The following is a 440,847-nucleotide window of genomic DNA, read 5'->3' as shown; positions in this document are numbered from 1 at the left end:
CGGTGATATTCTGGCCGAAGTCGAAACCGACAAGGCCACCATGGAACTGGAAAACTACGAAGACGGCACCCTGCTCTACACTGGCCCCAAAGCCGGCGAAGCTGTGGCCGTTGACGGCATCCTTGCCATTATTGGCGAAGAAGGAGCCGATATCCAAGCCCTGCTGGGTGGCCAAAGCGGTGGAAGTGCTGCATCGGCTGCCGCTCCCGCCGAAGCCTCGAAACCCGCTGAAACTGCGGCGCCGGTCTCGGCGCCCGCTCAGTCGGCGGCACCTGCCCAGCCGGCTGCGGCCGCTCCGGGTGGCCGCATTCTGGCCTCGCCCTTGGCCAAGAGCATTGCCAAAGAAAAGGGTATTAATCTCGCGGAAGTAGTAGGCAGCGGCGATAACGGCCGCATCGTGCAGCGCGACGTGGAGAACTTCCAGCCTTCCGGCGCTGCTACTCCGGTTGCGCAAGCGGCTCCGGCGGCTGTGGCTGCCCCAGCGACCGCACCGGCTCCGGCCGCTCAGCCGCAAGCCGCGGCTCCGGCTCCGAGCGCGGCCAGCCCCGCTTCCGATGCCTACACCGATACGCCCGTATCGCAGATGCGCAAGGTAATTGCCAAGCGCCTGTCGGAAAGCTTATTTACGGCCCCGCATTTCTATCTCACGATGGAAATCAACATGGACAAGGCCATCGAGACACGGAGCAAGCTCAATGAGCTGTCGCCGGTGAAGCTTTCCTTCAATGACCTGGTGCTGAAGGCGACGGCTATGGGCCTGCGCCAGCACCCGGCCGTGAATTCGTCGTGGCTTGGTGATAAGATTCGCCAGAACAAGCTGATAAACATTGGGGTGGCTGTGGCCGTGGACGAAGGCCTGCTGGTGCCCGTGGTGCGCAACGCCGACCAGAAAGGCCTCTCGCAAATTGCCAACGAGGTGAAAGAGCTGGCCGGCAAGGCCAAGAGCAAGAAGCTGCAGCCCGCCGAGTGGGAGGGGAGCACCTTCACCATCTCCAACCTGGGCATGTTTGGCATTGAAGAGTTTACGGCCATCATCAACCCGCCCGATGCCTGCATCCTGGCCGTGGGCGGTATCAAGCAGACACCCGTCGTGAAGGATGGTCAGATTGTAATTGGCAACATCATGAAAGTGACGCTGAGCTGCGACCACCGTGTGGTGGACGGCGCCACCGGTGCCGCCTTCCTTCAGACCTTGAAAGGCCTGCTGGAAGACCCCTTGCGTATGCTGATTTGAGCCTGAAGCGGTGAACTGAAAAAACCAGCCATAACCGGCTGGTTTTTTTTTGCCAGAATAAAATAAGCCGGCAACGAGCGGTAAAGCACGCAGTGCGAGTAAAATGGTTGACTTACGGAAGCAAAACATCAGCACCAGTACGAGCATCATGCTCGATGTTCAGCGCATAGTGGCGGCATTGGTCGTGCTGGTTTTCCACGTCAGCAGCCAATGGACTACCGCCTACCCGGCTACGCACGAAGCCTTGGGCAAGGCCTCGCACGCGGCGGTGGTGGTGTTTTTTGTGATTTCCAGCTACGTCATTGCTTTCACCACCAGCGGAAACAACCGAGGGCCCCAGCAATACGCCATTGCCCGCCTCAGCCGTCTGTACTCGGTGCTGGTGCCGGCCTTGGTTGTGACGGCGTTGGTTGAATTTGTGGTGGTTCGTTCGGACGCCTTCCTGACGGTGCGGTACGTGCGGGAATATTCCTGGCTGCGCTACGTGCTAAGTGCCTTCTTTGGCAACGAAGCGGGCTTGCTGTCGGCGGCGCCACCACTCAATTCACCCCTGTGGTCGCTGAGCTACGAGTTCTGGTATTACCTCATCTATGGCCTTTGGTTTTACCGGGCGGCAAATCGTAAGACATGGTGGTGGCTGGCGGCGGCCAGCCTCATTGCCGGCCCCAAAATTCTGCTGCTGATGCCCATTTGGCTTTGCGAGGTTTGGGCTTTTCGGCTGCCAAAGCCAGGGCTTGTTGTGCGCTATGGGTGGGTTTTGGTTGGGCTATTTCTCCTTTTGGCTGGGCTGGCGGTCGCGTACTTGCCGGCGCTGCCTGGGGCGGTGGGGGCGGCGCCGCTGTTCATGACGGCGCAGTTTGCGACCGACTGGGTGGTTGGGGGGCTGGTTGGTTTGGCCATCTGGAGCTTGCCGGGTGGGCACCCGGCCCTGAGCCACGGGTGGGTGAAGCCTCTGCGAAGGGCGGCCGATTTATCCTTTCCGCTCTACGTGCTGCACTTTCCGCTCATCGTACTGTGGCGGGTTGTTTTCGGCTGGCGGGTTAATGATTTGCAGCAGATGTGGCAGGTGGTGCTGGGGGTTGGGTTGGTGGCTGGCGGGTTAGGAGTGCTGTTTGAAAACCAGCGGCCGCGATGGATTCGCTTTTTCGAGTGGCTCCTCCATTCTATTAATTCTGCTCGGGCTGCCGGTGGGAAATGAGGAGCTGATTGGGCCTCCTGAAAGGAGAACAGGTACAATGAATATTGCTTGCGTCAAGCTCGACCCGCTACGGGACACGCCGGGGCCTGCCGATGACGGTGGGCGTTGTATTTTTGCGGCCTTATGCAAGCAAAAATTCGTTCTACCACCGTTCTTGGCATCCGCCATAACGGTGAAATAGCCCTCGGCGCCGACGGGCAGGCCACCATGGACAAGCACGTGGCCAAAAGCAACGTCCGTAAAATCCGCAAGCTGCAAGACGGCAAGATTGTGACCGGTTTTGCCGGCTCCACGGCCGATGCTTTCATGCTGCTCGATAAATTCGATGAGAAGCTGACCGGCTACGGGGGTAACCTCAAGCGCGCCGCCATCGAACTAGCCAAAGATTGGCGCAAAGACCAGTACCTGCGCAAGCTGGAAGCCATGATGGTGGTGGCCGATAAAGAAGAGCTGCTCATCCTCAGCGGAACCGGCGACGTACTGGAGCCGGACTCCGACGTGGCGGCCATTGGCAGCGGCGCCATGTACGCCCAAGCGGCGGCGTTGGCCCTGAAAAAGCACGCACCGCACTTATCAGCCCGCCAGATGGTGGAAGATGCCCTGCACATCGCCGCCGATATCTGCATTTACACCAATCATAATTTGATGATTGAGCAGCCAGTATAGGCTGAACTAACTCAACAAGCAGAACGTCATATCGAGCGCAGCCGAGACAGCTGGCGTGCCACTAGTGTTTCTTTCGTTGAACGATTGAGTTACTAAGGCCCGCGAGATGTCTCGGCTGCGCTCGACATGAACTCATTCGATTACAATTGCCAATAACCCATTCCATCATGCAAGTAACCAACTTCCTCCGCCACCACTTCCGGCACTTCAACGCGGCTGCGCTTATCGACGCTGCCGACGGCTACAACAAGCACCTGGCCGATGGCGGGAAGATGATGATAACCCTGGCCGGAGCCATGAGTACCGCCGAATTGGGCATCCAACTGGCCGAGCTGATTCGGCAGGATAAGGTGCAAATCATCAGCTGTACCGGGGCCAACCTCGAAGAGGACATCTTCAACCTCGTAGCCCACGACTTCTACGAGCGGGTGCCTAATTACCGCGACCTCACCGCTGCCGACGAGCACGCCCTGCTCAAGCGCCACATGAACCGCGTGACCGATACCTGCATCCCCGAAGAAGAGGCCATGCGCCGCATCGAGCACACCGTGCTCAAGTTCTGGGAGCAGGCCGACAGCGCCGGCGAGTCGTACTTCCCGCACGAGTTCTTCTACCAGATTCTGCTCTCGGGCGAGCTGGAGCAGTACTACCAGATTGACCCTAAAGACTCCTGGATGCTGGCTGCGGCCGAGAAAAACCTGCCCATCATTTGCCCCGGTTGGGAAGATTCCACGCTCGGCAACATCTACGCGGGTCACGTGATGACCGGCGACGTGCAGAACGTGCACACCATGCGCACCGGCATTCAGTACATGATGTTCCTGGCCGACTGGTACACCCAAAACGCCACCGAGGAGAGCAAAGTAGGCTTCTTCCAGATTGGCGGCGGTATTGCCGGCGACTTCCCTATCTGCGTGGTGCCCATGCTGCACCAGGACTTGCAGCGCCACGAAGTGCCGCTGTGGGGCTACTTCTGCCAGATTTCGGACTCGACCACCAGCTACGGCAGCTACTCCGGCGCCGTGCCCAACGAGAAAATCACCTGGGGCAAGCTGGGTGAGCACACGCCCAAGTACGTGATTGAGAGCGACGCGACCATTGTGGCGCCGCTGGTGTTTGCCATCGTGCTGGGGCAGTAACTGCTGCGAGTTTTAACAAGAAGGCCCGCCACTGCATCAGTGGCGGGCCTTTTTATTTCCTTGATAGGGCGATACGGTGGGCTAGCCCACGTGCTGCGCCAATACTTTTTGCACGTCGTAGATGTTGACTTGCGTGTTGAACTGCCGAATGATGCTGGGCTGCACCTCGCTCGATATCCAGATTTTCAGCTCGGCGTCGAGGTCTAAATGACCAGCGGTTTCGATTGCAAACCGCGTGATGCTTTTGTAGGCAATGGAAAGGTAAGTTGTTTTCTTGCCCGTCAGGCCCTGCTTTTCAACGAGAATCAGCCGTTTGCTGGTGAAAATGAAAACGTCGCGCACCAGCTTGAAGCCGATTTCAATAACCTCGCCGTCCGCGAGCAGAACGCCGTATTCGCCATTCAATTCGGCTGGTTGAACCACGCCGGCGTTGCCGAGTAATGCAGAAAAAAAGCCCATGTCGTTTGTTGATGAGTGATGTGCCCGCAGTATAGGGAAAAATACTTGCTTTGCCAGAACACTTGGCAGCGGGGAGTGAAAACCGAACTGCTCACAAACGAACAAGAGCCCGCCACTGAGGAAGCGGCGGGCTCTTGTTCGTTTGTGCTTGCGGGGTGTTGCATAGTGGCTGCAACACCTGCTACGTGAGTTACGGCACCGGCCCGTCTATTATCCTTATCCGCAAATATGCAAAAGCGCAACGCCTGTAGACCACTCAGAAACCCGAAGGAGCGGTCTATGCGCTGAGTTAAACAACTGGGTATTCAGTAAACGTGTACCCGATTGAAGATACCTGAGCCAAGGCTTCCGAATCTTCCCAAGTGCTGCTCAGCGAATTGAGAAAGACGTGGTCGGCCTCCTTGTGTAAAAGGACTAGTTCACCGTTAAAAATAGCGAGGAACTTGCTCACCTCCGCAACCAAGAGGTGCTTGAGTAACGCTAGAAACATTTCCTTAGCCAAAAATCGGTTTGGAGTATTAAAGCGGATATACCAGCTTGACTGATAATGATAGGGACCGAAGCTGAAATCTAAATAGTCTGCTTTTTCGCTAGCAGAAATGCTGAGTATCAACTCATCCTTTTCATCTAGTATCGACCATCCACGCTCTTCTTGTACCAGCGAGCTGTGCGTGGTAGCAACAGTTGGTAATTGAAATAAGAAATCGGAAAGAACAGGAGCCGGAGTGGCAAAAAGGACTCTGTATTCAAGTGCCATAATTAGGAAGGATATGGATGATTTCGCCGGCTTTGTTAATGATGACAACTTCCTCTAAATCCGGAATGGGGTATTTTTTGAATTGTTCGGCCAGAGCGGATACGTCTGCTTCTGAACCGCGCAAATTGAGTACAACCCTTCTGGTTTGTTCTTCTGAAACTTTTACTCCCGTGTTCGACCAAATATTACGCACACTACTGCTAGTGGGGGCGTAATTATCGAAAATTTTACCTTCTATTCGATAGTCTGGTTTTTTGGGAGGATTGGGGGATACGGGATTTTGTTCAACATCGTACCCTGCCTGCGCCATAATATTGGCCGTTTCGTTCTCGCGGATGATTGCCTGTTGCTTCACTAGTTCATCCCGTGGGTCAATTCTTGCCGGAATTCCACGCGGTCGCGCAGTAGGATTTGGCGGGCGGCTAGGCAGGGTGCGCAAGTCCGCCAGTTGTTGCAGCCGCAGCCCCTTGACCCGCGCCAGCAGCGCCAGCAGCGCCAGCAGATGTGCCTCCTCGTCGGCTGTCAATGTGCCATCGGCATGGCGGCGCTCTAGGTCGGCCAGTTCGGCGCGGTCTCTATCGGTGGGTGGGGTGTTGCGGCGGATGAAGTCCCATTCGGATTGGTAGCCCGGGTCGTCGCGGCTGTTGGTGGGCACGAGCACCGCCACCGCGGCGGCCACGCCCAGCTCGGGCAGTAGGGCCAGCAGGCGCGCCAGTAGCCCCAGCGGGGCGGGTGGTACGGGCACCTCCACCGGGGGCAGTGGTACGGGTGGTACCACCGGCGTCTGCGGCAGCACGAACGGGTTCTGCTGGAGGGCCTGTGGGGTGGGGGCGGGGCCTCCGGGCTGCCAGTGCCAGCCATCGGGGTCGGAGAGGGTGACGCGGCACTGGTAGGAGCCGCCCGCCGTGTCGCCGCTGGCGAAGAACTCCTGATAGCCCACGCAATAGGCCGCTTCGAAACGCATGGTTTCCAGCGTGCGATTTGTCGCGTCAGAAAAGACGGCTTCAGCGGGCAGGCGTTTAAGCGGGTCGTTGGCCCACCCTTCTAAAAAGTTGTGGTCGGGCACGTCGAGCACGAATTCGGCTAGCGTGTTGCGCACTTTCGCTATGGCGCGCCCGTGGCCGTCGGTGTCCTGGGTGCTGCCGTAGGTGCAGTGCCAGATGCGGAACACGTATCCGGCTACGCGCAGCTCGGCATAGAAAGAGGCCATTAGTAGAAGTAGTGGAAGGGAGCGGCGAAGATAGAGCGACCGGCCATAAAAAAGCCCCGCCGCCTGCGTGGCGACGGGGCGGGGCGGCTAGCCTTCCACGGTGATGGTGCCTTTGCCGGGCTGGGTGAAGAGCTTCGGGTCGTAGAGCGCCTTCACGGCGTCGGGCTCATCAATGTGAAGCTTTAGCTGGTCGAGCAGGTTGAGCTTGAGCTGGCGGGCGGCGGCTTTGCGCAGCTTTTTCTCTTTCTTGCTGTCGCCCTGCACCGTGCCTTTGCTGGCCCCCTGGGCCTGTCGAATCTGCTCATACTCCTGCTTGAGCTGGGCGGCGCGGGCGGTCAGACCCTCGCCCAGCACCTGCTGGTAGGTGGTGGTGAGCGCGGCGGCGCGCTCCAGCAGGGTGGGCAGGGTGAGGAGGGTGGCGCCGCTGTATTCGGACCGGCCCTTTGGCAGGAATTCGGCCAGGGCCTGGGGGTTCGGCTGTTTGCGGCCGAAGAGGTACTCGACATCCACGAGCAGCTCTTTTTGGGCGAAGCGCTTGAAGTCGGCCAGCAGCTTTTCCACCTCGTCGGTGTTGCCCAGCCGGGTGCCCAGGTGCTGGTCCTGGTCGCCGAGGAAGGCGGCGTAACCGTCGTGGAGGGGCTGGAGGGCATCAATCATGGCCGTGTACCGGCCGGCCTCGTTCTGGCCGGTGAGGAGCGCGAGGTGGGTGGCCATCAGGTCGCGGAAGGCTTCCCGAGGCAGGTTTTTGTTGAGAAACGGATTCTTAAAGTAGGGGAGAAACATAGGCAACAAAGGTTAGGGAAACGTGAGCTTGTAAGGTAGTTAAAAAATTGAGCTATAGTAGCCTTTCTTGCTTTATTTCCGGGCTTGGCTACCCAGAAGTGCGCTTCTAAACGGCCACCCCAAGTTTGGGGAGCAAGGTTTGGCTCTAAAACCCCCGCCCCAAGTTTGGGGAGCAGGGTTTGGCCCCAAATCTTCCGCCCCAAGTTTGGGGAGACGTATTTTGGCTCCAAATCCTCCGCCCCAAGTTTGGGGTGGCCGGTTGAGGCTTCAAATCCTCCGCCCCAAGTTTGGGAAGGTAGGATTTGGCCCCAAACCCTGCCTTCCCAAACTTGGGGCGGAGGATTTGGCTCATAATACTCCCAACCAACCAATACGGGAGCCTGCCGCTTCGACGGCGGCAGACTCCCGTATTGGTTGTGTTGGGGTTTATACACGTCGCGAAGTGGTTTGCGAGAACGATGTAGAGACGCGACCCTTCGCGTCTCCGGGTTCGCGCCGTTTGGGTATCGTTCAACGCCGAGACGCGAAGGGTCGCGTCTCTACATCCGTCAGACAATTTTTGCGAACCTCTTCGCGACGAGGATAACATACAGCAGTACACGAACCCGAAAACTGCCCTAATCCAAAAAAAGAAGATACTCTTTATTAATACTCCACCTCATACCACGAATCACCCCATGCCCACGCCCATCCCCAAGAAAATTTTGGCCCGCCAGCACGAAATCACCGCCGATTTCCAGCGCCTCGTGGCCGCGCACGTGGCCGACGTTGTGGCGGGCCGCGCCACCGAGATGCTGGAAATCCGCGACTTCGCCGCGCAGCTGTTCATTCACCCCACCCACCTCAGCAATACCCTCAAGCTGACGACCGGGCACGCGCCCTGCTTCTTTTTTGAGGCCAGCATCATGGACGCGGCCCGGCAGCTGCTGCGCGATACCGACCGCCCCGTGGCCGACATCGCCGCCAACCTCACCTACGACGCGTCGAACTTCACCAAGTTTTTCAAGCGCTTCGAAGGCTGCACGCCCAAGCAGTACCGCGAGCAGGCGTGGGCCCGGCGGCGGGAGGCAAATGCGGAAATCCTCACCATTTAAACTGAAACACTCACCATTAGCCGGCCTGCCGGGGGCCAGACCTTTGTGCCATCCTCTTCACCTAAAAGAATAGCCCGATGAGCACCCCCAAAATAGCCCTGATAACCGGCGGCAGCCGCGGCCTGGGCCAGAACATGGCCCTGAACCTGGCCAAAAAAGGCATCGACGTACTCCTTACCTACCACAGCAAAAAGGCCGAAGCCGAGGCCGTAGTAGCCGAAATCCAGTTGCACGGCCGCACCGCCGCCGCCTTGCAGCTCAACGTGGCCGATGCCGGCAGCTTCGATGCCTTCTTCGCCCAGGTCCGCACCACGCTGCACGATACCTTCGAGGCCGAGCAGTTTCATTTTCTGGTCAACAACGCCGGTACGGGCATCCACGCCGCCTTTTCCGATGCCACCGAAGCGCAGTTCGACGAGATGGTGAACACCCATCTCAGAGGCCCTTACTTTCTCACGCAAAAGGCCCTGCCCCTGCTGGCCGACGGCGGGCGCGTCATCAACATCTCTTCCGGCCTGGCCCGCTTCACCCTGCCCGGCTACTCGGCCTACGCGGCCATGAAGGGCGCCCTCGAAGTCCTGACCCGCTACCAGGCCAAGGAGCTGGCCGTCCGCGGCATTGCCGCCAACGTGGTGGCGCCCGGCGCCATCGCAACCGACTTTGACAATGCCCACGTGCGCGACAATGCCCAAATCAACGCCCTCATAGCTTCGCAAACAGCCTTGGGCCGCGTGGGGCTGCCCGACGACATCGGGGGCGTGGTCGCCTTCCTCTGCACCGACGATGCCCGCTGGGTCAATGGCCAACGCCTGGAAGCGTCCGGCGGCATATTCCTGTAAGGGCCCATCGAGGCTAAATAACAGCTGCCTCCACGGGCAACCCGCATAAAAGAGGCCTGCCGGAAATGAATCCGGCAGGCCTTTTCGCGTAAAAGCAGCGCCTGGGGTTAGCGTGAAATACTTACTTCTGCAACCGGCGCAGGCGATATGAATCTACCTGCTGGCGCAGCACGGCTAGCAGGCTACCGTAGCGCTCCTGGGCTTCTTTTTGACCTTCTAATAGTTGAAGGCGAGAGTTTATCAAATCGGAGAAGTCCTCTATGGAGTAGGAACGTTTCGGCGTGGTGGACACGGGCTGAGCAAAAGATAACCGAGCAAAATAGCGGAGTGGCTGCGTCTTGTACGGAGCGGCCCAAATTTAATACCTAAAACTTAGAAACGAAAAAGCGGCCGCGCCGGATTCCAGATGCCCCACGGAATCATGAGCAGCACGAGCAGAAGTGCAATACCGAAGTATGTGAAGGCTTTTTTGTGCTTGAGCGTGTCTTCGGGCGCTTTCTTGAGGGCGATGCGGCCCACTTGCGCGAGCACAGTAGCCAGAATCATCACCACCACGTGCTCCATGCCGAAGAAGCGGGCGGTGGGGTCCTTCATGGCTCCGGCCTGCTTCATGGCGTTCAGGCCCCAGGGGCTGAGGCCGAAATACAGGCCCAGGCCAATGAGCACCTGTAGCCACATAAACCCCGAAAAGCTGGCGCTGATGCCATTGTCGCCCTTGGTAAACGGCCGCCGGCCCGACCACCCCACGTAGGCGCGATACACGGCGAAAATACCCGTCAGCAACACGAACCAGCGGGACCAGGAATGAAGAAGAAGCAGTGTTTGATACATAAAAAGGGGAAGAGGTGAGCGAAAGTCCGCGCTACGGCATACCAGCTAAACCACGGGCCATCAGTGGGGCAAAGGTAAGGCCGGGGCCGGCACGGGGCGCCCCCACGCCGGGCAAATCCTCCCAGACGAAGGCTACGCGGCCGGGGGCGGCGGCTTGGGCAGGCGGTTGGCCCGTTCTTCGGCCAGTTGCTCGCGCATGGCGACAAAGAGGGCAATGAATACGGAGAAAAACGGCAAAACCATCCCGAGCCCGAACCATCGCCAAAACGACCGGCCGTGGCTGTAAGCAATGTAACCGGTGATGGGAGCGAAGACCAGCGCCGCAACCAGCAGAATTAATAGCGTATCAACGAGAAGCACGGCCTGACGAAATAATGGCGGAATAGTAAGGTTCGGTACATGAGGCGAGAGAGTGATTGGTAGGAATGGGTAAATAGGTGCTACTAAAAAGAACGTCATGCTGAGCGCAGCCGAAGCATCTCGCCTGTGGTAGTAATTATTTACTCTCGCGGTAGAGATGCTTCGGCTACGCTCAGCATGACTGACGTTCTTCTATTACCAATCACTCAATCGCAGCGCAACGCGCTACTTCACCTTGCCACGCTTCACGAGGTAGGCATAGAGCACTTTCTCAAAGGGCTCGCGCACGTCTACAGGCACGAAATCGATGCGCAGCTGGCCGCAGCGCAGGGCCAGCTCCTGCTCGTAGGCCGTCATGGCGGCCTGGTACTGCTCTTTTATCTGCGAAGGTTGCAGCTTGATTTCGAGCCCGGTTTCCACATCTTCGAAGATGTAGGGCCGCTCGGCGAAGTCGAAATTAGCCTCCGTAGCCCGGTCCAGCACATGAAACAGCAGCACCTCGTGGTGCTGGTGCTTGAGGTGTTGCAGGGCGGCGAGGGCCGCCGCCTGCTCGGCCTGCCCGCGCCCCAGCATGTCGCTGAACAGGATGACGAGCGAGCGTTTCGGAATCTGCTGGGCAATGGCGTGCACAGTGCCGGTCACGTCGGTGCCGCGCACGGTTTTGGGCGCGGGCGGGCGCTCCAGCAGCTGTTGCAGGGCCAGCAGCAGGGTGTGGCGGTGGGTGCTGGTGGAGCGCACCGGCGTTTGCAGCTCCACCGTTTCGGCAAAGGTGACGAGGCCCACGGCATCGCGCTGCCGGGTGAGCAGCGTGGTGAGCGCCGCCGCGGCCAGAATGCTGAACTTGAGCTTGTCGTAGCCCGGGGCGGGATAGTACATGCTCGGGCTCACGTCGAGCAGCAGGTGGGCGCGCAGGTTGGTTTCCTCCTCGTAGCGCTTCACGAAGAGCTTATCGGTGCGGGCAAATACCTTCCAGTCGATGTGCCGCGTGCTTTCGCCGGGGTTGTAGAGGCGGTGCTCCGAAAACTCCACCGAAAACCCGTGGTAGGGCGACTGGTGCAGGCCGGTGATGAAGCCATCCACCAACTGGCGGGCCAGAAACTCAAGGTTCTCGAAGGAGCGGATGGCGGCGAGGTCAATGGGCATGAGGCGGTGGGGGAGGGATGGTTGAGACTATAAAGAACGTTACGCCGGGCAAGAATGTCACCGCCGCCCGTCTGTCAGCCTGCCTCACGCCTCGGTGGGCATTCACCTTTGCTCCGTCCTTCGTAAGTTAGGCCCTTCAATCAACCGACCGACTATATTTCCCACTCATACCCCAACCCATTCCCGTGGACGACCGTCACGAACAGGAAGAAATTTATTCCCAACGCATTAAAGCTGGCAAACGCACGTACTTCTTCGACGTGAAAGCCACCCGTGGCCAGGATTACTATCTGACCATCACCGAGAGCAAGCGCCGCCAGAACGGTGACGACTCCGTCTCATACGAAAAGCATAAAATTTTCCTGTACAAGGAAGATTTTCTCAAGTTCGTTGATGCCCTGCAAGACGCCGTGGACTACGTCCGCGAAGAATTGCTCACCCCCGAAGAAGTGGCCGAACTCGACCGCCCCCGCGAATACGACGACCGGGACCGGCCCCGCCAGGATTTCGAGCGCCCCCCCTTCGACCCCAACCGCAGCGACGACAACTACTAACCCAGCGCCCACCAAAAGCGCAAAACGGCGCGAATGGACCCCGGTCCGTTCGCGCCGTTCTGTTGAGGCGCATAGCGGTGGTACAGATGTGGCCACGCAACTGTGGCACAGCTGTGGCACGCAGCCTTTGCTGCGTGTAACGAGCGCAGCGAGTCCCAACGTCTGGTTCTAGCGCTTGTACTCGCTATGCTCGTTACACGCAGCAAAGGCTGCGTGCCACAGTTGCGTGCCACAGACGTGTCACAGATGTGCCACAGTTGCGTGGCTACAGCTCTGCTAGAATTGCGTGCCACAACTGCATGCCCCCGCCGTACCTTTACAGCTGAATTATGCCCAACTCATAATTCCTAATTCTTAACTCATAACTCCACATAATGGGCCTCCGCTGCGGTATCGTCGGCTTGCCGAACGTCGGTAAATCCACTCTTTTCAACGCGCTTTCGAACGCCAAGGCCGAATCGGCCAACTACCCTTTCTGCACTATCGAGCCCAATGTGGGCGTCATCACCGTGCCCGACGAGCGGCTCCAAATCCTGGAGGGCCTTGTAAACCCCAAGCGCGTGCTGCCCACCATCATCGAGTTTGTCGACATTGCCGGCCTCGTGAAGGGCGCCAGCAAGGGCGAAGGTCTGGGCAATAAATTCCTCGCCAACATCCGCGAAGTCGATGCCATCATCCACGTCGTCCGCTGCTTCGACGACCCTAACATCGTGCACGTAGCCGGTGGCGTCGACCCCGTTTTCGACAAAGACGTAATTGACACCGAGCTTCAAATCAAAGATTTGGAGAGCGTGGACAAGAAGCTGGTGAAATCGGAGCGCAGCGCCAAGGGCGGCGACGCCGTGGCCAAGAAAGAGGTAGCCGCGCTCCAGCGCTTCAAGGCCGCGCTCGAAGCCGGGCAGAACGCCCGCGCCGTAGACGCCACGCCCGAAGAGCTGGAAGCCGTGGCCGACCTGCAGCTGCTCACCATCAAGCCCGTGATTTACGTGGCCAACGTGGACGAGGCCAGCATCGCCACCAACGGCAACAAGCACGTGGAAGCCCTGCGTGCGCACGTGAAAGCCGAAGGTGCTCAGGTAGTACTAGTGTCGGCCGCCATCGAAGCGCAGATTGCCGAGATGGAAGACCCCGAGGAAAAAGCCCTGTTCCTGGGCGAGTACGGCCTCACCGAGTCGGGCCTGAACAAGCTGATCCGCGCCAGCTACGAGCTGCTTAACCTAATTACCTACTTCACCGCCGGCGTGCAGGAAGTCCGCGCCTGGACCATTCACCGGGGCGATAAAGCGCCCGCCGCCGCCGGCGTCATTCATTCCGACTTCGAAAAAGGCTTCATCCGCGCCGAGGTAATCAAACTAGCCGATTACCAGGAATACAAAACCGAAGTAAAAATCAAAGAAGCCGGCAAAATGGCCGTGGAAGGCAAAGACTACGTGGTGCAGGACGGCGACATCATGCACTTCCGGTTCAACGTCTGACCGCAGATGAAACGGATTTTAACGGATGGAACGGATTTTTTGTGGTTCCCATTCGTGAATTTCATTCAAGCCGTATGCTCCACAAAAAAAAGAGGCCGCTCAGATGAGCGGCCTCTTTTTCATTCTTGACTTGGCATAGCACTGTTCTTGTTCTCTCGATGCGGAACCACAAAAAATCCGTTCCATCCGTTAAAATTCGTTTCATCTGCGGTCCTATTTGCCCACCACCTTATAGAGCATTCCTTTGCTCAACTGGTCATTGGTTTTCATTCCATTCAGAATAGCCAGCTCCTCGTAGCGCTTGCTCGGGATACCATTGGCCGCTAAGGCGGAGGCCAGCGTGGTGCTGCTGGTGGCGGTTTTGATGCGGATGCGCTCGGGCTGGCGGTTCAGCTTGCTGGCCTCGGTAAGGCGGGCGTAGCCCTGGGCCGCTTGCTGGAACTGCGGAGCATAGGTGGAAAACGAACCGGAGGCGGCCAGCCCGACGAATGCGTACACGCTCTGGCCGTCCTGAATAAGCTGGGCGAGCACGTGCGCGGGCGTGCTGTTTTGGTCGGAGGCGGTTTGGTCTCCTTCAATCACCATAGCGGGGAAGCCGTTGATGGTTGTTTTCTGGGCATTGGCCGACTGCAGGCCGATGGATTTAGCCAGGGATTGTGCGGCGGCATCGAGCGTGCCGTTGCCGGCGCCCAAGAACACCAGCAGCGCTTTGCCGTTGGGCTCCTGCATCTGGAACTGCTCAGGCGAGTTCTGGGATTTCCAGCCCGAGGGGATGGGGAAGCGGAATTTCAGGTCGGGGTGATAGAACACGCTGCCTTCCACGAAGCCCTGGCGGGGGTCTTCGCCATAGTTCAGGCCTTCGATGGCGCGCAGGTACTGGTCGCGGTTGACGGCCAGGGGCCGTCCGCCCGTCGACTGCCGGGCTCGGGAAGCCAGCCCTTTCACACGCGTATAGCGGTCGGCCGAGTTGGGGTGAGTGGAGAGGAACGTGGGGATGCTGCTGCCGCTCTGGGCCTCGGTGCGCGACAAGGTCTGGAAGAAGTCGGCCATGTTGCTCGCATCATAACCAATTTTGGTGGAATACTTCACCCCAAGGTCATCGGCCTCATTCTCGTCGTCGCGGCCGTACTTGAGCATACCCAGGCCCACAGCCTGTTGCGCAATGCCCCCAACCGACTGCATCACGCGGGGCGCAATCACCGAGCCGAGTATCATCCCGATGCCGGCAATGGTGCTGCGGGTTTGCTGCTTCTTGCCGTGTCGGGCGGTGATGTGGCCTAACTCGTGGCCCAGCACGCCGGCAAACTGCGCCTCGTTGTTGAAGTGAGCCATGATACCACGGGTGAAGTACACGTGGCCATCGGGCGTAGCAAAAGCGTTGATTACGGGTGAATCCACTATCGTGAAGCCATAGTTGCCGGGGCGGTCCGACACGGCGGTCATCTGTTTGCCTTTGGCATCGATGAGCTTTTGCAAGGCGGCATTATTATAGAGGCCAAACTGGGCTATTACGGCCGGGTCGGGCTTGGGGCCTTGCGTGGGGCGGTTTTCTGGAAGACGTCCGGCCCAGTTGGTTACGCTGGAAGAACCGGCGAGCGGTGCCAGCAGCAACAGGAGGGCGCCGGTGCGCAGGGTGCTGAAGATAGGGGAGTTCATGGACATAAATAAAAACTAACTAAAAGAGCTTTGCAAGGAGAATGCTACGGATGGGCTTGCAACGCAGGCATGGGGGGCGAGGGTTGCGCCGCGCCAGCACGACAGCCAAGCAGTTAACCGCGAGCTATCAGTACTACCGTAGCATATGGCCAACTGTACCCGCAAGCTATTTCCCTGCCATATTACCAAACGGCACGAATTTTCATCCCAAACGCCCCCAACAAGAAACAATGGCGCGGCCATTTGGCTGGCAGTCTTTTTTCCTTGCTCTACACTGATTTCCCAAGCGCAGTCCACGCAAACTGCTCATTACTTTTGCCCATGCCGGCTTTGATAAGCAGCGGATAGTGCAGCGGTAACTAACGGAGTTAGATACGGCTGTTCATGGCCACGGTTTGGTAGCCGATGAGTAAGTCGGCGCGGGTGCCGGGCGGGCGGTAGTACACCAGCAGGTCGTACTGATTTTCGGTTTGCTGGTGGGTGCCTTCGAAATATACTTCGTTGGGGGCTGCCCCGCGGGCGCCAGCCACGGCAAAATCGTAGTTATAATAGCCCTGCTTGAGCAGGGAGTGACCAGTGTAAAGCTGCTTGCCCTCGTCGTAAGTCAGCTTGAACTCATCCTTGAGCTGCCAGTCGGTGAGGGCGCCGAACACATACACGGGGCCGGGGGCGGGCTGGTCGGCTTTTAGCTGGAAGGTAACGTCGGCATAGTCGGCATTGGTAGCCCCGCTGCCGAACTCGCGGCTTTCGAACACGCGCTGACCGTTTGCATCCTGGTACTGGTTGTAAGCCAACTTGTCGCGCGTGGTTTCGGGCTGTAAGGTTACGCTGACGGGAGCCGTGCGTGGGTCGACGTGCAGTACACCAATGCCGACGGTTTGGATGGAGCGGGTGTCAAAGAAGCGGTACTCGCTGAGGCCGGGGAAGGCATTCTCGAAGCCGAAATACTGGTAGTCGAGCCGGCGTTCGGCGTCGCGCACGAAGGTGGGGCGCAGGTTATATTTGGCGTTGTCCCAGCGGAAGTTCTGCCGCAATATCACCTTCACTTCGGCGGCTGGGTTCACCAGCTCCACGCTGGGGTAGCTCACCGCAAAGTCGAGCTGCTGCAAGGTGTAGCGCTCTTGCCCACCCACTACAATCCCAGGCTTGAGGGCCACCTGCACCTGGTTTTCATATACCAGCAGCCGGCGCGAGACGATGGGCACCCCGCCCTGGCTTTGCACCACCAGCAGGTAGTTGCCGCTGAGCTTCACGCTCGGGGCGCGCATGCGGTAGTGGAAATACGGCACCTTCGTGTTGACACCCACCCGGTAATCGGTGATGAGAAACTCGTTTATCTCACTCAAAAACTGCATGTCCGTTAATATCGACGGCTGCCAGTTCAGGTCGCAGTGAATGAGCCTGGCGGTGTAGCGCTGGCTCTGCTCACCCAGCATGTCGAACTCCAGGGTGATGGCCTGGCTCTGGCCCAGCGGTACCACCGGGGGCTGAAACACCTCATTTTGCTGCCCGGTGGCCACGTAGCACTGCACGCTGCGCACCTCCGGGGCGTAGGTATAGTCTTGGTAGCGCAGGGTTTTATCGGCATAATACTCCGGCGGCTTTTGCTGGCCGGGGGCACGACTGGCGGCGTTGGGGTCGGTGATGGGGGTGCCGAGAGGCACGCAGGCCGAGGCCAGGAGAAGGAAAGCGCAGGGAAGAAGGCGAGGCATGGGGGCGAATGTAGGGCCAACTTGGCGTTTAGCCACGGTTGAGCCTGCTAGTAATAACAGCCAGCGTAGGCTTCATTTAGTGATAACGTTAACGTGATCCAAAGGGAATAGGGTAACTCTAAGTTTGTACTGTGCTTTAACCATACGACTCGCATCTCATGAAAAACACTGCTACTCTGTTGTCTGCTGCCCTATTAAGCGGCGGCCAGGCACTGGCACAGGGCCCTTGTCCATCGTTGCCAGCCAACTACATCAGCCAATTTACGTCGGTGATGCCTTCTACGCAGCCCCAGGATCTGCGCATCCCCGCTACGCACACTTTTCAACTGCTGGTACAAGGTGGCGCTCCTTATTCGACGGCCGCTGACGGCGCGGTAAAGGAGTCTTTCGACTTCACGGGCTACGTACCGGTGGGCACGAGCAGCACCAACGGCTACCTGTCCATCAACCACGAGGGCTCTTCGGCCGCTACCTCGGGCGTGAGCATGCTGGCTCTGAACTTCAACGCCGGTACCAAGCTGTGGAACGTGACGGCCAAAGACCCAGTGAATTTCGGAGCCGTGGTAGGTACGTACAACAACTGCTCGGGCGGCGTGACCCCCTGGCGCACGGTAGTGACCTGTGAGGAGAACACGCCCACCGCGCCTACCGACAGCAACGGCGACGGTTACCTCGACTTCGGCTGGAACGTCGAAATAGACCCGGCCACTCACACGGTGAAAGACCAGAACGGTGACGGTACTCCCGACAAGCTCTGGCGCATGGGCCGCATCAAGCACGAAAACGTGGTGGTAGCCGCCGACCAGCGCACCGTATACGAAGGCGCCGACGAAGGTGCTAATAGCTTCGTATACAAATACGTGGCTACCACGGCCGGGCAGCTCGCCAATGGTACCCTGTACGTGCTGAAGATGGACGGCGCCCTGGGCACGGCCACCACTGGTACCTGGTTGCCAGTGCCCAATAGCACGCCCGCCGAGTGCAATACCACCACGGCCACAGCGCTGGCGCTGGGCGCCACCAACTTCAACGGCGTTGAAGATGTTGAAATTAGTCCCCTTACTGGCCAGATTTACTTTACTGCCAAAGGTCCCGGCACTACCTACCGCTTCACCGACTCCGGCACTACCGGCACCACCATTAGCGGATTTGAAATTTTCGTGGGCAACACGCCTGCCTACACCCCCGGCACGGGCGTGTTGCGCACCTACCCCATCAACTACGGCACTGGCACCATCAACGAAGACTGGGGCACCGGCAACGACAACCTCACCTTCGACTCGCAGGGCAACCTTTACGTGCTGCAAGATGGGGGCCGCAACCACGTGTGGATGGTGAAGCCCTGCCACACCCAAACCGTCCCAGCCGTCGAAATCTTCGCCGTAACGCCCGCTGGCTGCGAGCCCACAGGGATGACCTTCTCGCCCGACGAGCAGTTCCTGTTCATCTCCATGCAGAACCCCAGCTCCACTAACGCTTTGGCTACGACTGATGCCGCTGGCCAGGCCGTAGTATTCAACAAGTCTTCGGCAATTGTTATCGGTCGCAAAGGCACGCTGGGCACCTCTGTGGCCACGTCCAATAGCAAAGCTGAGCTAGCCCGTGCCGACGTGTATCCGAACCCGGTGGAAGGTGCTGAACTAACCATTGCGCTGACTCATAGCCGCAAGGAGGGTGCTACATTGCAAGTATTCAATGCCATCGGAGGCCGCGTGTCGCAGCAGTCGGTAGTATTGAACGCGGGCGTAAATAACCTCCAGGTGCCGGTTGGCAAGCTGCGCAGCGGCCACTACAACCTGGTTGTTAAAACGGCTACCACTACTACCACTCGTCCCTTCATCAAGCAATAGTGCGGCGAAGTCCACTCCTCTTTTTGATGCTACTAAGTGTTGCCCTGCAAGCTCTGCAGGGCAACACTTGTTTCGCGCAGGCTCGAATCTGCGCCACGCCGGCCGCTTTCACCCTGGCCGATGCGATGAGCCGGCCCACTTGCATTCGGGAGCTGAACTTGCGCGGGCAAGGCCTGGAGCAGCTGCCGCCGAGCGTGGCCCAACTGCCACGGCTGCGGCAGCTCTACGTGCACGAAAACCACTTGCGCCACTTGCCCGAGGAAGTAACCCGGCTCGATAGCCTGCGGGTGCTGTTCGCTAATAAGAATGGCCTGCTGGATTTACCACCAACCCTCGGCAACCTGCACCGGCTTCAGCAGCTGCAAGTCGACCAGAACCTGTTGGCGGAGTTGCCGCCCAGCATCGGCGGGGTCGACAGCCTGCGCTTTCTGCTGGTGGGCCACAACAATCTGGCTTCTCTACCCGAAGAGCTGGGCAAACTGGGTCAGCTCGAACACCTTGATGGCTCGTACAACCAGCTGCTCTACCTGCCGGCCTCGCTGGGCCAACTGCACGCCCTGCGCTACATGTACTTAAACGATAACAAGCTACAACGTGTGCCCGACGGGCTCGGCAAGCTGGCCCGCCTGCAGGAGCTGAACCTCTCCAACAACCAGCTGGAGGCCTTGCCCACCAGCCTGGGCGGCTGCCAAGAGCTGCGCGTACTTATCCTATCGGGCAACCAGTTGCGGGCTTTGCCCAAGAGTCTGGGCCAGCTGCGCAACTTGGAAATGCTGATTGCCAACGACAACCAGCTTACGGAGCTGCCCCGCACCCTGGGCCGACTCAAACACCTGAAAACCGTCATCGTGATGCGCAACGCCTTTACGCCCGAAGCTCGCCGCCGGGCCGAAGCTGCGCTGCCGGGCACCAAATTCTACTTTCAATAGCCATGCGCCTGCACCTCATTCGCTCCCGCTCCCTGCGCCGTTCGGGCCGCCTGCTGCTGCTGGCTTTGTCGGGAGTGCTGTTCTCGTTTGCCGTGCTGCTGCCCACGCCCGCCGAGCGGGTGAAGGACTACTACGGTGCCCATCTGCAGCGGCTGCACGCGGCTCTGGCGCAGTTCCAAACCAGCGCCTACCAAGCCGATACCACAGCCTTGCGGGCAAAGTTTGCCGCTTGTCGGGCAGAGTACAAGCGTCTGGAATTTGCCGTGGAATATTATTACCCGCACGTGGCCCAACGCCTCAACGGTGCCGCCTTGCCCGAAACCGAAGCCGGCGAACCGGGCGAAGTCATCCCGCCCACCGGCTTCCAGGTCCTGGAAGAGCACGTGTACACCGCCTCACCCACCCGCGCCACCCGGGAGCTGATGCATCAGGAGCTCGACAACCTGCTCTCGCAGGTGCGCGTGTTGGAGCAGCAAGTTCCAAATCTGACCTTTGCCGATGCCGAAGTGTTTGACGCCCTGCGTCTGAACCTGTATCGGCTGGCTGCCAAAGGCATTTCGGGATTCGACTCGCCGGCGGCCCACGCGGCACTGCCTGAGGCGGCCGTCACGCTACAGGCCAGCCGCGACGTACTGGCCCTATACGACGTGCCAGCCGTGCTCACGGCGCCCCTGCGGCGCGGGGCAGTAGCCCTCACTGCCCCCGGTCAGACCTTCAACAGCTTCGACCGGGCCGCTTTCCTGCGGCGCTACTTCAACCCCGCACTGGCTGCCCTGCGGCAGGCCCAGGCCGAGCGCGGCATTGCCCCGGTGACGGCCCGGCGCGCCGTGCGCGTGGGAGCGACCAGCTACTTTGATGCTGATGCATTTGATGCGGCGTTCTTCGCGCCGGCCGATGCTGCCGCACCTACGCCGGCCGTGCTGGCACTGGGAGCGGCTTTGTTTCAGGAGCCCCTGCTTTCGGGGCGGGCGGGGCGCTCCTGCGCCAGCTGCCATGTGCCCGGTCGCGCCTACACCGATGGCTTGCGCGTGAACAGCTCCCTGCTGACCAGCGCCGCTCTGGAACGCAATACGCCCACGCTGCTCAATGCCGCGCTGCAACCCGACCAGTTCTACGACGGGCGAGTACACTTCCTTGAAGACCAGGTGCACGCTGTGGTATCCAATAAGTCGGAGATGGGCGGGCAGCTGAGCCAGGCGCCAGCTCTGCTGCGCAAGCGGAGCACCTACGTCCGGCTGTTTGCCCAGGCTTTTGCCACGGAGCGCCAGCCCGTGACCGAGCGTAACATCCGCCGCTCGGTGGCGGCCTACGTCCGTTCCCTGGTGCGCCTCAACAGTCGCTTCGACCAGTTTTTACGCGGCGACTCTACCGTGCTCAGCGCCCAGGAAGTGCAGGGCTTCAACCTATTTATGGGCAAAGCGCAGTGCGGCACCTGCCACTACATGCCCCTGTTCAACGGCACCGTGCCGCCCCTCTACGACAAGACGGAGAGCGAGGTGCTGGGCGTGCCCGCCACCCCCGATACGCTGCATCCGGTGCTGGATGCCGACCAAGGCAAATACCTGCTCTACGGCATCGCCCACCAGCAATATGCCTTCAAAACGCCCACCGTGCGCAATACCGCTCTCACCGCACCATATATGCACAACGGCGTTTACCAGACCTTGGAGGAGGTGCTCGACTTCTATAATCGCGGCGGTGGCATCGGCCTGGGCCTGGCGGTGCCCACCCAAACCCTGGCCGAAGACCGACTGCATCTGAGTAAAGCCGAGCAGCAGTCCATCATCGCCTTCATCAAGTCGCTGAACGATGCCCCGGCCGCGGCGTATTAAGTGGTCAATTAATACGACGTAATCTGCTTAATTCGTGGCAACTATAAGAGCCTTTTCCCATGAAGCAAGTAGACTGGTTTAACCGGGATTTTCGTTTTAACTCCACTGCAAACATCTTTCCTGCTATCCTAGAGCGACTCTGGGAACTCCCATTCGCTTGGATGAGAAGATACGTCTGATTCCGTCGGAATTGTTAAGCATTCGGGTTAATAATTCCTGGACTATAAAAGAGAATATTGGCCACTTAACCGACCTGGAGCCATTGTGGCAAGGCCGATTAGAAGATATTCTAAAGGGACAAACAGAACTAAGGCCGACCGATTTACAAAACACAAGGACAACAGAGGCTAATCACAACTTAACACCTGTAAAAAAACTGCTTGCGGCATTCAGGCAGACAAGGGTGGAAACGTTGCAACTGCTGAGAGGGCTTAATGAGGAGCAAGTGTTTATGAGGGCGCTTCACCCAAGACTAAAGACACCCATGCGGACCATGGATTTGTTTTTATTTGTAGCCGAGCACGATGACCATCATTTACCTAAAATCACGGAGTTGATGTTTTGAACTGATAATAAAGGTGCTTACAAGCTGGAAAAGGCGTTGTTTCAAAATAAACATATCGTTAATCAATAGAAAAGTCATGGCAAATAGAAGTTTTGTGTACACTGCAAACAGTTACTCTCAAGGTCCTATAGAAGCTGTCGGACTCTCAGAATACAATTATGAAGTGCATCCTTTGTATTTGCTACTAGTAGCGTTCAACACTGAAATAATTTTTTCAAATGTTATCGAGGAAGAAGAGAAGACCGCTGTTATAGGAGACTTTGAAAAGGGAAAGAATTTAGTTTTTAATTTTTTAGAACTGATTTTGACGTATGATAAATCCTTTCATAGCGACTCGTTTGAAACTTTTGTGGCAGTAAGTAAAGAGGTGTTAGGTCAACGAAAACAGAAATATGTTACTTTAGAGAGTTTTGAAATAATACAGTCAAGCGAAGATAATTTCGTCGCAGGAATGGTTCAAGAATTGGAGGGGATAAAAAATCAAATTGAAGAAATGTATGCCAAGCACCTTAGAGGTGACCTTGTTGAAAAAGATATTTACGAAACATCCTTTTATAATGACTTTGAAGACGTATGTACCCAATACGGACAGATAGAAATCGAAGAAATTGATTGGTTTGACTTTTGGACAGATACGTTATATTATGACCTCAAAGCGTAAGTGATAGAATAAGAATAACGGCTGTCCTCGTCGTGCGTAACCCTGAGCGATGTGCATTTTACACCGACGCCTCGGCGACCATTGACGATGAGATGTTCTTCGGGCACACCATCGAAATTAATATTAGGATGGGGTAGGAGACGAAAGCGCATAGAACGGGTACTGCCGCGCGCTTAGCACGGCCGACTGACAAGCTACATTCGCCTGATAGAGCTCGGGCCGTTCAGTCGGCCTTGCTTACGCTTGCTGAGTGTTCTGCCAAGAACAATCAACTACCACCTGCCATTTCAGAAAAGCACAGCCGCGCCTCACTCAAATGAAACTTCTGGAAATCGTAAAATTGCTTGACGGCCAGCCCAATGCCACGCGGCAAGCGCTGATTATGGAACACCTCGACGTATTGGGCGTCCGCTACGTGGAGCAGAAGTATGCCACTGGCACCAATCTATTCGTTGATTTGGGGCGGGCAGAAAGCAAAATTGGGGTGGGCACCCATTTCGACCGCGTGCCCATTTCAGCTGGCGCCAACGACAATGGCTCGGCCATTGCCGTCGGCCTTGATATTATTCGGAAGCACCAAGAGGCTAACAGCACTGCCGGCGTGCGGGTCTTCTTCTTTGATGAAGAGGAAACGGGCCTGAAAGGCTCGCTAGCCTACGTCGCGCAATATGGTATTCGGAATCTGACGGGACTGCTAAATATGGAGCTGGTTGGCATGGGCGATAAGTTTGCCCTGTGGCCGGTAGATGCCTCGCACAGTGGGCAGTTGCTCCAGGCGTTTGAGGCAGTTGCCAGGCATCAGCAGGTGAACTGTAGCAGGTTTGACCAGATAGTGACTAATACTGCCGACCATTTGCCTTTTCGCCAAGCCGGACTGCGCGACGCCTTTACCATAACATGCATTACGGACCAGGATATTGCCACTGCGCATTACTATTTCCAGGCAATCGAGCAGCAAGCTAATACCGCAGAATTGATGGAGATATTGGCGCAAGCTCCCCTTTTCAAGCATTACCATCAGCCCACGGATACCTACGAAAAGCTGAATGAAGCCGCGCTGACAATGACATCAGCTGCCATTTGGGAAACCATCCGGGCCACCCAGTAAAACTACCGCTACCAGTTAAGATGATAACAATTGGTAAACAGAGAATTGAAAAGTTGGGGCCTTTAGTTACTTAATACGCCGTACGCATTCGTACTAATGCACATTTGCTTATTTCTTTGAATAAAGAAGCCCCGTCAGATGCATCTGACGGGGCTTCTATTTCGTGAAAAAACACTACACCTCGGCCAGCATTTCCCACCGGTCAGTCAGCTGGGCCAATTCCTTCTTCACCTGCTCGAATTTTATCGTCGCGTCTTTCAACTGCGCCGCATTTTCGTAGATTTTCGGGTCGGCCAGCTGCTTTTCGTAGCCCGCTAATTCCTTTTCCAGCGTGTCGATTTTCGCTTCAACTTCAGCTAGCTCCTTGAGGGCTTTCTTTTGGTCGGGCGACGACGTTTTGGCTGGAGAAGCGTCGGCTGTTTTCTCTTCTTTGGGCTGGGGCTTGGGGGCCGAAGGGCTGGGTAGGCCAGCTTTCTTAGCGGCTTTTTCGCGGTCTTCCTGCCACTGCTCGTACTCCACGTAGGTGCCGGGGTACTCTTTCAGCTGGTAGTCTTCGATGTACCAGATTTTGGTGGCTACGTTTTCCACGAAGTAGCGGTCGTGGCTGATGACGATGAAGGTGCCTTCGTACTGCTCCAGGGCTTGGATGAGGATGTTGACCGACACCATATCCAAGTGGTTGGTCGGTTCGTCGAGCAGCAGGAAATTGGCTTCCGAAATCAGGGTTTTGGCCAGGGCCACGCGGCTTTTCTCGCCCCCGCTCAGCACCTTGATTTTCTTAAATACCTCTTCGCCCGTGAACAGGAAGGAGCCCAGCACCGAGCGCAGTTCCATGTCGTTGCGCTTCGAGCCGGCCTCACTCATCTCCTGCAAAATCTCGTTGTCGAGCGTGAGGCTTTCCAGTTGGTGCTGGGCGTAGAACGACATAATCACGTTGTGGCCCAGCTGGTGCTTGCCGGCCGTAGGGGCCTCGGTGCCGGCCACGAGGCGCATGAGCGTCGATTTACCCTTGCCGTTGGCGCCGATGAGGGCAATTTTGTCGCCTCGCTCGATGTGCACGTTCGTGTCGCGGAAGATGAGCTTCTGGTCGTACTTCTTGGTCACGTGCTCCATGCGGAGGATGTGGCGGCCGGGCTCGACTTTGAAGGTGAACTTCATGTTGATTTTGGCCGCGTCCTGCGCGACGTCTTCGATGCGCTCCAGCTTGTCGAGGGCCTTCACACGGCTTTGAGCCTGCTTGGCTTTGCTGGCTTTGGCCTTGAAGCGCTCAATGAAACGCTCGGCCTGCCGAATCTGGGCCTGCTGGTTTTCAAAAGCGCCTTTCTGGATGGCGTTGCGCTCCTCTTTTTCTTCGAGGTAGTAGGAGTAGTTGCCGGCGTAGGGCACCAGCTTGCCGCCGAGTACCTCGACGGTGGTGTTGGTAGTGCGGTCGAGGAAGGCGCGGTCGTGACTCACGATGATGACGGCGCCCTCGTAGTCGGCCAGGTAGTTCTCAATCCACTTGATAGACGGCAGGTCCAGGTGGTTGGTCGGTTCGTCGAGCAGCAGGAGGGAGGGCTGCTGGAGCAGGATTTTAGCCAGCATCACGCGCATTCGCCAGCCCCCCGAGAAGGACTTGAGCGGCTTGGTCAGGTCCTCGGTCGAGAAGCCCAAGCCTTCCAGAATTTCCTCGGCGCGGGCCTGCATGGTGTAGCCGCCCAGCGCCTCAAACCGCTCCTGCATGGTGGCCAGCTTGTCGACCAAATCATCCGAGTAGTCGGTTTCGAACTGGACAAGGATGTCGTCAATTTTCTTTTGAAGCTCCAACGCTTCCTCGAAGGCCTGCATGGCCACGTGCAGGATGCTTTCGTGGGTGTCGTAGCTTAGCAAATCCTGGTTCAGGAAGCCGAGGCTGACTTCTTTGCTCATTGAAATTGAGCCGCCGTCGGCCTTGTATTCGCCCACCAGCAGGCGCAGCAAGGTGGATTTGCCGGTGCCATTTAAGCCAATCAGGCCGATTTTGTCCTTGGGCTTGATGTGCAGGCTGGCACCGTCGTAAAGCGTGCGGGAGCCGAAGTGAAAGTCGAGGTCGGAAATGGAAATCATCTGGTCGGAGGTATTGGAGGGCAAAGGTACGGCGCCCGGCTGAGCTCATCGTTCAAAAGTGCGCCAGAACCAGGTTTATAAGCCCAATGTCTGTTGACCTGCACAAACAATGTCTGTACATGGGTAGTTGTAAAACCTCATTTACCCATTCTTCATTCCCAATTTAATGTCCGTATTTCAATCACCTTTCCGCCTCATGGCCTCTGCCCGGCGCATGGCCCCCGTCGCCCTGCTGGGCCTGGCGTTGCTCTCATCCTGCTCCGATGACGACGACGAACCAGAAGTGTCTTCTCCAAGCTTGCCCACTACCATAACCTTCACGCAGGCCGGCCTCTACCCCGAAGGCGTGCAGTATGATGCTAAAAACAGCCGCTTCCTGGTAACTTCCGTCACCACCGGCCGCCTGGGTCAGGTGAAAGACGATGGTACCTACAGCACCGCCTTCCCCGACGACCCTAAGCTGGTTTCGGCCATCGGCACTTTCCTCGATGAGCCCCGTGGTCGCGTGCTGGTCGCCATTGCCGACCCGGGCACCAACCAGGAGCGCACAACCACCGCCACCCAAGGCAAGCTGGCCCGGTTGGCCATTTTTAATCAGAATGCCCCAAGTGCCGCACCCACGATAGTGGAGTTGGGCAGCCTACGCCCTGACCTCGGCCACTTCGCCAACGACGTAACCGTGGACGCGCAAGGCAACGCTTACGTCACCGACAGCTTCTCGAACCTCATCTATAAAGTAGACCCTCAGAATAACGCCACCGTCTTCTTCGAGGACGCGGCGCGCCTGGGTCCCCAGGCCCCCGGCACTTTTGGCTTCAACGGCATCGTGTTCCATCCGGACGGATACCTCTTGGTGGTCAAGTCCGACGAAGGCGCCATCTATAAAGTGCCGCTCAACAATCCCGCGGGCTACGCGAAGGTCACCACCCCACAAGGGTTGTCTTTGGTGGGGGCCGATGGCCTGCTGCTGCAAGACAATACCACCCTGCAAGTAGTGACCAATGACCAGGCCAAGGTGCTCCGCCTGGCAACTACCGACGGCTTTGCGTCGGCCACGCTGTCGGGTACCTTCGCTACGCAGCCCCAGTTTCCCACCACCCTCGCCCGCCGCGACGGCGCTAGCTACGTGCTCTACGCCAACCTCGACGCGCTATTCGCTGGCCGCACCCCAGCCGTTAGCCAGTACAGCATCAACCGCGTGGTTTTCCCGTAACCGTCACCCGTTTAACGCAAAAAGGCCCTTTCTTGATAGAGAGGGCCTTTTTTGTAATAAAAGCTGTCTGGAAACAGCAAACCCTGCCGGGCGTTCCGGCGCAGCAAGACAGAATGCCCGGCAGAACGGCTTTTACAGCCAAAAATGGACCGAGGCTCCACCCCCTTAAAGAAGGTGTAGACATTTTCGACAAAAATCAGAATAAGTCTACAACCTTGTAGACTTATTCTGATTTTTGTCGAAAATGTCTACTTCATTCCATCTTGCTACGACCCGTCACTTTACTGTTGCTGATATCTTCATTGGAGATGGGCGCTGCTGTTTCTTCGGCCGGCGCCAGCAGGAGCTAGCGCCTGGCATCCGGCAACGGGCCTTCGTCTTTGGTTTCGCTGAGCTTTTGGGCCAGCTTTTGGGGTATGCCCACGTTGTTAAACAAGCCGCTCACGATGCCCTGCCGCCAAAGGGTGAACACCGAAAAGCGCGGCTCGCGGGTAGAAGTCATCTCGCCGGCGACGAGCTCGCCGCTTTTGCGCGGGTTCTCGTCGCGGATGACAATTACATTGGCCGCCTTCGACTTGAGGCGGCTGAACAGGGTCTTCTGCACGGCTTCTTCCTTGTAGCTGAGCAGGGTCATTTGCAGCCCTGAGTACTCGGTCCACATCGTGCCCGTCACCCGTTTGCGGTCGGCTTGCAACTCGAAGCGCAGCCGCCGCACGTCGCCGCTCTTAAACTTTACGAGGCGGGTGGGCTCGGTCATGGAGTTGATGATGGTCAAGGAGCTGGGGCCGAAGGCGCCCCACACCCGGTGCCGTCCCTGCGGGTCGAGCAGGTACATCGACAGCTGAGCATCGAGCTGGCAGCGATTTTGGAGGTAGGTGGTGGCCCGGCCGGTGAGGGGCGTGGCGGGCGTTTGGCGCTTGGGGTCGTTGCTCAGGTTGAAAAAGCTGCCGTTGAAGCGGTTGATGTTCATGGTGCCCGGGATGGGTGTGAGCGGGCTGCGGTACCAGGAATACAAGTTGCCATTTCTGATGTCGAAGCGGCGCACGTCGATAATTGCCCGGAGACTTATCATGGTCTCGGGCGTGATTTTGGACAAGTTGGGGTTGATGGGCCCGCGGCCGTCTGACGCAATGCGCAGCACCGGGTTCAGGGCCATAAGTCGCGCCATGCGAAAACCGGTGCCCCGGAACAGGGCGGCATAATCGAGGCCGCTGGCGGCCAGTGAAGTCATGCTCAGATTGATGGCCGGGGCCTGGTACCTTTTATGCAAATTCATGCCCATGGCCGAGTACTTTGCCTTCAGCGTAATGTCTTCGAGCACAAAGCTGTGGGCCTCCGTATCGAGGCGCATGCGCTGGCCTGCCGCGCGGTAGTAAGGCGGGTCGAAAGGCGCCGTGACGAGGCCGGAGCTGGCCTGCCAGGCCCGGGCATAGGCAAGGCGGCGGGGTTCCAGCGCAGCCAGCGAGTCGATGCGGATACCCTGGGCGGTCAGGTTAAGGTCCTGCATTTCGGGCGAGTGGCGCAGGCCGCCCACCTGCAACCCGGCGTGCTGCACGCGAAATTGAGCCAGGTCGAAGCGGCGCAGAAACTTCGCTAGCAGCTTCCAAACCGGGGGCGGCGGCTGGGTCGGTGGCTTGAAGTTGAGCCTGGGCCCCGCCACCACCAGGGATTTTGCCCGGAAATGGCGCTGGTGCTGCAATGCCGCCGCATCGAGCCCGGTGAGCACCAGGCCAGGCATGATGAGGTCGACCCGCACGGCCCCAGCTTTGCCCTGCCCCGGCCCCGGCGGACGGATACGTACCGAACGCAAAGCCACTCTTCCCGCTCGGGTAGACAGGTGCATGCTGCCCAATGTGAGGGCATGAGCCGCCACCGTCGCCTGGCTCTGGCCCAGCGCTACCTCCCAAGCGTTGGCGAAGAAAACGCGGCGCGTATCAGTCACGCTTCCCGAAGCGAAATGGATGGCCGTGGCGGCTACATCTATGCTGCGTATCACCGGCGCTTCGGCCGTGCCCGCCACGCGCAGGTAGCCGTTGTGCATGGCAAAATGCGCGAGGTCGAGCCGCCGTAAGTATGCTGTTGCTGGGCTCGGTTTGTTCGGTGAAGCGCGAGCGGACAGCGTGAGTGTCAGTCGGGGGCGTTGAATCAGCAGCGAATCGGCCCGAAACTGGTGGCGCTGCAAAGCGGCGGCATTTAGCCCACTGAGGCGCAAGCGCTGAAGGGCCAGGTCGACCCGCACCTGCTGGGGTTGGCGGGGGCCGGCTGGGAGAATGCGAACGGAGTCAAGCTGAAGCTGCTGGTCTTCAGTCGACAACCGCACGCTGCCCAGGGCCACTTGGTGGCCGGCGGCTTGGGCATGACCGCGGAGTAGCCGCAGGCTCCAGGCCGCGGCGTAGCTCAGGCGCTGGGAATCAGCGGCCCCGGCGGGGCTGATGAGCAATTCGTGAGCGGCTAGGTCGGCCCGCTGGAATCGGGCGTTGCTCGGCGTATTGGGCAGGTAGTTGGCCTGGGTGTGCAGTAGGCCGAAATAGCCCACGTTCAAGCCCTTAATGTTCAGTGGCAATTGCTCGTGCACGGGCTTTTCGGTGCCTTTGGTGGGCCGTTTGGCCAGCGCTAACACTTCAATCCGGGCCGAATCCAGCACTACGCTGTCGATGCGGACGAGGCCCTTGCGCCAGAGCGCCAGCAGGCCGACACCCGTCACGTGCAGCTGGGCCACATCAAGGCGGATTCGGGGCAGCGTATCGGCTACTACGGCAGCGGGGCACAGCCGCACCTGGCTTAGCCGGATGGCGCGTTGCAATACGCTGGTATGCAACATACCCACTTGCAGGCGGTACTGTCCGTGCGTTTTTTCGGAGACTTGCTTTTCCCAGGTCCGGCGCAGCCAGGGGTCGAGAAAGTGCGGCGCCACTAGTGCTAACACCATCAACAGCCCAGCCAGACCCAGCAGCCAGCGGCCCCAATGCCAGCGCCGCCGACCGGGCGTTCCGATCGGGGCCGTGGGGAGGTTGGAAGAAGAGGTAACAGGCTTTTCGGGCATGTGAGCAGGGATAAGGTAGCGTAACGGCAAAGAGCCCGCTCAGGGTTATACTTCAACTGGGTAAGTAGATGGAAGAGTTGTATTTGCCGACCAGCAGGGCAAATGCAAGGTTCGGCCGAATGAAAGTCGTTCACTGCCTCGCATTGGTCTATCCCTTACTTTTGGGCCATGCTCCCGTCTGCTACTTCCGACCCTATTGGCGCGGCCCTGCTGGTCGCGTTCCGCCAAAACTTTCAGGCCTATAAAGCGCTGGCCGACCGTGCCCTGGCTCAACTCACTGACGCCGAATGGCTGCACGTACCGGCTCCGGGCAGCAACAGTGCCGCCGTCATCGTGCAGCACCTGGTGGGCAATCTGCACTCCCGCTTCACCGATTTTCTAACTTCCGACGGTGAAAAACCGAATCGCCAGCGCGATAAAGAATTCGAGGAGCCCGGTTCCAGTAGCGCCATCCCAGTGCTCAGGCAGAGCTGGGAAGCGGCCTGGCCCATCCTTTTCACGCTGCTCGATGCCTTGCAGCCGGAGGATTTGCTGCGTACCGTCACTATCCGGAGCGAGGCGCACACGGTGCTTGCGGCCCTGCAGCGGCAGGTGGCGCATTATGCGTACCATGCCGGGCAATTGGTGCAGCTCGCCAAAATCATTCGGGCGGAAGAGTTTCAGTCGCTGAGCATTCCGCGCGGGCAGAGCGAGCAGTTCAATAAAAAAATGACGGAGTCACGTTGAGAATGGAAAATTTCGAAAGTCTTCCCCTCGTTCGAAAGGCTCAGGCAGTTAGTCATCAAGAAATCGAACAAGAACGTATCAGCTCCATGCTCGCCATTACCTCTTTGCTCAGCCCCCCTCATGTGCTGCATATCAATGCCATCATCAAAAAGCTGGAAGAAAAATTCGGACTCGATGACGTGCAAGCCACCCTTGACCCGCACCTGACCTACCAGCTTGCCGGGGTAAGAAAATTGAGCGCCTTGAAGAAGGTATTGGCAGAAGTAGCTGATACCACCGAGCCATTTCCGGCTTTTACCACGGGCCTGGGCGTGTTTCCGGGGGAGCGTCCGGTTATCTACATCCCCGTGCTCCGCTCCAATGCCCTCAATGCCCTTCACCAGCGCATCCTAACCGCGACGGCGCCCCTGTGCCTGGCCACCGATAAGTTCAGCAGCCCCGATTGCTGGCTGCCGCACATCTCCCTGGCCTTGCATGATACCACCCCCGACCTACTCGGCCCCGTACTCCGCCACCTGAATGAGGAAACCTACAACCTGGAAATAACCATCAACAACCTCGCCATTTTACGGCAGGAAGGCGAGCTGTTCGTTCGGGAAGAGGTGTTCCGCATGAAGGAGAAGGTGATGGGGTGAGGTTAAGAGGTGAAAGCAGGGAAAGTAAGAACGGCAACTCCCCTCCTCAGACGAGGAGGGGACGTTCGCGCTTTAGCGCGGACAGGGGTGGTTGAACTCATTGAACAATACCCGAACGAGTCAGGCACTTTCTATTCCGTGCCGTTCAATGCTCAAAGCCGCTCCAAAACTCGGACGCGAGCCGTTCAACGCCCACAACCACCCCCGTTGCCGCTGACGCGGCAACATCCCCTCCTTGGTAAGGAGGGGAGTGGTCGTTCTCTTGCCATCTTCGCTCACACCGTTGGCGGAATCTGCGTGCCCTGGTCCAGCGACTGCCACAAGTACTTGCAGGCCAGGGTGCGGTAAGGCCGCCAGTTCTCGGCAATAACGAGCATGCGCTTTTGCAATGCCCGGCCCGTTTCTTCCAGGCCATAGAGCTTACGCATGGCATTCTGCACGCCCAGGTCGCCTTCCGAAAATACGTCGGGCTGGTCGAGGGCAAACATTTGCAGCATTTGGGCGGTCCAGCGGCCCACGCCCCGAATGGCGGTCAGGTGCAGGGTAAAGGCTTCTTCCGACAAGCCGGTGAGGTGCTCGTAGTCGAGCAAGCCCCGCTCGTTGTACTCGGCAATGGCTTTGAGGTAGCCTACTTTCTGACGTGAGAGGCCCGCGGCCCGCATGGTGTCCTCGTCCATGGCCAGCACTTCGCGCGGCTCAGGGTAGCCCTCGGGCGGAAACAGCCCCTGAAACCGCTTCCAGATGGCCGCTGCTGCTTTTGTCGAGATCTGCTGGCTCACAATGGCGCGCAGCAGCGCCAGATACAAGTCTTCGTGAGGCCGTGGGTGGATTTCGCGGCCGTTGGCAATGACGCTACCCAAAATCGGGTCGACGGAGGAAAGGTGTTGAATGGCAGCCTGATTAATCATTGAGCGGGCTTAATGCGCGAAAAGCGTGGTTTTGCAAACAAGTCTTCTTCGTAAGTCGGAACCTGAATCATGTCGAGAACTTCGCCGGTGGGCGAGAGGCGGACGCCCGTCAGGCTGCATTCTTGGTAGGCACCCGTATCGATATAAAGCGTGTTGGTTTCGACGTCGAAGTACGGTTGGTCGTCGGTGGGGGTGTGGCCTACCACTTGCAATTTATCAAGCTTTTTGAGCGGCCCGCGTCGCCACAGCAAGCCGTCGGGATGCTTAGGGTCGAGAGCGTGGGGCGAGTCGGCCAGGCCGGCGTGGCTAACGACCACATCCTCATTCTCCCACAGCAGTGGGCGCTGGGCGAGCCAAGTCAGGTGCCGCGCCAGCAGCTTGGGGTGAGCCTCATATTGTTCGGTGGTGCTGCGGCCGCCCCAGCCCAGCCAGTCGGGGTTGGGCCCATCCGGCCCGTAGTGGAGCAACATTTCGGCTTCGTGATTACCCTTCAGAAAAGTAGTGGTGTCGGGGTGTTTCTGGCTGAGCTTACGGGCCAGCTCCACGGTCTCGGGCACGTAGCGGCCCCGGTCTACCAAGTCACCCACCTGAATGAGGTAATCGGTGGCCGGCTGCCAATGCGTCAACAACTCCCTGAAGGTGTGGAGGCAGCCGTGTACATCGCCGATAATGAAAAGATTCATGCGTTGAGAAACATTAACAGGGAGTTTTTGGGTCCGCTGCCCAACAATTCAGCTTCCTTGCTTCGGCTCGGATAAGGTCCGTACCGTGTCTTCAGTCAAGGTTTCAGCTCTGTCCGGCCGCTTGCCTACGCCCAGCCAGCGCACCAGTGGTCCAATGGTAAGGCCCTGACCGATAATCGAAAATACCACGATGACATAGGTAATACCCACCAGCAGCTCGCGGGGCATCGACGCCGGCAAGCTCAGCGCCAGGGCCACCGACAGCCCCCCGCGCAGTCCGCCCCAGGTCAGCACCGTCACGCCGTGGTCGGAGGGCCGAAAAGTGGGGCTGAGGCGTAGAAGTACCAGCGGTACCGACACGGCCACCAAGCGCGCCCCCAATACTACTGCAATGGCCGCCATACCCGCCAGCACCGTGCGCCCCGGAATGTGGAGCACCAGCACTTCCAGCCCCATCAGTACAAACAGCAGGGCATTCAAAACCTCGTCCACAAGCTCCCAGAACTTGTCCACATAGTCTTGTGACTCATCCGACATCACCCCGCCGCTGCGGCTGAAATGGCCCACCAGCAGCCCCGCCATCACCATGGCTAGTGGGCCCGAGGTGTGCAGGCGTGTGGCCAGGGCCGTGCCGCCAGCCACCACAGCCAGAGTCAGCAGCACTTCCACCTGGTAATTATCGATGGTGCGCAGCAGCCAGGCCGCGCCCAGCCCCAAGGCCGTACCCAAGGCCAGCCCACCCAGGGTTTCGCGGGCAAAAACGCTCAGGGCGTGCGTCAGGGTGAAGTCCTGCGGGCCCATCAGGGCCACTTCCAGCGTCACTATAAATAGCACTACTCCCACGCCATCATTGAAGAGCGACTCACCCACAATCTTCGTTTCCAGCGATTTGGGGATGTTGGCTTTGGTAAGAATGCTGAGCACCGCGATGGGGTCGGTGGGCGAAATGAGGGCCCCAAACAGCAGGCAGTAGATAAATGGGGTGGGCAACCCAAACAGCGGCAGCAGCCCATACATGGCCCCCGCTACCAGCACCGTGCTCACCGGTGTGCCCACCAGCGCCAGCACCCCCACTGGCCAGCGCAGTCGGCCCAGCCGCCGTGCATCTACATGAATGGCCCCAGCAAAGAGCAGGAACCCCAGCATGACCTGCATTACAATAGTGCTGAAATCAAGCTTATTAACCAGTGCCACCAGCTCCAGTACTGCCTTTACGTTGAGTTGCGCCAGCCCAATGAGCAGCAGCGACGCCGCTAGTCCCAACACCATCAGGCCGATGGCCGGTGGCATTCGGAGAAAGCGGCTATTGATGTAGGCAAACGCGGCGGCCGTTACCAGCAGCAGCGCCAGGGCATTGTAAATGTCCATGTATTGATAGAGTAGATGAGTAATTGGGAGATGGTCACTGTGAGTACGTCATTAATGCGCACAGGGAAGCAGTGATAGTTTCTCTCATTTCCTCATTCCGCTATTGAGCAGAGCGCCTCTTCCACGCGAGCCAGCATTTCATCGTCCACGTCGAGGTGGGTCACGAACCGAATCCACTGCGGCCCGAAGCTGCTGGCCCGGATGCCCTGCTGCTCCAGCTTGGCCAGGAAATCAACGGCAGGCTGGTTGTCGTGCAGCCGGAAGATGACTAGGTTAGTTTCCGGGGCCAGCACCTCAGCCACGTAGGGTTGCTGATGCAGCACCTCCGCCAGCCGTGCGGCCCGCCGATGGTCATCGACCAGGCGCTCGATATTGTTTTCCAACGCGTAGAGGCCCGCCGCGGCAATGTAGCCCGCCTGGCGCATGCCGCCGCCCATCACCTTCCGGATGCGCTTGGTTTTCCTGATAAAGTCGGCCGAGCCCAGGAGGAGGGAGCCCACCGGGGCACCCAAGCCTTTGGAAAGGCACACCGAAATCGAATCAAACAGCTGCCCGTAGTCTTCGCTGCGCTGCCCGGTAGCTATCAGAGCATTGAAAATCCGGGCTCCGTCGAGGTGCCGAGCCAGGCCGTACTGCTTTGCCGCATCGCTGATGGCTACCATCTCATCCCAGGCGTAGCAACTGCCGCCCCCGCGGTTGTGCGTGTTCTCCAGGCACACGAGGCGGGTGGTGGGGTAATGGAGATTTTCGGGCCGGATGGCCGCCTCCACCTGAGCCGCTGTGAGGCGGCCCCGGTTGCCGGGCAGCAGCGCCACCGACGCGTTGGAGTGGAACGCGATGCCGCCCACCTCCCACAAGTACACGTGGGAGTTTTGCTCACAAATTACTTCGCTCAGAGGCTCGGTGTGGGCTTTGATAGCAATTTGATTGGTCATGGTGCCCGATGGGCAGAATAGGCCGGCTTCGAGGCCAAAGCGGGCGGCGGCCACTTCTTCAAGGCGGCGCACGGTGGGGTCTTCGTCGTACACATCATCGCCGACCACCGCCGCCGACATAGCTGCCAGCATGGCGGGCGCCGGCCGGGTCACGGTATCCGAGCGTAAGTCAACAATCGGTGAAGAGGAACGTTCAGTAGACATAGCGATGATAGCGAAGGGCAAGGGACGAATGTAAATGAAAAAAGTATGGCTTCAGGAGGCCCGCAGCAGGCACCACCTTCCTGATGGCAGCAAAAGTAGCGCCCGAAATGCCCCCTTTGTTTGCCGCCCGAATGTGCAGTAATTCAGCAAAATGCCTCATGGGCTTGCACTTTCGAAATGAAAGCCTTACTTTTGCCCTCCGTTTCGTAAGCCCTAGACTTTAACCATTCCGGCACCATGTCCGTTACCCGCCTCAAGCGCAAACACCGCAAGAATATTGCCCGCGCCAACAATAAGCAGCACATCATCAAGGAGTTGCTCCGTACGCCCGTTCTGAAAAACGTGGATTTGGAAGAGCTGAAGTCGCGCTTCACCACCACCGGTGGCGTGGCCGGCGCCGTAGCCGCCGTGAAAAACACCGCCACTGCTGCCGTTGAAAAAGCCAAGGAAGTAGTGGGCGATGTTGCTGAAAAAGTAAAAGAAGCCGCTACCAGCACTGACGAGAAGGCCGACAACGCCGCCGCTTTCGACGACGCTGAAGCTGTAACCAAGCCCGTAAACGAAGACGGCCAGGGAGGCGAGCACCCCAAGCCCGAAATCGCGCTGTAGTTTGTAAAAGCTGTTTGTCGTTGCGAGCGTAGCATATTCTTCGCTCCAAGCAAGCAGCCTTGAAATGTGACAAGCCCCGTTCCCTGTGATGCAGGTGGCGGGGCTTGTTGGTTTTGGGCGAACTGTAAAAAAATAGTGGTGTGGTCGGAGGAACCTGACCCCCAGCCCATCTTCCAAGGATAAAGGAGCCTGACCACTCGGATAAGGGGTTTCTACAACCGCGCTAGAAACCGTCATGCAGGGTGAGCGTACCGACGCCTCGCGCTTTTACCAGCATATGCCTCTAATTCGCCCGCTTGCCTAGTTCCACTGCCTGCAACTCGACCACCTTGCCGGCTTCAATCCCAAACCGCAGCAGCGTGCGGACCTGGTGAAAGCCATGTCGCCCCGCCGCTCCTGGGTTCAGGTGTAGCAGCCCTAGCTTTTTATCCGGCATCACCCGCAGAATATGCGAATGGCCGGTGATGAACAGTCCCGGCCGCGTTTCGGCCAGCAGGGGGCGGACGGCGGGCGCGTAGTGGCCAGGGTAGCCACCAATGTGCGTCATGAGCACCCGGAGACCTTCCAGTTCGAAATTTTGCACCAACGGCTGAGTCTGGCGGACGTTCGTGCCATCGATATTGCCGTACACGCCCCGAAAGCGCGGCGCTAACCCCTGCAATTCGTCCACCACGCGGGCATCGCCGAAGTCCCCGGCATGCCATATCTCGTCGCAATCGAGCAAATGATGTGCGATTCGCTCGTCGAGGTAACTGTGAGTGTCGGAAAGCAGGCCAATGCGCGTCATGCCGCAAAGATGCAGCGGACCGGCAAATCGGAACGGCCCCGTATCTTGCAGCCGCTGTCTGAGGCTTCCTTGTTATTTTCTTTCTGATGTCGGGCTCATTCATTGCCCGTCACTGTCTTCTCAATTTGCATCTTGCGATGAACATTTTCATCAACGACATACCGCTGGTTATCAAAAAGCTAAGCGAAAAAGTGTACAAGCATAAATTCGACCTGATTCTCAATCCTGATGACGATTTTACATCGAAGGACCTGGTAGGCGACGTGCTTGTGCGCGATGCCAGCCCGCTGTTTGTTGACCGCCTACTGCGCCTGATGGAGGTGAAGAAGCTCAAAAAGCTGAAGTCGCTCACCATGCTGGTTAAAAAGAAAAAGCATGTTATTCTGCATTTCAAAGACCAGTTTAAAATCGCCAAAGCGGGCGGCGGGCTGGTTGTGAAAGGCGACCAGGTGTTAATGATTTACCGTTTGGGAAAATGGGATTTACCAAAGGGTAAACTTAAGAGTGACGAGAACCCCGCCGCTGGTGCCGTGCGCGAAGTGGAGGAGGAAACCAACATTAAGCTGGAGCTTGGCGAGAAGCTGCCCAGTACCTGGCACAGCTACGCCTACAAGGGCAATAAAATGCTGAAGAAGACCAATTGGTATCTTATGAAGTGCTTGGATGACAGCTTTATGAAGCCACAAACTGAGGAATACATCGAGGAGGTTCGGTGGATGTCTCCCCAAGAGGCCTTGGCCAAGTTAGAGAATTCGTACGCGTCTATTGCGCTGGTGGTGCGGCACTATCTTACTAATATGACGGGTAAGTCTGCTAAGGAAGCATCAACCACTGGAAAATAGGGTTATATTGCGGTCAATGAGACCGGATATAGCAACGTTGTTCGCCGTAGGCGTGATGGCAGTGGTAGCCTGCTCGGGTACTCACGAGCCCGTTCATGACCGGGTTGTGCCCGCACCGGTTGCTGCGGCTCGTACTTATCGTTCCACCGGGCTCGATGTTTCCAGCCTGCTCAATCTTTCAATTGATGAAGTTGAGCAGCAAGTAGGGCCCCGCCTACCGCTGCCTGCTGGGTTTGCGGACCCGGTGTTGCTACGCAATGAACAGTTGGATTCGATGGTGCTGTTTCGGTGCCGCGGAGTGGCCATGGTGGCCTCCTACGACTACGGCACGCGGCAGGTGATTGACTTGCTCATTCTGGGCAGCAACGAAAACGAGCTCATGCACCGTGCCCAATTGCAGCTTGGTGCCGAGAGCTACCTTGTGCTGCCCGTCTTCCAGCAGCGTCATCCTACCCAACTGTTGGGTTTACGGGTACTGCCGATAGCACTAAATTTTTAATAAATAATTGTTTACTGTGCCAGTGGCGGCATAGGGAAGGGCACAAAGGCATCGACGTTGCCGCCGAAGCGGTGAATGTCCCGGATGATGGTACTGCTCACATTTCCCAACGTGGGTGAGGTCAATAGGAACACAGTTTCTAAATCCGGATTTACGTGCTGGTTGCCGAAGGCAATAGGTTTTTCATACTCAAAGTCGATGCTGTTGCGCAGGCCGCGTAGCAGGAAGGTGGCACCTACCTCGCGCGCAAACTCCGCCGTAAGCCCTTTGAACGTTTGTACGGATACCTTGGGCTCGTCCCGAAATAAGTCGGTGATGAGTTCGAACATTTGCTCGATGGGCAAGTAGCGCTGCTTGCTGCTATTGGTGCCGATGGCCACGATTACCTGGTCGAATAAACCTACACCGCGCCGAACTACGTCGAGATGCCCATTGGTGAAGGGGTCGAAAGAACCGGGAAAAAGGGCGATGCGAGACATGGGCAAGGTTAAAGGATAAATGTTGAGTTCGGTTGGGGGCAAGAAAGAACGACTGTTGCTGTTGTCCTGGAATTAGTGGCACCACGACCAGAAAAGTTGCGGCGCTACGGCAGAGTTGACCACTGCCGTTCTTTTTTGTCCGCTGTCCACAAACCCGTTGAGCCTTTAAGTCTCAGCAAAAGTGAAGACTGAATAAGTCGAAGTACCGGTATTCAAACACGTCATTAAGCCGATAGCTGTACTGCACGTTGCCGGGGCGACTGCCGAAGCGCACGTTGCGTACGTAGGTGCGCAACAGACTGAAAACTGCCGAATCCGGCGTTAAATCGCCCCAGACGGTGACTTCATCCTGGTCGGGGTCGAGGGCCAATTCCTGCATGACAAGGATGGTGTAGTAGACGACGTCCTCGGCCGTGGTGCATGAGAAAACGTTGCAGTACTCCAAGTGCTGGCCCAGCACCACTAGCGTTAGCTCTTGCTGGCCGGCATTGAGGTAGAGGTGGCGTGGCGCTGCGGCCCCGCGCTGGTGTACCAGTCCGGCCAGTAGCGCGCTCGTGTGGTGCAGCAGGCGGCCAGCTGTGCCGTGGGTAGCAGTCAGCCAATTGGCCAAGGCAGTATCGGCTGCAAACACATTGACCAGCTCCAGGCCAGGGTGCGTGGTGTGGCGCACGATTTCAGTGGGGGCGGGAGTGTGGTGTAGCTGCAGCGCAGCTGCTTCATCGCCGGGCCGAAACAGGGGAGCCGGCAGTAGCGTAAATGCCCGTCCCGTGACGGCTAGCCGCACCGCATTCCAGCCACGCTGGCCCAGAAAATCGTGTTGGGCGGCCAGAGCGGGCAAGCCGCCGGTGGTGAGTGCGTACTCCTCCAGGGCCACGAACTTCCGGCGCTCTACGTCAGCAGCGGCCAGGTACAGGTGAGAGGGGCCAACCAGCAGATACAAGTTGTAAGCTGCAAGATTGGCGAGGTCAAACGTCTCGTCGCGCAAGCGCAACAGAGCCGACGGCGCACTTGTGGAAACGGAAGCAGCAGTACCAGGCACGAATCAAAGCTAAAAAGGCCAAATGGCCGGGGCTAAAGATAAGGTGACGCTTTGCTTAATGAAGAATTTCGCCCCAGTAGCTAATCTCCTTCCTCCTCAGTAAGCATAGCGTCTCACACAAATCGGGTTTGGGGTACAAATACGTCGTCTGAGCTGAGAACCAGGCGTAGCAAGGGGTGGACCTGCGCAGTGGGCAACTGAAGCAGCTGCCTGGGGGTAAGCCAAGCCAACTCAGTCAAAAGCTGTTGGTCGGGACCATGCTCGGGGTCGTGGCCGAGTTGGGGGTGGGCAGCTTCGTCGGCTAGAACTTCGAAGAACAACTCCAGCGCCTGGAGGTTTCCGCTGCTGAATTCGTGGAGATGCAGAAACCGGCCTACTTGCACCGCTAAGCCGGTTTCTTCACAAAACTCTCGTACCAACGCAGCCCGGATGCTTTCGCCAAACTGCCACCCGCCACCTGGGGGCGACCAGAACGGCGCTCCATCGGGCAACAGGCCGCGATGAGCGGCCAGCAACATGGCCCCATCGCGCAGCAAGAGCCCGCCGATTCGCACCCGCACCTTGCCGGAATAGGCGTCAAGCAAGGTGTCAGGCGACATATTTAGTGAATCCATGGCGTGTCTGAAAGTAACCGTAGCGCGACCGTGCGGTAGGAGCGCGGCATTGTACGGCTAATGCCGAGGTAAAGCCGTCATTTCGCCTCGAAATCTGAAAAACTCCTGTCCTGCTATCCGGCTGCGTTGCATAGTCAGGGCATTAACTATAGCTCATCTGACCGATAGTTAATGATCAAAACGGCTTTTTAGCGGCTCGCCAGCTGCGGTTAGATTTTAGTAATCATTTCGAGCTAGCTCAGCTCAAATTGTAGCTTTAGCAAATTGGCGTAGAGACCGTTGTCATTATCCGCTAACTCTTCGTGCGAGCCTTGTTCCACGATGCGGCCGCCGTCGATAACCAGGATTTTATCGACTTTGCGGATGGTGCTCAGGCGGTGGGCGATGATGATGGAGGTGCGGTCTTTCATCAGCTCGTCCATGGCGCCTTGCACCAGCTTTTCGCTCTCGCTGTCGAGCGACGACGTGGCTTCATCCAGGATGAGGATGGCGGGATTTTTCAGGATGGCGCGGGCAATGGCCACGCGCTGCCGCTGGCCGCCCGAGAGCTTAATGCCGCGCTCACCTACCACTGTGTCGAGGCCTTCGGGGAAGGAGGCGATGAACTGCCAGGCATTGGCCTTGCGAGCGGCGGCCGTGATTTCAGCGTCGGTGGCGTCGGTTTTGCCATAGGCGATGTTCTCGCGGATGCTGCCGCCGAAGAGCAGCGTTTCCTGCGGCACGATGCCGACGTGGCGCCGTAGCTCGGTGAGGTCGTAGCTGGCAATGGGTCGGCCGTCGATGAGAATCTGACCGCCGCTTAGCTCGTAAAACTGCATCAGCAGGCTCACGATGGTGCTTTTGCCCGCACCGCTGGGGCCGACGAGGGCAATTTTCTCGCCCGAGGCAATATCGAACGAAATGTCTTGCAGCACCGGCAAATCAGGCCGGGTAGGGTAGCGGAACACCACGTTGCGGTACTCGATGTTGCCCTGGATTTCAAGCGCTGGCTGGCTGGCTGGCAATGCCAGATGGGAAGGCTCGCTGGTTTCGTCCAGAATTTCGAGGATGCGCTCGGAGGCACCGAGCGTGCTCTGCACCTTGCCGTACATCTCGCCCAAGCCGCCCACGGAGGCACCCACGAATGTGGTGTAGATAATGAAGGATACCAACTGGCCAATTTCCAGATGGTCGGGGTCGGTGACGGGCGTGTGCACCAGGGTGGCCCCGCGCCACAGCACTAGGATGATGCCGCCGAACAGGCCGATAATGACGAATGACACGAACGCGCCGCGGTATAAGTTACTTTTCAGCGCCGCCCGTACGGCTTTATTCAGTGAGAAATTGTAGCGCCCAATCTCAAACAGCTCATTGGTAAATGCCTTGACGGTGTTGATAGCCTGTAGCGTTTCCTCAACGATGACGTTGGTTTTGGCCAGTTCTTCCTGCGTGACTTTCGACTGCTTGCGGATTTTCTTGCCGAATAAGAAAGCTGCCAACACCAGCACCGGAAACGTGGCCAACATGAACAGCGACAATTTTACTGACGTCACCATAATCAGAATGGTGCTGACAATCAGCGTCACGACCTGCCGGAATAGCTCGGCTAGGGTGAGTGAGAAGGTGTCCTGAATCATGCTCACATCTGAGGTGATGCGCGAGGTGATGGCGCCAACGCGGTTCTTCTCGAAGAAAGGAATGGGTAAGCTCACGAACTTAGCGTAGAGGGCCTGACGGATGTCGCGCACCGTAAACTCACTCACCTGCGTGAAAAACCAGATGCGGCCGAACGAGAAAAAGCCCTGAAACAAGATGACACCAAATAGGAGCAGCGCAATGCGGGTGATGGTTAGCTCCAAGCCCCCGGGCAGGCTGAAGACCTTGCCGTTGGCAGCATCGACCAGCTTGCCGGCCACCCACGGAAAGGCCATGAAAGTGGCGCTGCTGAGCGTGAGCAGCACCATGCCCATGATAAATTTGGCGCGGTAGGGCAATACGTAGCGGAATATCCGCAGGCCGCGCTGAAAGGCTTCTTTCGTAAGTTTGGGTTTGGGGGCGTCGGCCGTGAGGTCGGCGCCGCTGGTATTCATTCCGCTACGGGCCATAGGTTGAATAGTATCTTCTAATTATAACGCGGCAGGGACAACCGCCAGGCATGAGGCATTGATGAAGCCGGCCGAATCTGCCACGAGACGGCCAGGGCAGCCGGTGGAGCTGCCAGCCTGTTAAGAAACTTGAATGTATCCTAACGCTTCTTTTTCGGCTGCGGGCGGTCTTGCTCAACTTTCATGTTGCCCGCGGCACCAAAGGGAACCGGTAATTGAATAAGAACGGGCAGGGGCCGGCCGCGCCGCATGGCCGGCTGCCACCCCTTGAGCAGAGGCACTACCCGCAGCGCTTCGGCATCGCACTCGGGCGAGAGCGACTTGGCTACCACAGGGTTACTAACCGACCCATCTGCATTCACCGTGGCCGTAACGAGCACGGAACCACTGACCTGATTGACGCGCGCGGCGTCAGGATATTTTATGTTTTCGAGAAAAAACAGCCCTAGCGCCTGTTCGCCACCGGGGTACACCGGGGCCCGGTCGGGGCGGTTGGCGGCGGAGTGGGCCTGCACCTGCATTTGGTCGGCGCGCAGCACGATGGGCTGTTGGGCGGCCGGAGCGGACTGCTGGGCCAGGGCTACCGAAGAGGCGGCTATCAGCAGCAAAAACGAAAAGATAGTCTTGTTCATACGAAGTTTAAACCGCAGGTTCGGCCATCGGGTTCACGGCGGCGGGGCGCGAAATAGCCAGCAGGCACAGGTACACCAGGGCGCCGTTCAGCAGCAGGATTTCGAAGCCGAATTTGTAGCCATTCAGCCACTCTACCGAGTGCGTTACGATGAGCAGGGTGAGGCCCACGGCCGCCACGCAGGTGGGCAGCACCAGCCGGTCGCGCAGCTGGCGCCCGGTGAGAATACCGAAGGCAAACAACCCCAGCAGTGGCCCATAGGTGAAGCCTGCGGCCTTATACACGGCATCAATCAGGCTCTGCTCGTTGAGGATACGGAAGATGAGAATGATGACAATCAGGACCACCGACCAGCCCAGGTGGGTGAGCTGCCGGAGCTGGGCCTGGCGCGCCTCGGGGTACTTCTTGATATCCAGAAAGTCGACGCAAAACGACGTGGTAAGCGCTGTGAGGGCCGAATCGGCGGAAGCGTAGGTGACGGCGATGATGCCCAGGATAAAGATGATGCCTGCCGAAAGCGAGAACTGCGTGGTGGCCAGGTAGGGGAAAACCTTGTCGGTATCGAGGGTGCCTTTCAGGTTCAGCAGCTGCGGCAGCTGCTCCAGGTGCAGGCCCCGGGCGGCGGCATACTTATAGAGCAACACGCCGAGAGTCAGAAACAGAATATTGACGCTGACAATGACGGGCGTGAACCAGAACAGATTTTTCTGGGCCTCGCCGAGGCTGCGGCAGCTCAGGTTTTTCTGCATCAAATCCTGGTCGAGCCCGGTCATGACGATGGTGATGAACATGCCCGAGGCGAACTGTTTCCAGAAGAACTTATCATCCCGAAAATCCGAGAAATACACTTGCGACATCGGGCTTTCGTGCACCGAGCTGATGAGCTGCTTGAAGGAAAAATTCAGTGCATCCGACATGAAGTAGATACTCAGCCCCACGCAGCTCAGCATGGCCAGTGTCTGGAAAGTATCGGTCCAGAGAATGGTTTTCAGGCCGCCCTTGAACGTGTAGAGGTAAATGAATAAGATGCTGACTACCACCGTCACGGCAAACGGTACGCCCATGGCATCAAAAACCGCCAGCTGCAACACCCCTGCCACCAGGTACAGCCGCAAGGCCGAGCCCAGCGACCGGGAAATCAGAAAAAACAAGGCCCCCGTCTTGTAGCTCCAGTAGCCGAACCGCTGCTCCAGATATGAGTAGATGGATACCAGCTGCAGCCGGTAGTAAAGTGGCAGCAGCACGGTGCCAATCACCACGTAGCCAGCCACAAATCCCAGCGCCACCGCCAGGTAGCTCCAACTCTTGCCATACACGTTGCCCGGTACCGAAATGAATGTGACGCCCGACAGCGAGGTGCCAATCATGGCGAAGGCCACCATGTACCACGGCGCGTTGCGGTTGGCTACGAAGAAGCTTTCGCTCGTGGCTCCCCGAGAGGTGAGGATGGCAATGATGATGAGAACCGCGAAGTAGCCCGCAACCAGGCTTAGTACTAACGTTGGCGACATTCGGGAATTCTGAATGGTAAAAGTGGAGGGTTGGGGTTAGCCCGGAAGCAACGCTAGCAGGTAAACCATTGCTATTTGCGTTTTCCGAGGGATTGACAGGTTGAAAATAACGCCAAAGCTACCTAGCAACGCGGCATTCCTCATTCAACTTTCAGTATTCAAAACGCAACATCTGTTCCGGCTTGCGCCGAACCAGGCCAGCGCTTCTTTGCTATGGTATGGAAAGCCCCTTGCGGTATGCCGTCGTTTGCAAAGGGTAGCCCGCGCGGATAGAGCCATAAGGTTGGCGCCCCCTCGGGATGGGCATATCAACTATTTTGCGTGATACCAGGGACCACCCATAAGGCCGTAGGGTTGGCAGATAACCAGCCGATGCGCCTCAGGTTCGCACATTAGCAAATACGGAGCCTGATGACGTCGTTGAGCCGAACAAAATCGTCATTGACATAAATAAATGAGGCGTTGAGCCCGGTTCAAACGGACCATCTGGTGGTGGGTAAGGCAGACAGCTACCCTTGTGAAAATTTAGTTACTAATTATCGATTGTTTCACTGTATGTGAAGCTCTTTACTATCGGACTCCGGTCCTTTTTAACCCTCGCGGCCTTGGCGTCCTTTACCAGGCCAGAGCAGGCCGCCGCCCAAGGCTGGAACTGGGCAGTAGTACCGACCGGTACTGGTTCGATAACGCCCACTGGAACAGGGGAGGGGAAATCCCGCATTGAAGCTACAGCTGTTGATGGAGCCGGTAACGTGGTCGTGGTCGGCTTTTTCGGGGGAACGATGCTAACCTGTGGCTCTTTCACGCTGACTAACTCCGACCCGAGTGGGGCAACGGACGACTTATTCGTGGCTCGATTAAGCCCGACGGGTACCTGGCTCCAGGCCACGCAGGCGGGCAGCATTGGGGATGAGCAGCCCACCGCTTTGGCCTTGGATGCGGCGGGTACGGCTGTGGTGGCTGGGAACTTCAGGGGCGCTACGGTTGCCTTTGGTACCAATGCGCTCACGAACTCCGGCCCGACGGGCAATGCCGACCTGTTTGTGGCGCGACTGAGCGCGGCCGGCACCTGGACCCAGGCCGTGGCGGCTAGTAGCCCGAGTGGGAAGGAGATTCGGGCTCTAGCCGTCGATGCTGGCGGCACGGCCGTTGTGGTCGGCGATTTTGCCATTGGTGCCATCACGTTTGGCCCTACCACGCTCAATAATACCGGCACCGGCGGGGAGCGGGACCTGTTTGTGGCACGGCTGAGCCCCGCCGGCACCTGGACCCAAGCCGTGCGCGCCGGCGGGCCGGAAGGGGAGTCGGCCCGCGCCGTAGCTCTGCAGGCCGATGGCACGGCCGTGGTGGCGGGAAGCTTTTCCAGCGCCTCGGGTTCGACGGCGGCCACGTTTGGTACGTTTGTGTTGACCCCGCAGGGTAACCAGTCCAACCTGTATGTGGCGCGGCTGAACGCGGCAGGCACCTGGACCCAGGCCGTGGCGGCCGGGGGAGCCGGTGCTACGTTTGCGGCTCGCGCCGTAGCCGTAGATGCGGCCGGCAATGTGGTCGTGACGGGCGACGCTTTTGATAGAACTAGCACCAACGTCTTCCTCACTTTTGGTGCGGGCCTAAGCCTGCCATTTACTGGTAACAGCGGCTTTGTAGTGGCACGGCTCAGTGCCGCTGGCACCTGGATCCAAGCGGTGGGTGGGGGGCTGCTGAGCGGCAGTGCCAGCGGTACCTGCGGGTCATTGGTGCAGGATGCCAGCGGTAATGTAGTAGTGTCGGGTCTGGGCAGGGATGGCTTGCAGCTTGGGTCGCTCGTGCTGACTTCCACGGCCATCCGGGCGGTGTACGTAGCCCGGCTGAACCCGGCGGGTACCTGGACTCAAGTAACGGCGGCAGGTGGAGACGGCGTTTATGGATCAGGCGGGCTGGGCGTGGACGCGGCCGGTAACGCCACGGTAGCCGGCCGTTTCGAAGGAGTGGCTCCCGAGGTGGCCGTCTTCGGTAGCTTCACGTTTGCCCCCGCCCGAACAACTAATGCTTTCGTGGCCCAATTGGGCGCCTTGCCCCTCGCGTCGAAGGGTGCCGCCGCCGCGGAGCCAGTTATTATTGCGCCGAACCCGGCACGTGGCTTCGCTCAACTGCGTTTGCCTGCCGCCCCCACGGCCCGTACCGTGTTGCTGCTCGACGCCGTGGGCCGCCAGGTGCATAGCCAGGCGCTGCCCGCCCGCACCAGCAGCGCCACGCTGGACCTAACCGGCTTGGCCGCCGGCTTATACTAAGTGCGCTGTGAGCGGGCTGCCGGCCGATTGGTAGTAGAATAGATAGCTCGAGTCCGGCATCGCAAGCGGTATCAGGCGCGAATCAAAGGGGGTTGGAAAGAAATGCCATAAAAGATACTCTTAGGCGTTGAAACATATTCATCAGTACGGGTAGAATATGTTTCACCCCTTGAAACATATTCTACCCGTACTGATGAATATGTTTCAAGCTTGATTAATAGGATGTGGGCTTGTACAATGTGTTTTCCAATTGCTCAGCTCTTCGTAACGCTAATTGCCAGGCAAACTTAGGAGTCGCCTCATGACGCACGTATGAATCGGGCTCTTTCTGCACGACAGCTCGACAAACGTTTAACCTATTCCCGAACGAAACATAAGTTACAAAAAAGGCCCCTGGCACTGCCAGGGGCCTTTTTTATAGACAATTGCTAGAGGTTATCGAATCTGGACGCGACGAGCGAACTGTTGCCCGTCGGCGGTCTGGCAGCGGACCAGGTACATGCCCGCGGCCAGGGGCAGGGCCAGCGTGCGCTGGTTGGTCGCGGTGCCGCTGAGCAGCCACTGGGTCTGGGCGCTGGTGCGGCCGACGGCATCCATCACCTGCACGGTAGCCAGGCCGGCCACCTGGGGCAACTGCAGCGTGAGCGTGCTGCCGCTGGCCAGTGGGTTGGGGAAGGCCTGCAGGGCGGGGGAATCGCTCTGGGTCCGGGTCGCCGTCAGCGTCGGGTTCGCATCGACCCGCACGTTGGTCAGGTAGAGATTATTGCCAAACTGATTGAAGGCCACAAAGCGCAGGTAGACTTGCTGATTGACGTAGGACGTCAAATCCACGTCTTCCTGCCGCCACTGCGTCGCGGCGGAGGGAATAAATACTTGGTCGCTTACGGGGGCAGTAGTAGGGAGGCCCGTGGTCGCGGACTTCAAATAAGCGCGCCCCAGGCGGACATTGGTGCAGGCGGCAAACACCTCCACCGCCAGCGAGTCATTCGCGTTTACGGCATCATCAATAGGAGCGTATGCCAAGTCGAAGCGCAGCGTGGCCCGGGTCTGGCCCCGCAAATCCAGCAGCGGCGAGAGCAATGAGTCGCGCTGATTGACCCTGTCATAAGGGCCGAAGGGCAATGACATGGCTGGTCCGGGCGTGCCGTCTTTGCGCACCACACTGGGCGTGTAGGTCCAGGTAGTCCTATTATCGGGATTGAAGATGGCCCAGGTGGCGGGTAGACTGGTCGCGAACGTTTCGGCATAGGGAATTGCTTCCCCGGCCTGGATAATGATATTCTGCGTCTGGGTGGTCGCGCCGTTGGCATTGGTGGCCGTCAGCGTCACGGCATAGGTGCCCGCGGCGGCAAAGGTGACCGTCGGGTTGGCGTCGGTGCTGGTGGCCGGGGAGCCCCCGGCAAACGTCCAGGCATATGTTGCGCAGCGGGAGGCCGTGGATCGGTTGGTAAATGAGACGACCGTTCCCGGGCACAAGGGCGTGCGGGGTCGGAAGGTGAAACCGGCTTGGGGCACTTCGCTTGTCACCACTACGGCCCCCGTAACGGTGCGGGTCGCGTTGCCAGTTGCTGTCGTAATGGTGAGTGTGACGTCGTAGCTGCCAGCTGTGGGGTAGGTGACAGCCGGGCTGGCGTCGGTGCTGGTGGCGGGGCTGCCGCCGGGAAAGCTCCAGCTGTAGGCGGTCGGCGCGCCAAAGAGCGTCGTGCTTTCGAACTGCACCGTTGAGCCCGGGCAGATGGGGTTTGCGGGCGCGGCCGAAGAGGAGAACAACGCCACGGGTGCCTGGCCGGCCACGGGGCCGGTTACCGTCACATCGTCAAAAGCCCGTCCACCTCGCTGCACGGGGTTCGCCGCATCCACCCGGGAACTGCCGGTGCGTTGAAACCGGATGCGCACGTCAGAGCCGAGGGTAAGACCGTTTGCTAGCGCGAACGCGCTCAGGTCGACGGTAGCAGTCTGGTAACTAGTCGTCGACGTGGTACCAGTTAGGTCCACTAATCGATACCACGTAATACCGTCGACACTCAGTGCCACTCCATCAGTGTTACTAGTGCCCGTGAAGGTAGTGGGCATGGCTTGGTCAACTTCGTTGGCGAATTTCTTGTGCCGGAAAGTCAGGGTCCACCCGCCGGTTGGGGTCGCCGCCAGGTTCAGGCGAAGCGTGGCCTCACTTGTGCCGCTGCCGACCATTAGGTAAGGAAAGAAGCCATCCTGAATGAGCTGGCCGGAAGCCGAGGCCGGGCCAAAGTCGCTGCGTACCAGGGAACGGCCGCTGTTGCGGTCGGTGATTTCCCAGGCCCGGGCCAGGGCGGGGGGGCCGTCAAACGTCTCAATCAGCGGCCCGGCTACTGGCGCGGCCGACCCGAAGATGGCCCGGTAGGCATTAATCAGGCCGGCTCCGGTCAGGTTATCGAAGCCGGGAGTACTCAGGTCCTGAGCGGTATTTTGCAAGCGGGTCTTGATCTGGGCCGGGGTCAGGCTGGGCTCGGCTTGCCACAGCAGCGCTGCAACGGCGGCAGCGTTGGGGGCGGCGGCGGAAGTACCAAAGAACAGATACCCATCCTGCGGGTCGGGCAAGGCATTTCCCGTGAAAAAAGTGTTGCTCACCCCATCAATGGCCGTTAGGTCCGGCTTGGGGCGGGTGGTAGGGGCCGCCAGCGGGGTGCCATCGGGCCCAAAGAGGATGGTGGGCGAGCCGAGCGCAGTGAAGCTCTCTGGAACGAGCCGGTCGAAGGAGGGCGTGGCAGCCACCGCCGTGGCATTAACCGCGGCCGAATGGCCTACAATGGTCCCGCTGCCCACGAAATACTCCTGTGGCAGGACATCAGGTAGCAGGTATTTCACCCGGGCCGGATCGGCGGTACCTGGCCGGCGTCGGATCACCAGATCAAAAAGCTCCGTGTTTGTTGAGTTCACAAAGCCGAAGAATTCGACTGGGGTCTGATTCAGCAGGTTATTGTTGGTGACCCGGGCAATAGTATCACCAGTAGCTGTCTCCAAAATATACGCATCCAGATCGGTCCGCACCCCTGCGGTAGTATAAAAAGGGTCGCTCCACTGGATCACAACTCTGAAAAGTTGCCCCTTAGGAATGCTATAACGCTGACGCGTGTCGGTAGCGCTGCCTGTAGGCGCAAAATTAAGTTCAGCGGCGCCGCCAGTAGTGGGTGCAAACGTAGGATTGAGATACTCCGACGATTTATTGGCAAAATTACCAGCGGCGGAATAATACGCAACGCCTTGTTTGGTGACTGCTTCCACCGCCTGGGCAATTACCCCATCCTGAAACATCGGCTCCGTGAGGATGAAAGCGTCATCTACGATGACTTTACAGTTGCCTTGGGCAGGATTCGCCAAGGCAAGAATATTATTGGCAAATCCGCCTTCTCCTCCTCCAAAAGCCGTGGCGAAAGCCAGATCGGCTCCTGGTGCGATGTCATGAATCAGCTGTAGCATAGCCCGGCCTTCATCAGAACCAGTCGTTAAATCCTGGATGACCTGCAGACCGGTGGGCAAATCCCCCGAGGCGACATCTGCCGGGGCACCACCTCTGGCATTATAGGAGTCACTAAGTACGCCGATGCGCACTCCCTGGCCGTCGTAGCCTGTCGGCCGGGCCCCCCGTACCCGGTTCGCCTCCAGTCCAAAGTCCGCTTGGTTCTGGACCTTTCCGACATTAGTTTCGGGCCGTAATACGGATACGACCCCGAGTAACCCGCGCTGGTCCAGGGCGCTAACGCCGGTTCCAGGAGCTAGCTCCGCGAGGGGCAGGTAGCCCTCCACGAAGTGTAGTTTCGGAAACGAGCTGACCACTTGGAAGCCGCGCGCCTTCAACTGGGGCAGCAGCGCGTTCACATCCTTAGCTGTAATGCGGACCAGAACTGCCGTCGAGCTAGCGCTTCGTTGGGCCGTACCCTTAGTTTGGGGGGCACCAATGGTCAGCCCCGCGAATTCTCGCTGGAGCTGCTGGCCCGCGGGCACCTTGCGGGCACGCTGGTAGAGTTGCTGCAAGTCGCCGCTGATGCGTGATTTAGGATCAGACCGGAAGTTTGGGTTGGGTACTGGCCGCGAATCGGCGGCTTTACGCGCCGGCTGCTGAAATTCCGGCGGGCCACTTTGGGCCTGCGTGGAAACGGCGCTCAGTAACGCCAGCCCCAGGAAATAAAGTTGTCTCATTGAAAAAAAAAGAAGTGTTAGAAAAGGGTGAAAAAAGGGTTGAAAAAGATGGAAGTGAAAAGACCGGTAGAATAGTCTAAAGGCGTGCTGCTAGTAGAGCAGACTGGAGTAGCGCTGGTAATTAGGTTTTTAATATTTAAGTACTTATTAATTTACTGGTGTAGGTGAACCCGCGGAACGGTTAATCGCCCCCTTTATTGCTGGCATTACAGCCCTGGATAAATTTTATAGGAAAACGATGCAACGACGCTGGTGCAGTTGAGACAGGATTGGAAAAGTACCCGGTTTGTGCCAGGGACAAGAAAATGTGTGAATAGTTGCGATAGAAAAGACCGTCGGAAAGCAAGGAGAAGGCAATTAACTGTTTGGAGCCAATTGATTCCGTCCTCCAAAGCGGCTCGATTAAAATACCTAAGTAGAAGGATGGCAACTGGTTTGTTAGCTGGAGAGCCTTCTTGATCCAATACTTTCGAATTCAGGAGATAGTCATGCTGGTTGTTGCTTTCTTTCGGAATCTTGGTAGTATAGAGTTCGTGGTTGGCTGAGGTGACCAAGGAGAGATGCGCCGTTGGATGACCAGCATCCGGCTAGGTGCGAGCATCAGGCCGTTGGCCTGGCAGCACAGGAAAAGGGAACGCAAGGGGGAGACATGCGCTAGACCGACGGGGAGCCAACCACTGCTCCCGCAAGAGACACGCCTCGAGTGCAAAAGGCTTCTTCACCAATAGTTGCTTTTGGTGTGCGGTCCCCTCTTGATTGAGCTAATCCGAGCAAAAAAGCCTTGTAGGCAGGAACACCAAGACCGTTTCATTTGATGGCTGCGGTGCGGAAGTAATTGAGGCAACTGACAGCTACCACGCCATACTGGCTGCTTAAAAACTTACTCCCACTCGTGCCAGCGCAATATTTCGCCTACTGCGGGGGCATGCAATTCGCCACGCAGCATGCCACTAGCGGCCACTTCGCGGAGCTGGCGCAAGGGTTCTGACGCCGGCTCGTCCGACAAGTCGAATGTGCCGTGGTGCATGGGCACCACGTGGCCGGCTCGCAGCACGTTGGCCGCTTTAGCGGCTTCGTGTGGGTTTACATGGCTTTGGGCCATCATGTAAGCGGGTTTGTAGGCGCCGATGGGCATTAAGGCAATGTCGATGGGGCCGAACCGCTGCTCGATGGTTTCGAAATGGTCGCCGTAGGCTGTGTCGCCGGCGAAGTAGATGAGTGTGTTGGTTTGCCGCGCCCGGATGAGGAAGCTGCCCCAGAGGATTTCGTTCAGGTCGGCTAGGCCACGGCGGTGCCAGTGGGCGGCGGGCAGGTAGGTTATTTCCAGCGGTGCATTGGGGCCCAAATTGTACTGCTGCCACCAGCCAGCTTCCTGCACGGCCAGGGTGGGCACCATGCTGCGCAACAGTTTCCCCATCCGCAACGACGAGAGTACCTGCATTTGCGGGTTTTGTCGGGCCAGCAACTGAATAGATTTTTCGTCCGCATGGTCGCGGTGCCCGTGTGAGAGCAGCAGGTAGTCGATGCTCCGCATGGCCTCGGGCGGGCAGGGGAGGGGATGGCGGCGGCGCAGCCCTAAGGAGCTGAATAGGACTGGGTCAAATAGCAGCGATACCCCTCCCACGCGCAGCAGAAAGCAGGCGTGTCCCAGCCACACCAGCATGTCTTCCGTCGCCGAAAATGCCGCCGTGCAATCCACTAGCTCGGGCGTCCAGGTGTCGTGCTTTTTTTCCTCCTTCTGCGGATTGGTGGAAAGCTGCCATTTCAGCACCGTCGCGAAGCGGGGCTCGAACAATTCTTCGCCGTTGGCAAACTGGTTGCCAAAGAGCTTATTGCCGGGGTAGCCGGGCCGTACGGTGGGCAGCGCTTCGTTGCGGAGATAAGAAATACGGTTTGCCATGCGTGCCCAGCGGTTAGAAAGAATGCCTCCGGACGCAGCCAGAATTTCCAGCGCGTCCTGTCGTCAAAATTACTCCTGCATCGCCTCGCAACCGGTTTCATGCTTAGGGGCACTTGGCTATTACCGAGCTTCTTCCTGCTAAACATGAGACTACAGTAACTCTGCAAAAGCATTATTCTTTCTATAAATCGAATTTTACTGCGAATATTATATAACAGTCAAAATTATGTTATTAAATTTTTAAAAATGAGCAATATCACTGAGATTAAACGACTAAATTGCTGTGGGCAGCATGGTTGCCCACGTCCTTTCTTCCACATCAATTCCTACCCCTTATGCGTCATTTGCTGATTTTTGCCACTACCGGGCTGTTATCGTTAGCCGCCTGCCAATCCGACCCCCCCGTTGTGTCCCCTACAACGACCACCATCGAGGCTGACGCCACTGGCTCGCTCGGCCTTGTGGGCGACGCCGCCGATGTGAGTCGCACTACCGCCGGCGGTACCGTGCTCATGGGCGGTAGTACCGACGTCGATGCTGCATTTCAGTGGATGATAACCAAAGCCGGGGGCGGCGACTTCCTCATCCTGCGCGCCACGGGCACCGATGCCTACAACGCCTACGTGTACGGCCTGGGCAACGTCAACTCTTGCGAAACGTTGCTGATCAACTCCCGCACCCTGGCCAACGACCCGCAGGTGGAAGCCAAAATCCGGGGCGCTGAGGCCGTGTTCATTGCCGGCGGCGACCAGGCCAAATATGTCAATTTCTGGAAGGACACCAAGGTTGAAGACGCGCTCAACTACGTGCGCAACACCAAGCGCTGCCCCATCGGCGGTACCTCGGCTGGCAACGCCATCATGGGCCGCTACTACTACAGCGCCCTCAACGAAACCATCACCAGCGCCGCTGCGCTCGATAATCCCTACGACCCCAACATCACCATCGGTGTCAACGACTTTCTCGACAATCCTTACCTGGCCAACACCATTACCGACGACCATTTCAATAATCCCGACCGGCGTGGGCGCCTCGTCACATTTCTGGCCCGCATGAGCAAAGACAAGGGCATCGTGCCGCGTGGCGTCGGCCTCGACGAAGTCACCGCCGTCTGCATCGATGCCAACGGAGCCAGCCAGGTGTTTGGCTCCGGAACGGCTTTTTTCCTCCAGCAAAACGGCGGCAGCAACACGCCGGAGCGGTGCGTTGCGCGCGCCTCGCTCGATTGGTACCGCGGCCGGCAGGCCGTGAAAGTGTACAAGGTGGTCGGAACGGCTACCGGCACCAACACCTTCAACTTCAACAACTGGACCGGTACCGGCGGCAGTTCGCAGTACTACTATGTCGACCGTGCGGCACTCGGTGTTTCGTATTGAGTTTGCACGTGGGGAATAGTTTCCGCTTAACCGACAACTAAAGCGGTGCAGGAAGTCGACGGTCACGCCGAACCCGTTCCTAACTCGGTCTAGCTCGTCCCTAACTCGATTTAGCCTCCTTCTAACTCAGTTTGGTTTGTCTCTAACTCGATCTAGCTTCACCTACAACTCTGTCCAGCGTCATCTGCTGCTCGTTTGGCTTCTCGCTCCCCCGGAAGGGACCCACTTTATTCAGCGTACGGCCAATGGTTACCCGGTTCGTGATGCTTCGACCAACTCAGCATAGCCTTCTTAGTACGGAGCAAGCCTGACGCAAGTGGTCAACCATAAAATAGCTGGTGAAATACTTGCTTTTGCTCAAGCCCTTAGCTCTTGCGGATTTCGTCCTTCAGGTGTTCAATCAGCTGTACAAACTCTGGCTTGGCCTGGATGCCGGGCTGCCAGGCCAAGCCCATTTCGGCGAGATTATACTGGTGATTTTTGGTGATGGTAGCCCCGGTGATGCACTGCCCGGCCGCGTCGCGCTCGGGCCCGAGCAGCCAGAGCGTGTCCGAGAGGGCAGTGGTGGTGGCCAAGTCGTGCGAGACGATAACGACCGTATTCAGCTCGTTTGAGGTGGTTACTTCAATGATGATTTTTTTCACCTCGTCAATCATTGCAATGTCGAGTCCGGAAAAGGGCTCGTCCAGAATGATGAGGTGCTCGGAGCAGAGCAGCTGCTGGGCAATGGCCGCCCGCTGACGCTGCCCGCCCGAAAGCTGAGCTGGGTATTTCCGGCGGTGCTGGGCCAAATCGAAGCGGGCGAGGAAATCTTCCACTTTGACCTTTGCTTCGGTGAGCGCGTGTTTGCGCTGGGCGGCCACTAGTAGGTTGTCGAGCAGCGTGCGGTGGTTGAAAAGCGGGTAGCGCTGCTGCACGAAGCCGACATCGCCGGGGCACACGGGGCGCTGAGGATTAGCCACCTGCACGGTGCCGGTGGTAGGCGGCAGCAGCCCCGCAATGATGCGGCACAGCACCGACTTGCCAATGCCCGAGCGACCATAAAACCCCACCACCTGGCCTTGGTTCACCCCCGGCCGCACCACGTCGAGCACATCGAGGCTGATGTCGCGCAGCACCACTTCGCCGCCAAACTGCATCGAAATATCCCGCAGCGTCAGAATCGGCTCCTTGTAAGAATGGTCCGCCATTATTTCGCCGTACTGAGTTCGGAGTAAGGAAAAAACAGTCGGCGTAAAAACGCGAAAAGATAGTCCTGCGCCGCGCCCGTGGCCAGAATCACGAGTTGAATGGCCACTACCCCCGCCAGGTGCAGGTAGCGGTTTTGCTTATAGAGCAGCAGGCCGATGCCGCCTTCGGACTGGTAAAGGGTCTCAACCAGGGTAATCATGGTCCAGATGATGGCGAAGTTCTGGCGTACGACTTCGAGCATCTCATCGAGCTTGCCCAGTACCACCACTTCGTAAAAGCTGCGCCACTCGCTCATGCCCAGGGTGCGAGCATGGTCCATCTCCTCCTGCGTAGTGGTCAGAATCGCACTCGTCATGCCCGTCACCAGATACACCGTGGCTCCAAACACGAGCACCGAGAGCTTGACCTGATGGCCCGAGCTGAGCAGCAGGGCCATGAAAAACGTGAGGCCGGTCAGGGTCAGGTAGCGCATCTTCGAGGCCGCGTAGGCAATGGGCCGGAAGAAGGGCAACGCTGTCAGGTACGAGATGCCCAGCGCCAGCACCGTAGCAATTCCCAGCGCGCCAAGGGCCGTGGTCAGGCTGGCCCACAGTTCCTGAATCAGGCCCTGCGTGGTCACGAGGTCTTTGAAGGAAGTACCAACCTCGCCCAACGTTGGGAATAGCTGCAGTGGGTAAAACAGCCACAGCAGTAGCAGGAAGAGCACCTGGCATCCCACCATCGTGAGGAACACCGAGGGCCGCGGCTTGGCGTTGGGAACGAATAGGTCTTTCAGCATGGCGCGCAAGGTTTCGCGAAGTTTAAAAGGTGAGTTTCGCGAAGTGTTGGATGGAAGTTGAATAGCCCTCCGAGTAAAAGGCAAGTTTCGCCAAGCCAGGCAGCCATTCCGTATTTGGTAAGACCTCTGTTTTACACTTGGCGAGGCGTTGCGCTTAGTTGCCCAGCATGATTTCTACGCGGCGATTCTTGGCTTTGCCGTCGGGAGTCGTATTACTAGCCACCGGCTCGGTAGCGCCGTGGGCATACACCTGGACGCGGCCGTCGGGGAAGGCACTTTTGCTCTTGCGCTCCAGCCACTGACGCACGGCCATGGCGCGGTCTTCGGAGAGCTGCTGGTTGGCCTGGGGGTCGCCGGAATTATCGGTGTGGCCGTGCACGGCTACTTTCAGGCTGCCGGCTACCACCAGGTCATCGAACAGGTTGCTCAGTTCGCGTTCGGCGGCAGGGGTGAAGGTGCTCTTGCCGCTGTTGAACTCAATGTTCCAGGCGCGCTTGCTCACGTTGCGGCGGATTTCATCACCAGCGGCAAACTTTTGGGTTTCGGCCGGGGCCACAGTCTTGCCTTTGTAGCGCGCTTGGATGTTGCGCAGCGGCGCGAGGTCCAGCATCTGGTCGAGCGGCACGTAGCTGGGCAATTCCTTCGGATAAAGCTTACTCTGCACGTCGCCAAAGGCCTTGTAAACCGAGGCATAAATATTGGTGCCCCCCTCGTTGAGACCAAACAGGTTCAGGTTGTCGGCGAAGTTGAAGGCCTTGCTGCCGCCCAATTCCACTACGTCGCCGTTGCGGTCAGCCTCGGCCACGCCCTTGTAGTACTTCAGCCAGTAGGCGCCGTTCTTATCCTTATCGCCATACACTTCCGCCGAAATCTCGGCGGCGCGAGCCAGGGCCTCGGGGTGCGATTTTACTTGGTCGCCGGCCACGGCATGGGCCAGCATAATGCCTTCTACTTCCTTCTGGTGGGCGTCGTACCAGCGCTTGGTCGTCACCATAATGTTGGGCATCTGGTTGCTGTATTCTTTAGTCGATACAATGCTCACGAGGCCGCCTTTCTGCTTGGCAATGTTCACGTCGCCGGGCGTCCAGGTGGCCACGGCATCGGCCACCACATCTACTTTCACGCCCGTATTCTTGCCGTCCACAATTTTATCGCGGCTCTCTGGCTTACCAAGGATGTACTTCTCGGCGGCTACCAGAAAATCGCTGGCGGCCATAAAGTTGACGGCCTGCGGGTCGTAGGTCGTTTCGTCGGGGTTCACCTTCAGGGCGTTGTCTGAACACCACTTCAGGGCGATGTTCTGGTCGCCGTCGCGCAGGTAGCAAGCAATGGTTTTACCCAAGGCCAGCTTAGGATTTTCCAGCCACTCTTTCGGGCCCATCAGCTTGTCTTCGCCAAAGGACTTGCCCACGCTGTAGGGGATGATTTGCAGCTGCGTACCAGCTTTCTTCAACTCCTCCTGCACCGCCGAAAAACCCGGCAGCCCGTCGCCCATGATGCTCACAATCAAACCAGGCGTGGCCGGGTTGGCAGATAAATCGGCCGCGTTTTTCACGAGGTCGGCCTGCATTTTCGACACGTCATCCTGACGCACAATCTGCATATCCAGGCCATTAGCGGCCATGGCCGAGCCAGTAGTGGAGCGCTGACCCCCGTTGGCCAGCATGCCGGCCATCTGGCTATTCCAGGCCATCACCTCCCATACTACCGGCGTGCCCTTTTCGGCGGGCTCCGAGCCGGGCAGGGCCGCCAGCGGCACCACTACGTTGACGCCATTGCCCCCCGTCGCTGCGGGCAGTTCAATCGAGTTGAGCAGAACCGACTCCGTAGCGGCTTTCTTAAAAAGCAGGTTGCTGGAAGTGAGTTTATTGATGCCAAAATACAAGCCTACGAGGACAATGATGGCGATGAGAACTTTACCGCGAGTGGTCATGAAAAGTAAAAAAGTAAATTCGAAGCCGCGCCCAGAGTAGCGCAACTAATTAATCCGTGAAATCTGAAAAACCCGGCTAAATCCGTGATTTAGTCGAGCAGCTTGCCGTAGGCGTCGTCCGTCGCCTTGGTGGTAGCGGCCACCGTCATGCGCACCGGCTGCTCATTATTCATGATGGCATTGAACTCGCCTTTCTGGTATTTATCGAGCAGGCGCTGGCCCTTCTCGCTCATCACCCCGTTCTGGATGTCCATTTCCTTGACGAACTCCTGGGAATAGCGCATGGCCTGCTTGATTTGGCCGAGCTGCTGGGCCATGTCCTGGGCCACGCGGTCGGTGGCCAGGTCGAAGAAGTACTTCTTGTCCGGGTCGCCCCGCAGAATGTTCATCGCCGCCCGCATACCCGAGCTCGTGCGCTTCACCAACTCGTACTCGTCCTTGAGCAGGTTGACCTTGAACTTGGAATTATCAATCTGCCGGAGGGCGGCTTTCAGAATCTGGCGCATCACTAGCGTCACATTGGCCGTGGTGGTGGCCATCGGCTGCAGGCGGCGGTTGTAGTCTTCGAGCTGTGCGGCGCGCGAGGCGTAGCTGTCGGCGCTGTCTTTTTCCCCCTGGCGGAGGGCTGAGTCGGCCAGGGCCAGATACTCCTGCATCTGGGTGCGGTTGGCGTCCATCTTGCGCTTCACCAACTCGTTGGCTCCTTCAATATGGCCCACTTCTTCTTCCATGTTGCGGGCTTCTTTCTCGGTGTTCGAGATGTAGTCCTCCATGATGCCGATGGGGTCGGTATTGACGAACAAGCTGGCGGCGGTCCGGAAAATGCGCTGACCCAGGTACCATAAGCCCGCTTTGATGCGCTTGTTGGTAGCCAGCAAAAACAGCACGAAGAGCATGCCGAGGCCAATTCCTAGCTTCACCGTATCAAAAACGATATCAACCAGATAAGGTACAATCAAGCCCCAGTAGTACACGCCCATGCCCGCAAGCAGCGCTACGAAAGCCCAGGCGGCTACTTTTTCAGGTTTTTGCCAGGAGGGCAGGCCGTCGGCCGGCGACGGCGGGCCTAGTAAAGGTGTATTCATCAAGTCAGAGAAAAAGATTATTTAGCGGTGCCACTGGCGTTGAGAAAGGCTTGGGCGGCCTTATGGTGGGCCTGTAGCTCGGTGAGCGCGGTCGAATTGGCCAGTTCGTAGGAGGCTAGCGCGGCCTGGGTCTTCTGGCGCTCTTCGGCCAGCTGCTGCTGGGTTTGCAATAGCTGTTGCTGCTTGGCCTGGAGCTGGCGGGTGAGTTCGGCCAAGTCGGCGGCCAGCTTTTTTTCCTGGGCCGTGAGCTGTACCACGGTGCTGGCGGTGGCACCCGGCGCGTTTGCTTCGCCCATTTTCTCGCGGTGGCGGGCCAGCACCTTATCGCGGTCGGCGGCCAGGGCCTGCTCAAACTGCGCGGCCGAAGCCAGTAAGGCCGGCACCGTACCACCGTTCACGGCCGAAAACGCATTGAAAGCAGTTTGATAGAGCAGAGGGCCCGCCATGCCGGCAGCTGCCATGCTCTTCACCATCTTCATATAAGCCCCGAAATCCTTGCCATTGCCGGCCAGCAGGCCCGCAATGTGGTCGAGGTGGCGTTGCTCGGCCTGCGTCACGGCCGGAGCGGCAAAGGCTGCGGCCGGCGTATGCGGGGCCGACTGGGCTGGGGCGCCATACTGAGTCGTAGGCGGGTTAGTTGGAGCGGCTCCCCCTTCCTCAGGCTCAATAAAAAATTCTTTTGCGGCGTTGGTAAGCTTATCGAAAATTTCCATGGAAAGTAAGGGAATAGGAGATAAGGTGAATGGTGAATGAAGTCGTCGAAATGCAACAAGAATAATGTCAGTAAGAGACTGGCTAAAAAGTGCCTTCAGGAGTTCAACGGTAAAGATATATGGTAATCCGGCTGCTGGGGAAGCAAGCGCGACAAAAAGCCCCACTAAACCGGGCTGCAACATGCAGCGCCGGCCCAGTGGGGCCTTGTCAGAGTTGTTATTCATGGCGGGAGTGGGGTTCCCACACCATGAATACCGATTCCGAATTAGTTAGAAGCCTGGCTCGCTAGCCATGCCTCGCGCAATGCTTTTTGGTTGGTTGAGTACACCATCTTCTCCACCGATTCTACGGGCTTTACCTGCACGTTAGGGTCTTCGGCGAGGATGAGCTGAGTGGTTCTTTCTACTCCGCCCCGGGTTTTTACTTTCACAAACACCACGTCGCTGGGCGAGTGGGTGTGCAACACGGCGTCGAGGTCGCCGGCACTTTTAATTTCCTTGCCATCGAGCACCACAATCTGGTCGCCACGGTCGATGCCCGCTTTGTACAGGCCCGAACCGATTTGCGCATTATAAGCCACGATACAGCGGCCTTCGTCGTCAAACTCAACCTGCCGGGGCAGGGCCGCGCCCAGCACGCGGGTCGGAATCACGGCCAGGCCCGCCACCAGCAGATTCTCGCTGAAGCGGGGTTGCTCGCGACCGTACACGTAGATCCGGAAAAAGCGGCTGGCAAACACCGTGTCTCTGCTTACTTCGCCTAGCACCCGCTGCAAGTCCTTGACCGTGTAAGGGGTAACTGGGGCATAGTTTTCCTGTTTCTTGCCATACTGCTGCCACACGGCCTGCATAAATTTGTCGAGCGAGGAGCGATGAGACTGGCGCAGTTGCAAATCGAGTATCAGTGCCAGGCCTGCCCCTTGGTCGTAGTACGACAAGTAGGTGTTTACCTTGTTGGTTGGGTCAATGCTGGCCGCTCCATCATTGAACGTGGCTTGGCGGCTCATGTCGATGGCTGATGCATAGCGGGCCCCGGGGCTGTTCTGGCGCAAGTTCACCCACCGGCTGATGTCGTCAAAAAACTCTTCATCTTCAATCAGCTTCGCCCGGCGCAGCGACAGTCGGCCGTAATACTGGGTGAATCCCTCAGCAAACCACAAGGCGTCGCTCATATTTGCTCGCTGGAAATCAAACGGCTCCAGGTCGCGCGGGCGCAGCCGCTCCACGTTCCAGGAGTGAAAGAACTCGTGAGCCACTGTGCCCAGATTTTTAGTCGCGTCCTCATCGCGCAAGGGGCGCGAGCTGGTCAGCGAAGTCGAGTTGCGGTGTTCCATGCCGTCGGTTGTGGCCTGGCTCAGATAGTTGGCAATGAAGGTATACCGTGCAAAGTCAAAAGTAGGCAACTCGCCAAAAACGGCCTTTTCCTCCTTCACCACTTTCTGTACTTTCTTGGCGAAAGCATCCACTTCTGCTGCTGGCCCCTGGTATAAGGTCGCCATCTCAATAGTCTGGTCGCCCTCCTGCCAGCTACGGACCTGCTGTACGCCCAGCGAGACCGGGCTGTCCATGAGGTACTGCATGTTGGGGGCCGTAAACACCGTTTTGTCACTGCCTTGCCGAAGCTGGGTGGCTACTTTCCAACCGGCTGGCAGTTCAAATTTTAGCTCTGTCTGGCGGCCCTCCAACCCCAGGGCGTAGCACAGCGCAGCCGGCATGTTGAGGTGAGCGTGCTGCTGGTCGATGCCCACGTAGGTGCCGTCGGTGCGGTCGCCGTAAAGGGTGTAGCTAAATATCACCGTGCCGTCGCTCGATGGCGTTACGTCCCAGCCGTAAGGGTCAGGCCGGTCGAGGGGTAAAGGGTGGTTAGCACCATCAGTTGCAACCACGTAGTACACATTCTTCGAGAAATCGTGCAGAGAATAGCGTCCTGGCGAGCTACGGGCCATGCGTACGTGCAGCGGCCCGGCGGGCAGCCCGGTAAATGTGGCCGTTACCTTGGCCTCGTGGTGTACTGCATTGGCAAACGCCATGGTATAGCGCACTGCCGGCCCTGTATCGGCCTTCGGCGCAGCCGGCGCCGACGCTTTAACCGGCGCAGGAGCGGCTACTGGCTCCTGGTCTTGCGTAGTCACGGGTTCGGTAGCCTTCACTGGGGCGGGAGCTTTAGCTGGGACCGGGGTTTTATCCGCCGACACTGGTATTTTAGCCGTCGGCAATGGTGTCTTGGCCGCCGGTAGAGGAGCCTTGGCTGCTGGTGCCGGAGCCTTGCCTACTGGCGCAGCTTTCGTCGGCGCTAACGGCTTAGCTGGTGCCGCTTTAATTGGTGCTGGGGCCTTCACCAAGGGCTTTGCTGTAATAGGTGCCTGGGCTTTAGCCGGGGGAGTGGGTTTAGTTTGAGCGTGAGCCCCGGAGGCCCCTAAAGTCAAGGCTAATAGGATAGTACTAGTGTGTTTCATGGGCAAAATAATATGTAATCAAGGACTGAAGCAGTAACATTGAGTCAGGGTAAGCTGCAAAGTTGCGGGAAATTTACAATAAGAGCTTTGGACTCGCTTAGTATATGCGGTTTAGTAATGATAAAATCATGTTTTTGCTCATAGAAATAGTATTGCTAGATACTAGGGTTGAAGCAGAATCGGCTTTTCAGCGAAAATCACAGCTTCTATGGCTTCGGCAAAAAAAGTTTTACGGCTGGTAGGCACCAATCCCAAGCGGCCCAAGGCCAAGGAAAAGTCTGTCAGCTCCCGTGCCCGTAACCCAGTTGTAAATCGAAAAAAGCGTACATAGAGGCGAGTAGAACCCGGTGCCAACCACGCCGGGCCGGCCTAAAATCAGCCAGTAGCCACGGAGCGCCGGGCCGCTGGGCTGCCCGCAACTGTGCCAAAGCCGCATCAATATCAGCCCGCGCAATACAGTCGAGTACAAAAAAAGTGATAATTGCATCGAAGCGCTCGGTTGGGCAAAGTGCGGCCTGAGTGCCATGCCGAAACGCAACCTGCCCCATTGCCTGTGAGCATTCATGAAGTAAGCGGCTTTCAGCGTAAGCCAGCATCTTCGGCGAGGCCTCCAGATACAAAATAGTTGCCTCGGGACAACGGCGGAGCACTTCCGTCAGCACCCAGCCTGTGCCACCACCCAGAATAAGCACATGCGGGCTCCTACCAGGTAACCCAGCTAGCGCCGCCCGTTGGGCCTCTTTGAGTGCTGACCCAAACACTAAGCCAGCCAAAGCATCATAAACCCACGCCACTCGGTCGAAGCCGTAGGGTTGCTCAATATTCACTGAAGAGCCAAAGGCATCAGTGGGCAGGTCAGGCATGAGGTGTGTAGCTGTAGCTATAAAAAAAATGGGCTGGCAAGTAACTGAAAAACAATTGCCGGCGCCACGTGACACCGATTAAACGCGAAAAAATAGGCTCTGGTATTGCGTTGGTGCAATTTGAAGCTATATCTTTGCACCATCAAAAGGCCGCACTTCCTAACCAGGGAGAGCGGCTTTTTAGCCCAGCATGCGCTTGTGGCGAAATTGGTAGACGCGCTGTCTTCAGGCGGCAGTTCCGCAAGGTGTGGGAGTTCGAGTCTCCCCGAGCGCACGTTTTAAAGCCAGCCCCACCGGGCTGGCTTTTTTTGTTTTGCGTAGTATTCGGCGGTTAGGGTTAAGCTTGTTTTCTCCCCTCATTCACGCGCACAGGCATTCATGAATCGCATTACCTCTCGTTTGTTGGCATTGGTGGGCCTTCTTACGGCCGAAATCGTAATGGGGGTGGTGCTATTTGTGGCGACATTTGCGCTATTTTTTTACTTAGCCCGGGTAGTGTTTGTGCAGCATTCGGTGGCACTCGATAATTGGGCATCGGGCATTGTTGATGGCTGGCGGCTGGCGGAGCCGCGCCTTACCGGGCCGGTGCGATTTATCACCTTCTTTGCTTCATTGCCGTTTCTGCTGCCCGCCGGCATCATCGGACCATTGCTGCTACGTCGGGCTGGGCACCCGCGTGAAGCCTGGGAACTGGTGCTAGCCATGCTCGGTGGGGTGCTGCTCAACCAACTGCTAAAAACCTACTTTCACCGTCCTCGGCCCACCGATGCGCTACTCAATACCTGGGGGCTGAGCTTTCCCAGCGGGCACGCCATGCTGGGCGTCACGTTCTACGGTTGCCTGGCATGGCTGCTGGCGCAGCATTTCGGACAACCCGGCTGGGCCGTGCCACTATTACTATGGGCGGTCTTAATCGGCCTCACACGGGTATATCTGCACGCACATTATGCCACCGACGTGCTCGCGGGCTTTGCCGGAGGTGCAGCTTGGTTATTGTTGTTCCAGGCCGCACTGAAACTGTTCAGGAAGAAAAAAAGGAGTATTTGATATGCTGCCGAGGCACTCAGGAAAAGCTCCGTCTTGTAACGTTTGACATAGCCTAATCAACACGTCAACTCAGAGCACTACCCGCACCCGTAGTGCCAGCAGGCCTTTCACCCCCTGAAGCTCTTCGAGGTCTAGTTCTTCCACACCTTGTTCCAGCAGGCCCCTGTCCTGAAGGTAGTCGATGTATTCGTAGTATTCCACGGCCTCGCGACTCTGCGTGTAGACCAGCGCAATGGTGCCCGGCTGCGTCAGGCGCTCGCCGGTGCCCTGTACGGTGGCTTTGTCAATCCGCTTCTTAATGATTTCGTAGCGAATGTTATAGGCGCCGTCCACATCAAACTGCCGTTCATCTTGCCGAAACCGGATGCTAAGCGGTTGTCCGTGAATAAGAATGAGCTGTGTGGTGTCGAGCGGTACCGGCAGCGTAGCCTTAAGCGCAGCGGTGCGGCGGGTAATTTCCACCATCACCAACAACTGCCACAGACGCAGGTTTTTCAGGAAAACCAGGTCGAATGGCTTGTTTTCCACCAGCGTGCCGCCTACGTAGATATTAAACTCGACGCCATCGGTCTTGTAGCGCTGGAAATAGTGCGGAAACATCTGCTGGGCCTTTTCTTCCTCTTCGTCGAGGTAGTCGCTCACTGCGTCATTAAGCGTCGTCACGCTCTGCTCAAACTCTTGGCGGCGTTTGTAGAGGATGCCCAACTTAGCATCGATGTTGCTCCAGTATTTGGTAATAATGGGGCGCAGTTCGGGTGTGTGCGTCGCCAGGTACTCAAACAACGGTTCCACTTCGCGCTTCAGCGAGTCGTAGATATTGGCCTCGTCGCCGGAAAGAATACCCTCGTGTAAGCGCTTCAAGTGCTTGTTAACGTAGAACTTCAGTTCATCCAGAATGGGCAGCTGCTGATATTCTGACGCTTTTTTCAGGACTTTATTAGCCAACGTCAGGTGCTCGATAAGGTCGCCCTGAATGGCCTCGTTGCGCGCCGTGCTGCTGCCTCGAATGTCGCAGGAGCCGTGTAGCGGGTACACGTCCTCGAACACGATGGGCTCCATTTCGGCTGTGCGATTGCCAGCGTCGAGCTTGGTGAGCAGGTTGCGGGCGGCATCCATGAACCGCCATTCCATGGTAGGGTGAATGGCGGTGAATTTTTCCCGAATAATGGATTGTACGCGTGCCTGCAGGTCTTCGGCGTTGCGTTTCACCGCTACCGCGAACAATGGCACGAACTGCGACACTTTATCCATGTCGAACTCATCGAGGCCATCCACGGCGGGCGTGCCCAATTCCAGTAGGCCCACGGTATCATTGCCATACGGCAGCAGAGCTAGGATAGCGGAGTGAATGCCCAATCCCAGAATCTGTTCGCGCAGGTCCTCGGGAATATCGGCCGTGGCCACGTCTTTCAGCACCAAGGGTTCCCGTTCGCGCAGCAGGCGGTCGTAAATCTGCCGGAAGCTGCTGTCGGCCGCCTGATGTTGCACCTGCTTGGTGAGGAAGCTGTGGTTGATTTTACGCCCAAAATCCACGAAGGCGCGTTTCTTCTCATCATAGGCCGCGATGCCGAGTTGCAGGGCTGGCTGGGCAAACAGCACCCGCAGTTTCTCCTGAATCTGCTCAAAGCGGGCAGGTGTTTGCAGCACGTCGCGCTCCAGCAAATCGTATTTTAGCTCCGAAAGAATCTCTTGGTCGGTCACGTCAACCAAGTGCAGTACGTTGAAACCTTCTAGTTCAAAACGCTCTGGCGGCAGCAACTCCCGCCAGTACTCAATGCGGTGGCGGTTGTGAATCAGCAAGTCCATCTGATCCTGAGTGAGTACTGGTAACTCGCCCACTACTTTTACCGTCACAAAATCAGAATTAAAATCAACTCCGTAGTGCCGATACAGCCCAATCTGGTAGTCTGGTACGGTAAAAACGATGGTTCCCAGCGGCGGTAACTCGGCCCCGTACAGGCGGTTCAGCACCAAATGGTAGGCCATGAGACCCATTTGCCGTTCCATAGTTGCCAAGTCCACATTCAGCGGCTGCTTCACGGTGCGGTCCTTGTTGAGCATGACCTCCTCAAAGTGGCGCGTCGCATAAAAGCTGTACCGCTGAAAAGGCCCCACTATCCCGCTGATGTGGTTGGCAAAGGATGCTGGCGGAAACACGGCCATCATCAGAGTTTCAATCAAGTCGCAATTGCACTCCAACACACTATGGTCGGTGAGCGGCCCGCGGCACCAGGGGGCCTGCGCTACTTGCTCACCAATGGTGCGGGCCAGCATCGCCAAGCCGGTATTACTGTCACTCTCGCGCTTCTGCCAGTAAGCAATTAGGGGCTCCAGGCTAAGCGTAGAGCGGAAAGGGAATGCCGTGAGAGAAGCTGGGCGCGACGCGGGCACTATCGGAGGAGCGGCTACCGGGAGGAGAGATTCAGCAGGCATAGGAACGAAAAACACGAATTTCCGGCCAATCGTTGCAGCGCGGCGAGAACTATACGCGAGTTGTGACCGGCCCGCTTATTTGTTAATAGTGATGATGGAGTTCGCCTTCACGTCTTTCCCAATCGGGTCGCCGTTCAGAAAAACCGTTTTCTCAGTGTTGGTATAACATGTGCAGCAGCCTGAGCCATCCAAGTTGCCTCGTAGGCGTACGCTGTCGATAACCAGTGCAGTAGTAGCTACCGGCTTGCTACCTGGCATTTGCTTGAGGTACTGCACCACGTACCGATATCGATTGAGCTTGCTGCCGCCGGTTTGGGTGAAAGGCGCGTTGTTATTCAGCAGGATGCTATCGCGCACTTGAGCCGCCGTGCGCAGCAGGGTGACGGTTTCCGGTTTGGTAGAGAGCGTGAAATTTTTAGGGTAGCGCTGAATGATAATGGTATCCAAGTCGGTAATAGCAAAAACGCCGCCGACCGCCACATCAGTCGAAAAGCGTAGCGTGATGGCATCTGCTTCGGCATCATTGCAGTCGCAGACGTTGTTAGCACAACAACCGTTCAGCAGCGCGGCACTGACTAAAAGAAACGCAGAAAACCGAAAAGGCGGGAAGTGAATCATAGCAGATCAAAGATAAGGCCCGTAGCAGCCACCTCACCGGATTTCGGACAAGGTGGCTGCTACGGGCCAATTACTTTGAACAGGATAGTTGAGTCAGGCCGGGCCCAGACGGCTCCTTATCGGCTGCCCGCTACGACCGATTCTGCGGGTAGGGTAGGATTATCGACAGTACCACCAGCCATTAAGAGTGGGCGCAAACGAGCCGTAGCTGTATCAATCTGAGGCCGAATCTGGGCCATGGCGCCGCGCAGAGCAATAATATCGGCTAGGCGGGGCGCAGAAGTTTGCGAGTAGCCATGGTACATGGCCACTTTCACCTCAGAAGTACCAGTGCCCGAGTAGGAGCCGAGTAGATTACCAGCAGCATCGCTCACCTGAACTTCGGCCTGCAAAGTGGTTTTGTACCACTCCAACGGCACGCCAACCACTGCTGGCATCATAAACGTGAGCACTTGCAGTCCCTGCATAGCGCGGCCGGTACGTAGGGTGCGCACTTTCTTTACCACCAGCTTCGCATAGCCATACGTGGCGGTATCGGTAGCCTCGGTCAGGTTGATGCGGCACTCTTGTTGAAATAAATTGAGTGGGTCTTCGGGGAGGGCGCCATCGTTCATGGCTAGCGGACCTTGGTCGGCCAGAATCTCCAGAGCAGGCAGGCGATTGGAAATGGCGGCCGTCGGCGTGCTTTTCATGGCTGACTTAACAGAAACGCAGGCTGGGGTTAATAGAACGGCTGGCACCAAAGCCAAGAAAGCTATAGGACGAGGGAAAGAAATCTTCATAATAATTAAGGTAGCAATAATAATTTGGAAAGGAAAAGAAAAGCCAAAAAAATCTTCAATACGTGAGATAGAAGCACGAGTCAGAAAGCATTAGCTAAAGTAGCGGATGCAATTAGCGTAAAGAACTTTTCTCGGTGAATGGCGGAAATACAACCGCGACTGTATAAAAATAACGGGCCAGATTTCGTTCAATTTCCATAGCCAGTTAAAACTATAACACGGCTGCCGGATCGGGCCCGTGGTAGTCGTCTACAAACTCGCCTTCCCACCGCGCCACTACTGCTGACGCCAGGCAGTTGCCAAGTACATTCACGGCCGTACGGGCCATATCCATTAGTGCATCAATGCCTAAGATGATGAACACCGGCCAGGCGGGTAGATTGAATGAAGCCACTGTAGCCAGCAAAATAACCAACGAGGCCCGCGGCACCCCGGCTACCCCTTTGCTGGTGAGCATTAGCGTAAATACCATTAATAGCTGCTGCCCAAACGTAAAAGGTACCCCAGCCGCCTGGGCTACAAACACCGCAGCTAAGGACAGGTATAACGTAGTTCCGTCCAAATTAAACGAATAACCAGTGGGCATAACAAAAGCCACAATGCGGCGCGGTACGCCAATGCTTTCCATTGCCTCCATAGCTCGTGGTAAAGCCGCTTCGGAAGAGGTGGTAGCAAAGGCGATGCTGACCGGCTCAGCCACGGCCGCGATAAAGCGGCGCAGTGGAATGCGCGCCAGCAGTGCCACCGGCAGTAGTATGAGCAGCGTGAAGGCAACAAGGGCGCCGTAGAGGGTAAGAAGCAGTTGAAAAGCATTAAGTAGTGGAGCGAAGCCCATTTTTCCCACCGTATAGGCTAGGGCTCCACCCACACCCAGTGGCGCGAAGTACATTACCACGTTGGTGAATTTGAACATAACTTCAGACAAGCTTTCGCAAAATTCCAGCATCACGCGGCGGGGCCGCTCAGGGGTGAGAGCCAAGCCAATGGCAAACAGTATAGCGAAAATTACAACCTGTAGTACTTGCCCCTCGGCCACCGATTTAGCAATGTTCTCGGGGAAAATGTGCAGAATGATGTCAGCGGCCGTTTGGGGTGGCGCGGCAGTCAGCGCCTCTTCTTTCACGCCAGCCTGACTGATGCCCACACCGGCCTTTGTGAGATTGATGGCGGCCAAGCCGATAAACAGGGCAAAAGTGGTGACAATTTCAAAGTAGATCAGTGCTTTAAGGCCCATGCGGCCCACTTGCTTAAGATTTGCATGGCCCGCGATGCCAACCACCAGCGTCGCAAAAACCAGTGGTGCGATAATGGTTTTGACTAACCGCAAAAATGCGTCACTCAGCACTTTTAGGCTGACCGCGACGGCTGGAGCATCGTGGCCTAGCTCAATGCCTATCAGCATGCTAACCACAATCCAGAGAGTGAGTGAGCGTCGAGGTGCGACGGCAGCGGCCAGGAATAGCAGTGCCACCCAGCGGGCAGCTACCGGCACGGGGGCGGGTAATGCGAGTACATGATTGGCCGCCAGCGCGGTAATAAGGCCGGCCACTAGCAAGGTGCCAGCAGCTAAGAATAAACGGGATTTTGCCATAAAAAGTAAAAAAGGCCGCAAGGGGGGAATGAAGGCCTAAAGAACGGCATTATCCGCGCACTAACCCCAGCCATCTATACATTGGCGAAACTAGAAAATTAAAAACGCCCCATGCACGTGAGCATAGGGCGTTTTTGGATGGCAGTATTTACGGGATGCTATGGCAGCGACAGCAAGTAACCAATAGTGAAGTTGGTATCATAGCCAAACACAAATTGCTGGCAGCCCGTGGCTGCAGCTATGGCTTGGTAGATAGTTAGACCAGCTTTGACTTTAGCACCCGTCAATTGTGGGTAAGCATCGGCGGCGCTCAAGACGGTGTAAGGCTCCTGACCCTGCCGTACGGCCTTCGCCAACTCATAGGGTACTCCACCGATGATGAAGCAGGTGCCGCGCAGCTTAGCCGGTACTTGCTCCGCCTTCGCCTTAACGTCGGTCGCGACCGACCTCGGGTCGGTATTTTGCTCAAAGTACTTGGAGCCGAAGGTACTCACTACGTGAGTCTGCCCTTTATCCATCCAGGCAACTTTGGTGTTGCCTGAGCCCATGTCAACCAGGAAAGAGTTGTCGGAAAAGCTGGCGGGCAACGCTGCCCGCAGGCCTAAAGCCCCCTCAAGCTCTGGAGTAACGGTAGTTACTACATATTTAAACGACTCCAGGCCTTTCACGATTTTCTTGGTTCCTTCCGCTGCAACTGCGCCAGAACTAACCACAAAGTGAATGTCGCGCCCTCCCACGCCAAAATCTAGCATCTTACCGATGTAAGCTTTCAAGCCATTGCGGATATCGGCTTCAGTAGCCATGTTTTCTATGACCAAGCTATTACCAAACTCTGATTTTTCGAGCTTCCAATTGCGCTTTTCATCTATACGAATGATGAACATATTAAAGCCGCTTGCCCCGAGTTCTACCACACCCCGCAGTTTGCCATTGACTGGTGCTGTGGGCTGATAAGAGAAAGTAGCTCGTGGCGCTGGTGCTTTCGCCGCAGCCGGTGCCACTGTTGGCGCCACTGCCATGGTAACGGCTGGCGCAACCGTTGGGGCAGGTGCTGGCGTTATTACTTCTGGGGCGGTTATAATTGTTGACGTTGAGGCAACTGGCTGGCTCGCATCTTCGCCCTTGTGGCGAATAAACTCACCATTCAGGCTCAGCATGTCACCTTCCTGCATCGTCACGCGGGTGCCATTAGCGAGCACGACGGCCTGCGTACGATACTCCACCCGAATACCACTAGGCAAGGTGACATCTTTACCCAAAGGCTTTGTTTTAGTACCATTTTGCACCATCACAGTGTGGTTTTGCACTGTAAACCAAGGTAAGTAGCCGCTGGATTCGGAAGGATTGGACTGAGCCAATGCGCTGGGAGGGCAACCAGCCGATAGCAAGCAAAATAGAGAAAAGCCGAGTAAAGTGTTTTTCATAAGTTGAGATAGTTATGGACTTTGTGCTTGTACAAAAGTATGAAGAATTGTAATAGAATAATGCTCTTTGGGGAAGTTATAATCTTTTATCTAGGTGAATTGTCAAAAAAACCGGTTCAGTTGCTCCTTTTACTATGCCGAGCGGTTGCCTACTACTTTTGGTTTCTTCTCTTCAAAATCGCTCCGCGATGCCGCTTGCCTATGCTCCACTGGTCTATCCAACCGCTCGAACTGCCTTTGCGCTACGTGTGGAAAATTTCTCGTAACGCCTCTATCAGTAAAACTAATCTTATCGTGCGGGTGAGCGGCCAAGGCCACACTGGCGCTGGTGAGGCGGCTCCCAATGTACGCTATGGTGAGTCATCGGAGCTACTGTTAGAACAGCTGGGGATGTTGCAGATGAAAGGTTTAGCAACTATTTACTCATTAGCCGATCTGGACGCCCTGCTGGCCACGCAGCCCGTGGCGCATGCCCTAAGCTTTGCCCTGGAAGCTGCATTGGTGCAATGGCTGGCTGCGCGGGCCGGGCAGCCGGTGTGGCAATGGCTGGGCGTGCCCCCGCCTGCCCAGGCGGTGCCCACAGCGTTTTCGCTACCTATTATGGAGCCGGCAGCTATTGGCGGGTTTCTGCGCGAGCAAGGTGCGGCTCGCTTCCAACTGCTCAAAATCAAAGTAAACCAAACGGAAGGGCTCAATTTGCTGCGGGAAGTAGCCCACGCGCTGCCCGGCCACGCTCTCTTGGTGGATGGCAATGAGGCCTGGCCTGATGCCGACAGCTTATTGCAGTTTCTAGAGCAAGTGCGGACTCTGCCTGGCATCAACTTGCGTCTGCTGGAACAACCTTTGCCCGCTGGCCTGGCCGATGACTACCGCTATCTACGCCCCCGCAGTATGGTGCCACTCCTGGCCGATGAATCGGTGACCGATACGGCGGACTTTGCTGACATTGCCCAGCAGTTTCACGGTGTGAACGTGAAGCTGATGAAGGCGGGCGGCTTTCGGCGCGGCATTGAACTGCTGCGGCAAACCCGGGCCCATGGCTTGCTGCCCATGTTAGGTTGTATGGTCGAAACCAGCTTGGGTATTGCGGCCGCGCTGCAAATCAGTGCCCTAGCTGACGTGCACGACCTCGACGGCTTCCTGATAGTCAGCAACGAGCCGTTTGGCTTGGTAGGGGAGGAGTTGGGGCAGCTTTCCCTGCAAGGCTGATTGCAGAGGTTATTTATTAGGTGTCAGTTGTGCGTCGAGCTGGGTGAGTTGGTCATCAATAGCTTTGGTGTCGGGCATCGTTGTCCGGCCTTGGCTAAGCAGATTGATTTTTTGAGTTAGTAGTTCGATTTTTTTATTGAGCAGGGACATCTGCAAAGCCGGGTCGGCAAAGCCCGGGCCGCGCTGCACGTACGGCTCGTACTTGCCGCTGGCATTAGTGGCAGACTCACCGCGGGCGGCGGCCGCGCTACCGGGCGTGGCAAACACGACGCCGCCATCGGCCCGCACGTAGTCTCCCTCGTGCAGAGTTAGCTTTTTGCCTTGAGGATGGACCTTGTCGGCGGGCATTTCCACAATGCCATTTTTATAGTTGATTTTGACGCCGTTGACCAGCTTTATATTCTGGGTGAGCGGAGTAATCTTGCTGCCTTCGCGGCGAACTACTTCGCCGTCTTTGAAGAGGAATTGCGTGCGGGGACTAGTCTGAGTTGGGTAGCCACCCTCCTGGGCTGCCGCGTTGTAGGGAGTGGTAGCCAAATAGCTAACTGCCAGTAAGAGAAGAAAAAGGCGATGCATAGCGAATAACAGTGGGTTAATCTGCGGGGATACGTGTTTTGCCGCTTTTAGGTGAAACACCTATTCCATTGACTGTCTCACTTAAAAAATAAATTGAACCAATGTTGTGACATTAAATGTACGTACATATATTTGCACCCGATTCCATTGCCCACCATGCGCATCGAAGACGAAATCAAACAGCCCATTTTTCGCGACGAATACCAGAAGGCTCACATCAACCTGATATATACATCGGGCTGGTTGCAACTGCGCCAAGCCGCTATGTTCAAACCGTTTGGCTTGACGCTCCCGCAATTTAACATTCTTCGCATCTTGCGCGGGCAGCATCCACTGCCGGCCACGGTGGCCCTGCTCATCGAGCGGATGCTGGATAAAACCAGTAATGCCTCGCGCATCGTGGACCGGTTAGAGGAAAAAAAACTTGTAACGCGTACCGTTTGCCCCGCCAACCGCCGGGCCGTTGACATCCGCATCACGAAAGCTGGCCTGGATTTGCTCGACCACATTGAGGAGTCCCATATTCTCGATTCCAGTGGCATCAACCAACTTAGCGAAGCCGAAATACATCAACTCAATGCCTTACTCGATAAGATTCGGACGACGGGGTAATTGACTTTTTAAATAAATAATTGCCTTTGTCTTTGGCATGCTTTTTCGTTACGGCCCGTCCGTAAATTTTCACCTTTTTTACTGCTTACTTTTCCAAATTTCTTTTTCATAATGAAAAAATTTCTGTTGCCCGCCCTGTTTGCTGTTGCCGTTATCGGCACTGCCCCTGCTGCTTCGGCGCAAAAGATGAACAGCGCCAAAATGGCCACCAACGCCCCAGCCTATAAGCTACAGCCTCAACTGAGCACCTTGGGCTGGGAAGGCAAGGCCGTGACGCATGGCCATAACGGTACCATGAACTTCACCGATGGTGAACTGTTGGTAAAAGGTAATGCCCTCGTGGGCGGCACCGTAACCGTCGACATGAAGAGCATGAAAGCCACCGACATTAAGGATGCCGAGTCGCAGGGTAAATTTGTGGGTCACATGAGTGGTGATGACTTCTTCGGCGTGGCTACGTATCCGACCGCTACGTTCAAAATCGTGAGCGTGACCCCTATCAAAGGTGCTGCTAAGGATGCTGACAACGCTACCATCACCGGCGACATGACCATCAAAGGTGTAACGCAGCGCATCAGTTTCCCGGCCAAAGTGGGCGTGAAAGACGGTGTGGCCGCCGCCACTGGCAAGGTGACCATCGACCGCACCAAATTCGGCCTGAAGTATGGCTCGAAAACGTTCTTCGATAGCATTGGTGACAAAGCCATCAACGACAATTTTGATCTGACTTTCAACGTTATCGCTAAAAATTCCTAATCATAACCCAGCTTGAATTTAACCGATTCCACGGGTTTAGGTGAGGTTTAGTTCAGGCCATAAGTAATTTAGCAAAAAAGCCCGCCAAGTATGGCGGGCTTTTTTGCTAAATTACTCCGGCAGGGCGAAGATGCGAGGCAGCTCGAATTTGAGGAGGCGGCTTTTGCTGCGGTTGTGTAGTTCCCGCAGGATTTCATCTAATTCGGGCTTGTACTCTACCCATAGGTCTTCGTGCAGGCTTTTGAGTACGAGGGCCGGGACCCGAGTCGCCAGCCGGGCCGTAGCGTTGAAGAACCCGTCGTACACGCTGTCGAACTGGCCGGAGTAGTTGTCAATGCACTGGCGCAGAATGTAGAGCAGCAAGTCGATTTCAAGCTGTTTGCTTTTGGTGATGCGGCGGGCGCGGGCGGCTTCCTGCACGCCGGCGCGTACAGCTTTCACGAGACTGCGATTGAGCAGGCGTCCGGTTACGGCCACGTTGAACAGCACGTGGATGCGGTCAGCGGTTTCTTCCTGAATCTGACCCACGGTTACGTCGGCCAGAAGCTCGAAGCGGTAAGTTTCATACAGCTCGGCGTCGCGGCGCACGGCACGAAGCAGCAAAGATTCCTTCTCCGTTTCGGTAAGACGCTTGAGGGCTTTTTTAAATTCAGGGGTAGGGATGGGCATATGGGTTTAAGCTTAAATAATCTGGATAATTTCTCAAAATGAGAATCCGCAGTCCCAAATTACTACGTGAGAATGCTGCATAAAGGCCAGGTTAAAAGATAATACAAGTATTACTAGTCAATTTAGAAATTATCCTATTACTTTGTTGAGTGATAATTATTCACGATTTTAATCAGTCCTTAATTCCCTCTCCTTCATACAATCCCTTTTTTCATGAAAAAAGTCTCCTCATTTCCTTTCCCGCTTGGAATTGCTGGCTTGCTAATGATTGCGGCAGTTTCGAATACTCAGGCCCAAACTGGGATTGGAACTACCAGTCCCAACGCATCAGCCGCGCTCGACATTACCAGTTCGAATCGTGGCTTACTCATTCCGCGGGTAGCGCTGAGTTCGCTCACTGACGCAACAACTGTTCCGAACCCCGCGCCGTCGCTGCTGGTGTACAATAGTAACGCGGCACTAGCGACTGGGGTTGGGTATTATTACAACTCTAACACCAGCGCGAGCCCTCTCTGGGTGCGGTTCGTGACTTCGGCCGCGCCGGTAGGCCTGGAATTCTGGCGTACAACTGGCAACGCTGGCACTAGCCCGAGCAACAATTTCCTCGGTACCATCGACGCCCAGGATTTGGCCTTCCGGGTCGGTAATACTGAGCGGATGCGCCTGCGCCAGGATGGGGCCCTAAATTTAGGAATACCAGCTAGCAGTAGCCTGGTTATTGGGTTGGGAACCACTCCGGGCACGCTCACCGGCGCCAATAACACTTTATTAGGGGTGAATGCCGGGCAAAACACCAGCAGTGGTACGCGCAACACGTTTGTGGGTACGGAAGCCGGTAGTAGCGTTAGCTCAGGACTATCAAATACTTACTTGGGTTATCGGGCCGGTAGTGGCAATAATACGGGCAACAACAACACCTTCATCGGTGACGATGCGGGGCGCAATGCCGGTGGCACCGGTAACACCTTCATTGGTTTCACGGCAGCTCTCAACGCTGCTTCCGGCGATGGCAACACCGCCATTGGTATCGGAGCCGGCAGCGCCCAGACGTTGGGCACGAGCAACACTTTTATTGGGCAAAACGCTAATACCAGCGTAAACGGCCTGAGCAATGCGACGGCCATTGGAGCTAACGCGGTGGTCGACGTGAGCAATGCCATCTCACTGGGTAATGCCGCTAACGTAGGCATTGGCGTTTCTGCACCCACACAACGCTTGCACGTGCGGGGCGGCGGCGTACGAATTGAGGACTTGGGCGGGGCCATTAATGGCGGGGGTAACCGCATTGTGACTGCCGACGCGAACGGGGTGCTTTTCACCCAGACTCTACCCGGCGGCCTCAACGACTTTGTGCAGAACCTGACCTCGTCCAGCGCCCAGCAGATAGCCAATTTCAATATTAACGGTACCGGCCTGATTGGTAACAGCCTGGGTGTAGGCACCACCAGCCCCCAGCAAACACTCGACGTGCGGGGTAATTCCTACATCAGCGGCAATGTCGGCATTGGCGTGCTCAGCCCCACCCAGAAGCTGGACGTGGCTGGTAGCGCCAACATCAGCAACGCCTTGAGCGTGGGTGGTGTCGCGACGCTGAATTCGGCCAGCGTGACGAACAGTGCCACGGTAGGGGGCAACTTGGGCGTAACCGGCCTTTCAACGCTGGGCAGCGCCCGTATCTCAAGCTTTGGAGCCGGCACGGTCGTGTCGGACGCATCCGGTAATTTGAGCGTGCAGCCCGCGGTGGTGGTTAATGCCATCAATAATAACAATACCACAACTCCACAGGCAGGAGCCAGCTTCAACATTGATGGCAACGGCCGATTGGGCGGTACGCTCAACGTGGCTGGCGGCTCTACGCTGGCTGGTGGTGCCGCCGTAACCGGTGGCCTGGGCGTGACGGGAAATACTACGCTGCGCAATACCACTATCGGGACTGCGACCGTACCGAGCACCCTGAATGTCTTTGGGAACACGAGCCTGTCGGCCTTGACTACCAGCGGCCTAGCTGCTTTGAACTCGGTGAATGTGGCGAATAATACTACTATTGGTGGTACCACCCGCATTACTAACCTAGGTGGTGGTGGTACGCGTCTGGTCGTGACGGATAACAACGGTGACCTAAGCACTCAGGCTATTCCGACTGCTATTGATGCCGTACTCAACCAAACTACCGTGCAAACCGGTGCCAATTTCAACGTGGGCGGTACCGGCCAGGTAGGCACTTCGCTGGCCGTGGGCACTTCTGCCACCGTGGGCACCAGCCTGAGCGTAGGCGGGCCCAGCACCCTCAACTCGGTAGGCGTAACCAATAACGCTACCGTGGGCGGTACGCTCGGCGTGACCGGAGCCACTACGCTTGCCAATCTGGCTGGCGGTGGTTCGCGCCTAGTGGTAACCGACAACAACGGTCTGCTGAGCGCGCAGCCGCTGCCGACAGCAGGTATTTTTAACCAGACCACCCAGCAGGCCGGCGCCAATTTTAACATCAGCGGCGCAGGCACTGTAGGTACGCTCGCCGTGAACAATTCGGGTACGGTAGGGACTTCTCTGACGGTGGGCACCACTTTAGGAGTAACTGGGGCCAGCACCCTAAACTCGGTGGGTGTGACCAACAATGCGACGGTGGGTGGCACGCTCGGCGTGACGGGCGCCACTACGCTTAGCAATACTTTGAACGTAGCCGGAACCACTACGTTAGCCAATTTGGCCGGCACCGGCTCGCGGTTGGTAGTGGCCGATGCCGCTGGTGTCCTCAGCACCCAAGCCGCGCCCGCCGCTGGCATCAACAACCAGACGACCGTCCAGAGCGGAGCTAATTTCAATATTGATGGTTCGGGTACGTTAGGTAATGCCTTGACGGTGGGTACTTCGGCCACGGTAGGTACTTCGCTGAACGTAGCTGGGCTCACCACCACTCAAAATGCCCGGGTGGTTAACCTAGCCAACGGCTCGGTGGCGGCGAACCGCCTGGTAGGCGTTGACTCGAATGGCAACTTGGTATCCACGACTGCTACGGTAGCATCATCAGGACAGGGCTTTGTTGAAAATAGGACTACCGGGGCTGCTCAAGCCGGCGGATTCATCCTGGATGGTTCGGGTTCGTTGCAAGGCACTCTCACCGTAGGTCCTGCTGGAAGTAACATCTCCATTGGAGGCGGTAGCGTGATTGCTCCTGCAAACCTGAGTGCAGGGGCCAATTTATCTGTGGGCGCGTTCTCGCGTTTCGGTAACAATGTTGGCATTGGCTTGACTAGCTTAACTTCTCCCTTAAATGAGCGCCTGACAATTAATGGTAACGTTATTCCACAATTTGATGGCGGCGGGGACTTAGGTCTTTCGAGCCGGCGTTGGGCTAATCTATATTCTGCTGGTGTGAATGTACAAGGTGACGTAGTGCCTGCTAGCGATAATGCTCACAATATTGGTAACTCTGGCGCTCGTTGGTTAGCCGTGTATGCTGTTAACGGCACCATCCAAACCTCCGACTCCCGCCTGAAAACCAATGTTACGGGCTTGGGCTACGGCTTGAGTACGGTAATGGCCTTGCGTCCGGTGCGCTACGCCTGGAAGCAGACGCCAACCAAAACCAACAAAATCGGCTTTATCGCGCAGGAGTTGCAGAAAGTAGTACCCGAAGTTGTTTCGGTCGGCACTGATGCCAACCAGACCTTGGGCGTGAACTACGCTGAAATGGTGCCCGTCCTGGTAAAAGCCATCCAAGAGCAGCAGGCTCAGATTAGCGCGCTCAAAGCCGAGAACGTAGCTCTACAGCAAAATGGTGCTCGCGCCGCCTCGGCTGAGCAGCGGGCTGAGAAAGCCGAAGCAGCGGTCCAGTCCTTCGAAGCCCGTTTGCGGGCTTTGGAAGCTGGTCAGGCCACGGCTCAAGGGCAGCGCTAAGTGGTAATGTTAATGACAATTGCCATGAAACAGTCTCTCAGACACCCCTCGGCGCTGCTGGCGTTGCTGCTTTTGGGCGGCGCAGCTGCCCCGCGGGCGGGCCAGGCCCAGACCCTCTACAACGGGCCCGGTGGCATTCTGGCCGTTACCGATTCGGTGCTGTACGTGCGCGGTGATGCGGCCGGCAAAGCGTTCCAGAACGCGGGCGAGTTTAACCAAACGGCTACCTCCCCGGCGCGGCCCCGCTTGTTTCTCGACGAAGGCGACCTGCTCAACACTGGCACCTGGGTGCAAGGGCTCGGCACGGTCGTTTTCAACGGCGTGAGCGGCACGGCCCGCAACCTGACCCTGAATAATGCTGTTCTCCATAAGCTGCGCATCAACCATCCCGGCAACGTGGTGCTCGGCTCCAATGGCCAGGTCGACAACCGTGTGCAGCTGGCCACCGGCCATCTGCTGACCACGACCGGCTTCAGCCTGACTCTGGGCGCGGCGGCTACCGTGGTTGGGGAGAAGAACAGTTCCTACGTGAAAGGCAGCTTGGTGCAGCAAAAGGCGGTTTTCGGGGCTTCCAATGTTGACTTTGGCGGCATGGGTTTCCAGGTGAATCCGCTGGGGCAGAGCTTCACGCTGCAAGTAGACCGTCGCAGTGGGCTCAACCTCGTCAATTATTCTTACGGTCAGAACCCAACGGTGGCGAGCTTCAAAGGCATCGACCGCATTTGGCGACTAACGACTTCGGCCCCGGCAACGGTGGACCTAACCTTGTCGTGGCTAACGGATAACGAAGTCAACAACGGTCTGGTCTTCTCGGGCAGCAATGCCTGGGTGTGGCGTAGCATCGACAATGGAGCCACCTGGCAGCGTCAGGGCCCCGGCCCACAGGCTGCCCAAACCGTTGGCGACACGCGTACGGTCACGGTCAATACCACATTGGTAAACGGCGCCTGGTATACGGTGAGCACTGCCGAGTCGCCCTTGCCAGTGGAGCTGACCGCTTTTACAGCCACGGCCCGCGAGCTGGATGCCGTGCTGAAGTGGAACACCGCTTCGGAGCGCAACAGTGCGTGGTTCGCCATTGAGCGCTCCCTGAATGGCACCGACTGGCAAGAAATCAGCCGCAAGGCCGCGGCGGGTAATAGCTCGGCGCCGCTGGCTTATAGCGCGACCGACCTAGGAGCGGGCCGTCGGGCGGCCGCGTGCTACTACCGCTTGCACCAGATTGATTTGGATGGCACTTCCAACTACAGCAGCGTGCAGTACGTGCGGTTTGCCAAAACCATTGAGTTCCTGGTGGAGGCCTACCCCGTACCCATGCAGCAGTACCTGACGCTGGACCTGGTATCGCCGGACGCCGGACCGCTGCAAATTGAGCTGTACGACATGACCGGCCGCCTAATCATCAGCCAGAGGGAGGCCGCGCCGGCAGGCAGCAGCCGCTACCAGGTGGATGTGCGGACGCTGGCTACCGGCAACTACACTCTGCGCGCCGTGCAGGGCAGCAGGCAGGTGACCCGCAAAGTGTTGCACTTGTAATACCAATTAATCCTTGGCTGCTTATGTACAAGCCCCGCTGTCCTGAAAGGGAGGGCGGGGCTTTTTGCGATTTGACCAGTACCGTCGCTTGACCGAAAAACACTCTCCCCACCGAAACGATTTGGCTACTGACGGCGTTTTAAAAAACACTCACCAATCATTTGTCTGAAGCGTAAATTTGCCTCATGAATACTCGCCCGCAAATTGAGCACGATGAGGACGTACTGCTGCTCGAAGAAGAAGTTGAGCTACGCAACCTCGTCGTGTATAACGACGACATCAACACCTTCGACCACGTCATTAAAACCCTGATTGACGTGTGCGGCCACCAGCCCGAGCAGGCTGAGCAATGCACCCTGCTCATTCACTACAAGGGGCAGTGTGCCGTCAAAATCGGTACTTACGAGGAGTTAGAGCCGCTGTGCACCGCCATTCACGACCGAGGCATTTCGGCCGACGTGGTGTAGCTGTTAGTTGCTTGCTGTTCAGTTATCAGATTCGCTGATAACAGACGCCGGCAATTGACAACTACCAATTGATAACTAAACGAACGAATGGAGTTTCCTTCCAAACTGATTGAAAATGCCGTGGGCGAGCTGGCCCGGCTGCCTGGTATTGGCCGCAAAACAGCTCTGCGACTGGCGCTTCATCTGCTCAAGGCCGAAATGGACACCACGGCTACGCTTGCTGAGGCCCTGGCCAAAATGCGCTTCGAGATAACCTACTGCCGCACTTGCCACAGCATTTCCGATTCGGAAGAGTGTGGCATTTGCGCTAACAAGCTGCGCGACCACAGTCTGGTGTGCGTGGTGTCGGATGTGCGCGACGTAATTGCCATTGAGAATACTGGCCAGTACAAAGGTGTGTACCACGTGCTGGGCGGGGTAATCTCGCCCATCGAGGGCATTGGGCCTTCGGATTTGCACATCGATTCGCTGGTGGAGCGGGCGTCGGCCGAGGGCTCCGAGTTGCGCGAAGTCATTCTGGCCATTAGCCCCACGATGGAGGGCGACACCACGGCTTTCTACCTCTCTCGCCGTTTGCGCGACTTGCCCAATGTTCACATCAGCACCATTGCCCGCGGGATTCCGGTGGGCGGCGAGCTGGAGTATGCCGATGAGATTACCCTCGGCCGCAGCATCGTGGAGCGACTGCGGCAGACGCGTTAGGCCGGATTTCCATTCATTACTGAATGACTAAAGCGCCAGTACCGCTAGCGGTACTGGCGCTTTTTGAACTTGCCCGGGAGGCGATACTCTTCTTTCCTACTTGAGACAGGCCGGAGCACTGTGCAGAACTCGGCTAGGTGGTCGGGCCCGAGCAGAGAAACTAAAAAGAGCTCTGCCAGGTAATCGAGCCCAGGCGGGAGTACTAAAACGAGGTCTTTTTGCCGGTAGCCGCCCGCCGCTGCTTAATTTCGCCCTCTGTGGTGAAGCTATCCGTCGTTATTGTTAATTACAACGTCTGCTATTTCCTGGAGCAGGCGCTGCTCTCAGTGCGGCGAGCGGTGGAGAAGCTTGGGCAGCCAGTAGAGGTGTTCGTGGTGGATAACAACTCGGCGGACGGCTCGGTGGCCATGGTGCGGGCGCGCTTCCCGGAGGTAATTCTGATTGCCAACCGCGACAATCCCGGCTTTTCTAAGGGCAATAACCAGGCCCTGCGCCGCGCCACGGGCCAGTACCAGCTCCTGCTGAACCCCGACACGGTGGTGGAAGAAGACACCTTCCGGGCTTGCTGCGACTTCATGGACGCGCACCCCGACTGCGGCGGCCTGGGCGTGAAAATGCTCGATGGCCAGGGCCAGTTTTTGCCTGAAAGCAAGCGCGCCCTGCCCACACCGGCCGTGGCGTTCTACAAAATGTTTGGGCTGGCGAGCATTTTCCCCAAGTCGCGCACCTTCGGGCGCTATCACCTCGGCTTTCTCGATAAAGAGGAAACTCACGAAATAGAGGTGCTGAGTGGGGCCTTCATGCTGCTGCGTAAGGCCGCCCTCGACCAAGTGGGCCTGCTCGACGAAGACTATTTCATGTACGGCGAGGATATTGACCTCTCGTACCGCCTCACCCAAGGCGGCTGGAAAAACTATTATTTCCCTGGCACCCGCATCATCCACTACAAGGGCGAAAGCACGAAGCGCACTAGTGTGAACTACGTGTTCGTGTTTTATCGGGCGATGGTGATTTTTGCCGAAAAGCACTTCGCCTCCGACCAGGCCGGGCTGTTTTCGCTGTTGATAAACGCCGCTATCTGGTTGCGGGCGGGCGCGGCGGTACTGGAGCGGCTGGTGGTGCGGGCCGCCCCGCTGCTGCTCGATGCCGGCCTGATTTGGGGCGGCATGTACTTTTTGAAAACCTACTGGGAGCACAACCACAAGTTTGCACCGGGGGCATATCCGCGGCAGTACATGCTGGTGGCGGTGCCGGCCTACATCCTGATATGGCTGATTTCGGCCTACCTGGGTGGCGCCTACGACCCCCCAGTGAAAACTTCCCGGGTGGCCCGCAGCATCTTCGTAGGTACGCTGCTGATTTCGGCGGCCTCCAATTTCCTGGATGCCTGGCGATTTTCCAAGGCTCTGATTATTCTGGGCGGGGTGTGGGCCGTGGCGGCGCTGGTGGGCCGGCAGCTGCTGGCTCACTTCATCAAATACAAAGACCTGCGCCTGAGCGAGCGTCGTCAGAAAAACATTGCCATCGTGGGCTCGGGCCCCGAAAGCCGCCGCGTGCGCCAGCTGCTGGAAGCCGCCGCCGTGCAGGCCCGCGTGATTGGCTACGTAAATGTGGCCCCCGAAGCCGAAGCATCGGCCGATGCGGACGGCTATTCAATCGCCGACTCCTTTACCCAATCGTCCTTGGAAGAGCCCCTCGGCGAGCTGCGGCAACTGGCAGATATTATCCGCCTGTACGCGCTGGATGAGCTGATTTTCTGCGGCAAGGACTTGCCCGCCAGCCAGATTATTGCCCTCATGCTCAGCCTGCCCGCCGACCCGCCGGTGGCCTACAAGATTCTGCCCGAAGACAGCCAGTACATCATCGGCAGCAGCAGCAAGGACGCGCCCGGCGACTACTACACCCTCGACATTGCCCTGAATCTCTACCAGCCCCAGCAGGCCCGCGCCAAGCGCCTGCTCGACGTGCTGACGAGTGCCGGATTGCTACTGCTGGCCCCACTGCTCATCTGGTCGCAGCCAAAAAAAGCGGGATTTCTGCGCAATGCGCTGGCTGTATTGCTGGGCAATAAAACCTGGGTGGGCCTGCGCTACATGAGTGGCCCGGCGCAGGCCGTGCCCGCCGTAGTTTCGCCCGCCGATGCTGCCGCGGCTACCATTCCGCTTAATGAAGTCACGCTACGGCGGCTGGAACTGCTTTATGCCAAGGACTATGAGGCCGGTATGGACTTGAGCGTGCTCTGGCGCTGCTGGCAGCGGCTAGGAGAGTGAGCTGATTTTAGAGCCGTTTCGGAGTCGGTGTACCGTAGCGCGAACGTTGCAGTGCGCGTGCATGCGCCGTTTGGGCCTCGTTTGGGCCTCGTTCGGGCACGCGCACTACAACGTTCGCGTTACGGCCTGGCCTGCTATGCGGAGGACGAAATGCTCTAAGTTGAAGCGTGGCCTACTTCAGTCAATGATTATCGTTTAACGGCGTTCCTGCCCCCGAAAGGCCACCCGGGCTAACGCCCCCGGTACGGTACCTTTGATTCACGAATCTTCCCGCTATTGCTTATTATGCCTACTACTGCTACTCTCGCGTCCCCTTCGCCGCTTTCCGACCGTTTGCAGGCAATGAATGAATCGGCCACCATTGCCATGGCTAAGAAGTGCCGTGAGCTAATCGCCAAGGGCTTTGACGTTATCAATCTCAGCTTCGGCGAGCCCGATTTTCAAACTCCGCAATACATCAAGGACGCCGCCAAACAGGCGCTCGACGACGGCTTCACCTTTTACACGCCCGTGGCCGGCATCCCGGAGTTGCGGCAGGCCATCTGCGACAAATTCAAGCGCGACAACCAACTCGATTTCTTGTCGAATCAGATTGTGGTGAGCACTGGCGCCAAGCAGGCCCTGACTAATGCCATCATGAGCTTGGTTAATCCGGGCGATGAAGTCATCGTGTTTTCGCCCTATTGGGTGAGCTACGAGGAAATGATAAAGCTGGCCGAAGGCAAGACCGTGCCATTGGTGGGCACCCTCGAAAACGACTACAAGGTGACCGCCGCGCAGCTCGAAGCCGCCATCACGGACCGGACCAAGCTCATCATGTATTCGTCGCCCTGCAATCCTACGGGGGCGGTGTTCAGCCGTGAGGAACTGGGCGAAATTGCGGCTATTCTGGCCCGGCACCCACAGGTATATGCCTTGGCCGATGAGATTTACGAGTACATCAACTTCGTGGGCGAGCACGTGAGCCTGGCTCAGTTTGCGGAGGTGAAAGACCGGGTGATTACCGTGAACGGCTTCTCGAAGGGTTATGCCATGACCGGCTGGCGCCTGGGCTACCTGGCCGCCCGGCAGGACATCGCCGCCGCCTGCGATAAAATGCAGAGCCAGATTACGTCCGGTACCTGCTCCATTAGCCAGCGGGCGGGGCTGGCGGCGCTACGCGGCGGCCGAAGCTCGGCCGATGAGATGGTGGCTGCCTACCGCCGTCGCCGGGACTTGGTGCTGGACATCGTGAAAGACATTCCGGACCTGAAAACACCTACTCCCAACGGGGCTTTTTACATTTTTCCGGAGGTTTCGGCCTACTTCGGCCGCACCGCGCCCGACGGCAGCACCATCAATAACTCCACCGATTTGGCCATGTTCCTGCTCAACGACGCGCTGGTTTCAGTCGTGTCGGGCGAGGCATTTGGGGCACCGAACTGCATGCGCTTCAGCACCGCCGCCGCCGATGACAAGCTGGTAGAGGCATTTCGGCGGATAAAGGCCAGTTTAGCGAAGCTCTAGGAGAAGCGGAGGCCGTAAGTCAGAGCGTTGGACGGCGGCCCCTGCGCGACAACCCGACGGTATCGGGCTCGCTCTTGCAGCGGGCCCTTACCTTTGAGCTTTCTTTCTGCTGCCGCAATGCCTGTTGATTCCCTAAATACGCTTTTCGAAAACTTCAATAACCTGCGCGTCCTCATTATTGGCGACGTGATGGTGGACGCCTACGTGTGGGGCCGGTCCACTCGGCTCTCGCCCGAGGCACCGGTGCCCATTGTGCACGTGGCCCGCACCGAGCAGCGCCTCGGTGGGGCTGCCAACGTGGCCCTGAACGTGCAGGCCCTGGGCGCCACGCCGCTGCTTTGCGCCGTGGTGGGCACCGATACGGGCGGCGACCAGCTCCTGCAACTGCTACACGAGCGCCACCTCGCCGCAGATGGCATCATCCGCAGCGCGCACCGGCCCACCACGGTCAAGCAGCGCATTCTGGCTCACGGCCAGCAGCTGCTGCGCATCGACTCGGAAGTAGAAACCGACCTTAGTGCTGACGAGAGTACGCAACTGTTGGCGGCCTATGACGACTTGCTGACTCGCGCCGACGTGGTAATCTTCGAGGATTATGACAAAGGCGTGCTGAACGAGGCAATTATCGAACAGTGCATTGCCCGGGCCCGGCAGCGCGGCATTCCCACGGTAGTAGACCCCAAGAAAAAGAATTTCCTGGCCTACCGACACTGCACCCTCTTCAAACCCAACTTGAAAGAGCTGCGCGAGGGCCTGAAACTAGAATTCGGCGACCCCGATACCGACCGCCCCGGCTTCGAAGACGCCGTAGCGCGGTTGCGCGAGGTACTGGAGCCCGAAACGGTGTTGGTTACCCTGTCGGAGCATGGTGTGTTTGCGCAGCAGGACGGCAGGAAAACCTACCTTCCCGCCCACCTACGCACTATTTCCGACGTATCGGGCGCCGGCGATACCGTGATTAGCATTGCTGCCCTGTGTGTGGCCCTGGGCTGCCCGGCCCCCTTCACGGCCGCGCTGGCGAACTTGGGCGGCGGGCTGGTCTGCGAGCAGGTAGGAGTGGTGCCGGTGGAGAAACAACTCCTACTCACCGAAGCACAAGAAGCGGGCCTGTAGAAAATTACGCCGCTAAGCTCTTTACCACGCGTGCTGGATTGCCGACCGCTAACGAATAAGGCGGAATGTCCTTGGTAACGACCGCGCCGGCCCCGATGACGCAGCCCGCGCCAATGCTGACGCCAGGGCAGATAATAGCACCGCCGCCAATCCAACAGTCGTCGCCGATGGTGATGGGCCGGCCTAGCTCCAGGGTCCGGCGCACCACGGCATCGAGGGGATGGGTAGCGGCGTACAGCTGCACGGCCGGGGCAAACATAACATTGGAGCCGATGGTAACTTTGGCCACATCCAGCACCACGCAATTGACGTTGAAATACACGTTGTCGCCGCAGTGGATGTTGCTGCCGTAGTCGCAGTGGAAAGGAGGCTCGATGTAGAGGTTCTGGCCGGCGTTTGGCAGCAATTCGGCCAGCACCTCGCGGGCGGCATCCGTAACCAGGTACTCGGTGACGTTCAGGCGGTGCAGGAGCTGTTTGGCGCGGGTGCGCTCCTGTACTAAAACCGGGTCGTTGGCGGCGTAGAGCTCGCCAGCCAGCATTTTTTCTTTCTCACTAGACATAAACAGGAGGGTTAGGCCTTTTTCAGAAATTCGGTTTTCAATACCATCGTACTGCCGCCAGCGCGGCCTTCAATCTCGCCGGAGCTGTTGGTGAGGCGGATGTTTTTGACCAGCGTGCCACGCTTCAGCGTTTGGGATGAGCCTTTTACTTTGAGGTCTTTAATGAGGGTGACCGAGTCGCCTTCGGTAAGAAGGGCGCCGTTGCTGTCTTTTACGTCCATGTTGTTTGGTCCTTCTTCTGGTAGCTAATGCTGACTGTGAAGGGTAAAGCCCTGCTTAAAACAGGGTCGTTTTTTCCACGCGCCAGCCATCATATGATTCCACACCATACGATGCGGCCAGCGCATTAAAAACCTCGTTTCTTTCATGTAGCTCTTCCGAGGTCAGTGCCTCGTGGGTGCTGGTAAAAAGAGTCCATTGCTCGCTGTTTTCGGCCTTTTCCACGCTTTCCAGCGCATGGTCATTGGCTTTAAGCTCTTCGTAAACCAGGCGTAGTTTTTCTTTATCCGTGCCGGTGAAATAGAAGCACCATTTGAGGGGAGAAGTGGTGTCAAAGCCAGCCGCTTGCATCCTGGTAAATAGCTGGTTGATATTGGCTAGGTTCGAAACCATAAGCGGTTATTTTGTGAAAAGCTCTCGTTAATTCTTAACCCTGCCACGTCTTCACCGTGTCCACAAACACGCGGACGTTGTCCGGGTCGGTATCGGGGTACACGCCGTGGCCGAGGTTGGCGATGTGGGGGCCGCCGGCAAATTTGCGAAGCATGGTTTCGGTGGCCGCTTGTACCTGCTCGCGGGTTCCGTAGAGGGCGCAGGGGTCGAGATTACCTTGCAGGGTTTTGTCGCCGGCTTCGCGGCGGACCTGGGCGGGGTCTTGGTTCCAGTCGAGCCCGATGGTGCGGCAGGGAGTAGCGGCGAAATCGGGCACGGCCCACCAAGCACCTTTGGCGAAGACGGTGACGGGCACGAGGGGAGCCAGCGCTTCGCAGATTTCGGCGATGTAGCGGGTCGAGAACTCGTGGTAGTGGTCGGGCGGGAGAGTGCCGGCCCAGGAGTCGAACACCTGCACCACTTGGGCGCCGGCCGCTACCTGGGCTTGCAGGTAGGCAATGGTGGTGGCCGTTATCTTGGCGAGGAGCTGGTGGGCCAGGGCAGGCTCACGGTAGAGCATGCCGCGGGCTTTGCTGAAGGTTTTGGAGCCGTGGCCCTCCACCATGTAGGCCAGCAGTGTCCAGGGGGCACCGGCGAAACCGATGAGGGGCACCCGGCCGTTGAGGGCGCGCTTGGTGATGCGCAGGGCTTCGAGCACGTAGCCAAGGCCTTCCTCGGGGTCGGGCACGCGCAGCTTGGCTACGTCGGCGGCCGTGCGGATGACGTTGGGAAAGAGCGGGCCGCGGGCTTCCACCATCTCGTAGGGTAGCCCCATGGCATCGGGCACCACCAGAATGTCGGAGAAGATGATGGCGGCGTCCACGTCTAGCGCATCGACGGGCTGAATGGTGACTTCGGAGGCCAGCTCGGGCGTTTCCACCAGCTCTTTGAAGCCGGAAAGACGGGCACGGAGGGCACGGTATTCGGGCAGGATGCGGCCAGCTTGGCGCATGAGCCATACGGGCGTCCGCTCAGTGGCTTCGCCACGGGCGGCGCGGAGGAAAAGGTCGTTTTTCAGCGTCATATCGGCCGCAAAGGTAGGGCAGCGGGGCGGCCGGGAGTTGCTTAATGAATTCCGACAGGGGTTTGGCGGCAGCCGGCAGGTATTTTGGTTTGCGGCGAGGCTTTGTAAAAGCACCTACCTACCATCCTGAGCGTAGCGATGACCGTTGGCACATTCGCCCACTCCGCGCCCTATTTCCCAAATTGTCGCAGGTTGTAGGTGAAGCTTAGGAGAAAATACTGCTGCAAAACGCGGCTGCGTATGTCTTCCACGTAGGTTTCAGTAGCGTTGCGGACCACGCTGCGGTTCTGGTTCAGCACATCGTAGGCTTGCAGTTTTAGTTCGCCCTGCTTGTTGGTGAAGAACTGGCGGGCCAAACCCATGTTCCAGAGCGTGATGCGCTGGTTGTAGCCGGCGGCGCGGCCGGTGTTATTGCTGTACCACAGATCGGAGGTGAGTACGAACCGGGCCGGGAGTTGGTAAAAGATGTCAGCTGTGAGAGTATGGGTGAGGTAGGAAGTATTTTGGGTCGTTAGGACGGAGTAGCTGGCGTTTTGGTAGGTCGCGTTGGCACTCAGGCCGAATTCCAGCTCGTCGTTGAAGGCTGAATTGACACTGGCACCCTGGCCGAGGCTCCAGGTACGGCCGGTATTGGACGCGCCGTTCACAAGGCTAGGCGACTGCACAAAACTGGCGTTGGTAGTCAGATTAAGGTTGATTTTGCGGGCAGTCAGGCGCTGGCCCAGCGAGAGGAAGCCGTTGAGACTGTAGAAGCCGTCGGCGTTCACGGGCCGAGTGGTCTGCACGCCCCGGGTGTTGAAAGTGGTAGCTGACACAATCCGGTCATCGACGCGGCTGCCGTTCAGCAGGCCAAACACGCTGCGGTTGGTGGCGGCATCGAACTGCGAATACGTGACCATCAGCGACTGCACGTATTCTGGGCGCAGGCTGGGGTTGCCGGTCTGAATGTTGAGCGGGTTGGAATTGTCGCGCACGGGCTGAAGCTGGGTGGCGGTGGGCGCATTCAGGCGGGTGCGGTAGCTCAGGCGCAAGGAGCGGTTGCGGCGGCCGGTGTAGTTGAACAAAGCATTGGGCAGCAGTGTAATAAAACGACGCAGGATGATGGTGTCGGCCGAGCGGTTGTGCACCCGTAAATCGGTCTGCTGGGCATCAAGCCCCACGCCCACGGTGTAGCGCAGGCGGCGCTTTTGCACCGTGAGGCCGGCCCGATTGGCCTGAAACAAGCTCGTAAATTGGTTGCTTAGGCCGGCATTCAGCTGGTCGTATCGGCCGCTGCTTTCGTTGAAATCCGAAGTCAAACGGTTGCCATTATTACGGGCATCGGTGAAGGCGTAATGGACCTCCAGCTTGGTGCGCAGCGAGAGCGGCTCGACGTAGGACAAGCTCAGCACATTGTTGCGAACGGGCGTCGTTTGCTCGATGCGCTGGTTGAACTGCTGCGTGGTGGGAGTACCGCTGGCATCAAAAAACGTGTTAGTGGCGCGGTTGAAATCGGTGCCGTCCTGGTTGCTGAGCGTGGAGCTGAGGCTGGCCGAAAACGTGCGGCCGAGCCGGGCAAAGCGGCGTAGCAGCAGGAAGTTGCCGCCGCCGTTGGGGTTGTTGGTGTTGGCCGCGTAGCTGTTGCGACCCTGGTTGAGCAGGAGGCTGCCGGTGCTGGACTGCTGCTGAAGCTGGCGGTTCAGGTCGGTGTTTTGCCACCAGCCGTAAGGCGTCAGCCGCACGGAGGTCAGTGAATCCAGGGTATAGTCCAGGAGCAGGTTGAAGCGGTGGCTACTGGCTGTGCGGCGGGTTAGCTGGTTTTGGGTGGTGAGGAGCGGCAGGCCAGTTTCGGCACCCGCCAAGCCGGCTACGTTTTCGCGCCGAATTTGCTGGTCGGTGGTCACGATGGCGCGGCTGGTGAGGTAGCTGGTGGCCACTTCGGCGCGCTTGCCCCAGGCGTCGCGGTAGTTCAGGCCGATGGCACCCGATTCGGTGATGTTGGCGGGCTGGGCGCTGGTTGAGCCAGGCGCGTTCTGCTGGCTACCTCTACCGGGCCCACCGGGTGCGGGGCCAAAATTGACCGCGGCTGGGTCCCCGTTATCTGAAAAGCCCTGCTGGTTGACGTTATTAGCCTGGGCCAGCAGCGAAATCTGGCGGCCGTTGTTGAAGCGGTTCATGCCCAGTCGGCCCTGGTAGCGGCCGTCGGAACCCACGCCCACGCTATTGGCGCCGAAGTAGCCTTTGCGCTTGTCGCGCTTGGTCACAAGGTTGAGGGTGCGCTGGTGGTTGCCGTCGTCGATACCCGAGAAGGCCGCCTGGTCGCTTTGTTGGTCGTACATCTGCACCTTGTCGATGATGTCGGCCGGCAGGTTGCGGGTGGCCATTTTGGGGTCGTCACCGAAGAAGGGCTTGCCGTCGACCAGCACGCGGTTCACGGCTTGGCCCTGCGAGCGGATGCTGCCGTCGCGGTCCACTTCCACCCCCGGCAGCTTCTTCAGCAATGATTCCACGGCCGCGTTGGGCTGGGTTTTGAAGGCTACGGCGTTGAAATCCACGGTGTCGCCGTGCACGCTAACCGGGGCGCGCTCGTGCACCACTACAGCCTCGCCGAGCTGCTGGCTGAGGGGGCCGAGCCGGAGCGGGCCGACCTGCACGGCGGGCTCGTCGGCGGTAATACGCACGGGCTGGTGGTGGCTCGCGTAGCCCAGCGACGTAACCCGCAGTTGGTAAGCTCCCGATGCCACGCCGCGTAGCTCAAACTGGCCCTCGCCGCCGGTGATGGTGGCGGCCACGTACGACGAGTCGCGCCCTTGGAGCAACGAGACGGAGGCCGCGCGCAACGGTTTGCCGGTGGCTGAGTCGAGCACCACGCCGGCAATAGTACCCTTGCCGAACACGCGGGCTTCGGCGAGCCGCTGAGCTTCTGCCGGGAGGCTGAGCACCAGCAGCAGAAAGAAGAGGCGTATCATCTGTAAATCAGCAGTAAGGGTTCCTGCTGATTACTGCTTCTGGGCCGCCCCGTCTACCAGCTGGCGCATAAAGTCAGCTTTGGCCTTGTCACGCACCTCCGCCAGTTCAGCGGGGCCGACCAAACGGGCATCGCTGGGCGGCTGCAATTCGGTTTCGGCCACGGCTTTGGCATCGAGCTTGGTGGCGCGATACTGCTGTTTCTCGTTTTCCAGCAGCAACACCACGCCCCGTGGCGGCGCCATTTCCCGAACCGGCGAGTAAGTAAATGGCAGCTCCGTGGTGAACCAAGCGGTGTAGTGGGCACCTTTCAACGTAGCTTTCGCCTCCCGGCAATTCAGCCCGGCAATGGCTTTGCGGCGGCCTGTCTCGCGCCAGTCGGCGGGAGTAGCGTAGGGCGCTTCGGTGCGGTAGCGCGCGGCCTGACCGACAGCGATTACTCGCATTTGCGTGTGCTCGGCGAGGTTGGCATAAATGGTTTCAGAAAATGTTGGTCGGAAGGCAGCTGGGTCGAGTGCCCGCTGAGACGTCGGGGGTGGGGTGGCACCAGCCGATTCCGGGGCATTGCCGAGTACCTGGATGCCGCCTTCTGCCTCCTCTTCGCGGGCGTAGGCTTTGCCGTAGAGCAGGGTCATGCCGCGGGTGATAGCATCGGGCAGTTCAGGGTAGCCGGGGCTGCCGGGCTTGAGTACCACTCCGTCGAGGCCGATGACTTTCGGCGCGTCCAGACGGCTGGTGATTTCGTAGTGGATGCGGCCCGCGGCGGGCTGGGCCAGCGCGGGCATGCTCAGGCCCAGAAAGGCGGCGAATAACAGGTGCTTTTTCATCGAAAAAAGAGGGGTTAGATTTGACGATACAAAGCACCGGCGCTGGCTTGTTAAGTACTGTTATTCTGTGTTAAAGTATGTTAACGGGCCTCAAAGACGCGCTCCATCTGGTAATTTCGTGACGGCTCCCCCGGCGGGCGGCCTATCTTTTCCGCCCTGTTTTTTCCTGCCGCTTGAAACACCGCATTCGGATTATCTTCTGGCTGATGACGCTCTGCATCGTGGGCATCAACGGGTTTCAGGCCTACTGGCTCTACGAAACCTGGTTGCTCAGCCGCGAGCAGTTTGGCCGTGATGTGCGCGAGGCGCTGTTCGTGGTCGGCCAGCGCGAGCAGGAGGCGTTCACGCGCTTCCTGACGGTTGAGATGACCCGCCAGCCCGAGATTTCGACCAAAAAAGTTCGGGTGTTGACCGTGGACTTGCTGCGCTACCCAAGCCAGGAACCCGAATTGGCCGAGTCCAATCCCGCCGCTGGTATCACGGTACGCCGGTTTAAGACTAATTCATCTGTTCCGTTACACGGCCTTGATTACACCAAGCGCATCATCGACCGCTGGCCGCTGAGTCTTCCCAAGTTGGCCCGGGCCTATCAGGCCGAGCTCCGTCTGCGTGGTGTCAACGCCGGTTTCCTGCTCGATACTCTCCGGCTTATTCCCTCCCAGCAGTACCAGCTGAGCGACTCGATACAGTTCCGAATTGCCCTCGACTCGCTGCCCGGGCCGGGCGAAACCCAGGTAATCAGGCTGCGGCCTGCTGGCAAGGCCCGAAAGCCCGATTCAGTTATCCAACGTCGTGGCCGCCCGCTCCAGGCAGCGGACCAGGCGAAGTCTTCGGGGCCAGATGTGCAAACGCCGCCCGTCCCGCTGCTGCTGATCCGTGACCTCTACATCCAAGCCCGCTTTCCCGCGCCCACGTTCTACATTCTCCAGCGGATGGCTGGACCGCTGATCGGCTCGGTGCTGCTGCTGGCCCTTACCACTGGCTGCTTTTGGCTGATGCTGAGCACCATTCTCAAACAGAAAAAGCTATCCGAGGTTAAGAACGACTTCATCAACAACATGACGCACGAGCTGAAAACGCCCCTGGCCACGGTGTCGGCGGCCGTAGAGGCCCTCCAAAACTTTGGCGCCCTGAATAACCCCACCAAAACCCAAGCCTACTTACGCATCTCGCGCACCGAGCTACAACGCCTGTCCGACCTCGTAGAGAAAGTGCTGAACATTGCCGTGGATGAGCGCCAGCAACTACAGCTGACGCCCGAGCCCGTGCAGCCTGCCGAGCTGGTGGCCGAAATCGTGGCCCGTCACCAGCTGCAAGCCGCCAAGCCCGTGAAATTCGACGTGGAAGTAGCCCCGGCAGCCTCGGTGAGATTCGACAAGTTGCACATGGGCAACGTTATCAACAACCTCATCGACAACGCTATCAAGTATTCCAAAGAAGCCGTGACCATCACCATTCGCGGCCGCCAGGAGCCCACCGGCTGGCACCTCACCGTGGCCGATGACGGCCCTGGTATCGAGCCCGGCTACCAGCAGGCCATCTTCGACCAGTTCTTTCGGGTGCCCACTGGCAATCTGCACAATGTCAAAGGCTTTGGCTTGGGTTTGTATTACGTGCGGCAGGTAGTGGAGCGGCACGGCGGCCACATTGGCGTGCGCAGTAGCCTGGGTCGCGGCAGTGAATTTGCGCTCTGGATTCCGCAAGCGTAGAGCGTTATCGAGATTCTAGCCCGTTATGCAAAGCACAGTACAGCGAAGCATCTCGCGAGCCACTACTAACCCCACGCTACCCAACGATTGAATTACCATCTCATGCGAGATGCTTCGCTATGCTCTGCATGACGTTTCTGATACAATAAATGCCAACCATTCTCCTCATCGAAGACGAGCCTTCGCTCGGTCTCATCGTCAAAGACAGCCTCGAAAGCCGTGGTTTCACGGTGCAATTCGCGGCCGATGGCGAAACGGGGCTGCACTTGTTTCGGCAGCAGTGCCCGGATATTGTGGTGGCTGATGTGATGATGCCCAAGCTCGATGGATTCTCGCTGGCCAGGCAAATCCGGCAGGAAAACACGACCGTGCCCATTCTCTTTCTCACCGCCCGCTCGCAGCCGGCCGATGTAGTGCACGGCTTCGAGTTGGGCGGTAACGACTATCTGAAAAAGCCCTTCAGTATGGACGAACTGATTGTCCGCATTAAATCCCAGCTCTCCCGGCAGTTGGTGGCGGCAACCGCGCCGGCTGGTCCGCTCACCATCGGCCGCTACCAGTTCGACCATCCCAAGCAGAAGCTGCGCCTCGGTGCCCAAGAAGAAACCCTCACCAACCGCGAAGCGGAGCTGCTGAAGTGTCTTTACGACCAGCGCAACCAAGTATTGGAGCGGACTACCGTGCTGCGCGAGTTGTGGGGCGACGACTCATTTTTCAACGGCCGTAGCCTCGACGTCTTCGTTACGCGTCTGCGCCGCTATCTGAAGGACGACCCGCAGGTGCAGATTGTGAACATCCGCGGCATCGGTTACAAGCTGGTTATGTAAGTACTCATCCTTGTCCCCGAGTAACGTTGCAACGGCGTTATTTGGGGACAAGGATGAGCTAGTTCGTGATAAGGCTGCTATGCGCGGCTCAGAAAATTCCTTTGAGCTGGATGAGGCGCCGCGTTCGCTCAGTTTTGGCGGCCGGGGAAGAAGGAGTAGCTAATGCCCGGCGTGGGATTAATCTCCAGGTCGCGGCCGGGCGCTTTGAGGCCGATGATGCCTAGGCGCAGGTTGAGGCCTTTCCAAACCATCCACCGAAAGCCTATGTCCACGGCGACGCCGTTTTTGGCCTCATACTCGCGGTCCACCCCCCGAAGGTAGGAGCCCGATGCATAGAACGACGACGGATTTGCCTGCCTGCCCACGGGCAGAAACCACAGTGTAAGGCCGGTTTTCAGAAATGACGTCGTGCGGCCCGATGTGAAGTTGGTAGGATAATAGCCGGCGTGCACCGACACGTGCTGGTAGCGGTATTCGAGGCCGAGAGATGGGTTGCGAAAGCCATTAACGCTGATTTCGCGGGGGGCGAAGCGGCTGGCCGGGCCAGGTTGCCGTTCCGGGGCTTGCTGTGCCTGCGCGCCGCCCGCGCCGAGCAAGCCCAGCACCACCAGCGCCGCGGCTTTGCGCGCAAGGTGAGCGGCCGTGTGGCTGGGTGCCAGCGTGGGCATTTCGGGCGGTGCAATTAACCCTTCCCGGCGGCGCCACACGCAAATGCCCAGCAGCATAATCCACCCAATCAGCAGTGAGGCGCTGATTTCGACAATTTGTGCGGCGGGGGCCCAGCCGGCTCCTTCCAGTATTCCCAGGATAGTGCCGACCGAGCTAGGTACGCCCACCCAGGCCAGCCAGCGCGGAAAAGCCGCCGTGCGGTACAGCGCTACGGATAGCAGCAGGCCCCACATTCCCAAGAACAAAAAGCCCAGATGTTCGCCCACCGAAAAACCCAGGTACAGGTGAAACGCGTTGAATACCACCACCACGGCTTCGCGGGTGGCAGCGGTAGCCGTGGGAGCGGCGTAAGCCGCGGCCAGGCCGGGCACCAGAAACACCCAGCGGAGGTAGCCAAACACATTGAACAGGGCGGCCAGCAGCCCCACGGTGGTAATCAGAGCGCGGTACGGCACCCGGAAATGGCGCAGGCAGTAGTCGAGCAGCAGCATGCCGAAGACCATGCACAGCGAGCCGAGCGTCATCCCGTACCACAGCGGCTGCACGGCGCCCACCACGGCGGGGGCGTGCAGCGCCAGGATGCGGGCCGAGCTTTCGCGCAGCACGTTGGGGTAGTCGAGGGTTTGGCGCAGCAGCTCAAAACAGGTGATGAGCAGCAGGCCCGCAGCGAGGAGCAGGGCCCCGGTGAGGCGGAAGGGAGCTTGGTTTTTCATGGTGATTATGAAGGTGAAGTGAACAATACAAAGGTGGCCGGCCCACCCCCCGAGCCTCTTAGCCCAAAGCGCCAGATACTGGGCATTTTGCGCCACGGCGGCTACCTTCGCACCATGCAGATTGCCGCCAGCCTCATTCGCGAAATACTCTACGGGGCCGTGCAGGCTGGCGCACCTTTGCAGGCCCTCGCGCAGGCAGCGGGCCTTACCCTGACCGAGCTGCAAGCTGACGACCGGCCCTACGACCTAGCCACCTTGAATGCCGTGTGGCAGGCGGCTCTGCAGCTTTCCGGCGACCCGCTGCTGGGGCTGCACACCGGCTCGCAAGTGCATTTTGAGGCTATTGGCGTGGTGGGCTTCACCATGCAGAACAGCCCCGACTTGCTCACAGCGCTGGAGCGGGGGGCGCATTATGGCTCTATTTACAGCAGCCTGCTGGACATAAAATTCACCCAGGCGAGCGCCACGGGCGTGGCCACGTTTGTGCCGCTGCCGGTGTTTGGCCAGGCATACCCCGTGGCGGCGCGGCAGGCGGTCGAAAGCAGCATGGCCTTCGTGGTGCGGGCCCTGGATAAGCTGGCGGGGCGGCCCGTGGCTCCGCTGGCCGTGCGCAGCGCGTTTGCCCCGCCGCCCGCGGACCAACGGCCGGAATATGCCCAGCTTTTTGGCCCTGACCTACGCTTTGAAGCTTCGGAAAGCACCATCACCTACGCTCTGACCGACTTGCGCACACCAGTAGTCAGCTACAACGCGGCCTTGTTTAAGCTCCTCGACCAGGAGGCCGACCGCCTGCTACAGGCCCAAGCGCACGCCGCGCCCTTTCAGCAGCGCGTCCTACACGTCCTCACGGGGCTGGTCAAAAGCCATTACCCTAGCATAGAAGCCGTGGCCAGCCAGTTGAGCGTCAGCCCCCGCACCCTTCAGCGCAAGCTACATGACGAAGGCACCAACTACCAGGAGGTGCTGGAGCGCCTGCAGTGCGATGTGGCCACCCAATACCTGCGCGAAACCTCCCTCCCCGTGGCTGAAATCGCCTATCTTCTCAGCTACTCCGAGCCGGGCGTATTTACCCGGGCCTTCAAGCGCTGGACCGGGCACAGCCCGAGTGCCTACCGCGAGCTAACCGCTTCGTAGCAGCGCTAGCGCGTAAGCCCCGGAAACAGAGCTGCAATGGCCGTAGCAAAGAAGTTGACCCCGATAGCCAACGTGATGAAACCAATGATACGGGCCATGGCGGCCATGCCCGGCTTGCCCAATATGCGGGTGAGGCGGAGTGAGAAAATCAGAATGATAAATGCTGCCAGTGCTACCAGCGCGAAGCCCGCCACGGTTATGGCCTTATCAACATAGGTGGGCCGAATCAGGCCGATGCAAACAGCCATGGAGCCTGGCCCGGAGAGCATAGGCATGGCCAGCGGCGTGAAGCTGATGTCGTCCTTCTGCTTGCTTTCCTCCAGAGCGTCGGGTCCCACCCGGTCGCGGTTGGCGCCGGGGGTGAGCAGTTCGAAGGCTGAGCGCATGAGCAGGATGCCGCCCGCGATGCGTAAGTGCTGGATATTGATGCCGAAAAAGTTGAGGATGTACTGCCCACCGAAGAACGCAACGCTCAAGATGACCACCATATAGATGCAGGCGCGCAGGGCGGTGCGGGCGCGGTCGGCCGCCCGGTCATCGGCCGTAAGAGTAAGAAAAACCGGCATCGCCCCAAACGGATTGACGATGGAAAACAGAGTGGTGAAGGTGGCGAGCAGAACTTCCATGGTGGCACAAAGGTAGGGGTAGGGGCGAGCTGGGCAGAAAAGTACTATTTTGCTGCCCCAATAGCGCAGCTTGGCGCGTCGATGAATTCTTAGTCCTTATCTGTTTTCCACTCAATGATTCCTGATAACTCCGCTACGGGGCCTTCTACTGGCTCCGATGATGACCGCCCCGTAACCGAAACGCCCCTGGTGGGCATCATTATGGGGTCGAAATCAGACCTGAAAATTATGTCGGCCGCCGCCGATGTGCTCCGTCAATTCGGCATTCCCTACGACATCACGCTGGTGTCGCCGCACCGCACGCCCCACCGCATGGTAGAGTATGCCGAAAGTGCCCGCAAGCGCGGCCTGCGCGTGCTGATTGCCGGCGGGGGTGGGGCGGCCCACCTGCCGGGCATGGTGGCCGCGTTCACCACACTCCCCGTGATTGGGGTTCCCATCAACAGCACCATTTCCATTCAGGGTCTCGATTCTATTCTGAGCATGATTCAGATGCCGAACGGGGTGCCCGTGGCGACGGTGGGCATCGATGGTGCCGCCAACGCGGCCGTGCTCGCCACCCAAATGCTGGCCCTGACTAATGCTCGCTTGGCCGATGCCTTGGAGAAGTATCGCACTACCCTCAAAGACCGGGTGATGCGCACCATTGAGGAATTGCGTAAAGGTGGCTTTCAAGACGACGTATAAGACGTATAAAGCCGACGCTAGGCCGTCCGGCTAAGCTTGACTAAGCCGGACGGCCTGATTTTCCTAATTTCCACTCACTGCCGACTTTGTCTTTGATGGCGACTTTTCTCTCCGTACTGCTAACAGCCGGACAGTGGCTGACCTGGATTCTGGGCAGCCTGGCGCTGCTGGTGACGGTGTTGCCCATTCTGCGCCAAACCGCGTGGTGGATTCGCGTTTGCGACTTTCCCCGCCTGCAAATCGTGGCCGGGCTGCTGCTGAGCCTGGCTGCCGCGCTGCTCCTGCCCATCCCGAGGAGCTTCGGGTACGGCTTTTTCGTGGTGAGCCTGGTCTTGGCGACAGTTTACCAGATGAGCCGAATCTGGCCCTACACCCCATTGCACCGCAAGCAGGTGGCCGATGCCAGCCGACCGGCCGATGACGACGACAATCACCTCAGCCTGCTGGTGACCAACGTGCTGATGTACAACCGCGACGCTTCGCGCTGCCTGGGCCACATCAAGAACTGGCGGCCCGATATCGTGCTGGCCGTCGAAACGGATGACTGGTGGCTGAGCCAGCTCCGACGCATCGAAGATGACTATCCTTACACCTGCCACGCCCCGCTGCCGAACACCTACGGCATGCTGGTGTTTTCGCGCCTGCCGCTGCGCGAGCCGCAGATTCGTTATATCCTGGACCCGGAAATACCCTCTTTTCACGGCTGCGTGGTGCTGCCCAGCGGTGTCGCCGTCAACCTGCACTTCCTGCACCCCAAGCCGCCAGCGCCGCAGGAGTCAAAAAACAGCTCCCGGCGCGATGCTGAGCTGTTGGTAGTGGGCAAAATTATTGAGAAACACGATGGCCCCACCATCGTAGCCGGCGACCTGAACGACGTGGCCTGGTCGCACACCTCCGAGCTGTTCCGGCGGCTGTCGCGTCTGCTCGACCCGCGCATCGGGCGTGGGCTGCTGCCCACTTTCCACGCCGACCATAAGCTGCTGCGCTGGCCCCTGGACCATGTGTTTCACTCCGCCCACTTTCGCCTGCAACGCCTGGAGCGCCTCACTCACATCGGCTCCGACCATTACCCCATCTACATCCGTCTCAGCTACGAACCCAGCGGCTGGCAAGAGCAGGAACTAGAACTGGAGGCCGCCGACTCGGATGACCATCAGGAGGCCGAGGAGAAAATCGAGGAAGGCGTAGAGGATGTCGCCGAAGACAAGGCGTAGCGTTTCTTCTACCTTTGGGGCGAGCCTAGTTTGGACAAATTACCTTTCCATCATTCCCTGAATCTAGCCCAAATCCAGTCCAGGCTAGGCCCTTACAACTATGAAAAACAAAGCTATAAATCCTTGGAAATGGCAGGACCAGTTTGGGTTCTCGCAAGCAATTGAGACGCATCGGCATGAGCGGGTACTACACATTACCGGTCAGGCTCCCATCAGTGCGGATGGACAGCTGGTTCATGCCTGGGATATGCCCGCGCAGCTCAACGCCACGCTCGACAACCTCGAAGCGGTGCTAGCGGAAGCCGGGTACGAGTTAGCCGATTTGGTTCGGCTCAATTGGTACACCACTGACGTCGATCTGATAGTACAGCATTGGAGTGTTATTCTGAGTCGCCTTGGCGACGTACGGCCCGCCGAAACCCTGCTTGGTGTGTCGCGTCTGCTTTTTCCGGGCCAGTTGCTGGAGATAGAGGCAACGGCCTCCAAGAGCTAATTGGTCAGCCAAAATTAAGAAAGGTGGTCCTGCTAAGCGAAGACGAAGCATCTAGCGTGCCATTACGAATCTTATCGTTGAGCTAGTGCGAGTGAGCCGCTTCGCTCAGCAGGACTATACGACAGCGTGGGTGAAAGGCTAGATGGTCGTAGCACATAGTAAGCCGTTACTGCTGGCGCTCAAAAACAGTCTGGTGAAGCACCGTTTCATAGGTCAGATACTGTCCGCGCACCTTCCGCTCTGTGACGGCGCAACTGTGCAGCACCAGCCGGCCCACTGAGTCGAGGCCGACCTGAGTAACGGCACCCCCCGATTTGATGATGCCATACACTAACAGGTAGCGGCCGTTAACTAAAGCATATTTTTGGCGGCCAATTTTTCCCAGCGGAGCCGCCGTGCCGTGCTTAACAAACAGCGTGAAACGGCCATTTGCCAGTGTTACTTCGGCCTGCTCATCAGAGGGTATAAATTGGGCGCTGCGATAGAATTTCTGCTCCCTGAGCGCGGCAGAGTCTTGGTGCACGATGGTGCGGGTCAGCACGCTTTTCCATTTTCCTTCGAGTTGCGTGGCGTTGGTCACCCGGGTTAATGTATCAAGCTGAGCGTGTGGGGAGGCCGATGGCTGGCACCACCACACCTGTACATTTCCCCTCCTATACCCAAGCCCGATTTGCGTGCGCCGAATTTCAGGCGTTAATAGACGCTCATATTTAGCATAGTCTTGCTCCCATTTGCCAAACTCTAACCGGGGCAGCGAGGTGCAATAGTTGAGCGGAAAAGCGCTGGTGTCGGCAAGCACGGGACTAGCCATGGGTTTGGCCAACAGCTTGGTTATTGGCAGTGCACTCATTGCGTTGAGTTCGGCTTTAGCTTGTGCTGACGCTGAATTACTTCCTGCCATTGCCCACCCAAGCCCGATGAGTATTATCCGCAAACCATACATATTCCTCATAAGCCAAATATAAACGCGAAAAGCCCGGAAGCTTGCGCCTCCGGGCTTTTTCATCTTTATCGACTAGCAAAGATTACTTACCGTCTACTTCTTCGTAATCCACGTCGGTCACATGGTCAGCGGGCTGGCCTTGGCCGTTGCCGTTCGGGCTCGGGCCGTCGCCGCCGGGGAAGCCCCCGCCGGGCTGGCCGCCCTGGCCGTCGGCGCCAGCGGCCGCGTACATTTCCTGCGAGGCGGCCTGCCAGGCGGCGTTGATGGCCGTCATGGCCGTGTCAATCGCGCCGAGGTCTTTGCTTTCGTGGGCTTTGCGCAGGTCGGCCAGTGCGCCTTCGATGGCGGTTTTGTTGCCACCGCTCAGCTTGTCGCCGTATTCTTTCAACTGCTTTTCGGTCTGGAAAATCATCGAGTCGGCGGCGTTCACCTTGCTGATGCGCTCGGTTTCGGCTTTGTCGGCTTCGGCGTTGGCGGCGGCTTCGTCGCGCATGCGCTTGATGTCGTCTTCGCTCAGGCCGGAGCTAGCTTCGATGCGGATTTTTTGCTCTTTGCCAGTGCCCTGGTCCTTGGCGGTTACGTTCAGGATGCCGTTGGCGTCGATGTCGAAAACTACTTCAATTTTCGGTACGCCACGGGGTGCAGGCGGGATGCTGTCGAGGTGGAACTTGCCGATGGTGCGGTTCTGGGCAGCCAGCGGACGCTCACCTTGCAGCACGTGGATTTCTACCGAAGGCTGGTTGTCCGAAGCTGTCGAGAAGGTTTCCGATTTCTTGGTTGGGATAGTCGTGTTCGACTCGATGAGCTTGGTCATCACGCCGCCCATCGTCTCGATGCCGAGCGAAAGCGGGGTTACGTCGAGCAGCAGCACATCCTTCACTTCGCCAGTGAGTACACCGCCTTGGATAGCGGCACCGATGGCCACCACTTCGTCGGGGTTCACGCCTTTCGAAGGCTTCTTGCCGAAGAACTTCTCCACTTCTTCCTGAATGCGCGGGATGCGGGTCGAGCCACCCACGAGAATAACCTCGTTGATGTCGCTGGTCGACAACCCAGCGTCTTGCAGCGCCTTTTTCACCGGCTCCATTGAGCGGCGCACGAGGTCGTCGGCGAGCTGCTCAAACTTGGAGCGGCTCAGTTTCACCACCAAGTGCTTGGGACCCGAGGCCGTTGCGGTGATGTAGGGCAGGTTTACTTCGGTTTCGGTCGAGCTAGAGAGCTCTACTTTGGCTTTTTCAGCGGCTTCTTTGAGGCGCTGGAGAGCCATGGGGTCGTTGCGTAGGTCGAGGCCTTCGTTGTCCGACTTAAACTGGTCGGCCAGGAAGTTAATGATAACCTGGTCGAAGTCGTCGCCGCCAAGGTGGGTGTCACCGTTGGTGCTCAGTACTTCAAACACGCCATCGCCAAGCTCTAAGATGGAGATATCAAACGTACCACCGCCGAGGTCATACACGGCGATTTTCTGATCTTTATGCTTCTTATCCAGGCCGTAGGCCAATGCGGCGGCCGTGGGCTCGTTGATGATGCGCTTCACGTCGAGGCCCGCGATGGCACCGGCTTCTTTGGTGGCCTGGCGCTGGGCGTCGTTGAAGTAAGCGGGCACCGTGATAACGGCTTCCGTTACCGACTGGCCGAGGTAATCTTCGGCCGTCTGCTTCATTTTCTGGAGCACCATCGCCGAGATTTCCTGCGGCGTATAGTTGCGGTCGCCAATTTTAACGGCCACGGTGTTGTTCGAGCCCGGGGTCAAATCATACGCCACGTACTTGCTTTCGGTCTGCACTTCGGAGAAGTTGCGGCCCATAAAACGCTTGATGCTGGCAATGGTATTCTTAGGGTTAGTCACGGCCTGGCGCTTGGCGGGGTCGCCCACCTTGCGCTCGCCCTTGCCCCCGTCGAGGAAAGCGACGATGCTGGGGGTAGTGCGGCGGCCTTCACTGTTGGGAATGACAACGGGTTCGTTGCCTTCCATTACGGCCACGCACGAGTTGGTGGTGCCGAGGTCAATGCCGATTATTTTGCCCATGTTTTTGGGTGTTTATTGGTTAGGAGTGGAATGTCAGGTCATACGCAGCCCGGTGGGGCGCTGCCCGGGGATTACAAGCAACGTACCAGCGTGCTTTTGGTGACAGATTGTCACCGATAATCGGCAAGGGCCGGTGTTATGCGACGCCATGGCTGAATTTGTTTTGGGCAAGCAGATTTTTCCTGACAAGCATGCAGCAGCGAGGACAATAGTAACTTGCTCTAATTCCAATGGCAGATGCAATGGACGAAAAAATACTCCTCATCCTCGATTTAGACGAAACCCTGATTCACGCTTCGGCCAAGAAGCTGAGGAGTGATTTTGACTTCCAGGTTTTTGATTATTTCGTTTATAAGCGCCCTGGGCTTGACGAATTTATTGCTGCTTGCGCCGAAAAATTTCAGCTTGCCGTCTGGTCATCGGCAAGCGATGACTACGTAGCGGAAGTGGTGCAACAGATTTTCCCCGAGGAAATAATGCTAGCTTTTGTGTGGGGCCGTTCTCGCTGCACGCCCCGGTCATCAGCACGAGCAGATGAGGCGCTGAGCTACTTTGACTACGCCAACCACTATGAGTACGCCAAGTTGCTCAAAAAAGTGAGAAAGCGTGGCTTTAGCTTGAGCAGAGTTCTGATAGTGGATGACACGCCCCTCAAAGTTCGAAATTGCTATGGCAATGCCATTTATCCGCAGCCGTTCGTCGGCAATCCGGATGACAATGAGCTACCAATGCTTGCCCAATACTTAGATACCTTAAAGGATGTGAAGAACATCAGGAGTATTGAGAAGAGGCAGTGGCAACAGCATTTTCTGCCCAGTAATGACGCAAATGATGGGAAGAACAATACATAGTTCCAAGCCGAAGCACAAGAGTTGATACCAAAAGGATAATCGTTGCCGAACGAAAAATATAATCGTTTTCCTTGCACTTCAAGAGAGTAGTGTTGGAATACTATGTAAGTCGTTCGGCTTCGCTCTCCTGGGGAGAGGGGCTGGGGGTGAGGTTCTCTCGCCCGCGCCAACTACACCGTTACTACTTTTTTAAATGCTCAACATCCTATTTCCCAGCCTGCCTTACCAACGCCTCGTCGACCCCATGTGGGCAGAGGAAATGGACACAGCCCGGCACTACGGCCACACCGTCGGCCTGTTCGATGCGGAGCAGGAAAAACTTCATCAGGCGCCGAACCCGAACTATCCCAGCCTGTACCGGGGCTGGATGCTGACGGGCGCCGAATACCAGAAACTGGAAGCGCTGACGCCGCTGCTGGTGCCGCTAGCCATGTACTTGGCTTCGCACTGGGCCAACGGCTGGTACCAGGCCATTGCCGGATTCACGCCGAAAAGCTATTTCATCCCTGTCGAGGAGCGGAGCGCAATCCTGACCCTGCTGCGCAGCCATGGGCGCTGCTTTGTGAAGGGTTTGAGCAAGTCTTTCGGGACCGATTCCGTAGTTTCTTCGCTTGCCGAATACGACCATTTGCTTAAAAAACATGCGGTAGACTCAGCTGAAGCCCTATTTGTGCGCGAGTTTGTCAAATTATCTGCTGCGCCGGAGCAGCGGTTTTTCGCCGTGCGGGGCCGCGTCTACGGGGCCAGCGGCCAACCTTTTCCGGCGGAGTTAGCGCCCGTTTTGCTCGCGCTGCAAAGCCGTTGGTTCTACACCATCGACGTGGCGTATGACCTGCATGGCAAGCCAATCATTATAGAAGTTGGCGACGGTCAGGTATCCGATACCAAAGAATGGACCGTCTCGGCGCTTTATGAAAACGTGGTGAATCTAGTGGCCGCAGTTCAAGAGCCAGAACGTTAGAAATGCCGAGTACTATCTTTGAGGAAAGACCAATGCAATGGCAGAGTTCGTTGAGAAATACATCAATCCCTTCACCGATTATGGCTTTAAGCGCCTGTTTGGAGAAGAGCCGAATAAAGAGCTGCTCCTCGATTTTCTCAACGAGCTGCTCCGCGAGGAGCAAGGCCAGATTACGGCCCTTACCTACCTGAAAAGCGAGAATCTGGGCACGACAGACCTTGACCGGAAGGCCATTTTCGACATCTATTGTGAGAACGAGCGTGGGGAGAAGTTTATCGTAGAGCTACAAAAGACGAAGCAGAATTTCTTTAAAGACCGTACCGTCTACTATTCCACGTTTCCCATTCGGGAGCAGGCGCAGCGAGCCGACTGGAATTTTGAGTTGAAGGCCGTATACACCGTCGCCATTCTGGATTTTGTGTTTGAGGAAGACAAGGAGCAAGTAGCAAAGTACCGCTACGATGTGAAGCTGACGGACCAGGAAACCCAACGTGTTTTCTATGATAAGCTGACCTTCATCTACCTGGAGATGCCCAAATTCAACAAAACCGTGGACGAGTTAGAAACTCGGTTTGAGAAGTGGCTCTACGTCATCCGCAACCTGAATCGGCTCGACCGGGTGCCCGATAAACTGCGCGAGCGGGTGTTTGAGCAGTTGTTCGAAACCGCCGAAATTGCCCGCTTTTCGCCCGAGCAAGTGCGCTCCTACGAAGATAGCCTGAAGCACTATCGCGACCTCAAAAACTCGTTGGATACAGCCCGCGAAGAAGGCCGTGAAGAAGGTCGTGAGGAAGAGCGTAAAGGCATTGCGCGGAAAATGCAAGCAGCCGGGCTGCCAGCCGCCACTATCGCGGCAGTAACCGGCCTGACGGAAACGCAGATCGAGGAATTGAACTCGAATTAGCGGCGCAGGAAATCCCGCACCTGCTGCTCCCAATCCGTCGGATAGCGCTTCCAGTACGGCTGGTGGCCCACGCCGGGAAAGTCATGCCGGGCTTTTGGGCCGGCTAGATTGGTAAAAATGGCGTCGGTTTCAGCCTGAGTTACCCGCGGGTCGACGGTGCCCCAAAATAGGAGGGTGGGCGTGTGGATTTGGGTGGCGTAATTTTCAGCGTTGAGACCATAGGCCCAGAAGCCGTTTTGCACACCGCCCCAGAATACCAGCAAATCGGCCATCGGGAAAGCAGGGAGGTGCATGGATTTGAAGCGGTTGTAAGCAGTTTGGCGCATGTTGCCGTAAGGACATTCCAGGATGTTGGCGGTGGGGCGGACGCCCAGTTCGGCCTCAGCTCGCAGGATGGCTACGGCGCCCATGCTCACTCCGTAGAAAATAATAGTTTGGTGCTTGGAATTCGGTGAGTCGTTCAGCCAGCGCATGACGGCGGCTACATCATCGGCCTCTCGGTAGCCTACGGTGGTGCGAAAACCAGCCGAATTGCCATTGCCAGCTTGGTCTACAAGCAACACATTATAGCCCAAACAACGGAAGTAGTCAGCTTCATGAGTGAGGTGCGATTTGCTGCTGGTGTAGCCGTGAAACAGGGCTACGGTGCCACGGGCGTGGCCGCTATCGGGTTGGGCATACCAGGCTTCTAATGCACCATTGGGGCTGGCAATGTTGACGGTTTCGACCGGGGAGCTGGGTTTCGGGCCGTTCTGGGGTTTGGGGTTGCGGATGCCGGTGAGCAGCACCCAAAGCTTCTTCCCCAAGCTGAGCTGCTCAGGGCTAGGGGAGTGGCTGCCGGGCTCGTTGGAGAAATGCGTAAAGCGCCAAGCATGGAAAAAGGCTACCGCATTCATGGCAGTAAATGCGATGGAAAACAGCAACAAAAGCTGACAGAAGCGTTTATTCATGGACGGAGTCAACTACAATTTGTGAAATGGCAATTCCCCTAGCGAATAGTTTGGATTCAGAAAGCACGGCGTGCGAAGCCAGTACTTCAGCGGAGGCGGCGGGCGGCCGGGCCGGGTGCCTGGCGCAGCAGTTGGACCTCGGCGGGCGTGAGGTCGCGCCACTGGCCAGGCTGCAAGTCGCCGAGCGGGAGGCCGGCGATGGCGGCACGCACTAGGCGTAGGCAGGGGAGGCCCACGGCGGCGCACATCTTGCGTACCTGCCGGTTCATGCCCTGCGAAATCTGGATTTCCAGCCAATTAGTGGGGATACTGGCGCGGTAGCGAATGGGTGGGTGGCGCGGCCAAAGCTGGGCCGGCTCCGGTATTGCGGCGGCTTCGCCGGGTGCGGTGCGGCCTTCCTTAATCTGGACGCCCTGCCGCAACTGTTGCAGCGCGGCTTCGGAAACTAGGCCTTCTACCTGCGCCCAGTAGGTTTTTGGGACTTTGAAGCGCGGGTCGCTGAGGCGGTGCTGAAGCTGCTTGTCGTCGGTGAGCAGGAGCAGGCCTTCGCTGTCGAAGTCGAGGCGGCCGACGGGATACACGTTCGGGACGGGCACGAAGTCTTTGAGCGTGGCGCGGCCGTGCTCGTCGGTGAACTGGGTGAGGACTTCGTAGGGCTTGTTGACGAGGAGGTAACGCATTGGGCAGGTATTGAAAAAGGACGCCTCATAGAACATCCTTTTTTCAATGCGTGACAAATTTGCACCTTTTTCAAGCGGTAATCTACAGCAGCTGTTTACTGCGAACCCGACTCAACGTCTCACGGGCCATGCCTAAATAAGAAGAGAGGTGCGTAACACTTACACGGTTAATCAGAGCTGGATTCTGACTAAGCAGTGTTTTGTACTGCTCTTCCGGCGTTTTGAGTTGGAGTAGAAAATTGTGATGAACTGTCTCATTCAAAATGCTTTTGATGACAAACGTTTCGATTTGTTTGAGATTTGGGTACAGTTCGTATAAATCCGTCAGTGCGTCATTGCCAAATACTAGCAGCTCGCTCTCCTCAATTGCCTCGATGTGCAAATTCTCCTGAATCCTTGATAAAAAGGATTCGCAATTCGTGATAAAGTTGGGTTCCAGAAAAAAGTGAGTCGTTATTTCATTAGCCGAATCATCGATGTAGAATAGTCGAAAGGCACCCTTAATGACAAAGAACGAACGCCGGCCGATGTAAGCACTACGCTTAATAAGTTCTTTGTTCGGGACTTTTTCATATAGCGTAATCGCCTTGAAGGCATTCCATTCCTTATCCGACAAGGGAATGATTCGACTAAGCTGGTTTCTAATAGCTGCTTCCATAATTATTGGGGTTAACTACTGTAAATCTGACTAAAGCGTTGATTGGCGTTGGTAATTGGCTTACCATGGCCAAAACAAGCCAGATCAAATGAACGGGCCGCTAATTTCTTAACCGATGCCTTTCCTGCCGCCGGGTCTTCATAAACCGGTGCAGGTTTTAGCCCACCAAAGTTCACCAGAACATCACCAGCGAATAATAACTGCTCATGTTCAGCCAGCAAAGAAACATGACCCGCCGAATGGCCAGGCGTATGAATGACCTCTAGGCCGGCTAAAATCGGTAGCACCTCCGAATCATTGATGAGCCTGATTTGACCAACTGGCGTAATGGACCGCGGTCCTAACAAAACAATTGCTTTATGCAGGCACCAGTTGATAAAACCCGGCGTCACCTGCACCGACAGCCGGCCGCATATCCCTTCCGCAATTAAAGTGGCATCAGCCGCGTGGGCATATACAGGCCCCTCAAACTCCTGCTGCAAGCCTGCTGCCCCACCTGCGTGGTCGGGGTGCAAGTGTGTAAGAATTACCTGTTGAATATTGGCGGGTTGCTTGCCCAACCGGCGTATTGCCTTGATTATATCGGGCTTATCACGAGCATATCCCGCGTCAATCAGCGTCAACCCATGCGGCTCATTGATGAGGTAGCAGTTGACGGCGCCCAAATCAATTTGGTAAATGTTCGAGTAAATCTCGCGGAGTTCCATTAGCCAATCTCTTATTGCAGTAAGGATTATTTGCCAATGATATCGGCACTCAGGTTTTGGTACAGCGCAATGAGTTCCGCTTTCTCCGCCGCGGGCAGATTTTTGCTATCGATAGCGCGGGTAAAATCTTCAATAAAAGCTGCGAATTGAGCCGTATTGATATTCATTCCGGTATGAACAGCCGTCATCGTCCGGCCCGTGTACTGCTGATTCCCGCCTGATAATTGACCTAATTGGTCAATTAGATTTTTTCGCAGCGTTTGGGCTTTAGTGGGGTCGGTGGCTAAGGCGGCAAAAAAGAAATTGATGCGATTATCGGTAATAATATTTGTGATGGTCTGGTCGATGATATCCGTCACAACTGCTTCCCCGCCAATGCGTTGGTATAAAGGAGTTGGGGCAATAACTTCCTTATCTTTTTTGCAGGAAGTGAACAAGCCAAAGCTCGTAATTAAAATAATTAAGAAGGATGATTTCATGTGAGTTAAGTAGTTAGGAGTTGATTAAACTAGCGGAAGCAAAACCATTTTTTAACGCGGTATATGCCGTGCACATAGGATTGAGGCACTGGACAAACAGGACCATGATACGTACTGAAATTCTGCGCTTTGGCTTGGCCATACATTTTTCGAATGCAGGCTCGCACCAGTGTCAGCGAATTGGTTTGTCGGTAGGCAATACCAACTAATTTGTTCGGCCTATTAATTGTGACGGCCGAAATGCCTCCCAGTTGCGTCAGCGTTTGCGAGAGCCGCGAGCTATCCGCTGCGGATATATTTTGAGGGAGGGCAAAAGCAGCAAATGAAGTGGGGGCCAAGTTGTAGGATTCTGATAAGGGCAGCGGCTGCCAGTTCGCCCAGAGCAGCAGGGCCAGCAGGGGAGCAATCCACGTCAGCCGCTTTAGTGCGCCCCAGCGGGTGAAGTGCGGTTTCATACGCTGGTTGTCTTCAGGCTGAGCAAGGGAGTATAATACCGGGCATAGGCCGTGAGTAAATACATATTACTTGCCATAACAAAAATGCCGATAGGAGCACCCCCTGGCCATAGAAATGTGTTGAATAGCAAAATATTGACCGATATTGGGCACAGAATAACCAGTGCCAGTGGTACGGCCCGGTTGAAAATCAACAGAAATCCTGCGCCGATTTCAATCGCCTTGACAAGGGCAAATAGGTAGCCGGTATTTATCAGGGCCGCGTAGAACGCATCGGCCTGCGGCGTGGCTGGCGGCAATTTGTAGAGATGAACAAAATAGTTCAGGCCACCAATGGCATAGTTGAGGGCAAAAAGCAGGCGAATTGTCTTGACAATGCCTTTGCTAAACAGACTTATTCTCATTCGCTTACTGTGATTTATTCCCGGTGCAGGAGCATGACGATTTCCAGACAAAGGTGCCGGGTCATGGCGAGAATAGATGTGATTCAAATCACAAAGCGAGCACTGGAAATAAGTCGTAGTCGGCCCTTAGTCTTTTCCATCGGGAACGGAACTTCTATTGGTGTTGCTCACGCGGTGGAGTTCACCCCCAGGCCCTCTCAGCAGGAAAGGGGGGGCCAAATAGCCGCTAAAAAAGAAACGGTTAGAAAGTAGGCAGCTTTATTTAAGCGCTGACTTCATTCTTTCCATGGCCTTCCCCGAATTAAGCAAATCGGGCTCGTACCTAATTTAGGTACGAACCCGTTGGGATAAGTGAGGTGGCACGGCTGAGATAGTTCTCAAATCTCTTCAGATAATTACACTATGTATCGAGCGTGGCTAAAATAGCGGTCAGAGAAATCCTTAACGCAATAGCAACTGCTTATTAGCGAGCGAAGACATGGTTGGGCGTGGGATTATTGCCACCAGCGCGTTTGTGGTAAGAGCCCGGTACCTAGCACTACCGGCTCGCCCAAGCGCGGCGTTGTGATAGGCTGCCCCAGCCGGGCGGCTTCGGCGGTGGCGCGTTCGATGGGCTCATTCCAAGCGTGGTTGGCTTCGGTGAAGGCGGCCCAGTGCACGGGTAGCATCAGGGCAGCGCGCACGTCGCGGGCCGCCTGCACGCTTTGCTCGGGCTGCATATGAATCTGGGCCCATTGCAGGTCATATTGGCCGCATTCGACCAAGGCCAAATCGAAGGGGCCGTAGGCGGCCCCAATGGCCGCGAAGTGCGGGCCATATCCGCCGTCGCCGGTATAAAAGACGCGTTTCGTGGCCGATTGCATTACCCACGAACTCCACAGGGTGGAGTTGCGGTTGGTGAGACCGCGGCCCGAAAAATGGCGGCTAGGCGTGCAGCGCAGCGTAAGGCCGGGTAGGCGGGCACTATCGCCCCAGTTCATTTCAGTGATGCGCTCGGGAGCCACTCCCCAGGCCCGCAGGTGCGGCCCAATGCCCAGTGGCACGTAAAAATGTCCCACCTTGCCCTTAATTTTCCGGATGGTTTGGTAGTCGAGGTGGTCGTAGTGGTCGTGCGAAATCAGCACGGCGGCGATGGGCGGCAGCTTTTCGGGCGTAATGACCAGGCTACAGTTGTACCGATTGGGTGTGGCCCAGCTCACTGGACCCATTTCCACGCTCAGCATGGGGTCGAGCAAGATGTTCTGCCCAGCCAGCTCCACCAGGCTGGCCGAGTGGCCAAACCAGGTGACACGCACCATCTCGGGCGTTTTCCGGGTGATGCTGAGCGAATCGAGCGGTTGCGTGGGCAGCGGGCCGACTGGCGTGGCATTGGGGTTTTTGCGAAAAAGAAAATTCCAGAGCACCGCTACGGTGCTGCTGCCCGTCAGCTCCACGGTGGGCAGCAGGTTCACGAATTCCCCGTCCTTATAGTGGCCCGATTTCTCGTAAGACTGCCGCTCAGACTTGGTGGGGGTGCCGCCCAATTGGGGGCTGAGGCCGGTGAAGGCCACCGCCGCAATCAACAGGGTGCCAATGATACCACTCGTAGTCATGAGGAAAATTTTTAGCGGTTTTCTCATGCTCGCGAATGGGCCGCCACCTTACCGTGGGCCAGTGCCACGATATCGGCCACTTCCAGCACTGGCTGGGGGTAGCCCTCCAACACAGCTGCAATCATGGCCTGGCCTACATCGCGCAGCTCGCAAGCGTGAGCCGGGGCTAACCGCCGAACCACCGGATAGAACCAGGCAATAGCCCGCATTAGCCTAGGTACATTGCGTTGGCCGGGCACGGGCCGCATGAGGCCCGGTCGGAACATGTAGGCTTGGCGGAAGGGCAGGGCCAGCAGCTCGTTTTCGGTGCGGCCCTTCACGCGGGCCCAGTGGCTGCGGCTCTGCTCGCGGCTGTCGGTGCCATCGCCCGACACGTACTCGAACGTCATTTCGGGGCTGAGCCGCACCAGGGTGTGGGCTACGTGCAGGGTAAGGTCGTGGGTGATGCGCTCGTATTCTGGCTTTGATACGCCCACTGAGGAGATGCCCGCGCAGAAAAAACAGGCATTATAGCCCGTTAGCTCATTTTCAATAGCTGAAAGATTCTGGAAGTCAGCGTGGAGGACCTCTCTTAGCTTCCGGTGTTTTATGCCAATGGGCTTGCGGCCGAGCACCAGGATTGCTTCGACATCGGAGCTGCGCAGACATTCGAGGAGTACTCCCTCGCCCACCATGCCAGTGGCGCCAGTGATAATGGCTCGTATTTTCATAAGGGTTCAGTAAAGTAGGAGGGAGGACGCGCCGAAAGCGTTTCTACTTTAGAAGGAGCCGATGTTTTTGAGATATTGTGCCTCTAGAGCCCTTGCGGGTGCTGGAATGCGGGGCCCCGGCATGGAGCAAAGGCTACACGCTGCCGGAATATTTCCGGACGGCCCATTCTACGGTCAGGAAGGCCAGGATTACGAAGAAAATCCACTTAAAATTGATTAAATCTTTCAGGTCTTCTTCGGCGGAAATGACGGGCTTGTAATTAGCCTTGAGAATATCCTGGGTCAGCTTATCGAACTGCGCCGGGTAATAGAGCCGCGAGCCGCTGCGGCGTGATAGTTGGGCAAGCAGATTGTGGTCGGCGCGCGACTCCAGGGCTTCCAGCGGCTGCGATTGCACCAGCAGTTCCCCCGCATCCTGCTGGGGCTGGCCGCCGAGGGTGGCACGGGCCTGATAGCGGTAGAGGCCGGCCGGCAGCGGGCCCAGGTGCAGCGGCGAGCCATCCTCGGGGTTGGCAAATGAAAAGCGGCGGTTATGCTGCTTGGTGTCGGTCAGGGTGAGGTCGATTTTCTGGTTGTAGAGGCGCTCGAACACGGCGTTGTAGGTTTCGGCCCCCAGCGTCACGTCGTCCTGCGTGCCGAAAGCATCTTGTGTGGGGTACACGTCGAGGCGCTTTTTATTGGCATTTTGGGTGAGGAGCTGGAGCGTGCGGATGATGAGCCGGTCGTAAGCCTCGGGCTTGTCGTCGTGCTCCACGGCTTCGCTCAGACGCCATTGCCAGCTGCCATCGGTGAGTAGGGTGGCCCGGCGCTGGTCGGTGGGGCCGCCGAAAACCAGCAGCGGCTTCTGGGTTGGCACGCGGCCCACTTGCTGCCAGAGCGCGGCTTCGGCTCCGGTCCCCAGGCGTAAATCGCCAAACGGCACGGGCGCCGGCGGGTAAGCCGCAAAACGCCGGGCTGATTCCTCATCGGTGGCAAAACGGGCGAAACCGGGGTTCGGCAGCGGCGTCACCTCGTCGGTCTGCGCTCCGCGAACCTGAATGGTGAGGCCAGTGCCCGACTGATTGTAAGCCGCCAAATCCGACTGCGCGCCAATTACATACAGGGCCGGGGTACGGCGGGCTTTCACTTGGGCCAAAATCTCGTTGCCCAATCCGCCCTGCGCTGGCAGCTGGTGCAGAATGGCCACATCGAAATCAGCATCGGCCCGGAGCGGAGCCACGCCGGGCAGGGCGAGGGTAAGGTCGAAGTTGTCGTTAGCCAGAATAGCCGCCCGCAATGCTTTAAGGTCGGGATGAGGAGCCGCCCCGGCCAGTAGCACGCGCAGCTTACCTTTCACGATTTCGATAAAGGCTGTACGGGCGTTGTTCAGCTCCGTAAACTCGCCGGGCTGGGGCACCACGCGCACCTCATAGCGCCGCTTGCCGGGCGCGGGCGCCGTGATTTGAAACGTGGTACGCACGCGCCGACGGCCGGTGGGCAGGGTCACGCGGCGGCTATCGAGCACCTTATTACCCTCGCGTAGCTCCACAGTGGCCGCACCGCCCGCGAAGCCTTCAAAGCCCAGCTCGGCCTCAATCGGAAATTTATTGCCGCTGAAAGCCACCCGATTGTAGGTAAGGGCGGTAATGCGTAGGTCTTTTTTGGGAATGGTGTCGCCCACGGCCACACTATAAATCGGGAAGTTAAACTCCGAGTAGGCGGGGCTGCGGCCCTGGTTCACGAGGCCATCCGAGACGAGTACCACGCCGGCCAGGTTGCGGCCGTCGTAGGCCGCACGGGTGCCAGCCAGCAGCTGGTCGAGGTCGGTGGTAGTGGCACCGAAGCGGAGCGAATCAAGCCGGGCCGGGCGGCCGGGCGTAGGCGTCAGGGTGCGGGTTTCGACGGTGAAGCCCTTGCCACGCAACGCTTCGGCTAGTCCGGTGAGGCCGGTGGTGGTTTGGCTCAGCACGTTCTTAGGCGTGAATAGCTCGATAGACTGCGAGTTATCGACCGCCAGCACCACTGTGGGCTGCTCGGTGCGCGTGGTGGTGGTTTTAATGAACGGCGCCAGCAACAGGTAGCACAAAAAGCTCACTACGGCGAAGCGCAACGCGGCCAGCGTGTAGTTCAGGCGCTTGTTCCACGGCGCTTTGGCCGAATATTGAAGCGCGGCATAGCCGGCACCCACGGCTAGGCAGAGGAGAATAAACCAGGAAGAGTATTGAGTAGTAAGCAAGAGAGAAACGAAATAACGAAGACAGCAGTGGCCCTGGCAAAAGTACCCCGCTCACGGCCACCGGAACCACTCCTAAAAGATTAGCCCAGATGGAACAGCGCGCCGGGCGGCGCTACAGCAGGCCGAGGATTTGCCAGGAAATGTTGACGAATGCGGGTTACAATGAGTTCAACTGCTGGATAAGACAGAGTGGTGCAAGTTGGTGCATAGTATTTTAAATCAGTGAAATTACTGTTGAGGACTTGCCAAATAGTCACTGCGTCTATGGTTACTATTTCAACAAATTTTTCAGACGATAATAAAATTTCGGGCCTGAGCTGCCGAACTGGCCCGACGCAAATGGCAACCAAGGCCGACAAATTTCAGCCTGTGTCAGTAAACCATCGTCGGGCGTAAGTGTAGACATAATTTAAGGAATGAAGACGTGAAACAACAAGGTAAACCCGCTGGCCTGACTAAAGGCCGGCATCGGTTGTCAAGGTTGCAGCCCGCTCCGCCGGTGCTTCAACGGTTGAGCACGGTAACCAGTTCGGGGCTATTGAAGATGCTGACCGGCGAAATGACAGTTTCCGACAATGGCAGCCGGTTGCCGTACCGTTCGCGCAGTTTGGTCCGCACGGTGGAATTGCTCAAATCGAAATCGCGCAGCTGCTGCAGCCGGCCGATACGCCGGTTCAGCCCCCGCTCATATACTTTCCAGATTAGTTCGGAACAATAAATCCCGTCATCGGCCCAGCCAAAATACAAATCATAGCTGCGGCCGACCATGGGCTGGCCCGCCGCTTTCAGGCGCATCAGTGCAGCGAGAGTTAACACCGTGGCGTGCGTTTACGTCGGGCATAGCAGGGCGATGGTCAGCAGCCCAGTTAGAGTAGTTTTGTTCAATCAAGCGCCAGCCGCATTTTCCGCACGCGCACTGTGGCCAGCAGCGCACAGCCCAGCGTGGCCGCGAGCAAATACAGTAGGTTTTCCGTGTTGGTAGGGGTGAGCAGCTGGGTGGGCGGTTGCTCGTATCGATAAATCGGCACCTGCTGCATGTCGCGCACCGTGAACTTGGCCTGGCGGTACACCAGCGGCGCGTAGTAGGCCCGGAAGGCGGCGTGGTAGCGCGTCACCTGGGCCTCGAAGTCCTGGTAGCGGGCGTCGCCGGTGCCGGCCACGTCGTTGAGGGCCTGCTGCACGAACACGGCGGGCGAGAGAAACCGGAACCGGCTGACTTGCGCCTGCCGTTCGGCGGCCCGCTGGTCGAACTGCTTGAGTACGCTTTCCATGGCCAGTTCCACGGCCAGGCGCGAGTGCAGCATTTTCACGGTTTGGTCGCCGGGGGGCGGGGCGGTGGCGGGGCGCAGGTCGGGGTGCTCGTCGTAGAAGCGGGCCACGGCGTTTTTGTCCTGGGCCAACTTGTCGGATACTTCGCGGGTTTCGGTTATAAGGGCTATGCGCGAGGGCATGGGGTAGGCGCGATTGAGCCAGGCGCTGAGCAGCGTGGGCACCAGCAGCACTACTGCCAGCCAGAGGCCCACCAGCACCGCCGCGTTCGGCCCCGACGCCCGCCCGAAGCTGTTCACCAGAAACGACAGCGCAAACCAGAACGCCGCGTACAGCCACGTCACCAGCAACAGATAGCCGGTTTCGGCGGCAGCGCGGGCGGGGTTCACCCCAAACGCCAGTAGGCCGCCGACGATAGACACGCTCAGCGCCAGGCCCAGGAGGAGGTAGCGAAACACGTAGCGGTAGGCCACCACGCGGCCAAAGGGCGTTTCGCCGGCCAGCAGCAGCGCCAGCGTGCCTTGCTCGCGGTCGGCGGCGGCCACGTTGTAGGTCAGGCCGATGATGAGCAGCGGCAGCAGGTAGATGAGCACGAACGAGAGGTCGAAATGCCCGTTGTAGAGCACCTGGGGGTTTTCCAACTCCTCGCTGTGGTACAGGGCCTGCCGCTTCGAGAGCGTGAGCTTGTAGTAGTACGGCGCTAGGTCGCTTCCGCCGGCCGAGGTCAGGGCCAGCGGGGCGGCCGGCAGGGTGGCGTAGCGCGCGCCCATCTTGTTGCCGAAGTAAAACGGGTTGGTGGGGTCGCCGAAGTGCCCGCCGTCGAAGTGCGCGCCGGGTTTAATGGCGGCAATCTGCTGGGCGTAGTAGACGTCGTCGGCCCGCTGCTGCTGGGCAATGGCCGTGAGCGTGTCGCGCTGGAAAGTGACGCGCCGGCCGCCGGTCCAGAAGGCGAAGAAGACCAGGAAGCCCGTCAGTGCCACAGTGAGCGTGAGGGTGCGGCTGGCTTTCAGCGCCAGCCAGTCGAAATGGGCAATGTGCTTGAACATGGCGGCATCAGGCGCGCAGCCGCACCCGGCCCGCGCTTTGTTTGAGGAGGAAAAACAGCGCCGCCAGCCAAAGGGCCAGCGCGGCCAGGCCCAGCCCGTGCGCTTGCAGCGACTGCCCCAGGCCGAGCTCGGCGTAGCGGAAGGGCGGCACCTGCCGCCAGAGGTCGGGGCTGGTTTTGTAGTCTTGCTGGCCCACGGCGTTGCGGGTGATGTCGCGGTTCATCACGTCGGCAATCAGCTCGCGGTGCTGCTCGGCTTGGCGGGCAAACTCCAGGTGCTTGGCCAGGTCGGTGCCGGCCAGCCCGGCCGACACGTTGCGCATGGCCAGCAGGGGCGAAAGCAGGCTGAAACCGTCCATCAGGGCATCCTGGCGCTGGTAGATGCGGTGCAGGCCGCCGTAGTTGCGCGCGTACACCTGCTCGCCGTAGTCCTCGCCGGCCTGCAGCGAAAGGCCCTGGTAGCTGACCGGCAGCTGCGAAATGCTGTCCACGCCGTACTGACGCAGCAGCCGCGCCTCCAGCTGTTTTTTGCGCAGGCCGGCCGGCGTGTGGCGGTCGAGGCCCAGCTCGTTGTCGAGGCGCACGTTGTGCGAAAATGCAAACGCCGACGGAGCCGGAAACGCCGCCTTGGCCACGCTGCCGCTCAGCCGCGGCACCAGGAAAGTGCCAAACACCCAGAACCCCAGCAACGTAATCAGCGCCACGCCCGAGGAGCGGGCCCGCGTGGACACCAGCAAGCCGCCCACAGCCCAACCGGCGAAGTACAGCGCGTAAAGACCCAGCACCAACGCCAACCGGGGCAGCACCGCCGCCAAACCCGCCGGCCCCGCCGCCACCCCCACGGCCACCACCGCCAGCACCAGCATGGGCGCCACCAGCGTGCCCACGATGCGCAGCAAGGCCAGGGCTTTGCCTTGCAGCAGCGCCCAGGGCGTGGTTTCGGTGCTCAGCAGCAGGCGCAGCGTGCCGCCCTCGTGCTCTTTGGTAAACAGGTTAAAGCTCAGCAGCACAATGGCCAGCGGCACCAGAAACTGCCACACAAAGCCCACCGTGAGCGTGCCGAAGCGCACGAGGCTGCCGGCGTCGTTGGCTTCGCGCTGCTTCACCTCGTTTTGGTTGTGGGCTTCGAGCCACACGGCCTGGCCCAGGTAGCCTTCCAGGCCGGGGTCGAGCAGGCTCAGGGGCGAGAGGGGTTTGTAGGCGTAAAAGCCGTAGTGGGCCGCGCCGTGCGGGTTTTTGGCGCCCTGGCCCAGCCACTGGCGGTAGGTAGCTTCCTGCGCCGCCTGGTGGGTTTGGCTGGTGCTGCGGTAGGCCGCGTAGCCCGACCACAAAGCCACAGCAAACAGGGCGTAGAGCGCCAGCGCCAGCCAGCGCAGGCGGGCGTCGTGCCGGAATTCCAGCAGCTCTTTCTCTACAATGGCCCGAATCATACGACGGCGGGCTGCTGCGGGCGGATGGCCTGCACGTAAATGGCCTCCAGCTCGGCAGGCGTCACGTCGGCGGCGTCCAGCTCGCGCACCAGCACGCCCTCGCGCATGATGCCGATGCGGTCGGCCGCTTCCTTGGCCCGAAACAGGTCGTGCGTCACCATCAGAATGGCCACGCCCTCGCTCCGCAGGCCCTGAATCAGAGTCGAAAACTCGTTGCTGGCCAAGGGGTCCAGCCCGGAGGTGGGCTCGTCCAGAAACAGCGCTTTGGCTTCCTTGGCCAGCGCCAGCGCGATGCCCACCTTCTGGCGCATGCCCTTGGAATAGGCCCCCACGCGCTGCCCGTGCGCTTCGGCCTGCAGGCCCGCCCGGCTGAGCAGGGCGCGCAGCTCGGCGTCGCGGTACTTTTTATTCGACAGCCCGCTGAAAAACGCCAGGTTCTGCACGCCCGTCAGTTGGGGGTAGAGCATCACGTTTTCGGGAATGTAGGCCACGAAGGGCTTGGTGGCCAGGCCGCCGTCGCGCACCTCGAGCCCGTGGATGAAGGCCCGGCCGGCCGTGGGCGCCACGAAGCCCATGAACAGGTTCACGGCTGTGCTTTTGCCGGCGCCGTTGGCCCCGAGCAGGGCGTAAATCTCGCCGGCGTCCACTCTCAAGTCGAGGCCGTGCAGGGCCGCGCGGCCGTCGTATTCTTTGCGGAGTTGTTGGGCAATGAGCATGGCGTTGATTGAGTTGGCCCCACCCCCGGCTCCTCCCCTCCGGGAGAGGGGTGCCAGCCGTCTGTTAAGTTAGAACTCACCCCTCTCCCAGCGGGGAGGGGCCGGGGGTGGGGTTTTGTTATTTCTTGCCCACAAAGGTGTACTGCAAACCCAGCGTGACCAAGCGCGGCTGGCCCACGTTGTACTGCGAGCGGTCGGTGCGGGCGTTGCCGCGGCTGGCGGCATTGCTGTACAGCTCGTCGGTCACGTTGAGCACGTTCACGAAGAGTTCGGCGCCCTTCCACTCGTAGCCGGTGCGCAGGTTGAGCAGGCTCACGCCGCGCCCGCCCAGGAAGCCGCGCTCGTCGTACTTCACGGTGTTGATTTGGTTCTGGTAGTACCAGCCAATGCGCTGCCACTCAGCCGACAGGCGGAAGCCCTTGAACCAGTCGGGCTTGTAGGTAATTTCCGTGTTGCCAATCCAACTCGGCGACTGCGGCATGTCGAAGCCATCGAGCTTCTGCACGGGGTCGGAAGCGCGGGTCGAGAGCGTGAAATCCACGAAGCGGTGCACGGCCTTGGTGCCGTTGAAGCGCACGAAAAGCTGGCTGATGGGCTTGTAGGTCAGGTTCCACTCCACGCCGCGGTGCAGGGTTTGGCCGGCGCTTTGGTAGTCGGTGTTGCCGTCAGTCTGCCGGATAGCCAACAGCTCGTTGCGGCCGTCCATCTGGTACAGCGCCACTTCCACGTAAGCCTTGTTGTCGAGCAGCGAGGCCCAGCCGCCCACTTCGCGGTTGCTAAACTGCGCCGGCTTCAGGTTGTAGTAAAACAGGTCTTCGCCCGGCTGCGGATTGGGCCGGGGCCGAAAAATGGCCGACACCCCGGGCGGCGTGAAGCCCCGCGAGTAGTTGGCGTAGGCGCCCAGGCCCCGGCCGAAATCGTAGGTCGCGCCTACTTTGGGCGTGAATTGCTGGTAGGCCCGGTCGCCTTTTTTCAGGTCGATGAAATTCTCGTAGTCCAGCGCCATGCGGTCGAAGCGGCCCCCGGCGGTGAGTTGCAGGCGTTCGGTGGGCTTCACGTCGAGCTGCCCGTAGAGGCCGGTGCTCAGGATGTTGGCCTCGTAGTTCGACACCTTCAGGTCTTCGCGAGCCTCCATAAACTTGTAGCGGGCCACCGAGCGGCCGTCGGACCGCAGCTCAGCCGCCAGGTTGTAGCGGTAGGAGTTGTAGGTCACGGGCGTGTAGTCGGCCGAGGCGCCCACCAGCAGCTTAGCCGACAGCAAATCGAACCGCTGCGAGTGCTGCGCAATCAGGCCCCGGCTGGTGAAGTCGGTAACTTGGTTTTCGGTCCAGGCCGTGGTTTGGCCGGTGGTCCAGCGCACGGTGTGCACGGGGCTTTGGGGGTAGTAGTTGCTGCGGTAAAAGGCCGTCAGGAAGCTCTCCGAGCCGCCGGCCCAAGAGTGGTTGAGCGTCAGCCGCGCGCGGGTCGAGCGCACGTTGCGGTCCATGAAGTCGTTCACGGCCTTGTAGTCGCGGTTGAAAAACGCCGTGCTGTCGATGCTGTTGTTGACCTCAGACTTGTAGTTGTTGTGCGCCACGCTGGCCGTGAGCGTGGTGGCCGGCGTAAAGTAGTAATCGGCCCGCGCATTCACCGACGTCTTGTCGTAATCCGAATGCGGGTACCAGGTTGAGCGCTGCCGGGCCACGAAACCGCCCACAAACACGCCCAGCTTTTTGGTGGCCATGCCGCCGGCGTTGAACTGCACGCGGCGGTACGAGTATTGGTCGCCCTGCACCCCAACGCGCACCGTGGGCACGGCCGTGGGCCGCAGCGTAATAACGTTGATGGCCCCGCCCACCGCCTCGGGCCCGTAGAGCGAGGAGGCCGGCCCGCGCACCACTTCCACCGAGCTCACGGCAAACAGGTTGGTTTCAATCAGCGAGTTGTGGTTGAACAAGCCCATGGGCCGCAGCGGAATGCCGTCTTCCAGGTACAGGAAATAAGCCGTAGTAGACAACGGCTGCCGGATGGACATGGAGTGCTGCTCGTTTTGCAGGTTGGGCACCACCACGCCGGGCGCCTTGTTCAGCACCTCGTTCAGGGTGGTGGGCTTGGTGTCCTGAATAAGCGTGGGCGAAAGCCGCGTGATGGCCACCGGCGCTTCGGTGCGCAGTTGGGCCTCGCGGCTGGCGGTGACTACCACCGTTTGCAGGTCCTCCACGCGGGGCAGCAGCGCCACGCGCACCTCGCCCGAGGCGGGCACGTCTACCTCCTGGCGCTGGTAGCCGATGGAAGAAATCAGCAGCCGTTGCGCCGGGCCGGATAGGGTGAAAGTGCCGGCGTTGGAAGTGGTGGTGCCTTGGCTGGCGTTGCCGTCGGGCAAGATGGTGGCGCCGGGAATGGGCTCTTTGCTCTGAGCATCGAATACCTTGCCCGACACGGGCGCCTGGGCCTGCACCAACGCAGCAGGCAGAAGCATGAACAGAAAAAGCAAGACGTAAAGTCGTGGCATAACGAAGACCATTAAAGCAAGGGAGGAGAAAAAGCGAAAGCCCGGCAGCCCGCATCGGGCGCAGCAGGAGCTTACCAAGCTCCTGGTCAACAGGAGCGAGTGCACCCCGCCAGGGGCTTCCACAAACCAATGAGAATAGAGCGCCGCATAGGGCGTCAAGGTCACTGCATTGGCGCTCAAACACATGAGCAGCAGCGACACCTGTACCCAGGCAGCTCAGCGGCACTACGCCGCGGCTACCCCAGGCGGCTTAAGCCAGCCGGGGCGGAGACTTGATTAACCGGCGAACGCCAGACAGCAGCGCGGGCTGCCACGCCGCGGCGCGGCGCTTGGCCAGGTACCGGACCCGCACCATCGGGTCGGGGGCCGCGTCGGGCAGGCAATGGGCATCGATGCCTTTGGCCTGGGCCACCAAGTGTGCCAGCGACGAGGCCGGCAGCTTTTTTTTGACCGACGGTTTGCCGGTGCAGCTCTCGAAGCAGTCCAGCCGCAGGTAGTTGCGCTGCTGGCAGTCGGCGCTGTGCACGTAGGGGTGCTCCGCGTGAGAGCCGGCCGGGTCGGGCCGGTTCACGAGGCCCGCGCCAAGTACCAGCAGGTAGTTGGCCAGGAGCAAGAGCACAAGCACTAGGCGAGTCACGCGCGGCGGGTAAAAAGTGCGTCGATAAACCAGGCAGTTAGACGGCTCACTTATGTGTATATAAAAAAGCCCGCTGTCGAAGCTGTACGTGTGCAGGCTCCTTGTTGGATTTAAAGATTTGTAGAATTCAGAGAATAGGTGAGAATACAAGAAGCAGATAATTCGCTGTATCCTGGATTTGCCCAGTTGTTTAATAATACCTAATCCAGCGGGCGAATCTCATGCCACGACGAGGCTACGGCTGCTGCTGGCCTCGCCTAATCTTGGCAATAGAGTGTTGCTAGTAAACTCGTCAGCAGTGTGTGTGGTGGCACGGATAAGTCTAGCGTACCAATTCGTCGTTGGCTTTGTTAAACGAGCGCATGGTCATACGAAATCAGAAGCAAAGGATTTGTCTGTTACATCAAAAATAAAAAAGGTTTGTATAAGCAGAGCACCTGCACGTTTTTCTTATTAGCCAGGAAGTTATTCTTGAATAACTTGCCACGGAAAATCAGTCACGCCTGTTTCGCTCGCCTTTAAGGTGAGGCAAACGAAATATGGTTAATTTCTTCTTGCTTACTAATACCATTCAAAAACTCTAACAAGCTCGTAGTCATTTATCTATCTTCGGAATGACGCGTACCGTAAACTAATGATGAAACTCCCTTTCTTGCTTTTTGCAGTAGTACTCGCATTTAATTTGAATATATTGCCCGCAAACGGACAAAATAAACTTCAGAAAAAGCCTTCAAAAGCGTTGAATAGCGAAAAATCTCATTTTCGTAATATAATCAGCCTAAATGGTAGCTGGAATATTACTAAAACTGATACAACGGCGACTGTTCCCACCACATTCGGCTCTAAGATTCCGGTTCCCGGCTTGGTTGATATGGCAACTCCAGCCATTGAGGCGCCTTACAACGGGCCTTTGGATAAGGATAAAGGCCCCTACAGTATGAGCTACGGCAATCGGAGCTACCTATACAACAATTCAGTATACTGGTACAACCGGACTTTTACCCTAGAAAATACCAAGGCAGCGGTTATTCAACTCAAGTTGAATAAATCCATGTACCACACCCGTATTTTTCTCAATGGGAAATTAGCCGGCGAGAGTTTGTATAGCTTCACGCCAATAGTGGTTGATATTAAGCCATTTCTGAAGGAAGCAGGCCAGGCCAATAAACTGGTCATTGCCGTTGGCAGCCGGAATAACCTGCCTGAGGGAGTTTGCCACGGGGATGATTTTGAAAAAGTGCTTTTCCCGCCCGGAATTTATGATGATGTAAAAATTATCATGTCCGGCTTTCCCTTCATAACCAACGTCCAGACGGTGCCTGATATCCAGGCGAAGCAGCTGCGTGTGGTCGCTGAAATTGATAATGATCAGAAAGAAAAAACTTATAACCTGACGTATATCGTTCGCGAGCTAGCTTCAAATAAAATAATAGCAACTGGCACGGCTGCGCAAGCCCAACAGGCTAAAGTTGATTTCAAAGTCCCCCTACCAGGCTGCAAGCTGTGGTCGCCCGAAGAGCCGTTTCTCTACACCATTGAATTAAATACCGGCGCCGATAAATTGGTGACCCGTTTCGGAATGCGTTCTTTTAGCTCTGGTAAAGAAAAGGGCGTGGTGCTGCTGAATAATAAACCGTATTTCATGCGGGGTACTAACGTGGCTATTTTCCGCTTTTTTGAAGATAGCGAAAGAGGCGATTTACCCTGGAATGGACAGTGGGTCATTAATTTAAATAAAAAATTTAAGGAGATGCACTGGAATAGCATGCGATACACGCTAGGCTTTCCGCCCGAACGATGGTATGATGTGGTTGATAGTCTGGGCCTGCTGATTCAGGACGAATATCCTATCTGGAAACAAGCTAAGCCGAAGCTCATTTCCTATAATTCCAATCAATTAGCAAACGAGTATAAGGCGTGGATGCGCGAACGTTGGAACCATCCTAGTGTCGTGATTTGGGATGGACAAAACGAGTCGGTCTATGATACCGTTGCCCTCGCAATAAATAAAGTACGGGCGCTTGATTTGTCCAATCGTCCCTGGGATAATGGCTGGTCTCCGCCGGCAAGTCCAACGGATGTGATGGAATCGCACCCTTACCGGTTTTTCTCCGTTTTTAATACGATTGAATTTAAGCCGGCCGAAGAGGCGAAGAAGCCTGAATTCAAGGAACAGAATCTGTTAAGCTTATTGGAAAAACCCATGACGCCTGATAACTCCTGGGTGAGTCATTCGAAAGCGGCCGACCGAAATGAGTTGAAATATCCTAATATCATTAATGAGTACGGCTGGTTTTGGCTAAACCGGGATGGTTCGCCCACAACTCTTTCCGTCGGTATTTTTAACACTCTATACCCCGAAGCCAATACGCCGGAGAAGCGGTTTGAATTGTATGCGAAAGTCATCGCAATGAAAACGGAATATTGGCGTGCCCATCGTCGGGCGGCTGGGGTTCTACACTTTTGCGACCTGGGATATTCGCGCACAAAAGACCCCCATGGCCAAACAAGCGACAATTGGATTGATGTGAAAAACCTGGTTCTGGAACCACACTACTACGCATACATGAAAGCAGCCTCTAGCCCGGTCGGCATTATGGTGAACCTCTTTAAAAATAAATTGCCGGCCGCGGCTAGCCAGCAAGTACCGCTTATTTTAATTAATGATACGTATAAGTCCTGGATGGGTAATATCAAGGTGTCTCTGCTGAAAGAAGGTAAAATCGTTGCAAATAAGGCTATTCCAGCTTCTATTCAGCCATTGGGCAAAGTGGATTACAGCACAGTACTTCAACTGCCAAAAGAGAAAGGCAATTATAAATTGGTTGCTGAAATAAGCTACAATCAGGAGTCGGTGAAAAGCATTCGCGAATTCGTGATTGAGTAGTATTGTAAACGCCCGGATAAAGCTGGCATCTATACCAACCTTATCCGGGCGTTTATCAATACCATTGCGAGGTTTAAATAGTGAGCGTCACATAGGAGCTTTTACGTCAGCATCCCACCATCTACCTGCAACACCTGGCCAGTGATGTAGCTCGAATCGTCCGAAGCCAGGAACGCTGTGGCTTTGGCTATATCATCGGGACGGCCGCCGCGCTTGAGAGGAATAGCTTTGCGCCACTCGTCCAGCTGCTTGGCATCGAGAGCATCGGTCATTTCGGTTTCGATAAAGCCGGGGGCAATGGCGTTGCAGCGGATGTTGCGCGAGCCCAGTTCCAGGGCCACCGATTTGGTGAAACCGATGATGCCGGCCTTGCTGGCAGCGTAGTTGGCTTGGCCAGCGTTGCCTTTAATACCCACCACGCTGGTCATGTTGATGATGGAGCCGGCTTTAGCGCGCATCATCGGCTTGGTGGCGGCCTTGGTGAGGTTGAAGACGGACTTGAGGTTCACGGTCAGTACATTGTCCCACTGTTGCTCCGACATGCGCATGAGCAAGCCGTCCTGGGTGATGCCGGCGTTGTTGACGAGGATGTCGAGCTTACCAAAATCAGCCACCACATCTTCTATCAGTTTCTCGGCCTGCGCGTAGTCGGAAGCGTCGGAGCGGTAGCCCTTTACCTTAGAGCCATGGGCGGCTAGTTCTGTTTCCAGTGCTTGGCCTTTCTCCACGGAAGACAAGTAGGTGAAGGCGACATCGGCGCCAAGTTGGGTAAAATGCGCCGCGATGGCGCGGCCAATTCCTTTGGAAGCACCCGTGATGAGGGCCACTTTCCCGGTCAGTGTTTGGGTCATGGGGCGAAGGTAAGAAGTGGCGCGCAGCCTTTGCTGCGCGTTCGGGCGTGAAGTTGGCTGTTCAACAATGCACCCGAAGGCGCAGCAAAGGCTGCGCGCCACATTTGGGCTGCATTCGCGCTACTGCGAGCGTCGTCCTACCTTCGTGGCCGACATGCCCCACCACGACATCTGCATTTTGGGCGCGGGCCCCGGCGGGGCTACCGCCGCCCTGCATCTCGCCACCGCCGGCCAGCGCTGCTTGCTCCTGGACCGGGCTGCGTTCCCACGCGATAAAATCTGCGGTGATGCCCTCAGTGGCAAGGTCTTGAACGAGCTGAAGCGCATTGCCGAAGAGCTGCCTGCACGGCTGGCCGCCGCACCCATGCAAATTCCCAGCTGGGGCATCGATTTCTTTGCGCCGAATGGCCGCCGACTTGCGATTCCCTTCAAGCCCAAGTTCGACAAAGCGAATGACCGGGCTGCCGGCCACGTGGCCAAGCGGCTCGATTTCGACAATTTTCTGGTGGAGGAAGTGCGCCAGCGCCCTGAAATTGATTTTCGTGAAAACGTGGATGTGGCCCGCACCGAGCGCACGCCCGTTGGCTGGCAATTATTTGACAAAGCTGGGCGGGAAATTGCCACCTGCCGTCTGCTGCTGGTCGCCAATGGCGCCCAATCGGAATTCGCCCGCAAAGTGGCTGGCCACGCCCTGGAGCCCGACCATCACTGCGCCGGTTTGCGCACCTACTACGATAAGGTGACCGGCTTAAGTCCCGATAATTTCATCGAACTCCATTTCATCAAGGATTTCCTGCCTGGCTACCTCTGGGTGTTTCCGCTGCCCAACGGCCAGGCTAACGTGGGAGTGGGCATGCTTTCGAAAACCGTGGCGGCCAAGAAAATCAACCTTCGCCAGCGGCTCGATGAGATTTTGACCACGCACCCCACGCTGGCGCCGCGCTTTGCCCAAGCCCAGCGGTTGGGGCCCGTGCGCGGCTTCGGTTTGCCGCTGGGCTCGAAGCGGCGGGCGCTGTCGGGAGCTAATTATTTCCTGCTCGGCGATGCCGGCTCGCTCATTGATCCATTCAGCGGCGAGGGCATTTCGCACGCCATGGTGAGCGGCCGCCACGCTGCCCACTGGGCCGCGCAAGCCGTGGCCCAAGCCAATTTCAGCCTCGAATTTCTCCGGAATTACGATAAAGCCGTGTATAACCGCCTTGGCCAGGAACTCCGCCTGAGCCGGGTGATGCAGCGGCTGCTCAACTTCCCCAGTCTGTTCAACATCGTGGCCAACCGCGCCGTGAATAACCCCACGCTAGCCGAAACCCTATCGATGATGTTCATGGATTTGGACCTGCGCGAGCGGCTGCGGCAGCCCAGCTTTTACTTTAAACTGCTGTTTGGCGGGAAATGAGGACCCAAAACGTAATGGCTTTTGCCAGCTACTCGTTCTTCCGGCTGCGTAAGCGCCCCGGTGCTTGCCGCCACGTAACCGGGCGGCGCATCGTTCGTTACGATTAAGGAAGCTGGCAAAACCTTCGCCCCATTTTCTGTCTTTACGGCTTCGTGCCCCAAATGCCACTCATGAATGTAGTTCGTTCCTCGCTGGTTGCTGCTCTGTTTGCCCTTGTGCTGAGCGCCTGCAATTCCGACTCAAAGACCGAAAAGGCGGACTCATCACCCGCAGCTACCGCGACTCAATCGCCGCTCAATCAGCCTGCTCCCAGCACGGGCAAGAAGCGGCTGCTGTTTTTCGGCAATAGCCTCACCGCTGGCTTCGGCGTGGAGCCAGACGAAGCCTTCCCGGCCCTGGTAGGCCAGAAAATAGATTCCTTGAAGCTGGGCTATGAAGTCATCAACGCGGGCCTGAGCGGCGAAACCACGGCGGGCGGCCGCAGTCGCGTGGGCTGGGTGCTACGTCAGCCCGTCGATGTGTTTGTACTGGAACTGGGTGGCAACGACGGCCTACGCGGTCTGCCGCTCACCGACACCCGCCGCAACCTGCAGGCCATCATCGACACGGTACGGCGGCGTAGCCCCAACGCGCAAATCGTGCTGGCCGGCATGCAGATTCCGCCCAATCTGGGTGCCTCCTATGCCGCCAGTTTCAAGACCTTGTACCAGGAAATAGCTGCCCAAAATCACCTGGCACTCATTCCGTTCCTGCTCGAAGGCGTGGGCGGCGACCGCAAGCTGAACCAAGCCGATGGCATTCACCCCACGCCGGCCGGGCACCGCATCGTGGCCCGCACCGTGTGGAAGGTGTTGCAGCCACTGCTGGCCGGTACCAATAGCCCCAGCTGATTATCGCGGCCCAATTGGGCAGGGGAGGGGCGCAACTCCCGAACAATGGCTCATCTCCTTTAGGCTAGGGGATGAGCCATTTTTTTGTCACGTATGGCCCATAAGTATGGGCGCAGGAGTAATGGGAGCTTCCTGGTGATGTTCTAAATCAGAGGGCAGAGCTCGCTGTAATGAATTAATTTATTTGTTGAATTCGATTCAGTGAATTATTGCGTAAATTGTTTGTTTTCAAAGTGAATTGATTTGCTGGAACTTGCATTTTATTATTAGTTGATTTCTTTCACACTCACCCATTTTCTTGTTAGATCCGTGAAAATAACAATTTTATTCTCGCCTTTTTGCCTGCGGTTACGACTGCTCTACGCGTGGGTCATCGTATTTGCAGGGTGCGGTTTTTTTCCTGCCGTCGCGCAAACCCCCGTGACCCGATACGGCGCTTTGCGCGTGCAAGGCAGCCAAATTGTGGATCAGGCTAGTCAGCCAGTGAGCTTGGCGGGCAACAGCTTGTTCTGGAGTAACAACGGCTGGGGTGGCGAGCGGTACTACACCGCCAACGTAGTGGGCTGGCTGAAAAATAATTGGAACGCCACCATCGTGCGGGCCGCCATGGGCGTAGACGAAGCCGGTGGGTATCTCGAAAACCCTGCCCGCGAAAAAGCCAAGGTGAAAGCCGTGGTCGATGCTTGCGTAGCTGCCGGCCTGTACGTCATCATCGACTGGCACTCGCACCACGCCGAGCAGCATCAGGCCGAGGCCATTGCCTTCTTCCGGGAAATGGCTACCACCTACGGTAATACGCCCAACGTGATTTACGAAATCTACAACGAGCCCCTCCAGGTATCGTGGACCGGTGTGGTGAAGCCCTACGCGCAGGCCGTGACCAACGCCATTCGTGCCATCGACCCCGATAATCTCATCGTGGTGGGTACGCCCACGTGGTCGCAGGACGTGGACGTGGCGGCCGGCAGCCCGGTGTCGGGCACCAATATTGCCTACACCTTGCACTTCTACGCCGCCACCCACAAAAGCTCTTTGCGCAACAAGGCCAGTGTGGCCCTCAGCCAAGGCGTGGCCTTGTTCGTGACAGAATACGGCACCTGCGACGCTTCCGGGGGCGGGGCTGTCGACGCGACTTCTACCCAGGAATGGATGGATTTTATGCGAGCCAACAAGCTCAGTCATTGCAACTGGGCACTGAACGACAAGAGCGAAACAGCTTCAGCGCTGCTGCCGGGCACCAGCCCCAGCGCCGCGTGGTCCGACAGCTACCTCACAGCTTCGGGCCGGCTGGTAAAAGGCTACGTCCAAAATTGGGGTGGCACCACCACAACTACGCCGCCCACCACCCCACCGAGCAGCGGCGCGGCGACCAAGGTAGAAGCCGAAAGCTACCACGTCATGGCCGGGGTACAAACCGAAAACACCGCCGATACGGGCGGCGGCCTGAACGTGGGCTGGGTCGATGCGGGCGACTGGATGGCCTACACCGTCTCCGTGCCCACGGCCGGCACTTACACCATTCAGTACCGGGTGGCCAGCCCAAACAGCAGCGGGCAAATCCGGCTGGAGCAGAATTCGGGCACGAAGGTGCTCAGCACCATTGCCGTGCCTAACACCGGCGGCTGGCAAAACTGGGTTACCATCACAAATACCATCACCCTGGCGGCCGGGCAGCAGGATATTGCCATTGGCGTGCCAATGGGAGGCTACAATATCAACTGGTGGAGCCTTGCGCCGGCCACCAGTGCCCGTCCGATAACGTCTACCGCTGCCGCGCTCTACCCAAACCCGGCCCAGCAGCAATTGCACATTGCGCTGGCTCAGCCGGGCAAGGCGGCTCGTATTGTCGTCTTCAATACCCGGGGCAGGCAGGTGCTGAGCCAGGAACTGCCCGCCAGCAACTCAACGGATGCCCGCGTTGCCATCGGCGCATTGGAACCAGGGCTTTACACCTTGCGCGTGGTGCAGGCAGACCAAGTCACCTCAACCAAATTTGAGAAGCAGTAAGTACCCCTTTTTGCACCCCAAAGAGTCCCGACAGGTTGCTGCCGGGACTCTTTGGGGTGGCCCTACGCAGGTATTCCACCGTTGAGATTATTCTCGGCTGACATTTTCCCGTGCCCAGGTGACGGCGCAGTCGTACATAACCGCCATGGGGAATTATATAACCCGTAGGCCATCCACGTTTACTTCATCGCGCAGCAGTTCGAGGTGGCGGTAGGCGAGGGGCCGGCCGGCGTCGGTACTAAGGTCGGGCAGCGTGGTGCGGGCGGCGTCAAGGGTAAGTTGCGTGAGCTTGCGTTCGCCAAGGTAGATAGCGACGGGACGACCCAGACGAACGTCGTGGACGGCCAGGGCATGGTCAATTTCGGCCAATATGGTGCTCATGGTAAATAAGCGAGCTGGAAAGGGGCGGAAATATAGCAAGTGTTTGGTAGTTGTTGGCTATTAGCTCTTAGCGCGGTTCTAAATCGGTGTGTTTATAAAAGATTAAAAGCGAAGCACCAACCCCAATTGATTAATTTCAACCGACCCATTTGACAAGCTAATTAATCTCTACAATGATGCAAAAAATGCCTTATTATTCAGTTTAAAAGTTTTTATCAATAAATTATTTCCCCTCGAAAAAGACCTCCTAATTTCCGCGAATGCCCGGTGTGCATGGCCTCTGGAAAGAGAGAATTTAACCGCGGAATTTATTTGAATAATCTGCCCGGCAACGGCTCCGAAGGGTCGGCTATACCAGTATCGCTTTGGTAGCCATAGTCAGCTACCCTAAATACCCCGCTCGCATAATAGGCCGACCATGGGCTCCGGCTACCTTTGCCCCATGATAACTGCTGTTTCTGCTCCCGCCGTTTCGACCGCGGCTCTGGCCAACCGGCCCATTGGCATGTTCGACTCTGGTATTGGCGGACTCACGGTGGCACGGGCAGTAGCCCGGCGCCTGCCCCACGAGCGCATCGTGTACTTCGGCGACACGGCCCATTTGCCCTATGGCGATAAAAGTGCCGCTGCCATTCAGGCTTACTCCGTTAAAATCTGCGACTTGCTCTTGCGCCAGCATTGCAAGGTGATTATGATTGCCTGCAACTCGGCCTCGGCTGCCGCCTACGAGCTTGTGCGGGAATATGTGGGTTCCAAAGCGCGGGTGCTGAATGTGATTGACCCTATCGTGGCTCATCTGGGTCAGGCATACTCCGGCCGCAGGGTAGGCCTTATCGGCACCAAGCAAACCGTGAATTCCAACGTGTATAAGAAGAAGGTCGACGCTCTTGATGCCGGTGTGGACCTGCAATCCCTGGCAACCCCGCTACTCGTGCCGATGATTGAAGAAGGCTTCTTCAAAAACTCCATCAGCGATGATATCATCGGCACTTATTTAGGCAACCCGGCCTTGGCCGATATCGATGCGCTGGTATTGGCCTGTACCCATTATCCCCTTATTAAAGAGCAGATTGCATGCTATTACGCCGGCCGCGTCGATGTGCTAGACGCCTCCGACGTGGTGGCGGCCAATGCTGAAACTTACCTAGGCGCCCACGGCCTGCTGGCACCCGCCACGTCCACTCCGCCGGCGCATCATTTCTACGTGTCGGATTTCACGCGCTCCTTCGAAGAAAGCACACGGATATTCTTTGAGCAGGAAGTGCACCTGGAGCATTATCCACTCTGGGAATAATAAGTGGAACATATACTCAGCACTGCCGCCCTGGTTATGGCTGGGCCCCGTTAGTAGAGCCGATTAATTATAGCGTTTCGTCTTCGTAAACCGTTTCCGGTTCACGTTGTAACAATTAGAGCGGCTTTCAGATGAGCGGAGAATTTCAACCGAAGAACCACTCTAACTCGTCCTCGCGGCTTCCCCAGCTATTTTGCCGCCTACGCTCAAGCAGCTTCAGTGCTTGCCGTGTTCAGATTACCAGCGGGTTTCTCTATAACAGCAATAAAGCCAACGCAGTCCCATTGCGTTGGCTTTATTGTTGTTATCTCTCAGGGTTAACCGTGCCGAAGGAGTTCCAATGACGGAACAGTAGTCAGTGCCAGATTCAAGGGACCTGCCAATGAGGCGGAATCAGGGAGCTAGTATGGTGGACCAACTTCAGCCCTGAAAAAGCTTATTGCTTGGCAAAGCACAGGCGACGGATGGTGCCCGCATGGCTTAACTCAAGCAGATACTGGCCGGCTTTGAGCCCGGCCACGGGCAGGGCCACGCCCTGATACGACCCGCTCCATACCTGGCGTCCTACCAAGTCGCGGATGCGGACTTCACCGCCCACAAACGCTTCGGCCGCGTGTAGGTTTAGCTGAGTTTGGGCTGGATTTGGGTACACGCCCAAGTCGGGGCCGCCAGCCTGGGAATGGGCCGCGGCCAGGGCCGGGCGGACGCTATGGGAGCTGACGGCGCGCACTTTAAGCGAAGAAGCCCGGTCATTCCATCCATTGGCTCCCAGGCAGCTAGTATTGCCGCTGAGCACGATAGAGGCACCCTTGTAGTCGTCCTCAGCAAAAAGCTCTACTTCGTAGCCGCTGGCCACTCTCAGTGAGGAAAGGACATTATCATTGAGGCCCAGCGCTTGCAGATAGACTTGGCTGTAGCTACCGATGGCCGGGATAGTGGCCGCCCGCCCGCTGTAGGAGCAATCTGGGTACAAGGTGGCGAGCCCCGAGGTACGCACTCTGATGGAGGAGACCTTGTTATCGAAAGAGCGGGCCGTCAGGCAGTCATTATCGCCAACTACCACAATAGATTCTCCCTGAAAATTATCCTCCGCGAAGAGCTGTATTTCGTAGCCCGGCGCGACTCTCAGGGAGGACAGGTCATTCTCATTGATACCCAGTGCTTGCAGGTAGCTCAGGCCGTAATCGCCTATGGACCGAATGGCGGAGCCGTCGCCCCCGTAGGAGCAATTGTTGTAGAGGGCTGCCACTCCAACGGTTAAGTACACCTTCTCGGAAGTGGTGGTGGCACCCGCATTATCCGTGGCTTTGGCCGTCAGGTCGTAAGTGCCAGAGCCCACATTCGCCCACGTATAGCTATAAGGGGCAGTAGTATCGGTACCCAGCAGCTCGCCGTATTGGTAGAATTCAACTTTGCGCACCGTGCCATTGGCATCAGCCGCATTTGCGTTAATAGTAAGGGATGAGCCAACGGTGATGACCGTACGATTACTCGGCGAAGTGATTCTTACCATCGGAGGCGTATTCGTGACTTGCGCCTGGCTTGGTACTGCCCCCATCAAGCCCCCAAGTAAAAGTGCTGAAGAGAGAATCAGGCGAATATTGTCGCAGAGGGAGTGGGTAATGGATTGGGTTTTCATAGTTGGTTGGAATTAGTTGGTAAAGTGAAAAAAGAACGGGTACCCATTAGCCACTGTCTCAGTAAAACAATGGTTATGTGAGTAGTACGTGTAAATTAATAAAAATTTACGGTCGATAATCAATTCAGTAGTTAATTATAAATTTTTGTTTAATTACTCCATCGTCATCATGTTGTCTGATTGTTGGTAATTGGGCCCTTCTTACCCCATAGCGTGAATAAAAGGGCATATTGACACACCGAGCAATAATATTCAGCGTGTAGCTGAGTGCAGCGGATTAAATTGAATTATTCCATCAATCGTAAGTAGCCAGTGACTAGTTATCGGGCACTACCAGTATGCTTGCAGCATTTCGGCTAATCGTTGAGGATGAGCGGCGAGCTGACCCTTGGCGTTGGTGTGGAAAAGCTGCTGCTCGGCCAGGTATTTGAGCACCCGATTCAGGCTGCGAACCGGAACGGCCAGATAGTCTGCCAGGTCCTGCTTAGAGATGGGTTGCTGATGATCGTCGAACAGGCTGAGCAGCTGTAGCACGGCATATTCGAGCGGATATACCTGCTGGTAAGACGCCCGCCGGGCGGTGCGGCGCAGGCGGGTAGCCAGCTCGCGCAGGAGCAGGGCACTGAATTCCGTATCCTGTTGCAGCCGGGTAAATGCGCTGGCCTCCAGCCAATACGCTTCCCCCTCGGTGAGGACTTCCACGTGGTTTAGGGTGGCTTGCTCGGTTAGCAGCTCCAACTCGCCCAGGATTTCACCCTCACCCAGGAATTCGAGCACGAAGCAGCGGCCATTTTCCTCGGTAATGAAGCATTTTACCACGCCACTCAACAGCACGTAAATGCCGCGGGCGTCCTCGTCCTGTTGCAGCAGCAGCTGTCCTCTGCGAAATGCCACGCGCTCCAGCTGGCCGGCGAAGGAGTTGGTTGCGGCCCGGTTCAGGTACTCAAGGAGGGCTAAACTGCTTTTAACCATGGGATAGAGAAAGGTGGGACAAATGTCCTTGACAGGGGAATATATTAGGAGCTGGCAATACTACCTGATTCCGGCGGCCCCCACCAAGTCAGCCCCGTATTTTAAGCTCCTGCATTTCAACTTTCAGATGGACACTTTACAAATCATTGCTTTCGACGCCGACGACACCTTGTGGGTCAATGAGCCCCACTACCAACACATGGAACAGCAATTTGGCGAGCTGCTGGCGGATTTTCTGCCGCCGCACGCCGCGGCCCAGGAGCTGTTCAAAACTGAAATGCAGAACCTGGCCCTGTACGGCTACGGGGCCAAGGGCTTCGTGCTATGCATGGTAGAAACTGCCGTCCGGGTGTCGGCCGGAGCCATGAGCATGCCAGTCGTGGAAAAAATCCTGGACTATGGCAAGGCCCTGCTCAACCAGCCGGTGGAGTTGCTCGATGGCGTAGAGGATGTGCTGGAAGCCTTGCAAGGGCGCTACCGCCTGGTGGTGGCCACCAAGGGCGACCTGCTCGACCAGGAGCGCAAGCTGAAAAAGTCCGGCCTGGAGCGCTACTTCCATCACATCGAAATCATGTCGGATAAGCAGCCGGCCGATTACCGCAAGCTGCTCAAGCACCTGGACATTCCAGCGTCGGACTTTTTGATGGTGGGCAACTCGTTGCGCTCCGACATCCTACCCGTGCTCGACCTCGGCGGGCACGCCTGGCATGTGCCTTTTCACACCACCTGGGAACACGAGCGCGTGGAGCAGCTGGTAGCGCACCCCAAGCTTCAGCAACTGACCAGCATCCGCCAGGTGCCAGAGCGGCTACTGGCTATGCGCAATATCCGGTAGAAAGAGCTGACTTGCGGGCCCATAAGTGGGCGCGGCGGGTGGGGTACTCTTCCGGGTAGGGCCGGCGCTCCAGCACGTCGACCAAGGTGAAGCCGGTTTCGATGAGCAGCGGCACAATCTTATCGGGGTCCAGCAGGCGAAAGTCCACATTCACGGGCTCGCCCAGAAACTCGTCGTCGTGCACGATTTCGTCGCCCACGTGGAAGCCGAGCAGCAGCTCGCCCCCAGGGGCAAGTACCCGGTGAGTTTCGCCGAGCGCCGTCCGTATCTGGTCGTAGTTGAAATGCACTACCGAGTAGAAGGCAATAGCCGAGCCGAAGGATTCGGCGGCGTAGTCCAGCCGGAGTATATCGGCAACCGCAAAGGCCAGTTGGGGGTGCAGCGCCTGGGCCGTTTTCACCATCTCCGGCGAAATATCCACGCCCAGCAGGTCGGGCACGTCGCAGCTGGCTAGGAAGGCCGTGGTTTGTCCGGGGCCGCAGCCCAGGTCCAACAGGCAACCGCGGGCCGCATTTTCTCGGGCAAAAGCTCGCAGCAGGAGCCGGTCCAAATGCTTGGTGCTTGTATTCGAGTTCGTGGGCAAATCGGGCGGCGTATTGCCGGGCCGTTTTGTCGTAGCAGTCGATGACGTTTTGCTGAGCGGACATGGCGAAGGAGAGTAGGCCGGACCACAACAGCAGCCGGACAGCAAGTATAATACAGCCCTGCCCCGGCCGCGCCGGCCGGTTTGCAGATAATGGCTGGTCCACCTGGAGGGCCGGTTCTTATCTGTCATCACACTTGCCTTACACTTTCTTAGGAGCGAGGAGCAAGCTGGTAGCAGCGCCTGCCCCAGTAGGTCGACACTGCGGCTGAGCTCGGCTGCGTTGAGAGAGGCAAAGCCCAGGCGCAGGTGAGAGGCCTGCGTTTCTGCCGGAGTCCGAAACAGCTGGCCGTCGCCGAGGCTCAGCCCCAATTCTCCGCAGCGTTGGGATAGCGCCGTTAGGTCCACCGTTTCGGCAAACCTCGTCCACACGGCCATGCCGCCAGTGGGCTCTTCAAACGCTACCCACCCGCCCACCTGCTGGCGCAGCAGCTGGCAGAGCAAGTCGCGGCGCTGCTGGTAGATTTTGCGGGCTCGCTTGAGGTGGGCCCGCATCTCGCCCTCGGCAAACAGCTCGGCGATGCCCTGCTCGAGCAACGTGTCGTCCTAGTGGTCTATCAGTACCCGCAGGTGCGCCAACTCGGCGATGATGTCGGCCGGCGCAACGATGTAGCCCACCCGAAAACCAGGCGCCAGTACCTTGCTCAGCGAGCCCAGGTACAGGACCCGGCCCGCACGGTTGGCGCTGGCCAGCGGCAGGATGGGGCTGCCATCGTAATGGAAGTCAAAGTCGTAGTCATCTTCCATAATGATGAAGTCGTAGCGCTCGGCCAGTTGCAGCAGCCGCACCCGACGCTCGGCCGAGAGCGTGACCGTGGTGGGGTAGTGGTGGTGGGGCGTAAGGTAGAGCAGCCGGATGGGCTGCTGCTGGCATAGGGCCTCCACCTCGTCCACGCGCAAACCGTGGGCATCGACGCCCACCCGGCGCAGTTGCGCTCCGCGCTGCGCAAAGGCATGGTCGGCGGCGCAATAGCAGCGCTCACTCATGGAATCGTCTTCTTTTTCGCATCGGGAGTCGGTGAAATTTGACTTCCCCAACGCATACCGGGAGCTCTATGCCTTTAGCGGCTGGCTGCGGCGCGGGCAGCAATTATTCTACGGCGGAAATTCCCTGGCCTTCGAGTTCGGTCCTCGGATTTCGGACGCCCTCCCAAAGAAAAGAGAGTGGCCCGTCGCTAGCATACCTACTTATCAACCAAACCAGCGGGCGTTGCCCGGCTTCTCACCCCATGCCCATTACCTATCATCTCGACCGCACCCCTTCACCAGATGAAGTAATTGACCTTTACCGTAGTGCCGGTCTGGCCCGCCCCGTGGACGACCGTGCCCGGATAGCCACCCTGTACCAACACGCCAATCTGATTGCCTCGGCTTGGGACGGGGACACGCTGGTAGGTGTGGCCCGCTCCCTGACCGGTTTTCGCTGGTGCTGCTACCTGGCCGATTTAGCAGTGCGCGCTGAGTACCAACATCAGCACATCGGAAAAAGGCTAGTTGAACTGACCCGGGAAAGGGTAGGAGATGAGAGCACGGTGATGCTGCTTTCCGTACCGACAGCTTGAAAACGGCTTCATTATTAAACGCCTGAAATAATGCAGCGTGGCACCCGCGCTGGATAGTCCTCATCCTCCAGCGCCGTATCAGATGAGGCGGTGCTGAATGTGTCTTGGCTGCCGTGGCGGATGGAGCCCGTCACTTATTCTGCGGCGCAGAAATACTGGTGCGCCGCCTGAGCCATTTGGCGCAGCTGCTGCCCTAGCGCAGGCGGCGAAAGCACCGCAACCTGCCCGGCGTAGGGCAACAGCCAGGCAGCCGTGTAGCGCAGGCATCCCAGCCGCAGCGTCATGATGACGTCGCCCTCGGGCGTGGCTTCCTCATGGGCCCAGCCGTAATAGTACTTGGCATCCTGCACCTGCCGGGCGGCCTCGGCGTCGAAGCGCACCACGGCCGTTTCCTGGGGGCGTCGGGCCGCCTCGGCCTGCCAGTAGTGTTGCAAGGTTTCGGTCCGGGGGGCAAAGGCTTCGTCCAGTACCTGTAGCTGAATGATGCGGTCGAGGCGGAAGTCGCGGAACTCGTGGCGCAGCCGGCAGTAAGCCACCACGTGCCAGTGCAGGCCCAGGTAAATGCCAATGGGTTCGGTGTCGCGCTCGGTAGCCGCGCCGGAACCGTCCCGGTAGTGCAGGCGAACTACCCGCGCCGCCGCAATGGCCCCAAGCAGGCGCTGGTGCACGTCGGGGTGGCCGGACAGCGGCAGCTGGGGCGCCCGGGAGCGCAGAATGTGGATGTGCGGGCTCAGGCTTTCGAGATAGTCGCGGTCGGAGCGACGGAGTACGGCCCGCAGCTTGTCCATAGCAGTCTGGCCGAGCTGGGCGGTGTGGGCATCGGTGAGGCGGGCGGCGAGCTTCTCAGCCGTGAGCAGCGCCGTGGCTTCCTCGCGGGTGAACATGACGGGCGGCAGGCGGTAGCCCTCGGCCAGCGAGTAGCCCACGCCCGCCTCGCCGTACAGCGGAACACCGGCTTCTTCCAGGGTGCGCAGGTCGCGGTACACGGTGCGTAAGCTCACGCCAAACTGCGCGGCCAGGTCCGGGCCGCGCACCACGCGCTTGGCTTGCAACTGCACGAGAATAGTAGTAATACGGTCGAATCGGTTCATCGGTAACGGCAGGATAAGACAGGCAATTTACCGTTGCATTCACATAAAAATCCCGGGCGGTAAGAGAAAGAAACGGCCGGCTACCATAATCCTAGTTGGGAAGCCGGGGCTCCGATGTTTCCCGCACGCACTGGTTAGGCTCTGCCAACTGCACTCCCGGCCCGTTGATTTATCAAACTGGGCCAGCCTACTGACATAGGGCTGTCACCTCGCGGCATTTGCTTTGGGCATTGGCACGCGCCCCGGCTGATTTGGGGCAGTGCGTCTCAGTATCCGAATCTTTTTTTCACAAGATTATGCTAACCTGCTCCCCGCGATTCCCCGCCCTGGATGCCATCGAAGTATTCAAAACCAACATCGACACCGTCGCAACGGGCACCACGGTGATGCGCGCCCTGCGCCAACGGTTTCCTGCCCTGCAAGCGAGCCTCGACCTCGATGACTGCGACCGGGTGCTGCGCGTGCTGGCCCCGCAGCCCGGCCAGCAGCCTTGGGTGCAGGTGATGGTCCTGGTGCGCAGCCTGGGCGTGCAAATAGAAGTGCTGCCCGACTAAGGCAACCCCGCTCAGAAGCGGTGGCGGCCATAGCCCGGCATGAGCAGATTTACGCGTAGCCTTGGCCTTCGGCAGGAGGAAGGCGCCTGAGAAGAGTCCCGTATCCGGGCTAGCTATTATTCTGATTTCGATTCCGATTCGTCGCTCCGTTCCTACGATTGACTGGCGAGTTTTCGGCATTCGCCACGAATGCCCTGGTACTTCCCTGGTTGAGCCGCCCAATTTTGGGCCATTCCTCAACCCCAAAAGTACTTAGAATGAACACGACAGTATGTTTTAAAAGCCTGCTGAGTAACAGTAACCGCTGGACCAGCCTGCTTTTATCCGGTCTCCTGTGCTGCCTCGGTGGTGTCGCGCACGGACAAATGTTTGACGACAAGCTATTCGTTAATTATTCCTTCGCGCCACCGGTCGACTTTAAGGATATTCCCGGTAAATCGCACGCGTACAATAGCGTTGAGGTTCAGCTTTCGGCGCCACCCATTCAAGTAGGACCGCGCTTGCAGTGGGTCAATGTGCTGTATGGTAAGTCTGTTATTTACAATCTCGAAGGCAGCTCGGAGAACTTAAGTGGCTTGTCCGAAAGGTTCTCGGATATCCGCTACACCGCACTGTTTAATTACAAATTAACGAACCCAAAATGGGCGTTGCTGGTCAGCCCAACCTTGATGGTGAGGACCGATTTTGCCGATAATCTATCCAAAAAAGACCTGTTCCCGCAGGGAGTGGCGTTGGCCACCTATGCCCCGCACGGCGACAATAGCCTGGTATTCTCGGTCGGTGCAGTCCTGACCAACGATTTCAACCACAATCTCGTAGCGCCGCTGGTGGGCCTCGTCAGCAAGACCGAGCGGCTGACGGCCGAGCTTACGTATCCGCGGGTTAATATTTTGTACAAGCCAACTAAAAAGCTTGAATGGGGAGTTACGGCCACGGCCGACGCAGCCATTTTCAAAAGCAAGCAGTGGGCTTGGGCCGACAACCAGATTTCGCAGTACGTGCGGACGGTCAATTTATTTGCCGGTCAGGCCTTGAATTATAATCTGCACGGAGGGCTCTGGCTTAATACGCAGGTCGGATACGCGTTTTTGCGAAACTACGACTTGCTTGATGCGGACTACGAGCCAATTAAGGCGGTCAATACCGACTTGAAAGGGAGCTTCATGTTCAAAGCCGGCGTGAGCATGCGATTTGGTCATTAATGGCCACAGAACCCGGACTTCATCATGATTTATGTATTTTCGACATCGGTTACCACTCCCAAAAAAGCGCGTGCGGTCGCTCAACACCTCCAGTGCATTCCAACTATTGCCAAATACAGCTTTGACCTGGATGACTGCGACCACGTGTTGCGAATAGAGGCCGAAGGCATCAGCGTGAACGAGCTAATCAGGCAAATCAATCAGCTAGGATTCGCCTGCGCCGAATTGCCGGACTAGCGCGGAGAAGCCGGCACGAAACTCACCGGGTGGCAAACACAACTTCCGCTCCCGCCAGCGGCCTTACCAGGGCGTGAAATTTTCTCTTTGATGACATGAATGATAAATGGTTTCGGCTCATCGGTATTCCCCTGGTAGCCGCTCTCGTGTACGTGGGTTTTGATGGGCTGCCGTCGGTGCTGGATTCCCGCTTGCTTTCTGCTTACGCCTTTGGCTTATTGATTACGACGGTGATGTGGGAGGGCAACCGGGCCATTTTTTTGTACATGCGCCGCGCCTACCCGCGCTACGACCAAACGGGCCGTCGCCTGGGTTTTCAGACCATTGCCAGCCTGGTGTTCACGGTCGCGGCTACTTTGCTGCTCAATCAGTTGCATCAGCTGCTGCTACAAGTGCCATTGCCGCCGCTGGGCGACGGTAGCAACTACCTGATTACCTTTCTGCTCCAGCTGGTGCCGACGTTCATGATTACGTCAACCTACGAAAGTGTCTTTTTTTTCGGGGAGTGGAAAAAGAACCTCCGACGGTCTGACGCGCTGGCCCGGGCCAGCATTCAGGGGCAATTAGAAGCCTTGCAGCGGCAGCTGGACCCGCACTTTTTGTTCAACTCCCTCAACACCTTAACTGCTCTTATCGAGCCCGAGAACCGGGCGGCGCAGCAGTTCATCGAGCAGTTGTCCGACGTGTACCGCTATGTGCTCCTCAGCCGCGACCGCCCCAAGGTGCCCCTGGCCGAAGAGCTGAAATTTGTCGAAGCCTACGTGGCCCTGAACAAAACTCGGTTCGGCGACGAAATACAAGTCGTGACTGAGGGGTTAGCGACTGCCCTGTTGTCGCGCCCGTCGGTGGCCCCGCTCAGCGTTCAGATGCTCATTGAGAATGCCTTGAAGCACAACATCATTTCGGCGCGGAGCCCCCTGCGGCTGCGGCTCCACACCGACGGCAGCTACGTCAGCGTGACTAACAATGTGCAAATCCGCGCCACCTTGCCGCAGTCGACCAAAGTGGGCCTGCAAAACATCATTGAGCGCTACCGCCTGCTGAGCGAGCTGCCGGTGCGTGTGGTGCGCGAAGACGGACTTTTTACGGTGCACCTGCCCTTGCTCGATGCCTACTAGCTGGAGCAGAATCAGCTTTCGTCATTAAATCTCTTACCAGTGTCCTGATGCGCTACCTCATTATTGAAGATGAAAACCTCGCCGCCCAACGCCTGCAATACCTGCTCCGGCAGGCCGACCCGCAGGCCGAGATAGTGGCCGTGCTGCGGCTGGTACAGGACGTGCGGGAGTGGCTGGCCGCCGGCCCGGAAGCCCCCGACCTCATCCTGGCCGACATCCAGCTCGGCGATGGGCTCAGCTTTGAAATCTTTGAAAATCTGCCGCTGACGGCGCCCGTCATTTTCACCACGTCATTTGACGAGTATGCCATCAAGGCCTTCAAGGTGCGCAGTATTGATTACCTGCTCAAGCCAATCAAGCTTGATGAGCTGCAAGTAGCTCTGGCTAAGCTGCGCGATATGCAGGCGTACTTTTCGCCGCCCACCACCAGCCGCCGCCTGGAGGCGCTGCTCGATAACTTGTCGCTGAACCAAGGCAAATACAAAACCCGCTTTTTGGTGGGCAACAGCGCCCAGCTACTGCCCCTCGACATCGGGCAGATAATGTACTTTCAGAGCCGGAACGAGGTCACAACCTGCGTGGCCGACGGCAATCGGCGCTTCGTGATTGATTACACCCTCGACAGTCTCGAGAAACTGCTGGACCCGCACCAGTTCTTCCGCGCCAGCCGCCAGCTGCTGCTGCACCTGCGGGCCGTCCGCCGAATTCACGCTCATTTCAACGGCAAGCTCAAGCTGGAGCTATTCCCAGAGCCGAACGAAGAAGCGCTCGTGAGCCGCGACAAAGCCGGTCTGTTTAAAGCGTGGATGGAAAGTTAGGGCGGTTGCCAACCTGTCGCCATCTGGCTAGCTCGCAGCTGGAATTGGTCCTCATTTCCACCCCAAATACTTTATTGCCACGGGTCAACCAGGGTCCAAACTCAAACCCGCACATATAAAAAAGCCGCCTCCCAATGTCGGAAGGCGGCTTTTATAATCACCAGTGGCTTCAGTGTTACAGCTTCTCAAACCGCTGGGTCACGGTTTGCTTATCCGTAGTCAGGCGCAACAGGTAGAGTCCGGGGGGCAGGTCGTTCACGCGCAGTTGAGTCGTGGACGTGCCGGCCGCCGATTCGCGGCGCAGGCGCTGGCCGAGCAGGTTGAGCACCTCCAGCTGCCGGAGTTTCTCGGTGGGCGGGGCTTCCACTTGCAGCAGGCCGGTGGTGGGGTTGGGATAGAGGCCAAACGCGGCGTTCTGGCTGCCCCCGCGGGCGCTCAGCACCACGCTGATGTCCTGGGCCGAGCGCAGCCACAGCTCGTAGCCTTCGGTGAACGGTGCTTCGGGGTCGAACTGGTACACCAGGCCCCGCACGGTGAAGGTGCCGGTGGGCGCGGTGGCGTTGTACAAGCCCGAGCGGCGGTGAATGTAGGCGCGGTAGGTGCGCACGCTGTCCTGCAAGTCCACGCCGAAGCCGGGGTAGCCCTGGCCAGTGGTCCACTGAGCCGGGTTGACGAGCCGGACGCGGCGCAGCTCCACGGGCAATGACTCGGTGCTGTCGGCCAGCGGGCCGGTCTGCCGGACGGGCCCAAACAGCGGCTGGGCCGCCGCCAGCAGCCGCAGCGAGTCGGCCTGGAAGCGAATCAGGCCGTTTTCCTGCACCACGCGGCCGACGACGCGGAGTTGGTCGCCGGGGCGCACGGTGTAGGCCAGGTTATCGGCCTGGCGCACCACGTTGATGGCCTTGTCGCCGTCCACGAGCGAGAAGTCCAGCCCCGCGTCGCGGAAATTCGGGCTGTTCACCACGCCCACCAGGCGGCAGTACACGCCGGCCGAGTCGGCCACGCCGGTCAGGGGCCGCACGCGGCGTACTTGGGCGATGCGGTAGGTGCGAATCGGGCCCACCGGCGCCACCGTGCCGGGCCGCACGCGGACGTAGCGGTGGATGCCGCCGTTGTTCCAGGCGCAGTATAGCAGCGTGTCGCCGGTGACGGACACGCCCAAGCCGCGGGCTTCGGCGTTGCCCACTTCGGGCAGCGGCAGGTTCCAAAGGCGCTGGTTGGTTTCGTCGCGGAAGTGGAAGGAAGCGGGGTTGGAGCCCGCCGCCCGCACGGCCGCGTACAGCCGCCGGCCCGGCAGCACCTGCACCCCACTCGACCCGGCGGCCAGGCTCGTGATGGTGCCGGCGAGCGTGTAGTTCACGGTATCGGTGCTGGTGTAGCGCTGAATCTGGGCCGTGCCGGGGTCGGGTAGGTACAGGGTCAGGCCGTCTGATTCCATCGCGAAGGCGCGGCTGAGGATGCGGCCGGGCAGCGTGAGGCGGCGCACCTGCTGGAAGGTGGCGCCGGTCTGGCGCAGAATGTAGGCGTAGTCATCGCCCCACAGGCTGGCCACGAACACCCGGCCGCGGCTGTCGGCGCGGGGCGTGGTCAGGGTGTTGGCCTGACCGCCGGAACGCACGGGGGCCGTCCAGGAGGCAATCAGGGCGCCGGTTTGGGCGTTGATTTTGACGAGTTTGGAATTCGAGCTAACTAGAATATGGCCGTCGGCGTCGGTGCCGATGCCGGTGTTCTGGGCCGTCAGCCCCAGAGCCGTATTGGTGTTGAGCAAGGGCGAAAACGGGGCGGGCTGGCCGTTAGGCAGCCGCGCGTGAATGCGGCCCGAGAAGTCGAGCAGCCACAGTTTGCCGAAGCCGTCATAGGTGGCACCGTAGCCGTTGGCATTGGGCAGAATGTTGCCGTCGTAGCGAAAGTCGGGCGCGGGCACCTCCACTAGGTCGGTGAGGGGCGCGTCGCTCTTGGTTAGTTGCAGGAGGCGGGCCGGGCCGGGCACGATGCTCTTGCCATCGGTGGCTAGCACGCGCTGGTAGAAGCTCACCGCCGTGCCGGGGGCAGTGGTGCCGAGCAGGGCATACCAGGCGTCTTCGCGGCGGCGCACGGTGGTGGCGCGGCCGGTGCCTTCCTGGAAGACGATGTTAGTAAAAAGTGAATCAGTCGCCAGCTGGTAGAAGTACGTCACTGGGTCGCCGTCCGGCTCGGCGCTCAGCGGCCAGCTCACCCCGAAAATGGCTTCCAGGTTGCGCACGGCGTACACGTTGGCGGCGCGGGTCGAGGTGACGGCCGTGCGGACCGGCGGCCGGTTGGCGGCGCCGTAGAGCTGCCCGCGGAGTTCGCCGTTGGGGTTGGCCTGGGTGCGCAGCCGAATGAACAAGGCGCCGGCCCGCAATTGGTCGGTGATGGTGTCGGACTTGGCATCCAGCGTGCCGCTGAACGTGCCCGTGCGCCCGTCGCTCGAAACCACCGTGAGCTGGCTCAGCAAGCGCCCGGCGGTGCCGTGGCTGCCTCCGCTGATGGCCACCGCGGTGCGGTCGTCGAGCAGCGGGCTGGCCAGGTTGGCGAACGAGCCCGTCACCTGCAGGCGGTTGTTGGCGATGACGGCCTGGGCCGTGGCCGTAGCGGTGCCCGCCGGGCGGCCCAGCTCCAGGTGCAGGGGCGACAGCGTGGCCGCCACCGGCTCGGCCTGTAAGTCGCGTCGCACCACAAACGACCCATCGTACCCGTAGATGATGCGCGGCAGCACGGCGGGGTCGAAGGTGGTCATGTCGGCGGCGTTGCGCTGCAAGATGTCGTAGGTCGTGTACGCGACGCTGTCCTGCTGGTAGTACACGTCCATAATCGTAATCGTGTTCACCGGCGCCTTGTCGAGCGTGAGCCAGGGGCGCGGGCCCGAGCCGGCGGCCCCGGCGTTCAGCAGCTCCAGGTCGCCGCGCCGGCCGGGGAAGAAGGCGTGGTGGTGGCCGCTGATGTAGGTTTTCACGTCGAGGCTTTCCAGAATTTTGCGCAGCGCTTCGTTGTCGCGCAGCACATTGCCGGCCCCGTCGCGCTCCTGCGCAATCGAGTACAAGGGCAAGTGGCCCACCAGCAGGCGCATGCGGGCCGCGCGAGCGGCGGGCGAGCTAAACTGCTGCTGCACCCAAGCCAGGTTGGCCGGCGTAATCACGTCCGACGACGCATCCCAGCTCACCACGAACACGCTGTCCTGCTTGAAAGAATAATAAGCCGGGTAATTGGTGCTGTCCACGAAAGCCAGCGCTGGCGCGTAGGCTGGGTTGCGCCAGAATTCACGCGTCACCTGGCGCTCCATCGGCAGCGAGCGGGTGCCGTCGTGGTTACCCAGCGTGAAGGCAAACGGCACGCCCGCCTGCCGAAACTTCGACGTCACGGAGCGGTCAAAGCCCTGCCACATGGCGCGCATAATGGCGTCGGTGCTCACGCCCTGGCCGGCCACCATGTCGCCGCCGCACACCACCAAGTCGGGCCGCCAGATGCGCGGAATGCGCTGCATAATGCTGTCGACCTGCCACTCGTAAGTCGAGGAGCCCAGGGCGCCGTTCAGGTCGCTCACTACCGCAATGCGCAGGTTGCCGCGGGGCGGCACGTTGGCCGGAGTGCGCTCCAGCTCCACGAGGCGCAGGGCGTCGGCGATGACGCGGGTGCCGCCCTGGCCTTGGGCCAATAGCTCCACGTAGTCGCCGGGCGCCAGGTCGAAGGTGCCGAGCACGTTCCAGCGGGCGGTGGTCGAAAGGTCGTTTTGGTTGGCAAACAGGGTGTCGCGCCGGGTGCCGCGGTGCAGCACGTAGGGCACTCGCCGGGCGTTGCCGGTGCCGAGGGTCCACCAGGCCGCGAGCTGGTAGCGGCCGCGGGGCAGTTGGCCCAAGTTGTAGCGGGCCCGGGTGCCCGGCGCCCCCACCGTGGCCCCGCGCGAGGCGGTGGGCAGGTAGGCGCTGGGGTGGTTGGTGGCGCTCCAAAGCCCACTTTCCGAATAGAGTGGGTTGTCGGTGTCGATGACGATAACCGGCCGGCGCGGGGTGGGCACAGCCTCCGACAGCACCAGCGAGGAGGCGTTGGGACGCAGCTGGTTGCGGTCGCCGCCGGGGCGGTCGGCGGGGTTGTTCACCACCTCGCCCGCGGCCAGCATGGTGGTTGAGCCACCGCCGTCGAGGTTGAGGGCTTCGCGGGCGCGCAGCTCCACCATCATTTGCGCCAACTCCGATAGTGTAGCGCCAGCGCTGGCAGCCTGGCGGCCGTCCACGGCCACCACAATCACGGTGTCGCCGGCCAAGTAGCCGACCGCTGTGCGCGGGTTGCGGCCCACGGCAATGTCGTCGGGAATAATTTCTTCGGCCGTGGTGATGCGCACTTGGCTGTTGTGCACCAGCACTGGCCCGCCGCCCACGGCCTGGCTGGCGTTCCAGATGGCGGCGCCGGTCGGGAACGTGGGGCTCGGCACCGGCTGCGGCGGCTGGGTGGGGTCGTTGGGGCTGGGGTTGGGATAGGCCCAGGTGGTGTTGTCGGGGCCTTCCAGCGAGCCGCCCAGGCCGTACACCCACGCCACGTCGGGCACGCGGTTGATGAGGCCGAACGCGCCGCGGGTGGGGTTGTAGTTGCGGCCGTTGCGGGCAATGGTTTTCTGGTTCGGCGCCACGCCGTTGCCATCCGTGACGACCAAGCTAGCCGAGGAATTGGCGCTGAAATACCCGCCGTTGGCGGCCCAGATGGCCTGGTTCAGGGTGGCGTATTCGGCCGTGGTTTTGAGGCGGAACGCGGGGCCTTTTTCTTCGCCCACGGCCCGCAGGCGCAGGTTGCGGTCGGCCAGGGCAATGCGGGTGTACATGGCCCGGATGCGGGAGCCGTCGGGCAGCGTGTCGTTGGTTTCGAACACGCGCACCGAGGGCGGCAACAGCACGTTCAAATCCTGGCGCGGCACCCAGCGCAGGTTCAGCGGCGTGCTTTGGGCCTGGGCCTGCTGCAAGCTTCCCAGCAGCGGCAGCAAGCTTAGCAGCGCAGCCCCCCCAAAAGTAATTTTTGACATAGCAAGAAGTGTTTAGTCAAGGAAAATCCAGAATTATAGTACAAAACTATAACCCTGGCTACCCCTCACCCTAGCCGATTGGCAGTGCTTAACTGAATCGCAAAGCCCTGAGCAACTAATTAATGACATGGTAACCGTGTCATAATTCAAGCATCAAACTTCTTAGCTTAATGAGGATAACCGGCGCCACTCCCAATGCCTGAGCTTACCTCAGTTTTAAGGATATGGAGCCCGAAAAGCACTGGCCCCACTGGTTGGCCGCCGGGCAAAATAAGAGCCTATCCAAATAGGCGGTTAAAAAGAACGGTCATGCTGAGCGCAGCCGAAGCATCTCGCCCGCGTAGCTAACGCATGTAATAGGATTACTTGCTCGGGCGAGATGCTTCGACTGCGCTCAGCATGACCGCCTATTTGGATAGGCACTCACTCAATTAATCAGCCCCGCCTCCGATACCAAAGCATAGATTTACGTTTTTCAGCTGCCCGCCCGCCTTGTGTCGCCGATTTACAGATTCATGCCACCTGTTAGTTCAATGCGCTGGCCGTTAATCCACTTGGCTTCTTCACTGCACAAGAAGGCTACTACGCCCCCGACGTCGTCGGGCAGGCCGACCCGGCCCAGCGCGGTTATCTGCGTTACGTAGGCCCGCATTTCAGGCGTGTCCTGCAAGGCTCCACCCCCAAAAATTGCCCCCGGGGCTACCACGTTGGCGGCAATGCCGCGCGCACCCAACTCCAGGGCCAGGTACCGGGTGAAGACGTCTACCGCACCCTTCATAATGCCGTAGGCCGAGCAGCCCGGGTAGGAATAGCGCGTCACGCCCGAGGAAATATTGATGATGCGGCCCCCGTTATTTAGAATGGGCAAAGCCTTTTGAGTCAAAAAGTAGACCCCCTTGAGATGAATGTTCAGCATCTCGTCGAACTGCGCTTCGGTGTTCTCCGCGATGGGTGCGAGCAGGGAGGTGCCCGCATTATTGATTAAGAAATCAAAGTGAGCTACGCCAAAGGTGGATTGCAGCGCGGTAGTGACCTGCGCATAAAAGGCATCGAAGCTCGACACCGCCGCGGCGTTTAATTGCAGGGCTACGGCCTTACGCCCGAGGGCTTCAATCTCGGCTACCGTTGCTGCGGCGTCTGCTTGTTGGGTGTGGTAGGTGAGCAGCACGTCGGTGCCTTTTTTAGCCAGGCTCAGCGCGATGTCTTTGCCGATGCCGCGGCTGCCGCCGGTGACCAAGGCTATTTTGGAAGTTGTCATTTTGCTTGAAATTTTGAAGTGTTGGTAACACTGCAAAGGTCCGGCAAGCAACTATCGGGGCTTTTGTGCCCGGCAATCCATTATTTGTAGAATTCAAACTATTGCTCTAGCTGCGAAAGGCGCCGGGAGCCAGCGAGGTCTGGCGCTTGAAGAAGTTGGAGAAGTGAGCCACGTCCGCAAATCCAAGGCTATCGGCGATTTCGGCGATGTTCCAGCTGGTCTGTTTGAGCAGCACCTTGGCTTCCTGCACCAGGCGGCCGCCGATGAGGTCGGTGGTGGTGAGGCCGGTGGTTTCTTTCAGCACCTTGTTGAGGTGGTTGACGTGTACGGCCAAGTGGTCGGCGTAGTCTTTGGCCGTGCGCAGACGCAGCTTTTGCTGAGGCGTTTCGAGGGGAAATTGCTGCTCCAGCAGCTCGATGAACCGCGAGGTTACCCGCGCCGAAGCACTGTGGGCCGGGTGCAGTGCCGTAGCCGACTGCCGCTTCTGCCCACAGTGAATCAGCTCCAAAACGTAGGCCCGCAGTAAGTCGTACTTGTAGGCGTAGTCGGAGGTGAGCTCCTCCTGCATTTGCCGGAAAATAGCCCGAATTCGGACATGTTCATCATCTGACAACGGAAAAATGGGGTGCTGGTCGGCCTTAAAAATCGGTAGCTCATCGAGTTGGACGCCGCTTTTCGTTGGCAGAAGAAACTCGGCCGTGAAGACGCAGAACAGCCCAGTCTGGGTTGGGCTTTGCGGCAACCATTGGTAGGGCACTTTGGGCGTGGAAAAGACCAGGGTATTCTGCTCGATGTTGATGGTCTTGTCCGGATACTCGGCCCGGCTGCGCCCACCCAACAGGCTGATTTTATAGTAGGCCCGGCAGGGGTAGGGCAGCGCGGGCTTTTCGCGGACAGCCGGCCCGAGGTCGGCCAGGTCGAACACGTTAAAGTGTCCCACTTCCTGCTGAATACCATCTGGTAGCAGCGCCGCCAGCGCGGTTCCCGTGCCGGTCGACAGATGGTGGCAAAGCTCTTCCAGCGAGGTGGCTTTCATGGCAGGTTTGGTTTGTGAAATCCAAAGGTAGCGGAAAGGCCGATGACCCTGCCGGCCCGGCCTCACGGCATGAGCACGACTACCTTGCCCGTGGCCTCGTTGGCTTCCATATACCGGTGCGCCTCGACCAGCTCCTCGAAGGCAAAGGTTCGGTCGAGCAGCGCCGACTGCCGCCCGGTTGCCACTTCCTGGGCAAACCAGGAGAGTGGGGTATTGAGCAAGTCGGAGGCTTCTCCCGAGTAGGAAGTCAGCCGGACGGTGGAGGGAATGGCGACCATCGGCTCGAAGTCCGGCAGCGTCCAGGCGTTGCCCACTATGCCGCTCATGCACACCATGCCCTGCTTGGCCGCAGTGCGCAGCGAATCCAGCAGGGTAGTGGTGCCCACCAATTCCAGTACCCGGTCCACCCCTTGTGGGAAGAGGCTGCGTACCTCCGTCGCAATACTGCCGTGGTCAATCAGCACGTGGTCTACGCCGTTCTGCCGCAAGCGGTCCGCTTTGGCCGGGTTGCGGGTGGTTGCCAGTACTGTTAGCCCAAAGTGCTTGGCTAGCTGAGCGGCCATCATGCCGACCGACGAGGTGCCGCCCCGAATCAGGAGCGTCTGCCCGGCTTGTATGTCCAGCGCGGTTTTCAGGCTGCCCCAGGCCGTTTGCAGCAGCTCGGGCAGCGCCCCCAGTTGCGCCCAGTCGAGGGTGGTGGTTAGGGCGACTACTTGTTCGACGGGGACGCAAGTGTATTCCGCGTAGCTCCCATCGAAGGCGCGACCCATGCCGCCCATGACCGTCGCCACCGTCTGGCCCGGCTGAAACTGGCCCCCAGGCGCGGCCTCTACGGTGCCCACGGCTTCAATACCCAGAATGCGCGGGAACCGCACGCCCGGCGAATGCCCCTGCCGGGTAAACAGTTCGGAGCGGTTCAGCCCAAATGCCCGGACTCGGATTAGCACTTGCTCCGGAGTGGGTTCCAGACGGGGCACCTGGCGGTAGCGCAACACGTCGGGCGGGCCGGGGTGGTCAAGCACGGCGGCTTTCATCGTTGCCATAAATAAAGCTGCTTTTTCTGATGGTGAGTAGATTACTTGAGTTAATCTGAATATTGGCCAGCGGCCACTTATCGTGCTTGGCGTGTAGGCACACCAGTTGCTGGGGTTGTTGTGCGGGATGCTGACTTCGGGCCTGCTGTGCCCCTGCTTTCTTTGGTCAAGCCGCGCCGCTCATTCTATCACCGCAAACATGTCGGGGTGGTCTATTGCATATTTTACCTTGAGTTGTTGCCCCGGCGAGTACCGCCAGTTGTCGTCCCGGATGGCCTGATTTATCTGCTCGGTGCCGCCCTGGTAGGTAATGAGGGCTGACCAGGAGCTTCCGGAGCGGCTCCTGTTTTTCCGGCGCGCCGTCACCGTCGCGACTGCGTAGGCGGTGCGCGGAGTGGCCAGGATACGGGCAATGCGCTCGTTCCGCAGGTCCTCTACATAGATGAGGTTGCCCACCATGAAGCCAATCAGAAGGAGGAAGCCTGCCGCATAGCCTATCCTCAAGGCGATGGTTCCCAGCCGGCGGAGCACGGAAACCGGTTTCTGCGGTTGTGCCGGTCTCTTTTCTGTTTCTGACGACTTCTCGCCCAATAGTAAAATAATTGCGATGACGAACAGAAAGAGCCAGCCGAGAACGATGCTGAGAACAGACGCGCCTTCGATGATGAAGCTGCTTTTGTACCCAAACAGATACTGAACCGCCGAGCCGGCTCCAATAAGCAGCAGGGACGTTAGCAGGAACTTGAACCAGAAATATTTTGCCATGGTATACGACGCTTTAACAGGTTCGTCAACTGTCATAGGTGTTGACAGCCATTATCTTCGCCCAAGATAGGGGAAGATAGTCACTCAGAGTAGAAACGAGCCGAAATATAGTCATTGGTGATTTTGCTTTCGCTTTTTGAGGTGCCTTGAAAAGCGAAAGCAAATCCGTGTTTCTTTTGCTTTCGCTTTTTGGACTGTCCTGAAAAGCGAAAGCAAAAAGCTGTACTTATAAAGGCAGTTGATGCACACGCGTACCAACCCGCTGTAGAGACGCCATCCTTGGCGTCTCGTCGTTGAACGATGACGTCCAGATGACAGCCGAATGGTGCGGACGAGGAGACGCCAAGGATGGCGTCTCTACAGCGGGCGGGCGCTACTTGCCACAACGCTCCATCTCACACCAGTCTAGGCCCAGAGCGCAAAAACCGGAGGTGGTCAGTGCTAAGCTTTGGGAAACGGGCAGCTATTCAACTTTCATCTATAGCATCATTAGGAGGATGAATTGGCGTTAATCTGAAAAGGACACATAGCCGTAACGTTCCCTGCCCAACCAGCAGCCCTATCTTTGAGCCGATTCTCTCACAACTCTTTTTCAACCATCTCCGCCCTCTTATCCTTCATTGTATGAAGCACTTTTTCACGACGAAACTGCTGGCTTGCCTGGCGGTATTGCTTTTGCTGTGGCCGTCGTTGGCCTCAGCAGCACCCTTCGCGCCTGGTAACCTGGTGGTAGTGCGCATCGGCGACGGCTCGGCTGCACTTACCAGTGCGGCGACGGCCACCTTCCTGCTCGAATACACTCCCGCCGGTGTGCTGGTGCAAACCATTGCCCTTCCCACGGCGGCTGCGGGTAGCAACAGCATCCTGACCAATACGGGTTCGTCGACCTCCGACGCTCTGCTGACCCGCTCAGCCGACGGCCGCTACCTGGTGCTCACCGGCTATGATGCCGCTGTAGGCACCACTTCCCTGACTAACACAACCGCGGCCACCAACAACCGCATCATTGGCCGCGTGGCCGCCGATGGTACCGTAGACACTAGTACCCGTCTTGGTGATGCCTTCAGCGGCAGCTCCACTACTGGCGTCAACATCCGCTCGGCGGCCACCGTCGACGGCACCAGCTTCTACGCCGTTGGCTCAAACTCCGGCGTGCGCTACGTGCCCTTCGGCAACAGCGGCACCGCCGCCACCACAGCCCTGAACACCGCCGTGCCGACCAATAACCGGGGTGTCAATATCTTCGGCGGCAATCTGTACGTCAGCTCCGCTTCGGGCGCTTTCCAGGGCATTAGCCAGGTAGGCACCGGCTTGCCCACCACAGGACCCCAAACCATTACCCAGCTAGCCGGCTTTCCTGCGGCAAGCGGCCCCCAGCCCTACGGCTTCTACTTTGCCGACCTAAGTGCCACCGTGCCAGGGGTCGACGTAGTTTACGTGGCCGATGACCGCATTAATGCCGATGGTGGCATCCAGAAATGGAGCCTGGTCGGCAGCACCTGGACCCTGAACGGCAACATTGCCAACAACTCCGCCACGGCTTTGCGCGGCCTCGATGGCGCCACCACCGGCAGCACGGTAGCGCTGGTAGCCAGCGGCACCGGCGGGTTGTACCTGGTTTCCGACAATGCCGGTTATAATGCTGCCCCCAGCACCACTACGCTCTCGGCGCCACTTGCCACCGCTGGTACCAACGGGGTTTTCCGAGGCGCGGCCTTTGCACCAGTAGCCGGCGTGACTACGCCCGCCCCCACCATCACTAGCTTCACGCCCACTAGCGGCGGCACTGGCGCCACCGTTACCATCACGGGAACCGACCTGACCGGTGCCACGGCCGTCACCCTGAATGGCGTGGCCATCACCGGCTTCGTCGTGGTCAATACCACCACCATCACTTTCATGGTGCCCGCCACCGCCGCCACTGGCCCCATTGCTGTGACCACGCCCGGCGGCACGGCCACCAGCACCGGTACGTTCACGTTCGTGCCGGCTGCTTCGACGCCCACCATCAGCAGCTTCGCACCTGCTAGTGGCCCAGTTGGTACCACCGTCACCGTCACGGGTACCAACTTCACCGGTGCCACCGGTGCTACGCTTAACGGACTGGCAGTAAATAATTTCACGGTAACGAGTGCCACAGCAGTAACGTTTGATGTGCCCACCGGCGCCACCAGCGGCCCCATTGCCGTGACCACGCCCAGCGGCACGGCCACCAGCAGCGCCAGCTTCACGGTGACGGTGCCCGTTGCGGCGCCTACCATTACGGGCTTCACGCCGACCCGGGCCCTTGCCGGCGTGGGCTTCACGCTCACCGTTAACGGCACCAACCTCGTGGCCGGCACCACCATCAGCTTCAACGGGGCTACCTACCCCGGCACGGTAGTGGGTACGTCGGGCACGAGCCTCACGGTGGTGATTCCCGCCAGCGGCGTGCCCGTAGCCGGCAGCTACCCCATCACGGCCACCAATGGTGGTGGTACATCGGCGGCGCTTTCCTTCCTGGTGGTGGCCCCGGCTACTACTGTGGCTTTCGAAGACTTCGAGCAGGGCACCAAGGGGGCCTACGCCACTGGCACTGTGACCCTACGTAGCGGCGACTGGACATTCACCGACGCTTTGTTGGGCAGCCAGTTCAACGACCGGGTGAATCAGATTCAGGCGGCCCGCATTCGCGGGGGCTCCATTGCTATGAACTTCGACAAGCCCAACGGCGCCGGGGTCATCACCCTGAATGCTGCCCTCTACGGTACCGACGCTACGGCTTCGTTCGTGCTGGAAATATCAGGCGACGGCGGTGCTACCTATACCACCGTGCCCGGTGCCCCGGCTGCCCTCACTACCACGCTCACGCCCTACAGCTTCACAGTGAACCGCCCCGGCAACGTGCGCCTGCGCATCAGCAGCACCAACACCACGTCGGGCTCCAACCCCCGCATCAACATTGATGATATCAACATCACCAGCTTCGTAGCCACGGGTACGCTGGCCAGCCAGGCTCTGCCCGGCCTCACCGTATTCCCGAACCCGGCCACCGACCGCATCACCGTAGCCCTGCCCACGGTTGGCGCTGCCACGGTAGCCCTGCGCGACCTGACTGGCCGCCTGGTGCTGGCCCCCGCTGTCCTCGGTGCCGACCAGCAGCTGCGCCTGCCAACCAGCGTGGTATCTGGGGTCTACTTCCTCGAAGTACGCCAAGGCGGAGCAACCGCCGTGCGCCGCGTCGAGAAGAAATAAGCAGGATTCAGCAGAAATAGCCAGTCATGAGCTGGCATTGCCGCAACCAAAAAAGCCCTCGCAATTGCGGGGGCTTTTTTATTGACCACTACCCTGGACCAGTGAAAACTCCCCGAAGTAATTTACATGTTAGTAACGGGTGGGCGGTAGAATACGGATGCGGCGGTCCATTTCCACTGCTCGTTTTCGAAGGTGAAGGTGAGGCCGGCTTTTTGTAGCTGGTTGCCATAGCTGCGCAATTCGCGCTCGTTTTCGGCGGTGAGCTCCGCGCCTTTTTGCAGCAGCTCCCGGGTGCTTTCGAGCACGGGGCCCAGGGCATTGGCGCCGGTGCGGAGCCGGCTGTTATCCAGTAGCTGGAGCAGGGGCGTGAGGCCGCGTAGGTAAACTTCGTCATGCTCGCGGCGCGTCAGGTTGGACAGCGCGTCGAGGTGCAGGTGCTGAACTTTGAGCGGAAACACGGTCATTTCGCTCAGCTGCACCAAGTCTTCGTTCAGAAAAGCTGGGCGGAACCGCCCCCAGAATTCCCGGAAGGCTGGTACCCGGCGCCGGCGGTAAAGGTAGGTGTGCGCCATAGCCTGCCGGACCGCGTCGGTGGACAGGAGCAGCAGCTCCAGCCGCACGCGCTCATCATCAGATAAGGCTTCTACCACACGCTCGTCGTCGAACAGCCGTTTGGTCCATTCCGTGATGGCTGGCTCATTTAGGAACAGGCGGTCGAGCTGCGCCAAGTGCGGTGCCGCGTGGGCGCGGTGAGGTTCGAGGAGCGCGCGGGCACCCTCGAGGTAGCCGCGCACCTCCTCGGCTTGGCTGAGCAGCTGGCCCAGGTAGGAAGTGTCCGCTTTGCCCCCCAAGGCCAGGCCCCAGTGGCCCACCAACTGCTCGGCCTGCTCACGGAGCTGGGGCAGTGTGGCCAGGTTGCGTTCGGCCACGCGGTCGAGCAAGGCCTTGTTTTCGAATAAATTATTGACCAATATCAGGTTGGCTTGGCGAGTGCCGTCCAGGCCAGCGTCGCTCAGTGCGAAGGGAGGCAGCAGGTTGTGAATATTGCTCAGGGTTTCGGCAATGGCTGCGTCGAGGGTCAGGCGGTAGGCCAGCACGCTACCCTCCAAAAATTCCTTGGGGTTCTGCTGCCAGTAGCTCAGCAGCCGCTCGACGTTGTGGCCCAGCTTGCGCAGCTTCTCGCGGTCCGCTTCGTGCACGCGGGTCAGTGCCGCCTGGTCGTTGGTCAGCACGCGCAAGCCGCCCAGCGAGCGCAGCAGCGGCTCATACTCGCTGGCGTCGTAGTCGGTGCCAAGGACTTCGGCCAGGGGCGCGAGGTAGTAGGCGCCCTCGTTGCTGCCGTCGTCGAGGCGGGCCCACACTTGCTCGGCCACGCGCAGCTTTTCAACCAACAACGTTTTTTCAAATTCCTGCTTGTAATCAGTGTCGCGCACCAGGAGGCGGGTCAGGTAGAGCAGGCCTTCCAGGAAGGCGTCGCTCAGCTCAACGATGGCGTTGAGCAGGGTTGCGTCGTTGGCCAGCTTTATCACCACCTGGCCGTGTTGGGCGGGCGTGAGGGTTGGGTCGGCCAGCCGCAGGTAGTACTGCTCGGCCGGGCCGGGCACTTCGGCCAGCAATTCCAGCAGCTGGTTGACAATGGTGCGGTCGACCTCGCCTACTTTCCCAGCAGCGATCAGGTACGAATCGGCCAGTTGCGGCACCAGGTCGGGAGCCCAGCCGGTGAGGGCCGCCGTAAGTGCCTGCTCAAAATCCTGCAACACGGCCGGGCCCAGCTCCACCACAAGGTCGATTTGCTTGGGTCGGTAGGCCAACGCCACCAGGTTGTTAGCCGAGTAGAGGTACTCGGCCATTTTCTCGGGCCAGGGCTTTTTGCCGGCCTGTTTGCGGGCCTTGCTCAGGATGCGCTGCACCTGATCAAGGGCGGGCTGAATAGTCTGGTAGCGCTTGATGTAGGCTTGCAGGGCCTCGGGCCGGGCGTGGTACGCAGGATTGGGCAAAGCATTCAGCCGTTCCACAAACGCGAGCATGAGGTTCAGCTGCGGACGCGAAAACCGGAATACGCCAGCTATCAGCCGGTTGTCTTCGCTCAAGACCTGGGCTATGCTTCGCAGTAGCTGCCGGCTCCCAAGAATTTCCTGGTAGAGCGGGCGCTCGGCAGGAGGCGTAGTGAAGTCATCCACCAGCTTTTGCAGTAGCTCCCGGGTGTGGAAGCGAATGAGCTGGGCGCGCCGCACCGCCAGAAAGTACGACGATTCCAGCGCTCCCGCGATGCCCCATTCAGCGGCCGTATCCACTACGGTTTCGAGCCGGGACCAGTCTTCAAATCGAAAGCTCTGGAGCAGCTCGTCGTCGTTGAGCAACTGCGTCACGCTGGCCTGCGAGAGCTGTCGGCAGGTGTTGAGGGCCGTTATATAAAGCTGAGGTGGGTCGTTGGCCTGCTGAATGAGGCGGCGCACGGCGGCCTGGTGCTGGCTGGCCCCGTTGCGCAGCAGAAAGTGCAGGGCGCTGGTGGGCAAGCTCACGGCCCGAATTTTATCAGTGAACACAATCTGGCTGAAGAACCGCGTTAGAGCCGCTGATTTCAAGCTGCCGTAGGCCAGAATGGTGCAGATGGTGTCGAAGACCACCAAGTCGTTTTCGTTAGCCAGGTAGCGGGTCAACTCCTCCACATCGGTTTCCTCCACGCCGGCGGCGAGGGCACTGGCGAGGTCGGCATAGCCCTGGTGGTAGTCGGCCTCGCGATGTTCACGGAACACGTCGAGGGCGCGCTGGAGTTGTTTCTGGGCGGGAGAGGCGAAAAGGTTTCTCAGACTCATACAAAAGCTACGGGCGAGCAGTGCCGAGGTTATTACCGGTTGTCACGGGCATGCGGCTGCTAGGATAAAAAGGACCTACGAACATACTACAGCTTCCTGGTCCGCGCTCAACATGGCTGTGGTCCGGGACTTTTAAAGCTTCTCTTCCAGCCACAAATACCCCGCGGCCAGCAGAAATAGTGCAAAAAACCAGCCCGCCGGCCACGGCTCCAGCACCGCAGCCGTGGCGCTGGGCCCTGGAGTAGCAGTTTCGGGCCGTTGTGCTAGGGCCTGCTGCCGCTCGTGTAACTCCGGCCCCCGCCACGCCGAGTTTGGAAAAACGTAGAAACTATGAGCTGCCGAGCCGGGCCCCCGCACCTCGTGCCACCCCGCCACGTGAGGCCAGAATTGACCGGTACTCCACTCGGGCAAGCGGGTATCCTGACGCAGCGCCAGGCGGATGGGCGGGCCCTGCGCGAGGGTGCGCACGGTGGGCAACTGGCGGGGAAAAGCAGCGCTGAGCTGCAGCGTGAGCGGCTGTTCGGGCCGGGGCCACCGCGCCGCTACCCGCCAGACTGCTGCGGCCTGGGCCGGGGGCAAGGCCGCCGTTAGCAGCCGGTTCCAGAAGGACGCGTATACCAGCGTGTGCCCCTGCAACGCCCACTGAAAAGTAGCGGGTACCACCGACACTACCACAAAACCGAGCCCCAGGCGTCGGCTGGCAGTCAGCAGTGCTTGGTTCGGCCCCGTGACTACCGCCCGTAGCACTGGGGCCGGGCGCAGTTGGGCCGGGAGGACGGTCCGGGCCTCAGCCGGCGCATCGGGCCAGGTGAGGGCTTGTGGCACCGTCGGCGCGGCGGTTCGGGGCTGCACCGCAAAGTCGGCGTGGGCGGGGGTGGCCCGGGGCAGTGGGGCGGCATCGGCCAGGACCAGCAAGCCCAACCGGCCGGCACTGATGGCCGTGCGCACGGCCTGGGCTTCGGCTCCCGAGAGCGCAGCCAAGGTCGGCGCATCGGCGATTAGCACGGCGTAATGCGCTAGCAGACCAGGCGTGAGGCGGTCCAGTGTCAGCGCCGGCTGGTTCACAAAATCAGTTTGCACCAATCCTCGGCTCACAGTGGTGCGTAGAGCCACCGGGTAATGCGCTTCGGCAAGGTGGTTTTTAAGAAACTTGAATTCGAACGAGGGCGAGGCGGTAAGCAGCAGCACGGCTGGCCGCGTTGGAGTGGTTATCTCCACCGGGACCGGCTCGCTGGCCAGCGGTTGCCCCGCCCGCCGCAAAAGCAGCTCATAAAGCGCCAGCCCCGCTGTTTTGGGCTGATAGTGCAGCTGGAACGCTCCTCCGCTCGCTGGCACGCGCACCGAATCGCGGATGGCGCCCGCGGCGCGCAGGCACACCCAGCCGGGCGCACCGCTCGGCAAGCCGGCTACCGTTCCCTCCACCCGCAGTACTTCGCCCAAGGCTAATTTCTGGTTCCACAAGGCTGTACGAAAGCCCATAAAACCCGGGCCAGCGTGCCACTGAACTGGCACCGTACCCAAGGCCGGCAGCTCGGCAGCAGGTAAGCCCTGGCCGAGGATATGCAGGTGGCGCAGGGCGGGCTGCTGCTCGGCCAGAGTGAGTAAGCTACGGAGTGGGCGGGCTCCCCTGGGCTTGGTCGCGGCGCCATAGTGCCACACCGCTGTGCCCGCGCCCAGCCGCCGCAACAGCTGCCGGAGCGTATCGGGCTGGTAGCCGTCGGTGAGTAGAATAGCCTCGGTACGGGCCGCTGGCAGGTGGCGTAGCGGCGGGAAGACCGTTAGCCACAGCGCCCCGACCGCGCTGGCGCTGGCCACCACCCGCACCCACCGCTGTCGCTGACGCGGCCGTTGCCAGGCCATGACCATCAGCCCAAGGGCCAGCAGCAGGCAGAAGCCCAGCAGGGCATAGTAAATGCCAGGATTATAAGAATTAATGAACAACTTTCTAACGGCTTAACTCTTGAAAATAGCGCCGGGCCAGCCGGTCGGGCGCGGGCTCCGAAACCGGCGTTGGTGGGGGAGTGGCCAACAAATCGGTGAGGGCGTGCTCCACGGGCGGGCGGCATTCGGCACAGGGGGCGCGGCCGGCGCGCACGTCGCTCACCAGCTGCCGCAGGGCCCGCAACGCCGGCAGATATAGCCCCGGCCGCTGCAAGGCCGCGCCCGCCAGCACCGAGCCCGCTTGTTCGAGCAGGCGCGCATCGGCAGGGTTGGCGCGATAGGCGGTGCTAGTTGTTGACAACCAGCGCAAAGCTGCCCGCACGGCCGGCTGAGTAGCGGGAGCTGGCAGCATTTGCTGGCGGTGCGGCGCGGTGGCTCCGGCCAGCTCGCCGGTAAGGCGCAGGGTGGCCTCGGGCAGGGGTGGGGGCACAAACCCGGCCTTTTTCACGAAGGCCCGGGTTTGCTGTTGCACCTGTTTCAGCAGTCGCAGGGCCCGGTATTCGAAGGGACGGGCTGCCGCGAGCTGACCGGTGCGCAGCCGTAGTTCAGCGGCCCACATCTGGTCGAGCACGGCGCGCAGCTTGGCTTTCACGGCGGGTTCCAGGAAGTCGGCGGTTTCAGCATCGTCATGCCGATGGATGTAGGGCTCCATTAGCGCGTCGGTTTCGGCGGTCGGCGAGGCGTTGGCGCCGGTGGGCCGGGCGGCGTGGTCGTGGTGCTCTTCGTGTTCTTCGCCGGCTTCGGCGGTGGGCGCGGGGTGGTCGGCGTCCTCGTCCTCGGCGATGGGTGAGTGCGGGGCTTCGGCGCCCATGCCCGGCTCAGCTTCCTCCCCCATAAACTTGCCGTAGCGCAGGCGCAGCGTTTGCTGGTCCAAGCCGAGGGCGTTGGCGCGGCTGGTCACGGTGGCGGCATCGAGCCGGGGCTTTTCGGCCAGGAGCTTTTCGGTATCGATAATAATTTGCCGTTGGCTGCGGAAGTAGGCGGGGGCCACTTTAACACCCATGCCCATGTCCGAAGGGCTGTCGGCCACGGCCGTGTCCTGCCACTGCACGAGGTATGCATCGGTGCGCGACGTGTGGCCGGCATTGTCACGGGCCATGATGTAGAAATACAGCTCGTCGCCGTAAGTCAGGCCCAGCTTGGGTAGGTTGAGCTGGTTGCGAAGACTGGTTTGCACCGGCTGCCCACCCAGGCCTGCGCTCAGGTCGCGCCGCACTTCCCGAAACTTCACCGCTTCGCCCTGGCCCTGCGCCACGGTGATGACCAGTTCGGCCCGGCTCAGGCCGTAGTCGTCGCGCATGGTAGCGCGTATCGGCACCTCGGGCTGCTGGCCAATGGCAGCCACCAGAGTGTAAGCCTTGGGCGTTTGAATGCGCACGACCGGCGCTTGGTCGGCGCGCACATCAATGGCGTAATCATCGGAAACCGTGCCGGCAAAGCGCAGCCGGTAGAGCGTGGAAGCCTTCAGGATTTGCTCAGTAAAGAACCAGCCGGGCTTGCCCGCTACCGGCTGCAAGCGCCGCCGCTGCCGGCCCAGCTCTAGTTCGGGCGCTGCCCGGGCTGTTCTGGTCACGCGCACCAGCCACCGCACCCGGGCCCCTTCAGCACACTGAAATGATGCCTGAGTGGGCGCAAAAGCCGACTGCCGCGTATAGGCCGGTGGCGTCACAAGCAACTGGGTTTCTGCAATCCGGGCGGGCATTGGGCCTGGCGCGGCAGGTTTGCCAACATCAGAAAAATGAACCGCTATGCCAGCAGGTTTGTGGGGGCTTTGAACTGGGGGCAACCACCACAGCACGGCACTGCCCACGAGAAGTAAACCCGTCACCAGCCCGGCCTGCCGGAAAGACACTGGCAACGACAAGGCCTTGGCCGCTTGCAACTCGTGTAGCCGCCGCGCCACCCGCTGCTGTTGCAGTTGCTCCAAGACGTTTAGCTCCTCCGCATTGCGCAGCACCAGCCCCGTGCTATCCTCCAGCGCCGGGAATTGCCGGTCGAGCCTGGCCACGATGGGCGCCGGCCGCAGTTTCCGCAACGGCCAAAGCAGTGCCCCAATCACCAGCAGGCCCAGCCCTGCACTGGTAATCAGCCACCCTTGAGCCGCTGGCCATTGCCGACCCAGCAACGCCAGTAGCAACGCACCGGCCGTCGCGGGTAGTAAGACGGCCGCCGCCCGCCGCCCCGCATAGTGGTGTTTCACCGCCCGCAGTAGCTGCCGGGCTTGGGCCAAATCTCGCGTTTGAGCTAAAGCAACTGGCTGACTCATGAGATTGCAGACGAAATACGGGCTTCCCGCCGACGGGCCAGCAAACGTTCGAGACAAAAGAGCACACCCGCTACCAGCACCAGCCAGGGCCGCAAGTCAGTCAGCCGGAAGGCAGGTGGCGTGGCGCTGGCAACTGCTTTGGCTGAGCTTCGACCTACTGCCAAATTACTGCCCGTTTGTAGCTGAGCCGGGTCAAGAGCCCGCTGGTCGTAAGAGGCCAAGGCTTGGTCAAGAGGAGTTGCTGGTGGTGCCGCAGCATTGGTCAACTCAGGCTGAAGCAGCGTCAACAATCGGGCCGGCAAGGCGGGGCTGTCGGCCAACTCGCTCCAGGCAGAATTCAGGCGGGTATGCAACTGATAGAAAGCTCCCTGGCCCAGCCCGCGCCGGGTAAGTACGGCCCGGCCCAGTCCGTCAGCCCAAAGCGTAAAGCCGGCCGCAGTGGCCACCGAATCCTGCTGCCGCGGGCTCCGGCGAAGCACTGTGACCGATGTTTCGGCCGCAGCATCCAGCGTCAAAGTGGCTTTCGTGGCCACGCCCGGCCCAATCGCCTCCTGCCACACGTGCGTGCCTTTGGTTACCGCGCCGCGCCATTCCGCAGGCAGCGGCGCATCCGTCAGCCAAAACAGCCAGTCGGGCGAAGTAGCCGGATTTGGCGGCGTGGCAGTGGCGCTCAAGGCCAACGGCACTGGCAAACCCACGGCTGCCGCCCGCAACGCCGCCTGCAGATAGCGGGCATCAGCCGCGTATTCAGCCGTTGAGTAAATAACGATACGCAAAGGCTGGGTGCGTATTGGCACGGGTAGTAACGCTTCCGCAGCCGAGTCTGGGGAGATGCTGATTGGTTGAAGTCGCGGGTTGTCAGCTGCTGTTTCGTAGCGCAATGCGGGCAGCCCGGCTATCCGTAACAGCGCGCCGGTTCTGGGCTGCGCCACCGATACCAGCCGAAAGGCCGTCTGTGCGGCGGTGCTCCGACCTAGCAACAGGCGCAGGCTGTCCGCTCGAAAAGCAGCGGCCTGCAACCACATTTCCGGAGCGGCCGCTGGCAGGACCTGCCATTTAACGTTGCTCGGCAAGGGAGTGTGAGAACCCTGAAATTGCCGCAGCGCAGCTGACGTTATAACCCGCAGAGGCTGCCCCGGAAACAAGCCCACCGCTTGCCACACCCGCGCCCAGCGGAAACTACGGGCTGCCTGCTCCGTTGCCAACAGCAGGCGTGCACTGTCTCGCGGTCCCACCGCATTAGCCCGCCAGGCCGCGCCCGATACTTTCGGAAAGCCGGCCACCAGCCACCGCAGCGCAAACCCCCGGCGTCGCAGCGAGTCGATGGTGGGCCGAAGCGCAGCGAAAGCAGGCGTGCCCACCACCTCGGGGCTCAGCAGCACTTGCCCCCGGCTGGCCGGCAACGCCCGCCGCCACACCGGGCCCGCCACCGCCACGGCCAACACCGCTAGCAAAGCCGCGCGCAGCAGCAGCAACCATAGCTGCTCGGCCTTCAGATTACGCAGCCGCCGGTTGGCCCCGGCCGCCAGCCAGCGCAGGCTGCCCACGGCTACCTCACGGCCCGGCCGGCGGTTCCAGAGGTGAATGGCCACCGGCACCAAAAGTCCCAGCAGAGCCAGTAATGCGGATGGGTTCAGGAGCGTGAGCAATTGATAATTAGCTGGTTGTAATCGGGTTGAGAAGCGGGTAATAACTGAAGCTCGAAGTCAATCAAAAGTGTTAACCATCTCACCTACTCACCCGGCGCCGTAGAAACTCGCGCATGGCTTGGTCCAACGGTTCAGCGGTGTTCAGCAGGTGATAGTCGAAGCCCTGGCGACGAGCGGTTTGAGCGGTATCGCGCAGCCACTGTTGCAGCTGCTGCTGGTAGGAGTGGCGTTGTTGGTCAGCGTCGATTTGCAGGACCTGGTCGGTTTCCAGGTCCCGGAAGGTGACTGCCCCCTGGTAGCTGAACTCTAGCTCGTTGTGCGCGGCCAAATGCAGTAGTAATACGTCGCCGCTCACTGCCCGCAGGCGGGTAAGCAGGGTGTTAATTTCGGATTCTTCTTCGTACAAATCGCTCACACACACGGTGAGGGCGCGCTGCCGCCGGGCGGTGAGGGGGGCCAGCGTAGCCGCGTCGGGGAAGCGCCCGGCGCCTTCAGCCGTTGCAAGGGCGTGGTAGAGGCGAGGCAGCTGGCGGGCATCGGCGTGGGCGGGCAGGTGGCGGAGGCCAGCGGGGCTGAGAATGGTTAACCCCACAGCATCGCCTTGCCGGTGAGCCAGGTAGGCCAGCGCCGCCAGCAGCAGCCGGGCGTAGTCGAGCTTGGTGAGGCCGTTGTCGTCGCGGTGGTTCATGCTGGCACTGGCATCGAGCAGCAAGTGCACGGTCAGGCTGGTGTCCACTTCCGATTCACGCAGATAGTAGCGGTCCGAGCGGGCAGCCAGACGCCAATCGAGGCGGCGCAGGTCATCGCCGGGCTGGTAGGGGCGGTACTGGCTGAACTCCATGCCGGCCCCGTGCCGCCGGCTGGCGTGCGCGCCATTCAGGAAGCCCTCGGCCGCTTGCCGGGCGGCCAGGGACAGGTTGCGCAGACCATGAAGGAGTTTAGGAGAAAGCATGAAGTAGCGCGGACTTTCAGTCCGCGAATTGAATGATGAATGAGGCGGTCACACCCGCACGGACTGAAAATCCACGCTACACGGCCACCGCTTTTAACAATTCCATCACCGCGTCATCCGCCGTCAGATTTTCGGCTTCCGCATTGAAATTCAGCAGCACCCGGTGCCGCAGCACTGGCGGGGCCAGCGCGCGGATATCTTCCAGCGTGGCGGCAAAGCGGCCGTGCAGCAAGGCCCGCGCTTTGGCACAAAGAATGAGCGCCTGCCCCGCCCGGGGCCCCGCGCCCCAGCGTCCGTAATCCTTAATAAACGGCACTTCCGATGTGCCGGGACGGGTGGCGCGCACCAGCCGGTTCACAAAGTCCAGCAGCTCCGGGCTGAGGCTGACCTGGCGCACCAGCATCTGCAGCGCCCGAATGTCGGCGCCGCCCAGCACGGGCTGCACCGCCTGGCTGGCCGTGCCGGTAGTGCCGCGCAGCACCGCCAGTTCCTCGGCCGCCGTGGGGTAGCCGATGCGCACGTACAGCAGAAACCGGTCGAGCTGGGCCTCGGGCAGCGGGTAGGTGCCCGATTGCTCGATGGGGTTTTGGGTGGCTAGCAGGAAAAAAGGTTTTGGTAGCGCGTGCTCGGTGCCGGCGTAGGTGACGTGGCCTTCCTGCATGGCTTCGAGCAAAGCGGCCTGGGTTTTGGGCGGCGTCCGGTTGATTTCGTCGGCCAGCACGAGGCTGGCGAAAATAGGTCCTGGATTAAACTTGAAGGAGCGGCGGCCGGTGCCGTGGTCCTCCTCCAATACCTCGGTGCCGAGGATGTCGGTCGGCATCAAATCGGGCGTGAACTGAATGCGGCGAAAAGGCAGGTCCGTAGCGGCGGACAAGGTGCGCACCAGCAGGGTCTTAGCCAGCCCAGGCACGCCTTCCAGCAGGGCGTGGCCGCCAGCCAGCAGCGCCACCAACACCTCATCCAGCACAGTTTCCTGCCCCACGATTACCTTGGCGATTTCGGCTTTGAGGACCGGCAGCTTGGCCAGTAAAGTGTTTATTTCTTGTTCAGTCATAGGTTGGTACTTGGTGCTTGGTGCCCGGTGGTTAGTGCTGACATCATAACGACCCAAGCACGAGGCTCCATGTCAGGTCAGTGCGTAGAGCAGAATATTGATGCCAAACTTGGTGTTATCCTCGGCCAGAAAGCGCTTGTTGCGGAAGTCGTAATCCCATTCGCAGCCGTAGTCTTTGTTGGAGTAGAGCACGCCGATGCGGCCTTTTATTTCGATGGCTTTGAGGTAGTCGTGCACCAGGTCGTCGCCCCAGCCATTCAGCTCGAAGCCAGTGTTGGGCGGGCCGTCCTCGAAGGTGAAAAACTGGGAGTAAATCGGGTGGGTTTTGGGGATTTTCTTCAGCATGCCGGCGCCGAAGCACTGGCGCATCTGCTCCTCGAAGGAGCGGGCGAAAAGGCCGTCGATGTCGTGGTTGCAGTCGTCGACAAACACGAAGCCCCCGTTACGCACGTACTGGGTAAAATTCTGCTTCTCAGCGGCTGAGAATTGCACCAGCCGGTGCCCCGACAAGTAACAGAAGGGGTAATTGAACAGCTCCGGGCTGTCGAGCGCAACCACTTTTTCCTTGGGGTCGATGGGGACACTCGTGTACTGCACCAGCGAGTGGAGCAAGTTGGCCGGCATGCGCTCATCCACCGCATCCCAGTCGCCGGAGTGGTATTTCAGGCGCACGAATGTGAAAGGGGCAGCAGGCACAAATGAAAGAGTAGACAAGTAAAAAAAGATGGATTCGTCAGCAGAATACATTTTTTGTATTTGCGCTGGAAATAAATGAATTGCTCTGTTCGTTAAGGCACGGTTATCAGGCCAGATTGTCAATTAAAGATATTATGTATGGCTAAACCGCAACTTTTAACCGGCAACCTGCCGTAAGCAGCCCGGCCGCTCGTGGATGAACCGCTTGCACCGTAGAAAAACGGCTCATCTGTAGCAATTGAGCTTGAACCTAATAACCACCAGTATTTTTTTACCGCCACACTTTTTTCCATACTATGAAAAGGACCCTGATTGTCGTTTTGCTGAGCTTGTTTTTTGTTCCCCTCGCCCAAGCCCAGCTAGGAGTGAAAGCAGGCCTGAACGTGGCGGAGCTGTCCGGTCGCGAAGGTGAAAGCTCTTCATACAAAGCATTTTATCATATTGGTGCGTTCTATCAGGCTAATCTGCTGGGCCCAATTTCCATTCAGCCTGAGGTGCAATATTCCGTGCAGGGTGGCAAGCTGAAATCAGCCTTCACCAACTACGATACCCAACTACATTACCTTACGGTACCCATCCTGGCTAAGGTCAGTCTGGGGCCGGTATTCGTGGAGGCCGGGCCGCAATTTGGCTTGCTGCTGACGGCCAGCGAATCCGGTAAGGTGCAAGTAGACCTCGCTCCCGACGGCGCGCCGGCTTACGGCAACGTGTCGCGCCCAGCCACCGGTAGCTTCAAGCGCGGCGACTTCAGCGTAGTGGGGGGCGTTGGTGTTAACCTTGCTGCTGGCTTCTCGTTGGGTGCTCGTCTGGTGGCCGGGCTCAACGATGTTAGTGACGTCAAAAACCTCTCCGGCATCAACGACCCGCGCCTACAAAACCGTGTATTCCAGTTCTACGGCGCCTTCCAGTTGGGTCGATAGCAATTGGTTGACGCAGTAGTGAGGCGACAGAGGAAAGCAGCCTGCTACCCCATCGCCTCACTACTGCTCCAATCTATATGGCGTCCGACAGGCTCGTGAAGGTGAAGTCGCGGATTTTCAGTGGCGGCACCAGACAGCCGGCCAGGCGTTGGGGCCGGCCGATGGCCTCAATGTTGTTGAGCATAATGATGGGGCTTTCGTTGAAGCGCAGGTTTTTAATGGGGAATTTGATTTTCCCATTCTCGATGTAAAACGTGCCATCGCGCGTGAGCCCGGTGTAGAGCAGCGTCTGTGGGTCGACCTCACGGATGTACCACAGGCGCGTCACCAAAATGCCTTTGGCGGTGCTTTTGATGAGGTCGGCGGTACTCTGGGTGCCGCCTGTCATGATGAAGCCGCTGGGGAAAGCCGTCGCAGCCACCTTGTTCTTCTCGGCCCAGAAGCGCGAATAGTACAGGTTTTTCACCACGCCTTTTTCAATCCAGTTGATGCGCCTGGTGGGCAGGCCGTCGCCGTCGAAGGCATTGCCGGGTACCTCGACGTTCATGGGGTCAGAATACATATTAACGCGCTCATCGAAGAGCTTTTCGCCCTTGCGGTTACCGCCGCCCTTCTTGGTGAGGAAGCTGCGGCCCTCGTCGGCCGAGCGGGCGTCGAAGCCGTAGAGCAGGCCACCGAGCAGCGAAAGGTCACCGCCATCCATCAGCGAGGCCGGCTCCAGAATAACCGTGTACTTGCCTGGCTCAATGGCCTTGGCATTCACCGAGCCCAGCGCCTTGTCGGCGGCGCGTTGGGTGAGGGCCTTGGCGTTGAGCTTGGCCGGGTCCGTCACGTCGGCAATGGCGTAGCCCGAGCCCCGGCCATCCGCCGTGCGCACCGTCACCGAAAAGTCAGTACTGGTCGATTGCTGGTAGGCTTCGAGGCCCTTGGAATTGCGCAGGGCCTCAAACCGGGTGCCCCCGTCGAGGAAGCCAGCGGCGGTGAGGTTTTTGGCCGCGCACAAGGTTATGCTGTCGGCCGCGGCCTGCGCGCGGGTGGTGGCCGTGAGCAGGGTAGTAGCTGCCGAAGGCGGGCTCAGGTAAGTCTGGGGCCCGAGCAGGGGTACGTACTCGGGGCTTTCGGGGGCGAGCTTGGCAATTTCCTCGGCCCGCTGCACGCAGCGGCGCAGGGTCGCGTCGTCAAATTCGTTGCAGGTAGCAATGCCACTGCGCTTGCCGAAGCGCGACTCTACGGTCAGCGACACGGTATCGGCGGCGCCAGCCGTGCTCACGCTGTTGCGGGCGTAGCGAATATTGCCCGTGGTGCGCCCGCTGAGGGAAACTGCGCACTCATCGGCGGTGCTATAGCTGAGCACCTTTTTAAGTAAAGTCTGGGCTTCGTCTTTGGAAAGAATGGCCATGATTAGTTGGTGAGTTAGGAGAAGAAAAGGAGCAAAACTCCCCTCCTTACCAAGGAGGGGATGTGAGAGCCGCAGGCTCGGACGGGAGTGGTGCCACGGGAGGGAATTCGTTGAACGACTCGCGCCAAGTGGAGCTAATGCTTCACTATGAGTTGGTCAAACTCGTTCGGATGTCGCTCAACGAGTTCAACCACCCCAGTTTCCGCGTAGCGGAAACGTCCCCTCCTCGGCTGAGGAGGGGAGTGGTCGTTCTACACCTTCCGGGCGGTGTTAATGACATTCACGCCATTAAACCGCGTCGTGGCTGAGCCGTGGCTCACCGACGACACCTGGGAGGGTTGGCCTTTTCCGTCGAAAAAAGTGCCGTAGAGGCGGTAATCCGACTGGTCGCAGCTACCCGCGCAGGCTCCCCAAAACTCCTGGGTGTTCGACTGATACGCCACGTCTTCCAACGGCTCCGTGATTTTGCCCTTCTCGATGGCAAAGAACAGCTGCCCGCCAAACTGGAAGTTATACCGCTGCTGGTCAATGGAGAACGAGCCGGCTCCGGCAATGTAAATGCCTTTGTCAACCTTGCTCACCATCTCATCCACACTCATTTTGGCCGTGCCGGGGCGCAGGCTCACGTTGGGCATGCGCTGAAACTGCACGTCCTCCCACGACTGCGCGTAGCAGCAGCCGTCCGATTCCTTCTGGCCCACGATGTGCGCCTGGTCGCGGATTTTCTGGTAGTTTACCAGCTTGCCTTCCTTGATGAGGTCCCACTCGCGGGTTTTCACGCCCTCGTCGTCGTAGCCCACCGCGCCCACCGAGCCGGGTTGTAGCTTGTCGGCCACGATGTTGACTGATTTTGAGCCGTAGGGAAGGTTTTTAGCCTTCCATTCCAGCGTGGCGAAGCTGGTGCCGGCGAAGTTGGCCTCGTAGCCTAGCACCCGGTCCAACTCAGTGGGGTGGCCTACTGATTCGTGGATGGTTAGTCCCAAATGGCCGGGGTCGAGCACGAGGTCGTATTTGCCGGGCGTGACGGACTTCATGCTCAGCTTTGCTTTGGCTTGCTTGCCGGCCAGGGCGGCGTCGGCCAGGATGTCGTAGCGCAGTTTGTAGCCCACAGTATTGGTGCCCTGGGGGCCGGCTATTTGCTCGGCCGCGCTCGGTGTGAGGTATTCAAAGCCCAAGCCCACTGGCGAGCTTAGCGACCCTCGCGAGCGAAACTTGCCCGACTTCGTATCCACGGCCGTCGCGCTGAAAGTGGGCCACAGCCGGTGCACATCCTGGTCGATATAGGAGCCGTCGGTGCTGGCAAAGTACTTCTGCTCATTTACTTGGAACAGCGCCGAATTAATATAGCTGGCACCGTTATCAAGTGCAGCAGCGTTGGCAGCCAGTAGCAAATCCACTTTCTGCTTCACTGGTACTTCGAAGGCGCCTTGCTGAATGGGCGTTTTCCAGCTCACTTCGCCGTAGCCGCTTTGCGGGGCCAGCTGCACGGGCTCCTTCTGCACCAAGCGGTTGGCTTTGGCAATGTCGACGGCCACGCGGGCGGTGGCGGCCAGGCTGTCTTCGGTTACCACGCTGGTCGAGGCGAAGCCCCAGCAACCATTCACCAGCACTCGGATACCTACGCCGTAACTCTCCGTGCTCACGATGTTTTGCACCTGCTTCTCGCGGGTAAACACGTATTGGTTGAGGTAGCGGCCGATGCGCACGTCGGCGTAGCTGGCTCCAGCGGTTTTGGCCGCGTTCAGGGCTGCATCAGCTAGGCGCTTTTTCACGATGACATCGGCGCCTGGCTCCAGCAGACGGGCGGGGTCTACTGCGGTGTGGCCGAAGCCGGGCAGGCTTGGCAAAAACAAGGCCCCGGCCGCTAAGCTGGTCAGCCCCACAAAGTCGCGTCTTTTCATAAGATGCAGGAAAAAAGGTGGTGAAGTAGCGTGGACTCTGCGAGTCCGCGTGTAAATGAAATGTCAAACTACTGGCTCATGCGCGGACTCGCAGAGTCCACGCTACACGGCGTCGGAGAGGCTGGTGAAGGTGAAGTCGCGGATTTTGAGCGGGGGCACAAGGCTGCCATTCAGGCGCACGGGCTTGCCGATGGCTTCGAGATTGTTGAGCATGATGACGGGGCTTTCGTTGAAGCGGAAGTTCTTGATGGGAAACTTAATCTGCCCATTCTCAATGTAGAACGTGCCGTCGCGGGTCAGCCCGGTGTAGAGCAGCGTCTGCGGGTCCACGGGGCGGATGTACCACAGGCGCGTCACCAAAATGCCTTTAGCGGTGCTCTTGATAAGGTCGGCGGTGCTTTGGGTGCCGCCTTGCATAATCCAGCCGCCGGGCGGGGGCAGGTCCGGGATGCCGGCTTTCTGGGCCCAGAAGCGCGACGAATACAGGTTTTTCACCACGCCCTTCTCAATCCAGGTGGTTTTTTGCTGTGGCCGGCCGTCGTTGGCAAACGTTAGGTCGCCGATTTCGGGATTCAGCGGGTCGGAATAAATGGTTACCCGCTCATCGAAGAGCTTTTCGCCCTTTTTATTGCCACCGCCTTTTTTGCTCAAAAAGCTGCGCCCTTCGTCGGCCGAGCGGGCGTCGAGGCTCTGCATCAGCACGCCGAGCAGGGAAGTGTCCACGTTGGAAAGCAGCGCGTTGGGTTCCAGAATGACGGTGTACTTGCCCGGCTCAATGGCCCGCGCCTTCACGGAGGAAGCTGCTTTTTCGGCGGCCACTCGGGTGAGACGGGCGGCGTCGAGCTTGGTCGCATCGGTGTAGTCGGCGGCCGCGTAGCCGGAGCCAGAGCCATCGGGCGTACGCACCGTCACGCTGAAGCCGACATAGGAAGTTTGCTGATAAGCCTCTAAGCCTTTGGAGTTACGCTTCGCTATAAACCCAACCGAGTCGTCGAGAAACCCCGCCGAGCTGAGCTTCTTCTCGTCGCACAGCGCCATACTGGCCCCAATCTGCTTGGCTCGGTAAGCCGGGTCGATGGCGGCGGTAGCAGCAGCAAACGAGCGACTGCCATCCAGGTACTGCTGCGGCCCAAGCAAGGGCATGTATTCCGGCGACTCTGGTGCGAGGCGGGCAATTTCCTCGGCTCGCTGCACGCAGCGGCGCAAGGTAGCGTCGTCAAACTCGTTGCACGTGGCCAGGCCGCTGCGCTTGCCGAAGCGCGACTGCACGGCCAGGGAGACGTTATCGACCGCGCCGGCCGTGCTGATGGAGTTGCGGGCCGAGCGCACGTTGCCGCCAATGCTGCCATTGAGCGTGGCTTCGCACTCGTCGGCCGTGCTGAAGCTGAGGACTTTCTTAAGAATATTCTGGGCTTCGTCTTTGGAGAGAATGGCCATGGTTTACCTATTCAATTGTGAAACAAACTCCCCTCCTTAGAAAAGGAGGGGACATTGCCGCACCGCGGCAACTGGGGTGGTTGACATCGTTGAACGATAGCTGAACGTCGCAGTAGGCATCGTTCGTCTATCGTTCAACGCCCCCAACCACCCCCTTCCGAGCCGTTGGCTCGAACATCCCTTCCTTGATAAGGAGGGGAGAGGTCGTTCTGCTAGCCGATTTTGCGAGCGGTGTTAATCACAGTCACTCCATTAAACCGCGTCGTGGCCGACCCGTGGCTCACGGCTGAGCTTTGCGAGGGTTGGCCTTTGCCATCGTTGAATGCGCCGAAGAGGCGGTAATCGGATTCGTCGCAAATGGCAGCGCAGGAATTCCAGAACTCCTGGGTGTTGGCCTGATAGGCCACGTCTTCGAGCATGCCGGTAATCTGGCCCTTCTCGATGGCGTAGAACACCTGCCCGCCGAACTGGAAGTTGTATCGCTGCTGGTCGATGGAGAACGAGCCGTTGCCGGCGATGTAGATGCCCTTGTCCACGTTTTTCACCAGCTCGTCCACGCTCAGCTTGGCCGGGCCCGGCTGCAAGCTCACGTTCGGCATCCGCTGGAACTGCACGTCGGCCCACGACTGCGAGTAGCAGCAGCCATCCGACTCATTCTGCCCCACGATGCCGGCCTGGTCACGAATCTTCTCATAGTCCACCAGCATGCCCTCTTTGATGAGGTCCCAGCGCTTGGTCTTAACGCCTTCGTCGTCGTAGCCAACGGCGCCGAGCGAGCCGGGCTGGAGCTTGTCGGCCACGATGTTGACGAGCTTGGAGCCGTAGGGAATCTTTTTGGCTTTCCACTCCAGCGTGGCGAAGCTCGTGCCGGCGTAGTTGGCCTCGTAGCCCAGCACCCGGTCCAGCTCCAGCGGGTGGCCTACGCTTTCGTGGATGGTCAGGCCGAGGTGATGAGGGTCGAGCACAAGGTCGTATTTGCCAGGTGTGACGGATTTCGCCGTCAGCTTTTCCTTGACGTGCTTGGTAGCCAGGGCCACGTCTTCCAGCATGTCGTAGCTGTTGCGGTAGCCCACCACGCCCGAGCCTGCCGGGCCAGCTATCTTATCGGCCGCCTTGGGCGTGAGGTATTCGTAGCCCAACCCCATGGGCGAGCTCAGCGCCTGCCGCGAGCGGAACTTGCCGGAGGCCCGGTCGATAGCCGTGACGCTGAACGTAGGGTAGATGCGGTGAATATCCTGGTCGATGTAGGAGCCGTCGGTGCTGGCAAAATACTTCTGCTCATTCACCTGAAATAGCACTGAATTCACGAAGGAAGCCCCTAATTCCAAGGCTTTGGCATTGACATTCAAAAGCAAGTCTACTTTGTCCTTAATCGGGACCTCAAAAGCGCTCTGCTGAATGGGGGCCTTCCAGGCGGCTTCGCCGTAACCTTTTTGGGGGGCCAGCTTCACTTGCTCTTTCTGCACCTTGGAGTTCGCCTTGGCAATCTGCACGGCCAGTTGGGCCGCTTTAGCAATGCCGGCTTCGGTCACGGTATTGGTGGCGGCAAAGCCCCAGGTGCCGTTGGCAATAACCCGCACGCCCACGCCGTAGCTTTCGGTGCTGGCAATGTTCTGTACTTGTTTCTCGCGGGTGAAAATGCCCTGGTTGAGGTAGCGGCCGATGCGCACATCGGCGTAGCTGGCCCCGGCGGCTTTGGCCGCGTTCAGGCCAGCATCGGCCAGGCGCTTTTTGGTCGCGGCATCGGCACCGGGTTCCAGCAAGCGGGCCGGGTCCACGGGGGTGCCGCCGATGCTGGGTAAGCTTGGGAGAAACAGGGCCCCGGTGGCCAGGCCGGTGAGTCCTACAAAGTCGCGTCGTTTCATTAAAGAGAGTGTTATTTCGTTCAATAATACTACTGCCACGCTACACGGCGTCGGAGAGGCTGGTGAAGGCGAAGTCGCGGATTTTGAGCGGGGGCACGAGGCTGCCATTCAGGCGCACGGGCTTGCCGATGGCTTCGAGATTGTTGAGCATGATGACGGGGCTTTCGTTGAAGCGGAAGTTCTTGATGGGAAACTTAATCTGCCCATTCTCAATGTAGAACGTGCCGTCTCGCGTAAGCCCGGTGTAGAGCAGCGTCTGCGGGTCCACGGCGCGGATGTAGTAGAGTCGCGTTACCAAAATGCCTTTAGCGGTGCTCTTGATGAGGTCGGCGGTGCTTTGGGTGCCGCCTTGCATAATCCAGCCGCCGGGCGGGGGCAAGTCCGGGATGCCGGCTTTCTGGGCCCAGAAGCGCGACGAATACAGGTTTTTCACCACGCCCTTCTCAATCCAGGTTACCTTCTGCTGCGGCCGCCCGTCGTTGGCAAACGTCAGGTCGGGCACCTCGGGGTGGGTCGGGTCGGAATAAATGGTTACCCGCTCGTCAAAAACCTTTTCGCCCTTTTTATTGCCGCCGCCCTTTTTGCTCAGAAAGCTACGGCCTTCGTCGGCGTTGCGGGCATCCATGGCGCCCATCATGTTGTTGAACAAATCGATAGCTGCGGCCGGCTCCAGAATAACCGTGTACTTGCCCGGCTCAATGGCCTTGGCATTCACCGACGAGGCTGCTTTCTCGGCGGCCACGCGGGTGAGGCGGGCGGCATCAAACTTCGCTAAATCGGTGTAGTTGGCAATGGCGTAGCCCGAGCCGGTCCCGTCGGGCGTGCGCACCGTGATGGAGAAATCAACACTGGTCAGCCGCTGGTAGGCCTCCAGCCCTTTGGAATTGCGCTTGGCCACAAATCCCGCAGAGTCGTTGAAGAAGCCGGCGGAAGTCAACTTCTTGGCCTCGCACAGCGCCATGCTGGCCCCAATCTGCTGAGCGCGGTAATCTGGCGTGATGTCGGCTGTGCGGGCTGCGAACGACGCAGGCGCGGCCAAATACTGCTGCGGCCCGAGCAAAGGCACGTACTCAGGGCTTTCTGGTGCGAGTCGGGCAATTTCCTCGGCCCGCTGCACGCAGCGGCGCAAGGTAGCGTCGTCAAACTCGTTGCACGTAGCCAGCCCGCTGCGCTTGCCGAAGCGCGACTGCACGGCTAGGGAGACGTTATCGACGGCCCCGGCCGTGCTGATAGAGTTGCGGGCTGAGCGCACGTTGCCGCCAATGCTGCCATTGAGCGTGGCTTCGCACTCGTCGGCCGTGCTGAAGCTGAGAACCTTTTTAAGAATGTCTTGGGCTTCGGTTTGGGTAAGAATCGCCATTTATTAGGAGAAGATGCGGGTAGTGAAAAAACTCCCTTCCTCAGCTGAGGAGCGGATGTTCAGCCGACAGGCTGAACGGGGGTGGTTGAGGTCATTGAACGACTCGCGGTAGCATCGTTCGGGCGTCGTTCAACGATTCAACCACCCCAGCCAGCGCTTCGCGCTAGCGTCCCCTCCTCGTCTGAGGAGGGGAGTTGGTCGTTCGATTATCAGCCGATTTTGCGAGCGGTGTTAATTACAGTCACGCCATTAAACCGCGTTGTGGCCGACCCGTGGCTCACGGCTGATACCTGCGAAGGCTGCCCCTTACCGTCAAAGAAAGAACCAAATAAGCGGTAGTCAGATTCGTCGCAAATGGCGGTGCAGGAGTTCCAGAACTCCTGGGTGTTGGCCTGGTAAGCCACGTCTTCGAGCATGCCGGTAATCTGGCCCTTCTCGATGGCGTAGAACACCTGCCCGCCGAACTGGAAGTTGTACCGCTGCTGGTCGATGGAATAGGAGCCGCGGCCGGCGATGTAGATGCCCTTGTCCACGTTTTTCACCAACTCGTCCACGCTCAGCTTGGCTCTGCCCGGCTGCAAGCTCACGTTCGGCATCCGCTGAAACTGCACCGAGTCCCAGGAATCAGCGTAGCAGCAGCCGTCCGATTCCGTTTGGCCGACAATGTGTGCCTGGTCGCGAATCTTCTCATAATCCACCAGCATGCCCTCTTTGATGAGGTCCCAGCGCTTGGTCTTGACGCCTTCGTCGTCGTAGCCGACGGCGCCGAGCGAGCCGGGCTGGAGCTTGTCGGCCACGATGTTGACGAGCTTGGAGCCGTAGGGAATCTTTTTGGCTTTCCACTCCAGCGTGGCGAAGCTCGTGCCGGCGTAGTTGGCCTCGTAGCCCAGCACCCGGTCCAGCTCCAGCGGGTGGCCTACGCTTTCGTGGATGGTCAGGCCGAGGTGGTTGGGGTCGAGCACGAGGTCGTACTTGCCGGGCGTGACCGATTTTGCGATTAGCTTCTCCTTCGCCTGCTTGGCCGCCAGGGCGGCATCTTCCAGCATGTCGTAGCTGTTGCGGTAGCCCACCAGACCCGTACCGGCGGCGCCCGGAATCCTATCGGCCGCCTTGGGCGTGAGGTATTCGTAGCCTAACCCCATGGGGGCACTGAGTGCATCGCGACTGCGGAATTTGCCAGAAGCCCGGTCGATGGCCGTGACGCTGAACGTAGGCCAGATGCGGTGCACATCCTGGTCGATGTAGGAGCCGTCGGTGCTGGCAAAATACTTCTGCTCATTGATTTGGAAGAGCGAAGAATTGACGAATGAAGCGCCGTTGTCGGTAGCTTTGGCATTGGCGGCCAGCAGCAGCTCCACCTTCTGGGCCACCGGCACCGCAAACGCGTTCTGCTGAATGGGCGTCTGCCACTTCACTTCGCCGAAACCCTTCTGGGGGGCCAGTTCTACCGTTGACTTCTGCACCTTGGCGTTGGCTTTGGCGATGGCCACGGCTAGCTGCGCAGCTTTGGCGAGGCCGGCTTCGGTCACGGTATTGGTGGCGGCAAAGCCCCAGCTGCCGTTAGCCAGTACCCGCACACCGGCCCCAAAGCTCTCGGTGCTGGCAATGTTCTGCACCTGTTTCTCGCGGGTGAAAATGCTTTGATTGAGGTAGCGGCCGATGCGTATATCAGCGTAGGTAGCCCCGGCGGCTTTGGCCGCATTCAGGCCAGCATCGGCCAAGCGCTTTTTTAGGGCGGGGTCTGTGCCTTCGAGCAGGCGGGAAGGGTCAACTGGCGTGCCGCCCAGACTTGGTAAGGTGGGCAGAAACAGGGCTCCGGCGGCCAGGCCGGTGAGTCCCACAAAGTCGCGTCGTTTCAAAGGAAAATAAAGATTCGGAAATACAACAAGCAGATTTGTAAAGATGAACACAAATCTTAATCAAAAAGACATAGACGGTTCTGGAACGTTGCGTTGCTTATTTGGAAAAGATGTCACGCACACCGGGTGAGTCCACGCATGAGCTACTTCCAAACAATGCAACTGACCGCCTTACAAAGTCGCGCTACCTCTCTCTTCCAATTTTTCTCTGAATGTTTTGGGCACGCCGCAGCCCTACAGCCGTTACGATTGGTACCGCAGCCGCGTGCGCCAGGTGTTCAAATTTATGGGCGAACTGCCGGCGGCTCGCCTGACCAAGGAAATCCTGACGCCCGGTGAACGCCAACTGCGCCCTGGTCACGAGCTGTGCTTATTTCCTCGGGTGCCAGGTCAACATGAGTCCCGGCGTACCGTTGCCGAAGTATGTGGGCGACATGCCGATATCACGGCCGATGGACTTGCGGCCCCAGCGGTTGCGGTGGCTGAGATAGGCCAAATGGGCTGAGAGGATGCCGAAGCCCGCGCCGGCTACCACGTCACTCTGCCAGTGTTTGGAGTTAATCATGCGCAGGGCGGCCACGCTAGTGGCAATGGTGTAGGCGCCAACGCCGTACCACTGGCTTTTATCCCGAAACTCGGTGTGCACGATGCTGGCCGCCAAAAAGGCCTGCGCCGTGTGGCCCGAGGGAAAAGACAGCTTGTCGGAGCCATCGGGACGCTCCTTCTTGCTTATATACTTCACTGCGAAGGTGGAAGCCAGCATAATGACCTCGCCTTTGGCGATAATCAGCAGGGTATTGATGCGGTCGTTACGCGACTCCACGCCGGCTAGTCCTACGGCGGCCAGCTCTAGGTAAGGCGCTATAAGCAGAACGTTATCGAGCTTGGTGCGGTAGGTGGGAAAGAGCTTGTGAATGTCATAGTCGGCGTCCTGATTAGTATAAAAACCGCCGCCGTTGGAGGTATAGACCCCGTAGCCAATGAGCACCGCCGGCACGATGGTAGCTTTGAAGAGTTTGCTCTTATACCACTTCGCTTTTACCGGGGACGATACCCCAGCCGGGTTCTCAAACTTGTGGATGGTGTCGGTGACGGCAGGAGTAGGAGCGGGGACAACCTGGGCGTAAGTGGGGTTCAGGCTTCCAAGGAGAAGAAATAATACCGCAAGCCGGGAAAATAACTGGGCAGGCATGAAAATAAGTCGATTAAAAAAGCAGACGATAGACACCCCTGATACGAGCCGTTAACACGAACGTAACATGCTGCCCTGTAGAAAGCACGAAATTTAGCTTCCATAAATAAGGCGTATAATTAAGGAAGCCCTGCTCAATCGGGCAAAGGTTGGAATACGAGTGTCCACAATATGGTTAGCCTACTGCCAGTTGCCGCCGAGAGCGCGCACCAACAGCACGTTATAGCGTAGTTGGGCGGCCTGGGTTTGAGCCACCAAACGGGCGGCGTCCAGGGTTTGGCGGTCGGCATCCACCACTTCGAAGTAGTTAGTAAGGCCGCTGCGGTAGCGTACCTCGGTGAGGCGGCCAGCCTGGCGGGCCGAGCGTAGGGCGCGCTGCTGGGCCGCAAGCTGGGCCGCACTTAGGCGGATGTTGGCCAGAGCCGTTTCCACGTCCTGAAACGCGGTAAGCGCCGCTCCCCGATACTGGGCTTCTAACTCGCGGTACTGAGCTTGGGCCAGCTGCTCATTGCCCCGCAGGCGCCCCCCGTTGAAAATCGGGATGGCAATGCCGCCGCCCAGGTAATACGTGTAGGCGTTAGAAAGCTGCGGCAGCTTGGCCAGGGCGGCACTTTGCGGGCCGATGTAGCCGTTGAGCTGCACGGTGGGGCGGCGGGCCAGGTGGGCGGCATCGGCTCGGGCATTGGCGGCAGCGAGCTGGCGCTCGGCGCGGCGCAGGTCGGGCCGGCGGGCGAGCAGGGTAGCTGGCAGCGCCAGCGGCACGGCGGGGGTAGGCGCTAGTTCCGTGCCCGGCCGCGCTGGCAGCACGAAGCTGCTGGCGGGCTGGCCCACCACTGTGGCCAGGGCGGCAGCCACACCAGCGCGCTGCCGGCTCAGCTCCACGATGCTGGATTCCACATTAGCCAGCTCGGTTTCGGCGCGACGGAAGCCAATCTCATTATCTACTCCAGCCTGAAAACGGGCTTGGGTGAGCTGCACATTCTGGATGCGGGCCTGGCGGGCACTGTCGAGCACGGCCAGCTCGGCATCGAGGCCGCGCAGGTTGAAATAATACGTGGCCGCATCGGCAGTCAGGGAGAGGCGTACGGCTTGCACGTCGGCGGCGGCGGCTTCGGCATCGGCGCGCGCGGCTTGCACGCTGCGCCGGATGCGGCCCCACACGTCAACCTCGTAGCTCACATTGAGCGGAACGTAGTACTGGCTTTGGGTGACGGCATTGGCGGGCACATCGAACGGTACCGGCCGCAGGCCTGACAGCTGGGTGCGGTAAGCCGAAGGATTGAGCGTAATTTCCGGACTACGATAAGAGTTAGCTACTTGCAGGCGGGCGCGGGCCTGGTCGACGCGGGCCACGGCCGCCTGGGCGCTGAAGTTTTGGGCTAGCGCCTGCTCTTCCAGCTGAGTCAGAACGGCGTCATTAAAAATACTCCACCACGCGGTTTCGGGTGGGGTTTGGGTAAGCTGCTGGGGCTTGGCGTTGTGGGCAGCAGCGGAATCAGTTGGGGCGAGCGTTGGGGCTGTAATTTGGCCTTGGAGAGCCGGGCTGCCGAAGGGTAGGGCGGGGGCCTGCGCCCGCGTTTCAGCCACCGTCGGAATGTGCGAGCCCGTGGTATCGGCGGGCACGGCGTGCTGCCACGCCACGGGCGTGTTCACGGCCGGTGGCTGGTAGCGCGGCGCGGTGGCGCAGGCGCTCAGCAGCAGGGGCAAGCCGAAAAAAGAATAGGGGAAGCGAAAAGTCATTATGCTGTAAGCCATTGGCTTGTAAAGCGAGTGCCGCGTCAGGCCGGGCATTTATTTCACCGGCGACGACACGCGGGGAGCATCCGGGTCGTTGGGCCGGGGCAGCGCGGGCGGGGGGCCGGCGGGCTTGTTCGGCGGCGTGAAGGCTTTGGTTTGCACAGCAGCGCCTTCGGTTAGGGTTTCGGCAGGGTTCAATACCAGCAGCTCGCCGCCTTGTAAGCCTTGGGGGACTTCAAGCTGGTTGCCAAAATCGCGGCCGATGGTAATGGGCTGGTAGTGGATTTTACCCTCGCGCACGGTGGCCACGCGGCTGTCGGTACCCCCCGGCACCAGGGCATTGGCCGGGATGATGACACTGGCGGCCTTGCGCGGCAAATGAAAGCGCACTTGCGCGTAGCTGCCGGGCCGCAGCTCGCCGCGGGGGTTGGGTACCTGCACTTCGGTGAGCAGCGTGCGGGTGTCGGGGGCGAGAGCACCCGCGTCGCGCACTACTTTGCCGCTGAAGGCCCGTCCCGCAAATTCTGGTACGAGGTAATCAGCGGCCAAGCCATTTTTTATAGCGGGCGCAAAGTTCTGGGGTACCTGCACGAAGGCGCGTAGCTTCTCCGTTTGCTCAATTTTAAAGAGCTGCGAGCCGGGCGCGTTGTTGCTGCTCACCAAGCTGCCTACCTCCACGTTGCGCTGGGTGACGATGCCGCTGAACGGCGCTGTGACGCGCCGAAACCCCTGCTGCGCCAGCAATTGCTGCACGCCGGCCCGCTGCGCCGCGTATTGGGCCTGGGCTGCGTCCAGCTCCTGCTTGGAGATGGCGCCGGGCAGCGCCACTCCGGCCAGGCGGCTGTAGCTGGTGCGGGCCAGGCCCAGGTTGGCCCGAGCCTCGGCAATCTGCTGGTCCAGCTCGGGAGTGGTGATTTCGGCCAGTACCTGACCGGCTCGCACGTGCTGACCAATATCTGCCGACCAAGACTTCACAAAGCCATTGGCCCGGGCAAAGACGAAGGTTTCGCGTAGCGACCGGGTATCGGCGGGCAGGGTGACGGTGGTAGTGTCGGGCGCGGCCTTGGCGGGTATTACGGTCACGGTTGGCGTCTCCGTGGCCGTTTGCCGGGCCTCGGCGTCGCGGGCTTTTTCCTGCTTGTGGCGCGGCACATAGCCCAACAAAAACAGGCCGCCAAACACCAAGAGCACAACGAAAATGAGCAGCCAGAAACGGCCGGAGCCGGAGGAGTTAGAATCGGACATTAGGAGGAAAAGTCAAGAAAGACGGTCATGCAGAGCGTAGCGAAGCATCTCGCTTGTGGTAGTGAATCAATCGAATAGATTCCTTGCGCGAGCGAGATGCTTCGCTACGCTCTGCATGACGTTCAAAACTAAGCAGCGGCATTACGCACGGGCACGGGCTTCTTCAAATACGAAAACATAATCGGCACGAAGAACAGTGTGGTAATTGTCGCCAGCAGGAGGCCACCAATCACGGCGCGGCCGAGGGGTGCATTTTGTTCGCCGCCTTCGCCCATGCCCAACGACATGGGCAGCAGACCGATAATCATGGCCAAGGCCGTCATCAGCACCGGACGCAGGCGGGTGAAGCCGGCATCCAGGGCCGCGTCGCGCGGACTCAAATCGGGCTCTTCCTCGCGCCGCTCGTTGGCGAAGGTGACCAGCAGAATACTATTGGCCGTGGCCACGCCGATGCACATAATAGCGCCCATCAGGGCCGGCACGCTCAGGGTGGTTTGAGTCACGAATAGCATCCATAGAATGCCGGCTAGCGCCCCCGGCAGCGCGGTAATGATGATTAGCGGGTCGATCCAGCTCTGAAAGTTGACCACCATCAGCAAGTAAACCAGGATGATGGCACCGGCCAGCCCCAGCCCCAGGCCAGCAAAGGACGTGCGCATCGAATCGGCCTGCCCGCGCAGGGCCAGCGTGGTGCCTTTGGGAAGGCTTTTCTCGGTGTCGGCCAGAATTTTACGAATGTCCTTGCTCACGCCGCCCAGGTCACGACCCGAAACGCTGGCGTAGAGGTCCACGGTGCGCTGAATATTGTAGTCGGAGGCCACGGCCGTGGTTTGGGTGCGGCGCAGCGTGGCGAAGTTGCTGAGCAGCTGCGCCTGCGTCTGGGTGGCGCTGGTCACGCCAATGTTGCCGATTTCGTCGAGGGTGGATAAGGCGCTAGGCGGCGTCTGCACGGCCACGGTGTAGTTCACGCCGGTGGTCGGGTTGAGCCACTGGTTGGGGCTGGTCTGGGTGCTGGAAGACAGGTTCACCAGCACGTTATTAGCAATATCGCGCTGCGACAGGCCGGCCTCCTGGGCCCGCACCCGGTCAATGTCGACGCGCAGCTGGGGCTGGTCGAAGGCTTGGTAAATAAAGGCATCGACCACGCCCGGAATCTTGTTGATTTTCGCCCGTAGCTCGCCCGCGATGCGCTGGTTGGCAACCTTGTCGCGGCCGATTACCTGAATGTCAATTGGGGCGGGCAGGCCGAAGTTCAGCGTCTGGTTCACGATGTCGGCCGGCTGGAAGAAGATGGTCAGGTCGGGTTGCTCCTTGTGCAGCCGACGCCGGATTTCGTTGATGTACTCCGCCGTGGGGCCGTGCTCTTCCTTCATGCTCACCAGGATTTCGCCATCGCCGGCCCCAATGGTAGGATTGTCGCTGAGTAACAGGTTAATGGGGATAACGGGCAGGCCGATGTTATCGAGCACGAGGTCCAGCTCCTCGGCCGGAATCACTTTCCGAATCACGTCTTCCACCTGCCGGAACCGGACCTCCGTTTCCTCCACCCGGGTGCCGGTGGGCACCCGCACGTGCAGGCGCAGCTGGCCGGCATCCACGGTCGGGAAGAAGTTCTGGCCAATCAGCGGGAACAGGCCCAGCGAGCCGACAAACAGCACCACGAAGGCCACAATTACTTTCGGCCGGTTGGTCAGGGCCCAGTCCAGGGCCTGGCCGTAGCCACCCCGAAACTTCTCAAACCGATGGTCGAAAGCCACGTGCAGCTTCCAAATCCAGGTTTTGGTGATGCCTTCAGCCGATTTTCGCTCCGCGTCGGTGATGGCTTCCTCGGCTTCTTCCCCCGCGGAGCCGCTGGGATGGGCTTTCTCAAACTGCTCGCGCCGAATGGCTTCCAGCTCCCGCTCGACCTTGCTCACGGGCTGGCCGTTGCGTACGTGGGCGCTAGGCAGGTCGGGCTCTTCGAGGGCATGATAGATAGGCAACTCCTTGCGCATTAGGTACATCACCAGCGTGGGCACCAGCGTCCGGCTAAGCAGATAGGAGGCCAGCATGGCGAAAATCACGGCCGTGGCCAAGGGCGCGAAAATGGCCGAGGCCACCCCGCCTAGAAAAAACACCGGCACAAACACGATGCAAATGGCCAGCGTGGCCACCAGGGCCGGCGTCGCAATCTGCTGAGCCCCATCGAGGATGGAGCGCTTGAGCAGCTTTTTCATGCCCATGTTGCGATGAATGTTTTCGATTTCCACCGTCGCGTCATCCACCAGAATACCCACGGCCAGGCTCAGCCCGCCCAAGGTCATGATATTCAGCGTTTGCCCGAGAATATTCATGACAATAATGCTGACCAGAATGCTCAGTGGAATGCTGGTGGCGATGATGAGCGTGGAGCGCCACGAGCCCAGAAACAGTAGAATCATGAGGGCCGTGAGCGCCGCCGCGATGCAGGCTTCCACGATGACGCCCTTTATGCTGGCCCGCACGAAGAAGGATTGGTCGAACAACAGCTTGATATCCAGGCCCGGCGGCGAGTTGGCCTGAATGTTCGGCAGCGCCTTTTTAATCTTGTCGATGATGTCGAGCGTGCTGGCCGCCCCGCTTTTCAGGATGGGGATGATGGCCGTGCGGCGGCCGTTCTGGCGCACGATGTTGGTTTGCACGGCCGCACCCTCGTGCACAAACGCCACGTCGCGGATGTACACCGTGGTTCCATTCACGGTCTTGATGGGCAAGTCGTTGAGAGTGGCAATGGCCTCGGGGCTGGAGTTGAGCTTCACGTCGTACTCCCGGTCGCCGATTTTGGCCGAGCCCGCCGGGATGATGAGGTTCTGGGCCAACAGGGTGTTCACCACATCGTTGCCACTCAGATTTTTACCCGCCAGTTTGTCGGGGTCGAGGTCAACCATGATTTGCTTGGGCTTGCCGCCATTGGGCAGCAGCACCGATGCGCCCTGCACTACCGCCAGACCCGGCCGGATGAAGGCATTGGCCGCGTCAAACAGGTCCGATTCGCCCAGCGTCTCGCTGCTGAGCGAGGTTTGGGCAATGGGCACGTTCGAGGCTGAGTAGCGGATAATGAGCGGCGGTGTGATACCCGGCGGCAGCCGCGCCAGCAGCGTCTGGCTGATGGCCGTGAGCTGGGCCACGCCCGCGTCGGGGTTGGTGCCGGGCTGGAAAAACACCTTAATCAGCCCCACACCTTTCAGGCTCTGGCTTTCCTGGTGTTCCACGTTGTTTACCGTGGTGGTAATAGCGCGCTCCACTGGGATGACGATGCGCTGGTTCATTTCCTCGGGCGAAATGCCGGAATAACCCCAGACTACGCCCACGACCGGGATTGGAATGTCGGGAAAAATATCCACCGCCATCCGCTGAATGGTGAGCCCTCCGCCCACCAGGATTAGCAGCGCCATCACCACAAAGGTGTATGGGCGCGCCAGCGCCAGCCTAACTATCCACATGTTATTGGTTCATCTACGATTCTTCGGCCAGCCGCCGCTTGCCGATGACTACGGCTGCGAGGGTTTCAACCGGCCCAGCTGCTCAATGGTTGGATTGCAAAGACCAAAATTATTCTCATCCGTTGCCCACCCTCCTTTTCATCGACCTAAGCGGGGTATTGTATCGACCAGCACCCTGCATTTCGCTACGGTCAAAACAACGAGGAACAGTGCGCCACCCTGTACGCGTCTAGCAAATCTTCGGCCGCTATCTTCCGGAAATGAGGGGTTGGCTACAAATGCGTTAGCTCCCGAACCATCTCTGTAAGGAAAGGCCGGGAGCTAAATTTTATCCTGAAAATCATCGGAGGCAGTTGAGTCTGTTAGGGGCTACCGGCTTATTTGCCGATGCTCCTCCGAGACTTTACGCGACATCAATTAGCTGCTGTCCAAGATGCTGTCGGCAGATGCTGGCTACTTCATCGAGCCAATCAGCGGCCAGTGCGGGCGTGAGTTCAAACATGCGGTGAAAAATCTTTTGCTCCACTACTTCCACGCCGCAAAAGCCCAGGATTCCTACCTGCACGGCCTTCGTGAAGGTGTGCAATTGACCGATTTGCTCCATCAGCTCCCGGCCCCCGCCGGTGCTATTGAATACCAGCGCCTTTTTGCCTTTCAGCAGCCCTACTAACCCATTGTGGTCGTAAGTGTAGGCAAAACCCGAGGTGAAAACCCGGTCTATGTACCCTTTAAGCAGGGCTGGCATTCCGTTCCACCAGTTTGGGTAGACGAGGGTAATGACATCGGCCCAAACGAGGTGTTGCTGCTCAGTGCGTACATCTGCGGCGAGGGGTTCGCCGGTCTGCAAGCTCTGTGCATCGATGCCCCGGTGCACGGGGTCAAAACCCAAGGCATACAGGTCTCGAACTTCAGTGGCGTGTCCGAGTTCTTGGCTAGTCTGCACAATGCGCTCCAGCACGGCGTGGCAAAAACTGTTGGCGTTGGGATGGGCATATACCAGAAGATGGTTCATGATTTTGAGGGGTTATAGTTAATTGTCCTCAAAGGTTGTGAGTGTTTGATTATCAAAAAATAAGGTACTTTGAAGTGGGTTGCACACCTGCAGGTTTCTACTGTTGACCCATAGATTTTTATGAATTCGAAACCAGAGAAAATAATCTTTAAGGGCCATATCCGGCTGGCACTGAGTGTGCTGGGAGGGAAGTGGAAACTGGAAATCCTGTATTACCTGCGCCAGGCTACCTTGCGCTTTTCGGAACTACAGGAACTCATGCCCGAAGTGCGGCAGAAAGTGCTGACCGAGCAACTCCGCGAACTGGAACACGATGGCCTCGTGACGCGCACCGTTTATGCCGAGGTGCCTCCCCGCGTGGAATATGGCGCCACCCCTTATGCCCATGCTTTGCTACCAGTTCTGGAAATGCTCTGTGACTGGGGACAGGAGCACGAAAAGCGCACCGAGGCGTTGGCGGCGGCCAAGGAAGCCCAGGAATCGAGATAGCCAAAGTCTTGGCCTCCGAGCCAAATACGGTGCGGTCAGGCTTGGGCATCCGGATTTCTGGTGCCGAAAGTGACAACGTGGCAAGTCTGGTTAGCGCCGGCAGCCTACCAACGCTCAGCTGAAGAAGCCTCGCTAGCGGTTTCGCGGTAAGCTCGCCTTGCCTGCCGCTGGGTTGGTGGAGTGGGAGAAGGCTTCATTTCGTAATGAACCTAGCCGCTTTCCTCGCGTAAGCTTTGCTTGAATTTCGCAGATCCAGCTTCTTCACCCAAAGCGTCTGTCGAACGCGTAACATTGACCTAAACTTCTTATCAATCATTACTTCTTTCGTATGGCTACTCCCGACCCCCGGCGTCTTGCCAATCAAATTGCCGTCGTAACAGGTGCCAGCTCCGGCATTGGTGTAGCCGTGGCCAAAGCCCTGGCCGCCCATGGTGCCGCCGTAGTCATCAACTACAGCAACGACGCCGACGGCGCCAAGGCCACCGTGGCCGACATTGAAGCGGCTGGCGGCAAAGCGCTGGCCATTCAGGCCGACGTGAGCCAAGAAGATCAAGTGCAGGCCATGTTCCGGCAAACCATCGAGCACTTCGGCACGGTCCACATCGTGGTGGCCAATGCCGGCCTGCAAGTCGATACTCCCTTCGTGGATATGACCCTGGAGCAGTGGCAGAAGGTTATCGACGTAAACCTGACTGGTCAGTTTCTGTGCCTGCGCGAGGCCGCCCGCGAGTTTATCCGGCGCGGCGTGCAGCCTGAAATATCCAAGGCCGCCGGCAAAATTATCTGCATGAGTTCGGTGCACGAAATCATTCCCTGGGCCGGCCACGTCAACTACGCGGCCAGTAAAGGTGGCATCATGCAGCTCATGAAAAGTGTGGCCCAGGAGCTGGCGCCGCACAAAATCCGGGCAAACAGCATCGGCCCCGGTGCCATTGCCACGCCTATCAACCTTTCGGCCCGTGACACGCCCGAAGAAGAGAAGGCGCTGCTCTCGCTCATTCCCTACAACCGCGTGGGCGACCCCACCGACGTTGGCAACCTCGCCGCCTGGCTGGCCTCCGACGAAGCCGACTACATCACCGGTCAAACCATTTTCATGGATGGCGGTATGACACTCTACCCCGGCTTCGCGGAGGGCGGCTGATTCAGGAGGGTATTGTTAAGCGAAAAAGAACGTCATGCTGAGCGGAGCCGAAGCATCTCGCTTGCCACCACTAATTCATTCAATTGAATTACTAATGCGAGCGAGATGCTTCGGCTCCGCTCAGCATGACGTTCTGTTGTATATAAGATTAAGCATTTCAGAATGACCCCCGAACACACTCGCCTCGCCGAGGCTAATGCTGGCGCCAAGCCCTGGCGCAAATTTGGTCCTTACGTGGCTGACCGCCAATGGGGAACTGTTCGCGAAGACTACAGCGCCCACGGCGACGCCTGGAACTACACCACCCATGACCAGGCCCGCAGCCGCGCCTACCGTTGGGGTGAGGAGGCCCTGGCCGGTTTCTGCGACGACGACCAGCTCCTCTGCTTCGGTCTGGGCCTGTGGAACGGGCAAGATGCCATTCTCAAGGAGCGCCTTTTCGGCCTGAGCGGCCCCGAGGGCAACCACGGCGAGGATGTGAAGGAGGTGTACTACTACCTCGACGCCACGCCCACGCACTCCTACCAACGCATGCTGTACAAGTACCCGCAGCACGCTTTCCCCTACGAGTGGCTGGTGAAGGAAAATGCCCGCCGTGACCGCACCAAACCCGAATTTGAGCTGATGGACACGGCCATTTTCCACGAAAGCCGCTACTTCGACGTGTTCGTGGATTTCGCCAAAGCCGACGCCGAGGACATCCTCATTCAACTAATTATCGTGAATCGCGGGCCCGATCACACTGCCCTGCATCTGCTGCCGCAGCTTTGGTTTCGCAATACCTGGGCCTGGGGCAACGACAACTACCGGCCCCTGCTTTCGGCCACCGCCAACGGCCACCTCCACGCCGACCACCGCCAGCTGGGCCCGCTCACCTTGTATTGTGACGAACAGCCCAACTTGCTGTTCTGCGAAAATGCCACCAACAGCGGTGCCCTTTTCGGCGCCCCATCTGAGGAACGTTTTTTCAAGGACGGCATCAATAACTACTTGGTGAAGGGTGCGGCCGACGCTGTGAACCCGGCCCGCACCGGCACAAAGGCCGCCGCACACTACGAGCTGGCCATCGGGCCCGGCGCCACCCGCGTGGTACGCCTGCGCCTGGCCGCGCCGGGGCTGGAAACGCCATTCGCGGACTTCGACCAAACGCTGCGGCAGCGCCAGGCCGAGGCTGACCAGTTTTACCAGGTGCTGCAAGCCGACCTGCCCGATGCCGACGCCCGCAACGTGCAGCGCCAGGCTTTCGCGGGTATGCTCTGGAGCAAGCAGTTCTACTACTACGACGTGCCGCAGTGGCTGGCCGGCGACCCGGCCCTGCCGCGCCCCTCGGCCGAGCGCCGCCACGGCCGCAACGGCAACGGCTGGAACCATCTGAATAACGCCGACATCATCTCGATGCCTGATACCTGGGAATATCCCTGGTACGCGGCTTGGGACCTGGCTTTCCATTGCCTGCCGCTGGCTCAACTCGACATGAAATTTGCCAAGGGCCAGCTCCGATTGCTGTGCCAGGATTGGTACATGCACCCCAACGGTCAGCTGCCCGCCTACGAGTGGAAACTGTCGGACGTGAACCCGCCGGTGCATGCCTACGCCACTTGGCGCGTGTTCAAGATGGACCAGAAGGCTCGCGGCGATGCCGGCGACGTGGCTTTCCTGGAAACCATTTTCCACCGTCTGCTCCTCAATTTCACCTGGTGGGTGAACCGCAAGGACCGCGACGGCCGCAACATTTTCGAGGGCGGTTTTCTGGGGCTTGATAATATCGGCGTGTTCGACCGCTCGGCGCCGCTGCCGGTGGGCGGCTTTCTGGAGCAGGCCGACGGTACCGCCTGGGTGGCCATGTACGCGCTGAATATGATGCGCATCGCCCTGCAGCTCAGCCAGACCAACCCCGTGTACCAGGACATGGCCAGCAAGTTCTTCGAACATTTCCTCTACATCGCCGATGCCATGACCAAGGTGGGCGGCGATGGTGTAGACCTGTGGGACGAAGAAGATGAGTTCTATTACGATGCCCTGAGCACGCCCGGCCGTGGCCACGAGCTGCTGAAAGTCAGGAGCCTGGTTGGATTGATTCCGCTTTTTGCCGTAGAGGTGCTGGACACCGAGCAACTGGCCGGCGCACCGCGTTTCTTGGCGCGCCTGGAGTGGTTCCTCGAGAACCGGCCGGCGCTGGCGGCGCTGGTTTCGCGCTGGCGCGAGCCCGGCAAAGGCGAGCGGCATCTGCTCTCGCTCTTGCGCGGCCACCGCGTGAAGCGCCTGCTAAAGCGAATGCTGGACGAGAACGAGTTCCTCTCGCCCTACGGCATTCGCAGCCTGTCGCGCTACCACCTGGCGCAACCGTTCGTCTTTCGCGGTACGGAAACCCAGTTTACGGTAGACTACCAGCCCGCCGAAGCGACTACGTCCCTGTTCGGGGGCAATTCCAATTGGCGTGGTCCCATCTGGATGCCTACTAATTTTTTGCTAATCGAGTCGTTGCAGCGCTTTCATCATTACTACGGCGACGATTTCAAGGTCGAATACCCCACCAATTCCGGCCAACTGCACACGCTCCTTGAAATAGCCACCGCCCTCACCGCCCGCCTCACCAAAATCTTCCTCCGCGACCCCGAAACCGGCCGCCGCGCCTGCTTCGGCGACGATAAGCAGCTTCAAAACGACCCCAATTTTCGCGACTATCTCTGGTTTCACGAGTATTTCCACGGCGATAACGGCCACGGCCTCGGCGCCAGCCACCAAACCGGCTGGACGGGGTTGATTGCGAAGCTCTTGCAGCCAAAGTTCAGCAGGCCAGCGTAAGAAGTACAGACATGCCAGCCTCGCCCTAGTATGACCTCGGGCCGGGAATGTGCAGGTACATTGCCGGGAGTCAGGCGAAAGGTCTCTTTCTCCATTAATTCAGTTGCGTATAGCTGAATGAGTGTCGCTCTGTAGGTGTGGCCCCGCTGGGCCTGGGACGCGCTGAAGGGTTATAATCATATCGCCAAATTGCCTGCTCCACACAGTCCCGTGAGGCAGCATTTGCTGCGCCGTATTTGGATTAAATGTTTGAGGTTAATTATTTGGCATTGCATGTAAAGCATGGTTATCAATTATATAAATAGGGTTCTGCAGGAGCTATGCTTGTGATATTACTATTCGTATTTCGATTATGGCAAGTAGATGAGTGTGTGGAAGCACACCATGCTTCGAGACTTGCGTGATCAATGAAGAAGCGTATAAAATTTTGGCATTGGGCCTTTCGGCAGGTTGTTTTTTAGCCATCATCGCGAGAAAAACAAGGGTATGGAAGGAAGCCTTGTGGAGTAGCAGAGAGCATAAGTCGATTGTGCGATAAGCGTATGAAGTTGGAGGACACTTTAGTTGAAAAGTGCCTTTCCAATCAATTACTGCCCCTTGTTGGCTGCCGTTTTCTCTCACCTTTGGGGTGTCGTTCTGCTCCGTTGGGTTGGCCTCTAAGCTTTCAGGAGCCCGAGCAGGTGCTGGGTTAGCCAGCTACATCAGCGACCAGACTCAATCCTAACCAATTCCTTTCCTCATGATGAAAACACCGCTTACCATTGCCGCAGGCAGCTGGCAAAACTGGCTGGCTGCCACGCTAAGTTTAGGCCTGCTGCTCTTGCTGCCGACTCGTGGCTGGGCCCAATGTAACCAGTTGGTATGGGCCGACGAGTTCAACGGTACGGCCGTGGACACCACCAAGTGGCAGGTTGTCAACGGTGACGGTTGCCCCGCCCTATGTGGTTTCGGCAACGCCGAGCTCCAAAACTACCGGGCCCAAAATGCTGCCGTAGCGAATGGCAATCTGGTTATCACGACCAAGTTTGAAACCACTACGGCTCCTAGTGGTAACTCGTACCAGTACAGCTCGGCCAAGCTCGAATCGAAGGTGGCGGGCCAGCGTACGTTGCAAACCTTTAAGTACGGACGTATCGAATCGCGCATCAAGCTGCCCTCGGCCGGGGGCGTCTGGCCGGCGTTCTGGATGCTGGCCGACCCCAGCAACTGGCCCGTAACCGGCGAGATTGACATCATGGAAGCCAAGCACAAGAACCCGACGTCGGTAACCGGTACGGGTATTGGTGGCGCACCCGGCGCCCCGTTTTTTGCCACCCGCACGTATTCGGCGGGGGTGGATTTGTCGGCGGGCTTCCACGTGTATGCGCTGGAATGGGGGCCTGACGTGCTACGCTTCTACGTAGATAACGTGCTGTATAACACCGTGACGCCGGAGTCTACGCCGGGCGGCGTATTTCCTTTCAACGACAACCAGTTCTACCTCATTCTCAACGCTGCCGTGGGTGGGCCCGGCACGGGCTACACGGGTTACATCAACCCAACGCCCGCCGATTATCCCACCCAAACGGAGGTAGACTACGTGCGGGTGTATCGCGGGTCCTACAACTACGCCGTCCTCGGCGATAGGCAGGTGTACGAGAACGAGCAGTACAAAAACTACCGCATCGACCCCGTGGCTGGTGGCACCTACGCGTGGTCGGTGCCGGCTGGGGCGACCATCGTTTCAGGCCAGGGCACCAATAGCATCAGCGTAAATTGGGGCACTACGGCCGGGGACGTGGCGGTGGTCGTGACTACGGCCGGCTGCGTCACTAATACCTATGCTAAAGCCGTGTCCATTAGCGCTCCCCTTCAAGTGGAGCAAGTATACGAAGACTTTCAGGCCAACCGCTCGCTGACCTACGGCACCCGCACTGGCACCCTCACCGAGGCCGTAGCCAATCCCGACGGCACCGCGCCCAACACCTCGGCCCAAGTGGGCAAGTACGTGCGCAACCCCTCGGAGCAATACGACGTGATGTACGTGCGCGGCCTCAAGGTGGGCAATGCCAACGACTTCGCAGCGGGCCGTAAAAAGCTGTACGTCGACGTGTATTCCAGCGCCCCGGTGGGCAGCCGCGTCACCATGCAGTTTGAGAACAGCCAGGTAACAACTCCCATCAATTACCCCAGCGGCCGACATAGCGCTTACAAAGCCTATACTACCCGGCGAAATGCCTGGGAAACCCTGGAATTTAGCTACGAGCAGACCATCGACGCCGGCACCAACATCTTTTCTATCGACAATGTAGTGTTCCTGTTTGAGCCGGGCATTAAGACAGCGAATACCTTTTACTTCGACAATGTGCTGGTGAAAGCGCAGCCCACCCCGCCCATTGTGGCTACCGATGTGCTGGAGAATTACGACGGTACCAGTCGTCTCACCTTCGACCCGGCCCTCACCAACGGCACCTATACCCCGGACGTTACCAACCCCTCAGCTACGGGCGTAAATTCCTCGGCCCGCGTGGCTAAGTATTTGCGCAACAGTACTCAGCAGTATGATGTGCTGTTTTTTACGGCCGGCGCCCCAGGCAGTGTTATCGTCGACGCCGGTAAGTTCAAGGACCAAACCTACCAGTTGCAGGTCGACCTGTATACTGACGCGTCGGTGGGCACTTCGGTACGGATTAATCTGCAAAACAAAGCTTTAGCCGCCGGCTCTTATCCAAGTGGACGCAACAGCACTTACCTGGTAACCACCACTAAGCAAAACCAGTGGGAAACGCTGACGTTGGTGCTCGACACCGCGCCTGATGCCGGTACCGCCAATGTGGCCATCGACCAACTGGCGTTCTTGTTCAATGGGAATACAATGACTGCCAACACGTACTATATCGACAACGTGCGGGTGGCTAAGCGGGTGGCGGACCCTACTTACACGGCCGGAACGATGTTTGAAGACTACGAGGCAACCCACAATATCACCTACCTCAGCTCCGATGGCGGCTACCAGGCCACCGAGCCTAACCCCGCCGCCGGGGGCGTGAATACGTCGGCCCACGTGGCCAAATACACCCGGAAAGCTACAGCCACCTACGATGTATTGTCCTTCGGCACCGCCGCGATAAAAGATGGCAGCGCCTTCAAAACCGGCGACAAAGTATTTGCGATGGACGTGTATACTACCGCCCCAGCCGGCACGGTAATATCGTGCCAGTTGGAGAGCAGCGCGGCGTCCTTACCCGGCAACTACCCCGCCGGTCGTCACAGCATCTACCAAGCCTCCGTGAAGCAGCCCAATACCTGGCAAACCCTGACCTTCACCTACGCCAGCACTCCCGATGCTAGCACGTCCGATGCCAGTGTGGACCGGCTGGTGTTCCTGCTCGCTCCTAATTCAACCACGGCAGATGTTTATTATCTCGATAATATTCGTAGCCTCAATAAGGTAGGGACGCCCCCGTTGACCAATACGTCCCCAACCGTGAGTCTGACCTCGCCAACGGCCGGCGCCAGCTATAATGCGCCCGCCAGCATCACGCTCGGCGCCACTGCCGCCGATGCTGACGGTACCGTGTCGAAGGTCGAGTTCTTCAATGGCACAGCCTTGCTAGGTACCGCCACCAGCAGCCCGTACACTTACACGTGGGCTGGGGTAGCGGCAGGTACCTATGCCCTCACGGCCAAAGCCACCGACAACGCTGGCGCCGTTACCGCGTCGGCCGCTGTCAGCATCACGGTTGCGGGCCCGCCCGCTGGAGCTACCAACTTGGCTCTGAACCAGCCTACCTACGTGTCGTCGACAAAAGGCGCGGACGTACCCAATTCGGCTGCGGTAGACGGTAACCTCAACACCCATTGGGCCAGCGCTTCCACCGACCAGCAATGGATTTACGTGGACCTGGGTGCTAGCTACAACGTGTCGCAAGTCAAGCTGACCTGGGAAGCTGCCTATGGCCGCGACTACCAGGTTCAGCTTTCACCTGATGCCCTCGTCTGGACCACCATCAAATCAGTGACCGGCAACACGGCGCTGGTGAACGACCACACTGGCCTCGCCGGCTCGGGCCGCTACGTGCGGATAAATGGTACCGCCCGGGGCACGTTAAATGGCTACTCGCTATATGAGCTGGAAGTATACGGTACGCTCGCAACTGGTGGCACTGGTAGCGGCGTCTGCTCCGGCACAGTGGCCAATGGCGACTACGTTTACCAGGTGTCTACCACGGCCGGTATGGCGAACTGGAAGTTTGTGCCGCAGGCGCCCATCGCGGGCAGCAGCCTGGCTCTCATCTACATCAAAGCAGGTTCAGCCACGGCTTACGCTGGCTATCCGATGACGGCTTCGGGCTCCGACTTTGTATTCTCGCAGCCCCAAACTGCTGGCACGACACTGTCGTTCTACTTCACCTACCGCGTAGGTACGGGCGCCGTTGAGCGGAACTCCAGTGCAACCCCCCACAGCTACACGGCTGGTGTGGCCTGTGCCGCCCGCGCTCTGGCAACTACCCCCGCCACCGGCCGCGTAGTAGGGGATGCTTACCCGAACCCCGTCACAAACCTGCTCACGGTCGAGCTGCGGGGCACTGGTACGCATGTGCTCACTATCAGAGCCTTGCGCGGTGCGGTAATGCAGCGGCTAACTGTCGGCGCTGGCAGCACTCGACGGGTGCTGGACCTGAGCACGTTAAGTAAAGGCGTGTATTTGCTCAATGTGAGCAGTGCCGAGGGCGTAGAAAATCGCCGGATAGTAAAAGAATAAAAGGAGCGAACCTGGAAGAAGACGGCGGCTCTTTGTGGCTGATTAAGCGCAGTCCTTCAAGTAGTTTTGGTGCTCGGTGTTTGCAGGCCGTTGGTCGTTGCGTTTCGCAATTGCCAGCGGCTTGTTGCTTTTTCGGGCTTGCTCCTCAAAAAACAATAAATTTACCGACCACTCAGTCGTATCAGCCGCCGCAAAACGCTTAGCTTGCGCTCCGCTTAATATTACGGTAATATGGAAGTCCAAACATTGAAGTATCCGCCCATTCGCAACTACGTAGCTGGCCGACCTGCCGATGACTCCAGCACCGCTACCCTGGACGTATTCAGCCCGCTAAATGGAGCACTGATTTCCACGGTGCCTTTGAGCAACGCCGCCGCTCTCGATGCCGCCGTGCAAGCGGCTAAAGCGGCTTTCCCAGCCTGGGCTGCCACGCCCATCAAGGAGCGGGTACAGATTTTCTACCGCTACAAAACCTTCCTGGAGCGCGACATAAAAGCCTTGGCCGACTTGGTGCGCGAAGAGAACGGCAAGACCCTGGACGAGGCCCGCGCCGAAGTCGAGAAAGCCATCGAGCTGACCGAGTTTGCCTGCTCCATGCCGCAACTCATTCAGGGCGAATTCCTGGAAGTGAGCAAGGGCGTCGAGGCTCGCGCCGAGCGCAAGCCGCTGGGCGTGGTGGCCAGCATCGCCCCGTTCAACTTCCCCAACATGGTGCCGCACTGGACCATCCCGAATGCCCTCGTGCTCGGCAACACCATGATTCTGAAGCCCTCGGAGCAAGTGCCGCTGAGCGCCGTCAAAATCGCCGAGCTGCTAAAGGAAGCCGGCCTGCCCGACGGCGTGCTCAACATCGTGAACGGCGACCGAGAAATCGTGGAAGCCATTTGCGACCATCCCCACATCCAAGCCGTGTCTTTCGTGGGTTCGACCAAAATCGCCAAAGTCGTGTACATCCGCGCCACCAGCAACCTCAAGCGCTGCGTGGCCCTCGGCGGCGCCAAAAACCACCTGATGGTGCTGCCCGACGCCCACCCCGACATGACGGCCTCGAACGTAGCCGCCAGCATGTCAGGCTGCGCGGGCCAGCGCTGCATGGCCGGCTCCACCATGGTCGGCGTGGGGCCCGTGGACGACATCGTGGCCAAAATCGTGGAAGAAGCCCGCAAAATCGTGGCCGGCCAGAACCTCGGCTCCGTCATCAGCAAGGAAGCCAAGGCGCGCATCGAACAGCACATCACCGAGGCCGAAGCCGCCGGCGCCAAAGTCCTACTCGACGGCCGCAACGCCGTGGTGCCCGGACACGAAGACGGCTATTACGTGGGCGCCACCGTCATCGACTACGTGACGCCCGACATGCGCATCGCCCAGGAAGAGGTATTCGGCCCGGTGCTCGCCATCCTGCGCACCAGTACCCTGGACGAGGCCCTAGCCATCGAAAACGCCAGTAACTACGGCAACGCCGCCGCCGTGTTCACCAGCAGCGGCAGCAACGCCCGCTACGTCATGGACCACGCCAACGCCGGCATGATTGGCGTGAACATCGGCGTGCCCGTGCCCCGCGAGCCCTTCTCCTTCGGTGGCTGGAATGAGTCTAAATTCGGCGCTTGCGACATCACGGGCAAAAGCTCCATTGAATTCTGGACGCAGCTCAAGAAAACCACGACGAAATGGAACCCTGAGTCGCGAGTAAACTGGATGAGTTAAACGGTTATAAAAGCCCGTCATGCCGAGCGCAGCCGAGGCATCTCGCGTACTGTCACTAACTCAATCGGCCGGCGACGGGAGCGAGATGCCTCGGCTGCGCTCAGCATGACGTTCTAATAGTATCACCACCATGGAAACCACCTTCGACCTCGACAAAGACCAAATCCTGCACGACAACCTCGATTACACCCTGTTTTCGTGGTCGAAGCAAACGGGCCTGAACCCCATCAACGCCGAGCGGGCCGAGGGTGTGTACCTGTGGGACCGCGACGGCAAGCGCTACATCGACTTCTCCTCGCAGTTGATGAACGTGAACATCGGCCACGGCGACCAGCGCGTGACCGAAGCCGTGGCCGCCCAAATGCGCGAGCTGAGCTACGTGTACCCCGGCATGATTACCAAGGCCCGCGGCGACCTCGGCCGCAAGCTGGCGGAAATCACGGCGCCCAATCTCACCAAAGCCTTCTTCACATTGGGCGGGGCCGAGGCCATTGAAAACGCCATCAAGCTGGCCCGGATTTACACCGGCCGGCACAAGATTGTGACGCTGTACCAATCGTTTCACGGGGCCAGCTACGGCGCCATGAGCGCAGGCGGCGACCCGCGTCGGTTTGCCGTGGATAGCCAAGCCATGCCCAACGTCGTGCACGTCGAAAATCCCTACTTCTACCGCTGCCCGTGGTACTCCGAAACGCCCGAGCAGTGCGCCCAGCGCGCCGCCGATGCCATGGAGCGCATCATCGGCTACGAGAACCCCGGCAGCGTGGCGGCCATCATTCTGGAAGGGGAATCGGGTACGTCGGGCTGCATCAAGTACCCGCCCGGCTACTGGACGCTCATCCGCGAAATCTGCGACAAGCACGGCATTCTGCTGGTGGCCGATGAGGTGATGAGCGGTTTTGGCCGCACCGGCAAGTGGTTCGGCTCCGACCACCACGGCGTGAAGGTTGACGTCATGTGTATGGCTAAGGGCATCACCGCCGGCTACCTGCCGCTGGGCGCCGTGATGGTGGATGAGAAAATCGCCAAGTCTTTCGACGACAAACCGCTGCCGTTGGGGCTGACTTATTCGGCGCATCCCGTGTCCTGCGCCGCCGCCGTGGCCGTGCTCGACATCTACGAGTCGGATAACCTGCTCGAAAACACCGTGGAAATGGGCAAGTACATGGACGCCCGCATCTGCGACCTGATGGGCGAGCACCCCAGCATCGGCGACTGGCGCAACACCGGCCTTTTCGGCTGCCTGGAGCTGGTGAAGAACCGCAACACCAAAGAACCCATGGCCCCTTGGAACGCCACCAACGACCAAATGGCCGTGATGAACCAGGTCGCCGCCAAAATTCGTGAGCTGGGCATGTACACCTTTGTGCGCTGGAGCTACATTTTCATCTGCCCGCCGCTTACCATTACCAAGGAAGAAATTGAAGAAGGCTTGGCCATCATTTCCGAAGCCCTCCGCATTGCGGACGCTCACGTACATTAGCCTCACGCCCGGAACCTCACCCCCGGCCCCTCTCCAAAAGAGAGAGGGGGCTAACGACTTTTACGCTCATAGTCAATTAAAACCGCACTCCCACGCCACCGTGGCTCCCCTTTCCTGGAGAGAGGGGCCGGGGGTGAGGTTTCTCGCCAGAACATGCCCCTCCTCCTAAAAAACGCCCGCGTCGTCACCGCCGATTCCGACGCGGTTTGCGATATTCTGATTGATGGCGAAACCATCGCCGCTATCGGCCGCAACCTGACCGGTCCCGCTGACACCGAAGTCCTGGATTGCACCGGCAAAACCATTGTGCCCGGCGGCATCGATCCGCATGTGCACCTGGAAATGCCGTTCATGGGCACCTTCAGCTCCGACACGTACGAAACCGGCACCCGCGCCGCGCTGCACGGCGGCACCACCACCGTCATCGATTTCATCCTGCAAAAGCAAGGTAATTCCTTGCGCGCTGCCTTTGAAGAATGGAGCGGCCGCGCCACCGGCAACGCCGTAGGCGACTACAGTTTCCACATGGCCGTGACGGACTTCAACCCCAGCACCAAGGAGGAAATCAAAGACATGATTGCCGAAGGCATTACGTCCTTCAAAACCTTCATGGCCTACAAGGGCGCACTCATGATTGACGACGCCCAAATGGTGGGCCTCATGCAGGAAGTGAAGCAGCACGGCGGCCTCGTGACGGCCCATGCCACCAACGGCGACATGATTGACACGCTCATTGCCCAGCACCGGGCCCAGGGCAAACTCACGCCGCTCTATCACTACCTCTCACAGCCCGAAGTAACTGAGGCAGAAGCGTCCGGTCGCTTTGCTGACATCGCCAACTACACCGGCGTGAATGCCTACATCGTGCACCTCACCTGCGAGGGCGCCCTCAACCAGGTGCGCCGCGCCACCGAGCGCAACCAGCGGGTGCTGGTCGAGACTTGCATTCAATACCTGCTGCTCGATGCCTCGCTGTACGAAGACGAAGCCAACGGCGCCAAGGTCGTGATGTCGCCGCCGTTGCGGGAGAAGAAGGACCAAGCCACCCTTTGGGCCGGCCTGAACCAAGGCTTGGTGAACGTGGTGGGCACCGACCATTGCCCGTTTATGTGGGCGCAAAAGCTCATGGGCAAGGACGACTTTTCGAAAATTCCGAACGGCCACCCGGCCATCGAGCACCGCATGGAACTGCTATTTTCCGAAGGTGTTAACAAGGGGAAAATAACCTTGAATAAGTTCGTAGAAGTAACGTCCACCAACGCCGCAAAAATCTTCGGCATGTTCCCGCGCAAAGGCACCATCAGCATTGGCGCCGATGCTGATTTAGTGGTGTTTGACCCAAACAAAAAACACACGATTTCGGCCGCGACGCACCACATGAATTGCGACTACTCCGCTTACGAAGGCTGGGAACTGACCGGCAAGATTGATACCGTGCTGCTGCGTGGAAAAGTGGCCGTAGCAGCCGGAGAGGCCAAAGTTGCCAAAGGCTACGGGCAATTCATCAAGCGTGGCAAAACGAACTTCTAGAACAAAAAAGCAGCCCGCCATTCACTTCAGAACGTCATTCCGAGCGCAGCCGAGGAATCTCGCGTGTGGTAGTAATTCAATCGTTGCAACGTCAATAATTAGTGGAAGCACGCGAGATTCCTCGGCTGCGCTCGGAATGACATTTCAACTCAACATTCAACCCTCAAAACTCAACCATTCCCATAGATGCCCAGAATTATTAAATCCGGCCTCATCCAAATGAGCTTGCCGATGACCGAAGGCGAAGGCACCATCGAAGAAATCAAGGAAGCCATGGTGCAGAAGCACATTCCGTTGATTGAGGAAGCCGGCCGCCAAGGCGTGCAGATTCTTTGTTTGCAGGAAATCTTCAACACCCCGTATTTCTGTCCCGGCCAAGACAAAGACTGGTATGCCTCGGCCGAATCGGTGCCCGGCCCCACGACCGACCGCATGGCCGAATACGCCAAGAAATACAACATGGTGATGATTGTGCCCGTGTACGAGCGCGAGTCCGCGGGCTTCCTCTACAACACGGCCGCCGTGATTGACGCCGACGGCACCTACCTCGGCAAGTACCGCAAAAACCACATTCCGCACACCTCCGGCTTCTGGGAGAAGTTCTTTTTCAAGCCCGGCAACCTGGGCTACCCAGTGTTCCAAACCAAATACGCCAAAATAGGCGTCTACATCTGCTACGACCGCCACTTCCCCGACGGCGCCCGCGTACTGGGCCTCAACGGCGCCGAAATCGTCTACAACCCGTCGGCCACGGTAGCTGGCCTCTCGCAGTACCTCTGGAAACTGGAGCAACCCGCGCACGCGGCGGCCAACGGCTATTTTATGGGCTGCATCAACCGCGTGGGCGAAGAGAAGCCTTGGAACCTCGGCAAGTTCTACGGCACCAGCTATTTCGTAGACCCGCGCGGTCAAATCTTCGCCCAAGCCAGCGAGGATAATGACGAATTGCTCATCTCAGAGTTCGACCTCGACATGATTGACGAGGTGCGCTCGACCTGGCAGTTCTTCCGCGACCGCCGCCCCGAAACCTACGAGAAACTGGTAGAGCTGTAGGGCGAAGCCTTTGCTTCGCCTCGCATCCGGGCAATCCTGTGCATAAGAAGCGCAGCCCACCAACGCGCAGCAAAGGCTGCGCGTCACATCAAAACGTGCCGCTTTTGCCGCGCGTCATTTATCATGGCCGAATATTCCATCCCCACTACTGAGCAGGAATTCCAGCTGAATTTCGCGCAGCTCAAGCCACACATGAACCGGACGGAGGCGCTGTACGAAAGCTCGCGTTGCCTGTTCTGTTTCGATGCGCCGTGCATCAAAGCCTGCCCCTCGGGTATTGACATTCCGCAGTTTATTCGGCAGATTAATTCGGGCAACGAAACGGGCGCGGCGCGCACTATTTACGAGGCCAATTATTTCGGCAATGCCTGCGGTAAGGTGTGCCCGACGGAGGTATTGTGTGAAGGAGCTTGCGTATACAACTTGCAGGATGTCAAGCCGATTGAAATTGGCCGATTGCAGAGTTACGCCACTACCCAGGTAATCAAAAGCGGCAAGCAACTGTTCGGGCCGGGCGCGGCAACTGGTAAAAGCGTGGCGGTAATTGGCGCGGGCCCGGCCGGTATTTCGGCAGCCTGCGAGCTGCGCGCGCTGGGGTATGAAGTTGACGTATTCGAAGCGAAAGCGCAGCCTTCGGGACTAACGGTGTATGGCGTCGCGCCCTACAAAATCACCAACGAAGAAATCCTGGCCGAGATGGCCTATTTACAGGCCCAATTTGGGTACCGCGTGCACTTTAATTCGCCTATTAATTCCCGAGAAGAATTAAGTAAATTGGAAAATGAATACGACGCTATTTTCCTCGGCATCGGGCTAGGTAAAACCAGTGAATTAGGTCTGCCAGGCGAAGACAAGATTAATTGCACCGGCGCGGTGGAATTCATTGCCGAATTGCGTCAGCATCACCACGAGGTGGCGGTGGGCCGCAAGGTCATTGTTCTCGGTGGCGGCAACACGGCCATGGACGCCGCCTCCGAATCTTCCCGCTTGGGAGCGGAACAAGTTATTCTGGCCTACCGCCGCGCCAAAGACGAAATGGGCGCTTATGGCTTTGAATACGACCTTGCCAAAGGAGTAGGAGTGAAGGGCCTTTTCAACGTGGCGCCCGTGGAAATTGTGGGCAACGGCTACGTGAGTGGTGTGAAGTTTATTCGCACCGAAACGAAGGACGGGAAAGTGTCGGAAATAGCCGGCTCAGAATTCGTGGAGCCCTGCGACATGGTGATTAAAGCCACCGGACAAGCCAAGCAAACCAATTTCCTAAGCCTAATTCCCGGCTTGAAACTGGATGGCAAAGGCCGCATTATCGCCAACGCACACACCGGCCAGACCACCAATCCTAAATACTTCGCCTCCGGCGACGCCTGGAACGGCGGCGCCGAAGTGGTAAACGCCGCCGCCGAAGCCAAGCTGACAGCGCGCGGCATTCACGCTTACCTGAGCAAGTAGCCCAGGCTTTTTAATAAAAGCACGTCATGCCGAGCGCAGCCGAGGCATCTCGCGTGTGGTAGTAATCCAATCGTTCAACGACGCGAGCGAGATGCTTCGGCTCCGCTCAGCATGACGTTCTGATAGAAACTTAAATCCATGCCTGACTTATCCATCAACTTCGCCGGCATCAAATCGCCGAATCCTTTCTGGCTGGCTTCGGCGCCGCCTACCAATTCTGGCTACCAAGTCATGAAGGCTTTCGATGCTGGCTGGGGCGGCGCGGTGTGGAAGACGATGGGCGTGCCCGTCGTGAACGTGTCGAGCCGCTACGGCGGCGTGAATTACCGCGACAAGCGCCTCGTCGGCTTCAACAACATCGAGCTGATTTCGGACCGCCCGCTGGCCGATAACCTGCGTGAGATTGAGGAAGTGAAAAAGCGCTTCCCCAATCACGCCGTCATCGCCTCGCTCATGGTGCAGAGCCGGCAGGAGTGGCACGACATTGTGCGCCAAAGCCAAGATGCCGGCGCCGATGGCTTCGAGCTGAATTTCGGCTGCCCGCATGGCATGTGCGAGCGCGGCATGGGCTCGGCGGTGGGGCAGGAGCCCAAGGTGCTGCAAACGATAGTGGAATGGGTGATGGAAGTGGCCCAAAAGCCCGTCATCGTGAAGCTGACGCCCAATATTTCCGACATCACCGAGCCGGCCCTGGCGGCGCGGCGCGGCGGCGCCGATGCCATCTCGCTCATCAACACCATTCAGAGCATCGTCGGGGTCGACATCGACAATTTCGCGCCGTACCCGGTTGTGGACGGCAAAGGCACCAACGGCGGCTACTGCGGCCCAGCCGTGAAGCCCATCGCCCTGAACATGGTGAAAAACTGCGCCCAGCACCCGGATATCCGGCTGCCCATCTCGGGCATTGGCGGCATCGAAAACTGGCGCGACGCTGTGGAGCACATGCTGCTGGGCGCGGGCAGCGTGCAGGTGTGCACGGCGGCCATGCACTTCGGCTTCGGCATCATCCGCGAAATGACGTCGGGCCTGGAGCAGTACATGGTGGAGAAAGGCTTCGAAACCATCGACCAGCTGGTGGGGAAAGCCCTGCCCAACGTGCTACCCTGGGAAGACCTGAACATGAAATACAAGGTCACGGCCAACATCCATGCCGAAAAGTGCATCGGCTGCCAGCTCTGCTACACGGCCTGCGAAGACGGCGCCCACCAGGCCATCAGGTTGAACGCCGGTACCCGCGTGCCCGAAATCATCGAGGAAAACTGCGTGGGCTGCAACCTCTGCTCGCTGGTTTGCCCCGTAGAGCAGTGCATCACCATGGAGCGCACCGATGCCGGTACCCAGCACCTCACCTGGAAGGGGCGCACCGAAGCCGGCGATGTCCCCGTTGAATTCAACGATGAAAAGGCCGGCGGCCGCCACCACTGGGTGCCCGAGCCAGCCGCCGCGCTGGGCAAAGAGCGCCACAAGACCCTGCCCGGCAAAGCCCGCGTGCTAAACGGCGAAACGGAGATGCCAGCCGAGGCTTAAATCCACCGTAATAGCTTGAAAAATACAGGCATCATAACGCCCATCGGTTAGCTCGTCGATGGGCTTTTTTCTGTAAAAGTGGTAAGTATATAATATTCAATTTAAATTGCTTATAATTAATTCATCCCAGAGACTATGAAACACTTTCTACAGCAATTGCTTGTCATCTTGCTTTTGGCTATTGGGGCGGAGGCTCAGTCGGCCAATCCCGCTATCTGGTGTCCGCCCGGCGCCACGTGGACATACAACTACGGACTTTTTAGCGAGTTTGGAACGGTAACGGTCCGATACCAGCGCGACACGCTGGTGGCGGGGCAGCCCGCTCAAGTACTCACCCGTGAGCTGAAGACCTCGTTTTGGGTGGTTTTCCCCACCGTTTCAGCGCCGGGCCCCACTTACAAACTCTCGAACGTGATTACTCGCGTCGTGGCCGACCGGGTGGAAGTGCAAGCGAACGGACAGTTTTATAAGCTGTATGACTTCGCTGCACTTCCCGGCAGCAGTTGGTTGACCGCACCCGTTACTCCGCAGGGGCCCTGCCCCTCGGGCCTGGTTCGGGTCAACGTCGACAGCGTCGGTCGCCAAGTGGTGGCCGGACGCTCCCTGCGCTGGTTTCGGGCGCACCTAACGGTCGCGCCGGGCACGACCATTGCCGGATACTGGCCTGGCCGCATTTACGAGCAACTCGGCAATGTGGAACAGTACATGCAGCCGCAGTCGCCCATTTGTCGCGGTACCGACCCCGGCTACATGGGGCCGTTTTTGGCCTTTCAGGCAACCGGCGTGCCCACTATCGGCTACAATTTCACCACTGGCAAACTGCTTGCTTCCGCAACCGCCAGAGCGGCTGCCGCTGGCTTTTCGGCTTTCCCAATTCCGAGTGCAGGGCTGCTCACTCTGCAGTATCCTTCAGGTTTAAAGCCTAGTGCCACGCTGCGGCTAATCGACCTGACCGGCCGCTTCTTACGCCACTTACCAGTGCCTGCCTCTGGTCAACTCGACCTACGTGGCTTGCCCGGTGGCAGCTATGTTCTGCTGCTCGACCAGGCCGGGCAAGCCAGCTTGGCGCAGCGAATAGTGGTGGAATAGAGAGGCCGTTTGCCCGGAAGTGGCAATGATTTTGGTCTGTGGTTTGTTGCAATGCCATCATCCACTGCTTAATCATGCGCTTCGGCGCATCACGGCCATGAAGACAAAATCTTTGTTGTTCGCTATCGGATTTTGCGCGCTCTTGCTGAGCGGTTGTGTCGGTGCTTCGGTAGGCGTAGGGGTTGGAACCGGCTACGGTTATTACCCGCCCGTCGACCCGTTCTATTCGCCTTATTACGGACCGGTGCGGCCCTACTTCCACCGGCCCCGTCCGATAGTGGTGGTGTCCCAGCCGTACTACCGTTCGCCGCACCACGGCAACCGGGCCAACGGCGGCAGCACCTATCGGCGCCAAGAAAATTACAACGGCAACAACGGCGCCCGAACCCACGGTCATATTCGTCGTCGCGCCGATTAACGTAGTGCCTCCAAAGCGGCACCCTCAACCGGGCTGCTCATCTTCTGATGGGTAGCCCGGTTAGCGTCTGGGTCAAATTAAAGCCGATTGATTCAGAACGTTTCTTGGAGGCGCGGGGCCGGGGCGTGCACTTCCGCCGCCCGCTCACGCAAAGGCCGTCCGTCGCGCTGGTGACGCTTGCTTTGAATCTCAGCCACAATGGCCAAGGCAATTTCCTCGGGTGTTTCGCTGCCCAAATCAAGGCCGATGGGGCTGTGGAGGCGGGTTCGGCGCAAAGTGGTAATTTCCGCGTCCGACAGGCACAGCTCCCTGAGCAGGCGCGTGGCTTTTGCGTACGGGCCCAGCAAGCCAATGTAGGGAGCCGGCCCGGCAAGGTGCAGGGCCAGGGCCGCTAGGTCATAAGCATAATTGTGACTGAGCAGAACGGCGTAGGCATCGCCCGGCGTTTCTTGCGCGATGGCCGCCAGCGGCACCACCCGCACTTCGGCCGCCTCGGGGAAGCGGGCGGCCGTGGCGAGGTGGGGCCGGCCATCGACTACAGTAATGTGCCAGCCCAGCGAGGCCCCGAGCCGCACCAGCGGTTGGGCGTCGTTGCCGGCCCCGTACACCACCACCCGCAGGGGCGGCTTGAGCAACTCAAGTAACGCCCGCACCGAGCCCACTTCGGTTTCAATATCTAGCACGCGCGAAACGCCTTCTGCCAACGTGGCGCGTGCGGCTTCGGCCAGGGCAGAAGCGCCCACTAGTGCCCGCGCAGTCGAGGCGCCGCCCGTAACCCCGGCTGCCGTCAGCAGCAAGCGCTGGCCCACTCCGGCGCGCAGACCCGCGGCAGTATCAATTTCGAACACGGTGGCCAGCACGGCGGGCTCCGGGTGCTGAGCGAAGCTTCGCAGCAATTCCAGGGGGTTGTCGGGCGCTGCAAAATCCAGCGGCTCCAGCAAGATGCGCACCACCCCCTGGCAACCGGGCCCAAGGCCGTGACGCGGGTCGTCCTCGTCGCGGGTGTCGTAGGTGACGAGCGCCGGCTGGCCCCGAAAAATGGCCTGACGGGCGCGCTGGCGGGCATCGCCTTCCAAACAACCGCCGCTGATGGCACCGGTCAACTGCCCGTCGTCGGTGACGAGCATGCGGGCACCGGGGCGCCGGTAGGCCGAGCCCAGCACCTCCACCACCGTAGCTAAGGCGCAGGACTGGCCCTGTGCTCGGTGCTGGTCGTAGGCGAGGAGCAGGCGTTGGAGTTCGGTCATAGTAGAAGGCAATGATAAATTATGAGTTATGGCTGGTCCAGCACAGGCTGCTAAAACAGTTCTTAACTCATAATTTTTACACCAGTTTGTCAATGCTCACCGGCAGGTTGCGCACACGTTTGCCGGTGGCGTGGAATACAGCATTGGCAATGGCGGCGGCTACGCCTAGCAGGCCGATTTCCCCGATTCCTTTCACACCCAGTGGGTTCACAATGTCGTCTTCCTCCTCGACCAGAATCACTTCGATGTTGTGGATGTCGGCGTTAACCGGGATGTGGTATTCGGCCAGGTTGTGGTTCATATAGCGGCCGAAACCGTGGTCCATCATCGATTCCTCCATCAAAGCCATGCTGATGCCCCACACCACGGAACCCAGCACTTGGCTGCGAGCCGTTTTGGGATTGAGGATGCGGCCGGCGGCCACGGCATTCACCACGCGGGTGACGTGCACGGTGCCGAGGTCTTCGTCCACTTTTACTTCCGCAAACACCGCGTTGTGCGAGTGCAGCGAATAATGGCTCTGCTTCAGTAGGTCGGGCAGGGTAGAAGTCTCGGCTTCGACCTGGGCTTCGCCGGCAGCAGGCAGAATATCGCGAATAACGACCGATTGCTTCGTGTCTTCGTTCCGCCGAATTTGACCATTTACGAACTGTACGTCCTCAAAATTGGCGCCTTTCAGAGGCGAGTCAGCCATCTGCTGGGCTAGTTTGAGTAGCTTTTCGCCGATGGCCCGGCACACGGCCTGCACGGCGGTGCCCACGGTGGCGGCCGTCATAGAGCCGCCTTGCACGGGCGCTTCGGGCAGGTTGGTATCGCCGAGTACGAAAGTGACGGCTTCCAGCGGCAGGCCCAGAGTTTGGGCCGCAATCTGGGTCATGATGGTATAGGTGCCGGTGCCGATGTCGTTGCTGGCGCTGCTCACCGTCAGGCGGCCATCGGCGTCGAAGCAGGCTTTGGCGCTGGCGTTTAGCTGGGTGGCGTCCCACACGCCGGTGGCCATGCCGTAGCCGATGAGCCAGTTGCCCTCGCGCATGGAGCGGGGCTTGGGAGTGCGCTTATCCCAGCCAAATTTTGCGGCGCCCTGGTGGTAGCACTCGCGCAGCTTCTTGCTGGAAAACGGCTTTTTCAGATTCTGGTCGCGGTCGGCGTAGTTCAGCAGGCGGAATTCGAGCGGGTCGATGCCGACTTTGTAGGCCAGCTCATCCATGGCCGATTCGAGGGCGAACGAGCCAGTGGCGGCGCCGGGGGCTCGCATGTCGATGGGTGAGTTGGCGTCAATCTCGGCCAGCTGGTAGTCCAGCTTCACGTTCTCGCATTGATACAGCATCCCCGACCAGTTCACCACATTTTCGGTAAAGTCTTCGAAGCGGGAGGTTTCGGCCAGCGCCGCGTGCTGTACGGCGGCCAGCGCGCCGTTGTCATCGGCGGCCAGCTTGAGATATTGCAGCGTGTGGGGCCGGTGGCCGAGGCTGAACATTTGCTGCCGGGTGAGCGACACGCGCACCGAGCGTTGCAGGTCCAGCGCGGCCAGCACAGCCAGAAATACTTGGTGCTGCGGTCGCAGGCCGGAGCCGAAACCACCACCCGTGTACTTCGAAATCACCCGCGCTTCTTCCTTCGACAGGCCGAAGACTTTGGTGATGTAGCTCTGCACGTTATACGCACCCTGAGTTTTGTCGAAGATGTTCATCTTCTGCCCGTCGTTCAGCCACTCCACCGTGGTGGCGAACATCTCCATGGGGTTGCTGTGCTGGGCTAGGTGAATGTATTCGGCCTCGTGCTGATGGGGCGCGTTGTGGTAGGCGTCGTTGGAGTTGCCGCGAGGCGGGGGCGGGGGCACCCAGCCAAGTTTGCCCCGGGCGGGCTCATAGCCGTTATCGCGCTTAGTTTCGAGGTCAGTGTCATGCGCTTCGGTTTCATACTCGATTTCGAGCACCGATGCCGCGTAGCGGGCCAACTCAAAGGTATCGGCCACTACCAAGGCCACCGGTTGCTGGCTGAACCGGATTTTGGGCTCGTGTAGCGGCCGGAACGGCGAGCCGCCGGGCGCCACGTCGTCCTTGTAGCTACGGTCGAACCACGCCAGTGAGGGCACGTTTTCGTGCGAAAAAACCCGCACCACGCCCGGCAGCGTCAGCACCGGTTCCGCATGAATTTTGGTGATTTTCCCCTTGGCAATCGGGCTGCTCACGATGTAGCCGTACAGCAGGCCGGGCACGTTGAATTCGGCGGCGTACTTGGCCGCCCCCGTCACCTTGGCCGGGCCATCGACGCGGCTGGTGGGCTTGCCGATGTAATCGGTGCCCAAATGAATGCTGGGCGAAGTCGCAATGGTCTGGCTCATGGGTTGGAGTTTAAGAAAGCGTTGGAGTCGGTGGCGGGCGTCATTTCAGTGGCCTGCTTGAAGGCCCGGACAATGGCGCGCTTGGCCAACTCAATCTTGAAAGCATTGTGAGCATGGCCCTGGGCGCCGGCTACTACTTTGGCAGCGGCCCGGCGGAAGGTGTCGGCCGTAGCGGGCTGGCCGATGAGTAGCGCTTCGGCGGCCGTGTCGCGCCAAGGTTTATGGGCCACGCCGCCCAGGGCCAGTCGTGCATCCGTGATGGTGTTGCCATCGAGTTCCAGCGCCGCCGCCACCGATACCAGCGCAAAGGCGTAGCTGGTACGGTCGCGCAGCTTGAGGTAGCTGTAATTCGTCGCGAAGCCTTTTGGGGGTAGATCGAGACTGGTTATCAACTCGCCGTCGGCCAGGGTATTGTCGCGCTCGGGCTGGTCGCCGGGCAGGCGATGGAAGTCTTCAAACCGGATGGTGCGCTCGCCGTTGGGGCCGCTCACGCGTACGGTGGTGGCCAGCGCGGCCAGGGCCACGCACATATCCGAAGGATGCGTGGCAATGCACTGCTCGCTGGCACCTAGAATGGCGTGAATACGGTTGTAGCCGCCAATGGCCGAGCAGCCGGTGCCAGGCTCGCGCTTGTTGCAGGGCGTGGCCAAGTCGTAGAAATAGTAGCAGCGGGTACGTTGCATGAGGTTGCCGCCGTCGGTAGCCATGTTGCGCAGCTGCGGCGAGGCACCCGCCAAAATGGCTTGGCTGAGTAGCGGGTAGCGCCGCTCCACCTCGGGGTGCCAGGCCGTGTCGGCGTTGGTAGCAAGGGCACCGAGGCGCAGGCCGCCATCAGTGGTGTTTTCGATGGCGGCCAAGGGCAGGTGTTTGAGCCCGATAAGGTGTGTGGGTCGCGCCACGTTTTCCTTCATCAAGTCAACCAGATTGGTGCCACCGCCGATATAAGCCGCATTGGAATGAGCCACTTTTTCGCGCACGGCCAGGTCCACGGCCGCAGCAGGGAAGTAGGTGAAACTGTTCATGTGAGGTAATTAAAGAGATGAATTAAAAGCTGAAAGCCAAGGGTATAGGGTCAGGGAGTAATACCTGTAGTTGGCCCGTTTCAATTTTCAGCTCCCCGTTTTCAATTCATTTCTGACAACCTCCATCACCGCGTTCAGAATATTGGTGTAAGCTCCGCAGCGGCACAAATTGCCGCTCATCAGCTCTCGTACCTCGTCTTCGGTCCGGGCGCGGCCCTCGCTGATGAGCCCCACGGCTGAGCAAATCTGGCCCGGCGTGCAATAGCCGCACTGAAACGCATCGTGGTCGATGAAAGCCTGTTGCAACGGGTGCAGTTGCTCCTCGGTGCCAAGGCCTTCGATGGTGGTAATTTCCTCGCCTTGCTGCATTACGGCTAAGGAGAGGCAGGAATTAATGCGTTTGCCATTAATGAGCACCGTGCAGGCGCCGCACTGGCCATGGTCGCAGCCCTTTTTTGTGCCGGTCAGGTCCAGGTACTCGCGCAGGGCGTCGAGCAGGGTGGTCCAGGGGGCAATCTGCAGGAGGTGGTCCTGGCCGTTGATGCGTAGCGTGACGGCTTGGGTAGGCGCCAGGGACACGGAAGGGCGAGTCGGTAATGCGTGGGAAACTTGGCTCATTTGGTAGGAAAAGGAAGGGTGAGGAAGGAACTGTACGGCCCAAAAACAACCGCTGATTCCCTCACAGACAGCTTTTCTATACGTGACCGCAATGAAGAAATGTTGCCACTAAAGCACTTCCTAAGCTATTCTGCTGAGCTTGAGACCGAACTTCCTCTTCCAAGCTCAACATTCTCTCGTATGACACTATGCCGCATTGACCGCGACTGGCTGAGGCAATCTGATTGGGCGAGGGGTTTTCCACTTTTGGCTGGGGAAAGGTGGCCTTGAACTAAAACCTCTTTCGCTATTGCCCAGTTCAGCAATACTTTAGTAGAGTAAAAAGGGGGCTTGGTCGAATTTTTTTGATGATTAATGAAATAATATCTACTTAATGTTTACGAACTTTCAACAGTATTTTCGCTATTACCTAGCGCTGCTTTTGTCGGCTTTGTTGGCCGTGGGTGTGCGGTTGCAAGCCGCGCCACTCGGTGCCAACGCTATAGTGAGAGGTGCCCCAATTACTCAGGCATTCGCTGACAATCAGGCCTACAGTCTTTGGTAGAGCCAGCGAAGCGGTAAAGCGGGTTATCTTGTTTACCCGTCCACCAACGAGTCGGCCTTCCCTGTGGCGCTTGTCGCTGGGGAAGGCCGGTGGTTTTTTGGGCCGCCGGCGCTACCTTCCGGCGCCATGAAAATTCTTTTAGTTGAAGATGAACCCTCAGTAGCGGCGTTTCTTCACCAAGGCCTTACCGAGCAAGGCTACACCGTTGACCTCGCCGCTGATGGCCTGTTGGGCCTCAGCCGGGCCCAGTCGACGCGCTACGACTGCCTGATTCTGGACCAAATGCTGCCCGGCTTGAGCGGCCTCGAAGTGTGCCGCCAGGTGCGCGCCCACGACCCTGCCGTGCCCATCCTCATGCTTACTGCCCTGGGCGAAACCGACGATAAAATCCGCGGCCTCGATGCCGGCGCCGATGATTATCTTGTTAAACCCTTTGCCTTTGAGGAGCTGCTAGCCCGGTTGCGGGCCCTCGTGCGCCGCCGCACCGAAGCCCCCGCGCCCAAGGCCGTCCTGCGCCTGGCCGACCTCATGCTCGACCCCGGTGCCAAGCGCGTGGAGCGGGCCGGGCAGGTAGTGCAGCTTACCGCTCGGGAGTTTTCTCTGCTCGAATACCTGCTGCGCAACCAGGGCCCGGGTAGTATCGCGCGCCGATTTGCTGGAGCACGTCTGGGATTTGAGCTTCGATACTGGCTCGAATGTGATTGATGTGTATATTAATTTCTTGCGAAAGAAGATAGATAAGGGGTTTTATACCAGGTTGATCCACACATTGGTGGGTATGGGCTATGTAATCAAAAGCGAAGCATGAAGAATGGGTGAAAAAGAACAAGCTCCGCTATCCGAGGAGAAGATGTTCGAGCTACCGGTGAGAACGGGGAGGAACCCATTGAATGACTCGTTGCCGGACTGGGGACTCGTTCCAGCTTCGTTCAACGACCCAACTACCCCAATTTTAGCTGCGCTAAAATGTCCCCTCCTTGGCTGAGGAAGGGAGTTTGTTCTTCTCTCTTCCATCCTTCGTGAACGTGTCCATTCGTCTTCGTCTTGCGCTTCAGTTTGGGTCCATTCTGGCCGTGACGCTCTTACTGTTTGCGCTGGTTATTTATTTTGCTACTCAGCATTCGCGGCGCACGCTGTCTACCCAAAGCCTGTTTAAGCGGACGCTGGTGGTGGGGCATGCCTACGCCGATGGCCAGCACCATGCCGACCCAGGGCATCAGGCGTCATACCGGCTGTATTTACAACAGCTATATCGCACCCTGCCGTCGGAGGAGGGGCGGGTGTATGATGCTGGAAACCGGTTGGTATTCAGGGAAGGGCAGGGGCCGGCCAAGTCGGTACCCGACGTGTGGCTGGCGGAGGTACGTCGCTCCGGCCGCGCTGTGCTGGAGCCCGAAACCAACTACCACGAAATCGTGGGCCTGCTCTACCATGACTACTACCTGGGCCCATTGGTGGTGGCCTCGTCGGTAGACGAAGACAGTCGTCAGCAACTGGCTGAACTGCGGCAGTTATTGGCTGTGGGCCTGCTGGCTGCATTGGTCGTAATGGGCGTGGGTAGCTGGATTTTTGCGGGCAAGGCCTTGCGTCCGCTGCGGCGCATGGTGCAGGAAGTCGATGGTATCACGGCTACTGACCTCAGCCAGCGCCTGACTCAGGCCGATGGCTCCACCGATGAGATTGGCCACCTGGAGCAACGCTTCAACCGCCTGCTCGACCGGCTCGAATTGGCCTTTGCCGGGCAGCGCAATTTTGTGCGCGACGTCTCGCACGAACTTCGCACGCCGCTCACCGCCCTCATTGGCGAGCTGGAAGTGGCGCTGCTACAAGCCGAACGGCCCCCGGTCGAGTACCGTCGCGTGCTGCAAAGCACCCTCGATTCGGCCCGCCAGCTCACTGACCTGACCAACGGCCTGCTGCAAATCGCCTGTGCCTCCGACGACCCCTCGCAAGTGTCCATGGGGGCGGTGCACCTCGATGAGCTGCTGCTGCAAGCCCACGAGCAGCTCCTGCGTCGTCATCCGACTTGCCGCATCGACCTCGATTTTGATGACGCTGGCTTTGGCTCGTTCACCATGCGCGGCAACGAGGCCCTGCTGCTGTCGGCTATGCTGAACGTACTCGACAACGCCTGCAAGTTCTCGGCGTGCAACAATGGCATTGTCACGGCCACGATGGCCCGGAACGCTACCCGCCTCACCCTGCTGGTGGTCGACGAAGGACCCGGCCTGACCGCCGCAGATTTGCAGCAGGTGTTCGTGCCATTTTTTCGGGCCGCGTCGGCCCGTACGGTGCCGGGCCACGGCATTGGCCTACCCCTGACCGCCCGGATTATGGCGCTGCATGGCGGCGAAGTGCGCGTGAAAAGCGGGCTGGGCCGAGGCACGCAAGTGTGGCTGGAATGGCCATTGGTGCCTGTAATTTAGTGATTTATGGTTTCAATGCCATTTTAACGTGCCTTTAATTCGGTCTTAATAGCAACCTCGTAACCTTGTGCTTGTATCAACACTTTCTTCAAGCACTGATTGAGGATTTTTGATAACCCAAGGATTATGACACAGGTTGTTTCGTCGCCTACCCGCACCGGAGTACCGATAGTGCCCCCTAATAGGCCAACCGGACGGCAAGCCAAGAAGACTTCCGTTTTCGGCATCATTGGGCGGGATATTCTGGCGGGGCTACGTACTATCCCTGGTGGTCTTGCCTTTGTGCCTGGGCATCTCCCTGTTTTCGGGCGCGTCGCTATTGTTCGGCGTGGTATCAGGCATCGTGGGCGGGCTGCTGGTTGGTGTACTCAACGGCTCGTCGGGCAGCTCCGGCCTGCAGCATTGAGTTAGCGCTGCGGGGTATCCCTCGGGTAGAACTGGTGGTGCACCAAGAGCCTCGCTGCTAACATATTTCCCGTAAAGCAGACTTTTTACTGAAAACTCGCGTACCGTTCCTCATACCCATTCCCGTTATGTTTGTAATTAGCAAGCTTCTGAATAATAATCATCTTTGGGAAGCCAAAAAACGAGTCAGGGGCGGGGGTGTAATGTCCTCCAAGCCAGCGCTCAGGCTCCTGAATGCCTCATATGTATTGTTCCAACCTGTAGGTATCCATCAATGAGCTGTTGGGTGTGAAGGCGGGGGAGTGCTAAGCTATTGCCAGCTTACCTTCGGCAGGCGGTTGCACGTCACCGGAACCCACCATTTGCATTTACCTGAATATATAGCCGACTTGTCAGGACAGGTTTTTGTCGGTATTTAGCTCCAATAACCACACGCTGGTAGGCCTCTTTTTTGAAACTACTCAATATCATGGTTGGTATCAGCAAAGTTCTCGAAAACAACAGGCAGTGGGTAGCCGCGCGCAACGCCACCGACCCGAAGTTTTCTCAACGCTGGCCTGTAGCCAACCCCTGCACTACCGGCTGCATAAGGCTGCTCTGGTTCGCAGGCCCCTGCTTTCGGCCGTATTTCCAAGATTCCCGATAATGATTGGGCACCGAAGCATCGGGACAGATAAAGTAAAAGTCACCCAACCATTTTCACAATTAACAACACCCTAAAAACAAAACAAATGATAACGAAAGAACAAGTAGAAAACGCCCAGAAAGAGTGGGGCAATGGAGTAGTGAAAATAGGTTCCTTGAAAGACAATAGAGCTGAGTGCGAAAAGTTTACCAGTGAGTTCCTGGATAAACTGTATGCATTTGACTTGGGCCAGGTGCTCTTTAAGCCAACGAAATGTGCCATTGAGCAATTCAGACCCACAAAAGACAAAGCAACGTCCTATTTCATTGCCGGAGATGACCGTAAGTGCGAGGAGGACAAAGGTTTTGCAACGACGCCTTGGACAAGCGTTAGATTTGAGGAGGGCTACGTGATTCTGGAAGAAAAGCGTGCCATTGCCATGGGAAACTATTTTTTCACAGATACTTCGGGTAATGAGGCCAAGGTGGAATACACTTTTGGCTACAAACTGGTCGATGGAAAACTAAAAATAGACCTGCACCATTCCTCATTTCCCTACAACCCGGCTCCCGCAGTTTAGGGCCCGAGCAGTTTCGGATTTGTTTACAAACCGAAACTAGCCCAGACCGCTTGAGCGGATATACGCAAAAGGCCTTCCGCACCCGTGCGGAAGGCCTTTTGTGATTTGTGCTGGTTCGCGTTTGGGGCGGTGTGGCTATTTCGCCGCCTGAATGTCCGCTACGGCCTTCTCAACGGCTTGCTGGGCTTCGGTGGCATGTGCGCGGCCAGCCTGCGCCTTGGCGATGCCTTGCAGCAGGCCTAGTACTGGCTGGTCGGCACCGTAAGCTTTGTACTTGACGGCGAGGTCTTTCAGCCGGGCTATGCCGTCGTTTATGGCTGTAGGGTCGTCGAGGCGGCCAATCATGCCCGCCAGAGGCTCTATCATGCTGAACTTGCCTTGGGGCCGGGCCGCATCGAACTTGTCGCGTACGTAGGGCCATTGCGCTGAGGTGCCATTCTTGGCGTACACCTCCATCACAGCTTGCGTAAGAGAGGCGTGGTCATCGGCTTCGTACGTCTTGGCCCGGGCAAGCGCCTCGGCGGGCTGCACAGTGGCCAGCGCGCGGAGGGCCGCCCCCTGCACGCCATACGACTGGCTATTGAGCTGCTGAACGAAGAAATTCTGGTCTTTCTTGTCCTTCAGCTGCGCCAGGGCCGTGAGCAGCTCCGCAAGCACCGCCGGTTCTTTTTCGGTAGCAGCGCGCTTGCGGAGGGCGGGGGCAGCGGCTTTGGCAACGCCTTTATCCGCCAGATTTAAGCCCCCCGCCACGGTTTCGCGCAGGCCGTAGAACTTATCGTTGAGCGCGGCCAGCAACACGCCACGGGCGGCCGCGTTGGTAGTTTGCTGTTTGGCCGCCGCCACGATGGCTTCCGCCCGGTCCACGAACAAGGGAGCATGGCTGTATTGATACACATACTCCTCCAGGGACTTGTTATCGGTTTTCTGCCACAGCGTTTTCTTATTGGCGTCCACGTTTACCAGTTGTGGCTTGGCCGAGAGGAGCATGCTGAAGGTTTGGGTGGCTTCGGTCATCGTCACAGCTTGGTGCAGCACCTTGCCGCCCACGTAGTAGTCTATGGTAAAGGGCAGGCGGAAAATCTGGCCGTCCTGGGTCTGCTTCACCGTGACGGACTGCACCTTCTTGGCCGCGTCCCAGGTGTAGTCGATGGTCACTACGGGGTGGCCTGGCGCGAAATACCACTGGTTGTAGAACCAGTTCAGGTCCTGGCCCGACACGGCTTCGAAAGCCAGGCGCATCTGGTGCGCCTCCCCGTTGCCGAGGGCGTTATCCTTCAGGTACTTCTGCAGGCCGGCGAAGAATACGTCGTCGCCCAGGTAGGTGCGCAGCATGTCCACAATGGCTCCGCCTTTCTGGTAGCTCACCAAGTCAAACACCTCTTCCTGCTGGTCGTAGTGAAAGCGGACGAGGTTCTTGGTGGCGTCGCGCGGGCTGGCGATGTAGCGGCGCAGGTAGCGGTAGTAATGGGCATCGGCGGCGTCGCGGCCGTACTTGTGCTCGGCGTAAAGCCCTTCGGAAAAGTCGGCCATCGACTCATTCACCGTGATATTAGCCCAGGATTCCGCCGTCACGTAGTCGCCAAACCACTGGTGAAACAGCTCGTGGGCAATTACCGATTCGCCGGAGTATTCGCGGTCGAGCAGCTCGCGGTCCGTCAGCTGCACTTGTTCGCCGTGCAGGGTGGCGGTGGTGTTTTCCATGGCCCCGCTCACGTAATCGCGGCACACAATCTGGGCGTATTTATTCCACGGGAATTCCACGCCGAGGCGGGTCGAATAGAATTCCAGCATGTCGGGTGTATTGCCAAAAATCTGCTTGGCGAAGGGCGCGTATTTGGGTTCGAGGTAGTAGCTCAGCTCCTTGCCGCGCCAGGTGTCCTTGTAGATTTTGAAGTCGCCCACGGCCATCATGAAGAGGTAGGGGGCGTGGGGCAGCTCCATCTTCCAGGTATCGGTGCGCAGGCCGGGCCCGGCGGGCGTCGAGCTTACCAGCCGGCCGTTGCTCAGCGTGACGTATTTGCTGGGCACGGTCATGCTGATTTCCTCGGTGGTTTTCTGGTTGGGCCGGTCGATGGTCGGAAACCAGGCTGACGAGCCTTCGGTCTCGCCCTGCGTCCAGATTTGGACGGGCTTGCCCGCCACGGCGCTATCCGGGTTGATGAAATACAGGCCCTTCGCGTCGCTGATGGCGGCACTGCCTTCCACTTTCAGCTCATCCGGCTTGGATGTGTAGTCGATGTAAATAGTATAAGCTTCGCCCGGCTTGAAAGTTTTACCCAGGTTGATGCGCAGATTGGCGGCATCGGTGTAGGTATATTTCAGGGGCTGCTGTTGCTCGCCATTCATCAGGGCTACCGCCTTAATGTCCATGCCTTTGGCGTCGAGTCGGAGCGAATCGGTGGGGTAGGCGTGGGGCTTCAGCGTAACCCATTCCTTGCCGTAAAGGTAGCGCTTGGCGTAGTCGAAGCGCACATCAAGCTTGGTGTGTACCAGGTCGTTAATCTTAGTGGCCGAAGCACGGTAGGGGGACTCTGGCTTCGCGGCCGGCGGGGTGGGAGCCTGCGCCTGGGCCGAGCTGCCGGCCACTACGGCCAGGAGGCCCAGCACAAAATGTTGCTTCATTGAAGAGAAAGCTGATTGAAAATAAGAGGTTCGCGAAGGCTTCGCCCGCGGGCGTGACGTTGCCTGTTCTACCCACGAAAGTAGCGCGTAATAGCCCACCGCATGCTGTCGTGCAAAACACCGGCTTCGCGCCCGGATGCGGCGAGCAAACGGGGCCGCGCACTCCTGCCAGATGCTCGCCGCGCTCGTCCGCGAAGCCGGCACCCGTAAGTTTGTGGCCTCATCAACTTTCTGCTGAATGCCACTTACGCGTTACGCTGCTCTTGTTTTTTGTTATTTATCGGCCTTCAACGCCCTGGCCCAGACGCCCGCCGACAGCAGCCGGGCCCTGCGTGAAGTCACGGTTTACGCTTCCCGCCTGAGCCAGCCGGGCAACCAGACCGGGCGCGCCGTCACGGTTATTCCCAGCACCAGCATCGCGCGCTACCCGGTCAATTCCATTGATGACTTGCTGCGCTGCCTGCCGGCGCTGGAGGTGCAGAGCCGCGGCAGTTTCGGAGCCCAGGCTGACGTGAGCCTGCGCGGCAGCACTTTCAATCAAGTCCTTTTCCTGCTCGATGGCATGCGGCTGAACGACCCGCTCACGGGTCACTTTGGGGCATATTTGCCCATCACCCCGGCCGAGATTGAGCAGATTGAAATCATCCGTGGCGCGGGGGCTGCTCTCTACGGGCCCGATGCCGTGGGCGGCGTTATTAACATCGTCACCAAAACCTTTGCCGCCACCGAGCGCCGCCACGAGGCTGAGCTCACCAGCACAACCATGCGTGGCGAGTGGAACCTGTGGCACACCAGCACAGGTGGCTTCCTGGCCCAGAACCGCCTACGCCTGGGTGGCGGCATTCTGCTAAACACTACCGACGGCCAGCCGCGCGATGCCCCCAGCACCCAGCGCAGCGATGCCAACCTGAAAACATATTCGCTATCTGCCGCCTACGACCTCACGGCCAAGCTGAGCCTGGCCGCCCGCGCCAGCCTCGACCGCCGCGACTACAGCGCCCAGTATTTCTACACGACCAGTGCGGCCGACCAGTCGCGGGAAACTACGAACAAGGACTGGTACCAGGGCCAAATTCGGTACCAGCACAACGAGCGCGCCCGGACCGAGGCTCAGGTTTCGGCCAGCCGAGGCACCGACTATTACGTGTTCACGCCTACGTCGGTTGCCAACGACCACCTCACACATTACACCAACGTGCTGCTGAGCCACCAGCAGCAATTCTCCGATAAGGTGCGGGCTACGCTGGGCGGCCAGGCCGACCGCCGGGCCGTGGAGAGCAACGACCGGGGCAACCACGCACAGTGGCACTACGCTGGCTTCGGCGTAGTAGCCGTGACGCCCACCCCCGGTCTGGCCCTCACCGGTGGCCTGCGCCTCGACCACGACCAAGCCTACGGCACCGAGCTGGTGCCGCAGCTCAACGTCAGCCAGCAAATAGGGGAGGTGCTGACCGTGCGCGGGGCCATTGGCCGTGCCATTCGAGCGCCTGATTTCACGGAGCGCTACAACTCAAACGGCCGGGCCGGCATAGTGCCCACTGGCTTCAACGTGGGTAATGCCCGCCTGCAGGCTGAGCGCACGCTGAATTACGAAATTGGCGCTGACTACCGTCCACTGCCCGGCCTCACGGCCAAGGCTACCTACTTTTTGCGCAAGGGCAACAACCAAATTGACTACGTGCCCACGCCCGGTGGCCAGGTCATCGAAGCCAGTGGCCTCACCAATCTCAACCCCGCCAGCACCTACCGCTACGCTCAGAACCTATTCGAGGTGACCACTCAGGGCTTGGAGACGGAGCTAGCGTACGCGCATTCCTTCACTCCAAAAATTCGCTTCGATGGTAGCGTGGGCCACACGTACGTGCACGTTACCAACGCCGAAGATATTGCTTCTCAGTACCTGGCCAACATCGCCCGCCACGTCATTTCGGGTACAGTAGGCCTCACTTCCACCCGGGTGAATGGCAGCGTGAGCGGCCTGTGGAAGCAGCGCGATGGCAGCGCCGCCGCGGCCATCAACCGCACCCAGCGCACGGAATACCTGGTGTTCAATGCTCGCCTAGAGGTTGCTTTGCTGCCGAAGCGACTGTGGCTCACGGGCCAGGTGCAAAACTTGTTCAACGAGCAGTACTCTGATTTGCTGGGTGCCCAGATGCCTTCTCGCTGGCTAATGGGTGGCGTGAGGCTGGCTTTACGGCGCTAGTAAGCCGGCTTGGTGTGGTGGAATTGGAAGCAGAAGGTTAGGCAGAGTGATGTAGGGCTACTTACATTTGCCCAATATTTTTTTTCACTTTGCTTCTTTTATGCGTCAACCTTTCCTAACCTTATTGGCGGCGGCCGTGCTAACCGCTGCGTCATCTCCAGCTTTTGCCCAGTTCAAGCTCAACACCAGCAGCCTTGGGGCGGGAGTGAAAGCGGTCAAGGCCGCCACTCTTTCCGATGAGCAAGTGGTAGCCGAAACCAAACAGTTCGTGACCTGGTCCGACACCAACAACCCCGTAGCGCCGGCCTCGTCGCCGCTCACCAAGCGCCTCGAAAAAATCACGGCCAACCTCAAGATGTATGAGGGGCTCAGCCTCAACTACAAGGTGTACGAGGTGCGCGACATCAATGCCTTTGCCTGCGCCGACGGCAGCGTGCGCGTATGCGCCGGCCTGATGCAGGCCATGACCGACGACGAGGTGCTCGGTGTAATTGGCCACGAGATTGGTCACGTAAAAAACCACGACTCCAAGGACGCCATGAAGACGGCGCTGCTCACGTCGGCCGCCAAAGAGGGCGCGTCGTCGCAGGGTGGCACGGCCGGCGCGCTCAGCAATTCGCGTCTCGGCGCCGTGGGCCAGGCCCTGACCACCGCTACATTTTCGCGCAGCCAGGAAAGTGCCGCCGATGCCTTCGGCTACGAGTTGCTCAAGAAGCAGGGCAAAAACCCCTACGCCCTGGCTTCGGCCTTCGGCAAGCTGGTGGCCGCCGAACAAGCCGGCGGCGCCAAGAGTGACAAGATGCAACAACTGTTTTCCTCACACCCGGACACCGAGAAGCGCATGAAGACCATCGAAGACAAAGCTGCTAAGGATGGCTTTAAAAAGGTATAGACCAGCTCGGAATCAACCTTTACTGAATCAAGGAAGAACGTCGTGCCCGCACGACGTTCTTTTTGTTTGTGGCGGGTGGCATCTGCAAGCCGGGGCTGCGGAGCTTCATTTTCCATTCGGACGAACCCTGGGCAGGCATTGACATTAACCGTCCGTTCTTACCTTTGACCCATCAATTCTTTCTCCCCAAAGGATTGTTTTTATACAGAGGCGCTGAGAGACAGGCTCAATGAAGCGTCGGCAACCCCCCGCAATTGCGGGCACGGTGCCAAGTCCTGCTAATATAAAAACAAGTTGCCGTGGACGCTGCCAATAACCTAATTGCTCCGCTAACTGCTTTCACCGCCCGGCCGCTCTGCGTCCGTCTGGCCGTTGCGGGCTGTTGTTGTTGGGCATAGGTTTCGCGCTGATTATTCGGGTCGGTAGGGAGTAAGCTTCCTTTTTACTGATAGTCGTTTCGTGGGTTTGTCGGCAGCAGCGCCGCAACGTGTAGAGACAGGAGCGGTTTCGGCGTCCGCGCCATTCGGCTACTGTTTTATCATTGGACTATCACTTTATCACAGGCCCTGTCCAACACAATATCAGCACCTGCGGTCGCCAATTCTACGGCTGATTTGTTGTCTTACTCAATTCGTTCCAAAATCAAGTTTATGTCATCTCCGCAAAAGCCCATTGGTATTTATTTCGAGCATCCTGAATGGTTCAAGCCGCTGTTCGCTGAGCTGGACCGCCGCGGGCTGCCTTACGAGAAAATCGACGCCGCCCACCATCTCTTCAACCCCTCGGAAAAGGAAAGCCGCTACAGCCTCGTGGTGAACCGCATGAGTTCCTCGGCCTACCTGCGTGGGCACGGGCAGGGCATTTTCCACACGGCGGGCTACGCCACTCACCTCGAACGCATCGGCACGCGCATCATCAACGGTTCGGCGGCTACCGCTATTGAAACCAATAAGGCGCGGCAACTGTCGCTGTTTGAGTCGCTGGGGCTGAAGTATCCGGCTTCGCGGGTCATCAACCACGCCTCGCGGGCGGTGGACGCGGCCCGGGAGCTGCGCTTCCCCATCGTGGTGAAGGTGAACATTGGCGGCAGTGGGGCGGGCATCATCCGGTTCGACACGCTGGAGGGCCTGCAAGCGGCCGTGGACGCCAACCAGATTGACCTCGGCATCGACCAAACCGCCCTGGTGCAGGAGTACGTGACGCCCCGCGGCGGCAACATCCACCGCGTGGAAACGCTGGACGGCCGGTTTCTCTACGCCATGAAGGTGTATACCACCGGCGAAAGCTTCAACCTGTGCCCGGCCGAGATCTGTCAGATTCCCGAGGAGCAAACGGCGGAATTTTGCCTGACCGAGGCCCCGAAAAAAGGTATTCAAGTAGAAGCCTTCACGCCGCCAGCCGAGGTGATTGCCGCGGTGGAGCGCATCGTAGCCGCCGCCAAAATCGACGTGGGCGGCATCGAGTACCTCATCGACGACCGCACCGGCGACGTGCTGTTCTACGACATCAACGCGCTGTCGAACTTTGTGGCCGATGCTGTGAACGTGGTCGGTTTCGACCCTTACGCCCGCTTCGTAGACTACCTCGAAGCGCAGCTCCAGCCCGTTGCTGAATTAGTATGAACGTTGTCGAAATAGGGGAAGGCTACGGCATTGATTCCCTGCGAATGGTGCAGCGCGCCCCCGAAGCACTGGCTCCCAACCAGATTCGGGTGCGAGTGCGGGCCGTTTCGCTCAATTACCGCGACTTGCTCGTCGTCAATGGGTTCGACCGCTGGAAACCGCCCACCGGGCGAATTCCGGTTTCGGACGGGGCCGGCGAAGTGGTGGAAGTAGGTGCTGCCGTGACGCGGGTCCAGACCGGCGACCGGGTGGCGGGGTTATTCTTACCCAACTGGATTAGTGGCCGCTTGGTACCCGAAGGCTTGCTGCGGGCCCCCGGTGGCGCCAGCTTCGACGGGTTTTTGACGGAGTACGCCGTGCTAGGGGAGGGCGATGTAATTGCCGTCCCCGCCTACCTGAGCTACGAAGAAGCGGCTACGCTGCCTTGCGCTGCGCTCACCGCCTGGCATGGCCTGATTGAGGAGGGCACTATCAAAGCCGGCGACACCGTGCTTATTCAGGGAACGGGCGGTATCTCCCTGTTTTCGTTGCAGTTCGCGCTGCTCTCCGGGGCCGAAGTCATTGTGATTTCGAGCAGCGACGAGAAGCTGAGCCGGGTGGCGCAACTTGGGGCCCGGCACCGTATCAACTACGTTACCACGCCGGATTGGCCCCGGCAAGTGCTGGACCTCACCAACGGGCGGGGCGTAAACCACGTGGTGGAGGTGGTTGGGGCTACCAACATCAATAAGTCCATCGAAGCAGTAGCGGTGGCGGGTACCATTTCGCTGATTGGTCTCATCGAAGGTATAAAAGGCGAAATCAATACCGAGAAAATCATGGGCAAGCACATCCGCTTGCAAGGCATCGAAGTCGGTTCGACCGCCATGTTCCAGAACCTGAACCGGGACATTGCCAGCGCCCAGCTACATCCCGTCATCGACCGAGTATTTCCCTTTGCCGAATTCAAAGAAGCCTTCACGCACCTGAGCGAAGGACGGCACTTCGGTAAGGTTTGCATCGCCCTCTAACCTGGAACGCGGAGCGTGGCACCGCCGAAACTGACGGCCGGATTAGCTGAACCTCTTCTACAAACGTCCTCTATGTACATAAGCGCAGACACACCCGAACAAACCAGCGTAAGACTTCGGGAGGTTATCCGGGCCGCCAAATTCAAGCTATATGCCGTCCCGTATTCGTTTGAAGAGGTGCCGCTGGCGGAATTCCGGGTCGTGGCCGACGCGCTGGCAATCGTTCGGGACGATGAGGTGTGGAGTTACCTGGTCCCGGCCACCGCGGCATCGGAGGAGCCCTTCACCCTATTTCGGTTTCATTTTCCGCCCGGACTTGACAATAGTGGGTTTGTGGGCTGGTTGGCTACGCTCATCAAGACGGAAATCGGGACCGGCGTTTTCGTCACCTGTGGACAGAACTCCAAAGAAGGCGGGATTTTCGATTACTGGGGCTGTCCGGTCGCAGTTTCGGCGCAAGTAGTGGACCTAATTAACAATATACGAAACGGCAATTCTACGGCCATTTAACTTAACTAAACATGAAATTCGGATACTGGATGCCCATTTTTGGAGGCTGGCTGCGCAACGTGGAAGACGAGCAGATGCCCACCGACTGGAGCTACGTCAAGAAGCTGGCGCAGCGCAGCGAGGCGCTGGGCTACGACCTCACGCTCATCGCGGAGCTGTACCTGAATGACATCAAGGGCACGGAAGCCCCGTCGTTGGAAGCCTGGAGCACAGCCGCCGCGCTGGCCGCCGTGACCGAGCAACTGGAAATAATGGTGGCCGTGCGCCCCACCTTCCACAACCCCGCGCTGCTGGCCAAGCAAGCCGCCAACATCGACCTGATTGCGCCGGGCCGGCTGTCACTCAACGTGGTGTCCTCGTGGTGGCGCGACGAAGCCACCAAGTACGGCCTGCACTTCGAGCAGCACGACGACCGGTACGCCCGCACCCGCGAATGGCTCGACGTGGTGACCAACGTGTGGAAGCAGGACCATTTCAGCTACGACGGCAAGTACTACCAGGTGGCCGATAACGTGCTGCAACCCAAGCCCGCCAAGGCCCCGTTCCTCTACGCCGGTGGCGAGTCGGAAGCGGCCAAAGACCTCATCTCCACGCAGTGCGACGGCTACGTGATGCACGGCGACTCGCCCGAGCAAATCGGAACCCGTATTGCCGACATGCGCCGCCGCCGCGAGCAGAAAGGCCTGCCGCCCATGAAATTCGGCGTGGCCGGCTACACCATCGTGCGCGACACCGAGCAGGCCGTGCAGCAGGAGCTGGACCGCATCACCAACGTGAAGTCTTCGGCCGCTGGCTACGACAACTACCAGCAGTGGCTAGCCGGCACGCAGCTGGAGCAGCAAGTGTCGCTGCACGACTATTCGGTATCGAACCGCGGGCTGCGCACCGGCCTCACCGGCACGCCCGCCCAGATTCAGGACAGGATTGGCGCGTTTGAAGCAGTGGGCGTGGACTTCTTTCTGCTCCAAGCCAGCCCGCAGTTGGAGGAGATGGAGCGGTTCTCGGAGTCGGTGATTCAGGTGCTGGCGTAGTTCCTGACTTACGAAACGGTCAGGGTTATTTTTTGTGCGTTCGCGCACTTCTATTTAGCGTGCCCGAACGGCGCGTCCAATCATTCATGCTTAAAAAATCACTAGAGCTGCTTCGCGCTGAAGCCGCCGAAACGGGGGCCAATACCCTCAAGCGCAGCCTCAACGGCATCAGCCTGATTGCCATTGGCATCGGCGTTATTATTGGGGCAGGGTTGTTTTCGTTGACGGGCATTGCGGCGGCGAACAATGCCGGGCCGGCCGTGACACTCTCCTTCGTGGTGGCGGCCGTGGGCTGTGCTTTCTCAGCACTGTGCTACGCCGAATTTGCGGCGCTGGTGCCCGTTTCGGGCAGTGCCTACACCTACTCCTACGCCACGATGGGCGAGCTGTTTGCCTGGATAATTGGTTGGGATTTGGTGCTGGAATACTCGGTGGGCGCGGCCACGGTGGCCATTAGCTGGTCGCAGTACCTCATCAAATTTCTGGGCAAGTACGGGCTGCACATTCCGGCCCGGCTGGTGATGTCGCCATTCGAAACGGCCACGCTGGCCGATGGCTCCACGGTGTCGGGTATTGTGAACGTGCCGGCCATGCTCATCGTGCTGGCTATTACGGCCATCGTCACGCGGGGCACCAAGGGCTCGGCGTGGTTCAATGCGCTAGTGGTGGCCCTGAAGGTGGCGGTGGTGTTGGTATTTATCGCGCTGGGTTGGCAATACATCGACCCGGCCAATTACCAACCCTACATTCCGGCCAATACGGGCAACTTCGGAGAGTTTGGGCTAAGCGGGATTTTGCGCGGAGCGGGCGTCATTTTCTTCGTATTCATCGGCTTCGACATTGTGGCCACGATGGCGCAGGAAACCAAGAATCCGCAGCGCAACATGCCCGTTGGCATCCTGGGCTCGCTGGCGGTGTGTACGGTGCTGTTCGTGCTGTTCGGGCATGTCCTCACAGGGCTGGCCAACTACACGGAGTTTAAAAACAGCGCTGCTCCGGTGGCCATTGCCATCGAAAAAACGCCTTACGCCTGGCTCAGCTCGGCCGTGATTCTGGCCATTCTGGTGGGCTATACCTCGGTGATTCTGGTGGATTTGCTGGGGCAGTCGCGGGTGTTTTTCTCGATGTCGAAAGACGGGCTGCTGCCGCCGGTATTCTCCCGGATTCATCCGCGCTTTAATACGCCGTTCCAGTCCAGCTTGCTGCTGGGGGCCTTCATTGCGCTGTTTGCTGGCTTCGTGCCCATCGCGGTAGTGGGCGAAATGACCAGTATTGGCACGCTACTCGCTTTCGTGATGGTTTGCCTCGGCGTCATGATTATGCGCCGTACCAATCCCGATGCGCCCCGCAGCTTCCGCACGCCGTGGGTGCCCGTCGTGCCCATTCTGGGTATCATCGTGTGCTTATTGATGATGGCTTCGCTGCCTTGGGAAACGTGGTTGCGGCTGATAGCGTGGCTGGCGCTGGGCATGGTCATTTACTTCGGCTACGGCAAGAAACACAGCAAGATGCGCCTGGCGCAAGCAGCAGAAGCCCCCCCGACGGCTGGCGTATAAGCTAGCCAGGTTATAAATAGCGTAGCGAGGCACAAAAAGAACGTCCTGCTCAGCAGAACAATCTTGCTGAGCAGGACGTCCGTTCTATCAGTGGATTATACCACTGACTAGTGGCTGGTCAGGTCGTCATCGTCGCTCACCGTGGTACGGGTCTGGGTGGCGCCGAGCTGCTCTACTTGCACATCGGTGCTGCGCACGGTGCCGCGCACGGTTTCGTCGCGCTCGGTGGCCGTTTTGCCGACGGTTACCTCGCCTACTACGTGGGCTTCTTTGGCCACCACGGCGCGCTCTGCCGATTCCGTCACGCTGATTTCACCTTCTTTGAAAGCGGCAAAATCAGCTTCCGTGGCGGGACGGTTCACGTCGCGGCGCTGCACATTCACGTGCTCTTCACGCAGGCGAATGTGCTCCTCCACGGGCTTTTCGATGATGCGGCTGCGGATGCGGGCCCCACCGGTTTGCTCCACGCGCTTGCCAACCTGGAGGTTCTCTTCGATGATGGGCAGCGCCTGGGTGTTTTGCGCGGTGCCGGTGTGGGCGGTGGTGGCAGTAGCACCCGTGGCAGCGGTAGCGCCGGTGGCGGCATAGCCCTGGCTGTAGGACTGGTCGTGCACATCGATGGCGCCATTATCATCGAGAATGTCGCGGGCGCGCTCGGCCTCATCGGCCGAAGCAGCGTGCACCGTCACAACCGAACGGCCGCTGCGGGTGGCGGTGGTGTAGGCGCGGGTGTCGTCGTTGTCATCACCCCCAAACAGGTTGCTGAAAAACTGGCCGATGCCATCTTCCGAATTGTTGTTCGTGGTGTTGGTGGCAGCCAGGTGCTGGGCATTTTGAGCGTCCTGGGCGGCTACGTCGACATTGCTTTGCACGAAGCCAGCGGACATGAGTTTCTGGACGGCTTGCTGCGCTTCTGAAGCGCTGTTGAACAAGCCTACTACGGTTTGGGCCATGTTGTTAGAAAATGAAAATGTGGAAAGAAATGAAAAGGAATGTTAGGATAAGTAAGGATAGTTAGACGGCGGCCGGCGGCGTGGGCGGCTCTTCGATGCGCTCGTAGTGGACTTCTTCGCGGCGCAGGCTTACCTCCTGGGGGTGGCTGAGCGTAAGGGTACGCTTGCGGACGCGCAGCTCCTCCACCAGCACCAGGCGGGTAGTCACGACGACTTCCTCGCGCAGCACCGGAATAATCATGGTGTCGCCGTCGTAGCGCACCTCGGGGGGCGTTTCGACTACTTGGTTGATGGGCACGCGCTCTACGTGCACCTGTTCCTCCTGGAGCGGGACATCCACGGTCTGGGTGTCGTGGTGCACGGTTTTGCGAATAACCACCCGACCGGTTTCCACTACCTCCTTCTGGATGTGGGCTACCTCCTCAATGATGGGCAGCGTCCGCGTCTCAGCCTCGGGCTGGATTTCAGGCAGCGGCGCAGCGGGATGAAAGTCGGCGTCGTTCGGGGTCATGGCGAATAGTACGGGCCTTTGTGGATGGGGTTAGCAAGTCAGTCCCGCCCGAGCGGCGTCGGCCTGCCCCCGGCCGTTTTGTGCTGCTGAGCTGTTTAAGAGCAACATAGGAATAAGTCGGACAAAAGCCATTTTTGATTATCAGGTGATTGGATTGCACACGGCTGAGTGCTTCTTAAACAGTGTTGAGCGGGCTGGTCGGGCCCGGAGCGCTTCAGACGGGCAGTATTATTTTAAAAAGATTTTCTTTATCTTCCGGCCCAGGCCCTTGCTACGGCTGGGTTTATTCATCATTACTCATCTCTTTTCTGATGCCCCAGCCCAAGTACGCCGTCCGGTTCGAGAACTTCTTTCCCAACCTGCGCCTCAACCGCGCCGACTTTGCCAACATGGCAGCCTTCACCCTGCAAGCCTTGCAGCCCGAGGCCAATTCCAAGTACAAAACGCTGGCCGAACCCCTGGAAGCGGCCCTCGCCGCCTATCGCGCCACGCACACCGGCCAGCTCTCGGGCGAGGGTCAGGCCACGACCAGCACGCTGGCCCAAGCCCTGGCCGACTTCAAGGCCTACGTGAAGCGGACCGAGCGCAAAGTCATCAACCCCGCCTACGACCCCGGCAGCGCCGACCTGTTGGCCATCTTCCCCAAGGGCCGCTCGGGGCTTACCAGAAGCAACCAAACCCAAGTCGAAGATGCCTTCACAGCCTTTCTCGACGCGCTCGATGCCCGGCCCGCGGTGGTCCCGGCCCCCGTGCGCACGGAGGGCCGCACCGTGCTCGCGGCCCTCGCCGCTGCCCTGCAACGCGCCGACAGCATGACCAAAGCCGCCGACACCCAGCGCCTCGACCTCCACGACGGCCGTGAGGCCACCTGCCTGGCCCTGTTCCGCACCTACGCCACCCTGCTGCTCGAATATGCGGAGCAGCCCAAGCGGGTGGCGGCGTTTTTCGATTTCAGCAAGGCCGATACGGGCGGTAGTAAAAAGGCAAAGCTGCCCTTGCCAACAACCCCGCAGGCCTAAGCCAGCCTGTTTTTTAAAGCAAAGCCCATTCCGGAGGTCCGGAATGGGCTTTGCTCAGCTAAATGGTACGTTCCGGACCTCCGGATTGGGCTTCGCCACCCCGCGGAGCGTACTCCGGACCACCGGAACAGGCACCGCCGGCTTGAAATGGCTGTTCCGGAGCTCCGGAACGGGCTTCGCGAGCTGGATAGTACCACGCCGGAGCGCCGGAGGGGGCCGAGCGGCGCGGCGGCGGGCGCCGCGGAAGTCCGTAGCGCAATAACACCTGAACTAAGCCAGAGGGCAGCGCGCTGGCAGCAATTAGTGGCTAACTTTCCGACTTTTCAGTCATATGAGAATAATTCTTTCCCTCTTGGTCCTGCTGTTCGTGTTTAGTGGGCTACTCGTGCAGACGCAGCAGCCGGCCAACCTGAAAGGGGAGGTGTATTCGGCCTTTCTAGAGGGTGAATTTGCAAGCGAGGATTCATTGAATTACCGGACTCCTCGTCGCAAATACCAATCAGTAGTTGTCATTCCGGCGACCAAAAAAGAGTGGAGTGAATCACTGGTGGAGTTGATGACACCACCCCAACTCCCCGTAACCGTGCGGGTACCAAACTCCACGTCCGATGCCAAGCCTGTCTGGGCATGGGGACTCGGGCCTCTGCGCTCGGAGTTTAAGGATTGGTTGCAGGCCGATACTTCTCTGGCCCGCATGGGCCGGCAATTCGATGCGCTCGAACAAAATGCGCAAGCCGTGGCAGGGCCCATTATCGTACCGGGCCACGCAGTGACACTGGAAGGACCCAATTTCTTTGGGTCTGATAAATGGCGGAACTGGAAATATTTCTACCGCAAAAACAAGAATAGTTATGGGGTGGTCTCGCTGTCAGATATTATTTTCAGCACCGAAGGCAAGTGCGCGGTGTTTTACGCGGGTATTCATCGGGCCTCTTTAGGCGGTAGCGGCTATTATGTCTTTATGGAAAAAACCGTCCGAGGATGGCAAATGAAATACACTTGTTTACTCTGGATGAGTTGAAAAGCGACTGTTTCTCACTCGCCCAGTAGCGTGAGCACGAGCGAGCGGCGGTCACCGTGCTCGCGGTGCTCGCCCAGGTAGATGCCCTGCCAGGTGCCCAGCGCCAGGCGGCCCTGCGCCACGGGGATACTCACGCTGCTGCCCAGCAGGGCGGCCTTGAGGTGAGCGGGCATGTCGTCGGGGCCTTCGGAATTGTGGCGGAAATAGGGCGCGTTCTCGGGGGCCAGGCGGTGAAAAAACTGTTCGAAATCGTGCCGCACCGTGGGGTCGGCGTTTTCGTTGAGGCACAGGCTAGCCGAGGTGTGCTGAATGAATACGTGCAGCAAGCCCGCCCGCACCTGCGGGAGCTCCGGCAGTTCGCGCAACACATAGTCGGTGATGAGGTGAAAGCCTCGTCGCAGGGCCGGCAGTTGGAAGTGCTTTTGGTAAATCATGAGGAGGGGAGAGAGGGAATCCAGGGCATACGTGCAGAATGCCCGGAAGTAGCAGGGCCGGGCGCGGTGCGAACGACCTTTTTGCCGCGTATTTTTGTTGATTCCGCACCCCGAAAACCTTCGGTGCAGTTAGATTAATCAACCCGAATTCCGTGATAGTTTGCATTGCCGAAAAGCCCAGCGTCGCCCGTGAAATTGCTACTGTGCTGGGCGCCACCCGCCGCATGGATGGCTACATGGAAGGCAACGGCTACCAGGTCACCTGGACGTTCGGCCACTTCTGCCAGCTCAAGGAGCCCGACGACTACCAGCCCGAGTGGAAGCGCTGGAGCCTGCACAACCTGCCCATGATTCCGGACACGTTCGGCATCAAGCTCATGCGGCGCGACGAGGGCGTGGTGAAGCAGTTCCACACCATCAAGAAGTTGGTCGACGAGGCCACGGAAGTCATCAACTGCGGCGACGCCGGGCAGGAAGGCGAGGTGATTCAGCGCTGGGTGCTGATGGAGGCCAAGTGCCGCAAACCCGTGAAGCGCCTCTGGATTTCGTCGCTCACCGAGGAGGCCATCCGCCAGGGTTTCCAAAACCTGCGCGAGGCCAAGGAGTTCGACAGCCTCTACCAGGCCGGCAAGAGCCGCGCCGTGGGCGACTGGCTGCTGGGCCTGAATGCCACCCGCCTCTTCACCCTCAAATACACCACCTACCAGGACAAGCAGCTGCTGAGCATCGGGCGGGTGCAAACCCCCACGCTGGCCCTGCTGGTGGAGCGCTGGCACGAAATCCAGAACTTCAAGCCCGAGCCGTATTGGGTGCTGCGGACCGAGTACCGGGGCACTATGTTCAGCCACATGGCGGCGCCCGACAAGGCCAAAGACGCCGATGCCGCGCCCGATACCAAGTCGCGGCTGCGGGCCCTGGGCTATTTTGTGACCGAAGAAGAGGCCCGCGAAGCCTTGGAAGCCGTGCGCCCGGCCCCGCTGCGCGTCACGGATGTGGAGATTAAGAAAGGCCGCGAATCTCCGCCGCGCCTTTTCGACTTGACCTCGCTGCAAGTGCAGTGCAACAACCAACTGGGCCTCTCGGCCGAGGATACGCTGAAAATCGTGCAGGCGCTGTACGAGAAGAAAGCCGTGAGCTACCCGCGCGTCGACACCACGTTTTTGCCCGATGACCAGTACGCGAAAATTCCTGGCATCCTGCGCGGTATCGGCTACGAAAGCCTCACCGCGCCACTGCTGGCCGCGAAGATTCCGAAAACACCCAAGGTTTTCAACAACAACAAAGTCACCGACCACCACGCCATTATCCCGACGGGTGCGGCTGGCCCCAGCGGCGGTATGGAAACCAGCGTGTACGACATCATTGCGCGCCGCTTCATCGCCGCTTTCTACCCCGATTGCGAGGTGAGCAACACCACCGTGCTGGCCGAGGCCGCCGAGCGGCCCTTCCGCGTGCGCGGCCGGCAGATTCTCAACCCCGGCTGGCGCGTCGTCTACGGCGACCCCACCCAGCAAGCGGCCCCTAAACCGGCTCCGGCCCCCGGTGCCAACAACCAGGCAGCAGAAGAAGATGACGCCGTTTCCACGGTGCTCCCGAACTTCGTGAAGGGCGAAAGCGGCCCCCACGAGCCGCGGCTGGATAGCAAAATGACTCAGCCGCCCAAAGACTACACCGAAGCCACCCTGCTGCGCGGCATGGAAACGGCCGGCCGCAACATCGACGACGAAGAGCTGCGCCAGGCCATGAAGGAAAACGGCATCGGCCGCCCCAGCACCCGCGCCGCCATCATCGAAACGCTGTTCAAACGCAACTACATCAAGCGCGAAAAGAAGCGCATCGTGCCCACCCCCACCGGCGTGGAGCTGATTGGCCTAATTCGCAACCCCACCCTGAAATCGGCGGAGCTGACCGGCCAGTGGGAGCACAAGCTGCGGCAGATTGAGCGGGGCGAGCTGTCGTCGGAAAACTTCCTGGGCGAACTGTCTGCCCTGGTGCGGGAGATGGTGCAGGAAGTAAAAACCGATGGCCGCGGCCGCATGGTAACCTCTGGCAGCGCCGAGCTGGCCATCAGCCAAGGCCAGGCCAGTGGCGCGACCGGCGGCAGTAAAGTACCGGCGGGCCTCACCGGCACTAAAGCGACTAAAGCTGCTGGCGCTGCCATTCTGCCCGGTGCCAATGGCCTCGGCTACTGCCCGGCCTGCAAAACCGGCTACGTGCTGCGCGGCAAAACGGCCTTCGGCTGCGCACGCTTCCGCGAGGGCTGCACGTTCCGCCTGCCCGCCGAAATGCACGGCAAGAAGCTCAGCGACCCACAGGTGAAAGCCCTGCTCGCCAAAGGCCGCACGCCCGTCATGAAAGGCTTTATCGGGGCCGAGGGCCAGAAGTTCGACGCCGCCATCGGGCTCGACACGGCCTTTCAGCCCACGCTACTGCTGGTGGCCGATAGCAAGCCCGGTGCCGCCCCCGATTCGGGTCAGATTCCGTGCCCGGTGTGCAAGCTCGGCACCATGCTTAAGGGCAAGGCTGCCTACGGGTGCTCCCGCTTCCGCGAAGACTGCCAGTTCCGCGTGGCCTTCGAGTGGGGCGGCAAACAGCTCACCGAAACACAGCTCAAGCAGCTGCTGCGGCGCGGCGAAACCAGTGTTATCAAAGGCTTTATTTCCTCGAAAACCGGCAAGAAGTACGACGCGGCGCTGAAGGTGGAAGAGGGGCGCGTGGTGCCGGTGTTTGGGTAGCGTGGCCGCTGTTAGTCCGTGTGCCTGTCCCCTGGATTATACCGCTGGACGGACCCGCAGTCCGCGTTACACCCCGTACCGCACCAAATTCTTTACCATGCCTTTGAAGATGATGCCGTGAAACGGTAGCACCGAGTACCAGTACAGCCGCCCGGCCAGGCCGCGGGGGCGGTAGGCGGCCAACTGCTCCACGGCGTGGCTGCCATCAGGTTGGTCGAGGATGCGGAATTGCAGCCAGGCCTCGCCGGGCAGCTTCATTTCGGCGTACAGCAGCAGCCCCTGCCCGGCGCGGTCGGCTACCAGCACGCGCCAGAAGTCGAGTGGGTCGCCGGCGCGGAGGCGGCTGGGTGAGCGGCGGCCCCGACGCAGGCCCACGCCGCCCACAGCCTTATCCAGGAAGCCGCGCAGGCGCCAGAGCCAGTCGGTTTTGTACCAGCCCCGGTCGCCGCCGATGCGCCAGATATTTTCGAGCACCTCTGCCACAGGCCGTTGAAAAGGCATCAACTAGCGGTCGAAGAACATGCCGTTTTTCGGAATCTGCATGGCATCCATGTAGTTCTGGCGCACGATACCCGAACTCAGCGCGTCGCTCCAAGAGCTGACCACCTCGTTTTGTTCGATGCGTTGGAAGGCCAGGGCCAGCGCCTCCCGGTAGCTCATGCACTCGTGCGGCACCACGGCGCTGATGCTCTTGGCAGGGTCACACACGGTGTCGTTTTTCAGGCTTTCGACTAAACTCTGGGCCAATGAGAAGGTAGTGCTCGTGACTAGGTAGAGCCACCACGACGACAGCCGCGGCGTGAGCACCGGCACCGTCACAATCCAGCGTTTGTAGCCGCGTTCGGCGGCCAGCCCGAGCAGCATGTCGCGGTAAGCCAGCACATCGGGCCCGCCCACGTCAAAAGCCCGGCCGAAACAGGCGGGGTTATCGAGCACCTCGGTTAGGTAAAACATGATGTCGCGCACGCCGATGGGTTGGCAGCGTGAGTTCAGCCAGCGCGGCGTCACCATCACCGGCAGCTTCTCTACCAGGTCGCGGATAATCTCAAACGAAGCTGACCCCGAGCCGATAATTATGCTGGCCCGTAGCACCGTAAGCTTGGCCGTAGTGGCTTTGCCCAGTACCGTTTCCACGGCAAAGCGTGAGCGCAGGTGCACGCTCAGGCCGTGGTCGTTGGCAATACCCGAGAGGTAGATGACTTGCCGGGCGGTGGTCGTGTTTAGATACTGCGTGAAATTGTGCGCCGACTGCTGCTCCAAATGAAAGAAGTTCTCATTACCGCCGCTCATGGAATGCACGAGATAATATGCCGCGTCGATGTCGGTCGGTACCTCCGCCAGCGAATCGGGCTTGAGCAGGTCCCCCTGGGCCACGCTCACGCGGTCGAGCAAGGAATCGGGCAGAATTTCGGATACTGAAAAACGGCGCGGGTCGCGCACGAGGCAGACCACATCGTGGCCCGCGCCGGCCAGCATCGGGAGCAGACGCTGACCAATGTAGCCGGTGGCGCCGGTGAGGAGAATTTTCATGCGACTGGGACTTAAAGAATCCGAATACCTGGCACTTATCCGGACGGGGCATTGCCCCGCATCGGCGCGGTGCAGATTACCTGAACGGGTGGGGCCGGTGGTTGTTCACCTGCTCTTCCACAAAACCCGACGACCCTTCTGCATCTTCAAGGTGCAGTCGGCATCTTTGGGCCATGAAACACTTCGTCAACTTCCTCGCCGCGGGCTTGCTGCTCAGCACCGCCGCCCAAGCCCAAACCAAGCTCACGGTGCTACCCCTGAGTCCCGCCACCCACATCCGCCAAAGTTTCTCTACCTCCTATATCGACCTGACGTACTCGCGGCCCTCGCTGCGGGGGCGAGTCGCCTTCGGTAGCCTCGTGCCCAACGGCACGGTGTGGCGCACTGGTGCTAATACCGTTACCAAGGTGCGCTTTGGGGAAGAGGTGAAAATCAACGGTCAAAGCGTATCGGCTGGAGCCTACGCCCTGCTCACTATCCCCGACGCCAAAGAATGGACCTTTATCCTGAACCGCGACACGGCGCAGTGGGGCACCTACGAGTATAAGCAAGCGCTTGATGTGCTGCGCGTCAAAGCCAAGCCCAGCAAGCTGGCCGCTCCGGTCGAAACCATGTCGCTGACCGTCGAAAACCTCAAGCCCAATGCTGCCGACCTAGTCGTGAGCTGGGACCGTACCCAAGTGACCCTGCCCATCACCTCCGACCCCGACCGTATTGTGATGGGGCAGATTGAGCAAGCCATGAAGGGCGAGAAGAAACCCTACATCACGGCCGCCCAGTATTACTATAATACCGGCAAGGACCTGACCACCGCCATTGGCTGGCTCGACGAATACATCAAAACCGACCCCACGGAGTATTATGGCTATTACTGGAAAGCTAAGCTGCTGCAAAAGCAAGGCAAGAACAAGGAAGCCATTGAAGCCGCGAATAAGTCGTTAGAGCTGGTGAAAGCCGACAAAAACGAGGTGTCGAAAGCCGAGTACACTCGTCTCAATCAGGAGGTGCTGGCGGCTGCTGCCAAGAAGTAGCGTGGTTGCTGCGCGGCGGGACCTCACCCCCTGACCCCCTCTCCCAAAAAGAGGGGGCACCGGTCTTGCACCTATCGTTAGCCGCAATAAAAAGCCCGCTGGAGAGCGGGCTTTTTGTTGATTTATCTTCAGCTTTCATTCGCGCATGTCCGGTGCCCCCTCTTTTTGGGAGAGGGGGTCAGGGGGTGAGGTCCCGCTACGCTAAGAAGCAGGAGTATTTCCTTGGTTTACCATCTGTGTGAAGCTCTTAGCCGCGTTGGTAAACTCCGACGGAATGAGCATGATAGTCGTCGTATTATTATCAATGCCAATCTCCGACAGCATCTGCATGCGGCGCAACTCCAGGGCAATGGGGCTTTCCTCCATTTGCTTGGCGCCCTGCGTGAGCTTAATACTCGCTTCCAACTCCGCTTCGGCCTTGATGATACGGGCCCGCTTTTCGCGGATGGCTTCCGCCTCGCGGGCCATGGCGCGCTGCATGGACTCCGGAATTTCCACGTCCTTGATTTCAACCAGCTCGATTTTTACGCCCCAGGATTCGGTGGCGGCATCCACAATCTGCAACAGGGCAGTGTTGATTTGGGCCCGCTCCCGCAGCACCTCATCGAGCTGATGCTGACCGATGATATTTCGTAGCGCCGTCACGGATAATTGATATACGGCCTGGTTGAAGTTGGCCACCTTGATGATGGCATCGGCCGGGTTCACCACCCGAAACCACAACACGGCGTTCACCTTAATGGTCACGCTGTCCTTGGTGATGGTTTCCTGCTGCTCCAAATCAACGGTCTTGGTGCGGATGTCGATGGTTTGTTGGCGCTCGATGAAGGGGATAATCCAGTACAGCCCCGGTCCGCGCGTGCCCGTAAACCGGCCCAGCCGAAACACAATGGCCCGCTCGTATTCCTGCGCAATGCGAATGCCGGAAAGCAGGACAAGAACGATGATGAGGAAAATGACAAACAGCGACATGGTTTGTGGGGTTGGTAAGTGTTGGGGGATGTATCGCCCATAACAAGGGGACATTACAAGCATTGTTTTAGCAATGTCCCGCCAGTGTTGAAACGCTAATAATTTCCCCGGCAACACGCCACTTTTTGGGTGCCCTCAAGGGAACAGACGTGCCACTAGCAACTACCCGATTACCTACCGCGTCAATGGCTTCGAAGCGAACCGTGCAGGCTTCCTCAGACTCAAAATGGACGTCCCCTCCGCAGGTGAACCAGCCAATTGATAATTGATTCTGCCATGGCAACAGGTACGTAGTTACTGATTCCCTACTGTTGGCACGCCGGATAGTTGCTTTGATAACATTACCGACTACCGTCCCACCACCGGCAGCACCGCCACGCTCTCGTGCCCGGCCGCATCTACACTCGCCACGCCGAAGATGAAGTTGTCTTTGCTGATGGGTAAGTCAGCCTTCGTATCCGTTATGGGGAAGCGCTGCTGCCACTGCGGGGCGCTAGTTTCGCGCACCAGCACCACGTAGCTGGCGGGTTTGGCACCGGTGGCTGGGGCCTGCCAGCGTAGCTGGGTGCGGTTGGTAAGGTCAGCGGTGAGCACCTCAACTTTGGCGGGCGCGGCGGGGGCCAGGGCCAGACTGGCTATGGTGGCAAGGTTAACCCCGGCGTTGCGGCGCAGGTAGGCAAAATCCACGCCCTCAACTACGTCGCCATAGGCGCGGCCTTTTTCGGTGCGCAGGTCCTGGTGCTGGTGGGTGTAGTCCTCGTTCATTTCGGTGAAGCGGACGGCCGCGAAGCCCTGCTGGTTGAACGGCGTGTGGTCGCCGCCGCGCAGGAAGCGGTCGGGGCGGTATTCGAGCACTACCTGGTGGCCTTTGCCGTAGAGCTGCGCCGTGCGCTCAATGTAGCGGGCCAGCAAGCGGCTGGGAGAGTCATTCTCGCTGCTGAGCTGACGACGAATTTTGGCTTGCTCAGGCGTTTCAGCAGCCGGCACGCCTTCGCTGAACACGCGTAAGTGCTTGTCATCATTGATTTCGGGGTCGAAGCCGTGCGAGTTGCCCACAATGTCGTTGTTGAGCATGGCCACCAGGTTCCAGCCTTCCTTCTTGGCCCGCTCGGCGAGATGGCCGGAGCCGTAGAGGCCCTGCTCTTCGCCCTGCACCGCCACGAACTTGAGGGTGCAGGGAAACTTCTGGCCGGCTAGCACGCGTGCCAGCTCCATCACCAGCACCGTGCCGGAGCCGTCGTCGTTGGCGCCAGGTGCGTCGGCGGTGGCGTTCATCACGTCGGTCACGCGGGAGTCGATGTGGCCGCTCACGAGGATGACGCGAGTATCGGTGGGGTCGGTGCCGGGCAGGGTGGCCAGCACGTTGGCCATCAGCACCGATTTATTGATGCGGCGGCCATCGGGCTTTACCGTGAACGTGTCCATTTCTACAATCAGGCGCCCGCCGCTGGCCTGGCTGTACCGCTCAAACTCGCTCTTCACCCAGTTGCGGGCCGCCCCGATGCCGCGCGTGGGACTTTGGGTGTCGCTCAGCGTGTGGCGTGTGCCGAAGGATACCAGCTTGCGAATGTCAGTTTCCAGGTTCTTGGCGGAGATTTCATCTGCCAGCTTTTGAATTTTTGGGTCGGCCGGTGGGAGCAGTGGTGCAGGCTTGGGTTGAGCCAAAGCGGCGAAAGGCACCAGGAATAGGAGCGAAGCGAATTTCATGTGAGATAGGACAACTTACTAAAAAACAGAAAAAAGAACGTCATGCTGAGCGGAGCCAAAGCATCTCGCCGGAGTAACTAAATCCTGGTAAACTGGATTACTTACGCGGTAGAGATGCTTCGGCTCCGCTCAGCATGACGCTCTGAAAGAATCGCTGCTGCACGGAGTGCGCCTAGGTTAGCTCGCCCGATAGAACGGCTCTACCGTGCGGAAATAAGGATTCACGCCTTCGTCGGATGTCTTATCTACCAGCATCAAATCCACGAACTGGTAGGCGTCGGTCTTGCCTTGGAGCACGGGGCCAAGCTCTTGCATAAAGCTGGGGTCGAGGCTGGTGCTTTCGAAGGCCAGCAGCAGGCGCGGCACATTGGGATTGTCGGCGAGCTGCATCTGGGCCAAGTAGGCAGCTTCGATGTGCGACTGGGTAGCCGCCCAGGTCGCTACCGCTTCGGCTATGGTGGTGGGGAACTCAGCGGGCTGGCTGAGCAGCACCTGAGCATCGCCGCCACCGGGCGAGAGCGGCCCGGTGAGCTGTCCGGCGAGCAGGGCCGCCAGTTCGTCTTTCGGTAGCAGCTTGCCGGCGGGCGAGAATGGGTTCAGCACGCAGTCCTGGCCTTGTATCATGTTGAAAAACGCGTGGCCGGGCAGGCGTACGTAGCTCACAGGGCCATTGTCCACGCCGCCATCGGTGAGGCGGGGCACCGAGGAAAAAATGGGCAGCTTGCCATCGGACAAAATCTGGAGCTGTATTTCCTGGCCTTCGGTGAGGACCACCTCGCCCTCGGCGAGGTTTTCGTTGGGCGCCAGTATCATCAGGATTTCCTCCTGCAATAGCGCCTGGTAGAACGCCGGACGAGCATTCTCATCAGTAGCGGCCAGCAGCAGGAGTTGTTCCAGCACGTTTTCCGGGGCGAAGGGCTGCGGGGGCGGCTCAGGCAGCTGGAAGGTAGGGACTGGCGCTACGGGCTCGGGCGGCGCCGTGAACTTGGCACCCTGGTAACGGGGGCCGTTGGCGGGTTTGTCGGCTCCGGCTGGGGGCGTGCCAGGAGTTGCGGGGGCTGGAGTGGCCGGCTTTTCGTCGCCAGGCTTATTTTTCAAGAAGTCGAACAGACCCATATTATGGAGTATGAATGCAAGTGGATTGGAAGTGCAATCTACGGCGAAAAGTGGGTTCAGACGAGGCGAAATAGCCCCCAGAATAGGACTGGAATAATAAAATTGGACTGTAGCGGCCAACAGTCTTGGCTTTATCCGCCATAGGCGGAGAAGTTGCCAGTGCTGATTTCGGCCTACTTAGATGGGTGCCAACTGAGTAGCAGGCCGGTACCGCCGCCAGGAATCCAGGTGGGCACAATGCCTACATCGCGGCCAATAGGCTTGCGACCCCAGCGGTTACGGTGGCTGAGGTAGGCCAAATGAGCCGAGAGGATGCCCATGCCCGCTCCGGCAAACACGTCGGATTGCCAGTGCTTGTTATTTATCATACGGAAGGCCGCCACACTGGTAGCAATGGTATAGGCGCCGACGCCGTACCATTGGCTTTTATCCCGAAGCTCGGTGTGCACGATGCTGGCCGCCAAAAAAGCCTGCGCCGTGTGGCCCGAGGGGAAAGACAGCTTGTCGGAACCATCGGGCCGCTGCACCCTGGTCAACTTTTTGACAATGAAAGCCGACGAGTAGATAATTGCCTCGCTTTTAAGAATCACTAGCCCTAGATTCAGCCGGTCATTGCGCGATTCGACGCCCGCCAGCAGCACACCGCCTAGTTCGAAGAAGGGCGACCATTGTAGGTAATCATCAATGCGGCTGCGATAGCTGCCGAAGGCGCGACGAATGTCCTTGTTGGCGTCGTAAGAGCTATAAAACCCATTGCCATTGATGGTGCTCGCCCCATAGCCAATGAGCACGGCCGGCACGATGACGGCGCGAAACCCCTTGCTCTTAAAGAACGGCTTCTTGGTGGAGGTAACTACTCCGCTGGGGTTCTCATACTTGTGCGGCACTGTATCGGTTGCCGGCGGTAGGGGCGTTTGGGCAGTTGCCCGTTGCGGTGCTTCAGCCAACGACAGCACGAAAGCCAGAGGGAGCAGGAACCTGGAAATCATAGTTAGAACAAATGATTAGGCGGGGAGGAGGTAGATTGCTACAGATATTGCTAGCGGCTGTTGGACGTCTGGAACTCACTTCGGGCGCGGCTGGGATTTAATCTACGACTCGGCAACTCTACCCGAACCCTGTGCTGTTTATACCACCCGTGTATATCAATCCGGTGCTTAGTTAAAACCGGAAACCAGCGGAGATGTAAGGATAGGTGCCTTCATTTGAAAAGCCCATAACTGCTTGTATAAGAAATAGTTGCGCCGGTAAAAAGTATAAGCCGCCGCCGTATCCGGTGTGCCACTTCTCCGATGATTCTCCCGGTGACCAAACCCGGCCCACGTCGTTAAATGCAACTAATCCTAGGGTACCGGGCAGCAAATAGGAAGTGAAATCAAATAATTTTAAGCGAACTTCTAAATTGTTATAGGCCATGCTTTTGCCAGTGAAGCGCCACAGGTAAAAGCCCCGGAGGTTTTGATTGCCGCCCAGCTTCATCTGTTGGAAATAAGCCGCGTCGCCTATCGTAGTGCCGCCCCCCGTCCGGTTGGCAATTATCAAACTGGAATCGCGAAGGGGATTTAAATAAAAGCTGAATTCCGTTAGCAACTGCCCAAACGTGCGCTGCTTGGTGTCAAGCCGCCGCAGCCCACTCAAGCTGAGGTCCCAGTACACGCCTCTGTGGGCCATCAATCCTCTGTCGCGGGTATCGAGGGTGGCGCCCGCAACCAGGCCAGCATAAGTCTGACTACTAAACACATCTTCATCAGGACGTTGCGCGTCATACACTTTCAGAAAACGGTCGCGGTTTTCAGTCCTGCCGCTCGTGTAATATTGGCCCGTAAGTCCGGCGCTTACTCGCCAAGGCCCATAGCCGCGGCTCAGCCGAACATCCCCGTTGAGCAGATTATAAATGTTCCGGTAAAACTGAATGCGCTGATTACCAGAATTGACAAACTTAGTCTCATTGCCCGTGCCAAAAAAGTTATTGTTGTAATTTGGTCCTCTGGAAACAATGTTTACAGTCAGGTCGTTAGGTCCAACAGCTCTTTTAAAATGCCCGACATAATTCAAGAGTAAAGAGCTGTTGCCAAAGCCATAATTCACGAGCAGGTTTTGCCGTGAAGCATAGAGGGCTTTTCGGAACCCCTGCTTTTGATAAATAAAATTACCGATTGTCTGGAAGCCATAGTCTTTATTGTAATTAACAAAAAATAACGGCTGGAAATAGGTGTACCGAAAGCTCTTTTTGTTAAAATAATTAATACTGGTGTCAGCAGCTGTGCGCAGCCGGGCTTGGCTGGCGGGTGGCAGCTTATTTGGTTCGTCCGAACGGTCGTAAATCCATAGTTTGCGCTTCGAGCGCCGGTCGGCATCAACGGTGAATGTGTCTTCCGCGTCACCGCCAATGAGGCGCACCCGAATGGCCGAAGGCTTCTTGCCGGTCACGGTAAATTCGTCTTCCCCACCCATGCCATACAGTCGGAGTTCATGAGTTACGGCCGGGTCGAACAGGCGTTGATAAAGAATCAGACCGGCTTTACCATCTTTTTCCCTTTTCCGAATAATTACCAACAACTTGCCCTTCGCTTGGTACGCTATTTCTATCTCTTCCCGCTTATCCGAAGCTGAAACGTCTACCGTTTTAGATAAAAAGCGGTAATACTTTAAAGCCTGTCGCTCCAAGCTATTACGACGGGCAATTAAATTTTTGATAATCTGGGCCCCACCAACTTGATAAATAACTGGAGGCATGGTTCTGATAGCTCTGGTTATCAGGCTGTCAGTTAGAGTGCTTTGCACGTAGGCAATTTGGGTTTTCCAGTCTTCTTCGCTTAGTGAATTTAAAAAATAGCGGTCGAAATAGCGGGCTTTAAGATTCCAGCGATTAATAGACCGAATACGGTCGTCATATCCCTGCACATTAGCCATTAATAAATGAAGTGACAAAGCCTTCGGGAAGACACCGGACGGTTTGTAAAACACGTGGTCCCGGTCGCGGGGCACCGGCTCGTACAGGCTGCCTTTGTCGTTCTCGATGCGCTCCCAGCGCCACTGGTCTTCGTGCCGGTCGTAGTCACCGAGTAGCATATCCAGTAGGCGGGCTTTGAGTACCGTTTGCTGGTTTACCCGGTTGTCATTGTCCTTTTGCAGCCGGGCCTGGGTCTTTTCGGTATTGTCTGTTTTTTCGGCATCCAAAGGTTCGCGCTCCTCAAACAGGAAAACCTGATTTGCAAAATCCTTCCGGTATTCGCCCAGGGCGGGGTCGTCGGGCACGTACACAATTTCGGGGTGTGCGTGCGGAATGTGCAGGGCCTCAGCCAATGGTGGTACTGCGAGCGCGGAGTACGGATGCGAGGCTGACACTTGGTCCTGCAAAATATCCTTGGCAATAGTTGGCCTCAAGGAAGCCGGCAGGGCCCGCTCAGGATATTTTTGGATGGTCCGCAGCACCCATTGCTGGCCAGAGGCATCTTGCATGCGCAGGGACTTCGTTTGCAGGCCGCCACCTTTTTCCAACACGGTCAACCCGCCTTTTTCCTTCATTAAATGAAATACCCGCAGCTTAACCGGCATTGCCCAAAGCCGCCGATAACTGTTACCAAACAGCGCTCGGTGAATGGCGTTAACATCATTGTAAGTGGGCTCAATGGCTACTGTAATACTATCGGAAGAGGCGGCGTGCGGCGAAAAAGCCTTGCCAGTAAGGGTACTTATCAGGAGTAATAAGCCAATGGTTTTTGTAAAATAGCAGCGGATAATCAACGTCATGCAGTTGCTTTGGCCGCATCAGTCAAGAGTAGCCGTTTGAAGAAAAAAGAACGGGCAAAGTGCGGCAGTGACCTTCGTCGAGCTAATCGACTACGGCCTTCTACGCTTTTTTAGTTGAAGGAACGGGATAACCGAAGGCAAGAAGTGGCCACTCGGTACGATGTACCGGCTGATTCTCAAGTGGCCGGCTAAATTGCCGCCATTGATAATTCAGCATGAGGTCGGCTCAAAAACAACTCTACGTGAGCATTATGCTCACAGTTGCCGCGTTGGTTCATGCTTTGTGGGCACCAGAGCTACTCCTCGGTTAGCTAAGCGTAATGGCACCACCCCATTTCTACCTTCACTCTTCACCCTAGAAGGGCTGTCATTGCCTCACGGCACGCGGCAAGAATCTAGCTTCGTTTGCACCTCGAGAATGGTGCGTGGCGCTGCCTTATTGCCCCAATGATTCTCGACGTAATTCAATAAGTTCGTGAGTTGGGCAGTACTCATGGTTTTATTGCCGGGCATGACGTTGTGGTAAGTCACGCCATTCACCACGATAGGCTCGTTCTGACCGTTGCGCAGCAGGCAGGGCAATTCGGCGCGGTGCTTGACTAGGTAGTCGGAACCAGCCAGGGGCGGAATGAGGCGCGCCAGCCCCTGGCCTTGGTCGCCGTGGCAGCCGGAGCAGTGCTGCGCGTACAGCTTCTCGCCCTGGTGGCGGTTGTTGCTGAAGCAGCCGGGCAGCAGTAGAATCAGCAGAAACCCTGTGAAAAGATGTCGGTAGGGCATGTAAGCTGTTCGGGAGAGGTGAAAGCAATAAGCTGAATGAGCTGCGAGGGAGCCAAAGCATCCTTACGGCACCCCTAATTCAATGGCGGTGGTTACCCCAGCGGGCTGACGAATTGCTCAGAGAGCAATTCGTGGTATCACGCTCAATAGGCCATGCAACTGACTAACAAGAATGTTTGATCCGATGGCCTGATTTTTAAGACAGCGCTAACGGCCTGCTACGCCCGGTTTGCGGGTGTCAATTTCAGCGAGCAATATGGGCAACTCTGCGAACAGACGGTCCACTTCCTTGGGGTTCAGGCTGTCGTAGAGGCCGCGGATGTGCCCCCGGTCGTCCACCAGAGCGAAAGTGCCGTTGTGAGCAAAGCCACCCGGCGCCTGCTTATCAGGCAGTGCGGCGGTGAAGTAGGCGCGGGCCAGCTGAAAAACAGTGTCTTTGGCCGTAGGCTCGCCGTGGGCGCCGGTGGTGGCAAAGTGCCAACGGTTGGCATCCGCGATGCCCAGGCGCTGGGCGTAATCCTTCAGCACGGGAATGCTGTCGTGAGCCGGGTCGATGGTGTGCGACAGGAAGACGATGCGCGGGTCCTTGGCGTATTTGGCGTATACTTTCAGCAGTTCACCCTGCATTTTGGGACAGATGCCGGGGCAGGTGGCGAAGAAGAAATCGGCTAGATAAGCCCGGCCCGCGAAGGTTTTATTGGTAATAACCTGGCCGGCCTGATTGGTGAGGCGGAAGGCGGGCACGGTGGCAAACACGGTGTCGGCGGGGCCGCCGTCGGCGCGGGGGTGCACGTCGCGCTCACCCATGATGGGCAACTGGGCAGCCGTAGGGGCCTTGGGGTCGGAGCAGGCAGTAAACAAAGTTGCCACCAGAATAGGCAGCAGAAGCAAGCGTTGGAACATGGGCTATTTGGGTGAGGCGGGCGTCCCCGGCGCGGCAGTGGCCGGATGCTGGCTGATAAACAACGCAGCCGAGTCCATCGTTGCGCGGAACTGCTGGCTAACTCTCGCCAGTACCTGCTGCTGCTGCTGAAAGTAAGCGAGGCGGGCGGCCGGCGCGGCCGTGGTATCGGGGGCGCGGTATTGGTGCATCCAGCTCATCATGGCAGCATCGGCGGCGGCAATGCCCCGCAGGTAGGGGCCAGCGGCGGGGGAATGGGTCGCCGCGATTTTACTTTTGAGAGCGAACAGCTCGTCTTCTTTCGCCATCAGTGAGTCGTGGCGGGCCATGAGGGCCATTTCGGCGGTGGTAGCAGGAGAGGGAGGCTGCTTTTCCGATATCGGCTTGTTGGGAGAGGAGCAGGCGGCCACCCAGGCGGCACAGGCGACTATGGCCCCGCGCCAGGCAATTTTCGAGGAGACTTTCACGTCCCAAAGGTACGGCGGGTAGCCAGCATGGGTGTGGCGAGGGCGAGAAGAGCTGGAACTAGGATTTTTTCGGGTGATTCCTGGATTAGGAAGCCCGGGGCGGGAGTTTGGAGAAGCGTGGCGAAGGTTTGGCAGGTCGGGCGAGGGTTTGGAGAGGCGTGGCAGGGAGATGGAGAGGTGGAGCGGGGGTTTGGGAAAGCGGGGCAGGGGTGGGGTAAGCGGGGGCGCGGGTTCAGGCGCGGCCATTGGGTGGGGCGACGGCCAGTCTGAAGCTTGAAACCAGTGAGCAGTGCGTTGGAAACGCGTGGCTGCCGGTGGGAGACTTTGCTGAAAACCAAAAACCAGGTGAGCCAGTTTGAGCGCCTGGTACGTATTGCTCATTGAGCAGGAACGCGCTTTTCGTTCAACCCCAACCATTCCGACCTTATGAAAACCTGCCAACTAGGCCGCTCCGGCCTCACCGTTTCGGCCCTCGGCCTGGGCTGCATGGGCATGTCTGACTTCTACGGTGGCCAGGACGATGCCGAAAGCATTCGCACCCTGCACCGGGCCCTGGAGCTGGGCGTGACTTTCTTCGACACCGCCGACATGTACGGGCCTTACAAAAACGAAGAGCTGCTCGGTCAGGCCTTCAAAGGCAAGCGCCAACGCATTGTGCTGGCCACTAAGTTTGGCATTCAGCGCGACCCCAACGACCCCACCAAGCGCAGCATCAATGGCCGGCCCGAATACGTCAAAGCCGCCTGCGAAGGCAGTCTCAAGCGCCTGGGTACCGACCATATCGACCTTTACTATCAGCATCGTGTCGACCCCAACACGCCCATCGAAGAGACGGTAGGCGCGATGAGCCGTCTGGTGGAAGAAGGCAAAGTCCGCTTCCTGGGCCTGAGCGAAGCCGCGCCGGCCACCGTGCGCCGCGCCGCGGCCGTGCATCCCATCGCCGCCCTCCAATCCGAATATTCGCTGTGGAGCCGTGAGCCGGAAGATGAAATCCTGCCCACCATCCGCGACTTGGGCATAGGCTTCGTGCCGTATTCGCCGCTGGGCCGGGGCTTCCTCACGGGGCAGATTCAGAAGTTTGAGGATTTGGAAGCCGATGACTACCGGCGCTTCTCACCCCGCTTCCAGGGCGAGAATTTCCAGAAAAACCTCGGTCTGGTAGCTCGTATCAATGATTTAGCCCAGCAAAAGCGCTGTACTGCCGGGCAGCTAGCCCTGGCCTGGGTGTTGGCCCAAGGGGAAGACGTAGTGCCGATTCCCGGCACCAAGCGCGTAAAATATCTGGAAGAAAATCTCGGCGCACTGGAAGTTGAGCTATCGAGAGATGAGTTGGCTCAACTGGACGAAATCGCGCCCAAAGGCTCCGCTGCTGCCGGCCTGCGCTACCCCGAAGCCATGATGAGCACAGTCAACGGGTAGGAGTTTATTTAACAGTTATCAATTAATAAGTTAAATGACTTAGAGGCTGTTTGATTTCGTTAAAAACCTGTTGAAACGGTCATGCTGAGCTTGGCGAAGCATCTCTATTGCGGAAGTATTTCATTTACTATTGCGGTAGAGATACTTCGCCAAGCTCAGCATGACTGTTTTTATTAATTCAAAACAGCTTCTACGACGGGAGCAAGTCAATCCAGCCGTCCTCGCTTACCACCACGGCCAGCACAGGGTATTTGCTGCTGTTCACATAACGCAGGGCTGAATTGTAACGGGAGCCGCGCGACGAGTCACCTTTTTCGGTGGCCAAGCCGTCGAGGATGGCACCGATGGCGTAGCACATGCCGCTGGGCTCAATGAGCACGGCCCCATCAATGTTGGTAACGAGGCGCAGCACGGAGGGCGTCATGATGCGCGGCACTACTCGGAAACACTGGCGGGCTAGGCGCTTGGCCTCGTGCGCGGCTCCGGTACTGATGACCAGAATGGTGCCCGTGGGTTGGGTTGTGGCTTTTTGGGCCAGGTCCCAGAGGTAATCAATGCTGTCGGCATTGAGCGTGGGGAAGACGATACGAACCGTGCGCGCAAAATTATCGGCGGCCACGCGGCCCTGGGGCAGGCGGGGTGTGTTGCTCACCACACGCATGAGTACGCGGCCCGCGTGGCTCATTTCCCAGCTGTAGTGGTTGGTGAAATGCACCGTGACCAAGGGCTCGTATTGCCCGTCGGACTCGGGCACGAGCTGACCCAGGCCGAATACATAAGAGGCATCCGAAATCAGAGCCGTGTGGCCCTCGCTCAGTTCCAGTAGCTTGCGGATGGAGCGGTGGTCACGCATGGGCACGGGCGTTTCGAGGGTAAGCACGGGCACGATGGCCGGGTGCAGGCGCCGGCTCACCAGCATCGTGCCGATGCCTTCGTCGCCCTCGTGGCGCAGGGCGGCCACGCCGTTGCAGGCATCGTAGAGGCCGTGGGTGCCGGCGGGGGCCACGCGCAGCATCAGCCGGCGGCCGGCCGAGCGCAGCACCTCGTTGTAGTCGCGGTCGAGTACGGGCTGGTCGTTATCGGCCGTGTCGGCCTCGCGCAAAGCCCGCGTGCAATCGTGCAAAAACTCCATTACCGTGGCGTGGGGCAGGTTGGAAGGGCGCCCCACACCGGGTTTGGGCAGCGAATAGTACCCGTCGTAGCAGTCGGCCGCGAGCTGGAGCACCACCGTCACCAGGTAGCCCTGCAAGCTCACGGGCACTGAGCAAAATGAGCGTCGGTTTTCGTGGCGGGCAGCGGTCAGGCTGGCCAGTGTGGTTTCCGCTGCCCGGCACACCAGCTCGTACCAGTGCTGCTTTTCGAACCGGTCGTGGTCGTTAGGGTGCAGGTGGTACACGGAGCCTTGGGGGCCGGCATCAGCCTCAAGGCCCGCTGCTTTTGCCTTCACCTGCCTGAAATCGGCGGGGGTGTAGCGGATGGACGTTGGCTCCAGTACGACGGCATCGGGCTCGTCTGATTCCTTCGCTGAAGCGAAGCCTAGCAGAAACACTTCGGGCCGCAGGCTGCGGTCGAGCAAGTTAAAAACGCCCTCGGCAAAGAGCTGGGCAGAGACGCGAAACAGACTTTGGTGTTCCCACATGGACAAGTTCAGGACGGCCGTGCCCGCTGCGGGCCCGACTTCGCCCCGAACTACGGAAAAAACGGCCGAATAGTGCTATAGCCAAACAAAAATTTACCTCAGCAGCTTCACTCAGTGTTCATTAATCCGTATCTTCGAACTACGGTCGGCCCGTCGCAACCTTAACCACTACCAACCTCGCAAGCCTATGCTCTTTGTCGACATGCTTTTCGTGATGGCAGTGGCCATTTCATTTATTCCGATTCTCACCGGCTACTGCGCGCAGAGCCGGGGCCGGTCATTCTGGCTGTGGTTTGTATTGGGCTGGGTGTTGCCATTTGCCTCATTCTTCCTGCTGTTCGCCCTCATTGCCCGCGACGAACTGAATCCCGGCCGCCGCCTCTTAGGTGAAGCCAAGCAGATTCTGCGTGAAGCCGAGGAAGCGGCTGCCCGCATCAAAGCGGAGAAGTAAGCAGTCAAGCGTAGCTGGTTAAGTAATTTATACCTAATCATACGACCTAGTCAATGCCGTCATGCTGAGCGGAGCCGAAGCATCTCGCGTGCGATAGTAATTATTTACTTGCGCGGTAGAGATGCTTCGGCTCCGCTCAGCATGACGGCCTCCTTCGCAAGTAGGATGGGCTTATGATGGCAACTCCAATTAGCCAATAATTCCCTTCGCCACCCAGGCTCCAGTGCTGAAACAACCTTGCAGCAAATAGCCACCCGTCGGTGCCTCCCAATCCAGCATTTCGCCCGCCACGAAGGTGCCGGGTCGTTGCCGCAGCATCAAATGCTCATCCAGCGCCCTGAAAGCAATGCCCCCGGCCGTGGAAATGGCTTCGTCCAAGGGGCGTAGGCCGGTGGCGGACAACGGTACGGCCATCAACAGGGCCGCCAGGGCTTCCGGGGGCAGCGTGGCCACGTCAGCTTGGGCCTCGCGTAGCAGCGTAGGGATGGGCGGACCCAGGTGCAGAGCTTTGCGCAAAAAATCGGGGAATGAAGTCCCCGTCCGGCGCTGCCGTAGCTTGCTCAGCAGCGCCGCAGCTGTGAGGTCAGGCTTCAGGTTTACATATAGCACAGCGGGGCCGCTGTTGGCCAGTGCCACCCGTAGCTGAGGCGTGAGCGCGTACACGGGTGTGCCTTCCAGACCGTAGTCTGTCAGCATGATTTCGCCGCGCACTGCCAGGCCATCATTCACGCGGAGGGCAATGTTTTTGAGTGGGGCACGACCAGCTTTCGCTTTGAAAAAGTCTGACCACGCCACCTCTGCTCCGCAATTGGCTGGGGCGAAGGGCGTAATTGGTACGCCAAGGTCTTGCAGCAGTGGTACCCACGCGCCATCGGAGCCGGTTTTGGCCCAACTGGCACCGCCCAAGGCCAGTACCGTAGCGTCGGGCTCGATGACTAGCTCTTGGTTGGCGGCTGGGCCGGCGCTCTCGTCGCGCAGGCGCAGGCCCTTCGGCCCCATGAAGCCTAGCCAACGGTGTCGGGTATTGATTTCAACCCCTAACTCCCGTAGCCTACCCAGCCAGGCACGCAGCAAATCGGCTGGCTTGTGCGCGACTACCGGGAAAATGCGCCCACTCGTTCCCGCGAAAGTTTCGATGCCCAAGTCCTGCGCCCAAGCCCGCATATCGGTGGCCGAAAAGTGCGCCAGCAACTCCCGGAACCGTTTTTCCTGTGCTCCATAATGAGCGGCGAAGCGGGTAGTCTCTTCAGCGTTGCTCAAATTAAAACCACCATGCCCCGCCACCAGAAACTTGCGCCCCACGGTAGCTTGCGCTTCGAACAGCCGCACCCGACAGCCGGCTTCGGCTAGCCGCTGGGCCGCCATGAGCCCCGCTGGCCCGCCACCAATAATGGCTACCGACGTTGCTCCTGATAAGGAATGAGGGATGAAGGAGGGAATAGACACTGAAGTGAGTACAAATGAACAACCTCACAGACGGAAAATTTCCGTATCCAATTCCTCCTTCCGCGTAATTTCAAGCTTCACTTTCCTGGATGAGCTGCCGCCGGTAGCGGGCCAGAATAGCTGACTTTAGGATAAAGCCAAGATAGCGGCCATCTTCTTCGCATACAGGCAGGGCCCAGGCATCGTGGCGGTCGAGCAAGGTGAGGGTATGTTCCAGGTCGTCATTAGGGCCCACTATAGCGGGGGGAGGGGTCATCAACTCGCGTACGCGGGTAGTGGCGTAGTGTTCGTCGTCGAATAGCGCGTCGCGCACCGAATCCAAGCTGACTATGCCCAGCAGCCGACCCCCGGCGGCTACCACGGGGAAGATGTTGCGCGTGGTGTGCCGGAAAATATCTACCAGTTCGCCCAGGGTCATGTTAGGCCGCACGGTAATGAAATCGGTTTCGAGCAGCTTGCGCGGGTCGAGCTGGGCCAGCAGGCCGCGGTCGCGGTTGGCATACACGTCCACCCCTTGCTTGGTGAGCTTGCGGGTGTATACGGAATAAGGCTCGAAGTATTTGGTAATGAGGTATGACGAGCTGGTTACTACCATCAGTGGCACAAATAAGGCGTAGCCACCCGTGATTTCGGCAATGAGAAAGATGGCCGTCAGTGGGGCGTGAATTACACCTGCCAGCGTGCCGGCCATGCCCAGCACTACGAAATGCACTTCGGGAATGTGAACCAGCTCGCTTAAATTAATCAGCCGGGCGAAGAAAAAACCCGCCATCGCTCCAGCAAACAACGATGAGCCAAACATGCCACCATTGCCGCCACTACCTACTGTGATGCTGGTGGCCACCACTTTAAGCAACATGCTGAACAGCACCAGCACCAACAGCAGCCAGGGGTTATTATCCTGATAGACTGAGAAAATGCTCGCGTCGGTAATGTGCTCAGCGTGGCCGCTCAGCAGCAGTTCCACGGTGTTGTAGCCTTCACCGTAGAGCGTCGGGAAGAGGAAAATAAGTCCGCCCAGCATGCTGCCGCCCACCAGCACCTTGCGCCAGTCGAGGCCGGGCCAGCGTTCAAAAAAATGGTCGAACCAGTGATAGGTCCGAATCATGTAGACCGAGAAAAAGGCTGTGAACAAGCCCAGCAGCACGTAAAACGGTACCGCATCGACAGGCCAGCTGGTGGTGATGAGCACGAACGGCTGCCCCGCATAAAGCGCCTTCGACACCACCGTGGCTGTGGCCGACGATATGAGCAGCGGAATGAAATATTGCGCGGGCAGCTCCAGCAGAATGGTTTCGACCGCGAATAGTACCCCCGCAATGGGCGAGTTAAAAATGGCCGCTACGCCCGCTGCCGCCCCACAACCCGTGAGCAAACGTCGGCGGCGTCGGTCGAGGTGCAGCACCCGGCCCGAGTTGGAGCCTATAGCGGCTCCCGTCACGGAAATAGGGGCTTCGGTACCCGCCGAGCCACCAAAGGTGACCGTAATAAAAGCCGTAATTAGCTGTGAGTAAAGCTTGGAGCGCGGTACTACGCTGCCTTCACGGGCCGTATTGTAGATGATGGGGCCAATACCACGGCCCAATTGCCCACCCAGAAAAAACTTCGTGAACAGCACGGTGAGCGTGATGCCGATAACTGGATAAATCGACAGCGCAAATACCCGGTTGGGCTCGGAAATACCCGATTGCAGCATGTCCTGTCCCCAATGAACAGACGTTTTAAGCAGTACTGCTGCCAGGCCGGCAGCGGCACCCACCAAAATGCTCAACATGAGCATATACATCCGTTCGCTGATGTGGCGCACTCGCCATACGAGTAGCGGACGCAACAATCGGTGGACGGCGTGGTGAGACATGAGCAACAATGGGAGATGAATGCACAGTCAGCAACGCAAAAATGGGGCCGTTAGATTTGAAAACTACCACCCGGATAGCGGTTGACTACAGTGGGGTTAATAGTTTTTGAAGATGTATAGAATTGAGAGTTAACAAATTGTTTGAGCTGAACCGTGTCTTGCCGCGGCCAGAATTACTTTAAAAGCCAAGGCCACTTATTTAGAGTTGGAAAGGCTCCGCAGATAAGTTTGCTTCAAGTGGCTACCGATGTGCAGGAGGCTTTCGTCGTGTTCATAAAGCAGGTTGCGCCACAAGCTCTGAATAAGGAGCAGCAATTGGAGCGTCATCATTTTCGGATTCTCCACTTCTAGGTCGATAAAGGCTTGGTTGAGTAGGCTATCGATGGGGCTCATGAAACGCTGAAAATATTTCTGCACCAAAGGCTTGTTAAATTCCTTGTCTTGCATCTTCCAGAAGTCTGGCTCGTCATGTACTAGCTTGTAGGGCAAGTCGATGACATTGTCAATTAGGGCCCGCGGGTTCTTTTCCATCAGAATGCCCCGGTTCGCCTCCACGATGCGCCGGAAACCCTGCTTGATCAGATACTCGAAAAGCTTCTCCTTGCTGAGGAAGTATTTGAATAACAAGGCTTCGGAAACTCCCGCGCTGCGTGAAATTAGCAAAGTGGTTGTGTTATCGTAGCCTCTGTCGCCGAAAAGCTGCAGGGCCGCTTGCTCAATTTTTGTATGACTGGTCATAGCCCGAATGGGGATGGAATAGATGGCTGGATGACCATCTTTAACTTCAATAAAGGGTAAAGCAACTCGGCAAGTTAGCGCATGCACCAGACTTTCGCGGAAAATGGCTTTCTATTGACGGGTGCTGGCTCATGAAATCAACAAGATTTTACTCACGAAAAAGCAGTTTTATAGTTGCCTGAAAGCAATACAGCCGGCTAAATCGAAAAACTTCGACTCAGCCGGCTGCAATGCGGTGAAGACCATAGTTGCTGCTTCTAGGGCGAAGGCCAGCGGGTTTTCAACCAATATTTCCAGATGGGGTGGGATTCATCTGGTTAAATAGAACGTGGGAATTGGCTACTATGGGCGAGCAGTGTCTCTCAGTAGCGAAGCAAAGGTAGTTTGCCGTTACCATTCAGGAAATGAGTGTTGGCTCACTATCGGTAAGTGCATACTCACTTAATTCATAATCAGAGAAAAGTATTTTAATGGCGACTAGTCACTGTTGGCTCTTGAGGCCGTAGTACCATCAATTGGTGTGCTTCCACCAAGGAACCATAACAAATTGCGCTTCAGTTCTCAGCCTTTACCTGTCCTCTAAAGAGGAGCATTCAGTACGACAGTGCGGCCTGATTTACAGCTCCATAATGTCCTCGTTCCAAAGGGTGGGCTCGGCTTCGATGAATTCATTCATCATATCCACGCACTCCTGCAAGTCGAGGTCTACTACTTCTACGCCGTGGCTTTCTAGGAAGGCGCGCGACTCACCGAAAGTGCGCGACTCGCCCACAATGACCTTCGGGATTTTGAACTGCACGATGGTGCCGGCGCACATGTAGCACGGCATCAGGGTAGTATAGATGACCATGTCGCGGTAAGTGCGCTGGCGGCCAGCGTTAGTCAGGCAATCCATCTCGCCGTGTTTGATGGCGCTGTCTTCCTGCACGCGCTTGTTGTGGCCCCGGCCCACAATTTTGCCGTTGCGGATGAGCACTGAGCCAATGGGGATGCCTCCCTGCGACCGGCCCAGGCGGGCTTCGTCGATGGCGGCTTGCATGAATTCGTCGATATTGGACATGTTTGTATGAAAGTGTACTACTCTGTAAATTATTAGTATCGGTTGGAATTTGTCTGATACTGCGTTTCAACTATTGAAAGTCTTCTGCATATGATGAAGCCATCGAGTCCAGATGATGAGTTGAGATAATAATAGCTAAGTGAAGCATCAGCTTTAATGCTTTCAAGAGTCCCAACTGAAAAATAGCCACTCATCTTGATCAAATAGTCATTTTTGTATTTAGCAAACTCCTCAAAACTGTCTCCTACTTCAATATCAGACAAGCAATTAAAATTGCTGAAGTGCTTAAAGTCTTGCCATACAACGCCATTAAAGGTCAATTCTGAAATGGTGTAATGGTCATTATCAGGCAAGTTCCATTGTTTCAATTTTAATAATGTTTGCTGGGTTTCGATATCCACCATCAAGTGTTGCACAATGCCATCATGAAAATTATTAGAGTTTAGCGTCGTGAGCATAAATTAAATTATAAGCTTGAGTGGATAACAGAGTTGCTACACTTCGAAGTATGCGTGATACACCAATAGTGTAGCAACATAATTACCTTGCGCAGATGCCCCGGTACGGGCAGTACTCGCACTTGGTTAGGTCGTCGGTTTTGCGGATGGGCTCGGTAGGGTCGAGGATTTGCAGCACGATTTTACGCACCAAGTCTTCGGAGGCGGCCACGAAATCCTGGCCGCCATCGGTCAGGAAGCTTAAATCGGCGGAGAGCAGGCCTTCGTCGAGGTTGCGGAGGGACAGGATGGCGGTTTCGGCGGTTTCGCGCTTCACGGTGTGGGCCAGCATGAGGCGGTAGAGCCAGAGCTGACGCACCTTGTCGGCGCTGGAAGAGGCCTCGCGCAGGAGGCGCTCCACGGCTTCGGCGGCGGTGAGGCGGTCGCGGTAGCCGCGCAGTTGCAGGTCGGTACGCTTTACGAGGCCCGATTTGTAATCGACCACGCGCAGGCGGCCGTCGGGCAGCTCGTCTACCCGGTCGGCATAGCCGAAGAGGCGCACAGCCAGGCGCTCGGGCTGGCCGGGCACATCGACAAAGACGGTGGCGGCCAGCTCGGCTTCGAGGCCAAATAGGCGCAGGGGAAGCAGGCCGGGCTGCTCGGGGAGGCTTTCGAGCAGGCGCACCACTAGGCGGGTAGCCACTTGGCCATAAACGTGGTTCAGGCCTTCGTCGGCGCGGGCATGCTTTTCAGTTTCTTCCTGGCGCAGTACTTTTTGCACTTCGGCGGGGGCCTGCTTTACCAGGTCGGGGATGTCGGCGGCGGTTATCAGGCGGGCGCTCTGCTCGAAGGGGCGCATGAGGTTTTCCAGCGCCTCGTGCACCATCGTGCCGAAGCTGCTGGCTTCCAGTGTTTCCTCCACGGCTTCGTTTTCGCGGAAGCGGGCTACTTTGGAGAAGTAAAAGCGCAGTGAGCAGGCCAGGAAATCGTTGAGGCGAGAAGGAGAGATATTGCGTTCGAGTACTCCGCGCAGGGCCGCCAGCATCTCGGGGTCTTTTTCCAAAACTAAGTCGTTCTGAAAAACCTCACCCCCTGACTCCCTCTCCAAAAAAGAGGGGGCACCGGTTCGTGAGGACGATTCTATTGCTGAACTCGCAAGCGGCATGTCCGGTGCCCCCTCTTTTTTGGAGAGGGGCCGTGCCCGGTAGGGGTCAGGGGGTGAGGTTTCCGCAAGCGGGCTTACGGTCACCGTTAAGTCTTCCAGCAGGAGCTGGGGGTTCTGGGGCAGCAAGTCATTCTGGAGTTGGAGCAGGAACCGGCTGCGTTCGCCGCTCTTCATGCCCTCGGCGCCGGGCAGCACGTGTACCAAGTCGACGCGGGCGGCGCGTTGCAGCAGGCGCCAGAAGTTGTAGGCAGTGATGGCCTCGGCGTCGGCGTAGGTGGGCAGGCGGAACTCGGTGAGTACGTCGTACGGAAACAAGGACTGCTGCTTTTTTGGCGCGGGCAGCACGCCCTCGTTGCAGCTGAGGAGGATGATGTGGTCGAAGTCCAGCGCTCGGGTTTCGAGTAGGCCCATCACCTGCACATCGGCCAGGGGCTCGCCGGAGAAGGGGAGGCGGGTGCGCCCCATCTGCTCGTACAGAAACCGTCGGAATGAGCGCACCGACAGGCGCTGCTCGCGGCAGTCGAAAGCAGAGTCCAACTGCTTTATCAGCGTATAAAACAGGTATAAGTACTCCGACTCAATGCCCGCCTGCTTATCGGAATACACTTGCTTTAGCAAGTCAATCAGTGTGTGGCAGGCGGCAATGATGTCATCGCAGTTGTTCCAGGTTTTAAATAGCGCCTCGATGAGCGGGTGGTGCGCGCCGAGCTTCAGCAGCTCGGTGGCGGGCAGGAGCACGGCGTTGATGCGAATGATTTCGCGGCACACCTGGTCTAGGATGCCGTGGTACTGGGGCTGGTGGGGCTGGCGGTCCTGCCACTGCTGGTAGCGGCGCAGGAAGGGGTGCGAGAGCAGCTTCGTGACGGCCAGATGGTGGTAGCGGGGTACGCCGTACCCCGTTTCGGCGCTGCCCTCGCGGATGCCGGTGAGGTGCACTTCAAACAGCAAATCGACCAGGTTGAACAGGGGCGTGGCCTGGAAGCTCAGGCCCATGGTCACGTTGTAATCGGGTACCTCGTCGGGCGGCAGGCCGTGGAGCACGGGCAGGAGTAGGGTTTCGTCGGGCAGCACGATGGCCACCGTGGCATCGGGGTGCTCGCGGCGGGCTTCGGCCAGGAGCTGGCCGGCCAGCTTGCCCTGCATGCTGGGGTTGGCCACACCCAGGTAGCGCACGTGGTGGGGCTGGCCGCGCAGCCATTCCACGCCACCGCCCATATTTTCGAGGGGTAAATTCCACTGCTGAAAGTAGCGGCGCAGGTGCTGGCCGGCCCGGTTGGGCGAGTCCCGGTCGAGGTAAAACGGGTCGGCATCGAAGCGGACTTCGGCCCGGCCGGCCCCGATGAGCAGGCGGATAAGCTTTTCTTCGGACCGCGACAAATTGCCCAGGCCCACGAAGACGTGGCGGGCGGGCTCGGGCGCGGCGGGGTCTTTCAGGCTCTTTTCCAGCTTCTCCACGGCCAGGCGGTAGGCCAGGCCGGGGTAGGCGAGGTGGTTGCCCTTCATGCGGCGCTGCAGCTCGTGGTACACCCGTTCGAGCTGATCCCAGAAGCTGAATGAGTGCGCGGCGGCCCGGCTATTGGCGGGCAGGGCTTCGAGGTCCCAGCGCTCCAGGGCCTTGGCCTGGCTCAGGTATTCGAACACTTTGTGGGTGGGCGCCAGGTTCTGGTCGAGGTTGGAAAAGTCGCTGAGCAGCAGCCCGGCCCAGCCCACGAAACGGTCGAAATCAAGGCCCGTGTCGATGCCTTTGAGGATGTCGTAGAGCAGCAGTTGCAGGGCAATGGGCTCTTCGACCTGCACGCCGGCCAGCTCCACCATGTAGTCTTCCATGGCGGCTACGCGCGGGGCCCACAGCGGCGCGCCCACCGGCAGGGCCAGGGCCAGCTCGTTCTTCAAATACACCACGGCGCGGCGCGTGGGCACCACCACCACGATGTCGGACAGCTCGTCGAGCGGGCCGGAGCCGTAGCGGTCCAGCAGCTCGCGGGCGGTGGCGGCAAGGAAGGAAACCGGGGCCGCAAACGGCGCAGGGGGAGCGGAAACGGGGTAAGTGGTGGGGTGGGTTGGCATTATGGGTAAAGATACCGGCCCCGATGGGCAGTAGTACAAGCGGGCGCGGGAGGCGCCGTGTTGCAGCGGGTCCGCAGTTGTTTGTTGTACGCTCGTTGGGCTGGGTCATTGCTAAAACTTCCCACCGCTTTAAAGTTTCGCGCCAGGGAATTACTCGGCAGCTGGGGCCCGCAAATGCCCGATAAGCGCGTCCTTTGCCGCTTATTCCAACTGCTATGCGTTTTTTATTACCCTCATTGCTGGCGTTTGCCTCACTTACGGCTGCCGCTCAGGCCCAAACTACGCCGCCCGCCGACCCGACTACTGCGGCTACTCCCCTCGCCGTGCCGGCCCCACCCGCGGAGCCCCGCTGGCGCAAATCGGCCAAAACCGGCCTCGGCTTCAACCAGTCGCTGCTCAGCAATAACTGGCGCGGCGGGGGCGTCAACACCATCGGGTTCAATGCCCTGGCCAACCTGCGGGCCAACCGCAAGCTCGGCGCCCACAGCTTCGACAACGAGTCCGATTTTCTCTTTGCTTTCTCCGAAACCAAGGGCCTGGGCTACCGCAAAGGCCAGGACCGCCTCTACCTCGACACCAAGTACGGCTGGGCCATGAGCTCCCACTGGAATATGTTTCTGTCGCTGAACCTGCTCACCCAGTTTGCCCTCGGCTACAAGTACGACACCGACGCCGCCGGCAACGACCGCGCCCGGCTGGTATCCGGTTTCTTCGCCCCCGCCTTTATCACGGCCGCTTATGGCTTCGAATACCGCCCGGCCCCCTATTTCCACCTGCGGCTGGCGCCCTTCGCGCCCCGCGTGACGGTGGTGAACCGCGCCGACCGCTTCGTGGCCGTGCTCGGCGATACGCCTTACGGCGTAAATCCCGGCCGAAATACCCGCTTCGAAGTTTTGGCTGCTCAGGTCTTGGCGGAACTCGACCGCAACATCAGCCCCAGCGTCAACCTGAAAGCCCGCTACCTGCTTTTTGCCAATTACAAAGACATCAGGCCGAAGGAAATCGACCACCGCCTCGACCTCGGCCTCACCGCCAAATTGGGTAAATACGTGGACGTGTCGCTCACCGGCATCGCCCTCTACGACTACGACCAGGACCGGGAAGTGCAGTTTTCGCAGGGCCTCAGCATCGGCGTGGCCTACTCCGTGCAGAATTTTGTGGATGCGAGAAAGTAGCGCCGCGTCGTGCCCGTAGGACGGAGCCTTTGCTCCGTCTCCGTTGCCGCATTTTGGGTTGAAAGACCGCTGCTACGGACCGGTGCCGCGGCGGAGCGAAGGCTCCGCCCTACAGTTGGGTTGAGGGACGGCTGCTATGGCCCGTTGCCGCGGCGGAGCGAAGGCTCCACCCTACAGGCCGCCGCGGTCCCAGGCGGCGATTTCGGCCGTCAGGTTGCGGCGGGCGGCGGCATCGAGCTCGGCCCGCATTTCCGGGGTTTGGAACAGGACCGGTGCAGCCAGCATTTTGGCTAATACCTTGCGCCGGCCGGGCCGATACAGCAAGTCGGGTACCAGGCGGTACTCCTGGCGCACCTGCCGGGCATATTCCCAATACGCTGCCTCCGGCGCCCCGAGGATGCTCAGGTCCGCATCCAGAAACCAGAGCAGGTCGGTATCATCGGGCGGTTGGGGCAGGGTATGGTCGGCGGTGCGCTCGATGAGGAAGGCCACCCGCTGCCGCCGCGCCGGTTCGAGGCTGGTTTCGCGCAGAAACTCCTGGGCCTGCCCGGCACTGCGAGCCTCGTTGTCGGAGCGCAGGGCGCTGTATACCACGTCGTGAAACCAGACTGCCAGCTGCACCACCACGGCATCGTGCAGTGGCGCGGCATCGAGCCGATGCAGTAGGTTGGCGAGGTGCTGCAACGTGTGGTAATGCCGCTCCGGTGCGCCATAAGCGGCGGCCAGCTGCTGAAAAACGGCCTCGCGGCGAGCCGCATCGGGCAACAGGGGAGCGGTGAGGGCGTGCCAGCGGGCCGCCAGGTCGGGGAGGAGGTCAGGCATGCCCCCAAGGTACGGCCGCCGGGCTTCACGCGCCGAGCCCTCGCCGGCTGGTGAGGGGCAATTGTGCCACTATTGCCGTGTATAGTGCAATGATCATCGGAATAAATGCTGTTTCTGAGTGTACGGGAATGGTTTCTGACCGTACGGGAGCCCAAGTGGAGGTTACGGCCGGAACAGCTGAACCTACCGTGCCTCAAGCGGCTCCTACTAGAAGCCAAGCGGAGGCTACCGGCACCCAAACCATGGCTACGGATACTGTTGCTGCCCCTTCAGCACCTCGTGCTCGTTCACCGGCGTATTGTAGTACTAAATTATTTTCTCAGATTGCTGCGCGTCTTGCTTTTCAGGAGGTAGCGGCCGGGCTTTACGGCGTGTTTTGTTTGTCTCATTTCATGAAAAAGGAACAAGTAAAAGCCAATTACTCTATGTCGCAGGGCGACCTCATCCTCACCTGCATAACCAAGGCCGATTTTATGGAGCGCGATGCCGAGGCCTTCCTCACGCGCGGCGTGAAGGCCGAGCGCGTGGCCAAGTTCCGGGAACAGACCCGGGCCGCTGCCAAGCTGCCCAGCGACGTGCAGCTCGACCAGCAGAAGCAGGACCTCACTGCCGCCGTGGCCGGGCAGCGCGGTGTGGTGGAAAGCGGCATGGCCACCGTCATGAGCCAGGTGGCCATCGTACACGACAACCGCAGCGCCGCCTACAAAGCCTTCGGCAGCTCTTCCCTCTATGAAGACAGCGAAGGTGAGTTCTACGTGAACATGGGCCACCTCCTCGACTGGGCCCAGGCCCACGTGGAAGAGTACAAGGACCAGGGCCTCACCACCGCGCAGCTGGAAGCCCTCGGCGCCGAAAACGAGAAGTATCGGGAGGCCCTGCGGCAGCAGCGCATGGCCATCAGCACCCGCAGTGGCACCACCCAAACCCGTCAAATCACCCTCAACGCCCTCTACGACGAGCTGGCGGCCCTCTGCGGCATCGGCCAGGGCCTCTTCAAACAAACCGACGTGAGCAAATACAACGACTACGTCGTCGACCCCACCGAGCAATCGACTGATATAAACCCGTCCCCGCAGGCCTAGCCCGCCCAGGGCCCAACACCTGAGTAGCGGAAGAAGCGCCGGAGCCGGGAGGTTTCGGCGCTTTTGTGTGGCCGGCCGAATAGCAAACGGAACGGGTAGAGTTGCTGCATGCCCAAGCGGCGGCACCGATTCAAATTACCGTAGAACAGCTACCCAAGTAGCAGCGGCTACCGCAGCGTATAAATCCGCTCAATTATCTCCACTGCCTTCTCCTAACCGTTGTTGGACATCTGCTTTTAACGCGGGCAAGTGGTTATGAACAATGGCCCAGACAATGGTGTCGTTGACGTTGTCATAAGAATGAATGAGGCGGTTGCGGAAGTCTATCATTTGCTTCGTGTTTGCCAGTTCAGCGCCGGGCTCAATTTGCCGTAAGTGGTTCACGGCTTAACTGATAATGCCGAGTTGGCGGTCAACGGCACTTCGGGCTTTCAGGTCGGCGTGGTAGGCATCGAAGGTGGGCGTGTCGCCCACGAACATCTCAATCAAGTCAATGGCCCGGCGAATATCAAACAGGTATTTCTGTCCCTGCGGCGTCATAGATTAAGTATTTGGTCTGGTCAATCTCCGCCTTCAGGAAAGGGTTTTGCAAGGACTCAGGCGTTAGCAAATCCACCCGGCGCTGCAATATGGTTTCCAGCTCGGCCCACAGGGCCAGCAATGTTTCGCCTTGCGTCAATGGCGCGGCAGGCAGCAGCTGTACCAACACATCCACGTCGCTACGGGCCGCATCAAACCGTTCCGTCACCCCCGAACCGAACAAATAGAGCTGCTGCACACCGAAGCGGCGGCACAGGTCCTGCAATAGGGGCGTGAAGGGGCGAAGGGCAGTATGTAGCATCGGTCCAAGTTACGCAGAAAAGCGGCCCAAGTAGCAGCGGCTACCGCAGCGTATAAATCCGCTCAATTATCTCCACCACTTTCAGCCCCTCCAACGCGTTGGTGGTGGCAATGCTGCGATGCTGCACCGTGTCCACTACGTTTTCGATGACTTGCACGTGGTTGGCGGCCGAGCCCTGGAAGGCGCCGTAGTTGTTGGCGGGGTTGGTGGGGGGCAGCGCGGGCAGCTGGTAGTCCTGGATGTGGCAGTAGTCCACCTTGTCCATGTACTGGCCGGCAATGCGCAGGCTGCCGCGTTCGGCCACCACGGTGAGGCTGCTTTCGAGGTTGCGGTCCCAGACGGCGGTGCTGTATTGGAGGGTGCCGCTGCCGCCGCGCAGCAGGTCGAAGGTGACGAGGCCGCTGTCCTCAAACTCGGTGAGGCTGCCGTGGTTGAAGTCGCGGAAGCGGGCCGCCACGTTGGTGATGTCGCCGAATACCCAGTAGAGTAAATCAACGAAGTGGCTGAACTGGGTGAAGAGCGTGCCGCCGTCCAGGGCCTGGGTGCCTTTCCAGCCGCCGGATTTGTAATAGCGGGCGTCGCGGTTCCAGAAGCAGTTGAGTTGCACGAGGTATACCTGGCCGAGGCGGGCTTCGTCCACCACCTGCTTGAGCCAGGCGGCCGGGGGCGAGTAGCGGTTTTGCATCACTCCAAACACCAGCCGCCCGGTTTGCAGCGCCGTGTGTACGATGGTTTCGGCATCGGCTTTGGTGAGGGCAATGGGTTTTTCGACCACCACGTGCAGGCCGTGGCGCAGGCCGGCCACCGCCTGCGGGGCGTGGCAGCCATTGGGCGTGGCCACGGTGAGGACGTCGGCGGCGGGGCCGATGTGCAGGTATTCTTCGAGGGAAGGGAAGAAGGGCACGCCCGGAAACTCGGCGGCTAAATCAGGCTGCAAGTCGGTGCGCACGTCAATGAGGGCCGTCAGTGCGGCGCCATCGTGGCGCGACACCAGCGCGGCGTGGCGGCGGCCAATGTGGCCCACGCCACAAATGGCAAAACGGACGGGAGAAGTGGGCATCGTTGCGTGGGGCTAAGAAAAATCTCGCAGGGAATTAGAGAAGAAAAGGCATTTCGCGGAGTGATGAGGACGGACTCCGTAGAACGCCTTTCCCTTTACTAACTCCGTGCGAAAAACGAAGTACGGTCATCAAAGCTGGCCGAATAGCCCCACAATATATTCCTGTTGCTCCGCCGTCAGCAGCGGATGAATCGGTAGCGACAGCACTGCCCCGCACAACCATTCGGCCACCGGAAACTGCCCGGCCCGGTACCCCAGGTAGGCATACGCCGGCTGCGCATGCACGGGAAGCGGGTAATATATCATGGTTGGCACCCCGCAGCGCTTCAGGAAATGCTGCAATTCATCGCGGCTGCCCGCCTCGGTTATTTGCAGCGTGTACTGGTGAAAAACGTGGCTGCTGCGCGGGTCCCGAGCTGGTACAACGACGCCGGGCACGGCAGCCAGGGCCGCATCATAGCGGGCGGCTACAGCTTGGCGGGCGGCGGTGGCAGCCGGCAGATGCCGTAGCTTCACCCGCAACAGGGCCGCTTGCAGGGTGTCGAGGCGGGAATTGAGGCCGATGTGCTGGTGGTGGTATTTCTGGCTCTGGCCGTGGTTGGTAAGCTGGCGGAGCAGCACGGCCCGGGCCGCGTCGCGGGTAAGCAGGGCGCCGCCGTCGCCCATAGCACCCAGGTTTTTAGAGGGAAAAAAGGACGTAGTGCCCACTTCTCCCACGGTGCCGGCAAAGGCCGTTTCGCCGTTGGCAAACTGAAAGGTGGCTCCGATTGCCTGGGCGTTGTCCTCAATCAAGGCCACCCCGTGGCGCACCGAAATGGCGCGCAAGGCCTCCAAATCGGCACATTGTCCAAACAAATGCACCACTATAATGGCGCCGGTGCGCGGGGTAATAGCCGCTTCTACCGCCGCCGGGTCCACATTGAACGTATCGGGGCGGACGTCCACCAGCACGGGGCGCAGGCCGAGCAGCGCGGCGGCTTCCAATGTCGCCACGTAGGTGAAGGCGGGCACAATAACTTCTGCCCCGGCCGGCAGGTGCAAGCTCATCAGAGCCAGCGTGAGGGCATCAGTGCCATTAGCGCAGGGGATAACGCTGGCCCCGCCCAGGTATTCGCCCAGCTCCGCTGCAAACTGGCCCACCGCCGGCCCCTGGATAAAGGCAGCCGTGGTCATCACCTCGCGCAGGGCCTCATCCAATGCTGGCTGCATTGCCGCGTGTTCGGTAGCTAAATCGAGTAGTTGAATAGGGGAGGGAGGAGCCGGGAGTATCAAATGGCAGCGGATTGAAAAGGTTGGTCAAAGATAGACGCTGGGCGCGCTACCCCGCGGTCTTGTCCGGCCCCCGTTACGGTCCAAAGCAACCACGCAACTGCCACTGTCTACAGCAGCGGAAGCAGCCAGTGCAGCTTCAGCAGGTCGAACCCGCGCAAGTTGGGCTTTGCCGAAAGCAGGTTGCGCCGCAATCGGGGCTCGATGGCCGCCAGGGCCGCCCGCGTAGCCGATGCCAGCCCCAGCCGGTGCAGCCGCAGGGCGAGCCGCAGCAACCGCGAATCGGTACCCAATCCATCCTGGCGGAACACCAGCGCTAGGTTATGCACGGCCTGCTCGCTCTTCTGCAAAAAGATGGGGGCCGGTTCGAGGCCATCGTGCAGCACGGGGTTGCTGATGTGCAGCACCGGGACGCCCGCCCCCGCCAATTCTACCCCAAACTTGGTATCCTCGTGGCCGTAGCCGGTCAGGCGCTCATCCAGCGAAAACTGCTGGAAAATATCGGCCCGAATCAGGGCATTGTTGATGGTGAGTTGGCTGTAGGGCGCGACCTGGCGCACAGCCGCGGGGCGCGCCTCCCGCGCCTGCCCATAAAGCCAACGCAGATACAAGGCGGCGTCAGCTGGAGGCGCCGCCTCGTAGCAGGTGCCGCCGATGAGCACGCGGGCCTGGTCCCGGGCGGCGGCGTAGCGGGCTAGAAACTGGTTGTCGGGAAGCCGGCTGTCGTTGTCCAGCAGTAGCAGCCACTCGTGTTGTGCCACGGCGGCCAGTTGATTGCGGATGGCGGCCCGGCCCACGTTTTGCGGCAATTCGTGGTAGCGTACGCCAGGCTGCGCAGCCAACGGCCGATTCACGGCGCGGAATTCTTCCCGTGAGCCATCGTCAAATAAAATAATCTCGACGGAACCACCCCAAGCGGCTCGTTGCGCTACCAGCGAATGCACCAATTCGTTGACATCCCAATTAAAAACCGGAATTAAAACGGATAATCCAGGTGCCATGCTACAGTGGCTTTCGGAGGTAAAATTAACAGGGAGGGGTTGAGAGGCCCTCCATATCTAAGTGCATCAAAAAGCTCATCTCTCATGCATATCAGCTCGTCATGCTGAGCAGAGTCGAAGCATCTCGCGTGCCACCACTAACTCTTTTCTAACAACTGATTTATCATTACATGCGAGATGCATCGGCTTTGCTCAGCATAACAGCCTTCTATCTCGCCGAATCCAGCAATTCACCATTCTTGCACGTCAGCACGCGGTGCGGATATTTCTCAATTAATTGAAAGTTGTGCGTCGCCATTAAAATGGCGGTACCCGAGTTATTTATTTCGGCAAACAATTCCATGATGCTGGCCGAAACGTCGGGGTCGAGGTTGCCAGTGGGCTCATCGGCGAGCATCAACACGGGCTCGTTTAGCATGGCGCGGGCAATTACTACGCGCTGTTGCTCACCGCCCGAGAGGCGGTGCGGCATGCGGTTGGCGGCGCTGCTCAGGCCCACCTGGCTCAGTACGTCGCTGATGCGCTGCTGTTTACGCGCCTTGCCCTTCCAGCCCGTGGCGTTGAGCACAAACATGAGGTTTTCGGCCACGGTCCGGTCCGATAGCAACTGGAAATCTTGAAACACGATGCCCAGACGGCGGCGCAAATACGGGATTTTACCAGCGGGTAATTTGGGCAAAGGAAACCCCGCCACGGTGCCGTTGCCACTCTGCAAAGGCAAGTCGGCATACAGCGTTTTCAGCAGCGACGACTTGCCCGAGCCCGTGCGACCCACCAGGTAGACAAAGGCGCCTTTTTCGAGTGAAAATGACACGCCTTGCAATACCGCCTGCTGCTCTTGCATTATCGTGGCATCATGCAGCTCAATAACGTTTTCTGTCTGAATCACTGATTGGTCGGATTTATTCGGATTTTAGCGACGATTGACAGCAGTATTAAATTAACTCCCAACCTATGCGCCAATTTATATAAGTGGCGGATTAATTGAAGTTTAATGCTTCCGAAAATCGGGTGATTCGTAGCTTAGATAGTCAATGGTCGCAGCTTGCCAAATTCCAGCTCTGAAATCACCGCGGCCAATTCGGTTTCCTTGCCTTCGAGCCCGTAGCGGTGCAAATCTTTCAGCGGGCGGTCGGCCCGGAAATAAGCAATGAGCACAAATGCTTCGTCCCGCAGCTGAATATAGTCGGGAATTTTGGCCTTACCTTTTACTTTGATAATGTACATGGGAGTGAGAATTATGAGTTATGAATTATAAATTATGGGTTATGTAATACCACCGCACAACGGTTGAGCAATTCATAACCTATAATTCATAACTCATAATTAAACCAAACCTTAAGCATTGACGCGCTTATGGTCGGCCAAAAAAGTGGCCAGGCCTTTATCGGTGAGGGGGTGGCTGAGCAGGGCCGTGATGACATTGAGTGGGCAGGTCACCACGTCGGCGCCAATTTCGGCACACTGAATCAGGTGCGGCACGTGGCGCACGGAGGCAGCCAGTACTTCAGTGGGGTAGCCATAGTTGCTGAAAATCTGCACGATTTGCTCCACCAGCTGCAGGCCGTCGTGGCCGATATCGTCGAGCCGGCCCACGAAGGGCGACACGTAGGTAGCACCCGCTTTGGCCGCCAGCAGGGCCTGACCGGCGGTAAAAATCAGCGTGCAGTTGGTCTTGATTCCTTTGTCGGAGAAGTATTTAATGGCTTTCACACCTTCCTTAATCATTGGCACTTTCACCACGATGTTGGGATGCAGCTCGGCCAGTTCTTCGCCTTCGCGGATAATGCCATCGTAATCGGTGGCAATGACTTCCGCTGATACGTCACCATCGACCAGCTCGCAGATTTGACGGTAGTGCGCCATCACGTTGTCGACGCCGCTAATGCCTTCTTTGGCCATTAGCGAGGGGTTGGTAGTTACACCGTCAAGCACACCCAATTCCACGGCTTCGCGGATATCGTTGAGGTTGGCAGTGTCAATAAAGAACTTCATAGGTATTAGATGGAAAATGAGGAATGAAGCGTGAGGAACAATCGAAGTAAAGCGGACGATGCGGCCGCCCATTCTTCCTTCCTCATCCTTCCTTTCTCATTGAAAAAAAGCCGGCCCCAAAGCTACTCATACAACCGCAAAAATGCGGAACAGAGCAGCGTCGGGGCCGACGAGAAAAGGCAAAAAAAAGCAAGCCAAAATCGCACCGCTACAACCACCTACCCTTGCTACCTTCCGGTCCTGGGGGAGTTCAGCAGGAGCTGGTCGTTCTGACTTGCCGCTGCAAAGGTAATCACGGATTCTGTCGGATTCGTTGGATTTCGCGGATTTTTTGTTGCGCGCCCAGTTTTGGGTCGCAATAAGGCAAGGCACCAAGTTGAAAGCTAGTAGCCTATGGTGGGCGGTGCGGGCACCATTTCGCGCTTCTCGGTCCTACTGAGGTTACCCAATAATCCGTGAAATTCGTCAAATCCGGCTAAATCCGTGATTAGCTTTGCGGCATGGAACGACTTATCATTCTGGATTTCGGCTCACAATACACGCAATTGATAGCCCGGCGCATTCGTGAGCTGCACGTATTCTGCGAAATTCACCCCTACACCCACGCCCCGAACCTCGCTCTGACTGAGGATATTCGGGGCGTTATTCTTTCCGGTTCGCCCTGCTCCGTGCGTGAGGAAGGTGCCCCCAACCCCGATTTGAGTCATTTGCTGGGCCACGTGCCGCTGCTGGGCGTATGCTACGGCGCGCAGATGCTGGCCCAACAGGGCGGGGGCGAGGTTACGCCCGCAACCATTCGTGAGTACGGCCGGGCCCGGCTGGCCGAGCTGAACGATGCCTCGCCGCTGCTGCACGGCATGCACGTCGGCTCACAGGTCTGGATGTCGCACGGCGATACCATTCTAACCCTGCCGGCAGGCTACGACATCATCGCCAGTACGCCCGAAGTGGCCGTAGCGGCCTTCAAAATCGAAGGTCAGGAAACCTACGGCATTCAATTTCACCCCGAGGTGACGCATTCCACCGAAGGCAAGCAGCTGCTACACAATTTTGTGGTCAACATCTGCCGATGTGCCCAAAGCTGGACGCCCGACCACTTCGTGGATTCCGCGGTGGCCGCGCTCCAACACACTATCGGCCCCGATGACCAAGTGATTCTGGGCCTCTCCGGCGGCGTGGATAGCAGCGTGGCGGCGCTGCTGCTGCACCGCGCCATCGGCCCGCGCCTGCACGGTATTTTCGTCGATAACGGCCTGCTGCGGGAGGATGAGTTTACCACCGTACTCAAAGCCTACGAAGGCCTGGGGCTGAATGTAACCGGCGTGAACGCCGCGCCCGAATTCTACGCCGCTCTGGCCGGCATCAGCGACCCCGAAGCGAAGCGCAAGGCCATTGGTCGCACCTTTATTGAAGTTTTCGACCGCGAGGCACACAAGGTGGAAGGGGCCAAATGGTTGGCTCAGGGCACGATATACCCCGATGTGATAGAGTCAGTATCGGTGAAAGGCCCGGCCGTAACCATCAAAAGTCACCACAATGTGGGCGGCCTGCCCGATGACATGAACCTCAAAGTAGTGGAGCCGTTGCGGATGCTCTTTAAGGATGAGGTGCGCGAAGTGGGCGCCGCGCTGGGCCTGCCCGGCGAAATCCTGCACCGCCACCCGTTCCCCGGCCCCGGTCTGGGTATTCGTATCCTCGGCGACATTACCCCCGAGAAAGTGGACCTGCTCCAACGCGCCGATGGCGTCTTTATCAACCTGCTCAAAGAGCACAACCTCTACGAGCACGTGTGGCAGGCCGGCGCCATTCTGCTGCCCGTGCAAAGCGTAGGCGTGATGGGCGATGAGCGCACCTACGAGCGGGTAGTGGCCCTGCGCGCCGTGACCAGCGTGGATGGCATGACGGCCGACTGGGCGCACCTGCCCTACGAGTTTCTGGCTGAAGTGAGCAACAAAATCATCAACCAAGTGCGAGGAATTAACCGCGTGGTGTATGATATTTCGAGCAAGCCGCCAGCAACAATTGAGTGGGAATAAGGACCACAGATTAAACGGATTTTAACGGATGGAACAGATTTTTTGTGGTTCCTCCTTTTCTATATTACTCAACAGAGCACGTATGCTCGGAACCACAAAAAATCCGTTCCATCCGCTAAAATCCATTTAATCTGTGGTCTTTCATTGTCTCCAACATATGCCTGATGAAGGCCCCGGTCATGCGGCTGATTGGCTGCACGCGCACGGGCATTCGCTCACCTTGACCCACTTATTCGAGCCGGAGCCGGTCTTTCCGGCGTTGGCTGATTTTGATGGCTTGCTGATTCTGGGCGGGGCGATGAGCGTGCATGATGAGGAGAATCTCCCGTGGCTGCGCGCCGAAAAAGCCTTTATCCAACAAGTTTTGCGGGCCGGTAAGGTGATTTTAGCCATTTGCCTCGGCGCGCAATTGGTGGCAGAGGCGCTAGGTGGCGAAGTGCGGCCCAACCACGCGCCAGAAATCGGGTTCTGGACGGTACGCTTTTCCAGTAAATCGCTGGCGCATCCGCTGCTGCGCGGCTGGCCGGAGAAGGCTACCGTGCTGCATTGGCACCTCGATACGTTTACGGTGCCGCCGGGCGCCATGCGGGTGGGCATGTCAGTGGGGTGCGCTACTCAGGGCTTCGTGTGGGGCGACGGCATTATTGGCCTACAATTTCACCCCGAAATGACCGTGTCGATGGTGGAGCAGCTAATAGAGTTTGAAGGGCACGAACACGCTGAAGAACAGGAATTTATGCAGACGGCTGAGCAGATTCGAGCCAAGCTAAAATCGGTGTGGAAGGGGCGGAAGCTGCTGGAGTCGTTGCTTGCGAACCTGGTGGCGGTGCATGAAGGAGAAAAGTATAGCTATTAAATTTCTTGGATGAAAGAAAGTGCGGTCATGCTGAGCGTAGTCGAAGCATCTCGCGTGCATTAGTAAAATCAATTACTTGCGCTGGAGGGATGCTTCGACTGCACTCAGCATGACCGTTTTCATGGAATGCTAAAACCCCTTCGGCAACTCAATCCCTTTAATCGTCTTGTATAAACTCAGCGCGTTTTGATCGGTCATACCGGCTACGAAATCGGTGAGAAGTAGAATCCTTTCGTATGCTGGCACCTGGGCTTGGTGGCCTTCGGCGCGGAACTGCTCGGGTAGCAGCAAAAGCAGCTTGCGGCTACGATGCCCCTGGCTTTGGTCGAATATGGCGCAGAGGAAGGCATCGAGCAGGCCGCCGAGGACTTCAAAACCAGCGGCTTCGATTTCCAGCACTGGACGGCTACGGTAGAGCTTCTCGATGCTGAGGCGCTGGACTTCCTGCAAATCGGCCCAGCAGGATAGTTCCTTGATGAGTGGCTGGTCGTAGTTGCCACGCAAGATGGCGGGGGCGTGCTGTGCGAAAAGAGTCGCCGTTTCAGCCACTAGCTTGCCGATGAGTCGGGCACGGATGTAGCCCAGTTCCTCGCGCCAGTCGTGCCACTGCACGCTGGCTACGCGGCCAGCGGGGTCGTTCAGCATCTTTTTTAATAGGCCCAAACCGGCTTGCGGTTCAATCAGGCCTAATTTCAGGCCGTCTTCAAAGTCGATGATGCGGTAGCAAAGGTCATCGGCTGCTTCTACCAGAAAGGCCAGCGGGTGGCGGTGGTAAAAGCCGGTGCCGACGTCTTTGGGCAATAAGCCTAGTTCTGTGGCGACGTGCTGAAAACGGACGCTCTCGGTTTGAAAATGACCGTACTTCTTTTCGGAAGCGCCGCCCAAGCGAGCTTCGACGGGCACCACCGATGGCTTAGGGTACTTGGTGAAGGCCCCGAGCGTAGCGTAGGTGAGGCCCAGGCCGGCGGTGCCGGTGCTGTGGGCGGCATAAGTGTGCGTGAGAATGCGAAAACCAGCGGCATTGCCCTCAAAGTGCTGCAAATCGGCGATTTCGGCAGTTGTGAGCTTATCGAGATACGGTGTGGCGGCCGAGCTGAGGAAGTAGCTGCTAATGGCATCCTCGCCGGAGTGGCCGAAAGGCGGGTTGCCAATGTCGTGCGCCAGGCAGGCGGCAGCCACGATATCGCCGCAATCCTGGTCGAGGTTGGGCAGGAGTTGGGCGAGGTCGTCGTCGGTTTCTAGTAGGTGGCGTGCGGCGAGGCGGCCCAGGGAGCGGCCCACCACGGCTGTTTCGAGCGAGTGGGTGAGACGAGTATGCACGAAATCGGTTTCGGGCAACGGCATCACCTGGGTTTTGCGCTGAAGCCGACGGAAAGCGGAGCTGAACACCACCCGGTCGTAGTCCTGCACGAAGGCCCCACGGACGGGCGCGGCGCTGGGTGGTGGCAGTTGCTGGTCGGGGAAGCGGCGCTGGGAGAGTAGGCGCGGCCAGAGCATTAGGGATTCAGGAGGCATGAGGCAAATGTAGTGCCCGGGTAGAGGCAAGTTACTGCTCTGACAACAACAAGGACGTAAGGTTTGGGGCGGTAGTCGCCGTTGCGGCAATAGAATCAACGGTAGCTGGATTGCTGCTGTTAGAACCGCTTTACGGTTGGCGTATAGCAGCGCTGATTCTGTATTTCGCTTTCCCGCACCAGTTTATGACGGGCATACAATCATTAAAGGAAAAGCTATACTATGAACTTTGACAAGACTCACTTGAAGCGGCTGCTAAATTAGCAGGCTATGGGTTTGAATTCAGTGCTGTATTAGAGTAAGATAATAGTCAGTAACCCATTTGGTTTATTTGAGTGCCACGATTTCCTTTGCTATAACGCCAACAAAACGTTAGGCCAGTATTTTACACACTGACTAGATGATAAACACTGCACTAGAAAGGCTTGGCTACCTATGCGAGATTATTCCCCCGCTTTTAGCTGGCCTTGATGAATCAGCATTTTCAGCCAAGCCCAAACGGGATAAGTGGAGCAAGAAAGAAGTGATGGGGCACCTTATTGACAGTACTACAAACAATCATCAACGTTTTGTGCGCGGGCAATTTGAAGATAGGCCTACAATTGTCTACGACCAAAATAAGTGGAATGAGTTCGGATTTTACCAGCAAATAAGCACAGCGCAACTCGTTGCTTTCTGGACGATTTATAACAAACAGTTGATTGAGCTCATCAAGAGTATTCCAACAGAGAATTTACGCCGTGAATGCAGGATTGGCGATAGTCTATTGACACTTGGTTTCTTGATTAACGACTACGTTGAGCATTTAGAGCACCATTTGCAAGAAGTGGTGGCGTATTAGTATCTAAAGTTAGGCTTGCGCTACTGGTTCATAGTGCAGTAGTGTAATCCTGAATATTAGTACTTATATAGCGCATAGCCAGAAGCTGAGAACTTATTTACCATTCTAAAAATGAAAATCTACTCAGTATTACAAATAGGAGAGTATCATATCAATCATTGCGAAGACTACCTATTTATTGGGGATATTGGAAGTGATAAAGTCTTATGTGCTGTTATGGATGGATGCACAATGGCAACAGATAGTTATTTTGCAGCAACACTGGTAGGAAAGTTATTACGGAAGATTGTCCAGGAGAAGGGCTATAAAGAGCTGTATGGCTTGGAAGTGATAACTGACATTGATAGCAGCTTGAAGTTTATAATTCAAGAGTTGTTCAAGGAGTTGAATGTAACTAAAAACCAACTCTTGCTTGATAAGGAAGAATTGCTTACAACACTGATTGTCTTGCTTATTGATAAAAAGGAAAACCGCGGCATTGTCTTAGTTATTGGTGACGGACTTGTCAGTATAAATGGAAAGGTTACCGAGTTTGATCAAGATAATAAGCCAGACTATTTAGGGTTTCACCTGAATGAGAATTTTGAAGAATGGTATGCTAGTCAAATACAAAAAATAGAATTTGACAGCGTACATGATATAAGCATAGCAACAGACGGGATATTCATGTTTGCTCCAGTCAAAAAAGTAGACGCAACGGAAACAATAAACCCTGTAGAATTTCTCTTATCTGATAAAGGAAATGAGGAAGAAAAAGAAATGCTAACTCTAAAGTTGAAGAGGTTAGAGCATGGTTTTGGCCTAAAGCCAACTGACGACTTAGCATTAATAAGGATTATAGCGTGAGCACGCTCATAACACCAAACATTAACAGCGCCCTTTAAACGTTATCAATAACTGCCACTAAGCTACCCCTCCGCCTGCGTGCGCCCCAGCAGCCTCACTGTGCCGTATCCTACCAGCAGAAACAGCCCAAATACCAGGGTCACGCCCCAGGTGCCAGGAAACGAGAATGGGTGCAAAATGCGGTTCACGATGTCGTAGAACAGGGTGAGGGGGTTGGCCAGCACGTCCCAGGAATTGAAGCGCAGGTAGCGGCCCAGGTAAATGCCGAAGCTGCTGAGCAGCAGGGCCACCGTGGCAAAGGCCCAGCCGGCCCACACCCCCAGCCGGAGCTGCACCAGCCGCTGCATGTCGGAGAGCGAGGCGTAGGCCAGCATCAGGCCATTCCAGGCGCAGCTCAGTATCAGGGCCAGGTCGTACCAGAGCGGCACGTTGGGGCGGGCTTCGAGGTGAAATAAATCGGTGAGGATGTAGGGGGCGTTGGGGAAGAACAACAACCAGGCGGCGCCCACCGGCACCAGAATACGGGCCCGCAGCGGCCCATTGGCGATGCTGAGCAAGCTGCTGAGCGCAAATGGAATCAGGGCCAGAAACAAGTTCCAGATAAGGAACAGAAACAGGCCGCGACCCGTCATCACCACGCGGCCCACGACTAGTAGAATGCTCAGCGAGAGCGAGGCAGCCAGCACGAACATCAGCGTGAGCCGGGTGCGGGAGAAGGGGAGGCCGGAAAGGAAGGTAGCTTGTTGCATACGGCTAAAGATAGCGCTGCTCCTTTGAGGATGCACGCAATTTTCCTGTCTGCCCGCACCCGCCGCAGAAGCTGGCCCCGGCCCGCCAAAGCAGGGCCGGGGCCAGTGTATCGGGCCGGCTCTGCGAAGACTATTCTCCGCCGGCGGCGTAGCGTAGCTGCGCCTGGGTCTGGGCGTATTTGGCTTGCAGCTCGGCCAGTTTCTGTCGCGAGGCAAGGAGGCTGGCTTCGCGGGAATTGATGAGGAACACCGTGCTCTCGCCGTTGTCGAAGCGGTTTTGCTCGCCGTCGCGCAGGCGCTGGTAGCTGATGGCGGCCCGCTGCTGAATTTGCAGTTGCTCCAGTAGCGCCTGCCAGTCGTTGGCAGTGGCTTGTAGGGAGTTGGCGACCTGGCGCTGGTCGTTATCGAGCTGGAAGCCCGTGTCGCGCAGCTTGAGCTGGGTGAGCTGGCGCTTGGCCCGCTCGGCCCGCAGCAGGATGGGCTGGGACAGGCTCAGGCCCAGCTTGTAGTTATTGCTGGAATAGTTGCCCTGGAATGGTTGCGGACGGCCTTCCAGGCCGAAGGGCCGGCCCGGCAGTAGCAGGTTGTAGTCGACGGTGAGCTTGGGCAGGAGCTTATTGAGCTGCAAGCGGTTTTCGAGCCCAAGCTGCACCTGCTTGGCGCGGGTTTTGGCTAGGTCGGGGTGTTGCTGCTGAGCTTGGTTGGCCAGCGTCGCCAGCGAATCGGGCCTGAGGGGGCGCCAGGCTCGGGCTCCCGGCAGGGGCTGGGGCCGGGCGTTGGGTGCCAGCTCGCGGGGCCGGCTCTCCGCATCCCAGAGGTAGCTGGAGGCCACTAGCGCGGCATTCTGAGCCTGCACACGGGCCGCCACGCGCTGGCCCTGGCGGTTGAGCAGCTCGGTGAGGGCCTCCACCGAGTCGATGGCGGCGAGGTCGCCGGCCCGCACGCGCTGGCGGGTGGCGGCAAAGCGGGTGGCGGCCACTTGCTCGTTGGCCGTGAACAGGCGCAGGCGCTCCACGGCCAGGGCCCATTCCCAGTAGTCCTTGCTGGCGCTTAGCAGTAGCTTGTTGCGGATGGCGCGGCGTTCGGCTTCGGCCAACCCGGCCAGGGCCTGGGCCACGCGCAGGGCAGTGCGGCGCTCATCAATCAGCAGGCCCTGGGCCAGCGGCACGCTCAGGCCCACGTAGCTCAGGCCGCCGGTGGCGGTGTATTCCTGGGGATTCACGTAGGGGCCGGTGCCGCGGTCCCAGCCGGCTTTCACATCTACCCCAAACCAGGTAGGCACGCGCAGGGCGGTTTCCCAGTCATGATAATAGTCTTTGCCTTTCAGCTCCTTGCCGTAATATTTGGCGCTGATGCTGGGGTCAAATGCTCCCCGGGCCTGACGGATTTCCTGCTGCGCCCGCTCGGGGTTGAGGGCCGCCTGCCGGGCCACGGGGTGGTGCTGCCGCACCAGGTCCAGAAAAGCCGCGTGGGGGATTTCCGCTGAATCAGTTGGGGTTTGGGAAATGCCCAGCAACGGCAGCAGCAGCAGCAGCAGCGTCGCGCTGAACGAAATCCCATTATTCCTCAGTACCATAACCATCAGCTTTAGCAGTTTTGGCCTCTTTCTTCCCGCCTTTGCCCCCTGCGCCACCGGCGTAAGTGCCGGCGTCGCCTACGTAGTTGGGGGGGAAGCCGTTGATTTGCCGCCACAACTCGTACCACACCGGCACGTTGTCGAGCAGCGCCCAGCCGTACACGCCCGAACCCACGCGCAGGGGAGCGGGCCAGGGTTCGGTGCCCGGCTCGTGGGTCACCAGAATACGGTATTGCCCCTGCGAGCCGATGTTATCAATCACCTGCACGATGCCGCCGAAGGTGCCGAAGCTGCTGCCCGGCCAGCCCGTGAATACCAGCGCCGGCCATCCGTCGAACTGTAGCCGCACCCGGCGGCCCACCCGCAGCAGGGGAATGTCCATGGGCTTCACGTAAAGCTCGGCGGCCAGCTGTGGGTTGGCGGGCATCATGGTCACCAGGTCTTCGCCTTCTTTCACAATCTCGCCCTGGCCTTCCTTGAGGGCGCGCACCACGTAGCCGGTCTGGGGCGCGGTGATGAAGTAGTAGCCGGCCCGAATGCTCAGGTTAGCCAACTCGTTGCGCATCTTGGCAATCTGGCCCTCGGTGTCGAACTGGTAGCCCGTGGCTGAGCGCCGGTCGCTCTCGCTCTTGGCCAGCTTATCGGCGTACTCGGCATCGAGCGATTGCAGCTCGATGCGGGCATTGAGCGAATCCTGGCGCGAGGCGGCCAGCTTGTTTTGCACGGCTTGCAGCTTGGCGGTGCTTTCCTGGAACTTCAGGCGGCGCTGCTCCAGCTCCGTCAGGCTTTTCAGGCCCTGCTTATACAGGGTTTCCTGGCGCTCTTGCTGGCGCTCAGCAATGGCAAAATCGGCTCGGGCCGCTACCAAGTCGGCCCGGTCCGAGAGCACCTTCAGGTCGGCTTGGCGCACCTTGTTGCGGGCCTTGGACAGGCTGGCTTGCAGGGCGGCGCGCAGGGCGTCCTGCTGCCCACCGAGGGCCCGGGTTTTGGCGGCGTTTTCGCGTAGGCCGGATATCTTGGCTTCTAGCTGCTCCCGAGTGCGGGCCAGCAGCTCCGGGTCGAAATACTTATCCTTGATTTCGACGATTTCGGCCAGGGTGTCGCCTTTTTGTACCAGCTGGCCTTCCTGCACGCGCCAGCTCTTAATGCGTCCCGCAATGGTACTAGGCACGGTTTGAGGGCGGTCTTGGGGTCGCAGCGTGGTCAACGTGCCCGTCGAGCGGATGTTCTGCGTCCAGGGCAGGAACCCGGCGAGGAATAGGCCCAGGCCCAGGCCCCCCACCCAGCGGGCCAGCGTGCGGCCCGCCTGGGGCGTCCGCACCCTGGCAAATGCCGTGAAGCGCCCCGCATCGGGGTGAGTTTCGGGATAAGGATGTTCGGCGAAAGGCATCTTCTTTTACTTGTTGATTGTCAGTTACTGATTATTAATTGAGCTGGCCACTGTCTGGCCTATTGCCCCAACCGTGTGGTTGGTCCCCACATCTGTCGTGCCAACTTAGAATGGCTATGCGGCCAGTGTCAATGTGTCGAAAAGTCGTCCCGAGTGGCTATTTCGCTCTCCCGAGCAAGGTTTACACGTTCCCGAGGTCGATTTACACGCTCCCGAGCAGGGTTTACACGTTCCTGAGGTCGATTTACACGCTCCCGAGGTCGATTTACACGCTCCTGAGATGGCTCTATATGCTCCCAAGTTCGGTTTACACACTCCCGAGGTCGATTTACACGCTCCCGAGGGAAGTTTACACGCTCCTGAGTTCGGTTTACACGGTCCCGAGCAAGGTTTACACGCTGCTGAAGGGCTTTATCAGAACCTAGCTTGGTCCTAGCAAAGCACGCACGGCGGGGGTATTACGCACTTCTGTCAGCGGCCCTTCCACCACAATGCGTCCTGCTTCCAGCACGGCCACGCGGGGCAACAGCGCCAGCAACTCGGGCTGCGTGGTGCCCAAGATTACGGTCCAGGGCAGGTCAGGGCCGAGGAGCTGGCGCAGCACCCGTACCCGCTCGGCGAGCGACGCGGCGGGCAGCAGATGGTCGAGCAGCAGCAGGCGGGGGCGGCCCACGATGGCGCGAGCCAGCAACAGCTTCTGAACGGTGCCGGCTCCCAGCGGGTGGCCCGGACCCACATGGGTTTGCAGGCCATTGTTCCAGGAATAAACGTCCTCGCGCAGGCCCACCAGGTTTATGGCCCAGGCGGCATCAGTGGCCGTGAGGTGGGGCTGGTGGAGGGTGATGTTTTCCAGAACCGTGCCCGAAAACAGGTGCTGCTGGGCCAGGTTGTCGCCCATGGCTGTCGCCAGTGCCTCCGGACTGAGGTCGGTCAGGGGCAGGTCGGCGTAGGCAACCTGGCCGGTGTAGCCGTCGAGCAGGCCAGCCATCAGGCGCAGCAGGGTGGTTTTACCGGCCCCATCGGCGCCGACCAGGGCCAGGTGGTCGCCGGGCGCGAGGGAAAACGACACGCCGTTGATTGTGGGGCCGGGATTGCCGGGATAGGAATAGGTGAGTCCGCGCACGGCCACGGCCAGCCCAGAACTCGAAGCCGGTACCGCCGGGAAGGAAGCCGTGCCATCAATCGGGGCCACCTGCTCCAGGTCGAGCACGTGCCCGATTTTATCGAGCGAAGTCAGCGCATCATACACTACATCGAGTTTGAGCACCAGCTTCTCCACCGCCTGAATGGTGAGGATGATAACGATTTCGGCCGCCACGAATTGACCGATGTTCAGCTGCTTGTTAATCAGCAGCCAGCACCCGATGCCCAGCAGCGCCGCCGTAATCAGGGTTTTGAACACCACGAAGCCCCACGACTGCAACAGTAGCACTCGGAAATGCGCCGTGCGGGCCGTCAGGTAGCCATTCACCAGCCCATCGGTGCGGTCGAGCGCTAGCCCCTGGCGGGGCGGCAGCCGGAAGCTGTCCACGGTGCGGGCCACGTCTTCGAGCCAGGCTACCAACTGGTATTTGTATTTGCTTTCGGCCACGCTCGTACGCAGCCCCCTGGGGCCCGTGATAGCCACCAGCGCATACAGCAACCCCGCCAGCACCAGCCCAAATGCGATGAAAACAGGGTGATAAAAAGCAAGCAGCACCAGCCCGAATATAATTTGCAGCCCCGCCGCCGAAAACTCGATTAAAATAGTCGTAAGCCCCTTTTGCAGGGTCGGAACATCGAGCAGGCGGTTCATCAGCTCGGGCAGGTATTCGCCGTCCAAGGCCTCGCCCCGCACCCGCGGCAGGCGCACGGCAAAGTCGAGGGCCACCCGCGCCATCAGCCGCTGCTGAATATATTCGACCAAGTACACCTGCATGATTTGCAGGGCGCCCACCAGCGCCGTGCCCAGCACAATCAGCCCAATGAGCACCACCAGCGAGGTACTAAGGGCCCCGCTGCTCACGAAGCCAATCACCGACTGCACGCCCAGCGGTAAGCTCAGGCTGATAACCCCGGCCAAGGCCGCATACACGTAGAGGTAAGCAATATCGCGCCGCTCAGCCGCCAGCAGGCGGAACAAACGTTGAACAGGCGAAAGCGAATGAGATGCTGACATGAGAAGTAAGCGAAACAAAAAAAAGATTCAGGTTTGAATTAGTACGCGTGACGCAGGCACGTACCCGGTAGGGCTCTGCTCGGTGTGGCTGGGGGCAACGGCCAGCCAGCCACCGCCGATGCTAAACGCCCCAACCAACACACAAGCAGCCTCCTAAGCCAATGCCGCCAGGGCCAGGTGTTCCAGAAAGGCCTGCACCTTGCCGCCGTCGGCCAGCGAAGGAAGGTGCTGGGCAAAGAAAAGTTGCTTGCGGGCTGATTCGAGCAGGGTGCTCACCAGCGCGTGCGGGTAGGGATAACTGGGGTTTATTTCCTGTACTATCACCACCAAATCGGCCGCCAGCAGCTTGTACTCTCGAAACAGGCCCGCCCGGTTGTCAGCGTCCACGTCTTTGGTGAGGTAGGCTTTGCTGGCCTCGGCCACCACAATGCGGTAGAGCGCCGCTTCGTCGAGCCCCGCCGTGCCGGGGTCGTCCAGGTGAGCGTGGCAGAGTACGCCCAGCGCCAGGCGCAGGCGCTCAGTGGCTCCGGCCACGTTGTGGGTATGAAAGCGGAGCTGAAAGCGCAGCCACGTCCAGTGCCACGACACGAGGTAGGTGAGCAGGCGGTGCTTATTTTCAAAATAGCGGTAGATGCTCGCTTCGGTAGAGGCAATGACGGTGGCCAGCTTCTTGAACGTGAAGTGCTCAAAGCCAATTTCATCGATGAGACGAATGCCCTCGGCCAGAATGCGGCGGCCCAGCTCCGTGCCCTGCGGGTCGCGCAAATACAATTGTTCGTTGAGGGCGGGGCGAATGGTAGGGGTCATGTATCTAAGTGTGGTTTTAATGACTGATTTGATTGACGCGTGGTGAAAGCAGTTGCGTTTCCAGCTAGGAGCCGCTTGAGCTAGCCAGCCGCTGGAACGAGGTGGAGACACCACCCTTGGCATCTCTACCTCGTTCCAGCGACGACCGTGACCGGCAAACGGCACGAACGAGGAGGCGCCAGATGAGGTGACTCTACGGTATGCTGCCTAACTGACACAGCTTTATAAAGCGCGAGAGGGCACGGCAACCTCGTCCTTATTCTCCCTGCCCCAACGAGAAGCCGCGCTGCCCATCGAATAGGTACAGGTTTTCGGTCTTAATAACGGTCAGGCCCGCCGCCGTGAGCCGGCTCAGCAGCGCCAGCACTTGCGGATAAGTCACGGGTGCGTAGTAAGGCTCGGACCCCGCCACGGCCTGGGCCGAAACGAAGCGGCAGCGCCAGTGGTCGGTGCAGAACGTTTCAGAGTGGCCCTGCGGAAACACCTTCACCCCCCGGTTGGTAATAATTTTTAAGTGCAGTGCCGGCTCCGCCAGGGCCCGCAGCTGCTGGCCTAGCTCGTCGGGCACGGCATCGTGGGCCAGTACAAATACATCGGTGCCCACCAGCTCCTGTTGCGGGCGCACGCGGGGTACCAGGGGCAGCGAGGGGCGCGGGGTAGTTTGGGTAGGGGCGGGCGCCGGGCGGGCAATGCCCAGCTGCGCAGGCTGCTGGCCCAGGCGGGCAATCACGGCATCGGCAAAGGCGGTGGTGCCCACCCGCTCGCGGCTGGCGTCGGCGCGGTAGATGTCGGCCGTGTGCAGACCATCTTCGAGAGTGCGCAGCCAGGCGTTTTCCACCACCTGAGCCACTTCCGACTGCCCCAGGTGGCGCAGCATGAGCAGCGCCGCTTGCAGCAGGCCCGAGGGGTTAGCAATGTCTCCACCCGCGATGTCGGGCGCCGAGCCATGGATGGCTTCAAACAAGGCCCCACCCTCACCGATATTAGCCGAACCGGCCAGCCCTACCGAGCCAGCAATCTGGGCCACTATATCCGAAATAATATCGCCGTACAGGTTCAGCGTCAGCACCACGTCGTAGCGCTCGGGCGTGTCGGCCAGCCGGGCCGCGCCGATGTCGATAATCTGGTGCTCCTGCTCAATCTCCGGGTACTCGCGCCCAATCTCCATAAACACCCGGTGAAACAGCCCGTCGGTCAGCTTCATGATGTTGTCTTTGGTCATGCACGTCACCTTGCGGCGGCCGTGCTGCCGGCAGTACTCGAAGGCATAGCGCACGATTTTCTCGCAGCCCGGCCTCGACACCAGCTTGAGGCACTGCACCACGTCGGGCGTTTGCTGGTGCTCGATACCGGCGTACAGGTCTTCCTCATTCTCCCGAATGATGACCACGTCCAGCGTGGGGAAGCGCGTGGCCACGGCCGGGTGCAGCGAGCGGTTGGGCCGCACGTTGGCATAAAGGCCCAGGGTTTTGCGCAAGGTTACGTTCAGGCTCTTGTACCCGCCACCCAGCGGCGTAGTGATGGGAGCTTTCAGCAACACGCCAGTGCGCCGCAGCGAGTCCCAGGCTTCCGGCGCAATGCCCGAGCTGTGGCCGGCGCGGTACTGCTGCTCCCCAACCTCGATAAAGTCGGGGGCTAGCCGGGCCCCAGCCGCGTCCAGAATGCGGAGCACTTGGGTCATAATTTCCGGCCCGATGCCGTCGCCCATGGCTACGGTGACAGGAGCCGCCGCACCCGCAACGGCGGGAGTTGGCGCGGGGGAGAGTAGGGTTTCCATAAAGCAACAAGATGAGAGTGGGGAGGGATGAACAGTTGTATTTCGAGGCAAATGTAGTAACGACTTTCCAATTTGAAAGTTTTACTATCAAAAAAAATAGCTTTATTCTTTTCCGCGTCTTCCTACCTCTTATCACTCGTACCTTTGTCCCGGTATCGCCGCACTTGGCGGCTTTCTCGTTTTTCGCATGATGAAATTTTTAGGCTCACGGCTTGCGCGGGTGCTGGGGCATTCCCGGCAAAGAGGTTACTGGCCCTTCATATTGGCGCTGTTATGGAGTGCCGCCAGTGCTGTGCCGGCCACCGCCCAAAGCTCGGACGTGCGTTATCGTGGCGGCAAAGCCCAACTCGACCAAGGCCACTACGCCGCTGCCCTGCGAGAGCTGGAACCATTAGCCCAGCCCGCCGCTCGCTTCGTCCGCGCCGCCGATGCTGCCTACCTGAGTGCCATAGCCGCCTCCCGCCTCAAGCAGTGGCCCGAGGCCGAGCAGCTGCTCAACCTGCTCCGCACCGAATACCCAACCTACCCTAACCTGCCCGATGCCCTGTTTCTCCAAGGTCAAGTGTCGTTTGAACAGGAAGATTACGACACCGCCCTCAAAACCCTGGCGCAGTTGCCCGCTGGCAAGTTGGGGCCCGAGCGCGAGGCCATGAAGGCCAGCTACCTGCCTCGCATAAACAACCGCACCACTTGGCAGCGCCTGCTCCGGCGCTACCCCAATGACGCCACAGTAGCTCAGGCCTATGCCGAGCACCTCGTGGCGGGCGGGGCCTACACCGAGGCCGACCGCCCGCAGCTTGATGAGCTTATCACCAAATTCGGCCTCGACCGCGCCCGCTACACCCCGCGCGACCGCGTCATCGTGACCAAGAAAAACAGCTACAACGTAGCCGTGCTACTGCCCTTCGAGCTGAACGACCCGAGTTGGCAAACCCAGCGCAAAAACCAGTTCGTAACCGACCTCTACGCCGGCCTGCGCTTGGCCCAGGACAGCCTGCAGCGCGCCGGCCGCCCAATCCAGCTCTTCGCCTACGACACCGGCACCGATACTCTGACGCTGAAGCAAGTGCTGGCTCAGCCCGAGCTGGCGGGCATGGATTTGCTCATCGGCCCAGTGTACAAATCCGGGGCTCGCCTGCTGGCCCGTTACGCCCGCGACCATCAGATTGTGTGTGTCAACCCCCTATCGCAGGACGCCAGCCTAGTGCTCGACAACCCCTGGCACTATCTGTTTGCGCCTAGCACGACCACGCAGGGCCGGATAGCCGCGCAGTTTGCGCTCAATGCATTTGGCGCTGGCCGGCCCGGCATTTTGCTGCACGAAGACACGAAAGATAATGCCGCTTTTGCCAACGCCTACAAGGCCGCTTACGAAGCCCAGGGTGGTAAAATCAGTCTCTTGCGCCGTTTCAACCCCGAAGTAGACGAGAGCCTGGGCACGGCTTTCGCCGGTCTCGACTTCGCCAATACCAGCCACGTAGTCGTCGTGTCCGACAACCGCCGCATCGGCCCTTACACGCTCAACCAGTGGCAGCAGCCTGCTGCCGCACGCCTGCCACTGCTCTGCCCCGGCTCCTGGCTCGATAATCCCCGCCTGGATGTTGGCCAGCTGAGCACCCCTAACCTGTATTTTATGCATCCAAAGTACTACAATGACCAGGCGCCGGGCTTTCGCCGGTTTCGGCAGCTGTATTTGCAGCGCCAGCGTCTGCCCCCGTCGTTATTTGCCAGTCAGGGGTTCGAGATGATGCTGTATTTCGGAACGGCGCTGTTCCAGTATGGGCCGGCGTTTCAGACCAGCTTAGCCAGCGCCCCCCTGGTGCCCGGCGCTATTTTCGACGGCCAGAGCTACGTCGGCGGAGCCCACGATAATCAAGTCGTGCCCATCGTCAAGCTCACTAATCTGGAGCTGCAAGTGTTGCGGTAGTGGCGCGCCGCCTCCGTGGCGCGTTCAGCCCAGCCTCATCCACTCAATTTTCCACGATTTACGTAGCAATGGCTGCGCGCTCCAATGCTTAACCTCACCACTTCCACCACTCTCTTCGACCGTGCCAAAACCCTGATTCCGGGTGGCGTCAACTCGCCGGTGCGGGCCTTTCGCTCGGTGGGCGGCTCGCCGGTGTTTATGCAAAGCGCCCACGGCGCCTGGCTCATCGATGTAGACGGCAACCGCTACGTCGACTTCATCAACTCCTGGGGACCGATGATTCTCGGCCACGCCCCACAAATCGTGCTCGACGCCGTGGCGCAGGCGCTGCCGCACTCGCTCAGCTTCGGCGCGCCCACCCAGCGCGAGGTCGAGATGGCCGAGCTGATTCGAGAAATGGTGCCCAGTATCGAAAAAGTCCGCTTGGTAAACTCCGGTACCGAGGCCTGCATGTCGGCCATCCGGGCGGCGCGTGGCTATACGGGCCGCGCCAAAATCATCAAGTTTGAAGGCTGCTACCATGGCCACGGCGACGCCTTTCTGATTGCTGCCGGCAGCGGCGCCCTCACCGCCGGCGAGCCCGACTCGGCCGGCGTGACGCATGGTGTAGCCCAGGACACCCTCACGGCTCCCTACAACGACTTACCGGCCGTTGAGGCTCTCATTGCGGCCAATCCTGGCCAGGTAGCGGCCCTTATTCTGGAGCCTGTGGTAGGCAATATGGGCCTGGTAGCCCCCACCGAAGGCTTCCTGCCAGCGTTGCGTGACCTGTGTACCGAGCACGGTATCGTGCTCATTTTTGATGAGGTGATGACCGGTTTCCGCCTCACGCCCGGCGGCGCCCAGCAACTCTACGGCATCAAGCCCGATCTGACGACGCTGGGCAAAATCATCGGGGGCGGCCTACCCGTGGGGGCTTACGGTGGCCGCGAAGACATTATGAATTGCGTGGCGCCCGCCGGCAAGGTATATCAGGCTGGCACGCTCTCCGGCAACCCGATGGCCACCGCCGCCGGTATGGCTCAGCTCCGTTACCTGCATGAGCACCCCGAGCTGTACACGACCCTCGAAGTCAGCAGCGCCCGTCTCGCCGATGGCACCCGCGAGATTGCCGTCGAGCTTGGCCTCAATTACACCGTGAACCGCGTTGGCTCTATGTTCAGCCTGTTTTTCACCCGTGAGCCGGTGAATAACCTGGAAGACGCCAAGAAGTGCGATACCGCCGCTTTTGGCCGTTACTTCCACGCCATGCTGAACCGCGGTATCTATCTGGCGCCTTCGCAATTCGAGGCCTTATTCGTATCGACGGCCATCACCGACGAGTTGGTGGAAATGTATCTAAAGGCCTGCCGCGAATCGTTGATAGAGGCACACAGCACAAAGTAGTGCGGAGTTTAAAAATAAAGTTTCGCAAAGGCGAGCAGCATGGGAGGACGTGCCAACCCCAACTGGTAAGCATTGCGAAACTTTATTTTTAAACTTCGCGAAACCTTGCGCTATACCTTTGCCCAATGTTGAAAATCCGCCTGCTAAGCTTATTCCTGCTCTTCACGGCGCTGGCCCACGCCGAAACACCCGCCCAAGCCAACAAACGCCTCTTCGATAAGACGGTTGACGAGCTGAACTTCCGCACCATGGAAACGGTGTACGATAAGTCGTTTACCCGCGGCAAGTTTCCCCTCACGCTTCGCACCGCCGCCGCCCGCCGGGACTTCGACGGCTTCGGGAATAATGCCGCGCTCAAGCAGCTGTTTATGAATTATAACAGCATTGCTGAGCGCTATAAAAACCGCTACGGCAACGGCCCCAACACGCTGGCAGAGTTTGAAAAACAGCTCAATTCTATTTTGCTGGATAAGAACTTTGAGTTCTTCATTCACAACCTGCCCCGCGACGAGCGGGTCTCCCTTATTCGCGCCGAGCAGCGCCTCATCCAGCAAGCCAAGGCCCAGTTTAATGACTCTGGTGCGCCTGAAGACGTAGCCGCCGTGCCCCCCGCCGATGCCGACGCCGAGCCTGAAGCGCCCGTTACCGCCCCGCTAACCACCCACGACGAGGCGCCTGCCGCGGCTGCTTCTGACAGTGACGAGAGGCCCCTCACCACCCAGCCCACCGCGGCCAGCCCCGCGCCCCACCACGACTGGCTCGACTATCTCACGCTGCTGCTGAGCCTGACCAGCGTGCTAATGCTTTTTTATATCATTACCAGTGCTTTGCCTGATCTGAGCCGCCGTATCAACAACCTGGCTGCTGACCCGGAGCCCGAACCCGAGTCCCGCAGTTTTGCCAGCCGCCTGCGGCCCACCCGCTCGCCCGGCCTGCAGGAGGATAGCTACGATGAGGACGAGGATGACTTTGACCCGGCCGACACCTCGCGGCGCAACGACGATTAACGACTGAATTTGCACCTGCCGAATAATTCAGCATTCAATATTCAGCCCCACCAGCTCAATGATTTTAACCGACCAGCAAATCCTCGCGGAAATCGAGAAAGGTACCATCGTGATTCAGCCCTACGACCGCAGCTGCCTGGGTACTAATTCTTACGACGTCCACCTCGGCCAATACCTCGCCACCTACCGCAATGACGTATTGGATGCCCGCCAGCATAATGAAATCGACACGTTTGAAATCCCCGAAACGGAAGGGTTTGTGCTGCAACCCGGCAAGCTTTATCTGGGCGTAACGCAGGAGTATACCGAAACCCATGCCACCGTCCCCTTTCTCGAAGGCAAGAGCAGCGTGGGCCGCTTGGGCATCGACATCCACGCCACGGCGGGGAAGGGCGATGTGGGCTTTTGCAATCATTGGACTCTGGAAATCAGTGTATCTATGCCCGTGCGGGTGTACCGCTACATGCCTATTGGTCAGCTGATTTATTTCACCGTGCAGGGCGACGTAGCCACGCTTTACAACCGTAAGCAGAGCGCCAAATACAACGACCGGACCGATAAACCAGTCGAGTCGATGATGTGGAAAAATAAATGGTAGCATATTAGCGAGGCGCTTTGTGTAGTGGTTAAGACCGAACCGCAACCGCAGTTATTGCGTTTAACCCCCACACTGAGCCACTTTCTACTGGCTCGGTCCTTGCGTAAGTGTGTTACCGAACCCGTACGACAATGACTACGAAAACAGCCTTTGCCTTCATTATGCTGACGCTGCTAGCCGGTGCCGCCTCCGCTCAGCAAGCTCCCCGCACCTCTACTGTAGAGGTGCAGGATAAAACTCAGCCCACTCCCCGCCTCAACCCCGTACAAGCCCGCGCCGACCACCTCAGCGACCAGATGGTGCGCGACCTTCGCCTCAATAACTACCAGGCCACCAAGCTCCGGGCCATCAATGCCGATAAAGTTGCTAAGATGGCGGCCATCGAGCGCAAAAATGCTGGCAACCCGCAGCTTATCGATGAGCAGTGCAACGGCATTTGCAAGGAGCGCGACCAGGAGTTACAAGCCGTACTCAGCAACGACCAGTACACTAGTTATTTCGGCTCACGGGCCACGTACTATAAGTTCGATAAGGATTACGCCAATCAGTCGGCCAGCATCTTATTGACTAATTCAGTACAGAACCCGGCACCTGCCCGGGCGAACGATGCCACCATTACTCCCGCCAGCACCAAACCGGCTAACCGCCCGGCTGGTAATCTGGGCCGCAACGCCCGCTAGCCAGTGGCATAGCGTTAGCCCGCGAGCAAATCATTGACAATAAATATCAATCAAAAAGCCCCGCTGGAGTATATCCAGCGGGGCTTTTTGATTGATATTTATTCGGAGCCGAAGCAGATACTGCAAATACAAAGAGATTTATCGCTCTTGTTCCTGTTTGTCCAGGTAATCCGACAGCTCCTTGCACAGGGCCCGCATCTTGGCCGCCATTTCCTTATCATCGGTGGCCGTCACGATGTTCTCCGCCATCGAGCCAATGTTGTCCACGCAAAAACGCTTCATTTCATCAACTGGCATGTCTTTGGTCCAGAGGTCGATTTTCATGGTGCCCACTTGCTCCCGGTCCCAGAGCGCGATGTTGATGGCTTTGGCAAAGTGAATGTCCGGCCCCGCATCGGTAGCCGACCAACTGATAGCCTCGGGTACTTTGTTTTCGTCAAGCGCAATGCTGAAACGGATTTCTGATTTTTTCATGGTTGAATATCAATTCGATAAAAAGAACGTCATGTCGAGTGCAGCCGAGCCATCTCGCGTGCCACCACTAATCCTGACGATTGGATTAGTGGTGGCACGCGAGATGGCTCGGCTGCGCTCGACATGACGTTATGGAAAGACAGGCGCTTACACGTAGTTGTTGAGCATCACCGGCATCACCAGCATCAGGATGCTTTCGTTATCGTCGGGCGTGGTGGGCATGAGCAGGCCAGCGCGGTTGGGCGTGCTTAGTTCCAGCGTAATCTCGTCGGAGTCGATATTCGACAGCATTTCGAGCAGGAAGCGGGCGTTGAAGCCAATTTCCATATCCTCGCCGTCGTATTGGCAGGTGAGGGTTTCCTTGGCTTCGTTGCTGAAATCCAGGTCCTCGGCCGACACTACCAGCTCGGAGCCGGTCAGGCGTAGGCGCACCTGGTGGGTGGTTTTGTTGGAGTAAATGCTGATGCGGCGCACCGAATTGAGCAGCTCGGCGCGGTTGATAACCAGCTTATTGGGGTTGCTTACCGGAATTACGTTTTCGTAGTCCGGGTAGCGCTCGTCAATCAGGCGGCACACGAGGCGCATCTGATTGAAGCTAAAATAGGCGTTGCTCTGGTTGAACTCAATCTTCACCGGCGTGGCCTCCGAGGGCAGCGTGCCTTTCAGCAGGTTGAAGGCTTTGCGCGGGATGATGAGGTTGGCGGTTTGGCCGGCACCTACATCCTGGCGGCGGTAGCGCAGCAGGCGGTGCCCGTCGGTCGCCACGAAGGTCACCTGGGAGTCAGCCAGCTGCACCAAGATGCCGGTCATGGCCGGGCGCAACTCGTCGGTGCTCACCGCGAAAATGGTTTTGTTGATGGCCCGCGCCAGCGACGACGACGGCATCTCAATGGGGGCCGAGCCCTTCACCACCGGCACGCGGGGGAAATCGGCGGCGTTCTCGCCGGCCAGCTTGTAGCGCCCGTTAGCCGAGCTGATTTCGATGGTGTAGGTTTCCTCATCCAGCGTGAAGGTCACGGGCTGGTCGGGCAGGTTCTTGAGGGTATCGAGCAGGATGCGGGCGGGCGCGGCGATGCGGCCGGTATCGCGGGCCTCTACGGGCAACTCGGTAATCATGCTCGTCTCCAGGTCGGAGGCCGTAATGGTTAACTTACCGGCCTCAATCTCAAAGAGAAAGTTCTCCAGAATGGGCACCACGGGGTTGTTTGTAACCACGCCATTGATGCTTTGCAGCTGCTTGAGCAGGGCGGAGGATGAGACGATGAATTTCATGAGAAAGGCCTAGGCTAGGGGTGAGGGACGGCAAAGATACGCGGCGGGGTTGGGCTTTGGAAGGGTCATTTCCGCGGCTTCATATATTCATTGACCCAACGTTATTATGGCAAGTATATCTTATACACCACACTCAGGAAGCTGCTATCGAAACTATTGAAGCACTAGGCGACGGGGCAAAGCGGGACATTGCATCCGCAGCGCAAACGTGCCAATGACGCAAACTCCACGCCCGCGGCTGTCAGACTAGGCAAATTGCGCAGGTACAGCCGCTCGTGAGCGGGTGTCATGTGCAAGGCGTTGGAGGAGGACTGGGTCGGGCACTTGGCTTATTACTAAGTTGTCGGGGCTCCAAGCGCCGGAAACAGCACCGTCGGAATAGAAAATGAGCGTCTGTAAATGGGTGATTTAACCGACGTTTGTGCCTGTGCGAATTCCAACGTGCCTGAAACTCGTCTTACAGACACCTATCAGAATGCATAGGTATCTGTAAGACGAGTTTCAGGCACCTATGGAAATGCATTGGTGTCTGTAACTCAGGTTTTGTGTACCCGCAGAAATACATTGGTGTCTGAAACTCGTGTTACAGACGCCTATCAAAATGTATAAGCCTCTGAAACCCTTTCTAGATACCACTACAGCAGTCTCAGAATCATAGAATAACTCACTACGGGAGTAGTGCCTTCAGACGACCAATTCTTGACTTTGAAAATTGACTACATGTTGGGATACTCACCCCGGTTTCGAGTATTAATACAGCAGAAACTAAAGCAGCGATAAGTGGTATTTCCATTTTCGCTGAATTTAGGTTGTTATGTTCCAAACGCCGCGTAGCGCCGCTTGCGCCGCCAGGCCCGCACCGCACCAAACAGCCCCAGCAACGCCAGCGGCGCCCCGATGTTGAGCAGCTGCCAGCGGCGGCGCTCTTCGGCCAGCTTCACTTTGTCCAGCGGGCGGAGGGTGATTTGCTTGCCGCGCACGGCGATGAGGCCGGTTTCGTCGAGCAGGTAGTCGGTGGCGTTCAGCACCAATTCGCGGTTAGCGAATTCGGTGTTGGCGAGGCGGTCGAAGCCCAGGCGGTAGGGATTGCCGGTTTTGGGGTCGATATCGGAGCGGATAAAGTCGCCGTCGGAAACGACCAGGATTTTGCTGGGCTTGGCGTTCGGGGACTTTTCGGGCTGAAATTGCAAGGTGCCGGGCCGGGCGCGGTTGGCGAATAGCGAAGTAAACTGGCCTTCGAGCAAATACCCAACGGGCTGGAACCCTTTCTGGTATAGTTTGGGGTTAGGCTCCAGGCGGGCATCGTTGAAGTTGATGGGCACCGGGGCCGGCAGCACGCGGGTGTAGCGCGAGGTACTAAGCAGGGCCGTTTTGCGGATGCCAGTGGCCTTCACCGTATCAATGTTGCCGGTAAATTTCAGGTAGACCGCATCGAGGTTGCGGGTGATGGGGTGGGGGCTGAACCGGTTGATGAGCGGGTAGAGCTGCCAGGGCATGGGCTCGATTTTGGGCTTGTTGCCCTCCATGCCGGTCACGAGCGGGATTTGGCCGCTGTTGAGGTCGAGCAGCAGGTTTTGGTTTAGGCGCAGGCCGTATTTAAAGAACAGGTCGTCGAGGTTGAGATTGTAGGGCGTGGCCAGAGAAGCGCCGTTGCGGCCCACGCTGTCGAGGTCTACGCGCAGGGCATCGACGAAGAACAGGGCCCGACCGCCCTGGGTGATGAACTGGTCGAGCTTGAACTTCTCATCCTCCGAATAAGGGGTTTTGGGTTGCGCAACCACGATGGCGTCGAGGGCGCTCAGGTCCTTCACCTTGCTGAGCGTCACCCGAAAGACGTCGTACTGCTGCTGCCAGGTGCCGAGCATGTCGCCGGCCTGCACATTGGTCAGCTCGCCGTGGCCTTCCACCACGCCGATGCGCTTGCGCAGGCTGGGCACGAGCGTGCGGATGGTGCTGGCCAGCTCGTACTCCAATCCTTCGATGCTTTGATTGAGGCGCACGTCGGCGGGGGCGGCTTGGTTGCCGCGCAGCAGCAGCACGTTTTTATCGCGCCCGCCCACGCTCACCACGGCCCACGGGAAGATTATTTTCTCCACGCGCTTGCCATTTTCGGTGGCTCCAAGGTTAGTGGGTTTCAGGCCCTTTTTGAAAAGCGAGGCGTAGAATTGGTTGCGGGCCGCTTCGGTGCCGGCCGCGCTGGGGTCGATGAAGATATAGTTCAGGTTGGCGCCGCCGTAGACTTGAAACTCGTTCAGGGTTTCGCGCACGCCTTGCTCCAGGCGGCGGAAGGCCGGTGGAAAGTCGCCGGTGAGGTACACCGTGATGGTAACGGGTTGCTTCAGGTCGCGCAGCAGCGTTTTAGTGGCCGGCGACATGGTGTAGCGTTTCTCCTCCGTTAGGTCGAGCCGGAAGAAGAAGCGCTGGGCAATGAAGTTGAAGAGCAGCAACCCGCCCAGCACCGCCGCGAAAAGCAGCAGGTCCTGGCGTTTGCGCGAGGCCGAAACCGTTGCGGGTGAGTTTGAGAGGGTCGTTTCCATTACCAGTTCCGGCTCCGTAGTACCAACCGCGTGCCTTGTAGGGCAATAGCCACCACGCTGAAAAAATACACCAAGTCCCGCGAGTCAATCAGGCCCTTGCTTAAATCGCGGTAATGCGCGGCAATACCCAATTGGCTGACGTAATAAGCCGCGCTCCCTTCCAGCACCGACGCCAAGGAATCGAAGCCCGAATAAACAAGAAAGCACCCCACCACAGCCACCAGGAAGGCAATAATCTGGTCGCGCGTCAGCGCCGAGGCCAGCACGCCAATGGCCGCGAATACTGCCGCCAGCAGCGCCAGCCCCAAATACGAGCCGACCGTGGCGGCCGAGTCAATATTGCCTTCCGGGCTGCCCAGTTTATAGACCGAGAAATAGTACAGCAGCGTTGGAATCAGCGCCAGCAGGGCCAGTAAAAAACAGGCTAAATATTTCCCACCAATTATTTGCCCGTCAGTGAGCGGGCGAGTCAGTAGCAACTCGATGGTGCCAGCTTTTTTCTCCTCCGCGAACGTGCGCATGGTGATGGCCGGAATCAGGAACAGGAATATCCACGGGGCCAGCGAAAACAGTGTTTGCAGGTCCGCATAGCCATAATCGAGCACGCTGCTGTCGGGAAAAACCCAGACGAAGAGGCCGGTGGCAATCAGAAAAACCCCCAGTACCACGTAGGCAACGGGGGAATTTAGGAAGGAGTTGAATTCTTTTTGAAGGATGGTGAGCATATTATTTGACCGTCATGCTGAGCGCAGCCGAAGCATCTCGCGTGCTTTCACTAAACCAATCGTTCAACGACGCGAGCGAGATGTCTCGGCTGCGCTCGACATGACGTTCTTCATTGATTATCTTTTTTACTTGGTTAATTCCCCAAACACCTCTTCCAGGCTCTGATGCTCCTGCCGCAGCCCTAGTAGTATCCAGCCTTCCTGCGCGGCCAGCCGCGACACGGCGGCGCGCACATCGGTGCCGGGGGCGGTGCGGAGCAATATGGCGCCGTTCGGGGCGGCCTCCACGTGGCGCACGCCCGCCAGCCGGGCCAGCTTGGCCGTATCCACGGCGCCTTCAAACTCAGCGCGCACGGCGGTTTCGCCAGCGGCACGGGCGGCTAGCTCGGCCACGGGGCTGTCGGCCACCAGCTTGCCCCGGCTGATGATGAGCACCCGCGAGCACAACGCCGTGACTTCGGGCAGAATGTGGGTGCTGAAAATAACGGTTTTGTCCTCGCCCACTTCCCGGATAAGCTGGCGGATTTCCAGAATCTGGTTGGGGTCGAGGCCGGTGGTGGGCTCATCCAGAATCAGTACATCCGGGTCGTGAATGAGAGCCTGGGCCAAGCCCACGCGCTGCCGGTAGCCTTTGCTGAGCGCGCCGATTTGCTTGTTTTGCTCGCGCGCGAGGCCCACGCGGCGCACCAGCTCGCCCACGCGGTTGCGCAGGCTGGCGCCCCGCAGCCCGTGCACCGAACCGATAAATTCGAGGTACTCGTGCACGTACATGTCCAGGTAGAGCGGGTTGTGCTCGGGCAAGTAGCCCACGTGGCGGCGCACGGCCAGGCTGGCGCTGAGCACGTCGTGGCCAGCCACGCGCACAGTGCCGGCAGTAGGGGGGAGGTAGCCGGTAGCAATCTTCATCGTAGTGCTTTTGCCGGCGCCATTTGGCCCCAGAAAACCCACGATTTCACCCTTGCCAGCCGTGAAGCTGATATTATCCACGGCATTTTGGGCGCCGTAGGTTTTAGTCAGATTTTCAATTTCTACCATTGATTAGCGGTTGGTTGTTAGCTGGCGGCTGCTAGTATCGGGGTTAACAATACAGTCAACTAGCTCCCGGCAACTCGCCCCTATTTTTTCGGTTGTAAGGGCCGCAGGTCTACTTCTGAGATAAGCGCGTGAAACGGCGATTCCAGCGTGTGGATGATGGTGGCCGCTACGTCCTCGGCTTGCAGCTTGTGCAAGTTCGGTTCCGCGCCGGGGGCAGCGCCGTTGAACGTCGTTTCCACGGAGCCGGGATTGACGCAGGTTACTTTGATGCCATCGGCGCGCACTTCCTGGAATAAGGACTGCGAGAAGCCGCGGACCGCAAACTTAGTGGCGCAGTAGCCCGCCATGCCCGCGCTACCCGTGGTGCCAGCCAACGAAGCCACGTTGATGATGTGGCCTAGCTGCTGGCGCTTCATCTGCGGCAGCACGGCGCGGGTGCACAAAAAGGTGCCAAGTACGTTGGTGTCGAACAGCAGTTTCCAGTCGTCCGGTTCAAAGCCATCGACTGCGCCCATGATGCCGAGGCCCGCATTGTTGACCAGCACGTGGATTTCGGGCCCCAGCTCGCGTTGGGTGTTGGTGAAGGCTTCAACGACGGAGTGCTCGTCGCGCACGTCGCACTCAAAAAACTGGAACCGGTCGTGCACTAGGCCTTGCGGGGCCGTGCGGGCCCAGCCGGCCACAGCGGCGCCCCGCGCCAGCAAGGCTTCTACGGTGGTGCGCCCAATTCCTTTGCTGGCGCCGGTGACGATGGCAACTTTGCCGGTGAGGTCCATTTATCTTTGGGAAAATTAATGATGCAAATGGGCTATACGAGTTTGCGGCCGCAAGTTAGCGGCCTGGGGTGGTTTAGGTGCCTGGGTGGGCTGGGGCGCGCCGGGCTAGGCATACTACTGGCCGCTGGGCTGAGCACCTGCGGTCCGGGCCACGGCACCGATTGCCTGAAAAGCACTGGTAAGGTTATCACCCAGCGCCGCGAAGTAGACCCTGGCCTCGTAGTCGTATCGTCCTACGATAATGTAGACCTGCGCCTGGTGCAGGACACCGAAACCTATGCCGAAGTACGGGCCGGCGAAAACCTGATAAGCGACATCATCCTGACCCGCAACGGCAATAGCCTTGACATCAGCAATACCAGCACCTGTAACTGGACTCGCAGCTACAGCACGCCCTGCGAAGTGACGTTGCATTTGCCTCGCATCACGAGCGTATTTCTCCGGGGGTATGGCAATGGCAGCACCGTGGGCCGGTTCGAGCAGGACACCATTTTCTTCCACCTAATTGGAGCTGGTGATTATAACCTCGATGTGAAGACCGAGTACCTATACCTCGACCAGTACGAATTGGGTGACCTCACCGTCCGCGGAACGACCGAAGAGATGAATTTTACCCTCGGTGGCTCGGGGCGGCTGTTTGCCCAAGGTATTACCTCGCGTCGTTGCTATTTTAACATGACCCGCGACAGCGAAGGCTCGGCCCGTGTGCGCGCCACCGATATTGTGGGGGGCACCGTGGCTGGTAATGGCACCCTTTACTACAGCGGACCGCCCGCCGTTACCGACATTCGGGTAACGGGCAAGGGAAGCAAAAAGGCGGAGTGAGGGTACATGATGCGGGAACCTTACGGACCCCTCCGGGGCGGCCCCTCTCCCAAACGAGAGGAGAGCCTGATGGCCTGAACCGGCAATCAGCCGCTACAAATCCCCCAGCTGCGGCCGTATTAGCAGTTCCTCTACCACGGCGTGGGGCGACATGGAATAGGCTGAAAATACGGCTTCGGCTACATCTTCGGCCTGTACAAATCGCTCGGGAGGCAGCTCTACGCCGGCCCAGCTGGCGGTGAGCGTGGGGCCGGGAAGTACAGCGGTGACGCGTACGCCGCTGGGCTTTAGCTCTTCCCGCAGGTTCTTGGTGAAGCCCAGCAGGGCGTGCTTGGCAATGCCGTAGGAGCCGCCGTTGGGGTAGGCCATGACGCTGGCCGTGGAGCAAATGGTGAAAATATGCCCCCGGCCCCGCGCAATGAAGCCTGGCAGCAGTGGCAGGGTCACATCGTAGGCACTGAGCAGGTTCACGGCCAGCATCTGGCGCAGCTGCGAGCCATCGGCGGGCTCATCTTGCAGGCGGCCGGGGATGAAAGCTCCGGCATTGTTCACCAGCACTTCTACGGGCGGGTCCAGCGCCAGCACGAAGGCCGCGAAACGGGCGCAATCTTCGGTCTGGCTGAGGTCGGCGGGCAGGGTGTGCAGCACCGCGCCGGGAACATTGGCGGTCAAGTCGGTTGAGAGGGCGGCTAAGTCTGCCGCTGAGCGGGCGCAGGTGGCCACGGGGTAGCCGGCCTGCAAAAAGCGCGTCACTACGGCGCGACCGATACCTTTGCTGCCGCCAGTCACGACAATTAAATTTTTGCTCGTTTCCACTACCATTGGTGATTTTACGTAAGGTGACGGGCCAGCCGGTTGTTTGTTTGCCGCAGCGGCCCGGCCCAAAATTCGGTTTTAATTTTTCAATATTTTCTCATGCTTAAAACTCTCGGCTCGTTCGTTCTTTTTTTGCGCGGCATGGTCACGCGCACGGAGCGGTTCAGCGTCCTGTGGACCCGTACGATCGACGAAGCCATTCTCATCGGAGTCGACTCGGTGGTTATCGTTTCCATCGTCTCGGCCTTCATCGGCGCCGTGACCTGCGTGCAGATTGCCTACAACCTCACCAATCCGCTCATCCCGCAGTCTACCATCGGCTACATGGTGCGCGAAATGACTATTCTGGAACTGGCCCCCACCATCACCAGCATCGTGCTCGCGGGCAAGGTAGGCAGCAGCATCGCCGGCGGTTTGGGCACCATGCGCATCACCGAGCAGGTATCGGCGCTGGAAGTGATGGGTATTAACTCAACCTCTTATCTGGTGCTACCGCGAATTCTGGCCGCGCTGCTCATGTTCCCGCTGTTGGTTATTATGGCCATGCTGCTGTCCATTCTGGGCGGCTATCTGGCCGGCACGCTCACCGGCGCTATGACGCAGCAGGATTACGTAGAAGGTATTCGGGAGGATTTTATTCCCTACAACATCGTCTTTGCGCTTATCAAAGCCGTGGTCTTTGCGTTTCTGGTATCGGGGATTTCATCCTTCAAAGGCTATTTCACCACCGGCGGCGCCCTCGAAGTGGGAGCGGCCAGCACCGGTGCCGTTACCAACTCCATCATCGCTATTCTGATAGCCGACTTCGCCCTCGCGGCGCTGCTGCTCTAGCTAAATGGTTGAATGGTCGAATAGCTAAACGGTTAAATTGGTTGATTTCACTAAGAACCCCCAATTTATCCATCTAACAATTCAGCAGTTCAACCTTCCACCAATCGTCAATAATTTATCAATCAAAAAATGATTGAAGTATCAAACATCGAAAAATCCTTCAACGGTAACCCCGTTCTCAAAGGGATTTCGTGTGTGTTCGAGACCGGAAAGTGCAACTTGCTGCTCGGGGGCTCCGGCACGGGTAAAAGCGTGCTTTTGCAGTGCATCGTGGGCCTGATGAAGCCCGATATTGGTTCTATCACCTTCGATGGTACGGTCTACACCAACAACAAGATTGATATCCGGCAGGAAATCCGGCGTAAAATCGGGATGCTGTTCCAGGGTTCGGCCTTATTCGACTCGATGACGGTGGCCCAGAACGTGGAGTTTCCGCTGCAAATGCTCACGCCCGAAATGTCGCCCGCCGAGCGGCGCGACCGGGTCCAGTTCTGCCTCCAGCGCGTGGGGCTCGAAAATGCCGGCAATAAGATGCCCGCTGAGATTTCGGGCGGTATGAAAAAGCGCGTGGGTATTGCCCGCGCCATTGCCCCGCAGTGTACCTACCTGTTTTGCGACGAGCCCAACTCCGGCCTCGACCCCGCCACCAGCATCAAAATCGACGAGCTGATTCACGAAATCACCCACGAATACGGCATCACCACCGTCATTGTAACCCACGATATGAACTCGGTGATTGAAATCGGGGAGCACATTATCTTCCTGCACCAAGGCCGCAAGCTGTGGGATGGCACCAAGGAGGAAATCCTGAACGCGACCGTGCCCGAGCTGCGCGACTTCATCTTCAGCAGTAGCTTGGTGCGGGCCGCCAAGCGCATCGATGAAGAAACCGAGGGCGGCATTGCCGCCTTCGCTGAAGAAGGCGAATCGGGCGGGGGCGGCATCTAATCGCGAATTATTGGTTGCGCATTGCGTGCGGTTGTTATTAAAGCCCGAGTCCCCGCTTCGTAGTTGAAGCGGGGACTTATTGTATTTGGGGCCCGCGCCTTCTGTAGGAATTCGAGAAGCCCCTTTTGCTGTGGCTGATTGCGCTCTGCATGATTCGACAATGAATTTCTAAGCAGCTTCATTGTCAAACACAAATCTTGGGCCTTTCAAAGCTTTCATGCCGTAGGATAAAGAGTGTATGGTATTTTCAGGTTTTGTAAAAATACCATACATAATCACGCAGGAAAGAGTATGGTATTTTTACAAAACCTGAAAATACCATACACATTATTTGGTTCTGTTGCTATGCCACGCCCCACCCCTTTGTAGCCCGCGTGTGGGCCTAGTTCGGCTTGCACCAGGAGGAGTTGGTCCTCTATCTTGGCCTCATTCCGTTGCTGGTGCGGGCGCCCCCCACCGTTTCACTAGCTGGCGATGGAATCCTTCAAATTACAGACCCAGCTTGCGGAGCACTTGAGCGGAAGCCCGGTTTTCGTCCATGAAGTGCGCCTCAATGCGGTTTAGGCACAATTCCTCAAACCCGTAAGCCAATGCCCGTGCTGCCGCTTCACTAGCATACCCGTTCCCCCAATACGCCTTGTCCACTCAGAAGCCGAGTCCAGCGGCCTCAAATTCCGTTTTCAGGAACAGGCTTATACCACCAACCAGCGGGCCGTCTGCGCGCACAATGGCCCACCGCACGGTTTGCTGGGTTTCATACTCTCGTTGATGGGAAGCGAGCCATTCCGCGACGTGGGCCGGGGGGCAGGGGTGCGGGATGCGCAGGGTCGTAGCCGCCACGTCCTTGTCGCTGATTAAATCCAACAGTGCAGGCGCGTCGTCGGCCGTGAAAGGACGCAACCGCAGTCGCGCCGTGCTGAGGGAAGGCCGTGTTGGAGAAGTAGTATTAACAGGGATGGTCATGGAAGGCGAGTTGCGGTCGAAAAGGTAGTAAGTGGTGCGGATTTGCCAATGCACCAGCTGCCATTCCGCACATTCGTTACCCGGTCTTTGCAAAGCAACTCGCCGGTAGGCGTATCGAGGTGAGCCAAGCGCTTCGCGCTGCTCAGCAGGACAAGACTATCTTTCTCATAACGGCTCTCTATACTGCTGCTCGGATTATTAATTACTAGGCAGCAGGAGCTTCAAATGGGCTAAGTGGTGCTGCCCATGCCAGGCATACATCGCCAGGGCTTGGTCGAGGGTGAAGTCGCGCTGCATGCCGGGGTGGTAGAAGGTGCGCTGCCATTGCGCTTCGCTGAGGTGGTGCAGCAGCGTAACCCAGCGCGAATGGAGCGACTCCAACAGCGTCAGTGACACGGTGACGGGTGTGGCGGCCACGTCGGGAAGCTCGGCCCAGCCTTTTTCGTTGTAGGGGCGGATGGTGGGGTGGTCCTCCGTAAGCGCGAGGCGGTAGCGGAAGTAGCTATTCAGGTGCGAGTCGGCCACGTGGTGAATGACTTGGCGGCCTGTCCAGCCGCCGGGGCGGTAGGGGAGTTGCAAGCCTTCGCCGCCCACGGCCTGCGCTACCGCGGTGAGCTGGGCGGGCAGGTCCGCAATTTGCTGAATAAGCGCCGTGCGCTGGGCGGTGGAGAGGGGGCCGTCGGGCAGTTGGGCGTGGCCGATGGGGTACTGGAGATGTGCGTCGGAGGTATTCATGGCCGCAAAGAAAGCAAAAACGCTGCCCCCGGGATTGAGGGCAGCGTCGCATGTAGTCTAACCAAGCGGAAGCACAAGGTGCAGCCTGCAAATGAACCGTAATTCAACCGCAGGCAATTGGGCCAGTGGGGAGTGGCAAACTATTTAGCGGCTACCAGTTTAGTATCGAGGTCGGTTTTGAGGTTGGTGAGCCCCTCGTGCTTGAGGACAACTTGGCCCTGACGATAAAGAATCAAGTAGGGGAAAGAGGTGACTGTTTTGAGGGAGCTGATGAGCGCGGCGTTTTCTTCGAGTTCCAGCTCTACTATTTTAAGCGCGGTGCCGTGTTCTTTGCGCAGCGTTTCAAGAATGGGCTTGACCTTTTTGCAGGCGCCGCAGTATTTAGAGCCAACGTCCACCAGCACCAGGTCATTCTGGGCCAGAATGGCTTGGTACTGGGCGGATGTCAGTTCTCTCTGAGCAGTGGTGAAGAGGGGCTGGCCACTGCCGGTCCAGGCCCCAATGCCGCCGTCGAGAACGTACACTTCGGCAAAGCCCCGCTTCCGTAAGTCGGCCGCCAGGGCCACACTGCGGCCGTTGCCAATCGAATACACAAACACTGGCTTGGTTGGATTCAGCGCCGGCAGCCGCGCGGCGTAGTCGGGGCTGGTCAGGTTGAAGTTGACGGCCGCCGGCACATGGTTAAGCGCAAATTCTTCCGGACTGCGAGCGTCAATTAGCTGTGGCTTGGGCTGCGCCTGAAGCTGGGCAGCAAACTGCGCCACGGCTATTGCCCCTTGAGGTTTAGCGGGCGTCTGCGCTGGGGCAGCCACGGCCGCCACCAGCGAAAGGCCGAAGCCCAGGATGAGGGATTTTATGTTCATAGGAGATTGAGCTAAGTGAAATGGAGGTGATTGAAAGGCAAAATGTCGTGCTGTTTCCTGCTGTGGGGGTACCGCGCAAGCCAGGATGATTCTCGGTGTTTTTCGGGTTAACTGGATGGCCGCGTAAGGAATGCGGGCCGGCTGTGCGAGGCACCTAGGCTGGCCCATCCAGAGCGGTAACTTATTCCCCGCCACCCTTCTGGGGCTCTTTCGACGGAGCTTCTTTCGGCTGCGCTTCCTTGGGCGGCTGCTGGGCCCGTAGACGGTTGCCTTTCAGTACATCATCCCAGGTGATGTAGGGGTAGATATTGTACTGCTTCGACTGCTTTTCGAACAGGGCTTTTAGCTCCGCCAGCTTTTGTGGGTACTTCTTGGCCAGGTCGAAACGCTCGTTGAAATCCTCATTCAAATTATACAGCTGCCAGTCGTTGTGAGCTGGATCGGCAACGCTAATCGTGCTGACAAAAGAAGTACCGTTGTTGGCGCCCGTTGCCGGCTTGAAGGGCAGGGCCGCCTTCCAGCCATCCTGGTAAATCGAGCGCGAGCCATAGATGTAGTAGTACTGCGTCCGGTGCCGCGACGGCGCTTTGGCATTGGCAAACGAATAGACCAGCGACGTGCCGTGCAGACTGTCTTGCTTGATGCCGCGGATGAATTCGGGTGCTTTGATACCCGTAAACTCCAGCGTAGTGGGCAGCAGGTCGGTCACGTAGCCGTACTGCGGGCGGAGGCCCCGGTCCTTAATGCCTTTCGGGTAGAAGACAATCAGCGGATTGCGGGTGCCGCCTTCCGAGTGCGCGTCCTGCTTCCAGTACTTGAAGGGCGTGTTGGTGGCCTGGGCCCAGCCCAGCGGGTAGTTGCCGTTGGTGGCTTCGGGCGTGCCGATTTTGGCAATTTCGGCCAAGTTAGTCTTGAGCTTTTCCGCCTCCGGCAGGGGCGTGGCAGCTACCGACGGCCGGGCAATGACGCCATTGAAGTCGCCTTCTTTGCTGGCCCCATTGTCGCCGAGTACCACCAGAATCAGCGTGTTATCCAGTTGGTTAATCTTCTTCAGGTAGTTTACTACCCGGCCCACCTCGTGGTCCGTGTAAGTCAGGTAGCCAGCGTACACTTCCATGAACCGGGCATAGAGTTTTTTCTCTTCCTCGGGCAGGCTGTTCCAAGCCTTGATGTTGGGGTTGCGGGCGGGCAGCACGGCGTTGGTCGGGATAATGCCCTGTTGCTTCTGCCGCTTAAATACTACTTCCCGGAACGCGTCCCAGCCCCCATCAAACTTACCCTTGTACTGGTCGCTCCACTCCTTGGCCACCTGGTGGGGCGCGTGGGTGGCGCCGGGTGCATAGTACAGGAAAAACGGCTTGTCTGGGGCCGCCTTTTTCTGCCGCTCGATGAAGCTGATGGCTTTGTCGGTAATCTGGTCGGTCAGGTGGCGGCCGTCGGGCTTCACGTGGGCGTTATCCTCCACCAAATCGGGTTTGTATTGGTCGGTTTGCGAGCCCAGAAACCCGAAGAAATGGTCGAAGCCCTTTCCCAGCGGCCAGCGGTCAAACGGCCCGGCATCGGTGGCGTCCTGGTCGGGCGTCAGGCCATATTTACCCACCGCGAAGGTGTTGTAGCCGGCCTCACGCAGGATTTCGGCCACGGTGCCCTTGTCCGACGGTATTCGCCCGTCCCAACCCGGAAATCCAAACGATGCCCAAGTGTGCGAAAAGCCGCCCTCGTGCACCGCGTGCTGGTTGCGCCCCGTGAGCAGGGCCGCCCGCGTGGGGGCGCAAATGGCTGCCGTATGGAAGTTGTTATAACGCAGCCCATTGGTAGCCAGGCTGTCAAAAGTAGGAGTTCGGATGACGCCCCCGAACGTGCTGGTAGCTCCGAAGCCCACGTCGTCGAGCAGCACCCACACCACGTTTGGGGCCCCCACCGGCGCCTTGATGGGGTCGGTCCAGACGGGTTTAGAGTCGGCCGAACTCGTGCCCACCACGCCGGTGAAGGGCTGCTGCTGCTGCGTGATGTTTTGCCCGTGGGCCTGGGCGTAGATGAAGCCGCCCAGAAGGGCCAGCGCGAAGTTTTTGGTTCTGGTCATGATTAGTTGATAAAAGATGCCCGGCGCGCTCGCGCCGCTGGCAATGGCCGTCGTAAGGTGGCGGGCGCGTTACCAGCCCGGGTTCTGGGTTAGTTGCGGGTTGCTATTGAGCTCCGTTTGGGGAATAGGGTAGAGCCGGTGAAATTCTTTCGCGTTCGTTTTGCCCACGGCTTGCAGGTTGCGCACGAACGTGCTGGTCCCGCCACCATCCTTCTGCCGAATCAGGTCGAACCAGCGCTGATACTCAAACACCAGCTCCAGGCGGCGGTCCAGGTACAGGGAATCCCGGAACTGTTCCTTCGAGAGGCTGGGCGTGAGGTTGGGCAGCCCCGCGCGGTTGCGCACGCGGTTGAGCGAGCGGTAGGCCTTGGCGGTGGGGCCGTTGACTTCGTTTTCTGCCTCAGCATGAATCAGCAGCAGCTCCGCGTAGCGTAGAATGGCCACGTTGGCGGCCGACTCGCCCGGCACGGCCAGTGAGTTGGGGTCCCAGGCTTTGTTGAAAAACGGCGTCGAGTCGTTCGCCACGGCCGGGTTCACAATCGGCAGTCCGTACTTCCGCCCGTTCGCCGGGCTCACATACTTCGTCACAAACGTCGCCTTCTTCCGCTTGTCAATGGCCCGGTACAGCTTGTAGACCGAGAAAAACCGGTCGCTGCCCTTCGTGTAAAAGCGCACCTGGTCGGTGTAGAGGCCCGTCAGGCCCGGAATTCCGGTGTAAATGGAACGGGGATTTTGGAAATTGCCCTGGCCCAACGAGTTCGACTTAAACTGCGCCGAGAAGATGTGTTCCCGGCCGTTTTTGGTGGCGGGCAGAAACGCATCGGCGTAGTTCGGAAACAGGTCGTAGCTGTAGGTGCCGGTGCCACCATCGGCCGGCGACAGTGCTTCTTCCGCCTTCTGCACGGCTTTTTGGTAGTTTTCGGTGAGGTTGAGCGGCAGCGAGGCTTCGGCGAGGTACACCTTCGCTAGCAGAGCCTTGGCCGCGCCCTCCGTGGCCCGACCCGCGTCGGGGGCGTTGTAAGCGGCCGGCAACTGGGTGGCCGCTTCAGTCAGATCCTGCTCAATCTGGGCGTACACGGCCCGGGCCGATGACCGTGGCACGGCGTAGTCGGTAGTCTGCACGAAGGCTTGGTTGCTGGTAATCAATGGCACATCGCCCCAGAGCCGCACCAGATTGAAATAGTACAGGGCCCGCAGAAACTTGGCCTCGGCCAGCAGCCGGCTTTTCAAGGCCGCGTCGAACTCGATGGCCGGTATCTTCTCTAGGGCCACGTTGGTCTTCTTGATGGCCGCGTAATGCTGCTGCCACAGTTCAAACACGCGTTGGTTAGATGAGGAATGGGCCAGCACGGCCAGCGAGCGCACATCGGCATTGGTGGCGCCGGGGCCAGGGTCTTCATCATCCCCGGCGAAGTTCATACCTGTGTTAAACAGCGTGTTGTACGGTGTTTGGATGGTGGTGCCGCCAGCGTTCAGCAGGAAGTACGCGGCGTTGACGGCCGTTATCGCATCGGCCTGCGTCTTGTAGTACTGCTCTTCGCTGATGAAGGACTTCGGGCGCTCGTCCAGAAACGTCTGGCAGGCCGTTGTCGCGAAGGTTCCCAGTAGCAGAATGCGCGTTAGATTTTTCATACAGAGTATGTTGTAAATGGGGTTAGAGCGATAGTGCCAGCCCACCCAGGAAGGTTTTGCTGTTCGGGTACACGCCCAAATCCACGCCCTTATTGATCAGCGACTGTCCGTTGAGGCTCACTTCGGGGTCGAAACCGGTATAATTGGTCCACGTCACCAGGTTTTGGGCCGACACGTAAAACCGCAGGCTTTTGCCGTGCAGGTAAGTCAGCAGCTCTTTCGGGAGCGTGTAGCCCAGGGTCAGGTTCTTGAGCCGCAGGTACGAGGCATTCTCAATGAAGCGGTCGGAAATGGTGGCGGCCGGGTCCTGGAAGGCGGCTTTCACGTCGGTAGTAGTGTTGGTGGGAGTCCAGCGCTTGGTCAGGCTGGCCGCGCCGTTGGTGTAGCCCGTGGCCAGCTCCAGGTTGGCCCGGTTAGCGTTGTAAATCTTGCCACCCTGCGTGCCTTGGAAGAAAACTGTTAAATCGAAACCTTTGTAGCTGAAGACGTTGGTTAGGCCGTAAGAAAAATCAGGCTGGTTGGCAATGACGATGCGGTCAGCCTGCGTGATGATGCCGTCGCCATTGACGTCTTTATACTTCTGTCCACCGGGCTTTTTATTCGCTTGCGGCGTCAGCGCATTGTCCCCGTTCTGAATGAGACCGTCGGTCTGATAGGCAATGAACGAGCCCAGCGGATAGCCTACTTTAGCGATGGAGGGCAGCGAGTTATCGGGAATAATCTGGGGCACGCCGTCGCCCAGACTCAGCACCTCGTTCACGTTTTTCGAGTAAATCAGGATGGTATTCCACTTGAAGGCCCCCGTCAGGTTGTGCGAGTTAATGGACAGCTCAAGGCCTTTATTCGACACGGAACCAATGTTTTGATAAATTGCGGACCCCTGCCCATTATCGAACGTGGCCAGGCCCGAAGTCCCCGGCACGGTGCGGTTCAGGAGCAGGTCGGTGGTTTTCTTGTAGTAGAAGTCCGCCACTAGGTCCACGCGGTTATTGAGCAGGCCCACGTCCACTCCGGCATCAGCCTGGAAGGTTTTTTCCCAGCCCAGGCCGGGGTTCGCCACCGTAACCGGCGAGTAGCCCGATACCGTGGCCCCCGAGAAATTGTAGCGGAAGTAGCCCAACTGCGACAGCGACTGGTAGGTCGGAATGTTCTGGTTGCCCGTCAGGCCGGCGCTGGCCCGCACTTTGAGCGTGCTAATGGGAGACTGCTGCGGAAAGAACGACTCGTTATTGACGTTCCAGCCAATGGCCGCCGACGGGAAATAACCCCACTTGTTGCCCTCTCCGAAGCGCGACGAGCCGTCGGCCCGCAGCGTCAGCGTCAGCAAGTACCGGTCGGCGTAAGCGTAATTGACCCGGCCCAGGTACGATGCCAGGGCCCACTTGTTATTGAACGAGCTGGGTGTACGGTTGGTGATGCCCGTGCCCAAGTTGTTGTAAGACAGGGCATCATTGGCAAAACCAGCGGCTTCCGCTACCGCTCCTTCGGTATTCGACTGCTGCGCCGTGAAGCCCACCAGCACGTTGAGCTTACTGAGGGCGCTGAGCTGGCGGTCGTAGCTCAGGGTGTTTTCGTTCAGCCAGTTCGTCGTGAATACCGAGCCTACCAGCGCGTCGCCCCCCAGGGCCTGGCCCTCGGCAGTCGAGCTAGGCAGGTAGCGGTTCTGCTTGTTGTCGAGGATGTCGGCCCCAAACAGCACCTTCGCCCGCAGCCCCTCCGCAATGAGAATCTCCCCCGCCACATTCCCCAGGATACGGTTGGTACGGGTCTGGTTCAGTTGATTATACAGCGAGTTGATGGGGTTTTGCAAGTTCGATTCGAACGGACTGTTGACGACAAAGGAGCCATCGTTCCGGTAAATCGGCAGCGAGGGCGGGGTCAGCAGCAGGGCGCCCACCACGGCGGCCGGCGCCACATTGGCCACGGTGTGGCTAGCCGACAGGCTGGTGGTGAGGCGCAGGCGCGGGTTGTAGTCGTGGTCGAGGTTGACGCGGGCCGAATAGCGGGTGAAATCGGTGTTGCGCAGCACCCCGTCCTGCTTGAAGTAGTTGCCCGAAATTGCCAGTCGGGTTTTGTCCGAGCCCGATAAGATGGACAAGTTGTGGTTCTGCGTCGGCGCGTCGCGGAAAGCCGCGCCCTGCCAGTCGGTGCCGACGCCCGTAATGTCGAGCGTATAGCCTTGCACCGTAGGCAGCGACGCCGTTTTGCCCGAGTTGGCGGCGGCGTCCTGCCGCAGTGCCCACCACTCCGCCGCATTCAGCACCGGGATGGTCCGAATCACCCGCTGCACGCCGTAGTAGCCTTCATAGTTAACCGAAGACTTGCCTTTAGCGCCGCTCTTGGTCGTCACAATAATCACCCCATTCGCCCCCCGCGAGCCGTAAATGGCCGTGGCCGAAGCGTCTTTCAATACCTCAATATTCTCAATGTCTGACGTGTTGATGGACGACAGCGGGTTGATTTTCGAGCCGTTCGTGACGCCCGCGTCGTTCAGCGAATAATCGTTGTTGATGGGAAACCCGTCAATCACATACAGTGGGTCGCTGCCGGCCGTCACAGAGTTATTGCCCCGAATCTGCACGCTCACGCCCCCGCCGGGCTGGCCCGAAGTCTGTGTCACAACTGCCCCGGCCACTGCACCCTGCAACAGGCGCTCAACCGAGGCTACCGGCTGAGCTTTTAGCTCGGTAGGGATGGACGAAATGGCTCCCGTGATGTCGCTGCGGCGCTGGGTGCCGTAGCCCACCACCACCACGTCATTCAGTTGGCTGGCATCGGCTCGCAGCGGAATCTCGACTGAAGCGGAAGTGACTGTCACTTCCTGGGTGCGGTAGCCTACGTAGCTTACTATCAGTGTAAAAGGCAGCACTTGGCCAGTTTTCAGCTCGAAATGACCTTGTGGATCGGTGCCGCTGCCGTTGGTTGTGCCCTTGATTTGCACTGTCGCCCCAATCAGGGGCTCGTGTGTGGCGGCGTCCACCACCAGCCCCTGCACATTGGCGTTGATGGTGGGCGCGTTCTGAGCATAAAGCCCAGGAGCATGTAGCCCCAGCCAGAGGAAGGGCAACAGCGTAGAAAGTTTTTTCATTACCTTGTGAGTGGTTAGCGAAACAGAAATAAGGTGCCAGGCAGGTCGTAGAACGACCGCCAGAAAGTCAGTTTGCCGCTGAGCCTTAGAATTTTCTGACCAACCAACCCCGTTGCCGCGGGGTTGGCTTTTTTCAGATAGCTGATTGCTTAGCCCGTCCTGTTGCCGCAGGACCAGCCTTTATCAGTGAACAGCTGTCGGGTGATTTCAGGAGTGTTTCATAGCGTGAAGGAGTCAGGTGAGGGTTGAAAAAATGAACCGGTAGCCGCCGGCTCTGAGAACTATAAAGCCGATTTCACGCAGCGAAAACCCAGGTTGTTGCTGGCGCTAAGGGTTTCTCCCTTGCCCCGGCTGCCGGCCTTGTAGCGGTCGCAGTACTGGTCGCTGCACAGAAACGAGCCGCCGCGCTGCACGTGCTTCACGGTACCGGGCTCGTCGGGGTCGTAGCTGTCGGCCGGGCCCTTGGGATTTAAGGCAGCACTTTTGGTGTAATAATCAGGTCGGTACAAATCGCTGCACCATTCCCAGACATTGCCCTCCAAATCGTACAAGCCGTAGGCATTCGCCGGAAAGTGCTTCACTGGCGCCACCGTCCGGAACCCATCGGCTACGGTGTTGCGATTCGGAAAGTCGCCCTGGAAAATGTTGGCTGCCCACTGCCCCTTACGTTTTAACTCGGGGCCCCAATAGTAGGGGGTAGCAGTGGCCCGCCCGCCCCGGGCCGCAAATTCCCACTCCGCTTCAGTGGGCAGGCGCTTGCCCGCCCAGCGTGCGTAAGCTGCCGCGTCTTCGTAGCATACTTGCACCACCGGCTCCTGGTCTTTGCCCACGATGCTGCTCGTCGGGCCCAGCGGGTGCCGCCAGCTCGCGCCCGGCGCATATCGCCACCAGCGTAGCGGGTTGTCCAATCCCACTGCCTGGGTTGGGGGCGTGAACACTGCCGCGCCTGGTACCAACTGCTCAGTGGGCACGCCAGGGTAGTCGGCGGGGTTCAGAGGCCGCTCCGCCACCGTGACGTAGCCAGTAGCCCGCACGAAGGCTGCAAACTGGGCATTCGTAACCTCGTGCACATCCATCCAAAAGCTGCCAACCGTGACCGTATGCACAGGTTGCGCATCAGTAAAAGCTGCCGACCCCATCGCGAAGCGGCCCCCTGGCAGTCGTACCATATCCGCCGGGTGCGCGGCCGCCTCTGATTGGGCCTCGATTGCTGGCCCGGTGGCAGCCACGGCCACCCCGCGCGTCGGCATCCGGCACGTGGTAGTGCCGCAATACGAAGTGGTGGCAGGCTGAGCGGTGGCGGCAATGGCCGGTGCCTGGCTGTGAGCGGTGGTCTTGCTAAGGAGCAAGGCTGCTAGTCCGGCGGCGGCGAGTGGCCCACCCAAGGTCAGAAGTTTCACGGTTTATTTACGCTACGTTGGCCGTGGATAGCTGTGGCACCTGCTGCGGCAGCACTTCACCCACTTCGGGGCCATCGGCGGCCAGTTCACTGCCCTCTTTCTTGGACTTGAACAACGGCCATAAAAACTGGGCGTACCATTCTTCCTCTTTATAGAATTTGATGCCGTAGCCCGCCGGATACTGCCGGGTGATGAGCCCAGTGCCGAAGATGACGTCCCACAAGAAAAACATGTTGCCAAAGTTGCCTTTGTAGTGGCCCACACCGTCGTCGTTGCTGTCGGCGTGGTGGGCGTGGTGGGTAGCAGGAGTTGAAATTAGCCGTTCCAGTACCCAGGCCACGGGGTGCAACACAGGGTAGCGGTAAAAAGGCTTGTCCCAGGCAATGCTGCTGTGGGCCGCCAGCGTAATCAAACTTTTAATGGCCGTCACGAACAGCGCCGGGTAACCCAGCCCAAGGTATATAAGAGTAGAAGTCAGGTAAATCTGCGAGAAAAAAATAGTGTAGATGAAGTTCTGCCGGCCAGCCATGGCCATGCCCATATAGGGTGCCGAGTGGTGCGTGCGGTGAAAGCGCCACAAAAAGGGCAGCTGGTGGTGCAAGCGGTGGTACCAGTACTGCGTGAGGTCATCGGCGACGGCAATCAGAAAAAAGCCAATCCAAAAAGGTACCCAGCCAAATGCATTCGCCAAGTTGGGCAGCAGGGCCGGCAGCAGCTGCAGGCTGAAGTAGCCAACCACGGGCGGCAGCAGGAGCTTGGGCGCAACAAAGCACACGATATCTATTTTGCGCTCCGTCGCCGTCCATTTGTTGTCGTAGAGCCCGGCCGCGAATTCAATGATACCCAGCCCGACGGCGATGGCCAAAAAGCCCCACTGCTTGAGATTTTCAAAAGCAGGCTTCAGAAAGGCCAGAAAGCTTGGTGCCGATTGGTGAATATAGTCGCGGGCCGGCTGTTCCCAAGGTCGCTCGCCCGTTGTCTTAACCCAAATCAGGAGCGCTAGCAGAGGCAGCGCGTACAACCCCAGGCTAATCAGCCCGTCGCGACCTAGCCGTCGCAGTGAAAGTTCAGATGTTTTCATGAGTCAGTTGCTCAAAAAGTGTTGAATGAGAAAAATACCGCCGCTTAGAATAGAAAGCGGAACGAGGAAAACGACGACGCTCACCCCAATTTTCTGGGTCAGAATCTTAATATCCCTTACAGCCATGATGTGATGTGTTAACGGAAATGAAATATCCAGTCCTGAAATTTTGATCTGTCGCACAAGCAGCCCCGCAGCGCGAAACGCTGGCGGTAAGCCCAACGGCGCACCTTTTCCGGAAAAGGCAAAAACTAGCCAGAAGCAGCCCGCTGCGCAAAACTGCGAGGACGCATAAGTAGCCGCTCGACCCGTGTGGGTTGGAGCATGCTTATTCCCTGACTGATAAGTAGAAAAGGGCCAGAAACTGGCCTAAGCCGCCAGCGGCGGCGCAGCTGTTATCAACAACAGCAGCAGCTTTGGCAAACAGCAAAGCAGGCAGCGGCAACTACCTGAACCACAGCGAAACGCCCGTGCTTCAAAAACGACCAAAAAGAGAAGTGGTACTGGCTCATGGTACTTAAACTTATCTTTCCCAAATCAATACTGAGTTGGGCAGGAAGTAGCACCTTTCCGGGATGGGTGGTTGCCAGCGGGTTATAGAGCCTGTTCTCTCGCCGCTTCTGTATAAATTTTTGAGGTCTGCTACCTCATACTCACCTTGATGTAAGCAGGTGATGCGACAAAAATAATAGAATCTGTTTAACCCACAAATTTTCAAGTAGAAAAAATCGGATGATTAACAATATAGCATAAATAATCGGGACTAACTGTTTAATAATTAGCCCTTGATTGAACCATCTAATCGCAAACAGGGCGCAGTTGACAAAAAGCATCTTTTGCTTTTTGTCAACTGCGCCCTGTTATTTCAATCGCAAAAGTTAACAATCTACCCGTTGCGCTTATTAAGCTCGTCGCGGATTTTGGCGGCTTTCTCGTAGTCTTCTTTTTCGAGGGCCTGGGCCAGCATTTTAGTAAGCTCATCCAGCGATACCTGGCCGCTGGGGTCGCGCGGCTCGGGCTGAGCGCGCGAGGGGCGGGGGGCGTCGCTATCGGTATCCTCATCGTCGTCATCTTCCTCATCGTCGGCGTCGCCCTCGGCTTCGTCGAGGTCCGAAAGGATGATGCCGGCTTCGCTGAGCACGCTTTCAACCGTGAAAATGGGCACCCCGAAGCGCAGGCCGATGGCAATAGCATCGGAGGGGCGGGCGTCGATATCGAACGTGGTAGCTCCGTCGGAGCACACGATGCGTGAGTAGAACACGCCTTCCTTCAAATCGGAAATCACTACTTCCAGAATCACCACGTGCACGTGCTCAGCAAATGATTTGAACAGGTCGTGCGTGAGCGGGCGGTTGGGACTGATTTTTTCTATTTGAATGGCAATGCTTTGCGCTTCGAACATGCCAATAATAATGGGCAAGCGGCGATTGCCGCCCTTCTCGCCCAAGATGAGCGCAAAGGAGCCAGACTGCGACTGGCTGGACGAAAGGCCCAGGATTTCAAGCTGGATTTTTTTCAAGGTACTGAGGAGCTGGATGTCTTGGGGGACTTTGGAGGGAAAGGCAATGGCCTCAGCCGAAGCCAATAGAATGGATGTACGTGCAAATAAAGAAAAGTCCGCGTATCTGCCGTAAAAACCTTCCTCGAATTGCTGGAATGCCAAAAAAAGATTGGGGACCCAAGCGGTGACCTTCTCGCGAAAATCGACAGCTTAAGCCCCCAAATGCTTGAATGATAGGTTAACTCAGCTCTTTCACGGCCGCCGTCAGTTTGGGCAGCACATCGAATACGTCGCCCACAATGCCGTAGTCCGCCGCTTTGAAGAAAGGTGCCTCGGGGTCTTTGTTGATGACCACAATCACCTTGCTGCTGTTCACGCCGGCCAAGTGCTGGATTGCTCCCGAAATACCGCAGGCAATGTACAGGTTTGGTGATACCGTGATGCCGGTTTGGCCCACGTGCTCGTGGTGAGGGCGCCAGTCAACATCCGAAACCGGCTTGGAGCAGGCCGTGGCCGCGCCCAAGGCTTTGGCTAGGTCTTCAATCAGGTTCCAGTTTTCAGGACCTTTCATGCCCCGGCCGCCCGATACCACTTTGTCGGCTTCGGGCAACAGCACGCCACCGGCCTGGTCCTGCATTACCACTTGGGTGGGCGCATCGGCAAAATCCGCGTCGCTCAGTTGGGCGGTGAAGCTTGCCACTTCGGCCGTTTTGCCAGCCTCATGCTTGGCTTCAATCGAGTTTTTCTTTACGGCGATAATTTTGCGGTCGCTGCCGAGCACCACGTCCGAAAACGCCTTGCCGGAGAACGCCCCACGGCGCACTACAAACTGACCACCATCGGTTTTGGGCAGCTCGACCACGTTGGTTGCCAGGCTGGCCTTGAGCCGCACCGACAAGCGTGAGCCTACTGCAGCGCCAATATTGGAATTAGCCAGAACAATGATTTTGGCCTGTTCCTGCTCGGACGCTGTGGCAATAAGCTTGGTGTAGGCATTATTGACAAATTCTTTCAGCCGGGGCTCGGCGTCGTACAGCACCTTTGTGATGCCCTGCTCACCCAGCTTGGCCAAGTTGGCCTCAGTGGCTTCGCCCACGGCAATGGCGGTGGCAGTGGTGCCCAGCTGGGCCGCTACTTGGGCCCCGTAAGAGGCTACTTCCAGCGAGGATTTTTTTACCTCGCCATCGGCACATTCAACTACAACTAATACGGACATTTTGAGAGAATTATGAATTACGAGTTAGAAATTAAGAATTGCTGACCACTAATTAAGAATTGACAGCCGAGTCTTGTAAGACCTTGGCGAAGCAATTCATGATTCATGATTTTTAATTCATAATTCAACTAAATGACTTTGGCCTCGTTGCGCAGCAGCTTAATCAGGTCGCCGGCGCTTTCAGCGGGAATGAGTTTCACGCCCTGCTTTTTGGGCGGCAATGCAAACTCGGCTACCGTGGTGCGGGCGGGCTCGCCCACGGGTGGAACCACTTTCAGAGGTTTGGTGCGGGCCGTCATGATGCCGCGCATGTTGGGGATGCGGGGCTCGCACATGGGCTGCTGGCACGAGGCGACGAAGGGCGTATTCACCGTCACAATCTCTTTGCCGCCTTCGATTTCGCGCTCCAGCGTGGCGGTGTTGCCGCTCAGGTCCAGCTTCATGGCCGGGGCCACCGTAGGAATACCGAGCAGCTCGCCCACCATGCCGTGCACCTGAAAGCCGTTATAGTCAATGCTTTCCTTGCCCATCAGAATCACGTCGTAGGCGCCTTCCTTGGCAATGGCCGCGATTTGCTCGGCTACGAAGTAAGCATCCTGCGGCGCGGCATTCACGCGGATGGCATCGTCGGCGCCAATGGCCAGAGCCTTGCGGATGTTAGGCTCGGTATCGGCTTCGCCCACATTGAGGACGGTGACAGTGCCGTTACCGGCAGCTTCCTTTAGCTCAATGGCACGGGTGAGGGCGTATTCATCCCAGGGATTAATCACGAACTGAACCCCCGTCTTGTTAAACTCCTTATTATCGGGCGTGAAGGTGATTTTGGTCGTCGTGTCGGGCACGTTACTGATGCAAACGAGAAATTTCATGCAAGCGGGCTGAAACCAGGGAAATGAGATGTCACGCGGAAAAACCGCAATTTTGGCGCAAAGATAACCTGAAACCGCCCCCGAATGAACACGCCGTCCACCCGCTTGCAGCAACTATTGGCCTTCTACGAAGATGACCCAACTGATGCCTTCACTATTTACGCCTTAGCTACGGAATACCGGGCGCAGGAGCCAGAAAAGGCTTGGGAGTTTTACCAGAAGCTGCTGACCGAACACCCTGACTACGTTGGTACTTATTACCACGCCGGCAAGCTGCTAGAGCAATTTAATAAGAAGGACCAAGCAGAAAAAGTTTACCGCGACGGCCTGAAAGTTGCCCGCGCCGCCGGTCAACAGCACGCCGCTAGCGAGCTGTTGCAAGCCCTGAACCAGTGCCTAGGACTGGATTATGAGGATGATTAACAAGCGACATCTGCCCTAACTGCGGCAGGCAATCCGCCCCGGAAGTTATCATCTTGAAAGCACTGCGCCCTAGCGCGGTGTTGGGGTTGCTGGTAGCGTGCTGGCAGGAAGATGCGCGGACTAACAGGCCGCGCTCCTGCTTGGCCGGAACTCACCCCGATACCGCGCTAGGGCGCGGTGCTTGCGCCTAGCTGAGCATATTAATTGGGCTTACGTGTACACTGGTCCAGCAAAATGGTGCGTTTGCCGGAAACTACGGTACTATCATTATTATAAGCTCGATATTTCACAGATGCAGGTTCTAGAAATAATTGGCTGCGACGCGTCATTACGTTTATATTATATCTACTACTATGATAAGTTTACTCGATACTATCAGGAATACTTTTTCTCCTAAGTTAACCGGTCACATAGCCGCCCGTTTGGGAGAATGCGAAAAAGGAGTTAGTAACGCGCTGAGTGGTATTATTCCGATGGTCTTAGGCAGCCTCATCAATAAGGCAACCTCGGGCGGGGCCCAAACCGTCTATGAGCTAAGCCAATGCGCGCACCGGGCCACTAATGCGAGCGTATGCCCGGTCACGCGCATTCTGGGGGTGCTGGGCAGCGGGACCGCTACTGGGAGCGCCTTAAAGCGCGGTGAGCACTTGCTGCTGACCCTTTTTGGCCCGGCCAAGTCTACGGTAGCGGGAGCAGTGGGCGACTACGCCAGCATCAAGGCAGACTCAGCGGCGGCACTGTTGAGCATGGTGGGTGCGGTATTGCCGGAGGTGCTGGGCCAGCATGCGGCTACGCATAGCTTAGAGGCCAACGGTGTGGCAGCGGAACTGCTCGGTCTGAAAGGGCCCGTCCAGACCATGCTCCCGTGCTGCCTCCGAAGCCTGTTACAGCAGGATGCTTGTAACCGGAATGCCGCCGAGCAAGTAACACCGACCGTGCCCCCAACAATAACCCCCGGCATTAATCCGGTTTTGCAATGGTGGCGGAGCCTGGGGTATTAGTAGGATTTGAATTGCTGGTAGGGGCTGTATGGGTCTTTTTGCCTCATTTGCACAACGATGCTGCTGTGTGACTTTATGCAGACCCCTGACATTATGGACGTTTCTTCTCTTGCCAAATAGCTCTTGACTTTAGGGAGGGCCGAATGGGACTCCCCTCGACAGCGCTACCGACCCAGCCGCGCCCGTACCGTAGCCCACAGCGCAACGGCTTCTGGCGCGGCATGGGTGAGCAGCACTCCGGCCCCATAGAGCACCGTAAGCACGCCGCCGCGCAGCAGCAGTGTTAGCCAGAGGTTGCCAGTTTCGGGCAGGGCCCATGCAGCTAAACCAGCCACGGCCGCTACCATGAGGATGCGCGCAATGCGTCCATCGAAGGGCTGCAGCTTGTAACTGTGCCACACAAACCAGGTACGCACGATGTTGATACTAACCAGGGCAATGCAGTAGGAAAGCGCGGCTCCAGTCAGACCCTGCCGCGGAATCAGCAGCCAGTTGAGAACTACCACCGCTGAGGCCAAGATAATGTTGAACAGCAGGTCGAACCGGTAGCGCGGCGAGGTCACGACGATGGTCGCGTTCACGCCCGTGATACCATCGACGAGCCGGGCAGCCAGCAGCAAAAGCACGGCCGTGCTTCCCACCGCGTATTCGGGCCGGTGAATGAGACCAAAGACGAAGTCTAAGTTCAGGCCAATGCCCAGGGCTAGGTAGCAGCCTAGTAGCGTATTCACGCGCGTTACGCGCTGGTAAAACAGGCCCATTTTCGCCATGTCATTCTCCTTCCAGTACTCCGCAATAAGCGAAAAGGCGGTTTTGTTGAGGGCTCGAAAGGGGAGAGTGAGGGCCGTGCTTATGTTAGTGACGATGAGATAAATTCCGGCCGCCGCCAAGCTAAGCTTAGCTCCAACCATAATGTTATCGATGTTGAGCAGCACCGTGCCCGAGATGTTGCCCAGCAGCGCGAAGCCCCCGAAAGCTAGCATTTCACCCAGTGGCTTGACGCGTAGCGCCGCCCGCGTAGGCCGCAGGTGCAACTCGCCAATAGCCGCCAAGTAGCCTGCCAGCAGCAGCGCCACCACCGCGTAGGCCCCTGCGTAGGCCAGCACAAACCCCGCGAAGCTGATATAGTGCGCGCTATGCGCCACGGCGGCGGCTACGATGAGCAGGCGCAGTAAAATCTCCTGGCAGAACGAAGAGAACGACGTATGAAACAGAGACTTGAGGTAAGCATCTTGCAACACCCCCAGCATGATGGCGCCGGCCAGTCCGATGGCTACGCCGTAGTGCTGCGAGAGCAAATCCGCGTCTTCCTGCCTATACCAGCGCAGTACGAAGGGCTGCCCCAGGCTCATTGCCCCCGCCACCAGTACGAAGCCTAATAGCGGCAGCCCCAGCAGCAGCGGCAGGAATCCGGCGTGGTTGCGCCCCTGGTTGCGGAAATACGGAAAATAGCGCAGGCCCGCGCTGGCAAATCCAAAGGCGCTCAGCTGCCCTCCAATCGTGGCAAACGACACTAGCAAGCCTGTCAGACCAATTTGCCCTGGTGTGAGCAGCCGCGGCAGCACCAGAATAGTGTTTGCAAAGCCGATACCGAGGCCGATATAAGAAATCAGGGTGTTGCGAATGCCCTGGCGCTGAACGATGCCCAAAAGTGAGACGGGGGAGGAAGTGAGGGTGCGAATGAAATGAGGGAAATGATAAGTATTATTTCACTCATTCGCTCCCTCAGGCATTCACGAGTTGGCAAAGTTCGGCTACAATCTGGCTTCCCGTGCGGAAAGCGGCGCCCCGCTGCTGCAAATAGTCCATCAGCTCGGCAAATTGATGCGGGCCGTTTATCGTGTTGACAGGGTCGAAGTTTTCGTTGTGCCACAGCACCGTGGCTACGCCGCCGAACCGCTCAATCTCCGCGAGCATAGGGCGAAGCGCGGGCAATATATCCTTGGGCATCAGCTGCAAGTAATTGGGATGATGCAGGGTAGCGTCCATCACGTTCAGCGGGATTTCCAGGAAGGAATGTGCGCGGCCGCTCGTAAAATCGAACGGGAAAAACGGCAGGCAATACGAGTTGCGAAAGCCAAAATGCTCGGCGAACCCGAGGGTAGAATCGTAGGCGACACCAGCCGCCGCCACCACGCTGGGCGTACGCCGCGGCTCCCAGCAGAGGTAATGGAAGCGGTTGCCCAGGACGCTGGCTGGCTCGAAGCGGCGAATCTCTTCTTGGAGCTTCTCCACATTATCAGCGGTGCCGTAGCTACCGTGGCTGGCAATTTCGGCGCCTTGAGCCGCCAAGCGTCCCAGTCGTGCCCGAAACTGTGCCGTGTCCGGGGCGTAGTCGGCGTTGGGGGTGCCGTTGAGCGCGGGGTGGTTATTGCCGAGAATAAAAAACGTCGAGGGCGCCCCGAACTGGGCAGTTGCCTGCTGCACCTGCTCCAGGTTGTTCCAAGGAGCAGGTCCACCAATGGCCTTGCCCGCCAGAAGTTTGGCGAGGCCACCGAGCCGGCCGCGTCGTAGCAGGTAGCGCGCCGCCGTACCCCAGCCGCCGTGCAGGTTGTCGATGTCGTGGGTGATGAAGCCAACAAACGGCGCGGTTCCGTTCCAGCGGCGGGGCCGCAGGGGCTGGCTGGTGACGTGCTCGATGGCGGTTTTCAGCACCTCAAAATAGTAGTTTACTATGGGTAGCGTTACGAACTGATATTGCTGCTGCACGCTGACAGCGTAGGGGAAGCGGCCGTGCCGGTCGCGCGTGTCGGAGAAATACTCCTGCCAGCCGCTGAGTAGGTAGAAGGCCGCCGCGACAACATCCACGTTGATACGGGCGGTGCGCGGCGTCAAGGTCAGTAACTCTTGTTCCGGGGAGTTATCGAAGAAGAATGGCAGGCGCTGGCCCTGCCACTCGCGCCAGTTCGGGGCGGCAGGGTAGGGGGTCGCATCGGCAAAGAAGCGGCCGGCTCCTTCGGCCACGGTCACTGTCGCCGCGGGGCCGTAGCCAATTTCTACCGGCGGTACCTGCTCGTACGCCAGCCGAAAATGTTGTAGCACATACGCCAGCCGCACAGCGGGCGTGACTGCGATAGTAGCCGGAGAAGGCAGTAGCTCAGCGGAAAAAGAGGCAGCCATGGCCGCGAAGATATGCTCCAGGTCTTTGGTTTACTACCTGCAGCTAGCCTTTGTAGAGGTAGCCGGTGGCCGGCCGACGCAGCAAGATGTAATAAACCCCGGCTAAGGCATCAGCGCCCCAGGCGTTGCGGTAATGGGTAGTTTGCAGCACCGGCCAGCTCCAGCGGTTGTAGGTATCAAATTTGGGATAATTACCTAGGGCTAGTAAAACTTGGCCTAGCCCTTCGCCAGCCAATTGGTTAATATGGACAATGCCAAGGCTTGGCTATGGCCTTCATTAGCGGTGCCCAGCGTGGCGTTGTAGTAAGCAGCGCGCTGATACAAGTTGCTGGGTTTAGCGCGGCTGTACTCACGAAGCAAATCAGCTAATTGAGTTAAGGTTTTGGCTTGATCTACCAGGCCATGCGCTGCGTACCCGTAATAATCCTCCGTTACTTGGTTGGTGCTGAAGCGGTAATAGATACTGGCCACGTTTAGCAGTGTAGCTTCGAGGTGAGTGGAGGTATCAGCAGCCACCAGCGCGTCTTGCCGCAACAGAAAATCGAACACGTTTTCTTCCCACGCATTCGACCATTGTAAAGCTGGCAATAACTTGCGCAGCGGCTCAAAGTCGCGGCTGTCACTGGGGTGGGGGCGGAGGGTGAAGGTTAGCTCCGGCAGTTCACCCAGCAGGTGTACCAAGGTTTCGGTGATGGCCGGCAGGGGGTCGTGGATGTTGCAGGCTAGCCCTACACGGCGCACCACTGGGGCCGTATTGCGCTGGTCCAGGTAGACATCGGCTTTGGGCATGCCGACCAACTCTACCCGGCCGCGTACCGGCCCACAAAGGCGGTATTTGTCCAGCGCATCTTGCCCTTCGAGCAGGCTCAAGTCGAACCCCAGAGGTGGGAAGTAGGCACTGACGCTGGCGTGCTGTACGTAGGCGGTGGGTACACCCTCGGCCCGACACGCCAGCAGCAGGGCCCGGGGGTCATCGTTGTGGTCGTTGGCAAATATGACGGCCCGCGGCCGGTAGTGGCGCAGGGCCTGGCGGTACACCTCATAGTAGCCGATGGAGTAGAAAATCATGTCGAAAAACCGCCAAACCTTGCGGCCTTCATACCGGGCCAGCCCTAACAGCACCAGCGGGTATTGCCAGTAGTACAATAGTTTGCGCCGCAACGACAGTCGGTTTACCTCTTGATTATATTCTTTGATCTGCTTGCCTTGCCCAGCCACTAGGACGGCATCTGGTCGGGCTTCTTTGATAAAGCGCAGGGCGTTGTAATTATTGGGGCTGACCACGTAGAGCCATACTTTACCATGCAGGTCTTCGCGGTTGCGAATGGGTTGAAACAGGTGCCCCAGCAGCCGCAACACGGTGTAGCCCAGCACTCGCGCCAGCCGCCGCACCGGGTTGGCCGGTGAGATAGTGGCCAGCACCGCCGCCGGAAAGGTTGAAAATAGTGGCGTGAACCGCTGTTGTAGGATGTCGCGGAAACGGGCGATGAGCCCGATGGGTGCCTCACTCATTATAGGGCTTCCCAAGTCAGCGGTGTACCAGCTTTGAGAACTTGCCGGGCCGGCTTGCCCAGTACTTGGTCGTAGTAGCGGGGCGGCAGGCCATCGCCAGGGCGTACCACGCGCAGATTGTCCTTGGTGAAAATTTCGCCGGCTGCTATATCCTGAGCCACATACAGCGAGCGTTTGTACAAGCGACTGGGTTCTTCGGCGCGCTGAATACCGTATTGTATCTGCCCTAGGGCTTGCCAGGCGCGGTGGCTTTCGGTTACCAAGGCCGCTACTTCGGCTGGTTCGAGCGAGAAGGCCGAGTCTACGCCGCCATCGGCGCGGCGTAAAGTCACGTGTTTTTCGACCACGCACGCACCCAGCGCCACGGCCGCCACGGCCGCCCCAATGCCGCCTGTATGGTCGGAAAGCCCCACCAGGCAGTCGGGAAACAGCTGCTGGAAATGAGGCAGGGTGCGCAGGTTGGTGTTTTCGGGAGAGGCTGGGTAAGTGCTGGTGCACTTGAGCAAGACCAATTCGCGGCAGCCGGCCGCCCGCAGCACGCCCACAGCCTCGGCTACTTCAGCCAGCGTGCTGGCACCGGTACTCATGATGACGGGCTTGCCGGTGGCTGCCACCCGGCGCAGCAACGGCCAATCGGTGTTTTCGAAGGAGGCAATTTTGTAGGCAGGCACGTCGAGCGTTTCCAAAAAATCCACCGCCGTTTCGTCAAAGGGTGAGCTGAAGGCTACCAGTCCGTGTTGCCGGGCCCGCTCAAACAGCGGCTGGTGCCATTCCCAGGGCGTGTGCGCCTGCTGGTAGAGTTCGTGCAGCTCGCGTCCGTACCACAGCGAATTAGGGTCTTCAATGCGATGGACACCGGGCAGAGTCATCGTATCGGCTGTGTAGGTCTGGAGCTTGATAGCGTGTGCTCCGGCCGCTGCCACGGCGTCGATGATGGCCAGACCGCGGTTCAAGTCCTGGTTGTGGTTACCCGAGAGTTCGGCAATAATGAAAGGACGGTGGCCAGGGCCAACTAAATGGCCTCCAAAGTTGATTTCAGCAGACAAAGTCAAGTGCTTAAGGTTCGAGCCGCAAAGGTCGGCATGAAAGGGCGTATCGGGTGCACCTTGGCCTTCTCCAGAAAATCCCGTTCCGTCTCACTAAATTTTCTGGTCAGCTCAGCCCACCACCCACTCAAATGTGATATTTTCACTTGCTGGCTTGGAGGCAACTGCCTGTGCCGAGCGCTGGAAACCCGCCCGCTCAAAAGCGCGCACCGAGGGCTGATTCAACGCTTGCACATGCCCGCGCACCAACCGCAGATCAGAGTAATAAGCACCCGCGGCCTCGGTGCCCGCCACAAGCAACGGAGCGGCTAGGCCTTGCCCTCGCCAAGTCGCCGCTAGCTGATAGCTGAGAGTAGCTACATCATCATCAAGCTGAAAGCGGATCAAACCCACGGGCTCACTAGAGCGGAGGTCCTCGGCTAGCAGAAGCAAGGAATGAGCATCGCGCAACCGGGCCACAAACCAGGCCTCGTGGGTAGCCCGGTCGATGGGTTTCGGGTCAAATGAAGACTGCCGTACCGTGGGGTCATTGGACCAGGTCAGCAATAAGTCTGAGTCGGTTTCGCAAATGGGGCGCAGCCGAAATGGTGGCGGCTCCAACTGCAATGCCGCGAACGCCTGGCGCAGCCGGGTTGGGGCCCGGCCATCGAAATGCTGCCGCTGGGCGGCGCGCAGCTGGGCTTGCAGCCGGGCCCGTTCCGGGCTGGTGAGCACGTTGGCGGCGCTGGTGTACGGAAGTGCCAGGCCCGCGCCGCGCAGAAAAAGGTCCAGGTCGTGCTGGTTGTCGGCAGTGGGCAGCAATAGCAGCAGCCCGCCACCCGCAGCGCAGTACTCGTAGCTGACGGTGCTTGGCGTGAGGACCGCGGTGCCGCACTGGTGCATGAGCTGGGCTAGGGCGGAGGCATCGAGGGCGCGGTGTAAGTGCAGCCGTGGCTGGTGCGCCGCCCACTGTTGCAACGCGTCCCAATTCAGGTAGGCGATGCCTACCACCGCATGCACCTCGGCCGCTGGCGATAATGCCATCAGATTGGCGGCCACTTGCTGGGTCAGTTGGCGCGGGTCGGCTCCGCCCAGGCAAACCAGAATTTTGTCAGGCGACGCAGGCGTTACCGCCGACTGTTCCTGCCAGAAGGCGGCCCGCAAGGGGGCATATGCCGGTCCGGCTAATAATCGGGCCCTAGGCGACAACTCGTAGTCGCGGGCAGTGACGCCACCCGCCGGATTCAGCACCAAGTCGGCGGCGAAAGCAAAGGCGTGCAAGTCATCCAAGCACACCAATCTATGGCTGCCCGCCCGCACTAGTTGCTGATATTCAAAATCGAACCCGTAGCCGTCGAGCACCACTACATCGGTGGTGCTAAGTAAATTATCTCGCAGCCAAGCGGCCTCGGCAGGTGGCGGCAGCTCAGGCACAGGCTCGGCTCGGAGACCGGATTCGGCCAGCAAAGGAGCCAGGGCCGCCGCGTCGTGCGTAGCAAAAACGTATTCCTCAAAACCGTCGCGCAGAATGTCGGCCAGCGCTACGAGCCGCATCACGTGGCCCAGACCAATGCGCGCGTTGCCGTCGGCGCGCAGCACCAGTCGGGTGGGCTTAGTCATGGCTTTTTTGTTCGACGTGGCTGTTTAAGGTTGCTAGCTCGGGATGAGCCGCCAGCAGGGCGACTAACTCTTCGCCATTCAGTGCGCCCGCGTTGTAGCCATCCAGCAAAGTACGGACTAAGTCAAAGTCCTCCGGTGTGTCCACAGTCAGCCGAAACTGGCTGGCATCCTGCGGGCGAGTCAGGTTGAGAAAGCGGACCTGTCCCGACCGGTTCTGGTGTATATACGGCGTGACGTGTTCCCGGTCGCCAGGCCGGGTGGCCTGAGAGGCAGCCTCTTCCAATAGCTGGCGCGAGAATATCTCGTAGTCGAAACCCCGTGGGTAGCTGCGTTGGGGCACCGCGTTGGAAACATACAGCTGCGGGTCACTGGCCGCTTGGAAAGCCGCCACGCCCGCTACCACCAACTCGGGCGCAATCAGCGGGCAGTCGCTGGTTACCCGAACAATTACGTCTAGGTCGTGAGTGGCTGCGCACTGCTGGTAACGGGCCAGCACGTCGTGCTCGCTGCCGCGCACGCAGGGCAGGCCTGCGTGCGCGGCAAATTCGGCCAGCGGGTCATCTTCGTGGTTGGTCGTCGTGGCCAGGTACACCGGCAGGCCAGTTTGGCGCAGCCGGCTTATATGCCAGCTCAGCAGCGACTGGCCGCCGGCTCGCAGCAGCACTTTGCCCGGCAGGCGCGTGCTGGTCATGCGGGCCTGCGAAACGATGCCGATGCGCGGGGCGCTGCTCATCAGGCGCCTACTTTTTCCAGCAGGTACATGCAGTCCGTGTTCCCAAGCTCAGCGGGGTTCACGTACGGGAAAAACTCCTGCTGCACAAGCCGCAGCTGGCCCGGAAGCTGCTCCAGAAACAGACGGGCATAGTCGCCTTTCCAGGCGTAGCCCACATTATCACGATACTTGATGGTGGTGATTTCGGGGGTGTAGTACTCGAAGCCCCAGATGTAGCGCTTGGAGCAGCGCACCATTTCGGCCATCACGCGGGGCAGGTCGTCGGGCGAAATATGAATCAGAACCCCATTGGTACCCACCACGTCAAAAAAGCCGTCTTTAAAGGGGAGGTCCAGGCCGCTGCCCTGCACGATGTTGACGTGCTGAGTGAACTCCTTGGCTTTTTCTACAGCATAAGGCTGAATATCAACCCCGTAGAGGTGCTGAAATCCGTTTTCCTGCAGGCCCATTAGCTGCATGCCGGTGTTGCAGCCAACTTCCAGAATGCGGGCTTCGCGGTCGAGGTGGCCCAGAAACCGCTCATTCATAGCCAGCTTGGTGTGACCCCAGTTATCGAGGTAAAACTGATTCCACTCTTCCAAATGCCGGGAGTTACGGTCGGTATAGTGGCGGCCGAAGTCACCGGTCCAAAAGGTTTCTTGCTTGGTGCTGGGATTGGGAGTCATGAAGATTAAAAATCAAAAAGAAATAGCGCTTGAAAACAAGCCCACAATAGTACGACAGGCACGCTAGATGGCCGATGCTAAAAAGCGTGGTCGCCACCCACGGCCCCGCTCTCGTTGAAATCGAAATACCAAGAAGTGACAAAAGGATTGTCGGCCTGGATGGTGACCCAGCCCGGCTGGCCACCCAGAAAATCCCGCACTTCCGCATCGTGGCGCGCGTCAATGCGGAGCTGTCCGAAAGCCGGCAGGTGAGCTTCGCGTTGCAGAGTCTGGTTATCGGCTTCGCGGTAAAAGGACAGGCGAAGGTTGGCGGGGGTGGCGTAGTCTTTAACGGGTGAGCCGTTGAGCACCACTACCACCGAATGGTCGCCGTCCAAAATGGGGCTCCATTTGAACGTGCCGGGCTTGGTGAGCACCTTAGCGTTGGCAATTTGCGAGTTGAAGCACACGTTGGTGGGCAGGTTCATAGTCCGGCCCTCCCGGCCGATGTTCAGCCCAAACTTGAGGCGGGTCGGGATTTGCTCCCGGTTGGGCCAGTGCTTGATGATGTTGACCCCGCGCAACTGCCGGGCCTGCTCGGGGGAGAAGTGCTCGGCAATAACCTCGTTGAATCCCAGGGTAAAGAACTGGTCGGGGGTGGTGTGCAAGTCCAGGTGACGCCAGTCGCGCACGGTGCCCACCAGCTGCCCAGCCACATCATAGAATTCCAGGCTAATGCCAAAGGCCGAGGGCGAATAGATGGGGTAAAATACGAGTTGAGTGTATTCGCCTTCTGCCAAAAATAGCGGCGCGAACACGGCGCTGTCATGAAACCGCTCGTCGGCGTTGCCCCAGTAGGCGCCCGCGTCGTTCACGGCCGAGGAGTCGTAGTAGGTGTGGGTGATGCTCAGGGCGTGGCGGTGCTGCTCGAAATTGCCGGCTACGAAGCGCGGAAAAAAGCCCCGGAACTGGTGGTGCAGCTTGATGGTACCCTTGCGGCCACCCAGCACCGACTCAAGGTCGATGTAGTCGCGCAGCTGCACAAAGCGGGTGGCGTAGGCCGGCACGGGAGGCAGCTGGAACTTGCCGCGGTGAGTTCCGCCATTTTCATCTACGATGGTCCACTCAATCAATGGCTTGTCGTAATGATATACGCCATTCACGAAGGCAAAAAATGGCGCGTAGGCGTCGGCCGAAAGAATGTCAAACCCGCACTCGGGTACTATCTTATCCTCGTTTTCCTGCAGGTCTTCAATGTCGTTGTATACCCGGCCAGTGGTATGGACGCTGGCCATGAATTCATCGCCATAGTAGTTGAGCACGAAGGCTGGGTAGGGATACACCAAGTCGCGGGTCGCGAATATTTCCAGCTCCAGCGAGCCTGTAAAATCCTGGCCGGTGTTGCCCAAGGCAGTTTCGGCCAGCAAGTCGCCCAGACGCAGGGCAAAGGCTTTGGGTTCGGTAATGAGCAGGCTTTTGCGGAGCAGAATGGGGCCGTCTTCGGCCCGCAGGGTGATGAGCATCTGCACCTCCGGAATGTCGCGCTTGAGCAGCCAGTAGCCCATAAACAGAACTCGACTGGAGTAGTCGGCCGTGTGTAGCACCGGGAAGATGGCCGAAGAGCGAAACACTGGCCGGCGGGTCAGGCTCACGGCTTCGCCCGCCGCCAGCGTCGATTCGAGGTGTTTATGGTAGCTTTTCATAAGAGCAAGAGTTGCGGGTGGAAAGTGAGCGGCGAGCGGTGCACCTATTTACAGGCCTGGTTTCACCACGAAACTGGGCGTGTGCGTGTAGGGCAGCTTTTGCAGCCGCAGCTGGTGGCGGGCCACTAGCTCGTCCACGGCGCGGGTTTCGCCGGCTACAGTGCCATAGTCATCAAAAATAATCACCCCGCCCGGAACCACCAGTTCATAAAGTGCATCCAGGGCTACCTGGCTGGGTTTATACACGTCTACGTCGATGTGCAGCAGGGCCACGCGCAGCTCCGGGTGCGCCTGCACGTAGGCTGGCACCGTGGCCACTACATCGCCGGGTACGAGCTCCACGTTGCGCAGGTGCTTATGGTCCAGCACAGCCTGTATTTGTGCTATGCTCAAGCCCTGGCCCGCCACATCGTCGTGACGGGCTGCAAAGGCGTTATCGGTTTCGTCCTCGTGCTGCGGAAAAAGGCCGAAAATGTCGAAGCCAATGATGCGGCGCGACATGGGACTCTCCAGTAATTCTCGAAAAGTAGCCCATCGGACCAGCGAAGTTGCTTTGAATACTCCGCACTCGACTACTGCCCCTGGCAAACTGGTTATCAGCTTATACAGCTCGAAATGACCCATGGCCTTGGCCAAGCGTGTAATGTCGCTGGTGAGGTAAAAACCATTTTCATAGTGAATGGCCTGGGACGAATCGAAATCCTGAACAGTCATGCAGGGAAGGGAAATTAAAAATGATGAATTAAGGTGTGATTAATCCCGCAGGGCAACCTGTATAACGAACAATTTGGGCTGATTACTAAACTTCTGCGGCCACCAATTAACCTTGGTTTTATCTGACTACAAACTCCTCAATACACGCCACCACGTAGTCCTGCTCTTCATCCGTCAGCGTTGGAAAAAGCGGAATGCTCAGGCAGTGCGCGTAATATTCCTCTACCAATGGAAAGGCCCCAGCCCGCCAGCCCAGTTCCTCATAATAAGGCATCCGATGTATCGGAATGTAGTGCACTTGCGTAAAAATTTGCCGGGTTTTCAGAAAGTCATACAGTCCTTTGCGGTCGGGTACTGTGATGACGTAGAGGTGGTAGGCGTGGCCGGGGCGACCGGGCGCCAGTATCGTCACGCCCGGCGTTTGGGCGAAGGCCGCATCGTAGCGGGTGGCTAGTTGGCGGCGGCGCGCGAGGCCTTCATCGGCGCGGGCGAGCTGGCTCAGGCCGAGAGCGCAGTTGAGGTCGGGCAGGCGGTAGTTGTAGCCCAACTCCTGCATTTCCATGTACCAGCCGCCGTCGGGCTCGCGCACTAGGTCGGCGGGGTCGCGGGTGATGCCGTGGGTGCGCAGGTGCAGCAGGCGGTGAAACAACTGCTCGTCGTTGGTGGTAATCATGCCGCCCTCGCCGGTAGCAATGTGCTTTACGGGATGAAAACTGAAGATGGCAAGGTCGGCAAAGCGGCCGTTGCCGCAGCGTTGTTCCTGGCCCTTGGAGTCGATAAAAAAGCCGCCCGGCGCGTGGCACGAATCCTCAATTATCCAGAGGCCAAACTCATTGGCCAGTTGTCGGGCCTCCTCCAGGTTCACGGCCAAGCCGGCAAAATCCACCGGAATCAGTCCGGTGAAATGGCCCGGAGGATGCGCTTCCAGCAAGGCCCGCACTTTGTGTAAGTCGATTAAGCCAGTAGTGGGGTCAATGTCGGCAAAATGCACCTCGCCGCCGCAGTAGCGCACGCAGTTAGCTGAGGCGGCGAAGGTGAGTGGCGTGGTGATGACGCGCTGGCCGGGCTGTACGTTCAGAGTCAGGGCGCAGAGGTGTAGAGCGGCGGTGCCATTGCTCACGGCTACGGCATACTGGGCGCCCACGTAAGCAGCAAACTGATCCTCAAACTTGCTCACAGCGGGCCCTTGTGTCAGGTAGTCGGCGTGCAGGGCGGCCGTGACGGCCGCCACGTCGGCCTCGGTAATGTTTTGGCGGCCGTAAGGGAGGGGGCGGGTCGGACGAAAAGCGGATGTAGGCATTGGTAGCAAAGATAAACCGGAAGCCTCCCCAACATCGCTGTTTCGGATGGTGCCCGGCGTGAGCCCCGGTGCCGCAATCACCCTGATTTCGCAAATGGTCCCGCCAACTCCCAGGGTGTTAGAAAAGAATAGATAATGTGGCTATACCGTAAATCCAGCATCCACGTGCTGTCGAATTTCATCCCGAATCTGCTCGGCATCCAGCCACTCCTCGTTATTGGCCGAATCATACTGAAAGCCCAGCGGCACCCGCCGGCCATTGAAGGCCTCAATGAATTTGTCCACGTTCCAGTTGGGGGTTGAGGGGAGGATGACGTAGTAGCGGGCCAGCTCGACCGTGCTCAGTGCGTCGGTTTCGGTAATCATGGCTTCGTGAAGCTTCTCGCCGGGGCGGATGCCCACGATGCGCTGCTCGCACTCCGGGCCGATGGCGCGGGCTACTTCCGTGATTTTGTAAGAAGGGATTTTGGGTACGAAAATCTCGCCGCCCCAGGCGTGCTCCAGTGCATAGAGCACTAGGTCTACACCTTCTTCGAGCGAGATGTTGAAGCGCGTCATATCGGGGTGGGTGATGGGCAGCACGCCGGTGTGGCGCTGCTGCAAAAAGAACGGCACCACCGAGCCGCGCGAGCCAATTACGTTACCGTAGCGCACTACCGAGAAGCGCAAGTCACGGGCGCCCTTCATGTTGTTGGCGGCCACGAAAAGCTTATCCGAGCACAATTTGGTGGCGCCGTAGAGGTTGATGGGCGCAGCGGCCTTGTCGGTGCTCAGGGCCACCACGTGCTTCACGCCGCAGTCGAGGGCGGCATTAATAACGTTTTCGGCGCCGAAGATGTTGGTCTTGATGCACTCCATCGGGTTGTATTCGGCGGCCGGTACCTGCTTGAGAGCAGCGGCGTGAATCACGATGTCGATACCCTCGCAGGCGCGGTGCAGGCGTTGGCTATCGCGCACGTCACCAATAAAATAGCGAATAGCCGGGTACTTAGGATGGCTAAATTCCTGGCTCATCTCATACTGCTTCAGCTCATCGCGTGAGAACACCACGAGTCGCCGCACCTGCGGGAATTTTTCAAAAACGGTGCGCACAAATTGCTTGCCGAACGAGCCGGTGCCACCCGTAACGAGGATGGATTTGTTGTTGAGGTCGAGAGCCATGAAATAGAAAAAAGCCGAATCAGACCACAAAAGTAGGTCGTAGGACGCAGCCTTTGCTGCGTCAGCCTCCCACACTCGCATCCACCAACAATTCAAAGTAGTAAAGCCGCGGGCCTACCTAATACCCGATAATTGCGCCTGGCCTCAGCGCAGCAAAGGCTGCATTCCACATGTCGGGAAAATATACGACGATTAAACGCCGCGACGGCTGCGTTCCACTCGCGCTCCCGACCTTTGGCTGTCGGAGCTACTTCCGCGTTGCGAATGCTATTTAATTCTCTCCATTTTCTGGTGTTTTTTCCGGTAGTGGTGGCGTTGTACTTCGGCTTGCCGCCGCGGTGGCGCGGGCCGCTATTGCTGCTGGCCAGCTACTACTTCTACATGAGCTGGCGGGCCGTCTACGCCCTGCTGCTGCTGGGCACCACGCTGGTTGACTACTACAGCGGTTACCGGATGAGCCAGTTCACTACCAAGCGCGACCGGCGGCCCTATCTCTACCTCAGTCTGGTTAGCAACCTGGGCACGCTGTTCGTATTCAAGTATTTTAACTTCTTTCGGGATGCGGCTGGGCAAGTGGCCGGCAGCTTACACCTGCCCTTTGCGCCTGGCCCGGCGCTGGGGCTGCTGCTGCCGGTGGGCGTGTCGTTCTACACGTTTCAGTCGGTCGGCTACATCATTGATGTGTACCAGGGCCGGCTGGAAGCGGAGCGGAATTTCGGGCGTTTTGCGCTGTTCGTAGCCTTTTTTCCGCAACTGGTGGCCGGGCCCATTGAGCGCGGCGGCCATATGCTGCCGCAGTTCCGTCGCACGCACGCCTTTGATTATCAGCGCGTGGCGAGCGGACTACGACTTATGGCCTGGGGCTTGTTCAAGAAAGTAGTGGTGGCTGACCGGCTGGCTTTACTGGTCAACCCCGTCTTCAACAATCCCCGGCAGCACTCCGAAGGGCTATTGCTGGTATTGGCCACGCTGGCCTTCACCTTTCAGATTTATGGTGATTTTTCCGGCTATACCGATTTGGCGCGGGGCACGGCCCGAGTACTGGGGTTCGATTTCAATCTGAATTTCCGACAGCCCTACCTAGCTGCTTCGGTACCGGAGTTCTGGCGGCGCTGGCATGTTTCTCTGTCGAGCTGGTTTCGCGACTACCTCTACATTCCCTTAGGTGGCAGCCGCGTGGACCCAGCGCGGGCCTACGGCAACCTGCTGGCGGTGTTCCTCATCAGCGGCCTCTGGCACGGCGCCAACTGGACGTTTGTCGTGTGGGGAGCCCTGCACGGCGTGTATCTGGTAATCAGCACCTGGGCTCGGCCTCTACGGGAGCGGCTGGCCCGGCTGACGGGTTTGGTGGCTCACCCGGCCCTGCGCCACGGGCTAGGTGTGAGCGTCACCTTTATTCTGGTAGCGTACGCGTGGATATTTTTTCGGGCCAATAGCCTGAGCGACGCCATATTCATCAGCCAGCACTTGCTGAGTGGCTGGAACGGCCTGGATGGCCGGAAAGTAGGCACGCTATTGCTTGACTTCTCGCAGCACTATCGCCCCGAGCTGGTCATGGCCGCGCTCGGCGTTCTCATCATGCTATTAGTGGAATATCTGGGCCGTGCCCGCAGCTTACAGGCCTGGGTGGCGGCCCAGCCGTTCAGCGTGCGTTGGGCAAGCTATGCTAGTCTCACACTGCTGATTCTATACCTGGGCATTTTCAACAGTACCTCGTTCATTTACTTCCAATTTTAAAGCCGTTGTCCCCCGCTGTTTCTCGACTTCTTCTGCGTTTGCTGCTGCTGGGCGGCATCAGCCTGGCAGGGCTGGGGGTGCTGGGGCCAGTGGTACTCGCGGGCCGGGTCGATGCCTTTTATGGCCGCTTCACCAGTCCCCTCGCTGGCTCTCTGATAGTGGGTACTTCGCGGGCGGCCCAGGGCATCCAGCCGGCGGTGCTGGAGGATGCTTGGTTGGGAAAGAAATTTGATGGGCCGCTGCTGAATTACGCCTTCACGCTCACGCATTCGCCCTACGGCCCGGCTTATCTGCGTAGCATTCAGCGCAAGCTGCGGCCGGAGGTCCGGGATGGCCTGTTTATCGTGGCCGTTGACCCGTGGTCGTTGTCGCTGACCGGGCCCGAAGGCAGGTATCCCGAAGACAATTCCTTTATTGGCCAGCTGCACCAGGTAAGCCAGAACCCCAACCTAGCCTACCTCACCCGTTATCAAACCAAGCCGCTCTACCGCCTGCTGCTCGACTACGCCACGGCTACCGAACACCTGCATCCCGATGGTTGGCTGGAAGTTACCATCGGCGTCGACAGCGCCCAGGTACGGGCCCGTACCGCTCGCAAATTGCAGGACTACCGCCGGCTCGCGGCCAGCCAGCACCTTTCGGCGGGCCGTTTGCAGGCGCTGCGCCAAACCATTCAGTTCCTGCAACAGCACGGGCACGTGTGCCTGGTGCGCCTGCCGGTGGGCCCATCGCTGCTGCAACTAGAGCAAACCTATCAGCCCGGCTTCGACCAACTCATGCGTCAGACTGCCACCGCCCTGGCTATACCTTACCTCGATTACAGCACCCAGCCCTACGCCACTACCGACGGTAACCACCTCCAGCGCGCAGCTAGTCTGTCCTTTAGTCAGCAGCTTGCAAAGGACCTGGCAGCTGCGCTTGCCAGTCATTAGTGCTCACCGCTGGTTAAGCGGCGCGCCAGTAGGGCCAGCTGTTCCGTGAGCGACTTGCGTGCGTAGCGCTGGTGGCTCACGGCCGGTAAGTCCAGGTTGGGACTAATGCGCCATTGGGCCACCAGCGTTTCGAGCGTTTCCAGCATCAGTGCGTAGTCTTCGTAGGGGAGAGCCTGGCCCGCGCCGCATTCCTGTAGCAGGTTATCGGCGTCTGACCCCGTCGGTCCCACGCACAAAATAGGCTTATTAGCCGCCAGATACTCAAAGACTTTGCCGGGTAAGATGCCGAAGTTGCGCGGCACGTCAGGAATGGCCATCAGCAGGGCAGAAGCACTCAGCAGGTACTCAACCGATTTGTCGTGCGGCACGAAGGCAATGAATTCGGTGGCTGACAGCAGCCCCGCATGCTCAATTTGGCCCCGCAACTCCGCCGATACCTGGCCCACGAAGCGCAGCCGCAGGGGCACGTCGGGGTGCCGGGCGGCGCAGGCGGCTATGGCCTCCAGCAGCCGCCCAATGTGGTATAGCTCGGTAATGGTGCCGGTGTGGGTGATGCGCAGGCAGTCGGTTGGCGGCTGCGAGGGCCGGCGAAAATCCGACTCGTCGTAGCCGTTGGGCAGCACCTGAAATTTCGCCGATGGCAAGTCCGGCAGTTTGGCCTGGAACAGCCGCTTGGTTTCCGGCGAAGTCACCAGGACGGCATCGGCCTGTGTGAGCACCCGTCGCTCGTAGCGCGCATCAAGCCAGGCGGCCAGCGGGGTGTGATGCAGGTCTTTGTAATAATAAATATCGGTCCAGGGGTCGCGCATGTCGGCCAGCCAGCGCAGCCCGTGGCGCTTCTGTAATTCTAGCCCAATAAGTTGGGTAGAGTGCGGTGGCGAGGAGGTGAGCACGGCGTCGAAGGTTTCGCCGGCTTTCAGCAGCTTTTCCACCGCGGCCAGCGCGTGGCGGTTCCAGCCCCGGCGTGGGTCGGGGATGAATAGGTTGCCGCGCACGAAGCGCAGGGCTTTCTGCATGAGTCCAGGCTTGCCTTCGTTGGCAAAGCCGCCGTAGGGAACGGCCCGGCCAGTCAGCTTTTTGTAAGACTCGAACGGCTCCGATGTGCCCGTGCGAATGACGCGCACCCCCGTCGGGACTTCGGCCAGCAGGCTTTCGTCGCGCACCGGGTAGCTGGCCTCGTCCGGGTCCACGGTTAGCACGGTTGGCTCCACACCAAAGCTACCCAAATGCTTCACAAATTTCAGGCAGCGCTGCACGCCCGCGCCACCCGAAGGCGGCCAATAATAAGTGATAATGAGCAGGCGCAACGACTGAGAAGATGGCACGGGAAAGCAACAACGGAACGAAACCGCAAAGCTACATGAACGACACGCCCGCCGCCGCCGTAACTTTGATGCCTAAATTCTGCGCCGCATCTCATGAACAACGACCAAGTCAACGAGCTGCTAGCCCTCATGGGCCAGCAAATCAAGGGAAACGCGGAGCTACGGGTCGATTCTAATCGCCGCTTCGAGCAGCTAACCGACGTGATGGTGAACGGTTTTTTGCGTCTCGAAGACAAGCTTGGTGCCCAAATCGACAACGTCGCGGCGTGGGTCGATCACCCAACGGACCGAGTAGACTACTTGACGGAACGGGTTGACCAAATGACGGTTGAAGACGCTGAGTTAAAAACCGACATGCGCGAAGTCAAAGTACAGGCGCAGGAAACCAATCGCCGCTTCGGCAACATTTTCGAGCATACTGGCCAGCTCATGGAAGTCACCCAAGCGACCGGGCTCCGCCTGAGCCATGTGGAAGGCGCCATGCAGCCAACCAATGCTGAGCCTGATGCCCGCCCACGGGCCGTGGAAGAACAGCTAAGTAGGGCCTCGTAGCCCCGTATATCTTCAAAATCAACTAATTACCAAAGCAACAAGTGTTCGATAATCTCTCAAGCAAGCTCGATCGGGCCATTAAGACCCTTAAAGGCCAGGGCAGCATCTCTGAAATCAACGTCGCGGCAACCATCAAGGAAATCCGCCGGGCTTTGGTTGATGCTGATGTTAACTACAAGGTTGCCAAAGAGGTAACCGATAAGATAAAGGATTCTGCCATGGGCCGCGACGTGCTCACGGCCGTGTCGCCGGGCCAGCTCATGGTCAAAATCGTTTACGACGAGCTGACCGAGCTGATGGGGGGCGAAAAAAAGGATATCATCATCAAAGGTGACCCCGCCGTAGTGCTGCTCTCGGGCTTGCAGGGTTCGGGCAAAACTACGTTTGCGGGTAAGCTGGCCAACTTTATCAAGAAGCAGGGCCGCAACGTGCTGCTCGTGGCCTGCGATGTGTACCGTCCGGCGGCCATCGACCAGCTCAAGGTGTTGGGTGAGCAAATTGGCGTGGAAGTATACTCGGAAATCGAGAACAAAAACCCCGTTGAGATTTCGCGCAACGCTATCGATTACGCGAAAAAGAACAACAAAAAAGTGGTCATCATCGATACCGCTGGCCGCTTGGCCGTCGACGAGCAGATGATGCGCGAGATTGAGGCCGTCAAGTCCGCCATCAACCCCAGCGAGACGCTGTTCGTGGTAGACTCCATGACTGGCCAAGACGCCGTGAACACCGCTAAAACCTTCAACGACCGGCTGAATTTCGACGGTGTCGTGCTCACCAAGCTTGATGGCGACTCGCGCGGTGGGGCAGCCCTCAGCATCCGGGCCGTGGTGGAGAAACCCATCAAGTTCATCTCGACGGGTGAGAAAATGGAGGCGTTGGACCTCTTTTACCCCGACCGTATGGCCCAGCGTATCTTGGGCATGGGCGACGTGATTTCGCTGGTTGAGCGTGCCCAGCAGCAGTTCGACGAAGACGAAGCTCGCCGCATTGAGAAGAAGATTCGCAAAAACCAGTTCGATTTCAATGACTTCCTCGGCCAGCTAGAGCAAATCAAGAAGATGGGCAACATCAAGGACTTGATGGGCATGATTCCGGGCGTGAGCAAGGCCATGAAGGATGTCGAAATCGACGACGATGCTTTCAAGCCCGTCGAGGCCATCATCCGTAGCATGACCAAGCAGGAACGGGCCAATCCCGACCTGCTCAACAGTTCGCGCAAACGCCGCTTGGCCAAAGGCTCGGGCACCGACATTCAGCAGGTGAATGCCCTAATGAAGCAGTTTGACCAGATGCGCCAGATGATGCGCCAGATGAACAAGCTCAGCCAAACCAAAGGCGGCCTCGCCCAGATGCAGAAGATGATGGGCGGCATCAAAGGCGGTCCCGGGGGCATGATGCGCTAAGCAACGTCTTTAGGGACTGCATCTGATTTTAAAACGACAATCGCCCCAACGAATAGTTGGGGCGATTGTCGTTTGGAGATACCCATCGCTCTAGAATTACAATACTGCCTCACCAAACGAGTAGATTCAAACACTGCATAAGAGCATAGCTCAGCTTCGCAAATGAAGAAGACTTCTCACGCAACTAGCTAAGTGTAATTTAAGGCGGATTCTTAAAACATTTAGCAAGAATTGCTGTGTATAAACGCCTCACAGCAAGAGTTTTTGCAAAACATTAATTGGTAATGAATTTTTTGGTGCAGTTGTTGTTAATACCGTCGTGAAAGAATAGTTTTTTAAGGTGTTTTGGTACGGAAAGAGGCATCCCATTGGGGTGCCTCTTTTTTAAGTTCAAGTAGCAGAGTGGTTCAACCTATAATGTGCCGCTGCTACTACTCGCTTCGGATTCATTATCAGATTACTAAGTGCAACTATTTACTGAAGCATTTGAAGCAGTGCTGAGCCGGGTTGGGTCCTGATAGAACCTTTCTCAATTATTTAAAGTGTGGAAGAGCAGAGAGAGCGGCCTTAATGCACTACTCGTAGCTCGTAGTGCTCGGGGGCACCATTGATGGCGGGCACGTGCCAAGCTCCGACGCGGCTGGGACCATAGCCTAAATTCACCTTCACCCATTCGTCGCGGGTAGGAAGCATGCCTAGAATTTCCTGCTCCAGACGGGCGAGATTCTCACGTAGTTTTTGTAAACTCTGGGGCGACGCGCCCACCGATTGGTTCTTCTGGGCCTCAGAAGCTTGGTGCAGGGCTTTTTCGGCGTCGAGATAGGCTTGGACTTTTTCTTCCAGCGGAATCAATGCAGGGTCAAGGTAGTCGAGGTTGGAAGCCATGAAATGGTGGAATACTAGGGGTTGAGGAAAAGAAGCGAATTAGCTGCTTTCAAAACGGGCTTTCAGCTTGAAAAGATACAGGAGCCTAGTATTGACAGCCTAGGCAGTTGAAGCGGTTGGACTAGGAGCCCGGCGGTTGCGTTGGCACTTCTCACCGCAGTATTTAACCTCAGCCCAATTGGCCCGCCATTTTTTACGATACTCAAACGGCCGGCCGCAAGTAGCGCAGATTTTGGTGGGCAACTGGCCTTTACGAAGCTTTTGGGGGAGCATAGGGGATAAAAATAGGAATAACTGCTACCTAAACGCCCGGCGTTACCGCGAAGTTTTGGGTACTTTTCGGTCTTGAAACGGTTGCCAAGCCGAGCGGCGTGCCGACCCAACCGTTTCGGCCATTTCGTCCATATCCACCTATGACCACGACCACCGCGCCCGACATCCTGGGCCAGGCCATCCTGGCTTACCATCGTGGCGATGCCGATGCCAGCCTCACCGTGCACTGTAACGTGGCCGATGACGAGCCGCTGCCCGCCGCCTATTTTTTCCGCACCCTGCTGCAGATGCCCGATTTGGAACGTTTGGCCCTCGATGAAAGCCGTGGCCGGGTGCTCGACCTTGGCGCCGGCGCCGGCTGCCATAGCTTGGAACTGCAAAGCCGCGGCTTCGAAGTGAAAGCCGTGGACGTATCAGCCGGCGCGGTGCAGGTGATGGCTGAGCGCGGTGTCCGCACCGTGGCCCGCCACGATTTGTTCGCTCCGCTGCCGCCTACCGAACTGCCATACGACACCATCTTGCTCCTCATGAATGGCCTCGGCCTGACGGGCACCCTCAGTGGGCTCGACAAGTTTCTGGCGCATGCTCGTACGCTGCTGGCTCCAGGGGGCCAAATTCTGGCTACATCGTCGGATGTGCGCTACCTGTACGAGGACGAGGATGGTGCGCTGCTCCTCAACCTCAACGGCCCGTATTACGGGGAAGTAGAGTACACGCTTAGCTATCAGGACCACACTGGGGCCGCTTTTCCCTGGCTTTTTGTCGATGCGGCCTTGCTCAATGATGCCGCCGAAACTGCCGGCTACACCGCCGACTTCCTAGGCGAAGACGAGGACGGACAGTACCTGGTTCGTCTCACCCCCACAGGCTTAATAACGAATGCTGAGTAAGAGGTTATTTTACAAGAGTATTCTACCTTCTTGATTCCTGATTCCCAATCTTTCATCATAAAATGACTGACGCCATTACCTACCGCACCCGCTGGGCCGACATGGACCCCAATGGCCACATGCGCCACTCGGCCTACGCCGACTACGCGGCCGACCAACGTGTGGTCGTGCTAGCTAAGTGGGGCTACGATGTAGCCCGGTTTGCGCAGCTACGCCTTGGGCCCATCCTGTTCCGGGAGGAAACGAAATATCTCAAAGAAGTAAGCGTCGGCGAGGAAATCCGGGTTGATGGTCAACTGGCCTCCGTCAATGCCGATGGCTCGCGCTGGACCATCGTGCACACCATCTACAAAGCCAATGGCCGGGTGGCCGCCATCGTCACCGTCGACGGCGCTTGGCTCGACCTCGACCGCCGCAAGCTGACCACGCCGCCCGCCGAGCTAGCGGCGTCCTTTAGCACTCTGCCGCCCTACCAAGGCTAACAGGGGCAGCCGTGGTATTGAAAAGCCACTTTGTATCCCTGCTATCACGCGGCCACTGGTCGGAGGGCCTTCCTAATGCGGTTCATTTGCTGCTGGTGGTGCAGCAGGTGGTCGAGCAAAAAGTCCATTACCTGGTAGATAGTAATGCGCCCCGAGCGGGGGTGTGGAAAAATGGCCCGATTCAGCTGACGGCTTGGGAACTCGTTGAGCAGGCGCTCCAGCTGGCGGCGCGAAGCTTCCCATGTAGCACGCAGCTCGGGTAGGGGAGGAAACTCGCCGGCATCGGTGAGGGTCGCCACCCCCCGCGGTGCCTTGTATTTGAAACCGGGCAGGCGTAGCAACAGGCGTATGAATTGGGCGCGCAGGCGGGTGTAGAGGCCTACTTTAGGTAGCTGCTCATCGGCCAACAGTTTTTTCTGGATGTACTTGATGATGTTCTCCTCAATAAATAACAAATGATGAACTACTTGCGTGGCCGACCATTGCCCGGCCGCCGGAGCTTTGGCACTTTCCGGCCCCAAGGCTTCGGCCGAGGCCAGCAGCTGTGCCGTGGCTCGTTCTAATTGTTCGAATTTGAGGTGGAGGCGATGATTCATGTGGGTGGGAGTAGCTGAAAAGCTGGCCTACGGTGTAGCTTGGGCAAAAGGTACGATAACAACGGGAGTGGACAAGTGCTCAAGCGCGTGTTAGGCTTATTCTGGGCTTATCAGGCGGTCATGACTGGTGTCCTGTTTCCGCAGCCTAGCTTTGCTTTGTATGCCCCCAGTATCAACTATGTTGTGCGCTTCGTGGCCAGCCCGGTGGCGGGTGCTGGTCTTGCTGGCGCTGTATGCGGCTTACTTGCCGTTGAGTGGTTACACGCCCGGCCAGTTCCGGTTCGATGCGGCCGAGTACTGGGAGTTATCATTGAAATTCACGCGGTACGGCCACTTTTCGCTAATAGCCTTCGATGTGCCGCTGCGTGGTTATCTGGGGCCGCTGCTGGTATTACCGGCGCGTCTGTTGTGCCATTTCACTGGTTGGCCAATGCTGACTGGCGCACGCGTATTAGGCGCGGGTTGGGCAGCGCTGCTTTTTGGGCTGGCCATTCCGCAGCTCTGGGCTCAAGTAGTTGGCCGCGCTCTATCCGGGGGGCGCTGGCTAGTGTTAGTAGCTCTAGGCTTTATTTTTTGGCGCGACTATTTCAATTTCACTCTCAGTGACATGCCTGCGCTAACGCTGCTGGTGTTGGGGCTTGTGGCCTTGGGGCGGCCGGGGTGGGCTTGGGCCGGGGCCGCCGGGTTGCTGCTGGCTGCGGCCATTAATATCCGGCCAATTTACGTGGCTAGTGCGCCGGGTTGGCTTTGGCTGCTGGGGGCACCTCTTCCAGCTGGGCATCTGCTTCGGCGCAGCGGCAGCCTGGCCGTGGGAGTGGCGTTGGTTTTGTTACCACAGTGGCTTATCAACGAGCAGCACTTTCAGCGAAACACACCGTTGGTGCTGGCGAGCTTACCCGGCGCCCGGCCGCTCTACCTCAAGCAGCTGACTTGGGGCACAGCCTTCCAGCGTTACGAAACCAGCCTGATTCCGGAAATTCCCCGCTCGTTGGTCTATGCCGACCCGGCCGGCCAACGCGCATTAGCCGATGAACCCGGCCAGCATTTTGCGAGCTATGGGCAATACCTGCGATTCGGGTTGCGGCAGCCACTGGCCACGAGCGGGCGTTACCTGCGGCACTTGTTCAACGGTCTGGATGTCTTATTCCCAACGCCTTATCCCACCCAGCTGCATCCGCAGGGGCAAGTAGTGCTGCGGCTGCTAAACTATTCTTTGCTGGGCCTGGGCACTTGGTTGATGTTAGCAGCCCTAGTGTCCGTTCGCCGGGAAACTGGCCACTTTTTTCAATCAAGGCAAGCTGCCGCAGTCTTACTAGCGTTGCTGTTGCCGTGCCTGCTAGTGCTGCCGACCCTCGTGGAGTGCCGGTTTTTACTGCCGCTGCACTTGCTGCTGCTCACGGGAATTGCGGCCAGTTGGCAGCCCGTGGCGTGGTGGCAACAGTTGGGCCGACCAGCGCGCCGGCTCGCAGTGTTAGGCCTGGCATTGGGATGGGTATGGGGCTGCTGGCAGCTATCAGAAGCAACGGCCAGCCAGCGCCGACCACCGAACGAAGCACCACAGGGGTAGTGCTTCATCGGCTAGTGTATTAATAAAAGAGGGATGAGGAATTAGCTGCCAGAGCTAAAATTCCTCACCCCTCTTTTAATTAAGCGCCGCGTTACGCTTTGGCGTAGGTGACTTCTTTTACGGCTTTCACTACGCGGGCCACATTGGGCAGCGAGGCTTCGATGAGCGTGGGGGCGTAGGGCAGGGGTACGTCGGCGCAGGTGATCCGAATGACGGGCGCATCGAGGTGATCGAAGGCGCGGCGCTGCACGATGTAGGCCAGTTCACCCGAGATGCTGGCCAGCGGCCAGGCTTCCTCGATAACTACCATGCGGTTGGTTTTCTTCACCGAATCGATGAGCGTGTCATAGTCAATCGGGCGCACCGAGCGCAGGTCAATTACTTCGGCCTCAACCCCTTCTTTAACCAGCTCATCGGCGGCGGCGTAGGCTACTTTCATCATTTTGCCGAAGCTCACCAACGTTACGTGCTTGCCGGGGCGCACCACGTTGGCCTTGCCGATTTCGAGGATGTACTCTTCTTCCGGCACGTCGCCTTTGTCGCCGTACATCAGCTCCGACTCCATGAAAATTACCGGGTCGGGGTCGCGGATAGCGGCTTTGAGCAGGCCCTTAGCGTCGTAAGGATTGCTGGGCACCACTACTTTTAGACCGGGCGTGTTGGCGTACCAGTTTTCAAAGTTTTGTGAGTGCTGCGACGACAGCATGCCGGCGTTGCCGGTGGGGCCGCGGAACACGATGGGGCAGGAATACTGCCCACCCGACATTGAGTACAGCTTGGCGGCCGAGTTGATTACCTGGTCAATTGCTACCAGCGAGAAGTTGAAAGTCATGAATTCGATGACCGGAATCAGCCCATTGGCTGCTGCGCCCACGCCGATGCCGGCAAAACCTAGCTCGGCAATTGGGGTGTCAATCACCCGTTCGGGCCCGAATTCATCGAGCATGCCCTGGCTCACTTTGTAGGCACCGTTATACTCGGCCACTTCTTCGCCCATCAGGAATACACGCGGGTCGCGGCGCATTTCCTCGGACAGGGCCTCGCGCAAGGCCTCACGAAATTGAATTTGACGCATGATTTTCTTTAGGTAAACAGCATTTTTAAGCCGGCTGGCAAAGCTACGATGGACCGGGCGGATGGGCAATGATTAGCGCAATGCCTCCCGAAATACCTTGCCCTGCGCGTAGTCCTGAAATTCCAGGTCTTCGACGGCGCGCTGGGCATAGCTGCGGTCAAGGCTCACGGCTTGCTTGAGCAGGGTGCCCACGGCAGCCTCGTCTTTCTGGTGCGCTGCTACCACGGCCATACCATATACTGGCGCGGCTGCCGTGGGGCGCAGGGTTTGGGCGAGGCGGTACTGCGTCAGGGCTAAGTCGTAATGCTCGCGGCCAACCTCGATAAGAGCGGTATTCAGAGCGTTTTGATAGGATGGGCCGGTGTATTGCAGGCTGCGGAGAGCTTCGTCGGTCTGGCCTAGCTCGATTTCCAGCGCGGCGCGGTCGGAGAATATTTTGCGCAGTAGCGGGCGCGCCCCACCCAGCTTGATGGCGTAGTCGTAGTTCTGCAGGGCTTCGGCGCGGTCGCCGGCGCGGTGATAGGCGGTGGCGGCGTGGTAGAAAAACTCGGCTGTAGGATTGCGATGAGCCGCCAGCGTGAAATTGACCGCCGCCCGACGGTAATAAGCTGCGCGGGTCTTATCAGTGGGCTCTTTTTCGGCGCGCTGCAACAGCACCACGCCCAAGTTGTGAAAGGCCTCCCAGCTGTTGGTGTTGGCGGCGGCTACTTCGTAGATGCGTTGTTTTTCGGCCAGCAGCGGGGTGAGGCTCGCAGAGTAGCGCAGTTCTTCCGGCGTCAGGGCGTCGGTCTCAATCTGCTTGTCCACAATCTTTTTCGAGAGCAGATATACCTCCGAATTGTAGCGCTTTGGCGCGGTGTATGTTACGGCCACGGTGCCGAAGCGCAGCACGGGATAGATGTACTGCGAGATGTAATCGAAGGAGGAAAGGCGGTGCAGGGCCTTTTCCTTCTGCTCAAAGGTGCCGCGGGTGTCGTTGATAATGGTGACGACGGAGTCAATCTGGTCGGCTTTCAGGGCCGAGGTCATCACTTTGCTGAGGAAGGTATCCCAGCGCCGGGTATAGGCCAGGGTGTCGAAGCGAATATTTTCGACCTTGTTCAGGTAGGAAAAGTTTTTCACCCGCTGCTTATAATAATAGAGCAGCATGCGCACGCGCTTGCTGGCCAGCAGGCGGTTGTGGGCATCAACAGAGTCGGGGGAGTGGCCGGCGATGATGAGGACCTGCTTGGTGTGTTGGTTGGCGTCAATCAAATCTTCGAGCGCCGCCACGTTAGTGCCCAAGTAGCCGCGAATAAACCATTGACCCTCATCAAAGTAAAGGGGCAGGATGCGCGTGCCACTCATGTTGTTGCTGGCGCGCTCGGGCAGCAGGGTCAGCACGGTATCTTCGCGGACGACGAGGCGGGCGGGGTTGGCAATGCCGCGGGCGACCCGTACATCGTCGGGGGCGCGCAGCACGCGGCCGTTCTTTTTCAGCTCGCGTACCTGGGCGTGGGCTAGCAGCTCGCCGGGGTTGCGGCTGGGGGTGTTGGGCAGGCTGAATTTCTTGGTGGCTACCAGCTGCGCTTTGTTTTCATCGTCATACACGTAGTTGCCCAAGGTGAAGGCAATCCGGCCCAGAGTGTCTTCGCGCAGGCCGTGCTCGTAGCGGTAGCGCAGCAGCAGTTCGTAGGCCACGCCTTTGTGCAAGTGCTTGGCGGGCACGCGCGCCGTCACTTCAAATGGAACAGTCTCGCCCGAAGCGGTGAGGGGGGTGGGGTGGGCCACCACGGTGCGGCCGGTTTCAGCCTGCTTCAGCACCCGCGGCAAGGCGCAGGCCGATAGCAATAGTGTGGCCGCCAACAGCCCATGAGTAATTGGCCGCAAAAAGTTTATCATCAAAAAACGTTACGCAGGAAAACAAATACCAACCCCTCAAACGTAGAAACAGGTGAATTAGCCGGGCTTTAAGCCAACGAAATTACAGCACCGAGCTTGCCCTCTCCTCCGGAATGCCTTATCTTAGCCCAGAGAAATTGTTTTTAGTTAGCCGCTACCGCCCATGAAACGCTTCACCGACTACCTCGAAACACAGTCTTTTGGTTTGTGCTCGGCCCTGGCCCAGAAGTGGGGTTTTAGTACGCGCAGCGTCCGGCTATCATTTGTATACGCGTCGTTTTTCACGTTTGGCTCGCCCATCGTGCTCTACTTCGCAGGAGCATTTTGGATGAACGTGCGCCGGGCCATGCGCCAGCAGCGTAGCACGGTTTGGGATTTGTAGCTGGTCACGGCTGCGCCCACTGGCAATAATGAGCGGAGGCTATTTTATGCCCAACTCGCTAAACTTGCGCTTTCCCCGCCCAAAATAGTTCCACACCAAGCTGCCATTGTATACGCCGGGCCGCTCGCCCAGGCGCAGGTGGGGCCGGGCCGTCCGGCGTTGCTTGCGCCAGTAGCTCAACCGGCCGTAGAAGCTAAAGTGCGCACGCAGGACCGCCAAAAAATGACGCCCCTGGCCGGCAGCCAGGAATCGCAGCCCGGCCACGCCATCGAGCACCAGGCGCTGCAGCATGGCCAGCCCCAGCTCACTGGGGGCGGCGTTTTTGTACAGCAGGGCTAAGCCATTGCGAAAGTTGAGATAGGTTTTGCGCGGATTGGTTTTGGGCAACGTGCCGCCGCCCACGTGATGCACGGCGCTGCCGCCGTGGTACCACACTTCGTGCCCGGCGTTCCAGAGGCGCCAGCAGAAGTCAATTTCCTCCATGTGGGCAAAAAAGGCCGGTTCGAGCCCGCCCAGAGCCTGCCAGGCAGTGCGCCGCACCAGCACGCAGGCGCCGCTGGCCCAGGCCACGGGGCGGGTGTCGTCGTACTGACCGTGGTCTTTTTCGAGGGTATCGAAGAGGCGGCCGCGGCAGAAAGGGTAGGCGAGGCGGTCGAGGTAGCCGCCGCCGGCCCCGGCGTACTCAAAGTACGTTGGGTCAGTCTGGGCCAGGATTTTGGGCTGCACGGCGGCGATGCGTGGACTGGCTTCAAGCAGGCCGCGCAGGGGGCGCAGCCAGCCCAGGGTGACTTCCACGTCGGAGTTCAGCAGCACGAAGAACTCGCTGTCGACCTGAGCCAGGGCTTGGTTGTAGCCCTCGCAAAAGCCCAGATTACGGTCGAGTAGCAGCAATTCTACCGCCGGGAAGTCGCGGGCCAGCAACTCTACTGAGTCATCGGTCGAGGCATTATCGGCCACGACGACGCGGGCCCCGTCGGCGTGCACGAGTACGCCGGGCAGGAAACGCCGCAGAAAAGCCGCGCCGTTCCAATTCAGGATGACAATAGCGACGTCGGCGCAAGCACCCGCTCTGGGACTGGAGGAAGGACGAGACGTGAGTAATGAGGAGCTGGCCTTATTCAACTCCGTTTCGGTAGATTTCACAGATGGTACTTCATTCATTCCTCATCATGCACACTTCGTTGGTTAGCCATCAATTAGGCCCCAAAACCACTCAAATCGAGGCCGGGCACATTGGGCATGAGGCCGCTGGTTTTGCGTTGCAGCTCCTGGCGGGCCAACTCGGCGGCTTCGTCCAGCGCTTTGTTTACGGCTGCTACCACGAGGTCGGCCAGCATGTCGCGGTCCTGCGGCGTGAGCAGGCTTTCGTCAATTTCGAGCTTGAGGACTTTGCGGTGGCCGCTGGCGGTGGCGCGTACCAGGCCGCCACCGGCTTCGCCTGTAGCGGTAATGTGTTGAATTTCTTGCTGGGCCTGCTGCATTTTGTCTTGCAGCTCTTTGACTTTGCCCATCATGCCGGTGATGTCGAATGCCATGCTAAATAGTGCTCGGAGAGCGTTAAAAATGCCTTGGAAAATAAGGGTCGTACGGATGTTCTGACAAGAGGTGGGGATATTTCCGGCCTTCACGTAACCACTCCACCAGCCCTGACGACGAAAAATGGTTTGCAAAAGTATCCTTCATCCTCCATAAGACTGATCCAACAACGGAAAGGAACCATTTGTGTTTGTCTTCCCAGCGTTGTACCAAGCCAAAGGTACCACGTCTAGGTAGCGCAACCGGGGAAGGCGGCGAGTAAGTAAGCAGGTCCTAGCCCTTGCTACAATCGATTAAAGAAGCCGGCCCGGTACGAGTCGCTCAGGAGTATTACGCCGTGCTTGAAGTGCGTGGGCTCCTGTCAACTAAGCCGCAGATGTCCTTCACAGGTGCTGATTCGAAGCGAATTGAACCTCAGCTTATGGAATGCTCCGGCCCGAACCATGTGAGGTGGTTTGGATAACGAATTGAGAATTATAGCAAGGCGAGTTTGACCTATCGTGTACGTCGTTCCTTGCCCAGTAGCTCTTTACTTCAGAATTGTGACAGACCCTGTTGCCTTGAAGGGCTTGCCGTCTTCGTTGGCCTGCTGAAAACGCCAGACATAAGCGCCGAGCACTGGCGCGCGGCCTTTGATGGTACCATCCCAAGTGTCGCCGCGCTGGGTGCCGCGGAATACCTCCTGGCCATTGCGGTCGACAACCACGAACGTGTAGCCTTTCAAGTAGCGGCCTTTTACTTCGAGCACATCGTTCAGGCCGTCGCCATTGGGGGTGAAAGCCGTGGGGATGGTGAGAAGAATCTGCCGCGTAATGGCCGCCCGATTAGAATAGCTGAAGGTGCCCGACGGCAGGCCCGCCCCGGTGATTTGAAGACGGTAGCGAAGTATCTGGCGGTCGGTCGGCGGCGTTAAATCGGTATAGCTGTTGCCGCTCACGGCGATGCTGCTGAGCACAGTACCATCGGCGGCGAGGCGCTGTAGGGTGTAGGTGGCCGGGACGCCGGGGGTAGGGCCCGAGAAGGGCGTCCAGGTGAGCGTGGTGGCGTTGCCTTCGGGGTCGGCGGCGCTCGCAGAAAGCAGGACCGGACAAGTAGGCGGGCTTTCGACTGAGGTGTTGCCGCACACGTCGGTGATGCGCACGGAGTAGCACGGTGGCTGCGCCCGCAACTCGGCCAGGTCAGTGGAATCGCGCAGGGAGCGGATAGTGGTGGCCGTCCCAAAATCAATCGGTGGCTGGCTGCCGCTGGTGCGGCGGTAGTTCAGGCTACTACCCCTCACAAGAGGAGCGGCCAGTAGCGGCGTCAGCACCACCACATCGTTCTCGTTGAAGCTGGCTATTAGCTTGGGTTGGCGCGGCGGGAGATTCGATTGCGTGGTGACAGCCACTTCATTAGAAACTGCGGTACCACCCGGTTGAAGGGCCGTGACGCGGTAGGTATAGGTGGTGCCGCATTCGACATCGGTATCTACCACTTCCCCGCCAACCACGGCTAGTGCAATGGTGGTCGCCGGACTGCGCGTGATGGTATAGGTAGTGCTCGGGTCGGCGTCAGTCGTGATTCGCAGGTTATTGCGGTTCAGGGCAGAGCTGCCCGTCAGGCTCACGGTGGAAATAGTAGATGAAAAGGTATTGCTAATACCGCAGGCATCGGTACGGAAGATGCGGTAGCGGCCGGCGGTGGGTGTGGGCAGCGTGATGCTCGTGCTACCGGCTGGCACGGGCACGGCCGGAACCAAATCGCGAAAGACGCCACTGGCATCCGCCACCTGGATGGTATGGACATAGCCTGGTGGCAGGCCGCCCACGGCCAGGGTAGCAGTCCCGCTGGGCAATGCGCCCTCCAGGTTGAGGCTAGTGAAAACCGGTGGCGGCGCAGGTGCTAGGGTGGTGATGGTCTGGGTGCTCACGCCATTGCATTCGGCGGTGCCCGCTGCATATTTGCCTACTACGGTCACCGTAGATGCGCCGGCGAGGACTACGGTTTCTGGGCTACTGCGGGTGATGGGTTGGGTCGGACCGGTGCCCGCTTGCACGGTGTAGCTGTCGTAAGTGGCATCGGTCAGGGTCACCTGGACCGAGCCGCTGGGGCAGGGGGCTACGGTGAAGCTGGGGGGCGGCGCGTCGTACACCTCAAAGGTGCGGATGTAGAAAGTAGAGGCCAAACCAGTTCCAACGCCATTGCCCAGCTCCGATACCGTCACCATCCCCACCTCAGCGCTGGTGGGCGTGTAGGTATAGGTTAGCGCTAAATTAGCGACGGGAGGTAAGCAGCTTGGCGGCACCGTGCCTATCCCCCGTAGTACCTCATACGTTATTTTCGTTAAATCGGCACCTCTGTCGGCACACGGTAAAAAGCGCACGGGCTGACCTACGCAGAAAGAATTTATTTCTACGCCGCTGCTATTGTAAGCCTTAAAAGTGCAGCCCGATGCTGGGGTAGGAGTGGTACATGGATTGGCAGGTTGGGCCCGTAGAATCCCGGCTCCCAGGCAGAGGCATAAAAACAAAAAACAGCGGTTCAGGAGCTGCATAAGTAGCACTTGTAAAGCAGGTTGGTGCGTCATAGCACCTGGGGGACGCAAAAATAAAGCGACGCTTTTTGAGCAGAAACAGCGTTCAACTACTGCTTTACGAAACAGGGTGCCGCTTTATTGCCAGTCAAACTTACGAACGAAGGCCCCGGCTTTATGTAAATCAGGGTAGAGTACCCGGTCCTGGCCCGTAAACTTTACTTCCTGCCGGAACGCCTCTACCACGCGCTCCAGCGCTTCGGAAGTGCGGGCGGGCCGACGGAAGGCCAGGGCTTGTACGGCTGTCAGCAGCTCGATGCCCAGTACCTGCTCCACGTTTTCGACCACGCGGCGGGCCTTGGTGGCGGCGTTAGCGCCCATGCTCACGTGGTCTTCCTGGCCGTTGCTGCTCACAATGCTGTCGACCGAAGCGGGCGTGCATAGCTGCTTGTTCTGGCTCACGATGCCGGCGGCGGTGTACTGTGGAATCATCAGGCCAGAGTTCAGGCCGGGCTCGGCTACTAGGTAGGTGGGCAGGCCGCGCTGGCCGGAAATGAGCTGGAAGGTGCGGCGTTCCGAGATGCTGCCCAACTCGGCCACGGCCAGGGCGAGGTGGTCGAGGGCCAGGGCCAGGGGCTGGCCGTGGAAGTTGCCGCCGCTCAGAATCTGGTCATCGTCGGGAAAGATGTTGGGATTGTCCGTTACGGAGTTGCATTCGGTTTCGACCACTTGAGCCACGTAGGCCAGGGCGTCGCGGCTGGCGCCGTGCACCTGGGGCTGACAGCGGAAGGAGTAGGGGTCCTGCACGGCCAGGCGGGGCTGGGTTTGCAACTCGGAGCCAGCCAGCAGCTCACGCAGGCGCCGGGCCACTAGTACCTGCCCGGCATGCGGCCGGATGCGGTGCAGATTATCATTAAATGGAGCGGTGCTGGCCCCGAAGGCTTCGGTGGACAGGGCACCAATGACATCGGCCGCCGCCGCCAAGCGCTGGGCCCGCAGCACGCCATCCACGGCGTAGGCCAGCATGAACTGAGTGCCATTGAGCAGCGCTAGGCCTTCTTTAGCTTGCAGCACGAGCGGTGCCCAGCTGAATAAACTCATTGCGTCGGCGGCGCTCAGGCGGTAGCCTTGGTAGTTCACTTCGCCCAAGCCCAGCAGCGGTAGGCAGAGGTGGGCAAGCGGGGCTAGGTCGCCGCTCGCGCCCAGGGAGCCCTGTTCGTACACCACGGGCAGCATCTCGCGGTTGTACATGTCGAGCAGACGCTGGGCGGTGGCCACTTGCACGCCGCTGTGGCCGTAGCTCAGGCTTTGGGCCTTGAGCAGCAGCATGAGGCGCACGAGGTTGCCCGGCACTTCGGGGCCGGTGCCGCAGGCGTGCGACATCATCAGGTTGACTTGCAGCTGGACGCGGGCTTCAGGGGCAATGCTCACGTTGTGAAGCGAGCCGAAGCCGGTGTTGATGCCGTAAACCGGCGAGTTATCACGAGCGAGGCGCTGGTGCAGATAGTCGTGGCAGGCGGCAATGCGCTGTTTGGCGTCGTCGCCGAGCTTGACGGGCCGGCCGTCGGCTAGCAGGGCGGCCAGCTCAGCCAGGGTGAGGGGCTGGGCGGGCGAAATGGTATGGGTGGACATTGAGGGGGCGGGTGGGGTGGCTACAAAATTAGGCGCATTTCCGGCAGCTATTTAAGACAAGCGCCCGAGCCGATGGTGACCCTTCATTTTCGCAGCCATCAATTTTCCAACCCAAACGCTCGCTATTTTCTCTGCCCACCCGGCCTATCTACTCCAATGTTAGCCCCGCCACCACTTCGCCCACCGGCAGCACCCGCTCCACGCCGGTTTGCATGATTTTGATTTTCACCACGCCGGCGGCCACTTCTTCCGGGCCCATGATGATGACCAGCGGAATGCCCTTGGCATCGGCGTACTTGAACTGCTTTTGCAGCTTGCTGGCGTCGGGGTATAGTTCGCTGGGAATTCCGGCCGCCCGCAGCTGGGCCAGCAGGGGCAGGGCGGCCCGGCCACTGGCCGCGTCGAAGTGCGTGAGGAGGCAGCGGGTGGGCGTTTCGGCCGTCACGGTGAACAGGTCCAGCGCCTCCAGGCAGTCGTAGAGCCGGTCGACGCCGAAGGAGAAGCCCACGCCCGATACGCCCGGCAGGCCGAAGGCGCCGGTGAGGTTGTCGTAGCGTCCGCCGCCGCTCACGCTGCCCATCTGCACGTTGTTGATTTTGACTTCGAAAATGCAGCCCGTGTAGTAGGAGAGGCCCCGCGCCAGCGTGGGGTCGAATTCGAGCCGGTCGAACTGCTTGAAGCCCGAGGCCGTGAGCAGGTCGTGCACTTCGGCCAGCTCTCTCAAACCTCGGTCGCCTTCGACATAATCGTCTAATCCAAATTCCCGCCGGATTCGGTTCAACTTTTCAATAAACTGCCCTGCTCCTACTTCACTTACACCGAATAGCAGCGCTAGCTTAACTATTATCGATTCCGAGAAGCCTTTTTCTAGCAATTCTTTCCTCATGCCGTCTAGGCCAATTTTATCGAACTTATCAATGGTCACTAGCAAATCGGTTTCGCTGCCTTCGCTGTTCAGCGCCTCATACATCCCCCGCAGCACCCCGCGGTGATTGATTTTGATGGTGAAATCATCCAGTCCCAGTCCGTTCATTACCTGGGCAATCATGAGCACGATTTCGGCCTCGCAGAGCAGCGAGTCGGTGCCCACCACGTCGGCGTCGCACTGGTAAAACTCGCGGTAGCGGCCGCGCTGGGGGCGGTCGGCGCGCCACACGGGCTGCATCTGGTAGCGCTTGAAGGGGAAGGTGAGCGTGCCGCGGTTCATGGCCACGTAGCGGGCGAAGGGCACGGTGAGGTCGTAGCGCAGGCCTTTTTCGGCCACTTTGGGCAGCAGGGCTTTGCTGCCGGTAGCGAGGTCCTCGGCCGTTACGTCCTTGGCAAAATCACCCGAATTCAACACTTTAAATAGGAGCTGGTCGCCCTCGTCGCCGTACTTGCCGGTGAGCACGGAGAGGTTTTCCAGCGTCGGCGTCTCAAGCGGCGCGTAGCCAAATGACTCGAACGTGCGGCGGATGACGTTGAAAATGTGCTGGCGGCGTGCCACCTGGGCGGGGCCAAAATCGCGGGTGCCTTTGGGAATACTCGGTTTTTGCATAACGGGGGCAAAGGTAGGCAGGGGGGTAGAACGACCAACTCCCCTCCTTACCAAGGAGGGGACGCCAACGCGAAGCCCCAACGGGGGGGGTTGAGGTCGTTGAACGACACCTGGGGGCTCCCGGCTGGCGCTTGGGGCTGCGTGGTGGTTGGCGTTGTTGAACGACGAGCGAACAAGCTTGGTGCGAGTCGTTCGGGTATAGTTCAACGACCTCAACCACCCCCGTTGGGGCTTCGCCCGAACATCCCCTCCTTGGTAAGGAGGGGAGTTGGTCGTTCTGTTCCACAAAAAGGCCGCTTTCCTCGGCGGAGGAAAGCGGCCTGTGGTTTGGGGGCCGATGTAATAGTTACGCTTTAACGACTTTAGCGGCCCGCAGGGGCTTCTTGCGGTCACTCTCCCGTACACCGCCGCACTGCTCGTACTGGTCGCTGTCCTTGGTAAACTTCTGGCCCACGCCCGTGAGCATGGCGCTCGACTTCTTGGCCAGCAGCTTTTCGGCGGCGTCCAGCTGGTTTTTGAGGGCGTCGAGGTCTTTGCGGGCTTTGTTGTAGGTGCCCAGCTTGGTATCGACATCCTGCATCAACTCTCTGTATGACTCCATGGTGTGGCCGTTGCCCAAATCGAGCTTGGCGGTGGGGTCGATGGCGGTGAGGCCATTCATGCGTTTGGTGGCGGCGGTCAGCTCGGCCGACTCGCGTTGAATAGAAGCCATGATGTGGGAATTGGGTTGATGATGGTTGAAAATAATTATTGCCGTATTGGCACGACCAAGCTACAGCAAATAATTGATTTTCAAACACACAACGAACCGTATTACGGGAATAAACCTTTGCGGCATGCTTTGGCAAAGCAGTTTCCAGCAGTAGTAAAGTCTTTTCCAGCGTCAGCAATAGATTTCCCAGGGCTGAAGAAGACTTTACCAGCCTTGGAAAAGACTTCTTCATGGTTGGCAAAGGCTTCTCCACGGCTGGAAAAGACTTATCTAGCTTTGGAAAAGACTTTGCTAAGACTGAATAAGACTTTGCAAGCCCTCGCAAAGACTTATTCAGTCTTAGCAAAGTCTTTTCCAATGCTGAAATAAAGATTCACAACTTGTTGAGAGAAGCAGAGAGCCGCTCCAGAGGCTCTGAAACGGCTTTTTGGAGGTGTTTTGGGCTGCGCTGCTGTTCTGCGGAGCGGCGCTCTCGGCTTTTTCAAGAAACAGGCCGCTTGGCCACTTGCCGCCGCGCCGGCCGGGTTTGGGGCGAAGGGTCGGGCGCGGGGTGGGAGGGAATTAGTATTCACACGGTCCTACGAACCGGCCCCCGTTATAATGAATCAGGTGCTGCGGGGCACATCGGCAAGCCACACTTCGGTTTCCCAGGCAACATCGGCAGTGTGGCGCTGAAAGGTGGCCATGCCGCGGCTTTGGGAGCTTTGGTATGTAATAGATAAAAAAACTAAAACCCCGCCGCCGGACGAACCGACGACGGGGCTACTTGCAGAAAAGAAGGGGAGAAAAGCGGGGTGGCAACAGAAATTTTACTTTAGCCCCCGAAGCTGCCCCTGCCGTGGGGTGCGGCTTCGGCCTGCGGGCTGCTTGCTCTCGAGCAACAGATTACTCCTTCGTAAAGACGAAGCTGCCGCCGCCCTGCTTCAGCGTGAAGATGGGCTTGGCCGGGTCGAACTCCAGGCGCAGGCCCGCTTGGTCGAACTTGAAGACGTCCTTGCTCACGGCTTCCAGGGTAAAGGCGGGCTGGCCGGTAGCCTGGGCCTTGAGGGCGGTTCCCTCGCGGGTTAGCGTGATTTTTAGCGGAATCTGCGGGCTGGCGTAACTGCCCGCGTAGCGGTCGAGGTCGGCTGCCGCCGGCACGAAGCCAGTGCTGAGAAACTCCGGCTTGAGCGCCACACGGGTCTCGCGCTCGGCCAGGGCCCAGGCAGTGTGGAAAATGAGCTGGCTGCGGCGGGCCATGGCCGGGAAATCAATTAGCGCCACGTCGTCGGTGGCCTTGTGGTATTGCGGGTGGTCGCCGCTGGTGTAGAAAATAACCGGCACGTTGTGCTTGGCGAAGTTGTAGTGGTCGGAGCGGTAGTAGATGCGCTCGGGGTCGTTGGGGTCGTTGTACTTGTAGTCCAGGGCCAGCGGGTTGTACTTCTGGTTAGTGGCCTCGCTCAGCGTGTGCAATTCGTCGGAAAGGCGGTCGTCGCCCACCAGGTACACGTAGTCGCCTTTGCCAGCGTGCAGGCTGTCCACGCGGCCCACCATGTCGATGTTGAGGTCAGTAACCGTTTTTTCGAGCGGGAAAATGGGATGGTCGGTGTAGTACTGCGAGCCCAGCAGGCCCTCTTCCTCGCCGGTATTGGCCAGAAACAGAATGCTGCGGCGCGGGCCGTGTCCGTCTTTTTTGGTTTGGCTGAAGGCGCGGGCCATGGCCAGCACGCTCGACGTGCCGGAGCCGTCGTCGTCGGCCCCATTAAATACCACGCCTTTTTTAACGCCCAAATGGTCGTAGTGCGCCGATATGACGATGACTTCGTCCTTTTTGTCGGAGCCTTCGAGGTAGCCCAGCACGTTTTCAGTTGTGAACTGCTCCTTCTTGATGACGGCCTGCACCGTCGCTGTAACCGGCTTGAAGGGCGACGCAATGGCCTTGCCGGCCTGGGCTACCGACTTCTGGTACTTCTCAAGGCCTGCCACCGTGGTGCCCAACAGCTTAGCGCCCATCTCCGGCGACACCAGCAGCAGGTTGATGCCAGATTTGGCCGGCTTCCCCACGAACGTGAGCCGGTCCTGGTCCAGGAAGGAACCGAAGCTGGCCGGTACCTGGGCAAAGGCCGCCGCGGTGGGCATGATAACGGTGAACGAGCGGGCACCTAACGGTGCAAGGGCCCTCTGCCGTGCTACCAGCCCTTTCAGGTCGAGGGTGGCGTAGGGACTGGGTTGGCCATCGGCCCCGAGCAACGATTTTCCCTGGCTGTTCAGCGGTTCGCCCAGCAGCAGAATGGCGTCTTTGTCCTTCAGATCAGGCGCGGTCGCCATATCCGAATACTTGTCCTCCTTGATGCCATAGCCAACAAACACGGGCTGCACCGGCACAGTCCCGCTGAAAGTATCGTCCAGCAGCGCGTAAAAATCTTTGGCGCCCTGGTAGGTTTTGCCGCCGATTTTCACTGTTGATGCGGCTGCGTCCAGACCTGAGCGGTTCATCTCGAAATGCTGGAGGTAAGGATTGTCCGAGCCCGTCACGGGACCCGTCAGCCCGTCGGCCGCGAAGGCCTTGGCGATGTACTCGGCCGCCATTTTCTGGCCTTTCTTACCAGTTTCGCGGCCCTCGTATTCGTCCGAGGCCAGGATGGTCAGGTCCTGCTTCAGCGCCTCGGGCGTAATGCTGTTGGCATACGTCACCGACCAATCGGTGGGGGCCACCGGGGCGGAAGCAGCGGCGGGGGCTTTGGTGCCGCGGCCGGGCTTGGTCTTGACTTTAAGTTTGCCCGAGCCAGTAGCAGTGGGCGTCGTCGGTTGCGCGGCAGCCGCTCCGGCGGCCAGCAGCAACGCGACGGTCAGATAAAGTGGTGTTTTCATGAAAAAAGTTGTGGGGGAAATAGACTTATAAATGAAGCCATGCGGCTAAAAAAAGAGAGTAGTATATAGCAGAATCTGGAATCAAACCGCTCTACTCTGCGCACAGGCGAAAATGGGCACTAACCTAGTGTTTCGCCGATTTCAGGTCGCACGTAAAAAATTACTCCTTGGTAAACAAGAAGCTGCCACCACCCTGCTGCAACGTGAACTCGGGTTTTGCGGGGTCGAATTGTATGCGAATGCCGGATTGGTCGAACTTGAAAACGTCCTTGCTCACAGGTTCGAGCAGGAAGGCCGACTGGCCGGTAGCCTGCGCCCGTAGGGTGTTGCCTTCTTTCTGCATCGTAATTTTTAGGGGCAGCCGCGGCGTGGCGTAGGTGCCCGCATAACGGTCAAGGTCGGCGGGAGTGGGCGTGAAGGTGCTGGCCTGAAAGCTGGGAATGCGGTAGGGGCGCTGGAAGTAAATATTCAGAACCCCCAGCAGGACCTCGTTTGTGGAGTAAGCCTGGGCATTGCTACATAAAGCCACCGCTAGCTTTTCGTCGGGGAAATAGCTCGTGATGGCCGCAAACCCGTCAATACTGCCCGCGTGCCCGTAGCTTGCTTTAGTACCGAAGGGCAGCTTGAACAGGCCCAGGCCGAAGCGGTCGGTGATAGTTTGCATTTGTTGTAAGCTGGCTGGGGCCACCAGTTTCCCTCCAAATAGCGCCTCCAGAAACCGGTTGAGGTCGGTTGGAGTCGACACCACCCCGCCTGCGCCGCTGGGAATGCTCATGTCGGTTTCGGGTGCCAGCACCCAGCCGCTGCCACCGGCTGCGTAGGAATAGCTCTCTTGTTTTTGTGGGTTGATTTTGCCGCCGTAGTACGTGCTTTTCAGCGCAGCTTTGGCCACTACCCGCTGTTGTAGGACCTGGGCGTAAGGTCTTTTGGTGATTTTCTCAATAATGTAGCTCAGCACCACGTAATTGGTGTTGCTATACTCGGCTTTGGTGCCCGGCGCAAAGTCTGCCTTGGTCTGCCCAATAATTGCGAGCAGTTCGGCCTGGGTTTTGGGCTGCGTGAAATAGGTTTTGTAAGCTGCGTCGCTGGTGAAGCTGTGGAGCCCGCTTCGATGGCCCAGCAGGTGGCCCACGGTAATCGACTGAGCGTTGGGTAGCTCCGGAAAATAGGTGGCCAGTGTCGTTGCCAACGTCAGCTTGCCTTCCTCAATAAGCTGAAAAATGATGGTGGCCGTGAACATCTTGCTGATGGAACCAACACGGTAGCACGTGGCCGTAGTGGCCGGTATTTTGGTCGTCCCATCAAGCTGCTGGTAACCAAAGGCCCTGCTATACACCACCGTGCCATTGCGCGACAATGCCACGCTGCCCATGAGCTTATTATTGACGGTCAATGCTGTGAGCAGGCTGTCGAGCTTAGCGGTGTTGACTTCCTGAGCTTGCGAAACCTGGCTCCCAAGCCCGAACAAACCAATGAGAACGAAGGCAGAGCGGTGAAACATAAAGGCAAAAGGTGAGGTGGAAAAGTCTGGATAGCTGCTCGGGTAAAAACCGCCTCTTTTCACGGTTAGGGGCAGTGAGCTGCCTGCTGTATCGCGAAAAGAGGCGGCGCATTACACTCAGCCCCCGAACCCGCCCCCACCCTGGGGCGCGGCCTCAATGCGGCCGGGCTTGGCCTTGCTGGCCCCGATGTACCAGGTGAAGCCCAGCCAACCCACGCGGGTTTCGTCTTTAGCGTAGCGGTAGCTGCGCAGGGCATCGGTCTCGATTTCGCTGCGGTACTCCAGGGTGTTCAGTAAGTCTGACACCCGGAGCGTGAGGGCGGCGCGGTCCGAGAACAAGCGCTGGCGCAGGGCAATGTCAATTTGCCCTTGGGCCAGCTGCCGGCCCTGAGCCGTGAGCGAGGCCGAGCGCAGGTTGCCACTCAGCTGCACATCCAGGGTGGGACGGATGGTGAAGCTGTTGTTCAGGCGCACGCTGCTCACCAGGGCCTGACGGTTGTTGCCGAAAGCGTTGGCGGCAATTTGGGCCCGGTAGATAGACGTGCTGGCGTTCAGGCGCCACCACTTGGCCAGGGGCTGGTTGAGGCTGAACTCGGCGCCGATGTTGGTGGTGGTGCCCAGGTTGTCGTAGGTTTCGGCCGTGACCAGGCCGGCGCCGGGTCCGGCGAGGCGGGTAGCCACGGTGTCGATGTAGCGCAGGCGCTGGATAGAATTGGTGGTGATGCGGGTAAAGACGGTGCTGGTAATCGTGGCCTGACCCAGGTTCAGCTGGTGGCCCAGCTCAATGTTGTGGCTGAATTCGGCCTGCAAGCGGGGGTTGCCGAGGCGGTAGCTGCGCGGGTCCTGATAGATGGCCAGCGGCAGCTGCTGCATAAAGTTGGGCCGGTTGAGGCGGCGGGCGTAGCTCAGTTGCAAGCGGTTTTGGCCCGGCTCCTTGCCAAATTCCCGGCTGATGTTGGCCGAAGGAAAGAAGTTGAGGTAATCCTGGTCCAGACTGCCGCGCTGGGTGATGCCCACGCCGCCTTCCACGGTGCCGCTCATCCGGGTATATTCCGAGCGCAGGCCCAGCTGGGTGCTCCACTTGGGGCCGAGGGGCCGCTGCACCGTCACATAAGCCGCGGGCACCAGCTGCTCCGAGGTATAAGTAAGCGAGCGGGCGGCGTCATCCTGGAACTCGTCGGGACGGCTTTCGCCGGCGAAGCCGAATTTATTGGAGCCGCGGTTGGCCTGGCGCTCAAACTTTGCTCCCATCTCCAGGCGGCCTTTGCCTTCCGCAAAAGGGTGGGTATAATCAATCTTACCAAACTGGATGTCAGCAACTAGGTCGAGCTGTTGCCGGGTGCCGGGCTGGGGCACTTGCACCGAGCCGGGCTCCACGTACTGCCGCTGCACCACCGGTACCGTAGCGTCAATTCGTACGCCGCCGAAGTTGGCCGTCAGCTCGCGGCCTTTGTGGGCAGCCCAGGTGCGGCGGTAGTCGCCGCCGTATTCCAGAATATCAACCTTCACGTCCAAATCTTGCCGGCCGCGGGCGCGCTGCATGGGGCCATTATCAGTTTGCTGGGTCAGGACTTGGCTCTCGCCTTCAAGGTTTTGTTCCGTACCCGGCGACACGTTCAGGCTCAGCGTTTGGTCTTTTGGCAGTTCCAGCTGCACGCCTACTTCCAAAGAGTGGTTGCGGTGAATCTCGCGGCCCACGCCCACTTGCGTCGTCCGCACGGTTTGGAGTTTCTCCGTGGTGCCCAGCCGGGGCGCACCCAGCAGCGCGGTTTGCTCCGAACGGCCGCGGCTCCCGTACGTCACGTCGCGGCCATTATAGCCCGCCGACCATGTGGCTTTGCCCACCTTGCGGGTCAGGTTCAGGTTGCCGGTGTATTTGTCCCTGGTACCTATGTTCAGGGCAGCGGTGCCATTCGTGCCGTTCCGGGTTTCTTTCTTGGTGATGAGGTTGATAACCCCGCCGCCACCCGAGGCATCGTACTTCGCCGAAGGGTTGGTAATGACTTCCACCTGCGCAATCTTCGAGGCCGGAATCTGGTCGAGGCGCGGGCCACCCGCGCCGCCCCCGTTGCCCGTGCCGGCTGGTTTGCCATCAATCAGGATAGTAAGGTTGGAGGAGCCGCGCATCGAAACCGTACCGTTCACGTCCACACTTACTGAGGGCACGTTTTGCAGCACGTTGGCCGCCGTGCCACCCACGCTGCCCAAGTCTTTTTCCACGTTAATCACGCGTTTGCCCAGCTCTTCCACCACGGTGGCCTTCTCGCCGGTCACCACCACTTCGCCCAGCTTGGTGGCCGTTGCTGTGGCCATCTTCAGCCCCGCAAACTGCATGACTGGGGCGGTTTCGGTGAGGGTGAAGCGGCGGCGCAAGGGCTTGTAGTTCAAGTCCTGCACCCGCAGTAAGTACGTGCCGAGCGGGAGTGAGGCAGCGGTAAAGGCACCCTGCTCGCTCGTTTGGGCCACGGCCACAAACGTGGAGTCAGCAGCTCGCAGAAGCAGCACGTCGGAAAAAGGAACGGGTTTGCCGTTGCTTTCTTCCACCAGACTGCCGCTCACGCTGCCGGGACCAGCAGTTTGGGCCGCGGCACCCAGTGGCAATAGTAAGGAAGCAAGGGCCCAGCCCCGAAGAGCGCGGCCAAAACGAGACAATGCGGGAGAAATAGGGGAGCTTTTCATGGTGTAGGGAGATGATGTGAGTGGAGCGAGCAGGCATCTCAGGTCGGGCAGCGGCCGCGGTTCCGCTGCGGAAGTGAGAAGCGCTGTCGCCCGCGCCCCGGTGAGTGAGGTGCCGTGGCTGGGTAGCGGGCCGTCTTTGGTACACGCTAACGTCAGCTACTGGGTCAACAACAGAACAAATGTAGAACAGGTACTTTGTAACGCAAGGTACTGGTAAAATAATTTTCTGTTAAGCAAGGCTACTCAATCTATCAGCCACTGATTGCCAAGGCTATTCAGTCTGAAAAATATTATAGCATTTGCCGAACCTACCTTTCCCAGCGCTTCGGTTTCACCCTGTCAGATGCAAATCCACCACCTCCAGTTGCCTTCCCCAGGCCTCGTCCACCTAAAAAAAAAGCCCCAGCCATCAAGCAGGGGCAATAGGGCCGTTGCCTTTCCAAAATAAACAGCCGCCGCGCTACACTAAATTCGGCAGAACCCACGAACAAAGAGCCCATCAAAACGAAGCCGCGGAGCGGTGACAAAAGCCCAAAGCATTCTGTCACCGCTCTGCGGCTAGCGCGGAATTTGAGTTGCCTCCCAATCTTCCTTCTATGGAGAAGGTATAACAGTCACCATTCAAGTCGTCTGGCTCACCTTTCCGCGAGCTTCGCGCATCAAGCGAACCAGGGCCGTGCCCGGCAGGGGTGAGGTTCGCCAGCTACTTGCGCTTAACAGCCGGCTTGGCCTTTGGCTTTGTGTTCACTTGTACCGGCGTGCCATTGCGATAAGTCACGGTGCGGTCCACCGTCTGGCCGTCCTCCTTATAATAGGTCCAGACGCCGCTCTGCTTGCTGTTGCGATATAGCCCATTTACGGCCAGGGTACCGTCCTCGCGCAGTTCCCGGAAAGGTCCTTGCAGCATGCTGCGCACGTAAGTTGTTTCCTTGCGCACCTTGCCCGAAGGGAAGTATTCCTGCCCGATTCCCGCCATAAATCCGTTCAGATACGGTTGGCGACTTTGCACCTGTCCATTCTCAAAGTAAGTGAGCCGTTCGCCCACCAGGCGTCCGCTAGGGCCGTAGGTTTCGGTCTTCCGCGGCGTCTTGCCATCGGGATAAAACTCGCGCCAGGTGCCCGCAGGGCGGTTGTTTTTGTACTGTTCCTCGGCTTGCGCGAGTTGCCCGGCCACATCATGGTAACGTGTGATTTTCCGGTCGCGCCCGTTGTTGCTATAGTCTGTATCCTCACGCAGGTTGCCGTTTTCGAAATATTCGAGGCCGTGGCCATTCGGCACCCCATTGCGGTAGGTGATTTTGGTTTTGATTTGGCCACTTTCGAAATAGCTCGTCGCCGGCCCGTCGAGGTTGGCCGTGCCGGTAGGCGGGGCCACGCGCTTGGTCAGGTCATCGCCAAGCTGGTTTTTTACCGGGCGCTGTACCAGCGGGGCCGCGGCGTAGGTGCTCTCCGTCTGGAGCTTGCCGCTGGGGTAATAGCTGCGGTAGCGCCCGCGGCCGTTCTTGTCGGCCAGTACTTCTACCTCAATCTGGCTGTTGGGATAATACGTTTTGTAAGGCCCGGACAGCAACCCACGCGTGAAGCTACCTTCGCTCTGCACCACGCCATTGGGGTAATAAAACTTCACCGCCCCATTCGGCTGCCCATCCACGTAGCCGATTTCCGCCTGGGTTTTGCCGTCCGGGTACAGCGCCTTGAGCGGCCCGTTGGGTTGCCCCTTGGCCAGGGTGGTCCGCAGCCGCACCTCGCCGTTGGGATGGTAGTAAATTAGCTCGCCCGTGGGCTCATCGTTTTCAAAGAAGCCCGTCTGCGCCACGTGGCCATCGTCGTAATACGTTTTGAAAGGCCCTTGTCGGATACCGTCACGGTACGTAGCCTCCAGCCGCCGTGTGCCCGTGGGGTGAAATTCCACGTAAGCCGAGTCGCGCTTACCCTGAGTAAAGCTGGTTTGCTGCTCCAGTTTCCCCGAACGATAAAAGCGCTTGTAAGTACCCTGGGGCACAGTATCAGCTGCCACCAAGGCCGTATATACCTCTCGCTTATACACTTTGGTCGAATCGAAGAAAGTCACGAGTCGACGCAGCTTTTGGGCCTGCGAAGGCAACGCCAGCAGCAATAGAAAAAAAGGCAATAGATATTTCATAGACGCAAGAACGGCGCACCCTACCTAAAAATTTCGCACGCAGTTGTGCAAAATAAAAAGAGGTTTCCCGAGGCTGATGTCCAATCAAACCTCACGAAACCTCTTCTATCCTGCACAACCGCGTGCTACAGGCGCTCTACCACAATGGCGCTGGCCCCGCCGCCGCCATTGCAAATGCCGCTGACGCCGATTTTGCCGCCCTCATTCTTGAGCACGTTCATCAGCGTCGTCACGATGCGCGCGCCCGAAGCACCGAGTGGGTGGCCCAGGCTCACGGCTCCACCGTATAGGTTGACTTTGGTGCCTTCCAGGTTCAGCAGCTGGTTGTTAGCCAGGCTCACCACCGAGAAAGCCTCATTGATTTCATAAAAGTCTACGTCCGCCGCCGTCTTGCCAGCGTTTTTCAATGCCTTCGGAATAGCCAGTGCCGGCGAAGTTGTAAACCACTCGGGCGCCTGCTCTGCATCGGCAAAGCCCAGGATGCGGCCAATGGGCGTAAGGCCCAGCGTTTCAGCTTTCTCGCGGCTCATCAGCAGCACGGCGGCAGCCCCATCGTTCAGGGTCGAAGCGTTAGCGGCCGTCACCGTGCCGTTTTCTTTCAGGAACGCCGGTTTCAGGCCGGGTACTTTCGCGAAATCTACTTTGAGGTATTCCTCGTCGTCCTCAATCACCGTGGTTTTGCCGCGGCTCTCGATGGTTACGGGCACAATTTCATCCTTCTTCTTGCCGGCTTTGGCGGCCGCGGCGCTTCGGGTGTAGCTCTCGATGGCAAAAGCATCCTGCTGCTCGCGGGTGAAACCCATTTCTTTGGCCGTGTTCTCGGCCGCGTTGCCCATGGCATAGTCATGGTATGGGTCCCAGAGGCCGTCGCGCACGAGGCCGTCAATCATCTGACCATGGCCATATTTGGCGCCAAAGCGGGCCTTGTCGAGGTAGTAAGGCACATTGCTCATACTCTCCATGCCACCAGCCAGAATCACATCCGATTGTCCCAGCATAATGGCCTGGGCGGCAAACATGATGGCCTTCGAGCCCGAAGCACAGACTTTATTCACCGTAGTACACTCCACGGTATCAGGCAGGCCCGCTTTTTTGGCCGCTTGCCGGGCGGGTGCCTGGCCCAGGTTGGCCGAAATCACGTTGCCCATAATCACCTGTTCCACTTCCGATGGTGCCACGCCGGCTTTCTCCAGTGCTCCCTTTAAGGCAATGGCGCCCAGTTCGGTGGCCGACAACGATGCCAGAGCCCCGCCAAATGAGCCAATCGGCGTGCGGACGGCAGATATAATGACAACTTCTTTGGTTTGCATATTAGAAACGAATGTAAAAAGTAGTGGGGTGGGAGGTTGAACCGAGCCGCAAAAGTACGGCTTTAGACCCCCCGAAATGGTAATTGCTCAAACAGTTGCCCGCACCGTTTAGTTGACCTGTTAATCATCTTATTATCAGTCCCCATCACCACATCGGCTTGCTTGGATCGAGCTTTTGCTGGGAGGGGCGCGTCAGCTGCTGCAAATACTGTTGCTCCTGCGCCCGCAGCGTTTCCAGGAGTTGGCGGGCCTGGGCCGGGCTCAAGTTCATGGCTTGCAGGCGTTCACGCTGGGTTTGTAGGCGCAAGTCGCTTGGTGTGGCGGCATCTGAGCCTGGGCGGTTGCTCCGGCCATTGGCGGTAGGAGTAGGGGCTATGCTATTCTGGTCCACTCCCTGCTGAGCCCCGGCAGACTCCCCGCTTGCTACTGGCTGAGGTGTTCCGGCACCTGGCGTTCGGCCGCCCTTCGCAGCGTTGCCCGGCGTTGCATCAGCCTGCTGATTATCCGGTTGGCCAGCCGGGTCGGAGCGGCGCTCAGGCGGTGTGGTTGGCGCAGCCGGAGCGGGCCTGGAATCATTAACTTCACCCTTGCGGTCGGTACCGGCTTTCTCTGCTGGCTGCTTTTTGTCACTCCCATTCTTTGCCGACGACGGCTTGGGCGTATCAGGCACAGCAGCTTTGGGTGGCGGCGCAATTTTTGGGCTGTTCGGCTTTTTCGTCAAATAGGCACTCAGCACCTCATAATTAAAGCGTGCTCCGCTATTACGAGGGTCAAGAAGTAACGCCTGCCGCAACAAGCCTAACGCTTGGGCTAGCTGACCCTCCCGGGCAGCCAGCACCGCCAGTTGCTGTCGCGCCACACTGCTCAAAGTTGCTGGACTGCCGGTAAGCAGGCGGCCGTAGGTGGCATGGGCGGCATCAAGCTGCCCGGCCTGCGCCTGCGCATGAGCCAGGTTGAGGAGCAGGCGTGAGTCGGGCGCCCGTCGGGCTTGCGCGGCCAATGCAGCGGTAAACGCAGCAGTAGCCCGTGCCGCATCACCCCGAACGTAGGCCTTAGTGCCATCGGCTACTGCTACATTCCGGTCGCGCACCCACGTAACCAAGCTCCACGTAGGCCTGCCAAGCAGCAAAATAAGTAGCACAAGGTACCTCACGGCCGAATAATGGTGACGGTTAATACGACGTCCAACGCCAGCAGCAGCAGTGCCGAAGCCAACGGATAGCGGTAGCGATTATCGGCCACGGCCACCGTCCGCACTTGCTCGGCCGCGCCCGGCATGGTCTGCAGTGCCCGTAGCAGTGGTTCAAACCCATTTTGCTGATTATTCAACTCAACATACTGCCCGCCAGTTTGCGCGGCTAACTGCAGCAGGGAGGCCTCATGCAGACGACTTAGCACCAACTGCCCGTGAATATCTTTCAAAAAGCCACCCCCGGCTTTCGGCAGGTTAGTCCCCGCGGCTGTCCCCACACCGACCGCGTAGACTCGTGCCCCAGTGCGCCCCAGTGTACGTAGTACCGGTTCCAGGTTTTCGCCAAAATCCTCGCCATCGCTTACCACTACCACTGCCGTGGCTCGCGGCACCACCACTGAGGCAGGTCCCGGTGCTGGTGTCAGCCGGCTCAACACCAGCTCCAGTGGTGCCCGCAGCGTGGTGGGGCCAGGAGGCAGCAAATTAGTTTGCAATGTGCTAATAAAGACCTGTATGGCTTCTTGGTCATACGTAAGTGGGCACTGCACCACTGCCTCTGCCCCAAAAACCACCAGTCCCAGCCGGTCGGCCGGAAACTGGCTTACTAGTTCCTGTAGTTCCGCTTGTGCCCGTAGCAGCCGGGTAGGAGCCACGTCCGGCGCGTCCATTGAGCGCGACACATCCACCAGCAGCCATACATCTTTGCCAGCAGTACGCACCGGGCGCTGGCTTACACCCAGCGATGGGCCTAGTGCTGCGCCCAGAAGCAAGGCAGCCGCCAGCACTCGTAGCATCAGTTTCCAGCCGCGGTGCCGGGGCCGGGTGCCCAGTGCCTGGCTCAGCCGGCTGCTGCGCCGCCACAGCCGCACCAGCAGCAGCAGGCCCACTGCCATGGCTAGCCCCACTGCTACGAAATAAGGATAGGCCCAGGTAAGCAAGATGCTGAACACAGAAATTCTGAAGGACAAATAAACCACCAACTCCGCGCTCGCTCGGCTTTCCGGGGCTTCGAAGATATTTTTTTCAACTAAAGTGTGGGCTTTTCAGATCGGCCCGTATATTTGCACCCGCTTCGAACGGAAGCGAAGACCAGCCTGGAGAGGTGGGTGAGTGGCTGAAACCAGTAGTTTGCTAAACTGCCGTAGCTCTAAAGGTTACCGGGGGTTCGAATCCCCCCCTCTCCACTATAATGTTGGGTTGCGAAAGCTACCCGTTGGGGCTCCACCCAGTAGGAAGCTTTCTTAACTCAACATTATTTTTTTCGGGGTGTAGCGTAGCCCGGTATCGCGCCTGCTTTGGGAGCAGGAGGTCGTAGGTTCGAATCCTGCCACCCCGACATTTATTACCCCGTTTCGACCCCGTAGCTCAGCTGGATAGAGCAACTACCTTCTAAGTAGTCGGTCTTTGGTTCGAATCCAAACGGGGCCATTATTCAAGTCCCTTCCCCACTCGGGAAGGGACTTTTGTATTTTAGGCAAAATCGATTTTCGAAGGAGCACAGTCAAGCGCCGCTGTTAAACAGTACGGCTAGCCCGTTATCGCAATAGCATCTCCAAAAAAGCCGCCGCTCCAAGACGTTTTTCCAGCTGTGGGTCTGCACCTTGTCGCAACCCACACACTGCAAATGTCGTTGTTTTGGGAAAAATCAATATTGTATCTTATATTGGCCCCTCAAGCATCTGAAATAACATACCCTTTGCATAAGGATGCGCTGATGATTTTTCACCCTCTTCATTTTTTTCTTCTCCACCTAAATTCAACATCATTGTAATTTGTCATGAAAAAAAACTTACTCTTCTTGGGTTTGCTCGGGTTCGCCAATCAGGTTCAGGCACAAGGTCCCTGGACGCAGGTCAATAACCCATCTCCTAATATATTCGGTCCCTACACCATCGAACGGATTCATACGTTGTCGCCCACCCTGATGTGGGGGGTTGCATCAGACCGAGTGCCTGCAGGTGCTCCTGCTTCCATTCCAGGTTACTTCATAGTTACCAATAACCCAACTGGCGCCGGCGACCAGTTTGATTTTGGCGCTGTCACGGTATCCAACGACGGGGCGGCTCCTACTAGCCATAATGCAACTGTTGCTAACATTTCCGGGATTTCGGCCACTACTGCCGTTGCCGCAGCATATCCGGGCTCTACCTATGTAACCGGGCCGGCAGCTACCGCCTATGGCGGCGAAATCGTAAAAACAACCAACGCTGGTAACTCCTGGGTTAAAAAAACAACTGCTACGCAGTTCAGAGGCGAAGGAGCCTTCTGCAACTGGGTGCACATGTTCACACCCCTGATTGGGGTAGCATTGGGTGACCCAACCACCGCGGCTCCTAATCAGTTCGAAATTCTGCGAACTACTGATGGTGGTGAAACCTGGAACCGCCTTACAACTGGGGTTCCGCCTGCTATCGCAAATGAATATGGCAATGCGGAAGCATTTTTTGCATTAGACAGCACCCCTGGTACACTGTGGGCTGGTTTAGCATCCTCTGATCAAACTGCTCAAGTACGTGTAATCAAAACCACGGATTTTGGAGTGACCTGGACCGTTTCAAACCTGATTCCTAACATGGTTGGTGCCGTAACTCGACTGGCATTTAAAAATGCTAATGAAGGCATTTGCTATGGCTATACAATTACGGGCGGTACGCCGGGCACTATTACAGGCCTCAATGTGGCTCGTACTACCGACGGAGGCATCAACTGGACCCCGATTACGCCTGTTAACAATGCCAGTGGCAGCTTCTTTCGCAACGATATCGATGCCGTTAACGGCGTGTACTACAGTGTAGGTCCGCGTTACCCCGTACCCACTACTGGCCAAGTGCCTGAAGATTTTGGTACCTCTACTAGCACCGATGGCGTTAACTGGACAAACCTGACTGTCTCAACAACCACGGCAGCAACTCCGGGCTACTTCTTTACACTGGATTTGATTCCGGGTGCTACGGCAAATAGCACCGTAGGGTATGGTACCCTCTTCACTGATATAAACGGTGTAGGCGGGATTTTTAAGTATTCACGTACGTTAACGGCCAATCGCAATGCCGCTTTACAAAGCACTCTAAGCGTGTCGCCTAATCCTAGTTCCTCCGGGGTATTCAAGGTCAACTTGGGTTCGGACTTGAAAGCCGGTGCTCAACTTACCGTGATAGACGTAGTAGGACGTCAGGTGCGCTCGCAGTTACTCAACGCCGCGGCAATTGGGGCTAAGACCTTTAACCTGGACTTGGGTGGTGAAAAAACCGGCGTTTACACCCTGCGGATTCGCACGGACGCTGGCATTGCTACCCAAAAAGTGGTGATTGACTAATCCTTTTTGCGCAGTTGTAAAAAAGCCTCTCCCCGTTAGGAGGGGCTTTTTTGTGCCCAAATTTCTTCCTAATGAGGAGCTTGGTTTCAGGTTTTACCGACGAGCTGTAAAATAAAAAAATACGGTGATGAAAAGCGCAAAATCTGACAGGAATGGGATTAAATAAGTACTTTTGAGTGTTAGGTAACAAGCGACCAAACCGGCCGCTCACTGCTTAGTTTTTACCCCCGCCCACATGAGCGAAACGAAAGAGAAAATCCCCCAGTCGGACTATTCCGCCGACAGTATTCAAGTACTAGAAGGGTTGGAGGCCGTGCGCAAGCGGCCTAGCATGTACATCGGCGATACCGGCATGAAAGGCCTACACCACTTGGTGTGGGAAGTAGTCGACAACTCGATTGACGAAGCCCTTGCTGGGCACTGCGACCTGATTAATGTCACCATCAACGAGAACAACTCCATCACCGTCCGCGATAACGGCCGGGGCATTCCCGTGGACTGGCATGCTAAGGAAGGCAAGTCGGCTCTGGAAGTGGTGCTCACGGTACTGCACGCCGGCGGCAAGTTCGATAAAGGCTCATATAAAGTCTCGGGTGGCCTGCACGGCGTGGGAGTGAGCTGCGTGAACGCCCTCAGCACCGATTTGAAGGTGACTGTGCGTCGCAACGGTCACAAGTATGAGCAAGAGTACAAAATCGGCTTCCCGCAGTACCCCGTGAAAGAGGTGGGCGACACCGACGAGCACGGTACAGAAGTGCAATTCTTGCCCGATGCCACTATTTTCACTGAAACAGAGTACCGTTACGATACAGTAGCTTCGCGCTTGCGCGACCTATCTTATCTCAACAAAGGCATCCGCATCACCCTCACTGACCGCCGCGAAAAGCTGGAAGGCGGCGAATTTCGCAGTGAAGAGTTTTTCTCGACCGGCGGGCTGCGCGACTTCGTGCAGTACCTTGATGGCGATATGCGGCCGTCGCTGCTCTCGGAGCCCATTTACGTCGAGAGCGAGAAGGGTGGCACGCCAGTGGAAGTAGCTCTGCAGTACAATACATCGTACCAGGAAAACGTCTATTCCTACGTTAATAATATCAATACTATCGAAGGCGGCACGCATGTGGCAGGCTTTCGCTCAGCGGTGACGCGGGTGCTCAAGACTTACGGCGACAAGAATAAGCTGTTTGAGAAAGCCAAGGTAGAAATCACGGGCGACGACTTCCGCGAAGGCCTGACGGCCGTTATTTCGGTGAAAGTAGCCGAGCCACAATTTGAAGGACAAACCAAAACCAAACTCGGTAACTCCGACGTGAGCGGCGCGGTGAACTCCGTGGTTGGGGAGATTTTGACCGAGTATCTGGAGGAGAATCCCAACCAGGCCAACCGAATCATGGAGAAGGTGATTCTGGCGGCTAAGGCCCGTATCGCCGCCCGTAAGGCTAAAGACATGGTGCAGCGCAAGGGCGTGCTCTCGTCGAACAGCCTGCCGGGCAAGCTCGCCGACTGCTCGGAGTCAGACCCTGAAATCTGTGAGCTGTACCTCGTCGAAGGAGATTCAGCGGGTGGCACGGCCAAGCAGGGCCGCAACCGGGCGTTTCAGGCGATTCTGCCGTTGCGCGGTAAAATTCTGAATGTGGAGAAAGCCCAGGAGCACCGCATTCTGGAGAACGAGGAAATCAAGAACATGATTACCGCACTGGGTGTGAGCTTCAATGAGCGCAAGTCGTTGGCTTTTACTACTGAGGATGATGGTACCGAATCGGGGCCGCTAAACTTTAGCAAGTTGCGCTACCACAAGGTCATCATCATGACCGACGCCGATATCGACGGCTCGCATATTCGTACGCTGATTTTGACTTTCTTCTTCCGCTATATGCGCGAGCTGGTCGACCGGGGCTTTATTTATATCGCTCTGCCGCCGCTTTACCTCGTGAAGCGCGGCAAGGAGGAGCGGTACTGCTGGACCGAGGACGAGCGCATGGCGGCCCAAGAAGAGATGGGCCGGGGCAAGCCCGAAACTGTGAACGTGCAGCGCTACAAAGGGCTTGGTGAAATGAACGCTGAGCAGCTCTGGACCACCACCATGCAGCCCATGACCCGTACGCTGAAGCAGGTGACGGTAGAATCGGCCGCCGAGGCCGACCACCTGTTTTCCATGCTGATGGGCGATGAAGTAGCCCCACGACGCGACTTCATCGAGCGGAACGCCAAATACGCTAAACTGGACGTGTAACCAACACCTCTCGGAAAAGGCCCGCTGCAAAGCGGGCCTTTTCGTTTTCAAGACAGCGTAGAGCTACACCAAAATAAATCATTACTTTTTCTAGTTTGAACTGATGCGGCAATTGATATCTTCAGGCGCACCTTGGGAGCCCATTGTGGGTTACTCACGAGCCGTGCGCGTGGGCAACGTGGTGGAAGTAGCCGGTACTACGGCTCAAGATGGTGATGTGGTGACGGGCGCAGATGCTTACGCCCAAACCAAGCGCGTTCTTGAAAAGATAGGGGCAGCACTAACGGAGGCAGGCGCGACGTTCAAGGATGTGGTGCGCACGCGGATGTTCGTAACTGATATCTCCCAGTGGGAGGCCGTAGGGCGGGCGCATGGGGAGGTGTTTGGCGCTATTCGTCCGGCCGCATCCATGCTGGAAGTTAAGGCTCTGATTGACCCGCGGTTGCTGGTGGAGATTGAAGCTACGGCCATTATTTCCGCGTAAATCATTATTTCCAGGGCCGTTTTTACGTATTTTGCCCTGTATTCCATTTGTCATCATGAAGCTCTTCAAGTCCGCCGACCTCATCCGCAAAAGCAAGTACATCAGCCGCGACCTGAGTTGGTTGCGGTTCAACTATCGCGTGCTTGACCAGGTACAGGATGCCAGCCGCGGCTTGTTTGATAAGCTCAAATTCCTGGCCATCACCAGCTCGAACCTGGACGAATTTTTCATGATTCGGGTGGGGTCACTCTACAATTACCTTGATTACGGGAAAGAGCGGATTGATTACTCAGGCCTGCGGGAGCTGCCGTTTCGGCGCAAGCTGCTCGATTTCGCGCACCGTTTCGTGAACGACCAGAGCCTGACTTATCTGAATGAGCTAAAGCCCAACTTCGAAAAGAATGGCTTCAACATTCTGAAAATGTCGGACCTGACGGAACTAGAGGTGAAAAAGGCCGATGGCTATTTCAAGAACACCGTGTTTCCGCTGCTCACACCGATGGTGTACGACGCCTATCACGGCTTCCCGCTCATGATGAACCAAATGCTCATCTTTGGCGTGGTCACCCGGATTGGTAACGGTGCGGCGGGGCTGGACGGCGAAACCGAGAAAGGACAGGAGCGGCTTACTTTCGTGCAAATTCCGCAAAACCTGACCCGGTTTTTTGAGCTTATGCGCAAGGATAAGGTCATTTTTGTGCCTATTGAGGAAGTAGTGCGTGAGTTTCTGCCGCGACTGTTTCGCAACGTGGAAATTGTGGCTGCCAACCTGTTCCGCATCACGCGCAACGGCGACTTCACGCTGGAAGAGTCAGACGACATCGACAACGACTTCATCAAAGAAATTCAGGTCGGCCTGAAAACCCGCAAGCGCGGGCGCGTGGTGCGTGTGGAAGTAGAGCCCAATGCCTCGCCAGTGCTGATGAACGTGTTGCGCGAGCGGTGGAACATTGACAACGGTAACATATTTGTAATCAACTCACTGATTGATCTGAAAGGCCTGTGGCAGATTGTGCGCCACCCTAATTTCCGCGGGAAGACGGCCAAGCAGCCCTCGGCCGTAGCGCCATTGAGCCTGCCGGAAGGTGCCGAGGATAACATGTTTGAGTACCTCAAGCACCACGATGTGCTGTTGCACCACCCCTACAATAGCATTGAGCCCATGGTGCGGTTGCTGGAAGAGGCTGCTGTAGACCCGCACGTGCTAGGCATTAAGCAAACCATTTACCGATTGGCCGATGACTCCCGCGTCTCGGCCGCGCTACTGAAGGCGGCCGAGAATGGCAAGCACGTTTCGGTGCTATTTGAGGTGAAGGCGCGGTTTGATGAGGAGAGAAATATCCGCGAAGGTGCCAAACTGGAGAAAGCCGGCTGCTTCGTGATTTATGGCGTGAGTAAATACAAGACGCACACCAAACTGCTCATGATTATCCGCAAGGAGGGAGAGAAGGTGACGCGCTATGTGCACATTGGCTCGGGGAACTACAACGAGCAAACGGCTCGTCTTTACACCGATGTGAGCTTGCTCACGACCAACGACACCTACGGGCACGACGTATCGGAGTTTTTCAACGTAATCACCGGGCACTCGCAGCCCGACGATTACGAGTACCTCATCACGGCGCCCAAGGACATGCGGCAGCAGCTCATTCACCTCATTCGGGAGGAAGTGAAGCATGCGAAAAAAGGCCTGCCCAGCGGCATCGTGATGAAGATGAATTCGCTGGAAGACAAGGAGATTATCGACGAGTTTTACAAGGCGGCGAAGGCGGGGGTACCCATCCGGTTCATCGTGCGTGGCATTTGCTGCCTGCGGCCGGGGCGGCCCGGTTTGAGCGAGAACATCGAGGTGCGCAGCATTGTGGGCGAGTACTTGGAGCACACCCGTTTGTTTTACTTCCACCACGGCGGCGAAGCCCGGGTATATGCCGGCTCGGCCGATATCATGGTTCGGTCCTTCGACCGGCGCATTGAGGCATTGTTTCTGATTGTGAATCCGCAACTTAAGCGCGAGGCTATCAATATTCTGATGATGAATATGCTGGACAATCAGAATAGCTACGTGATGCGGGAGGATGGGGCCTATGTACGACAACGGCCCGCCGCTGGTGAGCCGGTCGTTAATGTGCACAAAGACTTTTTTAAGCGCGATGAAGCGCAGTTGGCGCAGGCCACGCCCGAAGGCTTGCTGGCTCTATTGTACCAGCAAGCGACGCGACGCCAGGAGCAGGCCCTGGTTGCCGACGAGCAGGCAGCCGTAGTAACCGGCAGCGAGGCCTTGGGTGGCGACCGCGACGCGGGCTTCGGTGCTGACGACTTTGACGGCGCCGAAGCTGGTGGGGAGGCGGAAATAGCGCACCCGGCGACCATCGGCGAGACTAATTAGTACCAAGTGGGCCTCAGTGGTGCCGGTAGGCAAAGTGTAGCGTAATTCGGCGATGCCGGCAACGATAGGCGTGAACCAGGAAATGAAAGAAGGCCCTCAGGTTGAGCGAAGCATTGCTTTACTCAACCTGAGGGCCTTCCTTTTATCTTCTTTATTCCAGTTCGGCAGGAGTGTTTTGGAGGTCGGGTACTGGTAGTTGAGCAGGGTGGCCAGCCTCGGGGCTCAGCTCGTCAAAATAGTCTTCGAACAGGGCTTGTAGCATGCCATCTTTCAGGCCGATGTCGGGCACAACCATGCTGTTGACGTTGGCCCACTGCATGGCGGAGAGGTAGATGTGGCCAGCGGGCACGATGACGTCGGCGCGGTCGGGGTTGAGCATGGCCACGTTCACGCGCTCACTCATGCTGAGGCTGGCGAGGCGGGCGAGGGTAGTCTCGATACTGCGGCGCGTTACCGGTTTGTTGGGGGCGGCGGGGGTGAGGCTGTAGAGCTTGTTGATATTGCCGCCGGTGCCGATAGCGCGAGTGACGTGGTAGGTGCGGGCATTGGTGCGCACCCATTCCTCCATGCGGGCCCAGAGCTCGTTTTGAGCGTCGGTGCTGGCGGCGCCGCTCTCTTCCTGCTGCATGCGCCGGATAGAGCCAATTTCGAACGACTGCGCGGCTACTTTGCGGCGGTCGTGGTAGATGTTGAATTCGGTGCTGCCTCCCCCCACGTCGATGTGCAGGTAGTGGCGCTTATCTTCCAGCACGTGCTCGATGACGCGGTTGATGTAGAAAGCTTCGTCCTGACCGTCAATTACTTTGATTTCCATGCCCAACTGCTCGCGCACGCGGGCCACTATTTCGGGGCCATTGGCGGCGGAACGCATGGCCGACGTGGCACAGATAAGGTAGTGCGCCACGCCGTGGACTTCCATCAGCAGCTTGAGGGCGTGGAGAAACTTGACAAACTGGTCTTCTTTGGCCGGCGAAATGCGACCAATGGCGAATACATCTTCGCCCAACCGCATGGGAAAACGTACGTACTCAACGCGTTTGAGACGGTAGCGGCCTTCGTAATACAGTACGGCCGATATCTGGCAGCGCACGGCGTTAGACCCAATATCAATGGCAGCGAGCTTGCGCAGCGGAAAATTCACAGTCAAGAAGGGGTAAGTGAGCAGAAGGCCCAAAGATAGGGCTGACCACTCGCTGAGTGCACCCCAGCAGGCTAGGACGTGGTTCGCACCGGGCTGGACTCGCCTTCGAGCCAAGCTTTGAAGGCGCTGGCTTTGCCGCGACTCACCAACATTTCGTCGCTGACCTCGGGGTGGAGGTCGAGCTTGTATTTGCCGTTGAAATAGGGATGCAGGCGACGCACGGCGCTTAGGTGCAGCAGCAGCTGGCGGTTGGCCCGGAAAAACTGGCGGGGGTCAAGCAGGCGTTCGAGTTGCTCCAGGGTGTAGTCAAGTACGAAGCGGCGGCCGTCGTGGGCTACGATGGTGGTGAGCTCATGGCGGGTGACAAAGTAGGCCACTTGGTCGACATCGAGCGGGAGCAATTGGGAGCCGCTGCTCACCAGGAAACGGGTTTTGTAGGGCTTGCCGGCCAGGGGCAGGCTGTCGAGTAGGCGTTCGAGGCGCTGGGCGCTTTCGTTGGGCGAGAAGCTGGGGCGCAGGTCATGGAATTTGCTCAGGGCGGCTTGTAAGTCGGCCAATTTCACAGGCTTGAGCAGGTAGTCGATACTACGCACCCGGAAAGCCTTGATGGCGTACTCGTCGTAGGCAGTGGTGAATATGATGGGGCTGCGCAGGGCCAGACCTTCGAATATTTCGAAGCTGAGACCGTCGCTGAGCTGAATGTCGCTAAGAATGAGGTCGGGGGCGGGGTTGGAGGCCAGCCATTGGCGCGTGGCGGCCACGCTTTGCAGGACGGCCAGCACTTCGGCGCTGGGGTCGGCTTGGCGCAGCAGCCGCTGTAGGCGCTCGGCAGCTGGGTACTCGTCTTCGAGGAGGAGAATTTGCATGAGGCAGGGTGAAGGAAGACCGAAAAACTCCCCTCCTTACCAAGGAGGGGATGTTCGAACCGAAGGTTCGGACAGGGGTGGTTGTAGGCGTTGAACGATGGTGGAACGGCCTACGCGGGTACTTTTTGGGTTACTCCATGCGCGAGTCTGGTTCGGGTATCGCGCAGCCCTCGTTCAATAACTCATACGCCCACAACCACCCCTGTTCAGCCTAGCGGCTGAACATCCCCTCCTTGGTAAGGAGGGGAGTGTGACGTTCAGTTAGCTTAGTAAGGGTAGGCGTACAGTGAAGAAGCCGGCTTCGCGGCTTACTTCCACGGGTTGCTGGGTGAGGAGGCGGTAGCGGTCGATGATGTTGCGCAGGCCGACTTTGGTGGAGGTGGAGAGGCCGGTTTTGGGTTGCAGGTTGTTTGCTACGCTCACGTAGCCGGCGTTGGCGGGGCTCATTTCGGCCTGGAGGGTGACGCGCAACGGGTTTTCGGGGGAGATGACGTTGTGTTTTAAGGCGTTTTCGATGAGCATCTGCACGCTGAGGGGCGCTACGGTGCCGGCACCGGCGCCGGGGGCAATGTGGTGTTCCACCAGCAGGTCGTCGCGGAAGCGGGTTTTATTCAGGGCCACGTAGGCATCCACGAATGCCAGCTCCTCGGAGAGAGTGACGGTGGTTTTGTCGCGGCTGAGCAGCACGTAGCGGTACACATCAGAGAGCTGCTCCACGAAGCGCTGGGCTTCGGCGTTGGTGTCGTCGATGAGGGCGGAGAGCGTGTTGAGGCTGTTGAAGAGGAAATGCGGGTCGAGCTGGCGTTGCAAGGCTTCGAGCTCGGTTTGCAGGGCGGCGCGGGCCAGGGCTTCGGAGCGCTGGAGGTTTTTTTTCCACTCGCCGAAGAAAAGGGCGCTTTCGTAGAGGGAGGTCACGAAGAGCGTTGGCACAAGGTTGGCCAGGTAGTTATGCCACACCTCTCCCTGGGGACACAGCACAATGCCGACGACTACTTGCAGGACCCAGTTCAGGGATACGGTAGCCAGGTAGGTGTAGACCAAGCTGCTAAGGGTTTGGAAAAGCAGGCGTCGGCCCGTCTGGTCGTAGCGCGGAAACAGGCGCCGCATCAGCACCAGGATGCCTCGGATGCCTTCCCAGATGGTGACCGTGATGGTCAAGCTCACCCCCACGTGGGGCAGGAGCGTGTGCCAGTCGTTGAAGGCGGCGGGGCCGTCGTGCACGAACTGCATCAGTATCGCTATTACCGGCGCACCTATAATCCGGGCCCATTTATCGTTCATGGTAATTATTCTAGGCAAAGGCAGTAGTTAGGCTGAAAGATAAGAAGATGCTAATGAAGAAGGAGCGTTCTGCCTCGACAAGCGGATGCCCGATAAAGCAGAACGTTCGTCAATCAATCTTTCAGCCGCTAAGTTAGAACGTGAGGCGGTAGAAGGGCACGGGCAGGAAACCTTGCTGGTAAGCCGTGCCGATGGCGTTGGTGCGTGGGTTGTAGGCTTGCTGGAAAATGTTCTGGTTAGCCGACACGTTTTGCAGGTCCAGGGCAATTTCGTGGGTGAGGCGGGCGCGGTTGATTTTGTAGCCTATTTTCATGTCGGCCCGGAAATAATTGGGCTGCTGCACCGAGAAAGCCCGGTCGTACTCGTACACGGCGGTGCGGATACTGCTCGATGCTTCGAGGTTAATCGGAGTAACGTAGCGGCCGCCGGTGGTGGCTGCTTTAAGGCTAACAGTGAAGGTATTGCCCCGTGAACCCACACGAAATTCCCGGCCCACCAGCGCATTGGCTACGAACTGGGTATTGAAGGGCGTGTTGCGCTCCACGCCGTCGCTGCCTTTGTACCTGGACTCGAACAGCGAGCCGGTGAGCAGGAAATAGTAGCCGTGAGAGAAGCTCCGCTCCAGAGTCAGCTCCAGGCCGTAGTTGCGGCCAGTGCCTTCGTTCACGAGGTTGCCCTTGTTGGTAGGCCCGAAATCCACGCCCTGGGTCAGCTGCGAGAAGTAGCTGGGGGTGCGTTCCACAGGGGCGTCAAAAATCCATTGGTGGTAGCCTTCCACGCGCAGGTGCAGGTTGTCGGACAGCTGGCGGTCGTACGCCAGCACGAGGTGGTGGCTGCGCGTAAAGCCTAGGTCCTTATTGGTGAGGACGTAGGAGCCATCGGTCTGTTCCGTCTGGTAGAAATAGGTGAGCAGCGGCTGCAAGGTGCTGTGCAGGCCATAAGCCAGGCTGACGGTGCTGCCCGCCGACACCTGGTATTGCAAGCCGAGGCGGGGTTCCACGACGGTGCTGCCGTTTAGCTCGAAGCGCGAGGCGTTGGCGCCGGCATTCAGGCTAAGCTGGTCGGTGAAGCGGTGTTTCCACTGCACGTAGAGCTGCGAGAGAGCCGTGTTGCCGCTGGCGTCGCGCTCGATGCGGCGCTCGGGGAAGGTGTAGCCGCTAGCGTACTTATACTGCAACAAATCGACGATGACGCCGGCCGATACCCGGTCGCGGGCGCTGAATTTGTGGGTCAGCGACAGGTTGGTCGAAAGCTTTTCCTGGGTGAAATCCGCGTCATAGTTCGGGGTTTCCGACAGCACGCGGCGGCCGTTGGCGTAGATAATCGTGTCCTGGTTGAACTCCTGGGTGGTGCGGGAGGCCGAGAGCGTGAGCTTGGCCACGGTACGGTCGGAGAGGCGGTGCTCGTAGCTGGCCGCCGCAATGCCGGTAGTGAAGCGTGAGCGGCCGTTGGTATTTTCGTCGCCGAAGACGTCGGCTTGGGTCGAGTCCACGTCCTTGCCCAGGAAGGTGATGTTGCTGCGGCCGCCCAAGGTCCAAAGGCTCAGGTTGCCGCGCTGGCCCACGGGCAGGTCGGTTTTGAAGGTGAAATCCTGGTATTCGGGTGTGCCCGAGATTTCATACCCCACCGCCTTGAGCAGCGAGAACAGCGAATAGCGGTAATTTACCAGGTACGAGGCCTTCGATTTGGAGGAGTAAGGCCCCTCGGCTCCTAGCTCTACGCCATTGAAACCCACTTGGCCCAGAAACTCGCGTTTCTCGTCGTTGCCCTTGCGCAGGCGCAGGTCAAACACGGAGCCCAGGGCGTTGGCATACTCGGCCGGAAACGCGCCGGTGAGAAAGTCGGACTTGGCCAGCAGGTTGTTGTTGAGCATCGAAACCGGGCCACCAGTGGTGCCCTGAGCCCCGTAGTGGTTGGGATTGGGAATGTTCACCCCATCGAGGCGCCAGAGCAGCGAGGCCGGCGAGTTGCCGCGTACCACGATGTCGTTGCGCGAGTCGTTGGCGCTACTTATGCCGGCAAAGTTCTGGGCCATGCGGGCCGGGTCGCCGAGGGCGCCGGCGTAGCGGTTGGCCTCGATGGGCGAGAAGGGGCGGGCCGAAACGGTGGCCATCTCGTTGTTAGTCACGTTGCGGTCTTCGCTGCGTTTGTACACCACCTGTACCTCATCGAGCTTGGTGAGGCGTTCGGTCAGGCTAAAATCGAGCACGACTTCTTTGCCCGCGTTAACGATTACCTCGTTGAGGAGCAAGTCTTCATAGCCCACGCTGCTGATGCGCAGCTTGATGCGACCCACCGGCACGCCCGTCAGCCGAAAGCGGCCATCTACGTCGGTACTAGCGCCTAGGGCGGGCTCCACGCCGAGCACCACTACTGTCGCCCCAATGACGGGCGCTTTAGCGGCCGCATCGAGCACGGTGCCGCGCACGGTTTGGGTGGCTGTGCTGGACTGGGCCTGCACGGCAGGCCTGAAACCCACGGCCGCCAGCAGGAGAATAAAGATGTAAAAGAGCTTGCGCATATCCTTTGGTGATTGGTTGATGCACCAAAGGTGGCCGAAGCGGTAAGCGGCTGAAAGCTGATTTGGGCCGAAACGTCGAGCCTTGGGGGGCGAAGCGACGGAAAAGGCAGGTGGGAAGCAGGGCGTATTGCTGGTAGTATCGGCTTGTCGTTCAACCTCACCCCCGGCCCCAGAGTGGCTAAGTCCTGCCTACTTATCAATTCGAAAACCCAGCCCGACTTGCAGCAGGCGCTGTAGAGCGCCGAACCCTTTGCCCCCACGTGCTGGCTTTCGGCAAAGCTGCCGCTCACCAGGTGGTAGTTGCCCTGCACAGGCGTGAGCTGCAAGCTGTAGTCGTGGGCGGCGGCGTAAACCACGCCGGGGTTGCCTTGCAGGGTGTTGAGCAGCTCTTTGCGCAATTCCTGATAGCGCGGGTTGGCCAGGTCGCGGGGCGTGCCCACGTTTTGGCGGTAAGCCGCGTAGATGGTGCCGAACACGGGCGGGCTCAGATGGTGCGCAAGGGGCTCGTGGCCGCCGTACACGCCGTTGCTAACCACGGGGTGGTGGCCCAGCAGCAGCACGTTTTTGCCCTTGGTATCGTCGAGAATATCCTGCAGCTGCTCCCGAAACTCCTCTTTCGTGAGGGTTTTGCAATCGGTATCCGGCGCCTCGGGGCGGTCGAAGGGGTGGGTGAACCACGGCGTATTCAGAGCTACCAGCCGCACCAGCGGGGCCACGTCCACTACTTCGGGGCCGGGGCAGCCATTGGTGGGAAGGAAGGCGTTTTGGTCCGGCAGCTGCTGCTCGATGTACTTCTCCAAGCGACGCACGGCCTTCAGGCCGTCCGGGCCGGAGTTGGCCCAGTCCTTATCGCCGGGCAGGAAGTAGATTTTGCCCTGCGGCAAGCCCTTTACCAGGGCAATGAGGGCATCAGCGCGGCTGCGTTCGGCCTGGGCCAGCGCGGTTTCTCCATTGGCTACCAAGCCGGTGTTGCCCACGATGTCGCCCAGGTGCACCACAGTGAAGGGACCGGTTTGCTGTTCCAGGGTCTGGCGCAGTTGTCGGAGGCGCTCGGTAGGAAGATTGGTCTGGGCGGTATTACCCAGCAGAAAAACCGTGTGGGCAGGAGGGAAACTTTGAGCTTGAGTGGCAACGGCAAACAGTAAGGAAGCCGCCGTCAGGGAGAAGGCGCAAATGCGGTGCATAAAGGCAGTTTATCCGCCCTCTTACGGCTGTCGAGCTAAAAAGTAAGAGCCGCTACGATAAAGACCTCGACGCTGTTTTGTCCAAAGCCTTGCGCAGCATCAAGGTGGCCAGGCAGGGTAGCCCCACCCAGATGGCCTCGCTGGCCAATACCCGTAACCCACGGCCACTGAAAAAAGCTTTAATGCCGATGGGCGACACTTTAATGGGCCGGATTCCGAAGAAATAGCGCTCCAAATCCCAGGGACTGAAAAAAGCTACGCCCAGGCCGCCGGTAGTCATAGCATCGAGTACGCCGTGGGAGGCCGTGGCCAGGAAGAGCAGCGCCAGCCGCCCGGCCGGTGGCCGCCGGCTGGGGGTAGCCAATTGCCCAAGCACTGCGCCCACCACCGCCACTACGGCCGCCGCCAGGAGCGAATGCGTGAGCCCCCGGTGGCCCCACAGGCTGTCGTAGGGAACGCCGAGCTTGTAGCCGAGCGCGTCCACATCGGGCAGGGCGGCGCAGCAGGCCGCCGCCACCCAGGAAGGCCAGTGCCGATGGTTAGGAAGCAGAATTTTGCCCAGGGTGGCGCCAAGGGCGGCGTGGGCAAATGCGGAAGCCATATTTTAATGAATGAAACTTGGGCGGGCGCAGGTTTAGCGCAGCGTAACTCGTGCCGAATATACGGGGAAGGCGCAGCCTCCCGTAGAACGACTCTACTGGAACGACCCTTGCGGCGCAGATATAGATTGCCGCTGGCGCGGCAGGGAAGGCGCAGCCTCTTCATCATGGATGGGCACGAGTGACGCTCCGCTAAGCTCACACCTGTTCAAATAGCCCACATACCCTAGTTCAATCAGCTCATGCCAGCTCCTTGAGCACCTTGGGGACGCCGGTGCTGGCAGGCTCCACCACGTAGCGCACGCCGCGGCCAGATACTTCGGGCTGGTGCGGGTCGATGACGTAGACGGGGCAGGTGGCTGGGGCGTAGTGCAGCAGCCCAGCCGCCGGGTACACTTGCAGGGAGGTGCCAACCACCAGCAGCACGTCGGCGGTGGAGGTGACTTCGGCGGCTTCCTCGATGGCGGGCACCAGCTCGCCAAACCACACGATGTGCGGGCGCAGTTGGCGGCCATCGGGGGCGAGGTCACCGAGGTGGATGTCGCCGGGGCAGTCGTAGACGGTGGTTTCGTCGGCTACGGAGCGCATCTTGTTTAGCATGCCGTGCAGGTGGATGACGTTGGTAGAGCCGGCCCGCTCGTGCAGGTCGTCCACGTTTTGGGTGATGATGGTGACGTGCCAGCCGGGTGCCTCCTCGAAGCCGGCCAGGGCGAGGTGGGCAGGGTTGGGCGCTACCGTGCGGGCCTGCGCTCGGCGCTGATTATAGAAATCAAGCACCAGCGCCGGATTGCGTGCAAAGCCTTCGGGCGAGGCCACATCCTCGACGCGGTGCTCTTCCCAGAGGCCGTTGGTGTCGCGGAAGGTGCGAATGCCGGACTCGGCAGAAACGCCGGCGCCGGTGAGAACGACTAAATGTTTAGTAGCGGGCATAACGAAGTAGGAGTAGTCCGGCAGGCGGTCGTTGAATAGATTTCTGGTGTCGTTGCAGTACAACAGCGTAAAGAACGCAAAAGACCCGCAGTGAAACTGCGGGTCCGGGAATCAAATAAGAAGATTTAGTGCTTGGCACCCCGAAGCTAAAAGCTGTTCAGAAAGTCGTCTTCTGGTCATGCTGAGCTTGTCGAAGCATGACGGTTTCAAGCGGCGTGGGCCAGGGGTGAGGTCAAGCTCCGGAATTGTCTGTGCCGCTTTTGCCTTGCCCCAGGGCGTACAGGCCAGCGACCAAGCCAGCTAGCAGGGCCATGCCTAGCCACTTACTACCTTGGCCGGAAGTGCTGCCCCAGCCACCGGAAATATCATTGCCATGGGGCACCGGCGTCGGCGAAAAGATGCTGCCTTCGGTGACCGGTACTCGCTCGGCTTGCCGCAGGTAGCGCTGCATCAATCGCAGGCCAACCCGGCGCGTGACACTGGGCATGAGCGAGTAGGCCATGCGCAGGGCCGAGCCAGTCCAGCCCACCATGGTAGAGGGGCGCGGGTGCTGGGTCAGGGCTACGATGGTATCGGCCACTTTCTGGGCGGAGAACACGGGCGGGGCGGGCTTGATGAGGCGCCCCGTGTAGTTGGCCCCGTGCTGGAAGCCCGGCGTGTCGATGTAGGAAGGGTGCACGTCGCAGACGTGAATGTTCGGGTGCCCGCTCAGTTCGGTGCGTATGGTGTCCATGAGGCCGCGCAGGCCATATTTGCTCGCGCTGTACGACACGGTGAAAGGCTCCGGCAGCCACGCCCCCAGCGAGACAACGTTGATAAGCATGCCGCTTTGCTGCCGCTGGAAATAAGGCAGCACGGCATAAGCACCGTATAAATAGCCGAATAAATTGGTGCGAATTACCTGCTCGTGCGCTTCCAGGGGCACGGCGTTGAAGGCGCCAACCGCGCCGATGCCGGCATTATTGACCCAGATATCAATTCGGCCACCGAAGGCGAAGGCCGCCTGGGCAAGCAGCTGGACGGCCCCGGAATCGGTCACGTCGGTGGGAACGACTAAGCTTTCGGTGCCGAGTTGTTCGCATTCGGCGGCTACGGTGGCCAGCACATCGGCGCGCCGGGCGGCCAGCACCAGCCGGGCCCCGTGCCGGGCAAACGTGAAGGCCGTGGCGCGGCCAATGCCGCTGGAGGCTCCGGTAATGACGACGATGGCGCCGTGAAGGTTCTGTTGCTGCATGAGCTAGTAGAAAGGAGGAATAAGTGAGAATGTCCGTCGATTAACGGCTTAGCGCGGCAGGGGTTATTGATGAGGGTGATTTCGGGGCAGGACGGCCGGAAATGCTATAGCGTACTCCTCTGTACACACCTTACAAAATGAAGCTGCACTTGCACTGTATTATTTGGTGAATATTAAAATGCTTCTGCGGTTGTTTTGATTTAATTCAAAAAAGAGTAGAAATAATAAACCATGAGGTACAAATTAATAAGTAGATGGCACCCCATTATTAGTTCTTGTTAGCATTGGCTCAATGTTGACTAATGATGATGTATTAAACTGTATTGCGAGGATAATTCTATTTATTATGAAATTTAATCTAAAGGATTGTTTTGCTTATAACTTGCTCATATCCAATGATAGGTCAAGAATTTTTATTCTCTTTTTATATCCCATCAGGTATTTTATATTTGGGTTCGCTTCCGCAGTAATTCATTTTGCAAATGAGTGAAAACAGCACAAAATCACGTTTCATTTCCCTTCAATTTAATGCCCAGCCAATGAAAACAGCCTAAATAGCAACACACCTTTTTTACACCCTTCCTACTTTAACGAGCTAACGAAAACAAAATGAAAAAAAGAAACACAATCGAACATCTGCTGCTGGCAATGGCCTTGATGGCCGGCACACCGGCGCTGGCCCAGCAGGATATTACCAACAGCCCTGGGGGCGTGGTGAGTGCGGAGTACGATGACTCACCACTCGGCGAAGAAATCGGGAAACTCACCGATAACCTGACCTCCACCAAATACCTCACCTTCCATGCCTCGGGGTGGGTGCAATTTCAAAGCCCGAGCGCCGCAGTCGTCACCAAATACGCTCTGACGTCGGCCAATGACGTTAAAGAGCGTGACCCCAGTAGCTGGACCTTTCAGGGCTCCAACAATGGCAACACGTGGACCACGCTGGACACTCGCAGCAATCAGGTCTTTGCTAGCCGCTTCCTACGAAAAGAATTTTCCTTTACCAACAGCACGCCCTATCTCTACTACCGCTTGCAGGCCAGCACCAACGCCTACCCAACTTTTCAATTGGCGGAGTGGGAAATCTACACCAGCTTGCCAGTAAGCCCCAGCGCCCAGGCTCAGATTACGAGCCCGGCCAACAATGCCGTTTTTACGGCCCCGGCGAGCATTACCATCACCGCTAGTGCTACTGCCAGCGGCGGCACCGTGCGGAAAGTAGACTTCTTTAGTGGCAGCACCAGAATCGCGGTGGACTCGCTGGCTCCCTTTTCTTACACCTGGGCCGGCGTGCGGCCCGGCACCTACGTGCTGACGGCGAAGGCGACTGCCAGCACCGGAACCGTGTCTCCCGCTTCGGCCCCGGTGACCATTCAGGTGAATGACTCGACGGCCAGCGGCTGGGAAAGTTTCAAATATCCTGAAATTGTATTCAGGGACTTGTCTCCCTCAAGCCCTGGGTCGCAAGTATTTCGCACCGCCATTCCCGACCCGGTAGCGGACATGCGGGCCCAGATTCTAACGCTCGTTAAAAAGCTGCACTACAATGCCAACGACAACGTGCGCTCCTTCACGAGGCTAAATTTCACGATTGAAGACTACGATGGCGTGGCGTCGAAATCGGGCGCGCCACCCGTAATCTCTATTCGGGTGAGCACGCGTCATTTGCAGAATGTCTTTAACAACTCCAACGGCGACTACAACGCCATTCGCACCGAGATTTTGGGTATTCTCTCGCACGAGGGCACGCACGGGTATCAGTACGAGCCCAAAAATGCGGGCGAGTACGACGGTAGTTCGGAATTCTACGGTTTCATCGAAGGGCTGGCTGATGCCGTCCGTATCTCGGTCGGTCTTCATCCGGGCAGAACCCCTCAACTGGGGGGCAACTGGAGAAATGGCTACACTACTTCGGGTTTCTTCATCTATTGGATGGCGCTGAAGAAGGACCCCGACTTCATGATTAAATTCCAGAACACGGCCCGGACCTACGCCAATTGGTCGTGGGATGCCGCCTGCCGCGATATCCTGGGCGTGGGCGTGCAGCCACTCTGGAACGAGTACCAAACCTGGATTCGCAACGGCAGGCAGGGCCTGCGCGGCGCCAAAGCGCCTAATGTTCCCGCCGTTTTAGCCATGGAAAAGTACCCCTGCATGCCTGCCGCCGGTGCTACTCAGACCCACGGGGACGCGTTGAGCGACCAACGCGAAGAATCGCACGCCCCCTTCACCGTATTCGTTGATGGGAATACGCTGGCTGTTCAGGGCGCTGCCGAAATCAGTGCTGTGAACCTCTACTCTACTACTGGCAGCCTAATCAAGTCATCGGTTGGCCCCGCCGCCGGAAAAGTAAATATTTCGACGCTGGCCGATGGCCTGTACTTTGTAGTCATTCAAGACCGCAAAGGCGGCGTCCAGAAGGAAAAAGTGCTGATTTGCAGGTAGGCTTTTCGCATTACTCTGCTACGATGGGGTAGGCCGCACGCGCCTGCTCCGGGACTTTCCCAAAGCTGAAAAGGCTCCGACCTATTGGTCGGAGCCTTTTTTGTGTTTGCCAGCGGTGAGGCATTTCATTTGTGCCATGATAACAGGCTTTTCCTCTTATTTATCATCGAAGATTTCTAATGCATTTTTGAACAATTGCTCGGCCAATTCCTCAAAAGTATCGAACTCCTGGTAGGCGTCACCGCCGACCTTATCGGTCACCTTGAATGCTTGTTTCTATCTTGCTACCTTGGTAGCCCTACAATCTTTCTCTTACGCAGTAATATGGATTCAAGTCACGACGACTTGCCCGGCGAGGAAGCCCCTGCTGCCGCTCCTCCGGCAGAGGCCCTGGCACTAGCCGGGGCACTTGCGCCCGAAGCAGCCAGCAGCGGTAGCCGGCGGTATCGCCTCAGCGGGGCGGTAGCGGCCACGGCCACGAAGCTGCTGCCCTTGGTGGCGTTGCTCGATAGCATCCAGCCGCAGGTTGCGAACGAGTCGGTCTTTCGCACCAAGCGCAAGAAGATTAGGGCCCACTTCGATATCGTGTACGAAGAGCTGCAGGCAGAACGGCCGCGCCGCAAGGCCCTGACGCACGCCTTCCAGGCCCTGGCGGACCTGGTGCTCGAAGAAACGAGGGACATCAGCAAAGACGAACTGAAACAGGCGGCCAAGGAGGTAGTACTGGCCACGCTGAAAAACGCGCCAGCCTTACTCAATGCCGCGCATCAGGCGCGGCTGCTGTCGTAGGAGGAATGAGGTAATAGTGTGGGGCCGCCCCAGTTCGCTTGAAGCGCGAAGCCGCCAGAACGTCATACTGAGTTAGCACGTCATGCTGAGCGGAGCCGAAGCATCTCGCGTGCCACCACTAATCTCAATCGGCCAACGAAGCGAGCGAGATGCTTCGACTCCGCTCAGCATGACCCGCTGGTGGCGAAAGCCCGCGCTGAAGCAGCCTTATTTTTTCTCTGCTTCAGCGCGGGCCTCCGCTACCAGTCGGCCGGCTTCGGCCGCCTCTGCCAGCAGCCCCGCCCGACGCAGCTGCAGCCGCGCCTGGGCCGTGCGGCCACTTCGAACCAGCTCGGCGCGGGCCTCCGATTCGAAGTGTGCCAGCCAGAGCGGAAGGGTAGAGGATGCCGGGGCCAGAGCTGCCCGCAGGGTGGGCAGCGCCGCCAGCCGGCGCCGGGCCCAGGCCACCCGCTCCGGCAATTGGCTCAACTCGAAGGCCAGTTGGTCGGCCCGGTGTTGGCAGGCGCGCTGGTGCCGCAAGAGGGCCACGGTATCCAGGTCTTCGGGGGCCGGCTCGGCCGAGGTAGTGTGCAGGGCCAATGTCAGGGCTGCCTGGGGTAGGGCCGCCGGCAGGGGTAGGCCGCGAATGCCGCGTTCCACCTGAGAAACCATCACCCGGCTCAACCCCAGGCACTGGCCTAGTCCGGACTGGCTTAGCCCGAAGAAGGCGCGTAGGCGGGGGAGTAGGCCCGCGGATGCGGAAGTAGGAGCAGCCATAAAGAAGGTGGTTTTGCTTTCAGATTTTTGAGAACGTAAAAAAGCGAAAGCAAATACGTGTTTCTTTTGCTTTCGCTTCTCAAGGGGCTTCAGAAAGCGAAAGCAAAAAGGTGTTCTTTAGAGGCTATTATAGTTGATGCCCACGCGTGCCCGCCCGCTGTAGAGACGCCACCCTTGGCGTCTCGGCGTCCGCGCCGTTTGAATATATCTCACTGGTGTCCGGCCCTTGACGGCCGCAAAGCGGTGTCCGAAACCGGTTTTGGCAACCTAAATTACCAACAACGTGCCCCCAACGGCGTTTTGATACGCCGCCTGGTCGAGGAAACGGGCAAACGCGACTTTGGTACCAAACTTTTAACCATGGCCAATTTTTAACAGGCGCTAAACCCCCTTCCGAAGCAGGGCTTGCGCATCAAAAAATTGATACTTCCTTTCTAGCTCATGAGGGCACATATTGTTGTAAAACGGCACCAGATACAGCAAAGGCACTTGTCCACTTTTTGATGCGTAAGCCCTGCCTTCCAAAGGACATCTAATTTATGGCAACCACCTCAGATGGGTGACCAGGTAGACCACATGACCGAAGCCAATCCCAACCGTTAAAGCAACGACACTATAGGCAACGGCCGGCACCCGCAAGAGCTTGATTTCGCGCAGCGCATACCCCAAAAGAAGCACCCACACACAACTCGCGGGTAAAATAAACTGGCTTTTCATGGACGAGAAGTACGGCAGCCGGAGCGTTTGAAGCAAGGGCACCAGAAAAAAGCACCCGGCTACGCAAGCCAGGGTAACCGTCGCCCAGGGCAAGGACCGAAGCCGCCGGTTGGTGAGGGCGTGCAGGGCTCCCCAGATAAAGCAGCAAAGCAAGCCCACGCCATAGACATACGGGATGCCGGCGAATGCCCGACTGAACTGGGGCTTGACAAACAGCAATTCGTAGTCGAACCACGTGTTAGCGAACAGCACCGTCCAATAAGACGAGTTCGTGGCCTCACTTAGCGCAGGGTGCCGCAGCAAGGCCGGGAGCCGGAAGGAATGCAGGTCGAGCAGCCGGACACTGCCGGGCGGCTGCTTGTCGGTCATGGGAAAGAAATGCTGGTTGCTGACCAGTAGTACCTGCGTTTGCTGGTATTTCCAGAGCTCATCGCTCAGCCCAAGCCCCAGGATTAGCAGGGAAAGCAGGACGGCTGGCTGCAGCAGGGGCCTGCCCTGGAAAGGGGACCGCTGCAGGGCGCGCCGCAGCAAAATGCTCCCCGGCAACAGCAGTACCAGGAGCCCGTGCTGTTTGGTCAGAGCACTCGTCGCGGCCAACACGCACAGGCCCACCAGGGAACCGGTGGCGGGCCGCGCTACATGTCGCAAGTACACCCACACGCTACAGGTCGTGAGAAAAACCAATAGATAGTCGTTGCTGATGATGGCCGAGGCATAGATGTCGCGCGGCAGCACCGCGGCCACTGCGGCGAGGACCATTACCAGGAGCGGTTGGTTGGGAAAGCGCTTTTTAATCAGCAGGATGATTAAAGCCAGCGTGGCCACGGAGAGTACCGTATTGATGCCCTGGACGGCTTTCCCCGCACGATAGGTCGATTTAGTCACCCGCAAGGCGCCTTCGTATACGCTGGCGGCCACCACGTAATAAAGCGGGGGTTGGTAGCATTGCCAACAGGCATCCGGGGCCGGGCGCTGCTGGTGCTCGACATAGTACAAAATGGGTTCGAGGTGATTGTCGTAGCTGTTTTCTACCCGGTTATAAACAAATAGTAACAGCCGCATCAGTACTCCAATGGCGAAGATGCTCCCGAGCATCCCATTTGTTCTGCGCACAAAAAAAAACATCAGGGGATTGGAGCTCGCGGAAAAGGGGCGGAAGGTGAACGAGGCCCGTCCAAATTAAGGCGCGTAATCGTTTATCTCTGCTTCTTAGAGTCGATTTTCTGGGAAGCGAGCTAACTGGTCGGGGGTGGCGCCTTTTGGTAAGTCAATTCTGCGAGCAGTTTTTCAACTTCATCTTGGTCTTCCTTTTCTGCCAATTCGGTGTTGTATTTACCGAGTAGCGTTTGACGCACCTGCGTGGCCCCCTTCACTATTTCGGGCCGAAACATGTACAGCAGCCCCCAGGCTAAGTCTTCATCGTTGTCGGTGTAATGTCGCCCAAGGCTTCACGGGGTCCTCTCAGAAAACGAAAAAAATAGCACGTTAAGCGTGTCCACATCGATAGCGGGTATTCAAATTACTCTCTGAAAAAGAGGCTCCAAAAACCGCGTTTATGGGGCCTTCGCGCGGGTGTTCAAAAGTGTTCAAAAAAGAAATCTAATTTGAACGCGCTAACTGTCCATTAATTTGAACTACCGTTTTCTCATACTCCCAATGATTCGTCTGCTCTGTTGTATTTCGCTCCTTGCAGTTTGGGGCTGCTCCCATAAACCAGCTGCCCCATTGGTCGAAGAAGGGGAAGAAACCACCGGAACAGAAGCTATCCGGCTGTATACCGAAGCGCTCGGCATTGAGCCGTCTAACGTTCGGGCCCTGTGGCGGCGGGCAACGAATACGCCAAAACGGACCAGCCGGAAAAGGCGCTTGCGGACTTTACCCAAGCCATTGCCTTGGAGCCAACCTACAACGCCGGGTATCTTTTTGGGGACCGGGGAGAAGCATGGGAGGCGACAAACCACCTGCCTGAAGCCATCAAAGATTACACTACCGCCCTGGCGGTTTGCCGCCGAACCCTCTCCCCAAGCTTGCCCTCTACCCCCATGGAGAGCTTTTACTTCTATCGGGGACGGGCGCGCTTGAAGGCCGGGGACACGACCGCCGCGCGCGTTGATACCGACAGCGCCATTTACTACTATCACAAGTTTCCGAGAGCCCGCTTCCAACTTGCACGTTTGGCGGTAATCCGCAGGGACTACGACCAAGCACTGGCGGATTATGAAACTGGAGGTTTGGGGCCGAATGACACGCAGTTTCCAGACTACGCAGACGACTTCTTTTACTTGGGCTTAGCAAAGTTTAACCGACATGATACAAGCTATTGCACTTGTTGGGCCGCTGCTGCACGCCATAATCAACAACGAGCGAAGGCCTACCTCGCGAAGTATTGTAATACAGGCGGCAGGAAGGGGCAAAAAAAATAACGCTCGTTCTAGTGAACGGGCACATCGAGTTGGACACGTAGCAAAACGGCTTCTCCACCCCTCCAATAAACGGTATGAAAAAACGGCCCGGAAAACCCGCGTTTCCGGGCCGTTTGGGCACCTGCAACAACCCTCCAGAAAACGACCGTTTCTTGGAGGCCACCGAGTTTACGAAACTCATCCTCAGCGGACGTTTCGTAAACGTTGATTCGTAGACGAGTTTCTTAAACTCGCCAGGTGCAGCAGTAGCTTGCAGGCGCTTGTTGGCAGGCTGCTGCTAGTAGTTTATCGGAAAGAGCCGAAGATAAACTTATCCTAACCAGCGCGAAGACCACCTCATTTATCCGGTTAAACCATCAAGCGTGCTGTAACGCGTGAGAGGAAGAGTCCTCTTCGGGCAACGCTTATCTTGGACCATGAAGCACATGACCCAGGCCAACTTTGCCAATAAGCTGCGGGGTAGGCTGCCGGAATTTGTGGCCTATAGTGAGGATTTTCGCGACTATCTGGCTGGCGAGGGGTGGTTGTACGGCGTGGGGTGGGAGTTCGGCAGCCATTTACTCACCTTGCTGGACCAGGGGGACGAGCGGGCATACCGCCGCTATTTCGCGTTCCTTAACCGGTGGCTGGCCAGTACCGATGAGTATTTGCTGCATGTAGCCTGGGAGGGTGTCCTGGAAAAACTGGCCCTGATTTCAGCGTTTTACTACAAGAAATCCCTTCGTTACTTAAGCCCGCAGGGAGCCGAGTTGCTGCGTTTGTGCAAAGCGAATCCACCTCTCGGGCAGTCGCCGCCGCCTTGGTAAGCGAGAGGCAATCCATAGGTACAAGTAAAGGGTAATTCAAATTAACGGACAGTTAGCGCGTTCAAATTAGATTTCTTTTTTGAACACTTTTGAACACCCGCTATCGATGTGGACACGCTTAACGTGCTATATCTTCCGTTTTCTGAGCGGACCCCTTTACAAGCCTACAACAAGCTTTTCCATAAAGGCTACCGTTTGGTAGGCCTCTTTTTCAGTCAGTTCTCTCATAGGGGCGTGGCTTCACACAGAAGTCGGGAGTACAGCGAAAGGGGGTTCTGGTAGGCGGTAGCGCTCGAGAGCAAAATGGCCTTGATTAAAAGTTTGGTGCCAAAGTCGCGTTTGCGACTGGATGGATTTGACGAACAGCAAACAAAGTCCAAAATCGGCCTTTTTCGGGTATGCGCCGCTGAACCCTGAACCGGTGTACCCGTTGAAGCTAACACCTTTGTTCCTATCCGTATCCTGATGACGTATTTTCATACCATCCTGCTATTGGCTGTGGGTGGCGCACTCGAAGCCTGCAATGATGTGCCTGCCACGAACCACCAGCCCATTACCGGCGACCATCCCGTGTCAATTGATACAGCGGCCGTCTCCGATACCACCGCGCTGGCCCCCACGAGTTCGGCTCCCTTCGTCAACCCGACTAAGATCGGGCGGGCGCTCGGCGAGCAGAGCCCATCCCCGCCGGCTAGCCGCACCCACTGACGAGCACCGACGAGACTCTGGCCCTGATGCAGGAACAAGACCGGCGGAACAGGCTTGTTCGGCTAGCGCACCTGCGTCAACCACGCAACGGCGTCGGATTCGACCTTGAGCAGGTGGTGGGTTCTCGTTGTAACAGGGTGAAAATTGCTGTAAGCCCGAGCGCCCTATTTCTCAACACATATGGCTGGCATCGCAATAGCAGCACGTTTGATGAAGCAAGCGGGCCAGCAATTAGTAGCCTTTCCGGCTTAATCGTGCGTCTGGTGTTGCCGTCTCACCAAGCAGTAAGCAACCTCACGGTTGCGTGGGAAGATACCAATCGGCTTAGCGCAGTTTTTGCCCCGGTAGTACCCCCTAGCTCCCCTCTGTTACCATCAAAGATGGCTTGGGTCCGAGCGTGCTATCCCATGCTCGGATCAAGCTGCACCAGGATGCGTCGCCAGTAGGCCTCATCGTACACATGGGCCAGCAGGTACAGCATTTTCCCACTCTCCCAATACCGGCCACGCCCGCGACCAGCCCCAGAAACTGCCCCTTGACACCCTGATGAAGGCTGGTGGTAAACTCAGCTATTGGGAAAAAGTGTCCAGGGCTGGGGCTGCGGTTAGTGGACGATAAGTAACCTACGTTGCAGGGCCACCACCGGGCCCCACCGTCGAGGCTGCGGTACAGGCCGCCCGCGTCGGTGCCGTAGAGCAGAAACTGGCCGTCGGCACCATCGGCTGCCACAGCTTATACCCATTGCCCGCCCTCGCTGCCCGGGCTAAGGGCAATCGGATTGGTGATGGACATCACTTCCCACTGCTGGGCGAGGGCGGTGGGGGCCTGGGCAGTCACCAGTGCCACCGCGGCCAGCAGCCCGCACACGGCCGTAGCGGAAGGGCGGAACCACAATTTGAACTGGCTCCAGGTCCCGCGTTTTTCTGGAAACTCGGCGGCTTGGTCAGCTAGAGCGAGGATTAGTTTGGTCATAGCAACAAGAGGAAAGGTAGATTGGCTGCGCAGCTCATTGCAGCAGCTTAGCACTGTAAAGACTTGTATAAAATCCATGCCTTACAACCGTAGTATCAATTAAAAATTTGTTACCTGAATATTCTGCAAGTTATTGAATGATAATGCCAAAAATCTGCAAAAAAATACCTGTAAGAACTTTGGATTGCTGCTGTGATTATGGACTTCAAATGAGACCTTTTGCGGTATCCGAGGCTTTCTCGCAAAGAGGACGGATTTGCACGCTAAGCTCTCCCGAAAATCTGCTTAGAGCGGTCCTACGTTTACCTCGGGCTTACATTCAGGTGCTGACAGTGACAGGGAGGAATAAGATGGATTAGAGTGAAGGGCATTTTTACAGCCCGTCTGCAATGAGCATCCCTTCCCTGTTCTTGGGCGACGTTGGACAGTTCCATAAGGCCGAAGAGCCTGCATCAGGATTGAAAATAGCTCCCTGAAAACTACTGTCTGGACCACTTTTAGGTACTTCATTTCTTTTCGGGGGCGGTGTACCGCTTTAGTGCCGTTTTCCGTCCCGGTTATGATTCACCGCTTGAGGTAAAACGGTGTCAGGAGCTAGCTAAATACCTAGCAGCCGGACACTGAATGGGAAAAGGAGGGGTGCAAAGGCCGAAAGACCCATCACCGGCCCAATCTCTTCCACTTGAAAAGTAGCAGATTTCCTCCCTCACTACCGCCCCAATTCCCCTGGTAATTTTCCAAGCATTATGATTTGGTAATGCTGCTATTGCTCACACCCTTCTGCTTTTCCTGCTAGCTTCTACTACTTTTGACGGGCTATGTTGCGATGCCCTCCTGCTCGCCCCTGCCTCACTTGATAACCTCTTGCTCAGCACCCTTCACCATGCCCACGATGCACCCCGTCCGCAGAAGCCATACCCCCACGTCTTGGCGGACCCTCGCGCTGACCCTGCTGCTCGGGCTGGGCAGCCCCGGCGCCTTCGCCCAAGCTCTCAACTACAGTGAGTACGGGGCCACCAACCTGGCCGGCACGTACACCGATCTGGGCACGAGCGGCACGCTTATCCCCACGCCCAATACGGATGATGCCAACTCGGCCGTCATCCCCCTTGACTTCCCCTTCAGCTTCAACGGGACGACGTTCACCGACTTTGTCTTGAACACCAACGGCTACCTGCGCCTCGGCACCACGGCGCCCGCCCCCCCGTTCTTTCCGATAGGCCCACAAACCGTTGCCGGAGGCCCGCGCGACATCGCGACCGAACCCAATCTAATCTTGCCGCTGAACCTGGACCTGGAAGGAACGGCGACCACCGAATACCGCGTGGCAACGACTGGCGCGGCGGGGGCCCGCGTAACGACGGTCCAATGGAAGGACGTGAGCGATAAAGTCGTGTCGGCAGCGACCGGAAAACAGCTGGCCGCCATTTCGTTTCAGGTGAAGCTCTACGAAACCTCGAACCGCATCGAACTGGTTTATGGCCCCGCGACGGCCGGCCCCGGCCCCACGGTTTCCAAGTCCGCGGTCGTGGGCATCAAAGGGGCGAGCAATGCGGCTACCGCGACCGTGAAGGCCGCGAAACGCGCGACCCAAGCCTGGAACCTCACCGCCCTTGTGCAATACCAATACTTCGACGGTACTGCGCATAACCTCCAGAATTCGGTGCTCCCCGACGCGGGCCGGACGTACCGGTTCGATCCGTCGCCGGCCACCGATGCCGCGGTCGTAAATATTTATGCGTTAGGCAAAACGCCGCTCATTCCCCAAACCGTGCAGGCCGTGGTGCAAAACTTTGGCACGAGCCCCCTGCTCAATGTGCCCGTGACCCTGACCGTAACCGGGGTCAATACCGTTACGGACACGCAAACCATCGCCTCGCTGGCGCCGGGCGCAATGGCGACGGTTTCGTTTGCCGCGTTCACGCCCACCGCCCTCGGCACCAACACCCTCGCCGTCACCGTGCCGGCTGATGCAATCATGAGTAATAACACGCAGAGCTACACGCAACTGCTAACGGCCAACACGTTTAGTTATGTAAATACGACCACGCCTGGTTCGGCAAGTTCCGCGAATTCCTTTGGCTACGGGCCCAGCCAACAAGGTGCGTTTATCGCGAGGTTTACCACCCCCGTCGCGCGCACCATCGGGTCTATCGGAGTCGGGCTAGCCGACGCCAATACCAGTGGCAATACCGTGTATGCGGTAGCAGTAGACTTTAGCGGCACGTTGATTGCGCGCTCCGCCGACTACGTCGTGCAGCCAGGTGATATTAATACCATTAAGTCGTTCGTTCTCCTCACACCCGTTCCAGTAGCCGCGGGCGACTTCTATGTAGGATTGGTACAAAAAGCAGCGGTGGGGGGGATCCGATATTTCCCCTTAGCGACGGTTCCTCAAGGGCGGGTGCGCCTAGGTACGTTCTTCAGTATCTCTGGTTTCATGGATACAAGTGTCTACCTCGGTAGTCTAACGAATCAAGCACCCGATAATTTCCCGCCATTTGTGCTTGAGGCCCAGGACGCCCCCGCCACCCCCCTGAGCACCTCGGCCGCGCTCAGTCACGCCCTCTCCCTGTACCCGAACCCGACGGATGGCGTGGTGACACTGGAGGTGCGGGGGGCCAACGCCAACGGCAACCTCCAGGTGCAGGTCACCAACCTGCTGGGCCAGACCGTCCACACGAGCGCGCTGCAAGACAACGCCCGCCACGAACTCAACCTTTCGCACTTGGCCAAGGGCCTATACCTGCTGCGGGTGCAGACCGGGACCGAATTCACGACCCGCCAGCTGGCCATCACCAAGTAAGCCACAACCCGGACTCAAGGAGAAAGGGCCGCCGAGGGGCGGCCTTTTTTTATGGACCAGCGTGGTTGCACAATCATCGGAGTTCAGCGGGAAGCAGGTGGACTCTTACTTAATAAAGGCTCTCGTTACACCGGAGCGAAAAACGACGGTAAGTCTAAACGCGCTATTTACTACCACTTGCCGCCTCACACAGTAATAAGCAACCGCACGGTTGCGTGGGGAGACACCGAAACCCTGAGCACCGTTTTTCGCCCCAGTGCAACGAGAGCCCCAGCATCTGCGGGCTAGTTGGGGCGGTCGTGCTTTGCTGGGTCATCAGCCAATACCTTTGCCCATCATTCGCTCTTAGCCTCTGGCCCCCATGATTCGTACCGTAATCTTTGATATGGACGGCGTCATCATCGACACCGAGCCTATTCACCACCATGCTTTTTTCACGCAGTTTGCCGAGTTGGGCCTGCCTATCACGGAGGCCGAGTACGCCACCTTCCTGGGTAATTCGACGCGTAACGTGTTCCAGCATCTGAAGCAGGAATACAGCCTGCCCCAGGAGCTTGACACCCTGATGGCGCGCAAGCGGGAGTTATTTAATAAAGCTTTCGATGAGGATGCTGACCTCGACTTGCTTCCCGGCGTGCGGGCGCTCATCGAAGACCTGCGGCGGCACGACGTGCAGCTGGTGCTGGCTTCTTCGGCCGGCAAGGCCACGATAGGGCGGGTGTTTCGGCGGTTTGAGCTGGAGCCCTACTTCACGCACATCGTGAGCGGCGAGGATTTTGCGCAGTCGAAGCCCAACCCGGAGATTTTCCTGCACGCGGCAGCCCTGGCCGAAACGCCCGTGACCGAGTGCATTGTCATCGAAGACTCGGGCAATGGCGTGGCGGCGGCCAAGGCGGCGGGCATCTACTGCATTGGCTACGCGAGTCCGCACTCCGCCGGCCAGGATTTGCACCTCGCCGACCGGGTTATTCAGGATTTCTCGGAGCTGACCGCGGCGGAGATTAAGACTATTTGAGGCGCCCAGGGGGCTGCCGTGGGCGCCTTATTGGGGAGGCGCCCACGGCAGCCGTTCTGAATTCGCGAATATCTTTGCGGACGAATGTCTGACACTGACGATGCTTCTCTGGACGACCGCCTTGCGCGGCTGCGCTGCACCGACGAAGCGGGGTGGATGGAAGCCGTGTTTCGGGAATTCTACGCGCCGCTGGGGCAGGTGATGTACCGCGTGGTGCCCGAGCGGGCCGTGGTGGAAGACCTGCTGCAAGACGTGTTTCTGCGCTTCTGGCAGGGCCGGGCCGACGTACCGGTGTTGCAGTCGCACCGCGCCTACCTCACCCGCGCCGCCCTGAATGCAGCCCTGCGCTACCAGCAGCGCGAACAGCGCCAAGTGGCCTGGGATGTGGCCCCGACCGAAGCCACCGCCCCGGCCGTGCCCCCCGAGGCCCTGACCGCCCTGCATCAGGCCGATACCGAAACGGCCGTGGCCGCGGCCCTGGCGTTGCTGCCCCCACAGTGCCGCGCCGTGTTTGAGCTGAGCCGCTACCAGGAATTGAGCTACCAGCAAATTGCCGATACGCTGGCCATTTCGCCCAAAACCGTGGAAAACCAGATGGGCAAGGCCCTGCGCCTCATGCGCGGCGCCCTGGCCGGCACCCTGCGCAACCTGTACTCCCTGCTGCTGTGAGGAGTGGGCGCGTTAGCCCTCGTTAGGCGGCATGCGCTTGGCAAAGTCTTGGTGCAGCGCCTGTTTGTAAGTGTTGCCCACGGGCAGGGCCACGCCGCCGAGGTGCACGGCGTTGGCCGCGAGCCGGTCGATTTTATCGAGGGCCACGACGTATGATTTATGAATGCGCACGAAGCGCTGTGCGGGCAGCAAAGCCAGCACGGCCGTTAGCGTTTCGTGCACCAGTACCGGGCGCTGCCCCTGCACATGCAGCCGCACATAATTGCCCCAGCCTTCGAGGTGGGTGAGGGTGGCCAGCTGAAACTGCCGGATGTGCTTGCCCGATTTGAGAAACAGCGCCGCCGGCTCGACGGGAGCGGGCGGCGGGGTGGGTGCGGGCGGCCCGGCGTGGTGGGCCACCACCCGGTTCACGGCTTTGAGAAACCGCTCGAAGGCGAAGGGCTTGAGCAGGTAATCGGTGACGGCCAGCTCGTAGCCCAGCAGGGCGTATTCGGAGTAGGCCGTGGTGATGATGACGTGGGGCGGGTGGGGCAGGCTTCGGAGCAAGTCGAGGCCATTGAGGACCGGCATATTAATGTCCAGAAACAGCAGGTCGACGTTGCCCCGCTGTAAAAAGGGCAGGGCTTCGAGCGCATTGTTGCAGGTGTGCAGCAGGGCCAGGGTATCGATGGCGGCAATGAACTTGACGAGGATGTTCTGTGCCAGCTCCTCATCTTCAATAGATGTTAGCGGAGGTCGAGGTGGAGCCGCGCCCGGTAGAGGGCGGGCTGGTTGTCGAGTTCAAGGGTGTAGCGGCCGGGGTAGAGCAGCTCCAGGCGACGTTGCACGTTGCGCAGGCCCACCGGGGCGCGGGCCGGGCCCGATGCCAGCGGCGGGGCCGGGTGGGCGGGCTTGTTGTTTTCCACCACAAAGCTCAGGCCAGTGGGGCCGGTTTGCACCGCAATGTGCACGCGTACGGGCTCAGCCAACTGGCTGGCGCCGTGCTTGAAGCTGTTTTCGACGAAGGGCAGCAGCATGGGCGCCACCAGCAGGTTCGTGGGGCCTTCCACGCGCAGCTCCACGGCGGCCCGGCGGCCAAGCCGCAGCTTTTCGAGCCAGAGGTAGGTGTCGAGGTGGGCCAGCTCCTGGGCCAGTAGCACCTGCGGCTGGGCGGTTTGCTCCAGGATGTAGCGCATGAGGTCGGCCAGCTTGAGGACCACCTCGGCTGTTTGGGGCGAGTTGTCGAGGGCCAGGGAGTAGAGGCTGTTGAGCGTGTTGAAGAGAAAGTGCGGGTTAATCTGGGCCTTGAGCACGTGCAGCTCGGCCCGGGCCTGGTTGGCTTGCAGCTCCTGGAAGTCGATTTGCTGCTGCACGCTGCGCCGGTAAAAGCTGAGCATGGTGGCAATAACTAAAAAGCCGCCAGTGTTGAATATGTGTTGGAACAGGTTGGTCTTGAGCGCAGACAACGCATTAAGCACCGGCGTGCTGACCAGCGAGTTGACCACCACCAGCCCCAGCAGCGCCCCGAAGTAGCGGCCGTAGCGGCCCGGTCGAAACAGGCGCTCCAGCAGTACAAAGGCGTGGAGCCACACTGGCAGCACGTAGGACGCGACCAGCAGCAGCGGCGTCCAGGGCTGGCGCAGGGGCTGGCCCGGCAGCTGGCCGGCGTACCAGTAGGAATAAGACTGGCCCACGATGATGGCCCAAAACACGCCGTGCAGGGCCGGCCGGCTGGTCAGCCACGCCGGCAATCTGGCGCTCGCAAAAGGTTTCATGCAAGCAAAGCTAGCCTGCTGCCCCCGGCCTGGCGCGGTTTAGTGACGAACGGCGGGTTGGCGGGGACCAACGTCATTGGCCCCCACCAACCCGCCGTTCGACAGGAGCAGAGTGGGCTTGAACATTATTTGATAATATACTTGAAAGATAGCGAATTAAGCCGAGGGAGGTGACGTAGGTTTGCGGCCCAATTCACCGCTTTATCCCTCATTTCTTACGGCCTTACTTTATGAGACAACTTGTTTTTGGCGCGGGCTTCTGCGTGCTTGGCACCCCGGCCTTTGCCCAACCGACTCCACCGGCCGCTGGCGATGCGGCCGACGTGAAAACAGTGTTTGGATCCCATACCCGCGCCCGTTTTTTCGCGGCCGGCACATGTTATTACTCTCGCGTGGCCGACCACGACGCCTGGGCGCTCGGTGGCCGGACGGGCGTGGTCCTGAACCGGGCTTTTGCGCTGAGCCTGGGCGGAAGCTTCCTCACCGATAACCGCTACCAGTACCTTGGCCGCAACTCGTCGACCTATGCGTCCGACCGGCTCACGACGGCCTATGGCGGTATCTACCTCGAGCCGATACTGCCCACGACGGGGGTGGTGCACCTGGCTTTTCCGGTGCTCATCGGGGGCGGCGGGGCCAGCAACCGCGACTGGGACTACCCAACACCAGGCGCGACCCGGTTTCGCTCCGACGGATTTTTCATCCTGGAGCCGGGCGTGAACGTGGAAGTGAACCTGACGCGGTTCCTGGTGCTGGGCCTGGGCGGCACCTACCGCTACACGCCCAATTTCAGGTTGCCGGATGTGTCAGACACGGCGCTCAACGGCTTCACCACGGGCCTGACCCTGAAAGTTGGTAGTTTCTAGACAAGCGCAGTCTTGATCCTTAAAACTGTAGGCTTTGCTGACACGGGCCATACCCTGGCCTTGGTCGCGGCTACGCTGTGGCGCGAATTGACAGCGTGGTAGAAGATATCAAGCGCTTTCGGCTTTATCCCGACAGGGATTTATAATCAGGAGAATACTTTCAATTGAAAGAGGTCTGGCCCAACGGGACCGGGCCTTTTTTATGCCAGCCTCCGGCCCGGATGGCGGACGGCTTACAATTTTTTTTCGGGGTGGCGTAGGGGTAGGCGGCCGGTCTGGTATCTACTATTCAAACACACCACTTTGGCTATAGGCTATATGAAATCACGATTCCTGCTGCTGGCGGGGGCGGCCGCGCTGCTAGGCGCTGCCCCGTCGGCCCTGGTCGCCCAAACCCTTCCCGCCGCTGACCCGGCCCCCGCTGCCCGCCCCACGGGACCCAACGTGACGCTGAGCGGCTACCTCAAAGACGCGGCCACCGGCGAGGCCCTCATCGGGGCTACGGTCTTTGTGAAGAGCCTGGGCGCCGGGGCCACGGCCAACGAGTATGGCTTTTACTCTCTGACCGTGCCGCCCGGTCGCTACACCTTCACCTACACCTACGTAGGCTACGCGCCCACTGAAGAAACCCTGGACCTCACGGCCAACATGGCGCATTCGGTGAAGCTCGGTACCAAGGGCGTGGAAACGGCCGAAGTAGTAGTGCTAGGCAAGGCGCCCGATCAGAACGTGCGCAGCGTGGAAACCGGCGTGTCGCGGCTCGATGCCCGCGCCATCAAGCTGGTGCCGGCGCTGCTGGGCGAAGCCGACGTGGTGCGCGCCATTCAGCTGCTGCCGGGCGTGAGCACGGTGGGCGAGGGGGCCACGGGCTTCAACGTGCGCGGCGGAGGCATCGATCAGAACCTGATTCTGATGGATGAGGCGCCGGTGTACAACTCGTCGCACTTATTCGGGCTGTTTTCGGTGTTCAACCCCGATGCCGTGAAAGACCTCAAGCTGGTGAAGGGCGGCATCCCGGCGGCCTACGGCGGGCGGCTGTCGTCGTTGCTCGATATTCGGATGAAGGACGGCAACTCGCAGCGGCTGTCGGGCACCGGCGGCGTGGGGCTGGTATCGAGCCGGCTGTCGGTGGAGGCGCCTATCGTGAAAGACAAGGGCTCGTTCATCTTGGCCGGGCGGCGCTCCTACGCCGACCTGTTCCTCAAGCTCATCCCGGACCAGAAAGACAACCGGGCGTATTTCTACGACTTCTCGGCGAAGGCTAACTACGCCCTCGGCGAGCGCGACAAGTTGTTTCTATCAGGCTATTTCGGTCGCGACGTGTTCAAGTTTGGCGATTTATTTCAGAACAACTGGGGCAACCAAACAGGCACGCTGCGCTGGAACCACGTATTTAACAGCCGCTTGTTTCTGAATGTGACGGCCCTGGCCAGCCGCTACGATTACAGCCTGGGCGTGCCCACCGGCACCCAGGGTTTCGAGTGGACGTCGGACATTACCAACTACAGCGGCAAGGCAGACTTTGAGTTTTTCCGCAGCCCGCAAAGTGTGATGCACTTTGGGGTCAGCAGCATCTTCTACACTTTTCAGCCCGGCAACGTGGTGCCGACGGAGGCCCGGTCGGTTTTCCGGGAGCTGCGCCTGCAAGAGCAGCGGGCCACCGAATGGGCCGCCTACATCGACGAGGAACGCAGCTTCGGCCCGGTGTTTTCGGTGCAGTATGGCTTGCGCGCCACCATGTTTGAGAACCGCAGCACCGGCACGTTCTACGACTATGTGGGGCAGCGTGGCCAGCAGCTGACGCCCGTGAACCCCCAGAGCTACAGCCCTAGCCGGCCCGTGGGCAGCTACCCCAACCTGGAGCCCCGCCTGTCGGCCCGCTACGCCCTCAGTGAGAGCTCCTCGCTCAAGCTCGGCTACAACCGCATGGTGCAGTACATCCACCTCATCAGCAACACCACGGCCGCTACGCCGCTCGACGTGTGGCTGCCCAGCACCCGCAACGTCAAGCCCGAGCGCGCCGACCAAATCAGCCTGGGCTACTTCCGCAACTTTAAGAACAACGCCTACGAAGCGTCGGCGGAAGTATTTGGTAAGCAGATGGATAATCAAATCGACTACATCGCCGGCGCCAATACCTTGCTCAACGAGAACCTCGAAGCCGAGCTGCTTTACGGCCGCGGCCGGGCCTACGGCGCCGAGTTCTACGTGAAGAAGAACGAGGGCCGCCTCACGGGCTGGCTGAGCTACACGCTGAGCCGTTCCGAGCGCCAGATTGACGGCATTAACCAAAACAAGTGGTACGCCAACAAGTACGACAAAACCCACGTGCTGGCCGCAGTAGGTGTTTACGCGCTGTCGGACCGGCTCTCGCTGTCGGGCACCTTCAACTACAGCACCGGCGTGGCCACCACCGTGCCCGACAGCCGCTACGTGTACCAGGGCCTGGTGGTGCCCAACGTGAACGGCGACGTGCGCAACAACTACCGCGTGCCCGCCTACCACCGCCTCGACGTAGCCGCCACCCTTAAAGGCAAGCCCCACCCCGAGCGGCGCTGGCAGGGTAGCTGGGTGTTCAGCATCTACAACCTCTACGCCCGCCGCAACGCCTACGGCATCTTCTTCCGCCAAAACGAAGACAATCCCACCCAAACCGAGGCTGTGCGCCTGTCAATATTCGGCAGCCTGCTGCCCAGCGCCACCTACAATTTCACCTTCTAAATCCATTAGCTGCAAGTCGCTGATTATCAGTTGGTGATGATTGTGCAAGACCAACGGTCAACAATCCACCACCAACCAGCCAATAGCCCGCAGCTGACCCCCAATCACTAATCCGCCATGAACCGTTTCTTCCTTTTGCTGACCGCCGGACTGGCCGCCTGCGGCCTGAGCAGCTGCATCGACGTAGTGCCCCTGGATGTACCCAAGGCTGGGCCACTGCTCTCCGTCGATGGCCAACTCACCGACCAGGGCAAGCCCGCAACCGTTACCCTCGCCCTCACTCAGCCCTACTTCAACGATACGCCCCCGCCGCCCGTCACCGGCGCCACGCTTTTCCTCGAAGATGACCTGGGGCGGCGCGATACGTTGCGGGAACAAACCCCCGGCTTCTACCGCGGCCAGGGCACGGTGCTCGGCCGCATTGGCGGGCGCTACACCCTCACCATCGTGACCGCCGGCCAGACCTACCGCGCCGAAACCGAAATTCGGCGCACGCCTGAAGTCGATAGCATTAGCCTCGAATTCAGGAACGACCCGCCGAGCTATGACGAAGGCTATTATGCCACCTACAACGGCCCCGAGCTGCCCGGCGTGGGTGATTATTACCGCTTTAAAGTGTATAAGAACGGCGTTCTATTCAACAAGCCCGAAGAGCTTATTGTGAGCTCCGACGAGCTGGTGGACGGCAAATACATTGGGGGCCTCATCGTGAATGAAGACCCGCTGGTATCCGGCGACAAAATCAAGGTCGAGATGCTGTCGGTGCCGCGTGATTATTACTTCTTTCTGAATGAGTTGAATAGGCAGATTAACAACGTGGGCTTGTTCGCGACCAGCCCGGCCAATGTCCGTACCAACGTGCGCAGCACCCAGGGCGGCGCCACGCAAACGGCCGTTGGCTACTTCGCCGGCTACACCGTGCGCGCCGATTCGGTGGTAGTACCATAAAGCCAGCCGCAGCATCACTCCCCTCCTCGGCTGAGGAGGGGAGTTTTTGCGCCGCGAAAACAGGGGTGGTGCCACCGGAGGGATATTGTGCAACGATTCAACCACCCCCGTCCGAGCCGTTGGCCCGAACATCCCCTCCTCGGCTGAGGAGGGGAGTTTGTGATTTGGGTGTTTCTTTATGCCTCGATAGTTCAGCCATGCCTCAGAATTACGCCGACCCGGACGACGCCCCTTGGACCTTATTGGCCCGGCACCTGGCCGTGGAAACGACCGCTGATGAGCAGGCTGAACTCCGGCAGTGGCTGCGCGCCGACCCGCAGCACCTACAAATCCTGACCACCGTAACCCGCGCCTGGGAGCGGGCGGGGGAGGGCGTACCCGCTCCCATCTTTTTCACCCCCCATGATGTAGAAGTCGCCTGGCAACGGTTTCGACCCCTGATGCAGGCCGATGCGCCCGCCAAACCAGCACCGCCGTCGCCCCCCGCCGCTACGCCACCGGTGGTAAGGCCGCTGTGGCCGACGGCCAGCTGGCTGCCGGCAATGCGAATTGCGGCGGGTGTAGCGCTGGTTTTCGGAGCTGCCTACCTGCTTGGTCATCATTTTTTTTCTGCTAACGATGCTCAGGTGGCTCACTACGCCACTGAAGCGCAGCGGCAGTTTGTGCGCTTGCCCGATGGGAGCGGGGTCTGGCTTAATGCGCGTTCGCAGCTGCACTACGCCAGCAGTAGCCCCCGCCAGCCCCGGGAGGTGCAGCTTACCGGGGAGGCGTACTTCGAGGTGAAGCCCATGGCCGGGCAGCCGTTTGTGGTGCGCACCACCACGGCCCAGGTGCGCGTGGTCGGCACAGCTTTCAACGTGCGGGCCTACGCGGCCGAAGATTCGGTGGAGGTGAGCGTGACCCACGGTCGCGTCTGGCTGCGCCGGCTCGTCGCGGCCGACAGCGTTCTGCTCACCGCCCGCACCCGCGCGGCCCTCTACGCCGCCGATGCGCCCGGTCTCACGCCTCCCGCCCTGCGCGCCACGCCCGTACTCGATGCCAATTTTCGAGCCTGGCAAAGCGATACCCTCCGCTTCGTAGATGCGCCCTTATCGCGGGTGGCGCAGGTGCTACGGGCCACGTTTGGCACCCGCCTCACCCTGGGTGGCAAGGGCCTGCAAGCATGCCGATTCACGGGTACCTTTGCACACCCTGAGCCTGCCCAGGTGCTGGCCGTAGTGCAAGTGGCTACGGGCGCCACGCTCCGCACTACTAGTGCCGGCCAGTACACCCTGAGCGGCTCCGGGTGCGCAGCACCAAGTCCGGCCGCCGGTTCCTCCGCCAATAAGTAATTCATGCCGCTATTCCATCGTTGGGCCTGCTGCTCACTTTACTTGGGCCTATTGATGGGGCTCGGAGCCGGTTTTGCGCAAGCCCAGGGACCGGGTGGGAGGGTGCTTTCCCAACTCGTGCGGCTGCCCGCTGGTTGGGTTCCGCTTGCCCAGGTGCTGGCCGAGGCATCGCGTCAGAGCGGCGTGCCAATATCCTATAGCAGCACGCGCGTGGCCACGTCGCGGCGCGTGTATGTACCGGCTGGCCCGCCGCGGCCCTTGGGTGCCATATTGCACGACGCCCTTAGCCCGCAGCACGTTTCCTATGGCTTGCTAAGTGGCCAAGTGGTTCTCTGGCCCGCCCGCAAAGTGCCCCCACCCGGCGTAACCGACGTGAACGGGCGGGGTATTGTCGTTTCAGGGGCGGCCGGTAGCGCCGCCTGGGGTGTTGCAACCTCGGCGACGAGGCGGAAGGCGGGCACTCCCATCACAACTCCTGCAGAAAAAGTAGCTCAACCATCGGACAACTCATTGATTCCGGGCCAGCCTCATGCGCCCAGCCACGGCGGGGTGAATTTTGCCGCCCGTAAGCTGTTGGGACCGCACCAGCTTCCCCATAATTTGCAAGCTGACGTGGCTCCCCAGCCCCGCATAACAGAACAGCTAGGGCATCATGTCGCGCCGATAGCCGCGGCTGGGAGTGCTAGCACTGAAGCCCGGCTAGTTCAACAGCCTGCCGTGGACCCTTTGGCAGTGCTGCCGGTGCAGGCTACCGTTTTGCCCATCGCTCTGCCTAATTCATTGCCGTTGGTAGCGCCTGTCCCCTTGCCAGCGGCCGCCGGGCTTCGTCGCAAGCTTGCGCAGTTTAGCCTGATATATCCACTTAGTACAAATGGCCTGGCAAACGCCCGTACAACCAACTGGGCCTCGCTGAACGCGTTGGTGGGCTACGCGGCCGGGGTGGATGGGGTAGAGCTTGGCGTGTTGGCCAACGTGGTGCGCGACTCGGTACACGGCACCCAAATAGCGGGGTACTACAATGTCACGGGCACCGATGTGCGCGGGGTTCAAGTTGCGGGCGTTGCCAATTTCACGGGCGGCGGCGTCTTTGGCGTGCAGGGTGCAGGTTTGACTAATATCGTGCGCGACGACGCCCGGGGATTTCAGCTAGCGGGTCTTGTCAACATAGTAGGTGGGGCTGGTCTAGCTCGCGCTGAACCCAGGCAGCCCACGCGCCTGCGTCGTTGGTTGGGCCTGCCCCGCCTCCTGGCCACCAACAAGCTAGCCCGGTCGCCGGCCGCGCCCTCGACTAACGCGCCCGGCTTGCTGTTGCAGATGGCCGGGCTGGCCAACCTGACTGGCACCGATGTGCGGGGTGTACAAACGGCTATCTTGTTGAATGTGGCCCGCCGGGTGCACGGGGTACAATTTGGTTTGGTGAATACGGCGCGCCACGTACGCGGCCTGCAACTGGGCCTCATCAACATCGCCGATTCGGTGGATGGTGTACCCCTGGGTATCATCAATATCGTGCGTCACGGCTATGTGCGAGGAGAAATATGGGCCAGTGAAACGCTCCCCTTGAATGTCATGGTCAAAACGGGAGTGCGCCGCTACTACACGCTGCTGGGGGTCTCAGCCCAGCCGTTCGGTAATCGCATACAATGGACTGTGGGCTTTGGCATCGGCACCGCTGGCCGGGCCCACGGGCGCTTTACCTTCGGTCTCGATGCCATAGAGTGGGGATTGGCCGGTGCTAAGAGCAGTGATTCTGAGGTGCCCGTGCTTTACCAGGTGCGCCCTTCGGTGGCTTGGCAAATGGAGCGGGAAGGCCATTTGCAGCTCGTCGTTTCGCCCACGCTCAACCTGGCTTTCTCCCGGCGTATGGAGGGAGAGCCGGATTGGGATTTTGCTGCCAACCAGCTTTTGTTCATTGATAGAGCCGGGTCGAAATACCTCACGCGCCTGTGGCCGGGTGCCCAAATCGGACTGCGGTTTTAATTGCTCAGGCAACAGCAACTGCATCAAACAGCCTATCCTGCTCAGCAGGACGTGCTCCTTAGCACGCGCCTTGCGTGCATAGGCATGATTGACTACTTACACTACCCCGGAAAACGCCCCAGCTCCGCCTGACCAAAATCCCACTCTGGCGTACTCACCACTTTTTTCTCGGGTTCCACGGGAAACCATGCCCCCAGTCGCATGTCGGCGCCGTTGTGCAATACGTGGATGCTCTGCGCCGGCATGTAGCTCTGAGCCAATAGCATGAATTTCTCGTGGGTGGTTGGGTTTTCGGCCACATCAAGCACCAGCACGGCGTGGCCGGGCGCCCCACCGTGGATGAGCACGTCGCCGGGCCGCACGGCCGCCAGGGCCACTGGACGCAGCTCATGGCTCAGCGAAAGGGTGCCCGCGTAGCCAAAGGTGGGCACCAGGTAGCGGGCCAGCGCGGCGTGAGTCGGGGCCTCGACAGATTTGGCGGCGGGCGTCACTTCTTCATCAACTACTTTAAAGGTCTTCCCGGCCACGTAGTCGGAAAACCAGAAGTCGTAGCCGGTGGTCAAGTGGAAGTGAATCTGGTTGGGGTCGTGGCTGAAACCATACTCGGCCCGCAGGCGGATAATGGCATCGGCGCACTGCTGCAGGTTCTGGGTTCCCACGTCGATGCGGATCACGGCGGCTACTACGTCCTGGCGGTCTTTCAGAGCGCCGGAGTAGGTGCGCACCGGGGTACCGGCCGGGCTCAGGGGCAGGTAGCGCAGCCACTCGCCCCAGGAGCCGGCAGTCGTGGCTAGCCGCCGACAGCCAGCCGGCGCCGGAAAGCGGGCCGCTACTGTTTGAGATGCCGGACCGGGCTGCGCCAACCACGGATACACGAGGTTCGCGGTGCGGGCTGGCGCCGGAACCACTACCGCCCCGGCCGCCGAAGTAGCCGAAGAATTGGGGGAGCCACAGGCCAGCACCAGCAGGAAGGCGGGCCAGCAGACAGAGAAATGACGCATAGCCAAATGTAAGACTAGCTACACCGACCTGAAAGCGGCTTTAAACACAAAAACGTCCGGTGGGAAGCTCCCCGCCGGACGTTTTTGTGTTGACTGCTAATCTCAACCTTACAGCATGTTAGTATCCTCCGTTCTATAAGGAAAAGAGCCTGGTAGGAGCAAGTGAGGCCTATGCCTTAGTAGCCGTCTTAGACTTAGCGGCCGGTTTTTTGGCTGCGGCCGCCGACTTCTTTGCTGCCGTTTTCTTAGCTGCGGGCTTTTTCGCCGCCGCTTTCTTCGCTGGCTGGTCGGCTTTCTCCTCTTTCGCCCCGGGAGCAGCCTTTTTGCCAAAGCGGCCCCCTTTGGCGGGCTTGTCAGGCGTGGCGTCGGCCAGTTCCTGGCAGCGTTCCAGCGTTAGCTCCGTGGGCTCTTCGTCCTTGGGGATTTTCACATTCTTCTTGCCCGCCACAATGTAGGGGCCAAACCGACCATTCAACACCTGGATATCGGGGTTTTCGGGGAAGGACTTGATGAGGCGCTCGGCGTCGGTTTTGCGCTTGTTCTCAATCAGGGCCACAGCTTCTTCAGCCGTAATGGTGTGCGGGTCCTGTTCCTTGGTAAGGGAGAAAAACTTGCTGTCGTGGCGGATATAGGGGCCAAACCGACCCAAATTAGCCGTCATGTCCTTGCCCTCGAACTCACCCACCACGCGGGGCAGCTTGAACAAGTCTAACGCCTCTTCCAGGGTAATGCTTTCTATGAACTGGCCTTTGCGCAGGTTGGCGTAGGCGGGCTTGGTTTCGCCTTCGGTGTCGCCCAGGGCCACGTATGGGCCATAGCGGCCCAGGCGGGCGGTAATTTTTTCGCCCGTTTCGGGGTGCACGCCGATTTCGCGGGTGCTACCCAAGGTGCTGCGCTCAATGTCCTGCCCCGCCTCAATAGTTGCGTGGAACTTGCCGTAGAAGCCCGTCAGCATGTGCGTCCAGTTTTCGTGGCCATTGGCAATCTGGTCAAACTCATCTTCCACCTTGGCCGTGAACTGATAGTCCACAATCACGGGGAAGTGCTCCACCAAGAAGTCGTTGACTACCATAGCCGTATCCGTAGGGAATAGCTTGGCTTTCTCGGCCCCGTAGTTCTCGGTTTTGACTTCGGTCTTCACCGCCTCACTGTCCAGCGTCAGCACGTGGAACTTGCGCTCCTTGCCCTCGCGGGTGTCCTTTTCCACATAGCCGCGCTTCTGCACCGTGCTGATGGTGGGGGCGTAGGTCGAAGGCCGGCCAATGCCCATTTCCTCTAGCTTCTTCACCAGCGAAGCCTCGGTGTAGCGCGCCGGAGGCGACGAAAACCGCTCCGTGGCACTGAGCCGCTGCAAGGGCAAGGCCTGACCCACCGTTAGGGGTGGCAGGCCGCGCGAGAAGCTCGATTCGCCGTCTTTGGCGTCGTCCTCATCCTCGTCGTCTTTGCTTTCCGCGTACACTTTCAGGAATCCCTCGAAGGAAATGACTTCGCCCGTCGCGGTAAACGTCACGCCCGGTTGGGTGCTGATGCCGATAACGGCCGTCGTGCGCTCAATTAGCGCCTCGGCCATCTGTGAAGCCATAGCCCGCTTGCGTATGAGGTCGTAGAGCCGCTGCTCGGAGGCATCGGAACCCGCTTTCACAGCACTGAAGTCGGTCGGACGGATGGCTTCGTGGGCCTCCTGCGCCGAAGCCGACTTGGTTTTGAACGTGCGGGTGTGGTGGTATTCGGCGCCGTAGGCCGCCGTGATGGCCGCCTGCGCGCCCGCCATAGCCTCCTGCGACAGGTTCACCGAGTCCGTCCGCATGTAGCTGATTTTACCAGCTTCGTACAGCTTCTGGGCCACGCTCATAGTCTGGGCTACCGAGTAGCCGAGCTTGCGTGAGGCCTCCTGCTGCAAGGTAGAAGTGGTGAACGGCGCGGCCGGACTCCGCTTGCCGGGCTTCTTGTCGAGGCTCTCAATCTGATAAGTAGCCCCGATACAGCGCTCCAGGAAAGCCTCAGCTTCGGCGCGGGTCTTGTAGCGGGTGGGCAGCTCGGCTTCGAGCACAGCGCCCCGACCAGCATCAAAGCGCGCCACGATGCGGTAGGCGCTGCTGCTGAGGAAGTGACTGATTTCGCGCTCCCGCTCCACGACCAGTCGCACGGCCACCGACTGCACCCGCCCGGCCGAAAGGCCGGCTTTTACTTTTTTCCAGAGCACCGGGCTCAGCTCAAACCCCACGAGGCGGTCGAGCACGCGGCGGGCCTGCTGGGCATTCACCAGATTTTGGTCGATGATGCGCGGGTTGGCAATGGCCCCGAGGATGGCGCTTTTGGTGATTTCGCGGAATACGATGCGCTTGGTTTTGGCATCGGGCAGGTTCAGAGTTTCGGCCAAGTGCCACGAAATAGCTTCGCCTTCGCGGTCATCGTCACTCGCCAACCAAACCATTTCGGCCTCCTTGGAAAGTTTTTTTAGCTGGGCAATGAGCTCACGCTTATCAGCTGAAACCACGTAGGTTGGCTTAAATCCATTGGCTATATCAATGGCGTTGTTGTCTTTCGGCAAGTCACGCACATGCCCGTAGCTCGAGCGCACCACGAAATCCTGGCCGAGGTAGCCTTCAATGGTTTTGGCCTTGGCTGGCGACTCGACGATAACTAAATTCTTGACCATGTGAGCGGGTAAGGGAGGTACGGTAGGCAGGTGGGGAGTAACGAAAGCTGAAACGGCCAGCCGTGGAGAAATGTTAAAATCGGCCGCAAAGATGTCGGAATATTCCGGGCGGCGGCATACTCAGCAATAATCCGGCCTTGTCGGGACCTCTGAACACCCTCAATGCACCACCAAGTTCATTGCCTCGGCAAGAGGTCATATCTTTGCTAATTCGTAACCAGGCCCCGTATTATTGACTAAGCCTCGTACATTCGCCTTCCCATTCCCTCCCCTCCCAGCTGATTGATTACTATACGATATGGCTTCCCCCAAGACCCCGCAATCTAAGCCTCGTCGGTCATCCGAAGCGGCTACTACGGATAGCGTTACCGGCGGAATGCCGGATTCGGGCGCAGTTTCGCCCCTCGACGTTATGCGTACGACCAACGACCTGACCCGCAAAAAAGGCGGCTCACGGGGCTCCCTTGACACCCAGGACCCCGGCTACGTCAACGACCAGCTCAACCGCGTCCTCTACGCGCTGGATGCCTTTAAAAAAGGCGATGTGTCGGTCCGCCTGACCAAGCAAAACGACGATATTTTTGCTGAAATCGCCGAAGCCTACAATTCCATGGTGGAAATGATTGGTGGGGTAGGTGGCGAGGTGTCGCGCATCTCGAAAGTAGCCGGGGTGGAGGGCAACCTCAAGGCCCGGGCCTCGGCTGAGGGCGCCGCCGGCTTCTGGCGCGACATGATTAACAACATCAACGGTCTTGTCGATAGCATTGCCGTGCCGGTACTGGAAGTAGGCAAGGTGTTGAAGAACATCAGCCGCGGCAACCTGGACGAAAGCTTCCAGATTCCCGTGTCGGGCGACTTCAAGCTGATGGCCGAAACCATCAACAAAACCATTGACAACCTGAATATTTTCGCTGGTGAGGTAACCCGCGTGGCCCAGGAAGTGGGCACCGAGGGTAAGCTCGGTGGCCAGGCGTCGGTACCAAACGTAGGCGGTGTCTGGAAGGACCTGACGGACAACGTGAACAACATGGCTTCAAACCTGACGAGTCAGGTGCGCGACATTGCCAACGTGGCCACCGCCGTCGCCAAAGGCGATTTGACCCAGAAGGTGACGGTGGATGTAAAGGGCGAGTTCCTGCAGCTGAAGCAGAACTTGAACCAAATGGTGGACTCACTCAACCTGTTTGCTGGCGAAGTAACCCGCGTCGCCCAGGAAGTGGGCACCGAGGGCAAGCTCGGCGGCCAAGCTTCCGTGCCCAATGTGGCCGGCGTCTGGAAGGACCTGACGGACAACGTGAACAACATGGCTTCAAACCTGACGAGTCAGGTGCGCGACATTGCCAACGTGGCCACCGCCGTCGCCAAAGGCGATTTGACCCAGAAGGTGACGGTGGATGTAAAGGGCGAGTTCCTGCAGCTGAAGCAGAACTTGAACCAAATGGTGGACTCACTCAACCTGTTTGCTGGCGAAGTAACCCGCGTCGCCCAGGAAGTGGGCACCGAGGGCAAGCTCGGCGGCCAAGCTTCCGTGCCCAATGTGGCCGGCGTCTGGAAGGACCTGACGGACAACGTGAACAACATGGCTTCAAACCTGACGAGTCAGGTGCGCGACATTGCCAACGTGGCCACCGCCGTCGCCAAAGGCGATTTGAGCCAGAAGGTAACCGTCGATGTAAAAGGGGAGCTGCTCCAGCTGAAGCAGAACTTGAACCAGATGGTGGACTCACTCAACCTGTTTGCCGGCGAGGTAACCCGCGTGGCCCAGGAAGTGGGTACCGAAGGACGTCTGGGTGGCCAGGCTTCCGTGCCCAGTGTGGCCGGCGTCTGGAAGGACCTGACGGACAACGTAAACTATATGGCCTCGAACCTGACGAGCCAGGTGCGCGACATTGCTAATGTGGCCACCGCTGTGGCCAAAGGCGACCTGACCCAGACGGTTACCGTCGATGTAAAAGGCGAGTTCCTGCAACTCAAGCAGAACTTGAACCAAATGGTGGCGTCCCTGAACCTGTTTGCCGGGGAAGTGACCCGCGTGGCCCAGGAAGTAGGTACCGAAGGCAAGCTGGGTGGCCAAGCTAGCGTGCCCAACGTGGCTGGCGTCTGGAAGGCGCTGACTGACAACGTAAATGACATGGCTGCGGCTCTTACCTCGCAGGTGCGCGACATTGCCAACGTGGCTACCGCCGTAGCCCGCGGCGACCTCAGCCAGAAGATGACGGTGAATGTGAAGGGCGAAATTCTGGAGCTGAAGAATATCCTCAACCAGATGGTGGACTCCTTGAACATCTTCGGCGACGAGGTAACCCGCGTGGCCCGCGAAGTGGGCACCGAAGGCAAGCTCGGCGGTCAGGCCGTGGTGCCCCGCGTTGGGGGCACCTGGAAAGAGCTGACGGACAACGTGAATACAATGGCCTCAAACCTGACGAGTCAGGTGCGCGACATTGCCAACGTGGCCACTGCCGTATCGAAAGGCGACCTGAGCCAGAAAATCACCGTCGATGTAAAAGGAGAATTCCTCGACCTGAAGGAAAACCTGAACCAGATGGTGGACTCCCTAAATATTTTCGCCGGCGAGGTAACCCGCGTGGCCCGCGAAGTGGGCACCGAAGGCATCCTAGGCGGTCAGGCCAACGTGCCCAAAGTAAGCGGCACCTGGAAAGATTTGACGGACAACGTGAATACGATGGCCTCGAACTTGACCTCGCAAATGCGCGACATTGCCAACGTGGCCACCGCCGTAGCTAAAGGCGACCTGAGCCAGAAAATCACTGTAAATGTGCGCGGTGAGCTGCTTCAGCTGAAGGAGAACCTCAACGAAATGGTGGATTCTCTGAATACCTTCGGCGACGAGGTAACCCGTGTGGCCCGCGAAGTAGGCACCGAAGGCAAGCTCGGCGGCCAAGCTAAAGTGCCCAACGTGCGCGGCACCTGGAAAGACCTGACAGACAACGTGAATACAATGGCCTCGAACCTGACGAGTCAGGTGCGCGACATTGCCAACGTGGCCACCGCCGTATCGCGCGGCGACCTGAGCCAGAAGGTATCGGTAAATGTCAACGGCGAGCTGCTCGACCTGAAAGACAACCTGAACCAGATGGTGGACTCGCTCAACATCTTCGCTGGCGAAGTAACCCGCGTGGCCCAGGAAGTGGGCACTGAGGGCAAGCTCGGCGGCCAGGCTGTGGTGCCCAGCGTAGCCGGCGTGTGGAAAGAGCTGACCGACAACGTAAACTATATGGCCTCCAACCTCACCACACAGGTGCGGGGCCTGGTGAAAGTAGTAACCGCAGTATCGAAAGGTGACTTGACCCAGAAGCTGACGCTGGAAGCCAAAGGTGAAGTGGCCGAACTGGCCGACACCATCAACCGCATGGTGGACGACCTGAACCGCCTGGCTTCGGAAGTAAGCCGCGTAGCCAAGGTGGCTGGGGTAGAAGGCAAACTCACCGAACGCGCCACGGTAACAGGCGTGTCGGGCTCCTGGAAAGAGCTGGTAGACACGCTCAATGCCCTGTTGGAGTCTATCGCCTCGCCGGTGCTGGAAGTGAGCCGCGTGGTGCGTGCCATCTCAGAAGGCGACCTGACCCAGCGCGTAGACGTGCCAACTACGGGCGATATCCTGGCCATGTCGAGCGCCCTGAACCTAGCCGTGGAAAACCTAAACGAACTGCTCGGCGAAATCAACGACTCATCGCAAATCGTGGGTACTTCTTCGGAAGAAATGGCCGGCAAAGGCCAGGAAATGAGTAGGGTAACTGTCGACGTAGCCTTGGCCATGCAGCAAATGGCCGAAGGCGCGCAGAACCAGGCCTTAAAAACCGACCAGGCGTTCAAGCTCATCGAGGAAATTATGCAGGCCACCAAGGAAACGGCCAACAAGGCCGATGTGGTGAACAAAGCGGCTATTCTGGGTGAACAAACCTCGCAGCTCGGTCTGAAAACAGTGGCGGAAGTGGTGAAAAACATGGAAGAAATATCCAGTGCCGCCATGCAGACCTCGCGTACGATCGAAGTACTGAGTACCCGGTCGGGCGAAATCAGCAAGTCACTGGGCGTAATTACCGACATTGCCTCGCAAACCAACTTGCTGGCACTCAATGCTGCCATTGAAGCGGCCCGCGCCGGGGAAGCCGGCCGGGGCTTCGCCGTAGTAGCTGAGGAAATCCGCAAGTTGGCCGAAGGCTCCCGCAAATCAGCTAATGAAATAGCCACACTGGTGGAGGATGTTCGCAAGGACACGACTTCGGCCGCCACCGCTATTTCGACCATGGAAGGTCGGGTATTGAAAGGCAAAAACGCAACGTTCGAAGCCAGCTCAGCCTTTAAGAACATTGCCACCAGCAGCGGGGAAACGCTCCGCACCTCACGCGACATTCTCACGGCCACCGAGGTGCAGAAAACCTCGATTGGCGACGTGGTGAAATACGTGGAAGAGGTGGTAGCCATTGCCGAGCAAACGGCCACCGGCACCCAGCAAGTGGCGGGTACCGCCAAGCAACTCTCGACGGCCATGCAGGAGCTGACTACCAGCTCGCAGCGCCTCACCGACATTGCCGATGACCTCCAGGCTGGCCTCGAAACCTTCCAGCTCAGTTCCTACGAGCCCGAACCCGAGCCAGCACCGCTGCCAGTGCGGCGTGGCCTAAGCAACCGCGACGTTTACCGGACTCGCGATTCTTACGCAGCGGCGCCCCAGAACGGCATGGCCGCCCGCCGCGCCCAAAGCCGCCATGAAGCCGAAGCTGCCGACTACAGCCGTGCTAACGGCCTAGCTCGGCGCAGTGCCAGGCCCGAACCGGCCGTTCCTGCCCCGGCTACCGGCCCTGAACGGCCAGTTCGTCGACCCCGCGCCGAAGCCCCGGCACCCGCCACGCCCACCCCACGGCGGTCAGCCAGCAAACCCGTTACGCCGTCCGAGCCCGCTAAAAATGGAAACAGCGGCAACGGTAAGCAGGCGGAAAACGGCCAAACTGCTAAAGCCCCCGGATCCAAATCAAAAGCGAAAGCCAAGTAATTATGGGAAGTCAGGGGGCGTCATTATCTGACCTCGACCACTGATTTCCCAACCCCGAAACCAATTGTATGGCTGAGATTGAATTAGCTGCTCCTGCGCCCAAAGCCGACCGCGCCAAGCCGGTTGAGATGGTGCAGCTTATCGTGTTTCGCCTCGGCGATGAAGATTACGGCATCCGCATCGAGCAAGTGAAGGAGGTGACCGTGACCCCCGAAGTGGCCCGCATGCCCAAAACGCCGCCTTTCATTAAAGGCATTGCCAACCTGCGCGGCGATATTATTGCCATCATCGACCTGGAGGAGCGGTTTCGGCTGCGACCGGCTGGTCGGCCGCTGCCCGAACGCACCTACACCGTGGCCGTCGAAGCGGCCGACTACACGTTGGGGCTGGTCGTGCGCGAGGTGCCCCGGCCCTTCACGCTGCCTCTGAGCCAGATTGAGCCCGCGCCCGAATTCGTGCAGGATGCCAGCACCCGCGACAAATACCTCGAAGGCATTGCCAAGCTACCAGACGGAAGCATCATCATCGTGCTGGACATGCGCAAGCTGCTGACTCCGAGTGAAGTGATGCGGCTTCCTGGCAAAGGAGCATCTTCGTAACTCCCGGCCCGTACAACGCGTGGCCGGGCCACCTGCCTCGGCCATTCATTCGTTTTATCCCTATGTTAATCAATTCCATGAACAAGCGCATCCTCATCGTCGACGACTCCTTTTACATGCGTACGATGCTCAAAAACATGCTCACCGATGCCGGCTACGAGGTGGTTGGCGAAGCTGCTAATGGTGCGCAAGCCCTGGAAATGGCTGCTTCGACTACGCCCGACCTGATTACCCTCGACGTTATTCTGCCCGATAACACCGGGCTGGATGTGCTCAAGAGTCTCCGCCAGACCCAGCCCAGTTCCAAAGTGGTGATGTGCAGCGCGGTAGGGCAGGAAGTTATTGTGAATGAAGCCATTGAGAATGGGGCGCTGGCTTACATCGTGAAGCCCTTCTCGGAAGAAAAGGTATTGGAAATAGTGGGTGCAGCGCTGCAAAACGACGCCACCGAACAAAAAGCGTAAGGTGCTGCAACAACCCACCGAAGTAATGCCAACGACCGCCGACAACGACGGGCAATGGCTGCGCGCGCTGGATTGGTGCATAATTGAGACGATGAATTCAGGCCAATGAAAACGCGCGACCAGGAGTACCGGGAGCTGTTCATGGCCGAAGCACTGGAGTATTACGACTCCATGAGCCGGCACCTGAGCGAGTTGGAGCGCAACCCCGACGCCGGCCCGGCTCTCAACGAGCTATTCCGGCTCATGCACAACCTGAAGGCTAATGCCCGCGCCATGGGCTTCACGGACCTAGGTGAAGTAGCACACCACCTCGAAACCCTCTTTGGGATGATTCGGGACCAGGAACGCACCTTTAGCGGGGCCCTCATTCGAGTGGTTTTTGCGGGGGTTGATGCCTTGGGCAACATGATTCGGGCGGTAGGTGCCAACCAAACATTACCCGATGCCACAGCCCTGCTCGACAACCTCGACCGCCTCGTGCGCGGCGAAGAGCCGGTGCTCGAGGATGCTGAAATGCTGGATACGGAGCAGGAATCCAACAAAAAAATGGAGCTGTCGGATCTGGTGTACATCCAGGTTAAGAAGCTCGATAATCTGTTGAATTTGGTTGGGGAACTGGTAATCGACCGTGACCGGATTATGACCCTGGCCCAGGAAATCGGCAACCCGGCCCTACTGGCCACGGCCCAACACCTGTTCCGGATTTCCGACGATTTGCAGTACAGCGTGATGGATGCCCGTCTGGTGGGCGTGGGCGTACTGCTCAATAAATTTCCCCGCGTGGTGCGCGACGTGGCCGCTGCCGAGGACAAGCAGGTGGAGCTGACGATGAGCGGACAGGACGTGCAGATTGACCGCAACATTCTGCAAATCATTACCGATGCGCTGCTGCACCTCGTGCGCAACGCCGTCAGCCACGGTCTCGAAACCACGGCCCAGCGCCAGCAGGCGGGCAAGCCCGCTGTGGGGCGGCTCACCCTCTCGGCCCTGACCGAGCGCGACGACGTGCTCATTCAAGTGCGCGACGACGGCCGCGGCATCGATACCGAAGCCGTGCGTCGCAAAGCCGTGGAGCGCGGCCTGACCAATGCTAGCATAGCCGCTACTCTGGACGAGCAGGCCGTTTGGGCTTTTCTCTTCGAGCCGGGCTTCTCCATGGCCCAAAAAGTAACTGACATTTCCGGTCGCGGCGTGGGACTCGACGTGGTGAAGCTGGCGCTTGATTCCCTCGGCGGCCAGTTGCGCGTAGAGTCGCAGCTGGGTCAGGGTACCACTTTTACGCTGGTGCTGCCGACTTCCATTGCCGTAAAAGGCGCGCTGCTAGTGGAAGTTGATGAACGCCCCTACGCCATTCCACTGCTGCACACCGACACCGTGCTGGCTCTGCATCCCGGGCAAATTTCAGTGGTAGGCGGCGTGCTCGTCACCCACCTGCATGAGCAGGCCGTACCCCTGGTGCCCCTTCGCCAGTTGCTGCACGATGAGGGCGACGACCCGCTTCCTCCCGCCAACAAAGCTGACCTGATTGGCTCGCAACAGGTGCTGGTGGTGAATTACAATAACCGACGCTTGGGCTTAGTGGTTGACCGTTTTTTGCGCCAGCAGAACATTGTCATCAAACCTCTGAGCAAACCCTTGGATACGATTGACCTGTTTGGTGGGGTAACCCTGCTCGGCAGCGGACAGGTGTGCTTGGTGCTCGACGTACCCGCACTCACCCGCCTTTTCCTAACTAAACGCGCCTGATTTTCTTCCCTTCACCCCCAGTCCTCGCAGCTGCATTACTCCCTTTTCCGACGCTATGGATTTATCGATGACTGACTTAGAGCGTGATATAATTCGCGAAATTTTGAACATCGGCTTGGCTCGTGCCGCCGACTCGTTCGCCGTTATTGCCCAGGAACGGGTGTTGCTGGAAGTTCCGAATATTGACTTGCTGATGAGCGACGATATCCTGCACAAAGTGCGCGAGTACCAGTCCAAGCACGTTCCTATTCAGTCCGATATCCGGGGTGATTTTAACGGTACGACCCTCATGTTCTTTTCGGGCCAGCACGTGCAGCGGCTCTCGCGGGTGTGCCTGCGCATGAATACCAACGAATCGTTGGAGCTGAATGAACTGCAGGAGTCCTTGCTCCTGGAAATCAGCAATATTATTACCGGCGCGCTGGTCACGCAGTTGGCCAATATTCTCAAGGCTAATATCTACGGTGCGCCGCCTACCGCCCCCCGCGGCGACATTGCCGGCACCATGCAGAATCTGCTGCCCGAGCAAATGCTCCAGCCCCTCATCTTCTCGGTTATCACGCAGTTTTCGGACAAGGATAACACGGTGGAATTGCCTCTCATGCTGTTTTTTGACCGCGCTACCTTCCAGAAAATCCTGGAGATAATTCGCAGCTACGATTTCCTTGGCAGCCAGATGTCAGCTTAGAAGATTGTCTACTGGTGCTGATTCCAAGCTGCATAAGGCGTCATGCCGAGCGTGACGCAGCATTTACCCGTGGTAGTAAGCCCATCATCGGGCAATTAATCATGAGTGAGATGCTGCGCTGCTTTCGGCATGACGTTCTTTGTTTTGCCATAGCTCTTTGCTAATGCCGTCGATAAACTCAAGTCAGCCGGCGGTCTTCGTTTTTACTATTCATTTCCCAATTCCTCGCAAATCCCGATGCCTACAACCTCTGCTGTGGCCAAAAAATTAGCGTCCTTCGACCCCAACGCGCCCGGTGATGCAGCCGGGGGCCTGTTCGGCTTGCCCTTCACGCCGGAAGAAGCCAGCGTAGTCGTGGTGCCCGTGCCGTGGGAGGTAACGGTGAGCTACCGCGCCGGCACCGCCGAAGGCCCCGCCGCCATCCACGAAGCATCCTTGCAAGTCGACCTCTACGACCCGGACCTGCCCGAAGCCTGGAAGCTGGGCCTGGCCATGGAAGAGGAGGACGAAACCATTGCCGCCACTAGCCGCGAGCTGCGGCCCCAGGCGGCTGAATATATCGAATGGCTGGAAGCCGGCCAGCCCGAAGCCGACCATGAAAAGTACAGCCCCGTGCCCGAGCAGGTGACGAAAGAAGGGGAGAAGATGCTGCAATGGCTAAAGCAGAAAACCGGGGCCCTGCTTGACGCCGGCAAAGGCGTCGTTGTGCTCGGCGGCGACCACAGCACACCACTGGGCTACCTGCACGCGCTGGCCGAGCGGCATGAAGAGTTTGCTATTCTGCAATTTGACGCGCACTGCGACCTGCGGCCGGCCTACGAAGGCTTCCAGTATTCGCACGCCAGCATCATGTTCAATGCGCTGAAGCTGCCGCAGGTGAAGAAGCTGGTGCAAGTGGGCATCCGTGACTATTGCCAGCAGGAAGCGGAACTGATAGAGCACTCCAATGGCCGCATAGCGCTATTTGGCCAGCGGTTTTTGAGCGACGAGAAGTTCGGCAAGAAATCTTGGAAGAAAGTGTGTGGCAAAATCATTGCCCAGCTGCCGCCCAAAGTCTACATCAGCTTCGACATCGACGGCCTCGACCCCAAGCTATGCCCCGGTACCGGCACGCCCGTTCCCGGCGGCCTCGAGTACGAAGAAGCTACCTATCTGCTGCGCGCCATCGTGCGGGCCGGCATTACCATCATTGGCTGCGACCTCAACGAAGTGGCACCCGGCGATACCGAATGGAATGCCATTGTGGGGGCCCGTCTGCTTTACCAACTTTCCAACTGGATGGCCGTATCTCAGGGCCGGCTCGTGGCTAAAGGCATGGTAGCCGAGTAACCTTCCTTCACTTCAGTCTCTGTTGTTATGCTCGGATTTATTCTCAAATTCATTCTCACGGCCGTACTGGTTTATGGCCTCAGCATGGTGCTGCCGGGCGTGGCGCTGGGTGGCTTGGGGAGCGCTGCCATTCTGGTGGTCGTGCTGGGCATCCTCAATGCCATCGTTAAGCCTATTCTTAAGCTACTAGGCTTTCCCATCACTGTGCTCACATTGGGGTTGTTCCTACTAGTTATCAACGTTATCATTGTGAAGATGGCTGACTATCTGATGGTCAGCTTCGATGTGCACGGCTTTCTCAATGCCTTGCTTTTCAGTATCGCACTCTCGCTGGTAAATGCCGTGGTTGATTTGGTAGTGGACTAACCGGTCGCCAAAAAAGCTCGATAGCAAAAGCGGGTCATCATGCCGGAATGGATTCCGGCATGATGACCCGCTTTTGCTATGAATCAGGAAATAGTGCTCTACTAAATAACCAAGTAAAAAAATGTATCCAAAAGGTGGTCAGTTATGCTGAGCGGAGCCGAAGCATGAACGCCTCTTATGTTCAGTACTGGTTGACCACCTAAACTGCTTTTAGCGTCTCTAGGGCACTTATTTCAATTATGCCTCAAATACTTTTTAAACCAGTGCGTCGCTGCCAGCGACGTACCGCCCACCAAACCCCTGCGCCCAAAAGGAGCAGCGGCCAGCTGCTCACGGCACCGATAACTAAGCTGATGAGCGAGGACCAGCCACTATACATTGCTCCAACCAACCGGCTCCCCAACGATACCACGGGGGCATCGGGTGTGGCCTCTGGTAGCGGCTGGTAGCAGGTCAGGGTGATAGAGGAATAGCTTACTTCGTCATTGAGGGTTTTCAGGCGGCTTTCCGTGCTTTCAATTTCTTCGCGGACCTCGCCTATTTTTTCCTCTATTTCGAGCATGTCGCTCACTTTCTTGGCTTGGTTGAGTAGCGTCAAGTAGCGCTGCTCTAAGGCCCGCTTGGTGCGAAGGCGAGCAGCTACGTCGGCGTGCTCGGCCGTCACATCATCGGTAGTGAGCTTTTTTTCTTCCACAGTACCCAGGCCGGCCAGTGTTGCCAGCAGTGTTCCAAACCGGTTGGGACGCACCCGAATAGTTGTTTCCTGGTGCCATTCGCCGTTTTCGCGTGTCTCGGTAGAGGCACTGGTGTAGCCACCACTTTGCCGCACCAAGCTATCGAGTCGGGCCGACGCTTTGGGTAAACTTACCACTTTCAGACGCATATCGGCGTGATAAATGAGCAGGCGAGGCGTAGGAGAGGGAGCCGGCTTGCCTAGCCGCGCATTCACATTAGGCGTATTCGCACCGCTAGCGTCGTCTGGTACTTGTACGGGAGGCGTGAAATTGACGGTGTTGCTGGTGGGGGGCGGGGCCATATCGGGTGCTGGTTCTGCTGCCGACGCTACTTCAGCTTCAGCGCTGCTTTCGGCCTGGTGACTTTGGCTGCAACTGCTCAGAAGCACCGCTAGCGCATAGATAACCCCTAAGGTGTACTTCATGATTATTTAGGAATAAATTAAAATTGAAAACAGAAATCTAGTCGGTGATTTCAGGTTGACGGGGAATCAGGAATAAATTATCTGCTTGTCAATCAGAAAGTCTTCAGCCCGAACAGAGGAATTTGTGCCTGGCCTTATGCTCCCGCCTGACCTTGGTGACGAAGGCGCCAGCGCTGCACTCCCCAAGCACCAACGCCACCCAGCAGTAGCAGCGGCCACACATTCGTTAGTACCACCACCAAGCCCAGCAAAAACGACCAGCCGCGATAAAAAGCCTCTAAAAAGCGTGGCGTAAAGTCCGGCATAGGCGCGCTGGGAGCCGGAGTCGGGAGCAGCTGGAAGTAGCGTATGGTAAGGGTAGCCCAGGCGCTACGGGCGCCAAACTGCTGCAATTGCGTTTGGGCGGTTGCTGCCTCCAAGCGGGACTGGCGGACCTGTTCCTCCAGCCGCCGAATTTCGGTTGGGTTGCTGGTGTGCGCTAAAAGTTGCTGATACTTAGCTTCACTGGTTTGCTTGCTGCTGAGGCTGGCAGCGGCGGCCAGCATATCAGCCGTTACGTCGGCCGATGAGACGTCTTTGTTCTCAATGCGCCCGAGCTTGCCCAGTGCCGCAACCAGCGGCAGAAACTTTTCGGGCTTCACCTTAATGGTCATTTCCTGGCGGTGCTGACCGTTAGCCCGCGTTTCATGGGCGGTACCGAGGTAGGCGTGGTGCTCCTCTAGCAGGCGGTCGATGCCGGCCGTTGCTTGTTCAAAATCATCAACGGCCAGGTCTAGCTCGCCTTCGTAAATGATGTCCCGACCGGACCGGGTGCCGGGTGTGCTGTGCTCCACTGGCTGGCGGGCAGGTGCCGGGGAGGTCACCGCCTCAGCGGCCGAATCGATGGCTTGTTCTTTATGAGCTTGGCTGCATCCTGCCAGCCCTAGTCCGAGCAGGACAGGATAAATCAGGTGTTTCATCAGAAGATAAAATGGGAAAGCTGAGTTTGAGAAGAAACAGCCGCGCAGCTGAGGCTTTATCCAGCTTATTGGAGCGGGTAACCCACTAACTCAAAAAAATAGCCCAGCCGGGATAGGCTGGGCTATTATTATTCTGAAGAAAAAAGGCCTGTCTAGGCCTTTAGGACCAATTATATCCGCCGAATATCCGCTCCTAGTGCCGTCAGGCGTTCATCGATGTGTTGATAGCCGCGGTCAATCTGCTCCACATTGAGAATGGTGCTGGTGCCTTCGGCCGAGAGAGCCGCGATGAGCAGCGCCACGCCCGCCCGAATATCGGGCGACGACATGGTGATGCCCCGCAAACGGGTGCGCTGGTCGAGCCCAATTACGGTGGCCCGGTGCGGGTCGCAGAGAATAATCTGGGCCCCCATGTCGATGAGCTTGTCCACGAAGAACAGGCGCGACTCGAACATTTTCTGGTGAATGAGCACTGTGCCCTTGGCTTGACAAGCCACTACCAGCACGATGCTGAGCAAATCGGGGGTGAAGCCCGGCCAAGTGTGGTCCGAAACCGTGAGGATGGACCCGTCGAGGTAAGTGGCAATTTCGTAGTGCGCCTGGGCTGGAATGTGAATGTCGTCGCCCCGGAATTCCAGCTGAATGCCTAGCTTCCGGAACGTGTCGGGAATGAGCCCGAGCTGCGGAATCTGACAATCTTTGATGGTAATTTCGGAGCCCGTCATGGCCGCGAGGCCGATGAAAGAGCCTATTTCAATCATATCTGGGAGCATCCGGTGCTCGGTACCGCCCAAGCGTTCCACGCCCTCAATGGTCAGCAAATTCGAACCAATGCCTTGAATGTTAGCGCCCATACGAACCAGCATCCGGCAGAGCTGCTGCAAGTAAGGCTCGCAGGCGGCATTGTAGATGGTGGTAGTGCCCTCAGCCAATACGGCGGCCATCAAGATGTTGGCCGTACCCGTGACCGAGGCTTCGTCGAGCAGCATGTATGTGCCCTTCAACTTGCCATCGACTTTGATGCGGTAAAAATCGGTGCCTTCCAGCGTGAGTTTGCCGCCTAGCTTCTCAAGGCCTAGAAAGTGCGTATCCATTGGCCGCCGGCCGATTTTGTCGCCGCCGGGCTTGGGCAGCTGGCAGCGGCCGTAGCGGCCCAGCATCGGCCCCAGAATCATGACCGAGCCGCGCAACGCGCCGGCCTGCGCCACAAATTCCGGTGAGTCCATGTAGTCGAGGTTGACGCTCTCAGCCTGAAAAATGTACGTGTCAGTAGCTAGCTTGCCCACTTTCACACCCATGTCGCGCAGCAGCTCGATGAGCTTGTTGACATCGCGGATATCCGGAATGTTGCTGATGGTCACCGGCTCGGAAGTCAGCAACACCGCGCAGAGAATCTGGAGGGCTTCGTTTTTGGCGCCCTGGGGCGTGATTTCGCCGCGCAGCGTTTTGCCGCCGCGTACTTCAAATGCAGCCATGTATTTGGGTATCTGGTGTTCTGGTAATAAATACAGAACGTCATGTCGAGCGCAGCCGAGACAGCTCGCGTGATGAACTATACTAATCGTTCAACAATGCGAGCGAGCTGTCTCGACTACGCTCGACATGACGTTCTACTGAAAAGTTACTGCGGCGGCTGCTGAGGTTCCTGCCGGCCTTTTTTGCGCTTCTTGCCGTTTTTGTTGCCAAAGCCACCATTACGCCCTTCGCGGTTGTCGCGGCCCTCACGCCGGTCGCGGCCTTCGCGCTGCTGGGGCTGGGGCACGATAAAAGCTGGCGTGCGGCCGGTAACCACCGGCATTTCGAACAAGTTTTCGCTGTCTACCACAGCCGGATCGAGCCGCAACTGGCCCCCCGACAATTCACCTAAATGGCGCAGGATGGTCACATCCTTGGCATTTTCCTTATTGTGCTGACGGTACAGAAACTTCATTGTACGGCCAATTTGCACGGTGGCCTGCTCCCGCTCCGCAGCATCTTCAATAGTAAGTGCCTTTGCGATAAGCGCCTCAACGGCAGCGCCGTAAGCACGCAGCTTAGGGCCTTGGCGAGGGTAAGGGACGCGGGCGGGCTTCTCCGTACGCACGGTTAGGCTACGCAGCGGCACGGGCGCATCCAGGGCCACTTCTTCGCCAGCCATGGCGTGTAAGTGGTTCCAAAGGCGAGTTTGCACTTCGGGCAGCTCGCGCAAAGCCGGCTGTAGGCGCAGCATAAGCTGAACTATTTGCCCGGCCCGCTTGGTCCGCTCGGCCAAATCTTCAATCTGGGCTAGGCCCTGAATGAGTTGGTAGGTGCTGTGCCCGTATTCACGTACCAGCAGTTGCAGGTGGAAGGGCAGGGTGGTGAGGTCGGTCATAAAAAACAATAGGGGAGGCCGCCGGGGCGGGTCCGGGCCAAAGATAGGGCTTTGGCTTGGTCGAATAGATGTATGTTAAGTACTCAATCGAAAGTACCAGCATCAAAAGGCAATAGTAGTAGCACCAAAAAGGCTGTCGTGCTGAACGGAGCCGAAGCATCTTGCTCGGGTTCGTGCTTTCGATTGAGTTACCACCCCACGCGAGATGCTTCGGCTCCGTTCAGCAGGGCGTTCCCTTTTCAGTACGTTCAGCACGACAAGCTTTCGGTGCAAAATCTAATGCACCCGCAGCTTAGCAAAGCTCAGCAACAGTACTTTCTCGCCCACTTCTTCAAATAGAATAGTGGCTTTGGTAGTGCCCTGCTGGGTTTCAAGCTGACTTACGACGCCGAAGCCGAATTTGGCGTGTTCTACGCGCTGCCCGCTTTGCAAATTAGAAGTATCCGAAGGCGTGAAGTCGACCGGAGCTACGTATTTGGTTGCTGCTACTTTACGTGGCGCGGTCGGAATCAGATTCGAGCGCCGCTCAAATACGTGCTGAAACGGCGACTCGCCCGTGCCCGGTCCGGCAGCAAATTTGAAGTTAACGTATTGCGGGTCGATTTCATCAAGAAAGCGGCTTTTCTCGCAACTGCGCAAATTTCCCCACTGGTAGCGCGAAGTGGCATAGCTCAGTGTGAGCTTTTTTTCGGCCCGCGTGATAGCCACGTAAAACAGGCGTCGCTCTTCCTCCAAATCAGCCCGTGAGGTAATCATCATCTGGCTCGGAAAGAGATTTTCTTCCATGCCCACGATGTATACATTGCGGAATTCCAGGCCCTTAGCCGAGTGGATTGTCATCAACGTCACGGCCTCGCCATCTTGTTGCGCGTCCTTCACGTCGGAGTCCGTCACGAGGGCAATATCCTGCAGGAAGGCACCGAGGCTTTTGTCCTCACGCTCCGGGTCGTCGACGTATTCCTTGATACCATTGAGCAGTTCCTGGATGTTTTCGTAGCGGGAGAGGCCCTCAATACTCTTATCGGCATACAATTCCTCCAGCATGCCTGAGTTTTTGGCGATGAATTTGGCCGCCTCAAATGCATCTTCCTTAGCCGCTACCACCAGGTAGCTCTTGATTTTTTCGGCGAAACCCACAACCGGATTGGCCACCCGCGCCGCCATGAATTGGTCGGCATTGGCTACTACTTCCCACAGCGAATGATTATTCTCATCGGCAGTGGTAATCAGCTTACTAATTGTGGTATCGCCAATGCCGCGCTTGGGATAATTAATTACCCGGCGTAAAGCCTGCTCGTCGTTTTGGTTAACCGTCAGGCGCAAATAGGCTACTAAGTCTTTGATTTCCTTACGCTGATAAAACGACAGGCCCCCAACGATTTTATATCTGATATTTAATTTCCGCAGGGCTTCTTCCATCGCGCGGCTTTGCGCGTTGGTACGGTATAGAATAGCGAAATTATCGTAGGAGAGGTGACCATTCATCTTATCCTCGTAGATGGAATTCGCCACCAATTTACCCTCCTCGTTGTCCGAAGCAGCTTTCAGAACTTCAATCAACGTACCGTCCTCGTTCTCCGAAAAAACGTCCTTGCGCAATTGCGCCTGGTTGTTTTTAATCACCGAATTAGCTGCCCATACGATATTTTTCGTGGAGCGATAATTCTGCTCCAATTTAAATACCTGCAATTCGGGGTAGTCCTTCTCGAAGTTGAGAATGTTGGTAATATCAGCGCCACGGAAGGCGTAAATGCTCTGTGCATCGTCGCCTACCACGCAGATATTGCGCTCTTTAGCGGCAAGTTTGCGAGTAATTAAATACTGCGAATAGTTCGTGTCCTGGTACTCGTCCACCATCACGAACCGAAACATATTCTGGTACTTGTTCAGCACGTCGGTGTGCTCCTTGAACAGCACGTTGGTGTTGAAGAGCAGGTCATCAAAATCCATGGCGCCCGCCTTGAAGCACCGCTGCTGGTACTGCTGATAAAGCACCCCGATTTTAGGCCGCAGTGCCGCCTCATCGTCGGCCTTGATGGAGGCATCGTTGAGGTATTGACTCACCGAAATCAGCTTGTTTTTGGCGGACGAGATGCGGCCCAACACCAGACTGGGTTTATAAAGCTTGTCGTCTAGCTCCAGCTCTTTCACAATCTGACCAATCAGGGTTTTCGAGTCCTGCGTGTCGTAGATGGTGAAGCTGCGTGGATAGCCGATTTTGTCGGCCTCGGAGCGCAGAATCTTCGCAAATACGGAGTGAAAGGTGCCCATCCAGAGGCTGCGGGCGGCAGGGCCAACTACTTTTTCCACCCGGGCACGCATCTCCTTGGCCGCCTTGTTGGTAAAGGTGAGGGCGAGAATGTTGAATGGGTCGACGCCCTTTTCCAACAAGTTGGCAATGCGGTAGGTGAGTACCCGGGTTTTGCCCGAGCCGGCACCCGCGATAATCATACAGGGACCTTCGGTTTGCAGCACCGCAGCGGCCTGCGACGGATTCAAGAGGGATAAATAATCTAGTGCCATCAGCGAATTAAGCCGCCTTTTGGGCGGTTCTACAAAGATACGGCCCACTAGGTAGGGGGCGCAACGAATTTCTGCCCCCGCCGTCGGGGTTATCTTTACACAATGATTATTATTCAAGAAACGGTCATCTCCGACGACATCGCCGACAACTTTTTCGTCTGCAACCTTGAAGCCTGCAAGGGCGCCTGCTGCGTCGAAGGCGACCTCGGCGCTCCGCTCGAAGAGCCCGAACTACAGATTCTAACGCGCGAGTACGAGAATATCAAGCCTTTCCTCACCGACGTGGGCCGTGCGGCCATTGAGGCGCAGGGCCTCTACATCAAGGATTGGGAAGGCGACTTCAGCACAACAACGATTGACGACAAGGAGTGCGCCTACGCGCTGTATGACGAGCGCGGCATCCTGAAATGCGGCATCGAGCAAGCGTATCTGGCCGGTGCCACTACCTTCAAAAAGCCCATCAGCTGCCATCTATATCCTATTCGCATCACGAAATACGAAGGGTTCGACGCCCTGAACTACGACCGTTGGGGCATTTGCAACCCGGCCTGCGAGTTTGGCGGCACGCTGGGAGTGAAAGTATACCAGTTTCTGAAGGAGCCACTGATTCGTAAGTACGGCGAGAATTGGTACGGCGAGCTGGTGCGGGAAATTGAGAACCCGAATATTGAGAAGAAATAAGGAGAATAGTTAGCTGGAAGTAATAAAGTCATGTCGAGCGCAGCCGAGACAGCTCGCGTGGGGCAGTAAACCAGTTGATTGAGTTACTGCCCCACGCGAGCTGTCTCGGCTGCGCTCGACATGACTTTTACTGTTTTCGAAAGAGGCTTACGCCTCTTCCTTCACCACAATCTTCTCAATTTCGTCGTTGGCCTGAATCTGGTCGATGACATCGACGCCCTCCACCACTTTACCGAACACGGTGTGCACGCGGTCGAGATGGGCGGTATTCTGGCGGTCGTGCACAATGAAGAACTGCGAGCCTCCCGTGTTTTTGCCGGCGTGGGCCATGCTCAAGGCACCGCGTTCGTGGTACTGGCGGTCGCCGCTGGTTTCGCAGTCAATCTTGTAGCCAGGGCCGCCGGTACCGGGCTGGCCTTTGGCGCCGGTGCGGGTGTTGGGGCAGCCGCCCTGAATGACGAAATTGGGAATAACGCGGTGGAATTTCAGACCATCGTAGTAACCTTTCTCGGCTAGGTCGATGAAGTTTTTGACAGTTTTGGGGGCGTCTTGTTCATAGAACTCAACTTTCATAACCCCTTTTTTGGTGTGGATTTCTGCGGTTTTCATGTATTGCGGATTTAGCGGATTAAACTGATTTTACGGAAAACGGCAGCGCTTTCCTGAGGGCGAAGGTAAGAATGCGGTAGGCGTGGCTAAACATCCAAGCAGTTTGTTCCTTCGTAAGCTCATCGGCCACATTGGCCCACGCACTCCCAACTATTTCTTCACAAACCCTTTTCATGAAAAAACATTTTGCTCCTCTGTTGACTGCTCTGGCTACTTCGCTGGTTCTGGCAAGCTGCGGTACCGATAAGCCCGCCACCACCGAAACTACTACCACCGCCAATCCCGCTGATTCTCTCGCTGCCGCGGCCGGTGATTCGGCCCGGATGGCCAAGCCCGAGGGCGTGATGGTAGACGGCGTGGCCATGACAGCCGACAAAAACATCGTGGAAAATGCCGCAGGTGCCAAAAGCGTGAGCACGCTGGTATCGGCCGTGAAAGCCGCTGGCTTGGTCGAAACGTTGAGCGGCGCTGGCCCCTTCACCGTTTTCGCCCCCACCAATGCCGCCTTCGACAAGCTCCCCAAAGGCGCCGTTGCCGGCCTGATGGACCCCGCGAGCAAAGAAAAGTTAAAGGGCGTCCTGACTTACCACGTCATTCCCGGTCGCCTTGTGGCCGCCGACCTGAAGGATGGCCAGGACTTAACCACCGTGAATGGCGAGAAGCTGCACATCACCCTGAAAGATGGTAAAGTGATGGTAAGCAACGGCAAAGACGCCCCTGCCACTGTCCAAATCCCCGACGTTATTTCCAGCAACGGCGTAACTCACGTAATCGATGGTGTAGTGCTGCCCACGGCGAAGTAGTTTAAACGAAGCATAAAGAAAAGGGGGATGAAGAATTACTGCTTAAGTAATTCTTCATCCCCCTTTTCTTTAGTAAAGCGCAGCGCTAATGCCTGTTATCCTCACCGGCGAGCATGCTTAAATAGCTGTCATAGCGCGGTAGCGCAATGCGACCCTGGTCTACGGCTTCGCGCACGGTGCAGCCAGGCTCGTGGGTGTGCTGGCAATTATGGTAGCGGCACTGGTTGAGCAGGGCGCGCATTTCGGGGAAATACCCGGCTAGCTCCGCGGGTGGAATTTCTACTAAGCCCAACTCTTTAATGCCCGGCGTGTCGATAATGAACGTGCCGGGGCGCACTTCCAGCATTTCGGCAAAGGTGGTAGTGTGTACGCCTTTGTCGGAAAATTCGCTGATTTCGGCCGTTTTCAGGTCAAGGTCGGGAACCAAGGCGTTGATAAGCGTGCTTTTGCCCACGCCGGAGTGGCCGGCCAGCAGGCTTACTTTTCCGTCGAGCAGCTGGTCGATTGCGGCCACGCCCTCCCCGGTTGTGGCCGCGCAAGTGCGGCTTGGGTAACCGAGGCTGGCGTACATGCCGGCGATTTCGGCCTGGTATTCAAAGCCGTCGGCGTCGTACAAATCGGTTTTGTTAAATAGTAGCGTCACGGGAATGTGGTAGGCCTCGGCCGTAACCAAAAACCGGTCGATAAAGCCAAATGAGGTGGCTGGCGATACGAGCGTCACTACCAGCAGCGCCTGGTCCAGATTGGCGGCTACGATGTGCGAATGTCCCGTTTTGTGTACCGAGCGCCGAATGATGTAGTTGCGGCGGGGCACGATGTGCGAAATGACACCCGCGCCTTCCGCCTGCTCTTCCACCCCAAACTCAACATGGTCTCCCACGGCGAGCGGGTTACTCACTTTCAGGCCTTTAATCTTAAATTTGCCCCGCAGCCGACAGCGGTAAAGCTGCCCGGTTTCGGCGCCGCGCACGATGTACCACGAGCCGGTGGACTTAACAACAGTGCCGTGCAGCATTTTGAATGAGGAATTCTGAATGAAGGAGAAATTGCAAGGGGAAAGGATGATTCATTGCTTTATATTTCCCATTGATAATGCCTGCAGAATGCGAGCCGTTGCTCCAGCCTGGCCGTGCACGTAGTCGAGCATAATATCCTGCAATCGCAGGCGCGCTTTCTCATTATGCCACAAATACGTAAAAGCAGCTTCTAATTCCTGCGCATTATGCACTGGGAAAGCGCATTCCAATTCCACTAATTCAACGGCCTCCTGAAATTTGGCATACGTGGGCCCAAAGAATAAGGGCAAGCCAAAGGCCGCGGCTTCCAGCGTGTTGTGCAAGCCCTTGCCAAAAGCCCCGCCGATGTAAGCATACTTCCCAAAGCGGTAGAGCTGACTGAGCAGCCCCACGTTGTCGAACAGCAGAATGCGGGCCTGAGCCACCGTAGCGGGGTCGGCCTGCGAATAGCGCTGCACCTGGCCCGGCAGCACGGCCTCCACTAGGCGTAGGTTGGTTTCGCTGATTTCGTGGGGTGCTACCAACACCCGGAGCTCGTGCTGATAGCGCTGGAGCAACGGCGTAAGGGCCGGCAAATCTTCGGGCCAGCTGCTGCCTACCACCAGCACCGGCGCGCCATCGGCCACAAAGGCGTCGACGAGGGGCAGGGGGCGGGGTAGGGCGGCGGCCGTGGCCACCACGGTATCGAAACGAGTGTCGCCGGCCACGCTCACTTGCGCAAGGCCCAAGTTGCGGAGCAGAGCGGCCGAGGCTTCATTCTGCGTGAAAATATGGGCGAAGCGGGTCAGAATCCGACGGAAGAAACCGCCCCAGGGCCGGAAGAAAACCTGGTCGGGTCGGAAAATGGCGGACACCACGATGGCCGGAATGCCGCGCCGGTGGCTCTCGTTCAGGAAGTGGTACCAGAACTCGTACTTGACAAATACTACCAACTGGGGCCGCACGGCATCCAGAAAGGCGCGGGCATTGCCGCGAGTGTCCAGGGGCAAGTAAAAGATATAGTCTGCTCCCGGCCAGCTCTTGCGAATCTCGTAGCCTGAAGGGGAGAAGAACGTGAGTACCAGCTTGGTGCCCGGGTGTGCTTTCCGGTAGGCTTCCAGCAGGGGCCGGCCTTGTTCAAACTCGCCCAGCGAGGCGCAGTGGAACCAGACCCGTGGTCCTGAGTCGGTGCCCAGCGTCTGGCGGATGTGAGCCAACAAGCCGCGGCGGCCCGCTACCCAAGCTGCCGCTTTGGGCACAAACGGCGCCAGCAGGCGCAACAGCAGGCCATACAGGCTCAGGGCAATATCGTAGAGAAACAGCAAGACCCAAAATTACGCAATACGGCGTCAGTCGGCTATTCTGGGCCTATTTATAATTGCGCGTCGGCTTCCCAATCAACGGGGCAAGCTTCCCCGTTTTTCTCAAAGTGCTGCAGCGCATCAATTATCCGTAGGGCCTCATTGAGGCTGCGACCCAGAGGCCGGTCGTTCACCAGCTGATGACGCACGATGCCGTCCTTGTCGATGAGAAACAGGCCACGGTAGGCTATGGGCGAGCCCACAAAGGTCATTTCGCCTTGGTCATTGTAGTCGTAGTGGCCGCCCAGTACGTCGTAGTTAGCCGAAATAGTTTTCGTTGAATCGGCTACGAGCGGGTACTTCACCCCAGCAATGCCGCCCTTGTCGCGTGGCTGCAACTGCCAGGCCAAGTGGGCGTACTGCGAATCCGTGGAGCAGCCTACCACGGCCACGCTCCGGCGCTCAAACTCATCCAGTCGGTCCTGAAAAGCCAGAATTTCGGTGGGGCAAACTTGGCTAAAATCAGCGGGGTAAAAGTAGAACAAGACGTGCTTTTTGCCCAGGTAGCGGTCTAGCGAAAAGTCTGTTTCGAAAGTGCCGTCAATCACGGCGGTGGCTTTAAAGGAAGGGGCGCGCTTGCCAACGAGAACTGCCATTCGGAAATAAAGAATGAGGAGTGAAGAATGAATGATTGAGAGAATGCAACTGCGGCTACCGTCCCTTAAACTCAGGCTTGCGCTTTTCCAAAAACGCGGCCATGCCTTCCTTTTGGTCTTCGGAGGCGAAGGTGAGGTAGAAGTTTTTGCGCTCAAAATGCAGGCCTTCGTCCAAGTGAGTTTCGAAAGCACGGTTCACCGATTCCTTGGCGAGGCGGGCCGCTACCGGCGACATCGCCGCGATGCTGGCTGCCAAACGGTAGGCTTCTTCCAGGTACTGCCCCACGGGCACCACACGGTTGACCAAGCCCAAACGGTGCGCTTCGTGGGCCGAAATAGGTTCCCCGGTGAGTACCATTTCCATGGCCCGCACCTTGCCCACGGCCCGGACGAGGCGCTGCGTGCCGCCGGCGCCCGGCATGGTGCCGAGGCGAATTTCGGGCTGCCCAAACTGCGCCGTTTCCGATGCCACCAGCATGTCGCACGTCATGGCCAGCTCGCAGCCGCCCCCCAGCGCGAAGCCCGATACCGCCCCAATCAACGGCTTGCGAAATCGGCGAATTTGCTCCAGCGTGGCAAAACGGCTGTCGGTAAACATATCGATGGCCGACTTGCCGGCCATTTGCCTGATGTCGGCTCCTGCCGCAAAAGCCCGCTCACTGCCCGTAATCACGACCACGCGCACCGCATCGTCGTTATCCAGCAGCAGCAGGGCGTCGCGGATTTCCTCCACCAATTGTCCATTCAACGCATTCAGTTCCTTCGGCCGATTAAGCTGAATGAGGGCCACGCCCGGCCGTACCTGCGGCGTTACAAGAAGAAATTCCATGCCAGTAGCGCGAAGCCTTTGCTCCGCCAGTAAAAGGTGAAAGCTTAAATTAAAGCGCCTTGCCAGACCACTTCCCCAACCAATGAAATAATTACAACTCGCTTACGAAGCTACTTGCACACAAACTGAAACGTGCTACGAGTGCGCTGTTCCAGCAGCAGCCCCCGGCCGGCCGTGAGCCGGGTTATGCTCGCAGCATCATAATTTTTAATGGTAAACAGCGTCAGTCCGGTGTTGTAGTGCAGCGTGAATTGCTCGCGCAGCAAATCCAGCAGCTTGCTAATGCGCCGCTCGGAAAAATCGGTACACACCGAAAAGCTGATAGCCGAGTTCTGCATCACGTTGATTTTGAGTTTAGCCTGCGCCAATGCCCCGAAAATAACCTCCAGGTTTTCCTCCGAGATGAAGGCAAAGTCCTTGCTCTCGAAGGACAGCAGGCACTGGTCGGTTTTGCAGATGAAAGCCGGGGCCAATGCTGGGTGCTGGCAGTCGTGAACAAGCGTGCCTTCCGCCTCGGGGTCCAGGAAAGACTTGATTCGCAGCGGAATGCTGCGGTCGGCCAGCGGCTTCAGTGTTTTGGGATGAATGACGGAAGCTCCGTAATAGGCCATTTCGATGGTTTCCCGATAGCTGATTTCGGCGTAGCGCACCGTATCCGGAAATATTTTGGGGTCGGCGTTGAGCAGGCCGGCCACGTCCTTCCAAATGGTCACGCTTGCAGCTCGCAGGCAGTAGGCAAAAATGGCTGCCGTGTAATCAGAGCCCTCCCGGCCGAGCGTGGTAGTAGCCCCACCGGCAGTGCCGCCCAAAAACCCCTGGGTCAGCACTGGCCCCTTGGCCAACAGTTCGGGCAAGGTAGCCGCGATGTTCCGTTCCGTAGTGGGCCAGTCCAAGCGCCCTTCGCGCCAAGTGTGGTCGGTGCGAATGAGCGGCCGGCAGTCGAGCCACCGCACGCCCAGCGCCCGGGCCACGATGCTGGTAGCCAGTAGCTCGCCGAAGCTCACAATCTGGTCGTATTGCCGGTCGTAGTCGCCGGGGCCGACGGTGGCCAAGCCGTCGGCCAGCTCTGTGAGCATCTCCGAAAGGGTAGGAGCTACCGCGTCGTCAGGGGCCACGCCATTGGCCTCTTCTAACTCAGTGGCAATATTCTGATGAAAGGCGCCTAGCCGGGCCAGCTGCGCAGTATAATCCTGACCAACGTAAGCCAGTTGAAACAGCTCCTCAAGGGCATTGGTGGTTTTACCCATAGCCGATACCACTACCAGTAGTGGCTGCTCGCTGCCGTAGCGCTGCACGATGGAAGCCAAATTCTGGATTGCCGCCGCGTCGCGCACCGAGGCTCCACCAAACTTATAAATCTGCACCTTTTCCATGGCCGGCAAAGGTAGGAGTGCCAGTAGGCATTGCCGAGGTATAACCGAAAACTTGTTGTAAAGCGGTTTTATCGGCCGCGAACGTGCTGCTCATAGCGTGGGCCTTGTGGTTCGGGTATCCAGCAGTTGCAGTGCGGACTCACCAACTTGAAAAACCGCTGTAAAGCATTTTTAAGCGAAAAATTTCGACCTCAAAAGAGTAGCTTTGTCGTGCATTTCGCCATTCATTTTCGGTACTCTATAAGTCTATGGACCACAACAAACTGGCCCTACCCGTCGGCACCACCCTCGACCGTTTCATTATGCGTAAGCAGGAGGATTTTCCCTATGCCACGGGAGAATTGTCGCAGCTACTGCGCGATATCGCGTTGGCGGCCAAGATTGTAAACCGCGAAATCAACCGTTCTGGCCTCATTGACATCGCCGGTGCTTATGGCAACCGCAATGTGCAGGGCGAAGACCAGCAAAAGCTCGACGTCATCGCTAACATCCGCTTCATTCGGGCACTGCGCAACGGGGGCGAGGTTTGCACCATCATCTCCGAGGAAGACGACGAGATGATTCAAACCGGTAATAATCAGGGCAAATACGTGGTGGCCATCGACCCGCTCGACGGCTCGTCAAACATCGACGTCAACGTGAGTATCGGCACCATTTTCAGCATCTACCGCCGCGTGTCGCCCACCGGCCGCGAAGGCACCGCCGCCGACTGTCTGCAACCCGGAACACACCAAGTAGCCGCAGGCTACGTCATCTACGGTTCCAGCACCATGCTCGTGTACACGACGGGCAATGGCGTCAACGGCTTCACCTACGAACATTCACTGGGCGAATTCTTCCTCTCGCACCCCGATATCGCCACGCCCAAAACCGGCTCCATCTACTCCGTCAACGAAGGCAGCTCCGACTCTTTCTCGCCCGGTGTAGCCGCCTTCGTGAAGCAGTGCAAGGATAAGAGCTTTTCGGCCCGCTACATTGGCTCGTTGGTGGCCGACTTCCACCGCAATCTGCTCAAAGGCGGCATCTATATTTATCCCGCTACCGCCAAGGGTCCGGAAGGCAAGCTGCGCCTTATGTACGAATGCAACCCCTTGGCGTTCATTGTGGAGCAAGCCGGTGGCAAGAGCAGCAACGGTGAGCAGCGCACCATGGAAATTGAGCCCAGAACCCCGCATGAGCGTTGCCCTATTTTTATCGGCAGCAAGGAATTAGTAGAGCAGGTCGAAGCCTTCCTGGCAAAAGAGAAACAAGCAGAGCAAGTCACGTCGAAAACAAATAGATAATAAGTTATTAATTGCCTTGGTAGATGCTCAGCTAAGCATTTACCAAGGCGTTATTAAATTGATTATACAAGTAATAATTGAAGTTTTTGCGCTTTTCACCAGTTAGTAAAGCACTAAAAAAAGGCTGCTCCTAAATCAGGAGCAGCCTTTTTATTATTCTTGTTTTCCGTTATTCTGCCTTTTTGCGGCTTTTCTTGGCTGGGGCAGCGGCTTCAGGGTTGCCTGCTGCTTCCGGAGCTTCATCGGTGGCGGCAATTACACCGCCGGTGCTTAGCGGTTCGTCGTCACTAGGCTCATCAGCTTTGACCGATTTGCGCTTAGCTTTTGGGGCTGCTTCGGCATTGTCTGCCGTTTCCGTGTCGGTGTTGGCTGTTTCCTCTGCGGTGGGTGCGGCAGCTTCCTTGTAGGGCAAGTGCTTGCTCACGATGCCGAACCAGGATGCCAGTTTCTTGATATCAGAGAGATAAACCCGGTCACGGTCGTAATCGGGGATAACGCTGGCCATAAATTCCGTCAGCTCTCCTTCGCTCGATTTGGCCGTGACAGGAGCCGTGGCGCCGTGCTGCTGATAAATGCGCTCAAATACTTCGGTCAGGGGCACAGTTTGGTCGGGGTCCTGGGTATAAATGGAGATTTCCGACAGCAGTGACACTTTGTTGCGGGCCGGGGCCAGGGTACGGGTGGCTTTTTCGTCGAGGCTTTCGACCAGCACGCCGTGACGCGCGGCGCGCACTAAGCGGTAAAGGCCAGGCATGCCGCTGATAGCGGCCAACTCTTGCAATTCGTAGGGCATCTTGTTAAATGAAGATGAAGAATAAGGAATGAAGAATGAGGAATGAAGAGCGAGATCCGGGCAATTGGCGGCTGCCAATGCGCATTCCCAATTCTTCATTCCTCATTCTTCATCACAAAACTACGGACTATTGTCCTTCTGTCGCGTTCGAGCCAGTCACGCCTAGCTTGAAGGTGATGGGCAAGCTGGTCAGAATGGGGTATTCGGGCTTTTTAAATTTAAGCAGGCGCACTACGCGCAGGGCTTCTTCGCCCGTACCGCCTCCAACCTGCTTCACCAGCTTCACCCCCGACATGGTGCCGTCGGGGTTCAGTGTAAAGCTCACAATGCACTGGCCCTGAATGCGGTTACGCTTGGCCATTAAGGGGTATTTCAGCTCTTGAGCAATGAAGGCATACATGGCTGTCTGGCCGCCTTCGTAGTACTCCGCTACCGGAATGGTTTTGCCGCCCGTCGAGCCAATACCTGTGCCTTGTTCGGTCTGAGGTTTGGTGGGCTGGGTATTGGGGGCGGTTTGGGCGGTGGCTGCCGTGGCAGCCGCCAGCAGCAGGCCCAAAGCCAACTGCGGGACGGATGTTTTTTTTGTCATGTTATAATAAAGGAGCGGAGAAACAAAGAGGAAGCAACCCGTATGGGGTCGGACGCCGTTGGCAATTTAGGGGCCAATCTACGCATTGAGCGCGGCTTCCACCCCTCCCCACTGCTTGTTCACGTCGGCAATAAAGGCGAGTACTTCGTCGCGACCTTGGCTGGTCTCGGCCGAGGTCTGGAAATAGCGCGGCAGCTCATCCCAAATTTCCTGCATCTTGCTCAGGTAAGTCCCCACCAATGCTTTAGTTTGCGCCGTTGATTGTTTGTCTATTTTGGTGAATATCATGACGAAAGGAATGCCCTCTTCGCCAAGCTTCTCCATGAATTCCAGGTCTGCGGCCTGTGGTGGATGGCGCGAATCTATTAGCACACACACGCACATCAAATTGGGACGGTGGCGTAAATAGAAATTAATCATGCGTGCCCATTCCGCACGGGAAGTTTTGCTCACTTTAGCATAACCGTAGCCGGGTAAATCCACCAAATACCATTCTTCGTTAATTAGGAAATGGTTAATCAACTGCGTCTTTCCGGGTGAGGATGACGTTTTAGCCAAACCATTACGGCCTGTCAACATATTTATTAAAGAAGATTTGCCAACGTTGGAACGGCCAATAAAAGCGTACTCTGGCAGCGTAGGCGCGGGGCAGAGTTCGGCCCGGGAATTACTGGTCAGGAAACGGGCATCGCGAATAAGCATCGATTTTCTGGGGAATAATAAAACTAATAGGCGGCAAAATTACGCCTGAAACCAAGCTCTCACTCAATAAATAAAAATGACAAAACCCATGGCTATTACACTGCTACTTCTATATTTGCACGACATGCCCTCCAATTCAGGAAAGCACCTCTCTCGTACTTACATGCAGTTGAATGGCTGAAATTTTGCCAAAAACGGCTTTTCGTGGGCAAAAAACTTATCTTTGTCCGTCGTTGCTCTCCCTATAGTAGGGCTTTGCAAGGAAGCCCAGACGCTTAGGTACGGTTACCTTCTTCGCAAATCGGGATTAAACCTAACCCTGCCGTAGTTTTTCAGTATAAGCCCAAAATATAGTTTGTTGCCTCTCACGTATAAGCGGCACATTTCTTCGTTTAACCCCTTCAGAATTTCTTTTTTCAACCCTCTCCTCCAATGGACAACTTATCCAGAAGGTTACTGCAAGCGTCGTGCGCTGTTGCTCTCACCGCCGCTATGGCTACTCCGGCCTCCGCGCAAAGCACGCGTAAGGACCTGAAAACCGGCAACAAGTTCTTCGAGCAGGAAAATTACCGCGCCGCTCTTCCGTATTACGAAAAAGTGCTGGCCAAAGACCCGAACAACGCCAAGGCCCTCTTCAACGCTGGTATTTCCTACATGTCCTTTGATAAGGAAAAGGCCAGCGACTATATTTATAAGGCGCAAAAACTCAAACCCAAAGTGTCGAAAGACGTGGAGTACTGGCTCGGCCGGGTCGACCACCTCAACTACAACTTTGATGAGGCTGTGGCTCACTTCCAGGCCTACAATGCTACGCTGAAGAAAAACGACCAGCGCAAAGAAGAGCTAGCGCAGCTGATTCAGCACAGCAAAAACGCCAAGGTGCAGTTCAATTCGCCTAAGGACATCTTTGTGAAGAACCTGGGCCCCACCATCAATTCGCAATTCTCGGAGCACAGCCCCGTTATTTCGTCGGATGATAAGCTGCTCATTTTCACCTCGCGTGGCGAGAGCGTAACCGGTGCCAGTGGCAACGTTTCAGACAAGAAAAACAAGAGTGTAGCCGCTGACGGTGAGTACTACGAAGACATTTTCGAAACCCGCCGTATTGATGATGAGAACTGGGAGAAGCCGCGCTCGCTAAGCGGCGTGCTCAACGGCAAAGGCCACGATGCCTCGACGCAGCTGTTCGACAACGATACCAAGCTGCTCATGTACCGCAATGACAATGGCGGTGACATCTTCGTGGCAGAAAAATCAGGTACTGACTGGACGGCTCCCAAACCGCTGGATGCCAATATCAACTCGAAGGCGTATGAAGGTGATGCATACATTTCGCCAGACGGGTTGATGATTATTTTTGCTACCGGCAAATATTCAGAGGATGGTACCCTTGACCTGTACACGTCGACCCGTACCGCCGGCGGCGAATTTGGTCCTCCCAAATCACTCGGTGCTAACATTAACACCAAATACGATGACGACAGCCCGTACCTGAGCAAGGATGGCAAAACGTTGTATTTCTCGTCGCGTGGCCATAACACCATGGGCGGCTACGACATTTTCAAGTCGGAGTACGACGAAAACAGCCGCCGCTGGGGTGCTGCTCAGAACATGGGTTACCCCATCAACACACCCGATGATGACTCTTACTACCGCCTCAGCCCGGATGGCTCGTATGCCTACCTGAGCAGCTACCGCATCGGGGGCTACGGCGAGAAGGACATCTACACCATCAATTATATCAAAAACTCCAACATCGTCGGTAAGGTATTCTCATCGCGCGATAGCACGAGCGTAATTCCGGGTGTTGAACTGGTATTCAGCGGAGCGACGGCCGATAAATCGGCGCTGAGCTTCCGCGACGTTACCAAGCCGGATGGTGGCTACCAAGTGGCCGTGCTGTCGGGACGTACCTACCAGGTGGCGGTGAGCAAGGATGGCAAGAACATCGAAACGCAGGAATTTGCCGTGCCGGTGTCAACGAATGACTCGACAACCATCACGAAGAACTTCTACGTGAACTACATCGATACTACCGCTACGGCTGGTGGTTTCAAAAACATCTACTTCGATACCGACAAGTACAAGCTGCGTCCGGAATCTATTGTGACGCTGAACGAAATCAGCCAGAAACTGATTGCGTCTCCTGGTGTAAACATTTCGATTGAGGGCCACTGCGACTCGCGCAACACCGACGAGTACAACATGGTACTTGGTCAGAACCGTGCTGAGGCGGCTTATAACTACCTCAAGAAGCAGGGGGTAGCCGATACCCGCATGACGACCGTGAGCTACGGCGAGCGTCGTCCGGCTGCCCCGAACGATTCGCCTGAGAACATGCAGCTTAACCGTCGTGACGAGTTCAAGGTGGTGCTGAAAGAAGGTGAGACGGTGCCTACTGCTGCTCCCGCTCCGGCTGCTACGTCGGCCCCGGCTCCCGCAACTCCAGCTCCGTTGAGCCCTGGCAAGACTAAGATGAAAGCTGCTGACGGCACCAAGGTGAAAACCAAAGTGGACGAGGATTCGGACAAAGTGAAGGTGAAAACCAAAGGTGCCCAAGGCGAAAAGTCCAAAACGACCACCAAAAACGGGGAGTTGGATGCCAAAGCCAAAGATGCCAACGGTGAAAAAACCAAAATCAAGGCCAAAACGGAGTAGCCGTTGAGGTTAGTGAACAGGGAAGCGGGCCGGGCAAATTGTCCGGCTCGCTTTTTTGTGGCCTTTAATTACTGGCTGCGTTTCTTTTGCGACTATTTAACTTAACAAACCAGCCCGGTTGGGCGTTGGGGGAGAACAATTTTCTCGCTTCATTTCCGTTCTTTGCGCCCGCTCATGGCTGTAGTACCCTACAAAGACAATTCCGCCGATAAGAAATCGCAGGTTGCCCAGATGTTTAACTCCATCGCGGGTAAGTATGATTTCCTCAACCACTTTCTCAGCGCCGGCACCGACATTTACTGGCGGCGCAAGGCGGTGGACGAGTTGAAAACCCTGCGCCCGGCTCGTATCCTAGACATTGCCACCGGCACCGCCGACTTCGCAATCGAAACCCTCCGCACTGCTGCGCCCGACGCGCACGTGACCGGTGTGGACATTTCGGAGGGCATGCTGGAGGTAGGCCGCCGCAAGCTGGCCGCCAAAGGATTGGGCAATCGCATTCAGCTGGAGCTGGGTGACTCGGAAAACCTGCCTTTTGAGGACGGGGAATTTGACGCGGTGACGGCCTCGTTTGGAGTACGCAACTTTGCGCACTTGGAGGCTGGGCTCGCCGAGATGCGGCGCGTGCTGCGGCCGGGTGGCAAGCTCGTCATTCTGGAATTTAGCAAGCCAACGGCTTTTCCCCTCAAGCAAGCATATAATTTTTATTTCCGTCGGGTGCTGCCGGTTTTTGGCAAATTGATTTCCAAAGACCAGTCTGCCTACACCTACCTGCCGGCTTCGGTGCAGGCATTTCCCGACGGCACTGATTTCCTGGCTATTCTGGCTAAGGTCGGCTTCAAAGAACCTGCATGGCAACCACTCACATTCGGTATCAGCTCCATTTACACGGCGCACAACTAAAGCGCTTCACGCTGTTCGGCTTCCTCGTGCTCCTTGTGCCAACGGCGGCATTGGCGCAGCGCAAAGCCAGCTCGCGGGCCAACCGTAAGAACGGCACCGTCAGGTCCATTACGGTGAAGAACTTGTCGAACTACGATGACCGGTGGTTTCACCCCGGCATGTACGTGAGCTTGTCGGCTTCGCGGTTTGTGATTGAGCAGTCGCCTACCTATATTCAAAATCAAAATATCATCGCCAACTCGACTTACAGCCCGAGCCTGGGCGTGGGCTTTATTGGCGATGTGCGGTTGGGTGGGCCCGGGTCGCCGTTTATTCTGCGCTTTTCGCCGGGGGTCAACTTCCTGACTCGTAGGGTGGAGTTTAAGCCGCGCGGTTATCCTAAACCCGACTCCATCGTTACCCAGGAGGTTAATTCCACAGTGGTCCAGTTTCCATTGATGCTGAAGTATCAGTCGGACCGGCGTCGTAACTCGCGGGTATACATGATTGCGGGCATCAACCCGATACTGACGGCCAGTAACCGCCGTAGCGACCCGCTACGCAACCAGTTGCAGGCCGTGAGCAGCGACCTGACGCTGGAATATGGTGTGGGCCTGGATTTGTTCTACCCGCTGTTTAAGCTGGCGCCCGAGCTACGCTTTTCGCACGGCCTGCGTAATTTACTGGTTCCACGCAATGATGTATTCAGCCAAAGCTTACAGAGTATCAGCACCAACTCGGTGACGCTCTACATCAATATCCAGAATTAATTATCAGGCAATGGGTGCAGCAGCCAGAGTACTTAGGTGGTTGCGATGAGCCGATTGCTTGTTTTGCTTCATGAAGACTGCATTTATTACCGGCGCGTCGTCGGGTATTGGTCGGGCCACGGCTGTAGCGTTGGCCGGAGCCGGGTTTCAGTTGGTTGTGACCGGGCGGCGACGCGAAAGGCTCGATGAGCTGGCGGCTCAGCTGGCTCCGGTGCCGGTGCATGTGCTGGTGTTCGACGTGCGCGACCGGGCGGCGGTGCAGGCGGCCGTGGCCACGCTCCCGGCCGAGCTGCAGGCGCCCGATGTATTGGTGAATAATGCCGGGGGCGCGCACGGTCTCACGCCTATTCAGAGCGGCGACCCGGCGGATTGGGACCAGATGCTGGACGCCAACGTGCGCGGCCTGCTGAACGTTACCCACGCGCTGCTGCCGGGCATGACGGCCCGGCAGAGCGGCTTTATCCTGAACATCGGGTCAATTGCGGGGCAGGAAGCCTACGCTAACGGCAACGTGTATTGCGCCAGCAAAGCGGCGGTGGCCATGCTCACCAAAACCATGCGGCTCGATTTGTTGCCCACCGGCGTGCGGGTGGCCGAAGTGAACCCCGGCGCGGTAGAAACCGAGTTTTCGCAGGTGCGCTTCAAGGGCGACGAGGCCCGGGCGGCGAAGGTGTACGAAGGCTTCGAGCCATTGCGGCCCGAGGATGTTGCCGATATCATCGTATTTATGGTGACCCGGCCGCCGCACGTGACGATTGCCGAGGTGCTGGTGCTGGCCGGGGCGCAGGGGGCTGCTACTACCATCGTGCGGAAATAGCTTTTTTCGTGCTTAGCTGAGAGAGGAAAAGAAGACTTATGTTTCCTCTCTCTCAACTAACCCAAACAGCCTCTGGTGAGGCCGTTTTACTATTTTGTTCTCTAAACGAGGGTTTGCAGAACAGCTTGATTTAGCTCGTGCTTGCCCTCGAAGGTGATGAGCCGCGGGGTGCTGCCCAGCAATTGAAGTTGCTGTTGTTGCTGGGCTATTTGAGCTGCGGAGATGTATTCATCATTCGTGCCGACCACCATGGTTAGAGT

At 58.5% G+C, this 440,847-nt stretch carries 356 protein-coding genes, 4 tRNA genes, 1 other RNA gene, 2 pseudogenes and 2 riboswitches (1 of these 365 cut by a window edge); of the genes and pseudogenes, 146 read left to right on the top strand and 217 right to left on the bottom strand.

Features of this window, described 5'->3' with window-relative positions; translation table 11 throughout:
* From WX88_RS04540 to WX88_RS04525, 4 genes are all read left to right on the top strand, one after another.
* Positions 1-1,234 (top strand): dihydrolipoamide acetyltransferase family protein (locus tag WX88_RS04540; RefSeq protein ID WP_046242986.1); only part of this gene is annotated, 1,234 nt, incomplete at its 5' end.
* 103 nt (positions 1,235-1,337) lie between these two features.
* Entirely contained in the window at positions 1,338-2,432 is a 1,095-nt protein-coding gene (locus WX88_RS04535; protein ID WP_046242985.1) for an acyltransferase family protein, read from the top strand.
* 123 nt (positions 2,433-2,555) lie between these two features.
* Positions 2,556-3,098 (top strand): ATP-dependent protease subunit HslV, encoded by a 543-nt coding sequence (gene hslV / locus WX88_RS04530; protein ID WP_046242984.1) that lies wholly within the window; start codon positions 2,556-2,558, stop codon positions 3,096-3,098.
* A 167-nt stretch (positions 3,099-3,265) separates the two neighbouring features.
* Positions 3,266-4,237 (top strand): deoxyhypusine synthase family protein, encoded by a 972-nt coding sequence (locus tag WX88_RS04525; protein WP_046242983.1) that lies wholly within the window; start codon positions 3,266-3,268, stop codon positions 4,235-4,237.
* 81 nt (positions 4,238-4,318) lie between these two features.
* Here WX88_RS04525 and WX88_RS04520 read toward each other — a convergent pair whose 3' ends face one another.
* The 4 genes from WX88_RS04520 to WX88_RS04505 form a co-directional block, all read right to left on the bottom strand.
* Entirely contained in the window at positions 4,319-4,696 is a 378-nt protein-coding gene (locus WX88_RS04520; RefSeq protein WP_046242982.1) for a PH domain-containing protein, read from the bottom strand.
* Between the two features lie 289 nt (positions 4,697-4,985).
* On the bottom strand, positions 4,986-5,453 hold the full coding sequence (locus tag WX88_RS04515) for a hypothetical protein (RefSeq protein ID WP_046242981.1): 468 nt from the start codon (positions 5,451-5,453) through the stop codon (positions 4,986-4,988).
* Entirely contained in the window at positions 5,443-6,663 is a 1,221-nt protein-coding gene (gene tssD / locus WX88_RS30720; protein ID WP_052732324.1) for a type VI secretion system tube protein TssD, read from the bottom strand. The genes WX88_RS04515 and tssD overlap by 11 nt, the downstream gene beginning before the upstream one ends.
* 87 nt (positions 6,664-6,750) lie before the next feature.
* The gene (locus WX88_RS04505; protein WP_046242980.1) at positions 6,751-7,446 is read right to left on the bottom strand and encodes a hypothetical protein; all 696 of its coding nucleotides are present in this window, start codon (positions 7,444-7,446) and stop codon (positions 6,751-6,753) included.
* Between the two features lie 677 nt (positions 7,447-8,123).
* Here WX88_RS04505 and WX88_RS04500 point away from each other — a divergent pair.
* Both WX88_RS04500 and WX88_RS04495 read left to right on the top strand, forming a co-directional pair.
* Positions 8,124-8,540 (top strand): helix-turn-helix transcriptional regulator, encoded by a 417-nt coding sequence (locus tag WX88_RS04500; protein WP_046242979.1) that lies wholly within the window; start codon positions 8,124-8,126, stop codon positions 8,538-8,540.
* Between the two features lie 77 nt (positions 8,541-8,617).
* A complete protein-coding gene (locus tag WX88_RS04495) occupies positions 8,618-9,379 on the top strand; it encodes an SDR family oxidoreductase (RefSeq protein ID WP_046242978.1) in 762 nt (253 codons plus the stop codon).
* Positions 9,380-9,500: 121 nt separating this feature from the next.
* Here the strand turns inward: WX88_RS04495 and WX88_RS29850 are convergent, their stop codons facing one another.
* The 4 genes from WX88_RS29850 to WX88_RS04480 all read right to left on the bottom strand — a co-directional run bounded on the left by WX88_RS29850 (position 9,501) and on the right by WX88_RS04480 (position 11,713).
* Entirely contained in the window at positions 9,501-9,671 is a 171-nt protein-coding gene (locus WX88_RS29850; RefSeq protein ID WP_156175938.1) for a hypothetical protein, read from the bottom strand.
* Positions 9,672-9,751: 80 nt separating this feature from the next.
* Complete coding sequence (locus tag WX88_RS04490) at positions 9,752-10,210, bottom strand: hypothetical protein (protein WP_046242977.1); 459 nt, start codon at positions 10,208-10,210, stop codon at positions 9,752-9,754.
* 132 nt (positions 10,211-10,342) lie between these two features.
* Positions 10,343-10,570: a hypothetical protein gene (locus WX88_RS04485; protein WP_046242976.1), complete on the bottom strand. Its 228-nt coding sequence runs from the start codon at positions 10,568-10,570 to the stop codon at positions 10,343-10,345.
* A gap of 225 nt (positions 10,571-10,795) precedes the next feature.
* Positions 10,796-11,713: a DUF58 domain-containing protein gene (locus WX88_RS04480; protein WP_046242975.1), complete on the bottom strand. Its 918-nt coding sequence runs from the start codon at positions 11,711-11,713 to the stop codon at positions 10,796-10,798.
* Between the two features lie 185 nt (positions 11,714-11,898).
* Between WX88_RS04480 and WX88_RS04475 the strand changes: the two genes are divergently transcribed.
* Both WX88_RS04475 and ychF read left to right on the top strand, forming a co-directional pair.
* Positions 11,899-12,267: a DUF3276 family protein gene (locus WX88_RS04475; RefSeq protein WP_046242974.1), complete on the top strand. Its 369-nt coding sequence runs from the start codon at positions 11,899-11,901 to the stop codon at positions 12,265-12,267.
* Positions 12,268-12,641: 374 nt separating this feature from the next.
* On the top strand, positions 12,642-13,742 hold the full coding sequence (gene ychF, locus WX88_RS04470) for a redox-regulated ATPase YchF (RefSeq protein WP_046242973.1): 1,101 nt from the start codon (positions 12,642-12,644) through the stop codon (positions 13,740-13,742).
* 213 nt (positions 13,743-13,955) lie between these two features.
* Here the strand turns inward: ychF and WX88_RS04465 are convergent, their stop codons facing one another.
* The gene (locus WX88_RS04465) at positions 13,956-15,398 is read right to left on the bottom strand and encodes a M48 family metalloprotease (protein WP_046242972.1); all 1,443 of its coding nucleotides are present in this window, start codon (positions 15,396-15,398) and stop codon (positions 13,956-13,958) included.
* Between the two features lie 368 nt (positions 15,399-15,766).
* Positions 15,767-17,110 carry a type IX secretion system plug protein gene (locus tag WX88_RS04460; protein WP_052732323.1) on the bottom strand — a complete coding sequence of 448 codons (1,344 nt, stop codon included), beginning with the start codon at positions 17,108-17,110 and terminating at the stop codon, positions 15,767-15,769.
* 158 nt (positions 17,111-17,268) lie between these two features.
* On the opposite strand from WX88_RS04460, the gene WX88_RS04455 reads away from it, so the two are divergent.
* From WX88_RS04455 to WX88_RS04430, 6 genes are all read left to right on the top strand, one after another.
* Positions 17,269-18,960, top strand: coding sequence for an alkaline phosphatase PhoX (locus WX88_RS04455; RefSeq protein WP_052732322.1), 1,692 nt, complete (start codon positions 17,269-17,271; stop codon positions 18,958-18,960).
* 26 nt (positions 18,961-18,986) lie between these two features.
* Positions 18,987-19,889 (top strand): leucine-rich repeat domain-containing protein, encoded by a 903-nt coding sequence (locus WX88_RS04450; RefSeq protein ID WP_052732321.1) that lies wholly within the window; start codon positions 18,987-18,989, stop codon positions 19,887-19,889.
* Positions 19,890-19,891: 2 nt separating this feature from the next.
* Complete coding sequence (locus WX88_RS04445) at positions 19,892-21,721, top strand: cytochrome-c peroxidase (RefSeq protein ID WP_052732320.1); 1,830 nt, start codon at positions 19,892-19,894, stop codon at positions 21,719-21,721.
* 157 nt (positions 21,722-21,878) lie between these two features.
* The gene (locus WX88_RS04440) at positions 21,879-22,286 is read left to right on the top strand and encodes a DinB family protein (protein WP_197076663.1); all 408 of its coding nucleotides are present in this window, start codon (positions 21,879-21,881) and stop codon (positions 22,284-22,286) included.
* A gap of 76 nt (positions 22,287-22,362) precedes the next feature.
* On the top strand, positions 22,363-22,947 hold the full coding sequence (locus WX88_RS04435; protein ID WP_156175937.1) for a DUF7822 domain-containing protein: 585 nt from the start codon (positions 22,363-22,365) through the stop codon (positions 22,945-22,947).
* A gap of 316 nt (positions 22,948-23,263) precedes the next feature.
* Entirely contained in the window at positions 23,264-24,055 is a 792-nt protein-coding gene (locus WX88_RS04430; RefSeq protein ID WP_046242970.1) for a M28 family metallopeptidase, read from the top strand.
* Between the two features lie 174 nt (positions 24,056-24,229).
* On the opposite strand, the gene WX88_RS04425 is transcribed toward WX88_RS04430, so the two are convergent.
* A complete protein-coding gene (locus WX88_RS04425; protein ID WP_046242969.1) occupies positions 24,230-26,140 on the bottom strand; it encodes an ABC-F family ATP-binding cassette domain-containing protein in 1,911 nt (636 codons plus the stop codon).
* Positions 26,141-26,306: 166 nt separating this feature from the next.
* On the opposite strand from WX88_RS04425, the gene WX88_RS04420 reads away from it, so the two are divergent.
* Positions 26,307-27,353 carry an SMP-30/gluconolactonase/LRE family protein gene (locus WX88_RS04420; RefSeq protein WP_082115833.1) on the top strand — a complete coding sequence of 349 codons (1,047 nt, stop codon included), beginning with the start codon at positions 26,307-26,309 and terminating at the stop codon, positions 27,351-27,353.
* A gap of 346 nt (positions 27,354-27,699) precedes the next feature.
* Here the strand turns inward: WX88_RS04420 and WX88_RS04410 are convergent, their stop codons facing one another.
* Positions 27,700-30,396, bottom strand: a complete 2,697-nt coding sequence (locus WX88_RS04410) for an AsmA family protein (RefSeq protein WP_046242967.1) — start codon at positions 30,394-30,396, stop codon at positions 27,700-27,702.
* 168 nt (positions 30,397-30,564) lie between these two features.
* On the opposite strand from WX88_RS04410, the gene WX88_RS04405 reads away from it, so the two are divergent.
* A complete protein-coding gene (locus WX88_RS04405; protein WP_046242966.1) occupies positions 30,565-31,122 on the top strand; it encodes a DUF1572 family protein in 558 nt (185 codons plus the stop codon).
* A gap of 86 nt (positions 31,123-31,208) precedes the next feature.
* Positions 31,209-31,757: a 2'-5' RNA ligase family protein gene (locus WX88_RS04400; protein WP_046242965.1), complete on the top strand. Its 549-nt coding sequence runs from the start codon at positions 31,209-31,211 to the stop codon at positions 31,755-31,757.
* Between the two features lie 275 nt (positions 31,758-32,032).
* On the opposite strand, the gene WX88_RS04395 is transcribed toward WX88_RS04400, so the two are convergent.
* The 4 genes from WX88_RS04395 to WX88_RS04380 all read right to left on the bottom strand — a co-directional run bounded on the left by WX88_RS04395 (position 32,033) and on the right by WX88_RS04380 (position 35,855).
* Positions 32,033-32,665 carry a DNA-3-methyladenine glycosylase family protein gene (locus WX88_RS04395; RefSeq protein ID WP_046242964.1) on the bottom strand — a complete coding sequence of 211 codons (633 nt, stop codon included), beginning with the start codon at positions 32,663-32,665 and terminating at the stop codon, positions 32,033-32,035.
* Positions 32,662-33,348 (bottom strand): metallophosphoesterase family protein, encoded by a 687-nt coding sequence (locus tag WX88_RS04390; RefSeq protein ID WP_046242963.1) that lies wholly within the window; start codon positions 33,346-33,348, stop codon positions 32,662-32,664. Before WX88_RS04390 ends, WX88_RS04395 begins: the two co-directional genes overlap by 4 nt.
* Positions 33,349-33,396: 48 nt before the next feature.
* The gene (locus WX88_RS04385; RefSeq protein WP_046242962.1) at positions 33,397-34,716 is read right to left on the bottom strand and encodes a cation:proton antiporter; all 1,320 of its coding nucleotides are present in this window, start codon (positions 34,714-34,716) and stop codon (positions 33,397-33,399) included.
* Between the two features lie 92 nt (positions 34,717-34,808).
* Positions 34,809-35,855, bottom strand: coding sequence for a threonine aldolase family protein (locus tag WX88_RS04380; RefSeq protein ID WP_046243165.1), 1,047 nt, complete (start codon positions 35,853-35,855; stop codon positions 34,809-34,811).
* Between the two features lie 237 nt (positions 35,856-36,092).
* Between WX88_RS04380 and WX88_RS04375 the strand changes: the two genes are divergently transcribed.
* Entirely contained in the window at positions 36,093-36,464 is a 372-nt protein-coding gene (locus WX88_RS04375; protein ID WP_046242961.1) for a hypothetical protein, read from the top strand.
* A 283-nt stretch (positions 36,465-36,747) separates the two neighbouring features.
* Here WX88_RS04375 and WX88_RS04370 read toward each other — a convergent pair whose 3' ends face one another.
* The gene (locus tag WX88_RS04370) at positions 36,748-37,251 is read right to left on the bottom strand and encodes a metallophosphoesterase family protein (protein ID WP_046242960.1); all 504 of its coding nucleotides are present in this window, start codon (positions 37,249-37,251) and stop codon (positions 36,748-36,750) included.
* A gap of 137 nt (positions 37,252-37,388) precedes the next feature.
* Here WX88_RS04370 and WX88_RS04365 point away from each other — a divergent pair, with 137 nt between their 5' ends.
* Positions 37,389-38,093: an NUDIX hydrolase gene (locus WX88_RS04365; RefSeq protein ID WP_046242959.1), complete on the top strand. Its 705-nt coding sequence runs from the start codon at positions 37,389-37,391 to the stop codon at positions 38,091-38,093.
* A 16-nt stretch (positions 38,094-38,109) separates the two neighbouring features.
* Complete coding sequence (locus WX88_RS04360; RefSeq protein WP_156175936.1) at positions 38,110-38,592, top strand: hypothetical protein; 483 nt, start codon at positions 38,110-38,112, stop codon at positions 38,590-38,592.
* Positions 38,593-38,603: 11 nt separating this feature from the next.
* Here the strand turns inward: WX88_RS04360 and coaD are convergent, their stop codons facing one another.
* From coaD to WX88_RS04330, 6 genes are all read right to left on the bottom strand, one after another.
* On the bottom strand, positions 38,604-39,071 hold the full coding sequence (gene coaD, locus WX88_RS04355; RefSeq protein WP_046242957.1) for a pantetheine-phosphate adenylyltransferase: 468 nt from the start codon (positions 39,069-39,071) through the stop codon (positions 38,604-38,606).
* A gap of 172 nt (positions 39,072-39,243) precedes the next feature.
* Positions 39,244-40,110, bottom strand: a complete 867-nt coding sequence (locus tag WX88_RS04350) for a DUF3822 family protein (RefSeq protein WP_082115831.1) — start codon at positions 40,108-40,110, stop codon at positions 39,244-39,246.
* 113 nt (positions 40,111-40,223) lie between these two features.
* Positions 40,224-40,724: an NUDIX domain-containing protein gene (locus WX88_RS04345; protein WP_046242955.1), complete on the bottom strand. Its 501-nt coding sequence runs from the start codon at positions 40,722-40,724 to the stop codon at positions 40,224-40,226.
* 233 nt (positions 40,725-40,957) lie between these two features.
* Positions 40,958-42,808, bottom strand: coding sequence for an ABC transporter ATP-binding protein (locus WX88_RS04340; RefSeq protein ID WP_046242954.1), 1,851 nt, complete (start codon positions 42,806-42,808; stop codon positions 40,958-40,960).
* A gap of 140 nt (positions 42,809-42,948) precedes the next feature.
* Positions 42,949-43,440 (bottom strand): energy transducer TonB, encoded by a 492-nt coding sequence (locus tag WX88_RS04335; RefSeq protein ID WP_052732317.1) that lies wholly within the window; start codon positions 43,438-43,440, stop codon positions 42,949-42,951.
* Between the two features lie 7 nt (positions 43,441-43,447).
* Complete coding sequence (locus WX88_RS04330; RefSeq protein WP_046242953.1) at positions 43,448-44,950, bottom strand: sodium:solute symporter; 1,503 nt, start codon at positions 44,948-44,950, stop codon at positions 43,448-43,450.
* A gap of 605 nt (positions 44,951-45,555) precedes the next feature.
* Here WX88_RS04330 and WX88_RS04325 point away from each other — a divergent pair.
* A complete protein-coding gene (locus WX88_RS04325) occupies positions 45,556-47,220 on the top strand; it encodes a T9SS type A sorting domain-containing protein (protein ID WP_156175935.1) in 1,665 nt (554 codons plus the stop codon).
* Positions 47,221-47,655: 435 nt separating this feature from the next.
* On the opposite strand, the gene WX88_RS27205 is transcribed toward WX88_RS04325, so the two are convergent.
* Positions 47,656-51,396: a PKD domain-containing protein gene (locus tag WX88_RS27205; RefSeq protein WP_052732316.1), complete on the bottom strand. Its 3,741-nt coding sequence runs from the start codon at positions 51,394-51,396 to the stop codon at positions 47,656-47,658.
* 880 nt (positions 51,397-52,276) lie between these two features.
* The gene (locus WX88_RS04315) at positions 52,277-53,296 is read right to left on the bottom strand and encodes an MBL fold metallo-hydrolase (protein ID WP_046242951.1); all 1,020 of its coding nucleotides are present in this window, start codon (positions 53,294-53,296) and stop codon (positions 52,277-52,279) included.
* Positions 53,297-53,703: 407 nt separating this feature from the next.
* On the opposite strand from WX88_RS04315, the gene WX88_RS04310 reads away from it, so the two are divergent.
* Entirely contained in the window at positions 53,704-54,672 is a 969-nt protein-coding gene (locus WX88_RS04310; protein WP_231590625.1) for a cyanophycinase, read from the top strand.
* Positions 54,673-55,037: 365 nt separating this feature from the next.
* On the opposite strand, the gene WX88_RS04305 is transcribed toward WX88_RS04310, so the two are convergent.
* From WX88_RS04305 to WX88_RS04275, 7 genes are all read right to left on the bottom strand, one after another.
* Positions 55,038-55,862, bottom strand: coding sequence for an ATP-binding cassette domain-containing protein (locus WX88_RS04305; RefSeq protein ID WP_046242949.1), 825 nt, complete (start codon positions 55,860-55,862; stop codon positions 55,038-55,040).
* Positions 55,862-56,641: an ABC transporter permease gene (locus WX88_RS04300; RefSeq protein ID WP_046242948.1), complete on the bottom strand. Its 780-nt coding sequence runs from the start codon at positions 56,639-56,641 to the stop codon at positions 55,862-55,864. Before WX88_RS04300 ends, WX88_RS04305 begins: the two co-directional genes overlap by 1 nt.
* Positions 56,642-56,795: 154 nt before the next feature.
* The gene (locus WX88_RS27200; RefSeq protein WP_156175934.1) at positions 56,796-58,574 is read right to left on the bottom strand and encodes an OmpA family protein; all 1,779 of its coding nucleotides are present in this window, start codon (positions 58,572-58,574) and stop codon (positions 56,796-56,798) included.
* A gap of 89 nt (positions 58,575-58,663) precedes the next feature.
* Positions 58,664-59,659, bottom strand: coding sequence for a PspA/IM30 family protein (locus WX88_RS04290; protein ID WP_046242947.1), 996 nt, complete (start codon positions 59,657-59,659; stop codon positions 58,664-58,666).
* Positions 59,660-59,676: 17 nt separating this feature from the next.
* Positions 59,677-60,372 (bottom strand): hypothetical protein, encoded by a 696-nt coding sequence (locus WX88_RS04285; protein WP_046242946.1) that lies wholly within the window; start codon positions 60,370-60,372, stop codon positions 59,677-59,679.
* Between the two features lie 266 nt (positions 60,373-60,638).
* Positions 60,639-62,522, bottom strand: a complete 1,884-nt coding sequence (locus WX88_RS04280; protein WP_197076662.1) for a M61 family metallopeptidase — start codon at positions 62,520-62,522, stop codon at positions 60,639-60,641.
* Between the two features lie 587 nt (positions 62,523-63,109).
* A complete protein-coding gene (locus WX88_RS04275; protein ID WP_052732313.1) occupies positions 63,110-63,691 on the bottom strand; it encodes a class I SAM-dependent methyltransferase in 582 nt (193 codons plus the stop codon).
* 192 nt (positions 63,692-63,883) lie between these two features.
* On the opposite strand from WX88_RS04275, the gene WX88_RS04270 reads away from it, so the two are divergent.
* Positions 63,884-63,965, top strand: a tRNA-Leu gene (locus WX88_RS04270).
* A 104-nt stretch (positions 63,966-64,069) separates the two neighbouring features.
* Positions 64,070-64,738 carry a phosphatase PAP2 family protein gene (locus WX88_RS04265; RefSeq protein ID WP_052732312.1) on the top strand — a complete coding sequence of 223 codons (669 nt, stop codon included), beginning with the start codon at positions 64,070-64,072 and terminating at the stop codon, positions 64,736-64,738.
* Positions 64,739-64,807: 69 nt separating this feature from the next.
* Here WX88_RS04265 and WX88_RS04260 read toward each other — a convergent pair whose 3' ends face one another.
* From WX88_RS04260 to WX88_RS04250, 3 genes are all read right to left on the bottom strand, one after another.
* Positions 64,808-67,171: a GAF domain-containing protein gene (locus WX88_RS04260; RefSeq protein WP_052732311.1), complete on the bottom strand. Its 2,364-nt coding sequence runs from the start codon at positions 67,169-67,171 to the stop codon at positions 64,808-64,810.
* Between the two features lie 75 nt (positions 67,172-67,246).
* A complete protein-coding gene (locus WX88_RS04255; protein ID WP_046242945.1) occupies positions 67,247-67,789 on the bottom strand; it encodes a hypothetical protein in 543 nt (180 codons plus the stop codon).
* A gap of 116 nt (positions 67,790-67,905) precedes the next feature.
* A complete protein-coding gene (locus WX88_RS04250; RefSeq protein ID WP_046242944.1) occupies positions 67,906-68,481 on the bottom strand; it encodes a hypothetical protein in 576 nt (191 codons plus the stop codon).
* Here WX88_RS04250 and WX88_RS04245 point away from each other — a divergent pair.
* The gene (locus WX88_RS04245) at positions 68,480-68,665 is read left to right on the top strand and encodes a hypothetical protein (protein ID WP_046242943.1); all 186 of its coding nucleotides are present in this window, start codon (positions 68,480-68,482) and stop codon (positions 68,663-68,665) included. The two genes, WX88_RS04250 and WX88_RS04245, sit on opposite strands and share 2 nt — an antisense overlap.
* Positions 68,666-68,782: 117 nt before the next feature.
* Here the strand turns inward: WX88_RS04245 and WX88_RS04240 are convergent, their stop codons facing one another.
* Both WX88_RS04240 and WX88_RS27195 read right to left on the bottom strand, forming a co-directional pair.
* Positions 68,783-70,162 (bottom strand): dicarboxylate/amino acid:cation symporter, encoded by a 1,380-nt coding sequence (locus WX88_RS04240; RefSeq protein ID WP_046242942.1) that lies wholly within the window; start codon positions 70,160-70,162, stop codon positions 68,783-68,785.
* Positions 70,163-70,320: 158 nt separating this feature from the next.
* A complete protein-coding gene (locus WX88_RS27195; protein ID WP_052732310.1) occupies positions 70,321-71,586 on the bottom strand; it encodes a DUF6799 domain-containing protein in 1,266 nt (421 codons plus the stop codon).
* A gap of 201 nt (positions 71,587-71,787) precedes the next feature.
* On the opposite strand from WX88_RS27195, the gene WX88_RS04230 reads away from it, so the two are divergent.
* A complete protein-coding gene (locus WX88_RS04230; protein WP_046242941.1) occupies positions 71,788-72,795 on the top strand; it encodes a dipeptide epimerase in 1,008 nt (335 codons plus the stop codon).
* Between the two features lie 9 nt (positions 72,796-72,804).
* Here WX88_RS04230 and WX88_RS04225 read toward each other — a convergent pair whose 3' ends face one another.
* Positions 72,805-73,371, bottom strand: coding sequence for a DUF6799 domain-containing protein (locus tag WX88_RS04225; protein ID WP_197076661.1), 567 nt, complete (start codon positions 73,369-73,371; stop codon positions 72,805-72,807).
* 156 nt (positions 73,372-73,527) lie between these two features.
* Between WX88_RS04225 and WX88_RS04220 the strand changes: the two genes are divergently transcribed.
* Together WX88_RS04220 and WX88_RS04215 are read left to right on the top strand one after the other, a co-directional pair.
* Positions 73,528-73,983, top strand: a complete 456-nt coding sequence (locus tag WX88_RS04220) for a MarR family winged helix-turn-helix transcriptional regulator (protein WP_046242939.1) — start codon at positions 73,528-73,530, stop codon at positions 73,981-73,983.
* Positions 73,984-74,094: 111 nt separating this feature from the next.
* Positions 74,095-74,739 carry a YceI family protein gene (locus WX88_RS04215; RefSeq protein ID WP_046242938.1) on the top strand — a complete coding sequence of 215 codons (645 nt, stop codon included), beginning with the start codon at positions 74,095-74,097 and terminating at the stop codon, positions 74,737-74,739.
* A 111-nt stretch (positions 74,740-74,850) separates the two neighbouring features.
* Here WX88_RS04215 and WX88_RS04210 read toward each other — a convergent pair whose 3' ends face one another.
* Positions 74,851-75,408: a hypothetical protein gene (locus WX88_RS04210; protein WP_046242937.1), complete on the bottom strand. Its 558-nt coding sequence runs from the start codon at positions 75,406-75,408 to the stop codon at positions 74,851-74,853.
* Between the two features lie 213 nt (positions 75,409-75,621).
* Here WX88_RS04210 and WX88_RS04205 point away from each other — a divergent pair, with 213 nt between their 5' ends.
* The 7 genes from WX88_RS04205 (at position 75,622) to WX88_RS04175 (ending at position 86,899) form a co-directional block, all read left to right on the top strand.
* A complete protein-coding gene (locus WX88_RS04205; protein WP_082115828.1) occupies positions 75,622-79,305 on the top strand; it encodes a tail fiber domain-containing protein in 3,684 nt (1,227 codons plus the stop codon).
* Between the two features lie 24 nt (positions 79,306-79,329).
* Complete coding sequence (locus WX88_RS04200; protein WP_046242935.1) at positions 79,330-80,841, top strand: T9SS type A sorting domain-containing protein; 1,512 nt, start codon at positions 79,330-79,332, stop codon at positions 80,839-80,841.
* Between the two features lie 185 nt (positions 80,842-81,026).
* A complete protein-coding gene (locus WX88_RS04195; protein WP_046242934.1) occupies positions 81,027-81,308 on the top strand; it encodes an ATP-dependent Clp protease adaptor ClpS in 282 nt (93 codons plus the stop codon).
* Between the two features lie 87 nt (positions 81,309-81,395).
* On the top strand, positions 81,396-82,010 hold the full coding sequence (gene recR / locus WX88_RS04190) for a recombination mediator RecR (protein WP_046242933.1): 615 nt from the start codon (positions 81,396-81,398) through the stop codon (positions 82,008-82,010).
* 257 nt (positions 82,011-82,267) lie between these two features.
* Positions 82,268-84,280 carry a glycosyltransferase gene (locus tag WX88_RS04185; protein WP_197076660.1) on the top strand — a complete coding sequence of 671 codons (2,013 nt, stop codon included), beginning with the start codon at positions 82,268-82,270 and terminating at the stop codon, positions 84,278-84,280.
* A gap of 285 nt (positions 84,281-84,565) precedes the next feature.
* A complete protein-coding gene (locus WX88_RS04180; protein WP_046242932.1) occupies positions 84,566-85,786 on the top strand; it encodes a pyridoxal phosphate-dependent aminotransferase in 1,221 nt (406 codons plus the stop codon).
* Positions 85,787-85,903: 117 nt separating this feature from the next.
* Entirely contained in the window at positions 85,904-86,899 is a 996-nt protein-coding gene (locus tag WX88_RS04175) for a bifunctional heptose 7-phosphate kinase/heptose 1-phosphate adenyltransferase (RefSeq protein ID WP_046242931.1), read from the top strand.
* A 4-nt stretch (positions 86,900-86,903) separates the two neighbouring features.
* Here the strand turns inward: WX88_RS04175 and WX88_RS04170 are convergent, their stop codons facing one another.
* The 6 genes from WX88_RS04170 to WX88_RS04145 all read right to left on the bottom strand — a co-directional run bounded on the left by WX88_RS04170 (position 86,904) and on the right by WX88_RS04145 (position 92,909).
* Entirely contained in the window at positions 86,904-87,461 is a 558-nt protein-coding gene (locus tag WX88_RS04170; protein WP_046242930.1) for a sugar O-acetyltransferase, read from the bottom strand.
* An 11-nt stretch (positions 87,462-87,472) separates the two neighbouring features.
* A complete protein-coding gene (locus WX88_RS04165; protein WP_046242929.1) occupies positions 87,473-87,682 on the bottom strand; it encodes a zinc ribbon domain-containing protein YjdM in 210 nt (69 codons plus the stop codon).
* A 55-nt stretch (positions 87,683-87,737) separates the two neighbouring features.
* Positions 87,738-88,073 (bottom strand): ribonuclease E inhibitor RraB, encoded by a 336-nt coding sequence (locus WX88_RS04160; protein ID WP_046242928.1) that lies wholly within the window; start codon positions 88,071-88,073, stop codon positions 87,738-87,740.
* Positions 88,074-88,107: 34 nt separating this feature from the next.
* Positions 88,108-89,136: a uroporphyrinogen decarboxylase gene (hemE, locus tag WX88_RS04155; protein ID WP_046242927.1), complete on the bottom strand. Its 1,029-nt coding sequence runs from the start codon at positions 89,134-89,136 to the stop codon at positions 88,108-88,110.
* Between the two features lie 170 nt (positions 89,137-89,306).
* The gene (locus WX88_RS04150; protein ID WP_046242926.1) at positions 89,307-92,084 is read right to left on the bottom strand and encodes an outer membrane beta-barrel family protein; all 2,778 of its coding nucleotides are present in this window, start codon (positions 92,082-92,084) and stop codon (positions 89,307-89,309) included.
* A gap of 30 nt (positions 92,085-92,114) precedes the next feature.
* Positions 92,115-92,909: a hypothetical protein gene (locus WX88_RS04145; RefSeq protein ID WP_046242925.1), complete on the bottom strand. Its 795-nt coding sequence runs from the start codon at positions 92,907-92,909 to the stop codon at positions 92,115-92,117.
* 173 nt (positions 92,910-93,082) lie between these two features.
* On the opposite strand from WX88_RS04145, the gene WX88_RS04140 reads away from it, so the two are divergent.
* Positions 93,083-94,618, top strand: a complete 1,536-nt coding sequence (locus WX88_RS04140; RefSeq protein WP_052732309.1) for a sensor histidine kinase — start codon at positions 93,083-93,085, stop codon at positions 94,616-94,618.
* A gap of 149 nt (positions 94,619-94,767) precedes the next feature.
* Positions 94,768-95,445, top strand: a complete 678-nt coding sequence (locus WX88_RS04135) for a response regulator transcription factor (protein WP_046242924.1) — start codon at positions 94,768-94,770, stop codon at positions 95,443-95,445.
* 128 nt (positions 95,446-95,573) lie between these two features.
* Here the strand turns inward: WX88_RS04135 and WX88_RS29380 are convergent, their stop codons facing one another.
* A complete protein-coding gene (locus WX88_RS29380) occupies positions 95,574-96,827 on the bottom strand; it encodes a DUF4386 domain-containing protein (RefSeq protein ID WP_082115826.1) in 1,254 nt (417 codons plus the stop codon).
* An 18-nt stretch (positions 96,828-96,845) separates the two neighbouring features.
* Here WX88_RS29380 and WX88_RS04125 point away from each other — a divergent pair, with 18 nt between their 5' ends.
* The gene (locus tag WX88_RS04125) at positions 96,846-97,961 is read left to right on the top strand and encodes an AraC family transcriptional regulator (protein WP_046242923.1); all 1,116 of its coding nucleotides are present in this window, start codon (positions 96,846-96,848) and stop codon (positions 97,959-97,961) included.
* A gap of 5 nt (positions 97,962-97,966) precedes the next feature.
* Here WX88_RS04125 and WX88_RS04120 read toward each other — a convergent pair whose 3' ends face one another.
* Positions 97,967-98,587 (bottom strand): MarC family protein, encoded by a 621-nt coding sequence (locus tag WX88_RS04120; RefSeq protein WP_046242922.1) that lies wholly within the window; start codon positions 98,585-98,587, stop codon positions 97,967-97,969.
* 201 nt (positions 98,588-98,788) lie between these two features.
* On the opposite strand from WX88_RS04120, the gene purE reads away from it, so the two are divergent.
* From purE to WX88_RS04105, 3 genes are all read left to right on the top strand, one after another.
* Complete coding sequence (gene purE, locus WX88_RS04115) at positions 98,789-99,274, top strand: 5-(carboxyamino)imidazole ribonucleotide mutase (protein WP_046243154.1); 486 nt, start codon at positions 98,789-98,791, stop codon at positions 99,272-99,274.
* A gap of 95 nt (positions 99,275-99,369) precedes the next feature.
* A complete protein-coding gene (locus WX88_RS04110; RefSeq protein ID WP_052732308.1) occupies positions 99,370-100,488 on the top strand; it encodes an endonuclease/exonuclease/phosphatase family protein in 1,119 nt (372 codons plus the stop codon).
* Between the two features lie 100 nt (positions 100,489-100,588).
* Positions 100,589-100,981 carry a RidA family protein gene (locus WX88_RS04105; RefSeq protein ID WP_046242921.1) on the top strand — a complete coding sequence of 131 codons (393 nt, stop codon included), beginning with the start codon at positions 100,589-100,591 and terminating at the stop codon, positions 100,979-100,981.
* 166 nt (positions 100,982-101,147) lie between these two features.
* On the opposite strand, the gene WX88_RS04100 is transcribed toward WX88_RS04105, so the two are convergent.
* Together WX88_RS04100 and dnaK are read right to left on the bottom strand one after the other, a co-directional pair.
* Positions 101,148-101,987: a hypothetical protein gene (locus WX88_RS04100; protein WP_156175933.1), complete on the bottom strand. Its 840-nt coding sequence runs from the start codon at positions 101,985-101,987 to the stop codon at positions 101,148-101,150.
* A 19-nt stretch (positions 101,988-102,006) separates the two neighbouring features.
* Positions 102,007-103,950, bottom strand: coding sequence for a molecular chaperone DnaK (dnaK, locus tag WX88_RS04095; protein WP_046242919.1), 1,944 nt, complete (start codon positions 103,948-103,950; stop codon positions 102,007-102,009).
* A 230-nt stretch (positions 103,951-104,180) separates the two neighbouring features.
* Here dnaK and WX88_RS04090 point away from each other — a divergent pair, with 230 nt between their 5' ends.
* From WX88_RS04090 to WX88_RS04080, 3 genes are all read left to right on the top strand, one after another.
* Positions 104,181-104,801 (top strand): NIF family HAD-type phosphatase, encoded by a 621-nt coding sequence (locus tag WX88_RS04090; RefSeq protein WP_046242918.1) that lies wholly within the window; start codon positions 104,181-104,183, stop codon positions 104,799-104,801.
* 193 nt (positions 104,802-104,994) lie between these two features.
* A complete protein-coding gene (locus tag WX88_RS04085) occupies positions 104,995-105,762 on the top strand; it encodes an ATP-grasp domain-containing protein (protein WP_046242917.1) in 768 nt (255 codons plus the stop codon).
* 37 nt (positions 105,763-105,799) lie between these two features.
* Positions 105,800-106,666, top strand: coding sequence for an Rpn family recombination-promoting nuclease/putative transposase (locus tag WX88_RS04080; protein ID WP_046242916.1), 867 nt, complete (start codon positions 105,800-105,802; stop codon positions 106,664-106,666).
* Here the strand turns inward: WX88_RS04080 and WX88_RS04075 are convergent.
* The 16 genes from WX88_RS04075 to WX88_RS04000 all read right to left on the bottom strand — a co-directional run bounded on the left by WX88_RS04075 (position 106,663) and on the right by WX88_RS04000 (position 123,104).
* The gene (locus WX88_RS04075) at positions 106,663-107,616 is read right to left on the bottom strand and encodes an alpha/beta hydrolase (RefSeq protein WP_046242915.1); all 954 of its coding nucleotides are present in this window, start codon (positions 107,614-107,616) and stop codon (positions 106,663-106,665) included. The two genes, WX88_RS04080 and WX88_RS04075, sit on opposite strands and share 4 nt — an antisense overlap.
* 86 nt (positions 107,617-107,702) lie before the next feature.
* Entirely contained in the window at positions 107,703-108,296 is a 594-nt protein-coding gene (locus tag WX88_RS04070) for a pseudouridine synthase (RefSeq protein ID WP_052732346.1), read from the bottom strand.
* 82 nt (positions 108,297-108,378) lie between these two features.
* On the bottom strand, positions 108,379-108,954 hold the full coding sequence (locus WX88_RS04065) for a Crp/Fnr family transcriptional regulator (protein ID WP_046242913.1): 576 nt from the start codon (positions 108,952-108,954) through the stop codon (positions 108,379-108,381).
* An 11-nt stretch (positions 108,955-108,965) separates the two neighbouring features.
* Complete coding sequence (locus tag WX88_RS04060) at positions 108,966-109,661, bottom strand: MBL fold metallo-hydrolase (RefSeq protein ID WP_046242912.1); 696 nt, start codon at positions 109,659-109,661, stop codon at positions 108,966-108,968.
* Between the two features lie 26 nt (positions 109,662-109,687).
* On the bottom strand, positions 109,688-110,140 hold the full coding sequence (locus WX88_RS04055; RefSeq protein ID WP_046242911.1) for a group I truncated hemoglobin: 453 nt from the start codon (positions 110,138-110,140) through the stop codon (positions 109,688-109,690).
* A 29-nt stretch (positions 110,141-110,169) separates the two neighbouring features.
* Complete coding sequence (locus WX88_RS04050) at positions 110,170-110,595, bottom strand: hypothetical protein (RefSeq protein WP_046242910.1); 426 nt, start codon at positions 110,593-110,595, stop codon at positions 110,170-110,172.
* The gene (locus tag WX88_RS04045) at positions 110,592-111,086 is read right to left on the bottom strand and encodes a DoxX family protein (RefSeq protein WP_156175932.1); all 495 of its coding nucleotides are present in this window, start codon (positions 111,084-111,086) and stop codon (positions 110,592-110,594) included. Before WX88_RS04045 ends, WX88_RS04050 begins: the two co-directional genes overlap by 4 nt.
* 407 nt (positions 111,087-111,493) lie before the next feature.
* Positions 111,494-112,591, bottom strand: coding sequence for an MBL fold metallo-hydrolase (locus tag WX88_RS04040; RefSeq protein ID WP_046242908.1), 1,098 nt, complete (start codon positions 112,589-112,591; stop codon positions 111,494-111,496).
* 23 nt (positions 112,592-112,614) lie between these two features.
* Positions 112,615-113,301 carry an NAD-dependent epimerase/dehydratase family protein gene (locus WX88_RS04035; protein ID WP_046242907.1) on the bottom strand — a complete coding sequence of 229 codons (687 nt, stop codon included), beginning with the start codon at positions 113,299-113,301 and terminating at the stop codon, positions 112,615-112,617.
* Between the two features lie 133 nt (positions 113,302-113,434).
* On the bottom strand, positions 113,435-115,516 hold the full coding sequence (locus tag WX88_RS04030; protein ID WP_046242906.1) for a hypothetical protein: 2,082 nt from the start codon (positions 115,514-115,516) through the stop codon (positions 113,435-113,437).
* A gap of 504 nt (positions 115,517-116,020) precedes the next feature.
* Positions 116,021-116,332: a YiiX/YebB-like N1pC/P60 family cysteine hydrolase gene (locus tag WX88_RS04025; RefSeq protein WP_231590624.1), complete on the bottom strand. Its 312-nt coding sequence runs from the start codon at positions 116,330-116,332 to the stop codon at positions 116,021-116,023.
* A gap of 65 nt (positions 116,333-116,397) precedes the next feature.
* Positions 116,398-117,831 carry a DUF3526 domain-containing protein gene (locus WX88_RS04020; RefSeq protein ID WP_046242904.1) on the bottom strand — a complete coding sequence of 478 codons (1,434 nt, stop codon included), beginning with the start codon at positions 117,829-117,831 and terminating at the stop codon, positions 116,398-116,400.
* Positions 117,832-117,838: 7 nt separating this feature from the next.
* The gene (locus tag WX88_RS04015) at positions 117,839-119,260 is read right to left on the bottom strand and encodes an ABC transporter permease (protein WP_046242903.1); all 1,422 of its coding nucleotides are present in this window, start codon (positions 119,258-119,260) and stop codon (positions 117,839-117,841) included.
* Entirely contained in the window at positions 119,257-119,976 is a 720-nt protein-coding gene (locus WX88_RS04010; protein WP_046242902.1) for an ABC transporter ATP-binding protein, read from the bottom strand. Before WX88_RS04010 ends, WX88_RS04015 begins: the two co-directional genes overlap by 4 nt.
* Positions 119,977-120,094: 118 nt before the next feature.
* The gene (locus WX88_RS04005; RefSeq protein WP_046243152.1) at positions 120,095-122,434 is read right to left on the bottom strand and encodes a TonB-dependent receptor; all 2,340 of its coding nucleotides are present in this window, start codon (positions 122,432-122,434) and stop codon (positions 120,095-120,097) included.
* Positions 122,435-122,717: 283 nt separating this feature from the next.
* Positions 122,718-123,104, bottom strand: a complete 387-nt coding sequence (locus WX88_RS04000) for a hypothetical protein (protein WP_046242901.1) — start codon at positions 123,102-123,104, stop codon at positions 122,718-122,720.
* Positions 123,105-123,738: 634 nt separating this feature from the next.
* Between WX88_RS04000 and WX88_RS03995 the strand changes: the two genes are divergently transcribed.
* Positions 123,739-125,991, top strand: coding sequence for a glycoside hydrolase family 2 (locus tag WX88_RS03995; protein WP_072052930.1), 2,253 nt, complete (start codon positions 123,739-123,741; stop codon positions 125,989-125,991).
* A gap of 101 nt (positions 125,992-126,092) precedes the next feature.
* Here the strand turns inward: WX88_RS03995 and fabG are convergent, their stop codons facing one another.
* Complete coding sequence (gene fabG / locus WX88_RS03990) at positions 126,093-126,842, bottom strand: 3-oxoacyl-[acyl-carrier-protein] reductase (protein WP_046242899.1); 750 nt, start codon at positions 126,840-126,842, stop codon at positions 126,093-126,095.
* A 67-nt stretch (positions 126,843-126,909) separates the two neighbouring features.
* On the opposite strand from fabG, the gene WX88_RS03985 reads away from it, so the two are divergent.
* From WX88_RS03985 to WX88_RS28550, 3 genes are all read left to right on the top strand, one after another.
* Complete coding sequence (locus WX88_RS03985; RefSeq protein ID WP_231590623.1) at positions 126,910-128,238, top strand: geranylgeranyl reductase family protein; 1,329 nt, start codon at positions 126,910-126,912, stop codon at positions 128,236-128,238.
* A 170-nt stretch (positions 128,239-128,408) separates the two neighbouring features.
* Positions 128,409-129,128, top strand: coding sequence for an arylesterase (locus WX88_RS03980; RefSeq protein ID WP_046242898.1), 720 nt, complete (start codon positions 128,409-128,411; stop codon positions 129,126-129,128).
* Positions 129,129-129,437: 309 nt separating this feature from the next.
* The gene (locus WX88_RS28550) at positions 129,438-131,135 is read left to right on the top strand and encodes a cellulase family glycosylhydrolase (protein ID WP_072052929.1); all 1,698 of its coding nucleotides are present in this window, start codon (positions 129,438-129,440) and stop codon (positions 131,133-131,135) included.
* A gap of 153 nt (positions 131,136-131,288) precedes the next feature.
* On the opposite strand, the gene WX88_RS03970 is transcribed toward WX88_RS28550, so the two are convergent.
* Complete coding sequence (locus tag WX88_RS03970) at positions 131,289-131,516, bottom strand: hypothetical protein (RefSeq protein WP_046242897.1); 228 nt, start codon at positions 131,514-131,516, stop codon at positions 131,289-131,291.
* A gap of 442 nt (positions 131,517-131,958) precedes the next feature.
* Between WX88_RS03970 and murI the strand changes: the two genes are divergently transcribed.
* On the top strand, positions 131,959-132,810 hold the full coding sequence (gene murI / locus WX88_RS03965) for a glutamate racemase (protein ID WP_046242896.1): 852 nt from the start codon (positions 131,959-131,961) through the stop codon (positions 132,808-132,810).
* A gap of 436 nt (positions 132,811-133,246) precedes the next feature.
* On the opposite strand, the gene WX88_RS03960 is transcribed toward murI, so the two are convergent.
* Both WX88_RS03960 and WX88_RS03955 read right to left on the bottom strand, forming a co-directional pair.
* Complete coding sequence (locus tag WX88_RS03960) at positions 133,247-134,449, bottom strand: Ig-like domain-containing protein (RefSeq protein ID WP_046242895.1); 1,203 nt, start codon at positions 134,447-134,449, stop codon at positions 133,247-133,249.
* Positions 134,450-134,779: 330 nt separating this feature from the next.
* Entirely contained in the window at positions 134,780-135,421 is a 642-nt protein-coding gene (locus WX88_RS03955) for a Crp/Fnr family transcriptional regulator (protein ID WP_052732305.1), read from the bottom strand.
* A 127-nt stretch (positions 135,422-135,548) separates the two neighbouring features.
* Here WX88_RS03955 and WX88_RS03950 point away from each other — a divergent pair, with 127 nt between their 5' ends.
* Complete coding sequence (locus WX88_RS03950) at positions 135,549-136,256, top strand: HAD family hydrolase (protein WP_046243148.1); 708 nt, start codon at positions 135,549-135,551, stop codon at positions 136,254-136,256.
* On the opposite strand, the gene WX88_RS27190 is transcribed toward WX88_RS03950, so the two are convergent.
* Both WX88_RS27190 and WX88_RS27185 read right to left on the bottom strand, forming a co-directional pair.
* Positions 136,237-137,436 carry a methyltransferase domain-containing protein gene (locus WX88_RS27190; RefSeq protein ID WP_052732304.1) on the bottom strand — a complete coding sequence of 400 codons (1,200 nt, stop codon included), beginning with the start codon at positions 137,434-137,436 and terminating at the stop codon, positions 136,237-136,239. The two genes, WX88_RS03950 and WX88_RS27190, sit on opposite strands and share 20 nt — an antisense overlap.
* A 9-nt stretch (positions 137,437-137,445) precedes the next feature.
* The gene (locus WX88_RS27185) at positions 137,446-137,886 is read right to left on the bottom strand and encodes an aminotransferase class I/II-fold pyridoxal phosphate-dependent enzyme (RefSeq protein WP_052732303.1); all 441 of its coding nucleotides are present in this window, start codon (positions 137,884-137,886) and stop codon (positions 137,446-137,448) included.
* A 242-nt stretch (positions 137,887-138,128) separates the two neighbouring features.
* On the opposite strand from WX88_RS27185, the gene WX88_RS03935 reads away from it, so the two are divergent.
* Complete coding sequence (locus WX88_RS03935) at positions 138,129-138,461, top strand: GNAT family N-acetyltransferase (RefSeq protein ID WP_046243147.1); 333 nt, start codon at positions 138,129-138,131, stop codon at positions 138,459-138,461.
* Between the two features lie 134 nt (positions 138,462-138,595).
* On the opposite strand, the gene WX88_RS03930 is transcribed toward WX88_RS03935, so the two are convergent.
* Positions 138,596-139,552 carry a helix-turn-helix transcriptional regulator gene (locus WX88_RS03930; protein WP_046242894.1) on the bottom strand — a complete coding sequence of 319 codons (957 nt, stop codon included), beginning with the start codon at positions 139,550-139,552 and terminating at the stop codon, positions 138,596-138,598.
* Positions 139,553-139,848: 296 nt separating this feature from the next.
* Here WX88_RS03930 and WX88_RS03925 point away from each other — a divergent pair, with 296 nt between their 5' ends.
* From WX88_RS03925 to WX88_RS03905, 5 genes are all read left to right on the top strand, one after another.
* Positions 139,849-140,106: a hypothetical protein gene (locus WX88_RS03925; protein ID WP_046242893.1), complete on the top strand. Its 258-nt coding sequence runs from the start codon at positions 139,849-139,851 to the stop codon at positions 140,104-140,106.
* A 158-nt stretch (positions 140,107-140,264) separates the two neighbouring features.
* Positions 140,265-141,308: a DUF6268 family outer membrane beta-barrel protein gene (locus tag WX88_RS27180; protein WP_197076657.1), complete on the top strand. Its 1,044-nt coding sequence runs from the start codon at positions 140,265-140,267 to the stop codon at positions 141,306-141,308.
* Between the two features lie 24 nt (positions 141,309-141,332).
* Positions 141,333-141,545, top strand: a complete 213-nt coding sequence (locus tag WX88_RS03915) for a hypothetical protein (protein ID WP_046242891.1) — start codon at positions 141,333-141,335, stop codon at positions 141,543-141,545.
* Between the two features lie 95 nt (positions 141,546-141,640).
* Positions 141,641-142,663 carry a sensor histidine kinase gene (locus WX88_RS03910; RefSeq protein WP_046242890.1) on the top strand — a complete coding sequence of 341 codons (1,023 nt, stop codon included), beginning with the start codon at positions 141,641-141,643 and terminating at the stop codon, positions 142,661-142,663.
* A 47-nt stretch (positions 142,664-142,710) separates the two neighbouring features.
* A complete protein-coding gene (locus tag WX88_RS03905; protein WP_046242889.1) occupies positions 142,711-143,481 on the top strand; it encodes a LytR/AlgR family response regulator transcription factor in 771 nt (256 codons plus the stop codon).
* 175 nt (positions 143,482-143,656) lie between these two features.
* Here WX88_RS03905 and WX88_RS27175 read toward each other — a convergent pair whose 3' ends face one another.
* The 5 genes from WX88_RS27175 to WX88_RS03880 all read right to left on the bottom strand — a co-directional run bounded on the left by WX88_RS27175 (position 143,657) and on the right by WX88_RS03880 (position 152,639).
* The gene (locus WX88_RS27175) at positions 143,657-148,510 is read right to left on the bottom strand and encodes a phosphodiester glycosidase family protein (RefSeq protein ID WP_052732301.1); all 4,854 of its coding nucleotides are present in this window, start codon (positions 148,508-148,510) and stop codon (positions 143,657-143,659) included.
* Positions 148,511-149,015: 505 nt separating this feature from the next.
* On the bottom strand, positions 149,016-149,768 hold the full coding sequence (locus WX88_RS03895) for an SDR family NAD(P)-dependent oxidoreductase (protein ID WP_046242888.1): 753 nt from the start codon (positions 149,766-149,768) through the stop codon (positions 149,016-149,018).
* 106 nt (positions 149,769-149,874) lie between these two features.
* Positions 149,875-150,804 carry a helix-turn-helix domain-containing protein gene (locus WX88_RS03890; protein ID WP_046242887.1) on the bottom strand — a complete coding sequence of 310 codons (930 nt, stop codon included), beginning with the start codon at positions 150,802-150,804 and terminating at the stop codon, positions 149,875-149,877.
* Between the two features lie 62 nt (positions 150,805-150,866).
* Positions 150,867-151,847 carry a zinc-binding alcohol dehydrogenase family protein gene (locus tag WX88_RS03885; protein ID WP_046242886.1) on the bottom strand — a complete coding sequence of 327 codons (981 nt, stop codon included), beginning with the start codon at positions 151,845-151,847 and terminating at the stop codon, positions 150,867-150,869.
* Positions 151,848-152,018: 171 nt separating this feature from the next.
* Complete coding sequence (locus WX88_RS03880; protein ID WP_046242885.1) at positions 152,019-152,639, bottom strand: hypothetical protein; 621 nt, start codon at positions 152,637-152,639, stop codon at positions 152,019-152,021.
* A 588-nt stretch (positions 152,640-153,227) separates the two neighbouring features.
* On the opposite strand from WX88_RS03880, the gene WX88_RS27170 reads away from it, so the two are divergent.
* Entirely contained in the window at positions 153,228-155,837 is a 2,610-nt protein-coding gene (locus WX88_RS27170; RefSeq protein ID WP_052732300.1) for an IPT/TIG domain-containing protein, read from the top strand.
* A 122-nt stretch (positions 155,838-155,959) separates the two neighbouring features.
* Here the strand turns inward: WX88_RS27170 and WX88_RS03870 are convergent, their stop codons facing one another.
* The 7 genes from WX88_RS03870 to WX88_RS03835 form a co-directional block, all read right to left on the bottom strand.
* Complete coding sequence (locus WX88_RS03870; RefSeq protein ID WP_046242884.1) at positions 155,960-158,653, bottom strand: hypothetical protein; 2,694 nt, start codon at positions 158,651-158,653, stop codon at positions 155,960-155,962.
* A 132-nt stretch (positions 158,654-158,785) separates the two neighbouring features.
* The gene (locus tag WX88_RS03865) at positions 158,786-160,594 is read right to left on the bottom strand and encodes a hypothetical protein (RefSeq protein ID WP_046242883.1); all 1,809 of its coding nucleotides are present in this window, start codon (positions 160,592-160,594) and stop codon (positions 158,786-158,788) included.
* A gap of 4 nt (positions 160,595-160,598) precedes the next feature.
* A complete protein-coding gene (locus WX88_RS03860) occupies positions 160,599-162,860 on the bottom strand; it encodes a hypothetical protein (protein ID WP_156175928.1) in 2,262 nt (753 codons plus the stop codon).
* On the bottom strand, positions 162,857-164,509 hold the full coding sequence (locus tag WX88_RS03855) for a BatA domain-containing protein (RefSeq protein ID WP_052732299.1): 1,653 nt from the start codon (positions 164,507-164,509) through the stop codon (positions 162,857-162,859). Before WX88_RS03855 ends, WX88_RS03860 begins: the two co-directional genes overlap by 4 nt.
* 79 nt (positions 164,510-164,588) lie before the next feature.
* On the bottom strand, positions 164,589-165,461 hold the full coding sequence (locus WX88_RS03845) for a DUF58 domain-containing protein (protein WP_046242879.1): 873 nt from the start codon (positions 165,459-165,461) through the stop codon (positions 164,589-164,591).
* 76 nt (positions 165,462-165,537) lie between these two features.
* The gene (locus WX88_RS03840) at positions 165,538-166,515 is read right to left on the bottom strand and encodes an AAA family ATPase (RefSeq protein ID WP_046242878.1); all 978 of its coding nucleotides are present in this window, start codon (positions 166,513-166,515) and stop codon (positions 165,538-165,540) included.
* 72 nt (positions 166,516-166,587) lie between these two features.
* Positions 166,588-167,211 (bottom strand): DUF4159 domain-containing protein, encoded by a 624-nt coding sequence (locus tag WX88_RS03835; protein WP_046243144.1) that lies wholly within the window; start codon positions 167,209-167,211, stop codon positions 166,588-166,590.
* Between the two features lie 296 nt (positions 167,212-167,507).
* Between WX88_RS03835 and WX88_RS03830 the strand changes: the two genes are divergently transcribed.
* Positions 167,508-168,131 carry a porin family protein gene (locus WX88_RS03830; RefSeq protein WP_046242877.1) on the top strand — a complete coding sequence of 208 codons (624 nt, stop codon included), beginning with the start codon at positions 167,508-167,510 and terminating at the stop codon, positions 168,129-168,131.
* Between the two features lie 73 nt (positions 168,132-168,204).
* On the opposite strand, the gene WX88_RS03825 is transcribed toward WX88_RS03830, so the two are convergent.
* From WX88_RS03825 to WX88_RS03775, 11 genes are all read right to left on the bottom strand, one after another.
* Positions 168,205-169,530: a TldD/PmbA family protein gene (locus WX88_RS03825; RefSeq protein ID WP_046242876.1), complete on the bottom strand. Its 1,326-nt coding sequence runs from the start codon at positions 169,528-169,530 to the stop codon at positions 168,205-168,207.
* A gap of 251 nt (positions 169,531-169,781) precedes the next feature.
* Positions 169,782-171,431 carry a TldD/PmbA family protein gene (locus WX88_RS03820; RefSeq protein ID WP_046242875.1) on the bottom strand — a complete coding sequence of 550 codons (1,650 nt, stop codon included), beginning with the start codon at positions 171,429-171,431 and terminating at the stop codon, positions 169,782-169,784.
* A 102-nt stretch (positions 171,432-171,533) separates the two neighbouring features.
* The gene (locus WX88_RS03815; RefSeq protein WP_046242874.1) at positions 171,534-172,868 is read right to left on the bottom strand and encodes a TldD/PmbA family protein; all 1,335 of its coding nucleotides are present in this window, start codon (positions 172,866-172,868) and stop codon (positions 171,534-171,536) included.
* A 212-nt stretch (positions 172,869-173,080) separates the two neighbouring features.
* Entirely contained in the window at positions 173,081-174,733 is a 1,653-nt protein-coding gene (locus WX88_RS03810; RefSeq protein WP_046242873.1) for a TldD/PmbA family protein, read from the bottom strand.
* Between the two features lie 40 nt (positions 174,734-174,773).
* Positions 174,774-176,093 carry a TldD/PmbA family protein gene (locus WX88_RS03805; protein WP_046242872.1) on the bottom strand — a complete coding sequence of 440 codons (1,320 nt, stop codon included), beginning with the start codon at positions 176,091-176,093 and terminating at the stop codon, positions 174,774-174,776.
* Positions 176,094-176,302: 209 nt separating this feature from the next.
* Positions 176,303-177,952 carry a TldD/PmbA family protein gene (locus WX88_RS03800; RefSeq protein ID WP_046242871.1) on the bottom strand — a complete coding sequence of 550 codons (1,650 nt, stop codon included), beginning with the start codon at positions 177,950-177,952 and terminating at the stop codon, positions 176,303-176,305.
* 370 nt (positions 177,953-178,322) lie between these two features.
* Positions 178,323-179,144 carry a phosphatase PAP2 family protein gene (locus WX88_RS03795; protein ID WP_052732298.1) on the bottom strand — a complete coding sequence of 274 codons (822 nt, stop codon included), beginning with the start codon at positions 179,142-179,144 and terminating at the stop codon, positions 178,323-178,325.
* 180 nt (positions 179,145-179,324) lie between these two features.
* Positions 179,325-180,884, bottom strand: coding sequence for an efflux transporter outer membrane subunit (locus WX88_RS03790; protein ID WP_197076656.1), 1,560 nt, complete (start codon positions 180,882-180,884; stop codon positions 179,325-179,327).
* A 51-nt stretch (positions 180,885-180,935) separates the two neighbouring features.
* Complete coding sequence (locus WX88_RS03785; RefSeq protein WP_052732297.1) at positions 180,936-182,126, bottom strand: efflux RND transporter periplasmic adaptor subunit; 1,191 nt, start codon at positions 182,124-182,126, stop codon at positions 180,936-180,938.
* A gap of 128 nt (positions 182,127-182,254) precedes the next feature.
* A complete protein-coding gene (locus WX88_RS30715; RefSeq protein WP_046242869.1) occupies positions 182,255-185,587 on the bottom strand; it encodes an efflux RND transporter permease subunit in 3,333 nt (1,110 codons plus the stop codon).
* Positions 185,588-185,990: 403 nt separating this feature from the next.
* Complete coding sequence (locus tag WX88_RS03775) at positions 185,991-186,599, bottom strand: NAD(P)H-dependent oxidoreductase (protein ID WP_046242868.1); 609 nt, start codon at positions 186,597-186,599, stop codon at positions 185,991-185,993.
* 120 nt (positions 186,600-186,719) lie between these two features.
* On the opposite strand from WX88_RS03775, the gene WX88_RS03770 reads away from it, so the two are divergent.
* From WX88_RS03770 to WX88_RS03710, 12 genes are all read left to right on the top strand, one after another.
* A complete protein-coding gene (locus WX88_RS03770; protein WP_046242867.1) occupies positions 186,720-187,088 on the top strand; it encodes a winged helix-turn-helix transcriptional regulator in 369 nt (122 codons plus the stop codon).
* A gap of 328 nt (positions 187,089-187,416) precedes the next feature.
* A complete protein-coding gene (locus tag WX88_RS03765) occupies positions 187,417-188,232 on the top strand; it encodes an SDR family oxidoreductase (protein WP_046242866.1) in 816 nt (271 codons plus the stop codon).
* A 162-nt stretch (positions 188,233-188,394) separates the two neighbouring features.
* Positions 188,395-191,037, top strand: coding sequence for an MGH1-like glycoside hydrolase domain-containing protein (locus WX88_RS03760; RefSeq protein ID WP_046242865.1), 2,643 nt, complete (start codon positions 188,395-188,397; stop codon positions 191,035-191,037).
* Between the two features lie 739 nt (positions 191,038-191,776).
* A complete protein-coding gene (locus tag WX88_RS03755; protein WP_082115821.1) occupies positions 191,777-195,781 on the top strand; it encodes a discoidin domain-containing protein in 4,005 nt (1,334 codons plus the stop codon).
* A 231-nt stretch (positions 195,782-196,012) separates the two neighbouring features.
* Positions 196,013-197,485: a CoA-acylating methylmalonate-semialdehyde dehydrogenase gene (locus tag WX88_RS03745; protein ID WP_231590621.1), complete on the top strand. Its 1,473-nt coding sequence runs from the start codon at positions 196,013-196,015 to the stop codon at positions 197,483-197,485.
* A gap of 130 nt (positions 197,486-197,615) precedes the next feature.
* Positions 197,616-198,968: an aminotransferase class III-fold pyridoxal phosphate-dependent enzyme gene (locus WX88_RS03740; protein ID WP_046242863.1), complete on the top strand. Its 1,353-nt coding sequence runs from the start codon at positions 197,616-197,618 to the stop codon at positions 198,966-198,968.
* Positions 198,969-199,121: 153 nt separating this feature from the next.
* A complete protein-coding gene (gene hydA / locus WX88_RS03735; protein ID WP_046242862.1) occupies positions 199,122-200,498 on the top strand; it encodes a dihydropyrimidinase in 1,377 nt (458 codons plus the stop codon).
* Positions 200,499-200,684: 186 nt separating this feature from the next.
* On the top strand, positions 200,685-201,551 hold the full coding sequence (locus WX88_RS03730) for a nitrilase-related carbon-nitrogen hydrolase (protein WP_231590620.1): 867 nt from the start codon (positions 200,685-200,687) through the stop codon (positions 201,549-201,551).
* A gap of 123 nt (positions 201,552-201,674) precedes the next feature.
* A complete protein-coding gene (locus tag WX88_RS03725) occupies positions 201,675-203,000 on the top strand; it encodes an FAD-dependent oxidoreductase (protein ID WP_046242861.1) in 1,326 nt (441 codons plus the stop codon).
* A 138-nt stretch (positions 203,001-203,138) separates the two neighbouring features.
* Positions 203,139-204,527 carry an NAD-dependent dihydropyrimidine dehydrogenase subunit PreA gene (preA, locus tag WX88_RS03720; protein WP_072052928.1) on the top strand — a complete coding sequence of 463 codons (1,389 nt, stop codon included), beginning with the start codon at positions 203,139-203,141 and terminating at the stop codon, positions 204,525-204,527.
* 135 nt (positions 204,528-204,662) lie between these two features.
* Positions 204,663-205,616, top strand: a complete 954-nt coding sequence (locus tag WX88_RS03715) for a T9SS type A sorting domain-containing protein (protein ID WP_046242860.1) — start codon at positions 204,663-204,665, stop codon at positions 205,614-205,616.
* Positions 205,617-205,713: 97 nt separating this feature from the next.
* A complete protein-coding gene (locus WX88_RS03710) occupies positions 205,714-206,034 on the top strand; it encodes a hypothetical protein (RefSeq protein WP_156175927.1) in 321 nt (106 codons plus the stop codon).
* A 92-nt stretch (positions 206,035-206,126) separates the two neighbouring features.
* Here WX88_RS03710 and WX88_RS03705 read toward each other — a convergent pair whose 3' ends face one another.
* The 4 genes from WX88_RS03705 to WX88_RS03690 form a co-directional block, all read right to left on the bottom strand.
* On the bottom strand, positions 206,127-207,281 hold the full coding sequence (locus WX88_RS03705; protein WP_046242858.1) for an XdhC family protein: 1,155 nt from the start codon (positions 207,279-207,281) through the stop codon (positions 206,127-206,129).
* 76 nt (positions 207,282-207,357) lie between these two features.
* Complete coding sequence (locus WX88_RS03700; protein WP_046242857.1) at positions 207,358-209,625, bottom strand: xanthine dehydrogenase family protein molybdopterin-binding subunit; 2,268 nt, start codon at positions 209,623-209,625, stop codon at positions 207,358-207,360.
* Positions 209,622-210,647, bottom strand: a complete 1,026-nt coding sequence (locus tag WX88_RS03695) for an FAD binding domain-containing protein (protein WP_046242856.1) — start codon at positions 210,645-210,647, stop codon at positions 209,622-209,624. The genes WX88_RS03700 and WX88_RS03695 overlap by 4 nt, the downstream gene beginning before the upstream one ends.
* An 87-nt stretch (positions 210,648-210,734) precedes the next feature.
* Positions 210,735-211,265: a (2Fe-2S)-binding protein gene (locus WX88_RS03690; RefSeq protein ID WP_046242855.1), complete on the bottom strand. Its 531-nt coding sequence runs from the start codon at positions 211,263-211,265 to the stop codon at positions 210,735-210,737.
* A gap of 670 nt (positions 211,266-211,935) precedes the next feature.
* Here WX88_RS03690 and WX88_RS03685 point away from each other — a divergent pair.
* The 4 genes and pseudogenes from WX88_RS03685 (at position 211,936) to WX88_RS03675 (ending at position 215,845) form a co-directional block, all read left to right on the top strand.
* Positions 211,936-212,617 (top strand): annotated as a pseudogene (locus WX88_RS03685) (response regulator transcription factor).
* 217 nt (positions 212,618-212,834) lie between these two features.
* Positions 212,835-214,235, top strand: a complete 1,401-nt coding sequence (locus WX88_RS03680; RefSeq protein WP_046243137.1) for a HAMP domain-containing sensor histidine kinase — start codon at positions 212,835-212,837, stop codon at positions 214,233-214,235.
* 268 nt (positions 214,236-214,503) lie between these two features.
* Complete coding sequence (locus tag WX88_RS30710; RefSeq protein ID WP_197076654.1) at positions 214,504-214,641, top strand: hypothetical protein; 138 nt, start codon at positions 214,504-214,506, stop codon at positions 214,639-214,641.
* A gap of 730 nt (positions 214,642-215,371) precedes the next feature.
* The gene (locus WX88_RS03675) at positions 215,372-215,845 is read left to right on the top strand and encodes a hypothetical protein (protein WP_052732294.1); all 474 of its coding nucleotides are present in this window, start codon (positions 215,372-215,374) and stop codon (positions 215,843-215,845) included.
* A gap of 135 nt (positions 215,846-215,980) precedes the next feature.
* Here WX88_RS03675 and WX88_RS03670 read toward each other — a convergent pair whose 3' ends face one another.
* Complete coding sequence (locus tag WX88_RS03670) at positions 215,981-218,467, bottom strand: M1 family aminopeptidase (protein WP_046242853.1); 2,487 nt, start codon at positions 218,465-218,467, stop codon at positions 215,981-215,983.
* 238 nt (positions 218,468-218,705) lie between these two features.
* Between WX88_RS03670 and WX88_RS03665 the strand changes: the two genes are divergently transcribed.
* The 7 genes from WX88_RS03665 to WX88_RS03635 all read left to right on the top strand — a co-directional run bounded on the left by WX88_RS03665 (position 218,706) and on the right by WX88_RS03635 (position 227,291).
* Complete coding sequence (locus WX88_RS03665) at positions 218,706-220,670, top strand: TonB-dependent receptor plug domain-containing protein (protein WP_046242852.1); 1,965 nt, start codon at positions 218,706-218,708, stop codon at positions 220,668-220,670.
* A gap of 100 nt (positions 220,671-220,770) precedes the next feature.
* Positions 220,771-221,562: a M48 family metallopeptidase gene (locus tag WX88_RS03660; protein WP_046242851.1), complete on the top strand. Its 792-nt coding sequence runs from the start codon at positions 220,771-220,773 to the stop codon at positions 221,560-221,562.
* A 197-nt stretch (positions 221,563-221,759) separates the two neighbouring features.
* A riboswitch (SAM riboswitch) is annotated at positions 221,760-221,852 on the top strand.
* 360 nt (positions 221,853-222,212) lie between these two features.
* The gene (locus tag WX88_RS03655) at positions 222,213-223,184 is read left to right on the top strand and encodes an ATP-grasp domain-containing protein (protein ID WP_046242850.1); all 972 of its coding nucleotides are present in this window, start codon (positions 222,213-222,215) and stop codon (positions 223,182-223,184) included.
* Entirely contained in the window at positions 223,181-224,194 is a 1,014-nt protein-coding gene (locus WX88_RS03650; RefSeq protein WP_046242849.1) for a zinc-dependent alcohol dehydrogenase family protein, read from the top strand. The genes WX88_RS03655 and WX88_RS03650 overlap by 4 nt, the downstream gene beginning before the upstream one ends.
* Before the next feature lie 72 nt (positions 224,195-224,266).
* On the top strand, positions 224,267-224,704 hold the full coding sequence (locus WX88_RS03645; protein WP_046242848.1) for a DUF6196 family protein: 438 nt from the start codon (positions 224,267-224,269) through the stop codon (positions 224,702-224,704).
* An 11-nt stretch (positions 224,705-224,715) separates the two neighbouring features.
* A complete protein-coding gene (locus WX88_RS03640) occupies positions 224,716-225,735 on the top strand; it encodes an LLM class flavin-dependent oxidoreductase (RefSeq protein ID WP_046242847.1) in 1,020 nt (339 codons plus the stop codon).
* 86 nt (positions 225,736-225,821) lie between these two features.
* On the top strand, positions 225,822-227,291 hold the full coding sequence (locus tag WX88_RS03635) for an amino acid permease (RefSeq protein ID WP_046242846.1): 1,470 nt from the start codon (positions 225,822-225,824) through the stop codon (positions 227,289-227,291).
* Positions 227,292-227,398: 107 nt separating this feature from the next.
* Here the strand turns inward: WX88_RS03635 and WX88_RS03630 are convergent, their stop codons facing one another.
* Both WX88_RS03630 and WX88_RS03625 read right to left on the bottom strand, forming a co-directional pair.
* Positions 227,399-228,244: a YsnF/AvaK domain-containing protein gene (locus WX88_RS03630; protein WP_046242845.1), complete on the bottom strand. Its 846-nt coding sequence runs from the start codon at positions 228,242-228,244 to the stop codon at positions 227,399-227,401.
* Positions 228,245-228,305: 61 nt separating this feature from the next.
* Positions 228,306-228,755, bottom strand: a complete 450-nt coding sequence (locus WX88_RS03625) for a YsnF/AvaK domain-containing protein (RefSeq protein ID WP_082115820.1) — start codon at positions 228,753-228,755, stop codon at positions 228,306-228,308.
* Between the two features lie 311 nt (positions 228,756-229,066).
* Between WX88_RS03625 and WX88_RS03620 the strand changes: the two genes are divergently transcribed.
* Positions 229,067-229,774, top strand: a complete 708-nt coding sequence (locus WX88_RS03620; RefSeq protein ID WP_046242844.1) for a hypothetical protein — start codon at positions 229,067-229,069, stop codon at positions 229,772-229,774.
* Positions 229,775-230,126: 352 nt separating this feature from the next.
* A complete protein-coding gene (locus WX88_RS03615) occupies positions 230,127-230,795 on the top strand; it encodes a hypothetical protein (protein WP_156175926.1) in 669 nt (222 codons plus the stop codon).
* 14 nt (positions 230,796-230,809) lie between these two features.
* On the opposite strand, the gene WX88_RS03610 is transcribed toward WX88_RS03615, so the two are convergent.
* Positions 230,810-231,229 carry a secondary thiamine-phosphate synthase enzyme YjbQ gene (locus WX88_RS03610; RefSeq protein ID WP_046242842.1) on the bottom strand — a complete coding sequence of 140 codons (420 nt, stop codon included), beginning with the start codon at positions 231,227-231,229 and terminating at the stop codon, positions 230,810-230,812.
* A gap of 152 nt (positions 231,230-231,381) precedes the next feature.
* Between WX88_RS03610 and WX88_RS03605 the strand changes: the two genes are divergently transcribed.
* The gene (locus WX88_RS03605) at positions 231,382-233,964 is read left to right on the top strand and encodes a type IA DNA topoisomerase (protein ID WP_046242841.1); all 2,583 of its coding nucleotides are present in this window, start codon (positions 231,382-231,384) and stop codon (positions 233,962-233,964) included.
* A 66-nt stretch (positions 233,965-234,030) separates the two neighbouring features.
* Here the strand turns inward: WX88_RS03605 and WX88_RS31925 are convergent, their stop codons facing one another.
* Both WX88_RS31925 and WX88_RS03600 read right to left on the bottom strand, forming a co-directional pair.
* Positions 234,031-234,465 (bottom strand): DUF2867 domain-containing protein, encoded by a 435-nt coding sequence (locus WX88_RS31925; protein WP_316932304.1) that lies wholly within the window; start codon positions 234,463-234,465, stop codon positions 234,031-234,033.
* A 3-nt stretch (positions 234,466-234,468) separates the two neighbouring features.
* Positions 234,469-235,494, bottom strand: coding sequence for an NAD(P)H-binding protein (locus WX88_RS03600; RefSeq protein WP_316932303.1), 1,026 nt, complete (start codon positions 235,492-235,494; stop codon positions 234,469-234,471).
* A gap of 173 nt (positions 235,495-235,667) precedes the next feature.
* Here WX88_RS03600 and WX88_RS03595 point away from each other — a divergent pair, with 173 nt between their 5' ends.
* Entirely contained in the window at positions 235,668-236,525 is an 858-nt protein-coding gene (locus tag WX88_RS03595) for a DUF2911 domain-containing protein (protein ID WP_046242840.1), read from the top strand.
* A gap of 201 nt (positions 236,526-236,726) precedes the next feature.
* Here the strand turns inward: WX88_RS03595 and WX88_RS03590 are convergent, their stop codons facing one another.
* From WX88_RS03590 to WX88_RS03555, 8 genes are all read right to left on the bottom strand, one after another.
* Complete coding sequence (locus tag WX88_RS03590) at positions 236,727-237,497, bottom strand: slipin family protein (protein WP_046242839.1); 771 nt, start codon at positions 237,495-237,497, stop codon at positions 236,727-236,729.
* A gap of 348 nt (positions 237,498-237,845) precedes the next feature.
* Positions 237,846-239,204 (bottom strand): M28 family peptidase, encoded by a 1,359-nt coding sequence (locus WX88_RS03585; protein WP_046242838.1) that lies wholly within the window; start codon positions 239,202-239,204, stop codon positions 237,846-237,848.
* Between the two features lie 177 nt (positions 239,205-239,381).
* Complete coding sequence (locus WX88_RS03580) at positions 239,382-240,320, bottom strand: enhanced serine sensitivity protein SseB C-terminal domain-containing protein (RefSeq protein ID WP_046242837.1); 939 nt, start codon at positions 240,318-240,320, stop codon at positions 239,382-239,384.
* Between the two features lie 173 nt (positions 240,321-240,493).
* Positions 240,494-241,309, bottom strand: coding sequence for a phosphatase PAP2 family protein (locus WX88_RS27165; protein WP_052732293.1), 816 nt, complete (start codon positions 241,307-241,309; stop codon positions 240,494-240,496).
* Positions 241,310-241,481: 172 nt separating this feature from the next.
* Positions 241,482-243,392 (bottom strand): outer membrane protein assembly factor, encoded by a 1,911-nt coding sequence (locus WX88_RS03570; protein ID WP_231590619.1) that lies wholly within the window; start codon positions 243,390-243,392, stop codon positions 241,482-241,484.
* Positions 243,393-244,448: 1,056 nt separating this feature from the next.
* Entirely contained in the window at positions 244,449-244,850 is a 402-nt protein-coding gene (locus WX88_RS03565) for a c-type cytochrome (protein WP_046242835.1), read from the bottom strand.
* 207 nt (positions 244,851-245,057) lie between these two features.
* Positions 245,058-245,753 (bottom strand): SCO family protein, encoded by a 696-nt coding sequence (locus tag WX88_RS03560; protein WP_046242834.1) that lies wholly within the window; start codon positions 245,751-245,753, stop codon positions 245,058-245,060.
* Between the two features lie 3 nt (positions 245,754-245,756).
* A complete protein-coding gene (locus tag WX88_RS03555) occupies positions 245,757-246,218 on the bottom strand; it encodes a hypothetical protein (protein WP_156175925.1) in 462 nt (153 codons plus the stop codon).
* A gap of 426 nt (positions 246,219-246,644) precedes the next feature.
* On the opposite strand from WX88_RS03555, the gene WX88_RS03545 reads away from it, so the two are divergent.
* Positions 246,645-247,637 carry an aldo/keto reductase gene (locus WX88_RS03545; protein WP_046242831.1) on the top strand — a complete coding sequence of 331 codons (993 nt, stop codon included), beginning with the start codon at positions 246,645-246,647 and terminating at the stop codon, positions 247,635-247,637.
* A gap of 190 nt (positions 247,638-247,827) precedes the next feature.
* Here the strand turns inward: WX88_RS03545 and WX88_RS27160 are convergent, their stop codons facing one another.
* Positions 247,828-249,276: a diadenylate cyclase gene (locus WX88_RS27160; RefSeq protein ID WP_052732292.1), complete on the bottom strand. Its 1,449-nt coding sequence runs from the start codon at positions 249,274-249,276 to the stop codon at positions 247,828-247,830.
* A gap of 187 nt (positions 249,277-249,463) precedes the next feature.
* Here WX88_RS27160 and WX88_RS03535 point away from each other — a divergent pair, with 187 nt between their 5' ends.
* Entirely contained in the window at positions 249,464-249,727 is a 264-nt protein-coding gene (locus tag WX88_RS03535) for a hypothetical protein (protein WP_156175924.1), read from the top strand.
* Positions 249,728-249,916: 189 nt separating this feature from the next.
* On the opposite strand, the gene WX88_RS03530 is transcribed toward WX88_RS03535, so the two are convergent.
* The 6 genes from WX88_RS03530 to WX88_RS03505 form a co-directional block, all read right to left on the bottom strand.
* Positions 249,917-251,173 (bottom strand): BaiN/RdsA family NAD(P)/FAD-dependent oxidoreductase, encoded by a 1,257-nt coding sequence (locus WX88_RS03530; protein ID WP_197076653.1) that lies wholly within the window; start codon positions 251,171-251,173, stop codon positions 249,917-249,919.
* Positions 251,174-251,243: 70 nt separating this feature from the next.
* Positions 251,244-253,031 carry a chloride channel protein gene (locus tag WX88_RS03525; protein ID WP_046242828.1) on the bottom strand — a complete coding sequence of 596 codons (1,788 nt, stop codon included), beginning with the start codon at positions 253,029-253,031 and terminating at the stop codon, positions 251,244-251,246.
* Positions 253,032-253,226: 195 nt separating this feature from the next.
* Positions 253,227-253,769 carry a TetR/AcrR family transcriptional regulator gene (locus WX88_RS03520; RefSeq protein WP_046242827.1) on the bottom strand — a complete coding sequence of 181 codons (543 nt, stop codon included), beginning with the start codon at positions 253,767-253,769 and terminating at the stop codon, positions 253,227-253,229.
* Positions 253,770-254,385: 616 nt separating this feature from the next.
* A complete protein-coding gene (locus WX88_RS03515; protein WP_046243133.1) occupies positions 254,386-254,820 on the bottom strand; it encodes a nucleoside deaminase in 435 nt (144 codons plus the stop codon).
* A gap of 41 nt (positions 254,821-254,861) precedes the next feature.
* Positions 254,862-255,287, bottom strand: coding sequence for a hypothetical protein (locus WX88_RS03510; protein ID WP_046242826.1), 426 nt, complete (start codon positions 255,285-255,287; stop codon positions 254,862-254,864).
* Positions 255,288-255,369: 82 nt separating this feature from the next.
* A complete protein-coding gene (locus tag WX88_RS03505) occupies positions 255,370-258,498 on the bottom strand; it encodes a PD-(D/E)XK nuclease family protein (protein WP_052732290.1) in 3,129 nt (1,042 codons plus the stop codon).
* Between the two features lie 215 nt (positions 258,499-258,713).
* Between WX88_RS03505 and WX88_RS03500 the strand changes: the two genes are divergently transcribed.
* Complete coding sequence (locus WX88_RS03500; RefSeq protein WP_052732289.1) at positions 258,714-259,673, top strand: DUF3078 domain-containing protein; 960 nt, start codon at positions 258,714-258,716, stop codon at positions 259,671-259,673.
* 171 nt (positions 259,674-259,844) lie between these two features.
* Here the strand turns inward: WX88_RS03500 and WX88_RS03495 are convergent, their stop codons facing one another.
* The gene (locus tag WX88_RS03495; protein ID WP_052732288.1) at positions 259,845-260,495 is read right to left on the bottom strand and encodes an HD domain-containing protein; all 651 of its coding nucleotides are present in this window, start codon (positions 260,493-260,495) and stop codon (positions 259,845-259,847) included.
* A 392-nt stretch (positions 260,496-260,887) separates the two neighbouring features.
* On the opposite strand from WX88_RS03495, the gene WX88_RS03490 reads away from it, so the two are divergent.
* A complete protein-coding gene (locus tag WX88_RS03490) occupies positions 260,888-261,577 on the top strand; it encodes a hypothetical protein (protein ID WP_046242825.1) in 690 nt (229 codons plus the stop codon).
* A gap of 189 nt (positions 261,578-261,766) precedes the next feature.
* On the opposite strand, the gene WX88_RS32075 is transcribed toward WX88_RS03490, so the two are convergent.
* From WX88_RS32075 to ffs, 10 genes are all read right to left on the bottom strand, one after another.
* Positions 261,767-261,961, bottom strand: coding sequence for a HepT-like ribonuclease domain-containing protein (locus WX88_RS32075; protein WP_197076652.1), 195 nt, complete (start codon positions 261,959-261,961; stop codon positions 261,767-261,769).
* 3 nt (positions 261,962-261,964) lie between these two features.
* Positions 261,965-262,117 carry a hypothetical protein gene (locus WX88_RS30700; protein WP_197076651.1) on the bottom strand — a complete coding sequence of 51 codons (153 nt, stop codon included), beginning with the start codon at positions 262,115-262,117 and terminating at the stop codon, positions 261,965-261,967.
* Positions 262,086-262,418 carry a nucleotidyltransferase family protein gene (locus WX88_RS03480; protein WP_046242824.1) on the bottom strand — a complete coding sequence of 111 codons (333 nt, stop codon included), beginning with the start codon at positions 262,416-262,418 and terminating at the stop codon, positions 262,086-262,088. The genes WX88_RS30700 and WX88_RS03480 overlap by 32 nt, the downstream gene beginning before the upstream one ends.
* A 40-nt stretch (positions 262,419-262,458) precedes the next feature.
* The gene (locus WX88_RS03475) at positions 262,459-263,478 is read right to left on the bottom strand and encodes a Gfo/Idh/MocA family protein (protein WP_046242823.1); all 1,020 of its coding nucleotides are present in this window, start codon (positions 263,476-263,478) and stop codon (positions 262,459-262,461) included.
* A gap of 129 nt (positions 263,479-263,607) precedes the next feature.
* Positions 263,608-264,750 (bottom strand): DegT/DnrJ/EryC1/StrS family aminotransferase, encoded by a 1,143-nt coding sequence (locus WX88_RS03470; RefSeq protein WP_231590618.1) that lies wholly within the window; start codon positions 264,748-264,750, stop codon positions 263,608-263,610.
* 107 nt (positions 264,751-264,857) lie between these two features.
* On the bottom strand, positions 264,858-265,748 hold the full coding sequence (locus WX88_RS03465; RefSeq protein WP_046242821.1) for a glycosyltransferase family 2 protein: 891 nt from the start codon (positions 265,746-265,748) through the stop codon (positions 264,858-264,860).
* Between the two features lie 208 nt (positions 265,749-265,956).
* On the bottom strand, positions 265,957-266,592 hold the full coding sequence (locus tag WX88_RS03460; protein WP_046243129.1) for a cell division ATP-binding protein FtsE: 636 nt from the start codon (positions 266,590-266,592) through the stop codon (positions 265,957-265,959).
* Positions 266,593-266,771: 179 nt separating this feature from the next.
* Positions 266,772-266,975 (bottom strand): hypothetical protein, encoded by a 204-nt coding sequence (locus WX88_RS03455; protein WP_046242820.1) that lies wholly within the window; start codon positions 266,973-266,975, stop codon positions 266,772-266,774.
* A gap of 111 nt (positions 266,976-267,086) precedes the next feature.
* Positions 267,087-267,743: a fructose-6-phosphate aldolase gene (gene fsa / locus WX88_RS03450; protein ID WP_046242819.1), complete on the bottom strand. Its 657-nt coding sequence runs from the start codon at positions 267,741-267,743 to the stop codon at positions 267,087-267,089.
* Positions 267,744-267,926: 183 nt separating this feature from the next.
* Positions 267,927-268,024, bottom strand: an RNA gene (ffs, locus tag WX88_RS28545) — signal recognition particle sRNA small type.
* A gap of 219 nt (positions 268,025-268,243) precedes the next feature.
* On the opposite strand from ffs, the gene guaA reads away from it, so the two are divergent.
* Positions 268,244-269,779, top strand: a complete 1,536-nt coding sequence (gene guaA / locus WX88_RS03445) for a glutamine-hydrolyzing GMP synthase (protein ID WP_046242818.1) — start codon at positions 268,244-268,246, stop codon at positions 269,777-269,779.
* Positions 269,780-269,936: 157 nt separating this feature from the next.
* Positions 269,937-270,635: a type 1 glutamine amidotransferase gene (locus WX88_RS03440; RefSeq protein ID WP_046242817.1), complete on the top strand. Its 699-nt coding sequence runs from the start codon at positions 269,937-269,939 to the stop codon at positions 270,633-270,635.
* Between the two features lie 129 nt (positions 270,636-270,764).
* On the opposite strand, the gene dgt is transcribed toward WX88_RS03440, so the two are convergent.
* On the bottom strand, positions 270,765-272,150 hold the full coding sequence (gene dgt / locus WX88_RS03435) for a dGTP triphosphohydrolase (protein WP_052732287.1): 1,386 nt from the start codon (positions 272,148-272,150) through the stop codon (positions 270,765-270,767).
* A gap of 400 nt (positions 272,151-272,550) precedes the next feature.
* Here dgt and WX88_RS03430 point away from each other — a divergent pair, with 400 nt between their 5' ends.
* Both WX88_RS03430 and WX88_RS03425 read left to right on the top strand, forming a co-directional pair.
* Complete coding sequence (locus tag WX88_RS03430) at positions 272,551-272,991, top strand: DinB family protein (RefSeq protein WP_046242815.1); 441 nt, start codon at positions 272,551-272,553, stop codon at positions 272,989-272,991.
* 111 nt (positions 272,992-273,102) lie between these two features.
* Positions 273,103-273,837, top strand: coding sequence for a protein phosphatase 2C domain-containing protein (locus tag WX88_RS03425; RefSeq protein WP_046242814.1), 735 nt, complete (start codon positions 273,103-273,105; stop codon positions 273,835-273,837).
* A gap of 62 nt (positions 273,838-273,899) precedes the next feature.
* On the opposite strand, the gene WX88_RS03420 is transcribed toward WX88_RS03425, so the two are convergent.
* The 6 genes from WX88_RS03420 to WX88_RS03390 form a co-directional block, all read right to left on the bottom strand.
* Positions 273,900-274,586: a DUF1361 domain-containing protein gene (locus WX88_RS03420; RefSeq protein WP_052732286.1), complete on the bottom strand. Its 687-nt coding sequence runs from the start codon at positions 274,584-274,586 to the stop codon at positions 273,900-273,902.
* Positions 274,587-274,716: 130 nt separating this feature from the next.
* Positions 274,717-276,168, bottom strand: coding sequence for a TolC family protein (locus tag WX88_RS03415; protein WP_082115819.1), 1,452 nt, complete (start codon positions 276,166-276,168; stop codon positions 274,717-274,719).
* On the bottom strand, positions 276,146-277,552 hold the full coding sequence (locus WX88_RS03410; protein WP_046242812.1) for an HlyD family secretion protein: 1,407 nt from the start codon (positions 277,550-277,552) through the stop codon (positions 276,146-276,148). The genes WX88_RS03415 and WX88_RS03410 overlap by 23 nt, the downstream gene beginning before the upstream one ends.
* Before the next feature lie 421 nt (positions 277,553-277,973).
* Entirely contained in the window at positions 277,974-279,710 is a 1,737-nt protein-coding gene (locus WX88_RS03400; RefSeq protein ID WP_046242810.1) for a peptidase domain-containing ABC transporter, read from the bottom strand.
* Positions 279,711-279,863: 153 nt separating this feature from the next.
* The gene (locus tag WX88_RS03395; RefSeq protein ID WP_046242809.1) at positions 279,864-280,517 is read right to left on the bottom strand and encodes a TetR/AcrR family transcriptional regulator; all 654 of its coding nucleotides are present in this window, start codon (positions 280,515-280,517) and stop codon (positions 279,864-279,866) included.
* A gap of 256 nt (positions 280,518-280,773) precedes the next feature.
* The gene (locus tag WX88_RS03390) at positions 280,774-282,294 is read right to left on the bottom strand and encodes an NADP-dependent isocitrate dehydrogenase (RefSeq protein ID WP_046242808.1); all 1,521 of its coding nucleotides are present in this window, start codon (positions 282,292-282,294) and stop codon (positions 280,774-280,776) included.
* A 187-nt stretch (positions 282,295-282,481) separates the two neighbouring features.
* On the opposite strand from WX88_RS03390, the gene WX88_RS03385 reads away from it, so the two are divergent.
* The 5 genes from WX88_RS03385 to WX88_RS27155 all read left to right on the top strand — a co-directional run bounded on the left by WX88_RS03385 (position 282,482) and on the right by WX88_RS27155 (position 287,892).
* On the top strand, positions 282,482-284,221 hold the full coding sequence (locus tag WX88_RS03385; protein ID WP_052732284.1) for an ABC transporter substrate-binding protein: 1,740 nt from the start codon (positions 282,482-282,484) through the stop codon (positions 284,219-284,221).
* Between the two features lie 84 nt (positions 284,222-284,305).
* Positions 284,306-285,607: a glutamate-1-semialdehyde 2,1-aminomutase gene (hemL, locus tag WX88_RS03380; protein WP_046242807.1), complete on the top strand. Its 1,302-nt coding sequence runs from the start codon at positions 284,306-284,308 to the stop codon at positions 285,605-285,607.
* Positions 285,608-285,732: 125 nt separating this feature from the next.
* Positions 285,733-286,614: a hypothetical protein gene (locus WX88_RS03375; protein ID WP_046242806.1), complete on the top strand. Its 882-nt coding sequence runs from the start codon at positions 285,733-285,735 to the stop codon at positions 286,612-286,614.
* A gap of 58 nt (positions 286,615-286,672) precedes the next feature.
* On the top strand, positions 286,673-287,212 hold the full coding sequence (gene dcd / locus WX88_RS03370) for a dCTP deaminase (RefSeq protein ID WP_046242805.1): 540 nt from the start codon (positions 286,673-286,675) through the stop codon (positions 287,210-287,212).
* Between the two features lie 131 nt (positions 287,213-287,343).
* Positions 287,344-287,892 (top strand): hypothetical protein, encoded by a 549-nt coding sequence (locus tag WX88_RS27155; protein WP_052732283.1) that lies wholly within the window; start codon positions 287,344-287,346, stop codon positions 287,890-287,892.
* Positions 287,893-288,030: 138 nt separating this feature from the next.
* Here the strand turns inward: WX88_RS27155 and gldC are convergent, their stop codons facing one another.
* The 6 genes from gldC to WX88_RS03335 all read right to left on the bottom strand — a co-directional run bounded on the left by gldC (position 288,031) and on the right by WX88_RS03335 (position 294,711).
* Positions 288,031-288,366, bottom strand: coding sequence for a gliding motility protein GldC (gene gldC, locus WX88_RS03360; RefSeq protein WP_046242804.1), 336 nt, complete (start codon positions 288,364-288,366; stop codon positions 288,031-288,033).
* Between the two features lie 147 nt (positions 288,367-288,513).
* Positions 288,514-289,638: a DNA polymerase III subunit beta gene (gene dnaN / locus WX88_RS03355; protein WP_046242803.1), complete on the bottom strand. Its 1,125-nt coding sequence runs from the start codon at positions 289,636-289,638 to the stop codon at positions 288,514-288,516.
* 812 nt (positions 289,639-290,450) lie between these two features.
* Positions 290,451-292,175 (bottom strand): gliding motility-associated ABC transporter substrate-binding protein GldG, encoded by a 1,725-nt coding sequence (gldG, locus tag WX88_RS03350; protein WP_046242802.1) that lies wholly within the window; start codon positions 292,173-292,175, stop codon positions 290,451-290,453.
* On the bottom strand, positions 292,175-292,900 hold the full coding sequence (gldF, locus tag WX88_RS03345) for a gliding motility-associated ABC transporter permease subunit GldF (protein ID WP_046242801.1): 726 nt from the start codon (positions 292,898-292,900) through the stop codon (positions 292,175-292,177). Before gldF ends, gldG begins: the two co-directional genes overlap by 1 nt.
* Positions 292,901-293,026: 126 nt before the next feature.
* On the bottom strand, positions 293,027-293,935 hold the full coding sequence (gene gldA, locus WX88_RS03340; RefSeq protein WP_046242800.1) for a gliding motility-associated ABC transporter ATP-binding subunit GldA: 909 nt from the start codon (positions 293,933-293,935) through the stop codon (positions 293,027-293,029).
* A gap of 80 nt (positions 293,936-294,015) precedes the next feature.
* Entirely contained in the window at positions 294,016-294,711 is a 696-nt protein-coding gene (locus tag WX88_RS03335) for an SDR family oxidoreductase (RefSeq protein WP_046242799.1), read from the bottom strand.
* Positions 294,712-294,738: 27 nt separating this feature from the next.
* On the opposite strand from WX88_RS03335, the gene WX88_RS03330 reads away from it, so the two are divergent.
* Complete coding sequence (locus tag WX88_RS03330; RefSeq protein ID WP_197076650.1) at positions 294,739-295,536, top strand: GIN domain-containing protein; 798 nt, start codon at positions 294,739-294,741, stop codon at positions 295,534-295,536.
* Positions 295,537-295,629: 93 nt separating this feature from the next.
* Here WX88_RS03330 and WX88_RS03325 read toward each other — a convergent pair whose 3' ends face one another.
* Positions 295,630-296,358, bottom strand: a complete 729-nt coding sequence (locus WX88_RS03325; RefSeq protein ID WP_046242797.1) for an SDR family oxidoreductase — start codon at positions 296,356-296,358, stop codon at positions 295,630-295,632.
* Positions 296,359-296,451: 93 nt separating this feature from the next.
* On the opposite strand from WX88_RS03325, the gene WX88_RS03320 reads away from it, so the two are divergent.
* Both WX88_RS03320 and WX88_RS03315 read left to right on the top strand, forming a co-directional pair.
* The gene (locus WX88_RS03320) at positions 296,452-297,183 is read left to right on the top strand and encodes an MlaE family ABC transporter permease (protein ID WP_046243125.1); all 732 of its coding nucleotides are present in this window, start codon (positions 296,452-296,454) and stop codon (positions 297,181-297,183) included.
* 129 nt (positions 297,184-297,312) lie between these two features.
* Positions 297,313-298,131, top strand: a complete 819-nt coding sequence (locus WX88_RS03315) for an ABC transporter ATP-binding protein (RefSeq protein WP_046242796.1) — start codon at positions 297,313-297,315, stop codon at positions 298,129-298,131.
* 489 nt (positions 298,132-298,620) lie between these two features.
* Here the strand turns inward: WX88_RS03315 and WX88_RS27150 are convergent.
* The 11 genes and pseudogenes from WX88_RS27150 to WX88_RS03260 all read right to left on the bottom strand — a co-directional run bounded on the left by WX88_RS27150 (position 298,621) and on the right by WX88_RS03260 (position 313,562).
* A pseudogene (locus WX88_RS27150) lies at positions 298,621-299,094 on the bottom strand (GNAT family N-acetyltransferase).
* Positions 299,095-299,292: 198 nt separating this feature from the next.
* Positions 299,293-299,829, bottom strand: coding sequence for a YfiT family bacillithiol transferase (locus WX88_RS03305; protein ID WP_046242795.1), 537 nt, complete (start codon positions 299,827-299,829; stop codon positions 299,293-299,295).
* 140 nt (positions 299,830-299,969) lie between these two features.
* Positions 299,970-300,692, bottom strand: a complete 723-nt coding sequence (locus WX88_RS03300) for a rhodanese-like domain-containing protein (protein WP_046242794.1) — start codon at positions 300,690-300,692, stop codon at positions 299,970-299,972.
* A gap of 181 nt (positions 300,693-300,873) precedes the next feature.
* Positions 300,874-302,775, bottom strand: coding sequence for an arylsulfatase (locus WX88_RS03295; protein WP_082115816.1), 1,902 nt, complete (start codon positions 302,773-302,775; stop codon positions 300,874-300,876).
* 69 nt (positions 302,776-302,844) lie between these two features.
* Positions 302,845-304,407: a RagB/SusD family nutrient uptake outer membrane protein gene (locus WX88_RS03290; protein WP_046242793.1), complete on the bottom strand. Its 1,563-nt coding sequence runs from the start codon at positions 304,405-304,407 to the stop codon at positions 302,845-302,847.
* Positions 304,408-304,429: 22 nt separating this feature from the next.
* Complete coding sequence (locus tag WX88_RS03285) at positions 304,430-307,495, bottom strand: SusC/RagA family TonB-linked outer membrane protein (protein WP_046242792.1); 3,066 nt, start codon at positions 307,493-307,495, stop codon at positions 304,430-304,432.
* A gap of 281 nt (positions 307,496-307,776) precedes the next feature.
* Positions 307,777-308,895 carry a formylglycine-generating enzyme family protein gene (locus WX88_RS03280; protein WP_231590617.1) on the bottom strand — a complete coding sequence of 373 codons (1,119 nt, stop codon included), beginning with the start codon at positions 308,893-308,895 and terminating at the stop codon, positions 307,777-307,779.
* A gap of 7 nt (positions 308,896-308,902) precedes the next feature.
* Positions 308,903-309,976, bottom strand: a complete 1,074-nt coding sequence (locus tag WX88_RS03275; protein WP_046242791.1) for a sterol desaturase family protein — start codon at positions 309,974-309,976, stop codon at positions 308,903-308,905.
* A gap of 520 nt (positions 309,977-310,496) precedes the next feature.
* Positions 310,497-310,607, bottom strand: a riboswitch (SAM riboswitch).
* 255 nt (positions 310,608-310,862) lie between these two features.
* Positions 310,863-311,495, bottom strand: coding sequence for a bifunctional nuclease family protein (locus WX88_RS03270; RefSeq protein WP_046243122.1), 633 nt, complete (start codon positions 311,493-311,495; stop codon positions 310,863-310,865).
* Between the two features lie 220 nt (positions 311,496-311,715).
* Positions 311,716-312,693, bottom strand: a complete 978-nt coding sequence (locus WX88_RS03265; protein WP_046242790.1) for an electron transfer flavoprotein subunit alpha/FixB family protein — start codon at positions 312,691-312,693, stop codon at positions 311,716-311,718.
* A 128-nt stretch (positions 312,694-312,821) separates the two neighbouring features.
* Complete coding sequence (locus WX88_RS03260) at positions 312,822-313,562, bottom strand: electron transfer flavoprotein subunit beta/FixA family protein (protein ID WP_046242789.1); 741 nt, start codon at positions 313,560-313,562, stop codon at positions 312,822-312,824.
* A gap of 84 nt (positions 313,563-313,646) precedes the next feature.
* On the opposite strand from WX88_RS03260, the gene WX88_RS03255 reads away from it, so the two are divergent.
* Together WX88_RS03255 and WX88_RS03250 are read left to right on the top strand one after the other, a co-directional pair.
* On the top strand, positions 313,647-313,985 hold the full coding sequence (locus tag WX88_RS03255; protein WP_046242788.1) for a hypothetical protein: 339 nt from the start codon (positions 313,647-313,649) through the stop codon (positions 313,983-313,985).
* Positions 313,986-314,338: 353 nt separating this feature from the next.
* Positions 314,339-314,986: a DUF937 domain-containing protein gene (locus WX88_RS03250; protein WP_072052926.1), complete on the top strand. Its 648-nt coding sequence runs from the start codon at positions 314,339-314,341 to the stop codon at positions 314,984-314,986.
* A 164-nt stretch (positions 314,987-315,150) separates the two neighbouring features.
* Here the strand turns inward: WX88_RS03250 and WX88_RS03245 are convergent, their stop codons facing one another.
* The 12 genes from WX88_RS03245 to pseB form a co-directional block, all read right to left on the bottom strand.
* Positions 315,151-316,635: an oligosaccharide flippase family protein gene (locus tag WX88_RS03245; protein WP_052732281.1), complete on the bottom strand. Its 1,485-nt coding sequence runs from the start codon at positions 316,633-316,635 to the stop codon at positions 315,151-315,153.
* A 76-nt stretch (positions 316,636-316,711) separates the two neighbouring features.
* Entirely contained in the window at positions 316,712-318,106 is a 1,395-nt protein-coding gene (locus WX88_RS03240) for a DUF7033 domain-containing protein (RefSeq protein WP_046242786.1), read from the bottom strand.
* Positions 318,107-318,149: 43 nt separating this feature from the next.
* Complete coding sequence (locus WX88_RS03235) at positions 318,150-318,341, bottom strand: hypothetical protein (protein ID WP_046242785.1); 192 nt, start codon at positions 318,339-318,341, stop codon at positions 318,150-318,152.
* Positions 318,323-319,618: a glycosyltransferase family protein gene (locus WX88_RS03230; protein ID WP_046242784.1), complete on the bottom strand. Its 1,296-nt coding sequence runs from the start codon at positions 319,616-319,618 to the stop codon at positions 318,323-318,325. The genes WX88_RS03235 and WX88_RS03230 overlap by 19 nt, the downstream gene beginning before the upstream one ends.
* The gene (gene pseI / locus WX88_RS03225; RefSeq protein ID WP_046243120.1) at positions 319,618-320,664 is read right to left on the bottom strand and encodes a pseudaminic acid synthase; all 1,047 of its coding nucleotides are present in this window, start codon (positions 320,662-320,664) and stop codon (positions 319,618-319,620) included. Before pseI ends, WX88_RS03230 begins: the two co-directional genes overlap by 1 nt.
* Before the next feature lie 111 nt (positions 320,665-320,775).
* On the bottom strand, positions 320,776-322,263 hold the full coding sequence (pseG, locus tag WX88_RS03220; RefSeq protein ID WP_052732280.1) for a UDP-2,4-diacetamido-2,4,6-trideoxy-beta-L-altropyranose hydrolase: 1,488 nt from the start codon (positions 322,261-322,263) through the stop codon (positions 320,776-320,778).
* A complete protein-coding gene (locus WX88_RS03215; protein ID WP_046242783.1) occupies positions 322,256-322,996 on the bottom strand; it encodes a cytidylyltransferase domain-containing protein in 741 nt (246 codons plus the stop codon). Before WX88_RS03215 ends, pseG begins: the two co-directional genes overlap by 8 nt.
* Positions 322,996-323,661 carry a pseudaminic acid biosynthesis-associated methylase gene (locus WX88_RS03210; RefSeq protein WP_046242782.1) on the bottom strand — a complete coding sequence of 222 codons (666 nt, stop codon included), beginning with the start codon at positions 323,659-323,661 and terminating at the stop codon, positions 322,996-322,998. The genes WX88_RS03215 and WX88_RS03210 overlap by 1 nt, the downstream gene beginning before the upstream one ends.
* Positions 323,662-323,738: 77 nt before the next feature.
* Positions 323,739-325,343, bottom strand: a complete 1,605-nt coding sequence (locus tag WX88_RS03205; RefSeq protein WP_046242781.1) for a hypothetical protein — start codon at positions 325,341-325,343, stop codon at positions 323,739-323,741.
* 48 nt (positions 325,344-325,391) lie between these two features.
* On the bottom strand, positions 325,392-326,057 hold the full coding sequence (locus WX88_RS03200) for a TylF/MycF/NovP-related O-methyltransferase (protein ID WP_046242780.1): 666 nt from the start codon (positions 326,055-326,057) through the stop codon (positions 325,392-325,394).
* 118 nt (positions 326,058-326,175) lie between these two features.
* Positions 326,176-327,357 carry a UDP-4-amino-4,6-dideoxy-N-acetyl-beta-L-altrosamine transaminase gene (gene pseC / locus WX88_RS03195; RefSeq protein WP_046242779.1) on the bottom strand — a complete coding sequence of 394 codons (1,182 nt, stop codon included), beginning with the start codon at positions 327,355-327,357 and terminating at the stop codon, positions 326,176-326,178.
* A gap of 141 nt (positions 327,358-327,498) precedes the next feature.
* Positions 327,499-328,518 carry a UDP-N-acetylglucosamine 4,6-dehydratase (inverting) gene (gene pseB / locus WX88_RS03190; protein ID WP_046243118.1) on the bottom strand — a complete coding sequence of 340 codons (1,020 nt, stop codon included), beginning with the start codon at positions 328,516-328,518 and terminating at the stop codon, positions 327,499-327,501.
* Positions 328,519-328,782: 264 nt separating this feature from the next.
* Here pseB and WX88_RS03185 point away from each other — a divergent pair, with 264 nt between their 5' ends.
* On the top strand, positions 328,783-330,255 hold the full coding sequence (locus WX88_RS03185; protein ID WP_046242778.1) for an MBOAT family O-acyltransferase: 1,473 nt from the start codon (positions 328,783-328,785) through the stop codon (positions 330,253-330,255).
* Positions 330,256-330,260: 5 nt separating this feature from the next.
* The gene (locus WX88_RS03180) at positions 330,261-331,187 is read left to right on the top strand and encodes a hypothetical protein (RefSeq protein WP_156175922.1); all 927 of its coding nucleotides are present in this window, start codon (positions 330,261-330,263) and stop codon (positions 331,185-331,187) included.
* Here WX88_RS03180 and WX88_RS03175 read toward each other — a convergent pair.
* The gene (locus WX88_RS03175; protein WP_231590616.1) at positions 331,184-332,512 is read right to left on the bottom strand and encodes a glycosyltransferase family 4 protein; all 1,329 of its coding nucleotides are present in this window, start codon (positions 332,510-332,512) and stop codon (positions 331,184-331,186) included. The two genes, WX88_RS03180 and WX88_RS03175, sit on opposite strands and share 4 nt — an antisense overlap.
* Positions 332,513-332,605: 93 nt before the next feature.
* Here WX88_RS03175 and WX88_RS03170 point away from each other — a divergent pair, with 93 nt between their 5' ends.
* Both WX88_RS03170 and ffh read left to right on the top strand, forming a co-directional pair.
* Positions 332,606-333,064 carry a hypothetical protein gene (locus WX88_RS03170; RefSeq protein WP_046242775.1) on the top strand — a complete coding sequence of 153 codons (459 nt, stop codon included), beginning with the start codon at positions 332,606-332,608 and terminating at the stop codon, positions 333,062-333,064.
* A gap of 41 nt (positions 333,065-333,105) precedes the next feature.
* Positions 333,106-334,470, top strand: coding sequence for a signal recognition particle protein (gene ffh / locus WX88_RS03165; RefSeq protein WP_046242774.1), 1,365 nt, complete (start codon positions 333,106-333,108; stop codon positions 334,468-334,470).
* 567 nt (positions 334,471-335,037) lie between these two features.
* Here ffh and WX88_RS03160 read toward each other — a convergent pair.
* The gene (locus tag WX88_RS03160) at positions 335,038-335,355 is read right to left on the bottom strand and encodes a hypothetical protein (RefSeq protein WP_046242773.1); all 318 of its coding nucleotides are present in this window, start codon (positions 335,353-335,355) and stop codon (positions 335,038-335,040) included.
* Between the two features lie 99 nt (positions 335,356-335,454).
* Complete coding sequence (locus WX88_RS28535) at positions 335,455-335,628, bottom strand: DUF2256 domain-containing protein (protein ID WP_072052925.1); 174 nt, start codon at positions 335,626-335,628, stop codon at positions 335,455-335,457.
* 140 nt (positions 335,629-335,768) lie between these two features.
* Here WX88_RS28535 and WX88_RS03155 point away from each other — a divergent pair, with 140 nt between their 5' ends.
* Positions 335,769-336,518, top strand: coding sequence for a class I SAM-dependent methyltransferase (locus WX88_RS03155; protein WP_046242772.1), 750 nt, complete (start codon positions 335,769-335,771; stop codon positions 336,516-336,518).
* Between the two features lie 62 nt (positions 336,519-336,580).
* Positions 336,581-337,000 carry an acyl-CoA thioesterase gene (locus tag WX88_RS03150; RefSeq protein WP_046242771.1) on the top strand — a complete coding sequence of 140 codons (420 nt, stop codon included), beginning with the start codon at positions 336,581-336,583 and terminating at the stop codon, positions 336,998-337,000.
* 44 nt (positions 337,001-337,044) lie between these two features.
* On the opposite strand, the gene WX88_RS03145 is transcribed toward WX88_RS03150, so the two are convergent.
* The gene (locus WX88_RS03145) at positions 337,045-337,596 is read right to left on the bottom strand and encodes a DinB family protein (RefSeq protein WP_046242770.1); all 552 of its coding nucleotides are present in this window, start codon (positions 337,594-337,596) and stop codon (positions 337,045-337,047) included.
* Between the two features lie 160 nt (positions 337,597-337,756).
* Here WX88_RS03145 and WX88_RS03140 point away from each other — a divergent pair, with 160 nt between their 5' ends.
* Entirely contained in the window at positions 337,757-339,163 is a 1,407-nt protein-coding gene (locus WX88_RS03140) for a hypothetical protein (RefSeq protein WP_156175921.1), read from the top strand.
* A gap of 91 nt (positions 339,164-339,254) precedes the next feature.
* On the opposite strand, the gene WX88_RS03135 is transcribed toward WX88_RS03140, so the two are convergent.
* Both WX88_RS03135 and WX88_RS03130 read right to left on the bottom strand, forming a co-directional pair.
* The gene (locus tag WX88_RS03135) at positions 339,255-340,238 is read right to left on the bottom strand and encodes a pyruvate dehydrogenase complex E1 component subunit beta (protein WP_046243117.1); all 984 of its coding nucleotides are present in this window, start codon (positions 340,236-340,238) and stop codon (positions 339,255-339,257) included.
* Between the two features lie 72 nt (positions 340,239-340,310).
* On the bottom strand, positions 340,311-342,119 hold the full coding sequence (locus WX88_RS03130; protein WP_156175920.1) for a hypothetical protein: 1,809 nt from the start codon (positions 342,117-342,119) through the stop codon (positions 340,311-340,313).
* Between the two features lie 163 nt (positions 342,120-342,282).
* Here WX88_RS03130 and WX88_RS03125 point away from each other — a divergent pair, with 163 nt between their 5' ends.
* The gene (locus WX88_RS03125; protein ID WP_046242767.1) at positions 342,283-342,501 is read left to right on the top strand and encodes a PspC domain-containing protein; all 219 of its coding nucleotides are present in this window, start codon (positions 342,283-342,285) and stop codon (positions 342,499-342,501) included.
* A 39-nt stretch (positions 342,502-342,540) separates the two neighbouring features.
* On the opposite strand, the gene WX88_RS03120 is transcribed toward WX88_RS03125, so the two are convergent.
* The 6 genes from WX88_RS03120 to WX88_RS03095 form a co-directional block, all read right to left on the bottom strand.
* Complete coding sequence (locus tag WX88_RS03120; RefSeq protein ID WP_316932302.1) at positions 342,541-343,644, bottom strand: glycosyltransferase family 2 protein; 1,104 nt, start codon at positions 343,642-343,644, stop codon at positions 342,541-342,543.
* Positions 343,645-343,697: 53 nt separating this feature from the next.
* Complete coding sequence (locus tag WX88_RS03115; protein WP_046242766.1) at positions 343,698-344,036, bottom strand: YbaB/EbfC family nucleoid-associated protein; 339 nt, start codon at positions 344,034-344,036, stop codon at positions 343,698-343,700.
* 530 nt (positions 344,037-344,566) lie between these two features.
* Complete coding sequence (locus WX88_RS03110) at positions 344,567-346,399, bottom strand: T9SS type B sorting domain-containing protein (RefSeq protein WP_197076648.1); 1,833 nt, start codon at positions 346,397-346,399, stop codon at positions 344,567-344,569.
* 288 nt (positions 346,400-346,687) lie between these two features.
* Positions 346,688-348,181 carry a histidine ammonia-lyase gene (gene hutH, locus WX88_RS03105; RefSeq protein ID WP_046242764.1) on the bottom strand — a complete coding sequence of 498 codons (1,494 nt, stop codon included), beginning with the start codon at positions 348,179-348,181 and terminating at the stop codon, positions 346,688-346,690.
* Between the two features lie 148 nt (positions 348,182-348,329).
* Positions 348,330-349,718 (bottom strand): histidine--tRNA ligase, encoded by a 1,389-nt coding sequence (hisS, locus tag WX88_RS03100; protein WP_046242763.1) that lies wholly within the window; start codon positions 349,716-349,718, stop codon positions 348,330-348,332.
* A gap of 346 nt (positions 349,719-350,064) precedes the next feature.
* A complete protein-coding gene (locus WX88_RS03095) occupies positions 350,065-350,430 on the bottom strand; it encodes a hypothetical protein (protein ID WP_046242762.1) in 366 nt (121 codons plus the stop codon).
* A gap of 3 nt (positions 350,431-350,433) precedes the next feature.
* Between WX88_RS03095 and WX88_RS29845 the strand changes: the two genes are divergently transcribed.
* Complete coding sequence (locus WX88_RS29845) at positions 350,434-350,799, top strand: hypothetical protein (protein ID WP_156175919.1); 366 nt, start codon at positions 350,434-350,436, stop codon at positions 350,797-350,799.
* A 516-nt stretch (positions 350,800-351,315) separates the two neighbouring features.
* Here WX88_RS29845 and WX88_RS03090 read toward each other — a convergent pair.
* From WX88_RS03090 to WX88_RS03060, 7 genes are all read right to left on the bottom strand, one after another.
* A complete protein-coding gene (locus WX88_RS03090; RefSeq protein WP_082115814.1) occupies positions 351,316-353,280 on the bottom strand; it encodes a M28 family peptidase in 1,965 nt (654 codons plus the stop codon).
* A 160-nt stretch (positions 353,281-353,440) separates the two neighbouring features.
* Positions 353,441-354,781: a serine hydrolase gene (locus WX88_RS03085; RefSeq protein ID WP_046242761.1), complete on the bottom strand. Its 1,341-nt coding sequence runs from the start codon at positions 354,779-354,781 to the stop codon at positions 353,441-353,443.
* A 117-nt stretch (positions 354,782-354,898) separates the two neighbouring features.
* On the bottom strand, positions 354,899-357,460 hold the full coding sequence (locus WX88_RS03080) for a TonB-dependent receptor domain-containing protein (protein WP_082115813.1): 2,562 nt from the start codon (positions 357,458-357,460) through the stop codon (positions 354,899-354,901).
* Between the two features lie 703 nt (positions 357,461-358,163).
* On the bottom strand, positions 358,164-359,603 hold the full coding sequence (locus WX88_RS03075) for a toxin-antitoxin system YwqK family antitoxin (RefSeq protein WP_046242759.1): 1,440 nt from the start codon (positions 359,601-359,603) through the stop codon (positions 358,164-358,166).
* Positions 359,604-359,728: 125 nt separating this feature from the next.
* On the bottom strand, positions 359,729-360,913 hold the full coding sequence (locus tag WX88_RS03070) for an acetyl-CoA C-acyltransferase (RefSeq protein ID WP_046242758.1): 1,185 nt from the start codon (positions 360,911-360,913) through the stop codon (positions 359,729-359,731).
* Positions 360,914-361,058: 145 nt separating this feature from the next.
* Positions 361,059-362,066, bottom strand: coding sequence for a hypothetical protein (locus tag WX88_RS03065; RefSeq protein WP_197076647.1), 1,008 nt, complete (start codon positions 362,064-362,066; stop codon positions 361,059-361,061).
* Positions 362,063-363,055: a VWA domain-containing protein gene (locus WX88_RS03060; RefSeq protein ID WP_052732279.1), complete on the bottom strand. Its 993-nt coding sequence runs from the start codon at positions 363,053-363,055 to the stop codon at positions 362,063-362,065. The genes WX88_RS03065 and WX88_RS03060 overlap by 4 nt, the downstream gene beginning before the upstream one ends.
* Positions 363,056-363,201: 146 nt before the next feature.
* On the opposite strand from WX88_RS03060, the gene WX88_RS03055 reads away from it, so the two are divergent.
* The 7 genes from WX88_RS03055 (at position 363,202) to ppk1 (ending at position 370,521) form a co-directional block, all read left to right on the top strand.
* Positions 363,202-363,289 (top strand) — tRNA-Ser (locus WX88_RS03055).
* Between the two features lie 78 nt (positions 363,290-363,367).
* Positions 363,368-363,441, top strand: a tRNA-Pro gene (locus WX88_RS03050).
* 18 nt (positions 363,442-363,459) lie between these two features.
* Positions 363,460-363,533: transfer RNA gene (locus WX88_RS03045), tRNA-Arg, on the top strand.
* Between the two features lie 349 nt (positions 363,534-363,882).
* On the top strand, positions 363,883-365,421 hold the full coding sequence (locus WX88_RS03040; RefSeq protein ID WP_046242756.1) for a T9SS type A sorting domain-containing protein: 1,539 nt from the start codon (positions 363,883-363,885) through the stop codon (positions 365,419-365,421).
* Between the two features lie 235 nt (positions 365,422-365,656).
* Positions 365,657-367,651, top strand: a complete 1,995-nt coding sequence (gene gyrB, locus WX88_RS03035; RefSeq protein WP_046242755.1) for a DNA topoisomerase (ATP-hydrolyzing) subunit B — start codon at positions 365,657-365,659, stop codon at positions 367,649-367,651.
* Positions 367,652-367,751: 100 nt separating this feature from the next.
* Entirely contained in the window at positions 367,752-368,135 is a 384-nt protein-coding gene (locus WX88_RS03030) for a RidA family protein (RefSeq protein WP_197076670.1), read from the top strand.
* A gap of 55 nt (positions 368,136-368,190) precedes the next feature.
* On the top strand, positions 368,191-370,521 hold the full coding sequence (gene ppk1, locus WX88_RS03025) for a polyphosphate kinase 1 (protein ID WP_082115812.1): 2,331 nt from the start codon (positions 368,191-368,193) through the stop codon (positions 370,519-370,521).
* Between the two features lie 151 nt (positions 370,522-370,672).
* Here the strand turns inward: ppk1 and WX88_RS03020 are convergent, their stop codons facing one another.
* The 8 genes from WX88_RS03020 to WX88_RS02985 form a co-directional block, all read right to left on the bottom strand.
* The gene (locus WX88_RS03020) at positions 370,673-371,662 is read right to left on the bottom strand and encodes a Ppx/GppA phosphatase family protein (protein ID WP_082115844.1); all 990 of its coding nucleotides are present in this window, start codon (positions 371,660-371,662) and stop codon (positions 370,673-370,675) included.
* Between the two features lie 71 nt (positions 371,663-371,733).
* Complete coding sequence (locus WX88_RS03015) at positions 371,734-372,528, bottom strand: LytR/AlgR family response regulator transcription factor (protein WP_046242753.1); 795 nt, start codon at positions 372,526-372,528, stop codon at positions 371,734-371,736.
* A 261-nt stretch (positions 372,529-372,789) separates the two neighbouring features.
* On the bottom strand, positions 372,790-373,809 hold the full coding sequence (locus WX88_RS03010; RefSeq protein ID WP_046242752.1) for a sensor histidine kinase: 1,020 nt from the start codon (positions 373,807-373,809) through the stop codon (positions 372,790-372,792).
* Between the two features lie 133 nt (positions 373,810-373,942).
* Positions 373,943-376,270 (bottom strand): TonB-dependent receptor, encoded by a 2,328-nt coding sequence (locus WX88_RS03005; protein ID WP_449404334.1) that lies wholly within the window; start codon positions 376,268-376,270, stop codon positions 373,943-373,945.
* Positions 376,180-377,514 carry a metallophosphoesterase gene (locus WX88_RS31300; protein ID WP_231590615.1) on the bottom strand — a complete coding sequence of 445 codons (1,335 nt, stop codon included), beginning with the start codon at positions 377,512-377,514 and terminating at the stop codon, positions 376,180-376,182. Before WX88_RS31300 ends, WX88_RS03005 begins: the two co-directional genes overlap by 91 nt.
* A 52-nt stretch (positions 377,515-377,566) precedes the next feature.
* The gene (locus WX88_RS02995; protein WP_046242749.1) at positions 377,567-378,115 is read right to left on the bottom strand and encodes a metal-dependent hydrolase; all 549 of its coding nucleotides are present in this window, start codon (positions 378,113-378,115) and stop codon (positions 377,567-377,569) included.
* 238 nt (positions 378,116-378,353) lie between these two features.
* Positions 378,354-379,043, bottom strand: a complete 690-nt coding sequence (locus WX88_RS02990; protein ID WP_046243111.1) for an SIR2 family NAD-dependent protein deacylase — start codon at positions 379,041-379,043, stop codon at positions 378,354-378,356.
* A gap of 232 nt (positions 379,044-379,275) precedes the next feature.
* Positions 379,276-380,277 (bottom strand): SDR family oxidoreductase, encoded by a 1,002-nt coding sequence (locus WX88_RS02985; protein WP_046242748.1) that lies wholly within the window; start codon positions 380,275-380,277, stop codon positions 379,276-379,278.
* Positions 380,278-380,886: 609 nt separating this feature from the next.
* On the opposite strand from WX88_RS02985, the gene WX88_RS02980 reads away from it, so the two are divergent.
* A complete protein-coding gene (locus WX88_RS02980; RefSeq protein WP_046242747.1) occupies positions 380,887-382,725 on the top strand; it encodes a basic secretory protein-like protein in 1,839 nt (612 codons plus the stop codon).
* A gap of 324 nt (positions 382,726-383,049) precedes the next feature.
* The gene (locus WX88_RS02975; RefSeq protein ID WP_046242746.1) at positions 383,050-383,514 is read left to right on the top strand and encodes a hypothetical protein; all 465 of its coding nucleotides are present in this window, start codon (positions 383,050-383,052) and stop codon (positions 383,512-383,514) included.
* A 207-nt stretch (positions 383,515-383,721) separates the two neighbouring features.
* On the opposite strand, the gene WX88_RS02970 is transcribed toward WX88_RS02975, so the two are convergent.
* Both WX88_RS02970 and WX88_RS02965 read right to left on the bottom strand, forming a co-directional pair.
* Complete coding sequence (locus WX88_RS02970; RefSeq protein WP_046242745.1) at positions 383,722-384,270, bottom strand: helix-turn-helix domain-containing protein; 549 nt, start codon at positions 384,268-384,270, stop codon at positions 383,722-383,724.
* Positions 384,271-384,807: 537 nt separating this feature from the next.
* On the bottom strand, positions 384,808-386,100 hold the full coding sequence (locus tag WX88_RS02965) for a hypothetical protein (protein WP_197076646.1): 1,293 nt from the start codon (positions 386,098-386,100) through the stop codon (positions 384,808-384,810).
* A gap of 704 nt (positions 386,101-386,804) precedes the next feature.
* Between WX88_RS02965 and WX88_RS02960 the strand changes: the two genes are divergently transcribed.
* The 3 genes from WX88_RS02960 to WX88_RS02950 all read left to right on the top strand — a co-directional run bounded on the left by WX88_RS02960 (position 386,805) and on the right by WX88_RS02950 (position 388,924).
* The gene (locus WX88_RS02960) at positions 386,805-387,410 is read left to right on the top strand and encodes a tetratricopeptide repeat protein (protein ID WP_046242743.1); all 606 of its coding nucleotides are present in this window, start codon (positions 386,805-386,807) and stop codon (positions 387,408-387,410) included.
* Positions 387,411-387,826: 416 nt separating this feature from the next.
* Entirely contained in the window at positions 387,827-388,216 is a 390-nt protein-coding gene (locus WX88_RS02955) for a DUF7674 family protein (protein WP_046242742.1), read from the top strand.
* Positions 388,217-388,681: 465 nt separating this feature from the next.
* Positions 388,682-388,924 (top strand): hypothetical protein, encoded by a 243-nt coding sequence (locus tag WX88_RS02950; RefSeq protein WP_046242741.1) that lies wholly within the window; start codon positions 388,682-388,684, stop codon positions 388,922-388,924.
* Between the two features lie 732 nt (positions 388,925-389,656).
* On the opposite strand, the gene WX88_RS02945 is transcribed toward WX88_RS02950, so the two are convergent.
* Positions 389,657-389,896: a hypothetical protein gene (locus WX88_RS02945; protein WP_046242740.1), complete on the bottom strand. Its 240-nt coding sequence runs from the start codon at positions 389,894-389,896 to the stop codon at positions 389,657-389,659.
* Positions 389,897-390,779: 883 nt separating this feature from the next.
* Between WX88_RS02945 and WX88_RS02940 the strand changes: the two genes are divergently transcribed.
* The 3 genes from WX88_RS02940 (at position 390,780) to WX88_RS02930 (ending at position 394,386) form a co-directional block, all read left to right on the top strand.
* Positions 390,780-392,702, top strand: coding sequence for a T9SS type A sorting domain-containing protein (locus WX88_RS02940; protein ID WP_197076645.1), 1,923 nt, complete (start codon positions 390,780-390,782; stop codon positions 392,700-392,702).
* Between the two features lie 361 nt (positions 392,703-393,063).
* A complete protein-coding gene (locus WX88_RS02935) occupies positions 393,064-393,717 on the top strand; it encodes an HAD family hydrolase (protein WP_046242738.1) in 654 nt (217 codons plus the stop codon).
* A gap of 84 nt (positions 393,718-393,801) precedes the next feature.
* Entirely contained in the window at positions 393,802-394,386 is a 585-nt protein-coding gene (locus WX88_RS02930) for a sigma-70 family RNA polymerase sigma factor (protein WP_046242737.1), read from the top strand.
* Between the two features lie 12 nt (positions 394,387-394,398).
* Here WX88_RS02930 and WX88_RS02925 read toward each other — a convergent pair whose 3' ends face one another.
* Both WX88_RS02925 and WX88_RS27145 read right to left on the bottom strand, forming a co-directional pair.
* Positions 394,399-395,106 (bottom strand): LytR/AlgR family response regulator transcription factor, encoded by a 708-nt coding sequence (locus tag WX88_RS02925; protein ID WP_046242736.1) that lies wholly within the window; start codon positions 395,104-395,106, stop codon positions 394,399-394,401.
* Positions 395,107-395,111: 5 nt separating this feature from the next.
* Entirely contained in the window at positions 395,112-396,140 is a 1,029-nt protein-coding gene (locus tag WX88_RS27145) for a sensor histidine kinase (RefSeq protein ID WP_052732277.1), read from the bottom strand.
* 230 nt (positions 396,141-396,370) lie between these two features.
* On the opposite strand from WX88_RS27145, the gene WX88_RS02915 reads away from it, so the two are divergent.
* From WX88_RS02915 to WX88_RS02890, 5 genes are all read left to right on the top strand, one after another.
* On the top strand, positions 396,371-397,006 hold the full coding sequence (locus WX88_RS02915; RefSeq protein ID WP_156175917.1) for a hypothetical protein: 636 nt from the start codon (positions 396,371-396,373) through the stop codon (positions 397,004-397,006).
* 318 nt (positions 397,007-397,324) lie between these two features.
* Positions 397,325-399,727 (top strand): TonB-dependent receptor, encoded by a 2,403-nt coding sequence (locus tag WX88_RS02910; protein WP_082115810.1) that lies wholly within the window; start codon positions 397,325-397,327, stop codon positions 399,725-399,727.
* 117 nt (positions 399,728-399,844) lie between these two features.
* The gene (locus tag WX88_RS27140; RefSeq protein WP_082115809.1) at positions 399,845-400,675 is read left to right on the top strand and encodes a DUF4249 domain-containing protein; all 831 of its coding nucleotides are present in this window, start codon (positions 399,845-399,847) and stop codon (positions 400,673-400,675) included.
* Positions 400,676-400,872: 197 nt separating this feature from the next.
* Positions 400,873-402,006, top strand: coding sequence for a FecR family protein (locus WX88_RS27135; RefSeq protein WP_052732275.1), 1,134 nt, complete (start codon positions 400,873-400,875; stop codon positions 402,004-402,006).
* Between the two features lie 3 nt (positions 402,007-402,009).
* The gene (locus tag WX88_RS02890) at positions 402,010-403,986 is read left to right on the top strand and encodes an LA_2272 family surface repeat-containing protein (protein WP_231590614.1); all 1,977 of its coding nucleotides are present in this window, start codon (positions 402,010-402,012) and stop codon (positions 403,984-403,986) included.
* 101 nt (positions 403,987-404,087) lie between these two features.
* Here the strand turns inward: WX88_RS02890 and WX88_RS02885 are convergent, their stop codons facing one another.
* On the bottom strand, positions 404,088-404,987 hold the full coding sequence (locus WX88_RS02885) for a DUF4846 domain-containing protein (protein ID WP_052732274.1): 900 nt from the start codon (positions 404,985-404,987) through the stop codon (positions 404,088-404,090).
* Positions 404,988-405,156: 169 nt separating this feature from the next.
* On the bottom strand, positions 405,157-407,646 hold the full coding sequence (gene topA, locus WX88_RS02880; protein WP_046242733.1) for a type I DNA topoisomerase: 2,490 nt from the start codon (positions 407,644-407,646) through the stop codon (positions 405,157-405,159).
* A 376-nt stretch (positions 407,647-408,022) separates the two neighbouring features.
* Here topA and WX88_RS02875 point away from each other — a divergent pair, with 376 nt between their 5' ends.
* The 7 genes from WX88_RS02875 to WX88_RS02845 all read left to right on the top strand — a co-directional run bounded on the left by WX88_RS02875 (position 408,023) and on the right by WX88_RS02845 (position 417,852).
* Entirely contained in the window at positions 408,023-412,660 is a 4,638-nt protein-coding gene (locus WX88_RS02875) for a HAMP domain-containing protein (protein ID WP_394331744.1), read from the top strand.
* Positions 412,661-412,728: 68 nt separating this feature from the next.
* Entirely contained in the window at positions 412,729-413,259 is a 531-nt protein-coding gene (locus WX88_RS02870) for a chemotaxis protein CheW (protein ID WP_052732273.1), read from the top strand.
* A gap of 62 nt (positions 413,260-413,321) precedes the next feature.
* A complete protein-coding gene (locus tag WX88_RS02865) occupies positions 413,322-413,723 on the top strand; it encodes a response regulator (protein ID WP_231590612.1) in 402 nt (133 codons plus the stop codon).
* A 105-nt stretch (positions 413,724-413,828) separates the two neighbouring features.
* Positions 413,829-415,469: a chemotaxis protein CheA gene (locus WX88_RS02860; protein WP_046242732.1), complete on the top strand. Its 1,641-nt coding sequence runs from the start codon at positions 413,829-413,831 to the stop codon at positions 415,467-415,469.
* A 55-nt stretch (positions 415,470-415,524) separates the two neighbouring features.
* The gene (locus WX88_RS02855; protein ID WP_231590611.1) at positions 415,525-416,157 is read left to right on the top strand and encodes a chemotaxis protein CheC; all 633 of its coding nucleotides are present in this window, start codon (positions 415,525-415,527) and stop codon (positions 416,155-416,157) included.
* A 237-nt stretch (positions 416,158-416,394) separates the two neighbouring features.
* Positions 416,395-417,486: an agmatinase family protein gene (locus tag WX88_RS02850; protein WP_046242730.1), complete on the top strand. Its 1,092-nt coding sequence runs from the start codon at positions 416,395-416,397 to the stop codon at positions 417,484-417,486.
* Positions 417,487-417,513: 27 nt separating this feature from the next.
* Complete coding sequence (locus WX88_RS02845; protein WP_046242729.1) at positions 417,514-417,852, top strand: phage holin family protein; 339 nt, start codon at positions 417,514-417,516, stop codon at positions 417,850-417,852.
* A 244-nt stretch (positions 417,853-418,096) separates the two neighbouring features.
* Here the strand turns inward: WX88_RS02845 and WX88_RS02840 are convergent, their stop codons facing one another.
* The 5 genes from WX88_RS02840 to WX88_RS02820 all read right to left on the bottom strand — a co-directional run bounded on the left by WX88_RS02840 (position 418,097) and on the right by WX88_RS02820 (position 424,846).
* The gene (locus WX88_RS02840; protein ID WP_046242728.1) at positions 418,097-419,011 is read right to left on the bottom strand and encodes a DUF4349 domain-containing protein; all 915 of its coding nucleotides are present in this window, start codon (positions 419,009-419,011) and stop codon (positions 418,097-418,099) included.
* Between the two features lie 134 nt (positions 419,012-419,145).
* Complete coding sequence (locus WX88_RS02835) at positions 419,146-419,970, bottom strand: DUF4349 domain-containing protein (RefSeq protein WP_046242727.1); 825 nt, start codon at positions 419,968-419,970, stop codon at positions 419,146-419,148.
* A gap of 170 nt (positions 419,971-420,140) precedes the next feature.
* Positions 420,141-421,445: a UDP-N-acetylglucosamine 1-carboxyvinyltransferase gene (gene murA, locus WX88_RS02830; RefSeq protein ID WP_046242726.1), complete on the bottom strand. Its 1,305-nt coding sequence runs from the start codon at positions 421,443-421,445 to the stop codon at positions 420,141-420,143.
* Between the two features lie 146 nt (positions 421,446-421,591).
* Entirely contained in the window at positions 421,592-422,323 is a 732-nt protein-coding gene (locus tag WX88_RS02825) for a DUF4290 domain-containing protein (protein WP_156175915.1), read from the bottom strand.
* Positions 422,324-422,599: 276 nt separating this feature from the next.
* A complete protein-coding gene (locus WX88_RS02820; protein WP_046242725.1) occupies positions 422,600-424,846 on the bottom strand; it encodes an ATP-dependent helicase in 2,247 nt (748 codons plus the stop codon).
* A gap of 102 nt (positions 424,847-424,948) precedes the next feature.
* Here WX88_RS02820 and WX88_RS02815 point away from each other — a divergent pair, with 102 nt between their 5' ends.
* Positions 424,949-425,527, top strand: coding sequence for a DUF3109 family protein (locus WX88_RS02815; RefSeq protein ID WP_046242724.1), 579 nt, complete (start codon positions 424,949-424,951; stop codon positions 425,525-425,527).
* 147 nt (positions 425,528-425,674) lie between these two features.
* On the opposite strand, the gene WX88_RS02810 is transcribed toward WX88_RS02815, so the two are convergent.
* Positions 425,675-426,136: a peptidylprolyl isomerase gene (locus WX88_RS02810; protein WP_046242723.1), complete on the bottom strand. Its 462-nt coding sequence runs from the start codon at positions 426,134-426,136 to the stop codon at positions 425,675-425,677.
* Positions 426,137-426,309: 173 nt separating this feature from the next.
* On the opposite strand from WX88_RS02810, the gene WX88_RS02805 reads away from it, so the two are divergent.
* On the top strand, positions 426,310-426,939 hold the full coding sequence (locus WX88_RS02805) for a fasciclin domain-containing protein (protein ID WP_046242722.1): 630 nt from the start codon (positions 426,310-426,312) through the stop codon (positions 426,937-426,939).
* Between the two features lie 85 nt (positions 426,940-427,024).
* Here the strand turns inward: WX88_RS02805 and rsgA are convergent, their stop codons facing one another.
* The 5 genes from rsgA to WX88_RS02780 form a co-directional block, all read right to left on the bottom strand.
* Entirely contained in the window at positions 427,025-427,954 is a 930-nt protein-coding gene (gene rsgA, locus WX88_RS02800; RefSeq protein WP_197076644.1) for a ribosome small subunit-dependent GTPase A, read from the bottom strand.
* A 51-nt stretch (positions 427,955-428,005) separates the two neighbouring features.
* Complete coding sequence (locus tag WX88_RS02795; RefSeq protein WP_052732271.1) at positions 428,006-429,259, bottom strand: 3-deoxy-D-manno-octulosonic acid transferase; 1,254 nt, start codon at positions 429,257-429,259, stop codon at positions 428,006-428,008.
* Positions 429,260-429,306: 47 nt separating this feature from the next.
* Positions 429,307-429,891, bottom strand: a complete 585-nt coding sequence (locus WX88_RS02790; RefSeq protein ID WP_046242721.1) for a peroxiredoxin — start codon at positions 429,889-429,891, stop codon at positions 429,307-429,309.
* Between the two features lie 55 nt (positions 429,892-429,946).
* Positions 429,947-430,720, bottom strand: a complete 774-nt coding sequence (locus tag WX88_RS02785; protein ID WP_046242720.1) for an enoyl-CoA hydratase-related protein — start codon at positions 430,718-430,720, stop codon at positions 429,947-429,949.
* Positions 430,721-430,830: 110 nt separating this feature from the next.
* On the bottom strand, positions 430,831-432,093 hold the full coding sequence (locus tag WX88_RS02780) for an aspartate kinase (protein WP_082115808.1): 1,263 nt from the start codon (positions 432,091-432,093) through the stop codon (positions 430,831-430,833).
* A gap of 248 nt (positions 432,094-432,341) precedes the next feature.
* On the opposite strand from WX88_RS02780, the gene fbp reads away from it, so the two are divergent.
* Positions 432,342-433,376: a class 1 fructose-bisphosphatase gene (gene fbp / locus WX88_RS02775; protein ID WP_046242719.1), complete on the top strand. Its 1,035-nt coding sequence runs from the start codon at positions 432,342-432,344 to the stop codon at positions 433,374-433,376.
* 169 nt (positions 433,377-433,545) lie between these two features.
* On the opposite strand, the gene WX88_RS02770 is transcribed toward fbp, so the two are convergent.
* From WX88_RS02770 to yihA, 3 genes are all read right to left on the bottom strand, one after another.
* The gene (locus WX88_RS02770; protein WP_046242718.1) at positions 433,546-434,169 is read right to left on the bottom strand and encodes a DUF5606 family protein; all 624 of its coding nucleotides are present in this window, start codon (positions 434,167-434,169) and stop codon (positions 433,546-433,548) included.
* Positions 434,170-434,296: 127 nt separating this feature from the next.
* Positions 434,297-434,758, bottom strand: coding sequence for an energy transducer TonB (locus WX88_RS02765; protein ID WP_046242717.1), 462 nt, complete (start codon positions 434,756-434,758; stop codon positions 434,297-434,299).
* A 78-nt stretch (positions 434,759-434,836) separates the two neighbouring features.
* Positions 434,837-435,460: a ribosome biogenesis GTP-binding protein YihA/YsxC gene (gene yihA / locus WX88_RS02760; protein ID WP_046242716.1), complete on the bottom strand. Its 624-nt coding sequence runs from the start codon at positions 435,458-435,460 to the stop codon at positions 434,837-434,839.
* Positions 435,461-435,892: 432 nt separating this feature from the next.
* Between yihA and WX88_RS02755 the strand changes: the two genes are divergently transcribed.
* The 4 genes from WX88_RS02755 to WX88_RS02740 all read left to right on the top strand — a co-directional run bounded on the left by WX88_RS02755 (position 435,893) and on the right by WX88_RS02740 (position 440,587).
* Positions 435,893-438,118: an OmpA family protein gene (locus WX88_RS02755; protein WP_231590610.1), complete on the top strand. Its 2,226-nt coding sequence runs from the start codon at positions 435,893-435,895 to the stop codon at positions 438,116-438,118.
* A gap of 174 nt (positions 438,119-438,292) precedes the next feature.
* Entirely contained in the window at positions 438,293-439,021 is a 729-nt protein-coding gene (gene ubiE / locus WX88_RS02750) for a bifunctional demethylmenaquinone methyltransferase/2-methoxy-6-polyprenyl-1,4-benzoquinol methylase UbiE (protein WP_046242714.1), read from the top strand.
* Positions 438,970-439,770, top strand: coding sequence for a type IX secretion/gliding motility protein PorT/SprT (porT, locus tag WX88_RS02745; protein WP_082115807.1), 801 nt, complete (start codon positions 438,970-438,972; stop codon positions 439,768-439,770). Before ubiE ends, porT begins: the two co-directional genes overlap by 52 nt.
* 70 nt (positions 439,771-439,840) lie before the next feature.
* Positions 439,841-440,587 carry an SDR family NAD(P)-dependent oxidoreductase gene (locus WX88_RS02740; RefSeq protein WP_046242712.1) on the top strand — a complete coding sequence of 249 codons (747 nt, stop codon included), beginning with the start codon at positions 439,841-439,843 and terminating at the stop codon, positions 440,585-440,587.
* A gap of 101 nt (positions 440,588-440,688) precedes the next feature.
* Here WX88_RS02740 and WX88_RS02735 read toward each other — a convergent pair whose 3' ends face one another.
* Positions 440,689-440,847, bottom strand: partial view of an alpha/beta hydrolase gene (locus WX88_RS02735; RefSeq protein ID WP_046242711.1) — the 3' portion only. 486 nt of this gene lie beyond the right edge of the window; only the last 159 of its 645 coding nucleotides appear in the window; its start codon lies off the right edge, out of view; the stop codon is at positions 440,689-440,691.

Source organism: Hymenobacter terrenus, assembly GCF_000972495.1.
In the GTDB taxonomy this organism is placed as follows: Bacteria; Bacteroidota; Bacteroidia; order Cytophagales; family Hymenobacteraceae; genus Hymenobacter; species Hymenobacter terrenus.
This window is presented reverse-complemented; position numbering and strand designations above follow the sequence as displayed.

Coding starts and splice junctions, on each gene's coding strand:
- WX88_RS04535 (WP_046242985.1), top strand. CDS start 1,338: ATGGTTGACTTACGGAAGCAAAACATCAGCACCAGTACGAGCATCATG.
- hslV (WP_046242984.1), top strand. CDS start 2,556: ATGCAAGCAAAAATTCGTTCTACCACCGTTCTTGGCATCCGCCATAAC.
- WX88_RS04525 (WP_046242983.1), top strand. CDS start 3,266: ATGCAAGTAACCAACTTCCTCCGCCACCACTTCCGGCACTTCAACGCG.
- WX88_RS04520 (WP_046242982.1), bottom strand. CDS start 4,696: ATGGGCTTTTTTTCTGCATTACTCGGCAACGCCGGCGTGGTTCAACCA.
- WX88_RS04515 (WP_046242981.1), bottom strand. CDS start 5,453: ATGGCACTTGAATACAGAGTCCTTTTTGCCACTCCGGCTCCTGTTCTT.
- tssD (WP_052732324.1), bottom strand. CDS start 6,663: ATGGCCTCTTTCTATGCCGAGCTGCGCGTAGCCGGATACGTGTTCCGC.
- WX88_RS04505 (WP_046242980.1), bottom strand. CDS start 7,446: ATGTTTCTCCCCTACTTTAAGAATCCGTTTCTCAACAAAAACCTGCCT.
- WX88_RS04500 (WP_046242979.1), top strand. CDS start 8,124: ATGCCCACGCCCATCCCCAAGAAAATTTTGGCCCGCCAGCACGAAATC.
- WX88_RS04495 (WP_046242978.1), top strand. CDS start 8,618: ATGAGCACCCCCAAAATAGCCCTGATAACCGGCGGCAGCCGCGGCCTG.
- WX88_RS04490 (WP_046242977.1), bottom strand. CDS start 10,210: ATGTATCAAACACTGCTTCTTCTTCATTCCTGGTCCCGCTGGTTCGTG.
- WX88_RS04480 (WP_046242975.1), bottom strand. CDS start 11,713: ATGCCCATTGACCTCGCCGCCATCCGCTCCTTCGAGAACCTTGAGTTT.
- ychF (WP_046242973.1), top strand. CDS start 12,642: ATGGGCCTCCGCTGCGGTATCGTCGGCTTGCCGAACGTCGGTAAATCC.
- WX88_RS04465 (WP_046242972.1), bottom strand. CDS start 15,398: ATGAACTCCCCTATCTTCAGCACCCTGCGCACCGGCGCCCTCCTGTTG.
- WX88_RS04460 (WP_052732323.1), bottom strand. CDS start 17,110: ATGCCTCGCCTTCTTCCCTGCGCTTTCCTTCTCCTGGCCTCGGCCTGC.
- WX88_RS04455 (WP_052732322.1), top strand. CDS start 17,269: ATGAAAAACACTGCTACTCTGTTGTCTGCTGCCCTATTAAGCGGCGGC.
- WX88_RS04450 (WP_052732321.1), top strand. CDS start 18,987: ATGCTACTAAGTGTTGCCCTGCAAGCTCTGCAGGGCAACACTTGTTTC.
- WX88_RS04445 (WP_052732320.1), top strand. CDS start 19,892: ATGCGCCTGCACCTCATTCGCTCCCGCTCCCTGCGCCGTTCGGGCCGC.
- WX88_RS04435 (WP_156175937.1), top strand. CDS start 22,363: ATGGCAAATAGAAGTTTTGTGTACACTGCAAACAGTTACTCTCAAGGT.
- WX88_RS04430 (WP_046242970.1), top strand. CDS start 23,264: ATGAAACTTCTGGAAATCGTAAAATTGCTTGACGGCCAGCCCAATGCC.
- WX88_RS04425 (WP_046242969.1), bottom strand. CDS start 26,140: ATGATTTCCATTTCCGACCTCGACTTTCACTTCGGCTCCCGCACGCTT.
- WX88_RS04420 (WP_082115833.1), top strand. CDS start 26,307: ATGTCCGTATTTCAATCACCTTTCCGCCTCATGGCCTCTGCCCGGCGC.
- WX88_RS04410 (WP_046242967.1), bottom strand. CDS start 30,396: ATGCCCGAAAAGCCTGTTACCTCTTCTTCCAACCTCCCCACGGCCCCG.
- WX88_RS04405 (WP_046242966.1), top strand. CDS start 30,565: ATGCTCCCGTCTGCTACTTCCGACCCTATTGGCGCGGCCCTGCTGGTC.
- WX88_RS04400 (WP_046242965.1), top strand. CDS start 31,209: ATGCTCGCCATTACCTCTTTGCTCAGCCCCCCTCATGTGCTGCATATC.
- WX88_RS04395 (WP_046242964.1), bottom strand. CDS start 32,665: ATGATTAATCAGGCTGCCATTCAACACCTTTCCTCCGTCGACCCGATT.
- WX88_RS04390 (WP_046242963.1), bottom strand. CDS start 33,348: ATGAATCTTTTCATTATCGGCGATGTACACGGCTGCCTCCACACCTTC.
- WX88_RS04385 (WP_046242962.1), bottom strand. CDS start 34,716: ATGGACATTTACAATGCCCTGGCGCTGCTGCTGGTAACGGCCGCCGCG.
- WX88_RS04380 (WP_046243165.1), bottom strand. CDS start 35,855: ATGTCTACTGAACGTTCCTCTTCACCGATTGTTGACTTACGCTCGGAT.
- WX88_RS04375 (WP_046242961.1), top strand. CDS start 36,093: ATGTCCGTTACCCGCCTCAAGCGCAAACACCGCAAGAATATTGCCCGC.
- WX88_RS04370 (WP_046242960.1), bottom strand. CDS start 37,251: ATGACGCGCATTGGCCTGCTTTCCGACACTCACAGTTACCTCGACGAG.
- WX88_RS04365 (WP_046242959.1), top strand. CDS start 37,389: ATGAACATTTTCATCAACGACATACCGCTGGTTATCAAAAAGCTAAGC.
- WX88_RS04360 (WP_156175936.1), top strand. CDS start 38,110: ATGAGACCGGATATAGCAACGTTGTTCGCCGTAGGCGTGATGGCAGTG.
- coaD (WP_046242957.1), bottom strand. CDS start 39,071: ATGTCTCGCATCGCCCTTTTTCCCGGTTCTTTCGACCCCTTCACCAAT.
- WX88_RS04345 (WP_046242955.1), bottom strand. CDS start 40,724: ATGGATTCACTAAATATGTCGCCTGACACCTTGCTTGACGCCTATTCC.
- WX88_RS04340 (WP_046242954.1), bottom strand. CDS start 42,808: ATGGCCCGTAGCGGAATGAATACCAGCGGCGCCGACCTCACGGCCGAC.
- WX88_RS04335 (WP_052732317.1), bottom strand. CDS start 43,440: ATGAACAAGACTATCTTTTCGTTTTTGCTGCTGATAGCCGCCTCTTCG.
- WX88_RS04330 (WP_046242953.1), bottom strand. CDS start 44,950: ATGTCGCCAACGTTAGTACTAAGCCTGGTTGCGGGCTACTTCGCGGTT.
- WX88_RS27205 (WP_052732316.1), bottom strand. CDS start 51,396: ATGAGACAACTTTATTTCCTGGGGCTGGCGTTACTGAGCGCCGTTTCC.
- WX88_RS04315 (WP_046242951.1), bottom strand. CDS start 53,296: ATGGCAAACCGTATTTCTTATCTCCGCAACGAAGCGCTGCCCACCGTA.
- WX88_RS04305 (WP_046242949.1), bottom strand. CDS start 55,862: ATGGCGGACCATTCTTACAAGGAGCCGATTCTGACGCTGCGGGATATT.
- WX88_RS04300 (WP_046242948.1), bottom strand. CDS start 56,641: ATGCTGAAAGACCTATTCGTTCCCAACGCCAAGCCGCGGCCCTCGGTG.
- WX88_RS27200 (WP_156175934.1), bottom strand. CDS start 58,574: ATGACCACTCGCGGTAAAGTTCTCATCGCCATCATTGTCCTCGTAGGC.
- WX88_RS04290 (WP_046242947.1), bottom strand. CDS start 59,659: ATGAATACACCTTTACTAGGCCCGCCGTCGCCGGCCGACGGCCTGCCC.
- WX88_RS04285 (WP_046242946.1), bottom strand. CDS start 60,372: ATGGAAATTTTCGATAAGCTTACCAACGCCGCAAAAGAATTTTTTATT.
- WX88_RS04275 (WP_052732313.1), bottom strand. CDS start 63,691: ATGCCTGACCTGCCCACTGATGCCTTTGGCTCTTCAGTGAATATTGAG.
- WX88_RS04265 (WP_052732312.1), top strand. CDS start 64,070: ATGAATCGCATTACCTCTCGTTTGTTGGCATTGGTGGGCCTTCTTACG.
- WX88_RS04260 (WP_052732311.1), bottom strand. CDS start 67,171: ATGCCTGCTGAATCTCTCCTCCCGGTAGCCGCTCCTCCGATAGTGCCC.
- WX88_RS04255 (WP_046242945.1), bottom strand. CDS start 67,789: ATGATTCACTTCCCGCCTTTTCGGTTTTCTGCGTTTCTTTTAGTCAGT.
- WX88_RS04245 (WP_046242943.1), top strand. CDS start 68,480: ATGGCTGACTTAACAGAAACGCAGGCTGGGGTTAATAGAACGGCTGGC.
- WX88_RS04250 (WP_046242944.1), bottom strand. CDS start 68,481: ATGAAAAGCACGCCGACGGCCGCCATTTCCAATCGCCTGCCTGCTCTG.
- WX88_RS04240 (WP_046242942.1), bottom strand. CDS start 70,162: ATGGCAAAATCCCGTTTATTCTTAGCTGCTGGCACCTTGCTAGTGGCC.
- WX88_RS27195 (WP_052732310.1), bottom strand. CDS start 71,586: ATGAAAAACACTTTACTCGGCTTTTCTCTATTTTGCTTGCTATCGGCT.
- WX88_RS04230 (WP_046242941.1), top strand. CDS start 71,788: ATGCTCCACTGGTCTATCCAACCGCTCGAACTGCCTTTGCGCTACGTG.
- WX88_RS04225 (WP_197076661.1), bottom strand. CDS start 73,371: ATGCATCGCCTTTTTCTTCTCTTACTGGCAGTTAGCTATTTGGCTACC.
- WX88_RS04220 (WP_046242939.1), top strand. CDS start 73,528: ATGCGCATCGAAGACGAAATCAAACAGCCCATTTTTCGCGACGAATAC.
- WX88_RS04215 (WP_046242938.1), top strand. CDS start 74,095: ATGAAAAAATTTCTGTTGCCCGCCCTGTTTGCTGTTGCCGTTATCGGC.
- WX88_RS04210 (WP_046242937.1), bottom strand. CDS start 75,408: ATGCCCATCCCTACCCCTGAATTTAAAAAAGCCCTCAAGCGTCTTACC.
- WX88_RS04205 (WP_082115828.1), top strand. CDS start 75,622: ATGAAAAAAGTCTCCTCATTTCCTTTCCCGCTTGGAATTGCTGGCTTG.
- WX88_RS04200 (WP_046242935.1), top strand. CDS start 79,330: ATGAAACAGTCTCTCAGACACCCCTCGGCGCTGCTGGCGTTGCTGCTT.
- WX88_RS04195 (WP_046242934.1), top strand. CDS start 81,027: ATGAATACTCGCCCGCAAATTGAGCACGATGAGGACGTACTGCTGCTC.
- recR (WP_046242933.1), top strand. CDS start 81,396: ATGGAGTTTCCTTCCAAACTGATTGAAAATGCCGTGGGCGAGCTGGCC.
- WX88_RS04180 (WP_046242932.1), top strand. CDS start 84,566: ATGCCTACTACTGCTACTCTCGCGTCCCCTTCGCCGCTTTCCGACCGT.
- WX88_RS04175 (WP_046242931.1), top strand. CDS start 85,904: ATGCCTGTTGATTCCCTAAATACGCTTTTCGAAAACTTCAATAACCTG.
- WX88_RS04170 (WP_046242930.1), bottom strand. CDS start 87,461: ATGTCTAGTGAGAAAGAAAAAATGCTGGCTGGCGAGCTCTACGCCGCC.
- WX88_RS04165 (WP_046242929.1), bottom strand. CDS start 87,682: ATGGACGTAAAAGACAGCAACGGCGCCCTTCTTACCGAAGGCGACTCG.
- WX88_RS04160 (WP_046242928.1), bottom strand. CDS start 88,073: ATGGTTTCGAACCTAGCCAATATCAACCAGCTATTTACCAGGATGCAA.
- hemE (WP_046242927.1), bottom strand. CDS start 89,136: ATGACGCTGAAAAACGACCTTTTCCTCCGCGCCGCCCGTGGCGAAGCC.
- WX88_RS04150 (WP_046242926.1), bottom strand. CDS start 92,084: ATGATACGCCTCTTCTTTCTGCTGCTGGTGCTCAGCCTCCCGGCAGAA.
- WX88_RS04145 (WP_046242925.1), bottom strand. CDS start 92,909: ATGAAAAAGCACCTGTTATTCGCCGCCTTTCTGGGCCTGAGCATGCCC.
- WX88_RS04135 (WP_046242924.1), top strand. CDS start 94,768: ATGCCAACCATTCTCCTCATCGAAGACGAGCCTTCGCTCGGTCTCATC.
- WX88_RS29380 (WP_082115826.1), bottom strand. CDS start 96,827: ATGAAAAACCAAGCTCCCTTCCGCCTCACCGGGGCCCTGCTCCTCGCT.
- WX88_RS04120 (WP_046242922.1), bottom strand. CDS start 98,587: ATGGAAGTTCTGCTCGCCACCTTCACCACTCTGTTTTCCATCGTCAAT.
- purE (WP_046243154.1), top strand. CDS start 98,789: ATGGGGTCGAAATCAGACCTGAAAATTATGTCGGCCGCCGCCGATGTG.
- WX88_RS04110 (WP_052732308.1), top strand. CDS start 99,370: ATGGCGACTTTTCTCTCCGTACTGCTAACAGCCGGACAGTGGCTGACC.
- WX88_RS04105 (WP_046242921.1), top strand. CDS start 100,589: ATGAAAAACAAAGCTATAAATCCTTGGAAATGGCAGGACCAGTTTGGG.
- WX88_RS04100 (WP_156175933.1), bottom strand. CDS start 101,987: ATGAAAAAGCCCGGAGGCGCAAGCTTCCGGGCTTTTCGCGTTTATATT.
- dnaK (WP_046242919.1), bottom strand. CDS start 103,950: ATGGGCAAAATAATCGGCATTGACCTCGGCACCACCAACTCGTGCGTG.
- WX88_RS04090 (WP_046242918.1), top strand. CDS start 104,181: ATGGCAGATGCAATGGACGAAAAAATACTCCTCATCCTCGATTTAGAC.
- WX88_RS04085 (WP_046242917.1), top strand. CDS start 104,995: ATGCTCAACATCCTATTTCCCAGCCTGCCTTACCAACGCCTCGTCGAC.
- WX88_RS04080 (WP_046242916.1), top strand. CDS start 105,800: ATGGCAGAGTTCGTTGAGAAATACATCAATCCCTTCACCGATTATGGC.
- WX88_RS04075 (WP_046242915.1), bottom strand. CDS start 107,616: ATGAATAAACGCTTCTGTCAGCTTTTGTTGCTGTTTTCCATCGCATTT.
- WX88_RS04070 (WP_052732346.1), bottom strand. CDS start 108,296: ATGCGTTACCTCCTCGTCAACAAGCCCTACGAAGTCCTCACCCAGTTC.
- WX88_RS04065 (WP_046242913.1), bottom strand. CDS start 108,954: ATGGAAGCAGCTATTAGAAACCAGCTTAGTCGAATCATTCCCTTGTCG.
- WX88_RS04060 (WP_046242912.1), bottom strand. CDS start 109,661: ATGGAACTCCGCGAGATTTACTCGAACATTTACCAAATTGATTTGGGC.
- WX88_RS04055 (WP_046242911.1), bottom strand. CDS start 110,140: ATGAAATCATCCTTCTTAATTATTTTAATTACGAGCTTTGGCTTGTTC.
- WX88_RS04050 (WP_046242910.1), bottom strand. CDS start 110,595: ATGAAACCGCACTTCACCCGCTGGGGCGCACTAAAGCGGCTGACGTGG.
- WX88_RS04040 (WP_046242908.1), bottom strand. CDS start 112,591: ATGACTACGAGTGGTATCATTGGCACCCTGTTGATTGCGGCGGTGGCC.
- WX88_RS04035 (WP_046242907.1), bottom strand. CDS start 113,301: ATGAAAATACGAGCCATTATCACTGGCGCCACTGGCATGGTGGGCGAG.
- WX88_RS04020 (WP_046242904.1), bottom strand. CDS start 117,831: ATGTTCAAGCACATTGCCCATTTCGACTGGCTGGCGCTGAAAGCCAGC.
- WX88_RS04015 (WP_046242903.1), bottom strand. CDS start 119,260: ATGATTCGGGCCATTGTAGAGAAAGAGCTGCTGGAATTCCGGCACGAC.
- WX88_RS04010 (WP_046242902.1), bottom strand. CDS start 119,976: ATGCTCATTGCCCAACAACTCCGCAAAGAATACGACGGCCGCGCGGCC.
- WX88_RS04005 (WP_046243152.1), bottom strand. CDS start 122,434: ATGCTTCTGCCTGCTGCGTTGGTGCAGGCCCAGGCGCCCGTGTCGGGC.
- WX88_RS03995 (WP_072052930.1), top strand. CDS start 123,739: ATGATGAAACTCCCTTTCTTGCTTTTTGCAGTAGTACTCGCATTTAAT.
- fabG (WP_046242899.1), bottom strand. CDS start 126,842: ATGACCCAAACACTGACCGGGAAAGTGGCCCTCATCACGGGTGCTTCC.
- WX88_RS03985 (WP_231590623.1), top strand. CDS start 126,910: ATGCACCCGAAGGCGCAGCAAAGGCTGCGCGCCACATTTGGGCTGCAT.
- WX88_RS03980 (WP_046242898.1), top strand. CDS start 128,409: ATGAATGTAGTTCGTTCCTCGCTGGTTGCTGCTCTGTTTGCCCTTGTG.
- WX88_RS03970 (WP_046242897.1), bottom strand. CDS start 131,516: ATGAGCACCATATTGGCCGAAATTGACCATGCCCTGGCCGTCCACGAC.
- murI (WP_046242896.1), top strand. CDS start 131,959: ATGATAACTGCTGTTTCTGCTCCCGCCGTTTCGACCGCGGCTCTGGCC.
- WX88_RS03960 (WP_046242895.1), bottom strand. CDS start 134,449: ATGAAAACCCAATCCATTACCCACTCCCTCTGCGACAATATTCGCCTG.
- WX88_RS03955 (WP_052732305.1), bottom strand. CDS start 135,421: ATGGTTAAAAGCAGTTTAGCCCTCCTTGAGTACCTGAACCGGGCCGCA.
- WX88_RS03950 (WP_046243148.1), top strand. CDS start 135,549: ATGGACACTTTACAAATCATTGCTTTCGACGCCGACGACACCTTGTGG.
- WX88_RS27185 (WP_052732303.1), bottom strand. CDS start 137,886: ATGAGTGAGCGCTGCTATTGCGCCGCCGACCATGCCTTTGCGCAGCGC.
- WX88_RS03935 (WP_046243147.1), top strand. CDS start 138,129: ATGCCCATTACCTATCATCTCGACCGCACCCCTTCACCAGATGAAGTA.
- WX88_RS03930 (WP_046242894.1), bottom strand. CDS start 139,552: ATGAACCGATTCGACCGTATTACTACTATTCTCGTGCAGTTGCAAGCC.
- WX88_RS03925 (WP_046242893.1), top strand. CDS start 139,849: ATGCTAACCTGCTCCCCGCGATTCCCCGCCCTGGATGCCATCGAAGTA.
- WX88_RS03915 (WP_046242891.1), top strand. CDS start 141,333: ATGATTTATGTATTTTCGACATCGGTTACCACTCCCAAAAAAGCGCGT.
- WX88_RS03910 (WP_046242890.1), top strand. CDS start 141,641: ATGAATGATAAATGGTTTCGGCTCATCGGTATTCCCCTGGTAGCCGCT.
- WX88_RS03905 (WP_046242889.1), top strand. CDS start 142,711: ATGCGCTACCTCATTATTGAAGATGAAAACCTCGCCGCCCAACGCCTG.
- WX88_RS27175 (WP_052732301.1), bottom strand. CDS start 148,510: ATGTCAAAAATTACTTTTGGGGGGGCTGCGCTGCTAAGCTTGCTGCCG.
- WX88_RS03895 (WP_046242888.1), bottom strand. CDS start 149,768: ATGACAACTTCCAAAATAGCCTTGGTCACCGGCGGCAGCCGCGGCATC.
- WX88_RS03890 (WP_046242887.1), bottom strand. CDS start 150,804: ATGAAAGCCACCTCGCTGGAAGAGCTTTGCCACCATCTGTCGACCGGC.
- WX88_RS03885 (WP_046242886.1), bottom strand. CDS start 151,847: ATGGCAACGATGAAAGCCGCCGTGCTTGACCACCCCGGCCCGCCCGAC.
- WX88_RS03880 (WP_046242885.1), bottom strand. CDS start 152,639: ATGACAGTTGACGAACCTGTTAAAGCGTCGTATACCATGGCAAAATAT.
- WX88_RS27170 (WP_052732300.1), top strand. CDS start 153,228: ATGAAGCACTTTTTCACGACGAAACTGCTGGCTTGCCTGGCGGTATTG.
- WX88_RS03870 (WP_046242884.1), bottom strand. CDS start 158,653: ATGAGTCTGAGAAACCTTTTCGCCTCTCCCGCCCAGAAACAACTCCAG.
- WX88_RS03860 (WP_156175928.1), bottom strand. CDS start 162,860: ATGAGTCAGCCAGTTGCTTTAGCTCAAACGCGAGATTTGGCCCAAGCC.
- WX88_RS03845 (WP_046242879.1), bottom strand. CDS start 165,461: ATGCTTTCTCCTAAACTCCTTCATGGTCTGCGCAACCTGTCCCTGGCC.
- WX88_RS03840 (WP_046242878.1), bottom strand. CDS start 166,515: ATGACTGAACAAGAAATAAACACTTTACTGGCCAAGCTGCCGGTCCTC.
- WX88_RS03830 (WP_046242877.1), top strand. CDS start 167,508: ATGAAAAGGACCCTGATTGTCGTTTTGCTGAGCTTGTTTTTTGTTCCC.
- WX88_RS03825 (WP_046242876.1), bottom strand. CDS start 169,530: ATGGCCATTCTTTCCAAAGACGAAGCCCAGACTTTACTTAAAAAGGTG.
- WX88_RS03820 (WP_046242875.1), bottom strand. CDS start 171,431: ATGAAAAGACGCGACTTTGTGGGGCTGACCAGCTTAGCGGCCGGGGCC.
- WX88_RS03815 (WP_046242874.1), bottom strand. CDS start 172,868: ATGGCCATTCTCTCCAAAGACGAAGCCCAGAATATTCTTAAGAAAGTC.
- WX88_RS03810 (WP_046242873.1), bottom strand. CDS start 174,733: ATGAAACGACGCGACTTTGTAGGACTCACCGGCCTGGCCACCGGGGCC.
- WX88_RS03805 (WP_046242872.1), bottom strand. CDS start 176,093: ATGGCGATTCTTACCCAAACCGAAGCCCAAGACATTCTTAAAAAGGTT.
- WX88_RS03795 (WP_052732298.1), bottom strand. CDS start 179,144: ATGCCTGCCCAGTTATTTTCCCGGCTTGCGGTATTATTTCTTCTCCTT.
- WX88_RS03790 (WP_197076656.1), bottom strand. CDS start 180,884: ATGACTTTTCGCTTCCCCTATTCTTTTTTCGGCTTGCCCCTGCTGCTG.
- WX88_RS03785 (WP_052732297.1), bottom strand. CDS start 182,126: ATGTCCGATTCTAACTCCTCCGGCTCCGGCCGTTTCTGGCTGCTCATT.
- WX88_RS30715 (WP_046242869.1), bottom strand. CDS start 185,587: ATGTGGATAGTTAGGCTGGCGCTGGCGCGCCCATACACCTTTGTGGTG.
- WX88_RS03775 (WP_046242868.1), bottom strand. CDS start 186,599: ATGAACCATCTTCTGGTATATGCCCATCCCAACGCCAACAGTTTTTGC.
- WX88_RS03770 (WP_046242867.1), top strand. CDS start 186,720: ATGAATTCGAAACCAGAGAAAATAATCTTTAAGGGCCATATCCGGCTG.
- WX88_RS03765 (WP_046242866.1), top strand. CDS start 187,417: ATGGCTACTCCCGACCCCCGGCGTCTTGCCAATCAAATTGCCGTCGTA.
- WX88_RS03760 (WP_046242865.1), top strand. CDS start 188,395: ATGACCCCCGAACACACTCGCCTCGCCGAGGCTAATGCTGGCGCCAAG.
- WX88_RS03755 (WP_082115821.1), top strand. CDS start 191,777: ATGATGAAAACACCGCTTACCATTGCCGCAGGCAGCTGGCAAAACTGG.
- WX88_RS03745 (WP_231590621.1), top strand. CDS start 196,013: ATGGAAGTCCAAACATTGAAGTATCCGCCCATTCGCAACTACGTAGCT.
- WX88_RS03740 (WP_046242863.1), top strand. CDS start 197,616: ATGGAAACCACCTTCGACCTCGACAAAGACCAAATCCTGCACGACAAC.
- hydA (WP_046242862.1), top strand. CDS start 199,122: ATGCCCCTCCTCCTAAAAAACGCCCGCGTCGTCACCGCCGATTCCGAC.
- WX88_RS03730 (WP_231590620.1), top strand. CDS start 200,685: ATGCCCAGAATTATTAAATCCGGCCTCATCCAAATGAGCTTGCCGATG.
- WX88_RS03725 (WP_046242861.1), top strand. CDS start 201,675: ATGGCCGAATATTCCATCCCCACTACTGAGCAGGAATTCCAGCTGAAT.
- preA (WP_072052928.1), top strand. CDS start 203,139: ATGCCTGACTTATCCATCAACTTCGCCGGCATCAAATCGCCGAATCCT.
- WX88_RS03715 (WP_046242860.1), top strand. CDS start 204,663: ATGAAACACTTTCTACAGCAATTGCTTGTCATCTTGCTTTTGGCTATT.
- WX88_RS03710 (WP_156175927.1), top strand. CDS start 205,714: ATGAAGACAAAATCTTTGTTGTTCGCTATCGGATTTTGCGCGCTCTTG.
- WX88_RS03705 (WP_046242858.1), bottom strand. CDS start 207,281: ATGACCGAACTCCAACGCCTGCTCCTCGCCTACGACCAGCACCGAGCA.
- WX88_RS03700 (WP_046242857.1), bottom strand. CDS start 209,625: ATGAGCCAGACCATTGCGACTTCGCCCAGCATTCATTTGGGCACCGAT.
- WX88_RS03695 (WP_046242856.1), bottom strand. CDS start 210,647: ATGAACAGTTTCACCTACTTCCCTGCTGCGGCCGTGGACCTGGCCGTG.
- WX88_RS03690 (WP_046242855.1), bottom strand. CDS start 211,265: ATGAGCCAAGTTTCCCACGCATTACCGACTCGCCCTTCCGTGTCCCTG.
- WX88_RS03675 (WP_052732294.1), top strand. CDS start 215,372: ATGATAACGAAAGAACAAGTAGAAAACGCCCAGAAAGAGTGGGGCAAT.
- WX88_RS03670 (WP_046242853.1), bottom strand. CDS start 218,467: ATGAAGCAACATTTTGTGCTGGGCCTCCTGGCCGTAGTGGCCGGCAGC.
- WX88_RS03665 (WP_046242852.1), top strand. CDS start 218,706: ATGCCACTTACGCGTTACGCTGCTCTTGTTTTTTGTTATTTATCGGCC.
- WX88_RS03660 (WP_046242851.1), top strand. CDS start 220,771: ATGCGTCAACCTTTCCTAACCTTATTGGCGGCGGCCGTGCTAACCGCT.
- WX88_RS03655 (WP_046242850.1), top strand. CDS start 222,213: ATGTCATCTCCGCAAAAGCCCATTGGTATTTATTTCGAGCATCCTGAA.
- WX88_RS03650 (WP_046242849.1), top strand. CDS start 223,181: ATGAACGTTGTCGAAATAGGGGAAGGCTACGGCATTGATTCCCTGCGA.
- WX88_RS03645 (WP_046242848.1), top strand. CDS start 224,267: ATGTACATAAGCGCAGACACACCCGAACAAACCAGCGTAAGACTTCGG.
- WX88_RS03640 (WP_046242847.1), top strand. CDS start 224,716: ATGAAATTCGGATACTGGATGCCCATTTTTGGAGGCTGGCTGCGCAAC.
- WX88_RS03635 (WP_046242846.1), top strand. CDS start 225,822: ATGCTTAAAAAATCACTAGAGCTGCTTCGCGCTGAAGCCGCCGAAACG.
- WX88_RS03630 (WP_046242845.1), bottom strand. CDS start 228,244: ATGGCCCAAACCGTAGTAGGCTTGTTCAACAGCGCTTCAGAAGCGCAG.
- WX88_RS03625 (WP_082115820.1), bottom strand. CDS start 228,755: ATGACCCCGAACGACGCCGACTTTCATCCCGCTGCGCCGCTGCCTGAA.
- WX88_RS03620 (WP_046242844.1), top strand. CDS start 229,067: ATGCCCCAGCCCAAGTACGCCGTCCGGTTCGAGAACTTCTTTCCCAAC.
- WX88_RS03610 (WP_046242842.1), bottom strand. CDS start 231,229: ATGATTTACCAAAAGCACTTCCAACTGCCGGCCCTGCGACGAGGCTTT.
- WX88_RS31925 (WP_316932304.1), bottom strand. CDS start 234,465: ATGCCTTTTCAACGGCCTGTGGCAGAGGTGCTCGAAAATATCTGGCGC.
- WX88_RS03600 (WP_316932303.1), bottom strand. CDS start 235,494: ATGAAAATTCTCCTCACCGGCGCCACCGGCTACATTGGTCAGCGTCTG.
- WX88_RS03595 (WP_046242840.1), top strand. CDS start 235,668: ATGAAACACTTCGTCAACTTCCTCGCCGCGGGCTTGCTGCTCAGCACC.
- WX88_RS03590 (WP_046242839.1), bottom strand. CDS start 237,497: ATGTCGCTGTTTGTCATTTTCCTCATCATCGTTCTTGTCCTGCTTTCC.
- WX88_RS03585 (WP_046242838.1), bottom strand. CDS start 239,204: ATGAAATTCGCTTCGCTCCTATTCCTGGTGCCTTTCGCCGCTTTGGCT.
- WX88_RS03580 (WP_046242837.1), bottom strand. CDS start 240,320: ATGGGTCTGTTCGACTTCTTGAAAAATAAGCCTGGCGACGAAAAGCCG.
- WX88_RS27165 (WP_052732293.1), bottom strand. CDS start 241,309: ATGATTTCCAGGTTCCTGCTCCCTCTGGCTTTCGTGCTGTCGTTGGCT.
- WX88_RS03570 (WP_231590619.1), bottom strand. CDS start 243,392: ATGCTACTCGGTGACTACGACCGGCACGAAGACCAGTGGCGCTGGGAG.
- WX88_RS03565 (WP_046242835.1), bottom strand. CDS start 244,850: ATGCCCTACCGACATCTTTTCACAGGGTTTCTGCTGATTCTACTGCTG.
- WX88_RS03560 (WP_046242834.1), bottom strand. CDS start 245,753: ATGTTCCAACGCTTGCTTCTGCTGCCTATTCTGGTGGCAACTTTGTTT.
- WX88_RS03545 (WP_046242831.1), top strand. CDS start 246,645: ATGAAAACCTGCCAACTAGGCCGCTCCGGCCTCACCGTTTCGGCCCTC.
- WX88_RS27160 (WP_052732292.1), bottom strand. CDS start 249,276: ATGTGGGAACACCAAAGTCTGTTTCGCGTCTCTGCCCAGCTCTTTGCC.
- WX88_RS03535 (WP_156175924.1), top strand. CDS start 249,464: ATGCTCTTTGTCGACATGCTTTTCGTGATGGCAGTGGCCATTTCATTT.
- WX88_RS03525 (WP_046242828.1), bottom strand. CDS start 253,031: ATGTCTCACCACGCCGTCCACCGATTGTTGCGTCCGCTACTCGTATGG.
- WX88_RS03520 (WP_046242827.1), bottom strand. CDS start 253,769: ATGACCAGTCATACAAAAATTGAGCAAGCGGCCCTGCAGCTTTTCGGC.
- WX88_RS03510 (WP_046242826.1), bottom strand. CDS start 255,287: ATGCTCACGACGCTAAACTCTAATAATTTTCATGATGGCATTGTGCAA.
- WX88_RS03505 (WP_052732290.1), bottom strand. CDS start 258,498: ATGCCAACCCACCCCACCACTTACCCCGTTTCCGCTCCCCCTGCGCCG.
- WX88_RS03500 (WP_052732289.1), top strand. CDS start 258,714: ATGCGTTTTTTATTACCCTCATTGCTGGCGTTTGCCTCACTTACGGCT.
- WX88_RS03495 (WP_052732288.1), bottom strand. CDS start 260,495: ATGCCTGACCTCCTCCCCGACCTGGCGGCCCGCTGGCACGCCCTCACC.
- WX88_RS03490 (WP_046242825.1), top strand. CDS start 260,888: ATGAAAAAGGAACAAGTAAAAGCCAATTACTCTATGTCGCAGGGCGAC.
- WX88_RS30700 (WP_197076651.1), bottom strand. CDS start 262,117: ATGACGCCGCAGGGACAGAAATACCTGTTTGATATTCGCCGGGCCATT.
- WX88_RS03480 (WP_046242824.1), bottom strand. CDS start 262,418: ATGCTACATACTGCCCTTCGCCCCTTCACGCCCCTATTGCAGGACCTG.
- WX88_RS03475 (WP_046242823.1), bottom strand. CDS start 263,478: ATGCCCACTTCTCCCGTCCGTTTTGCCATTTGTGGCGTGGGCCACATT.
- WX88_RS03465 (WP_046242821.1), bottom strand. CDS start 265,748: ATGGCACCTGGATTATCCGTTTTAATTCCGGTTTTTAATTGGGATGTC.
- WX88_RS03460 (WP_046243129.1), bottom strand. CDS start 266,592: ATGCAAGAGCAGCAGGCGGTATTGCAAGGCGTGTCATTTTCACTCGAA.
- WX88_RS03455 (WP_046242820.1), bottom strand. CDS start 266,975: ATGTACATTATCAAAGTAAAAGGTAAGGCCAAAATTCCCGACTATATT.
- fsa (WP_046242819.1), bottom strand. CDS start 267,743: ATGAAGTTCTTTATTGACACTGCCAACCTCAACGATATCCGCGAAGCC.
- guaA (WP_046242818.1), top strand. CDS start 268,244: ATGGAACGACTTATCATTCTGGATTTCGGCTCACAATACACGCAATTG.
- WX88_RS03440 (WP_046242817.1), top strand. CDS start 269,937: ATGCCTGATGAAGGCCCCGGTCATGCGGCTGATTGGCTGCACGCGCAC.
- dgt (WP_052732287.1), bottom strand. CDS start 272,150: ATGCCTCCTGAATCCCTAATGCTCTGGCCGCGCCTACTCTCCCAGCGC.
- WX88_RS03430 (WP_046242815.1), top strand. CDS start 272,551: ATGATAAACACTGCACTAGAAAGGCTTGGCTACCTATGCGAGATTATT.
- WX88_RS03425 (WP_046242814.1), top strand. CDS start 273,103: ATGAAAATCTACTCAGTATTACAAATAGGAGAGTATCATATCAATCAT.
- WX88_RS03420 (WP_052732286.1), bottom strand. CDS start 274,586: ATGCAACAAGCTACCTTCCTTTCCGGCCTCCCCTTCTCCCGCACCCGG.
- WX88_RS03415 (WP_082115819.1), bottom strand. CDS start 276,168: ATGGTTATGGTACTGAGGAATAATGGGATTTCGTTCAGCGCGACGCTG.
- WX88_RS03410 (WP_046242812.1), bottom strand. CDS start 277,552: ATGCCTTTCGCCGAACATCCTTATCCCGAAACTCACCCCGATGCGGGG.
- WX88_RS03400 (WP_046242810.1), bottom strand. CDS start 279,710: ATGTCAGCATCTCATTCGCTTTCGCCTGTTCAACGTTTGTTCCGCCTG.
- WX88_RS03395 (WP_046242809.1), bottom strand. CDS start 280,517: ATGACCCCTACCATTCGCCCCGCCCTCAACGAACAATTGTATTTGCGC.
- WX88_RS03390 (WP_046242808.1), bottom strand. CDS start 282,294: ATGGAAACCCTACTCTCCCCCGCGCCAACTCCCGCCGTTGCGGGTGCG.
- WX88_RS03385 (WP_052732284.1), top strand. CDS start 282,482: ATGATGAAATTTTTAGGCTCACGGCTTGCGCGGGTGCTGGGGCATTCC.
- hemL (WP_046242807.1), top strand. CDS start 284,306: ATGCTTAACCTCACCACTTCCACCACTCTCTTCGACCGTGCCAAAACC.
- WX88_RS03375 (WP_046242806.1), top strand. CDS start 285,733: ATGTTGAAAATCCGCCTGCTAAGCTTATTCCTGCTCTTCACGGCGCTG.
- dcd (WP_046242805.1), top strand. CDS start 286,673: ATGATTTTAACCGACCAGCAAATCCTCGCGGAAATCGAGAAAGGTACC.
- WX88_RS27155 (WP_052732283.1), top strand. CDS start 287,344: ATGACTACGAAAACAGCCTTTGCCTTCATTATGCTGACGCTGCTAGCC.
- gldC (WP_046242804.1), bottom strand. CDS start 288,366: ATGAAAAAATCAGAAATCCGTTTCAGCATTGCGCTTGACGAAAACAAA.
- dnaN (WP_046242803.1), bottom strand. CDS start 289,638: ATGAAATTCATCGTCTCATCCTCCGCCCTGCTCAAGCAGCTGCAAAGC.
- gldG (WP_046242802.1), bottom strand. CDS start 292,175: ATGGAAACGACCCTCTCAAACTCACCCGCAACGGTTTCGGCCTCGCGC.
- gldF (WP_046242801.1), bottom strand. CDS start 292,900: ATGCTCACCATCCTTCAAAAAGAATTCAACTCCTTCCTAAATTCCCCC.
- gldA (WP_046242800.1), bottom strand. CDS start 293,935: ATGGTAGAAATTGAAAATCTGACTAAAACCTACGGCGCCCAAAATGCC.
- WX88_RS03335 (WP_046242799.1), bottom strand. CDS start 294,711: ATGGACCTCACCGGCAAAGTTGCCATCGTCACCGGCGCCAGCAAAGGA.
- WX88_RS03330 (WP_197076650.1), top strand. CDS start 294,739: ATGGGCTATACGAGTTTGCGGCCGCAAGTTAGCGGCCTGGGGTGGTTT.
- WX88_RS03325 (WP_046242797.1), bottom strand. CDS start 296,358: ATGGTAGTGGAAACGAGCAAAAATTTAATTGTCGTGACTGGCGGCAGC.
- WX88_RS03320 (WP_046243125.1), top strand. CDS start 296,452: ATGCTTAAAACTCTCGGCTCGTTCGTTCTTTTTTTGCGCGGCATGGTC.
- WX88_RS03315 (WP_046242796.1), top strand. CDS start 297,313: ATGATTGAAGTATCAAACATCGAAAAATCCTTCAACGGTAACCCCGTT.
- WX88_RS03305 (WP_046242795.1), bottom strand. CDS start 299,829: ATGAATACCTCCGACGCACATCTCCAGTACCCCATCGGCCACGCCCAA.
- WX88_RS03300 (WP_046242794.1), bottom strand. CDS start 300,692: ATGAACATAAAATCCCTCATCCTGGGCTTCGGCCTTTCGCTGGTGGCG.
- WX88_RS03295 (WP_082115816.1), bottom strand. CDS start 302,775: ATGACCAGAACCAAAAACTTCGCGCTGGCCCTTCTGGGCGGCTTCATC.
- WX88_RS03290 (WP_046242793.1), bottom strand. CDS start 304,407: ATGAAAAATCTAACGCGCATTCTGCTACTGGGAACCTTCGCGACAACG.
- WX88_RS03285 (WP_046242792.1), bottom strand. CDS start 307,495: ATGAAAAAACTTTCTACGCTGTTGCCCTTCCTCTGGCTGGGGCTACAT.
- WX88_RS03275 (WP_046242791.1), bottom strand. CDS start 309,976: ATGAAAACATCTGAACTTTCACTGCGACGGCTAGGTCGCGACGGGCTG.
- WX88_RS03265 (WP_046242790.1), bottom strand. CDS start 312,693: ATGTCCGTATTAGTTGTAGTTGAATGTGCCGATGGCGAGGTAAAAAAA.
- WX88_RS03260 (WP_046242789.1), bottom strand. CDS start 313,562: ATGAAATTTCTCGTTTGCATCAGTAACGTGCCCGACACGACGACCAAA.
- WX88_RS03255 (WP_046242788.1), top strand. CDS start 313,647: ATGAACACGCCGTCCACCCGCTTGCAGCAACTATTGGCCTTCTACGAA.
- WX88_RS03250 (WP_072052926.1), top strand. CDS start 314,339: ATGATAAGTTTACTCGATACTATCAGGAATACTTTTTCTCCTAAGTTA.
- WX88_RS03240 (WP_046242786.1), bottom strand. CDS start 318,106: ATGGCTGCCTCTTTTTCCGCTGAGCTACTGCCTTCTCCGGCTACTATC.
- WX88_RS03230 (WP_046242784.1), bottom strand. CDS start 319,618: ATGAGTGAGGCACCCATCGGGCTCATCGCCCGTTTCCGCGACATCCTA.
- pseG (WP_052732280.1), bottom strand. CDS start 322,263: ATGACTAAGCCCACCCGACTGGTGCTGCGCGCCGACGGCAACGCGCGC.
- WX88_RS03215 (WP_046242783.1), bottom strand. CDS start 322,996: ATGAGCAGCGCCCCGCGCATCGGCATCGTTTCGCAGGCCCGCATGACC.
- WX88_RS03210 (WP_046242782.1), bottom strand. CDS start 323,661: ATGACTCCCAATCCCAGCACCAAGCAAGAAACCTTTTGGACCGGTGAC.
- WX88_RS03205 (WP_046242781.1), bottom strand. CDS start 325,343: ATGAAAAGCTACCATAAACACCTCGAATCGACGCTGGCGGCGGGCGAA.
- WX88_RS03200 (WP_046242780.1), bottom strand. CDS start 326,057: ATGACTGTTCAGGATTTCGATTCGTCCCAGGCCATTCACTATGAAAAT.
- pseC (WP_046242779.1), bottom strand. CDS start 327,357: ATGCCTACATCCGCTTTTCGTCCGACCCGCCCCCTCCCTTACGGCCGC.
- pseB (WP_046243118.1), bottom strand. CDS start 328,518: ATGGCTCTCGACCTCAACAACAAATCCATCCTCGTTACGGGTGGCACC.
- WX88_RS03185 (WP_046242778.1), top strand. CDS start 328,783: ATGCTATTTAATTCTCTCCATTTTCTGGTGTTTTTTCCGGTAGTGGTG.
- WX88_RS03170 (WP_046242775.1), top strand. CDS start 332,606: ATGAACAACGACCAAGTCAACGAGCTGCTAGCCCTCATGGGCCAGCAA.
- WX88_RS03160 (WP_046242773.1), bottom strand. CDS start 335,355: ATGGCTTCCAACCTCGACTACCTTGACCCTGCATTGATTCCGCTGGAA.
- WX88_RS28535 (WP_072052925.1), bottom strand. CDS start 335,628: ATGCTCCCCCAAAAGCTTCGTAAAGGCCAGTTGCCCACCAAAATCTGC.
- WX88_RS03155 (WP_046242772.1), top strand. CDS start 335,769: ATGACCACGACCACCGCGCCCGACATCCTGGGCCAGGCCATCCTGGCT.
- WX88_RS03150 (WP_046242771.1), top strand. CDS start 336,581: ATGACTGACGCCATTACCTACCGCACCCGCTGGGCCGACATGGACCCC.
- WX88_RS03145 (WP_046242770.1), bottom strand. CDS start 337,596: ATGAATCATCGCCTCCACCTCAAATTCGAACAATTAGAACGAGCCACG.
- WX88_RS03140 (WP_156175921.1), top strand. CDS start 337,757: ATGCCCCCAGTATCAACTATGTTGTGCGCTTCGTGGCCAGCCCGGTGG.
- WX88_RS03135 (WP_046243117.1), bottom strand. CDS start 340,238: ATGCGTCAAATTCAATTTCGTGAGGCCTTGCGCGAGGCCCTGTCCGAG.
- WX88_RS03130 (WP_156175920.1), bottom strand. CDS start 342,119: ATGATAAACTTTTTGCGGCCAATTACTCATGGGCTGTTGGCGGCCACA.
- WX88_RS03125 (WP_046242767.1), top strand. CDS start 342,283: ATGAAACGCTTCACCGACTACCTCGAAACACAGTCTTTTGGTTTGTGC.
- WX88_RS03115 (WP_046242766.1), bottom strand. CDS start 344,036: ATGGCATTCGACATCACCGGCATGATGGGCAAAGTCAAAGAGCTGCAA.
- hutH (WP_046242764.1), bottom strand. CDS start 348,181: ATGTCCACCCATACCATTTCGCCCGCCCAGCCCCTCACCCTGGCTGAG.
- hisS (WP_046242763.1), bottom strand. CDS start 349,718: ATGCAAAAACCGAGTATTCCCAAAGGCACCCGCGATTTTGGCCCCGCC.
- WX88_RS03095 (WP_046242762.1), bottom strand. CDS start 350,430: ATGGCTTCTATTCAACGCGAGTCGGCCGAGCTGACCGCCGCCACCAAA.
- WX88_RS03090 (WP_082115814.1), bottom strand. CDS start 353,280: ATGAAAACACCACTTTATCTGACCGTCGCGTTGCTGCTGGCCGCCGGA.
- WX88_RS03085 (WP_046242761.1), bottom strand. CDS start 354,781: ATGTTTCACCGCTCTGCCTTCGTTCTCATTGGTTTGTTCGGGCTTGGG.
- WX88_RS03080 (WP_082115813.1), bottom strand. CDS start 357,460: ATGAAAAGCTCCCCTATTTCTCCCGCATTGTCTCGTTTTGGCCGCGCT.
- WX88_RS03075 (WP_046242759.1), bottom strand. CDS start 359,603: ATGAAATATCTATTGCCTTTTTTTCTATTGCTGCTGGCGTTGCCTTCG.
- WX88_RS03070 (WP_046242758.1), bottom strand. CDS start 360,913: ATGCAAACCAAAGAAGTTGTCATTATATCTGCCGTCCGCACGCCGATT.
- WX88_RS03040 (WP_046242756.1), top strand. CDS start 363,883: ATGAAAAAAAACTTACTCTTCTTGGGTTTGCTCGGGTTCGCCAATCAG.
- gyrB (WP_046242755.1), top strand. CDS start 365,657: ATGAGCGAAACGAAAGAGAAAATCCCCCAGTCGGACTATTCCGCCGAC.
- ppk1 (WP_082115812.1), top strand. CDS start 368,191: ATGAAGCTCTTCAAGTCCGCCGACCTCATCCGCAAAAGCAAGTACATC.
- WX88_RS03015 (WP_046242753.1), bottom strand. CDS start 372,528: ATGCAAATTCTCCTCCTCGAAGACGAGTACCCAGCTGCCGAGCGCCTA.
- WX88_RS03010 (WP_046242752.1), bottom strand. CDS start 373,809: ATGAACGATAAATGGGCCCGGATTATAGGTGCGCCGGTAATAGCGATA.
- WX88_RS31300 (WP_231590615.1), bottom strand. CDS start 377,514: ATGCACCGCATTTGCGCCTTCTCCCTGACGGCGGCTTCCTTACTGTTT.
- WX88_RS02995 (WP_046242749.1), bottom strand. CDS start 378,115: ATGGCTTCCGCATTTGCCCACGCCGCCCTTGGCGCCACCCTGGGCAAA.
- WX88_RS02990 (WP_046243111.1), bottom strand. CDS start 379,043: ATGCCCGCTACTAAACATTTAGTCGTTCTCACCGGCGCCGGCGTTTCT.
- WX88_RS02985 (WP_046242748.1), bottom strand. CDS start 380,277: ATGCAGCAACAGAACCTTCACGGCGCCATCGTCGTCATTACCGGAGCC.
- WX88_RS02980 (WP_046242747.1), top strand. CDS start 380,887: ATGAAAAAAAGAAACACAATCGAACATCTGCTGCTGGCAATGGCCTTG.
- WX88_RS02975 (WP_046242746.1), top strand. CDS start 383,050: ATGGATTCAAGTCACGACGACTTGCCCGGCGAGGAAGCCCCTGCTGCC.
- WX88_RS02970 (WP_046242745.1), bottom strand. CDS start 384,270: ATGGCTGCTCCTACTTCCGCATCCGCGGGCCTACTCCCCCGCCTACGC.
- WX88_RS02955 (WP_046242742.1), top strand. CDS start 387,827: ATGAAGCACATGACCCAGGCCAACTTTGCCAATAAGCTGCGGGGTAGG.
- WX88_RS02950 (WP_046242741.1), top strand. CDS start 388,682: ATGACGTATTTTCATACCATCCTGCTATTGGCTGTGGGTGGCGCACTC.
- WX88_RS02945 (WP_046242740.1), bottom strand. CDS start 389,896: ATGACCAAACTAATCCTCGCTCTAGCTGACCAAGCCGCCGAGTTTCCA.
- WX88_RS02940 (WP_197076645.1), top strand. CDS start 390,780: ATGCCCACGATGCACCCCGTCCGCAGAAGCCATACCCCCACGTCTTGG.
- WX88_RS02935 (WP_046242738.1), top strand. CDS start 393,064: ATGATTCGTACCGTAATCTTTGATATGGACGGCGTCATCATCGACACC.
- WX88_RS02930 (WP_046242737.1), top strand. CDS start 393,802: ATGTCTGACACTGACGATGCTTCTCTGGACGACCGCCTTGCGCGGCTG.
- WX88_RS27145 (WP_052732277.1), bottom strand. CDS start 396,140: ATGAAACCTTTTGCGAGCGCCAGATTGCCGGCGTGGCTGACCAGCCGG.
- WX88_RS02915 (WP_156175917.1), top strand. CDS start 396,371: ATGAGACAACTTGTTTTTGGCGCGGGCTTCTGCGTGCTTGGCACCCCG.
- WX88_RS02910 (WP_082115810.1), top strand. CDS start 397,325: ATGAAATCACGATTCCTGCTGCTGGCGGGGGCGGCCGCGCTGCTAGGC.
- WX88_RS27140 (WP_082115809.1), top strand. CDS start 399,845: ATGAACCGTTTCTTCCTTTTGCTGACCGCCGGACTGGCCGCCTGCGGC.
- WX88_RS27135 (WP_052732275.1), top strand. CDS start 400,873: ATGCCTCAGAATTACGCCGACCCGGACGACGCCCCTTGGACCTTATTG.
- WX88_RS02890 (WP_231590614.1), top strand. CDS start 402,010: ATGCCGCTATTCCATCGTTGGGCCTGCTGCTCACTTTACTTGGGCCTA.
- WX88_RS02885 (WP_052732274.1), bottom strand. CDS start 404,987: ATGCGTCATTTCTCTGTCTGCTGGCCCGCCTTCCTGCTGGTGCTGGCC.
- topA (WP_046242733.1), bottom strand. CDS start 407,646: ATGGTCAAGAATTTAGTTATCGTCGAGTCGCCAGCCAAGGCCAAAACC.
- WX88_RS02875 (WP_394331744.1), top strand. CDS start 408,023: ATGCCGGATTCGGGCGCAGTTTCGCCCCTCGACGTTATGCGTACGACC.
- WX88_RS02870 (WP_052732273.1), top strand. CDS start 412,729: ATGGCTGAGATTGAATTAGCTGCTCCTGCGCCCAAAGCCGACCGCGCC.
- WX88_RS02865 (WP_231590612.1), top strand. CDS start 413,322: ATGTTAATCAATTCCATGAACAAGCGCATCCTCATCGTCGACGACTCC.
- WX88_RS02860 (WP_046242732.1), top strand. CDS start 413,829: ATGAAAACGCGCGACCAGGAGTACCGGGAGCTGTTCATGGCCGAAGCA.
- WX88_RS02855 (WP_231590611.1), top strand. CDS start 415,525: ATGGATTTATCGATGACTGACTTAGAGCGTGATATAATTCGCGAAATT.
- WX88_RS02850 (WP_046242730.1), top strand. CDS start 416,395: ATGCCTACAACCTCTGCTGTGGCCAAAAAATTAGCGTCCTTCGACCCC.
- WX88_RS02845 (WP_046242729.1), top strand. CDS start 417,514: ATGCTCGGATTTATTCTCAAATTCATTCTCACGGCCGTACTGGTTTAT.
- WX88_RS02840 (WP_046242728.1), bottom strand. CDS start 419,011: ATGAAGTACACCTTAGGGGTTATCTATGCGCTAGCGGTGCTTCTGAGC.
- WX88_RS02835 (WP_046242727.1), bottom strand. CDS start 419,970: ATGAAACACCTGATTTATCCTGTCCTGCTCGGACTAGGGCTGGCAGGA.
- murA (WP_046242726.1), bottom strand. CDS start 421,445: ATGGCTGCATTTGAAGTACGCGGCGGCAAAACGCTGCGCGGCGAAATC.
- WX88_RS02825 (WP_156175915.1), bottom strand. CDS start 422,323: ATGACCGACCTCACCACCCTGCCCTTCCACCTGCAACTGCTGGTACGT.
- WX88_RS02820 (WP_046242725.1), bottom strand. CDS start 424,846: ATGGCACTAGATTATTTATCCCTCTTGAATCCGTCGCAGGCCGCTGCG.
- WX88_RS02815 (WP_046242724.1), top strand. CDS start 424,949: ATGATTATTATTCAAGAAACGGTCATCTCCGACGACATCGCCGACAAC.
- WX88_RS02810 (WP_046242723.1), bottom strand. CDS start 426,136: ATGAAAACCGCAGAAATCCACACCAAAAAAGGGGTTATGAAAGTTGAG.
- WX88_RS02805 (WP_046242722.1), top strand. CDS start 426,310: ATGAAAAAACATTTTGCTCCTCTGTTGACTGCTCTGGCTACTTCGCTG.
- rsgA (WP_197076644.1), bottom strand. CDS start 427,954: ATGCTGCACGGCACTGTTGTTAAGTCCACCGGCTCGTGGTACATCGTG.
- WX88_RS02790 (WP_046242721.1), bottom strand. CDS start 429,891: ATGGCAGTTCTCGTTGGCAAGCGCGCCCCTTCCTTTAAAGCCACCGCC.
- WX88_RS02785 (WP_046242720.1), bottom strand. CDS start 430,720: ATGGAATTTCTTCTTGTAACGCCGCAGGTACGGCCGGGCGTGGCCCTC.
- WX88_RS02780 (WP_082115808.1), bottom strand. CDS start 432,093: ATGGAAAAGGTGCAGATTTATAAGTTTGGTGGAGCCTCGGTGCGCGAC.
- fbp (WP_046242719.1), top strand. CDS start 432,342: ATGGACCACAACAAACTGGCCCTACCCGTCGGCACCACCCTCGACCGT.
- WX88_RS02770 (WP_046242718.1), bottom strand. CDS start 434,169: ATGCCCTACGAATTGCAAGAGTTGGCCGCTATCAGCGGCATGCCTGGC.
- WX88_RS02765 (WP_046242717.1), bottom strand. CDS start 434,758: ATGACAAAAAAAACATCCGTCCCGCAGTTGGCTTTGGGCCTGCTGCTG.
- yihA (WP_046242716.1), bottom strand. CDS start 435,460: ATGCTTATTCGCGATGCCCGTTTCCTGACCAGTAATTCCCGGGCCGAA.
- WX88_RS02755 (WP_231590610.1), top strand. CDS start 435,893: ATGGACAACTTATCCAGAAGGTTACTGCAAGCGTCGTGCGCTGTTGCT.
- ubiE (WP_046242714.1), top strand. CDS start 438,293: ATGGCTGTAGTACCCTACAAAGACAATTCCGCCGATAAGAAATCGCAG.
- porT (WP_082115807.1), top strand. CDS start 438,970: ATGGCAACCACTCACATTCGGTATCAGCTCCATTTACACGGCGCACAA.
- WX88_RS02740 (WP_046242712.1), top strand. CDS start 439,841: ATGAAGACTGCATTTATTACCGGCGCGTCGTCGGGTATTGGTCGGGCC.